420 protein-coding genes, 6 tRNA genes and 12 pseudogenes (2 of these 438 running past the window's edge) are annotated in these 448,247 nt (G+C 59.4%); 256 read left to right on the forward strand and 182 right to left on the reverse strand.

Going from position 1 to position 448,247, the window contains the following annotated elements; all coding sequences use genetic code 11:
- The 6 genes and pseudogenes from AB4P90_RS07845 to AB4P90_RS07870 all read left to right on the forward strand — a co-directional run.
- A protein-coding gene (locus tag AB4P90_RS07845) for a M20 aminoacylase family protein (protein WP_020301004.1) crosses the window boundary here: on the forward strand, positions 1-877 show its 3' portion. 299 nt of this gene lie to the left of the window's left edge; 877 of the gene's 1,176 nt are visible here — the last part of the coding sequence; its start codon lies beyond the left edge, outside the window; its stop codon occupies positions 875-877.
- 58 nt (positions 878-935) lie between these two features.
- Entirely contained in the window at positions 936-2,246 is a 1,311-nt protein-coding gene (locus AB4P90_RS07850; RefSeq protein WP_014717321.1) for a citrate-proton symporter, read from the forward strand.
- Positions 2,243-3,685 (forward strand): amidase, encoded by a 1,443-nt coding sequence (locus AB4P90_RS07855; protein WP_395605782.1) that lies wholly within the window; start codon positions 2,243-2,245, stop codon positions 3,683-3,685. The genes AB4P90_RS07850 and AB4P90_RS07855 overlap by 4 nt, the downstream gene beginning before the upstream one ends.
- A gap of 64 nt (positions 3,686-3,749) precedes the next feature.
- A pseudogene (locus tag AB4P90_RS07860) lies at positions 3,750-4,509 on the forward strand (helix-turn-helix domain-containing protein).
- A 172-nt stretch (positions 4,510-4,681) separates the two neighbouring features.
- Entirely contained in the window at positions 4,682-5,263 is a 582-nt protein-coding gene (locus AB4P90_RS07865; protein ID WP_395605783.1) for a YceI family protein, read from the forward strand.
- Between the two features lies 1 nt (position 5,264).
- Positions 5,265-6,422: a phosphatidylserine/phosphatidylglycerophosphate/cardiolipin synthase family protein gene (locus tag AB4P90_RS07870; protein WP_003189367.1), complete on the forward strand. Its 1,158-nt coding sequence runs from the start codon at positions 5,265-5,267 to the stop codon at positions 6,420-6,422.
- A 145-nt stretch (positions 6,423-6,567) separates the two neighbouring features.
- Here AB4P90_RS07870 and bglX read toward each other — a convergent pair whose 3' ends face one another.
- Positions 6,568-8,859, reverse strand: coding sequence for a beta-glucosidase BglX (gene bglX / locus AB4P90_RS07875; protein WP_395605784.1), 2,292 nt, complete (start codon positions 8,857-8,859; stop codon positions 6,568-6,570).
- 241 nt (positions 8,860-9,100) lie between these two features.
- On the opposite strand from bglX, the gene AB4P90_RS07880 reads away from it, so the two are divergent.
- From AB4P90_RS07880 to AB4P90_RS07895, 4 genes are all read left to right on the forward strand, one after another.
- Positions 9,101-9,712, forward strand: a complete 612-nt coding sequence (locus AB4P90_RS07880) for a LemA family protein (RefSeq protein WP_014717327.1) — start codon at positions 9,101-9,103, stop codon at positions 9,710-9,712.
- A gap of 18 nt (positions 9,713-9,730) precedes the next feature.
- Positions 9,731-10,459, forward strand: a complete 729-nt coding sequence (locus tag AB4P90_RS07885) for a YgcG family protein (RefSeq protein WP_168224204.1) — start codon at positions 9,731-9,733, stop codon at positions 10,457-10,459.
- A 31-nt stretch (positions 10,460-10,490) separates the two neighbouring features.
- On the forward strand, positions 10,491-11,108 hold the full coding sequence (locus AB4P90_RS07890) for a TPM domain-containing protein (protein WP_032903207.1): 618 nt from the start codon (positions 10,491-10,493) through the stop codon (positions 11,106-11,108).
- Positions 11,109-11,315: 207 nt separating this feature from the next.
- A complete protein-coding gene (locus AB4P90_RS07895) occupies positions 11,316-12,533 on the forward strand; it encodes an SAM-dependent methyltransferase (RefSeq protein ID WP_106111526.1) in 1,218 nt (405 codons plus the stop codon).
- Between the two features lie 621 nt (positions 12,534-13,154).
- Here the strand turns inward: AB4P90_RS07895 and AB4P90_RS07900 are convergent.
- From AB4P90_RS07900 to AB4P90_RS07910, 3 genes are all read right to left on the reverse strand, one after another.
- Positions 13,155-15,716 (reverse strand): TonB-dependent hemoglobin/transferrin/lactoferrin family receptor, encoded by a 2,562-nt coding sequence (locus AB4P90_RS07900; RefSeq protein WP_395605785.1) that lies wholly within the window; start codon positions 15,714-15,716, stop codon positions 13,155-13,157.
- A 126-nt stretch (positions 15,717-15,842) separates the two neighbouring features.
- A complete protein-coding gene (locus AB4P90_RS07905; RefSeq protein WP_288855166.1) occupies positions 15,843-16,811 on the reverse strand; it encodes a FecR domain-containing protein in 969 nt (322 codons plus the stop codon).
- The gene (locus AB4P90_RS07910; RefSeq protein ID WP_395605786.1) at positions 16,808-17,347 is read right to left on the reverse strand and encodes an RNA polymerase sigma factor; all 540 of its coding nucleotides are present in this window, start codon (positions 17,345-17,347) and stop codon (positions 16,808-16,810) included. The genes AB4P90_RS07905 and AB4P90_RS07910 overlap by 4 nt, the downstream gene beginning before the upstream one ends.
- Before the next feature lie 168 nt (positions 17,348-17,515).
- Here AB4P90_RS07910 and AB4P90_RS07915 point away from each other — a divergent pair, with 168 nt between their 5' ends.
- A complete protein-coding gene (locus AB4P90_RS07915) occupies positions 17,516-17,848 on the forward strand; it encodes a YegP family protein (protein WP_395605787.1) in 333 nt (110 codons plus the stop codon).
- 48 nt (positions 17,849-17,896) lie between these two features.
- On the opposite strand, the gene AB4P90_RS07920 is transcribed toward AB4P90_RS07915, so the two are convergent.
- Together AB4P90_RS07920 and AB4P90_RS07925 are read right to left on the reverse strand one after the other, a co-directional pair.
- A complete protein-coding gene (locus AB4P90_RS07920; protein ID WP_395605788.1) occupies positions 17,897-18,775 on the reverse strand; it encodes a dihydrodipicolinate synthase family protein in 879 nt (292 codons plus the stop codon).
- A 30-nt stretch (positions 18,776-18,805) separates the two neighbouring features.
- Positions 18,806-19,588: an aldolase gene (locus AB4P90_RS07925; RefSeq protein ID WP_014717335.1), complete on the reverse strand. Its 783-nt coding sequence runs from the start codon at positions 19,586-19,588 to the stop codon at positions 18,806-18,808.
- Between the two features lie 160 nt (positions 19,589-19,748).
- Here AB4P90_RS07925 and AB4P90_RS07930 point away from each other — a divergent pair, with 160 nt between their 5' ends.
- On the forward strand, positions 19,749-20,276 hold the full coding sequence (locus AB4P90_RS07930; RefSeq protein WP_014717336.1) for a helix-turn-helix domain-containing protein: 528 nt from the start codon (positions 19,749-19,751) through the stop codon (positions 20,274-20,276).
- A 122-nt stretch (positions 20,277-20,398) separates the two neighbouring features.
- On the opposite strand, the gene AB4P90_RS07935 is transcribed toward AB4P90_RS07930, so the two are convergent.
- Entirely contained in the window at positions 20,399-21,415 is a 1,017-nt protein-coding gene (locus tag AB4P90_RS07935; RefSeq protein ID WP_395605789.1) for a DUF4917 family protein, read from the reverse strand.
- A 123-nt stretch (positions 21,416-21,538) separates the two neighbouring features.
- Here AB4P90_RS07935 and yiaY point away from each other — a divergent pair, with 123 nt between their 5' ends.
- Positions 21,539-22,687 carry an L-threonine dehydrogenase gene (gene yiaY, locus AB4P90_RS07940; RefSeq protein WP_034126546.1) on the forward strand — a complete coding sequence of 383 codons (1,149 nt, stop codon included), beginning with the start codon at positions 21,539-21,541 and terminating at the stop codon, positions 22,685-22,687.
- Here yiaY and AB4P90_RS07945 read toward each other — a convergent pair.
- Complete coding sequence (locus AB4P90_RS07945; RefSeq protein ID WP_020301016.1) at positions 22,654-23,838, reverse strand: MFS transporter; 1,185 nt, start codon at positions 23,836-23,838, stop codon at positions 22,654-22,656. The genes yiaY and AB4P90_RS07945 overlap by 34 nt on opposite strands.
- Before the next feature lie 105 nt (positions 23,839-23,943).
- Positions 23,944-24,855: pseudogene (locus AB4P90_RS07950) on the reverse strand (aminotransferase class I/II-fold pyridoxal phosphate-dependent enzyme).
- 326 nt (positions 24,856-25,181) lie between these two features.
- Between AB4P90_RS07950 and AB4P90_RS07955 the strand changes: the two are divergent.
- Complete coding sequence (locus AB4P90_RS07955; protein WP_019818511.1) at positions 25,182-25,856, forward strand: NAD(P)H-binding protein; 675 nt, start codon at positions 25,182-25,184, stop codon at positions 25,854-25,856.
- Here AB4P90_RS07955 and AB4P90_RS07960 read toward each other — a convergent pair.
- Positions 25,828-26,304, reverse strand: a complete 477-nt coding sequence (locus AB4P90_RS07960; RefSeq protein WP_014717341.1) for a DMT family transporter — start codon at positions 26,302-26,304, stop codon at positions 25,828-25,830. The two genes, AB4P90_RS07955 and AB4P90_RS07960, sit on opposite strands and share 29 nt — an antisense overlap.
- Positions 26,305-26,381: 77 nt before the next feature.
- Here AB4P90_RS07960 and AB4P90_RS07965 point away from each other — a divergent pair, with 77 nt between their 5' ends.
- The 5 genes from AB4P90_RS07965 (at position 26,382) to AB4P90_RS07985 (ending at position 30,007) form a co-directional block, all read left to right on the forward strand.
- Positions 26,382-27,299 carry a LysR family transcriptional regulator gene (locus AB4P90_RS07965; protein ID WP_395605790.1) on the forward strand — a complete coding sequence of 306 codons (918 nt, stop codon included), beginning with the start codon at positions 26,382-26,384 and terminating at the stop codon, positions 27,297-27,299.
- 15 nt (positions 27,300-27,314) lie between these two features.
- A complete protein-coding gene (gene fos / locus AB4P90_RS07970; protein WP_019818507.1) occupies positions 27,315-27,731 on the forward strand; it encodes a fosfomycin resistance glutathione transferase in 417 nt (138 codons plus the stop codon).
- A gap of 47 nt (positions 27,732-27,778) precedes the next feature.
- A complete protein-coding gene (locus AB4P90_RS07975; RefSeq protein ID WP_168224207.1) occupies positions 27,779-28,420 on the forward strand; it encodes a LysE family translocator in 642 nt (213 codons plus the stop codon).
- 119 nt (positions 28,421-28,539) lie between these two features.
- Positions 28,540-29,067 carry a DUF4142 domain-containing protein gene (locus AB4P90_RS07980; RefSeq protein ID WP_014717345.1) on the forward strand — a complete coding sequence of 176 codons (528 nt, stop codon included), beginning with the start codon at positions 28,540-28,542 and terminating at the stop codon, positions 29,065-29,067.
- Between the two features lie 157 nt (positions 29,068-29,224).
- The gene (locus AB4P90_RS07985) at positions 29,225-30,007 is read left to right on the forward strand and encodes a GNAT family N-acetyltransferase (protein WP_032903388.1); all 783 of its coding nucleotides are present in this window, start codon (positions 29,225-29,227) and stop codon (positions 30,005-30,007) included.
- Here AB4P90_RS07985 and AB4P90_RS07990 read toward each other — a convergent pair whose 3' ends face one another.
- The 6 genes from AB4P90_RS07990 to AB4P90_RS08015 form a co-directional block, all read right to left on the reverse strand.
- On the reverse strand, positions 30,008-30,508 hold the full coding sequence (locus AB4P90_RS07990) for a methylated-DNA--[protein]-cysteine S-methyltransferase (protein WP_395605791.1): 501 nt from the start codon (positions 30,506-30,508) through the stop codon (positions 30,008-30,010).
- 99 nt (positions 30,509-30,607) lie between these two features.
- Positions 30,608-30,946 carry a hypothetical protein gene (locus tag AB4P90_RS07995; RefSeq protein ID WP_014717348.1) on the reverse strand — a complete coding sequence of 113 codons (339 nt, stop codon included), beginning with the start codon at positions 30,944-30,946 and terminating at the stop codon, positions 30,608-30,610.
- A gap of 316 nt (positions 30,947-31,262) precedes the next feature.
- A tRNA-Gly gene (locus tag AB4P90_RS08000) sits at positions 31,263-31,336 on the reverse strand.
- A gap of 113 nt (positions 31,337-31,449) precedes the next feature.
- Positions 31,450-32,334, reverse strand: a complete 885-nt coding sequence (locus AB4P90_RS08005) for an alpha/beta fold hydrolase (RefSeq protein WP_032903200.1) — start codon at positions 32,332-32,334, stop codon at positions 31,450-31,452.
- A 304-nt stretch (positions 32,335-32,638) separates the two neighbouring features.
- Positions 32,639-33,331, reverse strand: coding sequence for a pseudouridine synthase (locus tag AB4P90_RS08010; RefSeq protein ID WP_060767198.1), 693 nt, complete (start codon positions 33,329-33,331; stop codon positions 32,639-32,641).
- The gene (locus AB4P90_RS08015; RefSeq protein ID WP_019818502.1) at positions 33,321-33,533 is read right to left on the reverse strand and encodes a cysteine-rich CWC family protein; all 213 of its coding nucleotides are present in this window, start codon (positions 33,531-33,533) and stop codon (positions 33,321-33,323) included. Before AB4P90_RS08015 ends, AB4P90_RS08010 begins: the two co-directional genes overlap by 11 nt.
- Positions 33,534-33,777: 244 nt before the next feature.
- On the opposite strand from AB4P90_RS08015, the gene AB4P90_RS08020 reads away from it, so the two are divergent.
- Together AB4P90_RS08020 and AB4P90_RS08025 are read left to right on the forward strand one after the other, a co-directional pair.
- Positions 33,778-34,137 (forward strand): hypothetical protein, encoded by a 360-nt coding sequence (locus AB4P90_RS08020; protein WP_019818497.1) that lies wholly within the window; start codon positions 33,778-33,780, stop codon positions 34,135-34,137.
- 157 nt (positions 34,138-34,294) lie between these two features.
- Positions 34,295-34,750, forward strand: coding sequence for a DUF3757 domain-containing protein (locus AB4P90_RS08025; protein ID WP_019818495.1), 456 nt, complete (start codon positions 34,295-34,297; stop codon positions 34,748-34,750).
- Here AB4P90_RS08025 and AB4P90_RS08030 read toward each other — a convergent pair.
- Positions 34,736-35,848 (reverse strand): enoyl-CoA hydratase/isomerase family protein, encoded by a 1,113-nt coding sequence (locus AB4P90_RS08030; RefSeq protein ID WP_032903199.1) that lies wholly within the window; start codon positions 35,846-35,848, stop codon positions 34,736-34,738. The two genes, AB4P90_RS08025 and AB4P90_RS08030, sit on opposite strands and share 15 nt — an antisense overlap.
- Positions 35,849-35,984: 136 nt before the next feature.
- On the opposite strand from AB4P90_RS08030, the gene ung reads away from it, so the two are divergent.
- The gene (gene ung / locus AB4P90_RS08035) at positions 35,985-36,677 is read left to right on the forward strand and encodes a uracil-DNA glycosylase (RefSeq protein WP_020301023.1); all 693 of its coding nucleotides are present in this window, start codon (positions 35,985-35,987) and stop codon (positions 36,675-36,677) included.
- A 29-nt stretch (positions 36,678-36,706) separates the two neighbouring features.
- Here the strand turns inward: ung and AB4P90_RS08040 are convergent, their stop codons facing one another.
- The 5 genes from AB4P90_RS08040 to AB4P90_RS08060 form a co-directional block, all read right to left on the reverse strand.
- Positions 36,707-37,744 (reverse strand): AbrB family transcriptional regulator, encoded by a 1,038-nt coding sequence (locus AB4P90_RS08040; RefSeq protein ID WP_289328692.1) that lies wholly within the window; start codon positions 37,742-37,744, stop codon positions 36,707-36,709.
- Complete coding sequence (locus tag AB4P90_RS08045; protein WP_014717355.1) at positions 37,737-39,251, reverse strand: tripartite tricarboxylate transporter permease; 1,515 nt, start codon at positions 39,249-39,251, stop codon at positions 37,737-37,739. Before AB4P90_RS08045 ends, AB4P90_RS08040 begins: the two co-directional genes overlap by 8 nt.
- Position 39,252: 1 nt before the next feature.
- Entirely contained in the window at positions 39,253-39,711 is a 459-nt protein-coding gene (locus AB4P90_RS08050) for a tripartite tricarboxylate transporter TctB family protein (RefSeq protein ID WP_003189430.1), read from the reverse strand.
- Positions 39,712-39,859: 148 nt separating this feature from the next.
- A complete protein-coding gene (locus AB4P90_RS08055) occupies positions 39,860-40,843 on the reverse strand; it encodes a tripartite tricarboxylate transporter substrate binding protein (RefSeq protein WP_014717356.1) in 984 nt (327 codons plus the stop codon).
- A 32-nt stretch (positions 40,844-40,875) separates the two neighbouring features.
- Complete coding sequence (locus tag AB4P90_RS08060; protein WP_014717357.1) at positions 40,876-42,168, reverse strand: OprD family porin; 1,293 nt, start codon at positions 42,166-42,168, stop codon at positions 40,876-40,878.
- Positions 42,169-42,403: 235 nt separating this feature from the next.
- On the opposite strand from AB4P90_RS08060, the gene AB4P90_RS08065 reads away from it, so the two are divergent.
- A complete protein-coding gene (locus tag AB4P90_RS08065) occupies positions 42,404-43,075 on the forward strand; it encodes a response regulator (RefSeq protein WP_014717358.1) in 672 nt (223 codons plus the stop codon).
- On the forward strand, positions 43,068-44,453 hold the full coding sequence (locus AB4P90_RS08070; RefSeq protein WP_072434348.1) for a sensor histidine kinase: 1,386 nt from the start codon (positions 43,068-43,070) through the stop codon (positions 44,451-44,453). Before AB4P90_RS08065 ends, AB4P90_RS08070 begins: the two co-directional genes overlap by 8 nt.
- Here AB4P90_RS08070 and AB4P90_RS08075 read toward each other — a convergent pair whose 3' ends face one another.
- Entirely contained in the window at positions 44,454-45,275 is an 822-nt protein-coding gene (locus tag AB4P90_RS08075) for an HDOD domain-containing protein (RefSeq protein WP_014717360.1), read from the reverse strand.
- Positions 45,276-45,311: 36 nt separating this feature from the next.
- Positions 45,312-46,253, reverse strand: coding sequence for a YgfZ/GcvT domain-containing protein (locus AB4P90_RS08080; protein ID WP_395605792.1), 942 nt, complete (start codon positions 46,251-46,253; stop codon positions 45,312-45,314).
- A 139-nt stretch (positions 46,254-46,392) separates the two neighbouring features.
- On the opposite strand from AB4P90_RS08080, the gene AB4P90_RS08085 reads away from it, so the two are divergent.
- Positions 46,393-46,647 carry a succinate dehydrogenase assembly factor 2 gene (locus AB4P90_RS08085; protein ID WP_014717362.1) on the forward strand — a complete coding sequence of 85 codons (255 nt, stop codon included), beginning with the start codon at positions 46,393-46,395 and terminating at the stop codon, positions 46,645-46,647.
- Entirely contained in the window at positions 46,631-47,077 is a 447-nt protein-coding gene (locus AB4P90_RS08090; protein ID WP_003189446.1) for a protein YgfX, read from the forward strand. Before AB4P90_RS08085 ends, AB4P90_RS08090 begins: the two co-directional genes overlap by 17 nt.
- Here the strand turns inward: AB4P90_RS08090 and AB4P90_RS08095 are convergent.
- Positions 47,046-47,237, reverse strand: a pseudogene (locus AB4P90_RS08095) (L-aspartate oxidase); the annotation flags it as partial. The gene AB4P90_RS08090 and the pseudogene AB4P90_RS08095 overlap by 32 nt on opposite strands.
- Positions 47,238-47,280: 43 nt before the next feature.
- On the opposite strand from AB4P90_RS08095, the gene AB4P90_RS08100 reads away from it, so the two are divergent.
- From AB4P90_RS08100 to AB4P90_RS08110, 3 genes are all read left to right on the forward strand, one after another.
- Positions 47,281-48,720 carry a tyrosine-type recombinase/integrase gene (locus AB4P90_RS08100; protein WP_012273935.1) on the forward strand — a complete coding sequence of 480 codons (1,440 nt, stop codon included), beginning with the start codon at positions 47,281-47,283 and terminating at the stop codon, positions 48,718-48,720.
- Positions 48,721-48,914: 194 nt separating this feature from the next.
- Positions 48,915-49,364, forward strand: a complete 450-nt coding sequence (locus tag AB4P90_RS08105; protein WP_131672185.1) for a hypothetical protein — start codon at positions 48,915-48,917, stop codon at positions 49,362-49,364.
- Between the two features lie 957 nt (positions 49,365-50,321).
- Positions 50,322-50,561 (forward strand): hypothetical protein, encoded by a 240-nt coding sequence (locus tag AB4P90_RS08110; RefSeq protein ID WP_012273933.1) that lies wholly within the window; start codon positions 50,322-50,324, stop codon positions 50,559-50,561.
- Positions 50,562-51,175: 614 nt separating this feature from the next.
- Here AB4P90_RS08110 and nadB read toward each other — a convergent pair.
- A complete protein-coding gene (nadB, locus tag AB4P90_RS08115) occupies positions 51,176-52,783 on the reverse strand; it encodes an L-aspartate oxidase (protein ID WP_020301035.1) in 1,608 nt (535 codons plus the stop codon).
- A gap of 460 nt (positions 52,784-53,243) precedes the next feature.
- Between nadB and rpoE the strand changes: the two genes are divergently transcribed.
- The 4 genes from rpoE to AB4P90_RS08135 all read left to right on the forward strand — a co-directional run bounded on the left by rpoE (position 53,244) and on the right by AB4P90_RS08135 (position 57,091).
- Positions 53,244-53,825 carry an RNA polymerase sigma factor RpoE gene (gene rpoE, locus AB4P90_RS08120; RefSeq protein ID WP_003172477.1) on the forward strand — a complete coding sequence of 194 codons (582 nt, stop codon included), beginning with the start codon at positions 53,244-53,246 and terminating at the stop codon, positions 53,823-53,825.
- A 32-nt stretch (positions 53,826-53,857) separates the two neighbouring features.
- Positions 53,858-54,445, forward strand: coding sequence for a sigma-E factor negative regulatory protein (locus AB4P90_RS08125; protein ID WP_395605793.1), 588 nt, complete (start codon positions 53,858-53,860; stop codon positions 54,443-54,445).
- 16 nt (positions 54,446-54,461) lie between these two features.
- A complete protein-coding gene (locus AB4P90_RS08130) occupies positions 54,462-55,421 on the forward strand; it encodes a MucB/RseB C-terminal domain-containing protein (RefSeq protein ID WP_014717364.1) in 960 nt (319 codons plus the stop codon).
- Positions 55,422-55,654: 233 nt separating this feature from the next.
- Positions 55,655-57,091: a DegQ family serine endoprotease gene (locus AB4P90_RS08135; RefSeq protein ID WP_014717365.1), complete on the forward strand. Its 1,437-nt coding sequence runs from the start codon at positions 55,655-55,657 to the stop codon at positions 57,089-57,091.
- Between the two features lie 68 nt (positions 57,092-57,159).
- Here AB4P90_RS08135 and AB4P90_RS08140 read toward each other — a convergent pair whose 3' ends face one another.
- Positions 57,160-58,593: a M48 family metalloprotease gene (locus AB4P90_RS08140; protein ID WP_003189458.1), complete on the reverse strand. Its 1,434-nt coding sequence runs from the start codon at positions 58,591-58,593 to the stop codon at positions 57,160-57,162.
- Positions 58,594-58,688: 95 nt separating this feature from the next.
- On the opposite strand from AB4P90_RS08140, the gene AB4P90_RS08145 reads away from it, so the two are divergent.
- On the forward strand, positions 58,689-58,928 hold the full coding sequence (locus tag AB4P90_RS08145; RefSeq protein ID WP_014717366.1) for a sulfurtransferase TusA family protein: 240 nt from the start codon (positions 58,689-58,691) through the stop codon (positions 58,926-58,928).
- Positions 58,929-58,947: 19 nt separating this feature from the next.
- Here AB4P90_RS08145 and AB4P90_RS08150 read toward each other — a convergent pair whose 3' ends face one another.
- Both AB4P90_RS08150 and AB4P90_RS08155 read right to left on the reverse strand, forming a co-directional pair.
- Positions 58,948-59,421: a peroxiredoxin gene (locus tag AB4P90_RS08150; RefSeq protein WP_014717367.1), complete on the reverse strand. Its 474-nt coding sequence runs from the start codon at positions 59,419-59,421 to the stop codon at positions 58,948-58,950.
- A 14-nt stretch (positions 59,422-59,435) separates the two neighbouring features.
- Complete coding sequence (locus AB4P90_RS08155) at positions 59,436-59,996, reverse strand: glycine cleavage system protein R (protein ID WP_003189463.1); 561 nt, start codon at positions 59,994-59,996, stop codon at positions 59,436-59,438.
- Positions 59,997-60,258: 262 nt separating this feature from the next.
- Here AB4P90_RS08155 and dapA point away from each other — a divergent pair, with 262 nt between their 5' ends.
- The 5 genes from dapA to AB4P90_RS08180 all read left to right on the forward strand — a co-directional run bounded on the left by dapA (position 60,259) and on the right by AB4P90_RS08180 (position 63,947).
- Positions 60,259-61,137 carry a 4-hydroxy-tetrahydrodipicolinate synthase gene (gene dapA / locus AB4P90_RS08160; RefSeq protein WP_014717368.1) on the forward strand — a complete coding sequence of 293 codons (879 nt, stop codon included), beginning with the start codon at positions 60,259-60,261 and terminating at the stop codon, positions 61,135-61,137.
- 17 nt (positions 61,138-61,154) lie between these two features.
- The gene (bamC, locus tag AB4P90_RS08165) at positions 61,155-62,270 is read left to right on the forward strand and encodes an outer membrane protein assembly factor BamC (RefSeq protein WP_395605794.1); all 1,116 of its coding nucleotides are present in this window, start codon (positions 61,155-61,157) and stop codon (positions 62,268-62,270) included.
- Positions 62,271-62,274: 4 nt separating this feature from the next.
- On the forward strand, positions 62,275-63,033 hold the full coding sequence (locus tag AB4P90_RS08170; RefSeq protein WP_014717370.1) for an MBL fold metallo-hydrolase: 759 nt from the start codon (positions 62,275-62,277) through the stop codon (positions 63,031-63,033).
- A 27-nt stretch (positions 63,034-63,060) separates the two neighbouring features.
- Entirely contained in the window at positions 63,061-63,774 is a 714-nt protein-coding gene (gene purC / locus AB4P90_RS08175; RefSeq protein WP_005786030.1) for a phosphoribosylaminoimidazolesuccinocarboxamide synthase, read from the forward strand.
- An 83-nt stretch (positions 63,775-63,857) separates the two neighbouring features.
- Positions 63,858-63,947 (forward strand) — tRNA-Ser (locus tag AB4P90_RS08180).
- A 95-nt stretch (positions 63,948-64,042) separates the two neighbouring features.
- Here the strand turns inward: AB4P90_RS08180 and AB4P90_RS08185 are convergent.
- A pseudogene (locus AB4P90_RS08185) lies at positions 64,043-64,336 on the reverse strand (type II toxin-antitoxin system RelE/ParE family toxin).
- Positions 64,326-64,565: a type II toxin-antitoxin system RelB/DinJ family antitoxin gene (locus AB4P90_RS08190; protein WP_014717442.1), complete on the reverse strand. Its 240-nt coding sequence runs from the start codon at positions 64,563-64,565 to the stop codon at positions 64,326-64,328. The pseudogene AB4P90_RS08185 and the gene AB4P90_RS08190 overlap by 11 nt, the downstream one beginning before the upstream one ends.
- Before the next feature lie 406 nt (positions 64,566-64,971).
- On the opposite strand from AB4P90_RS08190, the gene AB4P90_RS08195 reads away from it, so the two are divergent.
- Positions 64,972-65,226 carry a DUF6124 family protein gene (locus tag AB4P90_RS08195; protein ID WP_019818461.1) on the forward strand — a complete coding sequence of 85 codons (255 nt, stop codon included), beginning with the start codon at positions 64,972-64,974 and terminating at the stop codon, positions 65,224-65,226.
- A 73-nt stretch (positions 65,227-65,299) separates the two neighbouring features.
- On the opposite strand, the gene AB4P90_RS08200 is transcribed toward AB4P90_RS08195, so the two are convergent.
- The 4 genes and pseudogenes from AB4P90_RS08200 to AB4P90_RS08215 all read right to left on the reverse strand — a co-directional run bounded on the left by AB4P90_RS08200 (position 65,300) and on the right by AB4P90_RS08215 (position 68,421).
- Positions 65,300-66,526: an MFS transporter gene (locus tag AB4P90_RS08200; RefSeq protein ID WP_014717445.1), complete on the reverse strand. Its 1,227-nt coding sequence runs from the start codon at positions 66,524-66,526 to the stop codon at positions 65,300-65,302.
- Positions 66,527-66,769: 243 nt separating this feature from the next.
- The gene (gene nadS, locus AB4P90_RS08205) at positions 66,770-67,057 is read right to left on the reverse strand and encodes a NadS family protein (RefSeq protein WP_014717446.1); all 288 of its coding nucleotides are present in this window, start codon (positions 67,055-67,057) and stop codon (positions 66,770-66,772) included.
- A gap of 2 nt (positions 67,058-67,059) precedes the next feature.
- Positions 67,060-67,373, reverse strand: a pseudogene (locus tag AB4P90_RS08210) (type II toxin-antitoxin system RelE/ParE family toxin).
- Positions 67,374-67,479: 106 nt separating this feature from the next.
- On the reverse strand, positions 67,480-68,421 hold the full coding sequence (locus AB4P90_RS08215; RefSeq protein WP_014717448.1) for a LysR family transcriptional regulator: 942 nt from the start codon (positions 68,419-68,421) through the stop codon (positions 67,480-67,482).
- Positions 68,422-68,578: 157 nt separating this feature from the next.
- On the opposite strand from AB4P90_RS08215, the gene AB4P90_RS08220 reads away from it, so the two are divergent.
- The 3 genes from AB4P90_RS08220 to AB4P90_RS08230 all read left to right on the forward strand — a co-directional run bounded on the left by AB4P90_RS08220 (position 68,579) and on the right by AB4P90_RS08230 (position 72,326).
- Positions 68,579-69,895: an MFS transporter gene (locus tag AB4P90_RS08220; protein ID WP_395605795.1), complete on the forward strand. Its 1,317-nt coding sequence runs from the start codon at positions 68,579-68,581 to the stop codon at positions 69,893-69,895.
- An 11-nt stretch (positions 69,896-69,906) separates the two neighbouring features.
- Positions 69,907-71,139, forward strand: a complete 1,233-nt coding sequence (locus tag AB4P90_RS08225; protein ID WP_019818457.1) for a Zn-dependent hydrolase — start codon at positions 69,907-69,909, stop codon at positions 71,137-71,139.
- 134 nt (positions 71,140-71,273) lie between these two features.
- The gene (locus tag AB4P90_RS08230) at positions 71,274-72,326 is read left to right on the forward strand and encodes a histone deacetylase family protein (RefSeq protein WP_073843545.1); all 1,053 of its coding nucleotides are present in this window, start codon (positions 71,274-71,276) and stop codon (positions 72,324-72,326) included.
- 18 nt (positions 72,327-72,344) lie between these two features.
- On the opposite strand, the gene AB4P90_RS08235 is transcribed toward AB4P90_RS08230, so the two are convergent.
- Entirely contained in the window at positions 72,345-72,698 is a 354-nt protein-coding gene (locus tag AB4P90_RS08235; RefSeq protein ID WP_020301043.1) for a type II toxin-antitoxin system RelE/ParE family toxin, read from the reverse strand.
- Positions 72,695-73,099, reverse strand: coding sequence for a type II toxin-antitoxin system ParD family antitoxin (locus tag AB4P90_RS08240; protein ID WP_081088297.1), 405 nt, complete (start codon positions 73,097-73,099; stop codon positions 72,695-72,697). The genes AB4P90_RS08235 and AB4P90_RS08240 overlap by 4 nt, the downstream gene beginning before the upstream one ends.
- A 210-nt stretch (positions 73,100-73,309) precedes the next feature.
- Between AB4P90_RS08240 and AB4P90_RS08245 the strand changes: the two genes are divergently transcribed.
- Positions 73,310-74,212, forward strand: coding sequence for a LysR family transcriptional regulator (locus AB4P90_RS08245; RefSeq protein ID WP_020301045.1), 903 nt, complete (start codon positions 73,310-73,312; stop codon positions 74,210-74,212).
- Here the strand turns inward: AB4P90_RS08245 and AB4P90_RS08250 are convergent.
- Both AB4P90_RS08250 and AB4P90_RS08255 read right to left on the reverse strand, forming a co-directional pair.
- A complete protein-coding gene (locus AB4P90_RS08250; RefSeq protein ID WP_032903168.1) occupies positions 74,204-74,962 on the reverse strand; it encodes a substrate-binding domain-containing protein in 759 nt (252 codons plus the stop codon). The two genes, AB4P90_RS08245 and AB4P90_RS08250, sit on opposite strands and share 9 nt — an antisense overlap.
- Positions 74,959-76,266, reverse strand: a complete 1,308-nt coding sequence (locus AB4P90_RS08255; protein ID WP_014717456.1) for an MFS transporter — start codon at positions 76,264-76,266, stop codon at positions 74,959-74,961. Before AB4P90_RS08255 ends, AB4P90_RS08250 begins: the two co-directional genes overlap by 4 nt.
- A gap of 197 nt (positions 76,267-76,463) precedes the next feature.
- On the opposite strand from AB4P90_RS08255, the gene AB4P90_RS08260 reads away from it, so the two are divergent.
- The 7 genes from AB4P90_RS08260 (at position 76,464) to AB4P90_RS08290 (ending at position 82,358) form a co-directional block, all read left to right on the forward strand.
- Positions 76,464-76,610, forward strand: a complete 147-nt coding sequence (locus AB4P90_RS08260; RefSeq protein ID WP_014717457.1) for a hypothetical protein — start codon at positions 76,464-76,466, stop codon at positions 76,608-76,610.
- Positions 76,611-76,820: 210 nt separating this feature from the next.
- Positions 76,821-77,543, forward strand: a complete 723-nt coding sequence (locus AB4P90_RS08265; protein ID WP_014717458.1) for a GntR family transcriptional regulator — start codon at positions 76,821-76,823, stop codon at positions 77,541-77,543.
- Positions 77,540-78,328 carry an SDR family oxidoreductase gene (locus tag AB4P90_RS08270; protein ID WP_014717459.1) on the forward strand — a complete coding sequence of 263 codons (789 nt, stop codon included), beginning with the start codon at positions 77,540-77,542 and terminating at the stop codon, positions 78,326-78,328. Before AB4P90_RS08265 ends, AB4P90_RS08270 begins: the two co-directional genes overlap by 4 nt.
- Before the next feature lie 67 nt (positions 78,329-78,395).
- Positions 78,396-79,328, forward strand: a complete 933-nt coding sequence (locus tag AB4P90_RS08275) for a 3-keto-5-aminohexanoate cleavage protein (RefSeq protein WP_019818448.1) — start codon at positions 78,396-78,398, stop codon at positions 79,326-79,328.
- A 79-nt stretch (positions 79,329-79,407) separates the two neighbouring features.
- Positions 79,408-80,754, forward strand: coding sequence for an MFS transporter (locus AB4P90_RS08280; RefSeq protein ID WP_014717461.1), 1,347 nt, complete (start codon positions 79,408-79,410; stop codon positions 80,752-80,754).
- 260 nt (positions 80,755-81,014) lie between these two features.
- On the forward strand, positions 81,015-81,938 hold the full coding sequence (locus AB4P90_RS08285; RefSeq protein WP_014717462.1) for a LysR substrate-binding domain-containing protein: 924 nt from the start codon (positions 81,015-81,017) through the stop codon (positions 81,936-81,938).
- Between the two features lie 57 nt (positions 81,939-81,995).
- Complete coding sequence (locus AB4P90_RS08290; protein WP_014717463.1) at positions 81,996-82,358, forward strand: 5-carboxymethyl-2-hydroxymuconate Delta-isomerase; 363 nt, start codon at positions 81,996-81,998, stop codon at positions 82,356-82,358.
- 20 nt (positions 82,359-82,378) lie between these two features.
- Here the strand turns inward: AB4P90_RS08290 and AB4P90_RS08295 are convergent, their stop codons facing one another.
- From AB4P90_RS08295 to AB4P90_RS08305, 3 genes are all read right to left on the reverse strand, one after another.
- Positions 82,379-83,314: a LysR family transcriptional regulator gene (locus AB4P90_RS08295; protein WP_014717464.1), complete on the reverse strand. Its 936-nt coding sequence runs from the start codon at positions 83,312-83,314 to the stop codon at positions 82,379-82,381.
- Between the two features lie 137 nt (positions 83,315-83,451).
- Positions 83,452-84,639, reverse strand: coding sequence for a cyanate transporter (locus tag AB4P90_RS08300; protein WP_395605796.1), 1,188 nt, complete (start codon positions 84,637-84,639; stop codon positions 83,452-83,454).
- 182 nt (positions 84,640-84,821) lie between these two features.
- A complete protein-coding gene (locus tag AB4P90_RS08305; RefSeq protein WP_395605797.1) occupies positions 84,822-86,444 on the reverse strand; it encodes a 5-guanidino-2-oxopentanoate decarboxylase in 1,623 nt (540 codons plus the stop codon).
- 111 nt (positions 86,445-86,555) lie between these two features.
- Here AB4P90_RS08305 and AB4P90_RS08310 point away from each other — a divergent pair, with 111 nt between their 5' ends.
- The 3 genes from AB4P90_RS08310 (at position 86,556) to AB4P90_RS08320 (ending at position 88,981) form a co-directional block, all read left to right on the forward strand.
- Positions 86,556-87,428, forward strand: a complete 873-nt coding sequence (locus AB4P90_RS08310; protein WP_020301049.1) for a LysR substrate-binding domain-containing protein — start codon at positions 86,556-86,558, stop codon at positions 87,426-87,428.
- Positions 87,429-87,827: 399 nt separating this feature from the next.
- The gene (locus AB4P90_RS08315) at positions 87,828-88,121 is read left to right on the forward strand and encodes a transposase (RefSeq protein WP_020300742.1); all 294 of its coding nucleotides are present in this window, start codon (positions 87,828-87,830) and stop codon (positions 88,119-88,121) included.
- Positions 88,118-88,981, forward strand: coding sequence for an IS3 family transposase (locus tag AB4P90_RS08320; protein WP_020300743.1), 864 nt, complete (start codon positions 88,118-88,120; stop codon positions 88,979-88,981). The genes AB4P90_RS08315 and AB4P90_RS08320 overlap by 4 nt, the downstream gene beginning before the upstream one ends.
- Positions 88,982-89,303: 322 nt before the next feature.
- Here the strand turns inward: AB4P90_RS08320 and AB4P90_RS08325 are convergent, their stop codons facing one another.
- Both AB4P90_RS08325 and AB4P90_RS08330 read right to left on the reverse strand, forming a co-directional pair.
- The gene (locus AB4P90_RS08325) at positions 89,304-89,918 is read right to left on the reverse strand and encodes an NAD(P)-dependent oxidoreductase (RefSeq protein WP_014717468.1); all 615 of its coding nucleotides are present in this window, start codon (positions 89,916-89,918) and stop codon (positions 89,304-89,306) included.
- A 34-nt stretch (positions 89,919-89,952) separates the two neighbouring features.
- Complete coding sequence (locus tag AB4P90_RS08330; RefSeq protein ID WP_019818268.1) at positions 89,953-90,819, reverse strand: MBL fold metallo-hydrolase; 867 nt, start codon at positions 90,817-90,819, stop codon at positions 89,953-89,955.
- A gap of 105 nt (positions 90,820-90,924) precedes the next feature.
- Between AB4P90_RS08330 and AB4P90_RS08335 the strand changes: the two genes are divergently transcribed.
- Positions 90,925-91,830 carry a LysR family transcriptional regulator gene (locus AB4P90_RS08335; RefSeq protein ID WP_014717470.1) on the forward strand — a complete coding sequence of 302 codons (906 nt, stop codon included), beginning with the start codon at positions 90,925-90,927 and terminating at the stop codon, positions 91,828-91,830.
- A gap of 100 nt (positions 91,831-91,930) precedes the next feature.
- A complete protein-coding gene (locus AB4P90_RS08340) occupies positions 91,931-92,110 on the forward strand; it encodes a hypothetical protein (protein ID WP_003189580.1) in 180 nt (59 codons plus the stop codon).
- Here AB4P90_RS08340 and AB4P90_RS08345 read toward each other — a convergent pair.
- Positions 92,103-92,978: a helix-turn-helix domain-containing protein gene (locus tag AB4P90_RS08345; protein ID WP_014717471.1), complete on the reverse strand. Its 876-nt coding sequence runs from the start codon at positions 92,976-92,978 to the stop codon at positions 92,103-92,105. The genes AB4P90_RS08340 and AB4P90_RS08345 overlap by 8 nt on opposite strands.
- A gap of 189 nt (positions 92,979-93,167) precedes the next feature.
- On the opposite strand from AB4P90_RS08345, the gene pobA reads away from it, so the two are divergent.
- Both pobA and AB4P90_RS08355 read left to right on the forward strand, forming a co-directional pair.
- Positions 93,168-94,352 carry a 4-hydroxybenzoate 3-monooxygenase gene (gene pobA, locus AB4P90_RS08350; protein WP_172832688.1) on the forward strand — a complete coding sequence of 395 codons (1,185 nt, stop codon included), beginning with the start codon at positions 93,168-93,170 and terminating at the stop codon, positions 94,350-94,352.
- A gap of 66 nt (positions 94,353-94,418) precedes the next feature.
- Positions 94,419-95,936 carry an MDR family MFS transporter gene (locus tag AB4P90_RS08355; RefSeq protein WP_122301274.1) on the forward strand — a complete coding sequence of 506 codons (1,518 nt, stop codon included), beginning with the start codon at positions 94,419-94,421 and terminating at the stop codon, positions 95,934-95,936.
- Positions 95,937-95,992: 56 nt separating this feature from the next.
- Here AB4P90_RS08355 and AB4P90_RS08360 read toward each other — a convergent pair whose 3' ends face one another.
- The 3 genes from AB4P90_RS08360 to AB4P90_RS08370 are packed head-to-tail and all read right to left on the reverse strand — an operon-like array spanning position 95,993 to position 98,028.
- Positions 95,993-96,832, reverse strand: a complete 840-nt coding sequence (locus tag AB4P90_RS08360) for a cache domain-containing protein (protein ID WP_014717474.1) — start codon at positions 96,830-96,832, stop codon at positions 95,993-95,995.
- 55 nt (positions 96,833-96,887) lie between these two features.
- Positions 96,888-97,358: a cyanase gene (cynS, locus tag AB4P90_RS08365; protein WP_014717475.1), complete on the reverse strand. Its 471-nt coding sequence runs from the start codon at positions 97,356-97,358 to the stop codon at positions 96,888-96,890.
- 28 nt (positions 97,359-97,386) lie between these two features.
- Positions 97,387-98,028, reverse strand: coding sequence for a carbonic anhydrase (locus AB4P90_RS08370; protein ID WP_019818265.1), 642 nt, complete (start codon positions 98,026-98,028; stop codon positions 97,387-97,389).
- Between the two features lie 113 nt (positions 98,029-98,141).
- Here AB4P90_RS08370 and cynR point away from each other — a divergent pair, with 113 nt between their 5' ends.
- Positions 98,142-98,993, forward strand: coding sequence for a transcriptional regulator CynR (gene cynR, locus AB4P90_RS08375; protein WP_395605798.1), 852 nt, complete (start codon positions 98,142-98,144; stop codon positions 98,991-98,993).
- Between the two features lie 93 nt (positions 98,994-99,086).
- On the opposite strand, the gene AB4P90_RS08380 is transcribed toward cynR, so the two are convergent.
- Positions 99,087-99,860 carry a transporter substrate-binding domain-containing protein gene (locus AB4P90_RS08380; protein WP_395605799.1) on the reverse strand — a complete coding sequence of 258 codons (774 nt, stop codon included), beginning with the start codon at positions 99,858-99,860 and terminating at the stop codon, positions 99,087-99,089.
- A 364-nt stretch (positions 99,861-100,224) separates the two neighbouring features.
- On the opposite strand from AB4P90_RS08380, the gene AB4P90_RS08385 reads away from it, so the two are divergent.
- The 5 genes from AB4P90_RS08385 to AB4P90_RS08405 all read left to right on the forward strand — a co-directional run bounded on the left by AB4P90_RS08385 (position 100,225) and on the right by AB4P90_RS08405 (position 104,879).
- On the forward strand, positions 100,225-101,595 hold the full coding sequence (locus tag AB4P90_RS08385) for a glutamine synthetase family protein (protein WP_014717479.1): 1,371 nt from the start codon (positions 100,225-100,227) through the stop codon (positions 101,593-101,595).
- 98 nt (positions 101,596-101,693) lie between these two features.
- Entirely contained in the window at positions 101,694-102,293 is a 600-nt protein-coding gene (locus AB4P90_RS08390; RefSeq protein ID WP_014717480.1) for a class I SAM-dependent methyltransferase, read from the forward strand.
- 122 nt (positions 102,294-102,415) lie between these two features.
- A complete protein-coding gene (gene rnd, locus AB4P90_RS08395) occupies positions 102,416-103,549 on the forward strand; it encodes a ribonuclease D (protein ID WP_014717481.1) in 1,134 nt (377 codons plus the stop codon).
- A complete protein-coding gene (locus AB4P90_RS08400) occupies positions 103,546-103,839 on the forward strand; it encodes a YcgL domain-containing protein (protein WP_014717482.1) in 294 nt (97 codons plus the stop codon). The genes rnd and AB4P90_RS08400 overlap by 4 nt, the downstream gene beginning before the upstream one ends.
- A 107-nt stretch (positions 103,840-103,946) precedes the next feature.
- Complete coding sequence (locus tag AB4P90_RS08405) at positions 103,947-104,879, forward strand: D-2-hydroxyacid dehydrogenase (protein ID WP_019818262.1); 933 nt, start codon at positions 103,947-103,949, stop codon at positions 104,877-104,879.
- Between the two features lie 124 nt (positions 104,880-105,003).
- On the opposite strand, the gene AB4P90_RS08410 is transcribed toward AB4P90_RS08405, so the two are convergent.
- A complete protein-coding gene (locus tag AB4P90_RS08410) occupies positions 105,004-105,597 on the reverse strand; it encodes a nitroreductase family protein (RefSeq protein WP_003189601.1) in 594 nt (197 codons plus the stop codon).
- A gap of 153 nt (positions 105,598-105,750) precedes the next feature.
- On the opposite strand from AB4P90_RS08410, the gene AB4P90_RS08415 reads away from it, so the two are divergent.
- Together AB4P90_RS08415 and AB4P90_RS08420 are read left to right on the forward strand one after the other, a co-directional pair.
- Positions 105,751-106,200, forward strand: a complete 450-nt coding sequence (locus tag AB4P90_RS08415) for a YcgN family cysteine cluster protein (RefSeq protein WP_003172524.1) — start codon at positions 105,751-105,753, stop codon at positions 106,198-106,200.
- A gap of 13 nt (positions 106,201-106,213) precedes the next feature.
- On the forward strand, positions 106,214-107,434 hold the full coding sequence (locus tag AB4P90_RS08420; protein ID WP_395605800.1) for a hypothetical protein: 1,221 nt from the start codon (positions 106,214-106,216) through the stop codon (positions 107,432-107,434).
- 81 nt (positions 107,435-107,515) lie between these two features.
- Here the strand turns inward: AB4P90_RS08420 and AB4P90_RS08425 are convergent, their stop codons facing one another.
- The 4 genes from AB4P90_RS08425 to AB4P90_RS08440 all read right to left on the reverse strand — a co-directional run bounded on the left by AB4P90_RS08425 (position 107,516) and on the right by AB4P90_RS08440 (position 109,712).
- On the reverse strand, positions 107,516-107,866 hold the full coding sequence (locus AB4P90_RS08425; protein WP_019818260.1) for a DUF2892 domain-containing protein: 351 nt from the start codon (positions 107,864-107,866) through the stop codon (positions 107,516-107,518).
- A 67-nt stretch (positions 107,867-107,933) separates the two neighbouring features.
- Positions 107,934-108,401: an RNA methyltransferase gene (locus tag AB4P90_RS08430; protein ID WP_014717486.1), complete on the reverse strand. Its 468-nt coding sequence runs from the start codon at positions 108,399-108,401 to the stop codon at positions 107,934-107,936.
- 160 nt (positions 108,402-108,561) lie between these two features.
- Positions 108,562-108,936, reverse strand: a complete 375-nt coding sequence (locus AB4P90_RS08435; protein WP_003189609.1) for a YajD family HNH nuclease — start codon at positions 108,934-108,936, stop codon at positions 108,562-108,564.
- 89 nt (positions 108,937-109,025) lie between these two features.
- The gene (locus tag AB4P90_RS08440; RefSeq protein ID WP_003189610.1) at positions 109,026-109,712 is read right to left on the reverse strand and encodes a spermidine synthase; all 687 of its coding nucleotides are present in this window, start codon (positions 109,710-109,712) and stop codon (positions 109,026-109,028) included.
- Between the two features lie 78 nt (positions 109,713-109,790).
- Here AB4P90_RS08440 and AB4P90_RS08445 point away from each other — a divergent pair, with 78 nt between their 5' ends.
- The gene (locus AB4P90_RS08445; RefSeq protein ID WP_014717488.1) at positions 109,791-110,072 is read left to right on the forward strand and encodes a hypothetical protein; all 282 of its coding nucleotides are present in this window, start codon (positions 109,791-109,793) and stop codon (positions 110,070-110,072) included.
- Here AB4P90_RS08445 and AB4P90_RS08450 read toward each other — a convergent pair.
- The gene (locus tag AB4P90_RS08450; RefSeq protein ID WP_395605801.1) at positions 110,069-112,111 is read right to left on the reverse strand and encodes a S9 family peptidase; all 2,043 of its coding nucleotides are present in this window, start codon (positions 112,109-112,111) and stop codon (positions 110,069-110,071) included. The two genes, AB4P90_RS08445 and AB4P90_RS08450, sit on opposite strands and share 4 nt — an antisense overlap.
- Before the next feature lie 24 nt (positions 112,112-112,135).
- Between AB4P90_RS08450 and AB4P90_RS08455 the strand changes: the two genes are divergently transcribed.
- From AB4P90_RS08455 to AB4P90_RS08465, 3 genes are read left to right on the forward strand one after another with little or no spacing between them, the layout of a single operon-like run.
- Positions 112,136-112,663, forward strand: a complete 528-nt coding sequence (locus tag AB4P90_RS08455; protein ID WP_034126627.1) for a hypothetical protein — start codon at positions 112,136-112,138, stop codon at positions 112,661-112,663.
- Between the two features lie 30 nt (positions 112,664-112,693).
- Complete coding sequence (locus AB4P90_RS08460; RefSeq protein ID WP_014717491.1) at positions 112,694-113,470, forward strand: class II glutamine amidotransferase; 777 nt, start codon at positions 112,694-112,696, stop codon at positions 113,468-113,470.
- A 10-nt stretch (positions 113,471-113,480) separates the two neighbouring features.
- Positions 113,481-114,023 carry a DUF2937 family protein gene (locus AB4P90_RS08465; protein ID WP_014717492.1) on the forward strand — a complete coding sequence of 181 codons (543 nt, stop codon included), beginning with the start codon at positions 113,481-113,483 and terminating at the stop codon, positions 114,021-114,023.
- A 114-nt stretch (positions 114,024-114,137) separates the two neighbouring features.
- Here AB4P90_RS08465 and AB4P90_RS08470 read toward each other — a convergent pair whose 3' ends face one another.
- Positions 114,138-115,058 carry a LysR family transcriptional regulator gene (locus tag AB4P90_RS08470; protein ID WP_003189619.1) on the reverse strand — a complete coding sequence of 307 codons (921 nt, stop codon included), beginning with the start codon at positions 115,056-115,058 and terminating at the stop codon, positions 114,138-114,140.
- Between the two features lie 175 nt (positions 115,059-115,233).
- On the opposite strand from AB4P90_RS08470, the gene AB4P90_RS08475 reads away from it, so the two are divergent.
- Genes AB4P90_RS08475 through AB4P90_RS08485 form a run of 3 tightly spaced genes read left to right on the forward strand, consistent with a single transcriptional unit; the run spans position 115,234 to position 117,586 of the window.
- The gene (locus tag AB4P90_RS08475; protein ID WP_395605802.1) at positions 115,234-115,974 is read left to right on the forward strand and encodes a 5-oxoprolinase subunit PxpA; all 741 of its coding nucleotides are present in this window, start codon (positions 115,234-115,236) and stop codon (positions 115,972-115,974) included.
- A complete protein-coding gene (gene pxpB / locus AB4P90_RS08480) occupies positions 115,971-116,675 on the forward strand; it encodes a 5-oxoprolinase subunit PxpB (RefSeq protein ID WP_038449457.1) in 705 nt (234 codons plus the stop codon). The genes AB4P90_RS08475 and pxpB overlap by 4 nt, the downstream gene beginning before the upstream one ends.
- Entirely contained in the window at positions 116,672-117,586 is a 915-nt protein-coding gene (locus AB4P90_RS08485) for a biotin-dependent carboxyltransferase family protein (RefSeq protein WP_038449459.1), read from the forward strand. The genes pxpB and AB4P90_RS08485 overlap by 4 nt, the downstream gene beginning before the upstream one ends.
- 109 nt (positions 117,587-117,695) lie before the next feature.
- Here the strand turns inward: AB4P90_RS08485 and AB4P90_RS08490 are convergent, their stop codons facing one another.
- The 3 genes from AB4P90_RS08490 to AB4P90_RS08500 all read right to left on the reverse strand — a co-directional run bounded on the left by AB4P90_RS08490 (position 117,696) and on the right by AB4P90_RS08500 (position 120,988).
- Entirely contained in the window at positions 117,696-118,874 is a 1,179-nt protein-coding gene (locus AB4P90_RS08490; protein WP_003189625.1) for a VWA domain-containing protein, read from the reverse strand.
- Positions 118,874-119,719, reverse strand: coding sequence for a MoxR family ATPase (locus AB4P90_RS08495; RefSeq protein ID WP_003189627.1), 846 nt, complete (start codon positions 119,717-119,719; stop codon positions 118,874-118,876). Before AB4P90_RS08495 ends, AB4P90_RS08490 begins: the two co-directional genes overlap by 1 nt.
- A gap of 192 nt (positions 119,720-119,911) precedes the next feature.
- Entirely contained in the window at positions 119,912-120,988 is a 1,077-nt protein-coding gene (locus tag AB4P90_RS08500) for a DUF748 domain-containing protein (RefSeq protein ID WP_060767247.1), read from the reverse strand.
- A 125-nt stretch (positions 120,989-121,113) separates the two neighbouring features.
- Between AB4P90_RS08500 and cysK the strand changes: the two genes are divergently transcribed.
- Positions 121,114-122,088, forward strand: coding sequence for a cysteine synthase A (gene cysK / locus AB4P90_RS08505; RefSeq protein ID WP_014717498.1), 975 nt, complete (start codon positions 121,114-121,116; stop codon positions 122,086-122,088).
- On the opposite strand, the pseudogene AB4P90_RS08510 reads toward cysK, so the two are convergent.
- A pseudogene (locus tag AB4P90_RS08510) lies at positions 122,087-122,179 on the reverse strand (outer membrane lipoprotein carrier protein LolA); the annotation flags it as partial. The gene cysK and the pseudogene AB4P90_RS08510 overlap by 2 nt on opposite strands.
- Positions 122,180-122,327: 148 nt before the next feature.
- Between AB4P90_RS08510 and AB4P90_RS08515 the strand changes: the two are divergent.
- The gene (locus tag AB4P90_RS08515) at positions 122,328-123,266 is read left to right on the forward strand and encodes an aspartyl/asparaginyl beta-hydroxylase domain-containing protein (protein ID WP_005786126.1); all 939 of its coding nucleotides are present in this window, start codon (positions 122,328-122,330) and stop codon (positions 123,264-123,266) included.
- 181 nt (positions 123,267-123,447) lie between these two features.
- On the opposite strand, the gene acnA is transcribed toward AB4P90_RS08515, so the two are convergent.
- Positions 123,448-126,189, reverse strand: a complete 2,742-nt coding sequence (gene acnA / locus AB4P90_RS08520) for an aconitate hydratase AcnA (protein WP_032903155.1) — start codon at positions 126,187-126,189, stop codon at positions 123,448-123,450.
- A gap of 196 nt (positions 126,190-126,385) precedes the next feature.
- On the opposite strand from acnA, the gene rlmM reads away from it, so the two are divergent.
- Both rlmM and tusA read left to right on the forward strand, forming a co-directional pair.
- On the forward strand, positions 126,386-127,462 hold the full coding sequence (gene rlmM / locus AB4P90_RS08525) for a 23S rRNA (cytidine(2498)-2'-O)-methyltransferase RlmM (protein ID WP_038449465.1): 1,077 nt from the start codon (positions 126,386-126,388) through the stop codon (positions 127,460-127,462).
- Positions 127,463-127,591: 129 nt separating this feature from the next.
- Positions 127,592-127,837, forward strand: a complete 246-nt coding sequence (gene tusA / locus AB4P90_RS08530; RefSeq protein WP_020302891.1) for a sulfurtransferase TusA — start codon at positions 127,592-127,594, stop codon at positions 127,835-127,837.
- On the opposite strand, the gene AB4P90_RS08535 is transcribed toward tusA, so the two are convergent.
- Entirely contained in the window at positions 127,834-129,228 is a 1,395-nt protein-coding gene (locus AB4P90_RS08535) for an MATE family efflux transporter (RefSeq protein WP_014717502.1), read from the reverse strand. The genes tusA and AB4P90_RS08535 overlap by 4 nt on opposite strands.
- Positions 129,229-129,479: 251 nt before the next feature.
- Between AB4P90_RS08535 and pdxB the strand changes: the two genes are divergently transcribed.
- Positions 129,480-130,622, forward strand: a complete 1,143-nt coding sequence (gene pdxB, locus AB4P90_RS08540; RefSeq protein ID WP_395605803.1) for a 4-phosphoerythronate dehydrogenase PdxB — start codon at positions 129,480-129,482, stop codon at positions 130,620-130,622.
- A gap of 102 nt (positions 130,623-130,724) precedes the next feature.
- Here pdxB and AB4P90_RS08545 read toward each other — a convergent pair whose 3' ends face one another.
- Positions 130,725-130,898: a PA1571 family protein gene (locus AB4P90_RS08545; RefSeq protein WP_014717504.1), complete on the reverse strand. Its 174-nt coding sequence runs from the start codon at positions 130,896-130,898 to the stop codon at positions 130,725-130,727.
- Between the two features lie 237 nt (positions 130,899-131,135).
- Here AB4P90_RS08545 and AB4P90_RS08550 point away from each other — a divergent pair, with 237 nt between their 5' ends.
- A complete protein-coding gene (locus AB4P90_RS08550) occupies positions 131,136-132,941 on the forward strand; it encodes an ABC transporter ATP-binding protein/permease (RefSeq protein ID WP_395606088.1) in 1,806 nt (601 codons plus the stop codon).
- A 65-nt stretch (positions 132,942-133,006) separates the two neighbouring features.
- Here the strand turns inward: AB4P90_RS08550 and AB4P90_RS08555 are convergent, their stop codons facing one another.
- Positions 133,007-134,935 (reverse strand): transglycosylase SLT domain-containing protein, encoded by a 1,929-nt coding sequence (locus AB4P90_RS08555; RefSeq protein ID WP_014717506.1) that lies wholly within the window; start codon positions 134,933-134,935, stop codon positions 133,007-133,009.
- Positions 134,936-135,148: 213 nt separating this feature from the next.
- Between AB4P90_RS08555 and AB4P90_RS08560 the strand changes: the two genes are divergently transcribed.
- On the forward strand, positions 135,149-137,071 hold the full coding sequence (locus tag AB4P90_RS08560; protein ID WP_020302894.1) for an ATP-binding cassette domain-containing protein: 1,923 nt from the start codon (positions 135,149-135,151) through the stop codon (positions 137,069-137,071).
- 181 nt (positions 137,072-137,252) lie between these two features.
- Here the strand turns inward: AB4P90_RS08560 and AB4P90_RS08565 are convergent, their stop codons facing one another.
- Positions 137,253-137,693 carry a universal stress protein gene (locus AB4P90_RS08565; protein WP_014717508.1) on the reverse strand — a complete coding sequence of 147 codons (441 nt, stop codon included), beginning with the start codon at positions 137,691-137,693 and terminating at the stop codon, positions 137,253-137,255.
- Between the two features lie 105 nt (positions 137,694-137,798).
- Here AB4P90_RS08565 and AB4P90_RS08570 point away from each other — a divergent pair, with 105 nt between their 5' ends.
- From AB4P90_RS08570 to AB4P90_RS08600, 7 genes are all read left to right on the forward strand, one after another.
- Positions 137,799-138,236: a hypothetical protein gene (locus AB4P90_RS08570; protein WP_019818247.1), complete on the forward strand. Its 438-nt coding sequence runs from the start codon at positions 137,799-137,801 to the stop codon at positions 138,234-138,236.
- Between the two features lie 486 nt (positions 138,237-138,722).
- Complete coding sequence (fadB, locus tag AB4P90_RS08575) at positions 138,723-140,870, forward strand: fatty acid oxidation complex subunit alpha FadB (protein ID WP_395605804.1); 2,148 nt, start codon at positions 138,723-138,725, stop codon at positions 140,868-140,870.
- Positions 140,871-140,899: 29 nt separating this feature from the next.
- Positions 140,900-142,075, forward strand: coding sequence for an acetyl-CoA C-acyltransferase FadA (gene fadA, locus AB4P90_RS08580; protein WP_003189650.1), 1,176 nt, complete (start codon positions 140,900-140,902; stop codon positions 142,073-142,075).
- A 98-nt stretch (positions 142,076-142,173) separates the two neighbouring features.
- Complete coding sequence (locus AB4P90_RS08585) at positions 142,174-142,410, forward strand: DUF1653 domain-containing protein (protein ID WP_003189651.1); 237 nt, start codon at positions 142,174-142,176, stop codon at positions 142,408-142,410.
- A 114-nt stretch (positions 142,411-142,524) separates the two neighbouring features.
- Entirely contained in the window at positions 142,525-145,146 is a 2,622-nt protein-coding gene (gene topA / locus AB4P90_RS08590) for a type I DNA topoisomerase (RefSeq protein ID WP_019818246.1), read from the forward strand.
- 219 nt (positions 145,147-145,365) lie between these two features.
- Positions 145,366-145,887: a DUF6586 family protein gene (locus tag AB4P90_RS08595; protein ID WP_003189653.1), complete on the forward strand. Its 522-nt coding sequence runs from the start codon at positions 145,366-145,368 to the stop codon at positions 145,885-145,887.
- 530 nt (positions 145,888-146,417) lie between these two features.
- Entirely contained in the window at positions 146,418-146,651 is a 234-nt protein-coding gene (locus AB4P90_RS08600; RefSeq protein WP_014717511.1) for a hypothetical protein, read from the forward strand.
- A 36-nt stretch (positions 146,652-146,687) separates the two neighbouring features.
- Here AB4P90_RS08600 and sulA read toward each other — a convergent pair whose 3' ends face one another.
- Positions 146,688-147,161 carry an SOS-induced cell division inhibitor SulA gene (gene sulA / locus AB4P90_RS08605; protein WP_005786162.1) on the reverse strand — a complete coding sequence of 158 codons (474 nt, stop codon included), beginning with the start codon at positions 147,159-147,161 and terminating at the stop codon, positions 146,688-146,690.
- 10 nt (positions 147,162-147,171) lie between these two features.
- Positions 147,172-147,780 (reverse strand): transcriptional repressor LexA, encoded by a 609-nt coding sequence (gene lexA / locus AB4P90_RS08610; protein WP_003172575.1) that lies wholly within the window; start codon positions 147,778-147,780, stop codon positions 147,172-147,174.
- Positions 147,781-148,043: 263 nt separating this feature from the next.
- On the opposite strand from lexA, the gene AB4P90_RS08615 reads away from it, so the two are divergent.
- Complete coding sequence (locus AB4P90_RS08615; RefSeq protein ID WP_014717512.1) at positions 148,044-148,751, forward strand: TetR/AcrR family transcriptional regulator; 708 nt, start codon at positions 148,044-148,046, stop codon at positions 148,749-148,751.
- Positions 148,752-148,886: 135 nt separating this feature from the next.
- A complete protein-coding gene (gene nagZ / locus AB4P90_RS08620) occupies positions 148,887-149,897 on the forward strand; it encodes a beta-N-acetylhexosaminidase (protein WP_019818244.1) in 1,011 nt (336 codons plus the stop codon).
- Between the two features lie 101 nt (positions 149,898-149,998).
- Here nagZ and AB4P90_RS08625 read toward each other — a convergent pair whose 3' ends face one another.
- Genes AB4P90_RS08625 through mfd form a run of 3 tightly spaced genes read right to left on the reverse strand, consistent with a single transcriptional unit; the run spans position 149,999 to position 156,725 of the window.
- Entirely contained in the window at positions 149,999-152,689 is a 2,691-nt protein-coding gene (locus tag AB4P90_RS08625; RefSeq protein ID WP_395605805.1) for a DEAD/DEAH box helicase, read from the reverse strand.
- Positions 152,690-152,698: 9 nt separating this feature from the next.
- The gene (locus tag AB4P90_RS08630) at positions 152,699-153,265 is read right to left on the reverse strand and encodes a CsiV family protein (RefSeq protein ID WP_395605806.1); all 567 of its coding nucleotides are present in this window, start codon (positions 153,263-153,265) and stop codon (positions 152,699-152,701) included.
- Positions 153,266-153,275: 10 nt separating this feature from the next.
- Positions 153,276-156,725 carry a transcription-repair coupling factor gene (gene mfd, locus AB4P90_RS08635; RefSeq protein ID WP_003189666.1) on the reverse strand — a complete coding sequence of 1,150 codons (3,450 nt, stop codon included), beginning with the start codon at positions 156,723-156,725 and terminating at the stop codon, positions 153,276-153,278.
- 340 nt (positions 156,726-157,065) lie between these two features.
- Between mfd and AB4P90_RS08640 the strand changes: the two genes are divergently transcribed.
- Complete coding sequence (locus tag AB4P90_RS08640; protein WP_032873405.1) at positions 157,066-158,529, forward strand: glyceraldehyde-3-phosphate dehydrogenase; 1,464 nt, start codon at positions 157,066-157,068, stop codon at positions 158,527-158,529.
- Positions 158,530-158,700: 171 nt separating this feature from the next.
- Here AB4P90_RS08640 and AB4P90_RS08645 read toward each other — a convergent pair whose 3' ends face one another.
- Positions 158,701-159,234, reverse strand: a complete 534-nt coding sequence (locus AB4P90_RS08645; protein WP_201915468.1) for a chalcone isomerase family protein — start codon at positions 159,232-159,234, stop codon at positions 158,701-158,703.
- Positions 159,235-159,448: 214 nt separating this feature from the next.
- Here AB4P90_RS08645 and sthA point away from each other — a divergent pair, with 214 nt between their 5' ends.
- Positions 159,449-160,843 (forward strand): Si-specific NAD(P)(+) transhydrogenase, encoded by a 1,395-nt coding sequence (sthA, locus tag AB4P90_RS08650; protein WP_003189670.1) that lies wholly within the window; start codon positions 159,449-159,451, stop codon positions 160,841-160,843.
- 42 nt (positions 160,844-160,885) lie between these two features.
- Here the strand turns inward: sthA and AB4P90_RS08655 are convergent, their stop codons facing one another.
- Together AB4P90_RS08655 and AB4P90_RS08660 are read right to left on the reverse strand one after the other, a co-directional pair.
- Entirely contained in the window at positions 160,886-161,608 is a 723-nt protein-coding gene (locus AB4P90_RS08655) for a glycerophosphodiester phosphodiesterase family protein (protein ID WP_014717518.1), read from the reverse strand.
- A gap of 44 nt (positions 161,609-161,652) precedes the next feature.
- Complete coding sequence (locus tag AB4P90_RS08660; RefSeq protein WP_072434384.1) at positions 161,653-162,231, reverse strand: PilZ domain-containing protein; 579 nt, start codon at positions 162,229-162,231, stop codon at positions 161,653-161,655.
- A 94-nt stretch (positions 162,232-162,325) separates the two neighbouring features.
- Here AB4P90_RS08660 and AB4P90_RS08665 point away from each other — a divergent pair, with 94 nt between their 5' ends.
- The 3 genes from AB4P90_RS08665 to AB4P90_RS08675 are packed head-to-tail and all read left to right on the forward strand — an operon-like array spanning position 162,326 to position 165,572.
- Entirely contained in the window at positions 162,326-163,576 is a 1,251-nt protein-coding gene (locus AB4P90_RS08665; protein WP_072434385.1) for a lipoprotein-releasing ABC transporter permease subunit, read from the forward strand.
- Between the two features lie 7 nt (positions 163,577-163,583).
- A complete protein-coding gene (gene lolD / locus AB4P90_RS08670; protein WP_019818240.1) occupies positions 163,584-164,267 on the forward strand; it encodes a lipoprotein-releasing ABC transporter ATP-binding protein LolD in 684 nt (227 codons plus the stop codon).
- A 60-nt stretch (positions 164,268-164,327) separates the two neighbouring features.
- Complete coding sequence (locus AB4P90_RS08675; protein ID WP_014717521.1) at positions 164,328-165,572, forward strand: lipoprotein-releasing ABC transporter permease subunit; 1,245 nt, start codon at positions 164,328-164,330, stop codon at positions 165,570-165,572.
- 108 nt (positions 165,573-165,680) lie between these two features.
- Here AB4P90_RS08675 and AB4P90_RS08680 read toward each other — a convergent pair whose 3' ends face one another.
- The gene (locus tag AB4P90_RS08680; RefSeq protein WP_395605807.1) at positions 165,681-167,030 is read right to left on the reverse strand and encodes a heavy metal sensor histidine kinase; all 1,350 of its coding nucleotides are present in this window, start codon (positions 167,028-167,030) and stop codon (positions 165,681-165,683) included.
- Positions 167,027-167,707 (reverse strand): heavy metal response regulator transcription factor, encoded by a 681-nt coding sequence (locus AB4P90_RS08685; protein WP_020302902.1) that lies wholly within the window; start codon positions 167,705-167,707, stop codon positions 167,027-167,029. Before AB4P90_RS08685 ends, AB4P90_RS08680 begins: the two co-directional genes overlap by 4 nt.
- A gap of 156 nt (positions 167,708-167,863) precedes the next feature.
- Between AB4P90_RS08685 and AB4P90_RS08690 the strand changes: the two genes are divergently transcribed.
- Entirely contained in the window at positions 167,864-168,385 is a 522-nt protein-coding gene (locus tag AB4P90_RS08690; RefSeq protein WP_003189683.1) for a plastocyanin/azurin family copper-binding protein, read from the forward strand.
- Between the two features lie 66 nt (positions 168,386-168,451).
- A complete protein-coding gene (gene queF / locus AB4P90_RS08695) occupies positions 168,452-169,282 on the forward strand; it encodes an NADPH-dependent 7-cyano-7-deazaguanine reductase QueF (protein ID WP_032903143.1) in 831 nt (276 codons plus the stop codon).
- Between the two features lie 135 nt (positions 169,283-169,417).
- On the opposite strand, the gene AB4P90_RS08700 is transcribed toward queF, so the two are convergent.
- Both AB4P90_RS08700 and AB4P90_RS08705 read right to left on the reverse strand, forming a co-directional pair.
- On the reverse strand, positions 169,418-169,684 hold the full coding sequence (locus AB4P90_RS08700) for a DUF4404 family protein (RefSeq protein WP_014717525.1): 267 nt from the start codon (positions 169,682-169,684) through the stop codon (positions 169,418-169,420).
- A gap of 111 nt (positions 169,685-169,795) precedes the next feature.
- Entirely contained in the window at positions 169,796-170,404 is a 609-nt protein-coding gene (locus AB4P90_RS08705) for a hypothetical protein (protein WP_060767232.1), read from the reverse strand.
- Positions 170,405-170,599: 195 nt separating this feature from the next.
- On the opposite strand from AB4P90_RS08705, the gene AB4P90_RS08710 reads away from it, so the two are divergent.
- Positions 170,600-171,289 (forward strand): VacJ family lipoprotein, encoded by a 690-nt coding sequence (locus AB4P90_RS08710; RefSeq protein ID WP_003189688.1) that lies wholly within the window; start codon positions 170,600-170,602, stop codon positions 171,287-171,289.
- Positions 171,290-171,426: 137 nt separating this feature from the next.
- Here the strand turns inward: AB4P90_RS08710 and AB4P90_RS08715 are convergent, their stop codons facing one another.
- Positions 171,427-171,723 (reverse strand): PilZ domain-containing protein, encoded by a 297-nt coding sequence (locus AB4P90_RS08715; RefSeq protein ID WP_003189689.1) that lies wholly within the window; start codon positions 171,721-171,723, stop codon positions 171,427-171,429.
- A 276-nt stretch (positions 171,724-171,999) separates the two neighbouring features.
- On the opposite strand from AB4P90_RS08715, the gene rssB reads away from it, so the two are divergent.
- A complete protein-coding gene (rssB, locus tag AB4P90_RS08720) occupies positions 172,000-173,181 on the forward strand; it encodes a two-component system response regulator RssB (protein ID WP_014717527.1) in 1,182 nt (393 codons plus the stop codon).
- Complete coding sequence (gene rssC, locus AB4P90_RS08725; protein WP_010212025.1) at positions 173,181-173,663, forward strand: anti-sigma factor antagonist RssC; 483 nt, start codon at positions 173,181-173,183, stop codon at positions 173,661-173,663. Before rssB ends, rssC begins: the two co-directional genes overlap by 1 nt.
- 196 nt (positions 173,664-173,859) lie before the next feature.
- Here rssC and tal read toward each other — a convergent pair whose 3' ends face one another.
- The 3 genes from tal to AB4P90_RS08740 all read right to left on the reverse strand — a co-directional run bounded on the left by tal (position 173,860) and on the right by AB4P90_RS08740 (position 176,839).
- Positions 173,860-174,786 carry a transaldolase gene (tal, locus tag AB4P90_RS08730; protein ID WP_019818234.1) on the reverse strand — a complete coding sequence of 309 codons (927 nt, stop codon included), beginning with the start codon at positions 174,784-174,786 and terminating at the stop codon, positions 173,860-173,862.
- A gap of 621 nt (positions 174,787-175,407) precedes the next feature.
- Positions 175,408-176,403, reverse strand: coding sequence for a tRNA dihydrouridine(20/20a) synthase DusA (gene dusA / locus AB4P90_RS08735; RefSeq protein WP_395605808.1), 996 nt, complete (start codon positions 176,401-176,403; stop codon positions 175,408-175,410).
- Positions 176,404-176,596: 193 nt separating this feature from the next.
- A complete protein-coding gene (locus AB4P90_RS08740) occupies positions 176,597-176,839 on the reverse strand; it encodes a CopG family ribbon-helix-helix protein (protein ID WP_038449478.1) in 243 nt (80 codons plus the stop codon).
- Between AB4P90_RS08740 and AB4P90_RS08745 the strand changes: the two genes are divergently transcribed.
- From AB4P90_RS08745 to AB4P90_RS08755, 3 genes are all read left to right on the forward strand, one after another.
- Positions 176,838-177,254: a hypothetical protein gene (locus AB4P90_RS08745; RefSeq protein WP_196770410.1), complete on the forward strand. Its 417-nt coding sequence runs from the start codon at positions 176,838-176,840 to the stop codon at positions 177,252-177,254. The genes AB4P90_RS08740 and AB4P90_RS08745 overlap by 2 nt on opposite strands.
- Before the next feature lie 432 nt (positions 177,255-177,686).
- Positions 177,687-178,052, forward strand: a complete 366-nt coding sequence (locus AB4P90_RS08750; protein WP_038449480.1) for a DUF6124 family protein — start codon at positions 177,687-177,689, stop codon at positions 178,050-178,052.
- 147 nt (positions 178,053-178,199) lie between these two features.
- Positions 178,200-178,418 carry a hypothetical protein gene (locus tag AB4P90_RS08755; protein ID WP_395605809.1) on the forward strand — a complete coding sequence of 73 codons (219 nt, stop codon included), beginning with the start codon at positions 178,200-178,202 and terminating at the stop codon, positions 178,416-178,418.
- A gap of 659 nt (positions 178,419-179,077) precedes the next feature.
- On the opposite strand, the gene AB4P90_RS08760 is transcribed toward AB4P90_RS08755, so the two are convergent.
- Positions 179,078-180,265 (reverse strand): MFS transporter, encoded by a 1,188-nt coding sequence (locus AB4P90_RS08760; RefSeq protein ID WP_014717589.1) that lies wholly within the window; start codon positions 180,263-180,265, stop codon positions 179,078-179,080.
- 481 nt (positions 180,266-180,746) lie between these two features.
- Between AB4P90_RS08760 and mqo the strand changes: the two genes are divergently transcribed.
- A complete protein-coding gene (gene mqo, locus AB4P90_RS08765; protein WP_014717590.1) occupies positions 180,747-182,393 on the forward strand; it encodes a malate dehydrogenase (quinone) in 1,647 nt (548 codons plus the stop codon).
- Positions 182,394-182,457: 64 nt separating this feature from the next.
- On the opposite strand, the gene AB4P90_RS08770 is transcribed toward mqo, so the two are convergent.
- Positions 182,458-183,129 carry an NADPH-dependent F420 reductase gene (locus tag AB4P90_RS08770; protein ID WP_019820669.1) on the reverse strand — a complete coding sequence of 224 codons (672 nt, stop codon included), beginning with the start codon at positions 183,127-183,129 and terminating at the stop codon, positions 182,458-182,460.
- 99 nt (positions 183,130-183,228) lie between these two features.
- On the opposite strand from AB4P90_RS08770, the gene AB4P90_RS08775 reads away from it, so the two are divergent.
- A complete protein-coding gene (locus AB4P90_RS08775) occupies positions 183,229-184,125 on the forward strand; it encodes a LysR family transcriptional regulator (protein ID WP_201915463.1) in 897 nt (298 codons plus the stop codon).
- Positions 184,126-184,295: 170 nt separating this feature from the next.
- Positions 184,296-184,625, forward strand: a complete 330-nt coding sequence (locus tag AB4P90_RS08780; RefSeq protein ID WP_395605810.1) for a hypothetical protein — start codon at positions 184,296-184,298, stop codon at positions 184,623-184,625.
- A 57-nt stretch (positions 184,626-184,682) separates the two neighbouring features.
- Here the strand turns inward: AB4P90_RS08780 and AB4P90_RS08785 are convergent, their stop codons facing one another.
- The 4 genes from AB4P90_RS08785 to AB4P90_RS08800 form a co-directional block, all read right to left on the reverse strand.
- On the reverse strand, positions 184,683-185,078 hold the full coding sequence (locus AB4P90_RS08785; protein WP_014717594.1) for a PIN domain-containing protein: 396 nt from the start codon (positions 185,076-185,078) through the stop codon (positions 184,683-184,685).
- Positions 185,075-185,332 carry an AbrB/MazE/SpoVT family DNA-binding domain-containing protein gene (locus AB4P90_RS08790; RefSeq protein ID WP_014717595.1) on the reverse strand — a complete coding sequence of 86 codons (258 nt, stop codon included), beginning with the start codon at positions 185,330-185,332 and terminating at the stop codon, positions 185,075-185,077. Before AB4P90_RS08790 ends, AB4P90_RS08785 begins: the two co-directional genes overlap by 4 nt.
- A 172-nt stretch (positions 185,333-185,504) precedes the next feature.
- Positions 185,505-186,878, reverse strand: coding sequence for a nucleotide 5'-monophosphate nucleosidase PpnN (gene ppnN, locus AB4P90_RS08795; protein ID WP_014717596.1), 1,374 nt, complete (start codon positions 186,876-186,878; stop codon positions 185,505-185,507).
- Between the two features lie 148 nt (positions 186,879-187,026).
- Positions 187,027-187,851: an aspartyl/asparaginyl beta-hydroxylase domain-containing protein gene (locus tag AB4P90_RS08800; protein WP_019820661.1), complete on the reverse strand. Its 825-nt coding sequence runs from the start codon at positions 187,849-187,851 to the stop codon at positions 187,027-187,029.
- A 276-nt stretch (positions 187,852-188,127) separates the two neighbouring features.
- Here AB4P90_RS08800 and fabV point away from each other — a divergent pair, with 276 nt between their 5' ends.
- Both fabV and AB4P90_RS08810 read left to right on the forward strand, forming a co-directional pair.
- The gene (gene fabV / locus AB4P90_RS08805) at positions 188,128-189,321 is read left to right on the forward strand and encodes an enoyl-ACP reductase FabV (protein ID WP_003189732.1); all 1,194 of its coding nucleotides are present in this window, start codon (positions 188,128-188,130) and stop codon (positions 189,319-189,321) included.
- 292 nt (positions 189,322-189,613) lie between these two features.
- Complete coding sequence (locus AB4P90_RS08810; RefSeq protein WP_166405831.1) at positions 189,614-190,237, forward strand: HAD family phosphatase; 624 nt, start codon at positions 189,614-189,616, stop codon at positions 190,235-190,237.
- On the opposite strand, the gene AB4P90_RS08815 is transcribed toward AB4P90_RS08810, so the two are convergent.
- Positions 190,234-191,139: a LysR family transcriptional regulator gene (locus AB4P90_RS08815; protein ID WP_395605811.1), complete on the reverse strand. Its 906-nt coding sequence runs from the start codon at positions 191,137-191,139 to the stop codon at positions 190,234-190,236. The two genes, AB4P90_RS08810 and AB4P90_RS08815, sit on opposite strands and share 4 nt — an antisense overlap.
- A gap of 102 nt (positions 191,140-191,241) precedes the next feature.
- On the opposite strand from AB4P90_RS08815, the gene AB4P90_RS08820 reads away from it, so the two are divergent.
- Entirely contained in the window at positions 191,242-192,411 is a 1,170-nt protein-coding gene (locus AB4P90_RS08820) for an aspartate aminotransferase family protein (RefSeq protein WP_103451548.1), read from the forward strand.
- A 131-nt stretch (positions 192,412-192,542) separates the two neighbouring features.
- On the opposite strand, the gene punR is transcribed toward AB4P90_RS08820, so the two are convergent.
- Positions 192,543-193,457 carry a DNA-binding transcriptional activator PunR gene (gene punR / locus AB4P90_RS08825; RefSeq protein ID WP_020301687.1) on the reverse strand — a complete coding sequence of 305 codons (915 nt, stop codon included), beginning with the start codon at positions 193,455-193,457 and terminating at the stop codon, positions 192,543-192,545.
- Between the two features lie 122 nt (positions 193,458-193,579).
- Here punR and punC point away from each other — a divergent pair, with 122 nt between their 5' ends.
- Positions 193,580-194,764 (forward strand): purine nucleoside transporter PunC, encoded by a 1,185-nt coding sequence (gene punC, locus AB4P90_RS08830; protein WP_014717603.1) that lies wholly within the window; start codon positions 193,580-193,582, stop codon positions 194,762-194,764.
- Between the two features lie 127 nt (positions 194,765-194,891).
- Here punC and AB4P90_RS08835 read toward each other — a convergent pair whose 3' ends face one another.
- A complete protein-coding gene (locus tag AB4P90_RS08835) occupies positions 194,892-195,725 on the reverse strand; it encodes a nucleoside-binding protein (RefSeq protein WP_395605812.1) in 834 nt (277 codons plus the stop codon).
- Between the two features lie 157 nt (positions 195,726-195,882).
- Between AB4P90_RS08835 and AB4P90_RS08840 the strand changes: the two genes are divergently transcribed.
- Entirely contained in the window at positions 195,883-197,385 is a 1,503-nt protein-coding gene (locus AB4P90_RS08840) for a nucleobase:cation symporter-2 family protein (protein WP_014717605.1), read from the forward strand.
- Between the two features lie 95 nt (positions 197,386-197,480).
- On the opposite strand, the gene AB4P90_RS08845 is transcribed toward AB4P90_RS08840, so the two are convergent.
- Positions 197,481-198,413, reverse strand: coding sequence for a proline iminopeptidase-family hydrolase (locus AB4P90_RS08845; RefSeq protein WP_395605813.1), 933 nt, complete (start codon positions 198,411-198,413; stop codon positions 197,481-197,483).
- 94 nt (positions 198,414-198,507) lie between these two features.
- Positions 198,508-199,272 (reverse strand): LuxR family transcriptional regulator, encoded by a 765-nt coding sequence (locus tag AB4P90_RS08850; RefSeq protein ID WP_395606089.1) that lies wholly within the window; start codon positions 199,270-199,272, stop codon positions 198,508-198,510.
- A gap of 183 nt (positions 199,273-199,455) precedes the next feature.
- Here AB4P90_RS08850 and AB4P90_RS08855 point away from each other — a divergent pair, with 183 nt between their 5' ends.
- Genes AB4P90_RS08855 through AB4P90_RS08880 form a run of 6 tightly spaced genes read left to right on the forward strand, consistent with a single transcriptional unit; the run spans position 199,456 to position 205,616 of the window.
- Positions 199,456-200,343 carry a proline iminopeptidase-family hydrolase gene (locus tag AB4P90_RS08855; protein WP_019820648.1) on the forward strand — a complete coding sequence of 296 codons (888 nt, stop codon included), beginning with the start codon at positions 199,456-199,458 and terminating at the stop codon, positions 200,341-200,343.
- A gap of 3 nt (positions 200,344-200,346) precedes the next feature.
- The gene (locus AB4P90_RS08860; RefSeq protein ID WP_003189752.1) at positions 200,347-201,294 is read left to right on the forward strand and encodes an ABC transporter permease; all 948 of its coding nucleotides are present in this window, start codon (positions 200,347-200,349) and stop codon (positions 201,292-201,294) included.
- Positions 201,291-202,148 carry an ABC transporter permease gene (locus AB4P90_RS08865; protein ID WP_395605814.1) on the forward strand — a complete coding sequence of 286 codons (858 nt, stop codon included), beginning with the start codon at positions 201,291-201,293 and terminating at the stop codon, positions 202,146-202,148. Before AB4P90_RS08860 ends, AB4P90_RS08865 begins: the two co-directional genes overlap by 4 nt.
- The gene (locus tag AB4P90_RS08870) at positions 202,145-203,101 is read left to right on the forward strand and encodes an ABC transporter ATP-binding protein (RefSeq protein ID WP_019820646.1); all 957 of its coding nucleotides are present in this window, start codon (positions 202,145-202,147) and stop codon (positions 203,099-203,101) included. The genes AB4P90_RS08865 and AB4P90_RS08870 overlap by 4 nt, the downstream gene beginning before the upstream one ends.
- Positions 203,098-204,069 carry an ABC transporter ATP-binding protein gene (locus AB4P90_RS08875; RefSeq protein ID WP_019820645.1) on the forward strand — a complete coding sequence of 324 codons (972 nt, stop codon included), beginning with the start codon at positions 203,098-203,100 and terminating at the stop codon, positions 204,067-204,069. The genes AB4P90_RS08870 and AB4P90_RS08875 overlap by 4 nt, the downstream gene beginning before the upstream one ends.
- A 32-nt stretch (positions 204,070-204,101) precedes the next feature.
- Positions 204,102-205,616, forward strand: a complete 1,515-nt coding sequence (locus tag AB4P90_RS08880; protein ID WP_014717612.1) for an ABC transporter substrate-binding protein — start codon at positions 204,102-204,104, stop codon at positions 205,614-205,616.
- Between the two features lie 134 nt (positions 205,617-205,750).
- On the opposite strand, the gene AB4P90_RS08885 is transcribed toward AB4P90_RS08880, so the two are convergent.
- From AB4P90_RS08885 to AB4P90_RS08900, 4 genes are all read right to left on the reverse strand, one after another.
- Positions 205,751-206,491, reverse strand: a complete 741-nt coding sequence (locus AB4P90_RS08885) for a YciK family oxidoreductase (protein WP_014717613.1) — start codon at positions 206,489-206,491, stop codon at positions 205,751-205,753.
- Positions 206,492-206,649: 158 nt separating this feature from the next.
- Entirely contained in the window at positions 206,650-207,321 is a 672-nt protein-coding gene (gene mupP, locus AB4P90_RS08890) for an N-acetylmuramic acid 6-phosphate phosphatase MupP (protein ID WP_003189759.1), read from the reverse strand.
- A 4-nt stretch (positions 207,322-207,325) separates the two neighbouring features.
- Positions 207,326-208,024: a bifunctional 2-polyprenyl-6-hydroxyphenol methylase/3-demethylubiquinol 3-O-methyltransferase UbiG gene (ubiG, locus tag AB4P90_RS08895; RefSeq protein WP_003189760.1), complete on the reverse strand. Its 699-nt coding sequence runs from the start codon at positions 208,022-208,024 to the stop codon at positions 207,326-207,328.
- Positions 208,025-208,088: 64 nt separating this feature from the next.
- On the reverse strand, positions 208,089-209,420 hold the full coding sequence (locus tag AB4P90_RS08900) for a TRZ/ATZ family hydrolase (protein ID WP_395605815.1): 1,332 nt from the start codon (positions 209,418-209,420) through the stop codon (positions 208,089-208,091).
- Positions 209,421-209,529: 109 nt separating this feature from the next.
- Between AB4P90_RS08900 and mtnA the strand changes: the two genes are divergently transcribed.
- From mtnA to AB4P90_RS09075, 35 genes are all read left to right on the forward strand, one after another.
- Positions 209,530-210,600, forward strand: a complete 1,071-nt coding sequence (gene mtnA, locus AB4P90_RS08905; RefSeq protein WP_395605816.1) for an S-methyl-5-thioribose-1-phosphate isomerase — start codon at positions 209,530-209,532, stop codon at positions 210,598-210,600.
- Positions 210,601-211,024: 424 nt separating this feature from the next.
- Positions 211,025-213,679 (forward strand): DNA gyrase subunit A, encoded by a 2,655-nt coding sequence (gyrA, locus tag AB4P90_RS08910; RefSeq protein ID WP_014717617.1) that lies wholly within the window; start codon positions 211,025-211,027, stop codon positions 213,677-213,679.
- A gap of 242 nt (positions 213,680-213,921) precedes the next feature.
- Positions 213,922-215,007, forward strand: coding sequence for a 3-phosphoserine/phosphohydroxythreonine transaminase (gene serC, locus AB4P90_RS08915; RefSeq protein WP_282398853.1), 1,086 nt, complete (start codon positions 213,922-213,924; stop codon positions 215,005-215,007).
- Complete coding sequence (gene pheA / locus AB4P90_RS08920; RefSeq protein WP_003172650.1) at positions 215,007-216,101, forward strand: prephenate dehydratase; 1,095 nt, start codon at positions 215,007-215,009, stop codon at positions 216,099-216,101. Before serC ends, pheA begins: the two co-directional genes overlap by 1 nt.
- A gap of 9 nt (positions 216,102-216,110) precedes the next feature.
- Complete coding sequence (hisC, locus tag AB4P90_RS08925) at positions 216,111-217,223, forward strand: histidinol-phosphate transaminase (protein WP_073454150.1); 1,113 nt, start codon at positions 216,111-216,113, stop codon at positions 217,221-217,223.
- A gap of 28 nt (positions 217,224-217,251) precedes the next feature.
- Entirely contained in the window at positions 217,252-219,462 is a 2,211-nt protein-coding gene (locus AB4P90_RS08930; protein WP_395606090.1) for a bifunctional prephenate dehydrogenase/3-phosphoshikimate 1-carboxyvinyltransferase, read from the forward strand.
- Positions 219,459-220,148, forward strand: a complete 690-nt coding sequence (gene cmk / locus AB4P90_RS08935) for a (d)CMP kinase (protein ID WP_003189772.1) — start codon at positions 219,459-219,461, stop codon at positions 220,146-220,148. Before AB4P90_RS08930 ends, cmk begins: the two co-directional genes overlap by 4 nt.
- Before the next feature lie 120 nt (positions 220,149-220,268).
- A complete protein-coding gene (rpsA, locus tag AB4P90_RS08940) occupies positions 220,269-221,954 on the forward strand; it encodes a 30S ribosomal protein S1 (protein WP_003189774.1) in 1,686 nt (561 codons plus the stop codon).
- Between the two features lie 160 nt (positions 221,955-222,114).
- The gene (locus AB4P90_RS08945) at positions 222,115-222,399 is read left to right on the forward strand and encodes a lipoprotein (RefSeq protein WP_032874178.1); all 285 of its coding nucleotides are present in this window, start codon (positions 222,115-222,117) and stop codon (positions 222,397-222,399) included.
- Positions 222,400-222,529: 130 nt separating this feature from the next.
- Complete coding sequence (ihfB, locus tag AB4P90_RS08950; RefSeq protein ID WP_003189779.1) at positions 222,530-222,826, forward strand: integration host factor subunit beta; 297 nt, start codon at positions 222,530-222,532, stop codon at positions 222,824-222,826.
- Between the two features lie 24 nt (positions 222,827-222,850).
- Entirely contained in the window at positions 222,851-223,081 is a 231-nt protein-coding gene (locus AB4P90_RS08955) for a lipopolysaccharide assembly protein LapA domain-containing protein (protein WP_282398854.1), read from the forward strand.
- Between the two features lie 336 nt (positions 223,082-223,417).
- Positions 223,418-224,767, forward strand: a complete 1,350-nt coding sequence (locus AB4P90_RS08960) for a Wzz/FepE/Etk N-terminal domain-containing protein (protein ID WP_395605817.1) — start codon at positions 223,418-223,420, stop codon at positions 224,765-224,767.
- A 346-nt stretch (positions 224,768-225,113) separates the two neighbouring features.
- Positions 225,114-226,427: a UDP-N-acetyl-D-glucosamine 6-dehydrogenase gene (gene wbpA / locus AB4P90_RS08965; RefSeq protein WP_201915451.1), complete on the forward strand. Its 1,314-nt coding sequence runs from the start codon at positions 225,114-225,116 to the stop codon at positions 226,425-226,427.
- Between the two features lie 82 nt (positions 226,428-226,509).
- Positions 226,510-227,460 carry a Gfo/Idh/MocA family protein gene (locus AB4P90_RS08970; RefSeq protein ID WP_201915449.1) on the forward strand — a complete coding sequence of 317 codons (951 nt, stop codon included), beginning with the start codon at positions 226,510-226,512 and terminating at the stop codon, positions 227,458-227,460.
- 71 nt (positions 227,461-227,531) lie between these two features.
- A complete protein-coding gene (locus tag AB4P90_RS08975) occupies positions 227,532-229,418 on the forward strand; it encodes an acyltransferase family protein (RefSeq protein ID WP_395605818.1) in 1,887 nt (628 codons plus the stop codon).
- 14 nt (positions 229,419-229,432) lie between these two features.
- Positions 229,433-230,026 (forward strand): acyltransferase, encoded by a 594-nt coding sequence (locus AB4P90_RS08980; RefSeq protein WP_201915448.1) that lies wholly within the window; start codon positions 229,433-229,435, stop codon positions 230,024-230,026.
- A complete protein-coding gene (locus AB4P90_RS08985) occupies positions 230,019-231,116 on the forward strand; it encodes a DegT/DnrJ/EryC1/StrS aminotransferase family protein (RefSeq protein WP_201915446.1) in 1,098 nt (365 codons plus the stop codon). The genes AB4P90_RS08980 and AB4P90_RS08985 overlap by 8 nt, the downstream gene beginning before the upstream one ends.
- 1 nt (position 231,117) lies before the next feature.
- On the forward strand, positions 231,118-232,374 hold the full coding sequence (locus AB4P90_RS08990; protein ID WP_201915445.1) for a lipopolysaccharide biosynthesis protein: 1,257 nt from the start codon (positions 231,118-231,120) through the stop codon (positions 232,372-232,374).
- Between the two features lie 330 nt (positions 232,375-232,704).
- Complete coding sequence (locus AB4P90_RS08995; RefSeq protein ID WP_395605819.1) at positions 232,705-233,667, forward strand: GNAT family N-acetyltransferase; 963 nt, start codon at positions 232,705-232,707, stop codon at positions 233,665-233,667.
- The gene (locus AB4P90_RS09000; protein WP_395605820.1) at positions 233,661-235,025 is read left to right on the forward strand and encodes a polysaccharide deacetylase family protein; all 1,365 of its coding nucleotides are present in this window, start codon (positions 233,661-233,663) and stop codon (positions 235,023-235,025) included. Before AB4P90_RS08995 ends, AB4P90_RS09000 begins: the two co-directional genes overlap by 7 nt.
- Positions 235,026-235,048: 23 nt before the next feature.
- On the forward strand, positions 235,049-236,233 hold the full coding sequence (locus AB4P90_RS09005) for a hypothetical protein (protein WP_201915442.1): 1,185 nt from the start codon (positions 235,049-235,051) through the stop codon (positions 236,231-236,233).
- 26 nt (positions 236,234-236,259) lie between these two features.
- Positions 236,260-237,477, forward strand: coding sequence for a glycosyltransferase family 4 protein (locus AB4P90_RS09010; RefSeq protein WP_201915441.1), 1,218 nt, complete (start codon positions 236,260-236,262; stop codon positions 237,475-237,477).
- Between the two features lie 81 nt (positions 237,478-237,558).
- A complete protein-coding gene (locus AB4P90_RS09015; RefSeq protein ID WP_236598473.1) occupies positions 237,559-238,662 on the forward strand; it encodes an N-acetyl sugar amidotransferase in 1,104 nt (367 codons plus the stop codon).
- Positions 238,659-239,273 (forward strand): imidazole glycerol phosphate synthase subunit HisH, encoded by a 615-nt coding sequence (gene hisH, locus AB4P90_RS09020; protein WP_201915438.1) that lies wholly within the window; start codon positions 238,659-238,661, stop codon positions 239,271-239,273. Before AB4P90_RS09015 ends, hisH begins: the two co-directional genes overlap by 4 nt.
- A 49-nt stretch (positions 239,274-239,322) precedes the next feature.
- The gene (locus tag AB4P90_RS09025) at positions 239,323-240,057 is read left to right on the forward strand and encodes an AglZ/HisF2 family acetamidino modification protein (protein WP_236598472.1); all 735 of its coding nucleotides are present in this window, start codon (positions 239,323-239,325) and stop codon (positions 240,055-240,057) included.
- A 30-nt stretch (positions 240,058-240,087) separates the two neighbouring features.
- Positions 240,088-241,122, forward strand: a complete 1,035-nt coding sequence (locus tag AB4P90_RS09030; protein ID WP_201915435.1) for a polysaccharide biosynthesis protein — start codon at positions 240,088-240,090, stop codon at positions 241,120-241,122.
- Positions 241,123-241,124: 2 nt separating this feature from the next.
- Complete coding sequence (locus AB4P90_RS09035; RefSeq protein ID WP_201915434.1) at positions 241,125-242,243, forward strand: capsular polysaccharide biosynthesis protein CapF; 1,119 nt, start codon at positions 241,125-241,127, stop codon at positions 242,241-242,243.
- A 22-nt stretch (positions 242,244-242,265) separates the two neighbouring features.
- Positions 242,266-243,396, forward strand: a complete 1,131-nt coding sequence (gene wecB, locus AB4P90_RS09040; RefSeq protein ID WP_395605821.1) for a non-hydrolyzing UDP-N-acetylglucosamine 2-epimerase — start codon at positions 242,266-242,268, stop codon at positions 243,394-243,396.
- 4 nt (positions 243,397-243,400) lie between these two features.
- Complete coding sequence (locus AB4P90_RS09045) at positions 243,401-244,567, forward strand: glycosyltransferase family 4 protein (protein WP_395605822.1); 1,167 nt, start codon at positions 243,401-243,403, stop codon at positions 244,565-244,567.
- A gap of 83 nt (positions 244,568-244,650) precedes the next feature.
- Complete coding sequence (locus tag AB4P90_RS09050; protein WP_004577240.1) at positions 244,651-245,613, forward strand: IS30-like element ISPpu17 family transposase; 963 nt, start codon at positions 244,651-244,653, stop codon at positions 245,611-245,613.
- A gap of 141 nt (positions 245,614-245,754) precedes the next feature.
- The gene (locus AB4P90_RS09055; protein ID WP_201915431.1) at positions 245,755-246,348 is read left to right on the forward strand and encodes a sugar transferase; all 594 of its coding nucleotides are present in this window, start codon (positions 245,755-245,757) and stop codon (positions 246,346-246,348) included.
- A complete protein-coding gene (locus AB4P90_RS09060) occupies positions 246,348-246,965 on the forward strand; it encodes an acetyltransferase (protein ID WP_201915430.1) in 618 nt (205 codons plus the stop codon). Before AB4P90_RS09055 ends, AB4P90_RS09060 begins: the two co-directional genes overlap by 1 nt.
- Positions 246,966-247,073: 108 nt before the next feature.
- Positions 247,074-248,252 (forward strand): DegT/DnrJ/EryC1/StrS aminotransferase family protein, encoded by a 1,179-nt coding sequence (locus tag AB4P90_RS09065; RefSeq protein WP_201915428.1) that lies wholly within the window; start codon positions 247,074-247,076, stop codon positions 248,250-248,252.
- A gap of 173 nt (positions 248,253-248,425) precedes the next feature.
- Positions 248,426-250,420, forward strand: a complete 1,995-nt coding sequence (locus AB4P90_RS09070) for a nucleoside-diphosphate sugar epimerase/dehydratase (RefSeq protein WP_201915674.1) — start codon at positions 248,426-248,428, stop codon at positions 250,418-250,420.
- 113 nt (positions 250,421-250,533) lie between these two features.
- Positions 250,534-250,866: a ComEA family DNA-binding protein gene (locus AB4P90_RS09075; RefSeq protein ID WP_201915426.1), complete on the forward strand. Its 333-nt coding sequence runs from the start codon at positions 250,534-250,536 to the stop codon at positions 250,864-250,866.
- Between the two features lie 333 nt (positions 250,867-251,199).
- On the opposite strand, the gene istB is transcribed toward AB4P90_RS09075, so the two are convergent.
- The 4 genes and pseudogenes from istB to AB4P90_RS09095 form a co-directional block, all read right to left on the reverse strand.
- Positions 251,200-251,955: an IS21-like element ISPpu23 family helper ATPase IstB gene (gene istB, locus AB4P90_RS09080; RefSeq protein ID WP_046622600.1), complete on the reverse strand. Its 756-nt coding sequence runs from the start codon at positions 251,953-251,955 to the stop codon at positions 251,200-251,202.
- Positions 251,956-251,972: 17 nt separating this feature from the next.
- On the reverse strand, positions 251,973-253,487 hold the full coding sequence (gene istA / locus AB4P90_RS09085; RefSeq protein WP_058167704.1) for an IS21-like element ISPpu23 family transposase: 1,515 nt from the start codon (positions 253,485-253,487) through the stop codon (positions 251,973-251,975).
- Between the two features lie 522 nt (positions 253,488-254,009).
- Entirely contained in the window at positions 254,010-254,990 is a 981-nt protein-coding gene (locus AB4P90_RS09090) for a methionyl-tRNA formyltransferase (protein WP_395605823.1), read from the reverse strand.
- 330 nt (positions 254,991-255,320) lie between these two features.
- Positions 255,321-255,918 (reverse strand): annotated as a pseudogene (locus AB4P90_RS09095) (TetR/AcrR family transcriptional regulator).
- A 95-nt stretch (positions 255,919-256,013) separates the two neighbouring features.
- Between AB4P90_RS09095 and AB4P90_RS09100 the strand changes: the two are divergent.
- Both AB4P90_RS09100 and AB4P90_RS09105 read left to right on the forward strand, forming a co-directional pair.
- On the forward strand, positions 256,014-256,658 hold the full coding sequence (locus AB4P90_RS09100; RefSeq protein WP_323558789.1) for a GntR family transcriptional regulator: 645 nt from the start codon (positions 256,014-256,016) through the stop codon (positions 256,656-256,658).
- A 14-nt stretch (positions 256,659-256,672) separates the two neighbouring features.
- Entirely contained in the window at positions 256,673-257,521 is an 849-nt protein-coding gene (locus AB4P90_RS09105; protein ID WP_014717638.1) for a DUF1989 domain-containing protein, read from the forward strand.
- 8 nt (positions 257,522-257,529) lie between these two features.
- On the opposite strand, the gene AB4P90_RS09110 is transcribed toward AB4P90_RS09105, so the two are convergent.
- Positions 257,530-257,697, reverse strand: a complete 168-nt coding sequence (locus tag AB4P90_RS09110) for a DUF2897 family protein (protein ID WP_003172675.1) — start codon at positions 257,695-257,697, stop codon at positions 257,530-257,532.
- Positions 257,698-257,808: 111 nt separating this feature from the next.
- Positions 257,809-259,173 carry an ethanolamine permease gene (gene eat / locus AB4P90_RS09115; RefSeq protein ID WP_395605824.1) on the reverse strand — a complete coding sequence of 455 codons (1,365 nt, stop codon included), beginning with the start codon at positions 259,171-259,173 and terminating at the stop codon, positions 257,809-257,811.
- A 413-nt stretch (positions 259,174-259,586) separates the two neighbouring features.
- On the opposite strand from eat, the gene kdpF reads away from it, so the two are divergent.
- From kdpF to AB4P90_RS09145, 6 genes are all read left to right on the forward strand, one after another.
- On the forward strand, positions 259,587-259,676 hold the full coding sequence (kdpF, locus tag AB4P90_RS09120; protein WP_003218754.1) for a K(+)-transporting ATPase subunit F: 90 nt from the start codon (positions 259,587-259,589) through the stop codon (positions 259,674-259,676).
- An 8-nt stretch (positions 259,677-259,684) separates the two neighbouring features.
- Positions 259,685-261,379, forward strand: a complete 1,695-nt coding sequence (gene kdpA, locus AB4P90_RS09125; protein ID WP_395605825.1) for a potassium-transporting ATPase subunit KdpA — start codon at positions 259,685-259,687, stop codon at positions 261,377-261,379.
- Positions 261,380-261,394: 15 nt separating this feature from the next.
- Complete coding sequence (gene kdpB, locus AB4P90_RS09130) at positions 261,395-263,452, forward strand: potassium-transporting ATPase subunit KdpB (protein ID WP_395605826.1); 2,058 nt, start codon at positions 261,395-261,397, stop codon at positions 263,450-263,452.
- Between the two features lie 92 nt (positions 263,453-263,544).
- Positions 263,545-264,090: a potassium-transporting ATPase subunit KdpC gene (gene kdpC / locus AB4P90_RS09135; RefSeq protein WP_395605827.1), complete on the forward strand. Its 546-nt coding sequence runs from the start codon at positions 263,545-263,547 to the stop codon at positions 264,088-264,090.
- A 127-nt stretch (positions 264,091-264,217) separates the two neighbouring features.
- Complete coding sequence (locus AB4P90_RS09140; protein WP_395605828.1) at positions 264,218-266,869, forward strand: DUF4118 domain-containing protein; 2,652 nt, start codon at positions 264,218-264,220, stop codon at positions 266,867-266,869.
- 131 nt (positions 266,870-267,000) lie between these two features.
- Positions 267,001-267,690 (forward strand): response regulator, encoded by a 690-nt coding sequence (locus tag AB4P90_RS09145; protein WP_014717644.1) that lies wholly within the window; start codon positions 267,001-267,003, stop codon positions 267,688-267,690.
- A gap of 115 nt (positions 267,691-267,805) precedes the next feature.
- Here the strand turns inward: AB4P90_RS09145 and AB4P90_RS09150 are convergent, their stop codons facing one another.
- Positions 267,806-268,843 (reverse strand): patatin-like phospholipase family protein, encoded by a 1,038-nt coding sequence (locus AB4P90_RS09150; RefSeq protein WP_003189836.1) that lies wholly within the window; start codon positions 268,841-268,843, stop codon positions 267,806-267,808.
- Positions 268,844-269,059: 216 nt separating this feature from the next.
- Between AB4P90_RS09150 and AB4P90_RS09155 the strand changes: the two genes are divergently transcribed.
- From AB4P90_RS09155 to AB4P90_RS09165, 3 genes are all read left to right on the forward strand, one after another.
- The gene (locus tag AB4P90_RS09155; RefSeq protein ID WP_003189839.1) at positions 269,060-269,338 is read left to right on the forward strand and encodes a hypothetical protein; all 279 of its coding nucleotides are present in this window, start codon (positions 269,060-269,062) and stop codon (positions 269,336-269,338) included.
- A 42-nt stretch (positions 269,339-269,380) separates the two neighbouring features.
- Positions 269,381-270,142 carry a CHAD domain-containing protein gene (locus AB4P90_RS09160; RefSeq protein WP_032902640.1) on the forward strand — a complete coding sequence of 254 codons (762 nt, stop codon included), beginning with the start codon at positions 269,381-269,383 and terminating at the stop codon, positions 270,140-270,142.
- Between the two features lie 89 nt (positions 270,143-270,231).
- A complete protein-coding gene (locus AB4P90_RS09165) occupies positions 270,232-271,029 on the forward strand; it encodes an acyl-CoA thioesterase II (RefSeq protein ID WP_003189843.1) in 798 nt (265 codons plus the stop codon).
- Between the two features lie 9 nt (positions 271,030-271,038).
- Here AB4P90_RS09165 and AB4P90_RS09170 read toward each other — a convergent pair whose 3' ends face one another.
- The 7 genes from AB4P90_RS09170 to AB4P90_RS09200 all read right to left on the reverse strand — a co-directional run bounded on the left by AB4P90_RS09170 (position 271,039) and on the right by AB4P90_RS09200 (position 280,219).
- The gene (locus tag AB4P90_RS09170) at positions 271,039-271,401 is read right to left on the reverse strand and encodes an Mpo1-like protein (RefSeq protein WP_003189844.1); all 363 of its coding nucleotides are present in this window, start codon (positions 271,399-271,401) and stop codon (positions 271,039-271,041) included.
- Between the two features lie 117 nt (positions 271,402-271,518).
- A complete protein-coding gene (locus AB4P90_RS09175) occupies positions 271,519-271,908 on the reverse strand; it encodes a hypothetical protein (protein ID WP_106111551.1) in 390 nt (129 codons plus the stop codon).
- On the reverse strand, positions 271,908-272,201 hold the full coding sequence (locus AB4P90_RS09180; RefSeq protein ID WP_240048553.1) for a polymorphic toxin type 47 domain-containing protein: 294 nt from the start codon (positions 272,199-272,201) through the stop codon (positions 271,908-271,910). Before AB4P90_RS09180 ends, AB4P90_RS09175 begins: the two co-directional genes overlap by 1 nt.
- A 339-nt stretch (positions 272,202-272,540) precedes the next feature.
- Positions 272,541-272,951 carry a DUF6896 domain-containing protein gene (locus AB4P90_RS09185; protein WP_019821405.1) on the reverse strand — a complete coding sequence of 137 codons (411 nt, stop codon included), beginning with the start codon at positions 272,949-272,951 and terminating at the stop codon, positions 272,541-272,543.
- Entirely contained in the window at positions 272,948-277,612 is a 4,665-nt protein-coding gene (locus AB4P90_RS09190) for an RHS repeat-associated core domain-containing protein (protein ID WP_395605829.1), read from the reverse strand. Before AB4P90_RS09190 ends, AB4P90_RS09185 begins: the two co-directional genes overlap by 4 nt.
- Before the next feature lie 234 nt (positions 277,613-277,846).
- Positions 277,847-279,316: a methyl-accepting chemotaxis protein gene (locus tag AB4P90_RS09195; RefSeq protein ID WP_102667032.1), complete on the reverse strand. Its 1,470-nt coding sequence runs from the start codon at positions 279,314-279,316 to the stop codon at positions 277,847-277,849.
- 96 nt (positions 279,317-279,412) lie between these two features.
- Positions 279,413-280,219: a TatD family hydrolase gene (locus tag AB4P90_RS09200; RefSeq protein ID WP_395605830.1), complete on the reverse strand. Its 807-nt coding sequence runs from the start codon at positions 280,217-280,219 to the stop codon at positions 279,413-279,415.
- A gap of 236 nt (positions 280,220-280,455) precedes the next feature.
- On the opposite strand from AB4P90_RS09200, the gene AB4P90_RS09205 reads away from it, so the two are divergent.
- The 3 genes from AB4P90_RS09205 (at position 280,456) to AB4P90_RS09215 (ending at position 282,985) form a co-directional block, all read left to right on the forward strand.
- On the forward strand, positions 280,456-281,877 hold the full coding sequence (locus tag AB4P90_RS09205) for a transglycosylase SLT domain-containing protein (RefSeq protein ID WP_032904985.1): 1,422 nt from the start codon (positions 280,456-280,458) through the stop codon (positions 281,875-281,877).
- A gap of 104 nt (positions 281,878-281,981) precedes the next feature.
- Positions 281,982-282,416 (forward strand): DoxX family protein, encoded by a 435-nt coding sequence (locus AB4P90_RS09210; protein WP_003189852.1) that lies wholly within the window; start codon positions 281,982-281,984, stop codon positions 282,414-282,416.
- Positions 282,417-282,676: 260 nt separating this feature from the next.
- A complete protein-coding gene (locus tag AB4P90_RS09215) occupies positions 282,677-282,985 on the forward strand; it encodes a hypothetical protein (RefSeq protein ID WP_003189853.1) in 309 nt (102 codons plus the stop codon).
- Positions 282,986-282,989: 4 nt separating this feature from the next.
- Here AB4P90_RS09215 and AB4P90_RS09220 read toward each other — a convergent pair whose 3' ends face one another.
- Genes AB4P90_RS09220 through AB4P90_RS09230 form a run of 3 tightly spaced genes read right to left on the reverse strand, consistent with a single transcriptional unit; the run spans position 282,990 to position 286,395 of the window.
- On the reverse strand, positions 282,990-284,729 hold the full coding sequence (locus AB4P90_RS09220; RefSeq protein ID WP_014717652.1) for a Gldg family protein: 1,740 nt from the start codon (positions 284,727-284,729) through the stop codon (positions 282,990-282,992).
- Positions 284,730-284,746: 17 nt separating this feature from the next.
- Positions 284,747-285,472 (reverse strand): ABC transporter permease, encoded by a 726-nt coding sequence (locus tag AB4P90_RS09225; RefSeq protein ID WP_014717653.1) that lies wholly within the window; start codon positions 285,470-285,472, stop codon positions 284,747-284,749.
- Positions 285,469-286,395: an ABC transporter ATP-binding protein gene (locus AB4P90_RS09230; protein WP_060767683.1), complete on the reverse strand. Its 927-nt coding sequence runs from the start codon at positions 286,393-286,395 to the stop codon at positions 285,469-285,471. The genes AB4P90_RS09225 and AB4P90_RS09230 overlap by 4 nt, the downstream gene beginning before the upstream one ends.
- A 240-nt stretch (positions 286,396-286,635) precedes the next feature.
- Between AB4P90_RS09230 and AB4P90_RS09235 the strand changes: the two genes are divergently transcribed.
- Positions 286,636-287,700: a hypothetical protein gene (locus AB4P90_RS09235; RefSeq protein WP_395605831.1), complete on the forward strand. Its 1,065-nt coding sequence runs from the start codon at positions 286,636-286,638 to the stop codon at positions 287,698-287,700.
- A 124-nt stretch (positions 287,701-287,824) separates the two neighbouring features.
- Positions 287,825-288,304: a transcription elongation factor GreB gene (gene greB / locus AB4P90_RS09240; RefSeq protein WP_060767700.1), complete on the forward strand. Its 480-nt coding sequence runs from the start codon at positions 287,825-287,827 to the stop codon at positions 288,302-288,304.
- Between the two features lie 38 nt (positions 288,305-288,342).
- Here the strand turns inward: greB and AB4P90_RS09245 are convergent, their stop codons facing one another.
- Positions 288,343-290,853, reverse strand: a complete 2,511-nt coding sequence (locus AB4P90_RS09245) for an ABC transporter permease (RefSeq protein ID WP_038449528.1) — start codon at positions 290,851-290,853, stop codon at positions 288,343-288,345.
- Positions 290,853-291,536, reverse strand: coding sequence for an ABC transporter ATP-binding protein (locus tag AB4P90_RS09250; RefSeq protein ID WP_003189864.1), 684 nt, complete (start codon positions 291,534-291,536; stop codon positions 290,853-290,855). The genes AB4P90_RS09245 and AB4P90_RS09250 overlap by 1 nt, the downstream gene beginning before the upstream one ends.
- Positions 291,537-291,546: 10 nt before the next feature.
- Here AB4P90_RS09250 and AB4P90_RS09255 point away from each other — a divergent pair, with 10 nt between their 5' ends.
- From AB4P90_RS09255 to AB4P90_RS09265, 3 genes are all read left to right on the forward strand, one after another.
- The gene (locus AB4P90_RS09255; RefSeq protein WP_014717658.1) at positions 291,547-292,152 is read left to right on the forward strand and encodes an arylesterase; all 606 of its coding nucleotides are present in this window, start codon (positions 291,547-291,549) and stop codon (positions 292,150-292,152) included.
- Positions 292,153-292,210: 58 nt separating this feature from the next.
- Entirely contained in the window at positions 292,211-292,504 is a 294-nt protein-coding gene (locus tag AB4P90_RS09260) for a hypothetical protein (protein WP_003189866.1), read from the forward strand.
- Positions 292,505-292,582: 78 nt separating this feature from the next.
- Positions 292,583-293,548 (forward strand): L,D-transpeptidase family protein, encoded by a 966-nt coding sequence (locus tag AB4P90_RS09265; protein ID WP_019820319.1) that lies wholly within the window; start codon positions 292,583-292,585, stop codon positions 293,546-293,548.
- 178 nt (positions 293,549-293,726) lie between these two features.
- Here the strand turns inward: AB4P90_RS09265 and oprI are convergent, their stop codons facing one another.
- Positions 293,727-293,978 (reverse strand): outer membrane lipoprotei OprI, encoded by a 252-nt coding sequence (oprI, locus tag AB4P90_RS09270; protein ID WP_003172710.1) that lies wholly within the window; start codon positions 293,976-293,978, stop codon positions 293,727-293,729.
- Positions 293,979-294,590: 612 nt separating this feature from the next.
- On the opposite strand from oprI, the gene AB4P90_RS09275 reads away from it, so the two are divergent.
- Positions 294,591-294,872, forward strand: a complete 282-nt coding sequence (locus AB4P90_RS09275) for a GNAT family N-acetyltransferase (RefSeq protein WP_003189869.1) — start codon at positions 294,591-294,593, stop codon at positions 294,870-294,872.
- Between the two features lie 69 nt (positions 294,873-294,941).
- Here the strand turns inward: AB4P90_RS09275 and AB4P90_RS09280 are convergent, their stop codons facing one another.
- Positions 294,942-296,018 (reverse strand): 3-deoxy-7-phosphoheptulonate synthase, encoded by a 1,077-nt coding sequence (locus tag AB4P90_RS09280; protein ID WP_003189871.1) that lies wholly within the window; start codon positions 296,016-296,018, stop codon positions 294,942-294,944.
- A gap of 130 nt (positions 296,019-296,148) precedes the next feature.
- A complete protein-coding gene (locus AB4P90_RS09285) occupies positions 296,149-296,583 on the reverse strand; it encodes a pilus assembly protein PilZ (RefSeq protein WP_014717660.1) in 435 nt (144 codons plus the stop codon).
- On the opposite strand from AB4P90_RS09285, the gene AB4P90_RS09290 reads away from it, so the two are divergent.
- The 5 genes from AB4P90_RS09290 to cysB all read left to right on the forward strand — a co-directional run bounded on the left by AB4P90_RS09290 (position 296,582) and on the right by cysB (position 300,487).
- On the forward strand, positions 296,582-296,968 hold the full coding sequence (locus AB4P90_RS09290; protein ID WP_014717661.1) for a hypothetical protein: 387 nt from the start codon (positions 296,582-296,584) through the stop codon (positions 296,966-296,968). The genes AB4P90_RS09285 and AB4P90_RS09290 overlap by 2 nt on opposite strands.
- The gene (locus AB4P90_RS09295; protein WP_395605832.1) at positions 296,965-297,927 is read left to right on the forward strand and encodes a putative 2-dehydropantoate 2-reductase; all 963 of its coding nucleotides are present in this window, start codon (positions 296,965-296,967) and stop codon (positions 297,925-297,927) included. The genes AB4P90_RS09290 and AB4P90_RS09295 overlap by 4 nt, the downstream gene beginning before the upstream one ends.
- A gap of 15 nt (positions 297,928-297,942) precedes the next feature.
- Complete coding sequence (locus AB4P90_RS09300) at positions 297,943-298,860, forward strand: 5'-nucleotidase (protein ID WP_019820334.1); 918 nt, start codon at positions 297,943-297,945, stop codon at positions 298,858-298,860.
- A 48-nt stretch (positions 298,861-298,908) separates the two neighbouring features.
- The gene (locus tag AB4P90_RS09305; RefSeq protein WP_371359795.1) at positions 298,909-299,409 is read left to right on the forward strand and encodes a universal stress protein; all 501 of its coding nucleotides are present in this window, start codon (positions 298,909-298,911) and stop codon (positions 299,407-299,409) included.
- A 103-nt stretch (positions 299,410-299,512) separates the two neighbouring features.
- Positions 299,513-300,487, forward strand: a complete 975-nt coding sequence (gene cysB / locus AB4P90_RS09310) for an HTH-type transcriptional regulator CysB (RefSeq protein WP_003189876.1) — start codon at positions 299,513-299,515, stop codon at positions 300,485-300,487.
- A gap of 50 nt (positions 300,488-300,537) precedes the next feature.
- Here the strand turns inward: cysB and AB4P90_RS09315 are convergent, their stop codons facing one another.
- Both AB4P90_RS09315 and AB4P90_RS09320 read right to left on the reverse strand, forming a co-directional pair.
- Positions 300,538-301,020, reverse strand: coding sequence for a GreA/GreB family elongation factor (locus tag AB4P90_RS09315; RefSeq protein ID WP_014717665.1), 483 nt, complete (start codon positions 301,018-301,020; stop codon positions 300,538-300,540).
- Between the two features lie 14 nt (positions 301,021-301,034).
- Positions 301,035-301,403, reverse strand: coding sequence for a hypothetical protein (locus AB4P90_RS09320; protein ID WP_038449530.1), 369 nt, complete (start codon positions 301,401-301,403; stop codon positions 301,035-301,037).
- 132 nt (positions 301,404-301,535) lie between these two features.
- Between AB4P90_RS09320 and earP the strand changes: the two genes are divergently transcribed.
- Entirely contained in the window at positions 301,536-302,669 is a 1,134-nt protein-coding gene (gene earP, locus AB4P90_RS09325; RefSeq protein ID WP_395605833.1) for an elongation factor P maturation arginine rhamnosyltransferase EarP, read from the forward strand.
- Positions 302,670-302,718: 49 nt separating this feature from the next.
- Positions 302,719-303,291 (forward strand): elongation factor P, encoded by a 573-nt coding sequence (locus AB4P90_RS09330; protein WP_003172723.1) that lies wholly within the window; start codon positions 302,719-302,721, stop codon positions 303,289-303,291.
- Between the two features lie 65 nt (positions 303,292-303,356).
- On the opposite strand, the gene AB4P90_RS09335 is transcribed toward AB4P90_RS09330, so the two are convergent.
- The 3 genes from AB4P90_RS09335 to AB4P90_RS09345 all read right to left on the reverse strand — a co-directional run bounded on the left by AB4P90_RS09335 (position 303,357) and on the right by AB4P90_RS09345 (position 305,516).
- Positions 303,357-303,776 carry an organic hydroperoxide resistance protein gene (locus AB4P90_RS09335; protein WP_395605834.1) on the reverse strand — a complete coding sequence of 140 codons (420 nt, stop codon included), beginning with the start codon at positions 303,774-303,776 and terminating at the stop codon, positions 303,357-303,359.
- A gap of 255 nt (positions 303,777-304,031) precedes the next feature.
- Positions 304,032-304,484 (reverse strand): MarR family winged helix-turn-helix transcriptional regulator, encoded by a 453-nt coding sequence (locus AB4P90_RS09340; RefSeq protein WP_020302801.1) that lies wholly within the window; start codon positions 304,482-304,484, stop codon positions 304,032-304,034.
- A gap of 81 nt (positions 304,485-304,565) precedes the next feature.
- Positions 304,566-305,516, reverse strand: a complete 951-nt coding sequence (locus tag AB4P90_RS09345; RefSeq protein WP_014717670.1) for a LysR family transcriptional regulator — start codon at positions 305,514-305,516, stop codon at positions 304,566-304,568.
- A gap of 108 nt (positions 305,517-305,624) precedes the next feature.
- Here AB4P90_RS09345 and AB4P90_RS09350 point away from each other — a divergent pair, with 108 nt between their 5' ends.
- On the forward strand, positions 305,625-306,374 hold the full coding sequence (locus AB4P90_RS09350; protein WP_014717671.1) for a sulfite exporter TauE/SafE family protein: 750 nt from the start codon (positions 305,625-305,627) through the stop codon (positions 306,372-306,374).
- On the opposite strand, the gene AB4P90_RS09355 is transcribed toward AB4P90_RS09350, so the two are convergent.
- Positions 306,364-307,245 (reverse strand): LysR family transcriptional regulator, encoded by an 882-nt coding sequence (locus AB4P90_RS09355; RefSeq protein ID WP_014717672.1) that lies wholly within the window; start codon positions 307,243-307,245, stop codon positions 306,364-306,366. The two genes, AB4P90_RS09350 and AB4P90_RS09355, sit on opposite strands and share 11 nt — an antisense overlap.
- A gap of 70 nt (positions 307,246-307,315) precedes the next feature.
- Between AB4P90_RS09355 and AB4P90_RS09360 the strand changes: the two genes are divergently transcribed.
- Positions 307,316-307,522: a DUF1127 domain-containing protein gene (locus AB4P90_RS09360; protein ID WP_014717673.1), complete on the forward strand. Its 207-nt coding sequence runs from the start codon at positions 307,316-307,318 to the stop codon at positions 307,520-307,522.
- Between the two features lie 45 nt (positions 307,523-307,567).
- The gene (locus AB4P90_RS09365) at positions 307,568-308,797 is read left to right on the forward strand and encodes a winged helix-turn-helix domain-containing protein (protein WP_191949249.1); all 1,230 of its coding nucleotides are present in this window, start codon (positions 307,568-307,570) and stop codon (positions 308,795-308,797) included.
- A 96-nt stretch (positions 308,798-308,893) separates the two neighbouring features.
- Here the strand turns inward: AB4P90_RS09365 and AB4P90_RS09370 are convergent, their stop codons facing one another.
- Positions 308,894-310,240 (reverse strand): class II 3-deoxy-7-phosphoheptulonate synthase, encoded by a 1,347-nt coding sequence (locus AB4P90_RS09370; protein WP_019820346.1) that lies wholly within the window; start codon positions 310,238-310,240, stop codon positions 308,894-308,896.
- Between the two features lie 124 nt (positions 310,241-310,364).
- On the opposite strand from AB4P90_RS09370, the gene AB4P90_RS09375 reads away from it, so the two are divergent.
- Complete coding sequence (locus AB4P90_RS09375) at positions 310,365-311,120, forward strand: spermidine synthase (protein WP_014717675.1); 756 nt, start codon at positions 310,365-310,367, stop codon at positions 311,118-311,120.
- A 133-nt stretch (positions 311,121-311,253) separates the two neighbouring features.
- Here AB4P90_RS09375 and AB4P90_RS09380 read toward each other — a convergent pair whose 3' ends face one another.
- Positions 311,254-312,045, reverse strand: a complete 792-nt coding sequence (locus AB4P90_RS09380; protein ID WP_014717676.1) for a crotonase/enoyl-CoA hydratase family protein — start codon at positions 312,043-312,045, stop codon at positions 311,254-311,256.
- 423 nt (positions 312,046-312,468) lie between these two features.
- Between AB4P90_RS09380 and AB4P90_RS09385 the strand changes: the two genes are divergently transcribed.
- Positions 312,469-314,142 carry a DEAD/DEAH box helicase gene (locus tag AB4P90_RS09385; protein ID WP_014717677.1) on the forward strand — a complete coding sequence of 558 codons (1,674 nt, stop codon included), beginning with the start codon at positions 312,469-312,471 and terminating at the stop codon, positions 314,140-314,142.
- 193 nt (positions 314,143-314,335) lie between these two features.
- On the opposite strand, the gene AB4P90_RS09390 is transcribed toward AB4P90_RS09385, so the two are convergent.
- On the reverse strand, positions 314,336-315,103 hold the full coding sequence (locus AB4P90_RS09390; protein WP_130175596.1) for a class III extradiol ring-cleavage dioxygenase: 768 nt from the start codon (positions 315,101-315,103) through the stop codon (positions 314,336-314,338).
- 102 nt (positions 315,104-315,205) lie between these two features.
- Here AB4P90_RS09390 and AB4P90_RS09395 point away from each other — a divergent pair, with 102 nt between their 5' ends.
- Positions 315,206-315,862, forward strand: coding sequence for a thiopurine S-methyltransferase (locus tag AB4P90_RS09395; RefSeq protein ID WP_014717679.1), 657 nt, complete (start codon positions 315,206-315,208; stop codon positions 315,860-315,862).
- A 90-nt stretch (positions 315,863-315,952) separates the two neighbouring features.
- On the opposite strand, the gene htpX is transcribed toward AB4P90_RS09395, so the two are convergent.
- Complete coding sequence (htpX, locus tag AB4P90_RS09400) at positions 315,953-316,840, reverse strand: protease HtpX (protein WP_003189904.1); 888 nt, start codon at positions 316,838-316,840, stop codon at positions 315,953-315,955.
- Between the two features lie 304 nt (positions 316,841-317,144).
- Positions 317,145-318,356: a pyridoxal phosphate-dependent aminotransferase gene (locus tag AB4P90_RS09405; protein ID WP_003209058.1), complete on the reverse strand. Its 1,212-nt coding sequence runs from the start codon at positions 318,354-318,356 to the stop codon at positions 317,145-317,147.
- A 202-nt stretch (positions 318,357-318,558) separates the two neighbouring features.
- Between AB4P90_RS09405 and msrB the strand changes: the two genes are divergently transcribed.
- Positions 318,559-318,951, forward strand: coding sequence for a peptide-methionine (R)-S-oxide reductase MsrB (msrB, locus tag AB4P90_RS09410; protein WP_014717680.1), 393 nt, complete (start codon positions 318,559-318,561; stop codon positions 318,949-318,951).
- A 147-nt stretch (positions 318,952-319,098) separates the two neighbouring features.
- On the forward strand, positions 319,099-319,584 hold the full coding sequence (locus tag AB4P90_RS09415) for a glutathione peroxidase (RefSeq protein ID WP_014717681.1): 486 nt from the start codon (positions 319,099-319,101) through the stop codon (positions 319,582-319,584).
- 21 nt (positions 319,585-319,605) lie between these two features.
- Here the strand turns inward: AB4P90_RS09415 and AB4P90_RS09420 are convergent, their stop codons facing one another.
- From AB4P90_RS09420 to AB4P90_RS09430, 3 genes and pseudogenes are all read right to left on the reverse strand, one after another.
- Complete coding sequence (locus AB4P90_RS09420) at positions 319,606-319,926, reverse strand: response regulator (RefSeq protein WP_371360400.1); 321 nt, start codon at positions 319,924-319,926, stop codon at positions 319,606-319,608.
- 325 nt (positions 319,927-320,251) lie between these two features.
- Positions 320,252-320,476, reverse strand: a complete 225-nt coding sequence (locus AB4P90_RS09425) for a DUF2486 family protein (RefSeq protein WP_370706063.1) — start codon at positions 320,474-320,476, stop codon at positions 320,252-320,254.
- Positions 320,455-321,915 (reverse strand): annotated as a pseudogene (locus AB4P90_RS09430) (ATP-binding protein); the annotation flags it as partial. The gene AB4P90_RS09425 and the pseudogene AB4P90_RS09430, both read right to left, overlap by 22 nt.
- A 164-nt stretch (positions 321,916-322,079) precedes the next feature.
- Here AB4P90_RS09430 and AB4P90_RS09435 point away from each other — a divergent pair.
- Positions 322,080-322,970, forward strand: coding sequence for an ATP-binding protein (locus AB4P90_RS09435; protein ID WP_019820351.1), 891 nt, complete (start codon positions 322,080-322,082; stop codon positions 322,968-322,970).
- Positions 322,967-323,449, forward strand: a complete 483-nt coding sequence (locus tag AB4P90_RS09440) for a GAF domain-containing protein (protein WP_014717684.1) — start codon at positions 322,967-322,969, stop codon at positions 323,447-323,449. The genes AB4P90_RS09435 and AB4P90_RS09440 overlap by 4 nt, the downstream gene beginning before the upstream one ends.
- A gap of 70 nt (positions 323,450-323,519) precedes the next feature.
- On the opposite strand, the gene AB4P90_RS09445 is transcribed toward AB4P90_RS09440, so the two are convergent.
- Together AB4P90_RS09445 and AB4P90_RS09450 are read right to left on the reverse strand one after the other, a co-directional pair.
- Positions 323,520-327,155, reverse strand: a complete 3,636-nt coding sequence (locus AB4P90_RS09445) for a transporter substrate-binding domain-containing protein (protein WP_275968491.1) — start codon at positions 327,153-327,155, stop codon at positions 323,520-323,522.
- An 8-nt stretch (positions 327,156-327,163) separates the two neighbouring features.
- Positions 327,164-327,277: pseudogene (locus AB4P90_RS09450) on the reverse strand (LuxR C-terminal-related transcriptional regulator); the annotation flags it as partial.
- Positions 327,278-327,372: 95 nt separating this feature from the next.
- Here AB4P90_RS09450 and AB4P90_RS09455 point away from each other — a divergent pair.
- Positions 327,373-328,335, forward strand: coding sequence for an IS30-like element ISPpu17 family transposase (locus AB4P90_RS09455; RefSeq protein WP_004577240.1), 963 nt, complete (start codon positions 327,373-327,375; stop codon positions 328,333-328,335).
- Positions 328,336-328,343: 8 nt separating this feature from the next.
- On the opposite strand, the pseudogene AB4P90_RS09460 reads toward AB4P90_RS09455, so the two are convergent.
- The 6 genes and pseudogenes from AB4P90_RS09460 to AB4P90_RS09485 form a co-directional block, all read right to left on the reverse strand.
- Positions 328,344-328,859, reverse strand: a pseudogene (locus AB4P90_RS09460) (response regulator); the annotation flags it as partial.
- A 249-nt stretch (positions 328,860-329,108) separates the two neighbouring features.
- Complete coding sequence (locus AB4P90_RS09465; RefSeq protein ID WP_014717687.1) at positions 329,109-329,510, reverse strand: response regulator; 402 nt, start codon at positions 329,508-329,510, stop codon at positions 329,109-329,111.
- Positions 329,511-329,678: 168 nt separating this feature from the next.
- On the reverse strand, positions 329,679-331,010 hold the full coding sequence (locus AB4P90_RS09470) for a deoxyguanosinetriphosphate triphosphohydrolase (RefSeq protein WP_014717688.1): 1,332 nt from the start codon (positions 331,008-331,010) through the stop codon (positions 329,679-329,681).
- Positions 331,011-331,175: 165 nt separating this feature from the next.
- Positions 331,176-331,517: a hypothetical protein gene (locus tag AB4P90_RS09475; RefSeq protein ID WP_014717689.1), complete on the reverse strand. Its 342-nt coding sequence runs from the start codon at positions 331,515-331,517 to the stop codon at positions 331,176-331,178.
- The gene (locus AB4P90_RS09480) at positions 331,514-331,918 is read right to left on the reverse strand and encodes a phage holin family protein (protein WP_005786473.1); all 405 of its coding nucleotides are present in this window, start codon (positions 331,916-331,918) and stop codon (positions 331,514-331,516) included. The genes AB4P90_RS09475 and AB4P90_RS09480 overlap by 4 nt, the downstream gene beginning before the upstream one ends.
- Before the next feature lie 2 nt (positions 331,919-331,920).
- Entirely contained in the window at positions 331,921-332,235 is a 315-nt protein-coding gene (locus tag AB4P90_RS09485) for a YqjD family protein (RefSeq protein ID WP_003189926.1), read from the reverse strand.
- A gap of 345 nt (positions 332,236-332,580) precedes the next feature.
- On the opposite strand from AB4P90_RS09485, the gene AB4P90_RS09490 reads away from it, so the two are divergent.
- A complete protein-coding gene (locus AB4P90_RS09490; RefSeq protein WP_014717690.1) occupies positions 332,581-333,789 on the forward strand; it encodes an ammonium transporter in 1,209 nt (402 codons plus the stop codon).
- Here the strand turns inward: AB4P90_RS09490 and AB4P90_RS09495 are convergent.
- Positions 333,776-335,506 (reverse strand): monovalent cation:proton antiporter-2 (CPA2) family protein, encoded by a 1,731-nt coding sequence (locus AB4P90_RS09495; RefSeq protein WP_147475157.1) that lies wholly within the window; start codon positions 335,504-335,506, stop codon positions 333,776-333,778. The genes AB4P90_RS09490 and AB4P90_RS09495 overlap by 14 nt on opposite strands.
- 173 nt (positions 335,507-335,679) lie before the next feature.
- On the opposite strand from AB4P90_RS09495, the gene AB4P90_RS09500 reads away from it, so the two are divergent.
- The 3 genes from AB4P90_RS09500 to AB4P90_RS09510 all read left to right on the forward strand — a co-directional run bounded on the left by AB4P90_RS09500 (position 335,680) and on the right by AB4P90_RS09510 (position 337,286).
- Positions 335,680-335,916 (forward strand): glutaredoxin family protein, encoded by a 237-nt coding sequence (locus tag AB4P90_RS09500; protein WP_014717692.1) that lies wholly within the window; start codon positions 335,680-335,682, stop codon positions 335,914-335,916.
- A 74-nt stretch (positions 335,917-335,990) separates the two neighbouring features.
- On the forward strand, positions 335,991-336,326 hold the full coding sequence (locus tag AB4P90_RS09505; protein ID WP_003189932.1) for a hypothetical protein: 336 nt from the start codon (positions 335,991-335,993) through the stop codon (positions 336,324-336,326).
- Positions 336,327-336,395: 69 nt separating this feature from the next.
- Positions 336,396-337,286: a pseudouridine synthase gene (locus AB4P90_RS09510; protein WP_014717693.1), complete on the forward strand. Its 891-nt coding sequence runs from the start codon at positions 336,396-336,398 to the stop codon at positions 337,284-337,286.
- A 55-nt stretch (positions 337,287-337,341) separates the two neighbouring features.
- Here AB4P90_RS09510 and AB4P90_RS09515 read toward each other — a convergent pair whose 3' ends face one another.
- Positions 337,342-337,563: a YgdI/YgdR family lipoprotein gene (locus AB4P90_RS09515; protein ID WP_003189935.1), complete on the reverse strand. Its 222-nt coding sequence runs from the start codon at positions 337,561-337,563 to the stop codon at positions 337,342-337,344.
- Positions 337,564-337,642: 79 nt separating this feature from the next.
- The gene (mobA, locus tag AB4P90_RS09520; RefSeq protein ID WP_073453087.1) at positions 337,643-338,245 is read right to left on the reverse strand and encodes a molybdenum cofactor guanylyltransferase MobA; all 603 of its coding nucleotides are present in this window, start codon (positions 338,243-338,245) and stop codon (positions 337,643-337,645) included.
- Positions 338,246-338,321: 76 nt separating this feature from the next.
- Between mobA and moaB the strand changes: the two genes are divergently transcribed.
- Positions 338,322-338,861: a molybdenum cofactor biosynthesis protein B gene (moaB, locus tag AB4P90_RS09525; RefSeq protein WP_014717696.1), complete on the forward strand. Its 540-nt coding sequence runs from the start codon at positions 338,322-338,324 to the stop codon at positions 338,859-338,861.
- Positions 338,845-340,071 carry a gephyrin-like molybdotransferase Glp gene (glp, locus tag AB4P90_RS09530; RefSeq protein WP_073453039.1) on the forward strand — a complete coding sequence of 409 codons (1,227 nt, stop codon included), beginning with the start codon at positions 338,845-338,847 and terminating at the stop codon, positions 340,069-340,071. Before moaB ends, glp begins: the two co-directional genes overlap by 17 nt.
- Before the next feature lie 70 nt (positions 340,072-340,141).
- Here glp and AB4P90_RS09535 read toward each other — a convergent pair whose 3' ends face one another.
- Both AB4P90_RS09535 and AB4P90_RS09540 read right to left on the reverse strand, forming a co-directional pair.
- Positions 340,142-340,471, reverse strand: a complete 330-nt coding sequence (locus AB4P90_RS09535; RefSeq protein WP_014717698.1) for an EscU/YscU/HrcU family type III secretion system export apparatus switch protein — start codon at positions 340,469-340,471, stop codon at positions 340,142-340,144.
- A complete protein-coding gene (locus AB4P90_RS09540; RefSeq protein ID WP_014717699.1) occupies positions 340,468-342,045 on the reverse strand; it encodes a flagellar hook-length control protein FliK in 1,578 nt (525 codons plus the stop codon). The genes AB4P90_RS09535 and AB4P90_RS09540 overlap by 4 nt, the downstream gene beginning before the upstream one ends.
- 200 nt (positions 342,046-342,245) lie before the next feature.
- Between AB4P90_RS09540 and ccmA the strand changes: the two genes are divergently transcribed.
- The 10 genes from ccmA (at position 342,246) to AB4P90_RS09590 (ending at position 349,607) form a co-directional block, all read left to right on the forward strand.
- A complete protein-coding gene (ccmA, locus tag AB4P90_RS09545; RefSeq protein ID WP_014717700.1) occupies positions 342,246-342,881 on the forward strand; it encodes a cytochrome c biogenesis heme-transporting ATPase CcmA in 636 nt (211 codons plus the stop codon).
- On the forward strand, positions 342,878-343,546 hold the full coding sequence (gene ccmB, locus AB4P90_RS09550; protein WP_014717701.1) for a heme exporter protein CcmB: 669 nt from the start codon (positions 342,878-342,880) through the stop codon (positions 343,544-343,546). The genes ccmA and ccmB overlap by 4 nt, the downstream gene beginning before the upstream one ends.
- Before the next feature lie 87 nt (positions 343,547-343,633).
- Complete coding sequence (locus AB4P90_RS09555) at positions 343,634-344,389, forward strand: heme ABC transporter permease (protein ID WP_014717702.1); 756 nt, start codon at positions 343,634-343,636, stop codon at positions 344,387-344,389.
- Positions 344,386-344,562 carry a heme exporter protein CcmD gene (ccmD, locus tag AB4P90_RS09560; protein WP_003172771.1) on the forward strand — a complete coding sequence of 59 codons (177 nt, stop codon included), beginning with the start codon at positions 344,386-344,388 and terminating at the stop codon, positions 344,560-344,562. Before AB4P90_RS09555 ends, ccmD begins: the two co-directional genes overlap by 4 nt.
- On the forward strand, positions 344,559-345,017 hold the full coding sequence (gene ccmE, locus AB4P90_RS09565) for a cytochrome c maturation protein CcmE (protein WP_014717703.1): 459 nt from the start codon (positions 344,559-344,561) through the stop codon (positions 345,015-345,017). The genes ccmD and ccmE overlap by 4 nt, the downstream gene beginning before the upstream one ends.
- A gap of 3 nt (positions 345,018-345,020) precedes the next feature.
- Positions 345,021-347,009, forward strand: a complete 1,989-nt coding sequence (locus tag AB4P90_RS09570) for a heme lyase CcmF/NrfE family subunit (protein WP_395605835.1) — start codon at positions 345,021-345,023, stop codon at positions 347,007-347,009.
- On the forward strand, positions 347,006-347,542 hold the full coding sequence (locus tag AB4P90_RS09575; RefSeq protein ID WP_014717705.1) for a DsbE family thiol:disulfide interchange protein: 537 nt from the start codon (positions 347,006-347,008) through the stop codon (positions 347,540-347,542). The genes AB4P90_RS09570 and AB4P90_RS09575 overlap by 4 nt, the downstream gene beginning before the upstream one ends.
- A complete protein-coding gene (locus AB4P90_RS09580) occupies positions 347,539-348,012 on the forward strand; it encodes a cytochrome c-type biogenesis protein (RefSeq protein ID WP_019820370.1) in 474 nt (157 codons plus the stop codon). Before AB4P90_RS09575 ends, AB4P90_RS09580 begins: the two co-directional genes overlap by 4 nt.
- Entirely contained in the window at positions 348,005-349,195 is a 1,191-nt protein-coding gene (gene ccmI / locus AB4P90_RS09585) for a c-type cytochrome biogenesis protein CcmI (RefSeq protein WP_395605836.1), read from the forward strand. Before AB4P90_RS09580 ends, ccmI begins: the two co-directional genes overlap by 8 nt.
- A gap of 16 nt (positions 349,196-349,211) precedes the next feature.
- The gene (locus AB4P90_RS09590; RefSeq protein WP_005786516.1) at positions 349,212-349,607 is read left to right on the forward strand and encodes a hypothetical protein; all 396 of its coding nucleotides are present in this window, start codon (positions 349,212-349,214) and stop codon (positions 349,605-349,607) included.
- Positions 349,608-350,153: 546 nt separating this feature from the next.
- Here the strand turns inward: AB4P90_RS09590 and AB4P90_RS09595 are convergent.
- Complete coding sequence (locus AB4P90_RS09595; RefSeq protein ID WP_395605837.1) at positions 350,154-351,605, reverse strand: MFS transporter; 1,452 nt, start codon at positions 351,603-351,605, stop codon at positions 350,154-350,156.
- A gap of 216 nt (positions 351,606-351,821) precedes the next feature.
- Between AB4P90_RS09595 and AB4P90_RS09600 the strand changes: the two are divergent.
- From AB4P90_RS09600 to AB4P90_RS09620, 5 genes and pseudogenes are all read left to right on the forward strand, one after another.
- A pseudogene (locus AB4P90_RS09600) lies at positions 351,822-351,919 on the forward strand (hypothetical protein); the annotation flags it as partial.
- 79 nt (positions 351,920-351,998) lie between these two features.
- Entirely contained in the window at positions 351,999-352,565 is a 567-nt protein-coding gene (phnN, locus tag AB4P90_RS09605; protein ID WP_014717708.1) for a phosphonate metabolism protein/1,5-bisphosphokinase (PRPP-forming) PhnN, read from the forward strand.
- 405 nt (positions 352,566-352,970) lie between these two features.
- Positions 352,971-354,536 (forward strand): M57 family metalloprotease, encoded by a 1,566-nt coding sequence (locus AB4P90_RS09610; protein WP_166405812.1) that lies wholly within the window; start codon positions 352,971-352,973, stop codon positions 354,534-354,536.
- 1,570 nt (positions 354,537-356,106) lie between these two features.
- Positions 356,107-357,870 carry a M10 family metallopeptidase C-terminal domain-containing protein gene (locus AB4P90_RS09615; protein WP_395606091.1) on the forward strand — a complete coding sequence of 588 codons (1,764 nt, stop codon included), beginning with the start codon at positions 356,107-356,109 and terminating at the stop codon, positions 357,868-357,870.
- Between the two features lie 381 nt (positions 357,871-358,251).
- On the forward strand, positions 358,252-359,925 hold the full coding sequence (locus AB4P90_RS09620) for a M10 family metallopeptidase C-terminal domain-containing protein (RefSeq protein ID WP_395606092.1): 1,674 nt from the start codon (positions 358,252-358,254) through the stop codon (positions 359,923-359,925).
- 118 nt (positions 359,926-360,043) lie between these two features.
- Here AB4P90_RS09620 and AB4P90_RS09625 read toward each other — a convergent pair whose 3' ends face one another.
- From AB4P90_RS09625 to gcl, 9 genes are all read right to left on the reverse strand, one after another.
- Positions 360,044-361,249 carry an MFS transporter gene (locus AB4P90_RS09625; protein WP_014717711.1) on the reverse strand — a complete coding sequence of 402 codons (1,206 nt, stop codon included), beginning with the start codon at positions 361,247-361,249 and terminating at the stop codon, positions 360,044-360,046.
- A gap of 251 nt (positions 361,250-361,500) precedes the next feature.
- Complete coding sequence (locus AB4P90_RS09630; RefSeq protein WP_014717712.1) at positions 361,501-362,502, reverse strand: sulfate ABC transporter substrate-binding protein; 1,002 nt, start codon at positions 362,500-362,502, stop codon at positions 361,501-361,503.
- Positions 362,503-362,595: 93 nt separating this feature from the next.
- Complete coding sequence (locus tag AB4P90_RS09635) at positions 362,596-363,420, reverse strand: ion transporter (RefSeq protein WP_019820385.1); 825 nt, start codon at positions 363,418-363,420, stop codon at positions 362,596-362,598.
- A gap of 31 nt (positions 363,421-363,451) precedes the next feature.
- Complete coding sequence (locus tag AB4P90_RS09640) at positions 363,452-364,327, reverse strand: urea transporter (RefSeq protein WP_395605838.1); 876 nt, start codon at positions 364,325-364,327, stop codon at positions 363,452-363,454.
- A gap of 131 nt (positions 364,328-364,458) precedes the next feature.
- A complete protein-coding gene (pyk, locus tag AB4P90_RS09645) occupies positions 364,459-365,874 on the reverse strand; it encodes a pyruvate kinase (protein ID WP_014717715.1) in 1,416 nt (471 codons plus the stop codon).
- On the reverse strand, positions 365,864-367,144 hold the full coding sequence (locus AB4P90_RS09650; RefSeq protein ID WP_395605839.1) for a glycerate kinase: 1,281 nt from the start codon (positions 367,142-367,144) through the stop codon (positions 365,864-365,866). The genes pyk and AB4P90_RS09650 overlap by 11 nt, the downstream gene beginning before the upstream one ends.
- 176 nt (positions 367,145-367,320) lie before the next feature.
- Positions 367,321-368,211 carry a 2-hydroxy-3-oxopropionate reductase gene (locus AB4P90_RS09655; RefSeq protein WP_020302585.1) on the reverse strand — a complete coding sequence of 297 codons (891 nt, stop codon included), beginning with the start codon at positions 368,209-368,211 and terminating at the stop codon, positions 367,321-367,323.
- Between the two features lie 128 nt (positions 368,212-368,339).
- Complete coding sequence (hyi, locus tag AB4P90_RS09660; RefSeq protein WP_014717718.1) at positions 368,340-369,122, reverse strand: hydroxypyruvate isomerase; 783 nt, start codon at positions 369,120-369,122, stop codon at positions 368,340-368,342.
- A gap of 10 nt (positions 369,123-369,132) precedes the next feature.
- Positions 369,133-370,908 (reverse strand): glyoxylate carboligase, encoded by a 1,776-nt coding sequence (gcl, locus tag AB4P90_RS09665; RefSeq protein ID WP_003189987.1) that lies wholly within the window; start codon positions 370,906-370,908, stop codon positions 369,133-369,135.
- 256 nt (positions 370,909-371,164) lie between these two features.
- Between gcl and AB4P90_RS09670 the strand changes: the two genes are divergently transcribed.
- Positions 371,165-371,605: a heme-binding protein gene (locus AB4P90_RS09670; protein ID WP_020302584.1), complete on the forward strand. Its 441-nt coding sequence runs from the start codon at positions 371,165-371,167 to the stop codon at positions 371,603-371,605.
- 131 nt (positions 371,606-371,736) lie between these two features.
- Here the strand turns inward: AB4P90_RS09670 and AB4P90_RS09675 are convergent, their stop codons facing one another.
- Entirely contained in the window at positions 371,737-372,195 is a 459-nt protein-coding gene (locus AB4P90_RS09675; protein WP_014717720.1) for a transposase, read from the reverse strand.
- Between the two features lie 203 nt (positions 372,196-372,398).
- Complete coding sequence (locus AB4P90_RS09680; protein WP_014717721.1) at positions 372,399-373,004, reverse strand: TetR/AcrR family transcriptional regulator; 606 nt, start codon at positions 373,002-373,004, stop codon at positions 372,399-372,401.
- 134 nt (positions 373,005-373,138) lie between these two features.
- On the opposite strand from AB4P90_RS09680, the gene AB4P90_RS09685 reads away from it, so the two are divergent.
- Positions 373,139-374,053 carry a DUF808 domain-containing protein gene (locus AB4P90_RS09685; protein WP_034127188.1) on the forward strand — a complete coding sequence of 305 codons (915 nt, stop codon included), beginning with the start codon at positions 373,139-373,141 and terminating at the stop codon, positions 374,051-374,053.
- A gap of 56 nt (positions 374,054-374,109) precedes the next feature.
- Here the strand turns inward: AB4P90_RS09685 and AB4P90_RS09690 are convergent, their stop codons facing one another.
- Positions 374,110-374,898 carry a VacJ family lipoprotein gene (locus AB4P90_RS09690; protein ID WP_014717723.1) on the reverse strand — a complete coding sequence of 263 codons (789 nt, stop codon included), beginning with the start codon at positions 374,896-374,898 and terminating at the stop codon, positions 374,110-374,112.
- The gene (locus tag AB4P90_RS09695; protein WP_003189995.1) at positions 374,891-376,189 is read right to left on the reverse strand and encodes a serine protein kinase PrkA; all 1,299 of its coding nucleotides are present in this window, start codon (positions 376,187-376,189) and stop codon (positions 374,891-374,893) included. The genes AB4P90_RS09690 and AB4P90_RS09695 overlap by 8 nt, the downstream gene beginning before the upstream one ends.
- A 233-nt stretch (positions 376,190-376,422) precedes the next feature.
- On the opposite strand from AB4P90_RS09695, the gene AB4P90_RS09700 reads away from it, so the two are divergent.
- Positions 376,423-376,791 carry a hypothetical protein gene (locus AB4P90_RS09700; RefSeq protein WP_014717724.1) on the forward strand — a complete coding sequence of 123 codons (369 nt, stop codon included), beginning with the start codon at positions 376,423-376,425 and terminating at the stop codon, positions 376,789-376,791.
- 106 nt (positions 376,792-376,897) lie between these two features.
- Here the strand turns inward: AB4P90_RS09700 and AB4P90_RS09705 are convergent, their stop codons facing one another.
- Positions 376,898-378,451 (reverse strand): glycosyl hydrolase family 17 protein, encoded by a 1,554-nt coding sequence (locus AB4P90_RS09705; RefSeq protein WP_395605840.1) that lies wholly within the window; start codon positions 378,449-378,451, stop codon positions 376,898-376,900.
- 332 nt (positions 378,452-378,783) lie between these two features.
- On the opposite strand from AB4P90_RS09705, the gene AB4P90_RS09710 reads away from it, so the two are divergent.
- From AB4P90_RS09710 to AB4P90_RS09720, 3 genes are all read left to right on the forward strand, one after another.
- The gene (locus AB4P90_RS09710; protein WP_122300467.1) at positions 378,784-379,635 is read left to right on the forward strand and encodes a glycine betaine ABC transporter substrate-binding protein; all 852 of its coding nucleotides are present in this window, start codon (positions 378,784-378,786) and stop codon (positions 379,633-379,635) included.
- Between the two features lie 256 nt (positions 379,636-379,891).
- A complete protein-coding gene (locus tag AB4P90_RS09715; protein ID WP_003190001.1) occupies positions 379,892-380,203 on the forward strand; it encodes a DUF485 domain-containing protein in 312 nt (103 codons plus the stop codon).
- Positions 380,200-381,858, forward strand: coding sequence for a cation acetate symporter (locus AB4P90_RS09720; protein ID WP_003190002.1), 1,659 nt, complete (start codon positions 380,200-380,202; stop codon positions 381,856-381,858). Before AB4P90_RS09715 ends, AB4P90_RS09720 begins: the two co-directional genes overlap by 4 nt.
- A 228-nt stretch (positions 381,859-382,086) precedes the next feature.
- Here AB4P90_RS09720 and gltA read toward each other — a convergent pair whose 3' ends face one another.
- Positions 382,087-383,376 carry a citrate synthase gene (gene gltA, locus AB4P90_RS09725; protein ID WP_014717728.1) on the reverse strand — a complete coding sequence of 430 codons (1,290 nt, stop codon included), beginning with the start codon at positions 383,374-383,376 and terminating at the stop codon, positions 382,087-382,089.
- A 365-nt stretch (positions 383,377-383,741) separates the two neighbouring features.
- Between gltA and sdhC the strand changes: the two genes are divergently transcribed.
- The 11 genes from sdhC (at position 383,742) to AB4P90_RS09780 (ending at position 397,859) form a co-directional block, all read left to right on the forward strand.
- The gene (sdhC, locus tag AB4P90_RS09730; RefSeq protein WP_014717729.1) at positions 383,742-384,116 is read left to right on the forward strand and encodes a succinate dehydrogenase, cytochrome b556 subunit; all 375 of its coding nucleotides are present in this window, start codon (positions 383,742-383,744) and stop codon (positions 384,114-384,116) included.
- The gene (gene sdhD, locus AB4P90_RS09735; RefSeq protein WP_003172805.1) at positions 384,110-384,478 is read left to right on the forward strand and encodes a succinate dehydrogenase, hydrophobic membrane anchor protein; all 369 of its coding nucleotides are present in this window, start codon (positions 384,110-384,112) and stop codon (positions 384,476-384,478) included. The genes sdhC and sdhD overlap by 7 nt, the downstream gene beginning before the upstream one ends.
- A gap of 3 nt (positions 384,479-384,481) precedes the next feature.
- On the forward strand, positions 384,482-386,254 hold the full coding sequence (gene sdhA, locus AB4P90_RS09740; protein ID WP_014717730.1) for a succinate dehydrogenase flavoprotein subunit: 1,773 nt from the start codon (positions 384,482-384,484) through the stop codon (positions 386,252-386,254).
- A gap of 11 nt (positions 386,255-386,265) precedes the next feature.
- Positions 386,266-386,970, forward strand: coding sequence for a succinate dehydrogenase iron-sulfur subunit (locus tag AB4P90_RS09745; protein WP_003172807.1), 705 nt, complete (start codon positions 386,266-386,268; stop codon positions 386,968-386,970).
- A gap of 262 nt (positions 386,971-387,232) precedes the next feature.
- Positions 387,233-390,064, forward strand: coding sequence for a 2-oxoglutarate dehydrogenase E1 component (locus AB4P90_RS09750; RefSeq protein WP_014717731.1), 2,832 nt, complete (start codon positions 387,233-387,235; stop codon positions 390,062-390,064).
- A 44-nt stretch (positions 390,065-390,108) separates the two neighbouring features.
- Positions 390,109-391,332, forward strand: coding sequence for a 2-oxoglutarate dehydrogenase complex dihydrolipoyllysine-residue succinyltransferase (gene odhB / locus AB4P90_RS09755; protein WP_014717732.1), 1,224 nt, complete (start codon positions 390,109-390,111; stop codon positions 391,330-391,332).
- Between the two features lie 99 nt (positions 391,333-391,431).
- The gene (gene lpdA / locus AB4P90_RS09760; RefSeq protein ID WP_014717733.1) at positions 391,432-392,868 is read left to right on the forward strand and encodes a dihydrolipoyl dehydrogenase; all 1,437 of its coding nucleotides are present in this window, start codon (positions 391,432-391,434) and stop codon (positions 392,866-392,868) included.
- Positions 392,869-393,072: 204 nt separating this feature from the next.
- A complete protein-coding gene (gene sucC, locus AB4P90_RS09765; RefSeq protein WP_003190011.1) occupies positions 393,073-394,239 on the forward strand; it encodes an ADP-forming succinate--CoA ligase subunit beta in 1,167 nt (388 codons plus the stop codon).
- Positions 394,239-395,120 (forward strand): succinate--CoA ligase subunit alpha, encoded by an 882-nt coding sequence (sucD, locus tag AB4P90_RS09770; protein WP_003190013.1) that lies wholly within the window; start codon positions 394,239-394,241, stop codon positions 395,118-395,120. The genes sucC and sucD overlap by 1 nt, the downstream gene beginning before the upstream one ends.
- 428 nt (positions 395,121-395,548) lie before the next feature.
- Positions 395,549-396,862, forward strand: coding sequence for a branched-chain amino acid transport system II carrier protein (gene brnQ, locus AB4P90_RS09775; RefSeq protein WP_003190014.1), 1,314 nt, complete (start codon positions 395,549-395,551; stop codon positions 396,860-396,862).
- 256 nt (positions 396,863-397,118) lie between these two features.
- The gene (locus AB4P90_RS09780) at positions 397,119-397,859 is read left to right on the forward strand and encodes a DUF599 domain-containing protein (protein ID WP_395605841.1); all 741 of its coding nucleotides are present in this window, start codon (positions 397,119-397,121) and stop codon (positions 397,857-397,859) included.
- 84 nt (positions 397,860-397,943) lie between these two features.
- On the opposite strand, the gene AB4P90_RS09785 is transcribed toward AB4P90_RS09780, so the two are convergent.
- Complete coding sequence (locus tag AB4P90_RS09785; RefSeq protein WP_003190018.1) at positions 397,944-398,201, reverse strand: hypothetical protein; 258 nt, start codon at positions 398,199-398,201, stop codon at positions 397,944-397,946.
- Between the two features lie 156 nt (positions 398,202-398,357).
- On the opposite strand from AB4P90_RS09785, the gene AB4P90_RS09790 reads away from it, so the two are divergent.
- From AB4P90_RS09790 to AB4P90_RS09805, 4 genes are all read left to right on the forward strand, one after another.
- Positions 398,358-398,834 carry a PaaI family thioesterase gene (locus AB4P90_RS09790; protein ID WP_395605842.1) on the forward strand — a complete coding sequence of 159 codons (477 nt, stop codon included), beginning with the start codon at positions 398,358-398,360 and terminating at the stop codon, positions 398,832-398,834.
- Positions 398,831-399,283 carry a PaaI family thioesterase gene (locus tag AB4P90_RS09795; RefSeq protein WP_038449582.1) on the forward strand — a complete coding sequence of 151 codons (453 nt, stop codon included), beginning with the start codon at positions 398,831-398,833 and terminating at the stop codon, positions 399,281-399,283. The genes AB4P90_RS09790 and AB4P90_RS09795 overlap by 4 nt, the downstream gene beginning before the upstream one ends.
- An 89-nt stretch (positions 399,284-399,372) precedes the next feature.
- The gene (gene htpG / locus AB4P90_RS09800) at positions 399,373-401,277 is read left to right on the forward strand and encodes a molecular chaperone HtpG (RefSeq protein WP_122301707.1); all 1,905 of its coding nucleotides are present in this window, start codon (positions 399,373-399,375) and stop codon (positions 401,275-401,277) included.
- A gap of 66 nt (positions 401,278-401,343) precedes the next feature.
- Positions 401,344-402,072: a dienelactone hydrolase family protein gene (locus tag AB4P90_RS09805; RefSeq protein ID WP_014717739.1), complete on the forward strand. Its 729-nt coding sequence runs from the start codon at positions 401,344-401,346 to the stop codon at positions 402,070-402,072.
- A 99-nt stretch (positions 402,073-402,171) separates the two neighbouring features.
- Here AB4P90_RS09805 and AB4P90_RS09810 read toward each other — a convergent pair whose 3' ends face one another.
- On the reverse strand, positions 402,172-403,038 hold the full coding sequence (locus AB4P90_RS09810; protein WP_020301699.1) for a pirin family protein: 867 nt from the start codon (positions 403,036-403,038) through the stop codon (positions 402,172-402,174).
- 62 nt (positions 403,039-403,100) lie between these two features.
- Positions 403,101-403,517, reverse strand: a complete 417-nt coding sequence (locus AB4P90_RS09815; protein ID WP_014717741.1) for an OsmC family protein — start codon at positions 403,515-403,517, stop codon at positions 403,101-403,103.
- Between the two features lie 139 nt (positions 403,518-403,656).
- Here AB4P90_RS09815 and AB4P90_RS09820 point away from each other — a divergent pair, with 139 nt between their 5' ends.
- Both AB4P90_RS09820 and AB4P90_RS09825 read left to right on the forward strand, forming a co-directional pair.
- A complete protein-coding gene (locus AB4P90_RS09820; protein WP_323558541.1) occupies positions 403,657-404,679 on the forward strand; it encodes an amidohydrolase family protein in 1,023 nt (340 codons plus the stop codon).
- A gap of 96 nt (positions 404,680-404,775) precedes the next feature.
- A complete protein-coding gene (locus AB4P90_RS09825; protein WP_122301703.1) occupies positions 404,776-406,401 on the forward strand; it encodes a methyl-accepting chemotaxis protein in 1,626 nt (541 codons plus the stop codon).
- A 186-nt stretch (positions 406,402-406,587) separates the two neighbouring features.
- On the opposite strand, the gene fabB is transcribed toward AB4P90_RS09825, so the two are convergent.
- The 5 genes from fabB to AB4P90_RS09850 all read right to left on the reverse strand — a co-directional run bounded on the left by fabB (position 406,588) and on the right by AB4P90_RS09850 (position 413,534).
- Entirely contained in the window at positions 406,588-407,808 is a 1,221-nt protein-coding gene (fabB, locus tag AB4P90_RS09830) for a beta-ketoacyl-ACP synthase I (RefSeq protein ID WP_003190033.1), read from the reverse strand.
- Positions 407,809-407,819: 11 nt separating this feature from the next.
- On the reverse strand, positions 407,820-408,335 hold the full coding sequence (fabA, locus tag AB4P90_RS09835) for a 3-hydroxyacyl-[acyl-carrier-protein] dehydratase FabA (RefSeq protein WP_003190035.1): 516 nt from the start codon (positions 408,333-408,335) through the stop codon (positions 407,820-407,822).
- Positions 408,336-408,584: 249 nt separating this feature from the next.
- Positions 408,585-410,486 (reverse strand): ATP-binding protein, encoded by a 1,902-nt coding sequence (locus AB4P90_RS09840; protein ID WP_014717744.1) that lies wholly within the window; start codon positions 410,484-410,486, stop codon positions 408,585-408,587.
- Positions 410,483-411,412 carry an ABC transporter substrate-binding protein gene (locus tag AB4P90_RS09845; protein WP_014717745.1) on the reverse strand — a complete coding sequence of 310 codons (930 nt, stop codon included), beginning with the start codon at positions 411,410-411,412 and terminating at the stop codon, positions 410,483-410,485. Before AB4P90_RS09845 ends, AB4P90_RS09840 begins: the two co-directional genes overlap by 4 nt.
- Before the next feature lies 1 nt (position 411,413).
- Positions 411,414-413,534 carry a TonB-dependent siderophore receptor gene (locus tag AB4P90_RS09850; RefSeq protein ID WP_317147082.1) on the reverse strand — a complete coding sequence of 707 codons (2,121 nt, stop codon included), beginning with the start codon at positions 413,532-413,534 and terminating at the stop codon, positions 411,414-411,416.
- Between the two features lie 195 nt (positions 413,535-413,729).
- On the opposite strand from AB4P90_RS09850, the gene AB4P90_RS09855 reads away from it, so the two are divergent.
- The 9 genes from AB4P90_RS09855 to AB4P90_RS09895 all read left to right on the forward strand — a co-directional run bounded on the left by AB4P90_RS09855 (position 413,730) and on the right by AB4P90_RS09895 (position 421,953).
- Positions 413,730-414,755, forward strand: a complete 1,026-nt coding sequence (locus tag AB4P90_RS09855) for an NAD(P)H-dependent glycerol-3-phosphate dehydrogenase (RefSeq protein WP_014717747.1) — start codon at positions 413,730-413,732, stop codon at positions 414,753-414,755.
- A 10-nt stretch (positions 414,756-414,765) separates the two neighbouring features.
- Positions 414,766-415,113 (forward strand): DUF4389 domain-containing protein, encoded by a 348-nt coding sequence (locus tag AB4P90_RS09860; protein WP_014717748.1) that lies wholly within the window; start codon positions 414,766-414,768, stop codon positions 415,111-415,113.
- The gene (gene sixA / locus AB4P90_RS09865) at positions 415,110-415,559 is read left to right on the forward strand and encodes a phosphohistidine phosphatase SixA (RefSeq protein ID WP_014717749.1); all 450 of its coding nucleotides are present in this window, start codon (positions 415,110-415,112) and stop codon (positions 415,557-415,559) included. The genes AB4P90_RS09860 and sixA overlap by 4 nt, the downstream gene beginning before the upstream one ends.
- Positions 415,560-416,018: 459 nt before the next feature.
- Complete coding sequence (locus AB4P90_RS09870; protein ID WP_019816699.1) at positions 416,019-417,668, forward strand: AMP-binding protein; 1,650 nt, start codon at positions 416,019-416,021, stop codon at positions 417,666-417,668.
- Positions 417,669-417,698: 30 nt separating this feature from the next.
- Entirely contained in the window at positions 417,699-418,142 is a 444-nt protein-coding gene (locus tag AB4P90_RS09875; RefSeq protein ID WP_014717751.1) for a hotdog fold thioesterase, read from the forward strand.
- A gap of 97 nt (positions 418,143-418,239) precedes the next feature.
- Positions 418,240-419,043 (forward strand): alpha/beta fold hydrolase, encoded by an 804-nt coding sequence (locus AB4P90_RS09880; RefSeq protein ID WP_014717752.1) that lies wholly within the window; start codon positions 418,240-418,242, stop codon positions 419,041-419,043.
- Positions 419,040-419,894, forward strand: coding sequence for an alpha/beta hydrolase (locus tag AB4P90_RS09885; RefSeq protein ID WP_032902996.1), 855 nt, complete (start codon positions 419,040-419,042; stop codon positions 419,892-419,894). The genes AB4P90_RS09880 and AB4P90_RS09885 overlap by 4 nt, the downstream gene beginning before the upstream one ends.
- A 102-nt stretch (positions 419,895-419,996) precedes the next feature.
- A complete protein-coding gene (locus AB4P90_RS09890; protein WP_019816697.1) occupies positions 419,997-420,815 on the forward strand; it encodes a DUF4892 domain-containing protein in 819 nt (272 codons plus the stop codon).
- Between the two features lie 73 nt (positions 420,816-420,888).
- The gene (locus AB4P90_RS09895) at positions 420,889-421,953 is read left to right on the forward strand and encodes an AI-2E family transporter (protein WP_003190063.1); all 1,065 of its coding nucleotides are present in this window, start codon (positions 420,889-420,891) and stop codon (positions 421,951-421,953) included.
- A 156-nt stretch (positions 421,954-422,109) separates the two neighbouring features.
- Here the strand turns inward: AB4P90_RS09895 and AB4P90_RS09900 are convergent, their stop codons facing one another.
- Positions 422,110-423,141, reverse strand: coding sequence for a HAMP domain-containing sensor histidine kinase (locus AB4P90_RS09900; RefSeq protein WP_014717755.1), 1,032 nt, complete (start codon positions 423,139-423,141; stop codon positions 422,110-422,112).
- Positions 423,141-423,905: a response regulator gene (locus AB4P90_RS09905; protein WP_014717756.1), complete on the reverse strand. Its 765-nt coding sequence runs from the start codon at positions 423,903-423,905 to the stop codon at positions 423,141-423,143. Before AB4P90_RS09905 ends, AB4P90_RS09900 begins: the two co-directional genes overlap by 1 nt.
- A gap of 259 nt (positions 423,906-424,164) precedes the next feature.
- Between AB4P90_RS09905 and pyrF the strand changes: the two genes are divergently transcribed.
- Positions 424,165-424,863, forward strand: a complete 699-nt coding sequence (gene pyrF, locus AB4P90_RS09910) for an orotidine-5'-phosphate decarboxylase (RefSeq protein WP_003190068.1) — start codon at positions 424,165-424,167, stop codon at positions 424,861-424,863.
- A gap of 123 nt (positions 424,864-424,986) precedes the next feature.
- On the opposite strand, the gene AB4P90_RS09915 is transcribed toward pyrF, so the two are convergent.
- On the reverse strand, positions 424,987-425,994 hold the full coding sequence (locus AB4P90_RS09915; protein WP_395605843.1) for an NADP-dependent oxidoreductase: 1,008 nt from the start codon (positions 425,992-425,994) through the stop codon (positions 424,987-424,989).
- A gap of 228 nt (positions 425,995-426,222) precedes the next feature.
- On the opposite strand from AB4P90_RS09915, the gene AB4P90_RS09920 reads away from it, so the two are divergent.
- The 4 genes and pseudogenes from AB4P90_RS09920 (at position 426,223) to AB4P90_RS09935 (ending at position 430,678) form a co-directional block, all read left to right on the forward strand.
- On the forward strand, positions 426,223-426,984 hold the full coding sequence (locus AB4P90_RS09920) for an SDR family oxidoreductase (RefSeq protein WP_014717758.1): 762 nt from the start codon (positions 426,223-426,225) through the stop codon (positions 426,982-426,984).
- Between the two features lie 200 nt (positions 426,985-427,184).
- Positions 427,185-428,597: a PLP-dependent aminotransferase family protein gene (locus AB4P90_RS09925; protein WP_020301709.1), complete on the forward strand. Its 1,413-nt coding sequence runs from the start codon at positions 427,185-427,187 to the stop codon at positions 428,595-428,597.
- A gap of 995 nt (positions 428,598-429,592) precedes the next feature.
- Positions 429,593-429,772 (forward strand): annotated as a pseudogene (locus AB4P90_RS09930) (HAMP domain-containing protein); the annotation flags it as partial.
- Positions 429,773-429,973: 201 nt separating this feature from the next.
- The gene (locus AB4P90_RS09935) at positions 429,974-430,678 is read left to right on the forward strand and encodes a methyl-accepting chemotaxis protein (RefSeq protein ID WP_370694800.1); all 705 of its coding nucleotides are present in this window, start codon (positions 429,974-429,976) and stop codon (positions 430,676-430,678) included.
- A 36-nt stretch (positions 430,679-430,714) separates the two neighbouring features.
- On the opposite strand, the gene AB4P90_RS09940 is transcribed toward AB4P90_RS09935, so the two are convergent.
- Positions 430,715-431,527 (reverse strand): alpha/beta fold hydrolase, encoded by an 813-nt coding sequence (locus tag AB4P90_RS09940; protein WP_395605844.1) that lies wholly within the window; start codon positions 431,525-431,527, stop codon positions 430,715-430,717.
- Positions 431,528-431,815: 288 nt separating this feature from the next.
- Positions 431,816-432,586 (reverse strand): hypothetical protein, encoded by a 771-nt coding sequence (locus tag AB4P90_RS09945; protein WP_032872063.1) that lies wholly within the window; start codon positions 432,584-432,586, stop codon positions 431,816-431,818.
- A gap of 359 nt (positions 432,587-432,945) precedes the next feature.
- On the opposite strand from AB4P90_RS09945, the gene AB4P90_RS09950 reads away from it, so the two are divergent.
- From AB4P90_RS09950 to AB4P90_RS09965, 4 genes are all read left to right on the forward strand, one after another.
- Positions 432,946-433,021 (forward strand) — tRNA-Glu (locus AB4P90_RS09950).
- A gap of 3 nt (positions 433,022-433,024) precedes the next feature.
- Positions 433,025-433,100 (forward strand) — tRNA-Gly (locus AB4P90_RS09955).
- A 105-nt stretch (positions 433,101-433,205) separates the two neighbouring features.
- Positions 433,206-433,281, forward strand: a tRNA-Glu gene (locus tag AB4P90_RS09960).
- A 3-nt stretch (positions 433,282-433,284) separates the two neighbouring features.
- A tRNA-Gly gene (locus AB4P90_RS09965) sits at positions 433,285-433,360 on the forward strand.
- A gap of 79 nt (positions 433,361-433,439) precedes the next feature.
- Here AB4P90_RS09965 and AB4P90_RS09970 read toward each other — a convergent pair.
- Positions 433,440-434,231, reverse strand: a complete 792-nt coding sequence (locus AB4P90_RS09970; protein ID WP_014717763.1) for a LuxR C-terminal-related transcriptional regulator — start codon at positions 434,229-434,231, stop codon at positions 433,440-433,442.
- Positions 434,232-434,368: 137 nt separating this feature from the next.
- Here AB4P90_RS09970 and AB4P90_RS09975 point away from each other — a divergent pair, with 137 nt between their 5' ends.
- The 3 genes from AB4P90_RS09975 (at position 434,369) to gltS (ending at position 437,164) form a co-directional block, all read left to right on the forward strand.
- Positions 434,369-435,472, forward strand: a complete 1,104-nt coding sequence (locus AB4P90_RS09975; RefSeq protein WP_014717764.1) for a polyamine ABC transporter substrate-binding protein — start codon at positions 434,369-434,371, stop codon at positions 435,470-435,472.
- Positions 435,473-435,500: 28 nt separating this feature from the next.
- On the forward strand, positions 435,501-435,788 hold the full coding sequence (locus AB4P90_RS09980) for a hypothetical protein (protein ID WP_014717765.1): 288 nt from the start codon (positions 435,501-435,503) through the stop codon (positions 435,786-435,788).
- A 164-nt stretch (positions 435,789-435,952) separates the two neighbouring features.
- The gene (gltS, locus tag AB4P90_RS09985) at positions 435,953-437,164 is read left to right on the forward strand and encodes a sodium/glutamate symporter (RefSeq protein WP_014717766.1); all 1,212 of its coding nucleotides are present in this window, start codon (positions 435,953-435,955) and stop codon (positions 437,162-437,164) included.
- Positions 437,165-437,169: 5 nt separating this feature from the next.
- Here gltS and AB4P90_RS09990 read toward each other — a convergent pair whose 3' ends face one another.
- Complete coding sequence (locus AB4P90_RS09990) at positions 437,170-438,660, reverse strand: PLP-dependent aminotransferase family protein (protein WP_395605845.1); 1,491 nt, start codon at positions 438,658-438,660, stop codon at positions 437,170-437,172.
- Positions 438,661-438,737: 77 nt separating this feature from the next.
- Between AB4P90_RS09990 and AB4P90_RS09995 the strand changes: the two genes are divergently transcribed.
- Positions 438,738-440,399 carry a M24 family metallopeptidase gene (locus AB4P90_RS09995; RefSeq protein WP_014717768.1) on the forward strand — a complete coding sequence of 554 codons (1,662 nt, stop codon included), beginning with the start codon at positions 438,738-438,740 and terminating at the stop codon, positions 440,397-440,399.
- A 171-nt stretch (positions 440,400-440,570) separates the two neighbouring features.
- Here the strand turns inward: AB4P90_RS09995 and AB4P90_RS10000 are convergent, their stop codons facing one another.
- The 6 genes from AB4P90_RS10000 to AB4P90_RS10025 form a co-directional block, all read right to left on the reverse strand.
- Positions 440,571-442,310: a dipeptidase gene (locus tag AB4P90_RS10000; protein ID WP_014717769.1), complete on the reverse strand. Its 1,740-nt coding sequence runs from the start codon at positions 442,308-442,310 to the stop codon at positions 440,571-440,573.
- A gap of 95 nt (positions 442,311-442,405) precedes the next feature.
- On the reverse strand, positions 442,406-443,623 hold the full coding sequence (locus AB4P90_RS10005; RefSeq protein ID WP_014717770.1) for a phospholipase D-like domain-containing protein: 1,218 nt from the start codon (positions 443,621-443,623) through the stop codon (positions 442,406-442,408).
- A gap of 56 nt (positions 443,624-443,679) precedes the next feature.
- Positions 443,680-444,327, reverse strand: a complete 648-nt coding sequence (locus AB4P90_RS10010) for a MotA/TolQ/ExbB proton channel family protein (RefSeq protein WP_014717771.1) — start codon at positions 444,325-444,327, stop codon at positions 443,680-443,682.
- A 25-nt stretch (positions 444,328-444,352) separates the two neighbouring features.
- On the reverse strand, positions 444,353-446,638 hold the full coding sequence (locus tag AB4P90_RS10015) for a TonB-dependent receptor (RefSeq protein ID WP_014717772.1): 2,286 nt from the start codon (positions 446,636-446,638) through the stop codon (positions 444,353-444,355).
- Between the two features lie 24 nt (positions 446,639-446,662).
- On the reverse strand, positions 446,663-447,391 hold the full coding sequence (locus AB4P90_RS10020) for an energy transducer TonB (RefSeq protein WP_032901949.1): 729 nt from the start codon (positions 447,389-447,391) through the stop codon (positions 446,663-446,665).
- 2 nt (positions 447,392-447,393) lie between these two features.
- On the reverse strand, positions 447,394-447,801 hold the full coding sequence (locus AB4P90_RS10025; protein WP_014717774.1) for a biopolymer transporter ExbD: 408 nt from the start codon (positions 447,799-447,801) through the stop codon (positions 447,394-447,396).
- A gap of 190 nt (positions 447,802-447,991) precedes the next feature.
- Here AB4P90_RS10025 and AB4P90_RS10030 point away from each other — a divergent pair, with 190 nt between their 5' ends.
- A protein-coding gene (locus AB4P90_RS10030; RefSeq protein ID WP_014717775.1) for a GNAT family N-acetyltransferase crosses the window boundary here: on the forward strand, positions 447,992-448,247 show its 5' end (the start). 299 nt of this gene lie beyond the right edge of the window; the window shows 256 of its 555 coding nt (coding positions 1-256); its start codon is at positions 447,992-447,994; its stop codon lies off the right edge, out of view.

Raw genomic sequence — 448,247 nt, forward strand, 5'->3', positions numbered from 1 at the left:
CTGCATGCACGCCTGCGGCCATGACGGCCACACCACCATGTTGCTCGGTGCCGCGCGTTACTTGGCGGCGACGCGGCAATTGGACGGCACTTTGAACCTGATTTTCCAACCCGCCGAAGAAGGCCAGGGCGGCGCCGAGGCGATGCTGGCGGACGGTTTGCTGGAGCGCTTTCCTTGCGACGGGTTGTTCGGCATGCACAATATGCCGGGTTTGCCGGCGGGGCATCTGGGCTTGAGAGTTGGCCCGATGATGGCGTCCCAGGATTTGCTTACCGTGACCCTCGAAGGTGTCGGTGGCCACGGCTCCATGCCACACCTCACTATCGATCCACTGGTGGCGGCAGCCAGCATGGTCATGGCTCTGCAAACGGTGGTGGCGCGCAATATCGATACCCAGGAAGCCGCCGTGGTCACCGTCGGCGCCTTGCAGGCCGGCCAGGCGGCCAACGTGATTCCCCAGCAAGCGTTATTGCGCCTGAGCCTGCGCGCACTCAACCCCAAGGTGCGTGAACAAATGCTGGAACGGGTCAACGCGATCATCCAGACCCAGGCCGCCAGCTTCGGCTGCACCGTGCAGGTCGAACACCGCCCGGCCTACCCGGTGCTGGTCAACCACGCCGAAGAAACCGAATTCGCCCGTCAGGTCGGCGTGGCCTTGCTCGGTGCCGACGCCGTGGACGGCAACACCCGCACGCTGATGGGCAGCGAAGACTTCGCCTGGATGCTGCAACGCTGCCCAGGCAGTTATCTGTTTATCGGCAACGGCGTGTCGCGGCCGATGGTGCACAACCCCGCCTATGACTTCAACGACGACATCCTGCTGACCGGCGCAGCCTACTGGGGCGCGCTGGCCGAGAGCTGGCTCAAGCCGGCCTGATGACCTCTTTTTTCTGCCGCTGGACCCTTTCCCTGACCGGTTGAACGGAGTGTTCCTCATGCAGACTGCAAAACCTGGTGTTTCGCGCACCCGCCAAGTGGTGGCGGCGGTGATTGGCAACGCGTTGGAATGGTATGACTTCATCGTCTACGGCTTTCTCGCCAGTATCATCGCCCGGCAGTTCTTCCCCTCGGAGGACGAATACGCCTCGCTGCTGATGGCGTTGGCCACCTTCGGCGTGGGCTTTTTCATGCGCCCGGTGGGCGGCATCCTCTTGGGCATCTACGCCGACCGCAAAGGCCGCAAGGCGGCGATGCAGTTGATTATCCGGTTGATGACCGTGTCCATCGCGCTGATCGCCTTCGCGCCGAATTATGCTGCCATCGGCATGGGCGCGCCGTTGCTGATTGTGGTGGCGCGGATGCTGCAGGGGTTTGCTACCGGCGGTGAGTACGCGAGTGCCACGGCATTTCTGGTGGAAAGTGCACCGGCCCATCGCAAGGGATTGTATGGCTCCTGGCAACTGGTGGGGCAATGCCTGGCGGTGTTCGGTGGGGCAGCGATGGTGGCGCTGGTCACGCATTTCTTTTCGCCCGAAACCCTCGACTTGTGGGGCTGGCGCCTGCCGTTTGTGCTGGGCTTGCTGATCGGCCCGGTGGGGTTGTGGATTCGTCGGCACATGGAAGACCCGGAAGAGTTCATCGAAGCGCGCAAGCAAGCCACTGGCCCGGCGCCGAGCCTCATGCAAGTGCTGCGTGAGCATCGGCGCAGTATTCTGGTGTCGATGGGGCTGGCCTGCGGCGCGACGGTGTCGTTTTATGTGGTGCTGGTGAACATGCCGACCTTCGCTCACAAGAACCTTGGCCTGCCGCTGGACCAGGTGCTGATGGTGCAGATGTTTGCGGTAGCGCTGATGACTGTGGTGATTCCGTTGTCCGGCCTGCTCTCGGATCGATGGGGACGGCGGCCGGTGTTGATGGCCTTCACCTTGGCGTTCTTCGTGATGGTCTACCCGTTGTATGTGTGGGTGGCCGCCGCGCCGTCTATCGAGCGCCTGCTGGTGATGCAGGTGATGTTGTGCACGGCGATTGGCGGGTTCTTCGGGCCAGCGCCGACGGCATTGGCCGAGCAGTTCCCTATCGAGGTGCGCTCGACCGGTGTGTCGGTGGCCTATAACGTGGCGGTGATGGTGTTCGGTGGTTTCGCGCCGTTGATCGTGACCTGGCTGAGCAAGGTACTGGGCACGCCGGTGGCGCCCTCGTTCTATGTATTGTTTGCGTGCGTGCTGACGCTGCTGGGCACTTACTGCATGCGCGAGGCACCCCGTGCGAGCAAGCCGCTGCCGTTTTCCAGAGAGGTGAAGCCTTGAGTATTGTTGATTGGGATGCCACTGAGCTGTCGCGGGCCATTCATGGGCGGCAGGTGTCGTGCGAAGAGGTGATGCAGGCGTACCTGGCACAGATTCAGCGCTTTAACCCTGGCGTGAATGCGCTGGTGTCGTTGCGCGACAGCGAGGCCGTGCTGGCCGAGGCGAGGGCGTGCGATCGTGAGTTGGACCAGGGCCACTCCCGTGGCTGGATGCATGGCATGCCCCAGGCCATCAAGGACCTGGCGGCCACCCGGGGCTTGCGCACCACCCTGGGCTCACCGCTGTTCGCCGAGCATGTGCCGGGCGAGGACGCCATCAGCGTGGCGCGGGTGCGGGCCAGTGGCGCGATCATCATCGGCAAGACCAACGTGCCGGAGTTCGGCCTGGGCTCCCACACCTACAACACGCTGTTCGGTACCACCGGCAACGCCTATGACCCGCGCCTGGCGGCCGGCGGTAGCAGTGGCGGAGCGGCGGTGGCCCTGGCGCTACGCATGCTGCCGGTGGCCGACGGCAGCGACATGATGGGCTCGCTGCGCAACCCGGCGGCGTTCAATAACGTGTTCGGCTTGCGCCCCTCCCAAGGACGGGTGCCCCACGGGCCGATGCCGGAGTTGTTCGTGCAGCAACTGGGCACCGAAGGCCCGATGGGGCGCAGCGTGACGGATGTGGCTCGGTTGCTGAGCATCCAGGCCGGTTACGACCCTCGCACGCCGCTGTCATCCCAGGCCGATCCGGCGGTGCTGGGCCAGCCGTTGCTGCGCGACTTCAAGGGCGTGCGCCTCGGTTGGCTGGGGGACTACAACGGTTATCTGCCGATGGATGATGGCGTGATGAGCCTGTGCGAAGCGGCGCTGGTTGATTTCGCCAGGTTGGGCTGTGAAGTGCACAGCTGCCAACCGGACTTTTCCATGGCGCGCCTGTGGCGCTGCTGGTTGGTACACCGCCATTGGCTGGTGCACGGCAACCTCGGCGCGGCCTATGCCAACCCACAAAAACGCGCGTTGCTCAAGCCCGAAGCGCAATGGGAAGTGGAGGGCGGCCAGGGCTTGAGTGCCCAGCAGGTTTACCAGGCGTCGGTGGACCGCAGTGAGTGGTACCGCGCTTTGGGCAAGCTGTTCGAACGTTACGATTTCCTGCTGTTGCCCACCGCCCAGGTGTTCCCTTTCGATGCACAACAGCCTTGGCCGCGCCTCGTCGGCGGGCGTGAAATGGACACTTATCACCGCTGGATGGAGGTGGTGATCGGCCCGACCCTCGCCGGTTTGCCGAGCATGAGCATCCCGGTGGGCTTCAACCCCCAGGGCTTGCCCATGGGCCTGCAAATCATCGGCCCGGCGCAGGCCGACAGGGCCGTACTGCAATTGGCCTATGCCCATGAACAACTGACCCAATGGGTACAACGCCGGCCACCGGCGTGCCTTGCAACGACCCGTTGAGCGCTGACCGGGCCTGTATCTTGCTGTGAAAAAAGATCATCCACCGGCAACAGGGAGATCGAACATGGAGACAGGCACCGTACGCTCGGTTGAGCGCGCTCTGGCAATCGTCGAGTTGCTGGGCGAGCACCAAGCCCTGGGGCTGGAAGAACTGCACTACCTCACGCAGCTGCCCAAGGCCACGGTGTCGCGCATGTTGCTGACCTTGCAGGAACAGGGGTGGGTCTACCGCGGCCTGAGCGATCGGCGTTACCGCCTGCGTGCCCGGCGCTTGTATCGGCGATACCCAGCAACGCTTCAAGCGCCAGGTGGTGGAGAGCGCCGCGCCCTGGTTGCTGGAGCTCAGCGAGCGCACCGGGCTGGTGGTGGACTTGTCGTGTTTCGATGGTGAGCGCCTGGAGGTCATGGAAAGCGCGATCCCCCGCGTGTTGCGCAAGCTGTACCCGAACAACTGCCAGATCGTCGGCCAGTATGCCAGCCTGTTCCATTCCGCGATGGGCAAAGCCTGCTTGACGCAATTGCCGGCCGAAGAAGTAAATCGCCTGGCAGGCCGTAATCATGTGGCGGCAGACGAGCACTATCGCGCATGCGAGCAAACCCAGCACCAGGGCTTTGGCCAGCGTACCGAGGGCTATTGGGAATATCCTGTGCGTTTGCCGTTCCTGATCCGGGCGGTGGCGCTGCCGGTGCGCGCCAATGGCCGCCTGGTGGGGAGCATGGCGCTGCATTGGCCAATGCATCAGGCGCCGGTGGAGCGAGTGTTGAATTTGCATATGGGCAGCCTTGAACAGGCGGTGTGCGAAGTGCAGCGAACGCTGGATTAAAAACACCGCAAAACCCTGTGGGAGCTGGCTTGCCTGCGATGGCGGTGTGCCAGGCGAGAAATGGTTGACTGATACACCGCCATCGCAGGCAAGCCAGCTCCCACATTTGAATTTGCGCCGGTTGTGAGATTGCGCTTAAGGTTCGCCCAGGTTTTTTGCCCCATGAGTCTTTATGTTCAATGTCAAACCTCTGGTCTTCGCGCTGCTGACCTGTGCTGCCGTGCCCGCCCACGCCGACTGGTACCTGGATAACGAATCCTCACGCCTGTCCTTCGTCACCACTCAAAACACCGAAGTGGCTGAAGTCCAGCGCTTCCTGGTATTGCATGGCAAAGTCGACGCCAAAGGTGCGGCTCGGCTGGAAGTGGAGCTGGACTCAATCAACAGCGGCATCCCGCTGCGCGACGAGCGCATGCGTAAAGAGCTGTTCGAGATCAAGACCTTCCCCGAAGCGCAGATCAGCGCGCAAATCAATCTGCAGCCCATCAATGACCTGGCATCCGGCGCGCAGTTGGAATTGCGCCTGCCCTTGAGCGTCACGCTGCACGGCAAGACCCAGACCTACAGCGCCGAACTGCTGGCCACGCGCCTGGATGAGCGGCGTTTCCAGGTGGTAACCCTGGAGCCCGTGGTGCTGCATGCCGAAGATTTCGACCTGGCGCCCGGTGTGGCTACCTTGCGCAAGGCGGCGGGGCTCAAGTCGATCAGTTTGTCGGTGCCGGTGGGTGCGGTGCTGATCTTCACGGCGCGCTGACATGAGCGGCGCGGTGTTCCCGTGGCGCAGCGCCAATCAGTTCGAATTGCTGATCGACGGGCCGAATTTCTTCCCGCAGATGCTGGTGGGCATCGCCCGGGCTGAGCAGCAGGTTGACCTTGAGTTGTACCTGGTCGAAGCCGGTGCCTGCGCCGAGGCCATGGTGCAGGCACTGGTGCTGGCTGCCGAACGCGGCGTGCAGGTGCGTTGCCTGTTTGACGATTACGGCAGCCTGGCGTTTACCCTGGGGCTGCGCAAGCGCTTGACCGACGCCGGCGTGACGCTGCGCTTTTACAACCGCCTGAATTGGCGGCGCTGGATGCGCAACCTGTATCGCGACCATCGCAAGCTGCTGCTGATCGACCAGCGCATTGCGGTGGTCGGCGGCACCGGTGTCACCGACGAGTTCTGGACGCCGGGGCAAGACACCGCCGACTGGCATGAAGTGATGGTGCAGATCAGCGGCCCGCTGGTGCTGGACTGGCAGGCCCTGTTCGATCGGCAATGGCACGCTAACGCCGCGCGCCGTGAATGGAAACCGGCGACCCATTTTGGTTTGCCCCGCTTACCCAAGGTGCCCGCCACCGGGCCGGGGCTGGGTCGCGTGGCGTATGCCGATGCGCGTCAGCACCGTGACATTCTGCAATCGTTGATTCGCGCCTTGAACAGCAGCAAATCGCGTATCTGGCTGGCGACCCCATACTTCCTGCCCACCTGGAGCGTGCGCCGCGCCTTGCGCCGGGCGGCAGGGCGCGGTGTGGACGTGCGTCTGTTGCTCACCGGCCCGCGCACCGATCACCCGTCGGTGCGTTACGCCGGGCACCGTTATTACCCGCGTCTGCTGCGTTCAGGGGTGCAGATCTTCGAATACCAGCCGTGCTTCCTGCACCTGAAGATGGTGCTGGTGGACGATTGGGTGAGCATTGGCTCGTGCAATTTCGACCACTGGAATTTGCGTTTTAACCTGGAAGCCAATCTTGAAGCGCTGGACCCGGGATTGACGGCGGCGGTGGTGGGCAGTTTCGAAGCGGACTTTGCCCAGAGCCAGGCGGTGAGTCTGGAGGCATGGAAGGCGCGGCCATTGTGGCGGCGGGTAAAGCAGCGGGTGTGGGGCTGGATTGATCGGTTGGTGGTCAACCTGCTGGATCGGCGCGGCTAGTCGGGCCAACTCAATCAACTGTGGGAGCTGGCTTGCCTGCGATAGCATCACCTCGGTACACCTGACAAACCGAGGTGCCTGTATCGCAGGCAAGCCAGCTCCCACAAAAGCCAGCTCCCACAGCGACCGTGTTGACAGCTTCAGATCAGAGCAGTTCGAAGGTTTGCTGCTGCACATCCTGGGAATCCAACCCGATCTGTACATTGAACTCACCCGGTTCGGCTGCGTACTTGAGCTGGGTGTTATAGAACTTCAGGTCGTCCTCGGTGAGGGTGAAGTGCAGCGTGCGCGCTTCGCCAGCCTTGAGCATGACCTTCTGGAAGTGCTTGAGCTCCTTGATCGGGCGGATCATCGAACCGGCCACGTCCTGGATATACAACTGCACAACCGTTTCGCCATCGACCTTGCCGGTGTTCTTCAGGGTGACGCTGGCGTCGAGCTTGCCGGTCTTGTTCAGCGTGGTGGACGACAGTGCCATGTCCGACAGGCTGAACGTGGTGTAGCTCAGGCCATAGCCAAACGGAAACAGGGGACCGGTGGTGTCATCGAAGTACTGTGAGGTGTAGTTGCCCGGCTTGCCTGGGGTGAATGGCCGGCCCACGGTCAGGTGGTTGTAGTAAGTCGGAATCTGCCCCACCGAACGAGGGAAGGTGATCGGCAGTTTGCCCGACGGGTTGTAGTCGCCGAACAGCACGTCGGCAATGGCGTTGCCGCCTTCGGTACCTGCGAACCAGGTTTCCAGGATCGCATCGGCCTGTTGGTTCTCTTCAAGAATCGACAGCGGACGGCCGTTCATCAACACCAGCACCAGCGGTTTGCCGGTGGCTTTGAGGGCCTTGATCAAGTCGCGCTGGCTTTGCGGGATGTTCAGGTCGGTACGGCTCGACGATTCGTGGGACATGCCACGGGACTCGCCCACCGCCGCGACGATGACGTCGGCGTTGTTCGCCGCCTTCACCGCTTCATCAATCAGCACCTGGGCAGGGCGCGGGTCATCCACCACTTCCGGGGCATCGAAGTTGAGGAAGTTGAGGTAGTCGAGCACCGCTTTGTCGCCGGTGATGTTGGCGCCACGGGCATAGATCACTTTGCCTTTTTCGCCGATCACGGCGTTCATGCCGTCGAGCAGGGTCACCGACTGCGCAGGCCGGCCGGCAGCAGCCCAACTGCCCATCATGTCGATGGGTGCCTTGGCCAGCGGGCCGACCAGGGCAATGGTCGCGGATTTTTTCAGCGGCAGGGTGTCGTTGTGGTTCTTGAGCAACACCAGGCTGCGGCGCGCAATGTCGCGGGCCTCGGCGCGGTGCAGGCGGCTGTCGGCGTAGGTGTCGACCGGGTCATCCTCGGCCTTGCCGATGCGCAGGTATGGGTCCTTGAACAGGCCCATGTCGTACTTGGCACCGAGCACTTCGCGCACGGCGTTGTCGATGTCGCTCTGCTGGATTTCGCCGGACTTGAGCAGCCCCGGCAATTCCTTGCCGTACAGCGAGTCGTTCATGCTCATGTCGATGCCGGCCTTGATCGCCAGCTTGGCGGCTTCACGCCCGTCTTTGGCCACGCCGTGCTTGATCAGCTCGAAGATCGCGCCGTGGTCGCTGACGGTCAGGCCCTTGAAGCCCCAGTCCTTGCGCAGCAGGTCGTTCATCAGCCAGGTGTTGGCCGTGGCGGGCACGCCGTTGATCGAGTTGAGCGCCACCATCACGCCGCCGGAGCCAGCCTTGATCGCTGCGTGGTAGGGCGGCAGATAGTCCTGGTACATCTTGACCGGGCTCATGTCGACCACATTGTAGTCGCGCCCGCCTTCCACCGCGCCATAGAGGGCAAAGTGCTTGACGCTGGCCATGAGGCTGTCGGCATTTGCGGGGCTGGTGCCCTGGAACGCCTTGACCATGACTTCGGCAATGCGTGACACCAGGTAGGTGTCTTCACCGAAACCTTCTGAAGTGCGGCCCCAGCGCGGGTCGCGGGAGATATCGACCATCGGCGCAAACGTGATGTCGAGGCTGTCGGCGGCGGCTTCCTGGGCGGCGATGCGCCCGGAGCGGCCAATGGCGTCCATGTCCCAGCTGGAAGCCAGGGCCAGGCTGATCGGGAAAATGGTGCGGTGGCCGTGGATCACGTCATAGGCGAAGAACATCGGGATCTTCAAGCGGCTGCGCATGGCCGCGTCCTGCATCGGACGGTTTTCCGGGCGGGTGATGGAGTTGAACGTGCCACCGATGCGGCCGGCGGCGATCTCCTTGCGGATCAGCTCGCGGGGCATTTCCGGGCCGATACTGATCAGGCGCAATTGGCCGATCTTCTCATCCAGGGTCATTTGCTTGAGCAGGTCGCTGACGAAGGCGTCCTTGTCGTTAAGCGCAGCAGGCTTTGTTTCTGCCCATACGGGGTGGCTGGCCAGAGTGGCAACAAGGCCGAGCAAACACAGCTTTTTCATGAATATCCTTTTTCGGCGACTGCGCAGCATTCAGAGAGATGCTGTCGGCCAAAATGTGGGGAACGTCTATTGTTGTTCGGGTGTTGTTCAGATAAATGCAGCACACTCTGAACTCTTTTTCGCGCTGGGCATCTTTGTAGCTGATTGGCTCGAAGCATTCCAGTGGTGGCGGATTATGCCCCAAGCGCGTGGTTTATAGGGTTAGTCGTCACATTCCATCAGATCGGGCAGGAGAAACACTATGCAAGCAGCACACACTTATCGCTGGGGCTTCAAGGCTGCGGCGCTGTTACTGATCAGCAGCGTGCTGAGCGGTTGCGGCATCAACAACATCCCGACCCTGGACGAACAGGCCAAGGCCGCCTGGGGCCAGGTGCAGAACCAGTACCAGCGCCGTGCCGACCTGATCCCCAACCTGGTGGAAACGGTGAAGGCGTATGCCGCCCACGAACAGGAAACCCTCACCGCGGTGATTGAAGCGCGGGCCAAGGCCACCTCGATCCAGGTGGATGCGAGCACCCTGGACAACCCCGAGAAGCTCAAGCAGTTCCAGCAAGCCCAGGATGGCCTGAGCGGCGCACTCAGCCGTTTGATGGTGGTGTCCGAGCGTTACCCGGACCTGAAGGCCAACCAGAACTTCCTGGCCTTGCAATCGCAACTTGAAGGCACCGAGAACCGTATCGCTGTGTCTCGCCGTGACTTTATCCAGGCCGTACAGGCTTACAACACCGAGATCCGTACTTTCCCGGGCCGCCTGTGGCACAGCGTGATGTACAGCGATTTGCCGATCCGCGCCACGTTTGAAGCCACCAGCGCCGATGCCGATAAAGCGCCGCAAGTGAAGTTCAAATAAGGCTGCACTGAGGTGTCGATGCGTTTATTACGGATAGGCCTGGCGCTGTGGCTGTTGGCCTGCGTGGGCGTGGCCCAGGCGGCACTGAGCTTCCCGGCGCTGACCGGGCGGGTGGTGGACAGCGCGCAGATGATCGACCCGGCGGTGCGCGAGCAACTGACCCAGCAATTGCAGGCGCTGGAGCAGACCTCGGGCGACCAGCTGGTGGTGGTCACCGTGCCCGACCTGCAAGGTGTGCCCATTGAGGACTACGGTTATCAACTGGGCCGCCAGTGGGGCATTGGCCAGAAGGGCAAGGACAACGGCGCGCTGTTGATCGTTGCCCGTGATGACCGTCAATTGCGCATCGAAGTCGGCTATGGCCTGGAAGGTGTGCTGACGGATGCGCAATCCTGGGTGATTATCAACCAGGTGATCCTGCCCAAGTTCAAGGCCGGCAATTTCAGCCAGGGCATCAGCGACGGCGTGGCCGCGATGATCCAGGTGGTGGGCGGTGAGCCCTTGGCGGTGCCGGCTCATGTGGCGGATGCGAACTTCGCCATGGATAATCCCGGTTTTTCCATCGGCCTGTTTATTCTGCTGATCGGCGTGCTGTGGCTGTGCAATCGCATGGGCTTGCCGGTGGGCGCTATCCTGCTGGCGATTCTCAACAGCAGCGGGCGCGGCGGTGGTGGGGGCGGCGGTGGCGGTGGTTTCCGCGGCGGCGGCGGTGGTTTTGGCGGTGGCGGGGCTTCGGGCAGCTGGTAATGACAATAACGAGAATAGAGCATCTACAACCATGGCATTACTGACTGAACACGAGCAGCGCCAAGTCGCCGAAGCGATCGCCCGGGTCGAGAAAACCACCGACGCGGAGTTGGTCACCGTGCTGGCGGCGCGCGCCGACGACTACGCCTACATTCCGTTGCTGTGGGCGAGCTTGATCGCGTTGGTGGTGCCGGGCGTGGTGCATTACCTGTCGGGTTACCTGACCATGTACACCTTGCTGGTGGCGCAGTGGGCGACGTTCATTGTGCTGTGCCTGGTGTTCCGCTTGCCCAAGGTCACTACTCGGCTGATCCCGCGTTCGGTACGCCACTGGCGTGCGTCCAACCTGGCGCGGCGGCAGTTTCTGGAGCAGAACTTGCACCACACGCTGGGCAGCACCGGGGTGCTGATTTTTGTCAGCGAGGCTGAGCGTTATGTGGAGATCCTGGTGGATGAGGGGATTTCCAAGCGCCTGGATGACAGCAATTGGGACGCTATTGTCCAGGCGTTTACCCAGCAGGTGAAACAGGGGCAGACGCTGGCCGGGTTCATCGCCTGCGTTGAAGCCTGTGGCGAGTTGCTCAAGGTGCATGTGCCCGTTACTCACACCCGCAACGAACTGCCCAATCGCCTGGTCGTACTCGAATAACTGCTTTCTGTGGGAGCCGGGCTTGCCCGCGATGGCATCGCCTCGGTTTGCCTGATTAACCGAGTGGCCTGCATCGCAGGCAAGCCAGCTCCCGCACAAGGCAGCATCCTTATTCGGGTTGATTGACCGTTGATCAAATAACCCCGTGCCCTGAACCCCCATCCCGCCTAAAATGCCCGGCATTCTTTACCCGAGGCGTTTTTGTTCATGTCCGTCACCGCTCAACCTGCCCGCCCTGCGCCGGATCATCATGCCCAGTTCATCGAACTGTTGAGCGCAAGCCTGGCCCAGAACGCTTTTATCAAGCTGGTGCTGGCCAAGTACGTCGGTGAGGAAGCCGAGTTGCAGCGGCTGATCATCAAGCCGGTGGTGGTCAAGGACCGGCCATGCCTGTCGTTCGTCTATCGCTACAAGACCCGCGATATCACCAAGAACTTCCCCTTGGCCGACGGCGTTGCGGCGATCGGCGAGCTGTTGCCCAGCTCGTTCAAGAACGCGCACTTGCTGGCGCTGACCGACGAAGCCCAGTTGGAATACAGCAAGAAGAACAAAAGCTCGCTGTTCAAAAGTAAACCGCAGCAACTGCGCGAGGCGCCTTCGGCTGAGCATAACCGCGAAAAAAATCGCTTCCTCGACCTGAGCCGGCCGTTCCTCGCCGACCTGGGCGTGACCGACGCCAAGCAGGCGCTGATCCCCTCGATGTCGCGCAAGTGGAAGCAGATCAACAAGTTCATCGAAGTGTTCAGCCATGCGCTGACGTCGTCGCCGTTGCAGCTCGACCGCCCGGTGCGTGTCGCCGATTTCGGCTCGGGCAAGGGCTACCTGACCTTCGCCATTCACGATTACCTGCGCAATACCCTCAAGGCTGAGGGCGAGGTCACCGGTGTCGAGTTGCGTGAAGACATGGTCACCCTGTGCAACAGCGCCGCCGCACGCCTGGAACACCCGGGGCTGGTGTTCAAATGCGGCGATGTGCGCAGCGTGGCGCCCAGTGAGCTGGACGTGATGATTGCCTTGCATGCCTGCGACATCGCCACCGACTACGCGATCCACACCGGCATCCGTTCCGGTGCGTCGATCATCATGTGCTCGCCGTGCTGCCACAAACAGATCCGCCTGCAGATCCAGAGCCCGGCGCTGCTCAAACCGATGCTGCAATACGGCCTGCACCTGGGCCAGCAGGCAGAAATGGTCACCGACAGCCTGCGTGCATTGTTGCTTGAAGCCTGTGGCTATGAGACCAAGGTGTTCGAGTTCATCTCGTTGGAACACACGAACAAGAACAAGATGATCCTGGCGGTCAAACGTGCCGAGCCTGTGGACAACGCGCAGCTATTGGCAAAAATCCAGGAGCTCAAGGCGTTCTATCACATCACCGAGCACTGCCTGGAAACCCTGCTGCGCGGGGATGGCTACCTGGCTTGAAATGGGCGCGGTTCCCTGTGGGAGCTTGCTCCCGTGACGGCCCCGGCGGCCAGCGCATATCTACCTGACGCCCCACGATCCAAATGTGGGAGCTGGCTTGCCTGCGATAGCGGCCTGACAGCCGACGCCTATCTGCCTGACACCCCACAATCCAACTGTGGGAGCGGGCTTGCTCGCGAAGGCGGCCTGGCAGTCAACACCGTTGGATTGTGTGTATATCCATTCCTGCGGTAACGGCCACCTAGGGTTCCGCTCTGACAGCGGCTCACTTTTGAAAAGCCGGAATGCCGGCCCAGACAAAAGTAAGCAAAACGCTCTTGCCCCACCACTCGGCACCTCGCTTAGGCTCGGTGTGCCCGTAATCCGCCAGTGATTTGGGGGGCCGCCGCCACGCGCCATCCATGGCGCGGGGCGGCTAAACCGGCATCCCTGCCGGTTTACCCCCCAAATCCCTGTCGAATTCCGGCCAGCGTGGTTTGACGGGGCGCTTGAGATCAAAAGCAGATCAAGATCAAGAGCGGCTCGCTTCGCATCGTGGTTATCGTCGACCGTTACAGCGTTGTGTAGATACTTTTGGCTATCGCAGGCAAGCCAGCTCCCACAGTTGGAATACGTGCGTGCTTAGAAGAAACGCGTCACGCTGATCTTCGCATCACGCCCTTTCGTGTACGCCCGGTCGCCGCTCAAGGCCGGGCGGAAGTTTTTGTTGAACAGGTTGTCTACCGTGAAGTTCACCTCGGTGCCTTTGAGGTACGCCTGCTGCGGTGTCCATTTGGCGAACAGGCCCTGGGTGTTGTAGCGCTTGTTGCCGTACTGGTCGTAGAACAGATCGCCGACGCTGGAGCCCGGGCCGCCCGAGTATTTGTCGCTGGGCAGGCGGTCGGTGGCGCCGATGAACTGGCCCATCCAGCCCACCTGGGCATCCCAGGCCGGGATGTGGGTACCCAGTACCAGCACCCATTTGGTCGGCGGGATGTCCCGCGCTGCCACGTCCGGGCCCCAAGGGTTGGTGTAGGCGCCTTGGTGCTGGCCCTTGGCATAGGCGAACGACACCGAGCCAAACAGGTAGGTGGAGTTGTAAATCGATTCGAGCTCAACGCCCTTGATGGTCAGGCTGCCGATATTGCGGTAGTTGGACATCGGCCCAGGCGGGCAAGCTGAAGCGATGCTGCCGCCATTGACTGCCTGGTTCTGGCAGCCCACGCCGGTGGCCTTGAAGATCTCGTCTTCGACCTTGTTGTGAAACAGGGTGGTGCGCAGTTGCAGGTTATCGTCCTGGGCGATCAGGTTGTCGAAGCTGGTGATGTTGCCCAGGGTGATCGAGGTGATGCGCTCCGGGTCCAGGTCGACGCTGGTGGCGGTGCGACTGCCCACGCCCTGCACTTCGTATTGTTCGTCGATCACCGGGGCGCGCCAGGTCTGGCTCCAGTTGGCGAACAGCCCCACGTTCGGCGTCACGGTCCAGAACAGCGCCAGGCGTGGCGACCAGCCTGTGTAGGTGCGGTCGCTGTAGTCGTGACCCACTGCCGGGTTGGGGTTGTTGTAGTAGGGCGCATCGTTGCCTTCGCCGCGGTTGCGCACATGGTCATAGCGCAGCGACGGCGTGATCGTCACGTCGCCCAACGTCACCGCGTCCTGGATAAAGAAGCTGTTGGTATCAACTTTGCCGTGGGGCATGAAGCCTGGCTGGAAGTGCCCGTAGTTGTAGCGCGGCGTGTTGTAGGTGGCGCCGGGCATCCACATTTCGGTTTCGCGGGTGTGCTTGCGGATTTGCCCGCCAACCGTCACGGCATGCTGCAAGGGGCCGGTGTCAAACAGGCTGACGTTGCGGATGTCCAGGAGCTTGTCGGTGTAGGCGGTGTCCATCTTGCGCCCGCCGGTGGCCAACTGGAAAAACGCCGTGGCGTCACGCTCATCGGTCTGCTCGGTGTTGGACTGTGAGTACTTGACGGTCAAGTCCACCAGCGGGTTGTCCAGCGGCTGGTATTCATACTTGCCCGACCAGGTGGTGTCGACCGTGTCACGGTGGGCGAGGAAACGCTTCAACGCGCCTTCGTAGCCGTAGCGGTCGATGTTGAACTGGGTTGGCGGCGTGGGGTAACTGGCGGCGGAAAACGGGGTCCAGCGGTTGCTGTGGGAGCGCGAGTATGACAGCCCGACACTGTGCTCATCGGTAAAGTGCGCGTTGACCTTGAACAGCTTGCCGTCCACATCCTGGGCGCTGTTGGGCAGGCGCTGAGGGTTGATCGGGTACTCATTGTTGTCGTTGGGCAACTTGGCGGCCACTTTCATATCGCCGCCGTCGCGTTGGGTCAGGTAGGCCAGCGCATCGAAACGGCCGTCGTCGGTACGGCCATACACGGCACTGCTGTAGACCTGCTCATGGTCGTTGCTGGAGTAGCCATATTTGAGCATCGCACCGCTGTTGCGGCCGTCCTTGAGCAGGTCCGGGGCGTCCTTGGTGACCATGTTGACCGTGCCGCCGAAGCCGCCATTACCGGTGAACGGCGAGTTGGGACCTTTTTCCACTTCGATGCGCTTGATCAGCTCGGGCTCGATAAAGACTGTACCTTGCTGGTAACGCTCAAAGCCCGTCTTGGTGGCACCGTCAACGGTCAGCGGCACGTCTTCGGCATCGCCGAAACCGCGGATGTTGATGGTCTGGCCGCCGGGTTTCAGCGAGCCGCCCTGGCTGACACCGGGCAAGGTCTGCAACAGGCTGGGAATGTTATTGGACTGGTAACGGTCGATGTCGGCCTGGGTCAGGGTGGAGCGGTTGACGGTGCTGGCGTTCACCTCGTTGCCGGTGCCGATCACGCTCAAGGTGTCCAACTGGATTGCCCCACCGGTGGTGGTGGTTTTACCCTCATCGGGGCGCACCACGTAGGTACTGCCGACCTTGAGCAGGATGAGTTCACCGTTTTTGAGCAGGGAGCGGATGGCCACTTCCGGGGTGTAGTCACCGTTAAGCGCCGGGGCCTGCACATTCTTGAGCAGGGTTTCATCGAACAGCAGCTGGATTTTCGCCTGCTGGGCCACCTGGCTCAGGGACGTGGCCAGCGACTGGGCAGGCAGGTGCAGCTTGAATGACTCGGCTTCGGCGCTGAGGCTCAAGGCCAGGCACATAGCCATGAGTGTCGGTCGAAGAAACAGGTGCGAAGCGTGACAAGGCGCGCGAAACATGAAATCCCCCGGAGCGGCTAAATAGCCAAAAAGGTGTGCGTATCAAACACGGACAGGAGGAAGACGGGGCAGGCAAAAAAAACCACACATGCGAATGCAAAATATTCTCATGTGTGGTGTTGCCGCCTATTTGCTTGGCTCGATTCTCATAATGCCGTCCGCCGAGAGTACGGTTTTCACCGGCAACAGCGCGGGCAAGGCATTGAGCAGGGCGTCCGGGTCATTCACATCCAGGTTGCCCGAAACCTTGAGTTGCGCCACGGCCTTGCTCACCTGCAACGACGCCTGTGGACGGTACAGGCTCAGTTCGTCGATCAGGCTGGCCAGCTCGCGATTGCGAAACGACAAGTGCCCGCTGCGCCAATCGGCGACCTCTTCGGCGCTGAGGCTTTGCGGTTGCACGGTGCCTTTGGCGTAGTTGTATGAGGCCCGTTGCTGGGCGCCGAGCAGGGTGACGGGGCTTTTGCCATTGGGCGCGAAAGCGACCTGACCATGGGCAACGCTGACCACCAATTGCTGCTGCCCTCGGCGCACATCGAAAGCAGTGCCCACCACCCGTACGCTCGACTCGCCGGCTTGCACGTAGAGGGGGCGTTCCTTGTCGGCGGCCACTTCGAGGTACAGCTGACCTTTGTCCAGGTGCAGCACCCGTAGATGGGCGCTGAAGTCCACGCGGATATGGGTGTTGGCATTCACATACAAGGTACTGCCATCCGGCAGATTCAACGTGCGCATGCCCTTGGCCTGGGTGGCAACCTGGCTGTGATACAGCTCGCGCGGTGCGCCGATAGAGGTCGCCAACACGGCGCACACCAAGGCAGCGGCCACCGCCAGGGCAGGGCGCCACAAGGCGGGCTTGCGCTTGGGCAGTGCCAGCGGTTTGTTCAGTTGTTGCAACTGGGCGAGGTCGGCCCATAACTGTTCGAATTCGGCATAGGCGCGCCCATGGTCGGGCACCGCCTGCCAGGCGGCAAAGGCTTTACGGTCGGCGCGGCTTACTTCGTTGCGGTTGCGTGCAAACCAACTGGCGGCCTGGGCATCGATGGAATCGCTCGCTTGGCTGTCCAGCGCGTTTGTGTCGCTCGGGCGGTTCATTCTGGCTGCTCCGTGCCGGTGTCGGGTTGAAGGCGTCGCTTGCAGTGCAGCAGGGCAAAGGCGATGTGCTTTTCCACCATGCTGGTGGAGATGCCCATGCGCGTTGCGATCTGCGCCTGGCTCAAGCCTTCGAAGCGGTGCAGCATAAGGGCTTCTCGCCGGCGGGGCGAGAGTTCGGCGAGGACTTCTTTCAACTGTTCCAGGCGTTGCAGGCGAAGGGCGGCGGCCATAGGGTCGTTGTGCTCGTCGGTGACCGGCTCGGCATCCATTTCGGCGTGATCAGGGTGGACGATTTGCCGTACCTTCTGTTTACGCCAGTGATCGCGCAGCAGGTTGCGTGCCATCTGGAACAGAAACGCCCGTGGCTGCTCGACCTTGGCCCGGTCGCGGTAGCCCAGCCATTGGGTAAACACATCCTGGGCCATGTCTGCCGCATCGCTGGCGTTGTCCGTGCGTTTGCGCAGGAAATACAGAATGTCTGCATAAAACCCGCGACAGGCATCGGCCGACGACGGGTCGGGCTGGGGAGGAGACATGGATACCCTTCTTGACGAAGCACGATGTGGAAAAGTCGCGAATGATATCGAGAATTATTGTCATTTGTCTCCAGCTAAATAGATCTCCCGTGTTTGGCTGGAAAAAATTGGGGCATGGCCTTTAATCCTACAAGTTTGGGAGCGATATCCCACTCAAAGGAGAAAGTCATGGCTGGATGGTATGAGTTGAGTAAAAGCAGTAACGGGCAGTTTCGTTTCGTGCTTAAGGCGGCGAACGCAGAAACCATATTGACCAGCGAGCTTTACACCACCCGCGGTGCTACTGAAGCCGGCATTGCTTCAGTGCAGACAAACAGCCCACATGATGAACGTTATGAGAAAAAAGTGGCCAGCAACGGCCAAGCGTTCTTCAACCTCAAGGCGGCCAATCATCAAGTGATCGGCAGCAGTGAGCAGTACACCTCTACAGCCGCACGAGACAATGGCATTGCCAGCGTCAAGACCAATGGTCCCAGTGTCACTATCAAGGACAAGACCTGACGGTTGTGCAAGAAGGCCTACGCCCGGCTCGCGAGAGCCGGGCGTTTTTTATACCGATGACAGCAACGCTTGGAGCTGTCCGATCCCTGCTTCGCCCAACGGGAACACCGGCAAGCGCGGATGACCCACCTCCAACCCGGTCAAGCGCAACCCGGCCTTGATCGTCGCCGGCAGCCCGCCTTTGAGGATGAATTGCAGCAAGGGCAACTGTCGGTAGAACAGCTCCCGCGCCTTGTTCAAATCATCGGCCAGTACGGCCTGATACAAGCTCAGGTTCAGTTGCGGGATCAGGTTCGGCGCCGCGGTGCACCAGCCTTTGGCGCCAGCCGCGAAGGCTTCCAGCGCCAGCGGGTTGCAACCGTTGTAGAACGGCACGTCACTTTGCAGTTTCAACTGGTGCATGCGCTGGATGTCGCCAGTGCTCTCCTTGACCATCGTCACGTTCTCGACCTGCTTGAGGATGCGCAGGATCAGCTCCACCGACATGTCGGTGCCGCTGGTGGCCGGGTTGTTGTAGAGCATGATCGGCACGCCGATGCTGTCGCCGATGGCGGCGTAGTGAGCGAGGATTTCCGCGTCACTGAGTTTCCAGTACGAGGCCGGCAGCACCATGACCACATCGGCGCCGTGCTCTTCGGCGTAGCGGGCGCGGCGTACGGCCTTGGCGGTGGTCAGGTCGGACACGCTGACAATGGTCGGCACGCGCTTGGCGACTTTCTTGATGCTGTAGGCGCTGACTTCATCCCACTCGGCATCGCTCAGGTAAGCGCCTTCGCCCGTGCTGCCCAAGGGCGCAATGGCGTGGACGCCGCTGTTGATCAAGCGGTCGATGGAGTGCCCGAGGGCGTCGAGGTCAACGCGTTGGCCGTCGGCACTGAAGGGGGTGATGGTGTAGCCGATGATGCCGTGAATGGTTGGGTTGGACATGGGAAAAACTCCGGTCGAAAAGGGGGACAATCAGTTCAGGCAGTCGGCGTGCTTGCGCAGGTTTTGCCGGGCGTAGTAGTTGAACGCGGCGCCGTGGCGTTTGGGCTTGGAGATCCAGTCATGGGCCTCGCGCCCCAGCTCCGGCAGGATCGGTTTGACGCTGCCCGCAGACATCGCCAGCAACTGCAACTTGGCAGCCCGTTCGATCAGTTGCGCAATCACGCAGGCTTCTTCGATGTTGGCCCCGGTGGACAACTGCCCGTGGTGCGAGAGCAGGATGGCGCGCTTGTCGCCCAGGGCCGTGGTGATGATTTCCCCTTCTTCGTTGCCCACCGGCACGCCGGGCCAGGCCTCCAGGAACGCGCAATCTTCGTACAGCGGGCAAAGGTCCATGTGCGACACCTGCAACGGCACTTCCAGCATCGACAGCGCGGCAATGTGCGTAGGGTGCGTGTGGATGATGCAGTTTACATCCGGGCGGCCGCGGTACACCCAGGTGTGAAAACGGTTGGCGGGGTTGGGAATGCCATGGCCTTCCAGTACTTCGAGGTCTTCGTTGACCAGCAGCAGGTTGCTGGCGGTAATTTCATCAAAACCCAGGCCCAGTTGCTGGGTGTAGTAGGTGCCGGGCGTCGGCCCACGTGCGGTGATCTGCCCGGCCAGGCCGGAGTCGTGGCCGTACTCGAACAGGATTCGGCAGGTCAGCGCCAGCTTTTGCCGGTCGGTCCACGTATTATCTGCCAGGCTGTTTTGCATCTGGCTCAGTGCTTGCTTGACCAGTTGGTCTTTTGGGAGTGCTAATGTCTTGGCCATATCGGTGTCCTTTGGATGGTTCAATGGACGTCGGATTTGCTGGTCGCCCGCTGCTCGCAAGGTCGTTGGGTGAGTGCAAATGACACTAAAGATGCTATATGACACTTTGTGTCATTGGCAAGCCTGTCTCATCGCTTTCTGCATGGATTAACCGCAGCAAATGTCTATCCGCTTGAAAATATTAAGAAAAAAACTTGGCGTAACCCTGGAGGCCCTGGCCGAAAAATCCGGGATGACCAAGAGTTACCTGTCGAAAGTCGAGCGCGGGCTCAATACGCCCTCCATCGCCGCGGCATTGAAACTGGCCAAGGCTCTGAACGTGAAGGTCGAAGAGCTGTTCAGCGAAGACAACGTCAGCCTCGACAGCTACAGCCTGGTGCGCAGCCATGAGCGGCCCGACACCTCGCCGGGTTATGCGGTGCTTGCCCACCAAGTCAGCGAGCGCAGCCTGCTGCCGTTCATCATTTATCCGCCGGCGGAGTTCACCGACAAGACCTTCAAGGAGCACTTGGGAGAGGAGTTTTTATTCGTGCATGAAGGCCAGGTTGAGGTGGATTTCATGAGTGAGCGCGTGCTGTTGGCGCGCGGCGATGCGCTGCATTTCAACGCGCAGAAACCCCACCGGATTCGCTCGGTGGGAGAGGTGCAGGCGCAGTTGCTAGTGGTGGTGCACAGCGCTGAGGAATGAGGCTGATCCCGACTTGAAATGCAGTCAATGTGGGAGCTGGCTTGCCTGCGATAGCGGTTTATCGGTGCCCGATCTGTCGCTGACCCACCGCCATCGCAGGCAAGCCAGCTCCCACATTTTGCTCAGCGTTCCACAGGGACGGACAATGCCGGATTACCCAGTGGGTGCGTACGCGCTGTAAAGAACCTCAGTTCCACAGCAGAGCCCTCGAACAACTCCAGATACCGCCGCTTCTGCTGGCGAATAAACCCATCGCTGCGCCCCGACACCGAGATCGCCAGGGTGTTGATGCTGGCCTGGCCGATAGCATCCACCAGGTGTTTATCCTGCGGCCCCAAGTCATGGCCGAAGATGCACAGCGCGCCTTCATGGCTCAACAGCTGTTCATAACAGAACGACAGATAATCCGAACTGCGGATACTTTTGAGTTTCTCCTCCACCTTGCCTTCACTGACAAACAGCGGCACATCGTCGAGGGTCTTGATCGTGTTGTTGATGGCAAAACTGCTGAGCAGGGTGCTGTCGGTGGACGGCAATTTGCGCGCCGTGCCGTCGAGGTTGCGCACCAGGTGCAGGCCGCCGTGCAGGTACAGGATGCGGGTGGCGTCGGTGTGCGTATTGCGCAAGTCGAAGCTTGAGTCGGCGCTGCGAAACAGGTCGTCAATGCCCGGTGCGTGCAGGGTCGCCCAATAGTTGAGCAAGTCGTAGTTACTGGTGAAGACGGTGGCGTAGGTGGTCAGCTCCGCGTTGATCGTCGCCAGCGTCGACGGTTGCACCAGGCGCCAGGGAATGTGCACGGTATGAATGGTGTTGATCAGCGCTTCCTTGATCGCGTAGTAACGGTTACGCGGCGCCGCCGAGCTGACCGCCAGGGCTTTGTTGACCCGGCTGGTGGTTTTCAAGGCGCCCAGCGCTTGCTCGAAACTGCGGGTCTGCAAGGCATCGAACACGCTGAGTTCGGAGGGGCTCAGGGGTTTTTCTTCGACGGTACGGGCGTTTTCGAACAGCGAGTCGTAGGCAAAGTCTTCCCAAATCGTACGGCTGGCGCCGTTGCCGATCAGAATCCCGCTGAAGTCGACGGCAGCGCGCAGGGCGCTCCAGTCTTCAAGGTGGGCGTCAATATCCTGGAAATCCTTCATTGCGGCGGGTCTACTCGAAATCGGCTGGGGGGTGACTTTATCACGAGCCGGCATTGATCCTGATCAAGATGCGCCACGCGGTACAGGTTGATTCTGTCGGCATAAAGCCTTTGAGGATTGATCATGAGCAGCACGTTCTTCATCCCCGCCGTCAACATCATGGGCATCGATTGCCTCGACGAAGCGATGACCGCCATCCGCAACTACGGCTTTGGCAAGGCGTTGATCGTCACCGACGTCGGCCTGGCCAAAGCCGGTGTGGCCGGCATGATCGCCGAGAAGCTGGCGATGCAGGATATCGACTCGGTGATCTACGACGGCGCCAAGCCCAACCCCAGCGTGGAAAACGTCGAAAAAGGCCTGGCGTTGCTGCAACAGAGCGCCTGCGATTTCGTCGTGTCCCTGGGTGGCGGTTCGCCCCATGACTGCGCCAAGGGCATTGCCCTGTGCGCCACCAACGGCGGGCGCATCGGCGACTATGAAGGCGTCGACCGATCGAGCAAGCCGCAACTGCCGCTGGTGGCCATCAATACCACCGCTGGCACGGCCAGCGAGATGACGCGTTTTTGCATCATCACTGACGAAAGCCGCCACGTAAAAATGGCCATCGTTGATCGCAATGTCACGCCGTTGCTGTCGGTCAACGACCCGGCGCTGATGGTCGGCATGCCCCAGGGCCTCACTGCCGCCACGGGCATGGATGCGCTGACCCACGCCATCGAAGCCTATGTGTCCACCGCCGCGACACCGATCACCGACGCCTGCGCGATCAAGGCCATCGAGTTGATCAGCGCCAACCTGCGCCTGGCGGTCCGCGACGGCACTGACAAGGCCGCACGGGAAAACATGGCCTATGCGCAGTTTCTCGCCGGCATGGCCTTCAACAATGCGTCCCTGGGTTTCGTGCATGCCATGGCTCACCAATTGGGCGGCTTGTACGACCTGCCCCACGGCGTGTGCAACGCCGTGCTATTGCCCCATGTACAAAGCTTCAACGCCAGCGTCTGCGCCAAACGCCTGAGCGACGTGGGCCGCGCCCTTGGTGCGGATATCAAGGGCATCACCGCCGAGGAGGGCGCCCAGGCTGCCATCGCGGCGATTCGTCGGTTGTCCCAGGACGTGGAAATCCCTGCGGGCTTGCGTGAGCTTGGCGCTAAGTTGCAGGACATTCCATTGCTGGCCAGCAATGCGTTGAAAGATGCCTGCGGGCTGACCAACCCACGGCGGGCGGACCAGCGTCAGATTGAGGAGATCTTTCGTAGCGCGTTTTGATCCGAGCTGCAGCGGGCAAGGCATACGCATGTGCCGCCCGCCAACGCCACACACAACACCGCCAGCGGCCACGCCTGCTGGCTCACCAGTAGGCTTGCCGCACCGCCGATCATGGCTGCCATCAACTGATGCACAAAACCGCCGAGGGCCATGGCGTAGGGGCCGCTGATGGGGGCCTCATCATTGGCGAGAGATAAACTGATAGGGTAACTGATCGACTGCCCCAGCACCGCCACGCAATAGGGCAACCACAGCAGCACCGCGAGCCCACTGGCAAGCACGCTGCCTAGCAACATGGTCGCCGTACCGAGCAGTACCAATGCAACGCCTGCACGCATCATTCTCAAGCGACCTGTGCGTGCAACGAAGCGATTGACCATTAACGCACCTGCCAGGTAAGCCCCACTGATCGGCCAACCCAGCCAGCCGTATTCCATTGCGCTCCACTGAAAACCTCCCTGAAAAATCAACGGTGCGCAGGTATTGAATGCAATGATCACCCCATAGCCCAAACCGCCGGCCAGTGCGGCGTGCAGAAAGGGAGGATGTCGCGCAATCGCGTTGTAAACACGCCAAGCGCGGACCGGGGAGCCAGCTTTTGCTTGCGTCGCAAATACCACCCGCTGCAACACCCCTATCAAAGCGACAGCCCCGATTGCCAACGTATAGAAAATTGCCTTCCAGCCAAACGCCATTTGCAATAACGAACCCACGAATTGGCCAATACCCAAGGCGACCACGAAGGTCATCCCCAGCCACGATAGTCCTTTGGCCAACTGTGCACCGCTGAAGTTGTCGCGCACTAATACCCGTGCCATGACGGACATCCCACCAGCCCCCAAGCCTTGAAGCAGGCGTAAGGCTAGAAATGACTCAACATTGAACGCTGATGGGATCGTCGCACTCGCCAGGGCATACACCGCCAAGGCTGCAAGTAACACCGGTTTTCTGCCAAGTCGCTCAGCCAGACTACCCCACAGCAGCATTGGCAAGGCCATGCCCACCAGATACACCGCTAGAGCCAGAGCAACATGCTTTTCGACGGCTAAAGCTTGCGCGATTGCTGGGACTGCGGGCAGATAGCTGCTGATACCGGCTTGAGCGAGGAAGGCAGCACTACAGGCGAGGAGGAGAGCGATATTGCTTTTCAATAAAAATCGTCCTATATCCTAAGTAAGGAAGAAACTGCTAGTTCGGCATCGTTTACACAGTTTTTAATCCGTTTCAGTAATCGTGGCCATTAATGAACGTCCCCATTAGGTAGCTTCTGACTGGGAGTGCAAGCTGGTGCTGGTTTTTGAGGCCGTGGTTAGTTGGGTTAGCTGTGCGCAAAACGACTCTATCGTTGTAGGGGACATATCTGCTCGGAGCGTTATGCGTACGGCTGATTTTCCTTTTGGCACTACCGGAAAAAATACAGCAGATGTAAAAAAGCCAATGTCCGAAAGTCGGGTGGCGAGCTCATTCGCTTTTTCAGCTTCTCCACAGTTAATTAAGCGTATGGCAGTCTGGGTGCCGTGCTGCTCTGTATATATTAATTTGTCAAATAGTTGAATGTTAAATTGAAGTTTTTCTTGAAGCTCGTATAGCTCTTCAGTCTGTGTATTTTTAGCGACGCCAGCCCAGCGCCAATAGCCGCTGAGTTCAGACTTTGCGACCAGTTGCTCGGGCCACCATAACGGTACATCAGACTTTTTTGTCGTTCGCTGCCAAACATGATCAACCCGCCGCTAGCACCGAAAGACTTTCCTAAGGACGCGACTATTAATGTCTGATCGTCTTGCGCATGCACAAATGGCCGGATGTAACCACGTCCTCCCTCTCCGAATGCCGACAGCGCATGCGAGTCGTCCATATAGAGAAATAGCCCATAACGAGCTTTTAAGTAAAGTAAACCGTCAACGTCCGCAACGCCGCAGGGTTTTGGCCTCCCTTATTCCCTGCATCGCACCTTCTATTATGGCCGGGTGGTGATCGAGCCCAACATATGAGGTTGTGCAGAAGTGATGGAAGTCGCGCCCATATTGATCTGTCAGGTAATTATTACTTTTGACGGTGACATTGAGCTCGCATATTCGCCCGCTCTTTGCCGAGTGCCAGTCCGTTTCGGCCAATGCTATGAGTTTTTTGTAATTTGAGAATTTGTGTGTGAGTGATGAGTTTTCCATTTCTCTAGCGTCCTTTGGGGGGGCTGGAAAACACTATCGGGAAAATTTTGATTCGATAAGTCAGACGATTCCCAGGCACGATAGTCCGGATGGAGTATTTCGTGTAGGTCCATTCCTGCTTTTAGGATGGCACAGTAATGTCATTCGATAGCTGCCTACAATGTCCTGGTGTGCCAAGGGACCTGAAGGGGGGTGATATCATGCGATTTAATGGGAGTGTGCGTCAGTAAATTGGGTAAGGTGCCGGCGTGCAGGGCGGATGTGCCGGTAGCCTTCAAGAGGCTCGTCTATCGACTCGCCAAGTCAGTGGGATGAAGGAATATTTGATGAGAGTTCTGTTATTCGGCGCCACCGGCATGGTGGGCCAGGGTGTGCTGCGCGAGTGCCTGCTGGCGGCCGATGTGCAGGAAGTGGTAGCCGTCGGCCGCACGCCCCTGACTCAGGAGCACGGCAAGCTGCATCAGGTATTGCACAACGACATGCTGGATTTCCAACCCCTGGAAAACCTGCTGCAGGGTTTTGATGCCTGTTTCTTTTGCCTCGGCGTTTCGTCGGCGGGCATGAAGGAGGCGCGCTACACCCACCTCACCTATGACCTGACCCTGGTGGCGGCCAGCACCCTGGCGCGGCTCAATCCGCAGATGACCTTTATCTATGTGTCCGGCGCCGGCACGGACAGTTCCGAAGCCGGCAAGTCGATGTGGGCGCGGGTCAAGGGCAAGACCGAAAATGCCTTGCTGCGCTTGCCGTTCAAGGCGGTGTATCTGTTCCGCCCGGGGATCATCCAGCCGTTGCACGGTGTGCGTTCGAAGACGCCGTTGTACCAATCCTTCTATAGCGTGCTCGGGCCGGTGCTTTCGTTTGTGCGGCGACTGAAACCGGATTGGGTGGTGAGCACCGAGACCGTCGGCCGTGCGATGTTGCAGGCGGCCAGCCAGGGCGCGCCGCAGCCCGTGGTGGAGCAGGCGCAGATCAATCGCCTTGCGGCTGAGCGCCGCTGAACTGAATCAGCGCAACGCCGCTGATCAGCAGTAGCGCGCCCAACACCCGGGAGGTTGTCAACTGACGTTCCACCAAGCCGAACAGGCCGAAATGGTCCAGCAGCAATGACGCGAGAACCTGCCCGGCCATGGCCAGCGCAATGAAGCCCGATGCGCCGAGCTTGGGCAGCAGCATCAACGCCAATGAAATAAAACACACGCCAAAGGCACCGCCGGCCCACATCCACAACGGTGCCTTGCTGATAAAGGCCAGGCTCGGCAGGGGTAAACGCAGCGCCACAATCACCGGCAGCAGCACGATGATGCTCACCAGTAACGAAGCCAGGGTGGCCCACAAGGGATGGCCGAGGCCGCGCCCGAGGTTGGCGTTGATCGCACTCTGAAACGGCACCACCGCGCCGGCGAACACCGCCAGCGCTAACAAACCTACCCAATGCAACACAGTCATCTCGACGCTCCCAAAGGTTTTGCTGGACTCTAGGGTATTCGTCGCGCAAATTTAAATTCCGAATTATTATGCCGAGCATGCAGCTGATGAATGATCTGCGTCGCATCGACCTGAACCTGCTGGTGATCCTCGACGCTTTGCTCAGCGAGCAACACGTCACCCGCGCCGCCGAGCGCCTGCACCTGAGCCAGCCGGCGGTCAGCCATGCGTTGGCGCGGCTGCGCGATATGCTGGGCGACCCGCTGCTGATGCGTCAGGGCGGCACATTGGTGCCAACCGCCCGAGCCATGGAATTGGCGGCGCCATTGACCGAAGCCCTGGCCCAGGTGCAGGCCTTACTGGCGCCGAATCGTTTTGACCCCACTTCTGCCAAGCGCCGCTTTCGTGTGGCGATGTCGGACTACAGCGCGGCGATATTCCTGCCCAGCCTGGTTCGCCTCCTACGCCATGAAGCGCCCGGTATCGACTTGCAGGTCATCCAGGCTAGCCGCGAAGGCATGGTTGAGGGTGTGCTCAATGGCGATCTCGACCTGGCTGCGGGCGTATTCCCCGACATGCCCGCCGAAATGCGGACTACGCCGCTGTTCGAGGAGCATTACACCTGCCTGGTCGACCGCGATAGCCTGGCCCCCGCCGGGGTGCTGGACCTGCCGGCCTATCTGTCGCGCCCCCATGTACTGTTGGAGATGCGCGGCAGCGGCACGCCGGAAATCGAACGGGCGCTGACGGCCATTCGTGAACGCCGCCATGTAGCCATAAGCCTGCCGCACTGGGGTGTGGCGCCGCAGTTGATCCAGGGTACGGACCTGATTCTGACGGTGTCGTCCCGGGGTTTGATAAATATTGACGCTCGGCAATTGCTGGCCGTGCCACCGCCGTTTCATATTCCGTCGTTTGCCTTTGAGCTGGCCTGGCATACGCGGCGGGGTGGGGATGTGGGGTTGCAGTGGTTGATTGGCAGGGTGGTGGGTGTATTGTCCGCAGACCCACGATAACGCGAGAACACCTAGATGCTCAGCGGTTTCAACCACCTGACCCTGGCCGTCACCGATGTGCCGCGCAGCGTCAGTTTCTATCACGATCTGCTGCGCCTGCAGCTCGACGCAACCTGGGACAACGGTGCCTACCTCTCACTGCCTGGGCTTTGGCTGTGCCTGTCGCTGGACCCGTTGCGCTCGACTGCTCCGGCGGTGGATTACACCCACTATGCCTTCACTGTCGATGCTGCTGATTTCACTCCCTTGGTCGAACACCTGCGTGCTGCCGGGGTACAGGAATGGCGAGACAACCGCAGCGAAGGCGCATCGTTTTATTTTCTCGATCCCGACGGCCATAAGCTGGAGGTTCATGTCGGCGATCTGGCCTCGCGGCTGCAAGCCTGTCGCGCCCAGCCCTATGCTGGAATGAAGTTTTACCCACCGCGCTGAAACATGCAGAATCAATCACCTTTTAGCGTCTGTCGGAGCGTCTATCCATGACCCCATCCTTGCTGCTCGCCGTGCTGGCTTCGGGTTTTATCTACGGCATTACCCCAGGCCCCGGTGTCCTGGCCGTATTCGGCATCGGTGCGGCTCGTGGCCGGCGTGCCGGGGCAGGATTCTTGTGCGGTCATTTGCTCGGCGATGTGGTGTGGTGCAGCACGGCGCTGATTGCCATCGTCGGTGCGCGGGAAGTCGGCAGCAGTGCGTTTGACGTACTCGGTGTACTCAGTGGAATGTATTTGTTCTGGCTCGGCTGGCGTGCGATCCGTACCCAGCGCCGCAACAGCGACGCCCCTCAGGGCGCGGCGCGCCATCCGTTCTGGCACGGTATTGTGTTTGGCTTGACCAACCCCAAGGCCTACCCGGTCGCCGTGGCGACGTTCACCGCGTTGCTGTCCAGCCGAGCCGAGTTGTTGACTTGGTCGATGTTGCCGGCGTTGATTCTGCTGAGCTTTATCGGTGGCTTGCTGGCCTACGCGATCCTGATCGGCGTGGTGGGTGCCCAACGGGTGCGCACGCTGTATCAACGCCATGAAATCCTGATCACCAAGCTCTGCGGCGTGATGTTTATCGGCTTCGCCCTCAATGCCCTGGCGCACGCATTGCCGGGCCTGTTCGGCAGCAAAGCGGCCTGATGCGACGACGACCGTTCGTCGCACAGGTAAGTTTTTTCTAAACCTTTACCGCCGTGAAAATTCGAATTCAGGGCGGGTTGTATGCTCCCGCGCCTATTTTTGCCCTGGAGGAACCCATCATGAGCCGCATGGCTACCCGGTTACGCACCGCCAGTTTCGCGATGCTGCTGGGCCTCGGCGCCAGCAGTGCTTTCGCCCAGTCGCCTGCAGAATTCATCGAGCAGGCTTCGGCCAAAGGCATGGCCGATATCGAAACCAGCCGCATGGCCCACGCCAAGACCTCGTCCCAGGAAATCAAGGACTACACCATTGAGGTTATCAACGAGCGCACGCTGGCCAACCAGCACTTGGCGGCGATCGCCAAGAAGCTTGATTTGCCAGTGGCCCCACGGGAGAAGATCGTTGATAAGGCCGAAACCCTGATGCCTGAACTCAAGGACGGCGATTCGTTTGACGCTGCCTATACCGCGCAGCAGGTCAAGGAGAACGAAGACGCCATCGCCCTGTTCAAGAAAGAAGGCGCTGCGTCGGATGTGCCAGAGATAAAGGCACTGGTGGATGAGACGCTACCCAAGCTTGAAGAGCGCCTGCAAAAAGCCAGGGCCCTGGCCTCGACCTACGGTAAGGGCCATCAAGGCGACGGTTGAGGCGACTACTGGAAATGAAAAAACGGCGGTTGGAGAGGATCCAACCGCCGTTTTCATATCAACAGGACTGTGGGTTTTTCTGCCGTGCTTTTAGGAGCGAGCCTACGGTATCTCAAGGCGGCGAGCGCAAGACTGGGTTTTTACCTGGATAACCCCTATGACCGCATATGCCACCTGCGACCTGCGCACACTTTATCACCTGACCGAAGATCACTATTTTTCTGCCACCTGCGGCCTGCATCGCCGTTATAGCGCGGCTATCAACGCTTATTTCGTTGACGTATGTTCTGGCCTGTATGACTTGTTATTTATTCGCGTGGGCAGCGCTCCATTGGGCGAAGCTTTTGCTGCCCCGTTGGGCTTGATCCATGGTTCCGTCCTTGCAATACGCATTGTGGTTCATGAGGAAAAGGTCGCTGAGCTACGCGAGGCGCTCTGCGCAATCGGTTTCCAGCCTGCTGAACAGACAACCGCGATGGTTCTCGAGCTGTCGCGTTTTATTCCAAGGATGAGCGAGGGGACTCTACAGGTCTGCCTGACGCGGGATTTGAACGAATGGGCGGGTCCAGTTGGCAGCGCATATTCGATGCTTCCCGAGGTCGTTGTGAACTATCAGGCACGGCACCAGAGGGCGCTTGATGCGGGTGAGGCCCTTTACCACTTCACCCTGTCCGCCGAGGGGCGTGTGAGCTGTTCGTTGACGTTGTCACTGTGTGAAGGCGAGGCCCGTCTGAATGATGTCGGCACGCTCAAGGGCTTTCGTGGAAGAGGCTATGCCACTTGCCTGATTCAAGCTGCCCTGCTTCACGCCTCGAGCCTGGGGGCTCACCGATGTTTTCTCGAGGCCTCGACGGAGGCCATCTCGCTGTATCAACAGTTGGGCTTTGCACGTTTGTTCGAGTATCAGGCTTTCACTCGCGGAGCGCTCGCTGACCGGTAATCAAAAAGCCATTTTTGCCTGGCTGCGATCCTCAAGCGTCAGTAGATACTGCTTGGCCTCAAGCCCTCCGGCAAACCCGGTCAGCCCGCCCGAAGCCCCCACCACTCGGTGGCATGGCGCAATGATCGAGATCGGGTTGCGCCCATTCGCGGCCCCGACTGCGCGCACGGCTTTGGGGTTGCCGATCTGCTCGGCGATCTGGCTGTAGCTGCGGGTTTCGCCGAAGGGAATGGTCAGCAGTGCCTGCCAGACCTGCTTCTGGAAGTCAGTGCCGGCGAAATCCAGCTCCAGTTCGAACTGGTTACGCGTTCCGGCAAAGTATTCCTTCAATTGGCGTTCGGTTTCTCGCAGCGCCGGGCTGTCGTTGGCCTCAATCAATTCACCCAGGCGTACGCGATTGGCGCGTTCTACTTCCCAGAGGATGGCGCTGAGTTTGCCATCGCGCGCCACCAGGGTGAGTTCACCGACAGGGGAAGGCATGAGCTTGTACTGGTAGGTCATGAGCTGTTTCCTTGAAGGGCGTTGAGGGGGGACGACGCCACTGTAGTTCCACCAAGGGGTTAGGGAACTACGTTTCTTGCGGTCAAATTCTTCGCCCCATTAGAAATTCCAGTAAACCCAGTTGGAATAATAGGGGTACCCGTAGAGCCAGGCGATAATGTAAAGGGCCTTGAGTACTGACGCGGTACCTAACATGAACATAGAAATGACGTTGAGCAGGGTGACAAACAAAGCGAACACAGCCACGCGTGGGGTTGCGTGACGCCAGGCAAACCTCACGCCATACGCTGACGCGGCAATCACTCCTAACTCCAGCAAAAATCTAAGGGGGAAGGGGAAGGGCAGCCGTACAAACGAGATCAGCAGCGGCAAAACCAACACCCAGCCGACTACTTGGCGCAGGATGATGTTGGGTGTGGTTTTTTGGGTGTCCAGCATTGCCATATTCCGAACTCTGGGCCGATGAGCCTACATTATCGCGCGGTGTTGCCGGCCTTGCCGTAAGACTTTGCTTAGGCGTACCTACCGCTCCTGCTGCAATACCTGGAGCGCTGCGGATGCCAGAAAAGAAATCCCGAGCAGCTTTTTTTCCTGTGGATGATTCAACACAAGGTGCTTCACACCCTCAGGCTCGACTGCCGAGGACCAGATGGGCGCTGCAGAACAAATTTCAGACATAAAAAAACCGGTCACCAAGGACCGGTTTTTTGTGCATCCTGCGTCAGAACCTTCCTGACGCCAGCGCAAATCTGAGTGGAGCGGGTAGAGGGAATCGAACCCTCGTCGGAAGCTTGGGAAGCTACTGTTCTACCATTAAACTATACCCGCTCAGAACGGCTGACTTTGTACCAGATGTTCGGCTGGATTTGAAGTTTTTCTTTGAAAAATGTGAGAGTTGCGTGTGGCGAGGGAGCATGCTCGCCACAGTGTCAGGCTTGATCTCAAAGCGCCCACGCATGTTGCGCCTGGCCCTGGCTATACCGCAACGGGCTGGCGGGCCGCTGCCCTTTCAAGAAGCCCACCACGGCCTCACGGCTATCGCGGCACGCGGCTTTATGTTCCATGTCCAGGAAATGCCCCGTTGCCTGGATGGTGCTGAAGCAGCTCTTGGCCACATGCTGGCCAAACAGCTTGGCGTCGTCTGCGCTGGTGTATTCGTCCCACTCGCCGTTCAAGAACAGCACCGGAATGTCGATTTGCCTGGCCGCCTTGAGGTAGCACTGCCGGTCGCTGTTGAGCACGTGGCTGATGTGGAAGTGCATTTGCCCGTATTCGTGTGCGGCCAGGCTGCTGACATGGCGGTAATTGAAGCGTTTGAACAGCGAAGGCAGGTGCTTGCCAATGGTGCTGTTGACCAAGTGGCCGACACGGTCGCGGTCGAGGTTGCCCAGGTAGTCGACGCCTCGTTCGAGGTAGTCGCGCATCGGCGCATTGATTACCGGCGAGAAGGAGCTGATCACGGCTTTTTCTATCCTACGGGGCCGGTGTGCAAGGGCGACCAACGTGGCGGCGCCGCCCCAGGAGAAGGACAGCACATATTCAGCGGCGAAGTGGTCGAGCAGTTCCAGGAGGATCTGGCCTTCGACTTCCTTGGTGAGCATCTGCTCATGACGGTTATGGATTTTGGAACGGCCAGCGTAGGGCTGGTCGTACAACACCACATTGAATTGCGGGTACAGGCTTTTGACGGTTTGAGCGAAGGACGCCGTGGTCGCCATGGAGCCGTTGACCAGGACGATGGTCTTTGCCGCCGCGTCCGCGCGATAGAACTCCGTGTAAACCCGATACTGACCCTGTATATCCAGCACAGCGATTTCTGGCCTCATGTCGTAAGACTCCTGGCAAGCGGGTAGTGCGCGCAAATCACTTTGCACGTGCTTTATGACAGGTAGGCATACGCCTGGAAAATGAAGGCTCACGTCGGTCCGATGACGGCTGGCCGGCGGGTGTTGTTATGGCGGGCGGTTTGCCGGGAGGGCCCGACGATCAAGCACGGGCGCGGCAGGTGTTTCTTGGAGGTTATAGGGCGACTCATCAGTCATCATCTGGCTGAAGCCTTGATTCAAGCAGCACCGAAGGCAGGTCGCAAGGTAAGCGGTTGGTTTTTTGCCATCACCGGCTGAACGGTCGTCAGATTAGTCGGATCTCGTCGTCAGTCAGTGGCCGATACTGACCCGGCGCAAGCGAGGTATCCAGCACCAAGGGGCCCATTCGCTCGCGGTGCAGGCCGATTACCTTGTTATCAAAATGCCCGAACATGCGCTTCACCTGGTGATAGCGGCCTTCGACGATGCTCAACCGGGCCGTTCTTGGGCCCAGCCGTTCAAGTTTGGCAGGTTGGGTAGTGAGATCTTCAAAGGCGAAATACACCCCTGCCGCGAACTTCATCGCATACTGCGGGCCTATGTCCTGTTCGGTTTGCACGTGGTACACCTTGGGCAACTTGGTCTGTGGTTGCGTGAGGCGCCGTGACCATTGGCCATCGTTGGTGATCAGCATCAGGCCGGTGGTGTTGAAATCCAGGCGCCCGGCGATATGCAGGTCGGCTTTGTCCGGTTCGTGCAGCAGGTCCAGGACCGTGGAGTGTTGCGGGTCCGACGTGGCGCTGACGCAGCCCTGGGGTTTGTGCAGCATGAAATAGCGTGCCGGCTTGCCCGCTTGCAGAATTTCACCGTCAACGCAGACCTGGCTGAACTCACGTACGTCATGGTGCGGATCGCTGACTGCAACACCCTCGACGGTCACCCGGCGCTCCACCAGCAACAAGCGCACTTGTTTACGATTGAACTGTGGCAAGTTGCTTAGGAAGCGATCAACGCGCATGGCGGTTACGCAACTGTTCGTCCACTTGGGCGCAGCGTGGGCACAGGCAGGCTTTATTGCGCACCTCATCCGGCAGGGCTTCAAGCACCGCCGGGTCGATGATGACGCTGTAGCACCAGCAGGCTTGATCGGCCGTGCGCGGATCGGCCAGGGAGCAGTCGTTGCGGGCACCGCAGGCGGGGCATAGGGTCGGTGTGGTCATGGGTCGGTTCAGGCAGGCATCGGGTAGGACAGCGGTAGTTGTTGCACGATACAGCGCGGCTGGGCGGCATTCCATCATCATGGGTTTTTGACAGACCTTCACTTCGTCTGAAACAGATGTTTCCACTTGTGTCGCGAACGCACCAGATTCGGTTTTTGATGTCAGATGTTTCGTCATTCAGTGAAAGCTGAATGCCGCTCGCCAGCGTCGCTGGAGGAGCTCTTCCGCGGTCCAGGAGGCCGCCATGTATCGACGACTGCTGCTCATCGCTTTGCTCGGCCTGACCCTTTCAGCCTGCGTGCCCTATTACGATGGAGGCGCCACCTACTATCGCTCCGAGGTCTACACCGCGCCGGCGCCAGCCTATTACTACGGCGGCCCGCGTTATTACCCTTCTGGGCGCAGCTATTACGCGCCAGCGCCTCGCTACTATGCGCCACAGCCTCGCTACTATTCGGCGCCGCGCTACTACCAACCAGCCCCGCGCTATTACCCTCGCGCCGGCTACCGACCCTACCCCAACCAGGGGTGGGGCGACCGCTGGGGTAATGGCGGGCGTGGACGCGGTTCCGACCACGGAGGTGGTCGCGGCGGTCACCGTTAAATATCTTGAAAAACAAGCGGCGCATCATGCGCCGTTTTTTATAGGTACCGTATGTCCGTACTGTCAGATTTAACAGCTATCTTTGAGGCGCTAGCTGTACTTCACTAACGAGAAGCCTTGTGCTTTTGCGTGGTGAGACTGAGCAGATGGAATCCCTATGTTCAAACAATTGATTTGCGTGCTCCTGCTGATGAGCTGCTTCATTGCATCGGCAAGTGCGGAGCAAGGCTGTCCTTATCCGTCGCAGATCGTGTACGCCGATGGCCATTATCGCGCCCAAGACAACGGCCTGCGCTGGCAAAGTCCGAAGGTCGCGTCGCGTGGTGTTGTCGACGGGTTCATTGGCGCAGTCTTCATGCCGGGCGACGGCGAGGAGAGAGGAAACGGCTACATGGACAAGTGCATCTACCGCACCAACTGGAGCGGGGTAGTAGTAGCGTTGAGGCCAAGCAGGGGCAATGAGATTATCAACATGTCGTTGACCAGCTCCTTGTATTGGAAGCTGCAGCCCGATGCGTTCGAGTTGCCGGTGTATACGTGCGTGGACAGCCAACCGGACAATTGCAAGTTCAAGGTCAACGACAAACGTACAGACCTGTCAGTAGTCAGATAAATCTGCCAGAGGATTTCTACCTTCCCAGGCCTTGTCAAAGTGCGCCTGCACCACCGCTTCCGGGAGTGTGTTGATATCCGGCCAGTGCCAATGAGGCGCCTGGTCTTTGTCGATCAGGCGCGCCCGCACCCCTTCGGCAAATTCCGGATGACGGCAGCAGTTGAGGCTCAGGGTGTATTCCATCTGGAACACCTGGGCCAGGGATAGGTGGCGGGCGCGCTGGAGCTGTTCCCACACCAGATGCGCCGTCAGTGGGCAGCCCTCACTCAGGGTTTTGCCGGCCCGGCTCAATAGCGGGTCGCTGTGGTCGCGCAGCAGGTTCAAGGCGCGCCAGGCACAGCGTACATCTCCTACATCCAGCCATTCGTCGATCTGTGGGCGGCGTGGTAGCCATTGCGCGTCGGGTTGATCGCTGATCGCCTCCTGCGCCAGGGCCTTGAGCAAGCTGTTGAGTTGCATCGCGCTCTGTTCCTGCCAGTTCAGCTGCAGCAGGCCATCGAGCAATTCGTCTTGCTGGTCATCACGCAGAAAACGGTCTGCCAGGCCCAAGTCCAGCGCGTCGCGACCGTTGATATGGGCGCCGGTGAGGCCCAGGAACAGGCCGAGCTTACCCGGCAAGCGGGACAAGAACCAACTGGCCCCCACATCCGGGTACAAGCCAATGCTGATCTCGGGCATGGCCAAACGGCTGCTTGGCGTAACGATACGCACGGCGGCGCTTTGCAACAGGCCCATGCCACCGCCCAAGACATAACCGTGGCCCCAGCAGATCAACGGCTTTGGGAAGGTGTGCAGGCGGTAGTCAAGGCGATATTCAGCGGCAAAAAACTGGGCGGCCAGAGCCGGAACTTCGCCGGGCTGCTCACGGCAAGCCTGAGCCAGGCTGCGCACTTCGCCACCGGCGCAAAAGGCTTTGGGGCCGTTACCGCGTAGCAGCACGCAGACGATCTGCGGGTCTTTGGCCCAGGCCTCCATGCGCTCATCCAGGGCCAGAATCATTGGCAGGGAGAGGGCGTTAAGGGACTTTGGCGCGTCCAGGCTGGCGATACCGATGCGAGCGCCGCCACTGCCGGTCAGTTCTTCGAAATGCAGGTTCATCGTGACCTCAATCGAGAAGGTGAAGGATGAGTATGATCCCTTCGTGGGAAAGTGCCGGTGCTGTGTCAGATCAATTGACAAGCGGGGTCGGCTTTCCTAGGGTTCGCCTCATTCTTTTTTACAAGACAATTCAACTATGACCGATGGCGACCGTATCAAACTCGAACCCAGCTGGAAACACGCTCTGCGTGAGGAGTTCGAGAAGCCTTACATGGCGCAATTGCGCGAGTTTCTGCGCCAGGAACATGCCGCTGGCAAAGAGATCTATCCGCCCGGCCCATTGATTTTCAACGCACTCAATTCAACACCGCTGGACAAGGTCAAGGTCGTGATCCTCGGCCAGGACCCCTACCACGGCCCTGGCCAGGCCCATGGCCTGTGTTTCTCGGTGCAACCGGGCGTGCCGGCGCCGCCGTCGCTGGTCAATATCTATAAAGAGCTCAAGCGCGACCTGAACATCGACATCCCCAACCACGGCTACCTGCAAAGCTGGGCCGACCAGGGCGTGCTGATGCTCAACACCACCATGACCGTGGAGCGCGCCAACGCCAACGCCCATGCGGGCAAGGGTTGGCAGTTCTTTACCGATCGGATTATCGAGGTAGTCAGCGAGCATCAGCCGCACCTGGTGTTCCTGCTGTGGGGCGCCCATGCTCAAAGCAAGCAGAAGCTCATCGACGCCACCAAGCATCTGGTGCTGACCTCGGTGCATCCTTCGCCGTTGTCGGCGTATCGCGGGTTTCTGGGCTGCGGGCATTTCAGCCGGGCCAACAAGTTTCTCGAGCAGAATGGCGAGGCCCCCATCGAGTGGCGTTTGCCACCCGTCTGAGGCCTGGCACATTCAGCATGTGGGAGGTTTTAGAGGGGGGCGGGCTGACGGTTCCAGTGCCGAAACAAAGGCTCGGCCAAGAACAGCACGAACAACAAGCGCATCACCTGCATCGCCGTCACCAAGGGCACCGACAGCTGCAGGGTTTCAGCTGTCAGGCTCATCTCAGCGATACCGCCTGGCATCATGCCCAGGGTCAGTGATCGCAGGTCGAGGTGAGTGAGGGCGCTCAAGCCCACCGCCGCTAACGTCGCCAGCAGCATGGTCAATGCCGTGCCAATCAAAGTGCGGCCCATGAATGAGGGCGCGCGACGGAAGAACTGCCGATTGAAGTGGCAGCCCAACCCGCTGCCGATCAACCATTGGCCGATCTGGCTGCCGCCGTCGGGCAGGCCAATGTGTAAATCCCAGGTCACACTGGCAATCGCACTCACCAACAATGGCCCGAACAGCCAAGGGTTGGGTTGGCGCAAGCGTTGCCAGCCCCAGGCAACCAGCGCACCCACCGGAAACAGCATGGCCAGCCACGCCCAGTCCACCGGCGCCGGGTGAAACTGCGGTGCGCCGCCTCCGAGCAAATACTTGAAGATCGCCGGCACACACAACACCACCACCAGCACACGCAAACTCTGCCCGGCCGCAACCCGGCTGAGCACCGCGCCGTTGCGAGCGCCCAGGTTGACCATCTCCCCGGAACCGCCCGGCATGCTGGAGAAAAACGCCGTGGCGCGGTCTTCCCCGCTGCGGCGCATCAACCACACGCCGACCACACTCGACAAGCTGGTGACCAGTGCACCGAAGAAGATCAGGCCGAAGTGGCTCATCACCTGCTCGATCACCAGTGGGGTGAAGTGCAGGCCAATGCCGATGCCCACCACCCATTGGCCGCATTTGCGCCCGCCGGGAATCTCCGCCAATTGCCAGGGCGTCAGGCAGCGCACCAGGATGATCGCCAGCAACGAGCCGACCATGTACGGCAACGGCCAGCCGACCAGGCTGGCCAGGTAACCGCCGGCCAGGCCGACCAGCGGTGTTCCCCACCAATGTTTAAAGGTGACCTCAGACATCGGCCAGGGCACGACGCTGTTGCACGCGTTTACGCCAGATACGCAGCAGCGGTACAAGCAGCATGATTGCGGTCAGCACCCAGACGCCGAAGGTGATCGGGCTCGACCACAGGATTTCCAGCGCACCGTTGGAGATCGACAGCGCACGGCGCAGGTTCTGTTCCATCAAACCGCCGAGGATAAAGCCCAGCAGCAGCGGCGACAGCGGGAAGTCCAGCTTGCGCAGGATGTAGCCGAAGATGCCGATGGCGATCATCAGGAACAGATCGAAGGTGGTGGCATGCACGGCGTACACGCCAATCGCGGTGATGATGGCGATCACCGGCACCAGCGCCCAGTTCGGCACGGCGAGGATACGGGTGAAGATGCGGATCATCGGGATGTTGAGCACGACCAGCATGATGTTGGCGATGAACAACGAGGCGATCAGGCCCCAGACAATGTCCGGTTGCTGTTGGAACAGCAGTGGGCCGGGAGTGATGTTGTACAGCGACAGGGCGCCGATCATCACCGCCGTGGTGCCCGAGCCAGGAACGCCGAGCGTCAGCATGGGTACCATGGCGCCGCAGACCGACGCGCCGATCGCGGTTTCTGGAGCGGCCAGGCCGCGCATGTCGCCCTGACCGAATTTGCCGCTGGCGCCTGCGATGCGTTTCTCGGTCATGTAGGCAACGGCCGAGGCCATGGTCGCACCCGCACCCGGCAATACGCCGATGATAAAACCCGATACGCCGCAACGAAGGTTCACGGTCAGTACCGACAAGGCTTCCTTGACGTTGAACATCATGCGCCCTGTGGCTTTCACCGCTTCCTGGCCACGGTGGGTTTTTTCCAGCAGCAGGAGAATCTCGCTGATGGAGAACAGGCCGAGTACCAACACCACGAACTGGATGCCGTCGGTCAGGTGAATATTGTCGCCGGTAAAGCGGTACACACCGCTGTTGGCGTCGATGCCCACGCAAGAGAGGAACAAGCCGATCAGCGCCGCAACAAAAGTCTTCAGTGGTTTGTCACCGGCCATGCCGCCCAGGCAGACAATCGCAAACACCATTAAGACAAAATATTCCGCCGGGCCGAACGCAATCGCCCACTTGGCCAGCAGCGGGGCGAACAGCACCATGCCGCAGGTAGCGATAAACGCGCCGATGAACGAACTCCACGCCGACAACGACAGTGCCACGCCAGCCAGGCCTTTGCGGGCCATCGGGTAGCCGTCGAGGGTGGTCATCACGGTGGAGGCTTCGCCCGGGATGTTCAGCAGAATCGAGCTGATGCGGCCGCCGTATTCGCAGCCCAGGTACACGGCTGCCAGCAGGATCAGCGCCGACTCGGGCGGCAAGCCCAGGGCAAAGGCGATGGGGATCAACAGTGCCACGCCGTTGATCGGGCCCAGGCCCGGCAACAGGCCGACCACGGTGCCAATCAGGGTGCCGCACAACGCGGTCACCAGGTTATAGGGGCTCAGCGCAACGCCGAAACCCTGGCCCAAATAGCCAAAAGTATCCATGTCAGTTCTCCAGAACGTCGAGCAGGCCGAGGGGCAACGGTACGTCCATGGTTTTATCGAACAGCAGATAAAGACCGACGCTCATCAAGGTGATGATCACCACGCTGGGCAACCAGCGGCCGCCGTACAGCCGTGCCATCGGAATACCGATCAGCATGCTGCTGAGAATGAAACCCAAGGATTCGAATGTGCCGGCAAACACCAGCAGCAGGGCCACACAGATGCCGATCTTGATCAACGTGGGTTGATCCAGCGCGGGTTCATCGTCAGTGTGTTTGGTCGCCTGCGGGCGAATCATCATGTAGATGAGCGCCAGGCCCATCAGCCCGAGCAACAGCAGGGGGAAGGCTCTTGGCCCTACGGGTTCGTAGGAAAAAGCCGCCTGATACGGCCAGGCCATCAGCGCCAGGCCGATACAGGCCAGCAATAGCACGGCAGCGAAAATGCGTTGTAAGAGCATAGAAAACTCCAAGGCCCCTCTTGTAGGAGCGAGCTTGCTCGCGAAAAACTTCAACGATAACGCGTGCTCTCTGGACGCACGTGGATGTCCTTGGGTTCTTCGCGAGCAAGCTCGCTCCTACAGGGGCATTACACAAAAAAAGGAGCGATTACTGGATCAGGCCGAACTCTTTGGCCAGCACTTTGTAGTCAGCCACCTGTTTCTTCACGTAGGTGTCCAGCTCCTGGCCCGTCATGGCGAACGGGAACAGCTCGCGCTGGTCACGCAGCTTGGCGAACTCCTCGGAAGCCAGCAGTTTGTCGAAGGCGTCTTTCCACCAGGCGTAGTCGGCATCGCTGACCTTTGGCCCCAGGTAGAAGCCACGCACCACCGGCCAGACGATGTCGTAGCCTTGCTCTTTGGCGGTCGGGATGTCCTTCATTTCCGGCTCATCCAGGCGTTGCTCGGAGAACACCGCCAGCAGGCGCATATCGCCGCTCTGGATATGCGGCATGGAGTCGGAGATGTCGGTACTGCCCACCTGGATGTGCCCGCCCAGCAGAGCCGTAGCGATTTCACCGCCACCCTCAAGGGCGACGTAACGCAGTTCGCGCGGGTTGATTCCGGCGGCCTTGGCGATCAGCGCGGTTTGCATCCAGTCCTGGCTGCCGACGGTGCCGCCGGAGCCGATCACCACGCTGCCTGGGTCTTTCTTCAGGGCTTTAACCAGGTCATCGAGGGTCTTGTAGGGCGAGTCGCTTTTCACCGCGATGGCGCCATAGCTGGTGCCCACTGCCGCCAACCAGCGCACGGCGCTTTCATCAAAACGGCCGAACTTGCCCTGGGCCAGGTTCAGCAACGAACCGCTCGACCAGGCGACCAACGTGCCGGCATCTGCAGGGCGCTGGGCGACGACCGCGTTGTAGGCCACCGCGCCCACGCCGCCTGGCATGTAGGTCACACGCATCGGCTTGGTCAGCAGCTTCTGGTTCACCAGCGCGCTTTGCGCCAGTTTGCAGGTCAGGTCAAAACCGCCGCCAGGGGAGGCCGGGGCGATGCATTCCGGACGCTTGGGTTCGTCGGCGGCCAGCAGTTGGCCGGCGAACAGCATGCAGCCGGCGGCGAGGGCAAATTTACGCAGTGAAGGGGTCATGGCGATCTCCATCGTTGTTGTTATGAGGGGTACTACCAAAGTGCGACGCTATAGCTGACCAGCAAGCGCATTTCATCCGCATCACGGGCCGAGTAGTTGGAACGATAGGTGGCGTTACGCAGGCGCACGGCCACATCTTTGAACGTGCCGCTTTGCACCACGTACTTGATCTCGCTGTTGCGTTCCCACTCCTTGCCGGTCTCGCCGTTCTTGAGCTTGATGTTGTCACCCGAGAGGTAACGGCTCATGAAACTCAAGCCAGGAATGCCCAGCTTGGCGAAGTCGTAGTCGTAACGTGCCTGCCAGGAGCGTTCTTCGGCGCCGGCAAAATCGTTGATCTGCACGAAGTTGACCAGGTACGGGTCGCTGCCATCCACATACGGGAAGGCGCTGTCGCCGGACATGTGCTGGTAGCCGGCGCTGAGCTTATGGCCATTGAGGGCATAGCTGAACAGGCCGTTGAGGGACTTGTTGTCGATATTGCCGCCGCGGGCCGAGCCGGTGTCATCGCTGATGGCCAGCCGCAGGTCGGCGGCGAAAGTGCCAGGGCCCATCGGGCGTGATGCGACCATGCCGAAGAAGTGTTGGCGATACACGTCGTCGAGTTGGGCGAAGTGGTAGCTGCCGGTGATCTTGTCGGCGAACTTGTAGTCGACGCCACCGAAGTTGAAGTGCTTGCCGGTGGCACCGCTGAGGAAGCGGCTGTTCTTGTTATTGAGCGCGATGTCTTCGTAGTTGGTGTCGTCGCGGTCCTTGGCTTTATCCAGGCGGCCACCAGTGAATACCAGGTTCTTGAATTCCTTGGAGGTGATCAAGCCACCGTTGAAGGTCTGCGGCAGGATGCGCCCGTCGTTGGGCTTGAGGATCGGCAGTTCGGGGATCAGCGAGCCGATTTTCAGCTCAGTCGCCGAGATTTTCACTTTGCCGGTCAGGCCCAGCTTGGCGTACTCGTTGGCGGCGCGGCCGTCATCGTGGGTCGGCAGCAGGCCGGTGCCGGTGCGGTCGGGGCTGGAGTCGAGCTTGACGCCGAGCATGCCCAGCGCATCCACGCCAAAGCCGACGGTGCCGTCGGTGTAGCCTGATTGCAGGTTGAGCATGAAGCCCTGGGCCCATTCGTCGCGCTTGGATTGCTGCGCACTGGTACCGTCGCGAAAGTCGCGATTGAAGTACATGTTGCGGGTTTCCAGGGTCGCGCTACTGTCTTCGAAGAAGGCAGCCTGGCTGAGCGGCGCAAAGCCGGCAAGGGCAGCGGCACTGGCGAGGGCGGTGTGGGTCAGACGGCAAGAGCGAACAGGCGGGCAAGCCTGTGGCTGGGTCGACAGCATCGTGGTGTACTCCGTTATTGTTCTTATTTTGGCGAAAACGCTTCGAGGCGTTTTTCGGGCGCTACGGGTCAGGCAACTCGGCGGGCATAGACCACCGTGGTTGGATGCTAAAGGGCGAAGCTTTCACTAACCTTTCAATCGCCTTTCAATGTTTTCGGGCTTCACAGGCCAGGTTGCGGCTGTAAACTGCCGGGCAAAGCGTGGCGCCGACCACCCCTGAACGAGGTAGAAATCCATGCGTGTCCTCCTGGTTGAAGACCATCTGCAGCTCGCCGAAAGTGTCGCCCAAGCGCTCAAGAGCATGGGTTTGACCGTTGATGTGTTGCATGACGGCGTGGCGGCGGACCTGGCCTTGAGCAGCGAGGAATACGCCGCGGTGATCCTGGACGTAGGGCTGCCGCGCCTGGATGGTTTCGAGGTGCTCGCGCGTTTGCGGGCACGTGGAAAAAACCTGCCGGTGCTGATGCTGACTGCTCGCAGTGATGTAAAAGACCGCGTGCACGGCCTGAACCTGGGCGCCGATGACTACCTGGCTAAACCGTTTGAACTCACGGAACTCGAAGCACGGGTCAAGGCACTGTTGCGGCGCAGCGTGTTGGGCGGCGAGCGTCAGCAAACCTGCGGTGTGCTGGTGTACGACCTCGACACTCGGCGCTTCACGGTCGCAGGCGAGCTGATGACCTTGACCTCCCGAGAACAAGCGGTGCTCGAAGCCTTGATCGCCCGGCCGGGGCGCGTGATGAGCAAGGAGCAATTGGCTTCCCAGGTATTCGGCCTGGACGAGGAGGCCAGCCCCGACGCCATCGAAATCTACGTGCATCGCCTGCGCAAGAAGCTCGATGGCCAACCCATCGCCATCGTCACCTTCCGCGGCCTTGGCTATTTGCTGGAAGCCCGTGATGCATAAGCCCAGCAGCCTGCGCTGGCGCTTGCTGTGCAACCTTGCGTTATTGCTGGTGTTGTTGATGCTCGCCAGCGGCATGAGCGCTTATTGGAACGGTCGCGAAGCCGCCGACACCGCTTATGACCGCACGCTGCTGGCCTCGGCACGCACCATTGCCGCCGGTTTGACCCAGGTGGACGGCACCCTCAGCGCCAATGTGCCCTATGTGGCCCTGGACACTTTTGCCTACGACAGTGCCGGGCGCATTTATTACCAGGTCAATGATATTGATCAGAAACTGATTTCCGGTTACGAAAACCTGCCCGGCCCGCCGCCCGGCACGCCCCGCACCGACGATTACCCGGCCTTGGCGCGGTTCTACAACGCCATGTATTTGGGCCAGCCTGTGCGCGTGGTGAGCCTGCTCAAGGCCGTCTCGGAGCCGAACATGAACGGCATGGCCGAAATTCGTGTTGCGGAGACCGACGAAGCCCGGGTGGCCATGGCCCGCAGCCTGATGGCCGACACCTTGTTGCGCCTGGGCATGCTCGCCATCGGTGCGTTATTGCTGGTGTGGTTCGCGGTGAGCGCCGCGCTGCGCCCGCTGGAACGCCTGCGTACAGCGGTGGAAGAGCGCCAGCCTGATGATCTGCGGCCCCTGCCCTTGGTGGAAGTTCAGGACGAGTTCGGCCCACTGGTACGCTCACTCAACCATTTCACCGAACGTCTGCGCGGGCAGTTCGAGCGCCAGGCGCAGTTTATTGCCGACGCTGCCCACGAGCTGCGCACCCCCCTGGCGGCGCTTAAGGCCAGGCTGGAACTGGGCCTGCGTGCCGAAGAACCGGCCACCTGGCGCAGCACCCTGGAAACGGCCGCCCAGGGCACCGACCGCCTGACGCACCTGGCCAATCAATTGTTGTCCCTGGCCCGCATCGAAAACGGTGCCCGGGCCATTGCCGAAGGCGGTGCGCAACTGCTCGATTTGAGCCAATTGGCCCGTGAGCTCGGTATGGCCATGGCGCCGCTGGCCCACGCGCGGGGCGTGGCCCTGGCGCTGGAGGCCGACGAGCCGGTATGGCTGCGCGGCGAACCGACGCTGTTGAATGAGCTGCTGAGTAACCTGGTGGATAACGCCTTGGCCCATACCCCGCCCGGCGGCAATGTGATTCTGCGCGTGACGGCCCCGGCGGTGCTGGAGGTGGAGGATGACGGCCCCGGCATCCCGCTGGATGAGCGGGACCGGGTATTCGAGCGCTTTTATCGACGCAGCCAGCAGGGCATGGGGTCGGGCTTGGGGCTGGCGATTGTCGGGGAGATTTGCCGTGCGCACCTGGCGCAGATCAGCCTGCATGATGGCGAGCTGGCGGGGCTTAAGGTGCGCGTGAGTTTTATCGCGGGTTGATCAGTAAAACATCGAGCGCGCTTCGTCCAGTTCGCTGCGCAGGGCGTCGCTGTGCAGGTCTATGCGTAACTTCGTGATGGCCGGCAATGTGGCAATCGGCGCGGTCCCCAGGGGATGGTCGGTGCCGCGGTGGCAGTACAGCGCGGCGACCTGCACCAGGTCGACGTAGTCCAGGCTTGCAGAGTCGCGTGTCAGGTCCAGGTATTGGCCTGGCACGTTCACCAGCATCTCAGGAAAGTCCCAGACCCGCAGCAGCTTGTCCCCCAGCACCGGGTGGATGCTGTCGATGACGTGGTTGAGGCTGACGGGGTCGGCCAGCAGCTCATAGTGATCCTCGGCATACGTGAGGATCGGCAGCACGCCGATCTGATGCACCAGGCCACCCAGGGCCGCCTGGTCTGGCTTGAGGTGGCTGTGGCGACGGCACAAGGCGTAGCTCACGCCCGCCACCTCCAGGCTGCGGCGCCACACGTCGCGCATTTTCTGTTCGACCACCTCGGAGCGGGCGTGAAAGATCTGCTCCATCACCAGGCCGATGGCCAGGTTGCTGCTGTAGTTGGTACCAAGCCGGGTGATGGCGGTGTGCAGGTCGGTGACTTCCTGGCTGGCCCGTAGCAACGGGCTGTTGACCACTTTGATCAGGCGCGCCGACAGGGCCGTGTCACGACTGATCACTTTGCTCAGGTGGCTGATGCTGATGTCCGGGTCTTCGGCGGCCTGGCGAATTTTCAGGGCCACCTCCGGCAATGTCGGCAGAACCAGGTCATCGTTGTCGATGGCCGTTACCAACGCTTGTTGGACTTTTTCCGCCAGCTTGTTCATTCATGCTCTCTAGGGTGCTGCAAAAAAGTACGGCGATTAACGCTGGATCTCGCGATCACGGTCCAGTTGGTAGGGCAGGTCAAGCAGGTGCAAGCCCGGGCCCTCCAAGGTGCCCAAGCGCACGTCGCCACTGTCGGCAGCTTCGGCTTGCAGCACAGCGAGAAGTTCAATCGACTGGTCAGCTTTTGCCGCGATGACCACTTCGCCGATTGCGCTGTTATGGCTGGGGGAAAACAGCGGCGTGCCTGGCTCGGGAAGTTCGTCGGCCTCCAGGCTCAGGCGATACAGGCGCCGCTTGAGTTTGCCCAGGTACTGCATGCGCGCGACGATTTCCTGGCCGGTATAGCAGCCTTTCTTGAAGCTGACGCCACCCACGGCCTGCAGGTTGAGCATCTGCGGGATGAACAACTCGCGCGTCTGGGGCATCACCTGGCCGATACCGGCACGGATCTGACCAAGCAGCCAGGCATTCAATTGAGCTTGTTGCAACTGCGCGGCTAATTGGCTGCGCACGGCGTCGGCGTGTCCGGCAGGTACCCAGAGTTCGGCACGGCCCGGGGAAACGCGGACGGCGATCAATGCTTCGTTGCGCGCCACGCTATCGGTCTCGACCGGCAGCGCGAGGCCCAGGGCGCTCAGGGCCGCGTCTGCGTTCGCCAGGCCGAAGCGCGCCCAGGCAGCGCTTTCGTCGGTGAGCTTGGATTTGGAGAACACCGCGTACTTTTTCAAATCTGCCAGCTGCGGTTCAAGCAACTCGGTCGCCATGGCCAGGAGTACGCCATCACCCTGCAGCAGGATGCGGAAGCTCGACTGCATCCGGCCTTTTTGCGTGCAGCGCGCGCCCAGGCTGGCCTGGGTTTCACTCAGGTAATTAAGGTTGCAGGTCAGTTGGCCCTGCAGGAACTTGGCAGCATCAGAGCCGCGGACGGCGAGAACGCCTTCGTGGGACAGGGAGCAGAAAAAAGCGGAGTCAGCCATGGGTCATCGCAGGTCAAAAAGTCATGGGTGCATCATAGAGGGGCGTCCGGCAAATGCATAGTTTCGTCGCGGTCGACCAAAGCCGACTGTTCCGGTGTCGCCTGGGCTGTATACTTGCGCTCTATTTTAGGAGGGCTCCATGGTCGAAGATGTAGAAATCAATCGCCTCTACTGGCACAGCCGTCGCGGCATGCTGGAGCTGGATGTGTTGCTGGTGCCTTTCACCAAAGAGGTGTACGCGACGCTCAATCAGGTGGACCGCGACCTCTACGTCAGGTTGCTTACGTGCGAAGACCAGGACATGTTTGGCTGGTTCATGGAGCGCGCCGAATCCGAAGACCCGGAGCTGCAGCGCATGGTTCGGATGATCCTGGACCGTGTCCAGCCCAAGTAATCGTTTCGAATGCCGCTGGCAGGCCTCGCGGCTGTTGCTGGCGGCCTATGTGCTTGCCCAACTGATCGCGCTGGGCAGCCTGCTGGTTCTAAACCTGCCTTACTCAAGCCTGGGCATCCTGTTATGCCTGGCTCATTGTGCCTGGGTGTTACCGCGGCAAATTCTGCTCACTCACCGTTCGTCGATTCGTGGCCTGCGCCGTGACGACGATGGCTGGCAATTATGGAGCGCCGCACGCGGGTGGCACCCTGTGCAACTGCGGCCCGACAGCCTGGCGTTGCCGCTGATCGTGGTGTTGCGTTACCGGGCGCAGGGTGAACGGCGAGTGCGGTCCATCTGCGTGCCAAGGGATGCACAGGCCGCCGATGTGCACCGGCGCCTGCGGGTACGCCTGAAGTTCAGCCGGCGTAGGTGGTTGGCACCAGGATAGTGTCCCGGGCTTCGGGCAGCATCTGTGGATAGTCGAGGGTGTAATGCAAGCCGCGGCTTTCCTTGCGCTCCATGGCCGACCGGATCATCAGCTCGGCCACTTGGGCCAGGTTGCGCAATTCGATCAGGTCGCGGCTGACCTTGTAGTTGCTGTAGAACTCGACCCTGTGAGGCTAAACCCAATGGATACAGGGGTTTCAGCCGATGACCGTCAACCACCGCTCCCAAAGTGGGACAAACCTGTTACAAACTGCGCTCGCCAAGCCATACCACTATCGCCGGTCTGGTCGCTATTACCTTCGCCTTCGCCCGCAAGGAACCGTTAAGGGCTTCTTCACGCTGTCACTCAGGACCACCGACAAGGCCACCGCAATGACCATCTCAGACGACATCCTTTCGACCCTCAAGGCCTACCACTTGGACAACCCAGAGGCGTCATGGGATGAACTGCGCGCGCGCCTGACTGACTTCGCTGAGTACAACTTGACGATGGCACACGGTGACAGCTCACTGGTCGCTTACGAGATGATCAACGATGAGCATCACTTGGCGTTGCGTAAGGCGTCCGCAACGTTGCCTCTGAGTGTGAATCAGCAGCGGGCAGTCAGTAAGGCCCTTGAGATCCTTGAGGCCTCTCAGGAGCGTATGCGGGGCCGTTCAGGGAAGCTGGTCGAGATCGTTAAGGACCTCAACGATGAACCTTGTGGCACGCCTGAAGCCCTCTTTCTCTCCCAATCTGTAAATGCTTCTCCGGGTCTGACCTTTAAGTCTCTCTCTGCGCTCTACATGGAGGAACGCAAGGACAGCATTCAGGCCAGCACCATGCGGGACGTGAAGTCATCGTGTGAGGCCATCGGTGCGGTCCTTGGTGACTTGGACATGAAGAGCCACACACGGGAGGAGATGAAGGGCCTACGGGACAAGCTCCTTGAGGACCGTAAACCGTCGACGGTTAAGAAGCTGCTGACCCGGCTATCGACGGTCATGGATTGGGCTGTGAATAACGGCTATCTCGACAAGAGTTTCGACAAGGGTCTGAAGCCGACTAAGGGCGCTGACAGTTCGCGTGAGGCGCTCTCTCAGGCTCAGGTAAAGGCTCTGATGACCCATGCTAATTCTCTACCAGTGGACGCATGGCAGCGCTGGGCGTTGTCCCTTGGTGCGATCACTGGGACCCGTATTGAGGAACTGAGGCAATTGACCAAAGCTGACGTTAAGCAGGTCGGGGAAGTGTGGGTCATCGACATTAATAGGAACGATGGCAAGACAGCCAAGACCAAGAATGCTCTGCGTGTCATACCGCTAACTGACGGGGCCTATGGGTTCGACCTTAAGGCGTTCCTTGAGTTTGTCAGGAAGGCCGACTCTCGGCTGTTCACCTTGGGAGCTGGTCAGTTCTCGAACGTGCTTAATGGGGCGCTACGGGATGTCTTGAGCTTGAAAGCTGATCGGACCCAGACCTTCCACTCGTTGCGTCACTCTCTGGCCGGTGCCCTGAAGGCCGCTGAGGTGCCTGTGGGGACCGCTGAGTCCATCTTGGGGCACGCCTCGGGGTCGATCAGTTATGACCTGTACGGGGCTGGGAGTGCGGTTGAGGTAAAACGAATGGCCGAAGCTCTGATTGAGGCATTATCAGAAGGCTGATTCGAGGGTCGCTGGCGTTCGATCTGTACGGAGGCAATGCGAGCGCCTCAATGGTGCTTATGGTGTGCGGGCTTCAGGAGATTCGCTGGGTATGTGGTAGCCTTCAGCCATTACGGGTTGAAAGGAATCCATTGCAAATGGGCCTAATGAGTTTTTTTAAGAGGCGGAGCGAGCCAGCGCCGAAGGTTTACCCTGTGAGTAGTCCAGCGGTGACAGACCTTGTAGCTGATGTGTGCTCGGCGCTCAAGGCGCAGTACCAGTTACTCTGCGGTGGTGAAGATAGAGGAAATCCTCCATTAGTTCACTGGACCAACGACGGAAAACCGATTATTGATCTTTGGCTGATGGGCTATATAAGTGGTTTTTATGATGCAGCCAGTCAAAGTCGAGGCTGTCCATTCGAGCTTAATGCGCTGGAGCTTATTTTTTGCGTGTTCTATGGTGAAGAAGATGCAAGCGCGGCGGTGGCGCAATATCACGTAGTGCGCATGGCACTTAAGTCAGATTCGGAAGCGGCGAAGCTCTTCGGCTTTGATGAGTTCGAGGAAGGTATGCTTTCTGGAGGTAACGAGCTATTCGAGTGGCTGAGCAAAAAAATTCAGTGTCCGCTAAAAGTTTACAAACGGTATAGCGGGATGGCTTAGATTTAGTTTGTGCTCTGAGCGCTATTCCTTATCGGTACCACGGTCCGAAGCGATTTGGAGCTGGGTGAAGCAGCAGGTGAGTCCGTCGATCAGCGAACTGCGTCTTACAGGGCGGAGTGGTCGGAGACAGCGTAGCCAGTTGTAGCGTGTGGCTTAACTAACAAGTTGGCAGCACGTTCGACGAAGATTTAAAAACCCTCACCCAAAGAGGGACAGGCTAAATCAGCGTTGCTTTCCTTTCAAGATGCCGCAAGGTCACCTCAAGGTGGCCCTCTGCGGGCAAGGCGTGTACGTCCAGTGACTGGCGCTACCTCTCATAGGTAGCCCTATATCCAAGACCCCACGACCACCAAGCAGAGCCCTAACGGGACCTCTGGGACCAGCATCAGGTCCACTGTAGCGATTCTGTCTGACCACTCCGTGTGGAATGACCCTTGATAGGTTTGGGCCTCCTATCACTGATCGCACAGTATAAAGGGGCCTTTTAACTTAAAGACCTCTATAAGATGACTATAAGTTTAAGTCTTATTAGTTTAATTCTATAAAGAATAAAAACTTAAAGAGAATACTCTTAGAGTTACCTTAAGGTAGCTCATTAAGATCTTGGGTCTACCTTCGGTGTCGTGGTAACCGAACTGTGACCGTAACGGCTCGTTGGGTCTCCAGTATGACCAGATTAAAAATCCTCACAAGAACAGGGCAGACTGCTTAGCTAAGCGGTCGCTCTGAATTCCTCTACGTCCGTCGCTGGGCTTACTTCAACGTCAAGTCTTTCTGAATGCTTCTTGAGCCATGGTCGATGCCCGTAGTGGGGCCTTGACGGTCGGCCTGTGGGAGCGAACTCAGGGAGCATTCAAAAGGAGTCCACTACTATGTTTAACGGTATCAAAGAAATCACCATGACCACCGTCGAGATTGCCGCAATGACTGGCAAGCGTCACGACAACGTACTTCGAGATGCACAAGGGCTTTGCCTCGCTGTCGTTCCGTCATGACCAAGAAGGCGACGTATGGAAGATCCTTGCGAGCCGTAATGTTGGCGTACAGGGCTGGGACTTTGAGGTGAGCGGTGTGGCTGACGTAATGGCTCAGGCCAAGGTCAAGATCAAGCTGGCAAACCCAGCGGACCCTACTGAGAAACTTCAGGTCGAGACCGTAGACTTTCCGCTGATCACCCGTGTGGTCGTCAAGCCGTAACACCCGCTGTATCCATGAGGTCCGTAATGGGCCTCATGGGCGAGCTGTTTAGTTGCTATGCTTGGGCATCGACCATGTTACGGCAAGGCCAGCCATGAGTTTTACTCTCTGTTATACCTACAAGGACAAACGGGTGGTTACGAAGATACAAGTCGATCACCTGACCCCATATGCAGCCGTTTGCTTTGCCCTGCTCCAGTCAGGGGCCACCAACGACTCAAGTGGTGGAGGCTGGCCTAAATCCTATGAGGGCATCCTTGAGATTGCCACTCAATACGGTCTCACAAACCTGACGGTTCACCGATCCCTTAACTCTTAGGACAACTTCATGGACACGTTTAGCGCGGCCTACGGGCCTGCGTTGGTGTCCATGTGGCCTTCTGGCTGTATGGGTGCCTCAAGGGCACCTCATGAGGATCTGGCACAAAAATCTGAGTGACCACCTGTAACTACTAACCTGCGCGCTTACCCCCATAGGCCCTCGCATGCTCGCTCAGGCGCACGATAAGGACCCTTGCGGGCAGGTGATAAGGACCTCAGCGTTGGGACAAATGTGCGCCAAAGCTGTTACAAACTGGGGCCCCATGGTGCTACGCTATGGCTCCTAACGTGCCTCATTTGTCGGGTGTAAGGATCGTATCCTTCGCCTCTGGCAGCAGCTCTGGATAGTCCAACGTGTAGTGCAGACCCCGAGATTCCTTACGTTTCATGGCAGACCTGATCATCAGTTCCGCTACTTGAGCAAGGTTCCTCAATTCAATCAGGTCTCTGCTTACGCGATAGTTGCTGTAGAACTCGTCGATCTCATCCAGCAGCAAGCGCACCCGATGTTGCGCCCTTTGCAGGCGCTTGTTGGTGCGCACGATGCCCACATAGTCCCACATGAAGCGTCGCAGCTCGTCCCAGTTGTGAGCGATGATCACGTCTTCGTCCGAATCAGTGACCTGGCTCGCATCCCAGCGGGGCAGGGCGGCTGGTACCGGGATGCGCGGCAGTTGCTCAAGAATGTCCGCTGCCGCCGAGCGGGCATACACGAAGCATTCGAGCAATGAATTGCTGGCCATGCGGTTGGCGCCGTGCAGGCCAGTGAAGCTGGTTTCGCCGATGGCATACAGGCCCGGCACGTCGGTGCGGCCATGCTGATCGACCATCACGCCACCGCAGGTGTAGTGCGCGGCCGGCACCACGGGGATCGGGCCCTTGGTGATGTCGATATTGAAGGTCAGGCAGCGTTCGTAGACGGTCGGGAAGTGGGTCTTGATGAAGGCTTCGGGCTTGTGGCTGATGTCCAGATACACGCAGTCGATACCCAGGCGCTTCATTTCGTGGTCGATGGCGCGGGCGACGATATCGCGTGGTGCCAGCTCGGCGCGTGGGTCGAAGCGCTGCATGAAGCGTTCGCCATTGGGCAGCTTCAAATGTGCGCCTTCGCCGCGCAGGGCTTCGGTGATCAAAAAGCTCTTGGCCTGCGGGTGATACAGGCACGTGGGGTGGAATTGGTTGAACTCCAGGTTGGCGACCCGGCAGCCCGAGCGCCAGGCCATCGCAATGCCGTCGCCGCACGCACCGTCGGGGTTGCTGGTATAGAGGTAGACCTTGGCGGCGCCGCCCGAGGCGAGAATGGTGAAGCGTGCGCCATAGGTATCGACTTCACCGCTGGTGCGGTTCAGTACGTAGGCGCCCAGGCAGCGTTCGCCCGGCAGGCCCAGGCGTTTTTCGGTGATCAGGTCGACGGCGACGCGCTGCTCTAGCAATTGGATGTTGGGGCGTTGGCGGGCCTGATCGAGCAGGGTCTTGAAAATCGCGGCCCCGGTGGCATCGGCAGCGTGAATGATTCGGCGATGGCTGTGGCCGCCTTCGCGGGTCAGGTGGAACTCAAAGCCACCGTCGTCGCTGCCGGCATGTTCATCACGGGTGAAGGGCACACCTTGGTCGATCAACCATTGGATGGCTTCCCGGCTGTGCTCGACGGTGAAGCGCACGGCGTCTTCGTTGCACAGGCCACCGCCGGCGTTAAGGGTGTCTTCGACGTGGGATTGCACGGTGTCTGTGTCGTCCAGCACCGCAGCCACGCCGCCCTGGGCCCAGAAGGTCGAGCCGTTGGCCAGGTCGCCTTTGCTCAAAACCGCTATACGCAAATGGCTGGGCAGGGTCAGGGCCAGGCTCAAGCCGGCGGCGCCGCTGCCGATGACGAGGACATCGTGTTGAAACTGTTGGCTCATTTGACGGATTCCGCAAAAAGCGATCCAAAGGGGGGCGCAAACAGGACGCCTGGATCGGCGAATCAAAGGGTCACACGGGCCACTAGTATATAGAGGGGTGGAGCGGCACAATAGCCACGCCTTCGTGGCATTGTGAGATTATGCTGCGCAGCGTTGGGAAACGGCCGGTTGGCGGGACGGGAACTTTTTGCATAAGCCCCGACTCAATAGCAGGTTGCCCGAAAGCTGGGAAAACGTTGAGTTTATTGGCCCGTCGGGAGCATTGGACGCGTCACGAAACCGGCGACAAGATTATTCGCGCAGCCGGCACCGACCGTGCTGCGTTTTTCGTGTGTGCCAAATCAGTGCATGCCGGAAACTTGCTTGAAGGGGGAGAACTTTTGCGAAAAGCCCGAGTCTATGTTTGCAAGCCTGATCGTTTAGTTATGCAAGCCTCCTTCAAGTACAACGAGGAGTGTTCATGCTAACCCAGGAAGAGGATCAGCAGCTGGTCGAGCGCGTACAGCGCGGTGATAAGCGAGCATTTGATCTGCTAGTGCTGAAATACCAGCACAAAATTCTCGGGTTGATCGTGCGGTTTGTGCACGACACCCATGAAGCGCAGGACGTTGCACAGGAAGCCTTTATCAAGGCTTACCGTGCACTTGGAAATTTCCGCGGTGACAGTGCGTTTTATACGTGGCTGTACCGCATCGCCATTAACACGGCGAAAAACTATCTGGTGTCACGCGGTCGCCGCCCACCAGACAGTGATGTCAGTTCAGAAGATGCAGAATTTTACGATGGTGATCACGGCCTCAAAGATCTCGAGTCGCCGGAGCGTGCATTGCTGCGCGACGAGATCGAAGGCACCGTTCATCGCACTATTCAGCAACTGCCAGAAGATTTGCGTACGGCGTTAACTTTACGTGAATTCGATGGTCTGAGTTACGAAGACATTGCGAGCGTCATGCAATGTCCGGTGGGGACTGTGAGGTCACGGATTTTCCGGGCCCGAGAAGCCATCGATAAAGCCTTGCAACCGTTGTTGCAGGAAAACTAAAGACAGCGGCGACAGCCAAGAGAGGAACCGCCATGAGTCGTGATGCCCTGCAGGAATCGCTGTCCGCAGTGATGGATAACGAAGCGGATGAACTGGAACTTCGTCGAGTGCTCAACGCATTTGATGACGCCGAAACCCGTGATACCTGGTCTCGTTACCAAGTCGCTCGGGCGGTGATGCACAAGGATCTCCTAATCCCTCGTCTGGATATTGCTGCGGCCGTTTCTGCTGCACTGGCGGATGAAGCCGTTCCGGCAAAAGCCTCGCGTGGTCCATGGCGTAGCCTGGGTCGTCTGGCAGTGGCCGCCTCGGTGACCGTTGCTGTGTTGGCAGGCGTTCGCCTGTACAACCAGGACGAGATCGCAGGCAACGAGCTGGCCCAGCAGACTCAGCAGCCGGTCATGGCCGGTCCGCAAGTCAAAGGCCCGGCCGTGCTGGCTGGCTACAAGGAAAGCACCGATACCACCGGCCCTCTGGCCAATGGTGTACTTCAGGGGCAATCCGGCTGGCAAGATCAGCGCCTTCCAGGCTACCTGCGTCAACATGCGCAGGAATCGGCCGCCAAAGGCACTGAAAGCGCTCTGCCATACGCTCGCGCAGCAAGCCAGGAAAACCGCTGATTCGCTAAGGAGCCCTATGCGCGCCATACCGCTCCTTGCGCTTTTGCTCAGTAGTTGGTTTGCACTATCCGCCCATGCCGATGAAGCCCAAGACTGGCTGACTCGACTTGGGCGTGCAGAGCAGCAGCAAAGCTTCGAAGGTACGTTTGTCTACGAACGTAACGGCAGTTTTTCAACCCATGACATCTGGCACCGCGTCCAGGATGGTCATGTCCGTGAACGATTGTTGCAACTTGACGGCTCCGCCCAAGAAGCGGTCAGGGTTGATGGTCGGGCACAATGTGTCAGTGGCACGTTGGTTGCCGGTCTCGGTCATTCGCCTGAGGCACCCTCGCGTATTCTTGATCCAAAAAAACTCACTTCATTCTATGATCTGGCCGTCATTGGCAAATCCCGTGTGGCCGGTCGTAATGCGGTGATTGTGTCGATCAGCCCGCGTGACCCCTACCGTTATGGGTTTGAATTACACTTGGACCGTGAAACTGCGCTGCCGCTCAAGTCCTTGCTGCTAAATGACCAGGGGCAGTTGCTGGAGCGTTTTCAGTTCACCCGCCTGGATACTTCGGCCACTCCTTCTGAGCAGAGCTTGCAGCCCGGCAGCGACTGTTCGCCGGTAACAATGTCCGCCGCTAAATCTCCTGACATGTCTGCCACGCAAAAGTGGCATCTGGACTGGCTACCGCCTGGTTTCCAACAGATCAGCAGCGCTACGCGCAAAGATCCCCAAACGAAATCTACCGTCGACAGCCTGATGTATGACGATGGGCTCGCGCGTTTTTCGGTGTTTCTTGAGTCAGCCAACGGCGCTGATGTAAATGAAACCCGCGCTCAGCTTGGGCCGACCGTGGCAGTATCCCGGCGATTGAATACGGTGGATGGCGAAATGATGGTTACGGTGGTGGGCGAAATTCCCATCGGCACAGCTGAACGTATCGCGTTGTCGGTGCGTGGTGAAAAAGCCGCCGCCAAGCCCTGAGATTGTTAATCTTATGTTCATCCTGGTCTATCAATCTGGGCCCGAATTTCGTTGGGTGCTGGGCGTATGAAATCTCTGGACAGCATTTTCACTTGCAAAAACTTCCCATGTTTTTTATAGGTCAGGGTTTGATGGCTCTGGCCTTGTTTGTTCGCGGAACAAAAATGCCACTCGCAGTATCCGGCGTTTATTGAACCCTGTCGCTTAACCCTGCTCGTCGTAACGGGAGCTGTATGTCGATACCACGTTTGAAGTCTTACTTATCCATAGTCGCCACAGTGCTGGTGCTGGGTCAGGCCTTACCTGCGCAAGCGGTCGAGCTGCCTGATTTCACCCAGCTGGTGGAGCAGGCCTCGCCTGCCGTGGTGAACATCAGTACCACGCAGAAGCTGCCGGATCGCAAAGTCTCGAACCAGCAGATGCCCGACCTGGAAGGCTTGCCGCCCATGTTGCGCGAGTTCTTCGAGCGCGGGATGCCCCAACCTCGCTCTCCCCGTGGTGGCGGTGGTCAGCGCGAAGCCCAGTCCCTGGGCTCCGGCTTCATCATTTCGCCTGACGGCTACATCCTCACTAACAACCATGTGATTGCCGATGCCGACGAGATTCTCGTGCGCCTGGCCGACCGCAGTGAACTCAAGGCCAAGCTGATTGGCACCGATCCACGTTCCGACGTGGCTTTGCTCAAAATCGATGGCAAGGATTTGCCGGTGCTTAAGCTGGGCAAGTCTCAGGACCTGAAAGCCGGTCAGTGGGTGGTCGCGATCGGTTCACCGTTCGGCTTTGACCACACCGTTACCCAAGGCATCGTCAGTGCCATCGGTCGCAGCCTGCCAAACGAGAACTACGTACCGTTCATCCAGACCGACGTGCCGATCAACCCGGGTAACTCCGGTGGCCCGCTGTTCAACCTGGCCGGCGAAGTGGTGGGGATCAACTCGCAGATCTACACCCGCTCCGGTGGCTTCATGGGCGTGTCCTTCGCGATCCCGATCGATGTGGCCATGGACGTCTCCAATCAGCTCAAAAGCGGCGGCAAGGTCAGCCGCGGCTGGTTGGGCGTGGTAATCCAGGAAGTGAACAAGGACCTGGCTGAGTCCTTCGGTCTCGACAAGCCGGCCGGTGCTCTGGTTGCGCAGATTCAGGACAATGGCCCTGCGGCCAAAGGCGGCCTGAAAGTGGGCGATGTAATCCTGAGCATGAACGGCCAGCCGATCATCATGTCGGCAGACTTGCCTCATTTGGTCGGCGCGCTCAAGGCCGGCGGCAAAGCCAAGCTGGAAGTGATTCGTGACGGCAAGCGCCAGAACGTCGAACTGACCGTTGGGGCAATTCCGGAAGAAGGCGCGACCCTGGACGCCCTGGGCAACGCCAAGCCAGGTGCCGAGCGCAGCAGCAACCGCCTGGGTATCGCCGTGGTTGAACTGACCGCCGAACAGAAGAAAACCTTCGACCTGCAAAGCGGTGTCGTGATCAAGGAAGTTCAGGACGGCCCAGCCGCCTTGATCGGCCTGCAACCGGGTGACGTGATCACCCACTTGAACAACCAGGCAATCGATACCACCAAGGAGTTCGCCGACATCGCCAAGGCGTTGCCGAAGAATCGCTCGGTGTCGATGCGCGTCCTGCGTCAAGGCCGTGCCAGCTTCATCACCTTCAAGCTGGCTGAGTAATCCGCTAGACCTATAAAAAAGCCCCGCTGCCGGTTAACGGCAGCGGGGCTTTTTTGTGGGCGGCGGGTTCAGCTCATCATGCCTTTCACCAGGCGCTCCTGTTCGATCAGCTCACGCTGACGGGCGTCGATGCGCGAGGACAGCGGGAAGTTATTGCCAGCACGCCGCTTGGCAAAGTCCAACTGCTGGATGGCTTGCTGGAAATCCCCCACCAATGCGAAATATTCAGCGCGAGCCTGATGCAGGCCAATAATGTTGCCGGACAAACCGCGTGTTTCAGCAACCTGATACCACACGTCCGGATCGTCCGGCCGCGACTTGAGTAGCCCGTCCAGCGCCTTTTCTGCATCGGCGGTACGGTTCTGTTTAAGCAACAGATCTACCCGCACCTGGTTCAATGGATAGTTGCTGGGGTACTGGGTGAGCATGCGGTCGGTACGTTGCTGCGCATCCGGCATGCGGTTGCTGGTGATGTCCAGTTCGATTTGGGCCAGGTTGTAGGTGATGTCGTTAGGCGCCTTGGCCAGCAACGGCGCCAGGCTTTCCCGCGCTTCCTTGAGTTGAGTACCCTTGATCTGGGCGATGGCCAGGCCATAACGCGCTACATCATTTTTAGGGTTTTCATCCAGCTGTGCCTGGAAGCGCTTGGCGGCCAGACCTGGCGTGTCTTCGTATTTGAGCTGCACCCGTGCGCGAATCAATTGATAGCGCAGGCTGTCTTCCTTGCCGCCAGGTTTGGCTTGTTCGGCGCGGTTGCGGGTGTCGGCGATACGCGATTCGGTTACCGGGTGAGTCAGCAGGAATTCCGGCGGCTTGGCGTCGAAGCGGTATTGGCGCATCAGCCGTTCGAACATGGTGGGCATGGAGCGCGGGTCGTAGCCGGCTTTCTCCAGGTTGAGAATACCGATGCGGTCGGCCTCTTGCTCGTTCTGGCGGGAGAAGCGGCGCTGTTCCTGGATCGCGGCGGCTTGTGAGCCGGCAATCGCGGCGATACCGGCATCACCGGCACCCGCAGCAGCGGCGATAATGCCCCCAAGCAGGGCGGCCATCATCGGCAGTTGCATGCGTGATTGCGCTTCCACGCCTCGGGCGAAGTGGCGCTGGGACAAGTGTGCCAGTTCGTGGGCCAGTACCGACGCGTATTCACCTTCGGTCTGTGCATTGAGAAACAGGCCGCCGTTGACCCCGACGATCCCACCGGGAGCCGCAAAGGCGTTGAGCTGTGGGCTGTTGATCAGGATGAATTCCAGGCGCCGGTCATTGACCTGGCTGGTCTCCACCAGCTTGTACACGCTGGTTTCAACGTAATCCTTGAGTTGCGGGTCGTTGAGTTGCGAAACCTGGCCGCGCAGGTAGGCCAGCCAGGCGCGGCCCAGTTGGTATTCCTGTTGCGGCGAGACAATGGCAGAACTGGCATCACCAAGTGACGGCAGGTCGTCAGCGAAGGCCGGGGAGGCCAGCAGGCAGGCCAGCGTCAGCAGGGTAGGGCGCAAAAAAGTCATGCACAAAGCCTTTCGACAAAGAGCTTACTGTAGCCGGACACTGAGCTTGGGACCAGATATTCTAAGCAGCCCGAATGTTTGCCTGGAGTAACACCATGACCGACGCTGTAGCCTGTGACGCCGAACTCGACGCCAGCGGTCTGAACTGCCCTTTACCATTGCTAAAGGCCAAGCTGGAGCTCAATAAAATGGCCAGTGGTGCCGTGCTCAAGGTGACTGCTACCGACGCCGGCTCCCAGCGTGATTTTCGCACCTTTGCCAAGCTGGCCGGCCACACCCTGGAGCATGAAGACGCCGCCGAGGGTGTGTACCGTTATTGGTTGCGCAAGGCCTGAAGGCCTTATCGAGGCAAGATCAAGCCTTGTTCAGCGCCTGCGCTGCCGCCAGAACCGCATCAACATGGCCCGGCACTTTCACGCCGCGCCATTCCTGACGCAGGACGCCTTGGCTGTCGATCAGGAAGGTGCTGCGATCCACGCCCAGGTATTCCTTGCCATACAGCTTCTTCAACTTGATTACATCAAACAGCTGGCAGACCGCTTCGTCCTTATCGCTGATCAGCTCGAACGGAAATTCCTGTTTGCCCTTGAAGTTCTCGTGGGACTTCACGCTGTCACGCGACACGCCGAACACTTCGGTGTTGGCGGCCTTGAACGCGGCGTACTGGTCACGAAAACCCTGGCCTTCGGTGGTGCAGCCAGGGGTGCTGTCCTTCGGGTAAAAGTAGATCACCACTTGCTTGCCCTTGAAGGCTGCAAGGCTGAAGGTCTGGCCGCTGGTGGCCTGGGCCTCGAAATCGGCCACGGGTGTGTCGATGGCTACCGGCATAGAGAAGTACTTCCTTACATTGGGTTCTGTGGGCGCCATGGCTCAATCAAGGCGTCGAGGTTCAGGGCATCGGCGAAATCCAGGAACTGGTCGCGCAACCAACTGATCTGTACACCGGCCGGCAAGGTCACGGTAAAGGTGGCATTGAGCATGGTGCCGCCGGTTTGTGGCGCCTGGTAGGTGTCACAGGTCAGGTTTTCCAGCTCGACGTTGTGGTCGATAAAGAACTGGCACAACTCGTTGACGATGTCCGAACGGTAGGCCGAGCTGACATAGGCTACGTAAGGCAGGGCCTGGGGACGGTTTTCCAGGGCAGCGCTGCGTACCACGTTGACGGTGAAATCATGCTTCTTGGCCAGGCCTGGCAGGCCGGTTTCCAGACGCGCCAAGGCATCCCAGGAGCCAGAAATCTGCAGGACCAGCGCACTGCACTCGCCATGGCGGGTGAGGCGGGAGGTCACGACGGCGCAGCGGTTCTCATGGCTGGCGCGGCACAGGACGTTGGTCAGCTCCATGGGGTTGGCGCCGAGGGCACTGATAACAAGGAATTGTTCGCGAACTGTGGGGGTGGACATGCAGCCTTCCTAAAGCGATGAGCGGTCGATACCGTGTGGGCGGTATCGATCAAAGGATCAAGGGTAGCGAAAAGCGTCGCCAAGGGCTAGGAGGTGGCGTTTTCATTGCGTGATCAGCCCGCTTGGGGCGGTGCTTTGGCCTAATGATGGCATTGCCCGTCGTTTAGTTGCGCCAGAACGCATCCTCACGCGGTACTTCGCTTGTACAAGCATCTTGGCGCCAGTACCATTACGGCTCTCTTTTTCCGGCAGGAGCGGTTGCATGATTGCGGGCAGTATGGTGGCACTGGTCACACCCATGGATGCACAAGGTCGTCTCGACTGGGACAGCCTGGGCAAACTGGTGGACTTCCACCTGCAAGAGGGCACCAACGCCATTGTGGCGGTCGGCACCACAGGTGAATCGGCCACCCTTGATGTGGAAGAACACATCCAGGTGATCGAATTCGTGGTCAAGCGCGTAGCGGGCCGCATTGCCGTGATCGCCGGTACGGGCGCCAACTCGACGCGTGAAGCGATCGAGCTGACCAAGAACGCCAAGAAGGCCGGCGCCGACGCTTGCCTGCTGGTGACTCCGTACTACAACAAGCCGACCCAGGAAGGCTTGTACCAGCACTTCAAAGCCATCGCCGAAGCCGTGCAGATCCCGCAGATCCTCTACAACGTACCGGGTCGCACCGCGTGCGACATGAAGGCCGAGACCGTGATCCGCCTGTCCACCGTGCCGAACATCATCGGCATCAAGGAAGCCACCGGCGACCTGCAGCGCGCCAAGGACATCCTGGCCGGCGTGAGCAGCGACTTCCTGGTGTATTCCGGTGACGACGCCACCGCTGTCGAGCTGATCCTGCTGGGTGGCAAGGGCAACATCTCCGTGACCGCCAACGTGGCCCCGCGCGCCATGAGCGATATGTGTGCCGCCGCCATCGCGGGCGATGCAGCCACCGCGCGTGCGATCCACGAGAAGCTGATGCCGCTCAACAAGACACTGTTTATCGAATCCAATCCTATTCCCGTGAAGTGGGCGCTGTTTGAGATGGGCCTGATGCCGGACGGTATCCGTCTGCCGCTCACCCGCCTCAGCGAAGCCTGTCACGAACCGCTGCGACAGGCCCTGCGCCAGTCCGGCGTCCTGGTTTAATTGAGGAAGCACTACGCATGAAGCGATTGGCCGGACTTTCCGCACTTGCCTTGATTATCTCCAGCACCAGTGGCTGCGGTTGGGTATGGGGCCCGGAAGGCTACTTCCGTGACCGCGGCAGCGATTACCTGGAAGCGCAAGCAACCAAACCGATGCAACTGCCGCCTGATGTCAATGTCGCCAAGCGCCTTGACCCGCTGCTGCCGATTCCACGCAACGTTGCCGACGACACGGTCAAGGGTGAGTACGTAGTGCCACGCCCACAGCCGATTATGTCCGTGGCCGATGCCAGCGACTACAGCCTGCAAAAAAGCGGCGACAATCGTTGGATCGTGGCTCAGCGTCCGCCTGCCGAGGTCTGGCCGGTGGCGGTGCAGTTCTTCCAGGACAACGGTTTTAGCATCGACCAGCAACGCCCGCAGACCGGTGAGTTCACCACCGCGTGGCAGCAAGGTCGCGAGCTGTCCGCCAACATGGCCCAGCGCCTGCTGGCGGGCGGTGTTGCCGCCGACAGCGAAGCTCGTGTGCGTGTGCGCATCGAGCCAGGCGTGCAGCGCAACACCAGCGAAATCTATGTGGTCAGCGCCGAGCGTCCTGCAGGCAGCACAGCCAACGTCGATTTCACTCCACGTTCGGTCAACACGGGTGTTGACGCCGCGCTGGTCGACGAAATGCTCGCCAGCATGAGCCGTATTTCCGAGAAGGGCGGTTCCGTATCCTTGCTCGCCGCCCGTGATTACGACACCCCTAGCCGCGTCAGCCTCACCGAAGACGGCAGTGGCAACGTCGTGCTGAACCTGGGTGAAGACCTCGACCGTGCCTGGGCCAGTGTTGGCCGCGCGTTGGAGCAGGGCCCTTGGCGCGTTGAAGACATCAACCGCAGCCTGGGCCTGTACTACATCAACGTGGCTGAAAAGGCTGAGAAGAAGGACGACGAGCCAGGTTTCTTCGGCAAATTGTTCGGCAGCGCGCCGACCAAGGAAGAGATCGAAACCCGTGCCGAGCGTTATCAGGTTCGTTTGAGCAAGGTGGGCGAAAGCGTGCAAGTCACCGTCGAGAAGAACATCAACACCGTCGCGCCAGCTGAAACAGCGCGCAAAGTGTTGGGGGTGATTCAAGACAACCTGGGCTGATCCGATGCGTTTTGCCGTTCTCGGCAGCGGTAGCCAAGGGAACGGTACGCTGGTCGCCCACGATGACACGTATGTGCTGGTCGATTGTGGTTTCTCGTTAAGAGAAACCGAGCGACGCCTGCTGCGCCTCGGTGTTCACCCGGCGCAGTTGAGCGCGATTCTAGTGACCCACGAACATGCCGACCACGTGCATGGCGTGGGTTTACTGTCTCGGCGCTACAATCTGCCGGTGTACATGAGCCGCGGCACGTTGCGCGGGATGCGCAAACCCATCGAGCCGGCAGGTTTTCTGGCTGGTGGCGAGCAACTGCAAATCGGTGCCCTGAGCATCAATGTCGTCGCGGTTGCCCACGATGCCCAGGAGCCGACGCAATACGTATTCAGTGACGGTGAGCGGCGCTTCGGTGTGCTCACCGACCTGGGTTCTTATTGCGCCAAGGTGCTGGAGGGTTACCGGGACCTCGATGCCTTGATGATCGAGTCCAACCACTGCCGAGACCTGCTGGCACGCGGTCATTACCCTTACTTTCTCAAGCAACGGGTGGGCGGCGAGCTGGGACATTTGAACAACCACCAGGCCGCATACCTGGTGTACGAGTTGGGCTGGCAAGACCTGCAACATCTGGTCCTGGCTCACCTCAGCAGCAAGAACAACCTGCCGACGCTTGCCCGGCAATGTTTTGTCGACACCCTAGGGTGCGACCCGGACTGGCTGCAACTGGCCGATCAAGATTCAGGGCTCGACTGGCGACACATCGCCTAGCCCACCTTACTCAAAGCGGAGCCCATCATGGAAAAACGTGAAGAACTCTACCGCGGTAAAGCCAAGTCGGTGTACAAGACCGACGACGCCAACCGCCTGATCCTGCTGTTTCGCAACGACACCTCGGCGTTCGACGGCAAGCGCATCGAACAACTGGATCGCAAAGGCATGGTGAACAACAAGTTCAACGCCTTCATCATGCAGAAGCTCGAAGCGGCCGGTATCCCGACCCAATTCGACAAACTGCTGGGCGACAACGAGTGCCTGGTCAAGAAGCTCGACATGATCCCGGTGGAATGCGTCGTGCGCAACTACGCCGCCGGCAGCCTGGTCAAGCGCTTGGGCGTGGAAGAGGGCCTCAAGCTCAACCCTTACACGTTCGAACTGTTCTTGAAGGACGACGCCAAGGGCGACCCGTTCATCAACGAATCCCACGTCGTGGCGTTCGGCTGGGGCACCGCTGAGCAACTGGCGCGCATGAAGGAGTTGTCCCTCAAGGTCAACGACGTGCTGACCAAGCTGTTCGACGACGCCGGCCTGTTGCTGGTGGACTTCAAGCTCGAATTCGGCGTATTCCACGACGGCTCCATCGTCCTGGGCGACGAATTCAGCCCGGACGGCTGCCGCCTGTGGGACAAGGACACCAAGAAGAAGATGGACAAAGACCGCTTCCGCCAAGGCCTCGGTGACGTGATCGAAGCCTACGAAGAAGTCGCCAATCGTCTCGGCGTACCGCTGTAATCGACGCAAGCATCTGATAGCACGGAAAAAAATCACCTTTGGGGTTTGCTTCCGCGAAACACACTGTTATGATGCGCGCCGTTGGAGAGATGCCAGAGTGGCCGAATGGGACGGATTCGAAATCCGTTGTACCTTCACCGGTACCTAGGGTTCGAATCCCTATCTCTCCGCCATTACATAGAAAAAGTCCCGCAGCTGAATAAGCTGCGGGGCTTTTTCATTTCCAGTCTTTATCAGCGACTGCTTCAGGGATATTTTCCAGTCCTGCCTAACGCTGATCAAGGCGCTCAGACGCTTTGCGATAAGCCTGATCACGCTCACGTTTATCAACGGCGACCACGAACACCGCAATTTCCTGATCGATCACTTGATACACCAGCCTGTACCCGCTACTACGCAGTTTGATCTTGTAGCAGTCAGGCAGGCGATGTAGGCGATTAGCCTCAATACGTGGGTTGTTCAGGATTTCGACCAGCTTCTTTTTGAGTTGCTGACGGAGGGTGTCACCGAGCTTTTGTCATTCTTTCAATGCACGCGCATCAAAATCAAGGCTATAGGTCATCCAAAGAAACCCTTACGCGTTGAGGCGAAGCAAGACGCTCACGTACGGTCGCCATCAAGGCTTCATCCTCTTCAGTCATCAGCACAGGCTTAAATGGCAACTGGCCGCGCTCGGCAACATATTGCAACGCCTGGCGTATCAGTTCGGAAGGGGTGACACCAAGTTTCTCCAGCTCCAGGTAGGCGCGAGCTTTCAGGTCGTCATCGATACGAATGTTGATAGATGCCAAGGGATAGCTCCTTGTGTAATGACGATGGTCATTACATTGGAGCAATCGGGTTTCATTGGCAAGTTTGTCTGGACATACGGCAGTCGCTCTCATCTGTTGATCCTACTTTTTGGCCGTCGGCTTTGCCGGGCGCTTTTTATCGGTTTCTTTCACCGTTTCCCTTGGTCTTTTCTTCGCCTCTTGCTCGGTTACGTATTCACCTGTGACCGCATCGCGATATCTCGTTGGCATATCAGCACCCTTGACAGTGTGTCGCCACGGCGGCGACTTTTTGAGACTAGCTCGCAGGCTTATGCACACAAGGTTCCCGGTGGAGATTCTGGTTACCAAGCTTTGCCGAAACAGGTGCTTACGTTGTGCAGGTTCGGCAGTTTTCGTGCAGGGTTGCGTTGGCTGGGGTTACATCATGAATAAGATCACCGCTGATTCTACCGAAGGGCATGCACGCAAAATCTTTTGCGTAGCCGATGATGTCGGCACCGAAGAAACCCTTATAAACGCCACCGAAACCCTCTCATCCGCCCTTCAATCCGCCTACCAATGCGCCGAAGATCCAGTCAGCACGCAGTCGCCCGTGATCATGGCCCTGGCTCAATTGATCGAGAACGCGCAAGCCTTGGTGGATGCTGTCCTTGAGCGTGATTTCCCCACGGCCAAATAAATACCTGCTCCCTGAAACGAAAAAAGCCTGCTGAGCTCAATGCTCAGCAGGCTTTTTTGCGCCTACAACCCGGTCAGGCTGGCTGCGCCACCAGGCTATTACTCACCTTGCGTCCCAACACCAGCACGGTCGCAAATCCGAAACCCACCAACACCGTGGCCAGGCTCAACAACACCGAGCTGCCCATCTGGTCGACGATCCGCCCGCCAAAGAACGAGCCCAGGGCAATGATCACCTGAAACAGCGCCACAAACAGCGGCATGCCGCGTTCTACATCCTTGGGCGCCACGACGAACATCCAGATGCTCGCGCAGGCCGGGAAAGCCCCGAAGGCGAAGCCCCACAGGGCGATCAGCATCGCCGCGCCGGTCATGCCGGTGGCGAAGTAGGGGAACAGCGCGGTGCTGGTGCCGATCATCAGTGCGACCAGCAACAGGGTGTTGCGTACGCTGCGGTTGGCGGCAAAGCCGGCGAAGATATTGCCCAGCACCCCAGCCACGCCATACAGCAACAACAGCGAGCCAATCGTCGGTCCGTCGAAGCCGGAGCTGTGTTTAAAGAACGGTGCGACATAGGTGTATGCGGCAAAGTGTGCGAGACCGATCAGCAGCACGGCGATCAACCCGACCCGTGCTTGTGGGTTGATAAACAAAGCCGGCAGGTCACGGATCTGAATGGCTTTCTCCGGGGTGAGTCGCGGCAGCAGGAAGATCTGCGCCAGCAGTACCGGAATGCCCACCAACGCCGTGACCAGGAAGGTCATGCGCCAGCCCATCAGGCCGCTGAGCCATGTACCTACCGGTACGCCCAACACGGTGGCCAGGGTTACGCCCATCATGATGATCGAGGTGGCTTTCGCAACCCCCACGCCTTTGGGCGCCAGCCGCCCGCTGAGGGCAATGGCGGTGGCCCAGAAGCCGCCGATGCTGATGCCGAGCAATACGCGGCCGAACAGCAGCAGGCTGAAATCGGTGGCAAAGGCCACCACCGAGTTGGCGATGATCATCACCAGTGTCAGGCCAATCAGCAGGTAGCGACGGTCCATGGCGCCAATGCTGACCGACAGAAACGGCGCGGCGAGGGCGGCCATGATGCCGGGTAATGTGACCATCAATCCGGCGTGACCGGCACTGATACCCAGGTCGCTGGCGACGTCGTTGAGTACGCCCACCGGCAGGAATTCACTGGTCACCAGGGCAAAGGCACCCACGGCGACCGAAAGAATCGCCAGCCACTGCTGTTTGACGCTTTGTTGATTATGTTCGGGAAGGCCGTTAGAGGCCTGGCTCGCGCTTGGCATGGTGTGGGATTCCAAGGTGAAAGTCGCCTGAGGTCAGACGCAGGAGAGGGAAGCTGGGGCGATTATAGGAATCAGTGTTGGCAATCGAGCAGGCGCTCGTTTCGATAGTAATCATCAGTGCTATCGATGTGAGGTTTTTGAAGAGTCCTCACTCAGCATCACAAACGAAAAAGCCCGAAGTTGAGTCAGCTCCGAGCTTTTCCGGTTATGACGATGTTTAAGGTGCAGGGGGGGAGTTTTATTTTAGCTAGCCAGCGCGTTCAGTACATGTACCGGGTCGTTATGGATAGCTTTCAACAACGCCTTTGCCGGCCCAGTAGGTTCGCGACGACCCTGCTCCCAGTTGCGCAACGTACCGAGCTGAACGTCAATCAGCGCTGCGAATTTAGCCTGGGTCAGCCCTGTTGCCTTACGGATCTCTTTAACTCGCATTGAGTCGACATGAAATTCACGGGATGGCTCCCGTTCTCCGCGCAGGATCTCGTTCATCTCTTGAACGCTTTCCATCAATTCATCAAAAAGTCGGCTCATAGCTATCTCCAGTGCTCAATCGCAGCCTTCAGTGACTTGCGTTCGTCGGCGCTCAAGTCTGCTGTTCATTTTTGGGATAGATCATCAGTAAAACAATCTGTGATGCCGAGGCGAAGTGCTAATAGATCACACGTGCCCCGCCTCGTTTACCATGGCTCTTGGCTGCTACTCGTATTTTGCGGATACCGCCCGTACCCTCAATCACATCGCCTGCAGCGGGATTCACTACAAGCACGTTCTGAAAGGCCGTGTAGGCATCTTCGTCGATCAATTCTTTAACGCGACGTGTGAAGACCGATGTCTCAATGAAAATCATCGCTAATGTACGCCATTGGCTTAGTTCGCTGCAATCCTAGCCGTGCGCGCTTCGGTGCGCATCCGGTGAGTTGTAACTGCTTTTTGGCGCACTCGGATGCGGCCAATTATGTTCTGGCCAACCGCTCCAAAAGGCACTCAATAAACACCCCCTCCGCCCGACTCATCTTCTGCTCCCGGTTCCAAAGCACGTGAATATCCACATCCGCAATGCCCTCATCCGGCGGCAGCCGCCAGAGCAGCCCGTTCTGCACATCTTCGGCCACTACATGCACTGGCAGGCATCCCAGGCCATACCCGGCAATCACCAGGCGCCGCACTTCTTCCAGGCTGGATGACGACGCCACAATCCGCCCGCCGAACCCTTGCTGATCACGGAAAATAGTCAGCGGCGAGAGCATCCCGCCAATCTGGTCGCTGGTAAAGCTCACGAAATTTTCCGATTGCAGATCCCCTTCGACCAACCCTGTGCGTCCGAACAATGGGTGGTGTTTCCCACAAAAAAACGCATAACGCTGACGCAGAAACAGATGCTGTTCCAGGCGCGGTTGTGGCCGGCGGTTGAGGCTGAGCCCCAGGGTCGCGGTTTTTTCCAGCAGCGCGGCAACAATGTCGGAGCTGCGCATCACTTCGACCTCCAGGTCTACCCGTGGGTGCTCGCGATGAAAGCCTGCGAGAAAGTCATCGAAAGTGTCGGAATTAATCCGGCTGATCATCAGCAAGCGCACTTTGCCGATCACTTCATCACCCGGCTTTTGCAGGGCGTTGCTCATCTGCGAAACCTGGCCGTACATCTCCCCGGCAATGGCGAAGATCTGTTCACCCGCCTCGGTGAGTACGAAGCGCGGGCCACGGCGCAGGATGAGCTGGCAATCCAGCTGTTCTTCCAGGCGCTTGAGCGCCTGGCTGATCGCCGGTTGCGTCAGATGCAGGCGGGCAGCAGCGCGGCTGATGCTCAGTTCCTGGCCGATCACGCGGAAGGTGCGCAGCAGGTTCCAGTCCAGGCGGTCGTTGAGCAGGGGGTGAATATCGCGGCGGGATTCGGGCATGGCATCGCTCGATAATAAGCAGTTTTTATAATTAAGATAATAAATAGAAAATTGACTAATCATAGCCCCAGGCCGAAAAATCGGGCTTAACGAGCGCCACCAGAGCGCACTGGTTTGATCTTCTCCTGCCAAAAAAATAACCAAAGGAGCCAGCCCCATGAAGCCTTCTGCTTCGCCGCAGCCTCGCCGTGCCGCGGCCGCCGCCTTTATCGGCACCATGATCGAGTGGTACGACTTTTACATCTATGCCACCGCCGCCGCGCTGGTGTTCGGTCAGCTGTTCTTCCCTTCCGACGATAAACTGTTCAGCACCATGGCCGCCTTCGGCACCTTCGCCGTGGGCTTTTTCGCACGGCCGTTGGGCGGCATCGTGTTTGGCCATATCGGCGACCGCATCGGGCGCAAGAAGTCCCTGGTGATTACCCTCGTGATGATGGGCGTGGTGACGGTGTGCATCGGCCTGTTACCGACCTATGCGCAGATCGGCGCTGCCGCGCCAGTGCTGCTGATACTGTTGCGAGTGGTGCAGGGCATTGCGGTCGGCGGCGAGTGGGGTGGGGCGGTGTTGATGGCCGGGGAACATGCGCCAAAGGGGCGACGTAACTTCTTTGCATCTTTCGCGCAGTTGGGCAGCCCGGCCGGTTTGATTCTGTCCTTGCTGGCGTTCAGCGCCGTCACTCGTCTGCCGGAAGAAGACCTGCTCAGTTGGGGCTGGCGCCTGCCGTTCCTGGCCAGCGCCTTACTGCTAGTGGTCGGCCTGGCGATTCGCCTGGGTGTGAACGAGTCGCCGGAGTTCCTTGAAGACAAGGCCCTGGCGGAAAAGGCCCGAGCTATTAAAAAGGACCAAGCCCCCGTCCTCGAAGTGCTGAAGACCGCTTGGCGCCCGCTATTGCTGTGCATTGGCGCCAATACGTTGGGGATTGCCGGCGTGTATTTCACTAACACGTTCATGATTGCCTACAGCACTCAGCAATTGGACCTACCGCGATCGCTGATCCTGGAATGCCTGTTCTTCGTTGCCATTATCCAGTTCTGCGTTCAGCCATTGGCCGCCTGGGTGGCGGAGAAGGTCGGCGCTACGCGGTTCCTGTGCGCCATGTGTGTACTGGCAATGGCTTCGCCGTATCCGATGTTCGTCTTGGTCAGCAGCGGCCAGGCGCCCTTGATCATCCTCGGCATTGCCTTGGCGGTGGTGTGCATGGCGTCGTTCTACGCCGTCATCGCAGGTTTTGTCAGCGGCCTGTTTGAAACCCGTGTGCGCTACACCGCGATTTCCCTCGCCTACCAGGTATGCGGCGCGTTGGTCGGTGGTTTGACGCCGCTGATCGGCACCTGGCTGGCTCATCAATACCTTGGCCAATGGTGGCCGATGGCAGTGTTTTACAGCGTGATCGCGGCGGTCTCGTTGGTGTGCGTGCTGGCCTTGTCCCGCCGCCACGCCACGGCTCACCGCCTGGAAATGGCACACAGTTGAGGGAGTCAGTAATGTTGAAGATTAATGGCGAGCGCCTGTGGCATAGCCTGATGGACATGGCCGAGATCGGCGCGACGGCACGCGGTGGCAGCTGCCGTCTGGCATTGAGCGCTGAAGACAAGGCCGGTCGTGAGCTGTTCAGCCACTGGTGTACAGCCGCTGGCCTGACGTTGAGCGTGGACGCTATTGGCAACCTGTTCGCCCGCCGCGGCGGCACCGATAAGGACGCAGCCCCTGTGATGATGGGCAGCCACCTGGATACCCAGCCCGAAGGTGGACGCTTCGATGGGGTGTACGGCGTGTTGGCTGGCCTGGAGGTGATCCGCAGCCTTGACGACCACGGCATCCAGACACGCAAGCCATTGGAAATTGCAGTGTGGACCAACGAGGAGGGCGCCCGTTTCACCCCGGCCATGCTGGGCTCGGCGGTGTTCACCGGCACGCTCGCCCTGGACAAGGCACTGGCAACCGCCGATGTAGACGGTATCAGCGTGAACGAGGCGTTGCGCACCATCGGCTACAACGGTGAGCGCCCGTTGGGTGGCGCAGTAGATGCGTATTTCGAGGCGCATATCGAGCAAGGCCCGATCCTGGAAGACAACGCCAACAGCATCGGCGTAGTCACCGGTGGTCAAGCGATTCGCTGGCTTGATGTACGGGTCGAAGGCATGGCCGCGCACGCCGGGACCACGCCGATGCCGTTGCGTAAAGATGCGCTGTACGGCGCGGCGAAAATGATCCAGGCCCTGGAAAATCTCGCTGCCGATTTTGCCCCGCAGGGCCTCACCACTGTGGGTGAACTGAGCATCGCCAAGTCGTCGCGCAACACTATTCCCGGCTTGCTCAATTTTACCGTCGACCTGCGCCATCACCGCGACGCCGACATCGACGCCATGGAGCAGCAAGTGCGTGCACGCCTGCAGGCTATCGCTGACCACCGTGGCCTGAGCGTCACCATCACGCCTCACTGGATCAGCCCGGCCACGCCGTTCGACGCCGAATGCGTGGCTTGCGTGCAGGCTGCGGTGGACGGCTTGGGCTACAGCCAGCAGACCATCGTCAGCGGTGCCGGCCACGATGCGATTCACCTGGCGCGCTATTGTCCCACCGCCATGATCTTCATCCCCTGCGTTGGCGGCCTCAGCCACAATGAAGCCGAAGATGTCTTGCCCGACGATGTGCGCCAGGGCACCGATGTATTGCTTAACGCCGTCTTGAAACGCGCCGGGCATGTTCATTTCTAAAGGCCGACGCCGCACCCCTGTGGGAGCTGGCTTGCCTGCGATAGCGGACTGTCAGAGAACAATGTACTGCCTGATTCACCGCTATCGCAGGCAAGTCAGCTCCCACAGGTTTTGTGTTTATTCAGGAGCAACTCATGAAGGCGTTTTTCCACCCCGAACAACTCCTGCATCACCCACGTAGTTACTACTCCCGCGGCCAGATGCGCACGCCCCAGGAGGTTCCCGAGCGCGCGCGCAACCTGTTGCTGGCTGCGCAAACCCTGGGCTTCGATATCCAGCAACCGGCCGACTACGGTCTGGATCCGTTGCTCGCCGTGCACGGCGGCGACTACCTGGCTTTTCTTCAAGAAGCTCACCAGCGCTGGAAAGAAATCCCCGAAGACTGGGGCGACGAAGTCATGTCCAACATCTTCGTGCGTGAACCCAATGCCTTGCGCGGCATCCTGGCCCAGGCGGCACGCTACCTGGCCGATGGCAGTTGCCCCATCGGTGAGTTGACCTGGCGCTCGGCTTATTGGTCAGCCCAAAGCGCCATCGCCGCAGCGGGAGACATCCTCGATGGCGCCCCTGCCGCCTACGCCTTGTGCCGGCCCCCGGGCCATCACGCCCGCTTCGACGCGGCCGGTGGCTTCTGTTACATCAACAATGCGGCCGTGGCTGCGCAAGCACTGCGCCAAGGTTTCCAGCGTGTCGCCGTGCTCGATACCGATATGCATCACGGCCAAGGCATCCAGGAAATTTTCTACGACCGCGACGACGTGCTGTATGTGTCGATCCACGGCGACCCGACCAACTTCTATCCTGGCGTGGCAGGCTTTGCCGAGGAAAAAGGCGGTGGCGCCGGCGAGGGGTATAACCTCAACCTGCCGATGCCCCATGGTGCCAGCGAAGCGGTGTTCTTCGAAAAGCTGGAGCAGGCCCTGGCAGCGGTGAAGGACTTTTCGGCGGATGTGCTGGTGTTGTCACTGGGCTTCGATATCTACGAGCTGGACCCACAAAGCAAAGTCGCGGTGACGCGGGAAGGCTTTGCGCGGTTGGGAGCCCGCATCCGCGCGCTGGGGTTACCCTGCGTGATCGTGCAGGAAGGCGGGTATCACTTGGAAACGTTGGACAGTAATGCCCAGGCGTTTTTCGGTGCACCAACGGCGTGGAACGCGCTATCAGGCCCTTCGCTAAAGGGTGATTGAACGCTAAAAGCCTGCTGATCAGTTTTCAGCAGGCTTTTCAGCCCTTGTCGGGTGTTCGTTCTCATCTGCATGCAACAACGCCGTGTAGTCTTGCCCGCCGTAAAACACCCCCACTATCGATACCGTTTTGAAGTCAGGCTTCACCCTGAACGCAATAATGGTGCTGCTACGATAGTGAGTGATGCGCAATTCTTTCAGCAGGTTGTCACGGTGCATGCCGCGCAAGGGAAACAGGGCAAGGCTTTCGCAGTAGCTGACAAGATTGTCGATAAAACGCACCGCTACAAGAGGGGAGCCCACATCGCTGATGTAGTCTTCGAGGGCATCGAGCTGCGCCAAGACCTCGGGCGAAAAAACTACCGAGTAGCTCACGCTTGCCCTGTGCCTTTGCCCCGTCGTCTGGCGGCCATATGTTCGCGGACCTGTTCTGGCGATAACCCAAGCTCAGGCTTCGCCTCAAGGGCGGTCGCTGCTGGGATGACTTCGTCTCTGAGCCAATCTTCCATGGCACGATCACGCGCCAGCAACGCCCGCAGGCCATCGCGAATCACTTCACTTTCGCTGGCATATTCGCCAGCAGCCACCTTGGCTTTGACCATGGCAGCCATTTCAAGGGGCAAGGTGATGCTCATTTGCTGGGTTGAGCGCATGGGGTTATCCGCCAGGGTTGAGTACGATTCAATCCTACTCGACCATTGGCGCGATGCAAGAAGCAACTGATCGATGCCGATGCCCGGCGCCTCGTCGTCCATCCAGAAGGGGTAGGTTTCCATGAGTTGCTACGTCTCCAGTTGTGTAGGTCAGGCCCCAAGTATTGACCCGTTTTGGCGATCGCGTGGCCGTACGCGGCCGATAACTTGCTGATATGTATGACTTCATATGTGTAACAGGATGATCTCGGCAAACCGTCTCGGCATACATGGCGTCCCACCGGCTCCCATACGATAATGCTTGTCACCTCGACCACCTTTGGCCAGCCTCCCGTGATCATCAACTTCGACCTCAACGACCTCCAAGCCTTCCGCGCCGTGGTGGACAAGGGCAGTTTTCGTGGCGCTGCCGAGGCCATCCGTATCTCGCAACCGGCCCTCAGCCGGCGTATCGAAAAGCTCGAATCCGCGCTGGATGTAAAGCTGTTCGAACGCACCACGCGGCGGGTCAGCCTGACCATGGTCGGGCGTGCGTTTTTGCCCCAGGTGGAGCGAATGCTCGATGATCTGGACATCGCCTTGATGGGCATCAGCAACGTCGCGTCCACACGCATGGGCAACGTCACCATCGCCTGCGTGCCGTCTACCGCGTACTACTTCATGCCCCACGTGATCTCCGAATTCCATAAGCTGTACCCGAAGATTCGCCTGCGGGTGTTGGATGCCAGTGCCGGCGAGGTGTGCAATGCGGTGGCCAGCGGCGAGGCGGACTTTGGTGTGAGTTTCAGCGGCAGCCTGGCCGATGAGGTGGAATTCGAGTTGCTGTTGCAGGAGCGCTATGTGTTGGCCTGTCGGCGTGACCACCCGTTGGCTGAGCGTGACAGCGTGAGCTGGACCGAGGCCTATGAGCATGACTACATCGAGGTGGATAAGACGTCGGGCAACCGCTTCCTGCTCGACCAGGCCCTGCGAGGGGTGCGGGTGAAAAAGCCGAGTATCTGCGAGACGCACCACGTGACCACGATGATCGGGCTGGTGGAGGCAGGGTTGGGCGTAGCGATGGTGCCGTCGATTGCGATGCCGGCGCACACTCACCCGATTCTGGTCAGTGTGCCGCTGGTGGAGCCCCAGGTGCTGCGCAATGTGGGCTTGATCAAGCGCCGCGGGCGGACATTGCCACCGGCGGCGCTGGAGTTGGAGCGGTTGGTGCGGGAGATGCCGTTCCGGTCAGCGTGACACCGAGTCCAGGCCGGTGGATTGCACCTCTGGCTGGGCCTCGGGCGATGCCATGAACTGCAACAGCGCCTTGGCCTGCTCCGGGTGTTCGGCGTTCACCGGAATGCCCGCGGCAAAGCGCGTCACCGACTGCACGTCTTCCGGTATCTTGCCCACAAACGTTACACCCTTGACTGGCAACAGCTCCGCCACTTGTTGCAAGCCGACCTCGTAATCGCCCTTGGCCACCTGCTCGCCCACCGGCACGCGTTCGATCATGGTGCCCTTGGCCGGCATGCCGAGTTTCTTGAACAATTGCTTCTCGACATACACGCCGCTGGCGCTATCCGAATAGGCCACCGACTTGGCTTGGCTCAGCACAGCCTTGAGCTCGGCGTCGGTATTGATCGAAGGTTTGGCCGCACCTTCCTTCACCACCAGGCCGATCCGCGAGTCCGCCAATTCCACGCGGGAGGCGGGGTCGACTTTGCCTTGTTTGATCAATTCGTCCAGGGCATAGCCGACCATGATCACCACATCGGCGTGCTCGCCACGGGCCAGGCGGTTGGGAATCGCTTCCGGCGCCTTGCCCATGGACGGGCCAAGAATGGTCTCGAGGGTGTCACCACTTTGCTTGGCGTATTGCGGGCCGAGCAACTTATACGCGGCGGTGAAGCCGCCCGAGGTCATGACTTTGAGTTGCTCAGCCTGGGCGGCCAGCGCCAGGGTGCCGAGGACGACAGCGGTGAGGGTCTTGAACAGCGGCTTCATTGCGCGGCCTCCTGCAGGACTTGGCCACGGGTATTGGCGCGGCGATACAACGCCAGGGTCGAACACAATGCACACAGCGCGGCAAAGATCATCCAATACGCAGGTGAAGCCTTGTCTTCAGTGATGTGAATGAACCAGGTGGAGATCGCCGGGGTAAAGCCACCGAACACTGCTGTCGCCAGGCTGTAGGCCAGGGAAAAACCCGCCACACGCACTTCCACCGGCATGATTTCAGTCAACGCCGGGATCATCGCGCCGTTATACATGCCATACAGGAACGAGAACCACAGCAGGGTTTCCAGCATGTGCGCAAAGCTTGGTGCGTTGACCACGTAGGACAATGCCGGATAAGCCGTAAGGACAGTCAGCACTGTCATGGCAATCAGCACCGGTTTGCGGCCGAAGCGGTCGCTTAACGTGCCGCCGATTGGCAGCCAGAAGAAGTTCGAAATCGCGACCAGCAAGGTCACCAGCAGGGCGTCCGAGGTGCTCAGGTGCAACACGGTTTTGCCGAAGGTCGGTGCGTACACAGTGATCAGGTAGAACGCGGTGGTGGTCATGGCCACCATCAGCATGCCGCCGATGACCACGGTCCAGTTCTTCACCAGGGTCGCCATCACTTCACGCATGGTCGGGCGATGCTTGCGGTTGGCGAACTCTTCGGTTTCCTGCAGGTTGCGACGCAACACGAAGATAAACGGAATGATCACGCAACCGACGGCAAACGGAATACGCCAGCCCCAATCGGCCACCACCGCAGGTTCCATCCACACGTTCAGGCCATAACCCAGGGCCGCGGCGACGACGATGGAGATCTGTTGGCTGCCCGACTGCCAGCTGGTGTAGAAGCCTTTACGGCCCGGCGTAGCCATTTCGGACAGGTACACCGACACGCCACCCAGCTCCGCGCCGGCCGAGAAGCCTTGCAGGAGGCGCCCCAACAGCACCAGAAACGGTGCCCATAGGCCGATGGTCTGATAACTGGGCACCAGTACGATCAGCAGCGTACCGCTGGCCATGATCGACAAGGTCACGATCAAGCCTTTGCGACGGCCCACGTCGTCGATGTAGGCACCCAGAATGATCGCGCCCAATGGACGCATCAGGAAGCCAGCGCCGAACACGGCGAAGGTCATCATTAATGACGCAAACTCATTAGCGGCCGGGAAGAACGCGGCAGCGATATAGGTGGCATAGAAACCGAACAGAAAGAAGTCGAACTGTTCGAGGAAGTTGCCCGAAGTAACGCGCAATACAGCGCCTACTTTGGAGGGGGCAGCCGCAGGCCGGGAAGGGGTCGTCATGGTTTTGTGTCTCCAGCGTTCTTTTTAAAGTGCTTGTTTCGCTTAAGACTTTGGATATTGGCTGACACATTTAGAAATGATAAGTGACTAATTTGGATGAATTGATGCGTATTTGCTATCAATCTGGGCCGGCTTCAAAACAGCCTGCTGTGTTCTATGCTTGAAGCTGTATCCAATTCTTATGGGCGCAGACCTTTATGGGGAACGAACAGAAGCAGCACCACGAGCCGGAGCGTGAAGAGCATCGGCAGAAGCCTGAAGAAGAAAAGCCGCAAACCTGGAAGCATCCGGACGACGGCACCGAGCTTTCCGAGCGTGACCAGGAGCGTCCGCTCAAACCCTGAGTAACAGGTCAAACGCGGTCAAATTGTGGGAGCGGGCTTGCCCGCGAAGGCGGTGTGTCAGTCAACCAATATGTGACTGACCCACTGCATCGCGGCCAGGCCCCCTCCCACATGTCTATGTGCTCACGCTCATTGGCGGGAAATCATTTGACATATTTGATTTGTGATCACATATTGAGGCCATAACAACCACAACACAGGTTTTGCCTCATGACCGATGGTCCGCTCCTCCTGCCCACCTTGCGTCAGGTGTCCCGCGATACCCTGCAAGACCAGGTCTACCGCCAGATCCGCGAAGCGCTGATGAGTGGCCGTTTCCAGCCTGGCCAGAAACTCACCATCCGTGGCCTCGCCGAAGCGCTCGGCTCCAGCCCCATGCCGGTACGTGAAGCGTTGCAACGCCTGAGCGCCGAAAACGCCTTTGAAGTCACCGAAACTTCCCGCCTGCGAGTGCGTTTGATGACCGCCGAACGCTTGCGTGAAATTCGCGACACGCGGGTAGCCCTTGAAGGCTTGCTGGCGGAAAAAGCCGTGCTGCTCCTGCAAAAACACGACCTCGACGAAATCACCGATCTGTGCAACCAGATGCAACACGCCGCCGATGAGGTCGACGTATCCCGCTACCTGTGGACCAACTTCGCCTTTCACCGTCGCATTTATGCAGTGGCCCAGGCCGAATTGACCATGGCAGCGGTGGAGAATTTCTGGCTGCACATGGGGCCGTGTTTTGCCCTGGTCGCCCCCGATAAAGCCCACCTGCAACGTTCGATGGAAGCGCATACGCGCATCGTTGAAGCCCTGGCTGCCCGCGATGGCGCCGGCGCGCGGGCAGCGGTGACCGACGACATCATGCAGGCCGCCGATTCCCTGGCGCGCTTGCTCGTCAAAAACGACCGTGCGCGGTCGTCTGTATCAGGAGGTAAACGTGCATGAGTGTCCTACAACGGCTACAGCCTTATCCTGGGTTACGTGTGTTGATTTCCGGCGGGGCTGCCGGCATTGGTGAAGTGTTGGCCGCGGCCTATATGGAAGCCGGCGCCCAAGTGCATGTGTGTGATGTGAGCGAGCCGGCGCTGGCGGCGTTTCGGGATAAATACCCTGGCAGCGTCGCGACCCGCGCCGATGTCAGCGATGCCGCGCAGGTCGAGGCGGTATTCAAGGTGCAGCGCGAGCAGTTCGGCGGTTTGGACGTATTGGTCAACAATGCCGGAATTGCGGGGCCTACGGGAGGTATCGACACCATCAGCGACGCCGAGTGGCAAGCCACCATCAACATCAATCTCACGGCCCAATACCGCTTTGCCCACCACGCAGTACCGCTGCTCAAGGAATCGTCCCACGGCCATTTGCTGCATATCGCCTCGGTGGCGGGGCGGCTAGGCTACGCGTGGCGTACGCCCTATGCGGCGACCAAATGGGCCATTGTCGGCCTGATGAAATCCTTGGCTTCGGAGTTGGGCGAGAGCGACATCCGCGTCAACGCCTTGCTGCCCGGCATTGTCGAAGGCCCGCGCATGGACGGTGTGATCCGCGCCCGCGCTGAGCAACTCGGCGTGCCCGAAGCTCAGATGCGCCAGGAATACCTCAACAAGATCTCCCTCAAGCGCATGGTCACCGCCGAAGACGTGGCTGCCATGGCCTTGTTCCTCTGTTCGCCCGCCGCACGCAACGTGACCGGCCAGGCGATCAGTGTCGACGGTAACGTCGAGTACCTGTAAGCCACGCAAGCACATATCGCGCTGCACCCAGGATTTTTTTCATAAGAATAAAAGTCGGAGAATCGTCATGCCCAAAAATCGCCCTGTCATCATTACCTGTGCTGTTACCGGCGCCATTCATACGCCGTCGATGTCACCGCATTTGCCCATCACCGCGCAGCAAATCGCCGACGCAGCCATCGGCGCCGCCCAAGCTGGCGCGGCCATTGTGCACTTGCATGCCCGTGACCCGATTGATGGGCGCCCTAGCCAGGACCCGGCGCTGTTCGCCGAATTTTTGCCGCAGATCAAGGCGGCCAGTGACGTGGTGATCAACATCACCACCGGCGGCGCGCCGACTATGGGCGTGGAGGAGCGCCTGCAACCGGTGATGCAGTTCAAGCCGGAATTGGCCTCGTTGAACATGGGGTCGATGAATTTCGGGCTGTACGAAATGCTCAACCGCTTTACCGAGTTCCAGCACGATTGGGAACGCCCGTATCTGGAAGAGAGCGACGACCGGATCTTTCGCAACACCTTCCGCGACATTGCCCACATCCTCAATGCCTGTGCCGATAACCGCACCCGCTTTGAAATCGAGTGCTACGACATCGGCCACCTCTACACCGCCGCGCATTTCCTGGAACGCGGCCTGCTCAAACCACCGCTGTTTATCCAGTCGGTGTTTGGTCTGCGTGGCGGCATCGGTGGGCACCCGGAAGACCTGGCGCACATGCGGCGCACTGCCGACCGCCTGTTTGGCGATGACTACGTGTGGTCGATCCTCGGTGCCGGGCGTGGGCAGATCCCGCTGGCGACCATGGGCCTGTCCATGGGCAGCAACGCACGGGTGGGCCTGGAGGATTCGTTGTGGGACGGGCCGGGCAAGCTGGCGGCTTCGAATGCCGACCAGGTACGGCGCATTCGCACGGTGATCGAGGCTCTCGGCCACCGCGTCGCCACGCCCGATGAAGCGCGGGAAATCCTCGGGCTCAAGGGGCGTGACCAGGTCAATTTCTGATCCCGTTTATTTATCGACAAAAAGGCCGCGTCATGACGTGGCCGACATTCCCGCACAACAACAATAAGGGGATCACACCATGCGTATCGAAGTGCCCAAGCACGTCAAGACCGGTTCACCCCGTGAACCGCAGGCCCTCAACAGACTGATGTTTGCCAAGTTGATGCCACTGTTGATCATTGCCTACATTCTGAGCTTTCTGGATCGCACCAACATCGCCCTGGCCAAGCATCACCTGGACGTCGACCTGGGTATTTCTGCCGCCGCCTACGGGTTGGGCGCCGGACTGTTTTTCCTGACCTATGCACTGTCAGAAATCCCCAGCAACCTGATCATGCACAAGGTTGGAGCGCGGTTCTGGATCGCCCGCATCATGGTGACCTGGGGCCTGATCTCTGCGGCGATGGCGTTTGTGCAGGGCGAAACGTCGTTCTACGTATTGCGCCTGCTGCTGGGTATTGCCGAAGCCGGTTTATTTCCCGGTGTCATGCTGTACCTGACCTACTGGTTCAACCGCGAACAGCGGGCGCGCGCCACCGGGTATTTCCTGCTGGGCGTGTGCTTTGCCAACATCATCGGTGGCCCTGTGGGCGCGGCTTTGATGCGTATGGACGGTATGCTCGGCTGGCACGGCTGGCAGTGGATGTTCCTACTCGAAGGCCTGCCCGCCGTGGCGTTTGCCTGGGTGGTGTGGCGCAAGTTGCCGGACCGTCCGAGCAAGGCGCCGTGGCTGTCGGCCGAAGAAGCACGCGGTATTGAACAGCGTATCGCCCAGGAAACCGAGGAAGGTGCGGGGGCGGGCGGCCATGCGTTGAAAAACTGGCTGACGCCGCAAATCCTGCTGGCGATCTTTGTGTATTTTTGCCATCAGATCACCCTCTACACCGTGATCTTTTTCTTGCCGAGCATCATCAGCAAATACGGCGAGTTGAGCACCATGAGTGTCGGCCTGCTGACCTCGTTGCCGTGGATCGCGGCGGCACTGGGTGCGGTATTGATCCCGCGTTTTGCGACCACGCCCGGGCGTTGCCGCCGGCTGCTGGTCACTGGGTTGCTGACCATGGCATTGGGGCTGGGCATTGCGTCGGTGTCGGGGCCGGTGTTCAGCCTGTTGGGTTTTTGCCTGTCTGCAGTGATGTTTTTTGTGGTGCAGTCGATCGTGTTTCTCTACCCGGCCTCGCGCCTCAAAGGCGTGGCCTTGGCGGGAGGGCTGGGGTTTGTGAATGCGTGCGGGTTGTTGGGCGGCTTTGTCGGGCCGTCGGTGATGGGCGCCATTGAGATGAGCACGGGCAATGCCATGAACGGCTTGAAAGTCATTGCCGTGGTGTTGGTGGTGGCTGCGTTGTCGGCTTTACGCCTGCGCCAGGGCCAGGAAGCGTCTCACACCAGCAACGAAGTGGGGAATCCGGAAGCCAGCACCAGGTAAACCAGCACCGCCGCCAGGCACAAGCCGACAAATGCGCGCAGCAGTGTCCTGGCGGTGGGGTGCACAATGAATTTGATGGCCCAGAGCAAAGCCCCGCTGAGCAGGACGCTTAAGGCGAAAATGACCAGCACAAGGGGGTACCTGCAACCTTCAAGACCTGATTTATAGTCCCAAACCCGTTTATTGAACAGTGCGCACATAGACGCAGCCCCGCAGCCTTCCTAAACTGCCGCTTGTCTTGGGCAAAGGGGCAGGCGCCGATGAATCGCAATGAATTACGCAAGGCCGACATCAACTTGATGGTGGTCTTCGAAGCACTGATGCTCGAGCGCAATGTGACGCGGGTGGCGGAGAAGCTGTTTCTCGGCCAACCGACCATCAGCTCGGCCCTCAACCGCCTGCGTACCCTGTTCAACGACCCACTGTTTATTCGTGTCGGCCATCGCATGGAGCCTACGGCGCGCGCCGAGGAGATCATCCAGCACCTGTCGCCAGCCCTGGACTCGCTGTCTTCGGCCCTGAGCCTGACCCATGATTTCGACCCGTCCATCAGCACCATGACTTTCCGCATCGGTCTGTCCGATGACGTGGAGTTCGGCCTGCTGCCACCCTTGCTGCGCGCCTTGCGCCAGGAGGCGCCGCAGGTGGTGTTTGTGGTGCAGCATGTGGATTACTGGCGCATTCCGGACCTGTTGGCTTCCGGCGATATTACCGTCGGCATCACCCAGACCCGCGGGCTGCCGGCCAATGCCAAGCGTAAGCTGTTGCGGCACATCCGCCCGTGCCTGCTGCGCGCCGATGCCTCGGACACACCGCTGACCCTCGACGAATATTGCGCACGGCCCCATGTGCTGGTGTCCCACACCGCCAACGTCGCCGGGTTTGCCGATGAGTGGCTGGCCGAGGTGGGCCGCAAACGCCATGTAGTGCTCTCGGTGCCGCAATACAGCTCGTTGCCGGCCTTGCTTGCCGGCACCGACATGATCGCCAGCCTGCCCGATTACACCGCCCAGGCCATGGCTGCCAGCGGGAACCTGTTCTGCGAGCCGTTCCCGTTCGAAACCCCGACTCTGGATTTGTCGATGGTGTGGCTCAGCCATGTCGACACCGACCCGGCGGAGCGCTGGATGCGCTCGCGGCTGGAGGCATTCATGAGTGATAGAGGGCTGGTGGCCAAGGCTTGAGGTGTTTTTCCGTGGTATATAGCTTGGCATCTTCCTACAAAAAACTCGGAGAAAAGCATGCCGCACCTGCACTTGGAACACACCGCCAACCTGACGCAACTGGACATCGACAAGGCCCTGTTGCGCCTTAACCATGCGTTGGTGGCCTCCGGTCAGTTCGGCGCCGAGTTCGACATCAAGAGCCGTGCGGTGGCGGTCGAGCGATTTCGGGTCGGCACTGGCCTGGGTGAGCGCGGTTTTGTCGCGGTGCGTCTGGCGTTATTGAGCGGGCGTTCACCGCAGATCAAGAAGCAGCTATCAGAAAGCCTGCTGGCGGTGCTTCAGGACCTGGGCCCGTGGCCCGAAGGTGTGCAGGTACAACTGAGTGTCGAGCTGCTGGATATTGATCGCGATTCCTACAGCAAAATCGCCATCGGCTGACTTCCACCATCGCCATCCAATTACAAAAGGCCCTGATCCGCACACACCTTCACCACTTGCTCCCGAAACCAGGTATTGGCGCTGTCCTGCCCACTGGTTTCGTTCCACTGCATATCCAGGGTGAACCCCGGCAAACCGTTAGGTGCTTCGCAAACACCGAATGCCGGCGCCGGTGCCAGTAACTTTTGCACGCGGCGGGGCAGGGTGACGATGAAGTCGGTGCCGGCAATCATCTTCAATGCCGCGCTGTAGCTGTTGGCCCGTGCAATCACCTGACGCTTGCGCGCCTGGCGCGCAAGCCAGCCGTCGATCATGTTGGTGTCGGAGGTCCAGGGTGTGGGGAATACGTGGCGCCGCTCAACGAAGGACTGCAGGCTGAACGCCTGTTCCCTCGGCGCTGAGCGTTGGTCGCACACGCAGACCAAGTCGTCCTCCAACAGCATCTGGGTCTTGAAGTCTTTGTGAGCGCGGTGAAAGTGCGGGCCGAAACAGATCACCAGGTCCAGGCGACCCTCACGCAGGTCGTCGGCGGGGATGTCGGTTTCCAGCTTCTGCACGTTGACGATCACCGGCAGGTCGGCATGGTCGAAACGCTTCAACAGGCGCGGCAGAATCAGCTGCTCGAAATATTCCGGCGCACACACATTGAAGGTCACGGCCTGTTGGGTCGGATCAAAAGCCTGGCCACCGGCATGGCACAGGTTGATGCTTTCCAGAATCTTCTGCACATGCTCGTACATGGTGGTGGCCTTGTACGTAGGACGCATGCCTGCGCGGGTGTTGATAAACAGCTCATCTTCAAAGCTGGTGCGCAGCTTCTTCAGGCTATAGCTCACGGTGGACTGGCTGACGAACAGCGTTTCAGACACCTCGGTAACGCTGCTCTGGTCGTAGACGGCGATAAACACCATCAAATCCTGCATATCGAGCTTTCTGAGCAAGTTACTGTTTAGCATCGGTTTCGTCCGTAAACCCTTTGTACCGAACTCAGTACAAGACTGAGCAAAATGTTAACGGAACGCTCGTACCAATAGAAAGCTCTGTAGGACCTTTCAATGTTTTGTGTGGGACAAAAAATGTTTTTAATACGACGTCAGCGGATATGGCGTGCGTAATGCGCCGGGTTGAAACGCATGACGATCAGCAGCATCAGCCCGCTCACTGCCATCAATGACCACCAGGCCCATTCGAAGCTGCCCAACTGGTCGCGGATCATGCCGGCGATCAGCGGCGACAGGCCGGCGATCAGATAACCGATGCCCTGCACAAACGCGGTAAGGCCACCGGCACGGCGCGGGTTGTCGAGGTGGTCCAGGGACAGGATCAGGCTCATCGGGAACAGGCCGCCAATCCCCAGGCCTAGCAGGCAGGGCCACAACAGGCTCCAATGTTGCGGGCTGAGGATTAGGCCGCAGAAACCCAGGATGATCAGCACCAGCAGCACCGCCACCAAGCCGCGTTTATCCTGGCGGCGGTTGGCGATGGCCGGTGTGACCAGGCCGGAGATCACTTCCATGGCAGTCAAGAAACCCAGCAGCAAACCGGCATTTTGTTCACTCCAACCCTGCTCGACGTAGTACGGCGCCAGCCATGCCAGCACACAGGTGTAGGACGCGGTGCCGAGGCCAAAAAAGATCGCCAGCAACCAGGCACGGCGATTGCTGAAAAAAGCCTCCTGGGGGCCCGAACCGGCGTGGGGTAAGGGCGGCAGGGCCGAACGCTGCGCATACCAGAACACTAGGGCCAAAAACGCCAGCAGTGCCCAGATCGCCAGGCCGATACGCCAGCTGCCGGTCTGGGTTTGCACCAACGGCGAGAACGAAGCAGCCAGGGCCGCGCCGCCCATGATCGCGGTGACATACAGGCCCATGAATAACGAAACATTGGCGCTGAAACGCGACTTGATCAGCGCCGGCATCAACGCCTGGATCAGCGCAATGCCGACACCCGCCGCAATGGCACTCGCGATCAGCTCCAGTGCCGAATCCAGGAACAACCGCGACACAGTCGCCAGCCCAATCACCAGCAACGACACCACAATGCTGCGATGCTCGCCCACGCGCTTGGCCAGGCCCATGCCAAAGAACATCGCCAGGCCCATGGCCATGACTGGCAACATGGTCAGTAAGGCGGCGGTGCTGAAACTTAGCGGCACATCCGCACGAATCGACGCCAATAACGGCCCCACGGCCGCCATCGACGGACGCAAATTGAGGGCGACGAGCACCACGCTGATCATCAGCCATAGTGCGCAGGTGGATTTTGCCTGAACGTTTTCCATGGGCCTGCCTTGAATGCACAAGGGCGAATCAGGCCATGGAGTGTGTAGCGGGGCAAATCAGAAAGTCGCAGGGGCTATTGAAAAAATGCGGATGCGAAGTGGTGAGGTAAAAGCGCATTGGGCGTCGGCTGTCAGGCCGTCACGGGAGCAAGCTTCCTCGCCACAGGCCCAACTTAGCGGGATTACAGACTCGGCAACTCCCACCGCGCCTGGTCGATTTCAAGCAATGTGGGCCCCTGGCGATCAGCGGCGGCACGTAAAGCCGTGCGCAACCCTTCAATGCCATGGACGCTTTGTGCCGCGCAGCCCAGAGCCTTGGCCACACCGATAAAGTCCGGCGTGTAGATGTCCACACCCACCGGCTCGATGTCACGGTTGACCATGTACTTCTTGATCTCTTCATAACCCTGGTTATTCCACAACAGCACGATCATCGGTGTACGGGCCTCCACCGCGCTGGCCAGTTCCGGCAGGGTGAATTGCAAACCGCCGTCGCCGATCAGGCACACCACCGGTTGGCCATCGCCGCGCCCGAGCCAGGCCCCCATGGCGGCGGGCAGGGCATAACCCAGGGTGCCGTAACCGGTAGAGGCGTTGAACCAGCAGCGTGGGTGGTCGAGGTTCAGGGTCAGGTTGCCGCTGTACACCGGTTGAGTGGAGTCGCCCACGAACACTACGCCCGGCAGTTCCTCCAGAACGGCGTTGAGAAACCGGGTTTGCACGCGCGTCGCAGCGTCCCACGTAGGTTCCAGCTCGGCCCATAAACGGGCGACGCGTGCTGTGCCCCAGTCGGTAGTGCGCGGCGTCAGCGGCTGGCGGTTGATTTCGGTGAGCAGGGCCTGGGCGGCGATGCGTGCGTCGGCCACTAGTGCCACTTGGGGCGGGTAGTTGCGTACGGTCTGGTCCGGGTCAATATCGATGCGCAACAGCGCACCGGGAATGTTGAAACCACCGGCGAAGGTGACGTCGTAGTCGGTCTCTGCCAACTCGGTGCCGATCGCCAATACCACGTCAGCCTCAGCCACCAGGGCACGGGTGGCGGGCAGTGTTTGCGTGGAGCCGATCAGCAGCGGGTGCGCGGCCGGCAACATACCCTTGGCGTTGATGGTCAGGGCCACGGGCGCGCCGAGGGCTTCTGCGAGGCGGGTCAGTTCGGCGGCTGCGTCAATGGCGCCGCCACCGGCCAGGATCAGCGGGCGCTTGGCCGCAGCCAGCCTCTGGCTCATCTGCTGCACGGCCGCCGGTGCCGCGCCAGCGCGGGTGACGCTGACAGGCGTGCTACCCAGCAACGCGTCGGCATTTTCCACCAACACATCCAGGGGGATCTCGATATGCACCGGGCGCGGCCGACCGGCCTGGAACAACGCAAACGCCCGCGCCAGCACGGCGGGCAGTTCAGCCGCCGACATCAAGGTGTGGGAGAACGCCGCCACCCCGGCCACCAGCGCGCTCTGGTTCGGCAGCTCATGCAACTTGCCGCGCCCACCGCCCAGTTGGCTGCGTGACTGCACGCTGGATATCACCAGCATCGGGATCGAGTCGGCATAGGCCTGGCCCATGGCCGTGGTGATATTGGTCATGCCGGGGCCGGTGATGATAAAGCACACGCCGGGCTTGCCAGAGGTGCGCGCATAACCGTCGGCCATGAAGCCGGCGCCCTGTTCGTGGCGCGGGGTGACATGTCGAATGCTGGAGCGCGCCAAGCCCCGGTACAGCTCCACGGTATGTACGCCGGGAATGCCGAATACGTGGTCCACGCCGTAGCGTTCCAGGAGGTGCACCAATACTTCGCCGCAGGTCGCCATACAGGTCGCTCTTGTGATGGGGTCGAAGCGCTATTGGAGCGGTTGGCCGGTGGCGGCAACAATCGATAAAAAGTCATACTCGCCATGTCCTCCCGTCATGGCTGCGCCCCGATGAAACGCCTCCCACCGTTACCTGCGTTGCACACCTTCTGGGTCACAGCCCAGTGCTGCAACTTCACCCGTGCCGCCGAACACCTGCACATTACCCAGGGCGCGGTGAGTCGACAGGTGGCCGGGTTGGAAAGCCAGTTGGGCTATGCCTTGTTTCAGCGCCAGGCGCGTGGCTTGAGCCTGACGGAGGAGGGGCGCGAATGGCTGGCATGCGCGCAACAGGTGTTTGGCTTGCTCGCTGACGCGGTGGAGCACATCGGTGACCGGCGCCGCACCTTGCAGCTCAAAGCGTCCACCTGCGTGATGCGCTGGTTGTTGCCGCGCTTGCTGCAATGGCAAAAAGAACGCCCGGATGTGCCGGTGGAGCTCACCACGACGGTGGCCTATAACGTCGACTTTCGTCGTGAGCCGTTTGACGCGGCGGTGATCTACGGGCCCATCGCCGAGCAGTCGGCCGAGGCGCGGCATCTGTTTGACGAGCGTCTCACGCCGGTCTGCGTGCCTGGGTTGCTGGGCAGTTTGCGTACGCCGCAGGATTTGCAGCATCAGGTACTGTTGCACCCGACCCGAGACGAGCGCGATTGGACGTTGTGGCTCAAGGCTGCCAATGCCTGCTTGAGCGACCCCATCCAACGGCACCACTTCGAAACCTTGGACTTGGCAATGACCGTAGCGTCCCAGGGCTCCGGGGTGGCGATGGGCGACAGTGCGTTGATTGGCGAGGATCTGAGGGCGGGGCGGTTGGCGATGCCGTTTGAACTGCGGGTGTCGACGGGGATGGGGTATTTCCTGGTGTATCCGCCGGGGAAGGAACCGTCGGTTGGGTTGGTCGCGCTGATGGATTGGTTGGTGAGTGAGGCCAGTGTGGGATGACAGCCTACGCCTATCTACCTGACTCGCCGCGATCCAACTGTGGCTGGCTTGCCTGCGATGACGGCCTGAAAGCCGACACCTATCTACCTGACACCCCGACGATCCAGATGTGGGAGCTGGCTTGCCTGCGATGAGGGCCTGAAAGCCAACGCCTATCTACCAGACACCCCACGATCCAACTGTGGGAGCGGGCTTGCTCGCGAAGGCGGACTGACAGTCAACACAGTTGGATTGTGTACATATCCATTGCTGCGGTAACGGCCGCTTAGGGTTCCGCTCTGACAGCGGGTCACTTTGGAAAAGAGCCGAAATGCCGGCCCAGCCCAAAGTAACCATGGGCCTGTCCCGTGACAACGGACGCCAAGAAGCGATACTTAAATCGTTCTCTTGGAGGTTGCCATGTATCCATCCACTCGCCGTAACTACACCGATGAGTTCAAGACTCAAGCGGTTGCGTTAGCTGAAAGCGTTGGCAGAACCGAAGCTGCCCGCCAGCTAGAGATGTCCGTCAAAACGCTCGATAACTGGGTGAACGCCACGCGCAAGGGTCAACCGTTGAGCTCGCCCGAGCGCAAGCCCATCACTAAGGAGGACAGCGAGCTTGCCCGCCTGCGAGCCGAGGTTGCCGAGCTAAAAATGGAGCGTGAAATCCTAAAAAAGGCGGCGGTATTCTTCGCCAGAGAGTCCAGGTGAGATACGCCTTCGTCGCTGCTGAACGGACTCAATACCCGGTACGTATGTTGTGCCGGGTGATGGAAGTCTCAACTTCAGGTTTCTACGATTACACGCACAGGCAGCCTCGCCCTGATCCTGACGCTCAGATTCGCATTGAGTTGCGCAGCGTCTATGCGGCCAGTCGACACACCTACGGTCGGCCACGGTTGGTCGCAGCCTTACGCCAGAAATCGTATGCAGTGGGCCACAAGCGAGTCAGCCGGTTGATGCAGGAGGAGGGTATTCACGGCAAGTCCAAACGCGGTTTCAGGCCCTGTACCACTGACAGCAACCATTACTTGCCGGTCGCGAACAATGTGGTGGCGCGGCAGTTTGCCATCGATAACCCCACTCCGACTTGGGTCAGTGATATCACCTATCTCCCAACCAGAGAGGGTTGGCTGTATCTGGCCGTAGTGTTGAGCATCCAGACCCGCCAGATCTTGGGCTACAGCTTGTCAGACCGCATGCCAGATGGCCTGGTGGAAAGTGCGTTTCTGAATGCCTGGAGCGCCTGTTCTGGCACTAGCGGAGCAGTATTTCACTCCGATCAGGGCCGTCAGTACGCAAGCAGTAAGTTCCGTCTAGCGTTAGCTAAGAAGGACTTCAAACAGAGCATGAGTCGAAAGGGAAATTGCTGGGATAACGCAGTGGCGGAGAGTTTTTTCGCTACGCTGAAAAGAGAGGAGGCTTTTGGGGTCTACCCCACCAAAAAACAGGCACAGCTATCGATCGCCAGCTATGTGCATGGGTTTTACAACAGCAGTCGACTGCACTCAGCTCTGGGGTATCGGTCTCCGAACGAATATGCAAAGAGCTTGAGGCAGAAGACTGGATAACCAGCTTCATGGCGTACGCTGCCGGGGGACAGGCCCACCAAAGGGCTCTTGCCCCACCACTCGGCACCTCGCCTAGGCTCGGTGTGCCCGTAATCCGCCAGTGATTTGGGGGGCCGCCGCCACGCGCCATTCATGGCGCGGGGCGGTTAAACCGGCATCCCTGCCGGTTTACCCCCCAAATCACTGTCGAATTCCGGCCAGCGTGGTTTAACGGGGCGCCTAAGATCAAGATCAAAAGCAGATCAAGAGCAGATCAAGAGCAGATCAAGAGCAGATCAAGAGCGGCTCGCTTCGCATCGTGGTTAGCGTTGACGGCGTTGGGTCAGTAACCGACCGTAAAGCGCTGGCGCGAGTGCTTCGGTGTTTCCACTTCATCCAGCATGGCGATGGCGAAGTCGGCAAAACTGATCGAGCTGTTGCCGTCACTGTCCACCAGCAGATCATCCGTGCCCAGGCGGAATTTGCCGGTGCGCTCGGTGCCGTCGAACAGGGCCGATGGCGACAGGAAGGTCCAGTCCAGTTCCTTTTCCTGGCGCAGCGTTTCCAGGAATTGCGCCCCGGCACTGGCTTCAGCTTTATATTCAGCCGGGAACCCTTCGCTATCGATCACGCGCCCGCCACCGGGCAACAGCAGTGAACCGGCGCCGCCGACCACCAACAAACGTTTCACACCAGCCTTTTTCACCGGGCCGATCACGGCGCTGGCGGGAAGCGTGGCGAAGTGCGCCGCGCTGATCACCACGTCGCTGCCGCTGATGGCGTGTTGCAAGGCTTCGGCATCCAGGGCATCAACCTGTTTGACCGTAACGCCAGGACGCACAGCCAGCTTGTCGGTATTGCGGGCGATGGCGATGACGGTATGCCCGCGGCGCAGCGCTTCTTCCAGCAGTTGGCTACCGGCGCGGCCAGTGGCACCAATGATTGCGATCTTGCTCATGATGTTCTCCAACAGGGTTAAGGTTTAAAGCCAGTTACCACTTCATTTCGCCCTTGGCGACTTTGGCGCTCAGTTCCAGCGAGCTTTCGTCGGCGAGGGTGGGGTAGCGTTTTTTCATGGCCGCAATCAGGGCGGCGGAGTCCTTGGCCTTGGCGGTTTCGAGGTCGAAGGCCTTGATGTAATCGGCGGTGAAGGTGACCGAGGCCAGCGATGGCGTGCCCAGGTAATGGCCCGGCACCACGGTGTTCGGCTTCAGGTCTTCAATGCGCGTGAGGGTAGCCAGCCAGTCTTTATGGGATTGCGCGCTCTGGGTATCGGCCATCCAGACGTGGATGTTTTCAGCGACCACCACACCACCGACCACGGCCTTGATCGACGGGATCCACACAAAGCTGCGATCTGGCTGCGGGCCGTCAAGGCCAACCACTTCAAGCTGTTGCCCTTCCAGGGTCAGGCTGTGGCCTTTAAGCACTTGCGGCACAAGGGTCTTGGCCGGCTTGTCGGCGCCCATTTTCGGGCCCCAGAAGGCCAGCTTGTCGGCGACGGTGGCGTTGATATGGTCCACCACTGGCTGTGGCGCCAGCACTTTGGCGTCGGGGAAGGCGGCGGTCAGGGTGTCGAGGCCGAAGTAGTAGTCCGGGTCGCCATGGCTGATGTAGATGGTGGTCAGGTGCTTGCCGCTGGCGCGGATCTTCTGCACCAGCTGCTCGGCTTGGCCTTTGCCGAATTGCGCATCCACCAGGATCGCGTCTTTCTCGCCGCTCACCAGCACCGAGCTGACCGGGAAGATCGCGGCCTCGCCTGGGTTGTACACGTCGAGTTTCAGCTCTGCCGCTGCTGCGTGGGCAGCGAAGGCCAGGGCGGCGGTGGCCAGGGTCAAGCGTTTGAAGGTCGAGAACATCGGGCAGCTCCTGCCATCGGTAAGGGATGCACAGAGCTTAGTTGCATAAAACACGACAAAAAATGCGATGCTGGGACATAGTTTGTTTCTAAAATCGGGCAAATCATGGATCGTCTTCAAGCAATGCGCGTGTTTGTCACCGTGGTGGACCTGGGCAGCCAATCCGCCGCTGCCGACCACCTTGACCTGTCGCGCCCGGTGGTCTCGCGCTACCTGGCCGAGCTGGAAGACTGGGTGGGCGCACGCCTGCTGCACCGCACCACGCGCAAGCTCAGCCTCACCGCCGCCGGCGGAGAAACGCTGCCGCGTTGCCGGCAATTGTTGGAACTGTGCGGTGATATGCAGGCCGCCGTCAGCGAGCCCGATGATGCGCCCCGAGGCCTGTTGCGCCTGAGCGTCAGCACTTCGTTCGGCCAGGCGCAGCTGGGCGCGGCGATTGCCGAATACGTCAAGCTTTACCCCCTGGTGACGGTGGATTTGCAGATGCTTGATCGCACGGTGAACCTGGTGGACGAACGCATCGACCTGGCGATCCGCACCAGCAACGATCTGGACCCCAACCTGATCGCCCGGCGCCTGACCGTATGTCGCTCGGTGGTGTGCGCCACACCGGCTTATCTGCGCGAGCATCCGGCGCCGCAGAAGGTCGAAGACCTGGCCCGGCACAACTGCCTGACCCACTCTTACTTCGGCAAGAGCCTGTGGCATTTCGAAGAAAACGGAGAGCACGTGTCGGTGCCGGTCCACGGCAATATCACGGCCAATGAGGCCAGCACGTTGATGCGCGTGACGCTGGCCGGGGCAGGGGTGGCGATGCTGCCCAGTTATCAGGCCGGTGAGCTGATTCGCAGTGGGGAGTTGGTGCGCTTGCTGCCGCACGCCGAGCCGCGACAGATGAATATCTATGCGGTGTACGCCTCACGCAAACACATGCCTTCGGCGCTGCGTAGCCTCCTGGATTTCCTGGTGCTGCGGTTTCCCGAAGAGCCGGTTTGGGACATAGGGCTCTGAGGTGAAATAAGCGCGCTGAATGGCAGCGCATCATGGCAAGTTGCCCTGACTGACCTATGCTTTAAACAGCACCCTGTAGATCCGTTCAGAGGTCTGTGCCATGAGCATCAAAACCAGAAAGTACCTGACGATTTTCACCCTCTGCGCATTGGCGACAGCGCTGTATGGGACTGCCGCCTACCGCGTCGAGCAAACACGCATGCAGCCGGCGGCATTCGCCATCAGCTGCCATCAGGACCAATGCGTTCCCCGCACCGGCAGTTTCAGTGCGCTCAGGTAGGCTGCTCTGCCTTCAGTTGTTCACGAAACGCCTTGGGTGAAAAACCGACCCTGCGGCGAAACAGCCGTGAGAAATTGGTCGGGTCGGAAAAGCCCAGCACCTCGGACATCTCGTTGATGGTCATGCTGGTGTAGGTCAGCAGGCGCTTGGCTTCCAGCAACTGGCGGTCATGCATGATCTGCAACGCCGGTTGCCCACCCAACTCCCGACACGTCCCGTTCAAGTGTGAGACCGAGATACCCAGCTTGTGGGCCAGGTCTTCAATCTTGGGGTGTTCGCGGTAATGCTGTTCGACCAGTTGCGTAAACCGCCGAAAGTACTCACGACCCCGTGGCGCCCGTGGGTGACGGCGCTGGATCGCCTGGCGGCTGACCCACACCAATAACACGCTGACCAGGGCGTGCAGCATCATGTCCCGTGCCGGTTGGTCATCGGCGTATTCGTCCTGCAAACGTACGAACAGGCTGTTCAAGTAATCGCTGTCCTTGCCCGCCGGGTAGCTGCCGAGTGTGTGCAGGCCATCGACGGTAGAGCCCAGTTGCGCCTGCAAGTGGCTGACCAGCGGTGCCGACAGCGTTACCACAAACCCTTCCACATCCTCGGAAAAACGAAAGCCGTGCACGCAAAGCGGTGGCAGCACTTGTAGGCTCGACTCATTGAGCGTGGTGCGCTGGCCTTCGATTTCCAGTTGTGCCTGGCCTTTGTGCACATACAGCAACTGGCACAGGTCCGCGTGCCGGTGGGGCTGGATTTCCCACTGGTATTCCCGACTGCGCCGGGAAATGGTTTCGCAGTGCAACAAATCGGGAGTCGGCCACTGCTGGCTTTCCCCGTAAAGCTTGAAGACCGGAATCGCGGTTTTGGTCATGGTTTCAATCCGATACTCAGGATAGTGGTTCGGTAATCGCCCCGATTGGCGAAAAGCACAGGTTTTGACGCAGTTTTCACCTTCTTATGAGCCTCACTCAAGTGAAAAATGTCAGCCACAAGAGCAATGACAACTCTTTCACTCCATACGTTCGCGTGAAGCTTGAAGGTCATAAAAATAATGAAAACCCTGAAAACCCAAGTCGCCATTATCGGTGCCGGTCCTTCCGGATTGCTGCTCGGCCAACTGCTGCACAATGCTGGCATCCAGACCCTCGTTCTAGAGCGTCAGAGCGCCGATTACGTACAAGGCCGTATCCGCGCCGGTGTGTTGGAACAGGGCATGGTCGACCTGCTGCGCGAAGCCGGCGTCAGCCAACGCATGGACGCCGAAGGTTTGGTGCACGACGGGTTTGATATTGCCCTCAATGGCCAACTCACCTCCATTGACCTCAAGGCCTTGACCGGCGGCCAGTCGGTGATGATTTACGGCCAGACCGAGGTCACCCGCGACCTGATGGCCGCCCGCGCAGCCGCCGGTGCCATCACCCTGTACGAAGCCTCCGATGTTCAACCCCATGACCTGAAAAGTGAACAGCCGTGGCTGACCTTTGAGCACGAAGGCCAAGCCTACCGCCTGGAGTGCGACTACATTGCCGGCTGCGACGGTTTCCATGGTGTGGCCCGCCAGTCGATACCGGCGCAAGCGCTGAAGGTGTTCGAACGCGTCTACCCCTTCGGCTGGCTGGGCGTGCTGGCCGACACGCCGCCGGTACATGCCGAACTGGTGTACGCCAAACATGCGCGGGGTTTTGCGCTGTGCAGCATGCGGTCGCCGACCCGCAGCCGTTACTACCTGCAAGTGCCGGTCGAAGAGAAGCTGGAAGACTGGGCGGATGAACGTTTCTGGGATGAACTCAAGAGCCGCCTGCCCGGCTCATTGGCCGAACAATTGGTGACCGGCCCGTCGATCGAGAAAAGCATCGCGCCGCTGCGCAGCTTTGTGGTGGAACCCATGCAGTACGGGCGCCTGTTCCTGCTCGGCGATGCCGCGCACATTGTGCCGCCCACCGGTGCCAAGGGCTTGAACCTGGCGGCCAGTGATGTGAGCACCTTGTTTCGCATCTTGCTCAAGGTGTACCACGAAGGGCGCCTGGACTTGCTGGAAAAATACTCGGCAATCTGTCTGCGCCGAGTGTGGAAAGCCGAGCGGTTTTCCTGGTGGATGACCTCGATGCTGCATCAGTTTCCCCAGGCGGACGCCTTCAGCCAGCGCATTGCCGAGAGCGAGCTGGACTATTTCATCCACTCCCAGGCCGGGCGCAAAACCATCGCAGAAAATTACGTCGGCCTTCCTTACGAGCCTATCGAATAGCCTGCTATCGTATCGAGCATTCCCACCGGTGACCGTTGCCTGTGGGCCCTGCTCGAAGGTTCTGCCGTGACTCACCTCAATCAGCCCGCTCCAACCGTTCCCGCCGTGCGCAGTATCCTGGTCGCGCTGATGATGGCGATCTTCCTGGGTGCCCTTGACCAGACCATTGTCGCCGTGTCCATGCCGGCCATTTCCGCACAGTTCCATGACGTCAACCTGCTGGCCTGGGTGATCTCCGGCTACATGGTGGCGATGACCGTGGCGGTGCCGATCTACGGCAAGCTCGGTGACCTGTATGGGCGCCGGCCCATGATGCTCATTGGCATGGGCCTGTTCACCCTGGCGTCGTTGTTTTGCGGCCTGGCGCAAAGCATGGAGCAACTGGTGCTGGCGCGGGTGCTGCAGGGCATCGGCGCTGGCGGGATGGTCTCTGTGAGCCAGGCGATCATTGGCGACATTATTCCTCCCCGCGAACGGGGACGTTATCAGGGGTATTTCAGCAGCATGTACGCGGTGGCCAGCGTGGCCGGGCCGGTGCTGGGCGGTTATATGACCGAGTACCTGTCGTGGCGCTGGGTGTTTTTGATCAACCTGCCACTGGGCGTCGGCGCCTGGTACGTGGCCCATCGCACCCTGGTGGGGCTGCCGGTGCCGCAGCGCAAGCCGATCATCGATTACCTCGGCACGGTGCTGATGATCGTCGGCCTCACCGCCTTGTTGCTGGGCATCACCGAAATCGGCCAGGGCCATTCGTGGCGTGACGATCAAGTGCTGGGGTTGCTGGCCTGCGCACTGCTGGCGTTAAGCGTGTTTGTGTGGCACGAACGCCGCGCACGGGAACCGCTGTTGCCGATGCACTTGTTTGCCAACCGCAATGCGGTGTTGTGCTGGTGCACGATTTTCATCACCAGCTTCCAGGCGATTTCCCTGACGGTGCTGATGCCCCTGCGCTACCAGACCGTAACCGGCGCCGGTGCCGACAGCGCGGCCCTGCACTTGCTGCCCTTGGCGATGGGCTTGCCGATGGGCGCGTATTTTGCCGGGCGCATGACCTCGGTGACGGGCCGCTATAAACCGATGATCCTCAGCGGCGCAGTGTTGAGCCCGCTGGCGATTCTCGGCATGGCCTACAGCGCGCCCCAGGCGGTGGCGCTCACCAGCGTCTTCATGTTGTTGTGCGGTATCGCCGCGGGCATGCAGTTCCCGACCTCGTTGGTGGGGACGCAGAACTCGGTGGAGCAGCGGGATATCGGTGTGGCCACCAGCACCACCAACCTGTTTCGCTCCCTGGGCGGGGCAGTGGGGGTGGCCTGCATGTCGGCGTTGCTGCTGGCGCTGTTACACGATTCCAGTTTCGCCCATCTGGCAAGCGGCGCACTGGTGGCCGAAGGCAGTTCCGGCAACGTGCTGCTCGACGGCCTCAACGCCGCACCCGGCCCGGCGCAAGATGCGTTGCGCGGCGAGCTGGCGGTGACGTTCCGGCATTTGCTGATGGTGAGTGCGGCGGTGTCGCTGCTGGGGTTGGCCGCTGCGATAGCGATGCCGAATCGGGTACTGCGCGGCCGTGAAGACAAAGTTAGATAAGCGGACGCGGAGCGTCCCAGGCGGCGTTCCCACGCAGAGCGTGGGAATGATCAGGATCAGGGGCTGTAATACCCCACCGCAACCATGAAATGCCCGCTCTTGCGCACATAGGCATGCTTGTTCTCGACCTTGCCGGTCACCGGGTTTTTCCAGCGGTATTTGTATTCGCCCTGGTCCTGTTCAGCCATCATCTGGAGGATCGGCACACCCACCGGTTTGCCATCCGGGTCCTTGATCTTGGCAAAATCGGTGTTGATCAGGCGCAGGTTGGTGCCATGGGCGACGTAGCGCCGCGTGTTCAGGTCCACCACGAATACGTAGAGATCATCTTGCAGGAAGCCGCCTTGCAAGGAGTTGATCGCCTTGAGCGTGCCGGCTTCATCCTTGACCAACGCCTCCACCGCCTTGTTGCGCAGCGCCCGTGCCTGTTCCGGTGTGGCGCGCGGCAAGTAATAACCGACCGCCAGGATGCGTTCGCCCACGCGCTGATAAAACACGTGTTTATGTTCGACCTTGCCGTCATTCCAGTTCTGCCAGCGGTAGTCAGCCTGCTGGATACCCTGGTTTTCGGGCACCTTGAGCGCGTCCTTGAAGGATTGGCGCAAATCCGGTCCGAGTACCTCGGACACATCGCGACCTATGAGCGCGGAGGAGGGCCCGCCACTGGCCAGCAGTACGCCTTTTGTATCGACCACAAACACATAACGGTCCTGGTCGATGAACTCGCCCTGACGGCTGAAGGCGGCGAACGCCTTGTCACCTTGCTTGTGGTAGTACGCCAAGGCCTTTTCCAGCAGGGCCTTGGCGGCTTGGGCATCCGCTTCCTGTGCCGTGGCGGCATGCACCTGGCTGCAACACAACAGCAGCAGCCAGGTGAATCGGAGCAGTCTCTTCATTTACCCGTCCCTCGTTCTTGTTGGTGTGCCAAGAGCGTAGACGGTTGGCGGCGAATCAGAAGGGTTTGGTCGGCAGGTATTTGCCGTCCAGGGTGATGACCGCACGGGAGCCGCCGTCCGGGTCTTCGACTTTCTTGATGTCCAGTTTGAAGTTGATGGCGCTGATGATGCCGTCGCCGAATTGCTCATGCACCAGGGCCTTCAAGGTAGAGCCGTAGACTTGCAGCATTTCATAGAAACGGTACATGGTTGGGTCGGTCGGCACACCGCTCGGGAAGCTGCCGCGCAGTGGGACGCTTTGCAGCAGGCGGCTGGCGTCCTCGTCAAGGCCGAGTTTGCCGCACACGATGTCGGCCGCTTCCTTGGGCAGCGGGTGCTGGCCGAGCAGGGCTGCGGTGACGAATGCCAGGCTCAGCCCGGTGCCGTCGGTGAGGTCCTGCCACGACAGGTTTTTGCGTGCCTTGAGGTCGATAACGGTGTCGGCCAGGGCCAGGCGTGGGGTTTGAGCGAATTGGGATTGCAACATGGTGACGTCCTCTTGGGTTGATTAGGGTTCAGGCGGCGTGGGCGCGGGTGCTGGGGTGGTCGAGCAGGGAGACGAAGCGCCCGGTGTGCCCGTCCAAAGCGTCAATGCCGCCGGTTTCGATGTCGTACACCCAGCCATGCAGGTTCATCCGGCCTTGTTCCAGCGCCAGGGCGACCGAAGGGTGAGTCTTGAGGTTGGCCAGTTGGGCGACCACGTTTTCGCGCACCAATGAATCCAGGCGTGCAGCGTCCGAGGCATGCGTACGGGCGGCATTGATCACCTTGGCCGACTCGGCATGGCGCAACCAGTTGGCCACGGCGGGCAGGTGGTCCAGGCATTTGCAGGTAGAAATTGCAGTCATCGCGCCGCAGTCCGAGTGCCCGCAAATCACGATGTCGCTGACGCCCAGCACCGCTACGGCATATTCGACTGTGGCCGACACACCTCCCGGCTCCGGGCCGTAGGACGGCACTATGTTGCCGGCGTTACGGATGACGAACAGGTCGCCGGGTTCCTGCTGGGTCAACAGCTCGGGGACTACGCGGCTGTCAGAGCAGGACACGAACAAGGTGCCGGGGCTTTGCGTGGTCGCCAGGTGTTTGAACAAGTCACTGCGAGGGGTAAAGGCTTCACGTTGGAATTTGCGAAAGCCGTCGATGAGATGCTGCATGGTGGTTCTCCTTGCGTCGCTGATGGGGGCAAGGATGGGAGTTTTTGGCTATAGGGTCCAAGACCGGTTTATTATGCTTTCTATAAGTCATGCCTATAGTTGGAGCGCTGCCCATGCTGTTGCGTCATATCCGTTACTTGCTGGCCGTTGCCGAGCACCGCAACTTCACGCGGGCTGCAGAGGCGCTGCACGTGTCGCAGCCGACCTTGTCGCAACAGATCAAGCAACTGGAAGAAAGCCTGGGCGCGCCACTGCTGGACCGCTCCGGGCGCAGTGTCAGCCTGACCGACGCGGGGCAGGCCTATGTGCGTTATGCGCGGCTGGCCTTGCAGGATCTACAAGCCGGCACCCGCGCCATACATGACGTGCAGGACCTGCGCCGAGGGCATTTGCGCCTGGCCATGACGCCGACTTTCACCGCCTACCTGATCGGGCCATTGCTGGCGCGTTTCAACCAGCTGTATCCGGGCATCACCCTGAGCATCGAGGAACTGACCCAAGACCGTATCGAAGCCGCGCTGGGCGAGGACCTGCTGGATATCGGCATCGGCTTTACCGGCGAGCATGGGCTGGAGATCGACTGTGAGGCGCTGTTTGTCGAAGAGCTGAGCCTGGTCGTCAGTGCCAGTCACCCCGAACGCACACAACCGGCCTGGCTCGAACAGCCTCTGGTGCTACTGAACACAGGCTTCGCCACCCGCTGCTACATCGACGACTACTGCCACCAGCAAGGGGTTAAACCGCAGATTGCCATGGAGGCCAATTCCATCAGCGCGATTATCGAAATCGTGCGCAGCACGCCCCTGGCAACCGTCCTGCCCCGCGCACTGGCCGAGGCCCAGGCAGGCCTGCATGCCGTGGCGATTGCCCCACCGTTGCCGCAGCGCACCGCGGCACTGCTGAGCCGCAAGGGCGCATATCGCAGCGCTGCGTGTGCGGCGTTTGTAGCGTTGATCAAGGCGTAGGGCCGGGCTGACGCCCCAGGATCCAAATGTGGGAGCTGGCTTGCCTGGGATGACGGCCGGACAATCAACACCGATCTACCTGACACCCCGCATTCAAGGCGCAGCCAACCACTGCCCCACAATCCCCGCATACGCCCCCGTCGCTACACTTAAACGCAACCACTGATCTACGTAACTCTTCCAGGCCACATCATCGCGCGGCAACAAAAACGCTTTTTCAGTGTACTGCATCGGTTGCTCCGGGTTGACCGCGCACAACCCAGGCTTGAGCTTCTGCTGATAACGCGCCTCGCTGGCGTCGGTAATCATCACATCGGCTTTGCCCGCCAGCAGCTCATCAAAAATCGTCACGTTGTCATGCAGGCGAATCTGCGTCTGGCCCAAATGCGCACGGGCAAACACTTCGTTGGTGCCGCCCGCCGGTTCGATCACTCGCACCTGGGGCTGGTTGATCTGCTCCACCGTCTGGTAACGCTGCACGTCGGCGCAGCGCACCAGCGGGATCTTGCCGTCGACTCCGAGTGATTGGCTGAAGAAGGCTTTTTTCTGACGTTCCAACGACACGGAAATACCGCCCACCGCGATGTCGCAGCGTTGGGCCAGGAAGTCCGGCATCAGGGTTTTCCAGGTGGTAGGCACCCAGGTGATTTTGGCGTTCAGGCTCTTGGCGAGAGACTCGGCCATGGCAATGTCGATGCCTTCATAGCCGCCGTCGCTGCGCAGCGAGGTGTAAGGCTTGTAGTCGCCGGTGGTACACACGGTGAGGGTGCCGCGCGCAATCACGTCGTCAAGGCGAGATGCAGCGGTGTCGGCCTGGGCGACAGTGGCCAGGCTTGCCAGTACACAAAGGGCCAGAGGCGCTTTCATGGGGTCGAATCCTTGGGGCACGGTCGGGGGCTCATTATTTCCAGCACAGGGCAGGGTGGCAAGGCGCGGTGAATGTTTAGCCAAACTGCAACCAAACTCCGTCAAGCCTGAATTTACCCGCGTATCCCCGCGTGTGACGCTCAAGTCTTTCTATCACTGTGAAGCGCGCATGCACGCTTGCCCCGACATTCACACCGCGACATTGCCGTCTGCGCTTGCGTTCTGGGCTCTGTTCCATTGCCGACACGCGCGCCCGCCAGATACCTCTCTCCTACGTTGATCTACCCCATGGATGACGCGCACCTGTGCGCATCTGCCCGGCGGCGCCTGCGCGCTTGCCTGACGCAAACGTATGAGAATTCCCATGAGTGTTTTTGCCCGCCTGCATGAAGCCCAGACCTTCCTTGAACAGAACCCCGACATTGAGATGTTCGAGCTGTTTATCCTCGATAACAACGGCGTACCGCGCGGCAAGCTGCTGCACCGCGACGAACTGCTGGCGGTGTACGAAAGTGGCCGGCCTCTGCCCAGCACCATCCTCGGCCTGACTATCAATGGCGATGACGTAGAAAACTCCGGGCTGGTCTGGGAGGTGGGGGATATCGACTGCCGCGCCTATCCGATCAGCGGCAGCTTGCAGCGCATGCCATGGCGCTTGATCCCCACCGCGGCGGTGCAAGTCAGCATGCACCCCACCGAAGGCCTGCCCGCCACCGTGGCCGACCCCAGGCACCTGCTGGCCAATGTTATCGAGGCGCTCAAGGCCGACGGTTATTACCCGGTGATGGCGGCGGAGCTGGAGTTCTACCTGCTCGACCAGAAGCCCGACAGTAACGGCCGCCCGCAACCGGCGCGGGATGTGGATGGCAAGCGTCCGCGCTCGACCCAGGTGTACGGCCTGCGTGAGCTGGAGCAGATCGAGCCGTTTCTTGCCGACCTCTACAGCGCCTGCAAACTGCAAGGGATTCCGGCGCGCACGGCCATCTCCGAGTACGCGCCGGGCCAAGTGGAAATCACCCTCGAACACCGCACCGACGCGCTGCAGGCGATGGACGAAGCCGTGCGCTACAAACGCTTGGTCAAGGGCGTGGCGCACAAACATGGAATGACCGCCTGTTTCATGGCCAAGCCGTTTGACGACCTGGCCGGTACAGGCATGCACATGCACGTCAGCTTGGCCGATGCCCAGGGCAATAACCTGTTTGCCAGTGAAGCGGCCGACGGCACGCCACTGCTGCGCCAGGCCGTGGGCGGCATGCTCAGCACCTTGCTCGATTCACTGTTGATGTTCTGCCCCAACGCCAACTCTTATCGACGCTTCCAAACCAACAGCTATGCGCCGCTCGCTGCCACCTGGGGCGTGGACAACCGCACCGTCAGCCTGCGAGTGCCCGGTGGCCCGGCACAATCGCGGCATATCGAACACCGCATCTGCGGGGCCGACGCCAACCCCTACCTGGCGGCCGCCGCGATCCTGGCCGGCATTCATCGAGGCATCCGCGAACAGCTCGACCCTGGCGCCCCGGTGCAAGGCAACGGCTACGCCCAGGCCAAGGAACTGTTGCCCACCGACTGGCTGACCACCTTGCGCGCGCTGGAAACCTCCCGCTGGGCACCGGATGCGTTCGGGCGCCAATTCCTCGGCGTTTACCTGGCGGTCAAACGTGCCGAATACCGCCAGTTCATGGGCGAGGTAGGGGAGCAGGATTGGCGCTGGTACTTGCATCAAGCGTGACCGGTTTTAGTGGGGGGCTTTCGACCTTTTTTTCACGTTGCGGCGGTTAAGCTGCGAATCAAGGTCGTTTACTACCGTTTCATTCACATGAGCCCGCGATGTCGCCACAACCTCCATCCTCCATCGAGACCGAATTCACCGAGCGCTATGACCGTGAGCATGCCAGGGGCTGTGGCGACCCGCGTCCGCCCAGGCTGTTGCAGCGCCTGTCGGCGTGGCGCGATGCGCGGTTGGTACGCCAAGCCCTGAAGGTGGCGGGGGAGCCAGGGCTTATCCTCGACCTGGCGTGCGGTTCCGGGCGCTTCTGGCCGGTGCTGGCCGAACACGTCAACCGCGTGATACTGGCCTCGGACAACTCCCAGGCGATGCTCGATCACGCGCGCACCCATCACCCGGGCGGGTTGCTCAAGCGTGTCAAAACATTCCAGGGCTCGGCGTTTTCCATTGGCCTTTCGGCGAATGCGGTGGACTGCATTTTTTGCCTGGATTTGTTTCGCCATGTGCCCGACAGTGATGCGCGGCTCATGTTATTGCACGAGTTTCACCGCGTCAGCCGCGACACGGTGATTGTTGCCGTGAACGTGGGCACGCCCGTAGAGAGCGAGTTTCGGCAAGCCGGCTTCAAAATCCTCAATTACCAAGAGTTCCTGCCGGGCTCGCGGCGATGGTGCGTCTACGTTTTGCGTAAGAGAGGATAACGCCCCTTTGTCGGACTATTCTTCATCTCCTGTCGGAGTTTTCATGATGGCGTGTGCACTGCGGATGCTCGCAAGCCCCTTTCGCGATATATACTGCGCGCCATTCTTCAAGGGAGAGCCGTGTGGCCATCGATATTCACTGGATCTGCGACAACGATAGCCTCGGCCAGCATTGCGCCGAATGGCAGCAGTTGCCATTCGTCGCCCTCGACACCGAATTCATGCGGGTCGACACCTTTTACCCTATTGCCGGGCTGATCCAGATCGGTGATGGCGTGCGCGCTTACCTGATCGACCCCCTGACCATCGACAATTGGCAACCCTTGGCCGCCTTGCTGGAGAACCCAGCGGTGATCAAGGTGGTGCACGCCTGCAGTGAAGACCTGGAAGTGCTGTCGCGCCTGACCGGCAGCTTGCCGGTGCCCTTGTTCGACACCCAATTGGCAGCGGCCTACCTCAACCTCGGTTTTTCCATGGGCTACTCGCGCCTGGTGCAGGCGGTGTTGGATATCGAGTTGCCCAAGGGTGAAACCCGCTCCGACTGGCTGCAGCGGCCATTGTCGGAGACGCAGATCAGCTACGCCGCCGAAGACGCGGTGCACTTGGCCGAGGTTTACACCCGTCTGCGCCCGCAACTGTCGGATGACAAATACGCCTGGGTACTGGAAGACGGCGCCGAATTGGTGGCCAACCTGCGCCGCGAGATCGACCCCTACGAGGTGTACCGCGACGCCAAGCTGGCGTGGAAATTGTCCCGTGCCCAACTCGCGGTGTTGCGTGAACTGTGCGCCTGGCGCGAGCAGCAGGCCCGTGCTCGCGACTTGCCGCGCAACCGTATTATTCGCGAACACTCGTTGTGGCCCCTGGCCAAATCCCAGCCGGATAACCTCGCCGCCCTGGGCAAGATCGAAGACATGCACCCGCGCACCGTGCGCCAGGACGGCCAGTTTTTGCTGGACCTGATCAAACGCACCGGTAGCGTGCCCATGGACCAATGGCCGCCTGCCGTGGCTGAGCCGTTACCCGTGGACGCTGCCGCGTTGATCAAGCAACTGCGGGCCCTGGGCCAAACTTTCGCCGAGCGCCTGGACATGGCGCCGGAACTGATGCTGCGCAAGAAAACCCTCGAAGCCCTGGTTAAAAGTGGCTACCCCGATGGGCCTTACCAATTGCCAGACTCGCTGCGTGGCTGGCGCCGCGAGTTGATGGGCCAGGCGTTGCTCGACAGCCTGGCCAATGCCGGAGAACAGCCTTGAAACGTATTTGCTCCATCTACCGCAGCAAGAAAAAAGACGGCATGTACCTCTATGTGCTCAAAAGCGATGCCCTGGAGCGCGTACCCGAGCCGTTGATGGAAGCCTTCGGCAAGGCGCATCACGCCTTTGACATGGTGCTGACGCCTGAGCGCAAGCTGTCGCGCGAAGACATCACCGTGGTGCTGGAAAACCTCGACAAGCAGGGCTACCACCTACAAATGCCGCCAGCTGAGGACGAGTACATCGAGCACTTGCCCGAAGAGCTGCTGCGCCGCAACGACCCGATGTGATCGACCCGTGCCCGGCTCAGGGCACAGTTTCAATGGAATCGTATTAGAGGACGGTGGCCGTAAGGATGCGGGCGGCCGTCTGCACTGTTTTTTCAAAGGTTTGAACCATGCGTGTTCTGATTGCTGAACAGGATCATCCGCTCTACGCCCAATTGCTCAGGGACGCCGCCCCAGACCTCGAAGTGCTGACCAGCGGCGATTCGGCCGAACTCTCGCGCCTGGCCGCCGACTGTCCGGTGTGGCTGGGCCAGCCCGATCTGTTGGCGACCCTGCTGCGTCAGGGCCATCATCCGCAATGGCTGCAATCGACGTGGGCGGGCATCACGCCACTGCTGGCCGACGGCTTGCCACGCGACTATCGGCTGACCCGCGCGGTAGGCATTTTTGGCCAGGTCATGGCCGAGTTTGTCCTCACCTACATGCTGGGCCACGAGCGCGAAGTGCTGGCGCGGTTGGTCAGCCAGGTGGAGCGCAAATGGGATAACCGCATGGGTCAGAGCCTGGCGGGGCGTAAGGCGCTGATCGTCGGCACCGGTGACATTGGCCAGAGCGTGGCCGAGTTTCTGCTGCCGTTCGGCGTGCAGTTATATGGCATCGCCAGCCAGGCCCGCGAGCAGGCACCGTTTATCGAAGTGGCGGGGCTCGACCAGTTGGGCCGGCTGGTGGGGGAGGTGGATTACGTGATCAACCTGCTGCCCAACACGCCTGATACCCATGACCTGTACGACGCGGCGCTGTTCAAGCAATTCAAACCCACCGGTTTGTTTATCAACGTCGGACGCGGCGTGGCGGTGGTGGACGCCGACCTGGTCGAGGCGCTCAAAGAAGGGCACCTGGCCGGCGCGGTGATCGACGTGTGCCGCCAGGAGCCCTTGCCGCAACGCCATCCGTTCTGGACGGCGTGGGGTTTGCTGTTGACCGGGCACAGCTCGGCCCCGACCTCGCCGCCGATGATGGTGGCGTTGTTTGTGCAGAACCTGCGGGCGTATCAGGCCAAGCAAGCGCTGCGCGGGGAAGTGGATTTCGAGCGCGGTTACTGACAAAACGCGGAAAAAAATGTGGGAGCGGGCTTGCTCGCGAATGCAGGGGATCAGTCAACACATTGGGTGGCTGCCACACCGCATTCGCGAGCAAGCCCGCTCCCACATTGAGTGTATGCAAGTCTTAGAGACTGAAGTCACCCTCGGACACCAGCTCGCTCAACGGCTTGCGCGGGCTCGGCATTTCGCGCCCTTGCAGGTACTCCGGCAAACTCGACTTGTCGCCCAGCTTGCCCACCGCCACGGCCGCATGCAGCGCATAACCCTGGGGAATCTTCAGCTCCTTGCGGGTCAGTTCCTGATCGAAGCCGGCCATGCCGTGGGTGTGCCAGCCACTGAGGCTGGCTTGCAGCGCCAGGTGGCCCCAGGCCGAGCCGGTGTCGAAGGTGTGCCACAGCGCCGGGGTTTCTTCTGTGGCGCCGGGGGCGATGAAGTCGGTTTTCGACGCGATAATGACCAGAGCCGACGCATGCTGCGCCCAATTGCGGTTGAATTCATTCAGCAGGCCCAGGAAACGCTCCCAATCCGGCGTGTCACGGCGCGCATACAGAAACCGCCACGGCTGCGAGTTGTAGGCCGAAGGTGCCCAGCGTGCCGCTTCGAAGAAACTCAGCAGCGTCTCCTGCGGGATGCTCTCGCCGGTAAAGGCGCGGGGCGACCAGCGCTCGGTAAATTGGGTGTGGATCGGATAATCGGCAACGCGGGGGTTATTGCTCATGGACAGACCCTGATGAAAAAACCGGGATTCAAAACTACTGCGCGCACCCAGGCCTGACAAGTCTTGCAACACCGTCAGTCGTAAGCGCTTGGCCCCAACGGGCTTGGGCACTAGACTGGCGGCCTTTTCACCTTCCGATACTGATGCAGAGCCATGGCCGCCAAAGTCGAACCTTTCTGGATACGCAAAACCCTTGAGCACCTCGACCAGGAGGAGTGGGAGTCGTTGTGCGACGGCTGTGGCCTGTGCTGCCTGCAAAAGCTCGAGGATGAGGACGACAACAGCGTCTATTACACGCGCATCGCCTGCAAACTGCTCGACCTGAAAACCTGCCAGTGCACCGATTACCCCAACCGCCGCGCCTCGGTGCCCGACTGCATCCAGCTCACGCCGGGCCAGGCCGACCAGTTCAAATGGTTGCCGCCGACCTGCGGTTACCGCCTGGTCAGCGAGCGCAAGGACTTGCCGCTGTGGCATCACCTGGTCTGCGGCGACCGTGACGCGGTGCACCACGAACGCATTTCCCAGTCCGGGCGCATGCTCAGCGAAGGCAGCGTGCCCGAGGACGACTGGGAGGATTACCTGATTTTCCGCGCGGGTTGAACGAGGAGTGTGTATGAAGGTGGCCGCCAAGTGGGCAGCGGGCCTGGTCGTGCTGGCGCTGAGCGGGCCGGGCTGGTGCGCGAAGAAAGTCGACCTGGATTACCACGTCAAGCTGTTGCCCCAAAGCCAGCAGGCCGAGGTGCGCGTCAGCCTGTCCCAAGGCGCGGCGGTGCGCAGCCTGAACTTCGACCTGGGCCGCGACGGTGACTACAGCGACTTCAAGGCCGATGGCCAGTGGCAAATCACGGGCAACCGTGGCCTGTGGCAACCCAGTGCCGACAAGGCCAGCCTGACCTACCGCGTGCGCCTGGCCCATGCGCGCAAGCCCGGCGTGTATGACACACGCATCACGCCCGGCTGGGCGTTACTGCGCGGCGAAGACCTGGTGCCGGCCGCCCGTCTCGACCAGCAAGACGGCGTCGAACTGGTCTCACGCCTGATGTTTGAACTGCCGACGGGTTGGAAGAGCGTCGAAACCGCCTGGCCGCGCATCGGCCAGAACAAATTCCGCATCGACAACGTGTCCCGCCTGTTCGACCGCCCCACCGGCTGGATGCTGGCGGGCAACCTCGGCAGCCGCCGCCTGCGCCTGGGTGATACCGACGTCACCGTGGCCTCGCCCAAGGGCCAGGGGATGCGCCGCATGGACGTGCTGACGTTACTGACGTTTGTCTGGCCCCAGGTGGAGGCCGCGTTCCCGCGCCATCCTGGCAAACTGTTGATTGTCGGTGCCAGTGATCCGATGCGGCGGGGCGCTTATTCGTTACGCGATTCGATCTACCTCAACAGCCGCACGCCGCTGGTTGGCGAAAATGGCAGCAGCTCGTTGCTGCGCGAAGTGGTGCAGGCCATCGGGCGCTTTAATGACCACGACAGCAGTGACTGGATCAGCGAGGGCTTGGGCGAGTACTACGCAATCGAGTTGATGCGGCGTGCCGGCGGTATTACCGATGAGCGCTATGCGGCGATCCAGGCACGGCTGACCAAAGAAGGCAAAGACGTCAGCACCCTCAAAGGCGAGCACGTCAACGGCGCGACGCTGGCGCGTTCGGTGGTGGTATTGCAGGAGCTGGACCGTGAGATCCGCGTGAAGACCCACAACAAGCGCTCCCTGGACGATCTGGCGCAGGCAGTGATGCGGGTGAACAGCATCAACACCAAAGAGTTCGTGCAGTTGGCCGAGAGTGTGATTGGTGAGTCTTCGGTGGTACTGGACAGCAAACTTCTGCGCTGATCCTTAGCCCTGTGCAATTCAAATGTGGGAGGGGGCAAGCCCCCTCCCACATTTGAATCTCCAGCATGTCCAAGTCTTAGGTCAGGCTTTAGGTTTCACCGCCTTTTCAGCCGCCACTTCAGCCTTGGTCTTCAGGTTCTTCAACTCTTCCCCGGCGCGCTCGATTTTCGTGCGCACGCTGTTCATTTCCTGGCGGCCCTGTTCCAGTTTGTCCTTGAGCGAACTGTGCCCGGTAAAGCCACGAGCCAGTGCCACGCCACCAATCGCCACCTGGATCAAGCCGAAAATCCCACCGCGGCGCAGGCCTTTACCCACCATCATCACTCCGCCGGCCACTGAGCCGATGCGCTCCCAGCCATGCACGTTCTGGGTGGGTTGAGGCTTCAACGGTGTGGCTTCGATGATAGGTCGCAAGGTTTTGCTGTCGCTCATGATCAGTCTCCAACAAGGGCAAGTGTTACTAGCTGACTGCGCGCATGTGCCGGATGTTCCCGTAATATCAGTACTTGGGGCCCGAACGGGTGTTGTTGCCCTTGGCCAGGCGGTCATAGAGCACCACGTTGACCGTGGCCGCCAGGTTCATGCAGCCGGTGGTGGGGATGTACACCACGTCCTCGCACCAATCGCGGATCTCTTTGTCCAGGGAGCCGTCTTCGGGGCCGAAGATATACAGCGCGCGGTCGGGGTGGGTGTATTCAGGCAACGGGCGGGCGCCGTCGACCAATTCCACGGCGACCGGGATGCAGCCTAAGGGCAGGATCTTTTTCAGATCGTCGATGCCGATCAGCGGGATATCGTGGTGCACCTTCTTGGTGTCGGTGATGAAATCCCTGGCGCGCTCGTAACGCACGCCGGTGTAGAACACCGAGGCCACGCCGTAACAGCCGGCGGCACGCATCACCGAGCCGACGTTTTCGGGGGATTTGGGGTTGTACAGACCGATGCAGCTGTAGCGTTTATTGCCCACGGGGAAGGGTGCCTTGAGAAAAACGGCGATTATACGGCCTGGGGGGATGCAGTGCTTGGACGATCGTCATCGCGGGCAAGCCCGTCTCCCACCGGGAAATGCATTCCTACTGTGGGAGCTGGCTTGCCTGCGATGAGGCCGAAGCAGGCAAAGAAAAGCTTCAGTCGTCCTTCTTCATCAACCCCGCCAACGCCGCAAACGGGTTGTGCGTCGCCTTGGCAATGCTCGGGCTGCTGGTGGAGCCTTCGCCGAAGTACTGCTGGTCGGTGTAGCGCGAGTGTTCGTTGTCGTGGCAGTACAGGCACAGCAACTCCCAGTTGGAACCGTCCTGGGGGTTGTCATCATGGTTGTGGTTACGGTGGTGGACGGTCAGTTCACTCAAGCGCTTGCCGGAAAACTCACGGGCGCAGCGGCCACACACGTGGGGGTACATCTTCAAGGCTTTATCGCGGTAGCCCATTTCGCGGTCGCGCTGGGCATCGGCAAGGATGCGGTCCAGCTTGGCGGTGTGGGAGGGCGGGTTGTTCGAGCTCATCATGGCTCCTGGCTATTATTGGGTGGTTCACGGACAAGGTTGATTCTAGCCGCTCCCACAGGGGATTGGCGCTATTGAATCAACCGTGATCAGCCCTTGAGCTTCTCTGCAATCCAGATGGTATGCCGCGTGCCCTTGTTGCCATGGGCAAATACTTGCACTTCTTCGGCCTTGAAGCCGGCCTTGCGCAGTTTGTCACTGAACAGCTTGTCGGCGCTGGCCGACCACACGGCCAGCACGCCCTTGGGGCGCAGGGCCTTGGCACACGCGGCCAGGCCACTGGCCGAGTACAACCAACTGTTAGCTTTTTGCGTGAGCCCTTCAGGGCCGTTGTCGACGTCGAGCATGATCGCGTCAAAGCCTTGGGGCTCGGCCTGCAGTACCTTGGCCACGTCTTCCTGGCGGACCACGGTGCGCGGGTCCAGCAGCGGGCGTCCGGATTTCTCCCCCAGCGGCCCTCGGTTCCACTCCACGACGCCGGGCACCAGTTCGGCCACCACCACTTCGGCGCTCTTGCCCAAATGCTTGAGCGCCGCGGCCAGGGTAAAGCCCATGCCCAGGCCGCCGATCAGCACCCGAGAACCCGGGCGCCCGGCCACTTTGCGGCAGGGAATCTCCGCCAGGGCATCTTCGGAGCCGTGCATGCGCGTGTTCATCAACTGGCCACCGTCACCGCCCTGGATCTTGATGACAAAGTCCTCGCCGTATTCGAACAGGCACAAGGCGCCGCCGTTGTCGGGGATTGGGGTGGTGTCCAGCAGAACGAAACGTTTCATGGAAATCTCATTGGGAAGGGCATTCTTGCGCGGTTGGGAGTAGCCTTAGGGCATTCCGGTCAGGCCATGGAGCCATCGATGAAGTGCAGCATTCTAACGGTCATTGTGTTGAGCGCGCTCGCATTGGGTACCGCGCAGGCTCAGGAGTTACAAACCGTACCGGTCGCGCCCGCGCCAACCCCAGGCGCGCCGGGCACGCCAACGCCCACGTTGTACCCGCAAGTCACGCCGCCCGTTGCGCCCAAGACCCATAATGGCTCGCCACCGCTGGCGCCCATCGTGCTGCCGGCGCCGCCCAAGGACCAGACGGTCCCTGGCCTGCAGCAAAACGACAGCAAGCCGAAAACGCCGGGCGGTTAGACCAGACCGAGGGCCTTGAACACAAAGGCATATTCGAGGGCCACGTCACGTAAGCCCTGATAGCGCCCGCTCATGCCGCCATGGCCGGCACCCAGCTCGGTCTTGAGCAGCAGCAGGTTGTCGTCTGTCTTGGTATCCCGCAGCTTGGCCACCCACTTGGCGGCTTCCCAGTACTGCACGCGGCTGTCGTTATAGCCGGCGATCACCAGCGTGGCCGGGTAAGCCTGGGCACGGACGTTCTCGTAGGGCGCATAGGCCTTGATGCGCGCATACACTTCGGGGTCCTCGGGGTTGCCCCACTCGTCGTACTCGGTGATGGTCAGCGGCAGTTCCGGGTCGAGCATGGTATTGAGCACATCGACGAACGGCACTTCCGCAATCGCCGCCTGGAACAATTCCGGACGCTGGTTGAGCACCGCGCCGATCAGCAGGCCGCCGGCACTGCCGCCGCTGATCGCCAGTTGTGGGGAGGTGGTCAGGCCCTCGGCGATCAAATGTTCGGCGCAGGCGATAAAGTCGCTGAAGGTGTTCTGCTTGTGTTCCTGCTTGCCGCTGCGATACCAGGCCTCACCCAGCTCACCGCCGCCGCGCACATGGGCGATGGCAAACGCCACCCCGCGGTCGAGCAAGCTCAGGCGCGCATGGGAGAACCACGGGTCCAGGCTTGAGCCGTAGGCACCGTAGCCATACAGGTACAGCGGCGTCGGCTTGCCGAGCTGGTCACGCTTGACCACCAGGCTGATGGGTACCTGGGTGCCATCGGCAGAAGTGGCCCACAGGCGTTGGCTGATGTAATCGTCGGCGTTGAAGACGCCCAGCACCGGGGTTTCCTTGAGCACGACCTGCGCGCCTGTCGCCAGCTCGAGCTGGCGCACTTGGGCGGGACGGTTCAAGGCCTCATAGCGCAGGCGGATCTTGTCGCTGGGAAACTCGAGGCTGTTCTGTACGTAGAGGCTGTAGGCGGCGTCAGGCAATTGCACCCGATAGGCCGGCACGTTCTCGGGGTGTACTTCGATAACCGGCAGGCCACCAATGCGCAGGCTCAAGGTCATGGCGTTGGCGTTCAGGCTCACGCCGTCGAGCATGACCTCGTCGCTGTGGGGGATCAGGTTCTGCCAGTCGGCTTCGGTGGGCGGCGTGCCGGTGTCGGCTGCCACGTACAGCGCATGGTTGATGCCGTCGCGGTTGCTGCGGATAAACCAGGTCCACTGGCCATTGCGCTTGCCGTGGTCGACGTCGTATTCGTGGTCTTCGACCCGTGGCGCCAGGCAGGTGAAGGCCAGGTGCGGTTGCTCGGCGTCCAGCGCCCAGACTTCGCTGGTGGTCTTGCTGCCCAGGGCCAGCAACAGTTGGCGTTCGGAGCTTGAGCGGTAGCAATGCAGGAAGAAACGGCCGTCGGGCTCGTGGAACACTTCCTGCGCGGCGGTGCCGTCCAGGCGATAGCGATACAGTTTGTGCGGGCGATGGGTGTCGTCCAGCTCACCGAAAAACAGGGTCAGGCTGTCATTGGCCCAGGTCATGCTGCCATCGCAGTTTTCGAACGCCAGTTCGCTGACCTTGTCGGTCGCCAATTCCTTCACGAACAGGGTGTAAATCTCTTCGCCGCTGGTATCGAGGCTATAGGCCAGGCGTTGGTGATCGGGGCTGATGCTGAACGCGCCCAGGGAAAAAAAGCCGCCATTGGCCAAGACGTTCGGGTCCAGCAACAGTTCTTCGCTGCTGGCGTCCACCTGGTTGCTGTCATCGGCCGGGCGGCGGCAGCGGTAGTGGCGGGCGTACTCGTCACCGGCGGTGGTGCGGGTGTAATACAAATACGGGCCCCAAGGGGAGGGCAGGGACAGGTCGGTTTCCAGAATGCGGCCCTTGATCTCGTCGAACAGGGTCTCGCGCAACGCCTGCTGATCGGCGAGTTGGGCTTCCTGCCAGGCGTTTTCGGCCTTGAGGTAGTCGAGTACCTCAGGGTTGTCGCGTTCTTGCAGCCAGGCGTACGGGTCTGGGCCTGGGGCCTTGCGGGCAATCGGTGCGGTGGAAATAGGCATGGATAATTCCCTATCTGGCAGACGGTGGCAGGCATTGCAGCCGCGACACGCAAAAGCCGTTATCATAGCCGCCTGTTTGCCAACCTTGCCATGGACACCATGACCGAGAACGACTATCTGACCGCTTGGGGCCTTTACGCCTTCGCCGCTTTGGGCTGCCTGTTGGTGTGGTGGCGCATGACCCGCTGGATCTGGCGCTGGCTGCGCGAGCCCCTGCAATTGCTGATGGCGGTGTTGCTGCTCAGCCCGACCATTGTCGACCCGGTCAAGACCCAGTTTGCGCCGGCCGTGGCCATTACCGCCCTGGACCTGGTGCTCAAGGTCGGCAACAACGCCTGGCGCGCCATTTCCGACCTGTTCATGTACACGATGATCGCGTTTGCCCTGTACATCGTGTTTGTGCTGATCCGCTGGCCCATCGAGCGCGCCGCCAATGCTCGCCGTGAGCGCAAGGCTGCTGCGGATGCGGCCTTGGCCGCCGAGCCGGAAGACGACGAACCCTTCCGTCGTCCGGCGCCTGCCGGTGGTATGCGGGTCGAACCGCGCCTTTAACGTTGTTTGCCCTGCAGCGAGAGCCCTGGCATGTGTGAATTATTGGGCATGAGTGCCAACGTCCCCACCGATATCGTGTTCAGCTTTACCGGGCTGATGCAGCGCGGTGGGCGCACTGGCCCGCACCGCGACGGCTGGGGCATTGCCTTCTATGAAGGCCGTGGCCTGCGCCTGTTCCAGGACCCGGCTGCCAGTAGCGAGTCGGAAGTCGCGTTGCTGGTGCAGCGTTACCCCATCAAGAGCGAAGTGGTGATCGGCCATATTCGCCAGGCCAATGTGGGCAAGGTCAGCCTGGCCAATACCCATCCGTTCGTGCGCGAGCTGTGGGGGCGTAACTGGTGTTTTGCCCACAACGGCCAACTGGCAGACTTCGATCCCCGCGCCACCTTCTACCGCCCGGTGGGCGATACCGACAGCGAAGCGGCGTTCTGCGACTTGCTCAACCGTGTGCGCGAAGCCTTCCCCGAGCCGGTGGACATCGAACAGGTGCTGCCCGACCTGATCGCCGCCTGCGCCGAATACCGCAGCAAGGGCGTGTTCAACTGCCTGCTCAGCGACGGCGACTGGCTGTTCTGCTATTGCTCGACCAAGCTGGCACAGATCACCCGGCGTGCGCCTTTTGGCCCGGCGCGCTTGAAAGATGTCGACGTGATCGTCGATTTTCAGGCCGAAACTACCCCCAATGATGTGGTAACGGTGATCGCCACCGAGCCGTTGACCGACAACGAAAACTGGACCCGCTACGAACCGGGCCAATGGAGCCTGTGGCGACGCGGTGAATGTGTCAGCCAGGGCGTTACCAAGTAAGGAATCGAGCATGTTGCTTAGCTATCTGCGGTTGGTGCTGTTTGCCGTTGGCTTGTTGGTCGGCGTGCAGGTGCCGGGGTTTATCAATGACTACGCCAAGCGCGTCGAAGCCCACTTGATTGAGGCCCAGACCGGCTTGCGCGGTTTCGAGTCCACGGCGCAGCAGTTCTTCAACGGTGATATGCAAGCCTTGGTGGCGCATTACCGCGCCAGCGATGACCCGGTGTTCCAGAGCGACGCCAGTAGCCTGGGCGCCATGCTCGACCGCCAGCTCGAGCTGGACAAGCAATTCCAGGCCATGCAGGGTCCGTGGTACATCCGCGCCCTGCAAGTGGCCGTGGCTGCCGACCCGGATATCCGTTCGGAGACCTGGAATGGCTACAGCTACCAGATCTTGCTGACGCCCGAAGCCATGGGCTGGGGCCTGGGCGGGGCGATGCTGTTGTCGTTCGGCATCGAGTGCCTGTACCGCTTGATTGATTGGGTGGTGCTGGGTGGCCGGCGCCTGCGCCAGAGCCGGCCCATCGAAGAACGGGACCTCAAGGGCCTCTAACGACCCACTGATCGTTCCCACGCTCCGCGTGGGAATGCTTTTTCTGACGCTCCGCGTCGCGCGTGAGGGCGCAGAGCGCCCTGTGCTGCATTCCCACGCAGAGCGTGGGAACGATCAGTCGGGTTTATTCAGTTGCATGCGTTCTGCACCTACTTGCTCGGCATAGCGGGCAACGACTTTCTGGCACAACCCCACAATCTCCTCCACCAACTCCACCCCCACACGCCACGACACCACCACCTGCAAGTTCGGCAGACGCTGGGCCATGGGCAGCATGACCAATTCCCCTCGCTCCAGTTCTTCGCTCACCAGCACCGGCGGCAGTGCGCCGATGCCGAAGCCATCGCGCAGCAACCGGGTAATCGCCGACACCGAGTTCACGCAGTTCATGCGCGGTGCGGCCACGCCATTGGCCTGCATCAAACTCAATACGTCCTGATGCGGGTGGGAGTTTTTCGAGTAAGTGATGATGCGCTCCTGGGCCAGCTCGGCGAGGGAGGCGTAGTCACGGTTGTAAATCGACTGGCTGGCCACGATCCAGGCCATGGGGTGGCTGGCCAGCTCCAGGCTGCGCACGGTTTCCAGGCGCAGCAGGTCGGTTTGCAGGATCAGGTCGAGGAAACCTTTTTGCAGTTGATCGCTGAGGTTCAGCGCAGTGTCGGCGACCAGCTCGATTTCCACCAGTGGGTACAGCTTCATCAGCTCAGCAACCAGCGGGCTTAGCCAGGTGTGGATCACCGTGTCCATTGCGCCGATCCGAATGCGCCCAACCTTGCTGCTGGTGGTCTCCAGGGACTGCTTCAAGCCCTGCATGGTCACCATCATCTGCTCGGCATAGTCGAGCACTTTCAAACCTTCCGGGGTCAGGCTCACGCCACGCGAATCACGCAGGAAAAGTTTCACCCCCAGCTCGCTTTCCAGCACCGCGATGCGGCTGGAGATCGAGGCTTGGGTGGTGAACAGCTTCTCGGCCGTCAGCCGGAAGCTCTTGAGCTTGGCCACCCAGACGAAGGTTTCGAGGAACTTCAAATTCATGGGATCAACTTTTTCTTATGCATGGATCGGTTTTTATTAGTTGGACGTCGCACCGGGCAAGCGCCAAAAATCGAGCTATTCCACGATAAGCGTCGTTGGGGTGTCAGGACAAGTTGCGAGTTCTGCGTAAAAAATCCCACACTACAAGAAAACAAAGCCTACAGGAGCGACCCCCGTGAGCCGCCTGCTACTGAACTGCGACATCGGCGAAAGCTTTGGCAACTGGACCATGGGTCTGGACGCCGAAGTCATGCCGTTCATTGATTGCGCCAACGTGGCTTGCGGTTTCCATGCCGGCGACCCGAGCATCATGCGCAAGACCGTCAGCCTGGCGTTCAAGCACGGCGTGCAAGTGGGCGCTCATCCGGCCTACCAGGACCTGCAAGGCTTCGGCCGGCGCTCCATGAACTACACGCCGCAGGAAATCCAGGACCTGTTGCACTACCAGATCGGTGCGCTGGACGGCATCTGCCGCGCCCAGGGCGGGCGCGTCAGCTATGTGAAACCCCACGGCGCGATGTACAACGACATGATGGCCAACCCCGCGCAGTTGCGGGCGGTGATCCAGGCCGTGGCCGCTTACGGCGACCTGCCGCTGATGCTGCTGGCCACCCGCGACAACCGCGCGGCCCAAGCCTTGGGCGACGAATACGGGGTGACCCTGTGGTTCGAAGCCTTCGCTGACCGTGCCTATGACAGTAACGGCCATCTGGTGTCTCGCCAAGTGCCCGGCGCGGTGCATCACGACGCCGACACCATCGTGCAGCAGGCCCTGACCCTTTTCCGTGGCGAATCGCTGATTGCCAGCGACGGCAGCCCATTGGTGCTACAAGCCAATACCCTGTGTGTGCATGGCGACAACGCCAGTTCGGTCGCTGCCGTGCAGCGTATCCGCGAAGCGTTGAAAACAGCATGAACCCACGCATCGAAGTGGTGGCGATCGACTGCCTGATGGTGCGTCTGTTTGACGTGATCGCCGAAGCCAACATGCCGTGGATGATCGCGGCTACCGAGCGCCTGCGCCACGGTTTTGGCCCGGCCTTGGTGGACCTGGTGCCGTCCTACACCACCTTGATGGTGCATTACGATCTCACGGCGCTGACCCCGGCCCAGGCCCGGGCGCTGATCGACCAGGCCCTCACCGATCTGCAACCCCAGGCGCAGGGCAGTGGCCAGTGCCATGTGCTGCCCGTGTGGTACGACCTGAGTGTCGGCCCGGAACTGAACTTGCTGTCCCAGCGCAGCGGGCTGGCCGTGGAGGAGGTGATCCGCCGCCACAGCGCCCACGAGTACCAAGTGTTCGCCCTCGGTTTTGCCCCAGGGTTTGCCTTTATGGGGCTGGTGGACGAGCTACTTGCCACGCCGCGCCTGAACACGCCGCGCAAACGCGTGGCTGCCGGCAGCGTCGGCATCGCCGAACGGCAAACCGCCGCGTACCCGGTGGTGTCCCCGGGCGGCTGGAACCTGATCGGCCGCACCCCGGCCAAACTGTTCGACCGGGAGCGCGACGGCTACAGCCTGATGCAACCCGGCGACACGGTGCGCTTCGCCTCGGTCAGCCACGCCGAATTCATCCACTTGGGTGGCGACGACACGCCGCTGGAGGCGCAGGCATGAGCCGCTTGATCATCGAGGCCAGCACGCCGCTATGCCTGTTGCAGGACGCCGGTCGTTTTGGCGTACGCCACCTGGGCGTGACCCAGGGCGGCGCGCTGGATTGGGTGTCGATGTCCTGGGCCAACTGGCTTTTGGACAATGCCCTGGATGCGCCGGTGGTGGAGATCACCCTGGGGGGCTTTACCGTGCAGGCCGAGGATTATTGCCTGCTGGCCTTGGCCGGTGCGGACCTGGGCGCCTATGTCGATGAGCGAGCGATAAGCCCCGGTCGCAGTTTTATCCTGCAAAAGGGCCAGCGACTGCGCTTCACCCAGCCGTTCAATGGGGCACGCGCTTATCTGGCCGCGCCCGGTGGCTTTGATGCGCAGGCTGTACTGGGCAGTTGTGCCACGGTCGTGCGCGAAGCGTTGGGCGGGGTGGACGGTTTCGGCAAGGCCTTGGCCGAAGGCGGGCGTTTGGCGTATTCCGGTACGGGCGGTGCAATGAAGGTGCTGGCCAACCCGGATGTGCAATCCGCTGCATCACTGGACGTGATCATCGGCGCGCAGATAGGCCAGTTCAGCGGGCAGAGCCTGTTCGATGCTTTCAACACCGAATGGGCTCTGGACAGCCGTGCAGACCGCATGGGCATGCGCTTGCTCGGCACGCCGTTGCAGTATCAGGGGCCGTCGTTGATTTCCGAAGGGATTCCATTGGGCGCGATTCAGGTGCCCCCGGATGGGCAACCGATTGTGTTGCTCAATGACCGGCAGACGATCGGCGGTTACCCGCGGTTGGGCGCGTTGACACCTTTATCCTTGGCGCGGCTGGCGCAGTGTCTGCCGGGGGAGAAGGTGCGGTTGGCACCGGTGGTGCAGGAGGCTGCGCATCGGCAGCACATCAAGTTTTTGCAGCAGTTTGCCGATCGCTAAAAAGCATCGCAGGCAAGCCAGCTCCCACATGTTGACTGCATTCCAACGTTGAAATGCAGTCAACATGTGGGAGCTGGCTTGCCTGCGATGAGGCCGGTCAAAACACCGCCTATTTCGAGAGAAAGCGCATACCTTCTTCCAACCCGCGCAGCGTCAGCGGGTACATCTGATCCTCCACCAACTCGCGAACAATCCCCGTCGACGCTGTATAGCCCCAAGTATCTTTCGGGTAGGGGTTAATCCAGATCAGCTTCTTGTACTTGGCCATGAAGCGCTGCATCCACACATACCCCGGCTCCTCGTTCCAATGCTCGACGCTGCCGCCGGCCTGAGTGATTTCATAGGGCGCCATGGCCGCATCGCCGATAAAGATCACTTTGTAGTCGGCGCCGTATTTGTGCAGCAGATCCTGGGTGGACGTGCGCTCCGAGGTGCGACGCTGGTTGTTCTTCCACACCGACTCGTACACAAAGTTATGGAAATAGAAGTACTCCAGGTGCTTGAACTCGGTCTTGCACGCGGAGAACAGCTCTTCGCAGATCTTCACGTGGGCATCCATCGAACCGCCGATGTCGAACAGCAGCAACAGCTTGATGGTGTTACGCCGTTCGGGGCGCATCTGAATATTCAGCAAGCCGGCATCGCGAGCGGTGTGGTCGATGGTGCCATCGATATCCAGCTCTTCGGCCGCACCCTGGCGCGCAAACTTGCGCAGGCGGCGCAGGGCGATCTTGATGTTGCGCGTGCCCAGTTCTACCTGGTCGTCGAGGTTCTTGTACTCGCGCTGGTCCCAGACTTTCACCGCCTTGCCCTGGCGCTTGCCCGCGTCACCGACGCGAATGCCTTCGGGGTTGTAGCCGCCAGAACCAAAGGGGCTGGTGCCGCCGGTGCCGATCCATTTGTTGCCGCCGGCATGGCGTTCTTTCTGTTCTTCCAGGCGCTTCTTGAACTCTTCGATCAGTTTGTCCAGGCCACCGAGGGACTGGATCTGCGCACGTTCCTCATCGCTCAAGGAACGTTCGAATTCCTTGCGTAGCCATTCTTCGGGGATCAGCGCCTGCAGGTGGTCGTCGAGCTTTTCCAGGCCGTTGAAATAGGCGCCGAAGGCCCGGTCGAACTTGTCGAAATGCCGCTCGTCCTTGACCAGGATCGCCCGGGCCAAATAATAAAACTCGTCCATGTCGGCGAAGGTCACGCGCTGTTTCAGCGCGTTGATCAGGTCGAGCAGCTCGCGCACCGACACCGGCACCTTGGCGGCACGCATCTCATTGAACAGGTTGAGCAGCATCAGCGATTACCGCGACGGCTCATGAACGCCAGACGCTCCAGCAACTGCACGTCTTGCTCGTTCTTCACCAAGGCGCCGGCCAGGGGAGGGATGGCCTTGGTCGGGTCGCGCTCGCGCAGCACCGCTTCGCCAATATTGTCGGCCATCAGCAGCTTGAGCCAGTCGACCAGCTCGGAGGTGGAAGGTTTTTTCTTCAGGCCCGGCACCTTGCGCACATCGAAGAACACGTCCAGCGCTTCGCTGACCAGGTCTTTCTTGATGTCCGGGTAGTGCACATCCACGATTTTTTGCAGGGTGGTGCGGTCGGGGAAGGCGATGTAGTGGAAGAAGCAACGGCGCAGGAACGCGTCCGGCAGCTCTTTTTCGTTGTTGGAGGTAATGATGATGATCGGGCGCTTCTTGGCCTTGATGGTCTCATCGATTTCGTAGACGTAGAACTCCATCTTGTCGAGTTCTTGCAGCAGGTCGTTGGGGAACTCGATGTCGGCCTTGTCGATTTCATCGATCAGCAGGATCACCCGCTCTTCGGACTCGAAGGCTTCCCACAGTTTGCCCTTCTTCAGGTAGTTGCGCACGTCGTGCACCTTGTCCACGCCCAGTTGCGAGTCGCGAAGGCGGCTGACCGCGTCGTACTCGTACAGGCCCTGGTGCGCCTTGGTGGTGGACTTGATGTGCCAGGTGATCAACCTGGCACCGAAGGATTCGGCCAGTTGCTCGGCAAGCATGGTCTTGCCGGTGCCCGGTTCGCCCTTGACCAGCAGCGGCCGCTCCAGGGTGATGGCGGCGTTGACGGCCAGTTTCAGGTCATCGGTAGCCACATAGGCCTGGGTGCCTTCGAACTTCATCGGTCATTCCTCGGATTCATCAATGGCCCGACTATACCCCTCAGCCCCGGCGACTGTGAACGCAGACGGGGCATTCAGTCTCTGAATGGCGGGTCACATCAGCCCTGGCCCATGCAGGAAGTGTGGGAGCTGGCTTGCCTGCGATGGCGGTGTATCAGTGACAGATGAGTTGGCTGATCAGCTCCCACAGGGTTAATCAGCGCTGGGCTTGGGCTGTTCGTAATGAGCATTGAACGCCTGGATGAACCCATTGCGCAGAATCGCGATCACCGCAGAAAACGCACTGACATTTTGCTGATGCACGCTACCGCTCAGCTCCACACGGGTGGCGAACTGGTTTTTACGCTGGTTTTTCAGCACGGTTTCGCTGGCGCCCACCACGGCTTCCCAGATTGAGCGGAAGATATTCTTGTCCTGGTTTTCAACGTCTTGTTGCCAGTCGAACACCTCCACATCACGCAGCAGTGGCTTGATGTAGCCGGTGAGCCGGCCATTTTCAGCCTGGGCTTCGATCACCACATCACCCGTGCCTGCCTTGAAGTCGAACTTGCCATAGGCCGATGCAAAGTCGTTCATGCGTTTGAGTTGCAGGTCGCGGGCGCGGAAGCGGAACTCGAACTCTTCGAAATCGCTCAGCGGGTCAAAGGTGGCGTTGGCTTCCAGGGGCGCCTGGCCTTGCAGCAGTGCCTTGCCTTCAAAGCGTGCATCACGCTTGCCTTTGACATCCACCACATTGGTCAGGTTATAGAAGCTGGCGTTGACCCCGGTGGCGTTGATATTCACCTGAGGCTTGGAGCTGAAGTTATGGAAGGCGATCTCGCCGTCTTCGATGCGTACTTCATTGAGGGTAATCGGCAGCAGCTTGCGCAGTTGTTCCTGCCAGTCGGTGCCTTTACCGGTCTGGGACGCCTGTTTGTTGGCACCGCCATCGACGAAGTTGATCTGGGGGCGTACAAAATGCCCCTCGGCCACGACGGCATGGTCGTACCACAGCGAATGCCAGCTCACGGCGAACTCGATCAGCGGCGCCTTGACGAAAGGTACCGGGACCTTGCCGTCCACCTTGACGATTTGCAGGCCGTTGATCCGATAGGCGCCGCGCCATAGCGCCAGGTCCACATCGGCAATCTCGCCACGGTAGTCGCCCATGTTGGCGAGTTTGTCGTTCAGGTAGTTGCGCACCAGGTAGGGCAGCGCGATGTGCACGGCAATCAGGACCAGCACCAGAGCGGCGATTGTCCCTAACGGCCAACTGTAGCGACGTTTCATTGGGCAGTTCTCCTAGCTTGTAGGAGATTGACTGTTCTGATCGTCGCAACGTTCCTCCTTCTGGACGCTTGGGAGCACGAGGCATACCCTTGGGGCCTTCCAAAGTCTCGACAACAGGAATCGCCATGAGCCGCATCTTCGCAGACAACGCGCACTCCATCGGCAACACGCCTCTGGTTCAGATCAACCGCATCGCACCGCGGGGCGTGACGATCCTGGCCAAGATCGAAGGGCGTAACCCCGGCTATTCGGTGAAGTGCCGCATTGGCGCCAGCATGGTCTGGGATGCGGAAAGCAGCGGCAAACTCAAGCCGGGCATGACCATAGTCGAGCCGACTTCGGGCAACACCGGTATCGGCCTGGCATTTGTCGCCGCTGCCCGTGGCTACAAGTTGCTGCTGACCATGCCGTCGTCCATGAGCCTTGAACGCCGTAAAGTGCTCAAGGCTCTGGGCGCCGAACTGGTGCTGACCGAGCCGGCCAAGGGCATGAAGGGCGCCATCGATAAGGCCGCCGAGATCGTCGCCAGCGACCCGGCCACCTACTTTATGCCGGCCCAGTTCGACAACCCGGCAAACCCTGCGATCCACGAGAAAACCACCGGCCCGGAAATCTGGAACGACACCGATGGCGCCGTGGACGTGCTGGTGGCGGGCGTGGGAACCGGCGGCACCATCACCGGGGTATCGCGCTATATCAAGAACACGGCGGGCAAGCCGATCCTGTCGGTGGCTGTGGAACCCATGGTTTCGCCGGTGATCACCCAGGCTTTGGCGGGTGAAGAGATCAAGCCCAGCCCGCACAAGATCCAGGGGATCGGCGCCGGTTTTGTGCCGAAAAACCTCGACCTGTCGATGGTCGACCGCGTGGAGCTGGCGACCGACGAGGAGTCCAAGGCCATGGCCCGGCGCTTGATGCTGGAAGAGGGCATTCTGTGCGGGATCTCCTGTGGCGCCGCCATGGCGGTGGCCGTGCGCCTGGCCGAGAAGCCGGAAATGCAGGGCAAGACTATCGTGGTGATCTTGCCGGACTCCGGTGAGCGCTACCTGTCGAGCATGTTGTTCAGCGATTTGTTTACCGAGCAGGAAAACCAGGCCTGAATACTGTAGGAGCGAGCTTGCTCGCGAAAAACCTGAGAGCGCCACGTTGTGTCAGTAAGCCCTCGTTATCGTTGACGTTCTTCGCGATCAAGCTCGCTCCTACAAGTGTTGATACAGGTCAGTCTGGTTTCCTGGGCCTTCTGCATAATGGCTCAAGTGTTTATCATGGCCGGCTGTTACGTCTGGTTTCCCATTGACAGAAATTTGCTGGCCAGGCGCTTATTTCCAGGAGTTGCTGCATGACCTTTTCTTTGGCCGCCAAACTGTCGGTGTTGCTGCTGTTCATTGGCAGCACGCTGTATGTGCACCTGCGTGGCAAGGCCCGTTTGCCGATGTTGCGTCAGTTCGTCAACCATTCGGCGCTGTTCGCCCCGTATAACGCCCTGATGTACCTGTTTTCCGCGGTGCCGTCCAAGCCCTACCTGGACCGCAGCAAGTTCCCGGAACTGGATGTGCTCAAGGACAACTGGGAAGTGATCCGCGAAGAGGCCATGCACCTGTTCGACGAGGGCTACATCCGCGCCGCCGAAAAGAACAACGACGCCGGCTTCGGTTCGTTCTTCAAGAAGGGCTGGAAGCGTTTCTACCTCAAGTGGTACGACAAACCGCTGCCTTCGGCCGAGGCACTGTGCCCCAAGACTGTGGCCCTGGTGAGCAGCATCCCTAACGTCAAGGGCGCGATGTTCGCGCTGTTGCCGGGTGGCAGCCACCTCAACCCGCACCGCGACCCGTTCGCCGGTTCCCTGCGTTATCACCTGGGGCTGTCCACGCCGAACTCCGACGACTGCCGTATCTTCGTCGACGGCCAGGTCTACGCCTGGCGCGACGGTGAAGACGTGATGTTCGATGAAACCTACGTGCACTGGGTGAAAAACGAAACCGAACAGACCCGTGTGATCCTGTTCTGCGACATTGAGCGGCCATTGAGCAACCGCGTGATGACCCGCATCAACCGCTGGGTCAGCAAGCAACTGGGCCGCGCAACCGCGCCGCAGAACCTCGATGACGAGCGCGTGGGCGGCATCAACCAGGCGTACGCCTGGAGCAAGACCTTCAGCGACAAGTTCAGTGGCCAGGTCAAACAGTGGAAGCGCAAGCATCCCAAGGCCTACCGCATTGCGCGGCCGGTGCTGGCGGTGGTGGTGTTGGTATTGCTCTGGAAGTGGCTGTTCGGCTAAACCGCACACCATAAAAAGGCGCTGTATCGAAAGATACAGCGCCTTTTTCATGCCTGGAATGTGATCAAAACTGTGGGAGCTGGCTTGCCTGCGATGGCGGAGTATCAGCTATAAAAAGGTTGGCTGACCCACCGCTTTCGCAGGCAAGCCAGCTCCCACCCACCTTTGATCTGCGTTTTTCTTAAGAGGCGATCAACTGGCGCAGCACGTAGTGCAGAATCCCGCCCGCCTTGAAATACTCCACTTCATTCAAGGTATCAATCCGGCACAGCACCTCAACCTTCTCGCTGCTGCCATCCTCCCGCGTGATCACCAACGTCAGGTTCATCCGCGGCTCGATCTCGGCGTCGGTCAGTCCGAGGATATCGATCTTCTCCTTGCCGGTGAGCTTGAGTGTCTTGCGGTTCTGATCCAGCTTGAACTGCAACGGCAACACGCCCATGCCTACCAGGTTGGAGCGGTGGATACGCTCGAAACTCTCGGCAATCACCGCCTTGACCCCTAGCAGGTTAGTGCCCTTGGCCGCCCAGTCGCGGCTGGAGCCGGTACCGTATTCCTGGCCGGCGATCACCACCAGCGGGGTGCCCGAGGCCTGGTACTTCATGGCGGCATCGTAGATCGCCATTTTCTCGCCAGTGGGGATATACAGCGTGTTACCGCCTTCTTCGCCGCCGAGCATTTCATTGCGAATACGGATATTGGCGAAGGTGCCGCGCATCATCACTTCATGGTTGCCCCGGCGTGAGCCGTAGGAGTTGAAGTCACGCGGCTCCACGCCCTGTTCGCGCAGGTAGCGCCCGGCCGGGCTGTCGGCCTTGATATTGCCGGCTGGGGAGATGTGATCGGTGGTCACCGAATCCCCCAGCAGGGCCAGCACGTTGGCGCCCTTGACGTCCTCGATCACCGGCAGCGGGCCAGCAATGTCGTCGAAGAACGGCGGGTGCTGGATGTAGGTGGAATCCTGCTGCCACACGTAGGTGGCTGCCTGCGGCACTTCAATGGCTTGCCACTGTTCGTCGCCGGCAAACACTTCGGCATATTCCTTGTGGAACATGCTGGTGCTGACTTGGGCCACCGCTTCGGCGATTTCCTGGCTGCTGGGCCAGATGTCCTTGAGGTATACCGGATTACCCTGCTGGTCATTGCCCAGCGGTTCGCTGCTGATGTCGATGCGCACGGTGCCGGCCAATGCATAGGCGACGACCAGGGGCGGCGAGGCCAGCCAGTTGGTTTTCACCAGTGGGTGCACACGGCCTTCGAAGTTACGGTTGCCGGACAGCACTGAGGCCACGGTGAGGTCGGCCTTCTGAATGGCTTTTTCGATCGGCTCGGGCAGGGGCCCGGAGTTGCCGATACAGGTAGTGCAGCCGTAGCCCACCAGGTCGAAGCCAAGCTTGTCCAGGTACTGGGTGAGGCCCGCAGCCTTGTAGTAGTCGGTGACCACTTTGGAGCCTGGCGCCAGGGAGCTTTTCACCCAGGGCTTGCGGGTCAGGCCTTTTTCCACGGCTTTTTTCGCCACCAGCCCGGCCGCCATCATCACGCTGGGGTTGGAAGTGTTGGTGCAGGAGGTAATCGCGGCGATCACCACCGCGCCGTTTTTCAGGCGATAGGTGTTGCCTTCGTATTCATAATCCGCCTCGCCGACCAGATCGGCATTGCCCACGGCAACGCCGCCTCCGCCCTCGCTTTCGAGGCGGCCTTCTTCTTTGCTGGTGGGCTTGAATTGCAGGTCGAGAAAATCACTGAACGCTTGGCCTACATTCGGCAGGGCGACGCGGTCCTGGGGGCGTTTAGGCCCGGCGAGGCTGGCCTCGACAGTGCCCATGTCCAGGGCCAGGGTGTCGGTGAAGACCGGCTCCTGGCCTGCGTTGCGCCACAGGCCCTGGGCCTTGGTATAGGCTTCCACCAGCTTGACCGTCTCAGCCGGGCGGCCGGACAGGCGCAGGTAGTCCAGGGTCACCTCATCCACCGGGAAAAAGCCACAGGTCGCGCCATATTCCGGTGCCATGTTGGCGATGGTCGCGCGGTCGGCCAGGGGCAAATCGGCCAGCCCGTCGCCGTAGAACTCGACGAACTTGCCCACCACGCCTTTTTTGCGCAGCATTTGCGTCACGGTCAGCACCAGGTCGGTGGCGGTGATGCCTTCCTTGAGCTTGCCGGTGAGCTTGAAGCCGATGACTTCCGGGATCAGCATCGACACCGGCTGGCCGAGCATCGCCGCTTCGGCTTCGATGCCGCCCACGCCCCAGCCGAGTACGCCGAGGCCGTTGATCATGGTGGTGTGGGAGTCGGTGCCTACCAGGGTGTCGGGGAAGGCGTAGGTGCGGCCGTCTTCTTCTTTGGTCCATACGGTGCGGCCCAGGTATTCGAGGTTGACCTGGTGGCAGATACCGGTGCCAGGTGGCACGACGCTGAAGTTGTCAAAGGCGCTCTGGCCCCAGCGCAGGAAGGCGTAGCGTTCGCCGTTGCGCTGCATTTCGATGTCAACGTTCTGCTCAAAGGCGCTGGTGCTGCCGAACTTGTCGACCATCACCGAGTGGTCAATCACCAGGTCCACCGGTGACAGCGGGTTGATGCGCTGCGGGTCGCCCCCGGCCTTGGCCACGGCGGCGCGCATGGCGGCCAGGTCGACCACCGCGGGTACCCCGGTAAAGTCCTGCATCAGCACGCGAGCGGGGCGGTACTGGATCTCGCGGTCAGACTGGCGCTCTTTGAGCCAGGCGGCGATGGCCTTGAGGTCGGTGCCGGTGACGGTCTTGGCGTCTTCCCAGCGCAGCAGGTTTTCCAGCAGCACCTTGAGGGACATCGGCAGCTTGTCCAGGTCACCCAGGCTCTTGGCGGCTTCGGGCAGGCTGAAGTAGTGGTAGGTTTTACTGTCTATTTGCAGTGTCTTAAGGGTTCTCAGGCTATCAAGGGATGACATTACATGACTCCTTATGGTCCGCACGGCTACGGACCTGACGGGACGAACAGAGCTATCACGTTAGCGCTGTTTTCATTAGCAGGCTAATAACTGGACTCTATCGCTGAGTCCAAGGTTCCGAACTCGGCTATCATGCGCGCGTTTTCATGACAGGTATTGCGATAGCGCAAGGCCAGTTGATTCACCAGGAGATTCAATGAACACCCTTTTTATGCACTGCCGCCCGGGTTTTGAAGGCGAAGTCTGTTCCGAGATCGCGGAGCACGCCGCGCGCCTGAACGTGTCCGGCTACGCCAAGGCCAAGACCGGCAGCGCCTGCGCCGAATTTGTCTGCACCGAAGAAGACGGCGCCCAGCGCCTGATGCACGGCCAGCGCTTTGCCGAGCTGATCTTCCCCCGGCAGTGGGCGCGCGGGGTGTTTATCGACCTGCCGGAAACCGACCGTATCAGCGTGATCCTCGCCCACCTGCGCGAGTTCCCGACGTGCGGCAGCCTGTGGCTGGAAATGGTCGACACCAATGACGGCAAGGAACTCTCAAACTTCTGCAAGAAGTTCGAAGTGCACCTGCGCAAAGCTCTGCTTAACGCCGGCAAGCTGGTGGACGACCCGAGCAAGCCTCGCCTGCTGCTGACCTTCAAGAGCGGTCGCGAAGTGTTCATGGGCCTGGCTGAGTCGAACAACTCGGCGATGTGGCCCATGGGCATCCCGCGCCTCAAGTTCCCGCGTGACGCGCCCAGCCGCTCGACCCTGAAGCTGGAGGAAGCCTGGCACCACTTTATCCCCCGTGACCAGTGGGACGAGCGCCTGCACGGCGACATGACCGGCGTCGACCTCGGCGCCGCACCGGGCGGCTGGACCTGGCAACTGGTCAACCGTGGCATGCTGGTGACTGCCATCGACAACGGCCCCATGGCCGAAAGCCTGATGGACACCGGCCTGGTGCAGCATCTGATGGCCGACGGCTTCACCTTCGTGCCCAAGCAGCCGGTAGACTGGATGGTCTGCGACATCGTTGAGAAGCCCGCTCGCAACGCGGCACTCTTGGAAACGTGGATTGGCGAAGGGCATTGCCGCGAGGCGGTGGTGAACCTGAAGTTGCCGATGAAACAGCGTTACGCCGAAGTGAAGCGTTTGCTGGAGCGCATCGAAGAGGGCTTCAAGGCGCGTGGCATTCGTGTGGAGATCGGCTGCAAGCAGCTCTACCATGATCGCGAAGAAGTGACCTGTCACCTGCGCCGCCTGGTAGACGTAAAGAAATCCAAAGGCCGCTGATATTAAATGTGGGAACTGGCTTGCCTGCGAAAGCGGTATAACAGTCGAAATTTATGTTGAATGTGCCCCCGTCATCGCGGGCAAGCCCGCTCCCACATTGTTGAGCGGTGCCAGTTTTAGGAGTGAAGTATGAGTCTTGAACAGCCGGTTGATGGCACCCTCGACGCCACCGGCCTCAACTGCCCGGAACCCGTGATGATGCTGCACCAGCACATCCGCGACCTGCCGGCGGGCGGCCTGCTCAAGGTGATCGCGACCGACCCGTCGACCCGTCGCGATATCCCCAAGTTCTGCGTGTTTCTCGACCACGAACTGGTGGATCAGCAGGAAGATGCTGGCACCTACCTGTACTGGATCCGCAAGAAAGCCGATTAAGCCTGCGCCTTTTCGGCCCGAATGCGTCGGCGTGCACTGCGCGCCAGGCGCACCACCAACATCCCCGCCGCACAGCTCAAGCCCACGATCAGGCCTTGCCATAAACCGCTCGGGCCGCTGGGTTCGCCGAGCCAGTTGGTCAGGCCCAGGGCGTAACCCACCGGCAGGCCCACGCCCCAATAGGCGAACAAGGTCAGCACCATGGTCACCCGGGTGTCCTGGTAGCCGCGCAATGCGCCGGCGGCGGTGACCTGGATCGAGTCAGAGAACTGGAACAGCGCCGAGAACACGATCAGCATCGACGCCAGGTGGATCACCACCGGGTCGGGCGTATAGATCGCTGCAATCTGCTCGCGAAACAACAGCATCAAGCTGCAGGAAAAGCAGGCATACGCCAGTGCGGTGCCCATGCCGACGCCGGCGGCGAAGCGTGCTTCCCGAGGTTCGCCGCGCCCCAGCGCCTGGCCGACGCGCACGGTGACGGCCATGCTCAGGGAGTAAGGGATCATGAACACCAGGGAGCTGACGTTCAGCGCGATCTGGTGGCCGGAGACCACCGTGGCGCCCAGGCTGCCGATCAACAAGGCGATCACCGCAAAAATACTCGATTCGGCAAAGATCGCCACGCCTATCGGCAGGCCAATGCCCAACACGCGCTTGATCACCGCCCACTGCGGCCAGTCGAAGCGCTTGAACAATTCGCTGCTTTGATAGGCCGCGCCCCAGCGCGTCCAGATGGCCAGGCCGATCATCATCACCCACATTGCAATCGCGGTAGCCCAGCCACAACCCACGCCGCCCATGGCCGGTACGCCCAGGTGGCCGTAGATGAAGATGTAATTCAGCGGAATATTCAGCGCCAACCCGCACAAGCCCATGACCATGCTCGGCCGTGTGCGGCCCAGGCCGTCACTGAAACAGCGAAACACGTAGTACAACGCCACCGCCGGCATACCGGCGGCGATGCCATGCAGGTAGCCCATGGACGGCTCGATCAAGTCGGGTTCGACCTTCATCGCATGCAGGATCGGCTCGGCGCACAGCAACAACAGCGCCCCTGCGATGCCAACCACCACGGCCAGCCACAATGACTGACGCACCAAGGGCCCGATCTCGCTGAACTGGCCCGCACCGTAGCGCTGGGCGACTTTCGGCGTGGTGGCCAGCAGAGTACCGGTCATCAACAGGTACACCGGGATCCAGATCGAATTACCCAGGCCCACCGCCGCCAGGTCCTGCGGGCTCACGCGCCCGGCCATCACCGCATCGACGAAGCTCATTGCGGTGGTTGCCAGTTGGCCAATCATGATCGGCAAGGCCAGCGTCAGCAGGCCGCGCACTTCCCGGCTGATGCGGGCGGGGCGGGAGAGGGTAGCGGTGGCAGTGTTCACGTACAGGTGTCCAATAAAAAAGGCAGTCGCAAGGACGGCGGATTCTACGCGTTGACGCAGCGGTCAGGAAAAAACCTGTGTTAGGGATTTGTAAGCAATGCGCCCAGGCCAGCGCTGAACCCTGTGGGAGCTGGCTTGCCTGCGATGCAGGCACCTCGGTACATCAGGCAAACCGGGTCGATGCAATCGCAGGCAAGCCAGCTCCTACACAGGATCTTCTGTACACTGCCAATCCGCCAAAGGAGCCTGCCATGCTGATTGTTGCCGACGAAAATATCCCGCTGCTCGATGCATTCTTCGAAGGGTTTGGCGAGATTCGCCGCGTGCCTGGCCGTTCCATCGACCGCGCTACGGTCGGGCAGGCCGACGTGCTACTGGTGCGCTCGGTGACCAACGTCAACCGTGCCCTGCTTGAGGGCAGTAACGTGCGCTTTGTTGGCACCTGCACCATCGGCACCGACCACCTGGACCTCGACTACTTCAAGCAAGCGGGTATCCAGTGGTCCAGCGCGCCCGGCTGCAATGCGCGTGGGGTGGTGGACTACGTGCTTGGCAGCTTGCAGACCCTGGCTGAAATCGAAGGCGCTGACCTCAAACAGCGTACCTATGGCATCGTCGGTGCCGGCGAAGTCGGCGGGCGCTTGGTCAAGGTGCTCAAGGGCCTGGGCTGGAATGTGTTGGTGTGCGATCCGCCGCGCCAGATTACCGAAGACGGTGATTACGTCAGTCTGCGGCAGGTCATCGAGCAATGTGACGTGATCAGCTTGCATACGCCGCTGATCAAGTCCGGCAACGGTTCGACCTGGCACCTGTTTGATCGCCAGCGCCTGGCACAGCTCAAGCCGGGCACCTGGCTGATCAACGCCAGCCGGGGTGCGGTGGTGGATAACGCCGCGCTGCGCGAGGTGTTGCTGGCGCGCGAAGACCTGCAAGCGGTGCTGGACGTGTGGGAAGGCGAGCCCGAGGTGGACGTCGACCTGGCTGACCTGTGCGTGCTGGCCACGCCGCATATTGCCGGCTACAGCCTCGATGGCAAGCAGCGCGGCACCGCGCAGATTTACCAGGCGCTGTGTGCGCACCTGGGCCAGGAACCGAGTATTCACTTAAGTGATTTGCTGCCGGCCCCCTGGCTGGCCGAGATGCACCTGCATCCTGAGACTGACCCGGCCTGGGCGCTGGCGACCTTGTGCCGCAGTGTGTACGACCCACGCCGTGACGACGCGGATTTGCGTCGCAGCCTGGTGGGCACTGTGCAGGAACAGCGCCAAGCTTTCGACCTGCTGCGCAAGCACTATCCGGAGCGTCGCGAGATCGATGGCTTGAAGGTGCGCATCAACGGGGAGTCGGCGGTGCTGTCACAGATCGTGACTGCTCTGGGTGCCGAACAGCTGTAACGGTTATCGCGGTGCTCTTGAGGCCTTCGCGAGCAAGCTCGCTTCTACAGCGGGCATAAAAAACCCGGCCACCTGGGCCGGGTTTGAAAGAGCGTGGGCGCTTCAGCCTTGCTGGGCAGGCTTGACCAGTCGCTGTTCCAGCTCGCTGCAGGCTTGCTGGATCATTTCTTCGGTAATCTGCACTTCCCGGCCCTTGGCATCGATGTACGAGCAAGGCAGCTGCTGCGGCTGGCGGATCACTTCAATCTTGGCGTCGCTGCTATTTTGCAAGGTCATGGCCTGTCTCCTCATCAGGTTGTGTACCTACTTTAATTCCCCCGCATGAACGCGCTGTTACAACTCCTTACACGCTCATCGGTTTGAACACCCAGTCCACCAGAAACCGGTACATATTTCCAGATCAGGCTTAGACCGATAGCCTCTAGCGGCCTGCATCGGCGGGCATAATTAACCTGACTCATTGTTATTTGCGCAAGTTCCCCCAATGTTGAGGTACAGACTCCTCATTGGGTGATGCCTTCCATGTTCTCCATCCGTCAACGCCGTGCGATTCGCCTGGCCAGCCGCTTTATTGCGCCCTACCGTTGGCAGGCGCTTGGCGCACTGCTGGCGCTGATCGTCACCGCTGGCATCACCTTGTCCATGGGGCAGGGCATACGCCTGTTGGTGGACCAGGGCTTCATGACCCAGTCGCCACACCTGCTCAACCAGTCAATCGGCCTGTTCATGCTGCTGGTGCTCGGCCTGGCCGTGGGCACCTTCACGCGGTTTTACCTGGTGTCGTGGATTGGCGAGCGGGTGGTAGCCGATATTCGCCGGCAGGTGTTCAGCCACCTGATCTACCTGCACCCCGGCTTCTACGAGAACAACCGCAGCTCGGAAATCCAGTCGCGGCTGACCACCGACACCACCTTACTGCAATCGGTGATCGGCTCATCACTGTCGCTGTTTCTGCGCAACGCCCTGATGGTGATCGGCGGCATCGTATTGCTGTTTATCACTAACCCCAAGCTCACCAGCATCGTAGTGGTGGCGTTGCCGCTGGTGCTAGCGCCGATTCTGATCTTCGGGCGCAGGGTGCGCAGCCTGTCGCGTTTGAGCCAGGACCGTATCGCGGACGTCGGCAGCTATGTCGCCGAGACGTTGGGCCAGATCAAGACCGTGCAGGCCTATAACCATCAGGTGCAGGACGAACAACGCTTTGCCGTCACCGTCGAGGACGCCTTTGTCACGGCACGTAAACGCATCTTGCAGCGCTCCTGGCTGATCACCTTGGTGATCATGCTGGTGCTCGGCGCGGTAGGCGTGATGCTGTGGGTGGGCGGCATGGACGTGATCAGCGGGCGCATTTCCGGCGGTGAGCTGGCGGCGTTCGTGTTCTACAGCCTGATTGTCGGCAGCGCCGTCGGCACCCTGAGCGAAGTGCTTGGCGAGTTGCAGCGTGCCGCCGGGGCAGCCGAGCGTATCGGTGAGCTGTTGCAGTCAGGCAACGAGATCCAGGCGCCGGCCACTGGCGGCGTACGTTTGCCGGAACGGGTCAGTGGCCGCATGGAACTGCAGGACCTACGCTTTTCCTATCCTTCGCGACCGGACAGCTATGCCATCGACGGCTTGAACCTGACCATCAACCCGGGCGAAACCCTGGCCTTGGTAGGGCCGTCCGGTGCGGGCAAGTCGACGATTTTCGATCTGCTGCTGCGCTTCTACGACCCCCAGCAAGGCCGAATCCTGCTTGAAGGCCAGCCGCTGACCGAGCTAGACCCCCTGGACCTGCGGCGCCATTTCGCCCTGGTGTCCCAGAGCCCGGCGTTGTTCTTCGGCAGCGTCGAGGACAACATCCGCTACGGCAACCCGTCCGCCACCACCGCCCAGGTGGAAGCCGCCGCGCGTATTGCCCACGCCCACGACTTCATCCTGCAAATGCCCGACGGCTACCAAACCCACCTCGGCGAAAGTGGCCAGGGCCTCTCCGGCGGCCAGCGCCAACGCCTGGCCATCGCTCGCGCCTTGCTGGTCGACGCGCCGATCCTGCTGCTGGACGAAGCCACCAGCGCCCTCGACGCCCAGAGTGAACACCTTATCCAGCAAGCGCTGCCGCAGCTGATGCAGGGGCGCACCACGCTGGTGATCGCCCACCGTTTGGCCACGGTGAAGAATGCCGACCGCATTGCGGTGATGGACCAGGGCAAGCTGGTGGCGGTGGGCACGCATCAGCAGTTGATTGCGAGCAATCCGCTGTATGCGCGGTTGGCGGCGTTGCAGTTCAGTGCGGACCCTGTGGGAGGGGGCTTGCCCCCGATAGCGGCGGATCAGCAATAGACGTGTGACTGACAGCCTGCAATCGGGGGCAAGCCCCCTCCCACATTAGAAGCAGGTTCAGAGCCTTATTGGTCGTCGAAGTACCGCTCATGCCAATCCACCAACGGCTGCGGTGAGTTGAGCTTCTGCCCGTAGATCACCGAATAAGACAGCACGTTCTGCACATACTGGCGGGTTTCGTCGAAGGGGATGCTTTCCACCCACACGTCGAAACTCAGGTGGTCTGCGCCGCGCAGCCATTGGCGCACGCGGCCTGGGCCGGCGTTGTAGGCAGCGGAGGCGAGCACGCGGTTGCCGTTGAACTGGCTGTGCACCTGGCTCAGGTACGCAGCGCCGAGCTGGATGTTTTTATCCGGGTCCAGCACCTGGGCCGGGGAGGCCAGGGGGATGCTGAACTTGCGTGCAGTTTCCTTGGCGGTGCCGGGCATCAGTTGCATCAGGCCGCTGGCGCCGACGCCGGAGCGGGCATCGTCCATGAACGCGCTTTCCTGACGGGTGATGGCAAAGATCCAGCTGGAGTGCAGGCCACGTACCTTGGCTTCGCGCACCAGGGTGTCGCGGTGGGCCATCGGGAAGCGGATGTCCAGATCGTCCCAGTACTGCGCCTGGCTGATGGTGCGGATGGCCGGAAAGTACCACTTCATGTCGTAGGCCAGTTTGGCCTGGGCGACCATCTCGTCACGGTTGAAATGACGGCTGACGTGGTACCACTCACGGCGACCGTCGACGATCTGGCCACGGGCGTAGAACTCCAGGGCACGCCGCACCCCAGGGGTATTGCGCACCTTGTTGACCAGCGCCTGGCTCATCACCAGCGGCTTGTTGTTCAACTGGTAAGGGGCTTTGGAGCGGTCAGCAGCGAGGAAACCGTAGAAGTCCCGCTCCTTGGCCACGTTTTTGTACAGCACCAAAGCCTGCGGGTTTTTCGGCTCGGCCAGCTCCAGGCTGCGTGCCTGCCAGTAGCGCCAACGGTTGGTGGTGGCCAGGTCCTGTGGGAGTTTGCGGGTCAACTGGTAGGCGTCTTCCCAGCGCGCCAGGCGCAACAGCAGGCGCAGACGCCACTCGGAAACCGTATTGTCGCGTAACTCGGGGTCGTACTTGGTCATGACCTCCAGCGCGCGCGGGTCGAAGCGCTTGGCCAGGGTCAAGCCGATCTCGCGGGCAATCGAGACTTTTTCGTCACGGGAGAAGTGCATGCTGCTGGCGTAACCGTCGAGCAGCGACATGGCTTTGTCCGGATCCTGCCGCGCCAGGCGACGCAGGCCCAGGCCCACGGCGTCAGACATGGCCTCGGTGGCCGGCTGGAAGCGTGACGGGTCGCTGAGCATGTCGGGCTTTTGCGCAACATCCACCATCAAGCGGCCTTGGGCGCCGAGGGTGGGTAGGGTTTTCACCAGGCTGTTGGCCAGCGCGTAGTTACGCGCTTCGGCGGCGAGCTTGGTGCGCTCCCAGATCTTCTGCTCGGTGAGCTGGCCGGCAGCGGCCCATTGGCCAAACGTGGCGTCACAGGCGGCTGGCTGGGATTTGCCGGTCATCCAGAGCTTTTCGGCAGTCTTGTAGCCTTCGGCCTTCAGGTTGTGGCTGAGCTGGTACTGGCCATGCAGGCAGTCCAGCTCGACGAAATTGAGCTTGGTGTCGTAGTACTTTTCAAAAGTTTGCCAATCGCCGCGTTCGGCCAGCCAGCGCAGCCAACGCAGTTTCATCCAGTTGGCCTGGGGCAAGTCGCCGTGTTTGGCGAGGAATTGTTCGATTTCCTCGTTACTTGCGGTTTTCAGGCGCGCGGTCAGTTCGTCGTAGGCCAGGTAGGGCGTGAGCGGGTAATCGGCCAGGGCCTGGCTGTATTGCATATAGGGGCCGCTGTCGCCCTTGGCCAGGGCACGTTTGGCTTGATCGTAATACTGGCGTTGAGTGGTGAGGTCCACCGCCTGGGCGGATTGAACGGCAGTGGCGGAAAGAAGCAGACAAGATAAAAAGTTGAAAAGGCGACTGCGCATGAGACGTCCGTGCAGAGAAATCACGACTAGCACCGGCACTGCCGACACTGATTGCCCCTAGCTTAGCCTTTTGCCAGCGGCCCGCGAAAGCTTTGCCGGCTGGTTCGTTCAAGTTCACCGGAAATGTCCTACAGAACGTGTCAATAGAGAAAATGCCGACCGCATCCCACCCTCACATCAGGTAGAATGCGCGCCCAGTTTTTGGAGAAGCGTATGACCCTGCTCAAATTCAGCGATGTGTCCCTTGCTTTCGGCGCCATGCCGTTGTTGGACAAGGTGTCCTGGCAGATCGCCCGTGGTGAGCGGGTGTGCATCATCGGCCGCAACGGCACCGGCAAGTCCAGCATGATGAAGCTGGTAAAAGGCGACCAGAAGCCCGATGACGGCTCTGTCTGGCGTGCCCCGGGCCTCAAGATCGGCGAATTGCCGCAAGAATTGCCGGTGGCCGACGGACGGACAGTGTTCGACGTGGTAGCCGAAGGCCTGGACGGTGTTGGCGAGTTGCTCGCGCAATACCATCACCTGGCACAGAACTGCGTCACCGAAGAAGACCTGGACAAACTGATGCACGTCCAGCAAGACCTCGAAGCCCGTGACGGCTGGCGCTTGCAGCAACTGGTGGACAGCACCCTGAGCCGCCTGCAACTGCCGGCAGACAAGACCCTCGCCGAATTGTCCGGCGGCTGGCGTCGCCGTGTGCTGCTGGCCCAGGCCCTGGTGTCCGAGCCGGACCTGCTGCTGCTCGACGAACCGACCAACCACCTGGACATCGGCGCCATCGCCTGGCTTGAAGAAGCCATCAAGGACTTCCAGGGCGCCGTGCTGTTTATCACGCACGACCGTGCTTTCCTGCAGAGCCTGGCTACGCGCATCCTCGAGCTGGACCGTGGCGGCCTGATCGACTGGAACGGCGACTACGCCAGCTTCCTGGTGCATAAGGAAGCCGCCCTGGCGGCCGAAGAAACCGCCAACGCGCTGTTCGACAAGAAGCTGGCCCAGGAAGAAGTCTGGATCCGCCAGGGCATCAAGGCCCGTCGCACCCGTAACGAAGGCCGTGTGCGTGCCTTGAAAGCCTTGCGCGTGGAGCGCAGTGAGCGCCGCGAGCGTACCGGCAAGGCCAATATCCAGCTCGATACTGCCGACAAGTCGGGCAAGCAAGTGATGGTGCTGGAGAACGTCAGCTTCCATCACCCGGACGGCCCGTTCCTGATCAAGGACTTCTCCATGGTCCTGCAGCGCGGCGACCGTATCGGCCTGTTGGGCGCCAACGGTACCGGCAAGACCACCTTGCTCAAGCTGATGCTCAGCGGCCTGCAACCGACCAGCGGCAAGGTGGAAGAGGGCACTCGCATCGACGTGGCCTACTTTGACCAGTTGCGCCACCAGTTGGACCTGGAAAAGACCGTGATCGACAACGTCGCCGAAGGTCGCGACTTTATCGACATCGACGGCCAGAGCCGCCACGTACTCAGCTACCTGGGCGACTTCCTGTTCAGCCCGCAACGTGCGCGCACGCCGGTCAAGGCGCTGTCGGGGGGGGAGCGTGCGCGCCTGCTGCTGGCCAAGCTGTTCAGCAAGCCGGCCAACCTGCTGGTGCTCGACGAGCCGACCAACGACCTCGACGTGGAAACCCTGGAACTGCTGGAAGAGGTCTTGCTGACCTTCAACGGCACCGTGCTGATGGTCAGCCACGACCGGGAATTCCTCGACAACGTGGTCACCAGCACCCTGGTTTTCGAAGGCGAAGGCAAGGTGCGCGAATACGTGGGCGGTTATCAGGACTGGCTGCGTCAGGGCGGCTCGCCGCGCCTGCTGGGCGTGACCGAGAGCAAGTCGGGCAAGGCGGACCTGAACACGGCGGTGGTGGCTCCCGCCGCTGCCGAGGCGCCTGCACCGGCTGCTGACGCTGCGCCGGCCAAGAAGAAGCTGAGCTATAAGTTGCAGCGCGAGCTGGAAGCCTTGCCAGGCGATATCGACGCCAAGGAACAGCAGATCGCTGCGGTCGAAGCGGAAATGGCTGACGCCGGCTTCTACCTGCGCCCTGCGGCAGAAACCGCCAAGGTTATCGCCTCCCTGGAGACGTTGAACCAGGAGCTGGAAGCGTTGGTTGAGCGTTGGGCCGAGCTGGATGCCTGAGTGATCGAGCCGCAATAAAAAGCCCGGCGCTCTTCTATGAGCGCCGGGCTTTTTAATATGAAATGCGATTCAACTGTGGGAGCTGGCTTGCCTGCGATAGCAGTCTGCCAGTTGATGCATCGGGTGGCTGATACACCGCTATCGCAGGCAAGCCAGCTCCCACATTAGACCTTTATCGGTCTTACGGACTCTTTATCAGTTTGACGGCCAATACATCGCACGGCGCGCCGTGCAATACATCATTGGCGGTCGAGCCCAGCAACAACGCCAAACCGTGACGACCATGGCTACCCACCACGATCAAGTCGCAAGCCTTTTCCTTGGCCAGGTGGTGAATTTCCTGGCGCGGTTGGCCGTATGTCAGGTGGCAGTCTTCCTTTTTCAGGTGCGGGTATTTGAGAATCAAACGGTCAAGGCGCTCCTTGGCCTGGTCAAATTGTTGTTGCTGCAGCTGGGAAAGGTCCATCGGCACGTCACCACCAAAGGCCATGGCCATGGGCTCGACGATGTGTACCAACGACAGTTTGGCGCCATTGGCAATCGCGGATTCCTGTGCGCGCTTGATCACTGGATCGCACTCTTCGGTCAGGTCGACAGCGACCAGAATATGTTCGTAGGGCATGAGGCGTTCCTCCAGAGGACTGCAATAAGTTCAGTATGGCTGCTTTCAAGCGGATGGGGTTGCCGCAGATCAAATCCGCTCATCTAGAAATTCGGGAGTACACATATGACGGTCTGGATAGTGGTGTCAATCCTTGCGGTGGTTTTGAGCCCCCTGGTATGGCTGCGACCTTCGCGCCAGCAGAGTGGGCGTATGGCCCTGCGCATGGAGGCACGCCGCATCGGCCTGGCCATGCAGTTGGCGCCTCAGGAATGGCCGCACTGGCTCAAGCAGGAGCCGCCGAGCCCCTGTGCGCAGTATTGCCGGCCACGACGCGGCAGCGCGCCCGCAACCTGGAGCTACTGGCAGCTGGAGCCGGGGCTATGGGTCAATCAGTGGCGTGAACCCTGTGTGGATGAGAAGTTGTTGCCGCATTTTGCAACGCTGCCGGCAAACGTCTATAAGGTCGAGGCCGACAAACAGATGATTGCTCTGTATTGGGGCGAAAAGGGCGACGCAAGCGTGCTGAAAGATATTGATACGCTGCTCAAGGCCCTGGCCTGACCCAAGCTCTGTAGGAGCGAGCCAGCTCGCTCCTACAGGAAAGCCAGGCAATAAAAAGCCCGACATCATCATCGGGCTGGAGGTGGCCAGGCAGGCCGGTAAATCTGCACATTGCCGCTAGCCTAGTCGTGTATTGCTTTCTGTACAGCCTTTTCCCACATCCTTTCCATTATTGATCCTGTGAATATTTGAATATTGACGGGTGGCGAGCCTGTGGGCCGGGTTCTGAAATGACTGGAAAGTCGCGTTTTTCCTAGCCTTTGGAGCGATTGACAATTGCTCGGAATTGGATGAAGGTGGCGTACCCAAATCAAACGGGCGTATGAATTGAGCGTTTGCCTGTCAGACGACTCATACAAAACCCGACTATCGCACTGGCGGGTGTGCCTGGCGGATTGGCGTGAGCATTGATTCAACTGTCAATGTCAAACCAGAGACCAGCGTCCAGTGTGTACTGTTCAGCTTCCATATCGTGGAGATCAGTTGATGATTTACGAAGGTAAAGCCATCACGGTTAAGGCTCTTGAAAGTGGCATCGTCGAACTCAAATTCGACCTCAAGGGTGAGTCCGTCAACAAGTTCAACCGTCTAACCCTGAACGAACTGCGTCAGGCCGTAGACACCATCAAAGCAGATGCTTCGGTCAAGGGCGTGATCGTCTCCAGCGGCAAGGACGTGTTTATCGTCGGCGCTGACATCACCGAATTCGTCGACAACTTCAAGCTGCCCGATGCCGAGCTGGTGGCTGGCAACCTCGAAGCCAACAAGATCTTCAGCGATTTCGAAGACCTCAACGTGCCGACTGTTGCTGCCATCAACGGCATCGCGTTGGGCGGCGGCCTGGAAATGTGCCTGGCGGCAGACTTCCGTGTCATGTCCGCGACGGCCAAGATCGGCCTGCCGGAAGTCAAGCTGGGTATCTACCCAGGCTTTGGCGGTACCGTGCGCCTGCCGCGCCTGATCGGTGCCGACAACGCGATCGAATGGATCGCCGCCGGCAAGGAAAACAAAGCTGAAGACGCGCTGAAAGTCGGTGCCGTCGACGCTGTGGTGGCCCCGGACAAACTGGCCGAAGCCGCGCTGAACCTGATCAAAGGCGCCATCAGCGGCGAATTTGACTACAAGGCCAAGCGTCAGCCGAAGCTGGAAAAACTCAAGCTCAACGCCATCGAACAGATGATGTCGTTCGAAACCGCCAAAGGTTTCGTGGCAGGCCAGGCCGGCCCGAACTACCCGGCGCCGGTTGAAGCGATCAAGACCATCCAGAAGGCCGCGAACTTTGGTCGCGACAAAGCCCTGGAAGTGGAAGCGGCAGGCTTCGTCAAACTGGCGAAAACCTCGGCGGCCCAGAGCCTGATCGGCCTGTTCCTGAACGATCAGGAACTGAAGAAAAAGGCCAAGGCCTACGACGAAATCGCCAAGGACGTGAAACAGGCCGCCGTACTCGGCGCCGGTATCATGGGCGGCGGTATCGCCTATCAATCGGCGTCCAAAGGCACGCCGATCCTGATGAAAGACATCAACGAGCACGGTATCGAACAGGGCCTGGCCGAAGCGGCCAAGCTGCTGGTGGGCCGCGTTGATAAAGGTCGTATGACCGCTGCAAAAATGGCTGAAGTGCTCAACGGCATTCGTCCTACGCTGTCCTACGGTGATTTCGGCCACGTCAACCTGGTGGTCGAAGCGGTTGTCGAAAACCCGAAGGTCAAGCAGGCGGTACTGGCTGAAGTGGAAGCCCAGGTCAAAGATGACACCATCCTGGCCTCCAACACCTCGACCATTTCCATCTCGCTGCTGGCCAAGGCCCTCAAGCGTCCGGAAAACTTCGTCGGCATGCACTTCTTCAACCCGGTGCACATGATGCCGCTGGTGGAAGTGATCCGTGGCGAGAAGTCCAGCGAGCTGGCCGTGGCCACCACCGTTGCCTACGCCAAGAAAATGGGCAAGAACCCGATCGTCGTCAACGATTGCCCGGGCTTCTTGGTCAACCGCGTGCTGTTCCCGTACTTTGGCGGTTTCGCCAAGTTGGTCAGCGCCGGTGTGGACTTCGTGCGCATCGACAAGGTCATGGAAAAATTCGGCTGGCCCATGGGCCCGGCGTACCTGATGGACGTGGTCGGCATCGACACCGGCCACCACGGTCGCGACGTCATGGCTGAAGGCTTCCCGGACCGCATGAAAGACGACCGCCGCTCGGCGATCGACGCGCTGTACGAGGCCAAGCGCCTGGGCCAGAAGAATGGCAAGGGCTTCTACGCCTACGAGGCCGACAAGAAGGGCAAGCAGAAGAAAGTGGCCGACCCGTCGGTGCACGAAGTGCTCGCTCCGGTCATCTACGAACAGCGTGAGGTGTCGGACGAAGACATCATCAACTGGATGATGATCGCCCTGTGCCTGGAAACCGTGCGTTGCCTGGAAGACGGCATCGTTGAAACCGCCGCCGAAGCCGATATGGGCCTGGTGTACGGTATTGGTTTCCCTCCATTCCGTGGTGGCGCGTTGCGTTACATCGATTCGATCGGTGTGGCCGAGTTCGTTGCCCTGGCTGACAAATACGCTGATTTGGGCCCGCTGTACCACCCGACCGCGAAGCTGCGTGAAATGGCCAAGAATGGCCAGAGCTTCTTCGGTTAAGCGCCCAATCGACTAGAGCGAGAATATTTATGAGCTTGAATCCAAGAGACGTCGTGATTGTCGACTTCGGTCGTACGCCGATGGGCCGCTCCAAGGGCGGCATGCACCGCAACACCCGCGCCGAAGACATGTCGGCGCACCTGATCAGCAAAGTGCTGGAGCGCAACACCAAGGTCGACCCGAACGAAGTCGAGGACGTGATCTGGGGCTGCGTCAACCAGACCCTGGAGCAGGGCTGGAACATCGCGCGCATGGCGTCGTTGATGACCCAGATCCCGCACACCGCGGCCGGCCAGACCGTCAGCCGCCTGTGCGGCTCGTCGATGAGCGCGCTGCACACCGCTGCGCAAGCGATCATGACCGGCAACGGCGATGTGTTCGTGGTCGGTGGCGTGGAGCACATGGGCCACGTCAGCATGATGCACGGCGTCGATCCTAACCCGCACATGTCCCTCTACGCGGCGAAAGCCTCGGGCATGATGGGCCTGACCGCGGAAATGCTCGGCAAAATGCACGGCATCACCCGTGAAGCCCAGGACGCCTTCGGCCTGCGCTCCCACCAACTCGCCCACAAGGCGACGGTGGAAGGCAAGTTCAAGGATGAAATCATCCCGATGAACGGCTACGACGAGAATGGTTTCCTGAAACTGTTCGACTACGACGAAACCATTCGTCCGGACACTACCCTGGAAAGCCTGGCGGCCCTCAAGCCCGCCTTCAATCCAAAGGGCGGCACCGTGACAGCCGGTACTTCCTCGCAGATCACCGACGGTGCTTCGTGCATGATCGTGATGTCGGCGCAGCGTGCCCAGGACCTGGGTATCCAGCCGCTGGCCGTGATTCGTTCGATGGCAGTGGCGGGTGTGGATCCGGCGATCATGGGCTATGGTCCAGTACCGGCCACACAAAAAGCCTTGAAGCGCGCAGGCCTTTCCATCTCTGATATCGACTTCTTCGAGCTCAACGAAGCTTTCGCCGCACAGGCCTTGCCAGTGCTGAAAGATCTGAAAGTACTCGACAAGATGAACGAGAAGGTTAACCTGCACGGCGGTGCGATTGCCCTGGGCCACCCATTCGGTTGCTCCGGTGCGCGTATCTCTGGCACTTTGCTTAACGTGATGAAGCAAAATGGCGGCAACCTTGGGGTTGCAACCATGTGCATTGGTCTCGGCCAAGGCATCTCTACCGTCTTCGAACGCGTCTAAACGTTCGGTTGACGGAAGCCGGGGCCCAGTGCCCCGGTTTTTGTTTTTTGGAACTTTTAAATATTTTTTTTCAACAAATTTTGCATGAGGGCCAGAGCATGAAAGTCGAACCAGGGCTCTACCAGCATTACAAGGGGCCGCAGTACCGTGTTTTCAGCGTGGCGCGCCACTCTGAAACCGAAGAAGAAGTGGTGTTTTACCAAGCGCTGTATGGCGAATACGGCTTTTGGGTGCGCCCTTTGAGCATGTTCCTGGAGACCGTCGAAGTTGACGGCGAGCAGGTCCCGCGCTTTGCTTTGGTCACGGCCGAACCCAGTCTTTTTACAGGGCAATAACGGCAGGTCGCGCAGAATGCTGCGCTTGACCTCATCCGGTTGCCACTATATATAGCGTTGCCGCGTCAGGCGCCAACTGCCTTTCACTTCTCGAATTCAGGAATTTTCCGATCCATGGGCAAATCGCTGGTCATTGTGGAATCCCCGGCTAAGGCCAAGACCATCAACAAGTACTTGGGCAACGAGTACGTGGTGAAGTCGAGTATCGGCCATATCCGAGACCTGCCCACCAGCGGTTCGGCTAGCGCCAGCAAGGAGCCTGCCGCCAAGCGCGGCAAGGCCGCCGCGGGCGAAGGTCCGGTACTCACGCCTAAAGAAAAAGCGCGCAAGCAACTGGTTTCGCGCATGGGTGTGGACCCGGACCATGGCTGGAAGGCCAAGTACGAAATCCTTCCGGGCAAGGAAAAGGTCATCGAAGAGCTGCGCCGGCTCGCCAAAGATGCTGACACCATCTATCTCGCGACGGACTTGGACCGCGAAGGGGAAGCCATTGCCTGGCACCTGCGCGAAGCCATCGGCGGTGATGACAGCCGCTACAAGCGCGTGGTGTTCAACGAAATCACCAAGAAAGCCATCCAGGAAGCCTTCTCCAAGCCGGGCGAGCTGGACATCGACCGTGTCAACGCCCAGCAGGCCCGTCGCTTCCTCGACCGCGTCGTCGGCTACATGGTCTCGCCACTGCTGTGGGCGAAGATCGCCCGTGGCCTGTCCGCCGGCCGTGTGCAATCGGTAGCGGTCAAGCTGGTGGTGGAGCGTGAGCGCGAGATCCGTGCGTTCATCCCTGAAGAATACTGGGAAGTCCACGCCGACCTCGGCACTGCCAAGGGCGCCAACGTGCGCTTTGAAGTGGCCCGTGAGAAAGGCGAGGCCTTCAAACCGCTGAACGAAGCCCAGGCCATGGCCGCGCTGGAGAAGCTCAAGGCTTCCAGCTACAGCATCGTCAAGCGTGAAGACAAACCGACCAGCAGCAAGCCGTCGGCGCCGTTCATCACCTCCACCCTGCAACAGGCCGCGAGCAACCGTTTGGGCTTCGGGGTGAAGAAGACCATGATGATGGCCCAGCGTCTGTATGAGGCTGGCTACATCACCTATATGCGTACGGACTCCACCAACCTGTCGCAAGACGCGGTGGCGATGGCGCGTACTTATATTGAAAACGAATTCGGCAAGACCTACCTGCCGGAGAAGCCGAACGTCTACAGCAGCAAGGAAGGCGCACAAGAGGCACACGAAGCGATTCGTCCTTCCGACGCCAACACCACGCCTGCCAAGCTGAGCGGCATGGAGCGCGACGCTGAGCGCCTCTACGAGCTGATCTGGCGCCAGTTCCTGGCTTGCCAGATGCTGCCGGCGCAATACCTGTCTACTACCGTCAGCGTGGGCGCGGGCGATTTCGAGTTGCGTGCCAAGGGCCGTATCCTCAAGTTCGACGGCTACACCCGTGTGATGCCGCAGATCGCCAAGCCTGGCGATGATGATGTGCTGCCGGACATGGCCCAGGGCGACACGCTGAAGCTGATCAAGCTCGACCCGTCCCAGCACTTCACCAAGCCGCCGGCGCGTTATTCCGAAGCCAGCCTGGTGAAAGAGATGGAAAAGCGCGGTATCGGTCGTCCGTCGACCTACGCGGCGATCATCTCCACCATCCAGGACCGTGGCTACGTTGCGCTGCACAACCGTCGTTTCTATTCGGAAAAGATGGGTGACATCGTCACCGAGCGTCTGTCGGAGAGTTTCTCCAACTTGATGGATTACGGCTTCACTGCCGGCATGGAAGAGAACCTCGATGACGTGGCCCAGGGCGAACGCGACTGGAAAAACGTGCTGGATGAGTTCTACGGCGACTTCAAGAAAAAGCTTGAAGTGGCCGAGAACCCCGAGAACGGGATGCGCGCCAACCAGCCGGTGATGACGGATATTCCGTGCACTACCTGCGGTCGACCGATGCAGATTCGTACCGCCTCCACCGGCGTGTTCCTCGGTTGCTCGGGCTACAGCCTGCCGCCCAAAGAGCGCTGCAAGGCGACCGTCAACCTGGTACCGGGCGATGAAATCGCGGCTGACGACGAGGGTGAGTCCGAGTCGCTGGTGCTGCGTGGCAAGCACCGCTGCCCGATCTGCAGCACGGCGATGGACGCCTACCTGCTGGACGAGAAGCACAAGCTGCACATCTGTGGTAACAACCCGGATTGCAACGGCTACGAGATCGAAGAGGGCACCTATCGCATCAAGGGCTATGAAGGCCCGAGCCTGGAATGCGACAAGTGCGGCAGCGAGATGCAGCTTAAGACTGGCCGTTTCGGCAAGTTCTTCGGGTGCACCAACCCAACCTGCAAGAACACCCGCAAACTGCTGAAAAGCGGTGATGCGGCGCCGCCGAAGATGGATCCGGTGAAAATGCCCGAGCTCAAGTGCGAGAAGGTCAACGACACCTACATCCTGCGTGACGGCGCTTCGGGGCTGTTCCTGGCTGCGAGCCAGTTCCCGAAAAACCGCGAGACCCGTGCACCACTGGTGATGGAGATCGTGCCGCACAAGGACGAGATCGATCCGAAGTACCACTTCCTGTGTGAAGCGCCGAAAAAGGACCCGGATGGTCGCCCAGCCGTGATCCGTTACAGCCGCAAGACCAAGGAGCAGTACGTGCAGACCGAAGTGGACGGCAAGCCTACTGGCTGGAAAGCGTTCTACGACGGCGGCAAGTGGAAGGTCGAGGACAAGCGCCAGGGCGCTTGATCCGCTAGTCTGTTAACGCCAAAAGCCGTCTGTATAGACGGCTTTTGCTTACTGTAGGATTGAGCTTGTTGTGGCGAGCAAGCTTGCTTGCGCTGGGGTGCGAAGCGCCCCCAATAGCTGGCGACTGCTACGCAGTCGAGCGGGAGCAAGCTCCCTCGCCACAGCAAGCTCGCTCCTACACAGCCAGCATCACGCCTATTCGTTGTGGAGATTGCCGTCATGGCCAACGAACTCTATACCCGTACCAATCAGAAAATTTACTTCGCGGGTTTATCCCTGGAGGCCCTTGGCCGTGCCGAGGAAGGGAAAGAGATGAACGCCATCGCGCTGGTACAGGCGGGGCGCGAAGCGGCGTTGTTCCACCTGTACGGTGCCTTGCTGGGGCTGTGCCATGAGATCGCCGGGTTCTACCGCCTACCCCAGGCCGGTGCGCCGCGTGCAGAAATGATCATGAATCGTGAAGTGCTGGATTCCATGGCGATCCCCGAGTTGGCCGAGCTGGTGGAAATGGCCCAAAGCCCCGACAGTTGGGTGGCACGGCTGCTCAAAGCCCATGCGGATATGTTTCAACCGCCGCGTATTCCCCATGTGCCCAAAGGTGATGTCACCCAGCCGCTGATCGTCGCCGTGGCCTTGGAACAGGATGAGCCCAAGCCTTTGAGCCGTGAGGAGTTGGAAGGCTGGCGCCAGGAGCTGAAAAAGATGGCGCTGCGTTTTCGTGAAGGGCTCAACGAGTGCTGAAGGGGTTGCACTAAGCAAATGTGGAGGCTGGCTTGCCTGCGATGACGGCCTGCCAGCCGACACCTATCGATCTGATGCCCCGCGTTCAACCTGTGGCAGCTGGCTTGCCTGCGATGGCGGCCTGACAGGCGACCCTGTTATACCGAGTACATATCCATTCCTGCGGTAACGGCCACTTAGGGTTCCGCCTGACGGCGGGTCACTTTGGAAAAGCCGGAATGCCAGCGTGGTTTAACGGGGAGCCTGAGATCAAGATCAAAAGCAGATCAAAAGCTACTCGCTTCGCATCGTGGTTACCGTTGGCTGCTTTAGCCTGCAAAGTTGTATAGGTACCTATGCTGCGATAGCGGTGGGTCAGTTTGCTGGTTATTCGCTGATACTCCGCCATCGCAGGCAAGCCAGCGCCCACATAGAGACGCGTGTTCCCTAGGGCGCCATTCATCACACCGTAAACAAACCTGTCCATATCCCCTGCGAGGCTGGGTGGATGACTGATATAATCCCAGGCCTTTCGTGGAGAACAGACTTTTATGCCAACGTCCTTTCTGGAAATTGTTGAACTGCCTGACGGCCGAATCGAACTGCGCCGGGCTGAGGACGAGGGTTCTCTGGTTATTCTGGATTTCTCCGAAGACGCCAAGGTCTTCCTGCAAGGCCAGCACGTCGAAGTGGCTAAAGCCATGTTGAGCGTGGGCGTGCAGATGGCAGGTCGCCTTGCCGAAGGCGAGCCGGAGAAAGATGAAGGGCCGCGCGTTCTTCACTGAGTCCTTTGTGACGGCTGCTTCTGTGGCGCGCCATCATTACCCCAATCGAATATTCAAACTCTGTGCATCACCCGTGCGCGCAGCACTGATCAGTTGCTGCTTGGCGCTGGCATTCAGCGGGTTCAACCAGCTCACCACCGTATGGCTGCGGCCCAGGCGCAAGGCTTCGCAGGTTAGCTGCTGGGCACTTTGCGCGCCGCGTGGTTGCAGCAACAGGATACGCTCACGGTTGAGCCCAGCGTCCCGCAGCCAGGCCTGGGTGAGGCTGGCGGGCGGGGCGATCAGTGTCAGCCAGCGGGCGTCCTGATCTTCGCTCAATTCGCGCAGGATAGGTGCCAGCAGGTTCAGGCAGCTCTCAGCCGCACCGCGCAACGACAGTTCACTGAACGCCTCAGGTTCGCCGCCCCAGGGGGCTTCGACCGTTTCCTTGAGGATTGGCGCAAGGGGCTGGGCCATGAAGGCCTCGAACAGCGACAGTTGTGTATGTTGTGGGGTGTGCACGAGCTGCATGATGCCTCCTTTAGCGGCGAATGACGCCGACACTCAAGCCTTCGATCACCAGGTCCTGGTCTTTCAGGTTGACTTCGATCGGGGCAAACTCAGGGTTTTCGGCCAGGAGCCAGACCTTGCTGCCTTCGCGCTTGAAGCGTTTGACCGTGACCTCGTCGCCGATACGGGCCACGACGATCTGGCCATTGCGGGCTTCGCGGGTGGTATGCACGGCCAGCAGGTCGCCGTCGAAGATACCCACGTCCTTCATGCTCATGCCGTGCACACGCAACAGGTAGTCGGCGCGAGGGTGGAAGAAGGTCGGGTTGATGTTGCAGGATTCCTCGACGTGCTGCTGCGCCAGGATCGGCGCACCTGCGGCGACGCGACCGATGATCGGCAATGTCGACTCGTCGGCCTTGGCTTCGAAGCCAGGGATGCGAATACCTCGCGAAGCACCCGGGGTCATCTCGATCGCACCTTTGCGAGCGAGGGCCTTGAGGTGTTCCTCGGCGGCGTTCGGGGACTTGAACCCCAGTTCCAGGGCAATCTCCGCACGGGTAGGCGGGTAACCATTGTCATCAAGGCAGCGCTTGATAAAAGCCAGAATCTCAGCTTGGCGTGGCGTCAGTTTTAGCATGTTGATCGCTCTGTCTTTTTATACAGTGACTGGGATTATATACAGTGAACTGCGCTTGGCAATCATCCTTTTTAGTGGCCCCGCTGGACGGTCATCCGTCAACCGTCCTACAGAGCAGAAGCGGCGCTGCCTACACAGCTGCAAGGATGTGATTAAATAGCGACGAATCAGATGACTGACCAGCCGCAAAGCGGACCCGCAGGCTTGACAAGACACACTCTGAAACGTATGTTTCAAACAAGTGTTTGTCAGGCGGAGTAGCCATGGCCCAGTCGGAAACCGTTGAACGCATTCTCGATGCTGCCGAGCAATTGTTCGCGGAAAAAGGATTTGCTGAAACTTCATTGCGCCTGATCACCAGCAAGGCTGGGGTCAACCTGGCCGCCGTGAACTATCATTTCGGCTCGAAAAAGGCCCTGATCCAGGCGGTGTTCTCACGCTTTCTGGGTCCGTTCTGCACAAGCCTCGACCGTGAGCTGGAGCGCCGCCAGGCCAAGGCCGATCACAAGCCTAGCCTGGAAGAGCTGCTGGAAATCCTCGTGGAGCAAGCCTTGGTCGTGCAGCCTCGCAGCGGCAACGACCTGTCGATCTTCATGCGCCTGCTGGGCCTGGCGTTCAGCCAGAGCCAGGGCCACTTGCGCCGCTACCTGGAAGACATGTACGGCAAGGTGTTCCGCCGCTATATGCTGTTGGTCAACGAAGCGGCCCCGCGTATTCCACCTATCGAGCTGTTCTGGCGTGTGCATTTCATGCTCGGTGCCGCAGCTTTCAGCATGTCGGGTATCAAGGCGCTGCGGGCAATTGCCGAGACCGATTTCGGTGTGAACACGTCCATCGAGCAAGTCATGCGCCTGATGGTGCCGTTCCTTGCCGCTGGCATGCGCGCCGAAACCGGCGTCAGCGACCCGGCCATGGCCGCCGCCCAGTTGCGCCCACGCAGCAAAACCGTACCGGTCGCCGCCAAGGTTTGATCGCTGCGGGTGGGCGCGGCCGCTTGCATCCGCTAAGCTAGCCGCCATGCCGATTTCAGCTATTTCTTCGCAACCCGTCGTCCTTGCCGAGCCTGGCAAGGACGACGGGTTGTGTGCGTTATTTAAGGAAGGTTTATGACTGCTGCCCTGCAAGGTTCTTTGATGGTCGACGTCGCCGGTACCTGGCTCACGGCCGAGGATCGTCATCTGTTGCGCCAACCGGAAGTGGGCGGCCTGATTATTTTTGCGCGCAATATCGAGCACCCGCGCCAGGTTCGCGAGTTGAGCGCCGCGATTCGTGCAGTGCGCCCGGACTTGCTGTTGGCCGTGGACCAGGAGGGCGGTCGCGTGCAGCGTCTGCGCCAAGGCTTCGTGCGCCTGCCGGCCATGCGTGCGCTGGCGGATAACCCCAACGCTGAATACCTGGCCGAACAGTGCGGCTGGATCATGGCCACCGAGGTGCTGGCGGTGGGCCTGGACCTGAGTTTTGCCCCCGTGCTGGACCTCGACTACCAACGCAGCGCCGTGGTCGGTACCCGTGCTTTCGAAGGCGACCCCGAGCGCGCTGCCGTGCTCGCGGGTGCCTTTATCCGTGGCATGAACAGCGCCGGCATGGCCGCCACCGGCAAGCACTTCCCTGGCCATGGTTGGGCCGAGGCCGATTCCCACGTCGCCATTCCCAATGATGAACGCAGCCTGGAGCAGATTCGCGCCAACGACCTGGTGCCTTTCGCACGCCTGAGCAAGCAATTGGCCGCCGTGATGCCGGCGCACGTCATCTACCCGCAGGTCGATGCCCAGCCTGCTGGTTTTTCGCGCCGCTGGTTGCAGGACATCCTGCGCGGTGAGTTGCAGTTTGACGGGGTAATCTTCAGCGATGACCTGTCCATGGCCGGCGCCCATGTGGTCGGCGATGCGGCCAGCCGTATCGAAGCGGCGCTGACCGCCGGTTGTGACATGGGCTTGGTGTGCAATGACCGTGCGGCGGCCGAGCTGGCGCTCAGTGCAGCACAGCGGATGAAGGTCACGCCGTCGGCGCGGATTGCGCGTATGCGTGGGCAGGCGGTTGCCTCGACGGACTATAAGCAGGACCCGCGTTGGCTGACAGCGCTTACTGCGTTGCGTGATGCGCAGTTGATCGACTGAAAACCGAAGCGCGGCCATCGCAGGCAAGCCAGCTCCCACATTTTGATTTGTGAATACAGTCAGGTGTGGGAGCGGGCTTGCTCGCGAAGGCGGCCGAACAGTCAGCGCTTTTCTTGCTTATTGGGCAACGGCGCAAACAACGCTTCAATCTCCTCATTGCCCAACTGCCAATCCCCCGTGGTTCGCCCATCCAGCACGCCCGCAGCCAGATCGGACTTCTCCTTCTGCAAGTGCTGGATTTTCTCCTCTACCGTGCCCCGGGCAATCATCTTGTACACGAACACCGGCTTTTCCTGCCCGATGCGGTATGCACGGTCGGTGGCCTGGTTTTCCGTGGCTGGGTTCCACCAGGGGTCGTAGTGGATAACCGTGTCGGCTTCGGTCAGGTTCAAGCCCACGCCGCCAGCCTTCAGACTGATTAAAAAGATCTGCAACTTACCGCTCTGGAAATCCTTCACCGGTGTACGTCGATCCCGGGTCTGGCCGGTCAGCAGGGCGTAGGCAATGCCGCGCTTTTTCAGTTCGGCCTCGATCAGGCTCAGCATCGAGGTGAACTGTGAGAACAGCAGGATCCGGCGGCCTTCAGCAAACAGCTCGTCGAGCATGTCCATCAGGCTGTCGAGCTTGCCCGAGCTGCTGCCACGGGCGGGCAGGGTGGCGTCGTTGACAAGGCGCAAGTCGCAGCACACCTGGCGCAGTTTGAGCAGGGCTTCGAGGATGATGATCTGGCTGCGAGCCACGCCCTTGCGGGTGATCTCGTCGCGGACCTTTTTATCCATGGCCAGGCGCATGGTTTCGTACACGTCGCGCTGGGCCTCGTTGAGGTCGACCCAGTGGATGATTTCGGTTTTGGGTGGCAGTTCGGTTGCCACTTGTTCCTTGGTGCGGCGTAGCAGAAAGGGTTTGATCCGACCGTTGAGGTGCTGCAATCGCACCTCGCTGGCACGCTTTTCAATCGGCACGCGGTAATCACGGTTGAAGCTCTTCACGTCGCCCAGCCAACCCGGCAACAGGAAGTGGAACAGCGACCACAGTTCACCCAGGTGGTTTTCCAATGGCGTGCCGCTCAGGCACAGGCGCTGGCGTGCATTCAGCTCGCGTGCGGCCTGGGCCGCCTTGCTGGACGGGTTCTTGATGTACTGCGCTTCATCCAGGATCAAGACGTGCAAGGGCAGGGCGGCGAGCTGTTCAATGTCCTTGGGCAGCAGGGCGTAGGTGGTCAGCAGCAGGTCGTAGTCATTCAGGTTGGCGAAATGTTTCTTACGCCCCGCGCCATAAAGTGCCTGCACTCTCAACTGCGGGGTGAAGTGCGCGGCTTCATCCAGCCAGTTCGGGATCAGGCTGGTAGGCATCACGACCATGCACGGCCGATCAAGGCGCCCTGCGTTTTTTTCGGTGAGGATGTGCGCCAGGGTCTGCAAGGTTTTGCCCAGGCCCATGTCATCCGCAAGTATCCCACCCACCTCCAGTTGGCGCAGCGACTGCATCCAGCTCAGACCTTCCAACTGGTAGGGGCGCAAGGTCGCATTCAGGCCTTCGGGCGCCACGCAGGTGAAATCCTTGATATCGCGCAGGCGCTGGGCGAAGTTGCGGATCTTCTCGCCGCCTTCCCATTGCAGTGGCAGGTCTTCCAGCGGGTTGATGCGTATGGCGTCGGCCTTGGCCAGGCGCAGCGCGGTGGTGCCGGCTTCCTGCAGGTAAAACTCGCCGAGGGTCGCCAGCACCGGCTTCAAGCGGCCGTAGGGCAGCGCCACTTGCAGCGGGCCGTGGCCGTTGGGCAGGCCGGGGATGTTCACCAGGATCAGCTCTTCATCGCGGCGCCGCGCCAGTTTCTCCGGGTTGAGGATCTCGGTGTGGGAGCGCATCAGGTTCAGCAGGATCGGCAGCAGGCTCAAACGTTCGCCGTTGACGATGATGCCCAGCTCCAGGTCGAACCAATCGCGTTCCGGCCCTTCATCGATCGTGGCATACCAGTCATCGACGGGGCTGAGATCAAAGCCGAAGTCTTCATCGATCTGCAGCTCCCAGCCCTCGGCACGCAAAGTGGGCGACACATTGAGGGTGAAGTTCAGCCAGGCACTGTCATTGACCATTTCGAAGAGCTCGCCGGCGCTTTCCGGCAGGGCCTTGCTCTGGCGCGTGGCGATCTTGAAGCCAAGCAGGCGCAGGTGTTCGCGATAGGCCTGTTCTTGCTCGGGATGGCGCTTGATCCGCAGGCTCTGCGTCTCTTGGCGCACAATGATGTCAGCATTTTTTTGCCCGCTGACATAGTTGCCCAGGTAGTTGAACGACAACGCCGCACGGTGCTGGATATAGCGCTGCATCTTGCCGTTGCGCGGTTCGAACGCGCTGAACTCCACGCTGGCCAGCCACAGGCGTGGCACCGGTTGCACGTCGTCCATCACCACTTGCGGCAGGACCACGCGGTTTTCGAGCACCGCCTGGAGCTTCTCCAGCAGCTGCGCATCCTGAGCCGCTGCCGGGTAGGCCAGGGTTTCCTGGACCTTGAGCAGCACCGCCGCGATGTGTTTGCAGTTGGTGTGCACCGGGCACGTGCAGCGGCTGTCCACCAAGATCAGCAGGCCCTTGGCTGATTCGCGCAGTGAGATGGTTTGGCGGTAAACATTACCGCCCGAGCCTTCGCAACTGGCGGTGATGGTGCTGTCGCCGCACTCGACGATGCGCACGCGGTTCTCCAGGGCGTAGCGTCGCCCGCGCTCGAGGCTTTGCTCTTTGAAGCGATTGGCCCACGAAGGGGCCAGGGGTTTGGTCAACGACGACGTCAGGGGCATGGCGCGCAATCAGTCCTGAAGGTCGGGCGGTGGTGCGCTGGGTGGCTTGGCGGTCAGCGAGGTGATCTTGATCAGCAGCGCCAGGTGGCCGCCGTCCAGGTAGTTGAGCTGGTTGTTCTTGGTGCGCACGTCTTTCTGGCTCAAGTGTTCGCTGGCGAGCACGCTGCCGTTGCCGTCGAACTGGTTGATCCAGAAATCCGCGTCGATATCGGTAAAGCGCCCCAGTTGCAGGCTCAACACCCCTTCGATAGGGAACTGGCCGAACTGCTCCTGGCCGTCGGTGATCGCCACCTTCACCGCTTGCTCGCCCAGGTTCTGCTCCCAGGCCTTGTGGGCGAGCACCGTGTAGTTGGCGTCGGCGCGCAGCTTGTCGACGATATTGCCCAGGCGCGGCGGGTTCATCCGCTCACCCAGGCGCGGCGCGCCCGCATCCCAGTTTTCCGGGGCGGCGCGGCTGTTGATCACTGGTTCTGCATTCTGGCGCACCAGGATCATTTCCACCTGATACAGGCTGTCGGCAAAGGCCGAAGGTGCGAGTACCACCAACAACAGGCTCAAAATGCGGAACACGCGCATGGGGGCGTCCTTAAACGGATTTCGGAATGAGGCGTTCAAACAGCGCCTCCAAAGTGTTGAAGCGTTCTTCGGCGCGTTCCATCGGCACCATGAACTTGAACAGCGTAGCCCCTTCGAACTTGTAGCGGTTGGGCTGGCCCTGGATCAGCTTGATCAGCACCAACGGGTCGACCGGCGTCTGCGCTTCGAATTCGATACGCCCGCCTTGCGGCCCGGCGTCGACTTTCTTGATGCCCAACTGCTCGGCCTGCAACTTGAGCAGGGTCAGGCGCACCAGGTTCTTGGTCGGTTCCGGCAGCAGGCCGAAACGGTCGATCATCTCTACCTGCAAGTCCTTGAGGCCTTCTTCGTCGGCCGCCGAGGCAATGCGCTTGTACAGGATCAACCGTGCATGCACATCCGGCAGGTAGTCTTCGGGAATCAACGCCGGCAAGCGCAGGTTGATCTCCGGGCCGCCGCCCAAGGGTTGGTCGAGGTTCGGTTGTTCGCCTTTGCGGATGGCTTTTACCGCGCGTTCGAGCATCTCCATATACAGCGTGAAACCCACCGCCTGGATCTGCCCGCTCTGGCCGTCGCCGAGCAATTCACCGGCACCCCGGATTTCCAGGTCATTGGTGGCCAATACAAAGCCGGCCCCGAGGTCCTGGGTATTGGCGATCGCTTCCAGGCGTTTTTCCGCATCGGAAGTGATCTGCTGGCGCGGCGGTGTGAGCAGGTAGGCATAGGCCTGGTGGTGACTGCGCCCGACGCGACCGCGCAATTGGTGCAGCTGCGCCAGGCCGAACTTGTCGGCACGCTCGATGATGATGGTGTTGGCGCTCGGCACGTCGATGCCGGTCTCGATGATGGTCGAGGCGATCAGCACGTTGAAGCGCTTGTGGTAGAAGTCGCTCATCACCTGTTCGAGTTCGCGCTCGCGCATCTGCCCGTGGCCGATAGCGATACGGGCCTCAGGTACCAGTTCGGCGAGGTCGGCGGCGCATTTCTCGATGGTCTTTACGTCGTTGTGCAGGTAATACACCTGGCCGCCGCGCAGCAGTTCGCGCAGCAGGGCTTCCTTGACCGTGCTCTTGTTCTGCTCCATCACAAAGGTGCGCACCGACAAACGACGCGCCGGTGGCGTGGCGATGATCGACAGGTCGCGCATGCCCGACACCGCCATGTTCAGCGTGCGCGGAATTGGCGTGGCGGTGAGGGTGAGGATGTCGACTTCACTGCGCAGGGCCTTGAGCTGTTCTTTCTGGCGCACGCCAAAGCGGTGTTCTTCGTCGATGATCACCAGGCCCAGGTTCTTGATCTTCACATCGTCCGACAGCAGCTTGTGAGTACCGATGACGATGTCGATCTTGCCCTCGGCCAGGTCGGCAACGGCGGCGTTCACTTCCTTGGCGGACTTGAAGCGGCTCATCACCTCCACGGTCACGGGCCAGTCGGCAAAGCGGTCGCGGAAACTGTTGTAGTGCTGCTGGGCGAGCAGGGTGGTCGGCACCAGGATCGCCACCTGGCGACCGCCGTGTACCGCAATAAAGGCTGCACGCATGGCCACTTCGGTCTTGCCGAAGCCCACGTCGCCGCACACCAGGCGGTCCATCGGCTTGGGCGCGAGCATGTCGGCGCGCACCGCTTCGATGGTGGTTTGCTGGTCCGGGGTTTCTTCGAACGCGAAGCCAGCGCTGAAGGTGGCGTAATCGGCTTTGGGGTCAGCGAAGGCATAACCTTCGCGGGCAGCACGGCGGGCATAGATGTCGAGCAGTTCGGCGGCCACGTCGCGCACCTGTTCGGCGGCCTTGCGCTTGGCTTTCTGCCAGGTCTCGGAGCCCAATCGATGCAACGGCGCCAAGGCGTCGTCGCTGCCGGTGTAGCGGGCGATCAGGTGCAGGTTGGCCACCGGCACGTAGAGCTTGGCGCCCTCGGCGTATTCCAGGGTGAGGAATTCGGCGGCCTGGTTGTCGATCTCCAGGGTCTGCAGGCCCAGGTAGCGGCCCACGCCATGGTCGATATGCACCACCGGCGCGCCTTCGCGCAGCTCGGTGAGGTTCTTGATCACCGCGTCGTTGTTGGCATCGGCGCGTTTTTCCCGGCGACGGCGTTGCATCACGCGCTGGCCGAACAGCGGGCTTTCGGCGATCAAGGCCAGCGCCGGGTCATCCAACCGCAGCCCTTCGTCCAGCGGCGCGATGGTGATCGCCAGGCGCTCTTTGCTGGCGACAAAGTCAGGCCAGCTGTCGACGGTTTTCGGCCGCAACTTCAGGCGTTCCAACAGCTCTAGCAGCACTTCGCGACGCCCGGCGGATTCGGCGGTAAACAGCACGCGGCCCGGGAAGTCGCCGAGGAAGTTCGACAGCGCCTCCAGCGGTTGCGTGGCTTTGGCCTGGATCGCCAAATCGGGCAACGCGCTCGCCGGGAAACGCTCCCGGCCACTGCCGGCGTCCACGTCCTGCTGGCTGGCTACTACACGCGGCCAGTTTTTCAGGCGCGCGAAGCAGTCTTCAACTGGCAGGAACAGTTCAGCGGGCGGCAATAAAGGCCGGGATGGATCGACGCGACGTTCTTCGTAGCGGTTGCGCACATCGTTCCAGAAGTTTTCCGCCGCCTGTTCGATACCCGGCAGCGAGAACACCTGGGTGTCCTGGGGCAGGTAGTCGAAGAGGGTGGAGGTCTCGTCGAAGAACAACGGCAGGTAGTACTCGATACCGGCAGGTGTAATCCCGCTGCTCAAGTCCTGGAAGATCGGGCAGCGACGGAAATCCACATCGAAGCGCTCACGAAAGCGCGCCTTGAAGCGTGTTACCGCGTCTTTTTGCAGCGGAAACTCCCGCGCCGGCAGCAGCTTGATCGAGTCGACCTTGTCGATAGAACGCTGGTTCTCCGGGTCGAAGGTGCGCAGCGTCTCGATTTCGTCATCGAACAGGTCGATGCGGTACGGCAGCTTGCTGCCCATCGGGAACAGGTCGATCAAGGCGCCGCGCACCGCAAACTCACCGTGCTCGTACACCGTGTCGACGCAGCGGTAGCCGCTGGCTTCCAGGCGCGTGCGCATCTGCTCGACGTCGAGCTTCTGGCCCACGTCCAGCACCAGGCTGCTGCCGAGCAGGAACTTGGTCGGCGCCAGGCGGTGCAGGGCGGTGGTGATCGGCACCACCAGCACGCCGTGGGCCAGTTCCGGCAAGCGGTACAGGCTGGCGATGCGCTGGGAGATGATGTCCTGGTGCGGCGAGAACAGGTCGTAGGGCAGGGTTTCCCAGTCGGGAAAATGCAGCACCGGCAAATCCGGGGCGAAGAAGCTCAGCTCCTGCTCCAACCGTTCGGCACTTTGGCTGTCGGCGGTGAGCAGCAGGGTAAAGCGCTTGGCTGCGCTGGCAGCCTCGGCAATGGCCAGGCTCAGGGCGGCACCGGGCAGGTTGCCCCAGTGCTGTTTACCTGCCGCGGCAGGGAGTAGCGGTAGACGCAGAACGGGCACGGAAGGTTGAGCTCCAAGCGTTGCGACAAAGTCGGTAATTGTAACGGCCCCAGGTGCCGCCTGTCAGTTGCTGACTGTGCCTATTACGGTTTGTAGGAAATGTAGTGGCTAAGACAAACAATGGCGGGTTTTGACTCAATATGTAGTGCCAAAATGCGCGAATGTTTAGGAGGGTTACGGACAAGTCGGCCTGTTCGCCAAACTAGTGGCCTTCTGGAACCCGCGTGTTTCCTGGGCTGTAGCGCGGTGGTATTTTTTTGCAAGGGCTTTTTGTTGCCCTTCGCGCATTGCTCAACGCTCAGTCGGGCGACATAATGTAGCCCCTTTTTTCTGCCCCTACATGTGGAAGGTTCCCGTGACTCAGAAGCCCGACCAGTGTCTTGGTGAATGGATCGACCGTGAAGCACTCGCTGAAGCGATGATTCCGCTTATCGGTCAGCTGTACCGCAATAACAATGTGGTGAGCTCGATCTATGGCCGCAGCCTGATCAACCAGTCTGTCATCGCGATTCTCAAAGCTCACCGCTTTGCGCGCCATCGCTCCGCCGACGACAGCGAACTCTCCGTCCACGAAACATTCCCGCTGCTCAAAGCCATGAGCGAGCTCAAGCTCGGCGCGGCTTCGGTAGACCTGGGCAAGTTGGCCTACAAATTCCGCAAAGAAGGCGCTGGCCGCACCGCCGAGCAGTTCGTGCGTGAAGAAATGGCCGATGTGGTTGGCCAGCAAAACGCTGCCGCCCGTAAAGGCACCGACGTGGTGCTGTACGGCTTTGGCCGTATCGGCCGCCTGCTGGCGCGCATCCTGATCGAGAAAACCGGTGGCGGCGACGGCCTGCGCCTGCGTGCCATCGTGGTGCGCAAAGGCGCCGAGAACGACCTGACCAAGCGCGCCAGCCTGCTGCGTCGCGACTCGGTACACGGCTCGTTCAACGGCACCATCACCATTGACGAAGAAAACAACACCATCACCGCCAACGGTAACCTGATCCAGGTGATCTACGCGAAGAACCCTACCGAGGTGGATTACACCCAGTACGGCATCCAGAACGCCCTGCTGGTGGACAACACCGGCGTATGGCGTGATGCCGAGGGCCTGGGCCAGCACCTGGCTTGCCCGGGTGTTGACCGCGTTGTGCTGACCGCGCCTGGCAAAGGCAAGCTCAAGAACATCGTGCACGGCATCAACCACGCTGAAATCACCGCTGACGACAAGATCGTGTCCGCCGCGTCCTGCACCACCAACGCCATCGTGCCGGTGCTCAAGGCGGTGAATGACAAGTTCGGCATCGTTAACGGCCACGTTGAAACCGTTCACTCGTACACCAACGACCAGAACCTGATCGACAACTTCCACAAGGGCGATCGCCGTGGCCGTAGCGCCGCGTTGAACATGGTGATCACCGAGACCGGTGCTGCCACCGCTGCTGCCAAGGCCCTGCCTGAATTGGCCGGCAAGCTGACCGGTAACGCGATCCGCGTACCGACGCCGAACGTGTCGATGGCCATTCTCAACCTCAACCTTGAGAAAGCCGCCACCCGTGAAGAGATGAACGAGTACCTGCGCTACATGGCGCTGCACTCCGACCTGCATAAGCAGATCGACTTCGTCAATTCTCAGGAAGTGGTCTCCACCGACTTCGTTGGCTCGCGCCACGCCGGTGTGGTGGACGCCGAAGCGACCATCACCCAGGACAACCGTGTTGTGCTGTACGTGTGGTACGACAACGAGTTCGGCTACAGCTGCCAGGTGGTTCGCGTGATGGAAGACATGGCTGGGGTCAACCCGCCTGCGTTTCCGCGCTAAGCCTGTGCGCTGAATGAGAAAGCCCCGACTGGTTCGGGGCTTTTTTATGCCTGTGGTTTTTGTGGTGCCTGGGAAGGCCTTATCGCAGGCAAGCCAGTTCCCATAGTTGAACTGCATTTACCTGTGGGAGCTGGCTTGCCTGCGATGACGATGGAACCGTCAACGCCGCCATCACTTGAGTAGCGTGTTGCGCAAACTGCCCGACAGCCCTTTGGGCCCGAGCCAGATACCCAGGTAGGCCTTCGCTAATTCAGCGTCCGGACTGCTGAACACCACCTGGCCATTAATCTCCAGATTCAACCCGCGCCCCGGACGAAAATCCAGGGCATAGCGATCACCGCTGCGAATATCCCGAAAGCGCGCGTGCAGCCTGGCTATCTCTGGGTTCAACCCGGCATTGGCTTGCTGGCGCTCCAAGGTGACGGTGGCCGCCTTGATCACATCATCGCGATCAATGTCGCGAAAGTAATACAGCGCCAGGCGCACAGCCTTCTGCTGGTCCCAAGCCTGCTTTGCCGGCAGGTCAGCGGGTGCATACAGCGCCGCGGCATACACATCCGCCCAGAGATAGTTGAACACCGCCTGGTTTTTCAGGGCCAGCCCCGCAACCTTTGCGGGGAAGCTTGCCTGCTTGAGCCGCTGTGCATCGTTGGCGTACGCCGTGAGCGACACCATCAGCATCAAACAGAAAAATAGTTGTCGCATAATGGCTCATCCTGAATTCGGCGCTGGTTTGCGTCCTGTAGTATGGCAACACTGGCCTACGACGCGACCAAGGGTTAATGTTCGCGGCGCTCGGCCTTCTATAGACTGTGCCCCGGTTCACACACTTGAGCCAAATTGTCCTTCATGCACGCTGGCCGCGGCATGATTTAGCCCGGCGTCCAACCGTACGCCTGGCCTGTTCTGAGGAGTACGCATGGCTGTCTACAACTACGACGTGGTGGTACTGGGTTCCGGCCCAGCTGGAGAAGGTGCGGCGATGAACGCTGCCAAAGCAGGGCGCAAGGTGGCGATGGTCGATAGCCGTCGCCAGGTCGGCGGTAACTGCACCCACCTGGGTACCATCCCGTCCAAGGCATTGCGTCACTCGGTACGGCAGATCATGCAGTTCAATACCAATCCGATGTTTCGGGCCATTGGTGAGCCGCGCTGGTTCTCCTTCCCGGACGTACTGAAAAGCGCTGAAAAAGTCATCTCCAAGCAAGTCGCCTCGCGTACCGGCTACTACGCCCGTAACCGCGTCGACCTGTTCTTCGGCACCGGCAGTTTTGCCGATGAGCAAACCGTCGAAGTGGTCTGCGCCAATGGCGTGGTCGAGAAGCTGGTGGCCAAACACATCATCATCGCCACCGGTTCGCGCCCGTATCGCCCGGCGGACATCGATTTCCACCACCCGCGTATCTACGATAGCGACACCATCCTGAGCCTGGGCCACACCCCGCGCAAACTGATCATCTACGGCGCCGGCGTGATCGGCTGTGAATACGCCTCGATCTTCAGTGGCCTGGGTGTACTGGTCGAGCTGGTGGACAACCGCGACCAGTTGCTCAGCTTCCTCGACTCGGAAATCTCCCAGGCGTTGAGCTACCACTTCAGCAACAACAACATCACCGTGCGCCATAACGAAGAGTACGAGCGGGTCGAAGGCCTGGACAACGGTGTGATCCTGCACCTCAAGTCCGGCAAGAAGATCAAGGCCGACGCCTTGCTGTGGTGCAACGGCCGTACCGGCAACACCGACAAGCTGGGCATGGAAAACATCGGGGTCAAGGTCAACAGCCGTGGCCAGATCGAAGTGGATGAGAACTACCGCACCTGCGTGCCGAACATCTACGGCGCCGGTGACGTGATCGGCTGGCCAAGCCTGGCCAGTGCCGCTCATGACCAGGGCCGCTCGGCCGCTGGCAGCATTGTCGACAACGGCAGCTGGCGCTACGTGAACGACGTGCCGACCGGGATCTACACGATTCCCGAGATCAGCTCGATCGGCAAGAATGAGCACGAACTGACCAAGGCCAAGGTGCCTTACGAAGTGGGCAAGGCGTTCTTCAAGAGCATGGCGCGTGCGCAGATTGCCGGTGAGCCGCAAGGCATGCTGAAAATCCTGTTCCACCGCGAAACCCTGGAAGTACTCGGCGTGCATTGCTTCGGCTACCAGGCCTCGGAGATCGTGCACATCGGCCAGGCGATCATGAACCAGCCAGGTGAGCAAAATACCCTCAAGTATTTCGTCAACACCACCTTTAACTACCCGACCATGGCCGAAGCCTATCGGGTAGCGGCCTACGACGGTCTCAACCGGCTTTTTTGAGCGGCTCCGGCCGGTGGCCTGAGCCGGCCGGGGAGACCGATTTCAGTAATTCTCGAGGGTGGCAGTGGCCAAACCGGGAAAGTCTGTAATCAGGCTATCTACGCCGAAGTCGGCGAGCCTGCGCATCAGCGCAGGTTCGTTGACTGTCCACACGGACACATGCAAGCCCTGGCGCTGGGCTTTTTCCAGCCGCTCGGGGGTGCACAGCGTCCAGTTCAATGCCAAATACTCACAGCCGTAGTTCTGCGCGACTTTCAGCGGGTCGAGCCAGGCGTATTCAGCGACCAGGCCGCGTGACAGGTCCGGGGTGAGTTCCACGGCGGCCTTGAGCACTTCCCGCGAGCTTGACGTCACCGTGACCTTGTCCATCAAGCCAAAGCGCACAGCCATTTCGCGAATCGCCAGCACAGTGGTGGCGGCACGGGTACGCGAGGCGCTTTTGACTTCCAGTTGCCAGTGATCGAAGTCGCACTGTTCGAACAGCTCCTCCAGACGTGGAATCGGGCAGGGGCTTACCCAGCCTGGGCCGCCTTTGCGTGCGTCCATCTTCACCAGGTCAGCCGCCGAGTACTCGACGACCTTGCCGCGTCGGTCGGTGGTGCGCTTGAGGGTCGGGTCGTGGATGACCATCAACTCGCCGTCCATGGACAGGTGCAAGTCCAGTTCGCAGCGGCGTACGCCGTGCTTGAGGCATTCCTGAAAGCTGGTCAGGGTGTTTTCCGGTGCTTCGCCTTTGGCACCGCGGTGGCCGTAAATCAGGGTCACAGTTGCTCCTTTGCGCCAGGATGGCTGGCGTCGTGAATACGCATTCAGAGGTCTTCGCTTTGTTCTCGCGCCAGGCGGCGTTCCTGGGCCTGTTTCTGCAGGATATAGCGCGCCAGCAGTTGGCGTTGGGCATCGGTCATGGACTCGAACTCCGTGCCCACATCAAAGCCGTCGCCCTTGGGATCGCAATGGGTCACCCGCGCGCGCAGCAACAGGCCGAGCGCCTGGGGCATCAGCACCAGCTTGACCGCCAGGTGAGTGTCGGCGGGCAGCGGTGTCGGGTGCTGGAAGTCGATGCCGCCTTCGGAGAGGATCACCGGTTGCGGCGCGCCCACCTCGTTCAGCAAACCGCGAGCCATGACCTGGCTGAGCAGATCCAGGCGTTTGTTCTGCACTTTGAGGAAGGCCGCCAGGCTGCGGTCTTTCTCGCTGATCTGGCGCAGCAGGTGCTGGGCTTCGAATTCGCTCAGATGCAGTTCGCTGAGCAGATTGAACAGCGGCGAATCATCCAGCAACACTTCCTTGCTCGCCGCGTCGGGGCCAGACAGGGGTTTGATTTGAAGTGCGATCATGTCATCGATACGGTAGTATTCGCGGCGCTCTTCTTCATCTAATGTCGACATGGCGAACCCCAGGTAACGGTAATGGTCTGAGTGTAAAGCTGCTGACCAGACCCCGCCACCGGGACGTCTTCTTTTCCTCCGAACAAGCCCCGACATGTTCAGACCTCTCTTCGTATTTATCGGCACGCGTTATACCCGTGCAAAGCGTCGCAATCATTTTGTGTCGTTCATTTCCTTGACCTCGATGATCGGTCTCGCCCTGGGCGTGGTCGTGATGATCGTGGTGCTGTCGGTGATGAACGGCTTCGATCATGAGATGCGCACCCGCGTGCTGGGCATGGTGCCCCACGCGACCATCGAGGGCGATGCGCCCATCAACGACTGGCAAAGCCTGGCCGCCAAGGTCCAGCAGAACCCCAAGGTGGTGGCGGTAGCGCCGTTTACCCAGATGCAGGGGTTGCTGACCAACGACGGCAAAGTGCAGAAGATCCTGCTCAATGGCATCGACCCGGCCCAGGAACGCAATGTCTCGATCATCGACAAGTTCATGCTGCAAGGTAAGCTCGACGCGCTGTCGCCGGGCAGCTTTGGCATCGTTATCGGTGACAAGGCCGCGGCCAAGCTGGGCGTGGGGGTTGGCGACAAGCTGACCTTCGTCGCCCCGGAAGTCACCGTGACCCCGGCCGGCATGTTCCCGCGCATGAAGCGCTTTACCGTGGTGGGCACCTTCCACGTCGGTGCTGGCGAGATCGACGGTTACATCGGCCTGACCAACCTCACCGACCTGGCCCGCCTGCATCGCTGGCAGCCTGACCAGGTGCAGGGCCTGCGCCTGAAATTCAACGACCTGTTCGATGCGCCGCGCGGTGCCTGGGAAATTGCCCAGCACCTTGGGGAGACCGAGTACTACGCCCGCGACTGGACCCGCACCCACGGCAACCTGTACCAGGCCATCCGCATGGAAAAAGCCATGATCGGCCTGTTGTTGTTGCTGATCGTCGCCGTGGCGGCTTTCAACATTATCTCCACGCTGGTGATGGTGGTGAACGACAAGAAGGGCGACATCGCCATTCTGCGTACGTTGGGCGCCACGCCGGGGCAGATCATGGCGATCTTCATGGTGCAGGGCACCGTGATCGGCGTGGTTGGCACCTTGATCGGCACGGCGGTGGGCATTCTGGCCGCGCTGAACGTCAGCGCCGCCATCGCCCTGCTTGAAAAGGTGATCGGCCACAAGTTTCTCAACGCCGACGTCTACTTCATCGATTACTTGCCGTCCCAGGTGCAAACCCAGGACGTGCTGATGGTGGGCGGCGCTGCGTTGGTCCTGAGCTTCCTTGCCACCCTGTATCCAGCCTGGCGCGCGGCACGTACCCAGCCAGCACAGGCATTACGTTATGAGTGAATCGGGCATGAGTGAAAAAGCAATCCTGAGCTGCCGCAACCTGGGCAAATCCTACGAGGAAGGCCCGGAGTCGGTGGTGGTGCTGTCCAACCTGCAGCTTGAACTGCACCCTGGCGAGCGTGTGGCGATCGTCGGCAGTTCCGGTTCCGGCAAGAGTACCTTGCTCAACCTGCTGGGCGGCCTCGATACGCCGTCCCAGGGCAGCGTATGGCTGGCCGGTGAAGAACTATCGGCGTTGAATGAAAAGGCCCGCGGCCAACTGCGCAATCGCTCGTTGGGCTTTGTGTACCAGTTCCACCACTTGCTGCCGGAATTCACCGCCCTGGAAAACGTGTGCATGCCGCTGTTGATCGGCAAGACCGCGATTCCTGAAGCGCGTCAGCGTGCCACGGCCTTGCTCGAACGCGTCGGCCTGGGCCACCGCCTGGAGCACAAGCCGGCGGAGTTGTCCGGTGGTGAGCGCCAGCGCGTGGCGATTGCTCGTGCCCTGGTGAACAACCCGGGCCTGGTGATGCTCGACGAGCCGACCGGCAACCTCGACTCCCACACCGCCCAGGGCATCAAGGACTTGATGCTGGAACTGAGCACCCAGATGCGCACCGCGTTCCTGGTGGTGACCCATGACATGAGCATGGCCCGGCAGATGGACCGTGTACTGCATTTGCAGGAAGGTCATCTGGTCGCTATCTGACCTGTTGCAAGCCCGGTTTTTAGAGGTCGGGCTTTTTCATTTTTCCAACGGTGCCCGCGAATGTTCAGACCGTTATCGATTTTTATCGGCACGCGCTATACCCGCGCCAAGCGCCGCAACCGTTTTGTCTCGTTTATCTCGATGACCTCGATGATCGGCCTCGCCCTGGGCGTATTGGCGATGATCGTGGTGCTTTCGGTAATGAACGGCTTTCAGCGTGAAATGAGCTCGCGCATCCTCGGCATGGTGCCCCACGCCACCATCGTCGGCGTAAAGCCGATTGATGATTGGCAGCCGGTGGCCGCGGCCGCGATGAAGAATCCGCAAGTCACCGCCGCTGTGCCCTTCACCCAGATGGATGGCATGTTTTCCTATAAGGGCGCGATGCAGCCCATCGAGATCAGCGGCGTCGACCCGGCTCAGGAAGGCAAGGTGTCGATCGTGGCCCAGCACATCGTGCGCGGCAAACTCGACGACCTCAAACCTGGCGAGTTCGGTGTGGTGGTCGGTGATATCACTGCGCGGCGTTTTCGCCTGAACGTGGGCGACAAGCTGACCCTGATCGTGCCGGAGCTCAGCAGCGCCCCGGGCGGTATCACCCCGCGCATGCAGCGCCTGAATGTGGTGGGCATCTTCAAGGTCGGCGCCGAACTGGATGGCTCCATGGCCCTGATCCACATGGCCGATGCCGCTGAAATCCAGCATTGGCAGCCCAACCAGGTGCAAAGCGTGCGCCTGGCGGTAAAGGACTTGTACGCAGCGCCCAAAGTCTCGGCAGATATCGCCGCCAGCCTGGGCGCGGCTTACAAGCCGGATGACTGGACCCACACCCAGGGCAGCCTGTTCAGCGCGATGAAAATGGAAAAGACCATGATCGGCCTGCTGCTGCTGATGATCGTCGCCGTGGCCGCGTTCAACATCATCGCCACCTTGATCATGGTGGTGAACGACAAGGGCGCGGATATCGCGATCCTGCGTACCATCGGCGCCACACCTCGGCAGATTATGGCGATCTTCATGGTGCAGGGCACCGTGATTGGCGTGGTCGGCACCTTGATCGGCGGCGTGTTGGGGGTGATTGCGGCGCTGAACGTGAGTGAGCTGGTGGGCTGGCTGGAGCGGGTGAGCGGGCAGCATATCTTCAGCTCGGATGTGTACTTTGTCAGCAACCTGCCTTCGGAGCTGCAAGGTGGGGATGTGTTGCTGATCTGCTCGGCGGGGTTTGTGTTGAGCTTCTTGGCGACGATTTACCCGGCGTATCGGGCGGCGAAGATTGAGCCGGCGCACGCCCTCAGGTATTCGTAACCTGCTCGTTCCCACGCTCTGCGCGGGAATGCCTCACCGGACGCTCCGCGTCCGCTGTTGGGACGCACAGCGTCCCGGAATGCGTTCCCACGCGGAGCGTGGGAACGATCAGCAGTCGCCCTTGGGCAATTCAATCACAAACCTGGTCCAGCCCGCCTGCGACTCACAATAAATCCTCCCGCCATGCGCCCGCACAATCGACTGGGTAATCGCCAACCCCAGGCCTGCATGTTCACTGCTACCTGCACGCCTCGACGGATCGGCTCGGTAGAACCGGTCAAACAGCCGCGGCAATAACGGCGCAGGAATACCTTCCCCGCTGTTCTCAACCGTCAGTGTCACGCCACTCTCGATCCGCACCCGCACTTCGCCGCCCGGTGGGGTAAACCGCAGCGCGTTATCCAGCAGATTCGACAAGGCCCGGCGCAACATACCGCGATCGCCCATCGTCTGGGCGGTGCCTTCGCGCACCAGCGTCACCTGTGCGTCCTCCGCCAGCAGGGTAAAGAACTCCAACAGTGCGTCGACCTCATCGCCCAAATCCAGAGCTTCTCGGCTGGGCATCAGCAAGCCGTGGTCAGCTTTGGCCAGGTACAGCATGTCGTTGACCAGTTGCGCCATCCATTGCAGCTCTTCCAGATTGCTGTGCAGCGCCTCGCGGTAATCCTCCAGCGGGCGCGGTTGGGTGAGGATGACTTGGGTCTGGGTCAGCAGGTTGGACAGCGGTGTGCGCAGTTCGTGGGCGATATCTGCGCTGAAGGCAGACAGGCGCTGGAACGCGTCATCCAGGCGCGCCAGCATGGCGTTGACGGCTTGGGCCAGCTCCGCGAGCTCCACCGGCATTTGTTCTTGGGGTAAGCGTTGCGTGAGGGAGTGGGCGTAGACACTGGCGGCCACTTCGCCCATGCGCCGCAGCGGTCGCAAGCCACTGCGCGCGGCCCAGGCGCCGAGCAGGGCAGTGGCCAGGGCCGAGAGGCCGACGGTCAGCCAGATCAAGCGTTGCATGCGTTGCAGAAAGTGCTGGTGGTGGGTGATGTCGAGGATCAGGGTCAGTTGTGGCGAATCCAGTTGGCTGGGCGTCAAGGGCGCGATGAATACGCGGTAGTCGGTGCCTGCGTATTGCAGGCTGTGCAGGCCGGGTGCTTGGGGCAAGGGAAGGTGTGGCGCGCCGTCCAGCCAACGTTGCCCAGCTCCGGTGATGCGCAAGGCGAGGTCGGGCTGGTGATCGAGTTCGGCGCGCAGTTGAGGGGTTCGCCGGGCGAGGTCTTCCGGTGAGGCGACACCCTGCAAGGTGCTGCGCAGGGCCACCAGTTTGCTTTCGAGCTGTTGCTGGTCCAGCTCCATGAAGTGCGCCTCGCTGGCCCGGTTGAACAACACCCCGGCGATCAACGAGACCACCGCCGTGCAGGCGGCAAACAGCAGCGCCAGGCGGCTGGTCAGGGACAGGCGCTTGATCACGTGAACCGTTCCTCCAGCACGTAACCCATGCCGCGCACGGTGTGGATCAGCTTATTGGGGAAATTGTCATCGACTTTCAGGCGCAGGCGGCGAATGGCAACTTCGATGATGTTGGTGTCGCTGTCGAAATTCATGTCCCACACCTGGGAGGCGATCAGCGTCTTGGGCAGCACTTCGCCCTGGCGGCGTAGCAGCAGCTCCAGCAAGGCGAACTCCTTGGCGGTGAGGTCGATGCGCTGGCCGCTGCGCTCGACGCGCCGGCGGATCAAGTCCAGGCTCAGGTCGGCCAGTTGCAGCGTGGTCTCCTGCGGCGTGCTGCTGCCACGGCGCAATAAGGTGCGCACCCGCGCCAGCAGTTCGGAAAACGCGAAGGGTTTGACCAGGTAATCGTCGGCGCCCAGCTCCAGGCCATGTACTCGGTCTTCTACGGCATCGCGAGCGGTGAGGAACAGCACCGGGATGTCCAGGCCGGCACTGCGCACCGCCTGCAGGATTTGCCAGCCATCGCGGCCGGGCAGCATCACATCGAGGATCAACAAGTCATAGTCGCCCGTTAGCGCCAAGTGCTGGCCACTGGTGCCGTCGGCCACCAGTTCGGTGGTAAAGCCCGCTTCGGCCAGGCCCTGACGCAGGTAATGACCGGTTTTGGGTTGGTCTTCGACGATCAGCAGTTTCATGTAGGGCTCTTGGTCAAGGTGGACGCCGGCCTTTATACCCTGGGCTCCGGGGTATGGGCGCAAGCTGACAAAGTTGTAATCTAGCAGTCAGCTGGCTGGCAGCGAGGCCATCTTAAAGTGTTGCCCACGCTGGATACCTATTTTGGAGAGTGAAAGATGGCGTTGCGTACACCCCAGTTATTGGCGGGCTGCCTGTTGGCGTTGAGTTTCAATGCACTGGCGGATGCGACTCACACCTACGCGTTCGGCCAGCCGGCCCCGGCGGATAAAGCCACGCGCACCGTTGAAGTCACGCTGCGGGACATTGCCTTTGAGCCCAAGTCCCTGGACGTCAAGGCCGGTGAAACCGTGCGCTTCGTGCTGGTCAACAAAGGCCAGTTGCTGCATGAGTTCAACCTGGGTGACGCGGCCATGCATGCCGCCCACCAGAAAGAGATGTTGCAGATGCAAGCCAGTGGCATGCTCACCGCCACCGGCATGGGCAAGATGGATCACAGCGCCATGGGCCACGGCGACATGGGCGGCATGAAGCACGACGATCCCAACAGTGTGTTGGTGGAGCCGGGCAAGACGGCCGAACTGACCTGGACGTTCAAGCAGGCCACAGGCCTTGAGTTCGCCTGCAACCTGCCTGGGCATTACCAGGCGGGCATGGTCGGCAAACTGACCGTTGAGTGAGGCGTTTGTTAAGGGCGGGAGCAAAGGCTGGTAGACTGGCGCGGTTTATTTAGCCAGGTTTCCGCCATGCATCCCGCAGCCGAACATTCGCCGCTGGGCAAGTCCAGTGAATACATCAGCACCTACACGCCTTCGTTGTTGTTCCCGATTCCACGCGCCGCCAAGTGGGCCGAGCTGGGCCTGAGCGCCGAGACCCTGCCGTACAAGGGCGTGGATTTCTGGAACTGCTTCGAACTGTCCTGGCTGTTGCCCTCGGGCAAGCCGGTGGTAGCCATCGGTGAATTCAGCATTCCGGCCGACTCGCCAAACATCATCGAGTCCAAGTCGTTCAAGCTGTACCTCAACTCGCTGAACCAGACCGCGTTTGCCGATACGTCCAGCCTTGAAGCCACCCTGCGCACCGACCTCAGCGCTGCGGCCGGCAAGCCCGTGAACGTGCGTATTCGCAGCCTGGCCGACATCGAGGCAGAAGGCGTGATGGCGTTGCCCGGCGTGTGCATTGACGGCCTGGATATCAACGTCAGCAGCTACGAACACCCACGCCCTGAACTGCTGCGTTGCGATGATTCGCGCGTGGTGGAGGAGAGCGTGCACAGCCACCTGCTCAAATCCAACTGCCCGGTGACCAGCCAGCCTGACTGGGGCAGTGTGGTGGTGGAATACCGTGGTGCGGCGCTGAATCACGCCAGCCTGCTGGAATATATCGTCAGCTTTCGCCAGCACTCGGACTTTCATGAGCAGTGTGTGGAGCGGATCTTCCTGGACTTGCAGCGCTTGCTCAAGCCGGAGAAGTTGACCGTGTATGCACGCTATGTGCGTCGGGGTGGGTTGGATATCAACCCGTATCGCAGCACTGAGAACACCCAGTTCCTGAACGTGCGCCTGGCGCGTCAGTAAGCCTTCATACAAAAAACTGTGGGAGCTGGCTTGCCTGCGATTGCGATCTTTCAGTCATTCATCAAGTGACTGATACACCGCTATCGCAGGCAAGCCAGCTCCCACATTTGGTTTTGTGTTTGGCTTGGGCTCGGGTTAGATGCCGATATTGCCAAGGGTTAGCACGATATTGCGCAACGTCCCGGCAATGCCTGGATGGTCCAGTTCAAAACCTTCCACTGCCCGGTTCACATCGTCAGCGATGCTGGGCGTCTGGGTGGCCGGTTCCATTTCCAACTGGACTTCGAATTTGGCGATCAACTCTTCCAATGCTTGACGTTTCTCGGCGGGCAACTCGGGATGATTCTCCAGTTGCTCACGCACAATATCGGCCTGCTGTTGTAACTTCTCGCGATCAGGCATGACGTTCTTTCCTTTTATCGATAGGCACTGGCATAGACCGCGGCACGCCGTGAAAGGTCTACGGGCTGACCTGTAGATTAATCCACTGCGGCCAACTGTGCATGATCTCGATCAGGGCTTCTCGCCCTTGAGTTGGCGCAGGCGGATGTCGGCCAGGCAGGTGCCGAGTTCGCCGAGGTGGTCGATCACCGAATGCACACCCAGGCCATAGAGCGCCACCGTGGCCTTGCCGCGCTTGTGTTCGCGTTGCTGCTCGGTCAGCGCCTGCCATTGCTGGGGCGACAGGCCGCAGAGCGAACCGCAGGAGGCCAGGCCGATGGTCCACAAACCGGCATTCAGGCCCGATTGCAGCAGGCGCGGCTCGCCGCTGACCAGTACGCAGCCTTCCAGGCGTTCGATGTTCAACTCCATCAGGGCTTGCCAGCAAGCGTGGGGCGCGGGCCAGCGAATGGAGGAGGGCGAGGCCGCCTTGAGCCAGCCCGGCAGGCCGGCGCAGAGTGGCGTGGTCACGGCGGGAGGCAGTTCGTCCAGCCAGGCGCAGGGCACGCCTTGTTCTTTGAGACTGCGCAGGATTTTCAACGCGCCTGGCGTGGCCTCGGCGTCGGCGCAAGGTGAGTCGGTGCGCGCCAGGGAACCAAAATCCACCAGGCAGCCACTCAGGCCAAATAACACGGCGGTCAATGAGGGGGCGGCGGCGACGGCAATCTCGACGTGTGGCATCTGAACGTCCCTGAAATAGCTGCCACGCTATCGGGGCGGCATGACAAGGGGATGACACTGTCGATATTTGTAGGAATTTTGTGCATTTTCCCTAAGACGATTCTAGGTAGCTGCCTAAATCGGCACTTCCGTCATATACTGACAGCCTTATTCAGGGCATAGCGCCCATGACAGACCATTCAAGGAGCAAAAGCTATGCGCTGGAGCCAGTACTTCGCTCAGCTATCGGTGTGTGCCACCATCCTGTTGGCGCCTTTCGCTGCCCAAGCGGCCTCGGAAGATGACCCGTGGGAAAGCGTCAACCGCCCCATCTTCACCTTCAACGACACCGTTGACACCTATGCCCTCAAGCCAATCGCCCAGGGCTATCAGTTCGTCACCCCACAATTTGTGCAGGACGGCGTTCACAACTTCTTCCGCAACATCGGTGATGTCGGCAACCTGGCCAACAACGTGCTGCAACTCAAGCCGCACAATGCAGGCGTCGACACCGCCCGCTTGTTGGTCAACACCACATTTGGCGTTCTGGGCTTTATTGACGTCGGCACCAAAATGGGGCTGCAGCGCAGCGATGAAGACTTCGGCCAAACCCTCGGCTACTGGGGCGTGGGCAGCGGCCCGTACGTGATGATCCCGTTGCTGGGCCCAAGCACCTTGCGTGATGCGCCGTCCAAATACGTCGACAGCTACACCCAACCGTACCGCTACATGAACGACATCGGCTGGCGTAACAGCACCTTCGGCCTCAACGTGGTCGACGTGCGCGCCAGCCTGCTCGACAGCGAGAAGCTGATCAGCGGCGACAAGTACACCTTCATTCGTAACGCTTACCTGCAGAACCGCGAGTTCAAGGTCAAGGACGGCAAGGTCGTTGACGACTTTTAAGCTGTGACGTTTTGAAATGAAAAAGGCGACCTTTATAGGGTCGCCTTTTTTGTGCGCGCTGATCGTTCCCCACGCTCCGCGTGGGAACGCATCCCGTGACGCTCCGCGTCACCCTTGCGCAGGGGCTGGATGCTGCGTTAGCGCATTTTCAGAATCTTGAGGCCCAGATGCTGGTCATCGCCTACTGCCTTGGTCCACACCACCTCGGTATCCGCTTCAAGACCCCTGAGCGCAGCGTGTTCTGAATCAATGCGCACGGTCAGCAGGTCACCCACCGTGAACTGGCGAGGTGCCTGCACTTGCATGCCGGAACTGGAGAGGTCCACGCAGGTACCGGCAATCTCCTGCCCGGCATGGATCAAAGACACATCGGCATCTATTCGCATGCGGATGAAATCGCGTTTTTCGGCGTAGTCGCGCTCGTGTTCGCTCACAGCATCCATCCTTACTTTGCGTTGTGGTTGTGAGGGTTCTTATAACTCCCGGTGATTTGCGGTGTAAAGACGCCCGGCGACCATCGGCATGAGCTTGAAACCCCTCACGGATGGGAGTACCGTCTGCGCCTTAGAAGGGCACCTCTGCTTTACCGTTGTGCATGGGCCAAATCCCAATGCTTTGTAGGACAGAGAGGCTAGAAAGCGAATCCAGTACGTGAGCCCGGCCATTGCCGAGCCGCCTACGCCAACCTAATTCTGGCGCCGTTTGCCCACATGCAAAAAACCAGTGCCACGCTGCTGATAATCGATGACGACGAAGTAGTGCGCGCGAGCCTCGCGGCCTACTTGGAAGACAGTGGCTTCAGCGTCCTGCAGGCCAGTAATGGCCAACAGGGTCTCCAGGTATTCGAGCGCGACAAGCCCGACCTTGTGATCTGCGACCTGCGCATGCCCCAGATGGGCGGCCTGGAGCTGATTCGCCAGGTGACCGACCTTGCCCCGCAAACGCCGGTGATTGTCGTGTCCGGTGCCGGTGTCATGAACGACGCCGTCGAAGCCCTGCGCCTGGGCGCTGCCGATTACCTGATCAAGCCCCTGGAAGACCTGGCCGTGCTGGAGCACTCGGTGCGCCGCGCCCTGGACCGTGCACGCCTGCTTTTGGAAAACCAGCGCTACCGCGAAAAGCTCGAGACCGCCAACCGCGAGCTCGAAGCCAGCCTGAACCTGCTGCAGGAAGACCAGAACGCCGGTCGCCAGGTGCAGATGAACATGCTGCCGGTGAGCCCCTGGACGATTGACGAATTCAAGTTTGCCCACCAGATCATCCCGTCGTTGTACCTGTCGGGTGATTTTGTCGACTATTTCCGCGTCGATGAGCGCCGCGTTGCTTTCTACCTGGCCGACGTTTCCGGCCACGGCGCGTCTTCGGCTTTTGTCACCGTGTTGTTGAAGTTCATGACCACACGGCTGTTGTTCGAGTCCAAGCGCAATGGCACCTTGCCGGAGTTCACCCCCTCCGAGGTGCTGGGCCACATCAACCGGGGCCTGATCAGCTGCAAGCTGGGCAAGCACGTGACGATGGTCGGCGGCGTGATCGACGAAGAAACTGGTCTTTTGACCTACAGCATTGGCGGTCACCTGCCGATGCCTGTTTTGTACACTCCTGACAGTGTGCGCTACCTGGAAGGGCGTGGCCTGCCCGTAGGCTTGTTTAACGAAGCCACCTACGAAGACCACATCCTGGAACTGCCGCCGACTTTCAGCCTGACGCTGATGTCCGACGGCATCCTGGACCTTTTGCCAGAGCCTACACTCAAAGAGAAAGAAGCCGCCTTGCCCCAAAAGGTCAAGTCGGCGGGCGGCAGCCTGGATGGCCTGCGGCAGGTTTTTGGATTGGCCACGCTAGGGGAGATGCCGGATGATATCGCCCTATTGGTGTTGAGCAGGAATCTTTGATGAGTACCGGAAGAATCCAATTCGCCGAGCAAGACGGGACCTTCGTCCTGAAATTTGTCGGTGAAGTGCGCCTGACCTTGTGTTCGGCCCTGGATGCGACGATCGAGCGGATCTTCACCGCGCTGAACTTCTCGGCGATCGTGATCGACCTGACCGAAACGCGCAGCATCGATAGCACCACCCTGGGCCTGTTGGCCAAGTTGTCCATTCTGTCGCGGCAGAAGGTCGGCCTGTTGCCGACCGTGGTCACCACCCATGAAGACATCACTCGTCTGTTGCAGTCCATGGGCTTTGACCAGGTGTTCAACATCGTTGATCGCCCCATCCCGTGCCCGGAATGCCTCACCGACCTGCCGTCCCAGGACCAGTCCGAAGAGATCGTACGGGTCAAGGTGCTGGAAGCGCACAAGATCCTGATGGGCCTCAACGAGTCCAACCGCGAAGCCTTCCACGACCTCGTCAACGCACTCGAGCGGCACTAACAGCTTCCCTGCTCAAACACACACAGTCCAATGTGGGAGCTGGCTTGCCTGCGATTGCGCAGTGTCAGTCGATTAAGTGTTGACTGGCCCACCGCTATCGCAGGCAAGCCAGCTCCCACATAGGGCGGCGGTGACACCGACGCACAAAAAAGGGCGGCACCCTCACAGGTACCGCCCTTTTTGCCGCTATCTGCCTTTACAGCTTGGCCGACAACAACGCCTCCAGCTTCTCCTGGTCCCGCGCAAACTGGCGAATGCCCTCCGCCAGCTTCTCAGTCGCCATCGCGTCCTCGTTGGACTCCCAACGGAACTGCGCTTCAGTCATATGCACACGGGCCTCACCGGCATGGCCTGGCGCCAACTTGCGCTCCAGCTTGCCTTCATCCGCCGCCAGCTTCTCCAGCAGGTCCGGGCTGATGGTCAGGCGATCACACCCGGCCAGCTCTTCGATCTGGCTGAGGTTACGGAAGCTCGCACCCATCACCACGGTCTTGTAGCCGTTAGCCTTGTAGTAGTTGTAGATGCGCGTCACCGACTGCACGCCCGGGTCATCGGAACCGGTGTAGTCGTTGCCGTTGGCCTTCTTGTACCAGTCGTAGATACGGCCTACGAACGGAGAAATCAAAAACACACCCGCTTCAGCACAAGCCACGGCCTGGGCAAACGAGAACAGCAGCGTCAGGTTGGTCTGGATGCCTTCTTTTTCCAGCTTCTCGGCGGCACGGATGCCTTCCCAGGTGGAGGCGATCTTGATCAGCACGCGGTCACGGCCAACCCCAGCCTTGTCGTACAGGTCGATCAGACGGTGCGCACGCTTGAGAATCGCGGCCTCGTCGAACGACAGACGCGCATCCACCTCAGTGGAAATACGGCCCGGCACGACTTTGAGAATCTCTTGACCCACCGCCACCGCAAAGCGGTCACTGGCCAGGCCCACATCGCCGTTGCAGTCCTGCACACACTCATCCAGCAGCTTGGCATAGCCAGGAATCGACGCAGCCTTGAGCAGCAGGGAAGGGTTGGTGGTCGCGTCTTGCGGCTTGAGCTTGGCGAGCGTGGAGAAATCGCCGGTATCGGCTACGACGGTGGTGAATTGCTTGAGTTGTTCCAGCTTGGAAGTCATGGGCGTGCTCTGTCCTGTGGGTCTGATGACATTACCCGAGCGCTGGCAGGCGCTCAAGGGCGCAAATGCGTTAGGTCGTTTGCGAGGGCAATAACCTGGAAACAGCCGTTTGAATTACCGGCCGTGGTGCTAACTAGGAGGCCAGAATCGCCGACAGGTTCCCCCCAACTGCTCGATGCCCTCCGATCAAACTGTGGGAGCCAACTTGCCTGCATGACGCCAGCCCAGCCACTGAGATTCACCTAGCCCTCATCGGTCAAACTGTGGGAGCTGGCTTGCCTGCGATAACGCCGGTACACCCAATGAGTACTTACCTGACACTCACCAGGCAAAAATGTGGGAGCTGGCTTGCCTGCGATAACGCCGGTACACCCAATGAGTACTTACCTGACACTCACCAGGCAAAAATGTGGGAGCTGGCTTGCCTGCGATAACGCCGGTACACCCAATGAGTACTTACCTGACACTCACCAGGCAAAAATGTGGGAGCTGGCTTGCCTGCGATAACGCCGGTACACCCAATGAGTACTTACCTGACACTCACCAGGCAAAAATGTGGGAGCTGGCTTGCCTGCGATAGCGCCGGTACGCCCAATGAGCATCTACCTGACACTCGACCAATCACCGCCCCTCCAACAACGCCCCCGCCTGATCCAACAACGCCAACGGATCCGCAGCCTTATGAATATCCACCGACAACAACTGCCTGAACTTGCGCGCCCCAGGAAACCCAGTACCCAACCCCAACACATGCCGAGTAATGTGATGCATCGTCCCACCACTGGCCAAATGCTCAGCAATATAAGGCCGCAACTGCGCCAACGCCTCCGCCCGGCTAATCACCGGCGCCTCACTGCCAAACAACCGCTGGTCCACCTCCGCCAACAGATACGGATTGTGATAAGCCTCCCGCCCCAGCATCACCCCATCAAACGTCTGCAAATGCTCCTGGCACTGCTCCAGCGTCTTGATCCCACCATTGAGATTAATCTCCAACTCCGGAAAGTCCCGCTTCAACTGCGCCGCCACGTCATAGCGTAACGGCGGAATGTCCCGGTTCTCCTTGGGCGACAACCCCTCCAGAATCGCAATCCGCGCATGCACGGTAAAACTGGTGCAACCGGCTTCCTTTACCGTCCCGACGAAATCACACAACTGGGCATAACTGTCCCGCCCATTGATGCCGATACGGTGCTTCACCGTCACCGGAATCGACACCGCATCGCGCATGGCTTTCACACAGTCCGCCACCAGGGCAGGGTGCGCCATGAGGATCGCGCCGATCATATTGTTCTGCACCCGGTCGCTGGGGCAACCGACGTTCAGGTTCACTTCGTCGTAACCGGCGGCCTCGGCCATACGGGCGCAGGCGGCCAGATCAGCCGGAACACTGCCGCCCAACTGCAGCGCCAGCGGGTGCTCGGCTTCGTTGTGGCGCAGGAAGCGGTCGTGGTCGCCATGGAGGATAGCGCCGGTGGTGACCATCTCGGTGTAGAGCAGGGCGTGTTTGGAGAGCAGGCGTAGGAAGAACCGGCAGTGGCGGTCGGTCCAGTCCATCATGGGGGCGACGGAGAAGCGGCGGGAGAGGGCTTTCGGTGGAGCTATGGCTGAAGGCATTGGAGTCTTGGATGGAGAATGCGAAGGGTGGGCAGTTTATCAGGAATGGGTCGGAGGGGCTGGGTGATGATCGGGTGGCGCGAGACCCTAATATTAAACAAATCTGTCTTCCTTTTCCGTCCCCCTTTTCCTTTGGATTTTCGAGAGCTATTTCGCTTCGTCTTCCAGATTTTTGAATGCTTTTTCAAGCCACTCAACCCGGATTCATGCTCCAGCGCCTAGCGCGTATGGCTGCTACTTGGTCATTGGTGGCGAATTTGCCTTGGCCGGCTTCCTTTACTGCCAGCTCAATTTGGGCGGTCAGCGTTTTTTTGTGCTCGATGTAGTCGCGAAGAACGTCCATTGCTAGGTAGCTTGCTGTCTGACCGTTGGTTTTTGCTAGGTCGGCGAGAGAATTGGATAAGTCTTCCGGCAGGTTTAGGGATATTCCAGTCATGGCAGCCTCGATGAAAGAAGGTTTTGGGGCATCTTACGCCTTGGAGCGGTGGGTTGAATCGACAGGTCGTGGTGAGGTGTGTCTGGGAGTGAATCGTTTGCTTTTCCTATACCAACTCAAAACCGGTTATGGTGGTCTGATACGATATCTCGGTAAATTTGAACAGGTATTTATGATTACAAGAGAGGATATGAAACCTTGGGTTGTTACCGCGTTGAAATCCATGGGTGGGGTTGGCTGGCCGAGGGATGTCGCCAAATATATATGGGATCATTATGAGTCTGATATAAAGCGGTCCGGCTCGCTTCTCTATACTTGGCAGTACGACGTTCGGTGGACGGCAATGGCGATGAGAAAGGATGGGGTGTTGAAGCCAGTCGATGGCCGAAATGATAAACCTTGGGAGCTTGCTTAGGTAATTGTCTTGAATGTTCAATGGGGGAGTTGTTCGCTTCCACTGTGTATTAAAAGTCTAGGCTTCCTTTCAGCGAATAATAGGTATTGGTCGCGCTTCGGAGTCAGACCACCATACCTTCATCTCTGATCCAAAACCCAGCGGGAAACTTCCCACACTTTTCTCGGCTTGCCCCTCAGACCTCCTCTGGCTAACCTCCCTAAACCGCTGGAAAACCAGCGGTCGGATGTGGAAGTCCGTACCGAGCTAAGACGCAATCGTCATAAACACCTACCGGCGTTTTTTAACGTCTGTATCATGTGTTTCGGCGGCTGTGCGCGGGGCACTTCGGTGCGCCGGGTCCTTAGCCCTGGTCTTCCACACCTGCGTACAGCTGCCACCTCTCATGTGGAAGTGAGACTGGTAGTTCCTGAATAGTTAAGGAGCTTCGCCATGTACAAGGTCACACCTAATCCGCCTTATGCTTCAAACGCTGCATCCTCTGATCCCAAGCTTCAAGCCGCAGCCCAGCGAGCAATCCATCATCACTTGCCCCCATCCGACGACGCTGCGCCCACCGAGCGCCCAAGCGACAACCTATTCATCGTCAACCCGTCCACCGACTCCGAAACCCTCCTGGCCAACGCCGCCGAAAACCTCGCATCCGCCAACGAAATGGCCGTCACCTTGGCGTTCGATCTCGACGACTCCCAGCGTGCCATCGCCCTGGGCATCCAGCAGTTAATCGAGTTGAGCTCGCTGCTCGTTGACCGAGCCCAGGAGCAGGTTGCGCCTGTAACCGCCTCAGTTAAAGCCTGACAACTAACCCTGCCGCCTTGCCCTAAGGCGGCAACCTGAACTTATGCTGTCTTCCAGCAAAGTTTCATAATTCCCTGCGCCGTTGAGGTCTACGATTCCCTGCGAGAGAGGACCCCAGCGCCTCCAGCCCATAGGGAACTGAAAACCATGATCTCGAACCTCGTCAAAGTCGTGATGATCACCGGCACGTTGTTGTTAAGCGCTTGTTCATCTTCACCCGCCGTGAGCAGTGACCCGTGCTTTTCAGGTGGATGCCGGGCGTTTGGTGACCATAGCCCCAACAAGGCCGCGAAGATGAATTTCGGTGGCAGTGGGCTGGGGAGTAGTTATGGGGAGTATGGTTCGGGGTTGTTGCATGATGATTGATGGGGTGGTGGGGCGAGAGTGTTTCGCTAGCTTTGCTGCTTTGCAAAGTGAGCAGCCGTTGGGGGAGAACGCTAAGTAGCCGTTGCCTGAGTACCGGATAGTACGCGGTCTGATCCAGCATTTTCGTCGGCTGTCGGGCCGTCTTCGCGAGCAAGCCCGCTCCTACAGTTGGAGCGTGGGAGTCAGGGATATAAGCGTCGGCTGTCAGGTCTTCAGGGGAGCAGGCTCCCTCGCCACAGTTGCAGCGTCGTGCCGAAGTTGTGTAGATATTGACGCTGCGATGGCGGTGGGTCAGTTAACTCATCTGTTACTGATATACCGCTATCGCAGGCAAGCCAGCTCCCACATTGGCCATGTATCGCTCGCAGAATCAGCGCCCGGCTCGGATCCCTGTGGGAGAGGGCTTGCTCGCGATGGCGGTGGGTCAGTTAATTCATATACCGCTATCGCAGGCAAGCCAGCTCCCACATTAGCCAATGTATCGCCCACAAAATCAGCGCCCGGCCCAGATCCCTGTGGGAGCGGGCTTGCTCGCGAAGGCGGCGTGTCAGTCACTGGATCTATAACTGAACCAATGCTTTCGTAGGCAAGCTCCACACATTGGATCTTCGTTGTGTGGAATATTGTGTTCGCGTAGCTGATCGGTATTAGGCGCGCCGTTAATGGCCGCCTTTCATACGCCGGGCGATCAGGTAGAGGCCCAGGCCCACCAGCGCTGTCGCTGCGCCGATGTAGCCGGTGCTGGTCCAGCCGAGGCCAGCTGTAATCGCCATCCCCCCAAACCACGGCCCCAGCGCATTCGCCAGGTTAAACGCCGCATGGTTCGACGCTGCCGCCAGGCTCGGCGCTTCATGCGCGATGTCCATCAAGCGAATCTGCAACGGTGCCGCCAACGCGACCATGGTGCCCACCAACCCCATGCTCAGCAGCACGCCCCACAGCGAAGACGCGGCGAAGGGGAAGAACAGCAGCACGGCCATCGACCATACCAATATCAAACCCACCGCCCGAAACTGCATGCGATCAAACAGCTTGCCACCGGCAATGTTGCCGATGATGCCGCCCACGCCAAAGGCGGCGAGGCCGAAGGGGATCCATTGCGGCGAGACCTTGGTCACTTCCAGCATGGTCGGCGCCAGGTAGCTGAATACGCAGAACATCCCGGCAAAGCCAATCGCGCCGATGGACAGGGCCATCCATACCTGGGGTTTGGTGAAGGCGCGCAGTTCTTTGCGTGGGTCGCTGCGTTGTTCGTCGTGGCGGTGGGGCACGAATTGCCAGACCAGGGCGATGGTGAGCAGGGCGATCACGCTGACCAGGGCGAACGCCGAGCGCCAGCCCAGGTGTTGGCCGAGGAAGGTGGCGATGGGGTTGCCCAGCAGCATGGCCAGGGTCAGGCCCATCATCACGCGGGCTACGGCGCCTGCGCGTTTGTCGGTGGGTACCATGCTGGAGGCGACCACGGCGGCGATGCCGAAGTAGGCGCCGTGGGGCAGGCCACTGATAAAGCGGAAGGCCACCAGCGAGCCGAAGGTGGGGGTGAAGGCGGTGGCGAAGTTGCCCAGGGCGTACAGGCCCATCAGCAACAGCAGCATGTGTTTGCGCAGCAGCTTGGCGCCGAGGATGGCCAGCAGTGGGGCGCCGACCATGACGCCCAGGGCGTAGGCGCTGATGGCGTGGCCCACCTGGGGTTCGCTCAGGCCCAGGTTCTGGGCGATGTCGGGCATTAGGCCCATGATGGCGAATTCGCCGGTGCCGATCGCGAAGGCGCCCACGGCCATGGCCGCTTCCATTTTGGCGGCGCTGCGCGCGGGCAGTACGTGCCCGGGTGTTTGCTGGATTGTCATGGGTAACTCTGTGTGGAGGGTGTGCACGAAGGACGTCGCCGATGCTACGCAAGCCGCGACGAAGGTGTCTAGAACCGCCATTTTCGGCAGAGTTCCACGCCTGTGACCGCAGGTCGCGGCTGCCAGGCTTGACAGGGGCGCATTAAAAGCCGCGATTTAGGCCTGTCAATTGGCCAAACGGCGCATAAACGCTGTTTAGCGTGATATTCTGCGCGTCGTCTTGGGCTAGTCTTTCCCTGGTGCGTACACCCGTATACGTCCCAGCGGTTGGCTGTCGCCCAGGTAGCTGAAGCCAATAATGATAAGAAGTCAGCGCAGAAGGGACATAACAGTGAGGTCGATCCATCGGCCTTGTGTGCCCACCCTGCAGCCTTTATGTGACTGTGCAGACCCCGCGGTACGTTGCCTGACGTAGCGTGAACGAGGGTTACTCATGATCGGGGGCGGTAGGGCGGATGGCGTTTTATCATAGGTGCTACTGATGTTTAAAAAAGTAAACACTGCCCTGCTGGGGCTGGCTTTGTCGATGGGGATCACGTCCGTTCACGCGGAAGAGGCAAAGAAAGTCGATGTGCTGCTGATCGGCGGCGGCATCATGAGTGCAACCCTGGGTGTCTGGCTCAATGAGCTGGAACCGGATTGGTCGATGGAGATGGTCGAGCGCCTCGATGGCGTGGCCGAAGAAAGCTCCAACGGCTGGAACAACGCCGGTACCGGTCACTCGGCCCTGGCTGAGCTGAACTACACCCCGGAAGACAAGAACGGCAACGTTGAGATCCCGAAAGCGGTCGAGATCAACGAAGCGTTCCAGATCTCCCGTCAGTTCTGGTCCTGGCAGGTTCAGCAGGGCGTGTTGAAGAACCCGCGTTCGTTCATCAACTCCACTCCGCACATGAGTTTTGTGTGGGGCGATGACAACATCAAGTTCCTGAAAAAGCGCTACGAAGCCCTGAAGGCCAGCCCGCTGTTCGCTGGCATGCAGTACTCCGAAGACCCGGCGCAAATCGCCAAGTGGGTTCCGTTGATGATGGAAGGGCGTGATCCCAACCAGAAAATCGCGGCCACCTGGAGCCCGATCGGTACCGACGTAAACTTCGGCGAGATCACCCGCCAGTTCGTCGCTCACCTGCAAACCACGCCGAAGTTTGACTTGAAGCTGTCGAGCGAAGTGCAGGACATCACCCGCAACGACGACGGTTCGTGGCGTGTGAGCTACAAAAACCTCAAAGACGGCACCAAGACTGAAACCGACGCCAAGTTCGTGTTCATCGGCGCCGGCGGCGGTGCCCTGCACTTGCTGCAGAAGTCGGGCATTCCTGAAGCCAAGGAATACGCAGGCTTCCCGGTGGGTGGTTCGTTCCTGGTGACCGAGAACCCGACCATCGCCGAGCAGCACCTGGCCAAGGCCTACGGCAAGGCTTCGGTAGGTTCGCCACCGATGTCGGTTCCGCACCTGGACACCCGTGTGCTGGATGGCAAGCGCGTGATTCTGTTTGGCCCATTCGCGACCTTCTCGACTAAGTTCCTGAAGGAAGGCTCGTACCTGGACCTGCTGACCAGCACCACCACCCACAACATCTGGCCGATGACCAAAGTCGGTATTCGTGAATACCCACTGGTCGAGTACCTCGCCGGCCAACTGATGCTGTCTGATGATGACCGCTTCAAGGCGCTGCAAGAGTACTTCCCGAACGCCAAGCAGTCCGACTGGCGCCTGTGGCAAGCCGGCCAGCGCGTGCAGATCATCAAGCGTGATGAAGAGCAAGGCGGCGTGCTGAAGCTGGGTACCGAAGTGGTCAGCTCTGCCGACAACACCATCGCAGGCCTGCTGGGTGCATCGCCAGGCGCGTCCACCGCGGCTCCGATCATGCTGACCGTGCTGCAAAAGGTGTTCAAGGACAAAGTAGCCAGCCCGGCCTGGCAGGAAAAACTGCACCAGATCGTGCCAAGCTACGGCACCAAGCTGAACGACAGCCCTGAAGCTGTTGCCAAGGAATGGGCCTACACTGCCGGTGTGCTGCAACTGACACCACCGCCAGCGATCCCGCAACTGGCTGCTCCACAGGCTACCGAGGCTGCCAAGCCTGCGGCTGAGCCAAGCAAGCCGGCGTCTGATCTGGCGCTGTAAGCAACACCCACGAAAAAGCCCGCTGAACCGGTGACGGTCAGCGGGCTTTTTTGTGCGCTAACGATCAGGCGCGCGGCGGGTGTCGCTCCACCGGAGGCAGCTCAACCGTACGCTCGGCCGCTGCCAGCGCCGCCTTCAAGCCCGCTTGGTTAAGGGGTACGCAATACGCCGGTTTAGCCCGCTCGAATCGCCAGCTTTCATCCAGCCCTCCAGCATCCACGGCATCGAAACCCATTTGGTCGAGTAACGTCATCACTTGCGCCTTTGCCGTCGCGTCATCTGCTGCCACTGGCAATGCGCGGCGTTCAGGCGCGCCGTGCGGGCGGGCATCCTGCGTCAGGTCTGGGGCGAAGATCGCATTAAATACTTTTACCACATGTGATTGCGGCAAATGGTCAGCCAGCAATCGGCTGGTGGTGGTTTCAAAACGGTCCAGTGTCGGGATATGCCCATCACGATCGGGGTAGTAATTGTTGGCGTCCATCACTGTCTTGCCCTCCAGCCATTGGGCGGGGACGCTGCGGTAGTGCTCCAGGGGGATCGCCACCAGTACCAGGTCACCAAACCTGGCAGCGTCATCTGCGCTGCCCACTTGCACACCGAGTATGCCGCTCACCACGCTGCTCATGGTGTGTGGGCCGCGGGAATTGCTCAGCATCACGTTATGTCCGGCGGCAAGCGCCAGTTGCGCCACGGCACGCCCGATAAAACCTGCTCCAATCACGCCAATCTTCATGTGCTTGCTCCAGTGGAAGTAGGAAGTGGCTATGATGATTAGCAACCATAACGTGATAAATCGTCATTTTGATGTGGGTGTTGTTACTGGGAGTGGGTAATGATGGATCGCCTGTCAAGCATGAACGCCTTCGTGATAGCGGCTGAATTAGGCTCCTATGCGAGGGCCGCCGAACGCTTGGGCATGTCGCCGCAGATGGTGGCCAAGCATGTCACCGCATTGGAACAACGCCTGGGCGCGCGATTGCTCAACCGCACAACCCGTCGACAAAGCCTGACTGAACTGGGAGGGGAGTATTACGAACGCTGCAAACATATCCTGACGGAGGCCGAGGCCGCCGACGCCCTGGCACAGGTCATGAACGACACGCCGCGTGGCAAGCTGAAAGTCACCGCCCCGGTGACCTTTGGCTCCTACAGCCTGATGCCGTTGATCACCGGTTTTTTACGTGACAATCCACAGGTAGAAGTCGATTTGCACCTGACGGATCGTTTCGTCGACTTGGTGGAGGAGGGCTACGACGCCGCGTTTCGCATTGGTCCGTTGGGCACCAGCGGCCTCACAGCGAGACCTTTGGCACCGTATCGGTTGGTGGCCTGCGCTGCACCGGCTTATCTGATGGCGCGAGGCACACCGCAGAAGCCGGCAGATCTTGAGCGTCATGAGTGCCTGGGGTACGCCTTTTCAGCGCGTCCGGCGGATCGAGAGTGGGTGTTCTTCCAGGGCACGGTTTCCTACAAGGTACGAGTGGCCAGTCGTTTGCTCATCAATGAAAGTCGGGCATTGATGTCGGCGGCATTGGATGGTTTTGGCATTGTGCTCGGCCCGCAAGACTTTCTGCGAACGGCGTTGGCGAGTGGCGAGTTGGTGCGGGTGTTGCCGGAGTTTGAGGCTCCGAGCCGGTCGATGCATTTGGTCTACACCGCAAACCGCCAGCGTACCGCCAAGTTGCGCTGCTTTGTCGAGACTGTGCTGGGACGTTTTGGTCCGGTATGAAGGAGCACCACCGTGGCGGTCGCCGGGAGGCACGCTAAAGATCTACAGGTTCAGCCATCTGACAGACATCTCCTGTTGAAAATAACCCAGGCCCAAGCAGGGCCCGGCTGCAACAAAGGAAGGACTTCTTTCTGATGCAGGTGTTGGGCGTTCGCGCCCGAGGGTTTTGTATGTGGCTACGTTATGCAGCATTGGCCGCCATGGTGGTCGCGGCTTCCGGGTGTGTGCAAGAGCGTGTTGTGCATGAGCGCAGGCCGATGCAACACGAGTACGTGGATGTGGTGGCGCCGCAACCGCCGCCGGTGCAGGTGATTGAAGTCGAGCCGGCGGTGCGCGAAGGTTATATCTGGTCACGCGGTTACTGGCGCTGGGAAGGTGGGCGCTATGTGGCAGTGCACGGCCATTGGGAACCGGTGCGCCAGGGGTATCGTTATGTACACCCGCATTGGGTGCAGCGTAATGATGGCTACCACTGGCAGATCGGCGGTTGGGTTCGCTAGCCCAACTTCCTCTCCCTCTGTAGGCGCGAGCTTGCTCGCTCCTACAAAAAAGCCGCTCTAACCGAGCCGTTTCATCCCTGCTGCCTTGGCTGCGTGCAGATCAAACGTGGCGGTGTACTCGCAACCGGCCGCATGGCCACAGCGTTCGATCAGGCAGTCGGCAAAGTCCGCTTTGCTTGCGGTGAACTTGCGCAGGGCCTGCCAGATGATATCGGCGTGCTCGACGGTCAGTTCCCGTGTGTGCAGCAAGGTCTCCAGTACCGTTACCACATCGCTTTTGGCCGACTGGTAGCAGGACTGCAACACCCACACCAGTTCCGTAAGCGTCACCAGGCTGACAAAACCTGGTGAGGCGGCGGTGAGCGATTCGATCAGTTGGGACGCCTTGGCGGATTGAACCGGGTCATCCTGGGTCACATAACGCACCAGCACATTGGTATCCAGGCCGATCATCCAGCGCTTGCTCCCTGGGCCGCGATGGCGCGGTTCATGTCTTCGATAGACACGGCATGGGCGGGCTTGCGGATCAAACCCTTGAGGTCCTTGACGGTTTTGCTGGCGGCAATCATGGAAAACTTGCCGTCTTCCATTTCGACGAATTCCACCCGGTCGCCTGTTTCCAGGCCCAGGGCTGTCCTGACCTGAACAGGGATGGTGATTTGCCCTTTTGAAGTGAGTGTGGCGGTGGCCATAGTGAAGATCTCCATCGTGATATTCCTTACCTTAGGGTAAGGAATGACGGAGGACAATATCCCTTGGTCCATAGGTCGCTCGCTGAGGTGAATGAGTTGGAATAGTAAAACCCTAGTCCGAACTCTTGTTCCTCACACGCGTTGCTATGTCCCAAACGAATACAAACTATGACCGACCGCCGCTGGCTTACTGCACCACGCGATAGCACGGCACATACGCCGCGCCGCCCGGCAGTTTCATGCGGTGCTGGGCCACGAACGCCTTCAATAATTCATCCAACGGTTTCATGATCGCCGGGTCGCCGTGGATCTCATACGGGCCGTTCTCCTCGATCAGGCGAATACCCTTGTCCTTGACGTTACCCGCCACGATCCCCGAGAACGCCCGGCGCAGGTTGGCCGCCAATTCATGGGGCGGCAGTGCGTGGCTCAGTTGCAGGCTGGCCATGTTTTCGTGGGTGGGGTCGAACGGGCGCTGGAAGCCTTCGTCGATCTTCAGCAGCCAGTTGAAGTGGAACGCGTCGTTACGCTCGCGGCGGAACTGCTTCACCGCCTTGAGGCCGGTGGTCATCTGGCGGGCCACTTCGGCCGGGTCGTCGATGATGATCTGGTAATGCTTCTGCGCCGCTTCGCCCAGGGTGGCACCGACGAACGCGTGCAATTGTTCCAGGTAAGGCGCGGCATGTTTGGGCCCGGTAAGCACCACCGGGAACGGCAGGTCGCGGTTGTCCGGGTGCATGAGGATGCCCAGCAGGTACAGGAACTCCTCGGCCGTACCGGCGCCGCCGGGGAAGATGATGATGCCGTGGCCGACACGCACGAAGGCTTCCAGGCGTTTTTCGATGTCCGGCAAAATCACCAGCTCGTTGACGATGGGGTTCGGCGCTTCGGCGGCGATGATGCCTGGCTCGGTCAAGCCCAGGTAACGGCCATTGGTGATGCGTTGCTTGGCGTGGGAAATGGTCGCGCCCTTCATTGGGCCTTTCATCACGCCTGGGCCGCAACCGGTGCACACGTCGAGGCTGCGCAGACCCAGTTCGTGCCCGACTTTCTTGGTGTATTTGTATTCTTCGGTGTTGATCGAATGGCCGCCCCAGCACACCACGATCTTGGGCTCCACACCCGGGCGCAGCGTACGGGCGTTGCGCAGCAGGTGGAACACGTAGTCGGTGATGCCTTGGGAGTTGCTCAGGTCGATACGCTGGCTGTCCAGCTCGTTCTCGGTGTAGACGATGTCACGCAGGGCGCTGAACAGCATCTCGCGGGTGCTGGCGATCATCTCGCCATCGACAAAGGCATCGGCCGGGGCGTTGAGCAGTTCCAGGCGTACGCCGCGGTCTTGCTGGTGAATACGCACTTCAAAGTCTTTATAGGCGTCGAGGATGGTCTTGGCGTTGTCGATATGCGCGCCGGTGTTGAGAATCGCCAGGGCGCATTGGCGGAACAGAGTGTAGATGCTGCCGGTACCGGCTTCGCTCAGTTGCTGCACTTCACGTTGGGACAGGGTTTCGAGGCTGCCCTTGGGGCTGACGGAGGCGTTGATGACTTGACGTTGGGGCATTCTGATTCCTTGAAAGCACAGCCACCGCGTCCGCTTGGGGGCGATGGCTTGAGAAGGGTGAGCGCCAATTAAGGTCGCACGAGACGGTTATTTACCTCAGGCGCAAGGCCTAGCGCAAATGCCGTCCAACACCATCATGCCGCAGAACTTACTGAATCAGCTTCCAGTTTTTGTAGAAAACCCGACGCAGGGTAAAGACCAGGCCGGCAAACCCTGCGATCACGGCGTTGAGCACCGAGGGCAGCAGGGTCGGGCGCACAATATCAATAAACAGGCAGTAGCGTTTGGCGTCGTTTTTGTTGAAGGAGGCGTGCATCAGCGTGTCATCGAAGATAAACAGCGGGTCGTCGTGCCAGTAGTGCTTGTGCTTACCCACCTGGATATACACGCCCTCATGGTGCGGTGCCGGCGCCATGTTGTAGAGCACACGGAACATCATGCGCAGGGGGCCGAAGTGGAACGACGTCGAGCGGTTCTCGTTGAACACCGAGACGCCGATGGTTTTCACGAACGGCAGTTTCTTGCGCAGCTGCGGGATATCCAGGGTGGTTTCGATCGGGCGGCCGTACCACTGGAAAAACAACATGCCGCGTTTCTTCTCGGCCATGCGTTCGTCCAGGTAGCTGATGATTTCATCCTTGCGGGCCATGGCGTCGTCGATCACCTGTTGCAGGTCTTCGCGCCAGGCCGGCGGCAGGTCTTGCAGGGTATAGACATGCCGGTTGCGGCTGCTCAGCAGGTCGAGCAGGGTGTTGAACGGTGCCAGCACCCAGGTATTACGACCGTTGCCGATAAAATACTTCTTGATGGTGTCGCGGTCGTACAGGCCGTTACGCAGGAAGTCATAAACGCCGCAGCACACCACCAACAGCAGAAACACCAGGCAACTGCGCGGGAAACAATAGATCAACAGCAGAACGCCGAGCGCCCACGCCAGGGACACCAGCTTTTTGCCGACAGCATTTTTGCTCATGAAACGAGGCTCCAAAGCCGAAATATATTGAAACAATATCGTCATCATAGGGCTTTCTGACACCGGCAGGCGTTTTTAAATAGGGCGAAATTGTGAAGCCACTGCACAATTTGTAACCGTTACCGTGCAGGCTCCGACGTTTTGTGGATTGAATTTTGAGAACAGAAGATTTGCGACTATCGTGACGCTTCGGTTTTTCAGGCGTCATAGACCGGTACGATTGAAGTTGAATGGCCACTATTGGCCTTCGGCACCTTGGAAGAGGCAGAAATTTTTATGATCATCAAACCGCGGGTTCGTGGCTTTATCTGTGTGACCGCTCACCCTGTTGGCTGTGAAGCGAACGTCAAAGAGCAGATCGACTACGTAACCAAAAACGGCGTCATCGAGGGCGGCCCTAAAAAGGTACTGGTCCTCGGTGCCTCCACCGGCTACGGCCTGGCCGCGCGCATCAGTGCTGCGTTTGGCTGCGGCGCCGACACCCTGGGCGTGTTTTTTGAGAAAGAAGGCGAAGAAGGCAAGCTGAGCTCCGCCGGCTGGTACAACAGCGCGGCGTTCGAGAAGTTTGCTGTGGAAAAAGGCCTGTACGCCAAGAGCATCAACGGCGACGCGTTCTCCGACGAAATCAAGCGCCTGACCATCGAAACCATCAAGAAAGACCTGGGCAAGATCGACCTGGTGGTCTACAGCCTGGCCGCCCCACGCCGTACCGACCCGCAAGGCGTGGTGCACAACTCCACCCTCAAGCCAATCGGCAAGGCCGTGACCCTGCGCGGTATCAACACCGACAAGGGCGTGGTGGTCGACACCACGCTTGAGCCTGCGACCCAGGAAGAAATCGACGGTACCGTGAAGGTCATGGGCGGCGAAGACTGGCAGCTGTGGATCGACGCCCTGCGTGACGCCGATGTATTGGCCGAAGGCGCCAAGACCACCGCGTTCACCTACCTGGGTGAGAAGCTGACCCAGGACATCTACTGGAACGGCTCCATCGGCGAAGCCAAGAAAGACCTGGACAAGAAAGTCCTGACCCTGCGCGAAAACCTCGCTGCGCTCAAGGGCGACGCCCGTGTGTCGGTGCTCAAGGCCGTGGTTACCCAGGCCAGCTCGGCAATCCCGATCATGCCGCTGTACCTGTCGCTGCTGTTCAAGGTGATGAAAGAGCAGGGCACCCACGAAGGCTGCATCGAGCAGGTCTACGGCCTGTTCAAGGACAGCCTGTACGGCAGCCAGCCGAAACTCGACGCCGATGGCCGCCTGCGTGCCGACCTAGCCGAGCTGGAGCCCAAGGTGCAGGACGCCGTGGCTGCGCTGTGGAACCAGGTCACCGACGACAACGTCAACGAGATCAGCGATTTTGCCGGTTACAAGGCTGAGTTCCTGCGCTTGTTCGGCTTTGAGGTCGACGGCGTGGATTACGACGCGGACGTGAACCCGACCGTCAAAATCAACGGGCTGATTCAAGCTTAAAACCCGGTCAATAAGGTGGGAGCTGGCTTGCCCTGATGTCAGTCAGTTAACGCACATCCCCTGTGGGAGCGGGCTTGCCCGCGAAGGCGGTGCGTCAGTCGCGGCATCTGTGACTGCACGACCGCTTTCGCAGGCAAGCCCGCTCCCACATGTGATCTTCGTTGCTTTGAGCATTGCGTTCGCTCAATTTGGCTGTGCCTACTCCCTCTTTCTTTTCAGCCCCTTCTTACGCCTCCCTCTTTTAGATCTGTCAGACTCCAGCAGCTATCAAGCCACGCTAACGGAGGATCTGATGACGATTCGTGCAGTAGTTTTTGATTTCGGCGGTGTCCTGTTCGACTGGAGCCCGCAGCATCTGTACCGCAAGCTGATTGCCGACGATGCAGAACGGCAGTGGTTCCTCGACACCATCTGCACCCAGGCCTGGAACACCGAGCAAGATGCCGGTCGCTCCCTGGCTGAAGCCACCCGCACCCTGGTTGCCCAATACCCCGAACACAAGACCCTGATCCAGGCTTATTACGAGCGCTGGCCCGAAATGCTGCGTGCTGAATTACCCGAGGGCGTGGCGATTCTCGAAGCGTTGCACCAGGTTGAGATGCCGCTGTTCGGGCTTACCAACTGGTCGGCTGAAACCTTCCCTTACGCCCGGGCCAACTACCCGTTCCTGAAGCGTTTTCGCGACATCTTGGTGTCTGGCGAGGTGAAGCTGATCAAGCCTGACCCGGCGATCTACCACGCCAGCCTCAGTCAGGTGCGTGAACACCTGCCAGACATCCAAGCCAGTGAAGTGGTGTTTATCGACGACGTCGCCGGCAACATCGAGGCTGCCATTGCGTTGGGCTGGCAGGGCATTCACCACGTATCGGCCGAGCGCACCGCCGCGCGTTTGCGTGAGTTGGGCGTGGCGTTCTAGCGCGCCCATTTCTCCATTACAAAGTCGACGAACGCCCGCAGCTTGGGCAGGCGGTAGCGGTCTTGGCGATACATCAGGTGCATGGGGCGGCTGGGCAGTTTATAGGTGGTCAGCAAGGCCACCAGCTTGCCGCTCTCCAGGTCCGGTTGCACCAGGGCATCGGCCAGCATAATGATGCCCATGCCGTTGATGGCGGCCTGGCGCAAGCCTTGGGAGCTGTTGATGGTCAATGAGCCAGACACCGGCACCTCCACCCCACCTTCATCGCCGGTCATGCGCCAAAGTTTATCGGTGTCGCGCCAGTTGTCGTTCGCGGGGTAGGCGAATGCCAGGCAGTCATGCTGCTGCAGGTCATCCGGGGTGTGCGGTGTGCCGCGTCGCGCCAGGTAGGCAGGGGAGGCGCAAAGGGTGAGGGTATAGGCCTGCAGAGGCCGGGCGATCAGGCTGGAGCTTTCCAGTTCGCCGAGACGGATCGCCACGTCAAAACCGCTGTCGACGAGATCCATGCGCTCATTGCTCAGCACCACGTACAGGTCGATAAGGGGGTAGCGCTGGGAAAACTCACTCAAGGCCGGCACCAGGCGTTCGGTGCCGAACACCGGGGGGGCGGTGATGCGCAGGCTGCCTTTGGGGGCTTCGCTGTGGGCCTGCTCGGCCAGTAGCTCCGAGTCGGCCACCAGCCCCAGCACTTCCAGGCAGCGCTGATAATACTGCCTGCCAAATTCGGTGAGGTTCTGTTTGCGCGTGGTGCGTTTGAGCAAGCTGACGCCAAGCCGTTGTTCCAGCGCTCGCAGATGGTTGCCCACCATGGTGGTCGAAATCCCGCATTCCTGCGCGGCGGCGGTCATGCTGCCGGTCTCGACGACTTTCACGTACACCGACATTGCCTGGAACAGATCCATTATCAAGCCCTGGTTTAAAGTTATTGCAGTAATTCTGCGTTTATCCAGCGAGGGTGGTTAACCATACTTGATCCACCCCAACGATGCACTGGAGCCGCCACCATGACCGCCGCCTGCCTGATGAGCACTTATCAACCCCTGGCCCTGAGCTTCACTCGCGGGCTGGGCACGCGCCTGTGGGACCAACAGGGCCGCGAATACCTGGACGCCGTGGCCGGCGTGGCGGTGACCAATGTTGGTCATTCCCACCCCAGGTTAGTGGCCGCCATCAGCGAACAGGCCGGCTTGCTGCTGCACACCTCCAACCTCTACAGCATCGACTGGCAACAACAATTGGCCCGGCGCCTGGCCCAACTGTCCGGGCTGGACCGCGCGTTCTTCAACAATTCCGGCGCCGAGGCCAACGAGACGGCGCTGAAGCTGGCGCGTTTGCATGGCTGGAAAAAAGGCATCGAACAGCCGTTGGTGGTGGTGATGGAGAACGCCTTCCACGGCCGCACACTGGGCACCATGGCCGCCAGCGACGGGCCCTCGGTGCGCCTGGGGTTCCAGCGCCTGCCCGGCGATTTCATCAAGGTTGGCTTTGGCGACATGGCGGCCCTGGAGGCGGTCACCGAACAGTTCGGCACGCGTATCGCGGCGGTGCTGCTTGAACCGATCCAGGGCGAAAGTGGTGTGTTGGTGGCGCCGTCGGGCTACCTCAAAGCCCTGCGCGAGCACTGTACGCGCCACGGCTGGCTGATGATGCTCGACGAAATCCAGACCGGCATCGGGCGCACCGGCACCTGGTTTGCCTTCCAGCACGAAGGCATCGTGCCGGACGTGATGACCCTGGCCAAAGGCCTCGGTAATGGCGTGCCCATCGGCGCTTGTCTTGCCCGCGCCGCTGTCGCTGAACTGTTCACCCCAGGCAGCCATGGCAGTACCTTTGGCGGTAACCCGCTGGCGTGCCGTGTGGGGTGTACGGTACTGGAGATTATCCAGGAGCAAGGCTTGCTGGAAAACGCCGCACGCCAGGGCGAACACTTGCTGGCGCGTTTACGCATTGAGTTGGAGGACCATCCGCAGGTGCGGGCGATTCGTGGCAAGGGCTTGATGATCGGCATTGAACTGGCAAGCCCTTACCGTGACCTGGCCCAACGGGCGGCGCAGGAGCATGGGCTGTTGATCAACGTCACGCGGGGCAAGATCATTCGGCTGTTGCCGCCGCTGACGTTGCAAGGCAAGGAAGTAGAAATGATCGTGCGAGCCATCACCCGCCTACTGGACTGAAAAAGTGCGGAAGGGGGCGATGCTCGTTCCCACGCTCTGCGTGGTAACGCCTCCTGTGACGCTCTGCGTCACGCCTTAAGAGCGGACGCGGAGCGTCCAGGGCAGCGTTACCACGCGGAGCGTGGGAACGATCAGAGGGAGGGGCCATTCAGCCATTCCTGGTTCATGGTCTCCGTATCGCCCAAGTATTCCAGCAACCACGCCATGGCTGGCGACAGCTTGTTCTGCGCCCACGCCACACACGACGGGCTGGCCGGAAATGGCCGGCTCAACTGCAGCGCGACCAAGTCCCCGCGCTCGATCCATGGCAATACCTGATGGGCCGGTGCCATCCCTACACACAGGCCATCGCGCAGGCAATCCAGAGCCGACGCCCAGTTGGGCACCACCAGGCGGCGCTGGTTATCCAGGGTCCAGGTGTCGCGCTTGGGCAGGTTGCGTGAGGTGTCGGTCATGCACAGCGAGGCAAAGGGGCGCAGTTGGTCATCACTGAGTAAACCTTCCACCGCAGCTAAGGGGTGCCGGGCGCTGACCACGCACAGCCAGTTCAACAGGCCCATGTCGCGGAAGCTGAAGTGGCTGGCCACCGGCACCGCGCTGGTGGCGCCGATCACGATGTCGGTGCGTTCATCCGCCAGCGCATCCCACACGCCGTTGTACACCTCGTATTCGAGCAGCAATTCCACTTCGGGAAACTGCCGATAGAAGTCGAGCACCAACTGCCGGCAGCGCTGGGGTTTGACGATGGAGTCCACGGCCACCTTCAACTGGCCGCTCCATCCATTGGCCACCTGTTGGCACAGGCGCCGGGTGCCGAGCATTTTTTTCATCACGCCGCGGGCTTCGTCGATAAACAAACGGCCGGCGGGGGTCAGTTCTACGTCGCGATGCCGCCGCACAAACAGCGGCACGGCTAGCCATTCTTCAAGCTGGCGCACGGTGTAGCTGATGGCCGACGGTACGCGGTGCAGTTCCTGGGCGGCGGCGCTGAAGCTGCCGTGACGGGCAACGGCGTCGACCACATCCAGGGAATATTCCGACCACATAGGTAATGCCTTCAAAATTATTGATAAGAGTGTCCAATTATTATCGCTTCACACAGATATTGTCAGCTTCATAATGGGCGCCAGTCAGCAAATAGTTTGATGGCAGTATCTACAAGGCTTCGATGAAAAATTCTTTTGGTTTTACCTGGTATCTGGCGGGGCTGAGCATGCTCGGTTATCTGGCCATGGACATGTACTTGCCGGCGTTTGGCGCCATGGGCGAGCAGTTGAACATTGGTGCTGGCGCGGTGGGCGCCAGCTTGAGTATTTTCCTTGCCGGCTTTGCGCTGGGGCAGTTGCTGTGGGGGCCGCTCTCGGACCGCCTGGGGCGCAAACCGATTCTGATCGCGGGCCTGAGCCTGTTTGTGCTCGGTTGCCTGGGCATGTTCTGGGTTCAGAGCGCGCCGCAACTGCTGGCCCTGCGCTTTATGCAGGCGATTGGCGTGTGTGCCGCCGCCGTCAGTTGGCAGGCCTTGGTGATTGATCGCTACCCGGCCGACAAGGCTCACCGCGTCTTCGCCAGCATCATGCCGTTGATGTCGCTGTCTCCGGCCCTGGCTCCGCTGCTGGGTGCCATGGTGCTGAATCACTTTGGTTGGCAGGCGATCTTCGGCGTGTTGCTGGTGGTGTCGTTGTTGCTGTTGTTGCCGACCTTGTTCCTGCGCAATGTGCCCAAGCGTTCGGAGCACAAGGGCAGCCCGGTGCGCCTGGGCTATGGGCAATTGCTCACCTCGCGGGTGTTTACCGGCAATGTAATGATCTTCGCCGCCTGTTCGGCCAGCTTCTTCGCTTGGCTGACCGCCTCGCCGTTCATCCTCGGTGGCATGGGCTACAGCCCGAACGACATCGGCCTCAGCTACGTACTGCCGACCCTGGCGTTTCTCGTTGGCGGCTACAGTTGCCGCAGCGCCTTGCAGCGGCTGCCGGGTAAAACCCTGCTGCCGTGGTTGCTGGTCGCCTATTGCTTGAGCATGGTGGCGTTGTACCTGGTGGCCACCTTGAGTGTGCCGACCCTGACCACCTTATTGATCCCGTTCTGCCTGATGGCGCTGTGCAACGGCGCCAGCTACCCGATTGTGGTGGCGAATGCGCTGATGCCCTTTGCGGAAAATTCCGGCAAGGCGGCGGCCCTGCAAAACACCCTGCAGTTGGGCCTGTGCTTCCTGGCCAGCCTATTGGTGTCGTCGATGATCGAGCAACCGCTGTTGATCACGGTGATTGTGATGCTGGCGACCGCGCCGCTGGCGGTGTTGGGGTATTGGTTGGCACGGCCGAAGGGCAATTCTTCCGAACTGGCCAACGCCTGAGCTGACAATACGATCAAAGTGTGGGAGCTGGCTTGCCTGCGATAGCGGTGTATCAGTGCCAGATGGGCTAACTGACAGACCGCTATCGCAGGCAAGCCAGCTCCCACATTGTTTTGCGTTTCTTCAGTTAGAACGTCACTTCCATGTTCAGCGTCGGCGTTGAGGTGCGGCTGCCACGCCCACCGTCCACGCCGAATTTGTTATGCCAGTACTCATACCCCACCCCCAGGTACAAGTTCGGCTTGACGCTTTTACCCGGTCGCACCGCCACCATCAGCGCCGTACGCATCAGCGCTTCCGGTGCGGTATCGCGGCCATGGTAGTCCTCGCCTTTTTCCCCGACGTAGTTAATGAACCCCTGGAATTTCGCCGCATGGTTGCCCAGCTCGAACGGTCGCATCCAGGCCAGGTTGAGCATGTAGGTAGCGTCGAAGGTGTGGTTCGACTCTTGCGCGCCGGGAATGCCGGTGTGGTTCTTTTCCTTGTAGTACATCAGGCTCAGGTCCAGCACGCCGACAGTGTTGAACTTCAACGTGGGGCCAATCACCAGAGCGCGCTTCTTGGCGGAGGCGAAGTTGTTGTTGCGGTTGGCGTCGAAGCCCAGGGTCAACGCGTAATCCTTGATCAGCCCCGTGCCCGGCGGCAAGTCGAACACGCGTGAGGCATACAGCTGATGCCGGTACACGGCGTACACCTCGCTGCCCCCGTGGTCGGTGCCTTTGCGCGGGTCGCTGCTGTCGGACAGGAATACGTCGAGGTTGAGGAAGTTGCTGCCGTAACGGTAGCCGCTGGCGTGGGTAAAACTGTAGATGCGCTTGCTGAAGTCGTCGGGGTTGTTCGGGTTGGTGAAGTGCTGCCCGTAGCGAAACCCGACGCTGTTGTTCATCCATTCCACCGCAACGGCCTCCCCGCCGCCGAGAAGGGTCAATGCGACGGTGGCGCCCTGTAGTGCCTTTTTCATTCTTTTTGTCCTTTGGCGTTCTGGCTCGTGACGGCCGGATTGTTTTTGTAACGCCGTTGGAGGGTATCTTGTTCGATTGATTGTATACAACTCTATGGACATACAGTCTTAACATTGCATACAGTGAGCGCACAACAAAAACAGAGAACCCCTCACCATGACTATCCCGAAGGCGTCACCGCAGCGGCCCGAAGATGAAAATCTGGGCGTCGCCGCCAACATGGCTTACGGCCTGCAGCATGTGCTCACCATGTATGGCGGTATCGTCGCCGTGCCGTTGATCGTCGGCCAGGCAGCCGGGTTGTCGCCGGCGGATATCGGCTTGCTGATCGCTGCATCGCTGTTTGCCGGTGGCCTGGCCACGCTGCTGCAAACCCTGGGCCTGCCGTTTTTCGGCTGTCAGTTGCCGCTGGTGCAGGGCGTGTCGTTCGCGGGTGTGGCGACCATGGTGGCGATTGTCGGCAGCGACGGTGCCGGTGGTGTGCCAGCGATTCTCGGGGCGGTGATGGCCGCATCCTTTATCGGTTTGTTGATCACCCCGGTGTTCTCAAGGATCACCAAGTTTTTTCCACCGTTGGTGACGGGCATTGTGATTACCACCATCGGCCTGACCCTGATGCCCGTAGCGGCGCGCTGGGCCATGGGTGGCAACAGCCGGGCGGCGGATTTTGGCAGCATGTCTAACATCGGCCTGGCCGCGCTGACCCTGGTGCTGGTGCTGCTACTGAGCAAGATCGGCAGCGCAACCATCTCGCGCCTGTCGATCCTGCTGGCCATGGTGATCGGCACGGTGATCGCGGTGCTGCTTGGCATGGCGGACTTCTCTGGTGTCATGCAGGGGCCGATGTTCGGTTTCCCCACGCCATTTCACTTCGGCATGCCCACCTTCCATGTGGCGGCGATTATTTCCATGTGCATCGTGGTGATGGTGACGCTGGTGGAAACGTCAGCGGATATCCTGGCGGTGGGCGAGATCATCGACACCAAAGTGGACTCCAAGCGCCTGGGCAACGGCCTGCGCGCCGACATGCTGTCAAGCATGTTCGCGCCGATCTTCGGTTCGTTTACCCAGAGCGCGTTCGCCCAGAACGTCGGCCTGGTGGCGGTGACCGGGGTCAAGAGTCGGTTTGTGGTGGCCACTGGCGGGGTATTCCTAGTGGTGCTCGGCCTGCTGCCATTCATGGGCCGGGTGATCGCGGCCGTGCCCACCTCCGTGTTGGGCGGCGCCGGGATTGTATTGTTCGGCACGGTGGCGGCCAGCGGGATTCGCACGCTGTCCAAGGTGGATTACCGCAACAACATGAACCTGATCATCGTCGCCACGTCCATCGGCTTCGGCATGATCCCCATCGCCGCGCCCAGCTTCTACGATCAGTTTCCAAGCTGGTTCGCGACCATCTTCCACTCGGGCATCAGCTCGTCGGCAATCATGGCGATATTGCTGAACCTGGCATTCAACCACTTCACCGCCGGCAACTCGGACCAGCAGTCAGTGTTTGTGGCGGGGACTGAGCGCAGCTTGTGCTTTCGCGACGTGGCCGCGTTGCGCGACGGCGATTACTACCGGGGTGGGAAGTTGTTTGATGCCGAGGGCAAGGAAATTCCCCTGGTAGCGGATACCTTGAGGAAAGCGTCCAAGGCTGAGACCAGCGAGGTTTAACGAGCGACCCGTGTACCCTGTGGGAGCTGGCTTGCCTGCGATAGCGATGGTGAATTCACCGGTGCTATCGCAGGCAAGCCAGCTCCCACAGGGATTCAGCCGGCCTTGAGGGCTTTGTGCGGCAACGAACACGCCTCATCCAGAAACTTCACCACCGTCCCCATGCATGCCTGGCGTTCTTCCACATGGGGCATGTGGCTGGAGTCTTCAAACAGTGCCCAGCGCACGTCCGCTATCTCATCCAGGAACGGCTTGACCACCAACGGTGTGGCTTCGTCGTGCCGGCCGGAAATCACCAGGGTTGGCACCTTGATGGCTGACAGGCGTCCGATCACGTTCCAGTCCTTCAAGCTGCCGATCACGTGGAATTCGGTCGGGCCGCTCATGGCGTGGTACACCGTCGGGTCGGCATCCACCTGGGCGAAGGTGCGTGCCACTTCTTCGGGCCACGGGTTGACCCGGCACACATGCTGGTCATAGAAAATCCGAGAGGCCGCGAGGTATTGCGGGTCTTGGAAGGTGCCGGCCTGCTCGTGCTTGAGCAGGGTTTCGTGCACGCCTTCAGGCAACAGCTTACGCAGGCGATTGGCTTCGCTGACCCAGGTGCGCATGCAGGTGGGCGAGTTGGCAGGGATAAACGCGCGCAGGCCTTTGGGTTGCAAGATCGCGTGTTCGCTGCCGAGCATGCCGCCCCAAGATTGCCCCAGGATCGCGTAGTTCTCACTGATTTGCAGGTGGTCCAGCAGGTTGTTCAACTCGTCGAGGAACAGGCCGATGGTCCAGAACGACGGATCTTTTTCCGGCAAATGCGTGGAGCGGCCGTTGCCCAACTGGTCGTAATGGATGACTGCGTGGCCGCTGGCGGCGACGTCCTTGAAGGCGTCGACGTAATCGTGGGTGCAGCCCGGGCCGCCATGGATGATCACCAAGGGCGTGCGGCCTGTGCTCAGGTCGCCCGTGACGCGATACCAGGTCTGATAGGCGCCAAAGGGCGCGTAGCCTTCGCGAACTTTTTCGATGAATTCCATTTCGTACCCTGCTCTGAAAAAAAGGATCAGGGTTACGATAGTCTGAACAAAAAGTTTAGGTAACTAGCAAAACAGATAGGTTTTTGCCGAAAGCTCAATCTTCCAGCAAGCGGTAATGGGTGGCTCGAACCACCGCTTGAACACGGTTTTTGGCCCCCAGTTTGTGCATGGCCGAGGCCAGGTGCAGGGTGACCACTGCCAGGGAGCGGCTCAATTGCATGGCGATTTCAGCGGCGGTCAGGCCTTCTGCCGCCCATTTCAGGCATTCGCGCTCGCGCTTGGTCAGGCGGATGTGCGGATAAGCCCGCACCTCCTTGCTGAACAGCGGGTACGCCGCTTCCTGGAGGGCATGGGTAATCAGACTGAAATCGGCCAGCGTATGTTGGGCGTCCTTCAATACCGTGCGCGCCTTGCCGGTGCGTAAGCCGGTGAGCGAGGCAAAACCGCCCTTGGGCAGATGAATCGGCACACTGACGCCGCAGGTCAGCTGGCGTTCATGCAGGTAGGAGGAAACGGGAGCGTGGCACGGGTCGATGATCTTTTGCAGGGCGGTCTCAGTCTTGGCCTCATAGGACCAGACAAACGGTGATACCGAACTCAATGCCAGGTGTTGCACCGGGTCGATCTGGTAAAACCCTTCGCTGCACCATAAGGCGTGCCAGTCGGCCGGTGTGTTGCGCAGTTGCAACAGCGAAGGCGTGATCAGTGCGCCGTTGAGATCGATGGGCACCGGGCTGTAGTCATACACCAGCGCATCGAAGCCCAGTTGTTGGGCCAGGATAAACGTATTGTCCATCTGTTCATCCAGGCTCCTGCCCGGTATGAGGCGATTATTGAAGGCGGTCAGCTTGGCCAGCATCCGTTCTGCTCCCGAATTCATTTGAATCTCCACTTGCTGCAAGTAGAATGCCACGCCCCGGCGAAGGACTGCCAGGCCAAACCTATAAGAAATACTAGGTTATGGACGCACGGCATCCTCGGTAGTGTTGACCTGATAAACGGCCGCTACCCGCCAGGCCGATACAACACAAGGAATGTATGCATGTGGCGTGAAATTGCCCCCGACCAGCAATACAACGTGCAAGTCGACGGCCATAACCTCGTGGTCTACAGCTTTGGCGAAGGCGATGAGGTGCTGCTGTGTCTCAACGGCGGGCCGGGCCTGCCGTGTGACTATCTGCGTGACGCCCATGGCTGGCTCAAAGCGCATAACCTGCGAGTGGTTGCATTCGACCAGCTTGGCACAGGCGCATCAGCCAGACCGACCGATGCCGCACTGTGGGAAATCCGCCGTTATGTCGAAGAAGTCGAGACCGTGCGCCAGGCGCTGGGCCTGGGCCGCGTGCATTTGCTCGGGCACTCCTGGGGCGGTTGGCTGGGGATCGAATATGCCGTGCATTATCCCGGTGCGCTCAAAAGCCTGATCCTGGAAAACACCGTCGGCGACATTCCCCACCTGTCCCAGGAGCTGGAGCGCCTGCGCGGCGCCCTGGGCAGCGAAACCGTGGCCATGATGCAACGCCACGAAGCCATGGGCACCCTCGACCACCCGCAGTACCAGGCCGCCATCACCTTGCTCAACTACCGCCACGTGTGTCGGCTCGACGAATGGCCGGAGCCGGTCAAGCGCTCCCTGGGCGACTGGAACATGGGGCCTTACGAAACCATGCAAGGCCCCAACGAGTTCCTCTATATCGGCAACCTCAAGGACTGGAACCGCCTCAAGGAAATGGCCGAGTTCACGATGCCGATCCTGATCACCACCGGCCAACATGACGAACTTACCCCCGCTTGCGCAATGCGCATGAAACTCGCGGCCCCCCACGCCGAGTTGCATGTGTTCCCCAACAGCAGTCATATGCCGTTTTACGAGGAGCCGCAGGCGTACTTCCCGGTGCTGCTGGACTTCCTCGCTCGCCACCGAGACTGACGCATGAACCTGGCGCGCTACCGTTTTGTGTTGTCCCGGCCCCTGCAATTGCTGCCGGTGCTGCTGGGCATCAGCCTGATCACCTTCGTGTTGGTGCGCTCGATTCCTGGCGACCCGGCGCGCGCCTTGCTGGGTTCGCGCAGCACGCCGGATGCGCTGCTGAAGATCCGCGCCCAGTTCGGCCTCGACCAGCCTTTGTGGTTGCAATACTTTTACTTCCTGAAAAACCTGCTCAAGGGCGACCTCGGCCAATCGCTGCTGTACAAGGTCGACGCCCTGAAACTGATCGTCACCCGGATCGAGCCGACCCTGGTGCTGGTGCTGGGCAGCGTGGTGCTCGCGTTGTTGATAGCGGTGCCACTGGCAACGATTGCGGCGCGCCAGCAAGGCCGTTGGGCAGACAAGCTGATCCGCGTGTTCACCACGGTCGGCCTGGGCATGCCGGCGTTCTGGCTGGGGTTGATGCTGATCCTGCTGCTCAGCGTGAAATGGGGCTTGTTCCCGGTGTCCGGTTACGGGCGCACCTGGCTGGACAAGGCGCACCACATGCTCTTGCCGTGCCTGACCATCGCCCTGGCGCTGTCGGCGGTGCTGGTGCGTAACCTGCGGGCGAGCATGTTGATGGAATTGCAGGCGGATCACGTCACCGCCGCACGCGCACGCGGGCTGTCGGAAGGCGCGGTGTTTCGCCGGCATGTGCTGCCCAACGCTCTGGTGCCGGCGGTCAACCTGCTGGCGGTCAACATCGGTTGGCTGATCAGCGGCACGGTGGTCATCGAAAGCCTGTTCGCGATTCCAGGCATCGGCCAGTTGCTAGTGCGCGGCATTTTCACCCGTGACTACATGGTGGTGCAGGGCGTGGCGATGGTGCTGGCCTGTGCCACTGTGGTGGTCAACTTCATGGCTGACCTGGTGACAGTGGCCCTCGACCCACGGGTGAAGATGCAATGAGCAGTCGCCCCCTGATGGCCCCATGGCGCTTGCGCCTGCGCTTTGGTTTTCGCAATGGCCGACTGACCGCCGCATGGGGGTTGTTGATCCTGTTCGCGTGGTTGGCCCTGGCGCTGTTTGCGCCGTGGGTCGCGCCCTATGACCCCATCGCGCAGGACACCGGCATGAGTTTGCTGGCCCCCAGCCTTGCCCATCCGTTGGGTACGGACAATTACGGCAGGGACATCCTGTCGAGGGTGATCTGGGGGGCGCGCATCGACCTGCAGTTGGCGGTTGTCGGGGTGATCTTCCCTTTCATCATTGGCACCTTTATCGGTGCGGTCTCGGGTTATATCGGCGGGCGTTTCGACAGTGTCTGCATGCGTGTGATCGACGTGGTGCTGGCGTTCCCGTTCCTGGTGCTGATGCTGGCGATCATGGCCATCCTCGGGCCGGGCTTACAGAGTTTTTACATCGCCATGACGCTCGTGGGCTGGGTGTCGTATGCGCGCCTGATTCGCTCGCAGATCCTGGTGCTCAAGGAAAGCGAGTTCGCCCTGGCCGCCAAGAGCCTGGGCTTTGGCCATGGACGCATTCTGTTCCGGCATTTGTTGCCCAATGCGCTGTTTGGCTCCATCGTGTTTTCCATGTCCGACGCGGTGCTGGTGCTGCTCAACGGCGCCGCCGTCAGCTACCTGGGCCTGGGGGTGCAACCACCGACCGCCGAATGGGGGACGATGGTAGCCGAGGGGCAAGCCTTTATCACCACCGCCTGGTGGATCTGCACCTTTCCGGGCCTGGCCATCGTGACCTTGGCCATGGGCTTCAGCCTGTTGGCCGATGGTGTTGCACAGGTATTGGGGGAGCGCTCATGAGCCTGCTGAAGGTGCGCGACCTCAGTGTGATCGCCAACAACGCCGGGCGTGAGGTCACCTTGGTGGACCGGGTGTCTTTCGACCTGGCCGAGGGTGAAATCCTCGGCCTGGTGGGCGAGAGCGGTTCGGGCAAGACCATGGCCTGTCGCGGCCTGATGCGTCTGTTGCCATCGCCCAACCTGCGGGTGCAGGGCGGCGCGGTGCAGTTGGCCGGCCAGGACTTATTGGCACTGGATGATGCCGGTATGCGCGCCGTGCGCGGCGGGCAGTTGGGCATGGTCTTCCAGAACCCCAGCAGCCACCTGGACCCGCTGATGCGTATCGGTGAGCAGATCGCCGAGGGCATCCGCCTGCATCAAGGTGCGTCGAAAAAAGACGCGCGCTTGCAGGCGATCGAGGTATTGCGTCAGGTCGGGATTCCCGATCCGCAGGCCCGGGTCGACAACTACCCCCATGAGTTTTCCGGTGGCATGCGCCAGCGCGCAATGATTGCCGTGGCCCTGGGCTGCAACCCGAAGGTGTTGATCGCCGACGAACCGACCACGGCCCTGGATGTGACGGTGCAGGCGCAAATCCTGCGGCTGTTGCTCGACCTGCGCGACCAGCGTGGCCTGTCGATCATCATGATCACCCATGACCTGGGCGTGGTGGCGCAAACCTGCGATGCCATCGCCGTGATGTACGCCGGGCGCCTGTGCGAGCACGGCAGCAAATACGAACTGCTGGCCCAACCGCAACATCCGTATACCGCAGGCCTGATCGACTGCCAGCCGGCCCACAGCAGCGGGCATGCGTTGTTGCGCACCATTGCTGGCCAGCCGCCGTTGCTCGATGCATTGCCCGACGGCTGCCGCTTCCACCCGCGCTGCCCGCAGGCAGGCGCCTTGTGCACCGAGTTGCTGCCCCAGGGCGCACGCGTGGCCTGTCACTACCCGTTGGGAGCGCGCCCATGAGCTTGTTACAGGTCAAGGATCTGGAAGTGCGCTTTGCCGCGTCCGGCAGTGGCCTGCTGGGCCTCAACCGCCAGTGGGTGAGGGCGGTGAACGGGGTGTCGCTGAACCTCGCCGCCGGTGAAACCCTGGGTTTGGTGGGCGAGTCCGGCAGTGGCAAGAGCACCCTGGGCCGGGCAATTCTGCACCTCAACCCGATCAGCGCCGGGCAGGTGTTGTTCGACGGTATCGACATGGCCCATGGCAGCGCCATCGACATTGCCCGGCTGCGGCATGAAACCGCGATGATTTTCCAGGACCCCTACGCCGCGCTCAATCCACGGCACAGCATTGGCGAAACCCTTGCCGAGGTACTGCGTGTACAGGGTAAGGTGGCGGCGCAGCAGATTCCTGAGCGTGTGAATGAGTTGCTCGAACTGGTCGGCTTGCGTCCTGAGCTGGCTTCACGCAAGCCCGGCTCTCTCAGTGGCGGCCAGTGCCAGCGCGTGGGTATCGCCCGGGCGCTGGCGGTGGAGCCGCGCCTGATCATTGCCGATGAATGTGTGGCCGCGCTGGATGTGTCGATCCAGGGCCAGATCATCAACCTGCTGCTGGAACTGCAACAACGCATGAACCTGGCGATCCTGTTTATCGCCCATGACCTGGCCATCGTGCGACGCCTGTGCGACCGCGTGGCGGTGATGTACTTGGGCAAGATCGTCGAGGAAGGCCCGGTGGAAGCGGTGTTCACCGCGCCGCGTCACCCGTATACGGCAGCGCTGATCCAGGCCATCCCGGAGATCGATCCGCACCGGCCATTGCCTGCGCAGCCATTGCCCGGCGAACCGCCGAGCCCGCTGAATCTGCCGACTGGTTGTGCCTTTCACCCGCGTTGCCGGTATGCGCAAGCCAAGTGTTCCTCGGTATTGCCTCCCACCCATTTCCTGCACGAGCATCGGTACAGTTGCGTGCTTGAAGACCCTTTGCTTTGACTTTCTGCCATTCATTAACAAGGAGTTGTGATATGCACTCGCGCCACTTGAAATTGCTCGCCGCCGCTACCCTCACGGCCTGGTCGCTGACCGCCGGCCTGGCACAGGCCGCCGGTGTGCTCACCATCGGCTGCCGTGAAGACAGCACCACCTTCGACCCGATCAAAAGCGCGCAAAACCGCGACACCTGGGTATTTGCCAACGTCTACGACACCCTGGTGCGCGTGGATAACCTGGGCACCAAGATGGAACCGGGCCTGGCCGAAAGCTGGGACATTTCCAAGGATGGCCTGACCTACACCTTCAAGCTGCGCGAGGCGAAGTTCTCTGACGGCTCGCCGATCACTGCCGCCGACGCCGCATTCAGCCTGCTGCGCATCCGCGACAACAAGGCCTCCTTGTGGAGCGACCCGTTCAGCCTGATCAACACCGCCACGGCCAGCGATGCCAAGACCCTGGTGGTCACCTTGAAAACCCCGGCGGTGGCCTTTCTCTCGCAACTGGCGTCGCCAACGGTGTCGATCCTGTCGGAAAAAGCCATGACCAAGATGGGCGAAGACGCCTACTCGGAAAACCCGGTGACGTCCGGCGCGTTTACCGTGGACGAGTGGCGCAAGGGCGACCGCGTGATCCTGAAGAAAAACCCGAATTTCTGGCAGGCCGGCAGCGTGAGCCTGGACGGCGTGGAATGGGTGTCGGTGACCGATGACAACACGCGCATGCGCATGGTGCAGAACAACGAACTCGACACGGCGATCTTCGTGCCGTTCTCCCGGGTCGAAGAACTGAAAAAAGACCAGAACGTGGTGATCCACGCCGACCCGTCCACCCGTGAAGATCACCTGTTGATCAACCACGAGCACGGCTTGTTGGCCAAGCCGCAAGTGCGCCAGGCCCTGGACATGGCCATCGACAAGCAATCGCTGGTCAAAGCCGTCACTTACGGTCAAGGCACCGTGGCTTATTCCTACATTCCAAAGGGCTCGCTGTACCACTACGCCAACAACCTGCAACGCCCGTACGACCCGGCCGAAGCCAAGAAGCTGCTGGCCGCTGCAGGTGCCCAGGATTTGAAGCTCAACTACGTGGTCAATGCCGGCAATGAGGCCGACGAGCAGATCGCGGTGATCATCAAAGACCAGCTGGCCAAGGTCGGTGTGACCGCCAACCTGCAAAAAGTCGACCCCACCCAAAGCTGGCAGATGCTGGTGGATGGTGAGTACGATATTTCGGTGATGTACTGGACCAACGACATCCTCGACCCCGACCAGAAAACCACCTTCGTGCTGGGCCACGACACCAACCAGAACTATATGACCCGCTACAAGAACGACCAGGTCAAGGCCTTGGTGGCGGCTGCGCGGATCGAGGCAGACCCGGCCAAGCGTGAGCAAATGTATGTGGAGTTGCAGAAACTGGCCAAACAGGATGTGAACTGGATTGACCTGTACTACAGCCCGTACATCAATATCTCACGCAAGAACGTAAGCAACTTCCTGCAGAACCCGTTGGGGCGCTTCACCCTTGAGGAAGTGGTCAAAAACTGAGTATTTGAGTACACCACAAAGCAATGTGGGAGCTGGCTTGCCTGCGATACAGACACCTCGGTGCTTCAGTGACACCGCGGTGATGCTATCGCAGGCAAGCCAGCTCCCACCTTTGTTTTGCGGTGTGTCAGGGCTTACTGCGCATCGAAGGCCTGGCCATTGATGCCCGCACTGTCCGGCCCCATCAGGTACAGGTACACCGGCATGATCTCTTCCGGCGCCGGCCTTTCCATCGGGTTTTCCCCTGGGTACGCCTGGGCGCGCATGCTGGTGCGGGTGCCGCCCGGGTTGATGCTGTTGGCGCGCACTGCGGCCACATCTTCCAGTTCATCGGCCAGGGTTTGCATCAGCCCCTCGGTGGCGAACTTGGACACGCCATAGGCACCCCAATAAGCACGGCCCTTGCGCCCGACGCTGCTGGAGGTGAATACCACCGACGCATCCTGGGACAGCTTGAGCAACGGCAGTAAAGTGCTGGTCAGCATGAACATCGCGTTGACGTTGACGTGCATCACCCGCATGAAGTTCTCGCCGGACAACTGCTCGATGGGCGTGCGCGGGCCGATGATCGAGGCGTTGTGCAACAAACCGTCGAGGTGGCCGAATGCCTTTTCGATCATCGCTGCCAGCTCATCGTATTGATGGGGCAGGGCGGTCTCCAGGTTGAACGGGATCACCACCGGCTGTGGGTGGCCGGCGGCTTCGATCTCGTCATACACCTGGGCCAGGTTGGCTTCGGTCTTGCCCAGCAACAGCACGGTGGCGCCATGGGCGGCATAGGTCTTCGCCGCTGCCGCGCCAATCCCGCGACCGGCGCCGGTTACCAGGATGATCCGGCCTTTGAGCAGTTCTGGAGGGGCAGAGTAATCAAACATAAATAGCCTCGACAAATTTCAAGGTGATACAGCTCTCGAAGTGGAGTCCATATCCTGTGGGAGCTGGCTTGCCTGCGATGGCGGACGACCGGTCGCCAAATGTGCTGGCTGGCAGACCGCTATCGCAGGCAAGCCAGCTCCCACATTGCTTCGAACCATCAGCAACTGCACAGCGCGTTATCCAGCACCTTGCGCAATTCCAGCGGGTGATCCACCACCACATCCGCGCCCCAGTGGCGGGGGTTGTCGTCCGGGTGGATATAGCCATAGGTGACCGCCGCCGTGCGCGTACCAGCATCGCGGCCGGATTCGATGTCGCGCAGGTCATCGCCCACGAACAGCACGCTGGCCGGGTCCAGGTCGAGCATCTTGCACGCCAGAATCATCGGCTCCGGGTCCGGCTTGCTGTTTTTCACGTGGTCCGGGCAGATCAGCACGGCCGAACGCTCGGCCAGGCCCAGCCGTTGCATGATCGGTTCGGCAAAGCGCACCGGCTTGTTGGTGACCACACCCCAGATCAACTTGGCTTTCTCGATGTCTTCCAGCAGCTCGGCCATGCCGTCGAACAGCTTGCTGTGGACTGCGCAATCCTTGAGGTAACGCTCCAGGAATTCCTGGCGCAGTTCCTCAAAACCCGGCGACTCCGGGTCCATCGAGAAGGTCACCGCGACCATCGCCCGCGCACCACCGGAAATTTCATCGCGGATGTGCTGCGGGTTGATCGGCGCCAGGCCACGGTCGGCGCGCATGGCCTGGCAGATGGCGATAAAGTCCGGCGCGGTGTCCAGCAGGGTACCGTCCATGTCGAAGAGAACCGCTCGCAACTTCACAGGCTTACTCCTCGCGCAGGGTCTGGATCATGTAGTTGACGTCAACATCGTTGGCCAGCTTGTAGTGCTTGGTCAGCGGGTTGTAGGTCAGGCCGATGATGTCCTTGACGGTCAGCCCGGCTTGGCGGCTCCACGCACCCAGCTCGGAAGGGCGGATGAATTTCTTGAAATCATGGGTGCCGCGCGGCAGCAGCTTCATGATGTATTCAGCGCCGATGATCGCGAACAGGTAGGCCTTGGGGTTGCGGTTGATGGTGGAGAAGAACACCTGGCCGCCGGGCTTGACCATACGGAAGCACGCACGGATCACCGAGGACGGGTCTGGCACGTGTTCGAGCATTTCCAGGCAGGTGACCACGTCGAACTGCTCGGGCATTTCCTCGGCCAGGGCTTCGGCAGTGATCTGGCGGTATTCCACGCTCACGCCGGATTCGAGCTGGTGCAACTGGGCTACGGCCAGCGGCGCTTCGCCCATGTCGATGCCCATGACGGTGGCGCCGCGCTGGGCCATGGCTTCGCTGAGGATGCCGCCGCCGCAACCGACGTCCAGCACTTTCTTGCCGGCCAGGTTGACGCGCTCGTCAATCCAATTGACCCGTAGTGGATTGATGTCGTGCAAGGGCTTGAATTCGCTCTCGCGGTCCCACCAGCGATGGGCAAGGGCTTCAAACTTGGCGATTTCGGCGTGGTCGACGTTGCTCATGGTGAATCCTCTGAATCTGATAAGTCGGTGTGTCGCGGCTGAACCCAAGGCTTCAGCCGCGTCGTTATTCGCTGTGCCCGCTGATGCGTTGGCCCCAGGCAATGGCCGTGGCGGTCAACTGTTGTTCATCCATGCGGGTCAATTGCCGGTCGTCGAGCAATGGCTTGCCGGCAACCCAAAGGTGTTTCACGCAATCGCGCCCGGTGGCATATATAAGCTGTGAGACCGGATCGTAGATCGGTTGTTGCGCCAGCCCGGAAAGATCAAAAGCGACGATGTCTGCCGCCTTGCCGACTTCCAGGGAGCCAATCTGGCTGTCCAGGCCCATCGCCCTGGCGCCGTTGAGTGTGGCCATGCGCAAGGCGCGGTGGGCATCCAGCGCAGTGGCCGAACCGGCCACGGCCTTGGCCAGCATCGCCGCCGTGCGGGTTTCGCCAAGCAGATCCAGGTCATTGTTGCTGGCGGCGCCGTCGGTGCCGATGGCCACGTTGACGCCAGCCTGCCACAAGCGCTCCACCGGGCAAAAGCCGCTGGCCAGTTTCAGGTTCGATTCCGGGCAGTGAATGACGCTGGTGTTGCTTTCTGCCAGTAAAGCCAGGTCGTCTTCGCTGATTTGGGTCATGTGCACGGCCTGAAAGCGCGGGCCCAGCAAGCCAAGGCGAGCCAGGCGCGCCAATGGCCGCTCGCCGGTCTGCTCGATGGCTTGCTGCACTTCAAAGGCGGTTTCGTGAACGTGCATATGGATCGCGGCGTCCAGCTCTTCGGCGATCACCCGGATTTTTTCCAGGTTGGCATCGCACACGGTGTACGGGGCGTGGGGGCCGAAGGTGATTTTGATGCGCGGGTGGTGCTTGAGGTCGCCGAACAACTCGATACCCTGGCGGATCGCCTCGTCGGCACTGCTGGCGCCGGGGATCGGGAAGTCGAGGATCGGCAGCGCGATCTGCGCACGCATACCGCTGTTGTGCACGCAGTCACTGGCGACCTTGGGGTAGAAATACATGTCCGAGAAGCAGCTGATGCCGCCCTTGATCTGCTCGGCAATGGCCAGGTTGGTGCCGTCGCGCACGAACGCTTCATCGACCCACTTGGCTTCGGCGGGCCAGATGTGCTTTTCCAGCCAGGTCATCAGTGGCAAATCGTCGGCCAAGCCGCGGAACAGGGTCATGGCGGCATGACCGTGGGCATTGACCAGGCCGGGGCTGAGCAGCATGCCGGGCAGTTCACGCACCTCTTGCGCCGCCAGCTTCAACGCCGCGTCCCGTGGCCCGATAAAGGCAATGCAGCCATCGCGGATACCCAGGCCGTGCTCCTTGAGCACCACGCCAGCGGGCTCGACGGGTACCAGCCAGGTCGGCAGCAGCAACAAGTCGAGCGGGGCGGCAGTGGAGGTCATCGCAGGCTTCTTCCCAGGCAGCTATAAAAGAAGGGCGAAGTATACCCGAGCGTCCTGGCTGGCGGATCGCTATAATCGGCGGCTTTTGTTCATGAGTGCGGGGTAAGGGATGCGCGACCGACTGTTGGCTGCAGACAAAGTGAAGGCCATCGAATGGCGTGATGGCGCGCTGCACCTGCTCGATCAGCGCGTTTTGCCGTCCCGGACGCACTGGGTGGCCTGCAGTACCGTTGAGTCGGTGGCCGACGCCATTCGCACCATGGTGGTGCGGGGCGCGCCGGCTATCGGCATCTGCGCCGCCTATGGCTTGGTCCTGGCCGCCCGCGAGCGTATCGCCGAGGGTGGTGACTGGCAGGCTGCATGGGAAGAAGACTACGCCTTGCTGGCCCATACCCGACCGACCGCATCGAACCTGTTCTGGGCCTTGCAGCGCATGCGCGACCGCCTCGACCGCCTCAAGCAGCACGCTGACCCGCTGGTGGTGCTGGAAGCCGAAGCCGTGGCGATCCATGAAAGCGACCGGGAGGCCAATGTGGTCATGGCCCAGTTGGGTATGGAGCGGATTCGCAAGCACCAGGGCAATGCCCAGGCGATCCTCACCCATGGCAACGCCGGCGCGTTGGCTTCCGGCGGCGTTGGCACAGCCCTCGGGGTCATTCATGCAGCGTATCTGGAGGGCTTGGTCGAGCAGGTCTATGTCAATGAAACCCGCCCATGGCTGCAAGGCTCGCGCCTGACGGCCTGGGAATTGGCGGGCCAGGGCATCCCCGTGGCGGTGAATGCCGACTCCGCCGGGGCGCATATCCTCAAGACCAAAGGCGTGACGTGGGTGGTGGTCGGTGCTGACTGTATCGCGGCCAATGGCGATGTGATCAGCAAGATCGGCACTTATCAGTTGGCCGTGTGTGCCATGCACCATGGCGTGCGCTTTATGGTGGTGGCGTCGAGTTCGACCCTGGATTTGATGATGGCTACGGGGGAGGATGTTGCGCTGGAGCAGCGCGATATGGGTGAGTTGCTTGAGGTGGATGGGCAGCGGTTGGATATCGCGGCGTTTAACCCTGTGTTTGATGTGACCCCTGCGGACCTGATCGACGTGATCGTCACCGAAAAAGGCATTGTCGAGCGGCCAGACACTGCCAAACTGGCCAAGTTGATGTGTCGTAAGCGCCTGCATTGAGGGTGTCGGTGGCTGTGGGGGCTCTATCGCAGGCAAGCCAGCTCCCACCTTCAACCGTGTTCACACATCAAAGGTGGGAGCTGGCTTGCCTGCGATTGGCCCTTGAAGTCAATAAAACGTCTGCATTCCACCCTCGCAAAAAAGCACCATCGCGCCTCTGAGCCCCTCTCGTCCCCTTCAAGCCTGTCATCCGTCAAATTACTAGCCTCCATGCGCATCAGGGGGATAGGTGCGTGGCGGCGATTGTGATAACATCCGGCGGTTTCCAGGGCTGCCCCGAGGGGTGGCCTATAACGTGCAGATCCGTGTCATAACTCGTTGATTTGTCGTAAGTCGTTGTCAGGCACCGTGCCGGCAGCGGCGAGCTTCGTTCGTCCCGAATGGATGTGACGAGGTTTCACCCGAAAAAGGAATCAGGCTTCTCATGGGCGAACTGGCCAAAGAAATCCTCCCGGTCAATATCGAAGACGAGCTGAAACAGTCCTACCTCGACTACGCGATGAGCGTAATTGTCGGTCGGGCACTGCCTGATGCGCGCGATGGCTTGAAGCCCGTGCACCGGCGTGTGCTGTTCGCGATGAGCGAGCTGGGTAACGACTGGAACAAGCCGTACAAGAAATCTGCCCGTGTTGTCGGTGACGTGATCGGTAAGTATCACCCTCACGGCGACACTGCGGTGTACGACACCATCGTTCGGATGGCGCAGCCGTTTTCCCTGCGCTACCTGCTGGTAGACGGCCAGGGTAACTTCGGTTCGGTGGACGGCGACAACGCCGCGGCCATGCGATACACCGAAGTGCGCATGACCAAGCTGGCGCACGAGCTACTGGCCGACCTGCATAAAGAAACCGTGGACTGGGTGCCGAACTACGACGGCACCGAAATGATCCCGGCTGTCATGCCCACCAGGATTCCCAACCTGCTGGTCAACGGTTCCAGCGGTATCGCCGTGGGCATGGCCACCAACATCCCGCCGCACAACCTCGGTGAAGTCATCGACGGTTGCCTGGCCCTTATCGACAACCCTGAGCTGACTGTCGATGAGCTGATGCAATACATTCCCGGCCCGGACTTCCCGACCGCCGCGATCATCAACGGTCGCGCCGGCATCATCGAAGCCTACCGCACCGGCCGTGGGCGCATTTACATGCGCGCCCGCTCGATCATCGAAGACATCGACAAGGTCGGTGGCCGCCAGCAGATCGTCATCACCGAACTCCCTTACCAGTTGAACAAGGCACGCCTGATCGAGAAGATCGCCGAGCTGGTTAAAGAGAAGAAGCTGGAAGGCATCACCGAGCTGCGCGACGAGTCCGACAAAGACGGCATGCGCGTGGTCATCGAGCTGCGCCGCGGCGAAGTGCCGGAGGTGATCCTCAACAACCTCTACGCCCAGACCCAGCTGCAAAGCGTGTTTGGTATCAACGTGGTTGCCCTGATCGACGGCCGCCCGCGCATCCTGAACCTCAAGGACCTGCTGGAAGCCTTCGTGCGTCACCGTCGCGAAGTGGTCACCCGCCGTACCGTGTTCGAACTGCGCAAGGCCCGCGAGCGCGGCCATATCCTGGAAGGCCAGGCGGTTGCGTTGTCGAACATCGACCCGGTGATCGCCCTCATCAAGGCCTCGCCAACCCCGTCGGAAGCCAAGGAAGCGCTGATCAGCACACCTTGGGAATCCAGTGCCGTGGTCGCGATGGTTGAGCGCGCTGGCGCCGACTCGTGCCGCCCCGAGACCCTGGACCCGCAATACGGTCTGCGTGAAGGCAAGTACTTCCTGTCGCCAGAACAGGCCCAGGCCATCCTGGAACTGCGCCTGCACCGCCTGACTGGCCTTGAGCACGAGAAGCTGCTGGCCGAGTACCAGGAGATCCTCAACCAGATCGGCGAGTTGATCCGCATCCTCAGCAGCGCTGTGCGCCTGATGGAAGTGATCCGCGAAGAACTGGAAGTGATCCGCGCCGAATACGGCGACGTGCGCCGCACCGAAATCCTCGATGCGCGCCTGGACCTGACCCTGGGTGACATGATCCCGGAAGAAGAGCGCGTGGTGACCATCTCCCACGGTGGCTATGCCAAGACCCAACCGTTGGCGGCCTACCAGGCCCAGCGTCGTGGCGGTAAAGGTAAATCGGCTACCGGCGTGAAGGATGAGGACTACATCGCTCACCTGCTGGTCGCCAACAGCCACACCACGCTGCTGCTGTTCTCCAGCAAAGGCAAGGTGTACTGGCTCAAGACCTACGAAATCCCGGAGGCCTCCCGCGCTGCCCGTGGTCGTCCGTTGGTCAACCTGCTGCCGCTGGACAGTGACGAATACATCACCACCATGCTGCCGGTCGAGGAATACACCGAAGGTCACTTCATCTTCATGGCCACCGCCAAAGGCACCGTGAAGAAGACCCCGCTGGAATCCTTCAGCCGTCAACGCAGCGTGGGCCTGATCGCCTTGGAACTGGACGAAGGCGACGTGCTGATTTCCGCAGCCATCACCGATGGCGAGCGCGAAGTCATGCTGTTCTCCGATGGCGGCAAGGTCACACGCTTCAAGGAATCCGACGTACGAGCCATGGGCCGTACCGCCCGCGGTGTACGCGGCATGCGCCTGCCGGAAGGGCAGAAGCTGATTTCGATGCTGATCCCGGAAGAAGGCAGCCAGATCCTCACCGCTTCCGAGCGTGGTTATGGCAAGCGCACCGCCATCAGTGAGTTCCCGGAGTACAAGCGTGGCGGCCAGGGCGTGATCGCCATGGTCAGCAACGACCGCAACGGCCGTCTCGTCGGCGCGGTGCAGGTGCTCGACGGCGAGGAGATCATGCTGATTTCCGACCAGGGCACCCTGGTGCGTACCCGTGTGGCGGAAGTGTCGAGCCTGGGCCGTAACACCCAGGGCGTGACCCTGATCAAGCTGGCCAAGGACGAAAAACTGGTCGGCCTGGAGCGTGTGCAGGAGCCTTCGGAAGTCGAAGGTGAAGAGCTCGAAGGTGAGGAATTCGAAGGCGAGGTGATCGCAGCTGGCGATGACAACGTTGACGAGCCAACCCTCGACGCTGCCGCAGACGAAGAAGAACCGCAGGAATAAGCGGACACACAGGGGGCGGATGAAGATTCGCCCCCTTGTTGTTTGTCCCCTATGAAACACAGCGCCCTTTGCCTGGACGCGGTCCATGTGGGAGCTGGCTTGCCTGCGATGCAGGCGCCTCGGTCATTCAGTGATACCGCGGCGCTGCTATCGCAGGAAAGCCAGCTCCCACAGATGTCCGCTCCAGAATGAGGGCGTTGCTGACATGATTGCAGCCCCACCAGATCAGAGTGAGATTGGATGTGAGCAAGAGAGCCTATAACTTCTGTGCCGGTCCCGCGGCGCTTCCTGAAGCAGTCCTGCAGCGTGCGCAGGGTGAACTCCTCGACTGGCATGGAAAAGGCCTCTCCGTGATGGAAATGAGCCATCGCAGCGATGAGTTCGTGTCCATCGCCAACAAGGCCGAGCAGGACCTGCGCGACTTGCTGGACATCCCATCCCATTACAAAGTGCTGTTCCTGCAAGGTGGTGCGAGCCAGCAGTTCGCCCAGTTACCGCTGAACCTGCTGCCAGAAGGCGGGACTGCCGACTATATCGACACCGGTATCTGGGGTCAGAAGGCTATCGAAGAAGCCTCGCGCTACGGCCATGTCAACGTGGCAGGCACCGCCAAGCCCTACGACTACTTCGCCATTCCCGGTCAGAACGAGTGGAAGCTGTCCAAAGACGCGGCCTACGTTCACTACGTCGCGAACGAAACCATCGGTGGCCTGGAATTTGATTGGGTGCCGCAAGTCGGTGACGTTCCGCTGGTGTGCGACATGTCCTCGGACATCCTCTCGCGTCCGATCGATGTGTCCAAGTACGGCATGATCTACGCCGGCGCGCAAAAGAACATCGGCCCAAGCGGCATCCTGGTCAATATCATCCGCGAAGACCTGCTGGGCCGCGCCCGCTCGCTGTGCCCGACCATGCTCAACTACAAGGTCGCGGCCGATAACGGCTCGATGTACAACACCCCGCCGGCGTTTGCCTGGTACCTCTCCGGCCTGGTCTTCGAGTGGCTCAAAGAGCAGGGCGGCGTGGCGGCCATCGGCAAGCTCAACGAAGAGAAGAAGCGCACCCTGTACGACTTCATCGACGCCAGCGGCCTGTACAGCAACCCGATCAACCTCACCGACCGCTCGTGGATGAACGTGCCGTTCCGCCTGGCGGACGACCGCCTGGACAAGCCGTTCCTGGCCGGCGCCGACGAACGCGGCCTGCTGAACCTCAAGGGCCACCGCTCGGTGGGTGGCATGCGCGCCTCCATTTATAACGCCGTCGACATCCACGCCATCAATGCGCTGGTTGCCTACATGGCAGAGTTCGAGAAGGAACACGGCTAATGTCTGAGCAAGAACTCAAGGCCCTGCGCGTACGCATTGACAGCCTGGACGAGAAGGTCCTGGAGCTGATCAGTGAGCGTGCGCGCTGCGCCCAGGAAGTGGCACGGGTGAAAATGGCGTCGCTGGCGGAAGGCGAAGTGCCGGTGTTCTATCGCCCCGAGCGTGAAGCCCAGGTGCTCAAGCGTGTGATGGAGCGCAACAAGGGGCCGTTGGGCAACGAAGAGATGGCGCGGTTGTTCCGTGAAATCATGTCCTCGTGCCTGGCGCTGGAGCAGCCACTGAAAGTGGCTTACCTCGGCCCTGAGGGCACCTTCACCCAGGCAGCGGCCATGAAGCACTTCGGCCATGCGGTGATCAGCAAGCCGATGGCGGCCATCGACGAAGTTTTCCGTGAAGTCGCCGCCGGTGCGGTGAATTTTGGCGTGGTGCCGGTGGAAAACTCCACCGAAGGTGCGGTCAACCACACGCTGGACAGCTTCCTCGAACACGACATGGTGATCTGCGGTGAGGTGGAGTTGCGTATCCACCACCACCTGCTGGTGGGTGAAAACACCAAGACCGACAGCATCAGCCGTATCTATTCCCACGCCCAGTCCCTGGCCCAGTGCCGCAAGTGGCTGGACGCCCATTACCCGAATGTCGAGCGCGTGGCGGTGTCCAGCAACGCCGAAGCGGCCAAGCGGGTCAAGGGTGAGTGGAACTCGGCGGCGATTGCCGGCGATATGGCCGCGGGCCTCTACGGCCTGACGCGCCTGGCTGAGAAGATCGAAGACCGCCCGGATAACTCCACGCGCTTTTTGATGATCGGCAGCCAGGAAGTGCCGCCCACCGGCGACGACAAGACTTCAATTATCGTTTCCATGAGCAACAAACCCGGCGCGCTGCATGAGCTGCTGGTGCCGTTCCACGATAACGGGATTGACCTGACGCGCATCGAGACTCGTCCTTCGCGCAGCGGTAAGTGGACCTATGTGTTCTTTATCGACTTCATCGGCCATCACCGCGACCCGCTGGTCAAGGGCGTGCTGGAGAAGATCAGTCAGGAAGCCGTGGCACTCAAGGTGCTGGGCTCTTACCCGAAAGCGGTTTTGTGAGGCTTTGACATGAGTGGCAACTTCCTCGCCCTGGCGCAGCCGGGCGTGCAACAACTCTCGGCTTACGTTCCAGGCAAGCCTGTGGACGAGTTGGCCCGTGAGTTGAATCTGGACCCGTCCAAGATCGTCAAACTGGCGAGTAACGAAAACCCGCTGGGCCCGAGCCCCAAAGTGTTGGCGGCGATTCGTGAAGAGCTGGCCGAGCTGACCCGTTATCCCGATGGCAACGGTTTTGCCCTCAAGTCGCTACTGGCGGACAAGTGCCGGGTCGAGTTGAATCAAGTGACCTTGGGCAACGGCTCCAACGACATCCTTGAACTGGTCGGCCGTGCCTACCTGGCACCAGGTTTGAATGCGGTGTTCAGCGAACATGCGTTTGCGGTCTACCCGATTGTGACCCAGGCGGTGGGGGCAGATGCTCGCGTGATTCCTGCCAAGGACTGGGGCCATGACCTGCCGGCGATGCTGGCGGCCATCGATGCCCAGACTCGCGTGGTGTTTATCGCCAACCCGAACAACCCGACCGGCACCTGGTTTGACGAGCAGGCACTGAACGAATTCCTGCAGGACGTGCCCGAGCATGTGCTGGTCGTGCTGGACGAAGCCTACATCGAGTACGCCGAAGGCAGCGACCTGCCCGACGGCCTGGATTTCCTTGCGGCCTACCCGAACCTGCTGGTGTCGCGTACGTTCTCCAAGGCTTATGGCCTGGCGTCGTTGCGGGTCGGTTATGGCTTGTCCACGCCTGTGGTGGCCGATGTGCTGAACCGCGTGCGCCAACCGTTCAACGTCAACAGCCTGGCCCTGGCGGCCGCCTGTGCGGCGGTGAAGGATGCCGAATACCTGGAAGAAGGCCGTCGCCTCAACGAAAGCGGCATGCTGCAATTGCAGGAAGGCTTTCGTGAGCTGGGCCTGGGCTGGATTCCGTCCAAGGGCAACTTCATCTGCGTCGACCTCGGCCAAGTAGCGGCGCCGGTGTTCCAGGGTTTGCTGCGCGAGGGTGTGATCGTACGCCCGGTAGCCAACTACGGGATGCCGAACCACCTGCGTATCACCATCGGTTTGCCGGCTGAGAACAGCCGCTTCCTTGAGGCGCTGGCCAAGGTTCTGGCCCGTGGTTGATGTCACTGCATTGCAACCTGCTGTGCCTATGATCGGTCGCCTGGTGGTGGTCGGTCTGGGGTTGATCGGTGGTTCCTTCGCCAAAGGCCTGCGTGAAAGCGGGCTATGTGGCGAAGTGGTGGGGGTGGACCTCGACCCGCAATCGCGCACGTTGGCGGTGGAGTTGGGGGTGGTGGACCGCTGTGAGGCGGACCTGACCGTTGCGTGCCAGGGCGCGGATGTGATCCAGCTTGCCGTGCCGATCCTGGCCATGGAGAAGTTGCTGGCGGTACTGGCGGGTATGGACCTCGGGCAAGCGATCCTTACCGATGTGGGCAGCGCCAAAGGCAACGTGGTGCGCGCGGCACGATTGGCGTTTGGTGGCATGCCGCCGCGTTTTGTGCCGGGCCATCCCATCGCGGGTTCCGAGCAGAGCGGGGTGGAGGCCTCCAATGCGCAGTTGTTTCGTCGGCATAAGGTCATCCTGACGCCGCTTGCGCAAACCGATCCCACGGCGTTGGCGGTGGTGGATCGTCTCTGGCGCGAACTGGGCGCGGATGTGGAGCATATGCAGGTCGAGCGTCACGACGAAGTGTTGGCAGCCACCAGCCACTTGCCGCATCTGCTGGCATTTGGCTTGGTGGATTCTTTGGCCAAGCGCAACGAGAACCTCGAGATTTTCCGTTACGCCGCCGGCGGCTTCCGCGATTTTACGCGGATTGCCGGCAGCGATCCGGTGATGTGGCACGACATCTTCCTCGCCAATCGCGAAGCGGTGTTGCGCACCCTGGACACCTTCCGCAGTGATCTCGACGCCTTGCGCGACGCGGTGGATGCGGGAGACGGCCATCAACTGCTGGGCGTGTTCACACGGGCACGGGTGGCGCGTGAACATTTCAGCAAGATTCTCGCACGCCGGGCCTATATGGAAACCGCAGTGAACACCGATGATCTGACCTTCATCGCCAGCCCGGGTGGCCGCTTGAGCGGGCGCATCCGCGTGCCGGGTGACAAGTCGATCTCCCATCGCTCGATCATGCTGGGCTCGTTGGCCGAGGGTGTGACCGAGGTGGAAGGCTTCCTTGAGGGTGAGGACGCCCTGGCGACCTTGCAGGCCTTTCGCGACATGGGCGTGGTGATCGAGGGCCCGCACCATGGGCGCGTGACCATTCACGGTGTCGGCCTGCAGGGCCTGAAGGCAGCGCCGGGGCCGATCTACGTGGGCAATTCCGGCACGTCGATGCGCCTGTTGGCCGGTGTATTGGCGGCGCAGCGCTTCGACAGCGTGTTGACCGGCGATGCCTCGCTGTCCAAGCGCCCGATGAACCGCGTGGCCAAGCCGCTGCGTGAAATGGGCGCGATCATCGAGACCGGGCCGGACGGGCGTCCGCCACTGAGCATTCGTGGCGGACAATCGCTCAAAGGCTTGAACTATGTACTGCCCATGGCCAGTGCCCAGGTGAAATCCTGCTTGTTGTTGGCGGGGTTATACGCTGAGGGTAAAACCTCGGTGACCGAGCCCGCACCGACCCGCGACCACACAGAGCGCATGCTGCGCGGCTTTGGCTACCCGGTGGCGGTGCAGGGCGCGACGGCGTCGCTGGCGTCGGGGCATGGGTTGACCGCTACGCGTATTGAAGTGCCGGGGGATATTTCGTCTTCGGCGTTTTTCCTGGTGGCGGCCTCGATTGCCGAAGGCTCCGAGCTGTTGCTGGAGCATGTCGGTATCAACCCGACCCGCACCGGTGTGATTGACATCCTGCGGCTGATGGGGGCTGATATCACCCTCGAAAATCAGCGTGAGGTGGGCGGCGAGCCGGTTGCGGATTTACGTGTGCGTGCTGCCGCGCTCAAGGGTATCGAGATTCCAGAGGCCCTGGTGCCGTTGGCGATTGATGAGTTTCCCGTGCTGTTTATTGCCGCAGCCTGCGCTCAGGGGCGTACTGTTTTACGCGGGGCCGAAGAGCTGCGCCTCAAGGAGTCCGATCGCATCCAGGTGATGGCCGACGGTCTGTTGGCTCTGGGCGTGAAGTGTGAACCCACGCCTGATGGGCTTATCATTGACGGTGGCCCGATGGGCGGCGGTGAAGTGCATGCCCATGGCGACCATCGGATTGCCATGGCGTTCAGTGTGGCTTCCCTGCGGGCGACGGCGCCTATTCGTATCCTTGACTGCGCCAATGTTGCTACGTCTTTTCCGAACTTTCTGACACTGTGTGCCCAAGTCGGCATCCGTGTTGCCCAAGAGGCTCAATTGTGAATATCAAAGCACCGGTGATTACCATCGACGGGCCTAGCGGCTCGGGCAAAGGCACAATCGCTGGCATTCTGGCCAAGCGCCTGGGTTGGTGCCTGCTGGATTCTGGCGCGCTGTATCGCCTGCTGGCGTTCGCTGCGCACAACCATGGTGTGGACCTGACCAACGAAGAGCTGCTGACGAAACTTGCCGCCCATCTGGATGTGCAGTTCATTGCGGCGACCGAGGGTCAGTTGCAGCGCATCATTCTGGAAGGTGATGAAGTCAGCGATGTGATTCGCACCGAAAGTATCGGCGCGGGCGCCTCCCAAGTGGCCGCGCTGCCTGCCGTGCGCGAGGCGCTGCTGCAGCGCCAGCGCGCATTCCAGGAGGCGCCGGGCCTGGTGGCCGATGGCCGCGACATGGGCACGGTGGTGTTTCCCGAGGCGCCGCTGAAGATTTTCCTGACCGCCAGCGCCGAGGAACGGGCACGCCGCCGATACTTGCAGTTGAAGGGCAAAGTCGATGGTGTTAGTCTGTCGAGTCTGCTAGATGAGATCCGTGCACGCGATGAGCGTGATACCCAGCGTGCGGTAGCCCCGCTCAAGCCGGCGGCTGACGCCATACAGCTGGATTCCACGGAGCTATCCATCGAGCAGGTGCTGGAACGCATCATGAGTGAAATCGCCATTCGCGATATCGCCGGGTGATCAAGAAGGCCGCAGGGGACCAGTCATAGTCCTGCGGTGGCTTCTTTTAACTGAAACTGACCCACACCGTCTGGGGTGTGGAGATGGGCGTATTCTTCGCCCTTATCAACAGGAATTAAAATGAGCGAAAGCTTTGCGGAACTCTTTGAAGAAAGCCTAAAAACCCTGAACCTTCAGGCAGGCTCCATCATCACCGGTGTTATCGTTGATATCGATTACCAAGCTCGCTGGGTAACCGTTCACGCTGGTCTGAAGTCTGAAGCTCTGATCCCGCTGGAACAGTTCTACAACGATGCTGGTGACCTGACTATCAATGTCGGTGACGAAGTTCACGTTGCTCTGGACTCGGTTGAAGACGGTTTCGGTGAAACCAAGCTGTCCCGTGAAAAAGCCAAGCGCGCTGAATGCTGGATTGTTCTCGAAGCAGCCTTCGCAGCTGAAGAAGTGGTCAAGGGCGTTATCAACGGTAAGGTTAAAGGCGGCTTCACTGTCGACGTTAACGGCATCCGTGCGTTCCTGCCAGGTTCTTTGGTCGACGTTCGTCCAGTGCGCGACACCACGCACCTGGAAGGCAAAGAACTGGAATTCAAAGTCATCAAGCTCGACCAGAAGCGCAACAACGTTGTCGTTTCCCGTCGCAGCGTGCTGGAAGCAGAGAACTCCGCCGAGCGTGAAGCTCTGCTGGAATCCCTGCAGGAAGGCCAACAAGTCAAAGGTATCGTCAAGAACCTCACCGATTACGGCGCATTCGTCGATCTGGGTGGCGTCGATGGCCTGCTGCACATTACCGACATGGCTTGGAAGCGTATCAAGCATCCTTCCGAAATCGTCAACGTTGGCGACGAGATCGATGTCAAGGTTCTGAAGTACGATCGTGAGCGTAACCGCGTTTCCCTGGGCTTGAAGCAGCTGGGCGAAGATCCATGGGTTGCTATCAAAGCTCGTTACCCAGAAAGCACCCGCGTAACCGCGCGTGTTACCAACCTGACCGACTACGGCTGCTTCGCAGAGCTGGAAGAAGGCGTGGAAGGCCTGGTACACGTTTCCGAAATGGACTGGACCAACAAGAACATCCACCCTTCGAAAGTCGTACAAGTCGGCGACGAAGTGGAAGTTATGGTTCTGGACATCGACGAAGAGCGTCGTCGTATCTCCCTGGGCATCAAGCAGTGCAAATCTAACCCATGGGAAGATTTCTCTGGCCAGTTCAACAAGGGCGATAAAATCTCCGGCACCATCAAGTCGATCACCGATTTCGGTATCTTCATTGGTCTGGACGGCGGCATCGACGGCCTGGTTCACCTGTCCGACATCTCCTGGAACGAAGTTGGCGAAGAAGCTGTTCGTCGTTTCAAGAAGGGCGACGAGCTGGACACCGTTATCCTGTCGGTTGACCCAGAGCGCGAGCGCATCTCCCTGGGCATCAAGCAACTGGAAAGCGATCCGTTCTCCGAGTACGTTCAAGAGAACGATAAAGGCGCCATCGTTAAAGGCACTGTGAAAGAAGTTGACGCCAAAGGCGCCATCATCGTTCTGGCCGACGATATCGAAGCGACTCTGAAAGCCTCCGAAATCAGCCGTGACCGCGTTGAAGACGCGCGCAACGTTCTGAAAGAAGGCCAGGAAGTAGAAGCCAAGATCATCAGCGTTGACCGCAAGAGCCGCGTGATTCAGCTCTCCATCAAGTCGAAAGACGAAGTGGAAGAGAAAGAAGCTATCCAGAGCCTGAAAGAAGCTGCTCCGGAAGCTGCTGCTGATACCACCATGGCGGCACTGCTGCGCCAGGCAATGGCTAAGCAGAACTAAGTTCTGTAAAGCTGTAGAAAAAGGGCGACTTCGGTCGCCCTTTTTTGTGCCTGAAATTTGATGAAGCAACTGCATCGAACCAAGGCATTCAGCCCAATGTCAGAACTGACTATAGCCTTGAAAACGGCTATTTCGCGTTGCTGACTCAATAAGGGTTTGAATGAACAGAGTTATCGTAATACTCGCCTTGCTGGTACTTGCAGGCTGCTCCTCCACCAGTGCCAAGACACACGCGAAGCGCGGCGTCAGCGGCATCGAGGTCGACTGCTCTGGCCTGGGCAACAAGTGGGAAAAGTGCGAGAAGCGCGCCGCCCGTGAGTGCAAGATGCAGGGCTACAAGGTCATAACCCGCTCCAGCGATGCAGAGGACGAAGAGGGCGACTACCTGTTCGGCTGGAACCCTGCTGGCGCGGTGACGCGGACCATGTTGGTGATCTGTAAGTAAGGGGTTGGCTGCTTGCTGAACGTGTTTATTCAGCCTCAGATAAGTTGACACATGGGCTGTTCAAATTCATCAACTCATGCTAAAACCTTCGGAGCGCTTTTCCTAGCTGCTTGAAAAAGAAGGGAAAAATATGACGAAGTCGGAGTTGATCGAACGAATTGTCACCCATCAAGGGCTGCTCTCATCCAAGGATGTGGAGCTGGCTATCAAGACCATGCTTGAGCAAATGTCCCAATGCCTCGCCACCGGAGATCGCATCGAAATCCGCGGCTTCGGCAGCTTCTCCCTGCACTACCGCGCACCACGCGTAGGCCGCAACCCAAAAACCGGCCAATCCGTCAGCCTCGACGGCAAATTCGTTCCCCACTTCAAACCGGGCAAGGAATTGCGCGATCGGGTGAACGAAGAAGAGGAAGAAGGCGTCTGAGTGTCTTTGGGGAAGGAGAAGGGTATGCGTGGGGTTAAGCGCGTTGTTGCGGTGTTGATTGCGGTGCTTGCGGCTTTGGTGGTTCTGGCGTTTGTGCTGGAGAACCAGCAGGGTGTGGTGCTGTCATTCCTGGGGTGGAGTACTGCGCAGATGCCGGTGGCGGTGTTTGTGGTGGTGGCTTTGATTGTGGGGATGGTGATTGGGCCGGTGTTGGGGGTGGTTGTGCGTAGGCGTCGGGGTAAGGCGGTGGTTTAGGGGGGTAGTCTTAGCTGGCATTGTGATGGGAATGGGCGGTGTTTGAGACCGCTTGTCAGAAATCTAGTCATGTCGAGCGCTTTGCGTTGCCTAGCTACCTATTCCCGCTGGTTGCGACAGTTCTCATGGGGAATTCAGAAACGTCCGACAGACATGTCAAGACTTGTAATATGCCAAAGAGATGGCAGAATGGAATCTGTTCTCGATAACAGGCATTTTGTGCGCTCAAAATTTGGCAGAGACGCTGGGTTTTAGTGGTAAACCAATTAGAATAAAAATACGCAATTTTGTCTGCATAACGAGCCCGCAGTTTCTCTTTGAAGGCAGGTTTTTGTTGTGAGTAGCAGTTTTCGCGCCCCACCGGTATCGCCATCCGACGAAATTGACCTTTTTACCCTTTTTCAGGCCATCTGGAGGCAGAAAAAGCTAATTTCGCTTGTTACTGCTGGCGTGGTTCTCGTCGCAGGGATCTATGCATTTTCGACTACACCTGAGTACCAGGTAGTTAGTATATTGCGACCTGCTGCTATCAATCAGCTGGATGCCCTAAATCGTTCCGAAATCTACAGGCTCCCTCCCGGGGATGCTTTAAATAGAGTGGGCGCCTCATTAGAATCTTACGAAGCTCGGCTTGGTTTTTTCAGGGCTAATCAGAAGCTTTTTAGTCGGTTCGAACGTCCCGGAAGGACGTTGGAGCAGAGCTTTGAGGAGTTCAACCGTAACTCTATTAATTTGGTCCTACCCGATCCGAGAAAGGCCGACTCTCTAAGTGCTTATATCAAGCTGGAGATGAATTATCCCAAGGGCGTCGATGGGGTTAGCATCCTCAATGGATTTGTGGACTATGCTATTGCTATTGAGCGCCAGCAAATTGCTGCTGATATTGAGGTGATCGTCAAGAATCGACTAAATGAGCTTTCCGAGAAAGTTAAAGCTGCGCGCGCGAGTTACGACATGGAAAAAGAGGCGAGAATTGCCTCGTTGCATGAGTCTGATAACCTGAAGCGTGCGCAATTGCAGGACGAGTTAAAGGCGCTTCGTACCCAGCTGAAAACTGAGAGAGCTGATCGCATGACTCAGTTGGATGAGGCAATTGGAATAGCTCAATCTCTTGGTATTCGCAGGCCAACGGCGCCAACCTCTCTCGGTGACGTAGATCGTGTAAATTCTCAGGTTGTAATGCGAACAGAGGTCAATAATCAGCAAATTCCTCTATATTTTATGGGGACTGATGCCTTGGCAGCTGAAAGGGCTGCTCTCAAGCTTCGAAAATCCGATGATTTCACTGCGGAGCGGATCGCGCAGATAGCTAAAGAGCTACAGCTACTTCAGTCCAACCGTGAAATCGAAATTCTCGGCCTTCGAGAGAATGAAGATTTGTTTCTTCAGGGGGTCCAGCCATTGCGTGCTGAAATGGCGCGCCTGCGTAATCTCAACATCGACATAAGTCGTTTGCAACTGGTCACGATTGATAAGCAGGCTTTAGAGCCTCTGAGTCCGGTCAAACCTAAAAAAGCCTTGATACTTCTGGCGGCGTTAATGGCCGGCTTGATGCTGGGCGTAGCTTTCGCGCTTATACGCCACACCGTCCGTAATAGCAATGCTACTGTCGCGAATTTGTCATTATTGCCTAGCTCATCTGATCTCTCAAAGAAAACGGCTGGTGATACGTTTGATCGGTCCTGAAGATAATTTGGTTGGTTTCGCGCTTAGGTGCCTTCGGTCTGCGCTGGGGGTGGCTATTGGCGCTTCATCAAGTGATCGTTATGCTCGTTCCCGACGGTATCTTTATACGGATTTACCATCGAACCTATGATTTAATTCATCGGTAGATACTGAGGGGAGCTGTATGCCAGCCAGGTCTTTGCTGGGCTCCTGGGTAAACCGATTGCGCTAGGAAAGGTCATGGCCTGCGGAGACGCGACCCGTCCTCTCATGATGCGCACGAGCCATGGTGTGCGTTGACTGCAGTTGCTGCTCGGCTACCGCCTATGACAGCGAAATTCATCTTGTTTAATCTGGAGTATTACTGATGCACCTGCAGAAACTGGCCAGTGTCGCCAAGTTCAAAAGTAAGGAAGCGCTGATCGGGATCGTGGGTCTTGGTTATGTGGGCCTGCCGTTAATGCTTCGTTACAACGCGATTGGTTTTCGCGTGCTTGGCATCGATATCGACGTCAGTAAAGTCGAAAAGTTGAATTCGGGCGAAAGCTACATCGAGCACATACCAGGTGCAAAAATTGCGGCGGCCCGTGACTCGGGATTTGAAGCAACCGTGGATTTTAGTCGCGTTGCAGAGTGTGATGCGCTGATCCTGTGTGTGCCAACGCCCTTAAATAAATATCGCGAACCTGACATGAGCTTCGTAATCGATACCACCGACGCAATCAAGCCCTACCTGCGTGCCGGTCAAGTCGTGTCGTTGGAGAGCACAACTTATCCGGGAACCACCGAGGAAGAGTTGCTGCCGCGAGTTCAGGAAGGTGGTTTGGTTGTTGGGCAAGATATTTTTCTTGTCTACTCACCTGAGCGCGAGGACCCGGGCAATCCGAACTTCGAGACGCGCACGATTCCAAAAATTATCGGTGGTGATACGCCAGCCTGTCTGGAAGTGGGCACGGCGCTGTATGAACAGGCAATCGACCAGGTCGTGCCTGTCAGTTCTACCAAAGCAGCAGAAATGACCAAGCTATTGGAAAACATTCATCGCGCCGTAAACATTGGCTTAGTCAACGAGATGAAAGTCGTTGCTGATCGCATGGGTATCGATATTTTTGAGGTCGTCGACGCCGCGGCTACAAAGCCTTTCGGGTTCACCGCCTATTATCCGGGCCCAGGTTTGGGGGGGCACTGTATTCCTATCGATCCATTCTACTTGACTTGGAAGGCCCGGGAGTACGGATTACATACACGGTTTATCGAGCTCTCTGGTGAGGTAAACCAAGCTATGCCTGAATACGTCGTCAGTAAGTTAGTGGATGGGCTGAACGAGAGTGGCAAAGCCCTGAAGGGCAGCAAGGTACTGATCCTCGGTATTGCCTACAAGAAAAACGTCGATGATATGCGTGAATCACCATCAGTCGAAATCATGGAGCTGCTTGAGGCTAAGGGGGGGCTTGTCGCCTACAGCGACCCACATGTTCCGGTTTTTCCAAAAATGCGTGAGCACCATTTCGACTTGAGCAGTGAAGTCCTGACGAGTGAAAATCTCGCCAGTTTTGATGCGGTTGTACTGGCGACAGACCATGACAAATTTGATTACGAGCTGATTAAATCTTCCTCGCGACTGATCGTTGATAGTCGGGGTAAGTATCGCTCTGTGGCGCCACACATTATCAAGGCTTGACTGAAGGTACCGCGCCTCGTGCACTCCAATCACTCTAATACGAGGTGATTGGAGTGTTTACATTTCAAAAGGAATCGACTAAATGAAAAAATTTGCGCTCATCGGAGCCGCCGGTTATATCGCGCCACGTCATATGCGCGCAATCAAGGATACCGGTAATACGTTGGCCTCTGCTTATGACATTAATGACTCTGTAGGGATCATTGATAGTTTGTCGCCAGACAGTCAATTCTTTACCGAATTTGAGCGTTTTCAGGAGCATGCGTTTCGTCTGAAACGCGATCCTGAAACTGCCCTTGATTATATTTCAATTTGCTCGCCGAACTACTTACATCATGCTCACATAGCGGCTGCTCTACGGCTAGGATGCGATGTTATATGCGAAAAACCACTGGTGCCAACTAGTGAAATTCTTAACGAACTCCTGCTCGTTGAGCAGGAAACGGGCAAGCGCGTATATAACATCCTCCAGTTACGTCACCATCAAGCCATTCTAGACTTAAAGGAAAAAGTTGCTAAAGAGCATAACGACAAAAAATATGAAGTGGAGCTTACCTATATCACTTCCCGTGGTAAGTGGTACATGGAAAGCTGGAAGGGAGATCCACGTAAGTCATTTGGCGTAGCTACCAATATTGGTGTGCATTTTTATGACATGCTGCACTTCATTTTCGGTAAGCTTGAGCGCAACGTTGTGCATTTTACGAGTAATCATAAGGCCGCTGGCTACCTTGAGTATGAGAAAGCAAGGGTGCGCTGGTTCTTGTCAATTGACAGCAATGATTTGCCTGATTCAGTAAAAGGAAAAAAACCAACTTATCGTTCTATTACCGTGGACGGCGATGAGATGGAGTTCTCTGAAGGTTTTACAGATCTTCATACAACCAGTTACCAAGAAATTTTGGCTGGACGTGGTTACGGGATTGAAGATGCGCGCCATTGTGTTGAAACAGTCGAAGTTATTCGCGCATCTAAAATTTCCGTGCCGACTGTTGGAGAAGGCCATCCGGTGCTTGCTGATCTGCTCCGCTGATCTGTTGTAACATCCAAGGGTGGGCGTATACACCCATCCCTTGTCTGCTGTTGGAGAGTTGAGCAAGCGTGGTGAATTTGAACGAACCAGTCAAAATTCCGGCGAAAGCTTTGGTAAGCACAACAGTGAGGCTCCAAACTGCTTTTCGACGTGACGTCCAAGGATTGCGAGCTATCGCTGTTTTGGTTGTCATGCTTTTTCACGCGTCTAAAACGTGGTTGCCAAGCGGTTTTATAGGAGTAGATGTTTTTTTCGTTATTTCGGGATATATAATCTGTTCATTAATTATTGATGGGAAAACTGAGTTCAGCTGGCCCGCGTTTTACTGGGGGCGGGCAAAGCGTATCGTACCAGCATATGGCGTCATGTTGGCGGCGGTTAGTATTTTTTCTGCGTTGCTTTTTTTGCCTGGTGACTTTCATTTTTTTAAGGGGTCACTGCAGTCCGCAATTTTATTTTATAGTAATCAGTATTTTTCTGATTTTGGCAGCTATTTTGCGCCTGGAACATATGAGCTTCCACTTTTGCATACTTGGTCGCTTGCCATAGAGATGCAATTCTATCTATTCTTTCCATTGCTTATTCTTTTCACTCCACGAAAATATCTGACCTGCATGTTGGGTGTAATGTGCGTAACTTTATTTGGTTACGCAGAGTGGAGTATGCGCACTCAAGTTGGTCACTCTAGTATATATTATTCGCTAATTGCGAGAGTGCCTGAGTTTCTTATAGGAGCGTTAGTTGCTATTACTCGAATAGGGCGTAATTGGTCGATGAGTATCTCGAACTTTGTTGGTTGGATAGGCCTGATACTTCTTGCTTTTTTAGTCTTTTGCATTGATGAAAAAAACTTTCCAGGTGTGTTATCGATTCTGCCATGTATTGCGACTGGGTTGCTGATCGCCGCTAGAACAGGCACGGTAAGCAAATTGCTCTCTACAGATATATTTGTTTGGGTGGGCGGACTCTCTTATTCACTTTATCTTTGGCATTGGCCTGTTCTTGCGTTCATACGCTATTACACCGAACGTTACGAGCTGGGCAATGCGTGGGTGTTAGTATTTCTAATTACTACGTTTTTATTAGCTTGGCTGTCTTTTCGATGCGTAGAGATCCCAACTCGTAATAGCACTGGTCTCTTGGCGAAACCTATCAGGGTAGGCGCCTTGCTAATGGTTTTAGCTTTAATCGTGGTTGGGAGTTCAGCGCTCAATGAGCACATTGAAAAACCCTTGCCCATAGAGTTAACGAGATACGCGCGCCCAGAAGCAATTTGTCATGGTCGGATAATCGGGGAATGCTTACGCGGAAGTCGCACCGAAGCGATACCTGTACTTGTTCTTGGTGATAGCCATGCAGCGCAACTTAACGGCTTTTTTGATGCAGTAGTTAGACAAGAAAATATGGCTGCGAGAGTAATCACAGCAAGCAATTGTGTACCAATCTCCGGCTTTGATGTAGACCGAATACCCGAGTACTCGCGTGCAGATTGTCGATCACAAATAGCGGCACTTGCGCCGTATATCGATCAAGCCACTACGATCGTAGTCGCTGCGATGTGGGAGTGGCAGGCTTCTAATTCAGAATTTTTACATGCATTTTCAAATTTTTTGGAAGATACCACTAAGCGCAACGTGAGAGTAGTTGTACTTGCACAAATACCTATGTTTGATTTTAATCCACGTCGGGTCAGGCGATTCTCAGAGTTGGGACTGCCAATTAAAGTTAGTAAAAATGAAGGCTGGGAAAAAGCCAATAATAAAATAGCTGAAATTGTTAGACAATATAAAGGCGCCGATTTTATGGATTTTTCACATAGTGTTTTTTTTGCGGAGGCGCCGTTTTATTCTGGCACCTTAATTTATATGGATAACCACCACTTAAATGAGCGAGGAGCATATGATTACGGACTATTTGCTGCTCCTTTTATGAAACCAATTTTTACCTCTAATCACTAATCTAGGTACCAATTATGCCTCACTATCAACACCCCTCCGCTATAGTCGATCCGGGCGCCCAGATCGGTGAATCTTCAAAAGTTTGGCATTTTGTACATGTTTGTGGGGGGGCGCGTATCGGAGACGGAGTTTCATTGGGACAGAATGTATTTGTTGGTAATAAAGTAGTAATAGGTAATAATTGTAAAGTTCAAAACAATGTATCAGTTTACGATAACGTAACGTTGGAAGAGGGCGTATTTTGTGGGCCCAGTATGGTATTTACTAATGTGTACAATCCGCGCTCCCTCGTTGAGCGGAAAAGCGAATACCGTGACACCCTTGTAAAAAAGGGTGCAACACTGGGTGCCAATTGCACGATCGTTTGTGGTGTGACAATTGGTGAATTTGCTTTTATTGGTGCCGGAGCCGTGATCACCAAAAATGTACCTGATTATGCGCTGGTGGTTGGTGTACCTGCTCACCAGATCGGGTGGATGAGCGAGTATGGCGAGCAACTTGAGCTCCCACTCCAAGGTGATGGAGAGGAGGCGATTTGCATTCACACCGGGGCACGGTATGTTCTTAAGGGTAATCAAATTAACAAACTGGAAAAGACACATGATTGATTTCATTGATTTGAAAACCCAGCAAAAACGTATCAAGGGTAAGATTGACGCGGCAATCGCTCGGGTGATGGCTCACGGCCAGTATATTTTAGGCCCGGAAGTGAATGAATTAGAACACGCTCTTGCAGCGTTTGTGGGGGCTAAATATTGTATCACCTGTGCGAACGGCACAGATGCGCTACAAATTGTACAAATGGCGTTGAACATCGGACCTGGCGACGAAGTGATTACACCTGGGTTTACGTATATTGCCACGGCAGAAACGGTAGCGCTGTTGGGTGCCAAGCCGATATACGTCGATATTGATCCGGCTACCTACAATCTAGACCCTCTAAAATTGGAGGCTGCAATTACAAGCAAAACCAAAGCTATTATCCCGGTGTCATTGTATGGGCAATGTGCCGATATGAATGCAATTAATGAAATTGCTGCACGATTTGGAATCCCAGTAATTGAAGACGCCGCGCAGAGTTTTGGCGCTACGTATAATGGGAGGCGTTCGTGTAATCTGACGACTGTATCGTGTACTAGCTTCTTTCCGAGCAAGCCCCTTGGCTGCTACGGAGATGGGGGAGCCATTTTCACCAATGATGAAGAACTAGCGAACGTTATTCGTCAGGTTTCACGACATGGTCAAAGCCGCCGATATCATCATGTTCGAGTGGGGGTCAATAGCCGACTGGATACCCTTCAAGCGGCAATTCTCCTGCCGAAGCTGGAAATTTTCGAAGAAGAGGTGAAACTCCGACATGATGCAGCAGTAAAATACGATAATTTAATTGGAGACGGGTCGTCTATAATTCGCCCTTTTATAGCGGTTGGCAATGAAAGCGTTTATGCGCAATACACAGTTCTAGTGCCGCAGCGTGATATCGTGCAAGGCCGTTTGGCTGATTTGGGTATTCCAACAGTAGTGCATTATCCTACGCCGTTGAATAAACAGCCTGCTTTTTCCGATGGGACGGTATCTCTTCCTGTTGGAGACAGAGTTGCTGACTCAGTGCTCAGTCTACCAATGCATCCGTATCTACACGAGAGAGTACAGGTCGAAATTGTAGAGAAACTTTTTTCCGTCGTTAGTGGGCTATGAGATGTCCACGGGTAAAAATTTTCTAAGAAACATTGCACTGTTGATGACCGGAACGACGATCGCGCAAGCAATACCTGTGTTAGTAAGTCCCTTACTGACAAGAATATATAGCCCTGAAGACTTCGGTGCGTTTGCATTATATTTAGCAGTAGCGTCTATAGTCGCTGTCGTCGTAACTGGACGTTACGAGATGGCGATTATTGTTCCGAAAAAAGAAAGTGATGCTTATCACCTTGTCGCGCTGTCAGTTATGTTGGCGGCCGTCTCGTGTATTGGAATATTCGTCTGCGTCCTGATGTTCAAAAGTAGCCTTCAATCAATGTTTGGCTGGGGCGGTGACAGTCAATGGGTGTATTGGTTGCCAATAAGTGTATTTTTTATGGCTAGCTACCAAAGTCTGAATTATTTGTGTAACCGGGAAGGGCGCTATAAGCAGATGGCGCTCAGCCGAATTTTCCAAAGCTCGAGCATGACGGTAATTCATGTTGTTGGTGGGTATCTAAAAGCCGGGAGCGTAGCCTTGGTCACAGGCCAGATAATAGGTCAAGTCGCTGCGGCCTTTATCATGGCTTATATGATGTTTGTCAGTACGCCTCGTAAAAGCTTGAGAGTTAACAAGCATAAAATTATAGTGCTCGCAAAAAAGTATGCAAATTTTCCTCGATACTTAATTCTGGCGCATGGATTTAACACGGCATCTGCCCAGTCTCCCGTTTTATTCTTAAGTGCTCTATTCGGATCAGGTTCTGCGGGATTTTATATCTTGATCCAGCGCGTGATCGGCGCGCCTATGGTTATTGTTGCAGGTGCCATTGGCGATGTATTCAGACATGAAGCAAGCCGGGAATATGCGAAGACTGGACAATGTCGATCGATATATAGAAGCTCATTTCTACGGCTGTTAGTTATCTCGATAATTCCGTTTTCTATTTTTTTATTGTTTGCGCCAGAGTTATTTGTCTTGGTGTTTGGGGATACTTGGCGACTGTCTGGAGAGTACTCTCAAATTTTGACGCCCATGTTTTTTTTGCAGTTTATAACTAGTCCCTTAAGTACCATGTATATGATTGCACAAAAACAGAAATTTGATCTTGTATGGCAAGCTATACTGTTTAGTTTGCTTTCTTTGGCTTTTTTAATTGGCCAATATTATGGTGATATTAAAGTTGCACTCTCATGGTTTAGTGGGTTCTATAGTCTGATGTATGCAGTGAATGGTCTTATTTCATATAATCTTGCTTGTGGTAAGTGGAGGTAGATTTGTGTTTTACAGTGTGATCAATAATATTTATTTATTTATTTTTTTTGTTGTTTACATCATGAGAGAAAGCGCCTTTGTACGAAATTTGAAAGGCGTAAGACTCACCCAGATTAATTATTATCAGATTCGACAATCACAGCGCTCAAAGCCGAGTCAGTTTTCTTTAGCCTCCCAAATTCGGGGGCAAAAAATATTCGTTACCAACTGGCTATTTAAGTTTTTTTGGAGTCAAAAGAAAGAAAATTGCTTTTTTAACAATCGAACAGCATTGCGAGATGCTGAACGAAAGGAACGGTACTCTTTTGTTCGCCCGCTGGAGGCATACAAGTGACAGATTTTAAAAGCGTGTACAGGGATCTATGCGATGAGGTAGATGATATACCTATATTCAGTCAAGCCTGGTGGCTGGATGTTGTGGCAGGAGAAGAAAATTGGAACGTAGCCATTGTTAGGCGAGATAATAAAGTAATCGCCTCTATGCCGTATGTAATACAAAAAAAATTCGGAATGACGTTGCTTCGACAGCCATCATTAACTCAGACACTTGGCCCGTGGATAAAGAAGAGTGATGCTAAATATGCGAAATCTTTGAGCCAGCAAAAAGACCTGATGGAATCTCTAATCGATCAGCTGCCAGCGTATCAATATTTTACTCAAAATTGGCATTATAGCCAGACTAACTGGCTTCCTTTTTTTTGGAAGGGATTCAAGCAGACAACTCGATATACTTATGTAATTAATGATTTAACGGACGAGAGAGCACTCTGGGAAGAGCTTCAACAAAACATTCGTACGGATATTAAAAAAGCAGAAAGCCGTTTCTTAATAACGGTTAAGGAAGATTCTTCCATAGACGAATTTCTAGAGTTGAATAAGCTTGTTTTCAAACGTCAAAATATTGGATTGCCTTATTCGGAGACGCTGGTAAGAAAGATTGATCAGGCTTGCGCTGAACGTGGCTGCCGAAAAATATTTATTGCTGTCGATGAGCAGGGCAGGCGACACGCAGGAATTTATCTCATATGGGACAGCAATAGCGCTTACTATTTGATGGGAGGCGGCGATCCGGAACTTCGGAATAGCGGAGCTACGAGTCTGTGCATGTGGAAAGCAATTAGATTTTCTTCCAGTGTTACGAAGGCTTTTGATTTTGAAGGTTCAATGATGGAGCCCGTCGAACGGTTCTTTAGAGGATTTGGTGCCCATCAGACCCCCTATTTTTCGATATCTAAAGTGAAGTCAAAAGTCATAGACACTGCTTTTTTTATTAGAGGGCTTAAATCATGGTAACCATTGCGGAGTGCATATTTAAAGGAGACTCAACTCGCTGGATTGAAAGTGTGCTTTTCGAGCGCTTCGGTTTGGTGCTGTTGATTCGAAAAAATGAGGTTGGTTCTATTACTCTGCATCTTGAAGGACGCGCAGGGTCCATAGAGTTTGCGTCGGATCTGGATGAGTTCGGAGACGGAAAATTCAATGTGCCTTTTATCGAACTTGACTTAGCAAATGAACCGGTTTCAAGCTTTTTGCCTGGTCCTATTCCTGCTCCTGGGCTAAGAGCGAACAATTGCCTTTTCGACAAAATTGAAAGCGGTTATCGGATAAATTACAATATTATTGCCCTCGTGTATTGGATGTTAAACCGGGTGGAAGAGCTTGATAGAGATGATCTCGATAGTCATGGTCGTTTCCCGGCCGCATCCTCGCATGCAGTGAAACATGGATATCTTTCCCGGCCAGTCGTCGACGAATGGCTATTTATACTGGGACAATTTATTGAGTTGCAGTGGCCAGGCGTGGTTTTGAAGACCCAGCAATTTTCGATGAAAGTCTCGCATGACGTTGATATGCCAGGACGTTACGCATTTGCGCCTTTTTTCAAACTGTTCAGAAGAATGACCGGTGATCTGCTACGTCGTGATATGAAAGGTTTCTTACGTGCTCCATTTTGTAAGTTAGGCACCCGAGCTAAAATTAGCCACCTTGATCCGGCTAATACATTTGATTGGCTGATGGATGTATCGGAACGATACGGCATCGCAAGTGCGTTTTATTTTATTTGTGGGAGGACCGACCCTGCACTAGATGGCGACTATGAAATTGAGCACCCCGCGATGAGGAAATTGCTGGCATCAATTCACCTCCGCGGCCACGAAATAGGTTTGCATCCAAGCTATAATACGTACCTAAACCTACCCTCCTTGGTCAGAGAAGCTGAACGATTGCGGAAAGTATGTGCAGAGGAGGAAATTTCACAGAGTGTGTGGGGCGGGAGAATGCATTATCTCCGCTGGTCGCACCCACAAACGCTATTGGCGTGGGAGGCGGCTGGGATGCAATACGATTCAACGCTCGGATATGCGGATGTACCAGGCTTTAGATGCGGTACTTGTTTCGAATACCCCGCATTTAATCCAAAAGAGTATAGGGTGTTGAATATTCGAATCCGCCCATTAGTGGCGATGGAGGTTTCGATTATGGATGAGCACTATTTGGGGTTGGGTGCTACCGAGGACGCATTCTTGAAGTTTAAAGAACTAAAGGATACTTGCCGTGCAGCTAAGGGTAACTTTACGTTGCTATGGCATAACTCGCATTTTTCTAAAGCAGCTGAGTTCGATATTTATAAACGTGTTATTGCTTGCTGATCACGGGAAATTATTGATTATCAATGAATAATTTAAAAGAGAATCCAAGATTTTCGTTGAGTATTACGGGGGGGGCTGCCTTTCAGGCGGTTTTTTGGCTGTTCCCTGTATTTATGATTTACCAAGCTTTGGCCCAGTTTCAAATAATTTCTCCAGTGTTAGGGAGTTATTTTTCTGTCGCCGCCGTTGTAACACTTCCTCTTTCTGTGTGGGTAGTGGTGCGACGATTTGGTTTTTTTAAATGCCTTAATTTGTTTTGCGTGAAGTTGCTTTTCCTGCTCATAGCAATGATGCTCTTACTGTCCATGAACGGATATTTCTCCGGGGTTAATCCAGAAATAAATGACTATCACTTTCGGAGTGCAATCAGGTTCTGCTCGCTTTTCTTCGTGATGTTTTCCTTCGGACTACTCAAAGAGAAATCCAAGTATCTCTTGTATTTGTTTCTTGTTGGGTATTCTGTATTTGTATGCATTTTTTCCACAGCGGGGACGTTTGTGCTTCCGGCTTTGGTTCTTGAGGGATATGTCTTCGAACTTGACTATCAGCAGTTGGCTCTAGTGTATCTTGTTATATTAATCATGATGCTACCTGAGCGAAATACCAATCAGCGTCTGGTGCTGTATCTAGTTACATTGCCAGCAATGCTTTTCATAGGGGCTCGCTCAGAATTCTTTGCTTTTTTTATAATAATTTTTGTTGTTGAACTAAGTCGACATGGTGCTAGATTTATAGTTGTTTGTTATTTTTTATTGGTGTCGTTGATTGTCGTTGGTGCGTTTTTTATAAATAATATTGATCTGTCAGGATACAGGATGTTTTCCATTTTTTCTTCGGAAGGTGATCTTTCACTTAATTCCAGAAAGAGTTTGCAAATGCATGCCTTGCGTACAATCGCCGAGCATCCATTGACAGGAGACTATTCAAGTCATGAGCCTGGTGCTTACGCTCACAGTGCTCTGGCGGCTTGGGTAGATTATGGCATTCTAGGTTTCATTTTGTTACTTGTTCTAGTACTAGGACCATTTTTTTCATTGATGCTGAAATACCGCCGTTACTACGGGTCACCGTTCTGGATACAGGCGTTTTCTTCAGTGGCGGTAACTGTGTTTTTGCTGATTTTTGCTAAATCTTACACTTATAGTATGGTTCCAGTGGCAATAGCCCTGTACTGCGTATTTCGGCTAAATCTAAAAAAATACTATTAACCAAATTTTAGTAGAAGAGGGAGATTATGGCGATTAAGATATTATACATCGACGGCGATGGTCCATTGGGAGGAGCCTCGCGGAGCTTGTTCGAGGCGGTTAAAAATCTTCCTAGTGGGGAGGTAGATCCATATTTTTTTGTTAGTCGCGGTACTGCGCTGAAATTTTATACTCAAGTGGCGAAGGACCTCATCACAGTTCGAGGAATGACGAAGTTTGACAATACGCGTTACGGTTATTATCGCGGCGCACGTTGGTTGATACTATTGCGCGAGTTGTTTAACTTTCCATTCATGTTGCTAGGCTTGCTGCAGGCAAAGCGAAGATGGAAAAAATTTGATATTATTCATGTGAATGAGTTTGTCTATATTGTTCCTGGGCTTTTGGCAAAGTGGTTATTTGGTGCGCACTTGGTTGTTCATGTGCGGGCATTGTCGCGAGTAGATAAACACTCATTGCGTGTTCAAGCAATAAATAAAATCTTTGAACGTTACGTCGATGAAGTTATTGCGATTGACGGCAATGTGCGTGCTACGCTTTCACCAGAAATGCCTGTTTGTATTATTAATAATTCATTTACTCCTGTTGCCGATACGGTTCCGGAAGCGAGATTGGTCGATTTCTTCGAATCAATTCCGGTTGGGGCTCTCAAAGTAGGGTTCGTTGGCAATATTCACTATTCTAAAGGTATAGTTGAAATATTCGATGCGGCGAAGCTGATTTCTAATTTGAATAAAAATGTTGAGTTTATTATCGTTGGCGGTATTACGACCAATGATAAAGGTCTGAAGGCTTGGCTTTTACAGAAATTCGGTTTCGCACAAAATGCCGGAAGTGATATTGAATCACTTGCGAAGTCGGAGCAGTTGACTGAGAGCTTTCATATGCTGGGAGCCACGCTCAACATTAAGTATGTTTACGATCGCCTAGATGTTTTGCTTTTTCCTTCTCATTTTGATGCGCCAGGTAGACCCGTTTTTGAGGCGGGTTTCTCTTCTGTGCCCAGCATTGTTGCCGTCACTCATCCGACACCAGATACATTTAGTCATCAGATAACTGGGTTAGCAATCCCAGCCAAAGACCCGCGGGCGCTAGCTGACGCTATTCTTTTCATGTTGTCGCACCCAGCGGATCGTGAGCGTATGGGGCGGGAGTCGTATGCGCTTGCGCTCAGGAATTTCAGCCCGGTAGTTAACTCCAAAAAGCTATTTGAAGTATACTCGCGATTGAATTCTTCTTTATAAGAACCTTGAAGTGCTGAATATAGGTATAACATGAAAATAGTACGAAGCTCTAAACAGTATAAAATATGCTCAACTTGCATAATGGATACTACCGACCCAAGTATTTCTTTTGATGTGCAGGGGGTTTGTGATTATTGTCACAATTTTAAAGACGCAATTTCGCCGAATTGGCACCCTGACGAAAAGGGCGAAGTCGAACTGATGGCTATCGCACAAAAAATTAAGGAAAATGGTAAAGGTAAAGACTTTGATTGCATTATTGGTTTAAGCGGTGGATTGGATAGCTCTTACGCTGCTTATATTGCAAAAGAAAAAATGGGATTAAGGCCTTTATTGTTTCATGTCGATGCTGGCTGGAATACTGACCAGGCGGTAAGTAATATTGAAAAGCTGGTAGATGGACTTGGCTTGGATTTATACACGGATGTTATCAATTGGGAGGAAATGAAAGATCTTCAGACGTCTTTCTTTCGTTCTCAAATAGCCGACCAAGACTTGCCCCAGGATGCTGCTTTTTTTTCCGGTCTTTATAAATTTGCTCGAGAACACGATATTAAGTACGTGCTGACTGGCGCTAACTATTCAACGGAGTGCTGCCGTGAACCTGAGGAGTGGGGCGGTTATCCAGGTATTGATAAGACATTATTCAAAGATATCCATAGGCGTTTTGGTAAACGAAAGCTGAAGACTTTCCCGTTGACTGATATCTTGATTTACAAGATATTGTATCAGCGCATCTTGGGAATGGAAATTGTTAAGCCGCTTAACTTGGTTCCCTATATTAAACAAGACGCTGAAGCTACATTGGAACGCTTGTATGGCTGGAAAAAATTTAAGCATAAACACCATGAGTCACGATTCACTCGTTTCTATGAAGATTACTGGATGCCCCGAAAGTTTGGTTATGAAAAGCGTCGCGCACATTTTTCTAGTCTGATAATGACCGGCCAGATGACTCGTGAGGAAGCGCTTGAGCGCATATCCAAGCCTGAGTTGGACGAGCAGTTTCTCAAGGGCGAATTTGAATATGTTGCGAATAAACTTGATCTATCAGTTGAGCAGCTACAAGCTATTTTCGACGGTGAAAACACGACTTATCACAGCTATCGTAATAAACGCTTCCTCATTGGTATCGGTTCGCGTGTAATGAGCTTCCTGGGATTGGAGAGAAGGCTTTTCAGATGATCACTATCATCGATTATGGGTTGGGTAATATTCAAGCGTTTGTTAATGTCTACAGGCGCTTGAATATTCCGGTGTCAGTCGCGAGGACGGCGAGCGACTTGGAAGGGGCGACGCGCTTGATTCTGCCTGGCGTAGGCGCCTTTGATCACGCTATGGAGCGCCTCGATGCTTCTGGCATGCGTTCGACGCTCGAGCGTATGGTTCAGGAGCAAGAGGTGCCCGTTCTCGGGATCTGTGTAGGCATGCAAATCCTTGCCAGTGCTAGCGACGAGGGAAGCTTGCCTGGGCTGGGTTGGGTCACTGGCCGAGTAAAGGGGTTTTCCTCCATCCCAGAGTTAGCTCGATTGCCTTTACCGCATATGGGTTGGAATGATGTTCAATCGCTCAACGGGTCCCCTCTGTTTAAAGGTTTGGAAAAGAATGCACGTTTCTATTTTCTGCACTCCTTCTATTTCGATTGTGAACGAGGCTCAGGAGGCATAGCCTCGGCGTCTTATGGGCAAGATTTTATCTGCGCTGTTGCTGAAGGGAACGTGTTTGGGGTTCAGTTTCATCCCGAAAAAAGCCACCACTTCGGTACAACTCTTTTGAAAAACTTCGCGGAATTTTGAGATGCTCAGGCCTAGAATCATTCCATGTTTGTTGATTCAGGACGGTGGTTTGGTTAAGACCGTTCGCTTCAAAGACCCTAAATACGTTGGAGATCCGATAAACGCGGTGAAGATCTTTAACGAGAAAGAGGCAGACGAGCTCATTGTCTTGGACATTGATGCCTCAATTTGTGGCGTCGAGCCCAACTACAAACGTATTGCCCATCTGGCCGCAGAGTGTCGTATGCCTTTGTGTTATGGAGGCGGGATCCGCACTGCGGAGCAGGCTAAAACGATTATCAGCCTTGGTGTCGAAAAGGTCGCTATCAGTGCTGCTGCGCTTGAGGACCCTAAGCTGATCACTCGTATTGCAGATGAGATCGGTCGTCAAAGCGTGGTTGTGGTTCTTGATTACAAGCCCCGACTTCTCAGCAAAACCTGTGACGTTTGGACTCACAATGGCACTCGTAACACAAAGCGGAACGTCTTGGACGTTGCGCTGGAAATGCAGCAGTTAGGCGCCGGGGAGATCGTGATCAACTCAATCGATCATGACGGACGCATGAAAGGTTATGATGTGGGTCTTGCCTCAAAGCTGAGAAAAACGATCAATATCCCCATGACTGTGCTTGGTGGCGGGGGAGCGCTGGAGCATATGCGTGACGTCGTTGCAGAGTGTGGCGTCGTTGGTGTTGCTGCTGGCAGCTATTTTGTTTTTAAAGGACCCTACAGAGCCGTTCTTATCAGCTACCCGAGCGATCAGCAAAAGGATGAAGTTGTCTATTCAGCCTTGCAATCAAACTAATAGACAGTTGTATCAGTTTCAGGACTTATTATGTTTAATGGAAAAAAGCTTCTTATTTCGGGTGGCACTGGGTCGTTTGGTAACGCCGTGCTCAAGCGTTTTCTCGATACAGATATCGCTGAAATTCGAATTTTCAGCCGGGACGAGAAAAAACAAGACGATATGCGTAAGCGCTACGCCAGTAGCAAGTTGAAATTTTATATTGGCGATGTTCGTGATTACCAGAGTGTGCTGAACGCTACTCGAGGTGTAGATTACATTTTCCATGCTGCAGCGCTGAAGCAAGTCCCATCTTGTGAATTTCATCCGATGGAGGCTGTCAAAACTAACGTAATCGGCACAGATAATGTCCTTGAAGCGGCTATTCAGAATGAGGTCCGTCGAGTTGTTTGTTTGAGTACGGATAAAGCCGTTTATCCTATCAATGCTATGGGTATTTCTAAAGCTATGATGGAAAAAGTCATGGTTGCGAAGTCGCGTAACGTGGATGAGGCAAAGACGGTAATTTGCGGGACGCGTTACGGAAATGTTATGGCGTCTCGAGGTTCTGTTATTCCATTGTTTGTTGATCAGATCCGGGCAGGGGTTCCTCTGTCGATTACTGATCCGAATATGACCCGCTTCATGATGACCTTGGCTGATGCAGTCGACTTGGTTCTGTATGCCTTCGAAAATGGCAACAATGGTGACATGTTTGTTCAAAAAGCACCTGCCGCGACAGTGGAAACGCTAGCACGGGCGTTGACTGCCATGGTTGGCAAACCTGAGCATCCGATCCAGATTATCGGCACACGACACGGTGAGAAACTGTATGAAGCCCTACTGAGCCGTGAAGAAATGGCGTGTGCGGAAGATATGGGAGCTTACTATCGCGTTCCTCCCGATCTGCGCGACTTGAACTACAGCAAGTTTGTCGAGCAGGGCGAGGAAAAAATTTCTCATACTGAGGATTACAACTCGCACAACACTGAGCGTCTTGATGTCGAAGGTATGAAGCGCTTGTTGCTCAAGCTCGACTTCATGCGTGCGATTCAACGCGGCGAGCATGCTACACCCGAGGAGTGATCATGAAAGTTCTTATCACAGGCTCTAATGGATTTGTCGGCAGAAATTTGGCCGTCCACTTAGATGAGCGCAAAGATGTAGAGGTTTTGTGCTTCTCCCGGGAAAACGACCCTAAGGATTTGCTTACACTGGTGGCACAAGTTGATTTTGTATTTCACTTGGCAGGTGTCAACCGTCCCCAAGATCCTGAAGAGTTCAAAACCGGTAATGCTGGTCTGACCCAGGCGTTATCAGACGCGATTATTGCCAGTGGCCGTAAAATCCCTCTGATCTATACCTCGTCGACTCAGGCTGCCCATGATAACGCCTATGGTTCAAGTAAACGTACTGCCGAGGAGGTGTTGCACAAGCTCGCCTCGGAGCACGGTTCGCCTGTGTACTTGTTCCGGTTACCCAACGTTTTCGGTAAATGGGCGCGTCCGAACTATAACTCTGCAGTCGCGACGTTCTGCCACAACATTGCACGTGGCCTACCCATACAGATCAACGATCCTTCCGCGAGTATCACACTTGTCTACATCGACGATGTAGTCAAAAGTTTCATTTCGGTCATGGACGGTTTGGTTGCGCCTACGCCGTTCAGCGAGGTGGAACCGCAGTATCAGATTACAGTCGGAGAACTTTCGCAGCAGTTGCAAGCGTTCCGCGACAGTCGCGTTACATTGGTTACCGAGCGTGTGGGTACGGGCTTGCCCCGTGCTCTTTACTCCACCTACCTCAGCTATCTGCCTCCGGAGAGCTTTACCTATGAGGTGCCGAAGTATGGCGATCCTCGTGGTGAGTTTGTGGAAATGCTAAAGACGCCTGATGCCGGACAGTTTTCGTTTTTCACTGCGCATCCTGGTGTCACACGGGGTGGTCATTATCACCATACCAAAACTGAAAAGTTCCTGGTGATCCGTGGTGAGGCCTGTTTCAGGTTCAGGCATATCGTTTCCGGCGAGTTTTACGAGCTATTCACTGATGGTGTGAATCCGGTCATTGTTGAAACGGTGCCTGGATGGACGCACGACATCACGAATGTAGGTGAAGGCGAAATGATAGTCATGCTTTGGGCCAATGAAATTTTTGACCGGGAGCATCCTGATACTTACGCCTTGGCGGTCGGTACCCAGGCTTGAGTGGAAGACTCGGAGAGTGAATATGAAGCAAATGAAAGTTGTAACTGTTGTAGGTACCCGACCTGAGATTATCCGTCTGTCGCGCGTTATGGCTGCTTTGGATGAGCATTGTGAGCATATTTTGGTGCACACTGGACAGAATTATGATTATGAGCTTAATCAGATTTTTTTTGATGACCTGGGCATTCGCAAGCCAGACTTTTTCCTCAATGCAGCGGGTGCCAGCGGCGCGGAAACAATCGGTAATGTGATCATTGCCGTCGATCGAGTGCTGGCAGAGGTAAATCCTGAAGCATTATTGGTGCTTGGGGATACCAATAGCTGCATGGCTGTTATTCCGGCCAAACGTCGCAAAATTCCGACTTTCCATATGGAGGCGGGTAACCGTTGCTTCGATATGCGTGTGCCGGAAGAAATCAACCGCCGTATTGTTGACCACACTGCGGACATTAACCTGACGTACAGCACCATTGCGCGCGATTATTTGCTGCGCGAAGGTCTGTCTCCAGACATGGTCATCAAGACTGGTAGTCCGATGTTTGAAGTGCTCCAGTACTACCGGCCGGGTATCGAAGCGTCCGATGTCCTGGAACGCCTGGGCCTGGAAAGCGGCAAGTTTTTTGTGGTCAGCGCGCATCGCGAAGAAAATATCGATTCCGATAAAAACTTCTTGAAACTGGTGGATGTGTTGAACTCGGTAGCCGAGCATTTCGGCTACCCGGTGATCGTTTCAACCCACCCTCGCACGCAAAAGCGTGTGGACGCATTGGGCATAACATTTCATGAAAATGTACGGTTGCTCAAGCCGTTGGGTTTCAAGGACTACAACAAGCTGCAACTTGAGTCCAAGACCGCGCTGTCTGACAGCGGTACTATTAATGAGGAGTCGTCGATTCTCAACTTCCCTGCTCTGAACCTGCGTGAAGCCCATGAGCGCCCGGAAGGCATGGAAGAGGCTGCGGTGATGATGGTAGGCCTGGAAGTTGAGAGGGTGATGCAGGGTCTGCATCTGCTCGAGAGCCAGCAGCGGGGAACTGACCGTACTTTGCGTCTTGTGGCGGACTACAGCATGCCAAACGTTGCCGCCAAAGTGGTTCGGATCATTCACAGCTACCGCGATTATGTTATGCGCGTAGTCTGGAAAAGGTATTAATTAAATGGCAGTCCGTGTTTTGCTTTTGACTCAGTGGTTCGATCCGGAGCCCACATTCAAAGGATTGGTTTTTGCTCGAGAGCTAGTGAAGCAAGGGTTTGATGTCGAGGTAGTTACCGGATTTCCAAACTACCCAGGCGGTAAAATCTATCCTGGCTTCAAGATGCGCTTGATTCAAAAAGAAGTGATTGATGGAGTCAACATTACGCGGCTGCCTTTATACCCTAGCCATGGTCAAAGTGGTTTGGGCAGGGTCGCAAACTATATAAGCTTCGCAGCAACAGGCTTGCTCTACGGCTTGTTCGGCGCAAAACGCCCGGATGTGATCTACGCCTATCATCCGCCTTTGACAGTGGGTATTGCTGCGATTTTCATCCGTTTTTTTCGCCGTGTGCCGGTAGTCTACGACATTCAGGATATGTGGCCTGACACGTTGCGGGCAACCGGGATGTTTTCAAATGAAAAGGCATTGAGCGTCGTTTCAAAAGTTTGTAATTGGGTCTATCGGCATGTTGATCAACTGGTGGTCTTGTCACCGGGCTTCAAACGTTTACTGATAGAGCGTGACGTGCCTGAAAACAAGATTGAGGTTATTTATAACTGGTGCGCGGAAGATCAGATTACGGCGAGTACAAATGAGATTCCGAATGGGTTTCCGGACGCGTCGCGCTTTCGTGTTCTTTTTGCCGGGAATATGGGTAAAGCCCAGGCCCTAGACTCAGTGCTCGACGCAGCCAAAATCCTGCAGGCACGCGAGAAATCTATGGTGTTTGTATTTCTGGGTGGCGGTGTGGAGGTCCAGAGGCTGGAGCAGAGGGCTAGCGCTGAGGGGCTGAGGAATGTGGTGTTCCTTCCTGCGGTGTCCATGGCGCAGGTTGGTGACTATTTAAGCAGCGCGGATGCGTTGCTGGTCCACCTTAAGAAAGACCCTTTGTTTACCATCACGATACCCTCCAAGACTCAGGCTTACATGGCGGTAGGCAAGCCGTTGCTAATGGGCGTAGATGGTGATGCGGCAGATCTTGTCACTCAAAGTGGGTGTGGCTATGTTGCGGAATCACAGACTCCGAATTCCTTGGTTGCGGCAGTCGATAAATTGATGGACGCAACACCTGCAGAGCGCACGGCGATGTCTGAAAAGGGGCGTGATTTTTACCGCCTGAATTCATAGAATAAGCGCAACGCTTGAAACGAGAGGCAGAGAGCCAGCCACCGGTAGAATCCAGGCTCTCACACCGAAGGATTCAAGCGCAGATGACTACGCATTACCGGCAGCTGACTCAGGGACAACGTTACCAGATTGAGGCTGGCTTGAGCGCCGCAGAGAGCCAGGCGAGCATTGCAAAGCGGGTCGGCGTGCATCCCTCGACGATCAGTCGCGAGGTTCGCCGCAACAGCACCCAGAATATCTACAAGGCTGTTTCTGCGGCCCATGAAAGTGATGCTCGTCGAGCGGGTGCGCGCAAGTTTTGCAAGCCGGCGACATGGCTCAGCCATCATCTCCCGGTGTGGCTCAAGCATGGCATGAGTCCGGAGCAGATCGCCCAGCGGTTGAAGCAGGAGCAGCCAAGCCGGGCGGTCAGCCATGAGTGGATTTATCGGTTCATTGCCGCCGAACAGCGCGCCGGTGGTGAGCTTTATACCTATCTGCGACATCGCCGAAAGCGCTACCGGAAACGCTATGGAAGCCACGATCGGCGCGGGCAGCTGCGTAATCGCGTGTCAATCAGTGAACGCCCAGCCGAGGTCGAAAGCCGCGAGCGCCTGGGGGACTGGGAGGGCGATACGGTACATGGACTGGGCGGTAACCTGGTGACCCTGGTTGATCGCAAAAGCGGCTATCTGAGCGCCTATCCGGTCAAGCGCAGAACGCGCCGGCAGGTAACGCGGGCGATCAATCTGATGCTTCAGGGCCATGCCGCTCACACGCTGACGCTGGATAACGGAAGGGAGTTTGCCGGGCATGAACGCATCGCGCTACGGAGCCAGTGCCAGGTCTTTTTTGCAGACCCCTATTCATCCTGGCAACGTGGCACCAATGAAAACACCAACGGTCTGCTCCGCCAGTATTTCCCCAAGGGCAGCGACTTCAGCAAGCTGACCGTCGAAGCCGTCAATCGGACAGTAGCGAGGATCAATCTACGCCCGCGCAAGCGCTTGGGCTGGAAGACGCCGTACGAAGTGCATACAGGGGTGAGCGTTGCACTTATGTGTTGAATTCAGGCCGCGCCAACTTATCTTTGCGCAAGGGCGTAGAGAGTTTTGCGGTTGTATTCAGGCGACTGGCTGGGAAGCATGGTCAGTGACAGCAATACAAGTTAAAGTGTCAATATTCTGGACTGAATGCGGGATTGCTAAATGCTTAAGCGGTTGTTTGATATAGTTGCATCATTCTTTGGACTGGTGTTGCTTTTGCCGGTCATTGCCATTGTTGCTTGGCAGGTCCGCCGTAAGCTGGGCACTCCCGTACTTTTTCGCCAGGTGCGCCCAGGGTTGCATGGTAAACCCTTTGAAATGATCAAGTTTCGCACAATGAAAGATGCCTGTGATGTCCATGGCAATCCACTCCCTGACTCCGAACGCATGACTGCATTTGGGGCGTTCCTGCGCTCAAGCAGTTTGGATGAGCTTCCGGGCTTATGGAATGTTTTAAAAGGTGAGATGAGTTTGGTTGGGCCGCGCCCGCTACTAATGGAGTACCTGCCGCTTTATAGCGAGCAACAATATCGACGTCATGAAGTTCGCCCAGGCGTAACTGGCTGGGCGCAAGTCAATGGGCGTAATGCGTTGAGTTGGGAAGATAAATTTAAACTCGACGTGTGGTATGTCGATAACCGAAGTATTTGGCTGGATTTAAAGATTGTTTTCCTGACCTTGAAAAAAGTGCTCATTCGCGAAGGCATCAGCGCTGATGGTGAGGCGACGATGTCGAAGTTCACAGGGGGTCGATAGTGAGGCGCTTGGCGATTGTCGGCGCCGGAGGGCACGGTAAGGTTGTTGCTGATACGGCAGAGTGTTGCGGTTGGGACGTTGTAGAGTTCTTTGAAGACGGCTGGTCGGGACGTCAGACGAACGGTTGCTGGCGCATTGCTGGCGATACCTCGACCTTGCTAAGTCGTACCAGTGATTATGAGGGTGTCGTCGTTGCTATCGGCAACAATACGGTGCGCTATGCAAAGCTGATGGAACTTGCGAAGGCAGGGGCGCAGCTGGTTTCGCTGATCCACCCAAATGCAACGATCAGTCGTCACGCGGCTATAGGGGCGGGATCGGTGGTCTTCGCTGGCGTAGTGGTGAACGCCGGTGCGCATATCGGTTTAGGTGCGATTCTCAATACTGGGTGTAGTATTGATCACGACTGCGCGCTTGGGGACGCTGTCCATGTCAGCCCTGGGGCAAGACTGGCAGGCACAGTGCAGGTTGGTAGCATGAGTTGGATCGGCATCGGTGCCTGCGTCAGGCAATCTATACAAATCGGCGCTCACGTGACAGTGGGAGCCGGTGCTGCTGTGGTCAGCGATGTTGCTGACGCGCGGACAGTCGTTGGTGTACCGGCCAGGCCACGTTAAGCACGCGTTCAATGTGTTGAATTCGGCCGGTCATGAGTAATTGCGGCAGACGAACGGACGCTTACTGCGCTCCTTACTTTTTTCATCGAAATTTATGGGTACTGTGTTGTGCTGAATACACCCTTTTCTCCTTGGCCTTCTTTTACGACCGAAGAAGCCGACGCGGTACGCGATGTCATCCTTTCCAATAAGGTGAACTATTGGACTGGCAAGGAATGCCGCGAATTTGAAAAAGAGTTTGCTGCCTGGTCAGGTACTGAATATGCCATTGCGCTGGCAAACGGTACTGTGGCGCTTGATCTGGCACTGCAGGCATTGGGAATTGGTTCCGGCGACGAGGTTATCGTCACTTCGCGTACGTTCCTCGCTTCGGTATCCAGTATTGTTAACGCGGGTGCGGTCCCGGTATTTGCCGATGTTGATCGCGACTCGCAAAACGTTACCGCCGACACCATTTCTGCTGTCGTCACCCCACGTACCAAGGCAGTTATTTGCGTTCACTTGGCCGGCTGGCCGTGTGACATGGATCCGATCATGGCGCTGGCTGAAGCGCATGACCTGAAAGTGATTGAAGACTGTGCTCAGGCCCATGGCGCCGTTTACAAAGGTCGTCCAGTAGGTGCTATCGGCCACATCGGCGCATGGTCGTTCTGTCAGGATAAAATCATGACCACCGGCGGCGAGGGTGGCATGGTGACAACCAATGACCGTTCCCTTTGGCTGAAAATGTGGGCCTTCAAGGATCACGGCAAGAGCTGGGAAGCAGTGTATGAGCGCGAGCATCCGCCAGGATTCCGCTGGGTTCACGAGGGATTTGGTACCAACTGGCGTATGCTTGAGGCACAGGGCGTTATTGGTCGCATTCAATTGCGCCGCATGCCTAAGTGGCAAGCCAGCCGTTTAGCCAACGCACGCCGTATTTGGAACTGTGCCCAGGGTTTGAGGGGTATTCGAGTTCCTGCTGTTCCTGAAGATACAGTCCATGCAGCCTACAAATGCTACGTTTTCGTCGAACCTGCGCAGTTGAAACCGGACTGGAGCCGTGATCGTCTGCTGACCGAGATCAACGTGCGTGGTGTGCCGTGCTACTCGGGTTCATGTTCCGAGGTGTATTTGGAAAAGGCATTCGACAACACAGGATGGCGTCCTGCGAACAGGCTCCCTGTTGCTAAAGAGATGGGAGAAAACAGCCTTATGTTTCTTGTGCATCCGACGTTGGAGGCTTCCGAAATTGATAAAACCTGTGCCGTGCTCACTGAAGTTATGAGTTTGGCGGCTGCGGATTGAGTTTGTACGCGGTTTATTGAGGAGGCGGGCTTGGCTCGCTTTTTCAGTTTCAGAAGCGGCGATGCTCATTGAGCGTCTAAATCAAGTAGTGACATTATCGACGAGTACGTTGGTTTTGGTTGTCACACTGATAATGTAAGTTGCAGGAGCAGTACGAGGTGGTTGAAGGGCTTATGGAGAAGTTAAGAGCGTTATTGCTGGGGTTACCGCGCCGTCAGAAGCGTCTGATACAGGTTTCTACAGACGTCGTACTGGTGTGGTTTGCGCTGTGGATGGCTTTTGTGGTGCGCTTGGGTATTGACGAGATGGTCAACCCCGTTATTCAGCACCCATGGTTGTTTCTGACTGCCCCAGTGGTCGCAATTCCTCTTTTCATTCGTTTTGGAATGTACCGTGCTGTCATGCGTTACTTCGGAAACGATGCGCTTGTCGCCATTATCAAAGCTGTGAGTCTTTCTTCGCTGATTCTCGGCGTTGTCGTTTATTGGTACAGCAACCATCAGAACGTGGTTCCACGCTCCATTATCTTCAACTACTGGTGGTTGAGCCTGATCATGGTCGGTGGTTTGCGTCTGGCGATGCGTCAGTATTTCTTGGGCGACTGGTTCGCGGCCTCGCAACATGTGCCGTTTACCAGTCGTGACGATGGTCTCCCACGTGTTGCGATTTATGGAGCAGGGGCTGCGGGTAACCAATTGGTTGCGGCTTTGCGCATGGGCAGGGTTATGCGGCCGGTAGCGTTTATCGACGACGACACCAGTATTGCGGATCGTGTCATTTCTGGCTTGCAAGTCTACAAACCCAAGCATATACAACGCATGATTGACGCCACCGGTGCTCAAGAAATCCTGCTTGCGATACCATCCTCCAACCGTGGCCGCCGCCGTGAAATCCTCGGTTTTCTTGAAGGCTTTCCGCTCCACGTGCGAAGCGTTCCAGGTTTTATGGACTTGGCCAGTGGTCGTGTCAAAGTAGACGATATCCAGGAAGTCGATATCGCAGACCTGCTGGGCCGCGATGCAGTACCTGCCCAGGCCGATCTTCTGGAGCACTGTATCAAGGGGCAAAATGTCCTAGTAACCGGTGCGGGGGGATCGATCGGCTCAGAGCTTTGCCGCCAGATTCTCGCCTTGCGTCCAACGACGCTGCTGTTGTTCGAACACAGCGAATTCAATCTGTACAGCATCCTTTCGGAGCTTGAGCAACGTGTTATTCGTGAGTCGCTGCCAGTTAAGTTATTACCGATCCTCGGGTCGGTGCGTAACCAGTCAAAATTGGTAGACGTCATGAAAACTTGGCGCGTAGACACTGTTTACCATGCCGCAGCTTATAAACACGTGCCGATGGTGGAGCACAACATTGCCGAAGGCGTGCTGAACAATGTGATCGGTACGCTTAATACCGCCCAGGCTGCGCTTCAGGTTGGCGTGTCCAACTTTGTTTTGATCTCCACCGACAAAGCGGTACGCCCAACTAATGTCATGGGCAGTACCAAGCGTTTGGCTGAATTGACCCTACAAGCGCTCAGTCGTGAACCGGCTCCAGTACTGTTCGGTGATAAGTCGAACATCTCTCGCGTCAACAAAACCCGTTTTACGATGGTTCGTTTTGGCAATGTACTGGGTTCCTCCGGCTCAGTGATTCCGCTCTTTCACAAGCAGATCAAGTCTGGTGGCCCGCTGACGGTCACTCATCCCAAGATCACCCGTTACTTCATGACGATTCCTGAAGCGGCCCAGTTGGTAATCCAGGCAGGCTCTATGGGCTTGGGGGGGGATGTATTCGTGCTGGACATGGGCGAGCCGGTGAAGATTGTCGAGCTGGCCGAAAAAATGATTCATCTTTCTGGTCTGAGTGTTCGTTCTGAGAAGAATCCCCACGGTGATATTGCCATCGAGTTCTCTGGCCTGCGTCCCGGTGAAAAGCTTTACGAAGAGCTGTTGATTGGTGACAACGTTGTCGCCACTCAGCACCCAATGATCATGAGTGCCAACGAAGATCATCTTTCATGGGAAGCGCTCAAAGGCAAGCTCACTGAGTTGCTTGCTGCGGTGGATGAAGACGACTATACCCGTGTCCGCCAGCTGCTGCGCGACACCGTCAGCGGCTATTCTCCCGATGGCGAAATCGTCGACTGGATCTACCAGCAACGCCGTCTGGAACCATGAATTAACACCCTGTTACTCACCAATTTTTGACGCCCTCCACCCATCGCCTAACGTAGAAAAGCAGCTTCGGAAAAGCTGCTTTTTTCTCTTACCGATGTCATGGAGCGTCACCAATGCAAAACCTCTACATTTCATCCCTCATCTTCGCCTTCCTCACCAGCCTCTCCGTCGCCACCACCGCTGCGCCGTCCATCAAGCCAGAGCCTCCAACCCCGATCTCCACCCAGATGACCAAGACCGAGCAATCCACCAAGGTCAACCTCAACGCCGCCGACGCCGAAACCCTGCGCCGTGATCTGTTCGGTATCGGCGCTTCCAAGGCGAAGGCAATCGTCGCCTATCGCGAGAGCAACGGCCCATTCACAGGGGTGGATGAGTTACTGGAAGTAAAGGGCATCGGCAAGGCACTTTTGGAAAAGAATCGTGGCAGGCTAGTTGTTAACTGAGGATGCACGAGAGGCCGGTCATTGATCGGTCTTTCCTTTATCCGGCAAACGCTCGCGCTACGGCCATGATACGTGTGGTTGATTGCGGACTCTCCACACTTCTGGTCAATGCCCCGCTAACGCCGACATCAACATCACGCTTTGTTTGTTATAAACATGCCATAACTCCCACATTCAATACCACACCTGACTCCGGATGCTGTGCTGCGGATTCCACGCCATCCGGCCACCCAGTCCGCTCTCATCTGGCCAGGCATTCCACGGCCATCTGGCCACCTGTTCCACGGCCATCCGGCCGGGCAGTCGGAGCGCAGCGACGCAGGGGGGGCATTGTTAGTCTGAGGTGCCCGGTGTCGTCAATTTCTTCGTCTGTTTGCGCATCGACTCACCCTTGAGGTTGATCCGATAAGCGTTGTGCACCAGGCGGTCGAGGATGGCGTCGGCCAGAGTCGGATCACCGATCAGTTCGTGCCAGTTGTCCACTGGCATTTGGCTGGTCACGATGGTCGAGCGCTGGCCGTAGCGGTCGTCCAGTAGCTCCAGCATGTCGCGGCGCTGTTCCGCGTTGAACGGGGCCAGACCCCAGTCATCAAGGATCAGCAGGTCGGTCTTGGCATAGCCGCTCATCAGCTTGGCGAAGCGCCCGTCGCCGTGGGCTAGGCCCAACTCTTCCAACAGGCGCGGCAAGCGCAGGTAACGCACGCTGTAACCCTCTCGGCAGGCCTGGTGGGCCAGGGCGCAGGCCAGCCAGGTCTTACCGACGCCAGTCGGGCCGTTGATAATCAGGTTGAGTCCGTCGCGTAACCACTGACCGCTGCTCAGCTGGAGGATCAGCGCCTTGTCGAGTCCGCGCGGGCTGCGGTAGTCGATGTCTTCGAGGCAGGCGTTGTGCTTGAGCCGGGCCTGACGCAGGCGGCTGCTGAGGCGCTTGTCGTCGCGCTCGGTCAGTTCGCGGTCGACCAACAGGCCGAGGCGTTCCACGAAGCTCAGGCTGTCGATGTCGGGGGTTTTCAGTTGCTCGGCGAGTGCCTTGAGCATGCCGGTCAGGCGCAGGGTCTGGAGCTTGTCCAAGGTCGGATGGGGCAGCATGGTGGGATTCCTTGTGTTCAGTGGTAGTAGCCGGGGCCGCGCAGGTTGGCGTGGTCGTCCGGCAGCAGGGGCAGGTGCTGCTGGGCCAGCGGCAGGTTTTCCAGCCCCTGGCGCAGGATCGATTCGAGGCTCTTGTAGCTGCACGCGCCGAGGCTGAGGGCGCGTCGGCAGGCCAGCTCCAAGCGCACTTCGCCATGGGTCTTGCCCAGGCGCAGGATGCCCAGGCAGGCCCGGTAGCCTTGGGTTGGGTGGATGCGCCGTTCGAGGATGTGGCTGATCACGCCGGCGGTGTGCGGCCCGGTCTGCTCGGCCCAGCGGATCAACCGTTGCGGCGTCCACTCGGCATGCTCGCGATGGCTCTTGGGCATGTGCTCGGTCTGTGTGCTATGCCGGCCCTTGTGTGGCGAGCGCAGGTGGCTGGCCACCCGCTGGTTGGCGTGGAAGCACTCGACGGTGCGCGCCGTCAGCCGTACTTCCAGCTGTTTCTTCACCAACTGGTAGGGCACTGAGTAGTAATGCCCATCGACCTCGACGTGATAGTCGATATGCACGCGCGCCTTCTTCCACTCGGCATAGACGTAGGGCTGCTCCGGCAGTGGGCTCAGCGCTGGACGATCCAGGGCTTCGAAGGCCGAGTGCCGGGAGCCCGGCAGCTTGCGAAACGGTCGTCGGTTGAGCCGCTCCAGCAATAAGGCGATGGCGCTGTTGAGTTCGTCCAGGGAGAAGAACTGGCGGTTCCTCAGCGCGGCGAGGATCCAGCGCTCGACCACCTGCACGCCGACCTCAGCCTTAGCCTTGTCGCGCGGCTTACGCGCCCGCGCCGGCACCACCGCCACGCCATAGTGCTCGGCCAGATCGCGGTAGCTCGGGTTGATGTCCGGCTCGTAGCGATGGCTCTTACTCACCGCGCTTCGCAGGTTGTCCGGCACCACGATTTCCGGCACGCCGCCGAGAAAGGCGAAGCAGCGGACATGGGAGCCCAGCCAGTCCGGTAACTGCTGCGACCAAGTGGCTTCGGCGAAGGTGTAGCTGGACGCGCCAAGCACCGCGACGAACACCTGCGCCTGGCGGATCTCGCCGCTGTGGCGGTCGATCACCGGCACCGTCTGCCCGGCGTAGTCGACAAACAGCTTCTCACCGACGCGATGCTCCTGGCGCATCACCACGTCCAGCTTGCCCTGCCAGGCTCGGTAGTGCTCGCAGAACCAGCTGTACTGAAAGCCTTTCGGCTGGCTCAGGCGATACTCCTGCCAGAGCAGCGCCAAGGTCACGCCCGGCCGGCGTAGCTCGGCATGCACCCAAGACCAATCGGGCAATGGCCGTTGCTCGCTGGGCACCGCAGGGGGCGGTGGGAACAGTTGCTGCTCCAGCTCGGAATCGGACAACGAACAGGGCCAGGCTAGACCGCTGGCGGCAAAGCGGTTGAGGTAATCGCCGACAGTGACACGACCGATCTGCACGCTGACGGCAATCTGGCGAGCCGATAGCCCGACCTCGAACTTGAGACGAAGTACTTCGCGAATCTTACGCATGGATAAACGCTCCACGACGACCTCTCTGCTTCGAAAAAGAGGTCGATGGTAGTGAAGAAATCCTGCGTTACTGCCTGCCCGGTTGAGTGGCCGGATGACCGTGGAATCAGTGGTCGGATACGCGTGGAATGGGTGGCCGGATCACCGTGGAATCGGTGGTCAGATGCTTATGGAATGGGTGGCCAGATGACCGTGGAATCCGCACTGTGCTCCCGATTCGCTTTCTAAAGTTCATCCGCCGCAGGCGTCATCAGCTGAAATTACGAAGCCCTGCTGCCGTGGTACTGCACGTCCCAGATGCATGGTTAAATGCTCAGCCTGACTTTGGCTAGGTGGGTTCATAGCTACACCTTTTCGACGTTGGCGCTTGGACGCGACTTGACGACTGGCTCCTGAGAAAAAACGGAGCACAGCATTGGTCATTAGATTCTGGCTTTGAATTTTGGCTTTGTGGAGCGTTTCCGCTTTACTTAAACTCGCACCCTTTTAATAATTTAAAACTCTCATTGCATAAGCGGCTTTTTATATCATGGGGAGTATTAATTTTCTTATCAGCATTTTTGTGTTGAACGAACTGCTCAGGTTTATGATTCCGTCTCGACATACCAGAAAAGTTTTTCCATTTTCTTTATATATTTTTCCTGGAGTGTGGTTAGGGGTTGCCATGAGTTCAAAGTTCTCTACTGTCCAGCGCTGACCATAATGAAGTCCTCGAGGTTGTTCTATTGCATTTAACCACTGCTCTGTACCACGAAGCGTATGCCAAATACGATCAACTGACCAATCATCCCATTTGATTAAATCTCCATGTTCTGAGGGTTTCAGGTTTCTTGCACGTACCGTGGGTGAGTTTTTTGGTTGAGATATTCGGGGCGCCGAGTTGGATAATAGGGCATCCAAAGTTTTCATTAAAAGCGTAATGCCCAACTCTCTTACTAATTTTTGCGATCGATCCGGTGATTTAGTTCCAAGAGGAATGTTGATTCGATCTTGGTATATGATGTCTCCGGTGTCTTCACCATCGTCTATAAAGTGAATCGTAACGCCGGGAGAAAGTTCGCAATCATAATATTGCCAGAAGTCTGGATTTGGCCCGCGGTAATCAGGAAGGTAAGACGGGTGAAGGTTTATCGTGCCCAGTCGTGGTAAGTTATAGATATTGCTTTTTAAGAGCTGAGACATGCTATAAACAACAATGACATCGGGGTTGGAAGTGTGAACAAAATCTTCTAGGTGTTGGTCGTTGCTCGAGAACATGAATCGATAATTGATCAGTTTTTTTGAGCAATATTTTTTAAGCGATGGTGAGTTAAATATATAGCCTGATAACCCGAATACAAGTTTTCGTATTAGACTGGAGAATCCGTGTTTCTTTTGATTTCTTGCTGCTGATTCGATGACGCCTACAATAGTGTGCTTTGAGTTGAACAATGGCTCAACGATCGAAGATAAGCCTTGTGTAATTATAAGTATTCGTAGCGACGGTTCATCCATTTTAGGCATATGGTTTTTATCCTTGCAAAAGTTGCGTTTCATGATGATTGGTGACTTGTTTTTTATGTTGTCTAGTGGGCTGGTAGTTAGGCTTTTGAGCCGAAGCGCTCAGTGATAGCTTTGCCATGCTACCCATACCTCATGATCTGAAAGTATTTATTTTTATTAGTATACATGAGCATTTATGAATTTTGAAAGTGGGCTGAATAATTTGGATGTTAGAGTCAATCGTTAGCCTCCAGCCCCACCAGCTATGCCCTGATCCGCTCGTTCGTGATGTTGTGGCTTTTCAAGGGGCCCTTTAATGAAATTACTTCAGTTACGTGAACCGCATTACGGTCATTGACCGGCCTTCCCTTTAGCTAGTGCTCGGGTCTTTAAGCTCTCGCGCACCACATCCATGATGCGCGTGGATAACTGATCATTCCCTATACTCCTGGCCAACATCAACACGCCCACCAGCGTGGACATCACCACTAGTCTCTGTTCGTTGGCACTATCACCCAACGCCGCTTCGACCTGCTTCAACCGTGCGTCCAGCACCGCGTCTGTGGTCGGGTTGTGTAGGCCTCTGAGCCCCACCTCTAAAGACATGGTCGGCAACGGACATCCGTGATCCTAAGAAGTCTGCGCCACTGCGACAAATACTGTCGATAAATATGTCTAGGTACCGCTCCTGGCTGAACGGCATCTCGCAGTGCGCATCCTGTTCCGCCGCCGCAGGCTTCAGGGCTTTTTACCAGTATATCCTTGGATTGAAATGCGCATAGAAGTCGCAGTGTGTCAGGTTCAACGCTTTCATCAGCGGCTGCAGGCCAGTGGCTCCGATGCCGTCGCGGCGAAAGCGCATGGCGGCTTCCTTGATGATGCGGTGGTGCATCTGGGCATTATGTTCTGATGAGTAGTGTGTGGAACCGCCTCGTGAACAGGCGCGCATTTAACGGATTAGCACGTTTTTACCCATCCAGGCAACGTTGGCATGAAACATGGTTCCAACTAACTCAGTGATTGTTCAACAATCTCGAGGTAACGATGCCACTCACCCTATCCTTAGCCGACCAGATCGCCCTGGAACTGCGCGCCGACATCATAGGCGGCCGGCTGTTACCAGGCATGCCGTTGATCGAGGTCGATCTGGTCAAGGCCTACAACGCATCCCGCAATACGATTCGCGAGGCGCTGCATCGTCTCGGCCAGGAGGGCCTGACTCGCTATGTCCGCAACAAGGGCGTCATGGTTCGGCGCTTGGAGCGAGCAGAAGTGCGTGACCTCTTCGTAGTCCGCCGCACCCTGGAATTGCAGGCCATAGCCCAAAGCGGCCCGCTGACGGACGCTCAATCGACACATATGCAAAACGCCATTGACGCTACACACTTGGCCTGGGAGCGCGAAGACTGGCGGGCTGTGGCGACTCACAGCCTGGCGTTTCACCAACAGATCGTCGCGTTGATGGGCAGCCCGTTGTTCGACGAGTTCTTCGCCCAGGTGATTGCCCAGTTGCGCCTGGCGTTCTGCGCCGCGCCTGACGAGCAACGTTTCCAATCACCCTGGCTGGAGCGTGACCATGAGATATACACATTGCTAACCCGCAACCAAACCCAGGCCGCCAGCGAGGCGATGAGTCTGTACCTGGATGACTCGGAACACCTTTCTCTCGCTTTGTTTGATCAACCTTGATGGAGGAGTGCCCCATGTACAAAGACTATCCCGCCGCGTACCAGGTCAGCAAAGGTTCGGCGTTGCAGGTGGATACGGCGTTCTATGAGCGCATTCGTGATCAGAAAACCCAGCGCACGTTGATCGAACAGTTCGAGGTGCCGATCCGCACGGGGAGGGCGTGGAAGGTGCCGGCGGGGCATGTGTTTCGTGTGACCACGCCGGTGGGTCCGCAGGTGGGGGATTTCAATGTCTGGAACGCTAACGACCCACGCGAACGTTTGTGGGCCGCGCGCACCCGGCAGCTTCAAGGCGCCCATGTCAGCACCCATGATCGGTTGTGGTCGAACCTGCCTTTTCTACGGCCCTTGGTCACGATCACCGATGACAGCCTGGCCAGCTACGGCATTGATGAGCACGGGGGGCGTTTGCACGATTTGTTGGGCACGCGATGCGACCCCTATGTGAACCGTATGTTGACCGGGGAGGACTTTCATCACCATTGCCACTCGAACCTGACGCGTGCGGTATTGCCCCATGGGCTGACGGAGTTCGATGTGCATGACGTGTTGAATATTTTTCAGTGCACCGGGCTCAATCAGGATGACATGTACTTTATGAAAGCCTGTCCGGCGAAGAAGGGCGATTACTTGGAGTTTTTTGCCGAGATTGATCTGCTCTGTGCGTTGTCGACGTGCCCTGGCGGGGATTTGTCGCTACCGATGTGGGGGCCGGATGCGCAGGATCCGCTGACGGTGTGCCGTCCGTTGGGGGTGGAGATCTACCGGTTGGAGGATGAGTTGCTCAATGGCTGGAGCCAACCGGAACGTGCTGCCTACAAGGGGCAGCACGGCTTGCATATTGCCAAGGCGGATTGGGAGTAACGCAAGATTCAGCGATCCTGCGCATCCTTGGCATCTGCCTGCGCATTGCGCTCGGCTACGCGTTTACGTTGTTCGTCGGTGAGTTCCACCTTGTTGGCGCTGTCACGCAGCATCATCAGGCCACCGACGATCGACCCGATCGCTACTACCATAATCAACCATGCATACCACGGCATAAGACGCTCCTTGAGGCAGAGGTTCGTGGGAGAATTTTCCCACGGTAATCACTGCTTTGAGTGACGGGCTTTCTGAGTAGTTCAGTGTAGGCCCGTTCTGCCTCATAGGCGCTACTGTCCGGTCAACATTGCATCCGCCGGCGCATCGATGCGGTCTTGTGCGGTCATCTGGAAGTAGATAAAGCCCACCGCCATAAAGCCCAGGAAGATCAGCCCGATCAAGGCATTGAACCAGGCCATCGCCACCAGGCATACCACCGCTAGCGCCAGCGCAATACCCGGCACGATGGGGTAGCCCGGCGCGCGGAAGGTGCGTTCCAGTAGTGGCTCGGTCTTACGCAGTTTGAACAGGCTGAGCATGCTCATGATGTACATGACGATGGCACCGAACACCGCCATGGTGATCATCGCGGCGGTCAGGGTCATGCCGCCCAGGTTGATCAGGCCGTCGCTGTAGATGGCGGCGATGCCCACCACGCCGCCGGCGAGGATGGCCCGGTGCGGTGTCTGGAAACGTGAGAGTTTGGCCAGGAAAGACGGTAGGTAACCGGCACGGGCCAGGGCGAAGAACTGGCGCGAGTAGCCGAGAATGATGCCGTGGAAGCTTGCCACCAGGCCGAACAGGCCAATCCATACCAGCATGTGCAACCAGCCGGAGCTGTCACCCACCACGGTTTTCATCGCCTGGGGCAGTGGGTCGTTGATGTTCGAGAGGGTGCGCCAGTCACCCACCCCGCCAGCGAAGAACATCACGCCCATGGCCAGGATCACCAGGGTGAGGATGCCGCTGATGTAGGCCTTCGGAATGGTGCGCTTGGGGTCCTTGGCTTCTTCGGCGGCCATGGCCGCGCCTTCGATGGCGAGGAAGAACCAGATCGCGAAGGGGATGGCGGCAAACATACCGGCAATCGCCGGGGCACTGAAGGTGTCGGAACCGGCCCAGCCATTGAGGGCAAAATTGCTGAAGCTGAACGCCGGGGCGACTACGCCCATGAATACCAGCAGTTCGGCGACGGCCAGCACGCAGACCACCAACTCAAAGGTGGCGGCAAGTTTCACCCCGAGGATATTCAGGCCCATGAACACGATATATGCACCGACGGCGGCGTGCTTGGGGTCGAGTGCCGGGAATTGCACGTTCAGGTACGCGCCAATGGCCAGGGCAATCGCGGGCGGGGCGAAGACGAATTCGATCAAAGTGGCCAGGCCGGCAATCAAGCCGCCTTTCTCACCGAAGGCGCGACGGCTGTAGGCAAAGGGGCCTCCGGCGTGGGGAATCGCAGTGGTCAGTTCGGTGAAGCTGAAGATAAAGCAGGTGTACATCGCGGCGACCATTAATGATGTCACCAGAAACCCTAAGGTCCCGGCGACGCCCCAGCCATAGCTCCAGCCGAAATATTCGCCGGAGATCACCAGCCCGACGGCGATGCCCCATAGGTGCAGGGTGCCCAAGGTGGGTTTGAGTTGTGTGTCCATTGTGGGGTGCTCCCTGAACCGTTTGGAATGATTCAAGGTGTTGCAGTGGTTATGCCAAGCCTCAGAACTATGTCGTAAAGCAGTGCCTATGTCGCCGGGGGGACGGTTTGGCGTTTGAATGTGGCATGAGTTGCACCACATAAGTGCGGTGGTGACTTGGCGGGCGCTTTCGCGGGCAAGCCCGCTCCCACACTTGACCGAGTGTTAACTGAAAGAACGCAGTCGAATGTGGGAGCCGGGCTTGCCCGCGAAGAGGCCCTCCCAGCCACTGCAAATCCCGCTGTAAACCCCGCGTAAACCCACTCTTTACGCCATCTTTACGCCCCACCCACCACCTCGCTCTCGTTCCTTTACACCCCTCCTGCGGACAATGCCCCCACACGCGGCAATCGCCGCAAGACGGGGAGACTTCCATGAGTGTTCTGGACGGGGTGTCACTGCTATTGGCCGTGGCGCTGTTCATTTATCTGCTGGTTGCGCTGTTACGCGCGGATCGGAACTAGGAGCGGCTATGCACAGTTATGACTATTGGCTGATCATCGCCTTCTTTGCCGTGGTACTGGTGCCGGCTCCGTTCCTGGGGCGGTTCTACTACAAGGTGATGGAGGGCCAGCGCACCTGGCTCAGCCCGGTGCTGGGGCCGGTGGAAAGCGCCTGTTATCGCCTGTCGGGTGTGGACGCACAGCAGGAACAAAGCTGGCAGAAGTACATGCTGGCCTTGCTCGCATTCAACCTCGCCGGCTTCCTGCTGCTGTTCTCTATTCTGTTATTTCAAGGCTCCCTCCCGCTGAACCCGCAAAACCTGCCGGGCCAGGAATGGACCTTGGCGTTTAATACCGCCGTCAGTTTCATGACCAATACCAACTGGCAGAACTACAGCGGTGAGGCGTCCCTAAGTTATCTAAGTCAGATGGCCGGCCTCACGGTGCAGAACTTCGTCAGCGCCGCGACCGGCCTGGCCGTGCTGGTCGCACTTTGCCGTGGGATCGGGCGCAAATCTGCCCAGACCCTGGGTAACTTCTGGGTCGACATGACCCGCGCCACCCTCTACGGCCTGCTCCCGTTGTGCCTGGTGCTCGCACTGTTTCTGGTATGGCAGGGCGTGCCGCAAACCTTCGCCCACTATGTTGATGCCGTCACAATGCAGGGCGTGGACCAAGTGATTCCCTTGGGCCCGGCCGCCAGCCAGATTGCGATCAAGCAATTGGGCACCAACGGCGGTGGCTTCTTCGGCGTGAACTCGGCGCATCCGTTCGAAGACCCGACCGCCTGGGCCAACCTGTTTGAAGTGGCCTCGATCATTCTGATCCCGGTGGCACTGGTGTTTACCTTCGGCCATTACGTCAAGGACCTGCGCCAGAGCCGGGCGATCCTCGCGTGCATGCTGGCGCTGTTCTTGATCGGCGGCGCGACGTCGCTGTGGTCCGAATACCAGCCCAACCCAACCCTGAACAACCCGGCCGTAGAGCAAACCGCCCCGCTGGAGGGCAAGGAAACACGCTTCGGCACCACCGGTACCGTGCTGTGGTCGGTGACCACTACCGCGGCGTCCAACGGCTCGGTCAATGGTATGCAAGACAGCCTCAGCCCTCTGAGTGGGATGGTGGCGCTGGTCAACATGATGGTCGGCGAAGTGATCTTCGGCGGTGTCGGTGCCGGTATGTACGGCATGTTGCTTAACGTGTTGATCGCGGTGTTCCTTGCCGGCTTGATGATCGGCCGCACCCCGGAATACCTGGGCAAGAAACTCCAGGCCAGGGAAGTGCAATTGTTGGTGGTGACCCTGCTGGTGATGCCGGTTGGTGTGCTGGTGCTGAGTTCTATCGCTGCCAGCCTCCCGGGCCCGGCGGGCGCTATCAGTAACCCTGGCCCCCACGGCTTCAGCCAATTGCTGTACGCCTACACCTCGGCCAGTGCCAACAACGGTTCGGCGTTTGCCGGCCTCGGCGCCAACACCCCGTTCCATAACCTGATGCTGGGCCTGGGCATGTTGATCGGCCGCTTTGGCTACATCCTCCCGGTACTGGCCCTGGCCGGCAGCCTGGCGATGAAGAAAGCCGCGCCGATTGGCCAGAACAGCTTCCCCACCCATGGTGCGCTGTTCGTGACCCTGTTGACCGTGACCATTTTGTTGGTGGGCGGCCTGACTTTCCTGCCGACGCTGGCGTTGGGTCCCATCGCTGAACACTTGAGCATGGGCTTCTAGTTAAGGGATATGAAAATGAATATGCCTGCAAAAAACGCGGCCCCGGTCAAACCCCAGGAGCCTGCCAAAACCGCCATCTCGGCTCTCTGGCGCCCGGCGCTGGTCCAGGCGTTCGTCAAGCTCGACCCACGCCAACTGCAACGCTCGCCAGTGATGCTGGTGGTGGAGCTGACCGCCATCCTCACCACCGTATTGTGCTTCGTGCCCGATACCACCGTGCCCACCTTTGTTGCGGTGCAAATCGCGGTGTGGCTGTGGTTCACCGTGCTGTTCGCCAACTTCGCCGAAGCCCTGGCCGAAGGCCGCGGCAAGGCGCGCGCCGACAGCCTCAAGGCGGGCAGCGAAGGCTTGAGCGCCCGACGCCAGGAATCCGATGGCAGCTTCAAGGTGGTGCCGGCCACCAGCCTGCGCAAGGGCGATGTGGTACGTGTTGCCGCCGGGGAAATGATCCCCGGTGACGGCGAGGTCGTCGAAGGGATTGCGGCGGTCAACGAAGCGGCGATTACCGGCGAATCCGCCCCGGTGATCCGCGAGTCTGGCGGCGACCGTTCGGCCGTCACCGGCAACACGCGGCTGGTGTCGGACTGGCTGCTCATCCGCATCACCGCCAACCCGGGCGAGTCCACCCTGGACCGTATGATCGCGCTGGTGGAAGGCGCCAAACGCCAGAAAACCCCCAACGAAGTTGCGCTGGATATTCTGCTGATCGGCCTGACCCTGATCTTTCTGCTGGTGGTGGTGACCCTGCAGCCGTTCGCCCACTTTGCCAATGGCAGCTTGCCGCTGGTGTTCCTGGTCGCACTGCTGGTGACGCTGATTCCCACCACCATTGGCGGCTTGTTGTCGGCCATCGGGATTGCCGGCATGGACCGCCTGGTGCGTCTCAACGTGATCGCCAAGTCTGGCCGCGCGGTGGAAGCGGCGGGGGATGTGCATGTGTTGCTGCTAGACAAGACCGGCACCATCACCTTTGGTAACCGTCGTTGCTCGGCCGTGGTGTCCGCGCCTGGCGTCAGTGGCCGCGAATTGGCCGAAGGCGCGCTGCTGGCGTCCCTGGCGGATGATACGGCGGAAGGCAAGTCCATCGTTGAATACCTGCGCGCCTTGCACCCCCAGGCCGAGCCGAGCCTGGAGGCGTTGACCGCCGTGCCCTTCAGCGCCGAGACCCGTTTGTCCGGTGTCGACTATCAGGGCCGTGTGTTCCGTAAAGGCGCGGTGGACTCGCTGCTGACGTTTATCGGCCAGCAACGCAGCGATCTGCTGCCTGCGCTGTCGCGGGAAATCGACAAGATCGCCCAGAGCGGCGGCACGCCCTTGCTGGTGTGCGCCGATGGCAAGTTGCTGGGGGCGATCCATCTCAAGGACGTGGTCAAGCCCGGTATCCGCGAACGGTTTGCCGAGTTGCGCAAGCTGGGGATTCGTACCGTGATGGTCACAGGCGACAACCCGCTGACCGCCGCCGCGATTGCCGCTGAAGCGGGGGTGGACGATGTGCTGGCCGAAGCCACGCCAGAGAAGAAACTCGCGCGTATTCGCCATGAGCAGAACGATGGACGCCTGGTTGCCATGTGTGGCGATGGCGCCAACGATGCCCCGGCGCTGGCCCAGGCTGACGTCGGCATGGCGATGAACGACGGCACCCAGGCCGCGCGCGAAGCCGCCAACATGGTCGACCTCGACAGCGACCCGACCAAGCTGCTGGACGTGGTGCAGATCGGCAAGGAACTGCTGGTGACCCGTGGCGCGCTGACGACCTTTTCCATCGCCAACGACGTGGCCAAGTACTTCGCGATCCTGCCGGCGCTGTTCGCCTCGATCTACCCGCAACTGGGCGTGCTCAACATCATGCACTTGCAGAGCCCACAGAGCGCGATCCTCTCGGCCATCGTGTTCAACGCGCTGATTATCGTGGTGCTGATCCCATTGGCCCTGCGCGGTGTGCGCGTGCAGGCGGCGAGTGCGGCGGCGTTGTTGCGGCGCAATCTGCTGATCTACGGGCTGGGCGGGCTGTTGGTACCGTTCGTGGGCATCAAGGCCATCGACATGCTACTGACCGCGCTGCACCTGGTTTGACCTGGCCGCTGATCGTTCCCACGCTCCGCGTGGGAACGCCGCCGCCCCGGACGCTCCGCGTCCCACCGCACCACTGAATTGAGGAGTCTGAAATGTCCAACATCATCCGCCCAGCCCTGAGCTTGCTGGTACTCATGACCCTGATCACCGGCGTGGCCTACCCGCTGGTAGTCACTGGCGTGGCCCAAGTGGCCTTCCCCGATCAATCCAATGGCAGCCTGGTGCGCGACGCCAGCGGCAAGGTGCGTGGCTCCAGCCTGATCGCCCAGGACTTTACCGGCGACAGCTGGTTTCACCCACGCCCGTCAGCCGGTGCTTTTGCCACAGTGTCCAGCAGTGCCAGTAACCTGGGCCCGAGCAATCCGGCCTTGGCGACTCGCATATTCGAGGACGCCAGCAAGCAGTCAGTGCCTGGCCAGGGCCCGGTGCCACTGGCCTCGCTGACCACCTCCGGCAGCGGCCTTGATCCACACTTGCCACCGCAGGCGATTGCCTATCAACTGGCGCGAGTGGCGGCGGCGCGAAATGTGCCGGTGTCGACCTTGCAGCGGTTGCTGGATGAGCACATCGAAAGCCCGTTGGTTGGCCCGCCCGTCGTAAATGTCCTGGCCCTGAACATGGCTTTGGAAACGTTGTAAGCCTTGCGACCGCCATCGCGGGCAAGCCCGGCTCCCACATTTGGAATGCATTCCACTGTGTGAGCCGGGCTTGCCCGCGATGGCGGCCTTGAAGACTCTCCATCAATACCTGAAGGAACCCCCGAGCATGAGCGACGCCGGCCGCGCCGATGCCCTGTTAGCCGATCTGCCCCGGGACGGCCGTGGCCGGCTTAAAGTCTTCCTCGGCGCCGCGCCCGGTGTGGGTAAGACCTACGCCATGCTCCAGGCGGCCCATACCCAACTCCGCCAGGGCGTGCGCCTGCTCGCTGGGGTGGTCGAAACCCACGGCCGCGCCGAGACCGAAGCCTTGCTCAGCGGCCTGCCGCAACAACCGCTGTTGCGCAGCGAATACCGTGGCGTGATGCTCGAAGAAATGGACCTCGACGGCCTACTCGCCGCCAAGCCAAAGCTGGTGCTGGTGGATGAACTGGCCCACAGCAACGCCCCCGGCAGCCGTCATGAAAAACGCTGGCAAGACATCCAGGAACTGCTCGCCGCCGGCATCAACGTGTTCACCACGGTCAACGTCCAGCATCTGGAAAGTCTCAACGACCAAGTGCGTGGTATCACCGGCGTGCAAGTGCGCGAAACCCTGCCGGACTGGGTGCTGCAAGAGGCCGACGAACTGTTGCTGATCGACCTGCCGTCTCGCGAGCTGCTCGAGCGCCTGCGTGACGGCAAGGTGTATGTGCCCGAACAGGCGCGTGCGGCCATCGATGCGTTTTTCACCCAGACCAACCTCATGGCCCTGCGCGAACTGGCCATGCAAACCGCCGCCGCCCACGTCGACGATGACTTGGCCCAGGGCTACCGCCAACTCGGCCAGGCCGCGCCGGCAGTGCGTGGGCGCCTGTTGGTCGGTGTGGATGGCGATGCGCAAGCCGAACGACTGGTGCGCCATGCCAGCCGCGTGGCCCAGCGTCGGCATTTGCCCTGGAGCCTGGTGCACATCGACAACGGCCGTGCTCGGGATGAGCAATCGCGCCTGCGCCTGCAAAACGCTCAGCAACTGGCGGAGCGGCTGGGCGGGGAAGTGGTGTTGCTGCGCGCTGGGGAAGTGGCCAAGACCCTGATCCAGCACGCCGTTGAACGCCGTGCCAGTTTAGTGCTGGTGGGGCAGTCACGGATGCGCTGGCGGCGGCGCTTGTTCGGTGGTGGCTTGGCGGCACGCCTGTTGCGCAATGCCCGCGGTTTGGAAATCAACGTCCTCGACAGCGATGACATGCCTGCACCGCCACGTCTGCCGGAGGTACGCGGGTTGGTGTGGTTCGATTACGCCTTGGCGGTGGTGGCGACCCTCGCCGCTGCCGCAGTGGCCTGGGCCGTGTCCAGTGCGTTGGCGCTGCCGAACATCTCTTTGGTATTTCTCGCCGCCGTGCTGCTGGTGGCGGTGCGCAGCAGCCTGGGGCCGTCCCTGGTGTGTGCGGCACTGTCGTTTTTGACTTACGATTTTCTGTTTATTCCGCCGAATTTTTCCTTCGCCATCCAGCGCGAAGAAGACGTGCTGACCCTGTTGTTCTTCCTGTTGATGGCAGCGTTGACCGGCAACCTCGCCGCACGCCAGCGCCGCCAGTTGCAGGCGTTGCGCGATACCCAGGAAGAAACCAGCGAGCTGCTCGACCTGTCGCGCAAGCTCACCGCTGCCACCGACCGCCAAGCTGTCATCAGTGCCGCCGCCCACCATCTGCAAGGTTGGAACGACCTCGACCTGTGCCTGGTCAATCGCGACGGGCAGGGCGGCTGGAAGGTCGAGACCGGTGGCCCGTTGACCCTCACCGAAGCAGAACGCGCCGCCGCCGACTGGGCCTGGCAGCATGATCAGCCGGCCGGCATGGGCACCGGCACCTTGCCGTTTGGGCGTTGGTGGTGGTGGCCGTTGTCGGGTGAAGAGGGGCCCTTGGGGTTGCTGGGTGTCAGTGCCAAGCCTGGCCTGGAATTGAGCGGGCAACGTCGACGTTTACTCACCGCGTTGAGCCAACCGCTGGCCCAGGCGCTGGCGCGGGCACAACTGGGGCAGGAGCTGGAATCGGCGCGCCTGCACGGCGAAACCGAACAACTGCGCAGCGCTTTGCTCGCGTCGGTGTCTCACGATTTGCGCACGCCATTGACGTCCATGCGCGGCAGCATCGACAGCCTGCTGGCCCTGGGTGAAGCCATCCCGCTGGAGGATCGCCGCGAATTGCTCGAAGGCACCCGTGATGAAGCCGAGCGCCTGGACCGCTATATCCAGAACCTGCTGGACATGACACGCCTGGGTCATGGTGCGCTGAAACTGGCACGCGATTGGGTGTCGCCCGGCGATATTGTCGGCAGTGCCCTTGGGCGACTGCGCGCCGTGCTGGCGCCGTTGCAGGTGAGCACCGATATGCCGCCGGAGCTGCCTTTGTTGTATGTGCATGCGGCGTTGATTGAGCAGGCCTTGGTCAACGTGTTGGAAAACGCCGCACGGTTTTCGCCCCCCCAGGGCCGCTTGCAGTTGCGCGCTGGGGTGCAGGATGAGCAGTTGTTTTTTGCCGTGGCGGATGAAGGACCGGGGATTCCCGAGGAGGAGCGGGCGAAGATTTTCGACATGTTCTACACCGCTGCCCGTGGTGATCGAGGCGGACAGGGCACCGGCCTCGGCTTGGCGATCTGCCAGGGCATGGTCGGCGCGCACGGTGGGCATATCAGCGTGGCCGATGGCATTGACGGGCGGGGCACCTGCATCACTTTGTTTTTGCCGTTGCCGACACCACCAGTCCTGGAACACAACCTGTAGGAGCGAGCTTGCTCGCGAAGGTCGTTAACGATAATGATGACGTCCTGAATGCACGCGGTGCCTAGAGGTTTTTCGCGAGCAAGCTCGCTCCTACAGGGGGGTGATTTTTTAATGGGTTTTGATGAGACACCATGAGCCAGACCGCGACGATTCTTGTCATTGATGACGAACCGCAGATCCGCAAATTTCTGCGCATCAGCCTGGCTTCCCAAGGCTATAAGGTCATCGAAGCCGGCACCGGCAACGAAGGCCTGGCCCAGGCGGCCTTGAGCAAACCGGATTTGCTGGTGCTCGACCTGGGCCTGCCCGACATGGACGGTCAGCAGGTGCTGCGCGAGTTTCGCGAGTGGTCCACGGTGCCGGTGCTGGTGCTGTCGGTGCGGGCCAGTGAAGGTCAGAAGGTCGAGGCCCTCGACGGTGGCGCCAATGACTACGTGACCAAACCGTTCGGCATCCAGGAGTTTCTTGCCCGTGTGCGTGCGCTGTTGCGCCAGGCACCGGCCGGAGAGGCCCAGGAAGCCGCCTTGAGTTTTGGCCCGCTGACCGTAGACCTAGCCTACCGCCGCGTTTTGCTGGACGGTGCCGAGGTGGCGCTGACCCGCAAGGAATACGCAGTGCTGGCGCAGTTGGCACGCCACCCTGGGCGGGTGATTACCCAACAGCAATTGCTCAAGGACATCTGGGGGCCAACCCATACCGAGGACAGCCACTACCTGCGGATCGTGGTGGGGCACCTGCGCCAGAAGCTGGCGGATGACCCGACCCGGCCACGGTTTATCGTGACTGAGGCGGGGGTGGGGTATCGGTTGCTAGGTGCCTGAATCTGTGGTGCCTGCGCTGGCGCCATCGCAGGCAAGCCAGCTCCCACAGTTGAAATACATGCCCCCGTGGGAGCCGGGCTTGCCCGCGATGAGGCCATCTGCAACACCCACACGCTCAACTCTGTTCGCTTTCATACCGATCCAACGTATCACTGGCAATCTCCCGCCCCAAAGCGATCAACTCCGGCGCTTTATAGAACTCGAAAAACCGGCACACCCGCTTTGGCACGTTGATCAGCACATCGGGCGGATACCCAGCGATCTTGTATTGCGCCAAGGAGGTTTGCATCACCTCGAAACTCTGGTTGATCAGGTCCAACAGCGATGCAGGACCGACGTTGTCGATGATGAACGAGCCGGTCGCCGACTTCGGTGCGCCAGCTTTCTCCGGCGCCGCGGCAGGTTGCTGGGCTTCGGGTTCGGCAGACTCCAGCCACGGGTTGATTTCGGCGGCCTGGGCCTGCAAGGCTTCTTGTTCCAGTTTCATCAACTGCTCGGCCTGTTTGCGGCGAAACGGCAGGTGCGAACCCAGTGACTTGGCCAGGCTGTTGAAGCGGCTCTTGAACGCTGGCGGGCGCTGGATCACCGGCAATTGATAGTGCTTCTGGTTGGTGGCGTTGAGGTTGACCGCAATGATCAAGTCACAGTGGCTCGACACCACCGGCACGATGGGCAGCGGGTTGAGCAGGCCGCCGTCCACCAGCATACGGTTGCCTTGCATCACCGGGGTGAACAGGCTCGGGATCGCCGCGGAGGCGCGCATGGCCTGGTGCAGGCAGCCTTCCTGGAACCAGATCTCCTGTTGGTTGGTGAGGTCGGTGGCGACGGCGGTGTAGGGGATGCGCAGCTCCTCGATATTGATATCGCCGACGATCTTGCGGATTTGCCCGAACACCTTCTCACCGCGAATCGCTCCCAGGCGAAAGCTCACGTCCACCAGGCGCAAGACGTCGAGGTAGTCCAGGCTTTCGATCCAGTTGCGGTACTCGTCGAGCTTGCCGGCAGCGTAGATCCCACCCACCACGGCGCCCATGGAGCAGCCGGCGATACAGGCGATGTCATAGCCGCGTCGTTCGATTTCCTCGATCACCCCGATATGGGCGTAGCCCCTGGCACCACCGGAGCCCAGCACTAAGGCAACACGTTTCTTCATGGCCAGATCCTTTGCAAAACAGGGGCCCACAATGCACCCATCAAGGGGCCTGCTTCAATCCTTGCTGACAGCGCGCAAGATTTTTCCAGGCTAGCGATCAGGCTCGGGTATGCTCTGGCAATAGGTACTACCGATTTCAGGCTAAGGACAAGGCACTTTTCCCTGTAGGCAACGTCTACAGGCTACGACTGAATTTGTATATTTGAGGTGTCATCAATGAAAGCCTGGATCTGTGTGCCTGTGATCGTGCTGGCCTTGGCTGGTTGTGCCGGGAAAACCGCGTATCGCGACAGCTGTGGCTCGCAATTGGACGCCGCCTGGAAAGAACTGGACCTGGCCAAGGCCGAAGGTTTTGCCGGCACTGTCAGCTACTCCAAGGCGTTGTCGCTGTTGACTGGCGCCAAGACCCAGCAGCAGTTTGAAGCGTTCGAGGGCTGCTCCAACAAGGCCGAGAAAGCGCGGTTCTACATTCGTGAGTCTCGCGCCGGGCGATGACCCCGCAGCGGGCAGGATTTTTCATCGGAAAGTGAGGGCAGGATGTCAGCGTTGGTCAATCAGTTAGTCGCTCAGGTCATTGGCCTGGAAGTAGGGTTACTGAGCTGCCAGGCTCGCCTCGCCGCCGTCACTGACGATGAAGCCTTGCATGATTTGCGCACCACTGTGCGACGCCTGCGCAGCCTGTTGCGCCCTTTGCGCGGGCTGCCCGGTGTCGAACAGCTTGAATTGGCCGCCAGCACGGTTGGCCAACTGACTACGCCGCTACGCGACCGAGAGGTGCTGGCGGCGTATTTGCATCAGCACGGTTATCACGACGCGGCTGATCGACGCCTGCGTCTGCAGCCCGAGGCTTATCGCCAGGTGGCGCAAAGCCCGGAGCTGGCGCACTTGCTGCTGATCCTGGATGCGTTCCCACGGTTTATCCGCGCATCCCAGCACCAGAAACTGCTCAAGGGTTTGCGCCCGCGTATCCAGAAACGCCTGGCCAAGCAATGGCAGGCACTCGATGGCGCCTTGAAGGACCCCGATCATGACCGCCACCGGCTACGGTTGCTGATCAAACGTGTGCGCTATGCCGCCGAGGCGTATCCCGAGCTGGACAAATTACCCACCAACGCCCTGTCGCACTTGAAGAAGGCCCAGAGTGCGCTGGGTAACTGGCATGACTGTTGGCAGTGGCTGGCCCAGGCCGGCCATGAGCCAGACCTGCAACCCTGCGTAGCAGTGTGGCAGCGCACCATGCTCAAGGCGCAAGGCAAGGCCGACCGTGTGCTGGACACGCTCAGCGCCGAGTGTTTTTAAACCGGTCCGGTTTTTGGCCGGAATGGGCGCTGTGCCTGTGCAATTCGATGGTTAAGATTCCTCCAGGATTTTCTTGATGTGAGGTCGCCATGCGCTTTAGTGATTTGCTCGACGCTGCCCGTAGCAATCCGCTGGATGTCACCATCCCTGCCGAATGGGCCCAGGGCCGGGCCACCTTTGGCGGGCTGGTCGCTGCCTTGCAGTACGAGGCGCTGCGCGCCCAGGTGCCGGCGGACCGACCGCTGCGCTCGCTGGCCATCACCTTTGTCGGCCCGGTAGCGCCGGATGTACCTGCCAGCTATCAAGTCGAAGTGCTGCGCGAAGGCAAGGCGGTCAGCCAGTTGCTGGGGCGCGTGGTGCAGAACGGTGAAGTGGCGACCCTGGTCCAGGCCAGTTTTGGCGCCTCTCGCCCCTCCGAAATTGACGTGGCAAGTGAGCCGCCACCGGTATTCAAACACTGGGATGAGTGCCAGGAACTGCCCTATATCAAGGGCGTTACCCCCGAATTCATGCGTCATTTGGCAATGCGCTGGAGTGTCGGTGGCCTGCCGTTTACCGGCAATAAATCCCGCGACATGGGCGGCTGGGTACGGTTGCGGGGGGATGTGAAAGAGGAGCCACTGACCGAGGCGCATATCCTCGCCCTGGTCGACGCCTGGCCACCGGCGTTGCTGCCACACCTGAAAAAGCCCGCGCCGGGCAGCACCCTGACCTGGACCATCGAGTTCATCCAGCCGTTGCAAGACCTGACTACGCTCGACTGGTGCCAGTACCACGTCAACATCGAACACGCCCGCGACGGCTATGGCCACGCGGCCGCTGCGTTGTGGAGCCCGACCGGCGAGTTGATCGCCCTCAGCCGCCAGACCGTGGTGGTGTTCGCCTGAACCCGCCGGTCAGTGGTGGTGCCGCTGCCGCCAGGCGCGCCACCAGCCACCGCTGAGCACAAAGCGCGGGAAGGTCACGAACTGCTCGACCACCAGGCGCTGCACCGCATCTTTACGATCACTGAACGGCTCACTGGCCTGGGCCTCCAGGCTATGGCCGTGACGCTGCAACGCCAGGCCCGCGACAATGCCAATCACACCGACCGCGAAGCTGGCCAGGCTGAGGCTGAACACGCCCGACACGATCAGCAGAAAACCGACGATAAACAGCGGCACGGCAATCAGGTGCAACGCCAGGTTGGTTGGGTGCTGATGGTTCTGTGGGTACTGACGCCATTGCCAGGCGGGGAGGTTGGGGTGACGTTTGCCCATGGTGGTGAATCCTCTGTCCGTTGAAACAACTTGAACAGAGTTTAGGTTGAGGTGGGCGAGGTGGCGAATTGGGGCTGGCTATGGGGGTCATAGGCTGCAATTTAGGCGGAGTGACCCTCATGCCCAAATGACACAGTCATGATCATCCATGTGTACCAAGAACGTCAGCTCTTTATCGGTTATCCAAAACGGATATCCGGTGGTTTCGCCTAACACAGAGGCTAGCACTCGAGCGTTTTCCATTCTCCAGGCGCTATACGCTGAGTCAAATACCAGCAGAACCAGGCCATTCCCGCTAATGCGATGCGGCATCTCCTTCCAAAAGTCAGGGTTGTGTTCGGTGCTTTTCTCGTTCAGTTCGATGGGATCAAGCACATTGCTCTGCGCTTTGAAGAATTTTCTCGTCAGAGAGCTTATCAACAAGTTGAGTTCGCTCGAATCAAGCTTTCCAGCGTCGAGGTTCAGCGCATTACAGGCTTCGTCTATTTCGTCTTCCAGGTAACTCATCAGGGGACACCTATTCTGGACCGGCTGACAGGAACCAGTTGGAGCAGTATATGGCCTCTTTTGGCTCCTCCGTCGCCTCTCTTTCCAGGTGTTTGATAGCCAATATGAGGTGATTTCGGGCCTTCTTTACTTGGCACGAGCATAGGATCGTCAATATTCACTTCCGCTCCTCTATTGGGACCGGTTTGTACTCGCCATTCTGTTGGAAATGATTTGCCATATTGGTCTTTGCCCCATTTCGATACGCTGTATTCGGACCTGGGTATACGCGTTCTGCGAAAAGCCTCATCCAAACCATCGGTGGGAAAGAGTAGCGCCGTGGGTGTGAATGTGGGAAGGATTCCAGTCTGTTAAGCGCAGATCCCCTGTGGGAGCGGGCTTGCCCGCGAAGGCGGTGTGTCAGTCACTGCCTCTGTTACTGCACTACCGCTTTCGCAGGCAAGCCAGCTCCCACTTTTGATCTTCGTTGCTTTGAGTATTGCGTTCGCTTGACTGATCGGCACCAAGGCTTACCTCCGATGTTGTTGGGTCAGTTTGCACATGCATTGGCTGGTTCACAGTTATCGAGGTCAAGTCCCATCCCATATTCGATATTCAGAGTGTCTAGGGTAAGGAGATTTACCTGAACGGCATCAAGACTGTATGAAGTACAAATTAGATGTGGACCCTTCGATTTTCTTGGCTTTGCCCTTTTTTAGGTACGCATTGAACTCACGTTCCAAGGCTTGTTTATCTGTATATTTTTTGTACTTGCAGGGTGTTTCGCATGCGTACATATACAGCCTCCACGAGTCGAAACCGTCGACCCTATCGTCCGGGCCGTAATCAAAGTCGACACATATTTCAGATAAGTAAACACTGCAACCAATACCGTGCAGCTCGTAGGTGACATTTGCAGCGACCGTCCCACGCTGCGGGATTTTTTTGGATCGCCACAGACCAATGATATTTTTGGTTCCAAACACTTGCTCAAGTAAGTCGGTAGCCTTTTTTACTTGCTCCAAGTATTCTGTGATCAAATGTTCTAGCGTCTGAGCTCTCATCGTCTAGGCCTTTCCAGTCTATCCAGTCCTACTGCATTTGAAGCGTCTATTACGTCCTGGGTGCTGTTGAACGAGCTGTTATGGTCACCTATATTCTGGATTAGTTTTATGGTGACTGGCGTCTTTGTTTGTCTTGCAGCGGCAGCTCGGTGGTGCCCATCAACAATATAGCGTTGCTCGTTATACTCAAAAACGTCTATTGGCGTATTTTTATCGTATCCGTCGTTTCGCATACTGCGAGCAATTTCTTCCACACGCTTGGTTGACCGCTTCCCTTCAATGCTGTGTGTTCTATTTAAGAAGGTTGCGTCTACTCCGTGAACAAGAGGAGCTGAAGGCTGTCCATCATCCACGCTCGATTTGTAGGATGGATCGTCAGCACTCGTTTGCTTTTTACACCCATCATCGCCTGGGCATGAATTCAAGCCTAGCGGGTCTACCCACCCTGTCGGATTGGGCACATACCGGTACCCATTGATCCCTCCCGCCAACTTCACCGGATCTGGCGTCAGGTAGCGACCAATATCTGGATAGTAGTAGCGATGGCGGTTGTAATGCAGCCCGCTTTCCGCATCGAAATACTGCCCTTGAAACCGCAGTGGGTTGTCGATTTTGCCCACGTCGAGCCGGGCGATCTGGCCGTAGGCGCGGTAGTGGGCGGACCAGACGATTTCTCCCTCGGGGTTGGTCAGTTCCTGCGGGGTGCCGAGGTGGTCGAGTTGGTAGTGGTAGGGCTTGGTTTCTTTTGGGCCGAAGCCTTCCAGTAGCGCCAATGGGCGGAAGCTGCCGGGCTCGTAGAGGTAGCTGCGATGGCGCTCTGCATGATGTTCGGCAATCAGCTTGTCGCCTTGCCAGAAAAACTCGGTGGTTTTGTCGTCCACGGTTTTGCTGATGCGGCGTCCAAATGGGTCATAGCGATAGCTGGCGGTTTGGCCGTTGGGCGTTGTAACCCCGACTAACCGATGCTGGCAGTCGTAGCGGTACTCAGTGACAAGTTGCTGGCCTTTGCCGCGTCGTTCGCGAATGAGGTTGCCGAAGGCGTCGTAGTCGTAGTGGCGGTCGCCCTGGATCATCAGGCGGTTGGCCGCGACGATGTCGGGGCCGGGGCGGTCTTGCATGAGCAGGTTGCCCGCCGGGTTGTGGCCGAAGCGTTCCTGTACGTCTTGGGAGTGGTCGGCGCGGGTTAGGCGGGCGAGGGGGTCGTAGTGGTAGCGGTGTTCGCCTTTGCGGGTGTCGAGCAGGCGGGTGAGGTTGCCGGATTTGTCGTAGTCGTACTGGCGTTGGTAAAAATGGTTTTGCTGTTGGGTTACCGCATGGGCGTGTAGGCGGCTCTGGTCGTCGTAGTGGTAGTGGCTGAGCAGTTGGCCTTGCTGGCGCTGGTGTTCGCGGCCGCTCTTGAACAGATGTGAGGTGAGTACTTCACCGTTGAGTTCGACCGTGGCGAGGTGGCCGCCTTTGTCGTGGTTGAAGGTGACGCGGTTGTTGTCTGGCAGGCACAGGTTTTTCAGCTGCCCGCAGGCGTCGTAGCCGTAGCGCAGGGTGCCCCAGCCTTGGTGTTCGGCGGTGAGGCGGTTTTGGCGGTCGTATTCGTAGGCCAGCGCCCAGTGGCCGTCTTCGGCGCTGAGGAGGTTGCCTTGGCGGTCGTAGGTATAGTCGACAACGCTGGCATCGGGCAGGGTTTTTTGTACGAGGCGCCCGGCGTGGTCGCGCTGATAACGGGTGATTAGCTGACTGTTATCGTCGCCGTATTCGGTCTTCTCCAGCAGGTTGCCGTTGAGGTCGTAGGCATAGGCGGTGCGCTGGCCGTCGAAGCCGGTTTCCTGGCGGATCAGGCCGTTGGGGTGATAGTCGAGTTGGTAGGTTTCGCCGGCTTCGTTTTCGATCTCGGTGAGCCGCAGCCGGGCGTTGTCGTAGCGGTACTTGACTTGGGTGCCGTCGGCGTTGAGACGGCGGCTGATCAGGTGCAGGCCGTCTGCGTATTCGTAGCGGGTGACGTGGCCGAGTTCGTCGCGTTCGGCGATGATTTTGCCGTAGGGGTTGTAGCTGAATTCCCTACAACCACCACCGGGCTCGATCAGCTTTAGCAGACGCCCGACGGCATCCCATTGATATTGAGTTTGAGCCCCATGCTCATCCTCACGCGCAATCTGCCGGCCTAGATCGTCATAGCGATAACGCTTGATCCCGCCGTTGGGCAATTGCTCCTCAAGCAACTGCCCACGCTCGTTCCACACCAGCCGATGGCAACTGCTGTCGGGATACCAAACACCGGTCAGTTGTCCCTGTTTGTTGTAGCTGTAGTCAGTAACCTCACCATCGGGATCGGCCCTACGCGTTACATCGCCTTGCTCATTACGCTCATATTTCCAGACCGCCTCACCACGGCGCACAACTCGTACGAACCCATTGTCATGCTCGTAGGATGTCGGCTCATCCTCCCCCGGAAACAGCGCCACCAAGCGTCCGGCGTCGTCATATTGATAGGCCGTCACCGCGCCCATCGGGTCTTGCTCGACGGTCAGCCGGCCCTGGTCGTCGTAGGATTTGAAATGCGTGGCACCATCCGGATCAATCCTCTGTACCAGCCGCGCCCGCTGATCATGGACATACACCTCCTGGCTACCATCGGCGTTATGCACCGTGACACGCCCGTCATCCCCCCAGGCGTAACGCGTGTCCATCTGCGAAAAACTTGCCCAATGCCGGACGCAGCGCGCCGCCTTGCCCGCGCGTTCCCATTCCCAGAAGAAACTCGCGCCACCGGCCAGTTGGCGCTCAAGAATGACGTGCTGATCGTCGTACCGATAACGCTCGCTTTCACCGACAGCATTGGTCGCGCAAACCAGTCGTTCGTCTTCGTCATAGGCGTAGGAAACAAGGTTCTGCTCGGTCTCCCACACGTAGGGCTCTCGCCCTTTGGCACGATGTACTTGGTAGTCCACCGCAACGATGCGACCCAACTCATAACGCAGCAGCAACGAACGACCGGCGCCGTTATCCAGCCGCTCAATCCGCCCGGAACGATCACGGCAAATGCGCAGACGGTTGTCATACGCATCGCTGATGGAAACCAAGACACCGTTACGAAAGTGATAAAACCGCGACGCCTGGGCCAGCACCAGTTCATCAGGAGCCGAGCCCAAATAGATCGCCGCTTCCGCCAGGCTATTGGTGATCGCCGGCCGAGAATCGGTGGGCAAGGGCAGGGTAGTCGAGCGGTTCTCATGGTCAGTCCACACCACCGAATCGCCCGACACCACCAGCCGATGGGCCAGCGCATGGCTCCAGCCAAACCCCAATCCACAATCAATGTCCACCGCACTGGTGCGGTACAGCCGCGTCCACTCAAACGGCAAAATCCCATCCAGCGCGCCGTCGGTAAGGGTCAGCAACTCCTCGCCGGTGACCATCGACACCGGGCAACCATGGGTGACCGTTTTATCCGCAGGCGCCGCCGCATCGCCCTTCGGATTCGACGCCACAGTTGGCACATCATCGACAGGCTCCTGACGGACCAACGTCGTGCGCTGGGTCTTGCCGCGCACCATCGGCACCGGGTTCGAAACCAGCGTATCGCCCGCCTTCAACGGCACAGCCGGCACCGTCTTAATCGGCGTCGCCGCACTGCTCAGCAACACCGGCTTGGCGGCCTCGACATGGGTTTCCAGCCGAGGCCCCGCCACCTGCTTGGCCAGCAACTCCAACAACGCCCGCGCCCGCCCGGACTTGACGCCACTAAGCACCTGAGCACCCAGGCGCAGCTGTACTCCAATACCCCGTGTGGCCCAGATCAGCAGCAAGTTGATCAACACTTCGCCGGTGATTTCACCCAGCAGTTCGTACATGTCGGGTGGCGGCAGCATGCGTACCCAGGCCACCAGCGCCGACAGGTAGATAAACAACAGCGGCTCATCACTGAGTACCAGCAACCCCTTGGCCAGCGTGTCTTTGCCCAGCTTGAGCAGCGCATTCAGCTCGGCCTCGGACAGGTATTTCAGCAACGTTTCGCTGTTGGACTTGAGGTTCGCGAGCAGGTCGTACAGCTCGGTGATGTTGTCCCACAGGTTGTAGAGCGCCTTGCCCAGCCCGGTCGCAAAGGCAATGCCCTGAATGCCGCTACGCTTGTAGGCTGGCGCTTTGGCAAAGTCTGCCCATCGAGGCTTGAAGTGCTCGGCCCATGCCGTGCGCAAATCCGTTTCCAGCCCGGCGATCACAGACTCATAGGACGCATACAGCGCCTGGACGTGAGCCTTGGAAACAGTGGGGTAAAAGGTGATTTCGTACTGTTGGTCGCGGCTACAGTCGCTGACTTCAAGAATGCCGCTGGGGCCAATGGTCCGATGCAGTGGCGCGCCTACCGGGCTGCCGTCCTGTGCAACGGCTTGCAGCCTCACGGGCGTGTTGCCGATAGGCACGAACTGCGTGCTTTCGAACAGATGTACCAAGGTCAGCCCGCCCTGGGCTTTGCATTGAGCGACCGTGCGGCTGGGCTTGTCGGAAGAGATCGGCGCGACCAGTGCGACGTCTTCCCCAACCTTGAACACCTGCTCCACGCTAAGTGCCGAACCACTTAAAAAGCTGTCGGCCCACGTATCAAAGGTATTCAGGCAGGTGCGGAAATCCGCGAATACGCGCTCAACCTTCGGCGCTTCGGGATCCATGGGCACTAGCACCAAGTTGGCCAGCACCGAGATCAAGAGACAGCCCCATTCATCAGGGCTCTAACGAACACCACCATCTGCAATCCCTCGCACTGTTTGATCAGGCGAGGGACTTTGCAGCGGTTGTCAGGTAAAAGAAGTCGGCGTTATTCGCGGGGATGGCGAGGAAGTTTCGTCTTAACTTCAGGTAAACCGAGGCTTGGTCGTAGGAGTTGGATTACAGCTGGAACAGTCTTACAACTTCAACTGCCCAATCGCCTTGCTCAACTCCCCGGCCAACGTCGCCAGTTCATTGCTGGTAGTGGCCGACGCCACGGTCTGATGCACGGTGTTTTCGGTCACATCGCGAATGCTCACCACGGCGCGGTTCATTTCTTCGGCGACATGGCTTTGTTGCTCGGCGGCCACGGCGATCTGGGTGTTGCTTTCGCGCATCTGTGCCACAGCGCCGGTAATTTCAGCCAGCGCGATGCCGGCTTCCTGGGCCTGCTGTACGCAGTCATCTGCCTTGAATGAGCTTTCCTGCATGAAGTCCACCGCGTCGCGGGTGCCGGCTTGCAGCGCCGAGACCATGCGGGTGATTTCGTCGGTGGAGCTTTGCACGCGCTTGGCCAGGTTGCGCACTTCGTCGGCGACCACCGCGAAACCGCGGCCCATTTCCCCGGCGCGGGCGGCTTCGATGGCGGCGTTGAGGGCGAGCAGGTTGGTCTGTTCAGCGATGCTGTGGATCACACTGACCACACCGTTGATTTTCTGGCTGTCTTCGGCCAGTTTCTGGATCATTTCGGCGGTCTGCTGTACGCCGCTGGACAGCCCGGCGATCGAGCGCTGTACCCGGCTGACCACTGCCTGGCCGCTGCCGGCGAGGGTATCGGCGGCCTGAGACAAGTCACGGGTGGCGCCCGCGTGCTGGGCGATGTGGTAGACGGTGGCGGTCATTTCGTTGATGGCGGTGGCAGCCTGGTCGGTTTCGCTTTGCTGGCCCAGCATGCCGTGTTGCACCTCGTTCATGCTGCTGGCCAGGCGAGCGGCGCCGTCGTCCAGTTGCCGGGCGGTGCGTGCCACGGTATTGACCACGCGCTGGTAGCCGGCTTGCATGGCGTTGAAGGCGCTGGCCATCTGGCCGACTTCATCCTTGCAGGCCAACGGCACCCGCGCCGACAGGTCGCCGGTTTTTTCGACGTGCAGCATCACATCCTTGAGGGTGTTGAGTTGGCTGAGCAGGAAGCGGATCAACAACTGCGAGGCACCGAGCATGGCCAGCATCAGCACTGCCACGGCGACGGCGTAGTGGGTGAAGCGTTCACTGAACACTTGGCTCAGGCTCGGCGCGTAGGCCAGGACTGCGACCTGCTGGCCGTCGGCCCGGCTGATCACCTCGGCGCCGATCAGCGGGTTTTCACCGAACAACGGCATGGGGTTGAGTTCAGTCCAGCCGTTGGCAGTGCTCAGGGTGGGTAGATCCTGGGGGGGCTGGCCTTTGGAAAATGCGAGCCAGTGCTCACCCGTGGGCAAGGTTCTGTCGGCTGGCCAGGCGCTGAGCAAGCGTCCTTGGGCCTGGGCCGATGCTTGCGACGCCTGGCTGCGCGCCTGTTGTTCAAGCTGTACCGCGTACAGCACCAGCAGCAGGGTGGTGATGAAGGCGACCGCGTTGACGGCCCAGAATTTGTATTTGAGCGAGATATTGCTAAGCCAGGCACCCATGGAAGGTTTTCTCTGATAGCGGAAACAGTATTGGCAAGGTGCCATTATTGTGCCGCTATTCAGAAAAGCGCTTTTGACATGGGTCAATGCGCCGTATTAATCGATGGCAGGCAAGCCGAAAAAGCGGCGGGCGCAGGCGGTGCTGTGCAACGCCAGATCTTCCATCGTTTCGTTACGGTGCAAGGCCACTTCGCGCAGTACTTCGGGCAGGTACGCCGGCTCATTGCGACCATTTTTCGGCTTGGGGCGCAGGGTGCGTGGTAGCAGGTAGGGCGCATCGCTTTCCAGCATCAGACGGCCTCGGGGAATTTCCCTTACAAGGGGATGCAGGTGGGTGCCACGGCGTTCGTCGCAGATCCAGCCCGTGATGCCGATGTGCAAATCCAGGTCCAGGTAACTGAACAGTGCGGCCTGTTCACCGGTGAAGCAGTGCACCACGGCGGCCGGCAGGTGGTCGCGGTAGCCCTTGAGGACCTCCAGCAGGCGCTGGTTGGCATCGCGCTCATGGAGAAACACCGGCAGTTTCAGCTCGACTGCCAGGGCCAGGTGTTCTTCGAGGACTTTTTCCTGCTGGGGGCGAGGGGAGAAGTCCCGATTGAAATCCAGCCCGCACTCACCCACGGCGCGCACTCGGCTGTCGCCCAGCAAGCCACGCAGACGTTGGGCGCTGTCGCTGTTCCAGTCGCTGGCAGAGTGGGGGTGAATGCCGGCGGTGCTGAACAGGCGCTGGCCGCTTTCGTCGAGTTTTACACACAGTTGCAGGGCCTGTTCGCTGCCCTCGACGCTGGTGCCGGTGAGTACCAATTGCTGCACGCCAGCGGCGTAGGCGCGTTCGAGAACGGCCGTGTGCCTCTCGTCGAAACTGGGGTTGGTCAGGTTGACGCCAATATCAATGAGTTGCATGGTGCTATCTCCGCCTGCGGCCGGAAAGCATATCAGAGCTGTAGATTGATAAGAAAAACCAAGAACTACAATGCGTTAACGCTGTCTTTGAACGTCGCAAGCGACATTGTGGTGGGCCGATTGCCTGCCACCTTGGCGCTGTTGCACGCCTTGCCAGCGCATAAAGCGCTCTGTTTCTGACCCCCAGCACTGCGTAATTCGCACAGGCGCTGGCCAGTTTTCTTTCCGGAGAGCGGATGATCCGACCCTCGGCGTTGCTTATGTTGTGCCTGGCGTTATTGCTGCCCATGACGGCGGTCGCACGTCTGGATGGGCCGCTGCAAGTGGCCAAGCCCGGCAAGGTCCGCGACCTGGCGCAAATTCGCTCCAGCCGCACCCTGCGTGTCTTGGTCAACCAGAGCCGCAACAGTTCCGGTGAAGTGCAGGGCCAGGCCATCGGTGTCGAATACCATCGGTTGCGCGCCTTCGAGCAGTACCTCAACGGCCATGCCCGTGATGGGCAGGCCATCAACCTCAAGATCATCCCCAAGGCCAAGGACCAGTTACTCGGTGCGCTGGCCCGTGGTGAAGGTGACCTGGTGGCGCCCGGTGAGTTGCTGGACGTGAAAGGCGTGCACAAGGTCAGCGCCAGCGCCCCGATTGTCAGCGATGTGCCGTTGTGGCTGGTGGGCGTCAAGGGTGAACGACGGTATACCAAACTGGAGCAACTGTCGGGTCGCACGGTGACGCTGACCACCGGTAGTGCGGCGGTGGACGCTATCAGTCAGGTCAATCAAAAGCTGGCCCTGCACAAGCGCCCACCAGTGAAAGTGGAATGGGTTGACCCGAGCCTAGCGGTGGAAGATGTCCTGGAGATGGTGCAGGCGGGGATTTTTCACCTGACGATCGTGGAAAAACCGATTGCTCAACGCTGGTCGAAAATCCTGCCCAAGTTGCGCTTTGACAAGCAGGTCGTCATCAGCGAGCCAGGCGACGAGTTCTGGTTTGTGCGTCAGGACGCGTCGATGCTGCGTGCCAGCATCGATCGGTTTCTCAAGACCTATCACACGCCTTCCGACCAGGATGTGGCCTTCCAGCGTATCTATCGACGCCTCTACCAGGTCCGTAACCCATTGGCGCGGGCTGACCGCCAGCGCCTGGAAAAACTGCGCCCGGTTTTGCAAAAACATGCGCGTGAGCAAGGTATGGACTGGCTGAATCTGGCGGCGTTGGCGTTCAAGGAGTCTTCCCTGGACCCAGGCGCACGCAATAGTGGAGGCCCTACCGGCCTGATGCAGATCACGCCGTCGGCGGCGCAGCGGGTGGGGGTCAACAATATCGAGTCGCTCGACAGTAATGTGCAGGCGGGGGCGCGTTACCTGGCGATGATCCGGCGCAAGTTTTTCTCCAGCCCCAAGCTCAATGAGCGCGAGCGCATGGCCTTTATGCTGGCGGCGTACAACATGGGGCCGGAGCGGGTGCAAGGTATGCGCACCGAGGCCAAGCGCCGTGGGCTTAACCCCAATCAGTGGTTCTTCCAGGTTGAACGCATTGCCATGGAGCAGGTAGGGATGGGCGGCGTCAGCTATGTTAATAGCGTCAACAAGTATTATTTGGCGTTCGATCGGGAGCGCGAGTCTCTGGAGCCGCCTGCGGCTAAAGTTGCATCGCGTGAATAATCGATTTTTTAGATGTAAATTAGGCAATATTTCGGCTTTTACCATTGCTTAAACTGATTAATATAGCGGCCAACCAACCCCTACCTGGAAAAGGATTTACCCCCATGAGCCCAATGATTACCCGTGTACTGTCCACTCGCGCCGGTTATGGCCTGACTATTCTGCGTATCTTCGTCGGCATCATCTTCGCTGCCCACGGTTCGCAAAAGCTCTTCGGCTGGTTTGGCGGTGGTGGCCTGGCGGGCACCGCACAATGGATGGAAAGCATCGGCCTGGCGCCGGGCACGCTGATGGCGCTGCTGTCGGGCGGTACCGAGTTCTTCGCCGGCCTGGCCCTGATCATCGGTTTGCTGGTTCGCCCTGCTGCATTGGGCCTGACCTTCCTGACACTGGTGGCGATTTTCTCTGTACACATCCACAACGGGCTGTTCATGGCCAACAACGGTTATGAGTTCGCACTGGCGTTGCTCGGCGGCGCGTTGGCGGTGTTGTTGGAAGGTGCGGGCAAATTGTCTGTCGACCGCGCGATCACTCACTGATCGTTTAGCAAGCTGCACAAAAAGGCCCGCTGATGCGGGCCTTTTCGTTGCCCGGGATTCTTGACACTGCCCCACAGGCTTCTCTAGGATGCTGCTCATGCGCCGATTTAAACAGCTAATTGCGGGGCGCCACTGGGTCTCAATGCAGCCCGACAGAAGTACGCTTGCTCACGCAGGGCGTTCCTCGAAATACCGCTAAAGCGCTGGTTCGGTGTTGCCTCTCACCTGCCCGCAGACTTTTGAGGCAGAGACACGACACGATGAATGCACTACGCCCCCTCATACGCCTGGCCCCGATCACCGCGGACCTGACTCAACGCAATCCGAAAATCCTCCTGGGCGGTAAGCACCAGCCGACACTGCTGCGTTATCTGGACGGCTGGCCACGCCGTTCCGGTCGGCCTTCGGCGTTCCTGATCCAGTTTGTGGAAGACGGCGATTCCCTGGCCCGTTTTGCCAGCGACAGTTTCGACCTTGCAGTGATTCAGGCACCGAGTGCCAGCAACGCCCATGAGGTGATCCACCAACTGACGCGCATTGCCCGGCAAGGGCTGATTGCCCGTCGCTGAGCGACTAGTGAAAGGTTGCCAGTGCGAGGAGTCGACGCTTGCGCTGGTACAGGAACAGTAACCCGGCAATCAGGCACAGCAGTAGCGGTAGAGGCACGACCATCAGCCCTTTGAGCTGTCGCTCGAAACGCTGCACCGGGGCATAGGCCTGCGCCTTGAGTGTATGCAACTCGATGGGCAACTGCAGGCGCTCCTTGTTGAGTACCTGCAACTGCGTATTGGTATCCACCGCCTGGGTGATAAGCCGCGTGTGCGCTGGGTTCAACTCGCGCCATGCTTGCTCTGTCTGCTCAAGTCGTCGCTGGAGCTCAAGCGAATTTTTCCGATAAGCCTGTGCGGCTTCGTCGCGCATGTGTTCCAGCCTGTGCAACGGTTGGCGCATGACACGGGATCGAATGCGCTGGAGTGCTTCGGGCGCCGCCAGGTTATCCAATGTGTTCAATACAAACTGCGCGTTGCCGTTGCGTGCATGGCTGACTGTGTCCGCGAGCAAGTCGGTGTCGGCCACGACCACCATCTGGATCAGTTCTGCTTTTTGCAGCCCGGGCGGCTGGCCCTTGAGGCCGTCGGGAAACGCTGAGTAAGCGGGCCCCTCAACGCGCGCAGCGATCACATGGCGCTGCCCTGAAGTCGCCGTTTCATCGATAAGTGAGTCAAATGTCGTCGCCGAGCCAAAGCGTTTCGCGTCCAGCAGGGCCGATTGCCGTGAGCTCAACAGAAGCGGGGTCAACAGTGAACGGCTCTTGGGGGCCAGGGAAAGCGCGCCGCTGCTTGAGACCATCACGGCGTCCAGCCCCCAGGCGCTGACATCCGTTGGAGTCATCGCCTGTGATGGAAGGTGTAGCCTGGCCGGGTGCAGTACCCGGGGCATTCCCGGGCCGGGCGTGGCTGATGAGGCATAGAGATTATCCACCAACAGCTTATCCGCGGGCATTTGGATGCCCCACGCGTTCAGCAGCCCCTCCATTCTGGCGTTCGCTGGCACGGCGTCAGCGCCCATCTCGCTCACGGGGTCGAGGAACATCATCAACTGGGTGCCTTTCAATACCGATTGCTCAATGGCATATAGGGCTCGTTCAGGTAAAGCGTGCGGCTGTACGACTATCAATGTCGCGATGGATGACGGAACCTGGGCGATGTTCGCAGCCAGTTCCACCACGTTGAATTGCTCGCGGATCAACCCCAGCAACTCGCTGGCCGATTTGTCTAACGCCAGTCCCGACAGCAGGCCGATAGTGGCACGCTCAGGCTGCCCCAACTTATAGATCAGGTGGCTGATCTCATATTCGAGTAATGACTCGTGCTCAGGCCGGAACGCTTCGATGCGTTGGGCGCCCTGGCCAGTACGGGTGCCGATAAGGCCAAGGAATCCTTGTGTGTCATCAAGCCCAAACAAGCGGGCTTTGTAGGCATCTTCAGAAAAGGGAGCGGGGTTAATGATATGTAAGTTGATCAGGCCGTTTGCCGCTTTTTCGAACGCCTTGAGCACGTCTTCCACGCGCCGACCATAACGTTCTAATGCCTGGCTTTTTTGCGGCGCATTGAGGGTATTGAAGTAATACAGATCCAGTGGGCTTTCAAGTGACAGTAGCAGTTGCTGCGCCGCGGGCGATAAGGTGTGGATTTTTTCTTCGGAAAAGTCCCAGCGAACAGTGGGCAGTTTGGGTGCCCAGACTAGATTGAATGCCAGAAACAGCAGTGATATGACGAGAAGTGTCATACCCGCACGAAAAGCGGATCCCATCAGTGGTCTTCCTTTTCTCAGCTGTTTTTATAATTGAGTGTGAGGGTGGTCGCAAACAGAAAAGCAACGATCATGCTGATAAAGTACAGGCTGTCCTGCAGTGTGAGCTTGCCGTTATCCATCGCGCTGAAGCGGGCAACGGGATCCAGGGACATCAAACTGTCGATAATCCATATCGGTGCTTGTTGTTCAAGTGCATCCAGTACTGACGAAAGCCCACTGGCGGTCAGCAACAAGCCGAGCGTGAAAAAGAAAATCAGCAGGCGTTGGTTCGCAAGTACACAGATGAAACAACCTACCGAAAGATAACTTCCCGCCAGTAACCAACTGGCCAGGAATTGTGAGGCGATAACGCTATTGTCAGGTGTGCCCAGATAATTCACGGCAATCACCAGCGGGAAATTAAGCATCAGCGCAATGCCACAGACAGTCCATGCCGCGATGAATTTTCCGATCACCCGTTCCATCGAGGTGACAGGCAAGGCATTCAGGGTGTTGTAAAAGCTGGCGTTGGATTCATCCGACCACAACTGCGTCGATAAAAGGGGGACCAGCAGGAGATAAAGCCAGGGGTGCAGTTCGAAAAAAGCCTGCAAATCACTGCTGTTTCGCTCCATCCATTGGTTGGAATGCAGTCCCAGCGCTGCGCACAGTGCGAGAAAAACCGCCACGCTCAGGTAAGCGCTGGGGGCGCAGGCATAGCTGACGAGTTGTCGTTTGAAAATGACAGGTAGCAGTCTCAAGGTGTTACCTCTTGGCTCAGATGGTGAACGACATCGTTCAGGCGACCCGGCTCCAGATTCATTGAGGTGATGTTCCAGCCGCGATGGGTGATAAGCGCGTTGATCGAGGGAAAGATGGAATGCCCGGGCATGGCCAGTACCGTAACCTTGCCGGGCGCATGCCGGTCTTCTTCGATGCCTGCGACGCCGGGCAATACGGCCAACGCGAGCAAATCCAGCGGGGCGTCTGCCGCGAGGGTGACGGCCTGGAAGTGCCGGGAGCTGCGCTGTAAGTCGGACAGCGAGGCATCGCCCACCAGGCGACCACCGGCGATAACCAAGGCACGGGTGCAGATGTCCGCCAGATCCTGGTAATGGCGGGAGGCGATGATGATGGTCATTTCCTCGCTCAGGGACTGGATGAGTGCCCGGAACTTGAGGCGTTGATCAGGGCAGAGCCCTTCTGTGGGTTCGTCCAGCAGCAGCAGGCTTGGGGAATGCAGGAGCGCCTGGGCCATTGCCACTCTGCGCTTCAAACCAAGGGAAAGGACGTTGATGGGGCAGTCGAGCACGGGCAGCAGTTCCAGTCGTGCGGCTACCTGCGCCACCTGGCTGCGTTTTTCCATCCCGCTCAAGCCGCGAATGGCGGCAATGAAATTGAGCATGTTTTTGACGGGCATCGTGTGATGGTCGAGGCCGTTTTGGAGCTGATAGCCAATGACCTTTTTGGCTTGAATTGAGTGGGTATGGGTATTGAAGCCTTGAATACTGATGTGCCCGGCCGTCGGCTTGATCGTCCCGGCGATCAGGCTCAACAGTGTTGTTTTTCCCGCCCCACTCTCTCCCAGCAAGCCCACACACTCCTGGCGCTGGGCACAGAAGGACAAGTTGCTGATTACGCGTGTTTTGCCCAGCTGTTTTGTCAGGTTGCTTATCTCGATCATGGTTTTACCGAATAAGTTTTTCAGGGCGTGTGAGAGAGGCCGGCTGTATGGAAAAGTGCTTTAAAAAGGGTACGTTCAATATGAAGGCTTGGGAACGCGAAGTGTGATTAATAAGAAGAATCCTACGTTCGGCCCGATAATCCGCTGAAACAATTGTTTTGTTTTGAATACTTATTAATGTCCAGATGTTTATCTGATGTTTATATAAAGTTTTCTCCTTTGTAACGAGGCCAGATTGCCATGATGCTTCTACGTACTCTTGTTCTTGAGCGCAACGATGAAGGGACGCCCGTTAACGGCGCCTTGTTGTGCGGGTTTGCTGTGACGCAAACGGCGTCCAACTTTCTGGTGTATAGCCTGGATGAGGAGGCAGAACCCGGCCACTCCAGGGTCTATATCGCGGCACTGCGTAAAAAGATTGACCGGTATTTCCTGGGAGGCGTTGACTCCAAAGAGGACCTGCAATTAGCCATGCAAGTCTTCAAACAGATCCTGACGATGGCAGCGGCAGCCGGCTCGAAGACAACGCCGATTGCCGAACCCCAGGTGCCCTTTCATTTCGTTGATTTGAAAGGCTGCCGGTTGCCGCCTGCCAGGCCAGAGGATCATCACTCGGTGATCATCAAGAAAGCTTTGGTCATGAAGGTCATCACCTTGGGCATGTCGGCCCCGGCGTTGCCTGCGATCGAAAGCAGCGCAGTGATCGTGCCGTCCATTCGCTTCTCGTCGCAAATGGTTGCGCCGCCGCGAAATCCGCGCTCAGCCACGACTGCGCCGCAACCTATGGATGAAGGCACCCTTGAAGAACCGGCGCGGTCGCTGGTCGCGATACCGCAGGAGCAGGTTGAGCCCAGTGCGTCGTCTGTTCCTGTTGAACAAGATGACAGTCACTTTGAGTCAGACAACCTACGGTTGGCGCCACCCGAGCCTGAGCCTGAGCCTGAGCCTGAGCCCGAACCCTTGGACCCGCCTGCCCAGTTGGACCATACCTCTTTGCTCGAAATGGACAGCGCGCTGAGCAATCTGGCCAAAGTCGCCCAGGAACTGACGCAAAAAAAATGCGCGGTCCTAGAGAAGGAGCAAATGCTTGAACAGTGGCAGGCGCGATTGCAACAGCAGCAGAGCCAGTTGGAAGAAAAAGGCCGTGAACTTGAGCAGCGCCATACCTATTTGCAGGAGCAGGGACTGGAGGTCAGCCAGAAGGCCGAAAAGCTGGCGATGATGATGTTGCAGTTGTCGGGTATGCGCCAGCGTATGCAAGGCACGTTGCTTGAATTGGACCAAGTGCTGGAGGGGCATGGGTGAGGTAATGGGGCGCCGGCCTGGATACTTTCCAGGGTTCATTTATCATCAGTCCCAGCCGGCCGCTGCCTGGGCATGATGCCCTGGCATAACGGCACCATTGGACATTGCCTGGGGATGCAAGCGTTTGAGTACCAAGCTGATTACCAAAGAAGGTCATGAAGCGCTGAAAAAAGAGCTGGATTACCTGTGGCGAGAGAAACGCCCGGATACCACACGCAAAGTGACCTGGGCCGCCTCCCTGGGAGATCGCAGTGAAAATGCGGATTACCAGTACAACAAGAAGCTGTTGCGGGAGATCGACCGACGGGTGCGTTACCTGCGCAAACGCCTGGAAGACATGCGGGTGGTGGAGTACATGCCCGAGCAGGAAGGAAAGGTATTTTTCGGTGCATGGGTCGAAATCGAAAACGAACAGGGCGAGACCAAGCGTTTTCGCATCGTCGGTTATGACGAGATCTACGATCGCATGGATTACATCTCCATCGACTCACCCATGGCACGGGCCCTGCTGCGCAAGGAGGTGGACGACGAGGCAATCGTACAGACCCCCGGCGGAGAGGTGTGCTGGTGGATCACCAAGATCGAATATGTGAGGACCGCCTGATGGCACGTACCCTTGGCTGGGGGCGTGCCATCCAGGTCTCAGCCTTCGCGCAATACGGTCAGCGGGCTGGCATTCAGTGCACGGCGTGTGCCGAATACCCCGGCAGCGCCAATCAGCACGGCACCGATCACGGGCAGCAGTAACAACCACGGGTGGGGATGCCACGCCAGGTCAAAGGCATAGCGGTACAGCACCCAGGTCACCAGTTCGGTGCCCAGTGCCGCCAGCAAGCCACTGACCGCCCCCAACAGACCGAATTCGATGCGTCGGGCCTTGACCAGCAACTTGCGCTCGGCGCCCAAGGCTCGCAGCAATGCACCTTGGCGGATTCGTTCATCCAGGGTGGCCTGCAGGCCAGAGAACAACACTGCCATGCCCGCCGCGAGTACAAACAACAGCACGTATTCGACCGCCAACGTCACTTGGGCGAGGATGCTGCGCAACTGCTCCAGCAGGGCCTCGACCTGCAGGATAGTGACCGCCGGGAAGGCCCGTGACAGGTCGACGATCTGTTGGTCATGGCCGGGAGCCAGATAGAAGCTGGTGAGGTAGGTCGCGGGCAGATCCTTCAAGGTGCCCGGTTGGAAAATCATGAAGAAGTTGGGCTGGAAGTTATCCCAGTTGATGGTGCGCAGGCTGGTGACCCGTGCTTCACGGTTTTCCCCACCGATGGTGAACAATAAATGGTCGTTGAGCTTGAGCTTCAAGCTCTCGGCCACCTTGGCTTCCACCGACACGCCAGGAACCCCGTCAGTGGGTTGCGCCGACCACCACGTACCTGCCGTCAGGACGTTACCCGCTGGCAAGTCGGCTGCCCAGGTCAGGCTCAGATCGCGTTGAGTGGCCCGGTCGCCACTGGAGTCCTTGCTGACAATCTCCTGCACGGGTTCGCCATTGATGCTGATCAAGCGCCCCGGCACCACCGGGTAGAGCGGCGCCGCTTGTGCCTGGACGTCCAGCAGACGGGCGCCAAAGGCGTCCTTGTCGGCCGGCAGGATATTCAGGGCGAAGTAGTTGGGCGCATCCTTGGGCAACTGGTTTTGCCAGGTGTCGAGCAATTCGCCTCGCAACAGCGCGATCAACCCCATGGACAACAGGATCAAGCCAAAGGCCAGGGATTGGCCTGCCGCCGCCAACGGGTGACGCAACAATTGGCCCAGGCCCAGGCGCCACGGCAGGGAGGCACGAGCCAGTAACCGCCGCAGGCTCTGTAGCAACAACAGCAGCAAGCCACCCAGGAGCAGCGCAGCGACTACACCGCCGCCGAGTAACGCGAAGGTCAATACCAGGTCCAGGCTCAGGCGCCACATGATCAGGCCCAAGGCAAACAGTGCCGCGCCGTAGACCATCCAAGTGCTTGAAGGAATAGGCAGCAAATCGCGGCGCAATACCCGCAGCGGCGGTACCCGGCCCAGTGCGGCCAGCGGCGGCAGGGCGAAGCCGGCGAGGGCGACCAGCCCGGTGCCAATCCCCGCGACGGCCGGTAGCAGCCCGCCTGGCGGTACGTCGGCGGGTAGCAGGTCGTGCAGGAAGTAGAACAGGCCAAATTGCGCCAGCCAGCCGAGCAGGGCGCCGGCCAGGCTCGCCAGCAAGCCCAGTACGCTCAGTTGCAGGCTGAACAGCAGCATGGCTTCACGGCGCGACAAGCCCAGGCAGCGCAACAACGCGCTGGCATCGAAACGTCGACTGGCGAAGCGGTTGGCTGACAGCGCCACGGCCACGCCAGCCAGCAGCACAGCCACTAGGCTGGCCATGTTCAGGTAACGTTCGGCCTTGCCCAGTGCGCCGCCGATTTGCTGGTTGCCATCGCGGGAGTCCTGCAGGCGCTGGTTGGCAGCCAGGCCCGGTTTGACCAGGTCGCGATAAGTTTGCAGCGCTGTGCTGCCTTGTGGCGCACGCCATAGTTCGCGGTAGCTGACACGGCTGCCTGGCTGGACGACACCGGTGGCGTCCAGGTCCGCCAGGTTGATCATGACCCTGGGCGTGAGGCTGTAAAAGTTGCCGGCGCGGTCGGGCTCATAGTTCAGGATGCGCGCCAGGCGCAGGGTCTTCATGCCGACATCGATGCTGTCGCCGACTTTCAGGTCCAGCGCCGTCAGCAACCGTGCTTCTACCCAGGCTTCACCAGGTTTGGGGCCACCGCCCGGGATTTGCGTACCGAAGGGCTCGGTGCTGCTTTTAAGCTCGCCGCGCAAGGGGTACTGCTCGTTGACCGCCTTGATGCTGGAGAGCTGGATGCCGTTATCGGTGGCGATAACGCTGGAGAACTCCACGATGCGAGCGTGATCCAGGCCCAATTCGGTCCCAGATTTGATTTGCTCGGCACGGGCCGGCGAGCTGCCTTCGAGCACCAGGTCGGCGCCGAGGAATTCGGTGGCGCGCAGCAGCATGGCGCCGTTGAGGCGCGCACCAAAGTAGCCGATAGCGGTGCTGGCGGCCACGGCCACCAGCAGGGCAAAGAACAGCACGCGCAATTCGCCGGCGCGGGCATCGCGCAGTAACTGACGCATGGCAAGACTGAACAGGCGCAACAGCGGCAAACGTGCCATCAAGGCTCCAGGGGCGCGACCATCAGGCCGGCTTCAAGGCGGATCAGGCGCCGGCAACGGTGGGCCAGGCGCTCGTCGTGGGTGACCAGTACCAGGGTCGTACCGCTCTCTTTATTCAACTCGAACAACAGGTCGCTGATGCGCTCGCCAGTATGGCTGTCGAGGTTGCCGGTGGGCTCGTCGGCAAACAGCACGTCCGGTTCGGCGGCAAACGCGCGGGCAATCGCCACGCGTTGTTGTTCGCCACCGGACAGTTGGCGGGGCGAGTGGGTCAGGCGCTGGCCCAGGCCTACGCGCTCCAGCAGGTGTTTGGCTCGCTCGCGGGCGTCCTGGCGACCGTCCAGCTCCAGCGGCAGCATCACGTTTTCCAGAGCATTCAAGCTGTCGAGCAATTGGAAGGATTGGAATACGAAACCCACATGCTCGGCACGGATGCGCGCGCGCTGATCTTCGTCGAGGGTGCTCAGGGCTTGCCCGGCCAGGGTCACTTCGCCGCTGCTGGGCAGGTCGAGGCCGGCCAGCAGGCCCAGTAGTGTGGATTTACCGGAACCGGAGCTGCCGACGATAGCCAGGCTATCGCCCTTGTTCAGTTCCAGGCTCAGTTCGTGCAGGATAGTCAGTTCACCTTCCGCGCTGGGAACCACTTTGCTAAGGTTTCGCGCGGTGAGAATGCTTGCGCCCATGGAGAATCCGATGCGAGTGTGGTTTTTGAGTGCTGGCCTGGCCTTGATGTGCATGGCCCAGAACGCAGCGGCGGGTACAGTCCTGATCGTTGGCGATAGTATCAGTGCCGGTTTCGGCCTGGATACCCGCAAAGGGTGGGTCGCGTTGCTGGAGCAACGGCTCAAGCAGGAGGGTTTTGACGACAAAGTGGTCAATGCTTCCATCAGTGGCGACACCAGTGCAGGAGGCCTCGCGCGGCTGCCCGCGGCGCTTGCAACGCACAAACCGGACGTGGTGGTGATCGAGTTGGGTGGCAACGATGGCTTGCGCGGCCAGCCGCCTGCGCAATTGCAACAAAATCTTGCTTCGATGATTCAGCAGTCCCGGGACAGCGGCGCCAAGGTGCTGCTGTTGGGTATGCAGATTCCGCCCAATTACGGCAAGCGCTATGTCGAAGCTTTTGCCAAGGTATTCGGTGATGTGGCACAGAAAGAAAAGGTGCCGTTTGTGCCGTTTTTCCTCGAGGGCGTGGGTGGCCATCCGGAGTTGATGCAAGCTGACGGGCTGCACCCGGCGGTCGCGGCGCAAGACAAGTTGCTGGAAAATGTCTGGCCGGCGCTAAAACCGCTGCTATGACGCTTTTCTACCGGCAGGCTTTCGGCTAAGGTGGCGCCCCCCTGATTTGGAGCCCTCGATGTCGCGCCCTGCCTGGTCCCTGTTTAACTACCAACTGATCGAGCCGGACGAGCAGCTGGACCTGTTCGCCTGCCAGGAAGTGCGAGTGCATTTGGTGGCGCGTCAATTGGAACTGGGCGGCTCCATCGACCGCACGCTCTGCGGCACTTTATTGCCCGCACAGCCACGCTGGTCATCGGTCAACCGCTCGATTTTTCAAGACCAGCGACTCTGCCCGTTATGCCGGGCGATTCTAGAATCGCAAAAGCGCGGCACGCCGCCGATCTGGCCGGAGCTGCGCTTCGAGCTGTAAAACAGCTTGAAGCTTGGCGCTGCGAAGCCGTATACAATCAATTTTTCCCTACCCGTCGTCTTGCGAAGGATTTTCCGGATGTTGTCGCGCCTTTCCGTCGTCACCTGCTGCCTGTCTCTTGCTGCGCTTTGTGCGGCGGGTTCGGCGGCGGCCTTGCAGTTGCCCTTGCCACCGCCCGGTGAGGACATTGTTGGCCAGGTCCAAGTGATCAAGGCCAAGTACGAAGACACTTTTGCTGACCTTGGCACCACCTACGACCTGGGCTATTCGGAAATGGTCGCGGCCAACCCGGGTGTCGATGCCTGGTTGCCGGGTGCGGGCACTGAGATTGTGCTGCCGACACGCTTTATCCTGCCGCCCGGGCCGCGGGAAGGCATTGTGATCAATCTGGCGGAATACCGGCTCTACTACTATCCAAAAGGCCAAAACGTCGTCTATACCTTCCCTCTGGGCATTGGCCGGGAAGGCTGGGGTTCGCCGATCGCCCATACCAGTATCATCGCCAAGACGCCGAACCCGACCTGGACGCCACCGGCCTCGATCAAGGCCGAGCACGCCGCCAACGGTGACCCGCTCCCCAACGTGGTGCCTGCCGGCCCCGACAACCCACTGGGGCCGTTCAAGTTCACCCTGGGCACGCCGGGTTACCTGATTCACGGCTCCAACATGAAGTTTGGTATCGGCACGCGTACCAGCCACGGGTGCTTCCGCATGTTCAATAACAACGTGTTGGAAATGGCAGGCATGGTGCCGGTAGGCACGTCAGTGCGCATCATCAATGACGCGTACAAGTTCGGCAGCAGTGGTGGCAAGGTCTACCTTGAGGCCCACACGCCGTTGAATGATGACGGTACGCCATCGGTGGTCGACAAGCACACCGCGGTCATCAATGCGTTGCTCAAGCGCGAGGACCTGTCCAATAACCTACGCGTCAACTGGGACCAGGTGCGTGATGTGGTCGCCGCCGAGGATGGCTTGCCGACCGAAATTGGTGTGCCAGGCGGCGCACCTGTGGCGTCCAGCACCCCGCTCGATCTTCAATAATAAGCCTGAGCGAACATCCCTGTGGGAGCGGGCTTGCTCGCGAAGACGTCGGCCCGGCAAACATTGATGTTGACTGACCCACCGCTTTCGCGAGCAAGCCCGCTCCCACATGCCAAATCATAGGCAAAAAAAAGCCGACCCATAAATGGATCGGCTTGATAACAACCCCGAAGGATTATTACTTGCGGCTTGCTTTTTCAAGCATGCGCAGAGCGCGCTCGTTAGCTTCGTCAGCAGTCTGTTGTGCTTTTTGAGCAGCAGCCAGAGCTTCATCAGCTTTACGGTAGGCTTCGTCTGCACGGGCCTGGGAGCGAGCTGCTGCGTCTTCAGTTGCAGTCAGACGAGCTTCGGTTTCTTTGGAGACGCTGCTGCAACCGGTAGCCAGAACTGCGGCCAGAGCCAGAGCAGAGAATTTCAGAACGTTGTTCATCGTGTTCCCCTTCAAGGACTTTCAATTTAATGGCTACTTTCTCAGAGTGAGCTAATAGCCGGCGTACATACTACCCATTACTTGTAGTAAGTAAACTGACGTTGCGCAAGAAGCAAAAAAATTTCTTGTGCCGAATCTATTTTGGCTAATCTTTTGGCGGTTTGTATGAAAACTGTCCAATTTTTTGCACCTGGACGCACATTGGATCCAGGCTGAAAGGGCCGGCCCGCATGTGTTAAGCCTTGTAAATAGATGAAATTTTATATAACGAAGCGGGGCACTTTGGTTACGCTTGGCTTTACTGCGGCGGGCATCTTTTGCGCATCTAGAGGTGACTTTAAGAGCGCCAGTTCGTCTCAAGGTTCAACTGCCGGCAATGTTCAGGCTATCGGTCACCGGTTGATCGAGGCCCTTTCTATATCCACCAGCGGCGGGGAATGACGAGTGCGCCTTGAGCAATTTCAGGATTGGTGCCTACTATTCCCTATGTGCTGGTTGTGAGCGCTCACGGTTTTCTCGCTGTCGAAACCGGCACGGGGTGGCGTAGATGTTCCTTCGCCGGAAAAACATCGGTAAGGTAGGGTCGTTAATTCAGACCCGCGAGGAGTAGTGATGAGCGAGGCGTTGTCCATCCACCATGACCAGGCTGGTCATCAGTTCGAGACCAATGTGGACGGTCATCGTGCCTACCTGACCTACATGGACCTCGGGAAGCAGACCCTGGATATCTATCGCACCTTCGTGCCCAACGCACTGCGGGGGCGAGGCATTGCGGCTGCGTTGACCGAGGAAGCCTTGAAGTTTGCCGAAGAGGCTGGCTACACGGTGATCCCGTCGTGCTCTTATGTCGAACGCTATATGGAGCGCCACCAGCGCCATGCCGCGAAGCTGTAACTGACCAGTTGCCAATAAAAAACGCCGGGCTTAGCCCGGCGTTTTTGTGTGCGCGAAACCGGTACGGACTCAGGTGCGCTTGCGCTGGGGCAACACGTCCTTGAGCTTGGCGTGCATGCTGCGCAGGGTAGTTTCGGTGGCGGACCAATCGATACAGGCATCGGTGATCGACACGCCGTACTGCAAGTCGGCCAAGTCTTTTGGAATCGCCTGGCAACCCCAGTTCAAATGGCTCTCGACCATCAAACCGATGATCGACTGGTTACCTTCCAGAATCTGGTTGGCAACGTTCTCCATCACCAATGGCTGCAAGGCCGGGTCTTTGTTGGAGTTGGCGTGGCTGCAGTCGACCATGATGTTTGGCTTGATCTTGGCCTTGTTCAGCGCCTGTTCGCACAGCGCGACGCTGACCGAATCATAGTTGGGCTTGCCATTGCCGCCACGCAGCACCACGTGACCGTAGGCGTTGCCCTTGGTCGTCACGATGGACACGCCGCCTTCCTGGTTGATACCCAGGAAGCGATGAGGGCTGGAGACCGATTGCAGCGCATTGATCGCCACGGTCAGGCCGCCGTCAGTGCCGTTCTTGAAGCCTACGGCCGAAGACAGGCCGGACGCCATTTCGCGGTGGGTCTGGGATTCGGTGGTGCGTGCGCCGATAGCCGACCAGCTGATCAGGTCCTGCAGGTATTGCGGGGAGATCGGGTCGAGGGCTTCGGTGGCGGTGGGCAGGCCCATTTCAGCCAGGTCCAGCAGCAGTTTGCGACCGATGTGCAAGCCATCCTGGATCTTGAAGGAGTCGTCCAGGTACGGGTCGTTGATCAAGCCTTTCCAGCCGACGGTGGTACGCGGTTTCTCGAAATACACGCGCATGACCAGGTACAAGGTGTCGGACACTTCAGCCGCCAGCACTTTGAGGCGCTCGGCATATTCGTGGGCGGCCTTGAGGTCGTGGATAGAGCAGGGCCCGATCACCACGAAGAGACGGTGGTCGGTGCCGTCGAGAATGTCACGGATGACTTCGCGGCCCTTGGTGACGGTCTGCAGGGCAGCGTCGCTCAGGGGGATTTCGCGCTTGAGCTGATCGGGGGTGATCAGGGTCTCGTTGGATTCAACGTTAAGGTCATTGATCGGTAAATCAGCCATCGTGTTACTCGCCAGGGTCACGGGTGCCGGCCGCCAGCTATCCCCGTGCGGCGGGCACAGCATGATTTGAATGCAGGGGGGAGGAACCTTAGCGCGTAACACGGGCCCGCGACAATGGGCAAAGCCCGGTTTAATCCAGCGCTGGCTGCACAACCGCCTCATGGGAGAACTCGCCGGCATGACGCGACACCCACTCACGGGCCATGGTTTCAAGTTGTGCAGGCGTTGGCTCGGCGTCTTCGTGCAGGCGGCAGTAACGCTCGATCTGGCACACTTGCTCGCCCATCCGTGCACCGAACAAGGCGTGTTCGTCGGTAAAGCAAATACCAATGCGATAGCCCTGTTCGACTTTGCGGCACCAGGCGACATAGCCTGGATAACGGGCGCTGGGCCCTAGGGAAGGGATATGCAGGTCTACCGCCGTGCCGGCGCGCCAGGCACGTGGCCAATTGCAGGCGACGCCGCCGCGGCCGATAGTGTGCAGGCGTTGGCGGGGAAGGGCGGGAGAGGGACGTTGGATCAACTCGACAGCGACATCATCAGGGTGAGGTAAAAAACGACCCATGTACACGGACTCCGAGCGCCGTCCAGTTGACGGCAATGGCAGCAGTATAGTGAAGGAACTGGAATTGACCGACCTGGATATTGACCAGCAATTGCTGGGATTGCCAGGTATTTCGCTGGTAGTGTTCACCAGTGTCGGTTGTGCCAGTTGCCGCTGGGCACGCCAGCAGTTGCCCAGCTGGCACTTGCCGGTGGACCGCGTGTGCTGGGTGGATGCCGGGCACAACGGCGGTGCGGTGGAACGCTACCGGATCTTTCATTTGCCGGCGTTGTTCCTGGTGTGCGAGGGTCAATTCTTTGGGCAATTACAGACACGTCTTACAGCATCCGACCTCGCCGAATGCCTAAACCAGGCGCTCAACCGAACACCAGAGGATTTGCCATGACAGCAGTTGCAGCCCCGTCGCCACGCATTGGCATTATTGGCACCGGTGCCATCGGCGGTTACTACGGACTGATGCTGGCGCGTGCCGGCTTCGATGTGCATTTCCTGTTGCGCAGCGAATATGCCGCGGTGAGCAGGCATGGCCTGCACGTCAACAGTACGGTGCATGGGCAACTGCACCTGCATCCGGTGCAGGCCTATGCCAGCGCCGCCGACATGCCGCCGTGCGACTGGCTATTGGTGGGCACCAAGTCCACCGGTAATGTGGACCTGGCGCCCACCATCGCCCAGGTGGCGGCGCCGGATGCCAAAGTGGTGCTCCTGCAAAACGGCCTCGATGTCGAAGACAGCCTGCGTGAACACCTGCCGCCGTCGCTGCATCTGTTGGGCGGCCTGTGCTACATCGGTGTGCACCGCTCGGCCCCCGGCGTGGTCGAGCATCAGGCGCTGGGCCGTGTCAACCTGGGCTATCACAGTGGCACGGCGGCCAACGATAAGGTGCAGCAACAGGCGATTGTCGAAGCCGGTGCCGGGCTGTTTCATCAAGCTGGCATCGAGTCCCAGGCCATGGCCAATGTGCATCTGGCGCGTTGGCACAAGCTGGTCTGGAACGTGCCGTTCAACGGCCTCTCTGTGTTGCTGGGCACGGGTACCACGGCCATGATGGCCGATGAGTCCAGCCGCGAGTTGATCCAGGCGCTGATGGCCGAGGTGGTGCAGGGCGCTCATGCCTGCGGGCATGAAATTCCTGCCAGTTACGCTGGGCAGATGTTCGCCATGACAGAAACCATGGACGACTACCTGCCCAGCATGTACCACGACCACCTGCACAAGCGGCCGCTGGAGCTGGCGGCCATCTATGCCCGTCCCTTGGCTGCTGCCAAAGCGGCCGGTTGCGAACTGCCACGCATGCAGGCGCTCTATCAGGCCTTGAGTTTTATTGATCGGCACAACCGCTGATTGGGGGGGACCACCATGGTGAAGGGATTGGCTGACAAACTGGTGCTGGCGATTTCCTCACGAGCGCTGTTCGACCTGAGTGACAGCCACAAGGTTTATCTGGCTGAAGGGGTCGAGGCTTACCGCAAATACCAGATCGAGCACGAGGAAGAAACCCTCGAGCCTGGCGATGCCTTCCCGCTGGTCAAGAAGCTGCTGAGCCTGAATGCCAGCCTGGGGCGTGCGCGGGTCGAGGTGGTGTTGGTGTCGCGCAACAGTGCCGATACCGGGCTGCGGGTGTTCAACTCGATCCAGCATTACGGCCTGGATATTTCCCGCGCCGCTTTCGTAGGCGGGCGTAGTCCCTATCCCTATTTGGCCGCCTTCGGTTGTCATCTGTTTCTCTCCACCCATGCCGAAGATGTGCGCAGCGCCCTCGATGCCGGGTTTGCGGCCGCGACGATTCTGTCGGGCGGCCCGCGCCGCGCTTCCAGCGAAGAGCTGCGCATCGCATTCGACGGCGATGCCGTGCTGTTCTCCGATGAGTCCGAGCGCGTCTACCAGGCCGGTGGGCTGGCAGCCTTCCAGGCCAGCGAGCGAGAGTCGGCGCGCCAGCCTTTGCACGGCGGTCCGTTCAAGGGCTTCCTGGCGGCACTGAACCTGTTGCAACGCGAGTTTGCCGATGAGGCCTGCCCGATTCGTACCGCGTTGGTCACCGCACGTTCGGCACCGTCCCATGAGCGCGTGATCCGCACCTTGCGCGAGTGGGATATCCGCCTGGACGAATCGCTGTTCCTCGGTGGCCTGGAAAAATCCGCGTTTCTGGAAGCCTTTGCCGCCGATGTGTTTTTCGATGACCAGGCCGGCCATTGCGAGAAAGCCAGGGAGGTAGTGGCCACCGGGCACGTGCCCCATGGCATCAGCAATGAGTTGAGAATCCAGACCGAGCGCTAGCTGCTAAGCTCATTCAATTCCCGCCATCCTGGCAGTCCAGGAGGTTTTATGATTCGCTCGATGCTGTTTGCCACGGACCTCGGTCTGTATGCACCCTATGTGATGCAACATGCAGTGGCGCTGGCGCGAACGTTCAAGGCTGACCTGTATGTGATCCACGTGGTCGAGCCCATTGGATTGTTCGCCGAATCGGTGTTGCAGAGCTACCTTGATGAAACCGCCTTGAGCGAATGGCAGAGCAAGGGGCTGAGCACGGTGATGGCGACGATTGAACAGCGTGTGCTGGACAGCTTTCGCGAGGAGTGGGAGGAAGGGGAGCAGGACCTGCAATGGATTCGCTCGGTCAAGGTGATCCAGGGGGATCCTTGCGAGGTGATTCTCGACCAGTTGCGAAAACTGTCCGTCGACTTACTGATCGTCGGGAGTCATAGCCAGGCAACCGGTGTGGCCGTCCCCCTTGGACGTACCGCCGCACGGGTGTTGCAGTTGTCCCCCGTGCCGGTTTACCTGGTGCCGTCGCTGCAGCGTCGGCGCAGTGACGATAGTTGATCGGCAAAAACGATAAAAAGTTCTAGATTTATCCGTCAAACCTTTAATATAGTTATATACCGTCGCTGATACCCGTGGCGTCTATCTGCTTTGAGGGATTCATATGAAGCTTCAACAACTGCGCTACATCTGGGAAGTGGCGCACCACGACCTCAACGTTTCCGCTACCGCTCAAAGCCTCTATACCTCGCAACCTGGTATCAGCAAGCAGATCCGCCTGCTCGAAGACGAGTTGGGCGTCGAAGTCTTCGCACGCAGCGGCAAACACTTGACCCGCGTCACTCCAGCTGGCGAGCGCATCATCACCACCGCCGGCGAGATCCTGCGTAAAGTCGAAAGCATCAAGCAGATCGCCCAGGAATTCTCCAACGAGAAGAAAGGCACCTTGTCGATCGCCACCACTCACACCCAGGCGCGCTATGCATTGCCGCCGGTGATCCGTGATTTCATCAAGCAATACCCGGACGTAGCCCTGCACATGCACCAGGGTTCGCCGATGCAGATTGCCGAGATGGCCGCTGACGGCACCGTCGATTTTGCCATCGCCACCGAGGCCCTGGAATTGTTCGGCGACCTGGTAATGATGCCCTGCTACCGTTGGAACCGCTGCGTGGTTGTGCCCCAGGGGCACCCTTTGGCCAAGCTGCCGAAGCTCACCCTGGAAGCCTTGGCTGAATACCCGATCGTGACCTACGTGTTCGGCTTTACCGGCCGTTCCAAGCTCGACGAAGCGTTCAGCCATCGCGGCCTCACGCCCAAGGTGGTGTTCACTGCTGCCGATGCCGACGTGATCAAGACCTACGTGCGCCTGGGCCTGGGCGTCGGGATCGTCGCCAAGATGGCGGTCGACACCAACCTCGACAAAGACCTGGTGGTGCTGGATGCCAGCGAATTGTTCGAGTCCAGCGTGACCAAGATCGGTTTCCGTCGCGGTACCTTCCTGCGCGGCTTCATGTGCGACTTCATCGAGAAGTTCGCACCGCACCTGACCCGTGAAGTGATGGCCAAGGCGATCCAGTGCCACAACAAGCAAGAGCTGGAAGAGTTGTTTGACGGCGTTGAATTGCCCGTCCACTGACCGCGATTACCCTGTAGGAGCGAGCAAGCTCGCTCCTACAGGGGTGTAGGTTATCGGGCCTCGGTCACCGTAAAGTGCTGCCGAGCGCCGGCCACCAGAATCTCTACCTCTTCATCGATACGCTTGCCCAGCAGGCCTTTGCCCAGGGGCGAGCGTGGCGTGATGACCGTCACCGGTTGCCCCACCACATCCACTTTCAAACCCGCCGCATCCGGCGCCAGGAACAGCCATTGCTGGCGACCGTCCTCGTCTTCCAGGCCCACCAGCGTGCCTATCTCTATCCCGCGTTGATCATCGTACGCACGTAGCTGCAGTTGCTGGCACAGCACCAGCGATTGCTTGATCTCCTCCACTCGTCGGGCCTGCCCGGTGGCCAGGTACGAAGCCTCCAGGCCGAGGGTGTCGTATTTGTTTTCGGCAATGTTTTCTTCGTGGGTCGCGGTTTCGTAGGCGGTCTGCGCGGCGCGTTGGACGACGTCGATGTCGACGGTGAGCTTTTCCAGGATCAGCTGGAGCACGGCGTGTTTATTCATGGCGGTATCTGGCATCAATCGCAGAATTGCAGGACATTGGCCCGCGTCTTTTCATTGGGGGCGTTCTGGTCTTGTTGCAGCCAGAACTGGCATTTGGGGTTGGACAGGTTACGCGCGTTGCTTCGGGCCTGGTCCAGGGCCTGTTGTTGTTCCTGTTTTTGCAGGTTCTGTTGGTACTGTTCGAACAGACGGTTCGGTGGCTGCGGCTCAACCATGGCCGGTTTGCCCAATTGCTGAACCGCCTGTGCCACCGGCGCCAGGCTCTGGGGGAACAGGTAGCGAGACGCCAGCCAGGCGGTCAGCGCAATGGCGATAAACCCTAGCCACACGCCGGCGGCAATCGCGATGCAGAGCTTGAACAGCGATAACGGACGGTCAGACATAAGGGCCTCCTGGCAGGCATTGACGGCATGACGGTGATTGTCGCACAGCCTCCGTGCAGAATAATCGCGATCAAGCCTTCTGCATCCACGCATTTATGCGGACAATCGAACCTTTGATCGATGGAGCCCGGAATGAAAGCCCGCTGGGATATTTTTTGCAGTGTCGTCGACAACTACGGCGACATCGGCGTGACCTGGCGCCTGGCCCGGCAGTTGGTGGTGGAGCATGGCTGTGACGTGCGCTTGTGGGTCGATGACCTGCGCGCCTTCGAACGCATGTGCCCGGACATTGATGTGCAGGTGGGCCAGCAATGGCAAGAGGGCGTCCAAGTGCGCCACTGGCCGGCCGAATGGCCAGGCGCACACCCGGCGGATGTGGTGATTGCTGCGTTCGCGTGCCAGCTACCGCCCGAGTACATGGACCGCATGGCCGAGTGTGAACGTGCGCCGTTGTGGATGAACCTGGATTACCTCAGCGCTGAAGACTGGGTGGTGGGCTGCCATCGCTTGCCTTCGGTGAAGTACAAGGGCGTGCAGAAGTACTTTTTCTTCCCCGGGTTTCGCCCTGGTACTGGCGGCCTGTTGCGCGAAGCCGGCTTGTTGGAGCGACGCCGGGCGTTTCAGCAGGACGCGGCCGCGCAACAACGGTTCCTGCAAAGCCTGGGCGTTGCTCCGACGGCCGGCGCGCGTTTGATGTCGCTGTTTGCCTATGAGAATGACGGGTTGGCCGGCTGGCTGGACGTATTGGCGGCCGATGGACGGGGGACGCACTTGCTGGTGCCGGAAGGGCGCATTCTGGGGGACGTGCAACGCTGGCTGGGGGTGAACAGCTTGTCGGCGGGAGACATCCAAGTACGTGGTGCGCTGACCGTACAGGTCATTGCATTCGTACGTCAGGAGCAATATGACCGATTGCTATGGTGCTGCGAATTTAACGCCGTACGTGGCGAAGACTCGTTCGTGCGTGCCCAGTGGGCGGGGAGGCCATTGCTGTGGCACATCTACCGCCAGGACGAAGACATCCACCTGGACAAGCTCGATGCCTTCCTGGGACTGTACACAGCCGCACTTTCACCGGCCGCCAAAGCTGCCGTCGTCACGCTCTGGCAAGCCTGGAACGCTGATGGCGATATGGCACAGTCCTGGAAAATGCTGCTGGAACATTGGCCCGAGGTCAGCCAGCACGCGCAGAACTGGTGTCTGGAACAAGGCTTGCAGGCCGATCTTGCGACGGCGCTGGTACAGTTTTATGAAAGTTGGATATGATACGCCACCTTGATTTTTGTCAATCCCATCCAAATTTCGGATATACGCAATGAAAACTGGTAAAGAACTGAAACCCGGTACAGTGATCCGTCTCGAAAACGACCCTTGGCTGGTTCAGAAAGCTGAGTTCACCAAGTCTGGTCGTAACAGCGCAATCATGAAGACCAAGCTGAAGAACCTGCTGACCGGTTACAAGACCGAAATCGTCTACAGCGCCGATGACAAACTGGACGACGTGATCCTCGACCGCAAAGAAGCGACCCTGTCCTTCATCAGCGGCGACACCTACACGTTCATGGACACCACTGACTACACCATGTACGAGCTGAACGCTGAAGATATCGAAGCCGTTCTGCCGTTCATTGAAGAAGGCATGGAAGACGTCTGCGAAGCTATCTTCTTCGAAGAGCGCCTGGTTTCCGTAGAGCTGCCGACGACCATCGTGCGTAAGGTTGCTTACACCGAAGGCTCCGCTCGCGGCGACACTTCCGGCAAGGTGATGAAGCCTGCCAAACTGAGCAACGGTACCGAACTGCAAGTGGCCGATTTCATCGAAATCGACGACCTGATCGAGATCGACACCCGTGAAGGTGGTTCGTACAAAGGCCGCGCCAAGAAGTAATTCTGGCCCCGGCTATACGAAAAAAGCCCGACCTTGAGTCGGGCTTTTTCATGGGCGTCTGTTTTTCAGACCGTTACATGCAAGCGCACCTCAACGTTGCCACGGGTGGCGTTGGAGTACGGGCACACTTGGTGCGCAGCGTCGACCAGGCTTTGCGCGTCATCCTGGGTCAGGCCCGGCAGGCTGATATGCAGGTCGATATCCAGGCCGAAGCCGCCCGGGATCTGGCCGATGCCCACGTGGGCGGTGATCGAGGCGTCATCCGGGATTTTGCGTTTGGTCTGGCTGGCCACGAACTTCAGTGCGCCGATAAAGCAAGCGGAGTAGCCGGCAGCAAACAATTGCTCTGGGTTAGTGGCCTGGCCACCGGCGCCGCCCAACTCCTTTGGAGTCGACAGTTTGACGTCGAGAATATTGTCGCTGGAAACGGCGCGACCATCACGGCCGCCAGTGGCGGTGGCTACTGCGGTATAGAGCGTTTGCATGGGGCGTTCCTTTGTGTGTTTAGCGCTAAACATTTGTGCGCTAAGTAGTTGGTGAGGTGAATGTATAGCGCTAATGTTTAGTGCGCAAGTTAATTTTTCAGCGTTGAAGAATTTAAGGGTGTCGCAGAACAAAAAGTGGGAGCTGGCTTGCCTGCGATGACGGTGTATCAGTCACTGCATGGTTGACTGATGAATCGCAATCGCAGGCAAGCCAGCTCCCACTTTTGAGTATGTTTAGTGCTGGGGCCTAGCGTGTCAGATGCTGGTTTGCAGATTGGCGCGCAACGCGATCAGGTCGCCTTGCAGCTTGCGCAATTGCTCCAGCGCCATCCCGCTGGCGCCCAGGATGCATTGCGGAACATCCTTGGCCTTCTCCTGCAAGGCGCGCCCGGCGTCGGTCAGTTTCACCACCACCACCCGCTCGTCTTCGCGGCTGCGCGTGCGGCTGAGCAGGCCCTCGGCTTCCAGGCGCTTGAGCAGTGGCGTCATGGAGCCTGGGTCCGTCAGCAGGCGGCTGCTGATTTCACTGACGGTCAACTCATCCTCTTCCCACAGCACCATCATGGCCAGGTACTGCGGGTAGGTCAGGCCGATGGCCTGGAGCAGGGGCTTATAGACCTTGGTCATTAGCAGTGAGGTGGAGTGCAGGGCGAAGCACAGCTGGTTGTCCAGCAACAGCGATTCGCAAGGATCAGGGTTTTTGCTCATGGTGGCGTCTCGAAAAAGCATGTCTGGGCTGGAATCTAGCGGGCAAATCTTTAATGCGCCAGGTAATTCTTGCCGTAGGCGTCAGACCAAGCCACTTTGCAATGCCAGATCCCAGGGCGGCACCGGGCTGAAACGGGATTTGAGGTATTCAAGCAACAATCGGCTGCGTGCATTGGGCTGTTGCTCCAGGCGCAGCGCATAAATGCCGGCGGTTTCTGGGCTGGGCAAACCGTCTTCACAAAACAGCGGCAACAGTTCGCCGCGCACCAGGTATTCACTGGCCAACCAGGTCGGCAAGTGAGCGATGCCCAGCCCGGCCAGTGCGCCCGAGAGCAGGGCTTCGGCGTTGTTGGCACTCATGCGGATGCGTCGCGGGCGATAGGTGGTGCGGCGCCCGTCCAGTTCGAAGCGCCAGGCGAACATTGGCGCCAGCCCGTCCCAGTCCAGGCCGTCATGTTCACTCAGCTCTCGAGGATGGGCCGGCGTGCCACGGCTTTTCAGGTACGCGGGGCTGGCACAGGCGATACGCACGATACTCGCCAACGGCGTAGCGACCAGCCGGGTGTCGACAATATGCCCTGCGCGCAGAACCAGGTCGACCTTGCCCAGATGCGCGCCCTGCATATCGACAAAGCTGTCGATCAAGTGCAGGTGCACGTCCAGGCCTGGATACAGGCTCAAAAAATCCGCAATGACCGGCGCCAGGTGCCGGCGGCCGAATGCTGCGGGCGCATCGACCCGGATCAACCCCTCCGGCGCATGGCTCAGCGAGACCGCCTCTGCCCGTGCCAGCTGCAACTCGCTGACAATCCGTCGCGCCCGCTCGGCAAAGGCCAGGCCTGCGGAGGTGGGCACCACCGCATGGGTGCTGCGTTGGAACAGGCGGCTACCCACGGAGCTTTCCAGGCTGTCGATGCGCCGGGCCACGGCTGAAGGTGTCAGCGGATGGAGGCGCGCGGCGGCGGAAAAACTGCCGGCTTCCATTACGTCGAGAAACAGGCTCAGCTGGTCGGTCAAGGTGTTGGGGTTCATAGCTCAGCGCTTATGCGAGATTGGCACAGCCATTGTGCGTTGCTGTGCGTTTCCGCGCCAGAGCCGACTGCGTAGCATGCCAAGCATGAAATTGCGGAGTACCGAGCGGTGTGGGATTTAGTGATGTACCTGGCATTGGGTGCGGCGTTGGGCACTGTAGGTGGGCTGTTTGGCATTGGTGGTGGGCTGATTGCCATCCCGGTGCTGGGCGTGTTGTTCGGCCTGGATCAGCAGATTGCCCAAGGCACCGCCTTGGTGATGGTCGTGCCGAATGTGATGCTTGCGCTGTGGCGCTATCATCAGCGTAACCGCATCGAGTTGCGTCACGCTTTACCCCTGGGTGTGACCGGCTTTTGCTTTGCCTGGCTGGGATCGATCTGGGCGGTGGGCCTGGATGCGGGCGCCATGCGCATCGGTTTTATTGCGTTCTTGGTGGCGTTGTCTGCCTACAACCTGCTGCGCATGTTCACTCGCAATGCGCCGCCCACCGCACAAATGCGTTATTCCTGGCCCTGGCTTGGCGTCTTGGGCGCGGCATCCGGTTCCATGGGCGGGCTGTTCGGGGTCGGCGGCGCGGTGGTCGCCACGCCGGTACTCACCAGTGTCTTCGGCACTACTCAAGTGGTCGCCCAAGGCTTGTCGTTGGCCTTGGCGTTGCCCAGCACCGGTGTGACCCTGGTCACCTATGCCTGGCACCACGAGGTGGACTGGATGATCGGCCTGCCACTGGCGGTGGGGGGCCTGCTGAGTATCAGTTGGGGCGTGAAAGTGGCGCATGCCTTGCCGGAACGTCTGTTGCGCGGCCTCTTCTGTGGCTTCTTGGTGGTGTGCGCGGTGATGCTGACCTTTAAAGTTTGAAGCCTTCGACGATGTAGTCCGCCAGGCATTCGGTGATCGGCGAGGTCATCTGCGGGTTACGCAGCAAGCGCAGGTTCATCGACGGTAAAGGCGGGAAGCCTTCGTCGCTGCCGAGCACTCGCAGGTCGTCGGTGACCAGGCTTTCCATGCTGACCATCGCCGCCAGGCCTGCACTGACCACTGCCAGGATCGCTGCTCCGTTAGAGCTGTGATAGGCCAGGCGATAATCTCGCCCGGCCGCCTCCAGTGCGGCCCGTGCCCAATGGGTGTACAGGCACTCGTCGCCGGACACCGCCAGGGGCAGGGCATCGTGCTCCTCCACACAAAAGCACGGTGATGCTGCCCACACCATGCGCTCGGTACGCAATAACTCACCCAGATCATTGCCGGGCTCGCGGCTGATTACGGTCAACGCCAGGTCCCGCCGTTGCATCAATACGGTCGATGCTTCGCAGTGCATTTCGATCTGGATCAGTGGGTAGGCTTTGGAAAATTGCTTGAGGATGCCTGGCAGAAAGCGCATCACGTAGTCATCCGGCGTTCCGATACGCACCAACCCCACCATATGCGGCTCGCGCAGGGTATTGAACACTTCGCTGTGCAATTTCAGGATGCGCCGCGCATAACCCAACAGCACCTGGCCTTCGGGCGTGAGCCGTACCTGGCGGCCATCGCGCTCGAACAGTTTGCGCTGCAACACGTCTTCTTCCAGGCGCTTCATCTGCATGCTCACCGCCGATTGAGTGCGGTTGACCTGCTCGCCGGCGCGGGTGAAACCGCCCTGGTCGGCAATGGCGACGAAGGTGCGCAGCACATCAGTGTCGATGCTGGGATAGGCGGACAATTGATCAATCTCCGAGATGTAATGCATAAGAAACATTCGTTGGATTGATCATAATGCTCGGCACACACTGTCGTCATCCCCACTGGAGGGCGAGAAGATGAAAGGTCAAAAAGGTTTCATATCGACGGATAAATGGCCGTTTGCCGGGCTGTTTCACACATTCGCGCGTTGGCAGCTGTTGCATCAGGAGCGTCAGATGCTGGCGACCCTGAGCGATGACGCCCTCAAGGACATCGGGCTCAATCGCGCCGACGTCGCGCAGGAAAGCCATCGGCATTTCTGGGAAGACCCGCTGCGAAAATAAGCGCGGATGCAGTAGGGTAGGGGGCGAGCTTCTATGGAGATTGCCATGCCCGCCGACCTGTGTTTTTCACTCAAGCAAGCTCGACGCATGGCGCTGGCTGCCCAGGGATTTTCCGGGCGCCAGGCGCCTGCACAGATAAAGGCTGCGCACCTCAACCGCTTGATCGAACGCCTGGGCGTTTTACAGATCGACTCGGTCAATGCGCTGGTGCGTTCCCACTACCTGCCCGTGTTTTCCCGCCTTGGTTCTTATTCCCCATCGATTCTTGAACAGGCGGCCTGGAGCCAGGGGCGGCGGCGTTCTCTGTTTGAATACTGGGGGCATGAGGCGTCACTGCTGCCCTTGGCGCTGTACCCGTTGATGGGTTGGCGCATGGAGCGCGCCCGGCAAGGGCGGGGGATTTATGCGCAAATGGCACGTTTTGGCCGTGAACAGCAGGCGACGATCCAACGCGTGTTGCGCACCGTCGAACAGCAGGGCGCCTTGGGGGCGGGTAGCTTGTCGACCCGCGAGGAGCGTGCCGGACCCTGGTGGGATTGGAGTGATGAAAAGCACGCGCTGGAATGGCTGTTCGCCGCTGGCCTGGTCACGGTTGCCGGTCGTCGAGGGTTTGAGCGGCTTTATGATCTGCCCGAGCGTGTTATTCCCGCAGAGGTGCTCAGGGTCTCCATGAGTGAAGGTGAAGCGCAGCGTGGCTTGCTGTTGCACAGTGCGACTGCATTGGGTGTCGCCACCGAAAAAGACCTGCGCGATTATTTCCGCCTCGACCCCGCCGACAGCCGCAACCGCTTGGCCGAGCTGGTTGAGGATGGGCAACTGCTGGCGTGCCAGGTGCGGGGCTGGAAACAACCAGCGTATTGCCTGGCGGCGCCCAAACTGCCGCGCAACGTGCCGGCCAGTGCATTGTTGTCGCCGTTCGATTCGCTGATATGGGAGCGCAGCCGCACCGAGCGCTTGTTCGACTTTCGCTATCGCCTGGAGATCTACACGCCGCAAGAAAGACGCGTGTACGGCTATTACGTCCTGCCGTTTCTCCACAACGAACGCATTGCCGCACGCGTCGACCTGCGGGCCGAGCGTGCCCATGGGCGCCTGGCCGTGCATGCCGTGCACGAGGAAGAACCTGGGCTGGATGAGGAAGGTATGTTGGCGCTGGCCTTGAACCTGCGAAAGATGGCCGACTGGCTAGGGCTGGAACAGATCCAGCTCAATTGCCAGCGGCCCAGTGCTGCTCGGTTAAGGGCAGCGATGCCGAACCGGGATACCAACCTTTAAACCTCTATCGCGGGCAAGCCCGGCTCCCACAGAGAAACGCGTTCAAATGTGGGAGCCGGGCTTGCCCGCGATGGCGTCATCCCCGTCGCTAAAACGTCAGCGCTTTACCTGTTTCAAGGTCTCTGCAATCAGAAACGCCAACTCCAGCGATTGATCGGCATTCATCCGTGGGTCGCAATGGGTGTGATAACGGTCCGACAGGCCATCTTCGGTGATCGGCCGTGCGCCGCCGATGCATTCGGTGACGTTCTGCCCGGTCATCTCGATATGGATCCCGCCAGCATAGGTGCCTTCTGCCTGGTGCACTTGGAAGAAATCCTTCACTTCGCCAAGGATCTGCGCAAAGTCGCGGGTCTTGTAGCCGCTGCTGGCCTTGATGGTATTGCCGTGCATCGGGTCGCAGCTCCACAGCACTTGCTTGCCCTCGCGCTGCACGGCGCGGATCAGGTTGGGCAAATGGTCGCCGACCTTGCCTGCCCCCATACGGGCGATGAGGTTGAGGCGGCCAGGGTCGTTATCCGGGTTGAGGATGTCGATCAGGCGGGTCAGGTCGTCCGGGTTCATGCTAGGTCCGACTTTCACGCCGATCGGGTTGTTCACTCCGCGCAGGAACTCGACATGGGCGCCGTCCAACTGACGGGTGCGGTCGCCGATCCACAACATATGCGCCGAGCAGTCGTAGTAGTCGTTGGTCAGGCTATCGCGGCGCACGAAGGCCTGTTCATAGTTGAGCAGCAATGCTTCGTGGGCGGTGAAGAAGCTGGTTTCGCGCAATTGCGGCGAGCTGTCCATGCCACAAGCGCGCATGAAGGCCAGGGTTTCGTCGATGCGGTCGGCCAGTTGGCTGTACTTCTCGGCGAGCGCGGAGTTGGCGATGAAATCCAGGTTCCACTTGTGCACCTGGTGCAGGTCAGCGAAACCGCCCTGGGCAAAGGCGCGCAGCAGGTTGAGGGTGGCGGTGGACTGGTGGTAGGACTGCAACAGGCGGTCCGGATCTGGCACGCGGCTTTTTTCGTCGAAGCCGATGCCGTTGACGATATCGCCCCGGTAGGCGGGGAGGGTGATGCCGTCGATGGTTTCATCGTTGGCCGAGCGTGGCTTGGCGAACTGGCCGGCCATGCGCCCGACTTTCACCACCGGGCAACCGGCAGCGAAGGTCATGACAATGGCCATCTGCAGCAGCACCTTGAAGGTGTCGCGAATCTTCGCGGCGGAAAACTCGGCAAAGCTCTCGGCGCAATCACCGCCTTGCAGCAGGAACGCACGACCTTGGGTCACTTCGGCAAACTGACGGCGCAATTCGCGAGCTTCCCCGGCAAACACCAGGGGCGGGTAGCTCGCCAGGCTCTGCTCCACTTGCAGCAAGTGTGCAGCGTCCGGGTATTGGGGTTGCTGCTGGATCGGCAGGGCTCGCCAGCTATCGGGGCTCCAGGGTTGGCTCATCATGAACTCGTTTGCGGGTGGATGTTCGGGCGTCAATGTTAGCAGCAATTAGTGCGTGACCTGTTGCTGCCGCTTGGCCGACAATCGCGCCTTTGCCGTGCAGCAGACCCTTTTAGGAGTAGTGATGAGCGAGGAGCGTGTCGAGCACCTGCTGGCCGAAGTCCATGATGAATTCGGCATGATCCGTGTGCTTGAAGTGGCTGATTACCGCTTTCTCGAATTTGGCGACGCCATCGAGCAAAGCTGTGTGTTCACTGCTGACCCGAGCTGGCTGGAGTACGACTACACCCGCGCCATGCTGATCGGCGCGTTGTGCCATGAACAGCCGGAGAGTGCATTGTTTCTCGGCCTGGGCGCGGGCACATTGACCCAGGCGTGCCTCAAGTTCCTGGCGCTGGAAGATGTCGAAGCCATTGAGCTGCGCCCTGATGTGCCGCGGCTGGCCATCGAATATCTGGGGCTGGATGACGACCCGCGCTTGTACATCCGCATTGGCGACGCGTTGCAATTGCTCGACAGTGCCGAATCGGCCGATCTGATTTTCGTCGACCTCTACACCGATGTCGGCCCGGGCGTGGGGCATCTGGCCTGGACCTTCCTGGAAAACTGTCAGAAGAAACTCAACCCCGGCGGCTGGCTGGTGATCAACCAATGGGCCACCGATGATGGCAAGCCGTTGGGGGCGGCGTTGTTGCGTGGGTTGTACCACCGGCATTACTGGGAGCTGCCGGTGAAGGAGGGCAATGTGATTCTGTTGGTGCCTTCGGAGCTGGATCAGGTGCTGGACCTGGAGGCGCTGTCAGCCCGCGCCGAAGCTTTGGCGCCGCGCTTGGGGTACTCGTTGCAGCCGTTGATCAAGGCGATTCGGCCGGCAACTTAGTTGCCAGTTCGGACGCTTTCGCGGGCAGGCCCGCTCCCACAGGGGATTGCATTTCAACAGAGCATGCAATTCAACTGTGGGAGCGGGCTTGCCCGCGAAGAGGCCCTCACTGCCGACCGCTAATTCAGTTCGTTCAAATCCCCTTGAACACCCCCGGCCGCTTCTCGACCATCGCCCGAACACCCTCCTTGGCATCTTCACTGTTGAGCAGTTTATCCACCATGGGCGGCAGCGCGGCGGCTGCGACAGCCTCACCCTCCATACGCGCCAGCCGTGCCGACATCAACGTGGCCTGTACACCCAGCGGTGCCTGGCGCGCAATGCGGTTGGCCAACTCGATGGCGCGGGGCAACAGGTCTTCACTGGCCATCACTTCCTGCACCAACCCCAGGCGCAGGGCTTCATGGGCGTCGAACTCGTCGCCGGTGAGCAGCCAGCGCATCGCATTGCCCCAGCCGGCAATCTGATGAAAGCGCAATGTCGCGCCGCCAAACGGGAAGATCCCGCGTTGCACCTCCATCTGGGCAAAGCGGGTATTGCTGGCGCAGAGGTTGATATCCGCCGCCAGCATCAATTCGATACCGATCGTCAGGCAATAACCCTGGGCGGCGACGATCACCGGCTTGCTCACGCGCGGGCCTGCAAATACCCCCCACGGGTCGCACCCTCCCAGCGGCGGTTGCCAGCCACCCGCCATCACGCTGCTGACATTGGCCAGGTCCAGCCCGGCCGTGAAGTGGTCGCCATGGGCAAACACCACGGCCACCCGTGCGTCATCGTTTCGATCAAATTCGCCATAGGCCAGGCTCAGCGCATTGAGCAAATCCAGGTCGAAGGCGTTGCGCTTGGCCACACGGTCCAGGCCCAGCAATAGAACATGACCCTCAAGTGCGCGGCTGACACGGCTACTGCTGGCTTGATTCATGGGGTGTGCCCTCGGGGCGCGGGTAAGGTTTCAGACCAAAGGGTCTCAGTGGGTGGGTGAACCGTTTAAGCTCGATGACCAACAGGGCCGGGCCTTTGAAAAATAGACCCTGGCGCACGGATCTGCAAAGCGCGTGACGCAGTGCGGTTTATCGGTGCCTGGCGATAAAAAAAGCTCCCTTTTTCAGCTATTTCCGGTATAGTGCGCGCCGGCCTTTAACCGGGCCGCGTTTAGGTAGCGCAATTCCCCGAAGTCAGCTTCGGCTGCACGTCCGCACAGCGGACTCTTCCTTGACGAATCTTTTTCATTCATTCGTTTTCGCAAATCCCCGCCGACAAAGCAGCCAGGGCGACTCTTGAGTCTCAACACGGCATGCGCAGCTTTGGAGCATGGGTCTTTGCGGATGCACTTAGAGGCAGACCCATGACCCAGGAAACCGGCGGCTTCGCCGCTTTTAATCTTAACCCGAATATTCTTGCAGCCGTCGCAGCGACCGGCTACGAAGAACCTTCGGCGATTCAGCAGCAATCGATCCCGATCATCATGGCCGGTAAGGACATGATTGGCCAGGCGCAAACCGGTACCGGCAAAACTGCCGCGTTCGCTTTGCCAATCCTGCACTGCATCGATCCTGCCAAGCGCGAGCCGCAAGCCCTGATCCTGGCGCCAACCCGTGAGTTGGCGCTGCAAGTAGCAACCGCCTTTGAAACCTACGCCAAGCAAATGCCAGGTGTAACTGTTGTGGCCGTTTACGGCGGCGCGCCTATGGGCCCACAACTCAAGGCAATCCGTAATGGCGCACAGATCGTTGTCGCCACTCCGGGCCGTCTGTGCGACCACCTGCGTCGTGACGAAAAAGTCCTGTCGACCGTGAACCACCTGGTTCTGGACGAAGCTGACGAAATGTTGAAGCTGGGCTTCATGGATGACCTGGAAGTCATCTTCAAGGCACTGCCGGCGACCCGTCAGACCGTGTTGTTCTCGGCGACCCTGCCGCAGTCCATCCGTGCCATTGCCGAACGCCACCTGCGCGATCCGGAGCACGTGAAGATCCAGACCAAGACCCAGACCGTTACCGCGATCGAACAGGCTCACCTGTTGGTTCACGCTGACCAGAAGACCTCGGCTGTATTGAGCCTGCTGGAAGTCGAAGACTTCGACGCCCTGATCATGTTCGTGCGCACCAAGCAAGCGACCCTGGACCTGGCCAGCGCCCTGGAAGCCAAAGGCTACAAAGCCGCTGCGCTGAACGGTGACATTGCCCAGAACCAGCGTGAGCGCGTGATCGACTCCCTCAAGGATGGCCGTCTGGACATCGTTGTAGCGACCGACGTTGCCGCCCGTGGCCTCGACGTTCCACGTATCACCCACGTGTTCAACGTTGACATGCCTTACGATCCAGAGTCCTACGTTCACCGTATCGGCCGTACCGGCCGTGCCGGTCGCGAAGGCCGTGCATTGCTGCTGGTGACTCCACGTGAGCGTCGCATGCTGCAAGTGATCGAGCGTGTTACCGGCCAGAAAGTTGCCGAAGTCCGCCTGCCGGATGCCCAGGCCGTTCTCGATGCGCGCATCAAGAAACTGACCAACAGCCTGGCGCCACTGGTGGCAGACGCTGAATCGACCCACGGCGACCTGCTGGACCGCCTGACTGCCGATATCGGTTGCACCCCGCGTGCCCTGGCTGCAGCTCTGCTGCGCAAAGCTACCAATGGTCAGGCCCTGACCCTGGCAGCCATCGAAAAAGAACGTCCACTGGTTCCGAACAGCGCGCCACGCGGTGATCGTCCAGAGCGTTCCGGCGACCGTCCAGACCGTGGTGATCGCGAGCGTCGCGCTCCAGTGCCTTTGGCTGAAGGCCGTGCTCGTTGCCGTACCGCGCTGGGTGCGCGTGATGGTATCGCGGCCAAGAACCTGCTGGGTGCTATCCTCAACGAGGGTGGCCTGGCACGTGAAGCCATCGGTCGCATCCAGGTGCGTGACAGCTTCTCCCTGGTGGAGCTGCCGGAAGACGGCCTGGAAAAACTGCTGGCCAAGCTCAAAGACACTCGCGTTGCCGGTAAGCAGCTCAAGCTGCGTCGCTACCGCGAAGATTGATCTGCCCTTGGGCTGATTGATCGCACATAAAAAATCCCCGACTGGTTCGGGGATTTTTTTTGCCTCATGTTTTAGTCTCCGAGGCGATCAACTGTGGGAGCTGGCTTGCCTGCGATAACGGTGAGTCAGCAAGCCAGTGTGTGACTGATACACCGCTATCGCAGGCAAGCCAGCTCCCACAGATGTGGCGGTGTCAGCCAAAACGATAGATATCCATGCCCAGGGCGCCCAGAGTGAAGCCCTGATGCGCCACACTGAAATCACCCCCGGCACCCCGCGCAAAGTACAGCGGCAGCAAATGCTCATCGCTGGGATGGTTGCGCACGGCATGTGGCGCCTGGCGCCGATAGTCATGCAAGGCGGCGTCGTCATTGGTCGCCAGTTTGTCGACCACCCAGTCGCGAAACTCCCGCGCCCACGGGGTGATCGTTTCCGGCCCGGCGCGCCAATCCAGTTCGCCCAGGTTATGAGTGATGCTGCCGGAGCCGATCAACAGCACGCCCTGTTCGCGCAGGCTGGCGAGCGCATGCCCGACCCGGGTTTGCAGGGCGGGGCCCAGGCGGCTGGGCAAGGAAACTTGTACCACTGGAAGGTCTGCTGCCGGATACATCAGCGACAGCGGGACCCAGGTGCCGTGGTCGAAGGGACGTTGCTCGTCAATACGTGCAGCCAGACCGTCGGCGTGCAGCAGCTCGACGATCTCACTGGCCAGCTGTGGGTCACCCGGCGCGGGGTATTGCACCGCAAACAACTCGCGCGCAAAGCCGCCAAAGTCGTGCCAGGTTTCGGGTGCAGCACCGCCGCTGACCAGCAGTTCCGGGCTTTCCCAATGCGCCGACACCACCACAATGGCTTTGGGGCGGGGTAGCTCGGCAGCCAGGCGCTGTAGCGCGGGGCCACTGGCGCCGGGTTGCAAGGCCAGCATGGGCGAGCCGTGGGAGATAAACAGGCTGGGGAGCATGAGCGGGTCCTGAGGGTTAAGATAACGCCATCTTCAATCAGATCATTGATCTAAATCTAATATAAGTTTTAGCGCCTTTTGATCGAATTTTCGGAGTGATTCATGCAGCCTGAATTTTGGCAGGACCGGTGGGCGAGCAATCAGATCGGTTTCCATCAGCGCGAGGTCAATCCCTACTTGCAACGGCACTGGCCCGTGTTGGGGTTGCCCGAGGGGGCAAAGGTGCTGGTGCCGTTGTGTGGCAAAAGCCTGGACTTGGTATGGCTCGAGAGCCAGGGGTACCCGGTAATGGGCGTGGAGCTGTCGGAGCAGGCGGTTGAGGCGTTCTTCAGTGAGCAGGGGCTGGTGCCGCACGTCAGTCATAAGGGCGTCTTCAAGGTCTACCAGGCGGGCCAGATCGAATTGTGGTGTGGCGATTTCTTCAGCCTGGATGCGCAGGCGCTGGTCGGTTGCCGCGGCGTATATGATCGCGCCGCGTTGATTGCATTGCCTCCGCTGATGCGCGCGCAATACGCCGAGCACCTGAATGCCTTGCTGCCGTCCGGCTGCCAGGGGTTGCTGGTTACCCTCGATTACGACCAGGCGCAGAAAGCCGGCCCACCCTTTGCTGTCTCGGACGAGGAAGTGCAGGTGCTGCTAGCACCGCATTGGGCGTTGGAGCGGCTGGAGGAGCGAGACATCCTGGGGGAGAGCTGGAAGTTCGTGCAGGACGGAGTGACTCGCCTTGAAGAGCGTGCTTATCGGCTGACCAGGCTCTAAAAGGCCTTTTCCTTTTGTAGGCGCGAGCGGGGAAATCAGCAGGCACAAAAAAGGGGCGATTAGATCGCCCCTTGTCGAGTCATCCGGCTATCAGCCGCGGCGACGCAATGCGTCAATCCGCTCTTCCAGCGGCGGGTGGCTCATGAACAGGCGAGCCAGGCCCTGCTTGATGCCGCCGTTGATGCCGAAGGCGGTCAGGCTGTCGGGCATATGCACCGGCAGGCCCTGTTCAGAGCGCAAGCGTTGCAGCGCGCCGATCATTGCGCTGGTGCCCGCCAGGCGTGCGCCGGCTTCGTCGGCGCGGAACTCGCGTTTGCGCGAGAACCACATCACGATGGCGCTGGCCAGGAAGCCCAGGACCAACTCGGCGAAAATGGTCGCCACGAAGTAGGCAATGCCGCGGCCTTCTTCGTTCTTGAAGATGACCTTGTCGACGAAGTTGCCGATGATCCGCGCGAAGAACATCACGAAGGTGTTCACCACGCCCTGTACCAGCGCCAGGGTGACCATGTCGCCGTTGGCCACGTGACCGATCTCGTGGGCCAGCACCGCCTTGACTTCATCGGGCGAAAACCGCTCCAGCAGGCCCTGGCTCACGGCCACCAGCGCGTCGTTCTTGTTCCAGCCGGTCGCAAAGGCGTTGGCCTCATAAGCCGGAAAGATCCCCACTTCGGGCATTTTGATGCCGGCTTCTTGAGACAACTGTTCCACGGTTTGCATCAGCCATTGTTCATGGCGAGTGCGGGGTTGAGTGATGATCTGGGTGCTGGTGCTCATCTTCGCCATCCACTTGGAGATGAACAGCGAAAACAGCGAACCGGCAAAACCAAAGACCGCACAGAAAATCAGCAGCTGATTGAGGTTCAGATCAACCCCATTGGCCGCCATGAACCCGTTGAAGCCAAAAAGGCTCAGGGTGACGCTGGCAATCAGTACGACCGCCAGGTTAGTGGCCAAGAACAGCAGGATGCGCATCATGGTTGTAGAATTCTCCTCATGCTTAATATGTCGCTCACTGCGGGGTATATAAGGTGCGGCATGGGGTGATTCAACCGGGGGACTATTTCAAACTGTGTCCTACGCCTCGGGCGTAGGGCCTTGAAGGGATTTTCCGACCTGTATCGTCAGCCCTTATCAACCCGATACTACCTCGCCGCCCCGTGATTATAAGGGGTACGTCCTCGGCAGGGGCCAAATGAAGTACAACCGCAAGTAAGTGACGCAGAAGTGTTGCCAGATAATCGCTGTACGACCCCAAGTGAGTCGTACAGCGTCAATGGCCTTACTGGCGATAGGACTTCAGGAAGTTGCCGATGCGACCAATGGCCATTTCCAGGTCATCCACGCGTGGCAAGGTCACTACGCGGAAGTGATCCGGCCATGGCCAGTTGAAGGCGGTACCTTGCACGACCAGCAGTTTTTCCGACAGCAGCAGGTCGAGCACGAACTTCTCATCGTTGAGGATCGGGCAGACTTTCGGGTCGATCCGCGGGAACGCATAGAGCGCACCCATGGGCTTCACACAGCTCACGCCGGGGATAGCGTTGAGCAACTCCCAGGTGCGGTTACGCTGCTCCAGCAGGCGGCCTTGAGGCAAGACCAGGTCATTGATGCTCTGGTAGCCGCCGAGGGCGGTCTGGATCGCGTGCTGGCTAGGTACGTTGGCGCACAGGCGCATGTTGGCCAGCATGTCGATGCCTTCTATATAGCTTTGCGCATTGTGCTTGGGCCCGGAGATGGCGATCCAGCCGGAGCGGAAACCCGCCACGCGGTAGGACTTGGACAGGCCATTGAAGGTCAGGCACAGCAGGTCCGGGGCCAGGGAGGCGGTGCAGATATGCACGGCGTCATCATAGAGGATCTTGTCGTAGATCTCGTCGGAGAACACCACCAGGTTGTGCTGACGCGCCAGTTCCAGCATGCCCAGCAATACTTCCCTGGAGTACACGGCGCCGGTGGGGTTGTTCGGGTTGATGATCACCAGAGCCTTGGTGTTGGGAGTGATCTTGGCCTTGATGTCGGCCAGGTCCGGGAACCAGTCGGCGCCCTCATCACACAGGTAATGCACCGGGTGCCCGCCCGCCAAGGTCACGGCGGCGGTCCACAGCGGGTAATCCGGGGCTGGCACCAGGACTTCATCGCCGTTGTTGAGCAATGCCTGCATGGACATCACGATCAGCTCGGACACGCCGTTGCCCAGGTAGATGTCCTCGATGCCGACACCTTCGACCTGCTTCTGCTGGTAGTACTGCATCACCGCCTTGCGCGCGCTGAACAGGCCTTTGGAATCGCTGTAGCCCTGGGCGGTCGGCAGGTTGCGGATCACATCCTGGAGGATTTCGTCCGGCGCTTCGAAACCAAACGGCGCCGGGTTGCCAATGTTCAGCTTGAGGATGCGATGGCCTTCCTCTTCCAGGCGTTTGGCGTGCTTGAGCACCGGGCCGCGAATGTCATAGCAGACGTTGGCGAGCTTGTTCGATTTGCTGACCTGCATGGCGATGTGATCCTGAAAATGAACGATCCCGACGGCGTAGGCACTACCGTAGGGTGAAGCCTGCACGGCCCGCACCCATAAATACGTTTGAATGCCGATGGCGCGGGTGCCAGACTGGCGTTTTGAAGAGGCGCAATCATACGTGCCGTCTGATCCATGGAAAAGACACAGATCAGGGTTTTTCAGTTGCCGAGGTGTACCGATGGAAAAGTTGCAGAAAACTGTAGATGAATGGAAGGCGATGCTCGATCCGGAGCAGTACAACGTGTGCCGTCTCAAAGGTACCGAGCGACCGTTCAGCGGCAAGTACAACGCCACCAAGACCGACGGCGTCTACCACTGCATCTGCTGCAACGAGCCGCTGTTCGATTCCAAGGCCAAGTTTGATTCCGGCTGTGGCTGGCCCAGCTTCTATGAGCCGATTGCCGACAGCGCGATGGTCGAGATCCGCGATGTCAGCCACGGCATGATTCGTACCGAAGTCACCTGTGCCAAGTGTGACGCACACCTGGGGCATGTGTTCCCGGATGGTCCGCCGCCGACGGGCCTGCGCTACTGCATCAACTCGGTATGCCTGGAGCTGGTGCCGCGCTAGGCTTGCATGGTCCCTGCAGGAGCGAGCGTGCTCGCGAAAAACGTCAACAATAACGCGGGCTTCCTGAATGAACGCGGCGCCTGATGGTTTTTCGCGAGCAAGCTCGCTCCTAAAATAAGGCTCTTTTTTCCTGACTGAGGCATTGCCATGAGCGACTCCCTGCTGAGCATCCCTTGCACCACCATAAAGGGTGAACAAAAGACCTTGGCCGATTTTGCCGGCAAGGCCATTTTGGTGGTCAACACCGCCAGCAAATGCGGCTTCACCCCGCAGTACAAGGGCCTTGAGCAGCTTTGGCAGCAATACAAGGACCAGGGCCTGGTGGTGCTCGGCTTTCCCTGCAACCAGTTCGGCAAGCAGGAACCGGGCAACGAAGGCGCGATATCCGAGTTCTGCGAGCTGAATTTCGGCGTCAGTTTTCCGCTGTTCAAGAAAATCGACGTCAATGGCAGCGATGCCCACCCGCTGTTCGTGCAGTTGAAAAAACAGGCCCCGGGACTACTGGGTTCCAAGAACATCAAGTGGAACTTCACCAAGTTCCTCATCGGCCGTGATGGCCAGCAGGTCAAGCGCTTTGCGCCAACCACCAAGCCCCAGGACTTGACCCAGGAGATCGAAGCCCTGCTCAAATGACCTAAGCATTGCGGGTACCCCTCAGAGGCTGATGGTCTTCGGTACCCACAGCTCCAGCAAGGCGTTGAGTTCTTCCCGGCGAAACGGCTTGGCCAGGTAATCGTTCATTCCCGCGGCCCGGCAACGCTCGCGTTCTTCGGCCATCGCGTTGGCGGTCAAGGCCACGATGGGCAAGTCCGGCCACCGCCCGCTGCGACGAATCTGTCGGCTGGCCTCATAGCCATCCATCACGGGCATGTTGCAGTCCATCAACACCATATCGAAGCGCTGATCCTCCAGCAGCTTGAGGGCTTCGCCACCGTGGGCCGCGACGATCACCTCGCACCCGAGCTTGCTGAGCATGCCCTTGGCCACCAGTTGGTTGACCGCGTTGTCCTCCACCAGCAGGATGCGCGCGCGGTGCGCAAGCGGTGCGGCTTCTATCTGCACCGGATCGAGGACCAGTTGCGCGTCGCTGCGCAGGTTGCGTTGCAGGATCTGGTACAGCGCGTTGCGGCTCAACGGGCGGGCTTGTTGCTGCAGCGGCGCCAGGGCCGCGACTTCAGCGCTGGGCAAAAAGTTGCCGTAGGCGGTGACCAGCAGAATCGGCGCGCTGATGCCCGGGCGCAAGCGGAACAGGCATTCAGGGCAGTCGGTGATCAACAGGTCGGGCGCCAGCCCGCTCAGATCATCGTCCTGGGAGTAGCAGCGCGGCGTCAGCCCCCAAGAGGGTAGCAGGGTGGTGAGCAGCTCCGTCAGCCCGCCGCCGGCGTTGGTGATGGCGATCACCTCGCCGGTGAGCGGTGCATAGCGTGTGGCAGGCAGATGCGCGGGCAGCGGGAGGTCGGCGCAGAACTGGCTGCCAAAGCCCACCTCCGAGCTGATACTCAAACGACCTTGCATGGCTTCGCACAGGTTATGGGTCAACGCCAGGCCCAATCCCGTTCCACCAAACTGGCGGGTGATGCCAGCGCCGGCCTGGGTGAATGGTTGGAAAATTTTCACTTGGGCTTCCTGAGCGATACCAATGCCGGTATCGCACACTTCGATGCTGACCCTGCCTGCCGAGGCGCGCAGGCGCACGTCGACGCGGCCAAAGCGGGTGAACTTCAAGGCATTGGAGAGCAAGTTGCTGACGATTTGCCGCACACGGGTTGGGTCGCCGATCACCTGGGCGGGAAATCGCGGGTCGATCAGGCAGGTCAACTCAACACTCGGCGCCGCGTTTTGCGACAGCAGGTTGGCGGTGTCCTCCACCAGGGAGCCCAGGTCGAACGGAATATGCTCCAGCTCCAGTTGCCCAGCGTCGAATTTGGACAGATCGAGGATATCGTTGAGCAACTCCACCAGCACTTTACCTGAGTCATGGGCAATGGACAGTTGCTGGCGCTGTTCGGCAGTCAGCGGGCTGTCCAGTGACAGGGCAATCATGCCCAGCAGCCCATTGAGTGGCGTGCGGATTTCATGGCTCATATTGGCCAGGAATGCCGCCCGCGCCTGGGCCATGCCCAACGCCGTCATTTTCGCTGCTTCCAGCTCATCGTTGGACTGGCTCAAGCGTTGGTTGCTGGCCTTGAGTTCAAGGGTGCGCGCCGAAACGATATTTTCCAGCTGGCCCAGGTACTCCGTGAGGCGGTCTTCGGCGTGGCGCCGTTGCTGGATCTCGGTTTCCATGTTTTCAAATTGCTGGTTAGCGACATTGACCAGCACGCCGATTTCATCGTGTTCATGCCCCGCGGGGCAATCCAGTCGCGCCTGTTTGCGTGTGCTCAGTTCGCGAATAATGCGCACCAGCGGTTGGGTGAGCATCACATAGAACAGGCCCAGCAAAATCCCGGTGAGCAGCAGGCTGCGGGCGAAGCCGTTGAGCAGGGTGATCTCGGCGCGATGCAGGAAACGGCTGCCAAAGGCATAGGTATCGACGTCCAGGCGTAGCACACCCAGGGAGTCGTTGGGCATATGGCTGAGAAACAGCCGGTCTTCAAACTGGCGATTGGCCCCAAACAGAAAATCGCTGACGGGCCGATAGTTGCTTTCTTTGCGCGGGCGGTTGACGTCGGCCAGCACCACGCCATTGTTGTCGATCAACTGCGCGCGGATGATGGCAGGGGAGTGCAGCAGGCCCAGGGTCAGTTCCTGGGCGAGTTCGGCATCGATGTTGTAGGCGATGCGTGACGCCGGGTTATGGCTGATTTCAATCAGTGAGCGTATTTCACGGTTGATGGATGCGTCTTCGCTGGCATAATCAATGCCGATTTGGATCAGGCTGAGCAAGGTTCCCAACACGAAACCGACCAGCACAGTCAATCTGGCTTGTTTATAAGACAAGCGGTGGGCGAACTTGATATCCATCGAGTGTTGAACCACTTAGCGTTTCCCTTCGCCCGGCAAGCATAGCTGAACATCCACAAGCTTTGGCTTGCCCGGCATGAATCGTTTGTTTGATGCAGCCCATGCAGTGTGCCGCAGGGTTGCCAATACGCCATCTTTTGCAAGAACTTGCCAGAGGAATAGCTGTGGATTCTCGATTGAATGCCTTTCTTGAGCGTGCCGATGCGGTGCTGGCTCGCCTGGAACCGTTGTTACCCGCACCGCGCCAAGCGATCGACTGGAACCAATGCCTCGCCGCCCGTTGGCAGCGCGAAGGCCGCAATGGCTTCCTGTTGCCGCTGGAGGTCAGCCTGGACATGCGCTTGTCGGACCTGATAGGTGTCGACAAGCAACGTGAACAACTGGCGCGCAACACCCAACAGTTCCTCGACGGTTTGCCCGCCAACCATGCGCTGTTGTGGGGTTCGCGTGGCACCGGCAAGTCTTCCATGGTCCGTGCCTTGCTCGCCCAGCACGCCAACGCGGGCCTGCGCTTGATCGAGATCGAGCGTGACCACCTGGCGGACCTGCCGCGGGTGGTCGAGCAACTGATCAAGCTACCACAACGCTTTATTTTGTTTTGCGATGACCTGTCGTTCGAGGCCGGCGAAGGTGACTATCGGGTGCTCAAGAGCGTGCTGGATGGCTCCCTGGAGCAGGCGCCGGAAAACGTGCTGCTGTATGCCACGTCCAACCGTCGCCATCTGGTGCCGGAAAACCAGAGCGACAATGACAACTGGAAACGCGTGGATGGCGAGTTGCACCCGAGCGAGGCGGTTGAAGACAAGATTGCCTTGTCGGATCGTTTTGGTTTGTGGTTGTCTTTCTACCCGTTTAGCCAGGAGCATTTCCTGGATGTGGTGGAGCACTGGATCGGTGAGCTGGCCAGCAAGGCCGGCTTGCAGTGGCAGCGCGATGAACAGCTTGATGTCCTCGCGGTACGCTGGGCCACTGGGCGCGGCAACCGCAATGGTCGGTGTGCCTATCAATTCGCCCGTTACTGGGTAGGTCTCAAATTGCTGGAACGTCAACCATGATCGATCTACAACAGGCCGGCAGCGGCCTTGATGGCTATGCCATGCTGTGCGCGCAACTGGAGTCGCTGTTGGCTGATGAACGCGATTTTATTGCCAACAGTGCGCAGTTTTCCGCGTTCCTGTTCAACCAGCTGGATGACTTGAACTGGGCGGGTTTTTACCTTAATCGCAATGAAGAGCTGGTGCTTGGGCCATTTCAGGGGCAAATCGCCTGTGTGCGCATTCCGTTCGGTCGTGGCGTGTGTGGTGCGGCTGCGGCAACGCGGCAAACCCAGCGCGTGGAAGATGTGCACGCATTCCCAGGCCATATTGCCTGCGACAGCGCTTCGAACAGTGAATTGGTGGTGCCCTTGGTCAAGGACGGTCAATTGATTGGCGTCCTTGACCTCGACAGCCCGTCCTTGGCCCGGTTTACCCCCCAGGACCAGGTGGGGATCGAGCGCTTGGCGGCGATTTTCCTGCGATTGACCGACTGCTGAAGCGGCGGGTGTTTATGCCGGTAGCGCAAGGAGCGCGTTTGCTCGTTCCTTGGTCTACCGGCTGTTGCACTTATTGGCCAGGCAGCTCATCCAGCTGAACCTGCAACATCTTTTCCAATTCCAGCATGAGTTGTTCCAGGGCCTTGATGCCGCTTTCGATCACCGCCCACTCCTCATTGCGAGAGCAGGTTTGCTCCAAGGCTTCGCATTGCCCCGCCAATGAGTGGGCTTGCACGATACGGGCCGCGCCTTTGATCTTGTGAGCTTGCTCGATGATTTCTGAGGGGGGCGCGTGTCGATCCAGCAGTTCGATAAGCAGCTGGCGGTCGTGAAGGCTGCTGCTCAGCAGTTCCTCCAGCAAGCGTCGACTCAAGTGGGGATCACCGCCGGTCAGCGCTTCCAGGCATTCGAGGTCCAGCCGTGGGTGCACGGCTTTAGGGACAATGTGTGTCAGTTGGCGCTCCAGCACGGTAAGGCTGATGGGCTTGAACAGGCAGTCATCCATGCCGGCTTGCACGCACCGTTGCCTTTCCTCTGGCTGGGCGTTGGCGGTAAAGCCCAGTACCACGCAGGGCACCAATTGCTCGCGCTGCTCATACTCACGGATTGAGCGACTCAGTTCATAGCCATTCATGATGGGCATATTGCAGTCGGCAATCACTAAGTCGAAATGCTCTTTACGCCAGGCCTGGAACCCCGCCGCACCGTGCTCGGCAGCGGTGAATTTATGGCCCAGGTAGCCCAGCTGCTGGCACATCAGCAGGCGGTTCGCCGGGTGATCGTCGACCACCAGTACATTAAGCATCAGTGCGGTAGCCGGCTTTTGCGGCGTTTGGTCACCTACCGGCTGGACCGCTTGCAAGCGGGGCATGCTCAGGTTGACGTGCACCTGGGTGCCCACCATGGGCACGCTGCTCAGGCTCAGTTGGCCGCCCATCATCGCGCACAGGCTGCGGCAGATCACCAGCCCCAGGCCCGCACCACTACGGGCCAGTTGCCCGGAATTGTCTGCTTGCGCAAAGGGTTCGAACAGGCGTAGTTGGTCCTCCCGACTGATGCCGATGCCGGTGTCTTCCACCACCAGTTTCAGCTCGATCTGCTCCGGTGCCTGGGTAGGCTGCAGTTCAACCTTGATCTTGACCTGCCCCTGTTCGGTGAACTTGATCGCGTTGCTCACAAGGTTCGAGAGCACCTGCTTGAAGCGCAGCGGGTCTATCAGCACCTCGATATCGTTAAGGTCGGGCTTGAACTCCAGCAGCAGGCTGAGGGTTTTTTGCCGTGCAAGACCGTCGAACACGCGCACCACTGATTCAATGACCTCCCGCAGGTTCACGCGCTCCGGCGCCAGGCTGAGGCGGCCCGACTCGATACGCGCGATGTCGAGGATGTCACCGATCAGTTCCAGCAGGTCTCTGGCCGAGTTGTACGCCACTTCGATTGCCGGACGGTCAAGATGCCCTTGATCGGCGCGCTTGAGCGTCAGTTCGAGCATGCCGATCACGGCGTTCATCGGGGTGCGAATCTCGTGGCTCATGGTGGCCAGGAACGTGCTCTTGGCGCGATTGGCCTCGTCGGCACGCTCCTTGGCGGCGCGCAGTTCATCGAATAGCTGGCGTCGGTCACTGATATCGATCCAGCCACCGATGATGCCTTGGACTTCACCCGTGGAGTCGCGGTAAGGCAGGATCCAGTGGTAGATGGTCAGTTTCCTGTCGTGGATATGCAGGCTGCGATCGAGGATCAGCGGGTTGCCCTCGGCCACCACGCGCAGATAGTCAGCATGGTACTGGGCCGCCTCCGACTCCAGGGCCATGCTCATCTGGGTCACGCTTTTGCCGATCACGTCTTCACGCTTGACGTCGAACACCTGCAGGTAGCTGTCGTTGCAGGTCTGCAGCAGGCCATTGCGGTCGCGCACGTAGATCGGATGCGGCGTCTCATTGACCAGCGCGCGCATGAACTCGAACTGATCGTTGAGGGCGCGTTCGGCCATTTTTCGATGCTTGATCTGGCGCCGCATGTAGGCGTTCCAGGCCAAGGAAATCAACAGCAACAGGCCGGTGCCGATGATGATGCGCGCGATCAACTGATGATAGTTTCGCCAGTAACTGTCGGACGCGGCGGTGTAGCCCCGCCAGCGGCTGTTGATCACGCCCATTTCATCCGGGGCAATGCTGAGCAGGGCCTTGTCGAGGATCGAGCTCAACTCCGTGGCTTGGCGCGAGGTGGCCAGGGTGAATGTTGCGGGGGTGGTGCCGATGCTGGCGCTGATTTGCAGGCGGTCCTGGAAAACCTGGGAAGACAGGAAGTAGTTGGCGATCACCAGGGTGTTCACGGCCCCATCTACTTGTCCCTGTGCGAGCAGCTCGGATGCTCTGAATGTATCACTGGTTTCCACCAGGTGAATCTCAGGAAAGTCCTTGGTCAAGGTTGCGGCCAAGGGGTTACCCTGGGTTATCGCCAGGCGCTTTCCGGCCATTTGCTCCATGTTCGACGGCGCTCCTGGCTCTTTGCGCGTCAACAGCACATAGGAGTTTTCGAGGTAAGGGCGGCTGAAATTAAGTTGTGGGTCTCGCTCGTTGCTGGGAACGATGGCCCCGATCATATCGACTTTCTGGGTCGCGACCTGGTCGATCATCGCGTTGACGTCGCGCCCACGTTGTACCGAAAAACGCAGGCCGGTGCGCAGGCGGATCAATTCCAGCAGGTCCGCGGTGATCCCGCGAAAGTTGCCGTCCGCATCGAAAAATGTCAGTGGCGCGAAGGTTTCGTTGACGATGACCGTCACCACCGGGTGGTCTTTGAGCCAACGCTCTTCGCGCTGGGTCAGTTGCAGTTTCTTGTCGGTCAGCAGGATATCGCTGCCGGCGCTCCAACGCTTGGCGATGCTCTCCCGTTCATTGATGGGCACCGAAGCCAGCGCTGAATCGACAATGCTCAAGAGCATCCGGTTGTCCTGACGCGTGGCAAAGCTGAAACCATAAGCTTCATGCTTGCCGAAGTTGGCCATGCGAATGTTTTTGAGGTAGCCCTTGTTGATCATGTAATGGGTGGAAATGGTGTCACCGAGAAACACATCCGCCTGGTCGAAGGCCACTGCATTCAAGGCATTCTGATAAGAGGGGTAGGCGCGGATGATCGCCTTGGGGTACAGCTTTTCCACCTCATTAAGCGGCAGGTAGTGATAGACAAGGCTCAGGCGCAGCCCGTCGAGGCCTTCACTGAGGCTGCGGGTTTCTCCCTCGCGTGTGACCAGGACTGGCTGGTCTACCGCATAGGGTTCGGAGAGGATCAGATTCGGCGTTGCAGCCTCAAAGCCGTTGGAGGAGCCCAACAAGTCGATTTCCCCGGCTTCCAGGGCGCGAATGGCAGCCGCCCGGGACGGGTAGCGCATCACAGTGATGGGCAGGGAGAGTGCCTTGGCCAGCAATCCCGCGTAATCGGCGGTAAGGCCTTCATAATCATGTCCGCTGGACGTGAGGTCAAAGGGTGGATAGTCAGGACTGGATGTACCCAGCGTTAGTTCACGTTTGTTATGCAGCCACTGGCGCTGGGCCTTGTCAAAATGAGTGTCCAGTTGTACAGCTCCCGCACGACTCAAGAGGGTGAAGCGTTCCGGGCTGGTTTGGTGCTCTGCCAGCACAGTTGTGCTGAAGTACAAACCGGCACTTAATATAATCAGATAGTCCTTTATACGCCTGGGCATCCGCTTTCTCACACTAGCGCGTTTCGTTTTGCCAACTCGATGAGGTCGACCAAGGATTTGGCTTGGAGTTTTTGCATTAATCTTTTCTTATAAGTACTGACGGTCTTGTTACTCAGGAACACCTGAATTCATAGAATAAGCGCAACGCTTGAAACGAGAGGCAGAGAGCCAGCCACCGGTAGAATCCAGGCTCTCACACCGAAGGATTCAAGCGCAGATGACTACGCATTACCGGCAGCTGACTCAGGGACAACGTTACCAGATTGAGGCTGGCTTGAGCGCCGCAGAGAGCCAGGCGAGCATTGCAAAGCGGGTCGGCGTGCATCCCTCGACGATCAGTCGCGAGGTTCGCCGCAACAGCACCCAGAATATCTACAAGGCTGTTTCTGCGGCCCATGAAAGTGATGCTCGTCGAGCGGGTGCGCGCAAGTTTTGCAAGCCGGCGACATGGCTCAGCCATCATCTCCCGGTGTGGCTCAAGCATGGCATGAGTCCGGAGCAGATCGCCCAGCGGTTGAAGCAGGAGCAGCCAAGCCGGGCGGTCAGCCATGAGTGGATTTATCGGTTCATTGCCGCCGAACAGCGCGCCGGTGGTGAGCTTTATACCTATCTGCGACATCGCCGAAAGCGCTACCGGAAACGCTATGGAAGCCACGATCGGCGCGGGCAGCTGCGTAATCGCGTGTCAATCAGTGAACGCCCAGCCGAGGTCGAAAGCCGCGAGCGCCTGGGGGACTGGGAGGGCGATACGGTACATGGACTGGGCGGTAACCTGGTGACCCTGGTTGATCGCAAAAGCGGCTATCTGAGCGCCTATCCGGTCAAGCGCAGAACGCGCCGGCAGGTAACGCGGGCGATCAATCTGATGCTTCAGGGCCATGCCGCTCACACGCTGACGCTGGATAACGGAAGGGAGTTTGCCGGGCATGAACGCATCGCGCTACGGAGCCAGTGCCAGGTCTTTTTTGCAGACCCCTATTCATCCTGGCAACGTGGCACCAATGAAAACACCAACGGTCTGCTCCGCCAGTATTTCCCCAAGGGCAGCGACTTCAGCAAGCTGACCGTCGAAGCCGTCAATCGGACAGTAGCGAGGATCAATCTACGCCCGCGCAAGCGCTTGGGCTGGAAGACGCCGTACGAAGTGCATACAGGGGTGAGCGTTGCACTTATGTGTTGAATTCAGGACATACCTTTGGCGATTTCCTTGTTAGTGCGACCTTGTGCAAACAGTTGCAGCACCATCAGCTCCCGGTCGTTGACGGTCTTGAACAGTTCCAGCTCCTGAGCATCCATGCCTTCCGTTCCGGGGCCATTCAAGGCCTGGCTGGGGAAGTAGTTGTAGCCGGATAGCACCGCGCGGATGGCGCTCAGCAACTCGCTCAGGTCACCCTCCTTGCACACATAGCCCTCTGCCCCCGAGCGCATGCACCGCGTGGCAAACAACGTCGGACATTGAGCCGTGAGGACCAGGGTTTTCATCGAGGTGTTCATGGCGTTGAACCGGCAGAGCACCTCAAGGCCATCAAGTTTCGGGATGCTGATGTCGAGAATCACCAAGTCTGGAAGGCATTCACGCACCATCTGTATGGCATCGCACCCGTTATCTGTTTCGCCGACGACTTTGTAACCTTCATGTTCCAGCAACATTCGAATGGCAAGCCGGATAACGGGATGGTCGTCGATAATAAAAACTGAGTTCATAGTCACATTCCATGCAGGTGCAGATAAAGCGGGCACATTAGCTCAGAAGGTGAGTCCGCAGTATGAAGCTCGCAAGGAGTAGATGCAGAACAGGAAAGTTCCTACATTTAAAAAGGTATAGACCTACAAGTTGTTAGGTAATCGTGACAAGGCATGTGAGCGTTTCGAGGTCGATCATGACAAGACGCAAGGCTGGGGAATTTACGGCGGGCCTCGTATCTATTTTCGTTGAAAGGAATGTTTAAAATCCTACATGAGGGGGTCGAAAGTTAAGCCGATTAATATTTCAAGATCATCTTTGTTCAAAGGTTTTGGCAAATAGCCAAGGAGGGGGAGATTTCGTTGCGCGGCTTGTGTCGTCAGGTTGACCAGTTCTGGCGTAGGTAAGCCGCTCAACAGGATGGCACTGCTGATGAAGCGTCGGCGGCTGGCGATTTCCACCAGTTCAAGCCCAGGCAGGTCTGGCAGGCATTGGTCGCATAACATCAGGTCGAAAGGGTGTTCGGACTGGCTCATCGCGCGTATGGCCTGCTCGGCATTTTCCACCGCGGTCAGTTGGTCGAAGCCGAAACTTCTGAGCAGGCATTGGGTGGCCAGGAGTTGAAAGGGGTGATCCTCCACCAAAAGAATACGGAGAGAATAGCTGGGCATAAAGAGCACACAGTAAGGCAAGCGTCGATGGGGGCAGTAGGAATGACTCGGCTGGTCCGTTGGGAGCGCGCGTGATTATTCTTCGAGTGTCTGTACGAATTCGATCAGGCCGCTCTGTTCCCGTCGTAGGGCAATTCGCTTCAGGGAACAGGTTGCCTGATGAAGTCGTTATTGGGGGCCGGAGCGCCCGGTCATTTCTCGTGCCATTTCGGTGGCGTAGCTGTCGGTCATACCGGCGATGAAGTCGATCATCCGCAGGAACGAGGCGTGCAGTGACCAGGCGGGGTCTGGCGCGCTATTGCCTAGCAGGTCGAGAATGCGCCGGTTCTTGAACGACGGGGTGCGCCCGCCATGTTGTTCAAGGGCCGCGCCGCAGAAGGCGTTCAGCAGGATTTCCAGGGTGGTGTAGGCCCCGATTTCATGCAACGTCTTGCGCTTGTCCTGGAAGATTTTCTTGCGCGCCATGTCCTTGGCATCCAGCACGCAGCGCTTTGCCGGGCCGTGCATGTGCTCCACCAGATCCCCCGGCAGCGTGCCGGCCAACAGGGCGTCCTGTTGTTCGACGAACGCCTGCGCCGCTGCGTTGGTCAGGTGCTCGATGGCTTTGCCGCGCAGGATCGCCAGCTTGCGGCGGCGCGAGTCCATTGGCCCCAGTTGGCGATAGGTTTGTGGCAGATCATCGCCGACCAGGTCCAGCAGCAATGACTCGACTTCGGCGTACTCCAGCAACTCCATTTCCAGGCCGTCTTCCAGGTCGATCAACGCATAGCAGATGTCGTCGGCGGCCTCCATCAGATACACGAGCGGGTGACGCGCCCAACGTTGTTCCTCCAACTGAGGCAACCCCAGCTTGTGGGCGATTTGCTCAAGAATCGGCAGCTCGCTCTGGTAACAGCCAAACTTGTGTTTCTTGTAGCCCAGCGAGTCGGCGTGGCGGGCGGTCCAGGGGTATTTAAGGTAAGTGCCCAAGGTGGCGTAGGTCAGCCGCGTACCGCCGTCGAACTGATGGTATTCAAGTTGGGTGAGCACCCGAAAACCCTGGGCATTGCCTTCGAAGTTAAGGAAGTCATTGCGTTCGGCGCTGCTCATGTCATCCAGCCAGCCGCGCCCGGCGGCCTGTTGGAACCAGTGGCGAATGGCGTCTTCGCCAGAGTGCCCGAACGGTGGGTTGCCGATGTCATGGGCCAGGCAGGCCGATTGCACCACCATGCCCAGGTCGCTCGGGTCGCACCAGTCGGGCAGGGCGCCGCGCAGGGTTTCGCCTACGCGCATGCCCAGGGAGCGCCCCACGCAGCTGACTTCCAGCGAGTGGGTCAAGCGTGTGTGGATATGGTCGTTGCTCGTCACCGGGTGTACTTGGGTCTTGCGCCCCAGGCGCCGGAACGCGCCAGAGAAAATAATGCGGTCGTGATCTTTGTGAAAGGGACTGCGGCCCAGTTCTTCAGGGCTGTGCAGGGGTTTTCCAAGACGTTCGCGGGTCAACAGGGTGGGCCAATCCAAGGCAGAGGCTCTCCGTAGGGTGAATGACAGCGCCAGCTTCCCGGTTCGGCCTTTATGGGGCAAGCGAATCCAGCGGTCGGCCGCGTCAGTATCAATTAACAGGCAGCGCAAAAAACCGCAATGACCAGCAGGTGTCTGGTCATTGCGGTCATTGGCTTTCGAAGGTCAGCTTTTGCGCGAAGCGCCTTGCATGGCCAACTTGATCAGTGGGATCAACCCGGCACCCAGCCGCACCAGGCGCGTGATGCTGCTGATACTGCCGCCCTTGGCGCCCTTGCCGGTAAAGAAGCCCATCAGCGTGACCGCCGCCACGCCCCACAACGGCGCGTGCTTGATGCCCAGGCTGTCCTGCCAGTTGTGGCGCATATTGCGCATTTTGTGCAGGGGCGCCATGAGTTGTTGGGACTCATGCCGGATTTCCTGGCGGTGCATTTCCATGCGCAGGCGGATCAAGGCTTTGCGCATTTCCCGGCGTGACGTATTTTGCGGGATCTCAGTCATGCTCATGGCAGCAGGCGCTCCCGGTCATTGGCCAGTTCTTCGAGCGTGGCATGGAAGGGCGTGGACTCATCGAATACCGCCGCCTTCAAGCGCACGCCGCAGAACGCAGCGGCCAGGCTATAGAACACGCAGAGGCAGATGATGCCGGTCAGGCGATAGCCCGTGTCCCACACCAGGATCATCACCAGCGTCGACAAGCCCACCAGCAACAGCAGGGCAAACACCAATGCCAGGCCGGCAAACAGCAACAGGCTGACGGTACGGGCCTTTTGCTCTTGTAATTCAATGCCGAACAACTCGACATGACTGTGCAGCAAGCCCAGCACAGCTGCGCCCAGGCGTCGGGAAGTTGAACCGCTTGCTGAGGAATGTGCGCTCGTGGATGAGCTGGATTCGCCGATAGACATGGTTAGCGCCTTGTAGCCAATAGACCGATCAAAAAACCTACGCCGGCAGCAATGCCGACTGACTGCCATGGGTTGGCTTGCACGTAGTCTTCAGTGGCAGTGATCGCCGCCTGGCCGCGCTCGCGCAATGAGTCTTCGGTCAGTTGCAGGGTCTCGCGGGCCTTGAGCAGGCTCTCGTGGATCTTGGTGCGCAGCTCGTCAGCCTGGTCACCGGCCAGCACGGCAGTGTCGTCCAGCAGCTTTTCGGTATCGCTGACCAGGGTTTGAAAATCCTCCATCAGTATCTCTTGAGCAGTCTTTGCTGTTTTACCGGCCATGGTTATCTCCGTGGGTAGCTGATCTGTACGTGTGGTTTCGAGTCGCGGCGTTCGCTGAAGGTTCACTGCAATTGTGTGGTACAGCTTTTGCTTTGCCTTGGTGCGCAGGCCCTGGAGCCTGCGCTGAATCCGGGCGGTCGAGGTGAAAACCTTGAAAAACCTTACCCTAAATCACTTAACTTCGCGGAAAAACCCTGTCGGCAACGGCCTGTTGTGTTGATCGCTGCGCTAAAGCGGTTCACGCCCTCTGAAGAAGGGCGAGGCCGGCGGTGCCAATTTAGTGCGCGAAACCCTGGCTTGAACCGCTTTGGTGCTTTTTGCCTTGATGCAGGCCTGCCAACCTCCATGGAAAACTTGCAAAGCGCGGTGGACACCCTCGTCCACAGTTCCAACACCTTGTTCATTCTGATTGGCGCGGTCATGGTGCTGGCCATGCACGCCGGCTTTGCCTTCCTTGAGGTTGGCACGGTGCGCCAGAAGAACCAGGTCAACGCCTTGTCGAAAATCCTCAGTGATTTTGCGATTTCAACGCTGGCCTATTTCTTTATAGGCTATTGGATCTCCTACGGTGTGAGCTTCCTGCAACCGGCCGCCGTGATCAGCGCCGATCATGGCTACGGCCTGGTGAAGTTTTTCTTCCTGCTGACGTTTGCCGCGGCGATTCCGGCGATCATTTCCGGTGGGATTGCCGAGCGTGCCAAGTTTGCGCCGCAGCTGTGTGCCACCGCGTTGATCGTGGCGTTTATCTACCCGTTCTTCGAAGGTCTGGTGTGGAACGGCAACCTTGGCCTGCAAGCCTGGCTGCTCGCAACCTTTGGTGCCAGCTTCCACGACTTTGCCGGTTCCGTGGTGGTTCACGCCATGGGCGGCTGGCTGGCGCTGGCGGCGGTGTTGCTGCTGGGCCCGCGCAATGGGCGTTATCGTGAAGGGCGTCTGGTGGCGTTTGCGCCGTCGAGCATTCCTTTCCTGGCGCTGGGGTCGTGGATTTTGATCGTGGGCTGGTTCGGCTTTAACGTGATGAGCGCCCAAACCCTCAATGGCGTCAGTGGCCTGGTGGCCGTCAATTCGCTGATGGCCATGGTCGGTGGCACCGTGGCTGCTCTGGTAATTGGCCGTAACGATCCTGGGTTTCTGCACAACGGTCCTTTGGCCGGGTTGGTGGCAATCTGCGCCGGTTCCGACCTGATGCACCCGGTGGGCGCGCTGGTCACGGGCGTGGTGGCTGGTGGCTTGTTCGTATGGTGTTTTATCGCTGCCCAGTCGCGCTGGAAGATCGATGACGTGCTGGGCGTGTGGCCATTGCATGGCTTGTGCGGTGTGTGGGGCGGTATTGCCTGCGGTATTTTCGGGCAGGCCGCCCTCGGTGGGCTGGGCGGCGTGAGCCTGATCAGCCAGTTGATCGGCACCGGGTTGGGCGTGGCCGTGGCGTTTGGCGGCGGCTTGCTGGTGTACGGTGTGATCAAGCGTGTGCAAGGGCTGCGCTTGAGCCAGGAGCAGGAGTATTACGGCGCAGACCTGTCGATTCACAAAATCGGCGCGGTCAGTCAGGACTGATCGGCGCGTCTTCGTCAGTGTGTTCCGGTGGGTAGAAACCGTGCAGCAGGCGATAGTGGTTGCGCCGTACTTCGTTCACTCGCGCCTGCACCTGTTGGTCCGGCAGACCCAGCAGGATCAGGGCATGGGAGGCGAGCATCAGGCTCGACTCCAACAGCTCGGGCACCACTTCGCTGGCGCCCGCGGCCTTGAGCTCAGCCAACTGGCTGTCATCGCGGGTGCGCACCAAAATCGGCACGTCAGGGTTGATCTGCCGTGCCTCCTTGAGCACCACCAGCGCGACATCGCTGTTGTCCACCGCGATCACCACCAACCGCGACCGTTCCAGGCCGACGGCGCTGAGCAAAGCGCCACGGCGGCAGTCGCCGTAATGCACGCTGCTGTCCTCGGTGGCGGCTTCCTGCACCCGTTCGGGGTCATCATCCAGGGCGATAAACGCCTGTTGTTCGCGGCGCATAAAGCGCCCGATGGACTGGCCTACCCGGCCATACCCGCAAATCACCACGTGCCTATGCAGTTGGGCGTTGAGCGCGGTGATGTGTTCCAGTTGCACTTGTTGGTTGGGCTTGCGATGCAGGCGCAGGGCGATGGCCGGTGCCGCACGTAACAGCAGTGGTGTCAGCAGCATTGAGCAGAAGGTGGCAGCCAGTAGCAGGCCGTTGAACTCATCGGGAATCAACCGGCTCTGCTGCATCTGCGCCATCAGCGCAAAACAGAATTCGCCGCCCTGGGCCAGTGCCAGGCCGCTGCGCCAGGCCGTTTCGGTGTCGCTGCCACGCCACTTGACCAGCGCCGCGACGACCATGCCTTTGACCAGCATCAACGTGAGCGTCAGGCCGAGGATCAACAGGCTGTGGCTGACGAACAACTGCAGATCGATGAGCATGCCGATGCTGACAAAAAAAAGCCCCAGCAGGATGTCGCGAAACGGGCGGATATCGGCTTCGATCTGGTGTCGGTAATGGCTCTCGCCCAGCAGCATGCCGGCCAGGAACGCGCCGAGGGCAGGGGACAGGCCCAGCAGGTGGGTGAGCCAGGCGGTGAGCAAGACAATCACCAGCGCCAGCAACACAAACAGCTCCGCCGAATGAGACGCGGCGACTTCACGGAACAGGCGCGGCAGCAACCAGCGGCTGGCGAACAACAGGCCCACGAACAGCACCACGGTCTTAGCCAGCGTCAACGGCAGCGCCCAGTACCAGGCTTGGTCGCTGCTGCCGGCAAACACCGGCACCAGTGTCAGCAGCAACACCGCCACGACATCCTGGAACAGCAACACGCCTATCGCATTCTGGCCATGACTGCTGAAGATTTCCCCGAGGCTGGTCAATTCCTTGCTGACAATGGCCGTGGACGATAACGCCAGCCCTGCGCCCAGCAATAACGCGATGCCAGGCGCGAGGCCAAAGCTCATCAACAAAGCGCCCAGCAATGCCCCGCACCCCAGCACCTGCAGGCTGCCCAGGCCAAATACCACGCTGCGCAGCGCCAACATTTTCGACAGGGAAAACTCAAGCCCCAGGGAAAACAGCAGGAACACCACGCCCATCTCGGCCAGGTCCGGCAGGTCTTCGTTGTCATTGACCCAGTCCAGCGCGGTGGGCCCCACTGCCAGGCCCACGCACAGGTAGCCCAGCACGGGAGGCAACTGCAGCCGGCGAAACAACGCAATCACCACCAGGGATGAAGCCAGAATAATCAGCAGGTTGGCGAACACAGGCATCTCCGTTGCAGGGTGAGCGGCAAAAAGCCGCGAGAATCGCTGAACCAGTTATAGGCCATGGTGATCTGGGTCAGGCTTTTTGTACCGTAGGAGCGAGCAAGCTCGCTCCTACAAGGGGCTTGTTGGGCTTAGAATGGAGATTCGTTTTGTGACCGAGTCCTTTCATCATGCTTCCTGAATGCCAGCTGTTCGGCACCCTGGGTTGCCATTTGTGTGAGATCGCCGAAGCCGAAGTCATGCCGCTCGTCGAACACGGGCTGTTGGTGGAGTTGGTGGATATCACCGATCCGCAGGACCTGACAGACGTCTACGGCCTGCGGATTCCGGTGCTTCGCCGCACGGACACCGGGGCGGAACTGGACTGGCCGTTCGACACCGAGCAGGTGGTTGCCTTCCTGCGCTGAGATTTATGCGATGGCGGCTTTTCAAATATTCAGTTACTGTATATTCGTACAGCGATTGAATAGAGGGAACGCCCGTGGTGAATGTTGAACAACTTAAAAGCAGCGTCAATCGCATGTCCGCCGATGTGGTGCGTGACGCGGTGAACGAACTGCGCCTCGATGGCTTGGTCACGGAAGGCAAGACGCCGTTTAACAAAGTGCATTTCAACACCTGCTTCGCGGAAATCGAGGCGCTGTTCCAGCGCGCCGGTTATCACAAGCAGCTGGATGTGGTGGGTTATCAGGGCTTGCTCTACGCGCTGTATGACCCAGGCCGTTGGGAAGCGGTGGACGTGCTGCGCTGGCTCAAGGAATTCACCGAGGCGGCGAGCGCCTCGCCGGTGCTGCGGGCTCAACTGGCCAAGGCCTGAGATAGGCCCTAGGCAATCGCGCGCCATGGGCGATAATGCCCGCCTGTTTTCCAGGCTTTGAGCGTCGGCATGTCCACTTTGGTTTTTTCCCCCTCCCAGCACCAAGCCAGCACCCTGTACTTGCCGCCGGGCTCCTGGGTGACAGTGCTCGATTGCCTGTGCGCACACTTCCCGGCCATTGGCCGCGAACAGTGGCTGGACCGCATTGCCCGCGGCCGGGTGCTGGATGTCAATGGCAACCCGATCAGCCTGGGCCTGGGCTACAAGGAAGGCCTGTGCATCTATTACTTTCGCGAAGTGCTCAACGAGAAAGTGATTCCGGTGCAGGAAAACATCCTGTACGCCGATGAACACCTGGTGGTGGCGGACAAACCGCATTTCCTGCCAGTGACACCCGCTGGCGAGTACGTCGAACACACCTTGTTGCGACGCTTGATCCGGCGCCTGGACAATCCCGCCCTGGTGCCTCTGCACCGCATCGACCGGCATACGGCGGGGTTGGTGCTGTTCTCCGCCAACCCGCACAGCCGTTCGGCCTATCAGCAATTGTTTCCCACACGACGTATCGACAAATTCTACGAAGCCATCGCACCGGCCTTGCCGCACCTCAGCTTCCCGTTGGTGCACAAAAGCCGTTTGGTGGATGGCGAGCCTTTCTTTCGCATGCAGGAAGGGCCGGGGGCCAGCAACACCGAGACGGCGGTAGAAGTGCGCGAGAAAAACGCTGATCTATGGCGCTACGGCCTGTTCCCGGTGACCGGTAAGAAGCACCAGTTGCGCGTGCATATGACGGCGCTGGGGGCAAGCATCTGTAATGACCCGTTTTACCCCGAAGTAATCAAGGATGCCGAGGACGATTACGCCAAGCCACTTAAGCTGCTGGCCCAGGGCGTGCGCTTTATCGACCCGGTGAGCGGTGAACAACGCAGCTTCCGCAGCCAGATCACCCTGGACTGGTAAACCCCAGGAACAACAAGGCCCGCGCTAGGCGGGCCTTGTGTGCAAGCGCTGAAGCTTACAGGTCTTTAACGGTGCGAACCTGATCTTTGTTGATACGGGTGTGCTTGCCGTCCAGTTGTTCGAATTCGTAGAAGCCCGAATCTTCATCGTATTTCGGGGTGTCGACGGCCTGGATTTCGCGACCGTCATTCAGGGTGATCACTGTTGGCGAGGCGCAACCGGCGAGGGTGGCGAGGCCCAGTGCAAGCATGAGAGCGGCGATGGTCCGTTGAGTCATGAGTTTGTCTCCGAGAGAATACTTTTAAATTGCTGACCTTGTGACGTACGGGACGCCGGCAAAGTTCCTTGTGCAGGGTTCATTCTGACATGCCAGCCCCGGGGTGCAACAGCTCGGGCGTATTAAGATTGGCCAGGCGTGGGTCATCGGCCGGGCATTCCACGGCCACCGCGCCCAGTTGCAGCCAGAGCTTGCGCGGGCTGCGCTCACCCGCTTGCCATGCCTCTTCCACCTGGTTTTTCAGGCTTGTGGGAATGATGCACAGCAAGGGTTCCCAGCATTCACCCTGGCGCACCATCACCGGTATCTGCGGGTTGCGTCGTGCGGTCGCACGCAGGTCGGCCAGCAGTCGCGCATCGACCTGCGGCACATCGCAAGGCAATATCAGCAGATGCGCATGGCGTGCGGCGAAGAGTCCCGCACGGATACCGGCCAGCGGGCCGGGGAAGTCCGGGTTGTCGTCACTCACCTGCTGGTCGGCATAGGGCGCGTAGCGTTCATGGTTGCGGTTGCACGAGATGATCAGGTCATCGGTGAGCGGCCGGGCCAACTGGTGCAGGTGGGCGATCAAGGGCTGGCCTTGCCATTCCAGCAGCCCTTTGTCCTGGCCGCCCATGCGTTGGCCGCGACCACCGGCGAGCAATAGGATCGAACACGGCAGTGAGGAAAATTCAAACGTCATGGTGGTTGCGCTGCGGCAGGGAAACAGGGGCCTGTGATATAACACCGGGCTGTTCCTTCGACAACCGGACCGTGCCATGAAAGCCAAGGCCGATGCGCCCTTTGTACCCCTGAATATTGCTGTATTGACCGTCAGCGACACCCGCACCCTGGAGACTGACACCTCCGGCCAGGTCTTCGTCGACCGCCTCACCGCCGCCGGCCACCGCCTGGCCGAGCGCGTGCTGCTCAAGGACGACCTCTACAAGATTCGCGCCCAGGTGGCCCACTGGATCGCTGAAGACGTGGTGCAGGTGGTGCTGATTACCGGCGGCACCGGCTTCACCGGTCGCGACAGTACCCCTGAAGCAGTGAGCTGCCTGCTCGACAAGCAGGTCGATGGTTTTGGCGAGCTGTTCCGCCAGATATCCGTGGCCGATATCGGCACCTCCACCGTACAATCGCGCGCCTTGGCGGGGTTGGCCAACGGCACCCTGGTGTGCTGCCTGCCAGGCTCCACCAATGCCGTGCGCACCGGTTGGGACGGCATCCTCGCCGAGCAGTTGGATAACCGTCACCGCCCGTGCAATTTCGTCCCGCATCTGAAGCAGGCAGAACCTTGTGAATCCCGTGGATAAGCCCGGCAAGACCGGCGCCCTGATGCCGGTGGAGGCAGCCCTGCAACGTTTGCTCGACATGGCCGCCGCCGCGCCGATCCGCGAGGAGGAAGTACTGTCCCTGGCTGAGTGTGATGGCCGGGTATTGGCCCAGGATCTGATCTCCACACTCGACCTGCCACCGTGGCCCAACAGTGCCATGGACGGCTACGCCGTGCGCCTGGCGGACTGGACCGGCGAACCCTTGGTGGTGAGCCAGCGGATTTTCGCCGGCACTGCCCCTGAACCCTTGGCGGCCGGCACCTGCGCACGCATCTTTACCGGCGCGCCGGTGCCCCAAGGCGCTGACTGCGTGCAAATGCAGGAAAACGCCGTGGTGCATGCCGACCAGCGCGTGAGTTTCACCGAGCCATTGCAGATGGGCGACAACATCCGGCCTCAGGGCCAAGAGACCACGGTCGGCGAGACCGTACTCAGTGCCGGTACCCGCCTGGGCCCTATCGAACTCGGTTTGGCCGCGTCTCTTGGACGTGATCGTCTCGAGGTGGTGCGGCGCGTGCGCGTGGCCGTGTTGTCGACCGGCGATGAACTGATCGAGCCAGGGTTGCCGCTCGGCCCTGGGCAGATCTACAACAGCAACCGCCGCGTGCTGTGCAGTTGGCTTGGGCGCATGGGCTGCGAAGTGATTGATGCCGGGATTCTACCGGATGATCTGGAACAGACCCGCGCGCGCCTGGCGGGGCTGGGCAGCGTTGACCTGATCCTCTCGACCGGCGGTGTGTCGGTGGGCGAAGCGGACTTCCTTGGCATTGCCTTGCGGGAAGAGGGTGAGCTGGCGCTGTGGAAACTGGCGATCAAACCGGGCAAGCCGCTGACCTTCGGGCATTTTCGTGGCGTGCCGGTGATCGGCCTGCCGGGAAACCCGGCCTCGACCCTGGTGACCTTTGCGCTGTTGGCGCGCCCGTATCTGCTGCGCCGTCAAGGTGTGCTGCAGGTGCAGCCGCTGCGCTTCGAAGTGCCGGCAGGGTTCGTCTGGCCCAAGCCCGGCAACCGCCGCGAGTACCTGCGCGGGCGGATCGAACAGGGCAAGGCGATCATCTACCGCAACCAAAGCTCCGGGGTGCTGCGCAGTGCGGCGTGGGCTGAAGGCTTTGTGGAGGTAGTGGAAGGCACCACGCTGGCCATCGGCGACCGGGTCAACTTCATTCCTTTGAGCGAAGTCCTGAACTGAACACAGATCAAAAATGTGGGAGCAGGCAAGCCAGCTCCCACAGTTGGATGTGTGGGGAGCTCATGAGCAATCAGTAATCGTCACCCTGCTCAGTGACATCCCGCTCTACTGGCCCTGCTTCCGGGTCGTAGCCGGCCGGGAACTTGCCCTTCAACGTCCAGGCAAACGCAATGATCTCGGCAATCGTGCGGTACAACTCTTCCGGAATGCTGTCCCCCAGTTCCATGCGCGCCAGCAGCTTCACCAACTCGGCGTTTTCATAGATCGGTACTTCATTCTCCCGTGCCAATTTGAGGATGGCTTCGGCCAGGGCGTCGTCGCCTTTGGCCGTCAGGGTGGGGGCCTGTTGGCCGTCGTACTTGAGGGCGATGGCCTGGCGGGGTGGGGCGGCGTTTTTCATGCGGTTTCATCCACCCAGCGTTGCTCCAGTCCGGTTTTTGGCCCACGGGGCGGGGTGCCCAGATGGCAATCCAGGTCGCCGACGTTAAGCCCGGATGACACCAGGCGCTCGCGCAGGCTGCCCAAATGGCTTTCGATCAGGCTGGCGGTGAATGGGCGGCTGGCCCACAGCTGGCTGGACAGTTTGCCTTGAGACAACTGCGCCTGAACCTGCAGTGGCCCCAGCGGCTCCATGTCGAAGGCCAGTTCTACGCGCCAGAGCATCTGTTTCGGGTCTTTTTTATCCTTGCGCTCGGGCTGGTCCTTGTCTGGCGCGGGCTCCTCGCGTTGGAACTTGACCTGCAACGGCACAATGTCTTGCAGGGTGCGCATGGGGATCTCCAACTGCCAGGTCGTTTGCAGGCGGCCATCGGCGGTGATGCCGGTCTGTTCCAGGCTCGACAGTTGATGGCTCTGCAAGCGCGAGATCGCCCCGGCGGCCAGGCGTAGCAGGCTTTCCAAGTCGCCTTCACCTTCCAGTTTTGCCATGAGCCGCTCGGGCAGCGGGAAGCCGGCGGGTATCTGCCGGGCGCCGACCTGGCCGAGGGTGTTCAACGGGCTGCGCACGAAGTGCGGCAACACCTGGGCCAGGGTATTGGCGGCGAGGATCGCATTCAGGTTGGTACTGGCAGGCAAGGCGGGCAAAAGGTCTGCGACCAGGCGTAACAGCGCGCCTTTCATGTCCAGCGGTGGGATTTGCGGGTTCTGCCCGGCAAGCAATTTGGCTTCCAGAAAGGCGCCGCTGTTCTGCACCACCTGGGCCAGTATCTTGGGATTGCTGACCTGTGCCAGATCGGGCAACGCCGCCAGCAAGCGCTCGGCGGCGGCCCGCAGCTCGGCCGATGTGCTGTCGCCACGGGGCAGGTTTTGCAAGGCGGTGAACACCGCATCCAGCGAGCCTTGGCGACTTTGCTGAGTGGCAAGTTGCTGCGTCACGGCCAGTTGGTCCTTCAGGCCGCTTAGCGGTACGAAGTTCAGGGTCTGCGCGTTCTGCACCACGGCGCTGAGCAAGCTGCCCACCCTCAGCGGTTGAGGGCTTTCCAGGGTGAGGGTGGCACCGGCCAGGGCGTTATTGAGCACACTCACCAGCGAGCGATAGATCGCCGGTTGCGCCGTGCCCTGGGGCAGCATCTGCGTGGTCAGCACCTTGGCCTGCAATAACGTACCCACCGGTATTTGGTTAGTGTCGAGGCGGGTGAGGGCGGCCACGTTGGCACTCATGGCTTGCTGCAAGGTAATGGCCAGGTTGCCCGCAGGCGTCTGGCTCACCGCCACATTGCTGCCCAGGGGCAAGGGCTGGGCGCTGCTGGCTTGCACCAGCGTCTGGCGACCGCCGGCGAGGGTCAGTTTGAGCAATAACTGAAAGGCCTCGCCGCCTTGTTTAAGCGCGATGACCTCGGCGTTCACGGTTTTCCCCGGGTCGATCAACCCGGCCTGCGGCTCCAGCAGTTTGAGCAACGCGCCGGCCCCAGGCAGCGGAGTGGGCCCGGGTGCGGAGGTTGGCGGCAGTGGAGGAAGGTTGATCTCGCCGGTCATCGTGCGCATCGTCTCTGGGGAAATTGCCCTCTTTAGAGTAGGACATCGCATGTATAATGCCGTCCGTCTGCAAAGAGAGCGGTAAAAACCTCACAACTATTTGATCCAGCTCTCTAAAATCGGTCGCCAAAGCCGTTATTGTGCATCTCACTATAACGGCCGCTGCACCGCCGACTTGAACCGTAAAGGCCCGCGATCTTTTGACCAGCCCTCTTCTTGAAGCCGTAGCGCTTGCCTGTGAACGCGACCTGCGCCTGCTGTTCGAGCAACTCGACCTGCGGCTTTCGGGGGGCGACATGGTGCAAATCAGTGGCCCCAATGGCAGCGGCAAGACCAGCCTGCTGCGCCTGCTGGCCGGGTTGATGCAGCCGACGGCCGGCGTGGTGCGGCTCAACGGCAAACCGTTGCACGAGCAGCGTAGCGAGCTTGCGCGCAACCTGGTCTGGATCGGCCACGCCGCTGGCATCAAGGACGTACTCACCGCTGAAGAAAACCTCAGTTGGCTCAGCGCCCTGCATCATCCTGCTTCCCGTGACGCCATCTGGCAGGCCCTGGCCGCGGTGGGCCTCAAGGGCTTTGAGGACGTCCCCTGCCACACCCTGTCCGCCGGCCAGCAGCGCCGCGTGGCCCTGGCCCGCTTGTACTTGCCCGGCCCGCCGTTGTGGATTCTCGACGAACCTTTCACGGCCCTCGACAAACAAGGCGTGGCTCAACTCGAAGCACATCTGGCCCAGCACTGCGAGCAAGGTGGCCTGGTGGTGCTCACCACCCACCACACCTTGGCGCGTATGCCCGCTGGCTACCGTGAGCTGGACCTTGGGCGGTGGTCGCTATGAGTGTGTTCGCCCTGTTGGTCGCCCGCGAAGCCCGGCTGTTGTGCCGTCGCCCCGCCGAACTGGCCAACCCGCTGGTGTTCTTTGCCATCGTGATCGCGCTGTTCCCGCTGGCGGTTGGCCCGGAGACTAAACTGTTGCAAACCTTGTCCCCAGGACTGGTGTGGGTCGCCGCACTTTTATCGGTTCTGCTCTCGCTGGACGGGCTGTTTCGCAGTGATTTCGAAGACGGTTCCCTGGAACAGTGGGTCCTTTCGTCGCACCCTTTGCCACTTCTGGTACTGGCCAAGGTGCTGGCACACTGGGTTTTTTCCGGCTTGGCGCTAGTCTTGCTCTCGCCACTGCTTGCCATGATGCTCGGGTTGCCCGTTGAATGCCTGCCGGTGTTGCTCCTGTCCTTGTTACTCGGCACGCCGGTGCTCAGCCTGTTGGGGGCGGTGGGCGCAGCGTTGACCGTCGGCTTGAAACGGGGCGGCCTGTTGCTGGCCCTGTTGATTCTGCCTTTGTATATCCCGGTGTTGATCCTGGGCAGCGGCGCTTTGCAAGCCGCGCTTATGGGGATGCCGGCGACCGGTTACCTCTTGTGGCTGGGTAGCCTGACCGCCCTGGCGGTAACCCTGACACCCTTTGCTATAGCCGCCGGCCTGAAAATCAGCGTCGGTGAATAATGAGGTCTGACCCGGCGTCAATAACGCTGAGTCAGTAAAGACCCTGAGCTTTTCGCCACGACGAAAAGCACCGTGATGGAAACAGCAATGAACTGGACCTGGTTTCACAAGCTCGGCTCGCCCAAATGGTTTTATGGCATCAGCGGCAAGCTGCTGCCGTGGTTGAGTATCGCCGCCATCCTGCTGATCGGCATCGGCCTGGTCTGGGGCCTGGCCTTTGCGCCGCCGGACTATCAGCAAGGCAACAGCTTTCGCATCATCTATATCCACGTGCCTGCCGCGATGCTGGCCCAGTCCTGCTACGTGATGCTGGCGGTGTGCGGCATCGTCGGCCTGGTATGGAAGATGAAGCTGGCCGATGTAGCCCTGCAATGCGCCGCGCCCATCGGTGCGTGGATGACCGCCGTGGCGCTGGTGACCGGTGCGATCTGGGGCAAGCCGACCTGGGGCTCATGGTGGGTGTGGGATGCGCGCCTGACCTCGATGCTGATCCTGCTGTTCCTGTATTTCGGCCTGATTGCCCTGGGCAACGCCATCAGCAACCGTGACAGCGCCGCCAAGGCCTGCGCGGTGCTGGCGATTGTCGGCGTGATCAACATCCCGATCATCAAGTACTCGGTGGAGTGGTGGAACACCCTGCACCAGGGCGCCACCTTCACCCTCACCGAGAAACCGGCGATGCCCGTGGAAATGTGGGCGCCGTTGCTGCTGATGGTGCTGGGTTTCTACTGTTTCTTCGGCGCCGTACTGCTGCTGCGCATGCGCCTTGAAGTGCTCAAGCGTGAAGCCCGTACCAGTTGGGTAAAGGCCGAAGTGCAAAGCTGCCTGGGAGCACGTGGATGAGTTTTGCTTCTTTCAGTGATTTTCTCGCCATGGGCCACCACGGCCTCTATGTCTGGACGGCCTATGGCATCTGCCTGGCGGTGCTGGCCCTCAACGTCGCCGCGCCGATCCTGGCCCGCAAGCGTTACCTGCAACAAGAGGCGCGACGTCTGCGCCGGGAGACCGAAAAGTGAATCCGCTGCGTAGAAAGCGTCTGTTGATCATCCTTGCCATCCTGGCCGGCGTCGGCATTGCCGTGACCCTGGCCCTGAGCGCCCTGCAGCAGAACATCAACCTGTTCTACACGCCCACCCAGATCGCCAATGGCGAGGCACCGGTCGATACGCGCATCCGCGCTGGCGGCATGGTGGAGCAGGGCTCGTTGAAGCGTTCCGGCGATTCGTTGGACGTGACCTTCGTGGTCACCGATTTCAACAAGGCCGTGACCATCACCTATCGCGGCATCCTCCCGGACCTGTTCCGTGAAGGCCAGGGCATTGTCGCCCTGGGCAAGCTCAACGCCGACGGCGTGGTGGTGGCTGACGAAGTGCTGGCCAAGCACGATGAAAAATACATGCCGCCCGAGGTCACCAAAGCCTTGAAAGACAGCGGCCAAACCGCGCCCGCCACCCCAGTCAAGGAGGGCTGAGCCATGACGTCCGCACTGTTTATTCCGGAGCTGGGCCAGTTGGCGATGATCCTCGCGCTGTGCTTTGCCGTGGTCCAGGCCGTGGTGCCCTTGCTCGGTGCCTGGCGCGGCGACCGCCTGTGGATGAGCCTGGCGCAGCCTGCCGCCTGGGGCCAGTTTGCCTTCTTGCTGTTCGCCTTTGGTTGCCTGACCTACGCCTTCATGACCGACGACTTTTCCGTCGCCTACGTCGCCAACAATTCCAACAGCGCTTTGCCCTGGTACTACAAGTTCAGCGCCGTGTGGGGCGCCCACGAAGGTTCATTGCTGTTGTGGGCCTTGATCCTCGGCGGCTGGACCTTCGCTGTATCGGTGTTCTCGCGCCAATTGCCGCAAGTGATGCTGGCGCGGGTGCTGGCGGTGATGGGCATGATCAGCATCGGCTTCCTGCTGTTTTTGATCATGACCTCCAACCCGTTCACCCGCATCCTGCCGCAGATCCCGGTGGACGGTCACGACCTCAACCCGTTGCTGCAGGATATCGGCCTGATCGTGCACCCGCCGATGCTCTACATGGGCTATGTGGGCTTTTCTGTGGCCTTCGCGTTCGCCATCGCCGCCTTGCTCGGCGGGCGTCTCGACGCCGCCTGGGCGCGCTGGTCACGGCCATGGACCATCGTCGCCTGGGCCTTCCTCGGTATCGGTATCACCCTGGGCTCGTGGTGGGCCTATTACGAACTTGGCTGGGGCGGCTGGTGGTTCTGGGATCCGGTGGAAAACGCCTCCTTCATGCCGTGGCTGGTGGGTACCGCGCTGATTCACTCCCTGGCCGTCACCGAAAAGCGTGGCGTGTTCAAGAGCTGGACGGTACTGCTCGCCATCGCGGCGTTTTCCCTCAGCCTGCTCGGCACTTTCCTGGTGCGCTCGGGCGTGCTGACCTCGGTGCATGCGTTTGCCTCAGACCCTGAGCGCGGCGTGTTCATCCTGATCTTCCTGCTGTTTGTGGTCGGCGGTTCCCTGACCCTGTTCGCCCTGCGTGCTCCGGTGGTCAAGAGCCACGTCGGTTTCAACCTGTGGTCGCGGGAGACCCTGTTGCTGGGCAATAACTTGGTACTGGTGGTGGCTGCATCGATGATCCTGCTCGGCACCCTCTACCCGCTGGTACTGGATGCCTTGAGCGGCGCCAAGCTGTCCGTCGGGCCGCCGTACTTCAATGCGTTGTTCATCCCGTTGATGGGCCTGTTGATGGTGGTGATGGCGGTCGGCGTGCTGGTGCGCTGGAAAGACACCCCGGTGAAATGGCTGGCGGGCATGCTGATGCCGGTGCTGCTCGGCAGCGTGGCCCTGGCGGTGATCGCCGGGTTTGCCTACGGCGACTTCAATTGGGCGGTACTCGCCACCTTCCTGCTGGCGGCCTGGGTGTTGCTGGCGGGGGCGCGGGACATCGTCGACAAGACGCGCCACAAAGGCCTGATCAAAGGCCTGCCCACTCTGACCCGCAGCTATTGGGGCATGCAGATCGCCCACCTTGGTATTGCGGTGTGCGCCCTTGGGGTGGTGCTGTCCAGCCAGAACAGCGCCGAGCGCGACCTGCGCCTGGCGCCGGGCGAGTCCATGGACCTGGCCGGTTACCACTTCATCTTCGAAGGTGCCAAGCACTTTGAAGGGCCGAACTTCACCTCCGACAAAGGCACGGTGCGCGTGGTGCGCAATGGCAAGGAAATCGCCGTGCTGCACCCGGAGAAACGCCTGTACACCGTGCAAAGTTCGATGATGACCGAGGCTGGCATTGACGCAGGTTTCACCCGTGACCTGTATGTAGCCCTCGGTGAACCCCTGGGCGATGGCGCCTGGGCCGTGCGCGTGCATGTCAAACCGTTCGTGCGCTGGATCTGGTTCGGCGGGTTGCTCACCGGGTTCGGCGGGTTGCTCGCAGCGCTGGACCGGCGCTATCGGGTCAAGGTCAAGAGCCGGGTGCGTGAAGCGCTTGGCCTTTCGGGAGCTGCGGTATGAAGCGTTGGTTGATGGTTGTGCCGCTGGCGATGTTCCTGCTGGTGGCGGTGTTCCTGTATCGCGGGTTGTACCTGGACCCGGCCGAGCTGCCTTCGGCGATGATCGGCAAGCCGTTCCCCGCCTTCAACCTGCCAACGGTGCAGGGTGACAAGACCCTGACCCAGGCAGATTTGCAGGGCAAGCCGGCGCTGGTCAACGTGTGGGCCACCTGGTGCATCTCTTGCCGCGTCGAACACCCGGTGCTGAACAAGCTGGCCGAGAAGGGCGTGGTGATCTACGGCATCAACTACAAGGACGACAATGCGGCGGCCGTGAAGTGGTTGGCGGAATTTCATAACCCGTACCAGCTGGATATCCGCGACGAAGACGGCAACCTGGGGTTGAACCTGGGCGTGTACGGCGCGCCGGAAACCTTCTTCATCGATGCCAAGGGTGTGATTCGTGACAAGTTCGTCGGCGTGATCGACGAAACGGTGTGGCGCGAGCAACTGGCCGCCAAGTACCAGGCCCTGGTCGATGAGGCCAAGCCATGAAGCGTTGGTTGACCGCTGCCGTTTTAACCCTGGGCCTGGCCGGCGTGGCCCACGCCGCCATCGACACCTACGAATTTGCCAACGACGCCGAGCGCGAGCGTTTCCGCGACCTGACCCAGGAACTGCGCTGCCCCAAATGCCAGAACCAGGACATCGCCGACTCCAACGCCCCGATCGCCACCGACCTGCGCAGAGAGATTTTCCGCATGCTGGGGGAGGGCAAGGACGACCAGCAGATCATCGACTTCATGGTCGACCGCTACGGTGATTTCGTACGCTACAAACCGGCACTCACCGGCAAGACCGCGCTGCTGTGGTTTGGCCCGGCCGGGCTGCTGCTGGCCGGCGTGGTGGTGATGGCTGTGATCGTGCGTCGGCGCCGTGTCGCACCGATTGATGGCGCCGATGCGCTGTCCCCTGAAGAGCGTAAACGCCTCGACCAATTGCTGGACACCAAGACTGATGATTGATTTCTGGCTCGCAGCCGGTTTGCTGCTACTGATTGCCCTGAGTTTCCTGTTGATCCCTGTGTTGCGTGGCCGTCGTGCCCAGCGTGAAGAGGATCGCACCGCGTTGAACGTGGCGCTGTACCAGGAACGCGTCGCCGAGCTGCAAGCGCAGCAGGACGAAGGTGTGTTGAATACCGCGCAACTCGACACCGGCCGCGCCGAAGCGGCCCGCGAGTTGCTGGCCGACACCGAAGGTGTGGAAAAGCCCCGCGAATCGCGGTTAGGCAAACCGCTGCCGTTTTTGGCGGCGTTTCTGGTGCCTGTGCTGGGCGTGGCGCTGTACCTGCATTATGGGGCGAGCGACAAGGTTGAACTGACCCGTGAGTTTTCCCAACCGCCGGTGTCCATGGCCGACATGACCCGCCGCCTGGAACGCGCCGCCGCCGTGCAACCGGATTCGGCAGAAGGTTTGTACTTCCTTGGGCGCGCCTATATGGCCCAGGACCGCGCCGCCGATGCCGCCAAAGTCTTTGAACGTACGGTTGCGTTGGCCGGGCGCCAACCGGAACTGCTCGGCCAATGGGCCCAGGCGCAGTACTTTGCCGACAACAAACAATGGTCGCCTCAGGTTCAGGCGCTGACCGACGAAGCCTTGAAGCTCGACCCCAAGGAAGTCACCAGCCTTGGCCTGTTGGGTATCGCTGCCTTTGAGGGCCAGCGTTATCAGGAAGCCATCGACTACTGGAACCGCCTGCTCGCGCAACTGCCGCCAGAGGACAATTCCCGTGTCGCCTTGCAAGGCGGAATTGACCGCGCAGCAGAGAAGCTCAAGGAGAGCGGTGGCAGCCTGGCTCAGGCGCCCAAGGCGCTGCTGACCGTGCGGGTGGACGTATCTGCCGAGGTGAAAGCCAAGGCCCTGCCAGGCGACAGCGTGTTCATCTTCGCCCGCGCCGTAAACGGCCCCCCGGCGCCCTTGGCGGCCAAGCGTGTAACCGTCGACGCATTGCCGGTCACCGTCGAACTGGGCGATGCCGACGCGATGATGCCGCAGTTGAAACTGTCCAACTTCCCCGAAGTCCAACTGGTTGCGCGCATATCCCGGGCCGGCCAACCGACCGCTGGCGAATGGATCGGCCGCAGCCAACCGTTGGCCAGCAGCACCACTGCGCTGCAGCAATTGACCATCGACACTCCGGACCAGTAATTCTGAGGACACACCCATGACCGCATTTGCACGCATCACCCTGCTCAGCCTGGTACTGGGCCTGAGCGCCTGTGCGGTCCACCGCCCACCTGCGGCGCCGACCGGCCCGACTATTCCACCGTCTGGCCCCTCGACCCAGCCGAGCACCAAACCATCTGGCCCGGTGACGCCGCCGCCCAAGCCTCTGCCAAGCAAATCCCCGACCTTCGCCCCACCGCCGGGCGCCGCCAGCCACTGGGACGGCAAGATGCAGGTGTACGTGCTGGATGACCAGCCTGACACCTTCTACCGCCAGCGCACCTACTACCGCTGGAGCAACGGCTGGAGCCGGTCCATCAGCCCCAACGGGCCATGGGAAGAAACCAACGTGCAGGGCGTGCCGCCGGGGCTGAGCAAGCAGTACGCGCAATGACAAAAGGCGACCGTGTTCAGGTCGCCTTTTTTATTTCCGATTTGAAATGCTCTCCACTGTGGGAGCGGGCTTGCCTGCGATGACTATAGGTATCTACACAACTTTGTAGATTGTAGCCGCCGTTGCTCGGAACCCTAAGTGGCTGTTACCTCAATAACGGATATGTACTCGGTCTGGATCCAACATATTGGTCGGCTGCCAAGCCGCCTTCGCAGGCAAGCCAGCTCCCACATTTGGATCGCAGCGCTTCAGTTGGCCCAGCGTCGGCTGTCAAGCCGTCACGGGAGCAAGCTCCCTCGCATCGCCCTATAGTTGGGCGGCAGCTTGCCTGACAGCCGACACCTGACCAATTGTGGGAGCTGGCTTGCCTGCGATGACGGCCTGCCAGCCGATACCTATCTACCTGACGCCCCGCAATCCAAGTGTGGGAGCGGGCTTGCTCGCGAAGGCGGCCTGACAGTCGATCGGGATGTTGGATCTAACCCGGCGTCCTGTCGGGTTACCCCCGCACTCAAGATGTACTTGGTTCGTCCGCCCGCACCTACTTCACACCGGCGCAGTCTCCTGGGCTTTCAATATGCGCCTGGCGATGACAATGGCCAGCACCGCCAAGCTGAAGGTGGCCCAGGCCATCAGTTGAGTCCCTCCTACAAATGCCTGTATAGCGTTGCCCATGACTTCACTGGCCTGGTCGTGCGCCAGGGTGGCCGAGATTGCGTGGGCGCCTGCCAATGTTTCGCTTGGCAGGTGCATTTGCATAGGGCTCAAGAAGTCCGGTAGGTGCAGCGTGCCACGGTAGTACGCCGTTACCAGGCCACCGAGCACGGTGGTGCCGAGTACTACGCCGACTTCATAGGCCGTCTCGCTGATGGCTGACGCGGCGCCGGCTTTGTTGGCTGGGGCGGCCGACAGGATCACGTCGTTAGAGACGGTAGCAATGGCGCCGACGCCAATGTTCAACAAGGCAAACGCAACCACGATCACCGTCAAACTGCTACCGAGGCTGGCCACCAGCAAAAACGCGCCGGCGGGGGAGGCCAGCAGGATGGGAATCAGGACATTGACCGAGACGCGCTGGGCGACCGGGACGATCAGGATCCCCACCACAATTGCCATGAGTTGGCCCGGTATCAGCGCCAGGCTGGCGTTCAAGGGCGACATGCCCAGGACGATTTGCAGCAACTGAGTGGCAAAGAACACGAAGCCGATCAGGAAGGCCAGGCTCATCAGGTTAATGGTCACCGAGCCGCTGAACGTCTTGTTGCGAAACAGGCTCAGGTCCATCAAGGGGGTAGGGAGGCGCAACTGACGGCGTACGAATTGCCAGCCGCTCACGATTGCAACGGCCAATACCGCCAGTGCCCAGGCGTCCGGCCCTTCACTGGCGACATGCTTGATGCTGTACACCAGCGCACTGAGGGAGACCATCGAGAGCGCAATGCTGATGACATCCATCGGCCCCGACGCGTCCGGCTCGGACTCAGGCAGCAGCCAGAGGCCGAGGATCAACAGAGGCACCAGCACCGGTACGGCCAGGAGAAAAATCGACCCCCAACTGAAGAACTCCAGCAATATGCCGCCGACCAACGGCCCAAGCGCAGAACCGACGGTCAAGGTGGTTGCCCAGATCGCCACGGCCAGGCGACGCTCTTCCCGGTCCTCGAACACTGAGCGAATCAGCGCCAGCGTTGACGGCATCAACATCGCCCCGAAAACCCCCATGCATGCGCGTCCCACGACCAACTGCGTGGCGGTGCTGGAATAAGCGGTCATCACCGACACCAGGGTAAACCCCAGTGAGCCGATCAGAAGGAGTTTGCGATGGCCTTTGCGATCCCCCAGGCTACCCATGGAAATGAGCAATCCTGCCAGCATGGGCGGCGGCATGACCTCCGCCACGATGTCCAGGTCTACCGAAGATTGGGCCAAGGCCATGCCGAAGCCGAGAATGGCTGCATGGGGCAATGCCTGACACAGGGCCATCAATTCATTCGGCACATGCACACTCCCTGAACGGCACGCGCCTACTACAATTACGTCGAACGCTATGTTCTAGATCCTTGTTTAAACTGTCAGCTGTAGGATGAAAAACATTCCCATGTAGGAACGTGCTGAGCTTTCTATAGATTGTGAGTAGGGGCGACCATTGAGCATTTGTTTCATGTTGTATCGTTGTTACAAATTTACATACTCACTCCAATAAGCCCGGAAAGCCTGGTGCACGTGCCGAGCGTGGTGCGCGGTGGGTCACACTCGGGTAATGTGGCCGCCGCCGGCCTGCAAGGGCAGGTTGGCTGGAAATACTTTCCAGCCCTGACGATGGCTTGACGCGCCGAATGCTGACACCGGGGCGCCGGTACAGGTCTGGAGACAAGCGAAGAGGGTGTTTTGATGGCGGGCAGGTTGATCTATCTCATCGGGCCATCGGGGTCGGGCAAGGACAGCCTGCTGGACGCCGCGCGCCCACGCCTGGTCGAGCGTGGGTGTCGCCTGGTGCGGCGGGTAATCACGCGGTCAGCGGAGGCGGTGGGCGAAGCGGCGCAAGGCGTGAGCCCCGAGCAGTTTGCGGCGATGGAGGCCGAGGGTGCATTTGCCTTGAGCTGGCAGGCTAATGGCTTGTCCTACGGCATCTCCAAGGACATCGACGATTGGCTGGCCGCCGGCGACGATGTTTTGGTCAACGGCTCCCGTGCCCACCTGGCGCAGACCCGCGAGCGTTATCCGACCTTGCTGGTATTGCTGCTGACGGTGGACCAAGCGGTGTTGCGCCAACGTCTGATTGCGCGTGGGCGGGAGTCGTTGGCGGATATCGAGCAACGCCTGGCGCGCAATGCGCGGTTCACTGCCGAATTGATCGCAGGTCACGGCGCGGGTTTGTTCGTGTTGGATAATTCCGGCCCATTGGCGCACACCGTTGAACGCTTGCTGTGCTGCCTGGACCACCGGCATTGCGTATGAGCCTGACCCAAGTCCCGGTAGGTTAGGACAACCCCGTCATGTAGTGCTTGATGAGGCCAGGTCTCAGATAAAACCCTGGCACTGAGCTTATTTTTTTCTGATGTGTTTGAGTGGGTTGCTGAATGTTTGAAGTTTAACTGTCGACCCGATTAAATTAACGCTTTGCGCGTTTTTACGTCTGGAATATCAGGGTTTTAGCGTGATTGATAAGGGGCGGCTGTGCTGCGCTGAATAAACTGTGTGCGGATCTTTTGCGGTCGTGTTTATAGGGTTTTCTTGCAAAGAATTAGCGATGGTGAAGGCGTTTTCAATATGGGAGCTTTATCGGGCTGACTACGGAGCAGTCGGCATCGATAACTTCTGTACATGGACGATTCATTTCACTGTTCAGAGTAGTAAAGTGCCATGCATATCCCAGTTAGACAGTCTTTCCAGTCGCATCCCCCTGAGACATTGAACTCCAATTTTTCACCTGATGAAAAGCAAGTTATTCGTTGGGCTAATAATAAAAAATCTTTCACCACGGACCAGGCGGCGAAACATATTACGCGCAGTAACGCGAAGTTTAAGGACAGTAATAGAGATGGAAAAGTTGTGGTGGGGTTTAACTTTTCCGGGGGGTTCAATGCGGCGCAGAAAGAGCGAGCCAGGCAAGCCCTTCAATACTGGGCGGATATCGCCAATATCGAATTTGTTGAAAATGGCTCAAACACCGATGGCAAGATCACTATCAAGGGGACTGGCGGATCGGGAGGCTGGGCAACCTTTCCGTTCGGTCAGCATGCAAAAGTCCAGGCCAATATAGGCACTTCGGGTGGGCAGAACCCGACCATGGGCAGCCACTTTCTGGGTTTGTTGATCCATGAACTGGGGCATACCCTGGGGCTCAGTCATCCAGGTGAATACAATGGCCAGGGCTTCAACTACGAGCGCAGTGCCGAATATGCACAGGACACCAAGGCACGCAGTGTCATGAGCTATTGGGCCGAGACCCATCAACCGGGGCACAAGTTTGCCGGCCGCAGCCCGGCGGCACCGATGATGGACGATGTCGCGGCAGCACAGCGGCTCTATGGCGCCAATACGAAGACCCGCAATACCGACACTACCTATGGCTTCAATTCCAATGCCGGTCGCGAGGTCTACAGCCTCAAGCAGGGGAGTGACAAGCCGATTTTTACCGTCTGGGATGGCGGCGGTAACGATACGCTCGATTTCTCCGGGTTTACCCAGAACCAAACCATCAACCTCAAGGCTGAGGCGTTTTCGGACGTGGGAGGCTTGCGCGGGAACGTATCGATTGCCAAGGGCGTCATTGTCGAAAATGCCATCGGCGGTGCCGGCAACGATACCTTGACGGGAAACGAGGGCAACAATCGCCTTACGGGCGGCAAGGGTGCCGATAAGTTGCACGGCGGTGCAGGGGCAGACACGTTTGTGTATCACCGCATTGGCGATTCGACACCGCAGAACCCAGACGTTATTCAGGACTTCCAAAGCGGGCTCGACAAGATCGACCTCACCGGCGTTCTCCAGGAGGCAGGGATCAAGTCGTTGAATTTCGTTGATAAATTCGGCACAAAAGCGGGAGATGCCGTGCTCGGTCATGACTCGAAGACTGGCCGTTCCACGTTGGCTGTGGATACAACGGGGAACGGCACGGCGGATCTGATGATCGCCAGCCAAAGCCAGATCAAGCAGACGGATGTGATCTGGAACGGTGAGGCGCCGACTGTCACACCGACGCCTGGGCCCACTGTTGTCCCTGTGTCGGAACCCGTTCCGAGTCCCGTTCCCAGTCCCATTTCGGAGCCGACTGACTCCAAGCCTGATCCCAAGCCTGACCCTGACCCACAGCCAGAGCCGAGGCCAAGCCCCGGCCCGGCGCCCCGGTCGGGGAGAAGGTTTATCCAGAAAGTTTTTTCATCGTTCAAGGGGTTTGTAAATAAGGTGCGGTCGATATTCCGGTGAGTCCGGTGGCTATTGGCTAGTCCCTTGATCAGCCCAGAGCATGCCATCGCAGCGTCTGACCAACAACACGCGTACCTTTCACCGCCTTGAGCTTGCAGCTTTTCCTGACGGTGATTGCCTGGGAATGCCAGCCCCTGCAACCCATCGATTGCGCTTGCACCTTTGTGCCGTAGCGCCGCTCTCCCGGTTACCTCTGTCCAGGCTTGAACGCGCGCATCACCGCGTTCAAGCCTGCCTGCCGTACGTTTTCTCCCTTCAGCCGTGTCCTTTGCAGCGGGCTATCAGCGCTCGGTGATCGTTCTGCTTCGTCGCTTCATAGGGCGCCTGCAAGGCTCTGCTCAACCGTCGAACACTCCCGTTGAGGCACACACTGGCCGTATTGCAGTGCGTTTTTCATGTTTCAGTTTTGGAGCGTCAGCCGGATCGGTTGTTGCAGTACATTCAATGACCGTCCTCGGCCAGACTAAAGCCGTTGTATGAGCACCGCAGGTTTTTTCTTTCAATACGAACTCTGCTATTCGTCTGTGCATTGGGTTGTTGTGTAGGACGGGTTAAAAGTTGCCAGTCGGGTATAGGTTTTTGGGCGATTGGGGTGTTGTCTGATTGTGAATAACGCTTTGCAATAAAAATTATGTAAAGTGTGTTTGTGAGGTTTAATGTTCATGCAAAACAAAGAGTTATCATGTTTGCGGTTAAAGTGCTATCTGTTCTGGGGTTTCGGAAGTTTTCAAGTATAAGATTAAAGTGTTTTTAAATTTTAGAGTGTGTCGAGTTGAATTATTTCACCGCTGGTGTACGGCAAGGGAGTGTGCGAATTTAACGCTGTGCCGATAACTACTGCTGCTCTTGGTGGGCGGGAATCGGTATCTCGAACGTGCTGATGTTACAGCCTCGAGTCTGATTTTTATGAGGACGTTGGTTTATGAGAGTGCCAGGACCATCCACACCTAATATTGTTATACCCAAGGAACCAGCTCTTAATATCAGTATCAGCCCAGAAAGCCCTGCCGGGGCCTATACACGCAATAGTAAAAAGCCGGTGTTTACTACGGAACAGGCGGGAAAACACATCACCCGCAACGGTTTCAAGGTTCATGATAATAATGGTGACGGCAAAATTACCTTGTCCGTTCGCGTCTCCAAGGGCTTTACCCCGCAGCAGGCAGAGCAGGTCAGGCAGGCACTGCAATCCTGGCAGGATGTCGCTAACGTTACATTTACTGAAAAACCGCAACATTCAGACGGTCATGTTGATATCAGTGAAATGCCCGGAACACCGGGGGGAGTGGCCTCACTGCCTGATAAGTTCATGACTCGAACCTTCGTAAATATTGGAACGGCGAATGCGGGGGCGAACCCTCCACTGGGTCATTATTTTCGCGGGGTGCTTATCCATGAAATAGGTCATTCAATCGGCCTGGAACACCCGGGGCGTTATGATGGTTTTGGTAACTATGGGCGTGACGCAGTCTATGCAGGGGATACTCGAGCGCGTTCGGTGATGAGTTACTATTCAGAAAAAAACCAGCCAGGCCACGACTTCAAATTGTTGAACCCTTCTGCGCCGATGATGGATGACATCTCGGCTGTCCAGAAACTGTATGGGCCGAATACCAATACGCGCAATACCGATACAACCTATGGGTTTAATTCCAATACGAACCGTGAAGCGCTTAGTTTGAAGTCGCCAAATGACAACTCTGTTTTTTGTGTGTGGGATGGTGGTGGGAAAGACACGTTGGATTTCTCTGGGTATTCACAGCCTCAGAAAATCAATCTCAATGCCGAGTCTTTTTCGGATGTCGGTGCGTTGAAGGGTAATGTCTCCATAGCCAAGGGCGTCACACTGGAAAACGCGGTGGGCGGCAAGGGAGATGACGCTCTCATAGGTAACCAGGTCGCCAATCGTCTCAAAGGGGGCGGTGGAGCAGACCGGTTGTCAGGGGGAGGGGGGGCAGACACTTTTGTCTATGACCATGCCAATGATTCCACGCCGGATAACCCCGATGTAATTCTGGATTTTGAAAGTGGTGCAGACAAAATTGACGTCTCCGGGGCTTTGAAAAGGGCCAATCTCAGTGCGCTTAAATTCGTTGATCGCTTAACGGGTCAACCCGGCCAGGCTGTGATGAGTTACAGCGAGGGCAGTAATGAGGGAAGTCTGGCCCTGGACCTGACGGGCAACGGCAAGGCTGACCTGTTCGTAAAAAGCATCGGCCGGATAAACGCGGGTGATGTCGTGGCACACGGCGATACCCCTACGCCAAACCCTGAACCGAAAGACCCCAAGCCTGCGCCGCGGCCTCAATTCGACGAGCCCAAAACCAAGCCTGAGCCCAAACCGAAGGAGCCAAAGCCTGAGGAGCCCAGGCCAAGTCCAGACCGCTGTGAGCCGAAGCCACAGCCAGACCCTTGTGAGCCGAAGCCAAGTCCAGACCGCTGTGAGCCGAAGCCACAGCCAGACCCTTGTGAGCCGAAGCCAAGTCCGGACCGCTGTGAGCCGAAGCCACAGCCAGAGCCTTGTGAGCCGAAGCCAAGTCCGGACCGCTGTGAGCCGAAGCCACGGCCAGAGCCTTGTGAGCCGAAGCCAAGTCCGGACCGCTGTGAGCCGAAGCCACGGCCAGAGCCTTGTGAGCCGACGCCACGTCCAGACCTGTGTGAGCCAAAGCCGCGCCCGTCCCCGCGTGAACCCAGGCCACGGCCTGAGACCCGCGAGCCGACGCCACGTCCAGACCCGTGGGAGCCAACGCCACGCCCGAAGCCGCGTGACCCTCGGCCACGCCCGGAGACCCGCGAGCCGACGCCACGTCCAGCCCCGTGGAAGCCCACGCCACGCCCGCACCCGCGTGACCCTTGGCCACGCCCGGAGACCCGCGAACCGACGCCACGTCCAGACCCGTGGGAGCCAACGCCACGCCCGAAGCCGCGTGACCCCCGGCCACGCCCGGAGACCCGCGAGCCGACACCACGTCCAGACCCGTGTGAGCCAACGCCGCGCCCGAAGCCGCGTGACCCCCGGCCACGCCCGGAGACCCGCGAGCCGACACCACGTCCAGACCCGTGTGAGCCCATGCCGCGCCCGTCCCCGCGTGACCCCAGGCCACGGCCTGAGCCCCGCGAGCCGACACCACGTCCGGCCCCGTGTGAGCCCATGCCGCGCCCGAACCCGCGTGAGCCCCGGCCATGGCCGGTGACCCGCGAGCCGACGCCTCGTCCAGATCCCTGTGATCCGCAACCGGATCCTTGCGAGCCGAGAGCTGCCAGTCGAAACGATCAGTCGGCGTATTCAGCGCGGTCTTGGAACGGGCGCCATTCACCGGCAGCCGCACGCTGAATACGTTCAAGTAGCGTGCTGCTTTTATAAGTAAAAAAGTCGCGCTGATTGCTCGATTTAAATCGACTCTGTTGCAAAATCAAATCATGTATTACGCAGTGTATAAGTGCAAACAATCAGCAATGGCTTGATGTTCGTCAGTCAAGCGGGTGCTGTGATACTTATATAAAGATTGGTTTGTCGGGTAATTAATTTTCTTGGGTTGTGAATGGTTGAATGGGTGGGCGGTTATGCACGGACTGGCCGTAGCGGCTCGGAAGGGGAGGTTGATCGACTTAAAGATTTGAATGGCTATTAATGAAGTTGGATGTCTAGGAATTCACCGGTGACTTACGTGTGAAGTGTTGTGTTGTTGTTTTTAACTAACTGAGAAACGTGATTATGATCAATGCAAATACACCCGCTGCAAATTATTATGTGCCCACACCGAACGCGGCCCCTCAGCCGTCTCAGGTGCTACGTTCTGGCAATCCAGCTGAAAGTGAGGCTGCCAGTTTCCTTCATCGCGACGCGAACTTAGCAGCCGACAAACAAGCCTCAACAAACTCTCAATTGCTTAATCTTTCTGCTCCGCTGATAGGGGCACGCACTCATCAGCAGCGAATGTATGGATTGAGTCTAAACTCGGGGCTGCTTCGACTTGGAGACATCCATTCCGGCAACGTGGTGACGGCCCGTTGCTATCCGATGGCAGAGGAAAATACCAAACCCACTCCTGAGCCCCGGCCAAACGGCGGTACCAAGCCGGCAGCCGATCAGCCCCAGCCAAACGGCGGTACCAAGGGGGCAACAGATCAGTCTCAGCCAAACGGCGGTACCAAGCCGGCAGCCGATCAGCCCCGGCCAAACGGCGGTACCAAGCCGATAGCCGATCAGCCTCGGCCAAGTGGCTACACCACGCCAGTAAGTGATAGGCCCAAGCCCAACATCGACACCACGCCAGTCGGTGGTAAGCCCAAACCCAGCGTCGACACCCTGCCAGTCGTTGATAAGCCCAAACCCAGCGTCGACACCCTGCCAGTCGTTGATAAGCCCAAGCCCAACGTCGGCACCCTGCCAGTCGTTGATAAGTCCAAGCCCAACGTCGACACCCTGCCAGTCGTTGATAAGCCCAAGCCCAACGTCGGCACCCTGCCAGTCGTTGATAAGGCCAAGCCCAACGTCGGCACCCTGCCAGTCGTTGATAAGCCCAAGCCCAACATCGACACCATGTCAGTCGTTGATAAGCCCAAGCCCAACGTCGACACCCTGCCAGTCGTTGATAAGGCCAAGCCCAACGTCGGCACCTTGCCAGTCGTTGATAAGCCCAAGCCCAACGTCGACACCCTGCCAGGCGTTGATAAGCCCAAGCCCAACATCGACACCCTGCCAGTCGTTGATAAACCCAAGCAACCCCGTGACACCAGAACCGATGACACCACCTATGGATTCAACTCGAATACTGGCAAGGCGGAAACGACCCTGACGTCCGCGGCTGATAAGCCAGACTTCAACGTATGGGATGAGCGTGGGAACGATACCTTTGATTTCTCTGGCTTCAAGCAGGATCAAATCATCAACTTGCGCGGTGGTTCGTTTTCCAGCGTGGGGGGGATGAAGGAAAACGTCAGGATCGGCGAGAAGACGGTGATCGAAAATGCTGTGGGGGGCCATGGTAACGATCGCATCATCGGTAACAGTGCGGATAATGTGCTCACCGGTGGCGCGGGGGCCGATACGTTGGTGGGCGGCGGCGGTTGGAACACCTTCAAGTTCAACGCCTTTAGCGATTCAACCCGTGCCAATGCCGACTTGTTGTTGGACTTCAACACGGGGCAGGACAAGATCGACCTGTCGCAAATGGTGCTCGACGGCAAGGTAGCGTTGAACTTCGTCGAGAACTATACGGGGGCGGCAGGCGACACCATCATCAAGTTTAATCCGCAAACGGGACGTTACTTGCTGGCGGTCGACCTGGATGGCGATGGCAAGACCGACTTCCTGATCAAAAGCACCCGAATGATCAGTCCAGAAGATGTCATCGGGCTCAACATCAAAGAGGGCAGTTATCTCTAATGCCTTGATCGCGCGCCTTTGACGGGCGCCACTGCTGGAAGCAAGGCGGGGGCGGGACTTACTCACGTGTTGATTAAGTCCCGCCCTTTTGTGCGTTTTGAAGTGGCGCACGGGCTCGTCAGGACGCTTGGACGGTGGCCAACGCGGCTTTACGTGCAACGCTCATGAAACGCAACAACGCAACCAGCGCAAATGCACTGCCCACCAGCATGACGGCCAACCAGCCGCCATGTTCATACACGCTGCTGGCAATCGCTGAACCGAACGCACCGCCGATAAAAATGCTGGTCATGTACAGCGCGTTCAGGCGGCTGCGGCTGTTGGCATCGAGGGCGTAGATGGCGCGCTGGCCGAGGACCATATTCATCTGCACGCAGAAGTCCAGAACCACACCGGTGACTGCCAGGCCGATCACGCTGTAAAGCGGGTGTACCAACGCCGGCAGGAAACTCAGCGCGCCAAACAGCATCGCCAGCAACGAGGCGCGGTGGGTATGGCCGGCGTCGGCCAGGCGACCGGCCATGGGCGCGGCGATGGCGCCAAGTGCACCGACCAGGGCAAACAGTGCGATCTCGCTTTGGCTCAGGCCGTGGTTACGCGCCAGTTCCAGTGGTACGGCAGTCCAGAACAGGCTGAAGGCGGCGAACATGCAACCCTGGTAGAACGCCCGCTGGCGCAACAGCGGTTGTTCACGCAACAGGGTGCCCAGGGAGCGCAGCAACTGGCCATAGCTGGCACTGTGATCGGGTTGGCGCTTGGGGATTGTCAGCATCAGCACCACGCTGATGAACGCCATCAGTGCGGCGGCCGCCATGAACATCGCACGCCAGCCGAAGTGATCGGCCACCACGCTCGACACCGGCCGTGCCAGCAGGATGCCCAGCAGCAGGCCGCCCATGATGCTGCCGACCACCCGGCCCCGGGACTCGGCCGGCGCCAGGTGTGCGGCCAGCGGAATCAGGATCTGCACCGAGACGGAACTGAAACCGATCAGCAGCGACACCAGCAGGAACAGGTTCGGCTGTTCGATAAACGCCGCACCCAGCAGGCTGGCGATCGCCACGACGGTGGTGGCGATCATCAGCTTGCGGTTTTCCAGCAGGTCGCCCAGAGGCACCAGGAAAAACAGGCCCAGGGCATAGCCGATTTGCGTGAGGGACACGATCAGGCTGGCCATTGCCGGCGTCAGGCCAATGTCCGGGGCAATCAGCTCGATGATCGGTTGCGCGTAGTAGATGTTGGCGACAATGGCGCCGCAGCAAAACGCGAACAGCATGACCATGCCCCGGGTCATGGTGCCTGCAGCGTGAGAGGTTGCGTTCATGGTGTACTCATAAAGGCGAAGGACGATGGCGTGAGAGAGTAAAGACAAGGCTCGCAAGTGAGTAGACTGCTTGTGGTGATATCACTTATGCCGAGTGATGATACATTCAGACACATCTGCCTTACGCATAAAAGTGGGAGCTGGCTTGTCTGCGATGGCGGTGCACCAGTCACCAGAAATATGACTGATAGATCGCTTTCGCAGGCAAGCCAGCTCCCACAGGTTTGACCGAGTTGATTCAGTCAGATGGATTATTGGCCAGAGTAGATCTGGTCAAACACCCCACCATCATTGAAATGGGTCTTTTGCACTGTGCGCCAGTCGCCGAAGGTCTTCTCCACCGACAGGAAGTCCACCTTGGGGAACCGGTCGGTGTACTTGGCCAGCACCTTAGGGTCCCGTGGGCGCAGGTAATTGTTGGCCGCAATTTCCTGGCCTTCGGGCGACCACAGATACTTGAGGTAGTCCTCAGCCACCGCACGGGTGCCTTTTTTCTCGACCACTTTATCCACCACCGACACCGGCGGTTCGGCTTCGGCGGAGACGCTTGGGTAGACCACTTCGAACTGATCACGGCCAAACTCACGGGCGATCATTTCCGCTTCGTTTTCAAAGGTCACCAGCACGTCGCCAATCTGGTTGGTCATGAAGGTGGTGGTGGCGGCGCGGCCACCGGTGTCCAGCACGGGCGCTTGCTTGAACAACTTTCCAACGAAGGTCTTGGCCTTGTCTTCATCGCCGCCGTTCTTCAACACGTAGCCCCAGGCCGACAGGTAGGTGTAGCGGCCGTTGCCCGAGGTCTTCGGGTTGGGCACGATCACTTGCACGCCATCCTTGAGCAGGTCGGGCCAGTCTTTCAACGCCTTGGGGTTGCCTTTGCGCACGATAAAGACTGTGGCTGAGGTGAATGGCGCACTGTTATTCGGCAGGCGTGTCACCCAGTTGTCCGGCACCAGCTTGCCGTTGTCGACCAGGGCATTGATATCGGTAGCCATGTTCATGGTGATCACGTCGGCGGGCAGGCCGTCGATCACTGAGCGCGCCTGTTTGCTGGAGCCGCCGAAGGACATCTGCAACGTCAGCTTGTCGTCCGGATGCTCGGCTGCCCAATGCTTCTGGAAGGCGGCGTTGTAGTCCTTGTAGAAATCGCGCATCACGTCGTAGGAGACGTTGAGCAGGGTGGTTGCTGCCTGGGCGGAGCCCGCCAGGGCCAGGCCGGCGGCCAGTAGGGAGGCGCTGAGGATTTTTTTCACTGCTCATTCCTTGTTGTTCGAGAAGAGGGAGGCAATTTGCCAGCGACTATAGCCGGGCCTTCATAGAGCTTTAAAGATTAAAAAGAACTTTGCTTATTCCAGTTTGCGAAACAGATTGCTGCCACAGCGCGCACAAAACGCGGCGTTGGGTTCATGGCTGTCCTTCTTGCACACTGGGCAGTCGGTATGCAGCTGTTCGCCGCGCATGGCACTGGCCAGTTCAGCGGTAAAAATACCCGTCGGCACGGCGATGATCGAGTAACCGGTGATCATCACCAGCGATGAAATAACCTGGCCCAGGGGCGTCTTGGGCACGATATCGCCGAAGCCCACGGTGGTCAGGGTGACGATCGCCCAGTAGATGCCCTTGGGGATACTGGTAAAGCCATGTTCCGGGCCTTCGATCACGTACATCAACGTGCCGAACACCGTCACCAGGGTGCACACGCTGACCAGGAACACCACGATCTTCTGCTTGCTGCCGCGCAGCGCCGCCATCAGGTAGTTGGCCTGCTTGAGATACGGGCTGAGCTTGAGCACGCGGAAGATGCGCAGCATGCGGATGATGCGGATGATCAGCAGATACTGGGCGTCGCTGTAGTACAGCGCGAGGATGCCGGGGACGATGGCGAGCAGGTCCACCAAGCCATAAAAGCTGAAGGCATAGCGCAGCGGCTTGGGCGAGCAATACAGGCGCAGGCCGTACTCGATGGCGAAGATCAGCGTGAAGCCCCACTCGATATAGGCCAGCAGGTCGGCGTAGTTCTGATGGATTGTGTCGATGCTGTCGAGCATCACGATCACCAGGCTGGCGAGGATGATCAGCAGCAGGATGCCGTCAAAGCGCCGCCCGGCGACGGTGTCGCTTTGGAACACCATGATGTAGAGGCGCTGGCGCCAGTCGTTGTTGCTGTCCATAAACCCTGCCTGAAACGAATATCGAGCAAGCCTAGGGCGATTCGAACGGGCTGTCCATGTGAGGCTTGTGCAGCATTCGCTGACCGGCGCGCACTAGCCAGCACGCGAGGATAAACGGCGCGGTCAGCGCGGGCAGGTGCAGGGCGGCGAAGCCTGGGGTGAGCAGGATGGCCAGGCCGATACCCAGCAGTGGCAACCAAGGCTGGCGACGCGACGAGCACAGGGCCAGGGCGGCTAGCGCGGGGTTATAACTGTGCAGGCCGAGCAGAGCGCCAGTGGCGTCGTTCAACCACAGGCCGGCCAGCATGCCGAGAGTGGCGCCGCCCAAGGCCCACGCGACGGCGCGACGGTCGGCCAGCAGCAAGCCCAAGGCGATCAGCACACCCGCCAGGGGCTGGTCCAGCAGCATGATTTGCCCAAGGCCGGTGAAGGGCGCGGCCAGTATAGCGACAGTGTCGGGCTCGCTCAGCGCAAGGGTGTTCTGCGGGACCTGGCCGAGCAGCAACCAGCCCAGCCCAACAAAGGGCGCGGTGTACGCTGGCAAATCCAGGGGTTGGGTCGCGTGTTTCAACCAGTGCCGGGTGAGGATGGCACTCAAGCCGCCGCACGCCAGGATCAGCGGCGGCACCAGCGCCGACCAGGCAAAGTGCAGGCTGATCAACAGGCCCAGCAATACGCCGTTGTAGCTATACAGCCCGGCCTGGCGCTCGGCCTTGGGATACCCCCGGCGCTGGGCCGTGAGCAACCCCGCGACACCTCCCAGCAAGGCACCGCCGAGCAACGCCGGGGCGCCGATCAGGATCGCCAGCAGGCACAGCAGGCCGCACAGCGGGTGGCGCTGCAGGAAGATTTGGCTGAAGCCGTTGAGCAGGGCTTCGGCCCAGTCGGGGCAGGTTGGGTTGTGCATTTGGGTTGAGTCAATAAGACCGAGTTGCCCTCCTCGCAGGCAAGCCAGCTCCCACATTTGATTGATGTTCGACATGCAAACTCGATCAAATGTGGGAGCCGGGCTTGCCCGCGATGAGGCCCTGACAGGCGCTAAATCAGCGTCTCTATACGCAGCGAATTGGTGGACCCCGGCTGCCCGAACGGCACCCCTGCGGTAATCACCAAGGTATCGCCACGCTGCGCCATGCCCTGGGCCTGGGCAATTTCCAGCGCGGTGGAACACACCTCATCCACCTGGCGCAGCCGATCATTGACTACCGAGTGCACGCCCCATGCCACGCTCAGGCGTCGCGCCGTGGACAGGTTGGGCGTGAGGTTGAGAATCGGCGCCACGGGCCGTTCCCGCGCCGCACGCAAGCTGGAACTGCCGGACTCGCTGTAGTTCACCAGCACCGCTACCGGCAGGATGCTGCTGATGCGGCGGATCGCGCAGCTGATGGCGTCCGACACCGTGGCATCTGCCTTGGGCCGGCTGACATCCAACTGTGCCTGGTAGTCTGGGCCGTTTTCCACCTGGCGGATGATCTTGCTCATCATCTGCACCGCTTCCAGCGGGTACTCGCCCGAGGCGGTTTCCGCCGACAGCATCACCGCGTCCGCACCTTCAGCCACCGCATTGGCGACATCGGTGACTTCGGCGCGGGTGGGTGCTGGCGAGAAGCGCATGGATTCGAGCATCTGCGTGGCCACCACCACCGGCTTACCCAGTTGGCGGCAGGTGCTGATGATGTCTTTCTGGATCTGCGGCACGCTCTCGGCCGGCACTTCCACGCCCAAATCACCCCGGGCCACCATGATCGCGTCGCTCAGTTCGGCGATTTCGCGCAGCCGTTGCACCGCTGACGGCTTTTCGATCTTGGCCATCAAAAACGCCTTATCACCAATCAGCTCGCGGGCTTCGCGGATGTCTTCCGGGCGCTGCACAAACGACAGCGCCACCCAGTCCACACCCAGCTCCAGGCCGAAGCTCAGGTCGCGGCGGTCCTTGGCGGTGAGTGGGCTCAGTTCCAACAGCGCTTGTGGGACGTTCACACCTTTACGGTCAGACAGTTCGCCGCCATTGAGCACGGTGGTGTCGATGGCGTCGGCATGCTTGGTGATCACGCGCAGGCGCAGCTTGCCGTCGTCGAGCAGCAGGTCCATGCCCGGCTCCAGCGCCGCGATGATTTCCGGGTGGGGCAGGTTGACCCGGCGTTGGTCCCCCAAAGTTTCATCCAGGTCCAGGCGCAGGGCCTGGCCGCGTACGAGCTGCACCTTGCCTTCGGCAAAGCGTCCCACCCGCAGCTTCGGCCCTTGCAGGTCCATGAGGATACCGAGCGGGTAGTTGAGCTGGCGCTCGACCTGGCGAATCCACTGGTAGCGCTGGGCATGGTCGGCGTGGTCACCGTGGCTGAAGTTGAGGCGGAAGATATTTACCCCGGCCTCCACCAGCTCGCGGATGTCATCGATACCGTCGGTGGCCGGGCCCAGGGTGGCGAGGATTTTGACCTTCTTGTCAGGCGTCATGGTTGGCAGTCTCAAGGATCAGGATGGCGCGGAAGTCGTTGACGTTGGTGCGCGTCGGCTCGGTGACGATCAAGTCGCCCAGGGCAGCGAAATAGCCGTAGCCGTTGTTGTTGTCCAGCTCATCACTGGCCGACAGGCCCAGGGCTTCGGCACGGCGGTAGCTGCAGGGGGTCATGATCGCGCCGGCGTTGTCTTCAGAACCGTCGATGCCATCGGTATCGCCGGCCAGGGCGTACACGCCGGGCAGGCCCTTGAGGCTGTCGGTGAGGCTCAAGAGGAATTCCGCGTTGCGCCCGCCACGGCCGTCGCCGCGTACGGTGACGGTGGTTTCGCCCCCCGAAAGGATCACGCACGGCGCCGCCAGTGGCTGGCCGTGCTGCACGATCTGGCGGGCGATGCCGGCGTGTACCTTGGCCACATCGCGGGCTTCGCCTTCCAGATCACCGAGGATCAGCGGGCTGAAACCGGCCTGGCGCACTTTTACTGCTACCGCTTCCAGGGATTGCTGCGGGCGGGCGATCAATTGGAAGTGGCTGCGGGCAAGCACCGGGTCGCCGGGCTTGACGGTTTCCGAGGCCGGGTTCTGCAACCAACTGCGCACCGAAGCGGGGGCGTCGATGTGGTAACGCTTGAGGATCGCCAGGGCCTGTTGTGAGGTGCTCGGGTCACCGACGGTCGGGCCCGAGGCAATCACCGTGGCCTGGTCGCCCGGTACATCGGAGATCGCGTAGGTGTACACCGTGGCCGGCCACGCAGCCTTGGCCAACCGACCGCCCTTGATCGCCGAGAGGTGCTTGCGCACGCAATTCATCTCGCCAATGGTGGCGCCGGATTTAAGCAGGGCTTTGTTGATGGCTTGCTTGTCCGCCAGGGTGATGCCCTCGGCGGGCAGGGCGAGTAGTGCCGAGCCACCGCCGGAGAGCAGGAAGATCACGCGGTCGTCTTCACCCAGATGGCTGATCAGTTCCAGCACGCGCTGGGCCACGGCCAGGCCGGCCGCATCCGGCACCGGATGGGCGGCTTCGACCACTTCGATTTTTTTGCATGGCGCGCCATGGCCGTAGCGGGTGACCACCAGGCCCGAGACCTCGCCCTGCCAACAGTCTTCGACGACCAGTGCCATGGCGGCCGTGGCTTTGCCGGCTCCGATCACGATCACACGGCCACTGCGGTCGGCAGGCAGGTAGGGTTCAAGGACTTGCCGGGGGTGGGCGGCGTCGATGGCTGTGGCAAACAGCTCGCGAAGCAGGTGTTGCGGATCGACCGACATAAGCGGGCTCCCGGGGGATTCTTGTTATTAGAGGTGCAGCGATCGTTCCCACGCTCTGCGATCGTTCCCACGCTCTGCGTGGGAATGCAGTCCGGGACGCTCTGCGCCCAAAGCGTGACGCGGAGCGTCACAAGAGGCATTCCCACGCGGAGCGTGGGAACGATCAGCGGTGTGGGTTATTTTTCGCGAATCGAGAAGTTCGCCATATGCTCCAGGCCCTTGATCAGCGCCGAGTGGTCCCAGTTGCCGCCGCCAATTGCCGTGCAGGTGCTGAACACTTGCTGGGTGCCGGCGGTGTTCGGCAGGTTGATCCCCAGTTCCTTGGCACCGGCCAGCGCCAGGTTCAGGTCCTTCTGGTGCAGGTTGATGCGGAAACCCGGATCGAAGGTGCCCTTGATCATGCGCTCGCCGTGCACTTCCAGGATCTTCGACGATGCAAAGCCACCCATCAGCGCTTCACGCACTTTGGCCGGGTCGGCGCCGTTTTTGGAGGCGAACAACAACGCTTCGGCCACCGCCTGGATGTTCAGCGCGACGATGATCTGGTTGGCCACCTTGGCGGTCTGGCCATCGCCATTGCCGCCTACCAGGGTGATGTTTTTGCCCATGCTCTGGAACAGCGGCAACGCGCGTTCGAACGTGTGCGGTTCGCCGCCGACCATGATGCTCAAGGTGCCGGCCTTGGCACCGACTTCACCACCGGACACCGGTGCGTCCAGGTACTGCGCGCCGGCCTGGTTGACCTTGGCGGCGAATGCTTTGGTCGCAGTAGGGGAGATCGAGCTCATGTCGATCACCACCTTGTTCGGTGACAGGCCCGCAGCCACGCCGTCGGCGCGAAACAGCACGTCATCGACTTGAGGGGTGTCGGGCACCATGACGATGATGAACTCGGCTTCCTGGGCCACTTGTTGCGGGTTGGCCAGCGCCACGGCGCCGGCGCTGATCAGTTCAGCCGGAGCCTTGCCGTGATGTTCGGAGAGAAACAGTTGATGGCCTGCTTTCTGCAGGTTGGCGGCCATGGGTTGGCCCATGATGCCGGTGCCGATGAATCCGATTTTAGCCATGATCAAAATCCTCGTTTAATGTGGGAGCTGGCTTGCCTGCGATGGCATCACCTGGGTATGCCTGATACAGCGAGGTGTCCGCATCGCTGGCAAGCCAGCTCCCACATTGTTTTGTGTTGTGTCAGTTGTCAGATGGCGTTATGGGTTTTGAGCCAGCCCAAACCCGCCTCGGTAGTGGTCAACGGCTTGTACTCACAGCCGACCCAACCCGCGTAACCAATGCGGTCCAGATGCTCGAACAGGAAGCGGTAGTTGATCTCACCGGTACCTGGCTCGTTGCGCCCTGGGTTGTCCGCCAGTTGAATGTGGTTGATCTCGCCCAGGTGCGCCGCCATGGTCCGCGCCAGGTCGCCTTCCATGATTTGCATGTGGTAGATGTCGTATTGCAGGAACAGGTTGGCGCTGCCCACTTGCTCGCGAATCGACAGGGCCTGCGCCGTGTTGTTGAGGTAGAAGCCCGGAATGTCGCGGGTGTTGATCATCTCCATCACCAGCTTGATACCCGCCGCCTGCAGCTTCTCGGCGGCGTACTTGAGGTTGGCGACGAAGGTCTTTTCTACGGTCTCGTCATCAACGCCTTGTGGCCGGATACCCGCCAGGCAGTTGACCTGGGTGTTGCCCAAGACCTGGGCATAGGCGATTGCCAGTTTGACCCCGGCACGGAACTCCTCGACCCGGTCCGGGTGGCAAGCCAGGCCGCGCTCGCCCTTGGCCCAGTCACCGGCTGGCAGGTTGAACAGCACCTGGGTCAGGCCGTTGGCGTCCAGCTGCGCCTTGATATCGGCAGAGCTGAATTCATACGGGAACAGGTACTCCACGCCCTGGAAACCGGCATCGGCAGCCGCTTTGAAGCGGGCAAGGAAATCCTGTTCGGTAAACAACATGGACAGGTTGGCAGCAAAGCGCGGCATAGGGTTCTCCTTAATCGAGCAGGGAAATGGCAGTCGGCGCATCGTTGCCGACCAGGGCCAGATCTTCGAATTCATTGACAGCGTTGATCTCGGTGCCCATGGAAATATTGGTCACCCGTTCCAGAATAATCTCAACGATCACGGGCACCTTGAATTCTTCGATCATCTCTTGGGCCCGGCGCAAGGCCGGTTGGATCTGGCCTGGCTCGAACACACGCAGAGCCTTGCAGCCCAAGCCCTCTGCAACCGCCACATGGTCGACGCCATAGCCGTTGAGTTCGGGGGCGTTGAGGTTGTCGAAGGACAGCTGCACGCAGTAGTCCATCTCGAACCCACGCTGGGCCTGACGGATCAGGCCCAGGTAAGAGTTGTTCACTACCACATGGATGTACGGCAGCTTGAACTGCGCGCCCACCGCCAGTTCTTCGATCATGAACTGGAAGTCATAGTCGCCCGACAAGGCCACCACTTTTCGGCTCGGGTCGGCCTTGACCACGCCCAGCGCTGCGGGAATGGTCCAGCCCAATGGGCCGGCCTGCCCGCAGTTGATCCAGTGGCGGGGCTTGTACACATGCAAGAATTGCGCGCCGGCAATCTGCGACAGGCCGATGGTGCTGACGTAGCAGGTGTCTTTTCCGAACACCTGGTTCATCTCTTCGTACACGCGTTGCGGCTTGACCGGCACGTTGTCGAAGTGAGTCTTGCGGTGCAGGGTGGCCTTGCGCTGTTGGCAGTCATGCAACCAGGCACTGCGGTCCTTGAGCTTGCCGGCGGCTTTCCACTCGCGGGCCACTTCAATGAACATCGTCAGCGCGGAGCCGGCGTCAGAAACGATGCCCAGGTCCGGCGTGAACACGCGGCCAATCTGGGTCGGTTCGATGTCGACGTGAATGAATTTACGGCCCTCGGTGTACACCTCGACCGAACCGGTGTGACGGTTGGCCCAGCGGTTGCCGATGCCCAGCACCACGTCCGACTTGAGCATCGTCGCGTTGCCGTAGCGGTGCGAGGTTTGCAGGCCGACCATGCCCACCATCAGCGGATGGTCGTCCGGGATCGTGCCCCAGCCCATCAGGGTCGGGATCACCGGGATGCCGGTCAGCTCAGCGAACTCCACCAGCAACTCGCTGGCGTCGGCGTTGATCACGCCGCCACCGCTCACCAGCAATGGGCGTTCGGCTGCGTCGAGCAGAGCCAGGGCTTTTTCCACTTGCACACGGGTCGCCAGCGGCTTGGCTAGAGGCAGCGGCTGGTAGGCGTCGATGTCGAATTCGATCTCGGCCATCTGTACGTCGAACGGCAGGTCGATCAACACCGGGCCAGGGCGGCCGGAGCGCATTTCATAAAAGGCCTTCTGGAACGCGTAAGGCACTTGGCCGGGTTCCAGCACCGTGGTTGCCCACTTGGTCACTGGCTTGACGATGCTGGTGATGTCCACGGCCTGGAAGTCTTCCTTGTGCATCCGGGCGCGGGGGGCTTGGCCGGTAATGCACAGGATCGGGATCGAGTCGGCCGAGGCGCTATACAGGCCGGTGACCATGTCGGTACCCGCCGGGCCCGATGTGCCGATGCACACGCCGATATTGCCGGCCTTGGTGCGGGTGTAGCCCTCGGCCATGTGCGAGGCGCCTTCAACGTGGCGAGCAAGGACGTGATCGATGCCACCCACCTTCTGCAAGGCCGAATACAGCGGGTTGATCGCGGCGCCTGGGATACCGAAGGCGGTATCCACACCTTCACGGCGCATCACCAGGACGGCGGCTTCGATTGCTCTCATTTTGCTCATGGTTTTGGTGCCTCTTGCGTTTTGTAATTGTATACAAGTGGTGTCTGTCCAAAGTGTATTCACGGCGAGCTACGTTGGTCAATGCCTTTCGTGAACTGACCTTTGCGTTCGTCGGAAGCGCTTTTTTCGACGTATGGAGCCTTTGTTGAAAAATATTGTATACAAAAACAGATATCATTGTGTTCTATTTGTGTCATCGGGCATCTGATCAAACAGACCTCACCGCGTTACCCATAACAAGATAAGGACGGCACCTATGAGCGCTTTAACCTTGAAACTCGCCACCCAGCTGGCCACCCAGGCCCTTACTGCAGGCCGCACCATTTCGGCTGCGCCACTGACCATCGCCGTGCTCGACAGCGGCGGCCATCTGGTCACCCTGCAACGCGAAGACGGCGCCAGCCTGCTACGCCCGCAAATCGCCATCGGCAAAGCCTGGGGCGCCATTGCCCTGGGCAAGGGTTCACGTTTGCTGGCACTGGACGCCCAACAGCGCCCGGCGTTTATCGCGGCCTTGAACAGTCTGGGGCAGGGCAGCGTCGTGCCGGCACCGGGTGGGGTGTTGATTCGGGATCAGAGCGGCATGGTGCTCGGCGCAATTGGGATCAGCGGGGACACGTCCGATATTGACGAGCAGTGTGCGATCACAGCGATAGAGGGGGTGGGGTTGATGGCGGATGCGGGGGTGTCGGCTTGAATCGTTCTGACTGTGAGTAAGCTATCGCAGGCAAGCCAGCTCCCACATTGGCGGTGTTCACAAATCCAACTGTGTGAATCCAATCAGTGTGGGAGCTGGCTTGCCTGCGATGCAGTCGACTCGGTCTACAGTCAAACCCAAATAGCATCCCACAGCGGATAGTCGCCAAACTTCTTTACCAGCCCAGCCCTGAGTGGATTAGCTACGATGTAGCGTGCAATCCCCTCAAGGCTTTCCTCTCGACGCACGGCATGATCATGAAAGCCCGGCTGCCAGAGGCGACCTTGGCGGCCAGCCACCGCATTCACAATTCGGGTGCTCTTGGACTTCACTTGTCGCATCAAGTCGGCAAGCGAACCTTTCTCCAGAGCAACAAGCCAATGGAAATGATCAGGCATTACTACCCAGGCCAATGAGGTTGCGAGCCCTTTATATTGAACGATTCTGAATTGGTGTACGACCAGACGGCCAAGTCTGAAGTCGCTGAAGATGGGCTCACGTTCAAGGGTGTTGGTGGTGAGCAGGTAAATGCGGTTGGATTCGTTATAGCGGCCGATGCGCAGGCGTTTTGAAGCAGGTAGATCAGGCATTCCTTGGCCTCTCTTCAGATGGTGTTCTGAGAGGCTAGACTGAGGGGCGAAGGCTGATCGGCAGGCTTTTAGCAGGATGTGTCTGGATGGGCGCTATCGCGGGCAAGCCCGCTCCCACAGGGGATTATGACCAATTTACATTTTGTGTCCCGCGCAAATCCGTGTGGGAGCTGGCTTGCCTGCGATAGCCTTTGCGCGGTCTATCAATCCGGCTCACACCCCTTGAGCACCAACCGAATGATCGTCTGCGCCGCCGCCTCATAATCGGCCTCATCCAGCTTGGCCTTGCCGGTTACCGCCGAGATCTGCCAGTCGAAATCGGCATAGGTCTGGGTGGCTGCCCAGATGCTGAACATCAGGTGGTTGGGGTCAATTGCTGCGATCAGGCCACGGTCAACCCAGCTCTGGATGCAGTCGATATTGTGCTTGGCCTGGGCATTGAGCTGTTCAACCTGGTCGGTGCTCAGGTGTGGGGCGCCGTGCATGATTTCGCTGGCGAACACCTTGGAGGCAAACGGCAGGTCGCGGGAGATGCGGATTTTGGAGCGGATGTAGTTGCTCAATACTTCCTTGGGCTCGCCTTCGGGGTTGAACGGCGTGGAGGCGGCCAGGATCGGCTCGATAATGCTTTCGAGCACCTCGCGGTAAAGGTTGTCCTTGGATTTGAAGTAGTAATAGACGTTGGGCTTGGGCAGCCCGGCCTTGGCGGCGATGTCGCTGGTTTTGGTCGCGGCGAAGCCCTTGTCGGCAAACTCCTCGCTCGCCGCCCGCAGGATTTTTTCTTTGTTGCGCTCGCGAATGCTGCTCATAAACCAGACGTTTCCTTGCCATGACAGGCGGTTGCGCATGGTAGCACCGGCCATCCGCAAGCCTCAACAATCTGCCCGCAACGCCTTGCGCCGCGCTATGCTCGCGCCATCTCTCTCTAACGGAAGTTCGGTTCATGGCAGGAAGCAGCTTGTTGGTGTTGATCGACGATATCGCGGCGGTACTCGATGACGTCGCGCTGATGACAAAAATGGCCGCCAAGAAGACATCGGGCGTGCTGGGCGATGACCTTGCACTGAACGCCCAGCAGGTCTCCGGCGTGCGGGCCGAGCGGGAAATTCCCGTGGTGTGGGCGGTGGCCAAGGGTTCGTTTATCAACAAGTTGATCCTGGTGCCGACGGCCCTGTTGATCAGCGCCTTTGCTCCGTGGGCGGTGATACCACTGTTGATGCTTGGCGGTGCCTATCTGTGTTTCGAGGGCTTCGAAAAACTCGCGCACAAATTCCTGCACAGCAAGGCTGAAGATCAAGCCGAACACGCGCAGTTGGCTGAAGCGGTGGCCGATCCGGCAACCGATCTGGTGGCGTTCGAGAAAGACAAGATCAAGGGCGCGATCCGTACCGACTTCATTCTGTCCGCCGAAATCATTGCCATCACCCTCGGCATCGTCGCCGACGCGCAGCTCACGCAGCAGGTGATCGTGCTGTCGGGTATCGCCATTGTCATGACCATCGGCGTATATGGATTGGTGGCCGGTATCGTCAAGCTCGACGACCTGGGGCTGTGGCTGACGCAGAAGCCTGGCCAGGTGGCGCGCAGTATTGGTGGCGCGATCCTGAGCGCGGCCCCCTACATGATGAAGAGCCTGTCAGTGATTGGCACGGCGGCGATGTTCATGGTTGGTGGCGGTATCCTCACCCATGGCGTGCCCGTGGTGCATCACTGGATCGAAACCGTGAGCCAGAGCACCGGCGCGTTGGCGTGGCTGATGCCAACGCTGCTCAATGCGGTGGCGGGGATCATTGCCGGCGCTGTCGTCCTGGCAGTGGTCAGCGTGGCAGGTAAAGGTTGGAAAGCACTGCGAGGGTGAAACCGCAGGCATAAAAAAGGCCATTCAATCGAATGGCCTTTTTTTATCGCTGCTGTTTACTCGGCAATCTGCAACTTGCGCGATTCGGTGTAGATATACCGCACCTTCTCATACTCGAACGGCGAGTTCATCTGGCCGTAGCGGAAGCTGGTCTGGTAGCGCTTGTCCACGGCGCGCAGGGCCCAGACTTCCGGATGGTTGGAGCTGACTTCGGATACGTTGAGGAAGTTGATCTGCGATTCGGCGCTGTAGTCCACCAGCAAGCCGGTGGTGTCACGCAGGTTCGACGGGCCAAAGATCGGCAACACCACATAGGCGCCGCCCGGTACGCCGTAGAAGCCCAGAGTCTGGCCGAAGTCTTCGCTCTGGCGCGGCAGGCCCATGGCGGTAGCCGGGTCCCACAGGCCGGCGATGCCAATGGTGGTATTGACCAGCAGGCGCCCGGTGGTTTCCAGCGAGCGGTGGCCCTTGAGCTGCAACAAGCTGTTCATCAGGTTGGGCACATCGCCCAGATTGTTGAAGAAGTTGCTCACGCCGGTGCGCAGGAAGCTCGGCGTGACGTAGCGGTAACCGTTTACTACCGGCAGGAATACCCACTGGTCGAAGCGATAGTTGAAGTGGTACACGCGGCGGTTCCACGACTCCAGTGGGTCGTAGACGTTAAGCGCGGTGAGCGTGGAGCGTTCGAACTCACGCTGGTCCAAGCCTGGGTTGAACTTGAGCTTGGTCAGCGGCTCCTTGAAGCCGTCGGCATCGACCTTGACGGGTTCTTGGGCCTTGCTGTTGTCGGCATTGGCCACGCCTGCGCACATCAGTGCGGCGAGCAGCAGAAGATATTTAGCCACGGAAGAACTCCAGCATGGCGTCGGCGTTGACGCGGTAATTGAGGTTGCCGCAATGGCCGCCCAGCGGGTAGACGGTCAAGCGATCGCCGAAGGTTTTACGCAGGAAGCCCAGGTCGCCAGGGCCGAGGATTACATCGTCGGCGTTATGCATCACGGCAATTTTCGGGCTGTCGCGCAGGTAGTCCTTGAGGGCGTAGAGGCTGACCTGGTCGATCAGTTGCAGCAGGCTGCCGCCATCGGAACGCGCGCGCCACATCGGGATCACTTGTTCGGTGAGGTAGCAGTCGAAGTCACACTGCAGGGCACGCTTGAGGAACGGCGTGAGGCTGGTGCCTTCGGTGATCGGGTATTTGGGTGGAATGATCAGGCCGCGGCGGTTGATCAAGTCCGAAGTGAACGCAATGTCAGCGGCCGAGAAGCGGAACGAGGTGCCGATCAGCATGGCCATCTGTTCATTGCTCAGGTGCTGCTTGGACTGCTGGAAGTCATAGAGCAAGGCATCGTTGAGGTCGATGTAGCCTTTCTGCTGGAAGTAACGCGTCAGTTTGCTCAGCACCAACTCATAGAAGGTGGTGCTGTTGTTGATGCCCTTGACCTCGGTCTGTACCAGCTTGTCGAGGTTGGTGATCGAGGTGTAGAGGTTGACCGGCGGGTTGAGCAGCAGCACTTTCTTGAAGTTGAAGCTACGGCGGGTCTCATCCAGCTTGCTGACAAACGCCGCATCCAGGGCGCCCAGGCTGTAACCGGTGAGGTAGAAATCAGTCACTGGCAACGAGGCGTTCTGCGCGCGTACGGCTTGCATCACGCGGTACATGTCTTCGGCGTCTTCCTGGGTGATGCCCGGGGTGGCGAAGCGCGAAGCGGCGCTGATGAAATCGAAGCTGGTTGGCGAGGAGAGCTGCACCACATGGTAGCCGGCCTGGTAATACAGCTTTTTCAGGTATTCATTGATGCTGCTATCAAAGCGTGCACCGGTGCCGGCGATCAGGAAGATCAAAGGCGCAGCACGGTCCTGCTTGGCAATGCGGTAAGTGAGTTTCTTCACCGCCCAGAAATTGTCCGGCAGGCTGAACTCGCGCTCGGGGCGCATCGTCAGGGTGTAGTCGGACTGGTTGATCTCGTCATCTGTCGGCAGGGTTGGCCGCAGATCGGGAGGCGTGGTGGCGATGGTTGCTTCGAACGGGTTGGTCAAAGGGTAGCCATAGCTGGCTTGGTCGATATCGACGGCCAGTGCTGACGCACTCAAAAATAGGCTGCCCAGCAAGGCAGCACAGCGCAAGGAACGGAGCATGACTTAATCCCTAAGAGGAACGGGCTGAATGAAGTTCGCAGGCTATGACCACCGCCTTGTCACCGAAGTGCCAGCACTCGGCACGAAAAGTCGGAAAAAACGTCGGAATCGGGGTAATAGTAGCGAGACGATACACTTTGCCATGCTTTGTTGAACAGATATCTGTGCGAACACCTTGCTAACGGCCGCCGTGGGATTAAGCTGGGCGCCGTTTTTGCCTATCGGAGTGCCCCATGTCCCGTCGTTTGCCGTTGATTCTGCTGCTTATTGCCTTGCCGTTATGGCTGGCCGCCAGTTATGCCGCACGCTACGGCTTCATGGAGGATGGGCAGTGGGTTGGCATCTGTGCTGATGAGGCCAGTCGCTGGGAATGCCAGGTGCGTTCGAACCTGGGTTTGATGATCCATTTCAAGCTGCTGGGGTGGGCGGCGTTGATCACCTCGGTGCTGGGCTTTTTTGTACCGGGGCGTGCGGGATGGGCGTTGGCGGTGGTGGGCTTGGTGTTCGGGTTGCCGGCGCTGGCGTTGTACAACACGACGTTTGCGGTGTTTGCGGTGGTGATTGCGGGGTTGCGGTTGGTCAGGAAGCCGCGCGGCGCCTGATGTGGCCTCAGCGCAGGCAAGCCAGCTCCCACATTTGACCGTGCTCACAGATAGAAATGTGTGAACCCAATCAACTGTAGGAGCTGGCTTGCCTGCGATAGCGGTGTTACGCCTTGCGCACTCGCAAGCAACGCCACAAAGCCGCAACCATCAGCACGCTGACCACTGCCCAACCCCAGGCCTGCTGGTTCAACAGCCCTTCACGGTACAACTGCGGCGCAACGCCGGCACCGATGATAAAGGCCAGCAACGCAATCTCCCGACGTGGTCCGGTCACCGGGCGTACCAGGTACACCAGGGCCGGCAACACCAGCGCCGCGCTTGGGAAGCTGCGATAGCGCGGGTCAAACACCAGCGCTAGCATCATCACCGCACCGGCAAACCCGGCGATTGCCATCAGCCAGCCCGCGCGTTGCTCCAGCCAGCTGAACCCGCGCTCACGCCAGCCTTCCCGTGCGCTGAGGGCGAGTGCGGCGTGGGCCAGCACCAGCAAGTTCAACATCACCAGCAAGCCTGCCCATACCCATTCATCGCTGAAGCGCGCGGTAACGCGGGTCAGTTCGACCCAACTGCCGATGGAGCACGCTGCGACGGCCCCTAGCAACGGCAGTATTAATGCAGAGCGAGTGCTGCGAACGCGGCCGCCGAGCACCAGGGTGCCAAGCAGGATGAGCCCGCCGACGCCCAGCCACAGCCGCCAGTAGGGCACATTGGTCACCGGGCCGGCGAGGATACCTTTGTCCTGACGGTCTGCATCGAACAGCCCCCAGTAACCACCCACAGCCCCTTCACTCGCACGTTTCCATGGCTGGTCAAAGGCTTCGATCAGGTTGTAGCGCCAGCCATTGGCTTCGGCCATGGCCACGAAGCCGCGCATGAACCTGGCCTCATTGACCCGGCTGGGCACGGCGGTTTCGCGCTGTCGGCCTTCGCTGGGCCAGCCGGTTTCGCCGATCACGATGTCCTTGGGCGCGAATTTATGGCCGAAGGTCTGGCGCACATCGCCCACGTGCTTGAGCGCCTGGTCGATGCCGGACGGCTCATCTTCCCAATACGGCAACAGGTGAATGGTCAGGAAGTCCACCGCCGGCTCGATTTCCGGGTGTTGCAACCAGAACTCCCAGACATCGGCATAGGTGACGGGCTGCTTGATCTGGCTTTTAACCTGATGGATCAGCGCCACCAGTTGCTTGGCAGTAACTTCCTTGCGCAGCAGGGCTTCGTTGCCGACGATCACCGAGGTCACTACATCCGGGCTAGCGTTGGCCGCCGCGATCAACTCGTTGATCTCTTTTTCGGTCGCCACAGGGTCGCTGCTGACCCAGGCCCCGGCCATCACTTTCAACCCATGCTTGCGCGCCATGTCCGGCAGGGCCTCCAGGCCGGTCATGGAATAGGTGCGAATGCATTCAAAGCGCGTAGCCAGTAGCGCCAGGTCGGCGTCCATGCGCTCGGGGCGCAGCGTGAACGGTTGGTCGAATGGGGACTGGTCTTTGTCGAACGGTGTGTAGGACGCACATTGCAGCTTATGGCTGGCGCTGGCGACGTCTGGCAACACCACGGGCCGGCCGAGGCCGTACCAGTAGCCGACAAGGGCAAGCGCGCCGAGGATCAAGGCGAAGAAATAGGGCAGGGCAGGGAAGCGGGCAGTCGCGGGCATGGTCGGCTTATCTGGGGGAGCAAAGGCGCGCATCTTACCCGGATTTGCCGCAGCCCAGTGCGGCTGCATAATTTTGACATGCAAACTTCGGGCGGGATTCTGGCGATAACGCCTACAAAGCGTCCTGCTGGCGATGTGATGTCGTTTCCTGCTCAACCAAGGTCGCTGACAGAGCAGGGCAAATGCCTACGCAGGTTGAAGATAAAACTGTCAGTACTCCACTGATGCCTCAGCAACCGGATCGATGCGCGTGAAGGGGGCGCGGTGCACCCTATAACAACAGTTTGACGTCGCTCGGCATCCGTCGGGCGCAGCACTTTCGGGGAAGTACTATGAAGATGCGACGACTCTTGGGCGCAGCTGCCACTCTGGTAGTTGCGATGGGCTCCACACTGGCCAGTGCCGACAGCAAGACCCTGAGCATCGGCTACGTGGACGGCTGGTCCGACAGCGTGGCCACCACTCATGTGGCGGCAGAGGTGATCAAGCAAAAACTCGGCTACGACGTAAAACTGCAAGCGGTTGCCACCGGGATCATGTGGCAGGGCGTTGCCACTGGCAAACTCGATGCCATGCTCTCCGCCTGGCTGCCGGTGACCCACGGGGAATACTGGACCAAGAACAAGGACAAGGTGGTCGACTACGGCCCCAACTTCAAGGACGCCAAGATCGGCCTGATCGTGCCGGAGTACGTCAAGGCCAAGTCCATCGAAGACCTCAAGACCGACACCACCTTCAAGAACAAGATCGTCGGCATCGACGCCGGTTCAGGCGTAATGCTCAAGACCGACGAAGCCATCAAGCAATATGGCTTGGACTACAAACTGCAAGCCAGCTCGGGTGCGGCGATGATTGCCGAACTGACCCGCGCCGAAGACAAGCAGGAGTCGATTGCGGTCACCGGTTGGGTACCACACTGGATGTTCGCCAAGTGGAAACTGCGTTTCCTGGACGACCCAAAAGGGATTTATGGTGCTGCTGAAACCGTCAACAGCATCGGCAGCAAGGGCCTGGAGAAGAAAGCGCCGCAAGTCGCAGCCTTCCTGAAGAAATTCCAGTGGGCCTCCAAGGATGAAATCGGTGAAGTCATGCTGGCGATTCAAGAAGGCGCCAAGCCGGACGCCGCGGCCAAGGACTGGGTAGCCAAGCACCCCGAGCGCGTTGCCGAATGGACCGCTAAATAAAAGCCACCGATGCAACCCGGTGGGAGGGGGCTTGCTCCCGAAAGCGGTGTGCCAGTCACAGATTTTTGACTGGCACACCGCTTTCGGGAGCAAGCCCCCTCCCACATTCGTTTTGCACTGACTCAAATCTTCCTGCGCCCCAGCAATCCCTCGCTACACTCGATCTACTACTAAGGTCGTCTGGAACCCATTGCGCAGCCGCATACAGTGGATACGTTCCAAAATAATAAAAAGCTGTGCTGCGAGGATAAAAACAATGAACGACAGCATTTACCTCTCGATTCAAAACAGCCCGCGTTTCAAGGAGCTGGTCAGGAAAAGGGAAAGGTTCGCCTGGATTCTTTCGGCGATCATGCTAGGGCTTTACTCCGCTTTCATCCTGTTGATCGCCTACGGGCCACAAGTGCTGGGGGCCAAGATCAGCCCCGGTTCCTCGATTACCTGGGGCATCCCCCTGGGCGTCGGGCTGATTGTGTCGGCCTTCATTCTCACCGGCATCTACGTGCGTCGGGCCAACGGCGAATTTGACGACCTGAACAATGCGATTCTCAAGGAGGCTGCGCAATGATCCGGCGTCTATTGGCTCTATTCGGTGCTTCGCTCTTGGCTCCGGCCGTTTGGGCGGCGGACGCATTGACCGGTGAAGTGCACAAGCAACCGCTGAACATCTCGGCCATTGTGATGTTCGTCGCGTTTGTCGGCGCCACCTTGTGCATCACTTATTGGGCGTCCAAGCGCAACAAGTCGGCGGCGGACTACTATGCGGCGGGCGGCAAGATCACCGGTTTCCAGAACGGTCTGGCGATTGCCGGTGACTACATGTCGGCGGCGTCCTTCCTGGGGATTTCCGCGCTGGTGTTCACCTCCGGCTACGACGGCTTGATCTACTCGATCGGCTTCCTTGTGGGCTGGCCGATCATTCTGTTCCTGATCGCCGAGCGCTTGCGTAACCTGGGCAAGTACACCTTTGCCGACGTGGCGTCCTATCGCCTGGGGCAAACCCAGATCCGCAGCCTGTCGGCCTGTGGCTCGCTGGTGGTGGTGGCGTTCTACCTGATCGCGCAGATGGTTGGCGCGGGCAAGCTGATCCAGCTGCTGTTTGGCCTTGATTACCATGTGGCGGTGATCCTGGTGGGTATCCTGATGTGCATGTACGTGCTGTTCGGCGGCATGTTGGCGACCACCTGGGTGCAGATCATCAAGGCGGTGCTGTTGCTGTCCGGTGCCTCGTTCATGGCGCTGATGGTGATGAAACACGTCAACTTCGATTTCAACATGCTGTTCTCCGAGGCGATCAAGGTTCACCCCAAAGGTGAGGCGATCATGAGCCCCGGCGGCCTGGTGAAAGACCCGATCTCGGCATTCTCCCTGGGCCTGGCACTGATGTTCGGTACCGCTGGCCTGCCGCACATCCTGATGCGCTTCTTCACGGTAAGCGACGCCAAGGAAGCGCGTAAGAGCGTGCTGTACGCAACCGGCTTCATCGGCTACTTCTATATCCTGACCTTTATCATCGGCTTCGGCGCGATCCTTTTGGTCAGCACCAACCCGGCGTTCAAGGATGCAGCGGGCGCCTTGCTCGGCGGTAACAACATGGCGGCGGTGCACCTGGCCAACGCGGTGGGTGGCAGTATCTTCCTGGGCTTCATCTCGGCCGTGGCGTTTGCCACCATCCTGGCGGTGGTTGCCGGCTTGACCCTGGCGGGTGCTTCGGCGGTGTCCCATGACCTGTATGCCAGCGTGATCAAGAAGGGCAAGGCCAACGAGAAAGATGAGATTCGCGTGTCGAAGATCACTACCGTAGCCTTGGGTGTATTGGCCATCGGCCTGGGTATCCTGTTCGAAAGCCAGAACATCGCGTTCATGGTCGGCCTGGCGTTCTCCATCGCCGCCAGCTGTAACTTCCCGGTGCTGCTGCTTTCCATGTACTGGAAAAACCTCACCACCCGTGGTGCCATGATTGGCGGCTGGCTGGGCTTGATCAGCGCCGTGGGCCTGATGATCCTCGGTCCGACCATCTGGGTGTCGATCCTGCACCATGAAAAGGCGATCTTCCCGTACGAGTACCCGGCGCTGTTCTCGATGATCATCGCGTTCGTCGGCATCTGGTTCTTCTCCATCACTGACAAGTCGGCGGCGGCAGAGAAAGAGCGTGCGCTGTACTTCCCGCAGTTCGTGCGTTCGCAGACTGGCCTGGGGGCGAGTGGGGCGGTTAATCACTAAGTCGTCAGTTGCATAAGAGATACCCCGGTCGCAAGGCCGGGGTATTTTTTTGCCTGGGCTGGCCTCATCGCGGGCAAGCCCGGCTCCCACACTGGGTCGTGTCCTTTTGTTGGAATGCGGTCCAATGTGGGAGCTGGCTTGCCTGCGATGACGGTAGATCAGGCCACACCAACAAAAACGGCCTCCACTAAGGGAGGCCGTTCTCAATGCAGCTAAGCAGTTGAATGCTTACTTGCGGTCTTCCAGCTTGGTGATGTCACGCGACTCGTAGCCGGTGTACAGCTGGCGCGGGCGGCCAATCTTGTACGGGCTGGAGAGCATTTCTTTCCAGTGGGAGATCCAGCCCACGGTCCGCGCCAGGGCGAAGATCACGGTGAACATGCTGGTTGGAATGCCGATCGCCTTGAGGATGATCCCCGAGTAGAAGTCGACGTTCGGGTACAGAGAACGTTCGATGAAGTACGGGTCGGTCAGGGCGATCTCTTCCAGGCGCATGGCCAGTTCGAGTTGCGGATCGTTCTTGATGCCCAGTTCCTTCAACACTTCGTCGCAGGTCTGCTTCATGACAGTAGCGCGCGGGTCGCGGTTCTTGTAGACCCGGTGACCGAAGCCCATCAACTTGAACGGATCGTTCTTGTCCTTGGCCTTGGCGATGAAGGTGTCGATGTTGGACACATCGCCGATTTCATCGAGCATGGTCAATACGGCTTCGTTCGCACCGCCGTGGGCAGGGCCCCACAGTGCGGCGATACCGGCGGCAATACAGGCGAACGGGTTGGCACCCGAAGAGCCCGCCAGGCGCACGGTAGAGGTGGAAGCGTTCTGCTCGTGGTCGGCGTGGAGGATGAAGATCCGGTCCATGGCCTTGGCGAGCACCGGGCTGATCGGTTTGATCTCGCACGGGGTGTTGAACATCATGTGCAGGAAGTTTTCCGCGTACGTCAGGTCGTTGCGCGGGTACATCATGGGTTGGCCCATGGAGTACTTGTAAACCATTGCGGCCAGGGTAGGCATCTTGGCAACCAGGCGGATCGCGGAAATTTCGCGATGCTGCGGGTTATTGATGTCCAGGGAGTCGTGATAGAAGGCCGACAGGGCGCCTACTACACCGCACATGACGGCCATCGGGTGGGCGTCGCGACGGAAGCCGTTGAAGAAGGTCTTCAACTGCTCGTGAACCATGGTGTGGTTCTTCACGGTGCTGACGAACTGGGCTTTCTGCTCGGCTGTTGGCAATTCGCCATTTAGCAGCAGGTAGCAGGTTTCCAGGTAGTCCGACTTTTCAGCCAGTTGCTCGATCGGGTAGCCGCGATGAAGCAGAATGCCATTGTCACCATCGATATAGGTGATCTTCGACTCGCAGGAAGCGGTCGACATGAAGCCTGGGTCGAAAGTAAAACGGCCCGTGGCCGTCAGGCCCCGTACGTCGATAACATCGGGACCAACGGTGCCGGTTAAAATGGGCAGCTCGACGGGGGCTGCGCCCTCGATGATCAACTGCGCTTTTTTGTCAGCCATGTGGCCTCCTATTTATGCTTCAAATCATCAGACAGACCCCCCACGCAGGGCCCGCACCACTATATTGATATAAATCCAGATGTCAATTTGCCTAAAGTCTTGCGCCAGAAGGCTTTAACCGTACTTTTTCGTCGAAATTGACTGCCATTTACGCCTTTTATCCCGCCAGCGCAATCAGCTATTAGGGTGAGGTGTGCGCGTTGTCATTAGTAACCTAACTGTCTATACTCGGCCACCGACCGCCAAGGGCTTTTGGGCTTGCTTTCATTGGGGGTCGCACTCCCTGGGTGGTGCTTACCTGACCAGTCGCACTCCCCAACAACTTTGCCCTGATTGTTAGGGGCTCTTCAGTGTGAAAAAAAGCCGTGAATAGCCAACGACCTGTAAACCTAGACCTAAGGACCATCAAACTCCCCATCACCGGCGTTACGTCGTTCCTGCACCGTGTTTCCGGCATCATCCTGTTCCTGGGCTTGGGCATCATGCTTTATGCATTGAGCAAATCCCTGGGTTCCGAGGAAGGATACGCCGAGGTGAAGGCATGCTTGACCAGCCCGCTGGCCAAGTTCGTAGCATGGGGCCTCCTGTCCTCTCTTCTGTATCACCTGGTAGCCGGTGTGCGCCACTTGATCATGGACATGGGCATCGGTGAGACGCTGGAAGGCGGCCGCCTGGGCTCGAAAATCATCGTCGCCATTTCCGTGGTGCTGATCGTTCTGGCAGGAGTTTGGATATGGTAACCAGCGTAACGAATCTGTCGCGTTCGGGCCTCTATGACTGGATGGCACAGCGTGTGTCTGCGGTCGTTCTCGCGGCTTATTTCATTTTCCTGATCGGATACCTCGTCGCAAATCCGGGCATCGGCTATGAGCAATGGCACGGCCTGTTTTCCCACAATGCGATGCGAATCTTCAGTCTGCTGGCCCTTGTAGCCCTGGGCGCTCACGCCTGGGTTGGCATGTGGACCATCGCGACTGACTACCTGACGCCGATGGCGCTGGGCAAGTCCGCGACTGCAGTACGTTTCCTCTTCCAGGCAGTATGCGGCGTCGCGATGTTCGCTTACTTCGTCTGGGGTGTGCAGATTCTTTGGGGTATCTGATTCATGGCTAACATTCCAACTATTTCATTCGACGCCATCATTATTGGTGGCGGCGGTGCTGGCATGCGCGCTGCGCTGCAGCTGGCCCAGGGCGGTCACAAGACTGCCGTGATCACCAAGGTGTTCCCGACGCGTTCCCACACCGTATCGGCCCAGGGTGGTATCACCTGCGCCATCGCCTCCGCCGACCCGAACGATGACTGGCGCTGGCACATGTACGATACCGTCAAGGGTTCCGACTATATCGGTGACCAGGACGCTATCGAATACATGTGTCAGGAAGGCCCGGCCGCGGTGTTCGAGCTGGACCACATGGGTCTGCCGTTCTCCCGTACCGAGCAAGGCCGTATCTACCAGCGTCCATTCGGTGGCCAGTCCAAGGATTACGGTAAAGGCGGCCAAGCTGCCCGTACTTGCGCTGCGTCCGACCGTACCGGTCACGCGCTGCTGCATACCCTTTACCAAGGCAACCTGAAAGCCGGTACCACGTTCCTGAACGAGTACTACGCTGTTGATCTGGTGAAGAACGGCAAGGGCGAGTTCGTCGGTGTGATCGCCATCTGCATCGAAACCGGTGAAACCACCTACATCCGCGCCAAGGCGACTGTGCTGGCGACCGGTGGTGCAGGTCGTATCTACGCTTCTACCACCAATGCCCTGATCAACACCGGTGACGGCGTCGGCATGGCCCTGCGTGCTGGCGTACCGGTACAAGACATCGAAATGTGGCAGTTCCACCCGACCGGCATCGCCGGCGCCGGTGTACTGGTGACCGAAGGTTGCCGTGGTGAAGGTGGTTACCTGATCAACAAGCACGGCGAGCGTTTCATGGAGCGTTATGCTCCGAACGCCAAAGACTTGGCTGGCCGTGACGTTGTGGCTCGTTCGATGGTTAAAGAGATCATCGCCGGTAACGGCTGTGGCCCGAATGGCGACCACGTACTGCTCAAGCTCGATCACCTGGGCGAAGAAGTGCTGCACAGCCGCCTGCCTGGTATCTGCGAGCTGTCCAAGACCTTCGCCCACGTTGACCCGGTAGTTGCTCCGGTTCCGGTGGTTCCAACTTGCCACTATATGATGGGCGGCGTGCCGACCAACATTCATGGTCAGGCAATCACCCAGAACGCCGACGGCCAGGACGAGATCATCCATGGTCTGTTCGCAGTAGGTGAAGTGGCTTGCGTATCGGTTCACGGTGCCAACCGCCTGGGCGGCAACTCGCTGCTCGACCTGGTGGTATTCGGCCGTGCGGCCGGCCTGCACCTTGAGAAGGCGCTGACTGACGGCATCGAATACGATGACGCCACCGACGCCAACATCGAAGCGGCCCTGGCGCGTCTGAACGCTCTGAACGAGCGCACAGATGGCGAAGACGTAGCAACCCTGCGTCGCGAGCTGCAAAGCTGCATGCAGAACTACTTCGGTGTGTTCCGTACCGGCGAATACATGCAGAAGGGCATCGCCCAGCTGGCTGACCTGCGCAAGCGCATCGCCAACGTCAAGATCAACGATAAGAGCCAGGCGTTCAACACTGCTCGTATCGAAGCCCTTGAGCTGCAAAACCTGCTGGAAGTGGCTGAAGCGACGGCGATTGCCGCCGAGGTTCGTAAAGAATCCCGTGGTGCTCACGCTCGTGAAGACTTTGAAGATCGCGACGACGAAAACTGGTTGTGCCACACCCTGTACTTCCCGGGTGACAAGCGCGTAACCAAGCGTGCCGTGAACTTCTCGCCGAAGACGGTGCCGACGTTTGAACCGAAGATTCGGACTTACTAAGGGTGGCTGCCATGTTGAAAGTCAGTGTTTATCGCTACAACCCTGATCAGGACGCCGCGCCGTTCATGCAGGAGTTCCAGGTCGATACCGGTGGTAAAGACCTGATGGTGCTGGATGTACTGGCACTGATCAAAGAGCAGGACGAGGGTTTCTCCTATCGTCGCTCTTGCCGTGAAGGTGTGTGCGGTTCCGACGGCATGAACATCAACGGCAAAAACGGCCTGGCGTGCATCACGCCGCTGTCCGCCGTGGTCAAAGGCAACAAGCTGATTGTTCGTCCACTGCCAGGTTTGCCGGTTATCCGTGACCTGGTCGTCGATATGAGCATCTTCTACAAGCAATACGAGAAAGTTAAGCCGTTCCTGCAGAACGACACGCCGGCTCCGGCCATCGAGCGTCTGCAGTCCCCGGAAGAACGTGAAAAACTCGATGGCCTGTACGAGTGCATCCTGTGCGCTTGCTGCTCGACATCCTGCCCGTCCTTCTGGTGGAACCCGGACAAGTTCCTGGGTCCAGCTGCGCTGCTGCAAGCCTACCGCTTCCTGGCAGACAGCCGTGATACCAAGACGTCCGAGCGTCTGGCTTCGCTGGATGACCCGTTCAGCGTATTCCGCTGCCGCGGGATCATGAACTGCGTCAACGTATGTCCTAAAGGCCTGAACCCGACTAAGGCCATTGGTCACATCCGTAACATGCTGCTGCAGAGCGGCGTGTAACTGACGTTGTAGTAAAAGCAGGACCGTTGTGCCCGTAAATGCTGCGGCGCAGGCTTCAACCGGCGCCGTAGTTTTAACTTGAGCAGCGACTTACAAAGCCGCGGCTCTTATTTTGAAGAAATGAGACAAGCAGGGGCATTCGGGTTGGTACCCGAACTATCAGCGTGATCCTAAGTGGCTTGTTTTGGTCGCTGCACTTGGCCTTTTGCAAGCAAACTCGGTGTTTTCGCCGGTGGTGTCCCCAAATCGAGGGTGACCAAGCATGCAAGAAAGCGTGATGCAGCGCATGTGGAACAGCGGCTATCTTTCAGGTGGTAACGCTGCCTATGTGGAAGAGCTTTATGAGCTCTACCTGCACGACCCTAACGCTGTGCCAGAAGAATGGCGCACCAAATTTCAGACGTTGTCTTCAGACGGCAACGCTGCCACCGATGTATCGCACGCAACAATTCGCGATCAGTTCGTGCTGCTGGCAAAGAACCAGCGCCGCGCCCAACCGGTTTCCGCCGGCAGCGTGAGCAGTGAGCATGAGAAGAAGCAAGTTGAAGTACTGCGACTGATCCAGGCCTACCGTATGCGTGGCCACCAGGCAGCCCAGCTTGACCCGCTGGGGCTGTGGCAGCGTCCTGCACCTGCAGACCTGTCGATCAATCATTACGGCTTGACCAATGCCGATCTTGATACGACCTTCCGTGCCGGCGACCTGTTCATCGGCAAAGAGGAAGCGAGCCTACGCGAAATTCACGAAGCGTTGCAGCAGACATATTGCCGCACCATCGGCGCTGAATTTACGCACATCACCGATTCCGAGCAGCGCCAGTGGTTCCAGCACCGCCTGGAAGGCGTGCGTGGCCGTCCGGTATTGTCCGCCGATGTGCGCGGCCACCTGCTGGAGCGCGTGACCGCGGCCGAAGGCCTCGAGAAATACCTGGGCACCAAATACCCAGGCACCAAACGTTTCGGCCTGGAAGGCGGCGAAAGCCTGATTCCGATGCTCGACGAACTGATCCAGCGTTCCGGTTCCTATGGCACCAAGGAAATCGTGATCGGCATGGCTCACCGTGGTCGCCTGAACGTGTTGGTCAACACCTTCGGCAAGAACCCGCGTGAGCTGTTCGACGAGTTCGAAGGCAAGAAGAAGGTCGAGCTGGGTTCCGGTGACGTTAAATACCACCAGGGCTTCTCGTCCAACGTGATGACCACCGGCGGTGAAGTTCACCTGGCCATGGCATTCAACCCCTCCCACCTGGAAATCGTTTCGCCAGTGGTCGAGGGTTCGGTACGTGCTCGCCAGGATCGTCGTAACGATTCCACCGGTGAGAAGGTTCTGCCGATTTCCATCCACGGTGACGCGGCATTCGCCGGTCAAGGCGTGGTCCTGGAAACGTTCCAGATGTCGCAGACTCGCGGCTTCAAGACCGGTGGTACCGTTCACATCGTCATCAACAACCAGGTGGGCTTCACCATCAGCAACCCGTTGGACGCGCGTTCCACCGAGTACGCCACCGACGTTGCCAAGATGATCCAGGCGCCGATCCTCCATGTGAATGGCGATGATCCGGAAGCCGTGCTGTTCGTGACCCAACTGGCTGTCGACTACCGCATGCAGTTCAAGCGTGACGTGGTCATCGACCTGGTTTGCTACCGCCGTCGCGGTCACAACGAAGCGGACGAGCCAAGCGGCACCCAGCCGTTGATGTACCAGCAGATCACCAAGCAGCGCACCACCCGTGAGCTGTACGCCGAAAGCCTGACCAAGGCCGGCGTGGTTGACGATGCGCGTGTTCAGGCGAAAGTCGACGAATACCGCAACGCGCTGGACAACGGCCTGCATGTAGTGAAAAGCCTGGTCAAGGAGCCGAACAAAGAGCTGTTCGTTGACTGGCGCCCATACCTGGGTCACACCTGGACTGCACGTCACGATACCTCGTTCGATTTGAAGACGTTGCAGGAACTGTCCGCCAAGCTGCTGGAAATTCCCGAAGGCTTCGTCGTACAGCGCCAGGTTGCGAAGATCTACGAAGACCGTCAGAAGATGCAAGCCGGTGGCCTGCCGATCAACTGGGGTTACGCCGAAACCATGGCGTACGCGACCCTGGCGTTCGAAGGTCACCCGATCCGCATGACCGGCCAGGACATCGGCCGCGGTACGTTCTCGCACCGTCATGCTGTATTGCACAACCAGAAAGACGCGGGCACCTACATCCCGTTGCAGAACCTGTACGAAGGCCAGCCACGTTTCGACCTGTACGATTCGTTCCTGTCCGAAGAAGCCGTACTGGCGTTCGAATACGGTTACTCGACCACCACGCCGAACGCGCTGGTGATCTGGGAAGCCCAGTTCGGCGACTTCGCCAACGGTGCCCAGGTGGTTATCGACCAGTTCATCACCAGCGGCGAGCACAAGTGGGGCCGTCTGTGCGGTCTGACCATGCTGCTGCCACACGGTTATGAAGGTCAGGGCCCTGAGCACTCCTCGGCCCGTCTGGAGCGTTACCTGCAATTGTGCGCCGAGCACAACATTCAGGTGTGCGTGCCGACGACCCCGGCGCAGATCTACCACTTGCTGCGTCGCCAGGTGATCCGTCCGCTGCGCAAGCCGCTGGTGGTACTGACGCCGAAGTCGCTGTTGCGTCACAAGCTGGCCGTTTCGACCCTGGAAGATCTGGCCCAAGGTTCGTTCCAGACCGTGATTCCAGAGATCGATACGCTGGACGCCGCCAAGGTCACTCGCCTGATCCTGTGCAGCGGCAAGGTCTACTACGATCTGTTGGAAAAACGCCGTGCCGAAGGCCGCGAAGACATCGCCATCGTGCGTATCGAGCAGCTTTATCCGTTCCCGGAAGATGACCTCATGGAGATCATCGCGCCTTACACCAACCTCACGAACGTAGTGTGGTGTCAGGAAGAACCGATGAACCAGGGCGCCTGGTACAGCAGCCAGCATCATCTGCGTCGCAGCATCGGCAACCACAACAAGGCTTTGGTCCTTGAGTACGCCGGTCGTGATGCTTCTGCTGCACCTGCCTGTGGTTACGCGTCGATGCACGCCGAGCAGCAGGAAAAACTGCTGCAAGATGCTTTCACTGTTTAACGCCTTCGCGCTGACTGAAACCGAATTTTAAGGACCTACAGATAATGGCTATCGAAATCAAAGCCCCGTCATTCCCGGAATCGGTTGCCGATGGCACCGTTGCCACCTGGCACAAGAAACCAGGCGAGGCCGTCAAGCGTGACGACCTGATCGTCGACATCGAGACCGACAAAGTCGTTCTGGAAGTGTTGGCCGAAGCTGACGGCGTGCTGGGCGCAATCGTTGCTGAAGAGGGCGCTACCGTTCTGTCGAACCAGGTACTGGGCTCGATCGAAGAGGGCAGCGCTGCTGCCGCTGCTCCTGCTCCTGCCGCTGCTGCACCGGCTGCTTCTGCGCCTGCCGCACCGGCTGCGGGTGGCGAAGATCCAATCGCTGCACCGGCTGCGCGTCAACTGGCTGAGGAAAACGGCATCAACCTGGCTTCCATCAAGGGCACCGGCAAAGATGGCCGTGTGACCAAGGAAGACGTGGTTGCCGCAGTTGAAGCCAAGAAGAACGCTCCGGCTGCCGCACCTGCCAAGGCTGCAGCGCCTGCTGCCGCTGCGCCTGTGTTTGCCGCTGGCGACCGCACCGAGAAGCGCGTACCGATGACTCGTGTACGTGCCACCGTGGCCAAGCGCCTGGTTGAAGCTCAGTCGAACATGGCGATGCTGACCACCTTCAACGAAGTCGACATGACCGAAGTCATGGCCCTGCGTTCGAAGTACAAGGACCTGTTTGAGAAGTCCCACAACGGCGTGCGCCTGGGCTTCATGTCGTTCTTCGTGAAAGCGGCCACCGAAGCGCTGAAGCGCTTCCCGGCAGTCAACGCTTCGATCGACGGCGGCGACATCGTTTACCACGGCTACTCGGATATCGGCGTTGCCGTCTCCAGCGACCGCGGCCTGGTGGTTCCAGTCCTGCGTAACGCCGAGCTGATGAGCCTGGCCGAAATCGAAGGCGGCATCGCTGGCTTCGGCAAGAAAGCCCGTGACGGCAAGCTGACCATCGACGAGATGACCGGCGGTACCTTCACCATCACCAACGGTGGTACCTTCGGTTCGATGATGTCGACGCCGATCGTCAACCCACCGCAGGCCGCGATCCTGGGCATGCACAACATCATCCAGCGTCCGATGGCCATCAACGGCCAAGTCGTGATCCGCCCAATGATGTACCTGGCACTGTCTTACGATCACCGCCTGATCGACGGTAAAGAAGCCGTGACGTTCCTGGTGACCATCAAGAACCTGCTGGAAGACCCGGCTCGCCTGCTCCTGGACATCTGATAGAAGCAGTTGCACGTTGCGAGCTACAAGCTGTAGGAAAAAGCAGCTTGGCTTGCAACGTGTGACTAGAAGCTTGTCGCAAATAGAGGATCTATTTTCATGACACAGAAATTTGACGTTGTAGTGATTGGTGCAGGCCCTGGCGGCTATGTTGCCGCCATCAAGGCTGCGCAACTGGGCCTGTCCACTGCTTGCATCGAAAAATACACCGACAAGGAAGGCAAACTGGCGCTGGGCGGTACTTGCCTGAACGTGGGTTGCATTCCGTCCAAGGCGCTGCTGGACAGCTCCTGGAAATTCCACGAAGCCCAAGACGGCTTTGCGATCCACGGCATCAACCATGCTGGCGTGACCATGGACGTACCCGCAATGGTCGGCCGTAAAGCCAACATCGTCAAAGGCCTGACTTCCGGCGTTGCCACCTTGTTCAAGGCCAACGGCGTGACTTCCATTCAAGGCCACGGCAAGCTGCTGGCCGGCAAGAAAGTTGAAGTCACCAAGCCAGACGGTTCGGTTGAAGTCATCGAAGCCGAAAACGTGATCCTGGCACCCGGCTCGCGTCCAATCGACATTCCGCCTGCTCCTGTTGATAACAACGTGATCGTTGATTCGACCGGCGCCCTGGAATTCCAAGCTGTGCCTAAGCGTCTGGGCGTCATCGGCGCTGGCGTGATCGGTTTGGAACTGGGTTCGGTATGGTCCCGCCTGGGTGCTCAAGTCACCGTGCTGGAAGCCCTGGATACATTCCTGCTGGCTGCCGACACCGCGGTGTCCAAGGAAGCGCTGAAAACCCTGACCAAACAAGGTCTGGACATCAAGCTCGGCGCCCGTGTTACCGGTTCCAAGGTCAACGGCGAAGAAGTCGTAGTGACCTACACCGATAAAGACGGCGAGCAGACCATCACTTTCGACAAGCTGATCGTCGCCGTGGGCCGCCGCCCAGTGACCAACGACTTGCTGGCTTCCGACAGCGGCGTGAACATCGACGAGCGTGGTTTCATCCACGTTGACGATCATTGCGCCACCACCGTGCCTGGCGTCTATGCCATTGGCGACGTGGTTCGTGGCATGATGCTGGCCCACAAGGCTTCCGAAGAGGGCATCATGGTCGTTGAGCGCATCAAGGGTCACAAGACCCAGATGAACTACGACCTGATCCCATCGGTTATCTACACCCACCCGGAAATTGCATGGGTCGGCAAGAACGAACAGCAGTTGAAAGCTGAAGGCGTTGAAGTTAACGTCGGCACCTTCCCGTTTGCCGCTTCTGGCCGTGCCATGGCAGCCAACGACACCGGTGGTTTTGTCAAAGTCATCGCTGATGCCAAGACTGACCGCGTATTGGGCGTCCACGTGATTGGCCCAAGCGCTGCAGAACTGGTTCAGCAAGGCGCGATCGGCATGGAATTCGGCACCAGTGCCGAGGACTTGGGCATGATGGTCTTCTCCCATCCGACCCTGTCCGAAGCGCTGCACGAAGCTGCGTTGGCAGTGAATGGCGGCGCCATCCACATTGCCAACAAGAAGAAGCGCTAAGCGAGATAATAAGAAACCACGGCGGAGTTGCCCGTCGTGAGCCTTGCGCGCAAGACTCACCGCGGAATATCCGCTGGACGCAGCCTTGCGCAGCTTTACGGGCCATAAGCCCCGCAAGTTGCGCGAGCAGCAGTCACAGGTGGCGCGGCACTCATAATGAGCGCAGCGCCGAATGCGCAGTACCTAACGAAGACGGTAAAAAGCATGAATCTTCACGAGTATCAGGGTAAGCAGCTGTTCGCTGAATACGGCCTGCCAGTTTCCAAGGGCTACGCAGTAGACACCCCGGAAGCAGCAGCAGAAGCTTGCGACAAAATCGGCGGCAGCGAGTGGGTTGTCAAAGCCCAGGTCCACGCCGGTGGTCGCGGTAAAGCGGGCGGCGTCAAGCTGGTTCGCAGCAAAGAAGACGCCAAGGCCTTCGCACAGCAGTGGCTGGGCAAGCGTCTGGTGACTTACCAGACTGATGCCAATGGCCAACCAGTCACCAAGATCCTGGTTGAATCGTGCACTGATATCGCTAAAGAGCTGTACCTGGGCGCTGTCGTTGACCGTTCGAGCCGTCGCATCGTGTTCATGGCTTCCACCGAAGGTGGCGTGGACATCGAGAAAATTGCTCACGAAACCCCAGAAAAAATTCTGAAGGCCACTATCGATCCACTGGTTGGCGCTCAGCCATTCCAGGGTCGTGAACTGGCTTTCCAGCTGGGCCTGGAAGGCAAGCAAGTTGCCCAGTTCGCCAAGATCTTCGTAGGTCTGGCCAAACTGTTCCAGGATCACGATCTGGCCCTGCTGGAAGTGAACCCGCTGGTGATCAAGGCTGACGGCGATCTGCACTGCCTTGATGCCAAGATCAACATCGACGCCAACGCCATGTACCGTCAGCCTAAGCTGAAGACTTTCCACGATCCGTCGCAAGACGATCCGCGCGAAGCGCACGCTGCCAAGTTCGAACTGAACTACGTAGCCTTGGAAGGCAACATCGGCTGCATGGTCAACGGTGCCGGCCTGGCCATGGGTACCATGGACATCGTCAACCTGCATGGCGGCAAGCCAGCCAACTTCCTCGACGTAGGTGGTGGCGCTACCAAGGAACGCGTTACCGAAGCGTTCAAGATCATCCTGTCCGACTCCAACGTCGCTGCAGTACTGGTCAACATCTTCGGCGGCATCGTTCGTTGCGACATGATTGCCGAAGGCATCATCGGTGCAGTGAAAGAAGTGGGCGTTAAAATCCCGGTTGTTGTTCGCCTTGAAGGTAACAACGCTGAACTGGGCGCTAAAGTACTGGCAGAAAGCGGTTTGAACATCATCGCGGCTACCAGCCTGACCGACGCTGCTCAACAAGTTGTCAAAGCTGCGGAGGGCAAGTAATGAGCGTCCTGATCAATAAAGACACCAAAGTTATCTGCCAGGGTATTACCGGTTCGCAAGGGAGTTTCCACACCCAGCAAGCCATCGAATACGGCACCCAGATGGTTGGCGGCGTAACTCCAGGCAAAGGCGGCACCGAGCACCTGGGCCTGCCCGTGTTCAACACCGTGAAAGAAGCAGTAGAAGCCACTGGCGCCACCGCCAGCGTGATCTACGTTCCAGCTCCTTTCTGCAAGGACTCGATCCTGGAAGCGGCATTCGGCGGCATCAAGCTGATCGTCTGCATCACCGAAGGCATTCCTACCCTGGACATGCTGGACGCTAAAGTTAAGTGCGACGAACTGGGCGTAGTCCTGATCGGCCCTAACTGCCCAGGCGTGATCACCCCAGGCGAATGCAAGATCGGCATCATGCCAGGTCACATTCACTTGCCAGGTAAAGTCGGTATCGTTTCCCGTTCCGGCACCCTGACCTATGAAGCTGTCAAGCAGACCACTGACGCCGGTTTCGGTCAGTCGACTTGCGTCGGCATCGGCGGTGACCCGATCCCAGGCTCCAACTTCATCGACATCCTGAAGCTGTTCCAGGAAGACCCGAAGACCGAAGCGATCGTAATGATCGGTGAGATCGGCGGTTCGGCTGAAGAAGAAGCGGCTGCCTACATCAAGGCACACGTGACCAAGCCGGTTGTTTCCTACATCGCTGGTGTGACTGCCCCTGCGGGCAAGCGCATGGGCCATGCTGGCGCAATCATCTCTGGCGGCAAGGGCACTGCAGACGAGAAATTCGCTGCACTGCAAGACGCAGGCGTTAAAACCGTGCGTTCGCTGGCAGACATCGGCAAGGCCCTGGCCGAGCTGACCGGTTGGGCTGTCAAGTAAGCCTCGCGCTTAGCTGACGCTTCACCACACAAAGGCCACCTTCGGGTGGCCTTTGTGCTTTCTGGGTATACCCAGATTTGGGGATGTACTCGGTTCAATGTGGGAGCTGGCTTGCCTGCGATACAGACAACTGGGTGCATCAGCCAAACCGAGTCGATGCCATCGCAGGCAAGCCAGCGCACACAGGGTTCTGTATTGCCCAATTAAGTATGAAAACGCGACATTGAAATGTCGCTTATCGGACAGTCCGCCCCGCAACAGTGCGTTTGTCAGCCTAATTCTGTACTCTAGCCGCCTCTTTATGCGTCCGCGTCCCAAAAGGAAGCTGCGCGCTAGACCGGTCGGTCCCCACAAGGGCCGGCAGCATTTCCCTCATCCATAGGGAAGCCCTCTCTAAATTCCGATTCAGTAGTGTGGTATTTCCTCAAATGAAAGTGTTGAAAAGCCAGGATATCCTGGCGCTGGGCTTTATGACCTTTGCCCTGTTCGTGGGCGCCGGCAACATCATCTTCCCGCCTATCGTTGGTTTGCAGTCCGGGCCGCATGTGTGGATGGCGGCGCTGGGCTTTCTGATCACCGCGGTCGGTTTGCCGGTGGTCACTGTGATCGCCCTGGCCAAGGTCGGTGGTGGCATGGATGCGCTGAGCAGCCCGATTGGCAAGATCGCCGGTGGCCTGCTGGCGGCAGCGGCCTACCTGGCAGTGGGCCCGCTGTTTGCGACCCCGCGCACCGCAACAGTATCGTTTGAAGTGGGCCTGGCGCCCTTGACCGGTGAGAGCCCGTTGGCACTGTTCCTCTACAGCTCGGTGTATTTCCTGGTGGTGTTCTTTGTCTCCCTGTACCCAGGTCGACTGCTGGACACCGTGGGCCGTTTCCTGGCGCCGCTGAAAATCATCGCCCTGGCTATTCTCGGCATCGCTGCGTTTGCCTTGCCCGCCGGTGAGGTGGGGGTTGCCACGCCGGAATACGTTGCCGCGCCGTTCTCCCAAGGCTTTATTAATGGTTACCTGACCATGGATACCCTGGGCGCCCTGGTGTTCGGCATCGTGATCGTCAACGCGATTCGCTCCCGTGGCGTCGAGTCACCCAAGCTGATCACCCGCTACGCGATCATTGCCGGGCTGATTGCCGGCGTGGGCCTGGCACTGGTGTACGTCAGCCTGTTCCGCCTGGGTTCGGGCAGCCATGCCGTGGCCGCGGGTGCCAGCAATGGCGCGGCGGTACTGCACGCCTATGTGCAATACACGTTCGGCTCCCTGGGCAGTGGTTTCCTCGCCGTGCTGATTTCCCTGGCATGCCTGGTGACCGCCGTGGGCCTGACCTGTGCCTGCGCCGAGTACTTCAGCAAGATCCTGCCGCTGTCCTACAAGACCCTGGTGGTGATCCTGGCACTGTTCTCGCTGTTTGTGTCCAACTTGGGCTTGACCAAACTCATTGCCTTCTCGATCCCGGTGCTGACCGCGATCTACCCGCCATGCATCGTGTTGGTGGCCTTGAGCTTCTGCAAAGGGTTCTGGCAGGAACAGGGCCGTATTGTCGGCCCGGTGATGCTGGTGTCGTTCATCTTTGGCTGCATCGACGCACTCAAGGGTGCGGGCCTGGCGGGTTGGATGCCTACGCAACTGGTAAACCTGCCGTTGAGCGAACAAGGCCTGGCGTGGCTGGTGCCGTCGGTGATGACGCTGGTCGTGGCCGTGGTGATTGACCGTATGCTGGGCAAGCGCAGCGAAGCCATCGCGTAACGCGCGGTTGAGCTCTACTGAAATGCCCCGTATCAAACGATACGGGGCATTTTTTTTGAGTCGCTGGCAGTGTCTTTTTTTTGGGAATGGCGTCAAAAATCTCAAGTTGAAAACACTGGTCGGTGTGGGAGCTGGCTTGCCTGCGATGGCGGCACATCGGTTGTGCGCGGTGGTGACTGCAAAGACGCTATCGCAGGCAAGCCAGCTCCCACATTTGGACTGTGTCGGCCCTATCATCCTGTGTACAAGGACCTGCATGTCGTTCGTTGAAGTCAATTGGATCCATTTGATCGCCGCACTCTGGTTTGTCATCTGCTGGGGCGGCTACACCCGTTACGCAACGTGGAAAGCCCGGGACACGGCGTGCCTGGCCAGTGTGTTGCACCTGTACCGTGAAGACTGGATGCGCCGCATGCTGCTGCGCGACAACCGTATCGCCGACGCCAGTGTGATCGGTAAACTGGAGCGCAATGCCTCGTTCTTTGCCTCCAGCACCTTGATCATCCTCGCCGGTATTCTCACGGTGCTGGGGGCTTCGGAACGCGCAGTGTCACTGCTGGCGGACATTCCCATGGTGCAGCAGGCATCCCAGGGCATGTCGGAGATCAAATTGCTGTGCCTGGCACTGGTGTTCGTCTATGCCTTTTTCACCTTCAGCTGGTGCATGCGCCAGTACAACTTCGCGGCGGTGCTGGTGGGCTCGGCGCCCATGATCGGTGAACGGCACGTGTCAGAGCAGGAGCGCAAGGCGTTTGCTTTGCGGGCGGCTCGAGTGATTTCGATGGCGGCCAACCAGTTCAACTTTGGCCTGCGCGCCTATTACTTCGGCATGACCATGCTGGCCTGGTTTGTCAGCCCCTGGTTGTTCATGTTGATGAGTAGCGGGGTGGTGCTGGTGCTGTACCGCCGCGAGTTCCATTCCGATGTATTGCAGGTGATGGTGTATACCCCGACCGATATGCCGGGAGCCGACGTTGTAAAAGACGGCGCACAGTAGCGCTGCAAGCAAATCGCAGACAAAGAAAAGCCCGCTTTAATCAGCGGGCTTTCTTTTGCTGCAATACTGCTTTAAACCCTGCGATTACTGCTTGGCAGGTTCTGCAGGTGCGGCAGGTGCAGCTTCTTTTGCAGCAGCTTCGTTCGATTCGGCCTGAGCTTTGGCAGCTTCAGCGTTTTCTTTCGCAGCGTCGTTCACTTTATCCTGTGCTTTAGCCATGTCTTGCTGTGCTTGCTCAGAGTGTGCAGCGGCATCTTGGGCTTTGTCTTCGGATTTCTTGTCGCAGGCAGCCAGGCCGAGAGCAGCGGCCAGCATCATGGAAATAGCTAATGTCTTACGCATGGGGTGTTTCTCCTTATTGAAGATATCTACTGGCCTTTCGAACCCAAGGGGCCAGCATTAGTTCCTTATGTCCCACAGATATATAGCATGTTTCGTACAGGAACTTTACCCAGTCATTCCAATCCGCCGAATTCACACTAATAAGAGTCTAAAACAATGACCGTAAACCCTTTGTTGGAGCGTGCCGTGCGCTTCGTTTCGGCCCTGCGCCATTGCCAGGTGCTGGGTGTGGCGGTGCATGAAGCCAGCGAGGAGGGCATGACCCTCGTACTGCCTTATGGGCCGCATATCGTCGGTGACCCCCTGAGCGGGGTGATCCACGGCGGCGCGCTGACCTCATTGATGGACACCGCGTGCGGCATGGCGACCCTGTGCGTATTGCCCGAGTTCGAGGTGTGCCCCACCCTGGACCTGCGTATCGACTACATGCATCCCGCCGAACCCCATAAGCCGGTGTATGGCTTCGCGCAATGCTACCGGGTGACCACCGACGTGATCTTCACCCGTGGCGTTGCCTATCAGGATGACCCGCAACAACCTATCGCCCATGTGGTAGGCACGTTCATGCGCATGGGCAAGCGCCTCAAAGGCACCCAAGGCTTGGGCACTGTCGTCAAGGGAGAGCAGGCATGACGCATCGGTTCAAGACGCGCCTGGAGCAAGCCCTCGATCGTGGCGACTGTGACGCGCTGCTCGAGTTGGTGCCTTATGCCAGGTTGATCGGCATCGAATGCACCCGGCTGGGGGATGAGTTGCTGTTTCGCCTGCCGGCCAACCAGGACAATATTGGTAACCCCATATTGCCGGCGCTGCATGGCGGGGTGATCGCCGGCTTCATGGAGTTGGCAGCCGCCCTGCACCTGATGGTGTTCACGGGCGCTCCGGGCCTGCCGAAAATCATCGACTTCTCCCTGGATTATCTGCGCGCCGGCCAGTTTCGTGACACCTATGCCAAGTGCCAGGTATGGCGCCAGGGCCGGCGCGTGGCCAACGTGGCGATTACCGCCTGGCAGAGCACACCGGCCGAACCGATTGCCACCGCCCGCGCACATTTCAAGATTGAGGAATTGGCCCGCCCTTGAAATCCTGGCCTGAGCCCCCAACTTTGATGACAACCCGCCGCCAACCCTTTCGGGCGCGGCCACTGCCATCCAATTGGAGTTTGATGACCATGAGTGTGGAAACTCAAAAGGAAACCCTGGGCTTCCAGACCGAGGTGAAGCAACTGCTGCACCTCATGATCCATTCGCTGTATTCCAACAAGGAAATTTTCCTTCGCGAATTGATCTCGAACGCCTCTGACGCTGTCGACAAATTACGTTTCGAAGCCCTGTCCAAGCCTGAGTTGCTGGAAGGCGGCGCGGAACTGAAGATCCGTGTGAGCTACGACAAAGACGCCAAGACCGTCACCCTCGAAGACAACGGTATCGGCATGAGCCGTGACGATGCGATCACCCACCTGGGGACCATCGCCAAGTCCGGCACCGCAGATTTCATGAAGAACCTGTCGGGCGACCAGAAAAAAGACTCTCACCTGATCGGCCAATTCGGCGTGGGCTTCTATTCGGCCTTCATCGTCGCCGACAAGGTTGAAGTCTTCAGCCGCCGCGCCGGCTTTGACGCCAGCGAAGGCGTGCACTGGGCTTCCAAGGGCGAGGGCGAATTTGAAATCGCCACGATCGACAAGGCTGACCGTGGCACGCGCATCGTGCTGCACCTGAAAGCCGGTGAAGATGAATTCGCCGATGGCTGGCGCCTGCGCAACATCATCAAGAAGTACTCCGACCACATCGCGTTGCCGATCGAGTTGCCCAAGGAACAGACCGTTGCCGAAGGCGAAGAAGCCCCGGCGGTAGAGTGGGAAACCGTCAACCGCGCCAGCGCCCTGTGGACCCGTCCGCGTACCGAGATCAAGGACGAGGAATACCAGGAGTTCTACAAGCACATCGGCCACGACTACGAGAACCCGCTGAGCTGGAGCCACAACAAGGTTGAAGGCAAGCTCGAATACAGCTCGCTGCTCTACGTACCGGCCCGTGCTCCGTTCGACCTGTACCAGCGTGAAGCGCCAAAAGGCCTGAAGCTCTACGTGCAGCGCGTGTTCGTAATGGACCAGGCGGAATCCTTCCTGCCACTTTACCTGCGCTTTATCAAAGGTGTGGTCGACTCCAACGACCTGTCGCTGAACGTGTCGCGGGAAATCCTGCAGAAAGACCCGATCATCGACTCCATGAAGTCGGCGCTCACCAAGCGCGTACTCGACATGCTGGAAAAGCTGGCGAAGAACGAGCCTGAGCAATACAAGAGCTTCTGGAAAAACTTCGGCCAGGTCATGAAAGAAGGCCCGGCGGAAGATTTTGCCAACAAGGAAAAAATCGCCGGTTTGCTGCGTTTTGCCTCGACTCAGGGTGAAGACGGCGAGCAGGTTGTGTCCCTGGCTGACTACCTGGCACGTGCCAAGGAAGGTCAGGACAAGATCTACTACCTGACCGGCGAAACCTACGCCCAGGTCAAGAACAGCCCGCACCTGGAAGTCTTCCGCAAGAAAGGCATCGAAGTGCTGCTGCTGACCGACCGTATCGATGAGTGGCTGATGAGCTACCTCACCGAGTTCGACGGCAAAACCTTCGTCGACGTGGCCCGTGGTGACCTGGACCTGGGGAACCTGGACTCCGAAGAAGAGAAGAAGGAAGCCGAAGAAGTCGCCAAGTCCAAAGAGGGCCTGGTTGAGCGCATCAAGGCTTCCCTGGGCGAAGCGGTGAGTGAAGTGCGGGTTTCCCACCGCCTGACCGACTCTCCTGCGATCCTGGCCATCGGCGAGCAGGACCTGGGCATGCAGATGCGCCAGATCCTGGAAGCCAGCGGCCAGAAAGTGCCGGATTCCAAGCCGATCTTCGAATTCAACCCGTCTCACCCGCTGATCGAGAAACTCGATGGCGAGCAGAGCGAAGAGCGGTTTGGTGACCTGTCGCACATCCTCTTCGACCAGGCCGCCCTGGCAGCCGGCGACAGCTTGAAGGACCCGGCCGCGTATGTGCGCCGACTGAACAAGCTGTTGGTTGAATTGTCGGTTTAACACCGTTGTAGAAAAACCCGCTTCGGCGGGTTTTTTCGTTTGTGCGCACCTCAACTGGAGTGAATCATGAGCCAAGTCACTGTACGTTCCGTGGTCTATCAGATTGATGGCCAGTCTTATGAAAGCCGTCTGGCGTTCGATGCCAGCCACAAGGGCCCGTTGCCGGGACTGCTGATGGCGCCGAACTGGATGGGCGTGAGTGTGGGGGCCGAAGAGATCGCGAAGGCCGTTGCCGGCAAAGGCTACGTGGTGTTGATTGCCGACCTCTACGGGCAAAACGTACGTCCTTCAAATGGCGATGAAGCGGGCGCGGCGATGATGCCGTTGAAGAATGATCGCCCGTTGCTGAACAAGCGCATGCAAGCAGCGTTAGAGCAACTGCAAGGCCAGACTGAGGCAGCAGTGGACACCTCGAAACTGGCCACCTTCGGCTTCTGCTTTGGCGGTTGCTGCTCCCTGGAGCTGGCCCGTACCGGCGCGCCGCTGAAGGCTGCCGTGTCGTTCCATGGCACCCTGGATACACCGAACCCGGCGGATGCGAAGAACATCAAGGGGTCAGTGCTGGTGCTGCATGGCGCCTCGGACCCGTTGGTGCCCAAAGAGCAACTGCCGGCGTTCGAAGATGAAATGAACGCGGCGGGTGTGGATTGGCAGTTGCTCAGCTACGGCGGTGCGGTGCATTCCTTCACCGACCCCCATGCCAATGTGCCAGGCAAGATGATGTACGACGCCAAGACCGCTGCACGGGCTTTCCAGTCGATGCATAACTTGTTGGATGAAGTGTTCAAGGGCTGATTTCTCAGCGCCTGATCGGACGCCATCGCAGGCAAGCCAGCTCCTACATTCTAAAATGTGTATACCCATCAAATGTGGGAGCTGGCTTGCCTGCGATAGCTATTTCACAGGCAACTCGATTCTTTCTGACTCCCCCGGCACGGTGGGCCAATCCCCGGCCGCCCAACGCTGTCTCGCCTGCTCGATCACCGCCGGATCACTCGCCACAAAATTCCAGTTGATCCGCCGTGGCCCATCCAGCGGCGCCCCGCCAAATACCATCAGGTGGCAATCACTCTCGGCATACAGGGTCATCTCCTGCCCAGTCGGCAATACCACCAAGCTGTTGACCTCCAGGGCTTCACCGTCCAACTGCACCTCACCCTCCAGCACATACACCGCACGTTCCTCATGTTCATCAGGAATCAACAGGGTGGTGGCGGTTTGCATCTGTACCTCGGCATACAGCGTCGGCGACAGTACCGGCACCGGTGACCTGAGGCAAAAACCATCACCGGCGATCAAACGCACCTGCACGCCGAGGTTATCGCTTTTCGGCAAGCTCGCCGCTGGGTGATGGCTGTAGTGTCCCGGCCCGGTCTCGTGGTCCTTGGGCGAGGCCAGCCATACCTGCAGGCCATGCAGGTTGAAGCCACTGGCCTTGACCGCTTCAGGTGTGCGCTCGACGTGGGCAATCGCGCTGCCGGCGGTCATCCAGCTGACATCGCCGGCTTGCACCACCTGGTCCGAGCCAAGGCTGTCCTTATGCTGCAAGACGCCTTCAAACAGGTAAGTAAGGGTGGACAGGCCGATATGGGGATGCTGGCGGATATTCATGCCGTTACCCGGTGCGTAGCGGGTCGGCAGCATGTGGTCGAAAAACACAAAGGGCCCGACGCTGCGGCATTCACGCGAGGGCAGGGGCCGCAGGATAGGCTGGCCTTCTACATCTTCGGGGCGAGGGCGAATCACGGTGAGAGTGGTCATGGGCATCCCAGTCTGAGCGGGTTGGATGCTTTGAGCATAACCCGCTCGATGGGAAGGTGGGGCTATTGGCTGAAGGCACCTTCCGACAATTTCGTCTCGATAGTGACTTCGGCAGTGGTCATCAGCTTATGTACCGGGCATTTATCGGCGACGCGGTGCAGTTCATCGCGCTGGGCGTCGGTGAGTACGCCCTTGAGGGTCAGCTTGACGTTGAGCTTGTATTTACCCTTTTGCTCTTCGGCGCTGTCGTGAGTGACCTCCACGGTCACGCCGGTCAGCGGGATAGCTTTTTTCTGCGCGTAGAGCCTCACGGTCAAAGCTTTGCACGACGCCAGCGCAGCATCGAAATAATCGTGGGGGGAGGGCGCCGAATCGTCACCGCCCAGGCTCTTGGGCAGGTCGGTAAACAGCTCGTGATTATTGATATTCACGCTGTGACGAAAGTTTTCAGCGTTCAGCGTATTGACGGTAACAGGCATGGCAAACCTCATAAGGGCGCAGGATGAAGGTCATGCAGTTATAGAGCATGCTGGCACTCCAGTGTTCCGGTTTTTTCCATGCTGAACCCTGAAGGCTGGCGCAAGGTCTACCCGTATCAGCCCATATTGAGGTTTTACCGTGTCTGGAACCCGCCTGAGTCTTGCCTTGTTGCTTGCCATCAGCAGCCTTGCCGCGCAGGCTCGTGACTATGCCTACAGCGACGCGCACCTGCATTACGTGGATTTCTTTCAGGAGAGCGCCGGCATGGACAAGCTGCTCAAGGCCATGGCGGACAACCGCATTGAGCACGTCATGATTTCCGGGATTCCCGTGGCCAAGAAATGGCACGAAGACGAGCCCAAGCGTCCGCGCTATTACGCCGGTGACGACGCCGATGCTTATTGGTACAGTGCCACGGATGTGATCGTCGCGGCGGCAGTGAATAAACTTTCTCCTGCGCAACGCCAGCACTTTCACCCGTTCCTCGCCGGTTTCAATCCCAACGACAAGAACTCCGCCGCCCACATCCAGCGCATGCTCGACCTCAACCCTGGGCTGTGGCAGGGCATCGGTGAAGTGTTTACCCGCCATGATGACCTCACCGCGCTGACTTCCGGCGACACGCCGCGTGCCAATAACGAAGCCATGACGCGCATCTACCACCTGGCGGCCGAAAACGACCTGCCGGTGATGCTGCATTCCAACATTACCTCCAAACGTGAGCGCAACCCACTGTACCTGGCGGAAGTCGAGCAGCCGTTACGCAACCACCCGCACACGCGTTTTATCTGGGCCCATGCCGGTACCAGCAAGGAAATCCACCGTCATCAGGTGCAAATGGAGTTTTTGCTGCCCACCTTGGCGCGCCTGCTTGAGGCTTACCCCAACCTGTATATCGACTTGTCCTGGAGCATGCTCACACCGTATCTGCTGGACGACGCCGGCAAGCCACGGCCGCAATGGGTTGCGCTGGTGGAGCGCTTCCCGGATCGCTTCATGCTCGGCTCCGATGTTGTGGGGCGCTTCAATAAGTTGGGCAAAGAGATGCGCCGCTTCGATCCTTTCCTCGATGCGTTGCCCGAAGACGTTGCCCACAAGGTTGCGCGCGACAACTTCCTCGCCATCCTGCCCAAGCCGCCTCGCGATGGAGACGCGCGTTGATATCGCGTTTTGATCTTATGCTCATGACCTGAGGTGCCGATAACGTCCAAGAGACCCGCTGCAGGTGGATGCAGTACTTTTGGAAGGAACGCTGGCATGAATATCCGCAGTTTGAATATCGCCCCTCGCGCCGGCCTGGGCTTTGGTGTGCTGGCGTTGATGGTGTTCGTCTTGGGCGGCTTTGCCCTGTTGCAGATGGCCAATATGCGCCAGCAGTCGGACCAGGTGGAGACCAACTGGCTGCCCAGCGTCATGGCGGTGGGGGAGATGAATCAGGATGTGTTGCGCATTCGGGCGCTGACGTTGCGCTTGCTGGTCAACCGCGACCCCCAGGCGGTGGCGCAGAACGAGCAGAAAATCGCCGAGATCAAAACCGGCTTGCATCACGCTGAAGGCGTGTACGAGGCATTGATCGTCTTGCCTGAGGAGCGGGTGCTGTTTGATCGCTTCAAGCTCGAGGAGCAGCAGTACCTGCAACGCCAGGAGCAGGTGGTGGGCTTATCCAAGGCTAATCGGCTGGAGGACGCCATTGCGGTGGTCAATGGCGAAATGAATCAGATGGCCGACCAGATGGCCGTGACGCTGCGTGAGTTGGTCAATCTGAACAAGTCCAGCGCCAACGAGGCCGCCCGGCTGGCACAGCAGGTGTTCAGCCAGTCGCGGGTCTGGGTGATGGTCATGATTGGCGTCACGGCGTTAATCACGATTGGCCTGGCGGTGTGGCTGACACGCAGCATCGTGCTGCCGTTGGCACAGTCGTTGAAAGTGGCCCAGGGCGTTGCCAGTGGCGACTTGACGGGCGACATCAGGCTCAGTGGCAGCGACGAGCCGGCGCGCTTGCAACAGGCGCTCAAGCGTATGCAGGAGAGCTTGCGCGACACTATCCGGCGCATATCAGAATCATCGAACCAATTGGCGTCGGCTTCCGAAGAACTCAGTTGCGTCACCGAGGATGCGACCCGTGGTTTGCACCAGCAGAACCAGGAAATCGAACAGGCGGCCACGGCCGTCAATCAGATGACGGTGGCGGTGGAGGAGGTGGCGAGCAATGCCGTGGCCACGTCCCAGGCGTCTCGCGAATCCGACCGGATTGCCCAGCAAGGGCGTGAACAGGTGCAGCAGACGGTGGTGTCGATTGAAGCCCTCGCGACCGATGTGACCGCCAATGTGACCCAGGTCGAAGCGCTGGCGCAAAAGGTCTATGGCATCAGCACAGTGCTGGATGTGATTCGCTCGATTGCCGAGCAAACCAACTTGCTGGCACTGAACGCGGCGATTGAAGCGGCGCGAGCGGGGGATGCCGGGCGCGGGTTTGCGGTGGTAGCCGATGAAGTGCGGGCCTTGGCCCATCGCACGCAACAGTCGACCCAGGAAATCGAGCAGATGATCAGCGGGATTCAGCAGGGCACCGACCAGGCTGTCAGCTCGATGCAACAGAGCAACACACGGGCGCGCTCCACACTGGAGATCGCCAAATCGGCGGGCATGGCCCTGGAAGAGATTGCCTCGGCATTCACCTTGATCAACGAACGCAACCTGGTGATTGCCAGTGCCTCGGAGCAGCAGGCGGCGGTGGCGCGGGAGGTGGATCGTAACCTGATGAATATCCGCGACCTGGCACATCAGACCTCTACCGGCGCTAATCAGACCAGCGCAGCGAGCCAGGAGTTGTCGCGGTTGGCGGTGGATCTGAATTCGATGGTGGCGCGGTTTTCGGTGTAGGGCGGAGAACCGGGTTGGCCCAATCGCAGGCAAGCCAGCTCCCACACTGGACCGTATTCCTTCAGGGTGAACGCGGTCGAAGGTGGGAGCTGGCTTGCCTGCGATAAAGGCGACGCGGTTTCAAATCAAAGCACAAAAAAAGCCCCGAACCAGTCGGGGCTTTTTCATGTGATCAACCTGCGGGGCTTACTTGCCCTGCCAGCGCTTCAGTACCAGGGTGGCATTGGTGCCACCAAAACCAAAGCTGTTGCTCATCACGGTGTCGATCTTGGCGTTTTCAACGGTCTTGGTCAGGATCGGCATATCAGCCACAACCGGATCAATCTCGTCGATGTTGGCCGAGCCGGCCATGAAGTTGCCTTCCATCATCAGCAGGCAATAGATCGCTTCGTGAACGCCAGCGGCGCCCAGGGAGTGACCCGACAGGCTCTTGGTGGAGCTGATTTTCGGAGCCTTGTCGCCAAATACCGCACGCACGCCTTCCATTTCCTTGGCATCGCCGACCGGGGTCGAGGTGCCGTGGGTGTTCAGGTAGTCGATTGGGGTGTCGACGGTGGACATTGCCATCTGCATGCAGCGGATGGCGCCTTCACCGCTTGGCGCAACCATGTCGTAGCCGTCGGACGTCGCGCCGTAGCCAACGATTTCCGCGTAGATCTTCGCGCCACGGGCCAGGGCGTGTTCCAGCTCCTCGACCACCACCATGCCACCACCGCCGGCGATGACGAAACCGTCACGCTTGGCGTCGTAAGCGCGGGAGGCTTTTTCTGGGGTTTCGTTGTACTGGGTGGACAATGCACCCATGGCGTCGAACAGGAACGACTGGCTCCAATGCTCTTCTTCACCGCCGCCGGCAAATACGATGTCCTGCTTGCCCAGTTGGATCTGCTCAACGGCAGTCCCGATGCAGTGGGCGCTGGTGGCGCATGCGGAGGAGATCGAGTAGTTCACGCCCTTGATCTGGAATGGCGTAGCCAGGCAAGCGGAAACGGTGCTGCCCATGGTCCGCGTGACACGGTAAGGGCCGACGCGCTTCACGCCTTTTTCGCGCAGGATATCCAGCGCTTCCATTTGGTTGAGGGTCGATGCGCCGCCGGAGCCGGCGATCAGGCCGGTGCGTACGTTCGAAACCTGGTCTTCGCTCAAGCCGGAGTCCGCGATCGCGTCTTTCATGGCCAGGTAGGCGTAGGCGGCAGCGTGGCCGACGAAGCGATAGATCTTGCGATCGATCAGTTCTTCGAGGGGCAGGTCAATGGAGCCGGAAACCTGGCTACGCAGACCCATTTCGGCATATTCCGGGTTGAAGCGGATGCCAGGGCGACTTGCACGCAGGTTAGCGGTGACGGTCTCTTTGTCATTGCCCAGGCAAGAAACGATGCCCAGACCAGTGATAACGACGCGGCGCATGCGGATAACCCTTAAAAGTTGTCAGTGGAAGTAAATACGCCGACCCGAAGGCCTTCGGCAGTATAGATCTCGCGACCGTCGACAGTCACCGAACCGTCGGCGATGGCCAGGTTCAGCTTGCCCTTGAGGACGCGCTTGATTTGAATGTTGTAGGTGACTTTCTTGGCGCTCGGCAGTACCTGGCCAAAGAACTTCACTTCGCCCGAACCCAGGGCGCGACCGCGGCCCGGCAGGCCTTGCCAGCCCAGGTAGAAACCGACCAGCTGCCACATGGCATCAAGGCCCAGGCAGCCTGGCATCACAGGGTCGCCTTCGAAGTGGCAAGCGAAGAACCACAGGTCAGGGGTGATATCCAGCTCGGCGACCAATTCACCTTTGCCGTACTTGCCACCCTCTTCGCTGATATGGGTGATGCGATCCACCATCAGCATGTTCGGGGCGGGCAGTTGCGCGTTACCTGGGCCGAACAGCTCACCGCGACTGCAGCGCAGCAGGTCTTCCCGAGTAAAGGCGTTTTGTTTGGTCATGCGAGCTCCTCAATAATCCCATGCGGCTGGGTTGGGCAAATCTTCCCGAACCGAATGAAGCGTTCATGCCTCATAGCGGCAGCCTACACATAGACTATTGCGTTGTAGTGAAAGTCACAGCGGCAAGGCACTGAATGTACACTTGTTCACTGAAATTTTAAACCGGGCCTGTTTATCAGCCCGTTCGGGTGCCTAAGACTGCCCCACTTTCGTCTTTCACGCCAGTCGCAGTTGGCTGATGGCGCGGCGCTATTGCACCCAGCGCTGCAGGATTTGCTGCAAATCCGTGCGTTTGAACGGCTTGGCCAGGTAATCGTTCATTCCGGCTGCCAGGCAGGCTTCGCGATCGCCCTGCAAGGCGTTGGCCGTCAGGGCGATGATCGGCAGATCGGCGCAGCCAGGCAGTTGGCGAATCTGCCGCGTGGCCTCGTAGCCATCAATCAAGGGCAGGCGGCAATCCATCAGGATGGCGGTGAAAATCAAGCTCTCGGCGCTGCGGATCGCCTCGGCGCCGTCCGTGGCCAGGCTGACTTCGAAGCCCAGGCTGCGCAGCATCGCTTCGACCACGGTGCGGTTGACCGGGTTGTCCTCCACCAACAGTACGTGGCGCCCATCGCCGGCGCTGGCTTTGCCAAGCGCATCAGGAGCGGCGACCGGCACATGCTGCTGGTCAATGGCCAGCGGAATCTCCAAGGTGAACACTGAGCCTCGACCTTCTTCGCTCTGGGCGCGCAAGGTGCCACCCATACGTTCGGCCAGGGTGCGCGCAATCGGCAGGCCCAGGCCCGTGCCACCGTAACGCCTGGAAATGGAGCTGTCGGCCTGCTGGAAGGCATCGAACATCAAATCCAGGCGTTCGGCAGAAATACCGATGCCGCTGTCGCGCACGGTGCAGGTGAACCACAGCAACTCATGGTCCAGGGTTTGCCAGTGGGGCTCGACGGTCACGCTGCCATGTTCGGTAAATTTCAATGCATTGCCGATCAGGTTTACCAGAATCTGGCGGATCCGCGTCGGGTCGCCGCGCACCCGCAGGGCTTCCAGGCCCATGGGGATGGGCAACTCCAGGCTCAGCCCGCGCTGTTGGGCACTGTGCTGGAACGCTTGGGCGCAGCTGCTGATCAGGTCCGCCAGGTTGAACGGAATATGCTCCAGCTCCAGTGCGGCGCGTTCAATGCGTGAGAAGTCGAGGATGTCATTGATCACCTTGAGCAAGTGCTCGGTAGACTCCGAAGCCAGCGCCGCATACTCGGTCTGCTCCTCGGTCATCTCGGTGGTTTCCAGCAGTTGCAGCATGCCCAGCACGCCATTCATGGGCGTGCGCAGTTCATGGCTCATCATCGCCAGGAAATCCGACTTGGCGTTGTTCGCCCGCTCGGCTTCTTCACGGGTCTGGATCAACTGGGCCATGGCTTGTTGCTGTTCGCGACTGGCCTGGTGAAGGCCCTCGGCCAGGTTGTTGATATGCCGCGAGAGGTCGCCCAGTTCCGAGTCATCGACGATGGGCAGTGGCGTCTTGTAATCGCCTTGCTGGATGGCCTTGACCGCATGCCCCATGGCGCTGATCGGCTTTGACAGGCTCGCCGACAAGCGCCGCGCCAGCAGGAAGGTAAACAGCAGGGCGAACAACGCCAGGATCCCGGCCTTGAACAGGATCTCCTGCTGGCGCTGGCTGAACGCATCATTGGACATGCCCACGATCACCCGCCCCAGGTAGTCCGCGCGGGGGGCCTTGGGTTCGTTGAGGTTGTCCTGGAAAAAGTCATTGTTGAGCTGGATGTGTTGCAGGCGGATCGGTGCCTGGAACACCTTCACCGACAGCGAGCGATCATGTCGCTCGGACGGCTGCTCCACGTACACCAGGATGTTCTCGGCGCTGTCCTGGATCTCCAGGAAGCGTACATGGGGCGTGGCCAGGGTTGCACGCAGCAGGGATTCAAGCACGTCGTTGTTGCCGGAAATCACGCCGTACTCAGTGGCGGGCGCCAGCTGGTTGGCGATCAATTGACCGGTGTGGTCCAGTTCCTGGCGCAAATCCTGGATGCGCACAAAGGTGAAGAAGGTGATGAGCAGCAGGGTCAACAGCAGCGCGGGGCCCAGGGTAATGAGCTGGGTGCGGGTGTTGATATCCCAACGACGACGCAAGGTCATGGACGTTGTTCTCCTTCGGCCAAGCGGGCGGCAACGGCGACTTCATCGACCTGTTCGATGCCCAGTGAGCGTGCGACTTGCGGGTTGCCCACGACTTTGAAGTGTTCAGGGTAGAGCGTGTGCGGCCAATTGGCCGGCGGCTGGTCCAGCAGATGGTCCAGCACGGCGAGCCAGTCGGCCTGATCGCTGTAGGTGCTGGCCAGGCTGCCGGCCCGCACAAAGCCGGCATTGGGCCCCACCAACGGCAGTTGTCGGGCGTAACTGCTCAGCAACAGGTTTTTTACGGTTTTGGGGTTGTACAGGTTCGGATCGTCCAGGCCCAGTAGCACGTCGCTGTTCTTGAACAGGTTTTGCAACGGGCGGCTGTCACTGGTGTTGTCCCAGAGCTGGGGCACGATTTCCAGGCCGATGGGCTTGGCGGCCTGCATCAGTTCGCGCAGCAGGAACTCACTGCCGGCATCGTAAAGCACGCCAACGCGCTGGGCCTGGGGCAGGATATGGGCGATCAGGCGCAACTGACGCTCCAGCGGCGGGTCGCTCCAGAGCAGGCTGATTTTCGCCGGGTGCGTGTTGCCCAGGCGTTGCCGGGCCTGGAGGCGGCTGATGCGCAACACCAGAGCGGGCGGCCCCTGGGCATCCTGCAGGCGCCAGTCGAGGCCGGGCAGGTCGAGGAGGATCAAACGGGTGCTGGCGGGCAAGTCCCTGGGCGCCGGCAACTCGTTGAGGGGGGTAAAGCTGACCTGGTCGTTGGGGCGCTGTTGGGCAAGGGCCTGAGTAAAGGCGCGCACACCGGCACCGTCCTCGGCGGCCGTGAGCAGGATGCTGGCACTCCAGGCCGGCGCTGCCAGCAGCAGGCACGCCAGCAGCAGGCCGCGGCGCCACAATCGTGAAACCAGAAGGCGTGTCATCCGTGACTGATCGGCCATGTCAGAAGTCCAGCTCGGCGCTGAAGTAGAGAACGTGGCGATGGTCGTAGTTGTTGTCCGCCCAGGTGGTGGGTTGGTTATCCAGGCGTTGTTGCAACATGCCCGCCAGCTCCACGTTGGTTTTGCCTACGGCAATGCGCTTGGCCACCCGCAGGTCAACCCGCTGGAAGCGATATTGGTTGAGTGCGTCGTCGCCATAGTAGAACAAGGCGCTGGACCACCCCTGGCCCCATTCACGCAGCCAACCGGCCGAGCCGCTGTTACGCGCGGTTTGCGCTTTGTCCAGCGGGTTGCTGGAGGTGGCGTCTACATAAGCATAGGTCAGGCGCAGGCGGTCGGCGCTACTCACGCGCCAGTCGAACTGTGACTCGGCACCGGTGAAGCGCGAGCTGTTGGCGTTACTGGCGATGTACTGGTTGTTGCGCAGCGGCGAGCTGATCATGTCGGTGATTTCGTCATAGAACAGCTTCACGTCGACATTCAGCCCCAGCTCGGCAAAGAAGCCGTTGTAGCCCAGCTCGCGTGAGCGCATCAACTCTTTGTCGAGGTTGCCGGGGCCGCGCGTCACGACAAAATATTGCCCGGCGTTTTGCCCGTAGGTCGGGGAGCTGAGATTGGTGACACGGTAGCTCCAGTTGACGTTGTTCTCGAACATGTCCGGCGAGCGGATCGCCTCGGAGTAAACCGCGCGCAAGCCGTGGCGGGGGTTGATCAGGTAATTGACCGCCACACGGGGCGTCAGCGAGTTACCGCTCAGGTGCGTGTCTTCGTACATGGCGCCACCTTGCAGCAGCCAGTGTTCGCTGGCGCGCCATTCCAGATGCCCGAACAGACGCCAGGTGGTGTCGTCCAGGGTGCCATTGAAGTAGGTCTCGGAGTCGGCGCGGTCGTAGCGGTAATTCATGCCGCTGACCAGGCGCAGGCTGTCGGAGAGGCTGAGCGTGTCCTGAATCTCCACGTCGTAGCGGCTTTCACGGGCGCTCTGGTCGATATCGCCGCACACGCTCTGGTTGGCGCCGTTGCGCCACTGGCCCAGCACCTGATTGGCCAAGGCCTGTTCGGCGGCGCTGCCGGGTGGTGCGGAGCCTTGGCTGTAGGTGTCCATGTGCCGCGCCAGCTGTTCGGCATAGTTGGGGTTGAGCTGCCATAGCTGGGTCAGCTCCGGGCTGAACGAGACCTTGGCGTCACAGGCTTTCCAGATTTGCTTGCGGTCCCATTGCTGTGCCGAACCTTGGATATACAGGCTGTGGTCGGGGTTGAAGTCGAAGTTCCAGCGCAGGGAGCCCGCATAGTCTTTGGCGGTGGCGTCGGAATTGCTACCGCCTTCGGTAATCCCGGCAAACACCGGGGTGTAGGTATAAGGGCGCTGGTTCGTGCCTTCCTTGACGTTCAGTTGCCAATCGAGGCTTTGTTGCCCATTCAAGGTCTGGCTCACCGCCAGGCTGAAACGGTTGAGACGGCGCCCGTCACGGCGGTCGGCGCCGGCTGCGTCGCTGTCAAAACCATCGTCCTGTTGCCCGGACAGGGACAAGCGCAAATCGCCGGTCTCCCAGCCCACACCCTGGCTGGCATAGAAGTCATTGATGCCACGTTCGCCACGGACCACCTTTATCCGTGAACCCTGGCTGTTGGCCGGCGAGCGGGTGAGGATATTCACCACCGCCATCAGTGCATTGGCGCCGTAGCTGACGGTGTTGGGGCCGCGAAAGACCTCGATGCGCTCGATATCCTCCATGGCCACCGGGATATCGCTCCAGTCCACCGTGGCCAGGCCAGCGCGGTAGACCGAGCGCCCGTCGATCAACACCTGCATGCGCCGGGCATCACTGGCGCTGGTGCCGTGGTAGTTCACCGAGGCCTGGTTGCCGCTGGTGTAGCCGACCATCATCCCGGGAACCAGCCGCAGCAGTTCCGAGATGTCCCGGGCACCACTGGCCTTGATCAGCTCGCTGTCGATCACCGTCATGCTGCCGGGCACGGCGGCGGCCGATTGCTTGAGGCGCGTGGCGGTCAAGACCTGGGGCAGCGGCTGGCTGTCGAGGAACAGGTCGTCGGCCTGTGCGCAGGTAGCGCACACCAGCATCAATAACAGTGATGAGCGAGGAGGAGGGCCTAGATACACGGCACGGCCTTGTTAATTGCGGATAGCCGACCATGTTAACCGAGGCGCGGCTATTTGCCAGTCGTCGGACTTGCATTTACTTCGCACACCCGTGGCATTTTCTGACAAAACCGCGAATTGATAGGGGGGCTGGCCGCAAGCCGGGCGCCCCGTATAATGCCGCCATCGCCACTGGTATGGATTAACGGATTGCATATGACTGAACAGCGCCCTATTGCGGTCCTGGGAGGCGGAAGTTTTGGTACCGCCGTGGCTAACCTGCTGGCCGAGAACGGCCACGCGGTGCGTCAGTGGATGCGCGACCCCGAGCAGGCCGAAGCCATTCGCGTGCATCGCGAAAACCCCCGTTACCTTAAAGGTATCAAGATTCATCCTGCCGTCGAACCGGTGACCGACCTGCTGGACACCCTCACGGCTTGCGACCTGTGCTTCGTCGCGCTGCCTTCCAGCGCCTTGCGTTCGGTATTGGCGCCCCACGCCGAACGCCTGGCTGGCAAGTTGTTGGTCAGCCTGACCAAGGGCATCGAAGCCCACACCTTCAAGTTGATGAGTGAAATCCTCACCGAGATCGCCCCTCAGGCGCGCATTGGCGTGCTGTCCGGGCCAAACCTTGCGCGGGAAGTCGCCGAGCACGCGTTGACAGCCACCGTGGTCGCCAGTGAAGACGAGGCCTTGTGCGAGCGCGTCCAGGCGGTGCTGCATGGCCGTACTTTCCGGGTCTACGCCAGCGCCGATCGCTTCGGCGTCGAATTGGGCGGCGCCTTGAAAAACGTCTACGCGATCATCGCCGGCATGGCCGTGGCCCTGGGCATGGGCGAAAACACCAAGAGCATGCTGATCACCCGTGCCCTGGCCGAGATGACGCGTTTTGCGGTGAACCAGGGCGCCAACCCCATGACCTTCCTCGGCCTGGCGGGCGTGGGTGACTTGATCGTCACCTGCTCATCGCCTAAAAGCCGCAACTATCAGGTTGGATTTGCCCTGGGCCAAGGGCTGAGCCTGGAGGAGGCGGTGACGCGCCTGGGTGAAGTGGCCGAAGGGGTCAACACCCTCAAGGTTTTGAAGGCCAAGGCCCAGGAAGTGGGCGTGTACATGCCGCTGGTCGCCGGGCTGCACGCGATCCTGTTCGAAGGGCGCACCTTGAACCAGGTCATCGAGTTACTGATGCGGGCCGAGCCCAAGACCGATGTCGACTTCATTTCCACCAGTGGTTTTAACTGAGGAGCGCGTCATGAACGATCCCAAAGCTGCCCCCCCATACGAGTCGATTGTCTTGCGCATCCTGTGGATGCTGGTGTTTGCGCTGGTGTGGCAGGTGGCGCAATTCCTGCTCGGCGCGTTGGTGGTGGTGCAATTGATTTACCGGCTGGTCTACGGAGCGCCGAACCTGGGCCTGATGAACTTTGGCGACAGCCTCAGCCAGTTCCTGGCGCAGATTGGCCGCTTCGGCAGCTTCCACACCGAGCAAAAGCCCTGGCCGTTCGCCGATTGGCCAACCCCACGTGCGCCCGAAGGCGAAGCGGCCCACAGCGTACCGCCGGCACCGCACCCGGTGCGTGATGAAGAGCCGAAGCTATGAAGGTATGGATTCTGCGTCACGGTGAAGCTGAAGGGCACGCACCCACGGACGCCGAGCGCAACCTTACCGAGCATGGGCGTGCCGAAGTCTTGCGCAGTGCTGCGCACCTGATTGGCCAGCCCTTGGGTGCCATCATTGCCAGCCCTTATGTAAGGGCGCAACAGACGGCGCAGTTGGTGCGCGATGTGCTGGGGTTTCAGCCCGAAATCCGTACTGTGCCGTGGCTGACGCCCGATGGGGATGTTCAGCGAGTGCTGGAGAAACTCGACAGCGATGACGACGTGCTGTTGGTCAGCCACCAACCGCTGGTGGGCAGCCTGATCAGTTTTTTGCAGCATGGGCATCAGCGTCAGCCACAGCCGATGTACACGGCCAGCCTGGCGGAGCTTGAGGGTGATTTTCCGTTGGCGGGGTTGATGAGTCTGGTGGGTGTGAAGAATCCCTAGGCATCGTGCGACGCTGTGGCGAGGGCGCTTGCCTGCGCGACAGCCTGCCGCCGACGCCTATCTCGCTGACACCCCGCGATCCAACTGTGGGAGCTGGCTTGCCTGCGATGACGGCTTGACAGCCGACGCCTATCTACATGACACCCCGCAATCCAAATGTGGGAGCTGGCTTGCCTGCGATGACGACCTGACAGGCGACACTGTTATACCGAGTACATATCCACTGCTGCGGTAACGGCCACTTAGAGTTCCGCCCAACGGCGGGTCACTTTTGGAAAAGGACCCGGAATTCCGGCCAGCGTGGTTCGACAGGGCGCCTGAGATCAAGATCAAGAGCAGATCAAGAGCGGCTCGCTTCGCATCGTGGTTAGCGACAAGCCATTTCCTTTACCTGTGCTATACCGTCAACCAAGCAAGTGCTTGGTCGGCTGTATCTCGGATCACAAAGGAGCGCGTCCCATGCCTGTCGCTTTTCGTTTGCCGTTGCAGGTCTTCTTCGAGCGTGAAGCGCGGCACCCGCGCAAAGTCTTCCTCGTTCAGCCCATCGGCGGCGGTGAGGTGCAGGCCCTCACCTGGGGCGATGTCGGCCACCAGGCCCGTTGCGCCGCGCACTGGCTGCGTGCGCGGGAGTTGCCCCAGGGCTCGCACATTGCGCTGATTTCAAAAAACTGCGCCCACTGGATCATCGCCGACCTGGCGATCTGGATGGCCGGGCATGTGTCGGTGCCGCTTTATCCCAACCTCACCGCGGACTCAGTCGCCCATGTGCTGACTCACTCGCAGGCGCGGTTGGCGCTGATCGGCAAGCTTGATGATTGGTCGGCGATGGCGCCTGGCATCCCTGCGGGTGTCCCGACTATCAGCCTGCCGCTGTGTCCTGACGGGGCTTTCGATTTCAACTGGGCGAACCTGCAAGCCTGCTCGCCGATTCAGGACAACCCGCTACCGGATGCCGACAGCCTGGCTACCATCATCTACACCTCCGGCACGACCGGCCTGCCCAAAGGGGTGATGCACAGTTTCGGCGCCTTGGGGTGTGCTGCCACGCGCGGTACTGAGTTGTTTGGCCTGGGAGAGGATGACCGGTTGCTGTCGTACCTGCCGCTGTGCCATGTGGCGGAGCGAATGTTTGTGGAAATGGCGTCGATCTATACCGGGCAAACCGTTTTTTTTGCTGAGAGCCTGGAGACCTTCCTGACCGATTTGCGCAGGGCGCGGCCGACGGCCTTGTTTGGCGTGCCGCGCATCTGGACCAAATTCCAACTGGGCGTCTACGCCAAAATCCCGGAAAAAAGGCTCGATATGCTGTTAAGCCTGCCTTTTATCGGCAAGCGCGTCGGCCATAAAGTCCTCGCCGGTCTGGGGCTGGATGCGCTGCGTATCGCTCTTTCCGGCGCGGCGCCGGTGCCCGAGGCGTTGCTGCGTTGGTATCAGCGCCTGGGCCTGGATGTGCTGGAGGTGTATGGCATGACCGAAAACTGCGGCTATTCCCATGTGTGTCGCCCAGGTGGGCAAACGCTTGGTTGGATCGGCCAGCCCTGCCCAGGCGTGCAAGTGCGTATCGACCCGTCAGGCGAAGTGCAGGTACACAGTGGCGCGACCATGTTGGGCTACTTCAAGGACCCGCAGAAAACCGCGGATACGCTCACCGCAGATGGCTTCCTGCGCACGGGTGACAAGGGCGAGCAGGACGCGGACGGTCGCCTGCGCCTGACCGGACGCCTCAAGGAAATTTTCAAGACCAGCAAAGGCAAATACGTGGCCCCGGCGCCGATTGAAAACCGCCTGGCCGAACATGCACGTATTGAACAGGTGTGTGTGGTCGGCGAGGGGCTCAGCGCGCCGATAGGGCTGTGCGTCTTGTCGGCACCCGGCGAGGACCGCCAAGCCCTCGGCAGTGGTCTTGAACGCTGGCTGGCACAGGTGAACGCGGGCCTGGACAAGCACGAACGCATGGGGCAATTGGTGGTGGTGAAAGACCACTGGGCGGTGGAAAACGGTTTTCTCACGCCGACCTTGAAGATCAAACGCAACGTGATCGAGTCGACGTACGGGCCACAATTGCAAGCATGGAGCGCGCGCGCCGAAACCGTTCTGTGGCAGGATTAGGGTCGTAATAAAACCAACAAGGACAACCGTATGAGCCTGTGGCGTACCCAACCGAATATCGAACACCTCAACGCGATCCAGAAAAACACCATCGGTGAAATGCTGGATATTCGTTTCGAAAGCTTCGACGACGAATCCCTTACCGCCAGTATGGTGGTCGACCACCGCACCCATCAGCCCTACGGCCTGCTGCACGGCGGGGCCTCGGTGGTGCTGGCCGAAAGTGTCGGCTCCATGGCCGCCTACTTGTGCATTGATGCAAGCAAGTTCTATTGCGTGGGCCTGGAGGTCAACGCCAACCATCTGCGCGGTGTGCGCAGCGGTCGGGTGACGGCGGTGGCCAAGGCTATTCATATCGGGCGCACTACCCAAGTGTGGGACATCCGTTTGAGCAGCGACGAGGGCAAGGCCAGTTGTGTCTCGCGCCTGACCATGGCCGTGGTGCCGCTGGGTGAACAACCGCCGGCGCGATAGGCGTGGCGTGAGTGTCATCATTCCTGGCAGTTACAGTCATTGCTGTAGAGGCCGGCCATGGTGACAATCCCCCTCTGTTTTTGTTGATGGAACCTGTATGTCGCAGCACGTGTTTTTTACCCACGCCAATGGCTTCCCTTCGGCCACTTACGGCAAGCTGTTTGCCGCCCTGGCCCCGGAATATGCGGTGGCACATCTGCCGCAGCACGGTCACGACCCCAGGTTCCCGGTGGATGATAACTGGCAGAACCTGGTGGACGAACTGATCCACCATCTGGAGCAGCAGCCAGAACCGGTATGGGGCGTTGGCCATTCCCTGGGAGGCGTGCTGCATTTGCACGCGGCCATGCGCTGCCCGCACCTGTACCGGGGCGTGGTGATGCTGGATTCGCCGGTGCTCACCCGCGCAGACCGCTGGGTGATCCGCGCTGCCAAGCGCTTTGGTTTTATCGACCGCCTCACCCCGGCTGGGCGCACGCTTGGCCGGCGCGAAGAATTCACCGACCTGGACACCGCGCGCAGCTATTTCGCCGGCAAGACCCTGTTCCGTGGCTTTGACCCCGATTGCTTTGACGCGTACCTGCAACATGGTCTGCAGCAAGTGGGCGATCGCCTGCGCCTGCGGTTCGACCCAGCCACCGAAATCAGCATCTATCGCGGCGTGCCCCACACCAGCCCGGGCCAGGTGCGCCAGTTGAAGGTGCCGCTGGCCGTGGTGCGTGGCCGCCAGAGCCGGGTGGTGATGCGTCACCATGCCAGCGGTGTCGACCGCTTGCCCATGGGCGAAATGCTCACCATGCCCGGGGGCCATATGTTCCCTCTTGAACGCCCCCAGGACACCGCTGCCTTGATCAAAAACCTGTTCGCCCGCTGGCAGGCCCGCGAGCGCAGTTGCGCATGAGTACGCCTGTCGAAGAGGTTCGCCTGAGCTTGCCGCACATCGAATTGGCCGCGCATCTGTTCGGGGCCGAGGATGGGCTGCCGGTGATTGCTTTGCATGGCTGGCTGGACAACGCCAACAGCTTTGCGCGCCTGGCGCCCAAGTTGCACGGGTTGCGCATCGTCGCCCTGGACATGGCGGGGCATGGGCATTCGGCGCACCGCCCGGCTGGCGCCGGTTATGCCTTGTGGGATTACGTCTACGACGTGCTGCAGGTGGCCGAGCAACTGGGCTGGAAACGTTTTGCATTACTTGGCCACTCCCTTGGCGCCATAGTCTCCCTGGTGTTGGCCGGGGCCTTGCCGGAGCGGGTGACACACCTGGGCCTGATCGACGGCGTGATCCCACCGACCGCCAGCGGCGAGAACGCGGCCGAGCGCCTGGGCATGGCGTTGCAGGCGCAATTGAGCCTGCAGGACAAGCGCAAACCCGTCTACAACAGCCTTGATCGGGCCGTTGAGGCGCGGATGAAAGGCGTGGTGGCGGTCAGCCGTGAAGCGGCGCAACTCCTGGCCCAGCGCGGTTTGATGCCAGTGCCGGGCGGTTACACTTGGCGCAGCGATAGCCGCCTGACCCTGGCGTCGCCGATGCGCCTGACCGATGAACAGGCCATGGCTTTCGTGCGAAGGGTAGGGTGCCCTACCCAGTTGGTGGTCGCGGCTGACGGCATGCTGGCGAAACATTCCGAATTGCTTTCTCAGCTACCTTTCACGGTTACCACGCTGCCAGGCGGCCATCATTTACACCTGAATGACGAGCCCGGTGCAGCTCTTGTTGCAGACTGTTTCAATCGGTTCTTCTCCACGCCTTGACTTGGCGGGGTCAACTGCCGAGGCTGGGCGGATTGAAAGGGAGTCAACCATGAACACACTCAATATTGCTGTGACCACCATTGGCCAGGGCTCATTGATCCGATGAGCCTGGGTAAAGGATGTATCCGTGCCCTTGGCCTTTGCTGTTTCAGCCCCCTGGTATTTGCCGCCGATCTGCCCGGCAGCCAGGATTTACCGGCGGTAGCCCGTCAGGTTGATGCGCAAATCGTCGATTACCGCCCTGCTGAAGACAAGGAACGCATCTACCCCATGGGCGCAATCCGCAAGATCAGCGGCCAGTTGCGCTACGAAGGCCAGGCCATCGCACGCGGCCCAGCCACTGCCATCACCTATGAACTACCCGCCGAACACAGCTCCAGCGCCGCCTTTACCGCAACACGCGAAGCCTTGCAGGCCAAGGGCGCGCAGTTGTTGTTCTGGTGCAAGGCCCGCGATTGTGGCGAAAGCAGCCTGTGGGCCAACGAGGTGTTTGGTAACGCCAAGCTAGTGGGCGCCGACGGCCAACAGGAGTACCTGCTGCTTCGCCTGGCCGCCCCGCAGGACAATTCCCTGGTCGCGCTGTATGGCATTACCCGCGGTAACCGTCGCGCCTACCTGCATGTGGAGCAACTCGACGCCAGCGCGCCTCTGGGCAACCTGCTGCCCACCTCGGCCACCCTGCTGCGTGAACTCAAAAGCACCGGCGAGCTGGATTTCCCCGCGCTGGGCGCCGAGCCTGATGACACCTGGCTGACCTTGATATCCCGTGCCTTGAACCTCGACACCACCCTGCGCGTGAGCCTGAGCGGGCCGCACACCGAGGCCTGGCGCCAGGCGCTGGTGGAGAAGGGCGTGCGCACCGCCCGTCTGGAAACCGGCGCCGGTGAAACCCAAGGGCTGCATCTGCATCTGATACGCTAAGCATCACACGGGCGAACGGACCCGCGCCGTTCGCCTAAGCTCTCTTCCTACAGCCTTCTTCTCGAGATACCCGATGCTCAATAACGATCGCCTGCTGGTGCAAATCCTGCTGCTGGTGCTGTTTGGTGCCAGCTTCTGGGTCATGGCGCCGTTCTGGTCGGCGCTGTTCTGGGGCGCGGTGCTGGCATTTGCCAGCTGGCCGCTGATGCGTTTGCTCACCCGTTGGCTCGGCGGCCGGGAGTCCCTGGCCGCTGGCATCCTGACGTTGGGCTGGATGTTGCTGGTGGCGGTGCCATTGGTATGGCTGGGGTTCAACCTGGCGGACCATGTGCGTGATGCGGTGGCGCTGATCAAGGACATCCAGGTCGACGGCTTGCCCGAGGCGCCGACCTGGTTGGGGTCGATCCCCTTTGTAGGCGAGCGCCTGGTGGCGACCTGGGACAGCATTGATCAACAAGGCGCGGCGCTGATGGTGAGCATCAAGCCGTACCTGGGCCAGGTCGGCAATTGGTTGTTGGCGCGCAGTGCGCAAATTGGCGGCGGCATTCTCGAGCTGACCCTGAGCCTGGTCTTCGTATTCTTTTTCTACCGTGACGGGCCGCGCCTGGCGATGTTTGTGCACCGCCTGTTGGAGCGCCTGATCGGCGAACGCGCCGGCTATTACATCGAACTGGTGGCTGGCACGGTACAGCGAGTGGTCAATGGTGTGATCGGCACCGCTGCGGCCCAGGCGCTGCTGGCGCTGATCGGCTTTCTGATCGCCGGCGTACCGGGCGCGCTGGTGCTGGGTATCGTGACTTTCCTGCTCAGCCTTATTCCCATGGGGCCGCCGCTGGTGTGGATCCCGGCCACGGCGTGGCTGGCGTGGAAGGGCGACTACACCTACGCGGTATTCCTGGGCGTGTGGGGCACGTTCGTGATCAGCGGCGTGGATAACGTGCTCAAGCCGTACCTGATCAGCCGTGGCGGCAACCTGCCGTTGGTGATTGTGTTGTTGGGTGTATTTGGCGGGTTGATAGCGTTCGGCTTTATCGGCCTGTTTATTGGCCCGACGTTGCTGGCGGTGGCCTACAGCCTGTTGACAGACTGGAGCGCGAGCCAGGCGCAAGTGCGTCGTGAAGACAAACCGTGTAACTGATGGGTGTACCTAACTGTGGTGCGCCGCGGTACTTGTGGGAGCTGGCTTGCCTGCGATAGCGGTGGGCCAGCCAACACTTCATCGACTGACACTGCGCAATCGCAGGCAAGCCAGCTCCCACATTTGGATCGCGGCGCGTCAGGTAAATGGGAGTGCTTAAACCCTCGGCAACCACATCACCGCCGTCAACCCACCGCCCGGTGTATCTTCCAGGCTCAGGTGGCCGCCGAGTCGCTCGACGGCCTCCCTGGCAATGGTCATCCCCAAACCGACCCCTCCGGAATTGCGGTTGCGCGACCCTTCCAGGCGAAAGAACGGCTCGAACACCGCTTCGCGCTTATCGGCGGCGATTCCCGGGCCGTGGTCGATCACCCGGATTACCAACGCACCGCGGCTGTCGGCCAGTTCCACCCGGGCGGTGCCGGCATAGCGCAGGGCGTTATCGATCAAATTGTTCAGGCATGAACGCAGGGCCATCGGCTGTACCTGCAACGGTGTACAGGTGCCGGCAAACTGCACGTCGCGGCCTTGGTCCTGGGCGTTTTCACTCAGGGATTCCACCAACGCCTGTACATCGAGCCAATGCCGTGTCTCGCTGGTGCGCTGTTCGTGCAGGTAGCTCAAGGTGGCATCGAGCATGCCGATCATGTCGTCCAGGTCCTGGCGCATCTGGCCTTGCAGCTTGGGGTCTTCGATTTGTTCCAGGCGCAACTTGAGGCGCGAGAGCGGGGTGCGCAGGTCGTGGGAGACCGCGCCGAGCATGCGTGCGCGCTGGCTGACTTGTTCGCGGATGCGCTTTTGCATCAGGTTGAAGGTCGAGGCCGCTTGGCGTGCTTCGCGAGGGCCGGTTTCCACCAGGGGCGGGCTGTCGAGGTCGACGCTCAGGCGCTCGGCCGCTGCGCTCAGGCGCTGGATTGGCCGGCTCAGCAGTTTGGCGCCGTACCAGGCAGCGATGATCAGCGAGATAAATTGAAATGTCAGGGGCACCACCGGGCCGCCGAACCAGGGGCGAGGCGCTTTGCGCAAGGGCGTGAGGCTGCCATCTGGTTGTTCGACGAAGGCCGCGCGGGGTGGTGGCGGCGGGCCGTAGTGGTGGAACCAGAAGAACGCCAGCACATGGGCCAGCACAATCGCCACCAGCAACAGGCCGAACAGTCGCCCGAACAGCGTGTTGAAGGGCGCGCGCATCAACCGATATCCCGGGCGTCGAACAGGTAACCTTCGCCGCGTACGGTCTTGATCAATTGCGGAGCCTTGGGGTCATCCCCCAGCTTCTGGCGCAGGCGCGACACCAGCAGGTCGATGCTGCGATCAAAGGCCTCGATGGAGCGCCCACGGGCCGCGTCCAGCAGCTGTTCGCGGCTCAGCACACGGCGGGGGCGTTCAATGAACACCCACAACAAACGAAACTCGGCGTTGGACAACGGCACCACCAGGCCATCATCGGCCACCAGCTGGCGCAGCACGCTGTTCAGGCGCCAAGTGTCGAAGCGGATATTGGCCCGCTGTTCGGTGCGGTCATCACGCACCCGGCGCAGGATGGTCTGGATACGCGCGACCAACTCCCGCGGCTCGAACGGCTTTGACATATAGTCATCGGCGCCCAGTTCCAGGCCGATGATGCGGTCGGTAGGTTCGCAGCGGGCGGTGAGCATCAAAATCGGAATATCCGACTCGGCGCGTAGCCAGCGGCACAATGTCAGCCCGTCTTCGCCCGGCAGCATCAGGTCGAGCACCACCACATCGAAGGTCTCCGCTTGCATGGCCTGGCGCATGGCGGTGCCGTCGGTGACGCCCGAGGCGAGAATATTGAAGCGTGCCAGGTAGTCGATCAGCAGTTCGCGGATCGGCACGTCGTCGTCGACAATCAGCGCGCGAGTATTCCAGCGCTTGTCTTCGGCGATCACCGCGTCTTTTGGCGCTTCGTTTACAGGGTCGCAAGGGGTATGCATAGCGAGGTCATCTGCCTGAGTGTGGCTGTCAGCATAGGCGCCCAGTTCCAGGGCTGGAAGTGCTGGGCGGACGGTCATGTGCGCGAGGCTAGCCGGGCGGCGTATTGGGGGCGTGTCGTGAATGTATCGGGGTTGAAACAATTGCTCTGAATTGCCGGTATTGGGCGCTTGATCAGTATTTACCGATCATCGGATCCCGCAACGGCGCTGCTTGCGCTACAATCCGCGCCGATTTCGACTTGCCTGAGAGCCCATTCCAATGTCCGTCTGCCAGACTCCTATCATCGTCGCCCTGGATTACCCCACCCGTGACGCCGCACTGAAGCTGGCTGACCAGTTGGACCCCAAGCTTTGCCGGGTCAAGGTCGGCAAGGAACTGTTTACCAGTTGCGCGGCGGAAATCGTCGGCACCCTGCGTGACAAAGGCTTCGAAGTGTTCCTGGACCTGAAATTCCATGACATCCCCAACACCACGGCGATGGCCGTCAAAGCCGCGGCCGAGATGGGCGTGTGGATGGTCAATGTGCACTGCTCCGGTGGCCTGCGCATGATGAGCGCCTGCCGCGAAGTGCTGGAACAGCGCAGCGGCCCAAAACCGTTGTTGATCGGTGTAACCGTGCTCACCAGCATGGAGCGTGAAGACCTGGCAGGTATTGGCCTGGATATCGAGCCGCAGGTTCAGGTGTTGCGCCTGGCAGCCCTGGCGCAGAAAGCCGGCCTCGACGGCCTGGTGTGTTCGGCCCTGGAAGCCCAGGCCTTGAAGAACGCTCACCCGTCGTTGCAACTGGTGACACCGGGTATCCGTCCCACCGGCAGCGCCCAGGATGACCAACGCCGCATCCTGACCCCACGCCAGGCCCTGGATGCGGGCTCGGATTACCTGGTGATTGGCCGTCCGATCAGCCAGGCGGCGGATCCTGCCAAGGCGTTGGCAGCGGTCGTCGCCGAGATCGCCTGATTTTTAGAGTGAGCAAAAATGTGGGAGCTGGCTTGCCTGCGATAGTATCAACTCGGTATCACTTAGAAACCGAGTTGCTTGCATCGCAGGCAAGCCAGCTCCCACATTTGTTTTTGTGTTGTTTCAGCTGACTTTGAGCACCAACTTCCCGAAGTTCTCGCCATTGAACAGCTTCATCAGCGTTTCCGGGAATGTCTCCAGCCCTTCGACAATATCTTCCTTGCTCTTGAGCTTGCCCTGGGCCATCCAGCCGGCCATTTCCTGGCCCGCCGCCGCGAAGTTCGCCGCGTGGTCCATCACCACAAAGCCTTCCATGCGCGCACGATTGACCAGCAATGACAGGTAGTTGGCCGGACCTTTGACCGCTTCCTTGTTGTTGTACTGGCTGATTGCGCCGCAAATCACTACGCGGGCTTTGAGCGCCAGGCGGCTGAGCACGGCGTCGAGAATATCCCCGCCGACGTTATCGAAATACACGTCCACGTCTTTGGGGCACTCGCGCTTGAGGGCGGCGGGCACGTCTTCGTTTTTGTAGTCGATGGCGGCGTCGAAGCCCAGCTCATCCACCAGGAACTTGCACTTTTCGGCGCCACCGGCGATCCCCACCACGCGACAGCCTTTGAGCTTGGCGATCTGCCCGGCGATGCTACCCACGGCACCGGCAGCACCCGAGATCACCACGGTGTCACCGGTTTTCGGTGCGCCGGTGTCCAGCAGGGCAAAGTACGCCGTCATGCCGGTCATGCCCAGGGCGGACAGGTAGCGGGGCAGGGGCGCTAGCTTGGGGTCCACCTTATAGAAACCACGGGGCTCGCCAAGGAAGTAATCCTGCACGCCCAGTGCACCGTTCACGTAGTCCCCCACCGCGAAGTTCGGATGCTTCGAGGCAATCACCTTGCCTACGCCCAGGGCGCGCATCACTTCGCCGATGCCTACTGGTGGGATGTAGGACTTGCCTTCATTCATCCAGCCACGCATGGCCGGGTCGAGGGACAGGTATTCATTGCGCACCAGCACCTGGCCTTTCTGGGGTTCGCCCACCGGTACTTCCTGGTAAGTGAAGGTCTCGCGCGTGGCGGCACCGACCGGGCGTTTGGCGAGCAGAAATTGGCGGTTGGTCTGGGCGGTCATGGCAAGGGCTCTTTAGAAATGGAACATGAGTGATAGACCCTCAGTGGCAGAAGGGCAAGGGTGTGCGGCGCAGGCGAATGCCCGGCAATAGGCCTCATTGATAATCAGCCGGTCCGCTTTATCACTGCGATTCATGCAGCGCCAACCGGCCTTCTGATAGTGCTGACGTGCGGCTCCCGGCGTTGGCTAGACTCGCTCCATCGCTACTAACTCCACAGGACAGTTCCCATGAGCATGACGTTTTCCGGCCAGGTCGCCTTGGTGACCGGCGCCGCCGCTGGTATTGGCCGCGCCACCGCGCTGGCATTCGCCGCCGAAGGCTTGAAGGTGGTGGTCGCTGACCTTGATGTGGCGGGAGGTGAGGGCACTGTGGCATTGATCCACCAGGCCGGTGGCGAAGGGATATTTGTGCGCTGCAACGTCACGCTCGACGCGGACGTGCAGCAATTGATGGCTCAGACCGTCGCCACCTATGGACGCCTGGACTACGCCTTCAACAACGCCGGCATCGAGATCGAGAAGGGCAAGCTGGCCGACGGCAGTCTTGATGAGTTCGATGCGATCATGGGGGTTAACGTCAAAGGCGTGTGGCTGTGCATGAAGTATCAGCTGCCGTTGCTGTTGGCCCAGGGCGGTGGGGCCATCGTCAACACCGCATCGGTGGCGGGGTTGGGGGCGGCACCGAAGATGAGCATCTATGCGGCGTCCAAGCATGCGGTGATCGGGCTGACGAAGTCGGCGGCCATCGAGTATGCGAAGAAGAAAATCCGCGTGAATGCGGTCTGCCCGGCCGTGATTGATACCGACATGTTTCGCCGCGCCTATGAGGCCGACCCACGCAAGGCTGAGTTTGCCGCCGCCATGCACCCGGTCGGACGCATTGGCAAGGTTGAGGAAATCGCCAGCGCCGTGTTGTACCTGTGCAGTGATGGCGCAGCATTTACCACCGGTCAGGCCCTGGCGGTGGACGGCGGCGCGACAGCGATCTAGGACGGCAGGTCGCGTGGCATTCGAAAACAGAGCCAGGTGCTGTGGGGCGTTTCCATGGCGGGCAGTGGGCTGCGCCCGAATATGTTTCACTAGGTAAATAACCCAATAAAATCAATACTTTAATAAAAGTTGGCGGCCGGTTTTACTGAGCTTCTGTGCTTAACTGTTTTGGGTTAACAGACAGTTGAAGTGAGTGGCTCATGGATTTAGGGATCGATCGACAAGCCCTGGTACCGGTTGTTCAGCAGATCGTCAGCGCGGTGGCAGAATGGATTCGCAAGGAGGGGGTGAGCCCTGGCACACGCTTGCCGTCCATTCGCCAATTGGCCCTCGATAACCTGCTGAGCCAGGCCAGTGTGATCGAGGCATTCGAACGATTGGTGGCCCAGGGGCTGCTGGCCCCCCGACATGGCTCGGGGTTTGTGGTGGCGTCACCCACGACGGTCCACGAAAACCATTGGTATGAGGGTGCGGAACAGGGCTGGGGGGCATTTACCGATGGCCCACTGGGCCAGCTGAAGCTGGGCTGCGGCTGGCTACCCGACACCTGGCGCGAAAGCGATGACATCAACTACGCGATCCGCGAACTGAGCCGTACCGACACTGGCGGCCTGTTCAACTACAGCACACCCTTGGGGTTGCCGGCGTTGCGCGAACAACTGCTCAAACGCCTGACCCAGATACACGTGCCCACCAGCCTGGACCGTATTCTCACCACCCACGGCGCCAGCCATGCCCAGGACCTGCTGATACGCACGCTGCTCAAGCCAGGTGATAAGGTGGTGGTCGAGACACCCGGGTATGGCAATCTCTATCGCCAACTGGCCTTTCAGGGCGTTACGCTGCTGCAAGTGCCGCGCACCCGTGGTGGCCCGGATATTCCGGCATTGGAAGCGCTGCTGCACATCCACCGGCCCAAGTGCCTGTTCATCAACAGCCTGTATCACAACCCCACGGGGACCAGTTTGAGTCGTCCGGTGGCGGAGCGCTTGTTGGAGTTGGCACGCGAGCGCGACTTCCTGATTATCGAAGAGGACGTTTACGGCGACCTGCAACATGCCAGTTGCACACGCTTGTCGGCGCTTGCCCATGATGAGCGGGTGATCTATGTGTCGAGCTTTTCCAAGACACTGAGCAGTGCCCTGCGCGTGGGTTACCTGTGCGCCAATGCCGCGATCATCACGCAATTGGTCCAGCTCAAGACCCTGACAGGCATCGGCACCTCACGGTTTGCCGAAGCCATGGTGGCGACGTTGCTGAGTAACGGCACTTACCGTAAGTGGATGCAGCGCCTGCGCAAGCGCCTGACTGCGCAGATGGCTGCCACTCTGCAGGTGCTGGAGGATGAAGAGTGGCAGGTATTTGCCGCACCCGCGGGCGGGATGTTCCTGTGGGCACGACCAGGCTTGGCCGACCCCTTGCGATTGCAAGCCTGCGCCCAGCGGCTGGGTGTGTTGCTGTCGCCGGGTGCGTTGTTCAGCCCCACGGGTGAGCGCAGCGAATGGCTGCGCATCAATGTGGCCTACGCCGCTGATCAACGCGCATTGACGCTGTTCCGCGCTATGGGTGCAGCGAGATCGACCTCGACCATTCTGAAAACGACGCACATGTAGCTTTTTGCCATTATTCCGGCGCCAGCGGCTTGTGCTCAGTGCCTCGGGGTTGCGAATCTCGCTGCTTGTAAACCTGGCTTATGGCATTTGCCATCGCAAGAGGATCAAGTGCAATGATTTCGGGCGTGCAACGACGTTTCGCCAACCTCGGTATGGCAAAAAAACTCGGCTTGGGTTTTACCCTGGTACTGCTGTTGACGGCCCTGGTAGCGGCCATCGGTGTGTGGTCCCTGCAGACCATCGGCCAGCGCTTCGAGGGTCTTACGTCGATGTCGACGCTCAACAGCGACCTGCTCAAGGTGCGCTTGATCGAGCAAGACTATGCGTTGCACGCCGACCCCAATGCCGTTGAGGCCCTGCATGCCAGTGTCGATGCGCTGATGGCCCAGGCCACGCGTCTCAAGGCGCGGTCCGCCAGCAACGAGCGAGTGATGGGTGATGTTGAGCAAGCTTTGGTCGCCTATCGCCAGGCATTCGATGAGTTCGTCGAGTTGACCCAGACCAAAGACCTCGCCCTGGAAATGGCCAGTTGGTCGGTGTCCAGCGTGGCCAATAACCTGGATGTGCTGCAAGCCGGGCTGGCGGACGACGGCGCCTATGGCCTCAAGGAAAGCCAAGGCAAGGAGGGCGCGGCGTTTATCGAGCAGGCAGGGCAGGTCAGCCAGGTGTCGCGGCTGATGTTGCAGGCCATGAACGAAGCGCGGGTGCGCCTGGATCAGAGCCGCAGGGCGGACGCAGACGACGCCGGGCAGGGCAAGATCGAGCAAGCCGACCAGGCCCTGGCTGAAGTCGAGACACTCAAAACCACGGTCAAGGACCCCGGCTACCAGACCGTGCTCAACGAAGTCGCCGGGCATATCGCGTCGTTCAGTGGAAAGCTCGGCGAATACACCGGGCTGCTGGCCCAGGAAAAAGTGGTCTACACGCAATTGCATGACCGCGCCGAGCAAGTGGTCAGCCGGGTCAACCAGGCGTATGCCGCCGAAGACCAGTCCATGCAAACACAGTTGCAGCACAGCACGTTGCTGATCATCGGCTCATCCGCCCTGGCGCTGCTGGTGGGCTTGATCGCTGCATGGGGGATCACTCGCTTGATTGTTGCGCCGTTGCGCGCGGTGATCGCCGTGGCCCAGCAGATCGCCTCGGGTGACCTGAGTGGGCGCATGGAGATCAGCCGTCGTGATGAAATCGGCCAGTTGATGCAGGCGATGCAGCAGATGGGCAATAGCTTGAGCCAGATGGTCAGCGGGTTGCAGGCGGGGATCGAACAGCTCGCCAGCTCCGCGCATTCATTGTCCAGCGTCACCGAGCAAACCACTGCCGAAGTCAGCAACCAGAAGGACGAAACCGAGCAAGTCGCCACGGCGATGAACCAGATGACCGCCACGGTGCACGATGTGGCACGCAATGCCGAGCAGGCGGCCCAAGCCGCGCAGACCGCGGATGCCAAGGTCGATAGCGGCCAACAGGTGGTACGCATGAGCCTTCAGCGTATCGAATTGCTGGCGACGTCGAGCAACAGTGCCAGCGCCAGCATCGAAAGCCTCAGCGCGCAAATCCAGAATATAGGTACCGTCTTGAGCGTGATCCAGAGCGTGGCCGAACAGACCAACTTGCTGGCTTTGAACGCTGCGATTGAGGCGGCGCGTGCCGGTGAGCAGGGGCGTGGCTTTGCGGTGGTGGCCGATGAAGTGCGGGCACTGGCCAAGCGCACCCAACAATCGACCGAGGAAATCGAACGGCTGGTCAGCACGCTGCGCAGTGCGGCGCAGTCCTCGGTGCAGCAGATCCAGCAGAGTGGCGAGCTGGTGAAACTGGCGGTCAGTGATGCACTGGAGACCGAAGGGGCCTTGGGCAGCATTGCGGCGGCTGTTTCATTGATCCAGCAGATGAACCAACAGATCGCCGCCGCCGCCGAGGAGCAAAGCTCGGTGGCCGAAGAGATCAACCGCAGCGTCACCAGTATTCGGGCGAGTGCCGATCATTCTGCGTTGAGCATGCAAGGCAATGCCGCCTCGAGCATCCAGTTGGCGCAGTTGGGCGCGCAACTCAAGGGGATGGTGGGGCATTTCCGCCTTTGATCGCAGCGTAGACGCTGCGATCTGAGGGCAGGGCGATCAGGCGTGGTTGGCGAGGAAGGTCAGCAGCGCCTCGTTGACGAAATCCGGGTTCTCGCGGCTGGAGATATGCCCGGCTTCGGGGATCAGGATCAGGCTGCAACCGATCAGGTCGGCCATTTCCTCGGATTCTGCAGGTGGTCGGGGTTTGTCCTGTTCGCCGCACATCACCAAGGTGGTGTCGGCGTCCAAGCCAGGTAATTGCTCCAAGATGTCTTTGCGGCTGAAGATCAGGCGGCCCAGCGGCACGATACTGTCCAGCAAGCGTTCTCTGGGGAAGTCTTGCAGTGACTGGCGAAAATCCCGGTACAGCGCGGATTCGCGGTCGATGTTCGGGCGGAAGAAGATCGGTGCGATCACATCCAGCAATTGTTCGGGGATCGCCCCGGCGTCTTCAATCATCTTGAACAGCGAGAAATAGTACTGGCGCGTTGCTTCGGGTTCGGCCCCGAGGTAAGTGTCCATCAGCACCACGCTGTTGATGCGCTCGGGAGCCTGCAATGCCAGGCGTGAGCCCCACATGCCGCCGACCGAGAGGCCCACCAGGTTGGCTTGCTCGATGCTCAAGTGATCCAGCAGCGCCAGGGCCTGGCGGGCGAGGTCATCCAGGGAATGGGTGTTTGCTGGCAACGGCCCGGACTCACCGTGGCCCCACAACTCGGGGACGATCACGCGGTATTGCTGCGACAGCGCTTCAATCTGCGGCGCCCACATGTCGCTGGCCCACAGGTAACTCGAACCCAGTAGCACGACGGGGCCGGCGCCCTGGTCGATATAGTGCAGCGGTTGTCCATCAATCACGGCGACAGGCATAACAGGCCTCTAGTTTCACGGAGTGAGGGGCACTTTTTTACGCTAGTCGGGGGCAGGAGGATAGGTGCACATTGATGGCATGTGATGATTTCACTGTGGGAGCTGGCTTGCCTGCGATGAAGGCCTGCCAGCCGATGCTCACCTACCTGACACCCCACAATCCCACTGTGGGAGCGGGCTTGCTCGCGAAAGCGGTGTGTCAGTCAACATCAATGTTGCTGAGTCGACGTCTTCGCAGGCAAGCCAGCTTTGATGTTCGTTGCTTTGAGCATTGCGTTCGCGATGCCATCAATCGTAGATAGCTTTCTTCTTCCACTCGGCATCGGCGTCGACGACTTTCAAGCCCTCGGTCAACTCGTTGACTTCGTCCTCGGCAGGCTGGCTGTTAGTCAGCACTGTGGAGTTGGCGCGCGCCAGTTGGGACTCCAGCAGTTGCAACTGGGCGCTGTAGAGCACCGGCTCCGGCTGTTTGCGCAGGTACTGCACGCCGCGTTCGAACGCCAGGCGTGCCTGGCCGGGTTGGCCTTGCAGCAGGGCGTGCTGGCCGAGGTTGTTGAAAAACTCGATGTGCAGCAGCACCAGGATATGACGGATTTCCTTGATCCAGTGCTTGGCTTCGTTGGTCGGCAGGAAGCCATCCTGCGCGGCGCGGGTGACTTGGCCGTGCAGGGCTTCGAGCAGGAAGCGCACGTCCTTGGCCTTGGCCTCGGTCTGGATCGGTGCCGGTGGGTTGGCCACCGGAATCGATTCGCCTTGGGCGATCAGCGCATTCAGTTCGGTGATACGCGCCTTGAGCGGTGTGCTGGACTTGTTGAGATTCAACAGGCGCTGGTTGACGTTCAGTTCCAGGCGAGCCAGCAACAGCTTGAGCGCTGGGGTCATCAGTTGGCCGGGGAAGGTCTCGGTAATTTCACCGCAGCGACGCAGCCGATCGTTAAGCTCGATCTCGGTACGCTTCTTTTCCAGCTTGTTGTTTTCCACCACGTGGTTCATGTAGCCAATGGCGATCAGTATTACGATCCCGGCTATTACCAGCAGGGTGATCATGAGTGGTGTCACTGGTGTGACCTCTTTAATAGGGTTTGCTGTGGAGTGTAGTGACTGGGTCATCCGGCGGATAGGACCGATCGACCAGTTGCCCAGGTGATTTCTTCTATATAAGTAGGCGTTCCCTGAATGGATGCACATTGCCATCATTTGCCTGGGTGAACTATAGCGTCTTGTCGAACGCCAGAATATAGGCGTCAAGGCTCGGACGGTGCCAATGCCCGCGAAGGCCGTGAAACCATGGCGAAGTCGTTGATTTAAATAAATTTATCCTTGGGGGTTGACGACCTTTCAATCCATCCATAGAATGCGCGCCACTTACAGCGTAAAGCACACAGCGAAACGCGGTAGGGAGTGAATGTTGTACGTGTGTCCCCTTCGTCTAGTGGCCTAGGACACCGCCCTTTCACGGCGGTAACAGGGGTTCGAGTCCCCTAGGGGACGCCATATGCGGGAATAGCTCAGTTGGTAGAGCACGACCTTGCCAAGGTCGGGGTCGCGAGTTCGAGTCTCGTTTCCCGCTCCAATTTACAAGCAGTGTGGCCTTCGGGCGGCATTGAGTGAAACCAGGACCAAGTCTTCGGACAAGGCCTCTGGGCACTGGAACACACACCATGTGTTTCAGTAGCGTGTCCCCTTCGTCTAGTGGCCTAGGACACCGCCCTTTCACGGCGGTAACAGGGGTTCGAGTCCCCTAGGGGACGCCATTTGCGGGAATAGCTCAGTTGGTAGAGCACGACCTTGCCAAGGTCGGGGTCGCGAGTTCGAGTCTCGTTTCCCGCTCCATATTTAACGAAAACGCCGATCAGTGATGATCGGCGTTTTTGTTTGTGCGCAATTTACTTCGCCAGCGCACCGCCCCCGTTCAAAGCGTCGAAGGAATCTCCTGCCGTGGCATAAAAAACCGCGCAAACAGTTCGGACTGCGATTTGATATTCAGCTTGCTGTAGATGTTGCGGCGGTGAACCTTGATGGTTTCCGTCGACAGCGACAGCTTGCCGGCGATCTCTTTGTTGGAGAACCCACTGAGCAGTAACTTGAGTACGTCCTTTTCACGTGCCGTTACTTGTGCTTCCAACTGAGTAAGTGCCTCAGCCCATGGGGCCGGCTCGGCAAGATTTTTTGCCGGGTCAGTTTCAAAGCCCATGCGTTGATGCATCATTGCCGTTACCCACGGCTTGATCATGTCCAATACCGTTATCTGCGCCTGGGTGAATCGCAGGTTGCTGCCAAACGACATGCACAGCGTTGTACCGGCATCGAGCCTTACGTTGTATTGCGCCTCATCGACCGAGATGTATTGCGCGAAATATTGCTGGTAGTACTCGGTTTCCCGGAAGTGTTCCGGCGCAATGTCGAGCAGATGGAAGAACCCGCTCTGTGGGTTTTCTCGATCAGCGATATAAAACGGGTCCAGCAGATACAGGCCTTTCACATAGCGGTGAATAAAGGCGTCGATTTCTTCGCTGTCTGCTACTTCGGGCAGGCTGATCACACGCACTGCGTGGTCGCCAAAAACCAGCACCACCCAATTGTCTATCTGCACATATTCATTCAATACGCGAATCAACGAACTCCAGAACTCAGGGCGATTGAGCTGCATGATCAGTTTTCCAACCGATCGGTGCCAAGCCAGGCTATGAAGGTCAAGCGACATGTTCTACCCCTTTAGGGTTAGGGCTTTGCAGGCCAGAGCTAAGTACTTGTAGGTATTTACTATTCGTCGAGGCTCGGTATATTCACCCCGAGCTTACGATAGCCATGAGGGCGCGTCGTGTGGACAGGGATAGTCATATGAGTCGAGCACACTTGCGAGCTATTTTTTTAGCTTCGCTTATGGGCGCTGCAATCAGCACGCCCGCAGCCGCCGCTGAATCTTCGGTGTATCTGTATAACTGGTTCGGGTTTCTTGAACCGCAGACGCCCAAGCAATTCCAGCAGGAGACCGGCATCAAGCTGCATATGGATGCTTTCGACAGCGCCGAAATCATGCAGAGCAAGGTCATGGCTGGGCGCACCGGCTATGACCTGGTGGTGGCCACCTCCAATGTATTGCCGGGCTTGATCAAGGCCGGGGTGCTGCAGCCGCTGGATCGCGCGCAGTTGAGCAACCTTTCGCACATCGACCCTGACATCCTCTCCCTGCTGGCGGTCAATGACCCCGGTAACCGCTACGCCGTGCCCTATGTCTGGGGCACCACCGGCATTGGCTACGACGTGGATAAAGTCAAGGCGGCGCTGGGCGATGACGCCCCGGTGGACAGCTGGGACCTGATCTTCAAAGAAGAAAACATCAGCAAGCTCAAGTCTTGTGGCGTGGCCATGCTCGACTCCCCCAGCGAGATCATTTCCATTGCCTTGCACTACCTGGGGCTGCCCAGCAACAGCACTGATCCCGAGGATTACCAGAAGGCCCAGGCGCTGCTGTTGAAAATCCGCCCCTATGTGCTCTATTTCGATTCGTCCAGAATCGACACCGACCTGGCGGACGGCAATATCTGTGCTGTCGTCGGCTGGGCCAATGGTGCCCTGGCGGCGCAGGCGATTAATGAAAAGTCCAACAGTGGCCGCAAGATTGCCTACAGCCTGCCGCGCGAAGGCGCCTTGGTCTGGTCTGAAAACTGGGTGTTGCTCAAGGACGCTCGCCACCCAAAGGCCGCTCTGGCGTTCATCAACTACATGCTGCGGCCACAGGTGATAGCCAAGACATCCAACTACATGCTCTATCCCAACGCCAATAAAGACGCCACTGAGTTCGTCGAACAAAAGTTGCGGGATAACCCTTGGATCTATCCCGATAAAAAGACCATGGCCACACTGGTTCCGCTTGAGCCCTTGCCGCTGAAGGCGGAGCGCATTCGCACACGGGTCTGGACCAAGGTCAAAAGCGGTACGTGACGGGGACGAGGTCGGGGAGGGAGACAGCATGCGCCAGGGCGGTGATCAGCGCTATTTAGAGTCGGACGACTACAAGGCCTACAAAGAGATTGAAGAGCAGATCGGCCTGTGTACGCCAGAACAGGCCTGGGCCATGTACTACGTTTCGACGGGCATGGTGCGGGAAAATATTACCCTGGCGGTGATGGAGCACATTGGCCGGGGTAATCGTGCCCTGTTGCTTGAGTTTCCAGATCTGGTGCGAGTCGCAGGGCGTGACGCTGAGCCGGGTGAGATCGCCTCAAACTGGCCTCTGCTGCGAAGGCGTCGTCGATAAGTCTACTGTGCGTATCTCTGGATGGGCGAGGTGCAGGCGGTTGTAGGTTATTATTGTGAAGCTTGTAGGGAAAGTCTGTGTTTTTTGTAGGGTGGATGCCTTTTCGCCCTGTGCTCTCTACTCTGGCCACCCATTCTCCTTGTCCACTTCAGAGAACTGACCGGATGCTTCAACTCGATTTCTATTCAACCCTCGTTGCCGCTTCACTGGTGCTATTGCTGGGGCGCGGGCTTGTGGCTCGCATCGGCTTCTTACGTACCTACAACATTCCGGAACCCGTAGCCGGTGGCCTGTTGGTCGCCATGCTGCTCCTGGCGTTGCGCGGGTTTGCCGATATCGAAGTACGCTTCGATCCTTCATTGCAAACCCCCTTGATGCTGGCGTTCTTTGCCACCATCGGTTTGAACGCCGATTTTGCCAGCCTGAAGAAAGGCGGGCGGATCCTGGCGGTGTTTCTGCTGGTGGTAACGGGCTTGCTGGTGGTGCAAAACGCCATGGGTATCGCGCTGGCCTCGGCGCTCGGGCTTGACCCATTGATGGGCCTGCTTGCGGGTTCGGTGACTCTGTCCGGTGGGCATGGCACCGGTGCGGCCTGGGGCGCGGTGTTCAGTGAGCAGTATGGCGTGGCGTCTGCGTCTGAACTGGCGATTGCCTCGGCGACCTTTGGCCTGGTGCTCGGTGGCCTGATCGGCGGGCCCGTGGCGCGTTTTCTGATCAAGCGGGTCGAGGTGCCAGGTATTGGGCAACCGCAGTCGAGCCTGGCCAAGGGGTTCGAACAACCGAATGAAGAGCGCCTGATCACCGCGTTTTCGTTTATCGAGACCCTGGCGCTGGTGGCGATCAGTCTGCAGGGCGGCAACTTGTTGAATGCCGCCATCCAAGGCACCGCGTTCGAATTGCCGACGTTCGTGTGCGTATTGTTCGTCGGTGTGGTGCTGCGCAATGGGCTGTCGATGCTCGGCTGGCATCAGGTGTTCGAGCGCGAAGTCTCGGTGCTGGGCAATGTCAGTTTGTCGTTGTTCCTGGCGATGGCGCTGATGTCACTCAAGCTCTGGGACTTGGCGGCACTGGCTTTACCGATTGTCATTCTGCTGGCCGCACAGGCATTGCTGATGGCGCTGTTCGCGATTTTCGTGACGTTCCGGGTGATGGGCCGCAACTACGATGCGGCGGTGCTGGCGGCAGGCCATTGCGGCTTCGGGCTTGGCGCAACGCCCACGGCGATTGCCAATATGCAGGCGGTAACGCAGCGCTTCGGGCCCTCGCAGATCGCGTTTCTGGTGGTGCCGATGGTGGGCGCGTTCTTCATCGATATCGCCAATGCGGTGGTGATCAAATTGTATCTGGCGCTGCCGTTCCTGGGGGCCGCTGGGTAAGTTTTTCAACGCCTGCCTACGGCGTTCATCGCCTGGGCCAGGCGCCGCGTGGCTTGCTGGATTTCATCCCGGTCGAGGGAGGCAAAGCCCAGGCGCAGCGCGTTTACCGGCTGGTCGTTGGGTGAAAACTGACGACCGCTGCGCACCACGACGCCGTGGTCCAATGCGGCGCTTGCCAACTTATCGACGTCTATTTCTTCCTCGAAACGTACCCATAGCGCCAAGCCCCCCTCGGGTTCGCGCACCTGTATGCGAGCGCCAAACGCCTGGTCCAGGCAGTCCTGCAGCACGGATCGGCGCGCCCGATATTCTTTCGACACGCGGCGCACATGCTTCTTCAACTCCCCGTCATTGATCAGGTCTGCCAGCATGGCTTGAGCGACCGCGTCGGCATCGCCCAACATCAGCGCGGCATTGCGCTGCAGGGCTTCAATCACAGAGGTGGGCGCGACGATATAGCTGCAGCGGAACGTCGAGCCCAGCACTTTGGACAACGAGCCGATATACAGCACATGGCGTTGGGCGCGGTCACTGGCCAGCGGTAGGTAAGGGCGGCCACTGAAATGATATTCGTGGTCGTAGTCCTCTTCGATAATGCACAAGTCATGCAGCGCGGCCAAGGCCAGCAAGTGTTGCCGGCGGGCGGCATGCAGGCTCACGGTGGTGGGGAACTGGTGATGGGGCGTGAGGTAAATCATGCGCACCTTGTGCTCACGGCATAAGCGCTCGACCTGGTCGGTGCGGCAACCTTCATCGTCGATGTCGACCGTGACCAACTGAGCCCCGAGCTGACGGAAAATTTCCCAGGCCGGTGGGTAGCTCAAGCGTTCCACCAGTACTACGTCGCCGGGCTTGAGCAGCAGGCTGGCGCTCAGGTACAGGGACATCTGGGTGCCCTGGGTCAGGCAGATATTTTCGGCAGTGACCGTCAGCCCACGGTTGTTACGCAGCATCTCGGCCAGGGCACAGCGCAAATGATAGCCGGTGCCCTCACTCCCGTAACGCACGGTATTGGAGGCGAAACTGTTGCGCAATGCATGGCGATAGTAACGGTGCAAAACGGCCTGGGGCAGCAGGCGGTGGTCGCTGGTGCCGTTGTCGAAAAACAGCGCGCCGTGTCGATGCTCAAGCGCGACCACTTGGGCGTTATGGGTGAAATAGGGTACCGCTGGTTGGTGCAGTAACTTCGGTGCGAAAGACGGTTGTGTAACGCTGGGCAGTTGCGTGGGTGTCAACTGCGCATTGACGAAGGTGCCACGGCGCGGCTCGCTGATCAGCCAGCCCTTGGTCATGGCTTCTTCGTAGGCCAGGATCACCGTCTTGCGGTTGACGTCGAGCAAGTGTGCCATTTCCCGCGTGCCCGGCAGTAACGTCCCGGGCGGCAGGCGGCCTTCGAGGATGGCATTGACCAAGCCTTCGGCGATCTTGCGGTAAGTCGCCTGGCTTGCACCTTCTTCAAGCCGGAGCAGTGGACGCCATTTACGCATCTGGACCATCTGAAGTATCCAAATCTGGAGGTTTTAATGGGCCTAGTCTAGCGCAACAATCAAGCCTTACTTATCCCGAGGTCTTTATGAATAAACGTCATGTCATCGAACTGTCGCCCTCGGGGAAAACCTTTGAAGCGGGCGATGAACTCTTGCTCGACGCCATGCTCGCCAGCGGCTTGGCCGTGCCGTTCTCCTGCCGCCGTGGCGCCTGCGGTTCGTGCAAGGTGGTGGTCGCCGAAGGTGCGTACCGGGCCAAGCGCCTTGCGCCGGGTGCGCCGGCGCCTTCTTATCCTCTGGCAGCCAATGAAATGTTGTTATGCCAGAGCCACGCCTGCGGCGACATGCGCCTGCGTATTCCCGGCTGGTCGCTGGATACGCCCGCGCTGGTAGTGGCGGCGCAAGTGCATAGCAAGCGTGCGCTGGGCCCCGATGTGATCGAGTTGGTATTGATACCCGAAAGCCCAGTGGCGGTGCGGCCTGGTCAATACCTCAAGTTCCGCCTGGCGGACGGTGACACGCGCTGCTTTTCGGTTGCCAACCTGCCCGCCGATGATGAAGGGCGGTTGATCTTCCAGATTCGAAGGGTGAGTGGCGGGTACTTTTCCGAGGGTATCCTGGGTGATCTCGGCGCGGGTGAGCGTCTTCACGTGGAAGGGCCGTTTGGTGCCTGTACCTGGCAGGACGATGAGGCGGCGCCCGTGGTCCTATTTGCCACGGGCACGGGTTACGCGGGCATCAAGCCTATCCTGCTGACCGCGCTCAAGCGCGATGTCGAAGTGACGTTGTATTGGGGTGGCGCGCAATCGGCGGACTTTTATGACAGTGCCTTCCTCGACCACGCGATGCTTGAGCATCCCCGTTTTCGCTGGCATCCCGTGCGGTCATCAGAGGGCAGGGTGCAGGAGGTTGCATCGGGTCACGGGCATCGCTGGGAGCAGGTCCAGGTGTATGCGTGCGGTAATGGTGCAATGCTCAGCCAGGTGCGCACCCATTGCCTTGAAGCGGGGTTGGCTAGCCACCGGTTTATCGCGGAGGCGTTTGTTGCCAGTGGTCGGTCAAGTGCGGAAACGGTTTCCCTGTCGTTCGACCCGGTCTGGGAGAAAGTCGGCCCGCGTTATTCCTTGGACGGCATGTTGGCTGCGCGGGAAAAATCCATGCGTGCCCTGGGGGCCATTGCCAGCCAGTTGAAGATCGGCATGACCACCGGCGAGGCCCTTGAGATGGCCGCAAGGCAACTGCAGGCCATGGGCGCTTCGCACACCTGGCATCCGACCTACATTCGTTTTGGCGCCGACACTGTGCGCCCACCGCGCGAGGGTGTTGATCGTCAGCGCAGGCTGCGCGCTAATGACATTGCCGTGGTCGATCTTGGCCCGGTGTGGGATGGCTACGAAGGGGACTATGGCGATACGTTTGTGTTCGGCGATGCGCCGTTGCACCAGGCCTGCAAAACGGCCGTGCACGAAGTGTTTGATGAAACACGCCAGGCGTGGCTGCGTGGCCTGACTGGGCGTGAACTCTACGACTTCGCCGAGCAGAGCGCCCTGTCCAAAGGCTGGAGATTGGCACGCAACCTGGCAGGGCACCGCCTTGCAGATTTCCCCCATGCGTTGTTCGAGAGCAAAGTGTTGGCTGACCTGGAGATCCCACCGAGTGAAATGGCCTGGGTGCTGGAAATACAGCTGTGCCATCCCACTGAGTCGGTCGGTGGTTTCTTTGAAGACATGCTGATGTTGCAAGGCTGATGCTGCCAAGTTGTGCTTGGCGCGATAGCCCTGCAAAGCGAGATCTCACCCACACCGCCGATCTCCTGTGGGAGCTGTCGAGCTTTAGCGAGGCTGCGAAAGCGGTGGTTCAGGCGCTAAAGAAGTTGCCTGTACCGCCGCCATCGCAGCCTCGCTGGGGCTTCAACTGGGTCAGAGCTTCGGCAATTGCCCGACGCGGCCCATCATTTCGGTGACGATCTGCAGGTCCAGCAAGAACTGTTCAACCGTCTTGAACTCACTGTCAGTGTGCCCGGTGTACTTCTCTTCCGGGCGGGCCAGGCCGAATTGCACGCCGTTGGGCAGGTCGTGCACCGAGGTTGCGCCGGCCGAGGTGCCGAACTTGTGCGCCATGCCCAGGTTTTCAGTGGCCACTGCCAGCAAGGCTTTTACCCATTCCCCTTCAGGGTTGCGGTACATCGGCGTGTCCAGCGAGTAAGTGAAGCTCACGTTGACCTTGGCGTTCTTGTCCCAGGTGTTCAGCTTCTGCTCGATTTGCGCCTTGAGCGCCTCCGGGGTTTTACCTTTCGGTGCGCGCAGGTTCACGGCCAGTTTGAAGGCTTTGTCATCCTGCCCCACAAACGTCAGCGAGGTGGTCAACGGCCCCATGAAATCATCCGCGTAGCCCACACCCAATTTGCCGCCCAGGTAATCCAGGCCCCAGTTGTCGGCGGCATACCGCGCGGCATCGGTGATGTGGTTGTGCTGGAGGGCGACCTTGCCGTCGAGGCTGTGGATCAGGTCCAGCATACGCGCCACCGGGTTGACCCCGGTTTCAGGCTCGGAGGAGTGAGCGGATACGCCGGTAACCGTGAGTTTGACGTCCTTGCCATCGACCTTGGCCGTCACCTGGAAATTGCCACCATTGCGCTTGGCATAGTCGTCACCGGCCTGTTGCAAGCTGGCGGCCAATTCGGCTGGCGTATCGCTGACCAGCGTGGCCACCGAGGCCGATGGAATCTGGTTGTTCGCCTTGCCGCCGGTCATCGCGATGATTTGCGCGCCTTTGCCTTCGCCCTTGCGCACCGGGAAGGTGGCCATGACCGTACCCGAGCCTTTCTCGGCGATCACCACCGGGTAACCGCCATCCAGCGCCAGGTTGTATTGCGGCACGGGATTGCGTTCGAAGTAGTAAGGAATGGCATCACCGGCGGTTTCTTCAGTGGTGTCCACCAGCAGCTTGAACGTGCGCGCCAATGGCAGTTTTTCTTCCTTGATGACTTTCATGGCGTACATCGTCACCACGATGCCGTTCTTGTCATCCTCGGTACCGCGGCCATACATGCGGTCGCCAATCAGCGTGACCTTGAACGGGTCGAGTTTGGTACCGTCTTGCAGCACCCAGTTTTCCGGAGTCACGGGCACCACATCGGCATGGGCATGCACACCCACGACGTCATCACCGCTGCCCTCCAGGGAAATTTCGTACACGCGATTATCGACGTTACGGAAGTTCAGGTTGAAGGACTTGGCCAAGGCCTCGATCTTCGCCGCGATCTTGAGGAATTCCGGGTTTTTATACTGTGGCAGGCCGTCCACGTTGAACGTCGGGATTTCCACGAGTTCGCGCAGGGTTTCGAGCGCGGCTTTGCCGTACTTCACGCGGGTATAAATGCCCAGCAGGCGATTGATCTCGTTCTGCTGCTCGGCGCTCAGGGTTTTGTTGCCCAGAAACGCGCTGATAGCAGGGCCGGTGTCAGCCGATTTGCCCAGTTCGCTCTTGGCCAGGGTGCCGAGGAAACTGCGAAAATCGGTGGCCGAGTTCTCGCTGAAATGCTTCAGGATGGCTGCGCTTTGGTCTGCGGTGATGTTAGCGGATGCGGGAGTGGCAACTGCCGACAGGCTCGCGGCGAACAAGGTGGCAGCCACCAGTTTTTTCAGTGGAAAGTGCATGGTTAAAGGCATTCCTTTGCAGGTAGTGAGTAGGAGGTTTCTGACGGAAGAGTCAGAAACATTTCCACACACTACCATTACTCAGGTGCCCAAGGTCAATGCTGGCCAGGATGGGCCGCGGGATACTCCTCCGTCACGCTCAAGGCTCTAGCGTAAGGCCCATCCCACAGTTGTTCATGCAATTGGCCTACGCGCTTGGCCATCGCCTCACTGCGCATCACCACCTCCAGATTGCGCGAATTATCCAGGTAGCCGCCCAACCAATTGCTGGTGCCGACCCACGCCACTTGGCCGTCGATCTCCATGGTTTTGCTGTGGATCACCCGCGCATAAGGGATGAAGCCTTGCTTGGCTTCGGGCAGGGTGACGATCTTGATCTCGACATTGGGCAGTACCGCCAGGCTCTTGAGATAAGGCAGTTCCAGCGGGTCGGTGTTCCAGTTGGATACCATCAGCTTGATCAACACGCCACGGGCAGCAGCAGCGCGCACGGCGTTGTCGATCACCGCGTAGTACGGCCGGGTTCGATCCGGTCCGTAGGACAGCGGCGCGTAGTCGAGCAATTGCACGCGTACTTCTTTTTTGGCTTCGCCCAGCAGGCGCGGCAGTTCCAACTGTGAGTCGCCCACGCCGGGCGGGTTGTAGCGTTGCGGGCTGGCCACCAGGTAGTTGCCGGTACGTGCGGGTGCCGGGCCACTGGCGGGTAGCGGCACCGGTTGTTTACCCGCCAGCGCGGCCTGGGCTTGCCAGTCTTGCTCGAAGATCGCCTGCACCTGGCCCACCACCGTTTCGTCAGTGATGCGCAGCCCGGTTTCGTGGATATGCTCCAGGGCGCGCCAGTCGAAATTCTGACTGCCGACAAACGCCTGCTTGCCATCCACCAGCAGGTACTTGGCGTGGATGATGCCGCCGCTCAGTTGCCCGTAGGGCAGCACGCGCAAGGTCAGGTTGGGAATGGCGCGCAAGCGTTCCAGGGTGGCGGCATCCGACAGCTTGATGCCTTTTTCTTCGAGCAGGAAACGAATCTTCACGCCGCGTTTGCCGGCGGCTTCCAGGTGTTCAAGCACCGTGTTCATCACCGAACCAGGGTGGTCCGCGGCGTAGAACTGGCCGATATCAATGCGGCTTTTGGCGCCGTCGAACAGCTCGATCCATACCGGGCCGGGCTGGCGCAGATCGTCGGTGCCCAGGGCGGTGTCCACGGGTACGGTATGCACCAGTTCAAAGCCTGGAATGGAAAAGTCCGCCTGGGCCAGCGGACTGAGGAGCAAGCCGGTGAGGCCGGCGATACGCAACTTCATCGAAAGGGACATAAGCGTCTCATCGCACCAAAGGAAAAGGCGAGCGCCCAAGGCGCCCGCCCTGTAGGTCAAGCCGTGCGGCTGTGCAGCGGGGTGGGCACGCGATGGGTCACTTCATCCTGTGCGCGGGCACCGGTGGCGGCGCGGATCAACAGGATCTTCAACTGGTCGTTGATGCGCTCCAGGCTGTCTTGGAAGAAGTTGTGAAACACCACGCAAAACAGTGCGATGGCGATACCTAATCCCGTGGCGAACAACGCCGTCCCGATACCCCCGGAAATCTGCCCTGGGTCCGACACGCCCGCGGTGGCCAGTGCCTTGAAGGTGTCGATGATGCCGAGAATGGTGCCCAGCAGGCCCAGCAGCGGGGCGGCGGTGGTGATGGTCTCGATGATCCACAGGCTGCGGGCCAGTGGGGCGCGCGTCTTCAGGTACTGGGTATCGATTTCGTCGTCCAGGTCTTTGCGCGAACCGTGGGTTGCCTTCTGGGCCAGCACCGGCAAGATCATGTTCAGCGGCAGGCTGTCGCGACGGGTCAGGTTCTCCGGCAGGTCACGCTCGCTGTGCACATTGGCGCCCAGGGCGTCGATCAATGCGCGTGCCTGGCGGCGTACGTAGGCGAAGTAGATACCGCGTTCGATGGCGATGAAGATCGCAATGGCCATCGCCGCGTACATCACATAGAAAGTGACGTCGTGGAGCAGGTTCATATCCATGATGGTGTTCCTCTTGGGGTGAGTCTTAGAAATTCGCTTCCAGCGAAACCGTGACGGTACGGTCCAGGCCGACGATGTACGCCGGGTCGCCATCGCGGAAGCCGCTGTAGCTGGCCGCGTTGGTCTTGGTGGTGTACACGCCGTCCAGGTATTTCTTGTCGAACAGGTTGTCGACGTTCAGGCGCAGGGTCGCGTCCTTGACCACCTTCTTGTCCACCGGCAGGTAAATACCGGCGCCGAGGTTGAACACGGTGCGACCGGAAATCGCCTCGTCGTTGGTCAGGTCGCCGTAGAGCTTGCTGGTGTACTTGCCGCCGAAGGTGCCGTAGAAGCGCCCGTCGTCATAACCGATGTTGGCCGCCAGCATGTTCTTGGGCACGTTGGCGAACTGCTTGCCGCTGGTGGGCAGCACGATGGGTTTGCCGGCGTTGTAGACGGTCAGGTCATCCTGCTGCTCGGCCTTGGTGTAGGTGTAGGAGGTGTAGTAATTGAAGTGGTGGGGCAACTGGCCGCTCCACTCCAGCTCCAGGCCTTTGTTGACCACGGAGCCGGCGTTGATGTCGGCAAAGTCGCCGTTGATGTCCCGGGACGACACCTGGCGGTTCTTGAAGTCCATGTAGAACAGGGTGGCGGCCAGGCTCATGTCGTCGCCGCTGTAGCGCCAGCCCAGTTCATGGTTCCAGCTGGTTTCCGGCTCGGCGTCGATCGAGCCGGCGCCTTTGTCGTAGAGCACGTAGTTCTGCGGCACGCGCATGTTGCGCGACACGCTGTAGAACAACTGGTCACGCTCGTCCAGCTGGTATTTCAGGCCGGCGTTGGGCAGCAGTTTGTTGTAGGTCTGGTTACGTTTTTCCGGGCGTTCGTTGAGGCTGCCGTGGTTGGTGCCTTCACGCTCGACGTTCATGTAGGCCAGGCCTGCGATGAAGGTCCAGTCCGGGTTGATGTACCAGGTGTCCTGGGCCCAGACCTTTTGCGCTGGCGTCACGGTGAAACGGTCGCGGCCCTGCACGGTGTTGCCGTTGGCATCGACGATGGCGCTGTTGGAGTCCGGCCAGGTGTCCACCGGCTTGCCGTTGCTCTTGAGCGGGATGAACGGCTGGGTTTGACTCTGGCGTGCGCGCTCGTACCAGTAGCCGAATTGCAGGCTGTGGTCGCCAAGGTCCCAGGTCAGCTTGGTGGTGATACCCGGACGCCAGGTTTGCGTGCGTGAAGGGCGGTAGTACACGCCGCTGTTGGGTGTGCCGTCGGCGTTGTATTGGGCGGCCGTTGGCAGGTTGCCGAGGTCGAACACACCGCCCTGGTTGGAGCCACGGTTGAGGGCATAGCTGGATGAACCGACGCCGCTGCCATTGCCCCAGTAGTAATACGGGATCACGGACAGCGCGAGGTTATCGGCCAGTTTGAACTGGGTGTTGAGCACGGCGGTGAAGGTCTGGAACGGGTTCTGCGCCAGGGCGTAATAGCTGTTGTATTTGCCGTTGCTGCCCACGCTCGGGGTGGCAGGGTAAGGGTCGTACTTGCGGCCATATTGCTGGAACTGCGCCTTGGTCAACTGGCTGTAACTGTTGTTGTCCTGCTCGTGGTACTTGAGGATCAGGTTGGCGGTGTTGCCATTGCCGGCGTCGAAAAAACTGTTCCACTCCACCTTGTCCGCGCGTACCGCGCCCGAGCCGCGCCACATTTCACCTTCTGTGTGGGACACCGACAGCCAGTTGCTCAGGCCGTTGATTTCGCCGGTGTTGAGGCGGGCAAAAGTCTTGCGCGTGGCGTTGCTGCCGACGACCTGTTTGACGAAGGCACCGGTTTCCTTGGTCGGGCGAATCGTGACGATGCCAATGTTTCCGCCGCTGGAACCAATGTGCGGGCCGTCGGATTCCGCAGCGCCCTGGGTGACGAAGATCTGGTCGATGTTTTCCGGATCGCCCAGCAGGTTGGAATACAGCGCGTAGTTGCCCGAATCATTGATCGGCATGCCGTCCACCGACATGCCCACCTGGTCGGAGTTCATGCCGCGCATGGTGAAGCGAAAGCCCGACAGGCCAGTGTTGTCTTCACTGGAGATGTTCAAGCCCGGGGTGTACTTGAGCTTGTCGATGGCATTGCCGGTGGCCGCCTGTTTATCCAGTGCTTCCTTGGTTACCGTGGAGCGGCCCTTGATGCTTTCCTCCGGCACCATGTAACCGCCTCCTGCGGTCGCCTTGCCTTGTACCCCAATGGTGCCGACGTCACTGTCGCTGGTCTCTGCCATGACCATTCCCTGGGTCATGCTGGTCGCGGCCACTAGTGCCAGATGAATACGGGTGAACTTCATCACTGTCGTCCTGGTGTCGGGTGCTTATTGCACGCTGTAGTTGAAGGTGGCGGTGAAGCGCTGCTCATTGCGCCCCCCGAAGGCTTGCTCGGGGAACGGTTTGACTTGCTTGATGCGACGCAAGCTATTGGTGGCGGCCCGGTTGAGCAGCATGCTCGAGGCCTGGGTTTGTAAACCCGAGTCGAGGACACGGCCTTGACGGTCTACCAGCAACCACACCACCACCTCGCCGCTCGGGCGTTCGAGGGACGCCTGGCGCCCGGTGGGGTACTGCTTGTAGGTGTCCAGTTCGTTGCGCAAGCCTTTGAGGTAACCGCTTTCCAGGGCCTGGCCATCGACCTTCGGTGGCGCCGGTGGGGCAGGCGTCGGTGCCGCTTGGGTGACGACGGCCGGGGCTGGCTTGGCGGCCACCGGTGGCGGCGTCGGCACGGGCTTGGCGACCACGGGGGCAGGCTTGGGCACAGGTTTTGGCTTGGGTTCAGGTTTGGGTTTGGGCAGCGGCTTGGGCGGTGGCGGCGGGGGCGCCGGCTCGGCCTCTTCCTCTTCGATCATCGGCGGCGGCGGTTCTTGCTCCACCACCGGTTCCGGTATGACTTGCGGTTCCGGCTCGACCAAGGCCAATTCGACCGCCGACTCGTCATACACCGGCTCGACCTTCAATGTCTGGGACTGGATACCCAGTGCAATCAGCACCAAGGCGATCAGGGCCGGCACACTGCCCAGCAGCTGACGCACGCGAAACAGAGCGTACATGGTCAGGACTTACGCGTAGCAATGGACACGGAGGTGAAGCCACCCAGGCGCAGGGTGTCCATCACTTCCACCAGGCGCGAAACCTCCACGCCTTTGTCGCTGTTGACGATGATCGTCGACTTGGTATCGGGCTTTTCGGCAGCCTTCAGCGCCGGCACCAGGGCCTCCACCGTCAGGTCCTTGCCGTCCAGTTGCAACTGGCCTTCCAGGCCCAGGGTGAGGATGAATTTGTTCTGCGGCTTGAGCTGCTGCGAACTGCTGGCGCTGGGCAATTGGGTCTTCATGCCGAGCGCGGGAATCACGTTCAGGCTCACCAGTACGAAAAACACCAGCAGGAACATCATCACGTCGATCATCGGGATCAGCTCGATGTGCGCCTTGCGTTTCTTGGGTTCGTCCCAGGTTCTCATTCCGTTACCCCGTCATTGAATTAGGGGCAAAACGCTAACAGCCAAAAATGACCGATTGGTTAACTTTAATTGACCGTTTAGAGGCTCTAGGACGCGTCTTTCAGAAAACTTACCGGTCAGTTTTCGGGCGTAATGAAACTGACACTCGGGGCCTCCATGCTTGAGAAATTTATCTTGAGAGCCGGCTCCCATGCCCACTGCACTGCCTCAATTGACGACCCCGCGACTGCTGTTACGCGCCCTGCATATGCACCAGGCGCAGGTGCTTTTCACGCTTGCCAACGGGCCGAAAATTGCCGACAACACGGCGAACATTCCATCGCCCTACACCCTGGAAACCGCCCAGGATTTTATTGCCGGGGCCGCCGACAAGTACCGCACTGGTGAACTGCTGAACCTGGGGATGCATGTGCGCGGCACCGACGAATTGGTCGGCATGGTCAGCC

Source organism: Pseudomonas sp. B16120, assembly GCF_044218845.1.
In the GTDB taxonomy this organism is placed as follows: domain Bacteria; phylum Pseudomonadota; class Gammaproteobacteria; order Pseudomonadales; family Pseudomonadaceae; genus Aquipseudomonas; species Aquipseudomonas paracarnis.

Excerpts from the sequence above, each read along its gene's own strand:
- AB4P90_RS08740 (WP_038449478.1), bottom strand. The coding sequence starts at position 176,839 with ATGACTGGAATATCCCTAAACCTGCCGGAAGACTTATCCAATTCTCTC.
- AB4P90_RS09145 (WP_014717644.1), top strand. The coding sequence starts at position 267,001 with ATGAGCCAGACCGCGACGATTCTTGTCATTGATGACGAACCGCAGATC.
- AB4P90_RS09195 (WP_102667032.1), bottom strand. The coding sequence starts at position 279,316 with ATGGGTGCCTGGCTTAGCAATATCTCGCTCAAATACAAATTCTGGGCC.
- AB4P90_RS09345 (WP_014717670.1), bottom strand. The coding sequence starts at position 305,516 with ATGAACCCCAACACCTTGACCGACCAGCTGAGCCTGTTTCTCGACGTA.
- sucD (WP_003190013.1), top strand. The coding sequence starts at position 394,239 with ATGAGCGTCCTGATCAATAAAGACACCAAAGTTATCTGCCAGGGTATT.
- AB4P90_RS09895 (WP_003190063.1), top strand. The coding sequence starts at position 420,889 with ATGCTCAATAACGATCGCCTGCTGGTGCAAATCCTGCTGCTGGTGCTG.
- AB4P90_RS08285 (WP_014717462.1), top strand. The coding sequence starts at position 81,015 with ATGAATCGCAATGAATTACGCAAGGCCGACATCAACTTGATGGTGGTC.
- AB4P90_RS08685 (WP_020302902.1), bottom strand. The coding sequence starts at position 167,707 with ATGAAACTGCTGATCGTCGAAGACCAACCCAAAACCGGTCATTACCTG.
- AB4P90_RS09260 (WP_003189866.1), top strand. The coding sequence starts at position 292,211 with ATGTCGCGCCCTGCCTGGTCCCTGTTTAACTACCAACTGATCGAGCCG.
- AB4P90_RS08990 (WP_201915445.1), top strand. The coding sequence starts at position 231,118 with ATGTCCACGGGTAAAAATTTTCTAAGAAACATTGCACTGTTGATGACC.
- rlmM (WP_038449465.1), top strand. The coding sequence starts at position 126,386 with ATGAACACCCTTTTTATGCACTGCCGCCCGGGTTTTGAAGGCGAAGTC.
- AB4P90_RS09935 (WP_370694800.1), top strand. The coding sequence starts at position 429,974 with ATGACCGCCACGGTGCACGATGTGGCACGCAATGCCGAGCAGGCGGCC.
- AB4P90_RS08020 (WP_019818497.1), top strand. The coding sequence starts at position 33,778 with ATGTATCGACGACTGCTGCTCATCGCTTTGCTCGGCCTGACCCTTTCA.
- AB4P90_RS08300 (WP_395605796.1), bottom strand. The coding sequence starts at position 84,639 with ATGGAAAACGTTCAGGCAAAATCCACCTGCGCACTATGGCTGATGATC.
- AB4P90_RS08345 (WP_014717471.1), bottom strand. The coding sequence starts at position 92,978 with ATGACCAAAACCGCGATTCCGGTCTTCAAGCTTTACGGGGAAAGCCAG.
- AB4P90_RS09365 (WP_191949249.1), top strand. The coding sequence starts at position 307,568 with ATGCCCGCCGACCTGTGTTTTTCACTCAAGCAAGCTCGACGCATGGCG.
- AB4P90_RS09045 (WP_395605822.1), top strand. The coding sequence starts at position 243,401 with ATGGCAGTCCGTGTTTTGCTTTTGACTCAGTGGTTCGATCCGGAGCCC.
- AB4P90_RS08790 (WP_014717595.1), bottom strand. The coding sequence starts at position 185,332 with ATGGAGATCTTCACTATGGCCACCGCCACACTCACTTCAAAAGGGCAA.
- AB4P90_RS08405 (WP_019818262.1), top strand. The coding sequence starts at position 103,947 with ATGCGTGTTCTGATTGCTGAACAGGATCATCCGCTCTACGCCCAATTG.
- AB4P90_RS09300 (WP_019820334.1), top strand. The coding sequence starts at position 297,943 with ATGGTGAAGGGATTGGCTGACAAACTGGTGCTGGCGATTTCCTCACGA.
- AB4P90_RS09580 (WP_019820370.1), top strand. The coding sequence starts at position 347,539 with ATGAAGCGTTGGTTGACCGCTGCCGTTTTAACCCTGGGCCTGGCCGGC.
- AB4P90_RS09385 (WP_014717677.1), top strand. The coding sequence starts at position 312,469 with ATGACCCAGGAAACCGGCGGCTTCGCCGCTTTTAATCTTAACCCGAAT.
- AB4P90_RS08110 (WP_012273933.1), top strand. The coding sequence starts at position 50,322 with ATGCACAAGGGCTTTGCCTCGCTGTCGTTCCGTCATGACCAAGAAGGC.
- AB4P90_RS09390 (WP_130175596.1), bottom strand. The coding sequence starts at position 315,103 with ATGCTCCCCAGCCTGTTTATCTCCCACGGCTCGCCCATGCTGGCCTTG.
- AB4P90_RS08025 (WP_019818495.1), top strand. The coding sequence starts at position 34,295 with ATGTTCAAACAATTGATTTGCGTGCTCCTGCTGATGAGCTGCTTCATT.
- AB4P90_RS08820 (WP_103451548.1), top strand. The coding sequence starts at position 191,242 with ATGACCGCCGCCTGCCTGATGAGCACTTATCAACCCCTGGCCCTGAGC.
- AB4P90_RS08900 (WP_395605815.1), bottom strand. The coding sequence starts at position 209,420 with ATGACCTCCACTGCCGCCCCGCTCGACTTGTTGCTGCTGCCGACCTGG.
- AB4P90_RS09285 (WP_014717660.1), bottom strand. The coding sequence starts at position 296,583 with ATGGGTCGTTTTTTACCTCACCCTGATGATGTCGCTGTCGAGTTGATC.
- bamC (WP_395605794.1), top strand. The coding sequence starts at position 61,155 with ATGAAGCGATTGGCCGGACTTTCCGCACTTGCCTTGATTATCTCCAGC.
- AB4P90_RS07965 (WP_395605790.1), top strand. The coding sequence starts at position 26,382 with ATGCAGCTGATGAATGATCTGCGTCGCATCGACCTGAACCTGCTGGTG.
- AB4P90_RS08745 (WP_196770410.1), top strand. The coding sequence starts at position 176,838 with ATGGCAGCCTCGATGAAAGAAGGTTTTGGGGCATCTTACGCCTTGGAG.
- AB4P90_RS09050 (WP_004577240.1), top strand. The coding sequence starts at position 244,651 with ATGACTACGCATTACCGGCAGCTGACTCAGGGACAACGTTACCAGATT.
- AB4P90_RS09490 (WP_014717690.1), top strand. The coding sequence starts at position 332,581 with ATGGAAAACTTGCAAAGCGCGGTGGACACCCTCGTCCACAGTTCCAAC.
- AB4P90_RS08065 (WP_014717358.1), top strand. The coding sequence starts at position 42,404 with ATGCGTGTCCTCCTGGTTGAAGACCATCTGCAGCTCGCCGAAAGTGTC.
- AB4P90_RS09005 (WP_201915442.1), top strand. The coding sequence starts at position 235,049 with ATGAATAATTTAAAAGAGAATCCAAGATTTTCGTTGAGTATTACGGGG.
- AB4P90_RS09570 (WP_395605835.1), top strand. The coding sequence starts at position 345,021 with ATGACGTCCGCACTGTTTATTCCGGAGCTGGGCCAGTTGGCGATGATC.
- htpX (WP_003189904.1), bottom strand. The coding sequence starts at position 316,840 with ATGATGCGCATCCTGCTGTTCTTGGCCACTAACCTGGCGGTCGTACTG.
- AB4P90_RS09340 (WP_020302801.1), bottom strand. The coding sequence starts at position 304,484 with ATGAGCAAAAACCCTGATCCTTGCGAATCGCTGTTGCTGGACAACCAG.
- tusA (WP_020302891.1), top strand. The coding sequence starts at position 127,592 with ATGAGTCTTGAACAGCCGGTTGATGGCACCCTCGACGCCACCGGCCTC.
- AB4P90_RS08490 (WP_003189625.1), bottom strand. The coding sequence starts at position 118,874 with ATGCTGCTCAACCTGTTCAATGAGATGCGTGCCGCCAAGGTGCCGGTG.
- AB4P90_RS09745 (WP_003172807.1), top strand. The coding sequence starts at position 386,266 with ATGTTGAAAGTCAGTGTTTATCGCTACAACCCTGATCAGGACGCCGCG.
- phnN (WP_014717708.1), top strand. The coding sequence starts at position 351,999 with ATGGCGGGCAGGTTGATCTATCTCATCGGGCCATCGGGGTCGGGCAAG.
- AB4P90_RS09405 (WP_003209058.1), bottom strand. The coding sequence starts at position 318,356 with ATGCAGGTCAGCAAATCGAACAAGCTCGCCAACGTCTGCTATGACATT.
- AB4P90_RS08250 (WP_032903168.1), bottom strand. The coding sequence starts at position 74,962 with ATGAAGCCGCTGTTCAAGACCCTCACCGCTGTCGTCCTCGGCACCCTG.
- AB4P90_RS09885 (WP_032902996.1), top strand. The coding sequence starts at position 419,040 with ATGAGTACGCCTGTCGAAGAGGTTCGCCTGAGCTTGCCGCACATCGAA.
- kdpB (WP_395605826.1), top strand. The coding sequence starts at position 261,395 with ATGAATATGCCTGCAAAAAACGCGGCCCCGGTCAAACCCCAGGAGCCT.
- gltA (WP_014717728.1), bottom strand. The coding sequence starts at position 383,376 with ATGGCTGACAAAAAAGCGCAGTTGATCATCGAGGGCGCAGCCCCCGTC.
- AB4P90_RS09440 (WP_014717684.1), top strand. The coding sequence starts at position 322,967 with ATGATCGATCTACAACAGGCCGGCAGCGGCCTTGATGGCTATGCCATG.
- dapA (WP_014717368.1), top strand. The coding sequence starts at position 60,259 with ATGATTGCGGGCAGTATGGTGGCACTGGTCACACCCATGGATGCACAA.
- AB4P90_RS07880 (WP_014717327.1), top strand. The coding sequence starts at position 9,101 with ATGCAAGCAGCACACACTTATCGCTGGGGCTTCAAGGCTGCGGCGCTG.
- AB4P90_RS08880 (WP_014717612.1), top strand. The coding sequence starts at position 204,102 with ATGCACTCGCGCCACTTGAAATTGCTCGCCGCCGCTACCCTCACGGCC.
- AB4P90_RS08660 (WP_072434384.1), bottom strand. The coding sequence starts at position 162,231 with ATGTCGACATTAGATGAAGAAGAGCGCCGCGAATACTACCGTATCGAT.
- AB4P90_RS09265 (WP_019820319.1), top strand. The coding sequence starts at position 292,583 with ATGTTGTCGCGCCTTTCCGTCGTCACCTGCTGCCTGTCTCTTGCTGCG.
- AB4P90_RS08030 (WP_032903199.1), bottom strand. The coding sequence starts at position 35,848 with ATGAACCTGCATTTCGAAGAACTGACCGGCAGTGGCGGCGCTCGCATC.
- AB4P90_RS09170 (WP_003189844.1), bottom strand. The coding sequence starts at position 271,401 with ATGGGCAAACGTCACCCCAACCTCCCCGCCTGGCAATGGCGTCAGTAC.
- AB4P90_RS08310 (WP_020301049.1), top strand. The coding sequence starts at position 86,556 with ATGAAACGCCTCCCACCGTTACCTGCGTTGCACACCTTCTGGGTCACA.
- AB4P90_RS08850 (WP_395606089.1), bottom strand. The coding sequence starts at position 199,272 with ATGCTGGCCAAGCTGACCGCCTTCAATAATCGCCTCATACCGGGCAGG.
- AB4P90_RS09870 (WP_019816699.1), top strand. The coding sequence starts at position 416,019 with ATGCCTGTCGCTTTTCGTTTGCCGTTGCAGGTCTTCTTCGAGCGTGAA.
- AB4P90_RS08750 (WP_038449480.1), top strand. The coding sequence starts at position 177,687 with ATGTACAAGGTCACACCTAATCCGCCTTATGCTTCAAACGCTGCATCC.
- AB4P90_RS09210 (WP_003189852.1), top strand. The coding sequence starts at position 281,982 with ATGAGCCCAATGATTACCCGTGTACTGTCCACTCGCGCCGGTTATGGC.
- AB4P90_RS09100 (WP_323558789.1), top strand. The coding sequence starts at position 256,014 with ATGCCACTCACCCTATCCTTAGCCGACCAGATCGCCCTGGAACTGCGC.
- AB4P90_RS08075 (WP_014717360.1), bottom strand. The coding sequence starts at position 45,275 with ATGAACAAGCTGGCGGAAAAAGTCCAACAAGCGTTGGTAACGGCCATC.
- AB4P90_RS08930 (WP_395606090.1), top strand. The coding sequence starts at position 217,252 with ATGATCGGTCGCCTGGTGGTGGTCGGTCTGGGGTTGATCGGTGGTTCC.
- AB4P90_RS09675 (WP_014717720.1), bottom strand. The coding sequence starts at position 372,195 with ATGCCTGATCTACCTGCTTCAAAACGCCTGCGCATCGGCCGCTATAAC.
- AB4P90_RS09540 (WP_014717699.1), bottom strand. The coding sequence starts at position 342,045 with ATGACCGGCGAGATCAACCTTCCTCCACTGCCGCCAACCTCCGCACCC.
- kdpF (WP_003218754.1), top strand. The coding sequence starts at position 259,587 with ATGAGTGTTCTGGACGGGGTGTCACTGCTATTGGCCGTGGCGCTGTTC.
- AB4P90_RS07935 (WP_395605789.1), bottom strand. The coding sequence starts at position 21,415 with ATGAAGGATTTCCAGGATATTGACGCCCACCTTGAAGACTGGAGCGCC.
- AB4P90_RS08390 (WP_014717480.1), top strand. The coding sequence starts at position 101,694 with ATGTCGCCACAACCTCCATCCTCCATCGAGACCGAATTCACCGAGCGC.
- queF (WP_032903143.1), top strand. The coding sequence starts at position 168,452 with ATGCATCCCGCAGCCGAACATTCGCCGCTGGGCAAGTCCAGTGAATAC.
- AB4P90_RS08770 (WP_019820669.1), bottom strand. The coding sequence starts at position 183,129 with ATGAAGATTGGCGTGATTGGAGCAGGTTTTATCGGGCGTGCCGTGGCG.
- wecB (WP_395605821.1), top strand. The coding sequence starts at position 242,266 with ATGAAGCAAATGAAAGTTGTAACTGTTGTAGGTACCCGACCTGAGATT.
- AB4P90_RS08275 (WP_019818448.1), top strand. The coding sequence starts at position 78,396 with ATGCCCAAAAATCGCCCTGTCATCATTACCTGTGCTGTTACCGGCGCC.
- AB4P90_RS09165 (WP_003189843.1), top strand. The coding sequence starts at position 270,232 with ATGCGCTTTAGTGATTTGCTCGACGCTGCCCGTAGCAATCCGCTGGAT.
- AB4P90_RS09825 (WP_122301703.1), top strand. The coding sequence starts at position 404,776 with ATGAATATCCGCAGTTTGAATATCGCCCCTCGCGCCGGCCTGGGCTTT.
- AB4P90_RS08200 (WP_014717445.1), bottom strand. The coding sequence starts at position 66,526 with ATGCCAAGCGCGAGCCAGGCCTCTAACGGCCTTCCCGAACATAATCAA.
- AB4P90_RS09840 (WP_014717744.1), bottom strand. The coding sequence starts at position 410,486 with ATGACCTTGCGTCGTCGTTGGGATATCAACACCCGCACCCAGCTCATT.
- AB4P90_RS09705 (WP_395605840.1), bottom strand. The coding sequence starts at position 378,451 with ATGCCCGCGACTGCCCGCTTCCCTGCCCTGCCCTATTTCTTCGCCTTG.
- AB4P90_RS09370 (WP_019820346.1), bottom strand. The coding sequence starts at position 310,240 with ATGAGCCAACCCTGGAGCCCCGATAGCTGGCGAGCCCTGCCGATCCAG.
- AB4P90_RS08775 (WP_201915463.1), top strand. The coding sequence starts at position 183,229 with ATGATGGATCGCCTGTCAAGCATGAACGCCTTCGTGATAGCGGCTGAA.
- hyi (WP_014717718.1), bottom strand. The coding sequence starts at position 369,122 with ATGCCGCGCTTTGCTGCCAACCTGTCCATGTTGTTTACCGAACAGGAT.
- AB4P90_RS10015 (WP_014717772.1), bottom strand. The coding sequence starts at position 446,638 with ATGAAGTTCACCCGTATTCATCTGGCACTAGTGGCCGCGACCAGCATG.
- AB4P90_RS08845 (WP_395605813.1), bottom strand. The coding sequence starts at position 198,413 with ATGGAATTCATCGAAAAAGTTCGCGAAGGCTACGCGCCCTTTGGCGCC.
- AB4P90_RS09315 (WP_014717665.1), bottom strand. The coding sequence starts at position 301,020 with ATGAATAAACACGCCGTGCTCCAGCTGATCCTGGAAAAGCTCACCGTC.
- AB4P90_RS09380 (WP_014717676.1), bottom strand. The coding sequence starts at position 312,045 with ATGAATCAAGCCAGCAGTAGCCGTGTCAGCCGCGCACTTGAGGGTCAT.
- mqo (WP_014717590.1), top strand. The coding sequence starts at position 180,747 with ATGTTTAAAAAAGTAAACACTGCCCTGCTGGGGCTGGCTTTGTCGATG.
- AB4P90_RS08325 (WP_014717468.1), bottom strand. The coding sequence starts at position 89,918 with ATGAGCAAGATCGCAATCATTGGTGCCACTGGCCGCGCCGGTAGCCAA.
- AB4P90_RS09860 (WP_014717748.1), top strand. The coding sequence starts at position 414,766 with ATGAACGATCCCAAAGCTGCCCCCCCATACGAGTCGATTGTCTTGCGC.
- AB4P90_RS08220 (WP_395605795.1), top strand. The coding sequence starts at position 68,579 with ATGAAGCCTTCTGCTTCGCCGCAGCCTCGCCGTGCCGCGGCCGCCGCC.
- istA (WP_058167704.1), bottom strand. The coding sequence starts at position 253,487 with ATGCGTAAGATTCGCGAAGTACTTCGTCTCAAGTTCGAGGTCGGGCTA.
- AB4P90_RS09695 (WP_003189995.1), bottom strand. The coding sequence starts at position 376,189 with ATGCTCCGTTCCTTGCGCTGTGCTGCCTTGCTGGGCAGCCTATTTTTG.
- AB4P90_RS09255 (WP_014717658.1), top strand. The coding sequence starts at position 291,547 with ATGCGAGTGTGGTTTTTGAGTGCTGGCCTGGCCTTGATGTGCATGGCC.
- sdhA (WP_014717730.1), top strand. The coding sequence starts at position 384,482 with ATGGCTAACATTCCAACTATTTCATTCGACGCCATCATTATTGGTGGC.
- AB4P90_RS08385 (WP_014717479.1), top strand. The coding sequence starts at position 100,225 with ATGAGTGTTTTTGCCCGCCTGCATGAAGCCCAGACCTTCCTTGAACAG.
- pyrF (WP_003190068.1), top strand. The coding sequence starts at position 424,165 with ATGTCCGTCTGCCAGACTCCTATCATCGTCGCCCTGGATTACCCCACC.
- AB4P90_RS10025 (WP_014717774.1), bottom strand. The coding sequence starts at position 447,801 with ATGAGAACCTGGGACGAACCCAAGAAACGCAAGGCGCACATCGAGCTG.
- AB4P90_RS08705 (WP_060767232.1), bottom strand. The coding sequence starts at position 170,404 with ATGCCACACGTCGAGATTGCCGTCGCCGCCGCCCCCTCATTGACCGCC.
- AB4P90_RS08380 (WP_395605799.1), bottom strand. The coding sequence starts at position 99,860 with ATGAAAGCGCCTCTGGCCCTTTGTGTACTGGCAAGCCTGGCCACTGTC.
- AB4P90_RS10020 (WP_032901949.1), bottom strand. The coding sequence starts at position 447,391 with ATGTACGCTCTGTTTCGCGTGCGTCAGCTGCTGGGCAGTGTGCCGGCC.
- AB4P90_RS09795 (WP_038449582.1), top strand. The coding sequence starts at position 398,831 with ATGACGCATCGGTTCAAGACGCGCCTGGAGCAAGCCCTCGATCGTGGC.
- punC (WP_014717603.1), top strand. The coding sequence starts at position 193,580 with ATGAAAAATTCTTTTGGTTTTACCTGGTATCTGGCGGGGCTGAGCATG.
- AB4P90_RS09875 (WP_014717751.1), top strand. The coding sequence starts at position 417,699 with ATGAGCCTGTGGCGTACCCAACCGAATATCGAACACCTCAACGCGATC.
- cysB (WP_003189876.1), top strand. The coding sequence starts at position 299,513 with ATGAAGCTTCAACAACTGCGCTACATCTGGGAAGTGGCGCACCACGAC.
- AB4P90_RS10010 (WP_014717771.1), bottom strand. The coding sequence starts at position 444,327 with ATGGATATGAACCTGCTCCACGACGTCACTTTCTATGTGATGTACGCG.
- AB4P90_RS08700 (WP_014717525.1), bottom strand. The coding sequence starts at position 169,684 with ATGCCTGATCGCGAGAAGTTACAACAGCAGGCCGATATTGTGCGTGAG.
- AB4P90_RS08005 (WP_032903200.1), bottom strand. The coding sequence starts at position 32,334 with ATGAGGCCAGAAATCGCTGTGCTGGATATACAGGGTCAGTATCGGGTT.
- dusA (WP_395605808.1), bottom strand. The coding sequence starts at position 176,403 with ATGCCTTCAGCCATAGCTCCACCGAAAGCCCTCTCCCGCCGCTTCTCC.
- AB4P90_RS07980 (WP_014717345.1), top strand. The coding sequence starts at position 28,540 with ATGAGCCGCATGGCTACCCGGTTACGCACCGCCAGTTTCGCGATGCTG.
- AB4P90_RS09590 (WP_005786516.1), top strand. The coding sequence starts at position 349,212 with ATGACCGCATTTGCACGCATCACCCTGCTCAGCCTGGTACTGGGCCTG.
- AB4P90_RS08335 (WP_014717470.1), top strand. The coding sequence starts at position 90,925 with ATGGATCGTCTTCAAGCAATGCGCGTGTTTGTCACCGTGGTGGACCTG.
- fabA (WP_003190035.1), bottom strand. The coding sequence starts at position 408,335 with ATGACCAAACAAAACGCCTTTACTCGGGAAGACCTGCTGCGCTGCAGT.
- AB4P90_RS09685 (WP_034127188.1), top strand. The coding sequence starts at position 373,139 with ATGGCAGGAAGCAGCTTGTTGGTGTTGATCGACGATATCGCGGCGGTA.
- AB4P90_RS09295 (WP_395605832.1), top strand. The coding sequence starts at position 296,965 with ATGACAGCAGTTGCAGCCCCGTCGCCACGCATTGGCATTATTGGCACC.
- AB4P90_RS09625 (WP_014717711.1), bottom strand. The coding sequence starts at position 361,249 with ATGAACGCAACCTCTCACGCTGCAGGCACCATGACCCGGGGCATGGTC.
- AB4P90_RS08280 (WP_014717461.1), top strand. The coding sequence starts at position 79,408 with ATGCGTATCGAAGTGCCCAAGCACGTCAAGACCGGTTCACCCCGTGAA.
- pxpB (WP_038449457.1), top strand. The coding sequence starts at position 115,971 with ATGAACCCACGCATCGAAGTGGTGGCGATCGACTGCCTGATGGTGCGT.
- AB4P90_RS08060 (WP_014717357.1), bottom strand. The coding sequence starts at position 42,168 with ATGCTGTCGACCCAGCCACAGGCTTGCCCGCCTGTTCGCTCTTGCCGT.
- AB4P90_RS09070 (WP_201915674.1), top strand. The coding sequence starts at position 248,426 with ATGGAGAAGTTAAGAGCGTTATTGCTGGGGTTACCGCGCCGTCAGAAG.
- AB4P90_RS08615 (WP_014717512.1), top strand. The coding sequence starts at position 148,044 with ATGGCCCAGTCGGAAACCGTTGAACGCATTCTCGATGCTGCCGAGCAA.
- AB4P90_RS08465 (WP_014717492.1), top strand. The coding sequence starts at position 113,481 with ATGTTGCTTAGCTATCTGCGGTTGGTGCTGTTTGCCGTTGGCTTGTTG.
- AB4P90_RS09150 (WP_003189836.1), bottom strand. The coding sequence starts at position 268,843 with ATGAAGAAACGTGTTGCCTTAGTGCTGGGCTCCGGTGGTGCCAGGGGC.
- AB4P90_RS09290 (WP_014717661.1), top strand. The coding sequence starts at position 296,582 with ATGTACACGGACTCCGAGCGCCGTCCAGTTGACGGCAATGGCAGCAGT.
- AB4P90_RS08800 (WP_019820661.1), bottom strand. The coding sequence starts at position 187,851 with ATGAGCAAAAATGCTGTCGGCAAAAAGCTGGTGTCCCTGGCGTGGGCG.
- AB4P90_RS08295 (WP_014717464.1), bottom strand. The coding sequence starts at position 83,314 with ATGCTAAACAGTAACTTGCTCAGAAAGCTCGATATGCAGGATTTGATG.
- rpoE (WP_003172477.1), top strand. The coding sequence starts at position 53,244 with ATGCTAACCCAGGAAGAGGATCAGCAGCTGGTCGAGCGCGTACAGCGC.
- AB4P90_RS09110 (WP_003172675.1), bottom strand. The coding sequence starts at position 257,697 with ATGCCGTGGTATGCATGGTTGATTATGGTAGTAGCGATCGGGTCGATC.
- AB4P90_RS08645 (WP_201915468.1), bottom strand. The coding sequence starts at position 159,234 with ATGCGACAACTATTTTTCTGTTTGATGCTGATGGTGTCGCTCACGGCG.
- AB4P90_RS08170 (WP_014717370.1), top strand. The coding sequence starts at position 62,275 with ATGCGTTTTGCCGTTCTCGGCAGCGGTAGCCAAGGGAACGGTACGCTG.
- AB4P90_RS09480 (WP_005786473.1), bottom strand. The coding sequence starts at position 331,918 with ATGTCTATCGGCGAATCCAGCTCATCCACGAGCGCACATTCCTCAGCA.
- kdpA (WP_395605825.1), top strand. The coding sequence starts at position 259,685 with ATGCACAGTTATGACTATTGGCTGATCATCGCCTTCTTTGCCGTGGTA.
- AB4P90_RS08840 (WP_014717605.1), top strand. The coding sequence starts at position 195,883 with ATGACTATCCCGAAGGCGTCACCGCAGCGGCCCGAAGATGAAAATCTG.
- AB4P90_RS08145 (WP_014717366.1), top strand. The coding sequence starts at position 58,689 with ATGACCGACGCTGTAGCCTGTGACGCCGAACTCGACGCCAGCGGTCTG.
- rssB (WP_014717527.1), top strand. The coding sequence starts at position 172,000 with ATGCAAAAAACCAGTGCCACGCTGCTGATAATCGATGACGACGAAGTA.
- AB4P90_RS08255 (WP_014717456.1), bottom strand. The coding sequence starts at position 76,266 with ATGACGACCCCTTCCCGGCCTGCGGCTGCCCCCTCCAAAGTAGGCGCT.
- sulA (WP_005786162.1), bottom strand. The coding sequence starts at position 147,161 with ATGCAGCTCGTGCACACCCCACAACATACACAACTGTCGCTGTTCGAG.
- AB4P90_RS07900 (WP_395605785.1), bottom strand. The coding sequence starts at position 15,716 with ATGTTTCGCGCGCCTTGTCACGCTTCGCACCTGTTTCTTCGACCGACA.
- AB4P90_RS07985 (WP_032903388.1), top strand. The coding sequence starts at position 29,225 with ATGACCGCATATGCCACCTGCGACCTGCGCACACTTTATCACCTGACC.
- AB4P90_RS08015 (WP_019818502.1), bottom strand. The coding sequence starts at position 33,533 with ATGACCACACCGACCCTATGCCCCGCCTGCGGTGCCCGCAACGACTGC.
- AB4P90_RS09140 (WP_395605828.1), top strand. The coding sequence starts at position 264,218 with ATGAGCGACGCCGGCCGCGCCGATGCCCTGTTAGCCGATCTGCCCCGG.
- AB4P90_RS09720 (WP_003190002.1), top strand. The coding sequence starts at position 380,200 with ATGATCCGGCGTCTATTGGCTCTATTCGGTGCTTCGCTCTTGGCTCCG.
- AB4P90_RS09990 (WP_395605845.1), bottom strand. The coding sequence starts at position 438,660 with ATGGTCCAGATGCGTAAATGGCGTCCACTGCTCCGGCTTGAAGAAGGT.
- AB4P90_RS08155 (WP_003189463.1), bottom strand. The coding sequence starts at position 59,996 with ATGTCCACCCCCACAGTTCGCGAACAATTCCTTGTTATCAGTGCCCTC.
- AB4P90_RS08515 (WP_005786126.1), top strand. The coding sequence starts at position 122,328 with ATGACCTTTTCTTTGGCCGCCAAACTGTCGGTGTTGCTGCTGTTCATT.
- AB4P90_RS07910 (WP_395605786.1), bottom strand. The coding sequence starts at position 17,347 with ATGTCTCCTCCCCAGCCCGACCCGTCGTCGGCCGATGCCTGTCGCGGG.
- AB4P90_RS08240 (WP_081088297.1), bottom strand. The coding sequence starts at position 73,099 with ATGGAAACCTACCCCTTCTGGATGGACGACGAGGCGCCGGGCATCGGC.
- AB4P90_RS09010 (WP_201915441.1), top strand. The coding sequence starts at position 236,260 with ATGGCGATTAAGATATTATACATCGACGGCGATGGTCCATTGGGAGGA.
- AB4P90_RS09890 (WP_019816697.1), top strand. The coding sequence starts at position 419,997 with ATGAGCCTGGGTAAAGGATGTATCCGTGCCCTTGGCCTTTGCTGTTTC.
- lolD (WP_019818240.1), top strand. The coding sequence starts at position 163,584 with ATGAGTGAAAAAGCAATCCTGAGCTGCCGCAACCTGGGCAAATCCTAC.
- AB4P90_RS08675 (WP_014717521.1), top strand. The coding sequence starts at position 164,328 with ATGTTCAGACCGTTATCGATTTTTATCGGCACGCGCTATACCCGCGCC.
- AB4P90_RS08315 (WP_020300742.1), top strand. The coding sequence starts at position 87,828 with ATGTATCCATCCACTCGCCGTAACTACACCGATGAGTTCAAGACTCAA.
- AB4P90_RS08360 (WP_014717474.1), bottom strand. The coding sequence starts at position 96,832 with ATGAAGAGACTGCTCCGATTCACCTGGCTGCTGCTGTTGTGTTGCAGC.
- AB4P90_RS07955 (WP_019818511.1), top strand. The coding sequence starts at position 25,182 with ATGAGAGTTCTGTTATTCGGCGCCACCGGCATGGTGGGCCAGGGTGTG.
- kdpC (WP_395605827.1), top strand. The coding sequence starts at position 263,545 with ATGTCCAACATCATCCGCCCAGCCCTGAGCTTGCTGGTACTCATGACC.
- AB4P90_RS09275 (WP_003189869.1), top strand. The coding sequence starts at position 294,591 with ATGAGCGAGGCGTTGTCCATCCACCATGACCAGGCTGGTCATCAGTTC.
- AB4P90_RS09790 (WP_395605842.1), top strand. The coding sequence starts at position 398,358 with ATGACCGTAAACCCTTTGTTGGAGCGTGCCGTGCGCTTCGTTTCGGCC.
- AB4P90_RS09880 (WP_014717752.1), top strand. The coding sequence starts at position 418,240 with ATGTCGCAGCACGTGTTTTTTACCCACGCCAATGGCTTCCCTTCGGCC.
- ccmB (WP_014717701.1), top strand. The coding sequence starts at position 342,878 with ATGAGTGTGTTCGCCCTGTTGGTCGCCCGCGAAGCCCGGCTGTTGTGC.
- bglX (WP_395605784.1), bottom strand. The coding sequence starts at position 8,859 with ATGAAAAAGCTGTGTTTGCTCGGCCTTGTTGCCACTCTGGCCAGCCAC.
- AB4P90_RS08080 (WP_395605792.1), bottom strand. The coding sequence starts at position 46,253 with ATGGCTGACTCCGCTTTTTTCTGCTCCCTGTCCCACGAAGGCGTTCTC.
- AB4P90_RS09305 (WP_371359795.1), top strand. The coding sequence starts at position 298,909 with ATGATTCGCTCGATGCTGTTTGCCACGGACCTCGGTCTGTATGCACCC.
- AB4P90_RS08230 (WP_073843545.1), top strand. The coding sequence starts at position 71,274 with ATGAAGGCGTTTTTCCACCCCGAACAACTCCTGCATCACCCACGTAGT.
- AB4P90_RS08630 (WP_395605806.1), bottom strand. The coding sequence starts at position 153,265 with ATGCGCGTGTTCCGCATTTTGAGCCTGTTGTTGGTGGTACTCGCACCT.
- AB4P90_RS09810 (WP_020301699.1), bottom strand. The coding sequence starts at position 403,038 with ATGACCACTCTCACCGTGATTCGCCCTCGCCCCGAAGATGTAGAAGGC.
- AB4P90_RS09200 (WP_395605830.1), bottom strand. The coding sequence starts at position 280,219 with ATGCAACTCATTGATATTGGCGTCAACCTGACCAACCCCAGTTTCGAC.
- cynS (WP_014717475.1), bottom strand. The coding sequence starts at position 97,358 with ATGTTGCAATCCCAATTCGCTCAAACCCCACGCCTGGCCCTGGCCGAC.
- ccmD (WP_003172771.1), top strand. The coding sequence starts at position 344,386 with ATGAGTTTTGCTTCTTTCAGTGATTTTCTCGCCATGGGCCACCACGGC.
- AB4P90_RS09785 (WP_003190018.1), bottom strand. The coding sequence starts at position 398,201 with ATGCGTAAGACATTAGCTATTTCCATGATGCTGGCCGCTGCTCTCGGC.
- AB4P90_RS08425 (WP_019818260.1), bottom strand. The coding sequence starts at position 107,866 with ATGAGCGACAGCAAAACCTTGCGACCTATCATCGAAGCCACACCGTTG.
- cysK (WP_014717498.1), top strand. The coding sequence starts at position 121,114 with ATGAGCCGCATCTTCGCAGACAACGCGCACTCCATCGGCAACACGCCT.
- purC (WP_005786030.1), top strand. The coding sequence starts at position 63,061 with ATGGAAAAACGTGAAGAACTCTACCGCGGTAAAGCCAAGTCGGTGTAC.
- AB4P90_RS08665 (WP_072434385.1), top strand. The coding sequence starts at position 162,326 with ATGTTCAGACCTCTCTTCGTATTTATCGGCACGCGTTATACCCGTGCA.
- AB4P90_RS09280 (WP_003189871.1), bottom strand. The coding sequence starts at position 296,018 with ATGGCTGATTTACCGATCAATGACCTTAACGTTGAATCCAACGAGACC.
- AB4P90_RS08555 (WP_014717506.1), bottom strand. The coding sequence starts at position 134,935 with ATGCGCAGTCGCCTTTTCAACTTTTTATCTTGTCTGCTTCTTTCCGCC.
- AB4P90_RS09905 (WP_014717756.1), bottom strand. The coding sequence starts at position 423,905 with ATGCATACCCCTTGCGACCCTGTAAACGAAGCGCCAAAAGACGCGGTG.
- AB4P90_RS09940 (WP_395605844.1), bottom strand. The coding sequence starts at position 431,527 with ATGCCTGTCGCCGTGATTGATGGACAACCGCTGCACTATATCGACCAG.
- AB4P90_RS08870 (WP_019820646.1), top strand. The coding sequence starts at position 202,145 with ATGAGCCTGCTGAAGGTGCGCGACCTCAGTGTGATCGCCAACAACGCC.
- AB4P90_RS09090 (WP_395605823.1), bottom strand. The coding sequence starts at position 254,990 with ATGCCTAAAATGGATGAACCGTCGCTACGAATACTTATAATTACACAA.
- AB4P90_RS09995 (WP_014717768.1), top strand. The coding sequence starts at position 438,738 with ATGAATAAACGTCATGTCATCGAACTGTCGCCCTCGGGGAAAACCTTT.
- AB4P90_RS08865 (WP_395605814.1), top strand. The coding sequence starts at position 201,291 with ATGAGCAGTCGCCCCCTGATGGCCCCATGGCGCTTGCGCCTGCGCTTT.
- AB4P90_RS09375 (WP_014717675.1), top strand. The coding sequence starts at position 310,365 with ATGAGCGAGGAGCGTGTCGAGCACCTGCTGGCCGAAGTCCATGATGAA.
- AB4P90_RS09455 (WP_004577240.1), top strand. The coding sequence starts at position 327,373 with ATGACTACGCATTACCGGCAGCTGACTCAGGGACAACGTTACCAGATT.
- AB4P90_RS08305 (WP_395605797.1), bottom strand. The coding sequence starts at position 86,444 with ATGGCGACCTGCGGCGAAGTATTGGTGCACCTCCTGGAACGCTACGGC.
- AB4P90_RS09475 (WP_014717689.1), bottom strand. The coding sequence starts at position 331,517 with ATGAGCATGACTGAGATCCCGCAAAATACGTCACGCCGGGAAATGCGC.
- AB4P90_RS09635 (WP_019820385.1), bottom strand. The coding sequence starts at position 363,420 with ATGGACAGCAACAACGACTGGCGCCAGCGCCTCTACATCATGGTGTTC.
- AB4P90_RS07915 (WP_395605787.1), top strand. The coding sequence starts at position 17,516 with ATGGCTGGATGGTATGAGTTGAGTAAAAGCAGTAACGGGCAGTTTCGT.
- htpG (WP_122301707.1), top strand. The coding sequence starts at position 399,373 with ATGAGTGTGGAAACTCAAAAGGAAACCCTGGGCTTCCAGACCGAGGTG.
- AB4P90_RS08815 (WP_395605811.1), bottom strand. The coding sequence starts at position 191,139 with ATGGATCTGTTCCAGGCAATGTCGGTGTACGTGAAAGTCGTCGAGACC.
- AB4P90_RS09105 (WP_014717638.1), top strand. The coding sequence starts at position 256,673 with ATGTACAAAGACTATCCCGCCGCGTACCAGGTCAGCAAAGGTTCGGCG.
- AB4P90_RS09055 (WP_201915431.1), top strand. The coding sequence starts at position 245,755 with ATGCTTAAGCGGTTGTTTGATATAGTTGCATCATTCTTTGGACTGGTG.
- AB4P90_RS09230 (WP_060767683.1), bottom strand. The coding sequence starts at position 286,395 with ATGATCGAGATAAGCAACCTGACAAAACAGCTGGGCAAAACACGCGTA.
- AB4P90_RS10005 (WP_014717770.1), bottom strand. The coding sequence starts at position 443,623 with ATGTCCCTTTCGATGAAGTTGCGTATCGCCGGCCTCACCGGCTTGCTC.
- AB4P90_RS07925 (WP_014717335.1), bottom strand. The coding sequence starts at position 19,588 with ATGGCCAAGACATTAGCACTCCCAAAAGACCAACTGGTCAAGCAAGCA.
- AB4P90_RS09360 (WP_014717673.1), top strand. The coding sequence starts at position 307,316 with ATGAAAGGTCAAAAAGGTTTCATATCGACGGATAAATGGCCGTTTGCC.
- AB4P90_RS08440 (WP_003189610.1), bottom strand. The coding sequence starts at position 109,712 with ATGAAACGTTTCGTTCTGCTGGACACCACCCCAATCCCCGACAACGGC.
- AB4P90_RS09465 (WP_014717687.1), bottom strand. The coding sequence starts at position 329,510 with ATGCCCAGCTATTCTCTCCGTATTCTTTTGGTGGAGGATCACCCCTTT.
- AB4P90_RS10000 (WP_014717769.1), bottom strand. The coding sequence starts at position 442,310 with ATGCACTTTCCACTGAAAAAACTGGTGGCTGCCACCTTGTTCGCCGCG.
- AB4P90_RS08955 (WP_282398854.1), top strand. The coding sequence starts at position 222,851 with ATGCGTGGGGTTAAGCGCGTTGTTGCGGTGTTGATTGCGGTGCTTGCG.
- AB4P90_RS09250 (WP_003189864.1), bottom strand. The coding sequence starts at position 291,536 with ATGGGCGCAAGCATTCTCACCGCGCGAAACCTTAGCAAAGTGGTTCCC.
- AB4P90_RS09335 (WP_395605834.1), bottom strand. The coding sequence starts at position 303,776 with ATGCAAACGCTCTATACCGCAGTAGCCACCGCCACTGGCGGCCGTGAT.
- AB4P90_RS09925 (WP_020301709.1), top strand. The coding sequence starts at position 427,185 with ATGGATTTAGGGATCGATCGACAAGCCCTGGTACCGGTTGTTCAGCAG.
- AB4P90_RS08945 (WP_032874178.1), top strand. The coding sequence starts at position 222,115 with ATGAACAGAGTTATCGTAATACTCGCCTTGCTGGTACTTGCAGGCTGC.
- AB4P90_RS08500 (WP_060767247.1), bottom strand. The coding sequence starts at position 120,988 with ATGAAACGTCGCTACAGTTGGCCGTTAGGGACAATCGCCGCTCTGGTG.
- AB4P90_RS09620 (WP_395606092.1), top strand. The coding sequence starts at position 358,252 with ATGATCAATGCAAATACACCCGCTGCAAATTATTATGTGCCCACACCG.
- punR (WP_020301687.1), bottom strand. The coding sequence starts at position 193,457 with ATGTGGTCGGAATATTCCCTGGATGTGGTCGACGCCGTTGCCCGTCAC.
- AB4P90_RS08755 (WP_395605809.1), top strand. The coding sequence starts at position 178,200 with ATGATCTCGAACCTCGTCAAAGTCGTGATGATCACCGGCACGTTGTTG.
- AB4P90_RS08495 (WP_003189627.1), bottom strand. The coding sequence starts at position 119,719 with ATGAAGTTCGAAGGCACCCAGGCCTATGTGGCTACCGATGACCTGAAA.
- AB4P90_RS09715 (WP_003190001.1), top strand. The coding sequence starts at position 379,892 with ATGAACGACAGCATTTACCTCTCGATTCAAAACAGCCCGCGTTTCAAG.
- AB4P90_RS08225 (WP_019818457.1), top strand. The coding sequence starts at position 69,907 with ATGTTGAAGATTAATGGCGAGCGCCTGTGGCATAGCCTGATGGACATG.
- AB4P90_RS08835 (WP_395605812.1), bottom strand. The coding sequence starts at position 195,725 with ATGAAAAAGGCACTACAGGGCGCCACCGTCGCATTGACCCTTCTCGGC.
- AB4P90_RS08545 (WP_014717504.1), bottom strand. The coding sequence starts at position 130,898 with ATGACCTTGCAAAATAGCAGCGACGCCAAGATTGAAGTGATCCGCCAG.
- AB4P90_RS08435 (WP_003189609.1), bottom strand. The coding sequence starts at position 108,936 with ATGAGCTCGAACAACCCGCCCTCCCACACCGCCAAGCTGGACCGCATC.
- AB4P90_RS09640 (WP_395605838.1), bottom strand. The coding sequence starts at position 364,327 with ATGCACAACCCAACCTGCCCCGACTGGGCCGAAGCCCTGCTCAACGGC.
- AB4P90_RS08420 (WP_395605800.1), top strand. The coding sequence starts at position 106,214 with ATGAAGGTGGCCGCCAAGTGGGCAGCGGGCCTGGTCGTGCTGGCGCTG.
- AB4P90_RS08785 (WP_014717594.1), bottom strand. The coding sequence starts at position 185,078 with ATGATCGGCCTGGATACCAATGTGCTGGTGCGTTATGTGACCCAGGAT.
- AB4P90_RS08470 (WP_003189619.1), bottom strand. The coding sequence starts at position 115,058 with ATGAATTTGAAGTTCCTCGAAACCTTCGTCTGGGTGGCCAAGCTCAAG.
- AB4P90_RS09220 (WP_014717652.1), bottom strand. The coding sequence starts at position 284,729 with ATGGGATCCGCTTTTCGTGCGGGTATGACACTTCTCGTCATATCACTG.
- AB4P90_RS08050 (WP_003189430.1), bottom strand. The coding sequence starts at position 39,711 with ATGCTCTTACAACGCATTTTCGCTGCCGTGCTATTGCTGGCCTGTATC.
- earP (WP_395605833.1), top strand. The coding sequence starts at position 301,536 with ATGAAAGCCCGCTGGGATATTTTTTGCAGTGTCGTCGACAACTACGGC.
- AB4P90_RS08625 (WP_395605805.1), bottom strand. The coding sequence starts at position 152,689 with ATGCCCCTGACGTCGTCGTTGACCAAACCCCTGGCCCCTTCGTGGGCC.
- rpsA (WP_003189774.1), top strand. The coding sequence starts at position 220,269 with ATGAGCGAAAGCTTTGCGGAACTCTTTGAAGAAAGCCTAAAAACCCTG.
- rssC (WP_010212025.1), top strand. The coding sequence starts at position 173,181 with ATGAGTACCGGAAGAATCCAATTCGCCGAGCAAGACGGGACCTTCGTC.
- odhB (WP_014717732.1), top strand. The coding sequence starts at position 390,109 with ATGGCTATCGAAATCAAAGCCCCGTCATTCCCGGAATCGGTTGCCGAT.
- AB4P90_RS09235 (WP_395605831.1), top strand. The coding sequence starts at position 286,636 with ATGATGCTTCTACGTACTCTTGTTCTTGAGCGCAACGATGAAGGGACG.
- pdxB (WP_395605803.1), top strand. The coding sequence starts at position 129,480 with ATGCTGATTGTTGCCGACGAAAATATCCCGCTGCTCGATGCATTCTTC.
- AB4P90_RS09855 (WP_014717747.1), top strand. The coding sequence starts at position 413,730 with ATGACTGAACAGCGCCCTATTGCGGTCCTGGGAGGCGGAAGTTTTGGT.
- yiaY (WP_034126546.1), top strand. The coding sequence starts at position 21,539 with ATGAGCAGCACGTTCTTCATCCCCGCCGTCAACATCATGGGCATCGAT.
- acnA (WP_032903155.1), bottom strand. The coding sequence starts at position 126,189 with ATGTCATCCCTTGATAGCCTGAGAACCCTTAAGACACTGCAAATAGAC.
- AB4P90_RS09815 (WP_014717741.1), bottom strand. The coding sequence starts at position 403,517 with ATGCCTGTTACCGTCAATACGCTGAACGCTGAAAACTTTCGTCACAGC.
- AB4P90_RS09670 (WP_020302584.1), top strand. The coding sequence starts at position 371,165 with ATGAGCGCTTTAACCTTGAAACTCGCCACCCAGCTGGCCACCCAGGCC.
- AB4P90_RS08290 (WP_014717463.1), top strand. The coding sequence starts at position 81,996 with ATGCCGCACCTGCACTTGGAACACACCGCCAACCTGACGCAACTGGAC.
- AB4P90_RS07905 (WP_288855166.1), bottom strand. The coding sequence starts at position 16,811 with ATGAACCGCCCGAGCGACACAAACGCGCTGGACAGCCAAGCGAGCGAT.
- AB4P90_RS08085 (WP_014717362.1), top strand. The coding sequence starts at position 46,393 with ATGGTCGAAGATGTAGAAATCAATCGCCTCTACTGGCACAGCCGTCGC.
- AB4P90_RS09215 (WP_003189853.1), top strand. The coding sequence starts at position 282,677 with ATGAATGCACTACGCCCCCTCATACGCCTGGCCCCGATCACCGCGGAC.
- AB4P90_RS08760 (WP_014717589.1), bottom strand. The coding sequence starts at position 180,265 with ATGACAATCCAGCAAACACCCGGGCACGTACTGCCCGCGCGCAGCGCC.
- AB4P90_RS08370 (WP_019818265.1), bottom strand. The coding sequence starts at position 98,028 with ATGCAGCATCTCATCGACGGCTTTCGCAAATTCCAACGTGAAGCCTTT.
- AB4P90_RS09330 (WP_003172723.1), top strand. The coding sequence starts at position 302,719 with ATGAAAACTGGTAAAGAACTGAAACCCGGTACAGTGATCCGTCTCGAA.
- AB4P90_RS09500 (WP_014717692.1), top strand. The coding sequence starts at position 335,680 with ATGCTTCCTGAATGCCAGCTGTTCGGCACCCTGGGTTGCCATTTGTGT.
- AB4P90_RS09420 (WP_371360400.1), bottom strand. The coding sequence starts at position 319,926 with ATGCTCAGCAAGCTCGGGTGCGAGGTGATCGTCGCGGCCCACGGTGGC.
- AB4P90_RS08150 (WP_014717367.1), bottom strand. The coding sequence starts at position 59,421 with ATGCCGGTAGCCATCGACACACCCGTGGCCGATTTCGAGGCCCAGGCC.
- AB4P90_RS08215 (WP_014717448.1), bottom strand. The coding sequence starts at position 68,421 with ATGCCCGAATCCCGCCGCGATATTCACCCCCTGCTCAACGACCGCCTG.
- AB4P90_RS08485 (WP_038449459.1), top strand. The coding sequence starts at position 116,672 with ATGAGCCGCTTGATCATCGAGGCCAGCACGCCGCTATGCCTGTTGCAG.
- wbpA (WP_201915451.1), top strand. The coding sequence starts at position 225,114 with ATGCACCTGCAGAAACTGGCCAGTGTCGCCAAGTTCAAAAGTAAGGAA.
- AB4P90_RS08100 (WP_012273935.1), top strand. The coding sequence starts at position 47,281 with ATGACCGTCAACCACCGCTCCCAAAGTGGGACAAACCTGTTACAAACT.
- AB4P90_RS08450 (WP_395605801.1), bottom strand. The coding sequence starts at position 112,111 with ATGCCTATTTCCACCGCACCGATTGCCCGCAAGGCCCCAGGCCCAGAC.
- AB4P90_RS08140 (WP_003189458.1), bottom strand. The coding sequence starts at position 58,593 with ATGACTTTTTTGCGCCCTACCCTGCTGACGCTGGCCTGCCTGCTGGCC.
- AB4P90_RS07895 (WP_106111526.1), top strand. The coding sequence starts at position 11,316 with ATGTCCGTCACCGCTCAACCTGCCCGCCCTGCGCCGGATCATCATGCC.
- AB4P90_RS08340 (WP_003189580.1), top strand. The coding sequence starts at position 91,931 with ATGAGCATCAAAACCAGAAAGTACCTGACGATTTTCACCCTCTGCGCA.
- AB4P90_RS09575 (WP_014717705.1), top strand. The coding sequence starts at position 347,006 with ATGAAGCGTTGGTTGATGGTTGTGCCGCTGGCGATGTTCCTGCTGGTG.
- AB4P90_RS09075 (WP_201915426.1), top strand. The coding sequence starts at position 250,534 with ATGCAAAACCTCTACATTTCATCCCTCATCTTCGCCTTCCTCACCAGC.
- AB4P90_RS09710 (WP_122300467.1), top strand. The coding sequence starts at position 378,784 with ATGAAGATGCGACGACTCTTGGGCGCAGCTGCCACTCTGGTAGTTGCG.
- AB4P90_RS08980 (WP_201915448.1), top strand. The coding sequence starts at position 229,433 with ATGCCTCACTATCAACACCCCTCCGCTATAGTCGATCCGGGCGCCCAG.
- AB4P90_RS09700 (WP_014717724.1), top strand. The coding sequence starts at position 376,423 with ATGTCCCGTCGTTTGCCGTTGATTCTGCTGCTTATTGCCTTGCCGTTA.
- AB4P90_RS09000 (WP_395605820.1), top strand. The coding sequence starts at position 233,661 with ATGGTAACCATTGCGGAGTGCATATTTAAAGGAGACTCAACTCGCTGG.
- nadS (WP_014717446.1), bottom strand. The coding sequence starts at position 67,057 with ATGAGCCGACTTTTTGATGAATTGATGGAAAGCGTTCAAGAGATGAAC.
- AB4P90_RS09980 (WP_014717765.1), top strand. The coding sequence starts at position 435,501 with ATGCGCCAGGGCGGTGATCAGCGCTATTTAGAGTCGGACGACTACAAG.
- AB4P90_RS08970 (WP_201915449.1), top strand. The coding sequence starts at position 226,510 with ATGAAAAAATTTGCGCTCATCGGAGCCGCCGGTTATATCGCGCCACGT.
- AB4P90_RS08445 (WP_014717488.1), top strand. The coding sequence starts at position 109,791 with ATGAAGTGCAGCATTCTAACGGTCATTGTGTTGAGCGCGCTCGCATTG.
- fadA (WP_003189650.1), top strand. The coding sequence starts at position 140,900 with ATGAGCTTGAATCCAAGAGACGTCGTGATTGTCGACTTCGGTCGTACG.
- AB4P90_RS08690 (WP_003189683.1), top strand. The coding sequence starts at position 167,864 with ATGGCGTTGCGTACACCCCAGTTATTGGCGGGCTGCCTGTTGGCGTTG.
- AB4P90_RS08780 (WP_395605810.1), top strand. The coding sequence starts at position 184,296 with ATGTGGCTACGTTATGCAGCATTGGCCGCCATGGTGGTCGCGGCTTCC.
- sdhD (WP_003172805.1), top strand. The coding sequence starts at position 384,110 with ATGGTAACCAGCGTAACGAATCTGTCGCGTTCGGGCCTCTATGACTGG.
- AB4P90_RS08410 (WP_003189601.1), bottom strand. The coding sequence starts at position 105,597 with ATGAGCAATAACCCCCGCGTTGCCGATTATCCGATCCACACCCAATTT.
- cynR (WP_395605798.1), top strand. The coding sequence starts at position 98,142 with ATGCTGTTGCGTCATATCCGTTACTTGCTGGCCGTTGCCGAGCACCGC.
- AB4P90_RS09970 (WP_014717763.1), bottom strand. The coding sequence starts at position 434,231 with ATGTCGCTTGACCTTCATAGCCTGGCTTGGCACCGATCGGTTGGAAAA.
- AB4P90_RS09915 (WP_395605843.1), bottom strand. The coding sequence starts at position 425,994 with ATGACCGCCCAGACCAACCGCCAATTTCTGCTCGCCAAACGCCCGGTC.
- AB4P90_RS08570 (WP_019818247.1), top strand. The coding sequence starts at position 137,799 with ATGACGGTCTGGATAGTGGTGTCAATCCTTGCGGTGGTTTTGAGCCCC.
- AB4P90_RS09845 (WP_014717745.1), bottom strand. The coding sequence starts at position 411,412 with ATGGCCGATCAGTCACGGATGACACGCCTTCTGGTTTCACGATTGTGG.
- hisH (WP_201915438.1), top strand. The coding sequence starts at position 238,659 with ATGATCACTATCATCGATTATGGGTTGGGTAATATTCAAGCGTTTGTT.
- AB4P90_RS07920 (WP_395605788.1), bottom strand. The coding sequence starts at position 18,775 with ATGTCCAACCCAACCATTCACGGCATCATCGGCTACACCATCACCCCC.
- AB4P90_RS09510 (WP_014717693.1), top strand. The coding sequence starts at position 336,396 with ATGTCCACTTTGGTTTTTTCCCCCTCCCAGCACCAAGCCAGCACCCTG.
- AB4P90_RS09610 (WP_166405812.1), top strand. The coding sequence starts at position 352,971 with ATGCATATCCCAGTTAGACAGTCTTTCCAGTCGCATCCCCCTGAGACA.
- moaB (WP_014717696.1), top strand. The coding sequence starts at position 338,322 with ATGAAAGCCAAGGCCGATGCGCCCTTTGTACCCCTGAATATTGCTGTA.
- AB4P90_RS09555 (WP_014717702.1), top strand. The coding sequence starts at position 343,634 with ATGAACTGGACCTGGTTTCACAAGCTCGGCTCGCCCAAATGGTTTTAT.
- hisC (WP_073454150.1), top strand. The coding sequence starts at position 216,111 with ATGAGTGGCAACTTCCTCGCCCTGGCGCAGCCGGGCGTGCAACAACTC.
- fadB (WP_395605804.1), top strand. The coding sequence starts at position 138,723 with ATGATTTACGAAGGTAAAGCCATCACGGTTAAGGCTCTTGAAAGTGGC.
- ubiG (WP_003189760.1), bottom strand. The coding sequence starts at position 208,024 with ATGAGCAACGTCGACCACGCCGAAATCGCCAAGTTTGAAGCCCTTGCC.
- eat (WP_395605824.1), bottom strand. The coding sequence starts at position 259,173 with ATGGACACACAACTCAAACCCACCTTGGGCACCCTGCACCTATGGGGC.
- AB4P90_RS08010 (WP_060767198.1), bottom strand. The coding sequence starts at position 33,331 with ATGCGCGTTGATCGCTTCCTAAGCAACTTGCCACAGTTCAATCGTAAA.
- sixA (WP_014717749.1), top strand. The coding sequence starts at position 415,110 with ATGAAGGTATGGATTCTGCGTCACGGTGAAGCTGAAGGGCACGCACCC.
- AB4P90_RS08560 (WP_020302894.1), top strand. The coding sequence starts at position 135,149 with ATGACCCTGCTCAAATTCAGCGATGTGTCCCTTGCTTTCGGCGCCATG.
- AB4P90_RS08855 (WP_019820648.1), top strand. The coding sequence starts at position 199,456 with ATGTGGCGTGAAATTGCCCCCGACCAGCAATACAACGTGCAAGTCGAC.
- oprI (WP_003172710.1), bottom strand. The coding sequence starts at position 293,978 with ATGAACAACGTTCTGAAATTCTCTGCTCTGGCTCTGGCCGCAGTTCTG.
- AB4P90_RS08550 (WP_395606088.1), top strand. The coding sequence starts at position 131,136 with ATGCCTTCCATGTTCTCCATCCGTCAACGCCGTGCGATTCGCCTGGCC.
- nadB (WP_020301035.1), bottom strand. The coding sequence starts at position 52,783 with ATGAGCCAACAGTTTCAACACGATGTCCTCGTCATCGGCAGCGGCGCC.
- AB4P90_RS08860 (WP_003189752.1), top strand. The coding sequence starts at position 200,347 with ATGAACCTGGCGCGCTACCGTTTTGTGTTGTCCCGGCCCCTGCAATTG.
- AB4P90_RS08265 (WP_014717458.1), top strand. The coding sequence starts at position 76,821 with ATGACCGATGGTCCGCTCCTCCTGCCCACCTTGCGTCAGGTGTCCCGC.
- AB4P90_RS07865 (WP_395605783.1), top strand. The coding sequence starts at position 4,682 with ATGTTCAATGTCAAACCTCTGGTCTTCGCGCTGCTGACCTGTGCTGCC.
- AB4P90_RS09975 (WP_014717764.1), top strand. The coding sequence starts at position 434,369 with ATGAGTCGAGCACACTTGCGAGCTATTTTTTTAGCTTCGCTTATGGGC.
- AB4P90_RS09920 (WP_014717758.1), top strand. The coding sequence starts at position 426,223 with ATGAGCATGACGTTTTCCGGCCAGGTCGCCTTGGTGACCGGCGCCGCC.
- tal (WP_019818234.1), bottom strand. The coding sequence starts at position 174,786 with ATGACTTCCAAGCTGGAACAACTCAAGCAATTCACCACCGTCGTAGCC.
- sucC (WP_003190011.1), top strand. The coding sequence starts at position 393,073 with ATGAATCTTCACGAGTATCAGGGTAAGCAGCTGTTCGCTGAATACGGC.
- AB4P90_RS09515 (WP_003189935.1), bottom strand. The coding sequence starts at position 337,563 with ATGACTCAACGGACCATCGCCGCTCTCATGCTTGCACTGGGCCTCGCC.
- AB4P90_RS09245 (WP_038449528.1), bottom strand. The coding sequence starts at position 290,853 with ATGGCACGTTTGCCGCTGTTGCGCCTGTTCAGTCTTGCCATGCGTCAG.
- AB4P90_RS08985 (WP_201915446.1), top strand. The coding sequence starts at position 230,019 with ATGATTGATTTCATTGATTTGAAAACCCAGCAAAAACGTATCAAGGGT.
- AB4P90_RS08045 (WP_014717355.1), bottom strand. The coding sequence starts at position 39,251 with ATGGATACTTTTGGCTATTTGGGCCAGGGTTTCGGCGTTGCGCTGAGC.
- AB4P90_RS09650 (WP_395605839.1), bottom strand. The coding sequence starts at position 367,144 with ATGTCGGTCGATCCGCAACACCTGCTTCGCGAGCTGTTTGCCACAGCC.
- fabV (WP_003189732.1), top strand. The coding sequence starts at position 188,128 with ATGATCATCAAACCGCGGGTTCGTGGCTTTATCTGTGTGACCGCTCAC.
- istB (WP_046622600.1), bottom strand. The coding sequence starts at position 251,955 with ATGCTGCCCCATCCGACCTTGGACAAGCTCCAGACCCTGCGCCTGACC.
- AB4P90_RS08595 (WP_003189653.1), top strand. The coding sequence starts at position 145,366 with ATGGCCAACGAACTCTATACCCGTACCAATCAGAAAATTTACTTCGCG.
- brnQ (WP_003190014.1), top strand. The coding sequence starts at position 395,549 with ATGAAAGTGTTGAAAAGCCAGGATATCCTGGCGCTGGGCTTTATGACC.
- AB4P90_RS08810 (WP_166405831.1), top strand. The coding sequence starts at position 189,614 with ATGACGATTCGTGCAGTAGTTTTTGATTTCGGCGGTGTCCTGTTCGAC.
- gyrA (WP_014717617.1), top strand. The coding sequence starts at position 211,025 with ATGGGCGAACTGGCCAAAGAAATCCTCCCGGTCAATATCGAAGACGAG.
- AB4P90_RS09015 (WP_236598473.1), top strand. The coding sequence starts at position 237,559 with ATGGATACTACCGACCCAAGTATTTCTTTTGATGTGCAGGGGGTTTGT.
- AB4P90_RS08875 (WP_019820645.1), top strand. The coding sequence starts at position 203,098 with ATGAGCTTGTTACAGGTCAAGGATCTGGAAGTGCGCTTTGCCGCGTCC.
- AB4P90_RS09185 (WP_019821405.1), bottom strand. The coding sequence starts at position 272,951 with ATGAGAGCTCAGACGCTAGAACATTTGATCACAGAATACTTGGAGCAA.
- AB4P90_RS08135 (WP_014717365.1), top strand. The coding sequence starts at position 55,655 with ATGTCGATACCACGTTTGAAGTCTTACTTATCCATAGTCGCCACAGTG.
- AB4P90_RS07960 (WP_014717341.1), bottom strand. The coding sequence starts at position 26,304 with ATGACTGTGTTGCATTGGGTAGGTTTGTTAGCGCTGGCGGTGTTCGCC.
- AB4P90_RS08565 (WP_014717508.1), bottom strand. The coding sequence starts at position 137,693 with ATGCCCTACGAACATATTCTGGTCGCTGTCGACCTGACCGAAGAGTGC.
- topA (WP_019818246.1), top strand. The coding sequence starts at position 142,525 with ATGGGCAAATCGCTGGTCATTGTGGAATCCCCGGCTAAGGCCAAGACC.
- AB4P90_RS07995 (WP_014717348.1), bottom strand. The coding sequence starts at position 30,946 with ATGCTGGACACCCAAAAAACCACACCCAACATCATCCTGCGCCAAGTA.
- AB4P90_RS09780 (WP_395605841.1), top strand. The coding sequence starts at position 397,119 with ATGTCGTTCGTTGAAGTCAATTGGATCCATTTGATCGCCGCACTCTGG.
- AB4P90_RS08125 (WP_395605793.1), top strand. The coding sequence starts at position 53,858 with ATGAGTCGTGATGCCCTGCAGGAATCGCTGTCCGCAGTGATGGATAAC.
- mtnA (WP_395605816.1), top strand. The coding sequence starts at position 209,530 with ATGCGCGACCGACTGTTGGCTGCAGACAAAGTGAAGGCCATCGAATGG.
- AB4P90_RS08130 (WP_014717364.1), top strand. The coding sequence starts at position 54,462 with ATGCGCGCCATACCGCTCCTTGCGCTTTTGCTCAGTAGTTGGTTTGCA.
- ppnN (WP_014717596.1), bottom strand. The coding sequence starts at position 186,878 with ATGCCCCAACGTCAAGTCATCAACGCCTCCGTCAGCCCCAAGGGCAGC.
- pheA (WP_003172650.1), top strand. The coding sequence starts at position 215,007 with ATGTCTGAGCAAGAACTCAAGGCCCTGCGCGTACGCATTGACAGCCTG.
- AB4P90_RS07890 (WP_032903207.1), top strand. The coding sequence starts at position 10,491 with ATGGCATTACTGACTGAACACGAGCAGCGCCAAGTCGCCGAAGCGATC.
- gcl (WP_003189987.1), bottom strand. The coding sequence starts at position 370,908 with ATGAGCAAAATGAGAGCAATCGAAGCCGCCGTCCTGGTGATGCGCCGT.
- AB4P90_RS08885 (WP_014717613.1), bottom strand. The coding sequence starts at position 206,491 with ATGTTTGATTACTCTGCCCCTCCAGAACTGCTCAAAGGCCGGATCATC.
- AB4P90_RS08640 (WP_032873405.1), top strand. The coding sequence starts at position 157,066 with ATGTGGAAGGTTCCCGTGACTCAGAAGCCCGACCAGTGTCTTGGTGAA.
- AB4P90_RS09655 (WP_020302585.1), bottom strand. The coding sequence starts at position 368,211 with ATGGCTAAAATCGGATTCATCGGCACCGGCATCATGGGCCAACCCATG.
- AB4P90_RS09415 (WP_014717681.1), top strand. The coding sequence starts at position 319,099 with ATGAGCGACTCCCTGCTGAGCATCCCTTGCACCACCATAAAGGGTGAA.
- AB4P90_RS09035 (WP_201915434.1), top strand. The coding sequence starts at position 241,125 with ATGAAAGTTCTTATCACAGGCTCTAATGGATTTGTCGGCAGAAATTTG.
- AB4P90_RS07870 (WP_003189367.1), top strand. The coding sequence starts at position 5,265 with ATGAGCGGCGCGGTGTTCCCGTGGCGCAGCGCCAATCAGTTCGAATTG.
- ung (WP_020301023.1), top strand. The coding sequence starts at position 35,985 with ATGACCGATGGCGACCGTATCAAACTCGAACCCAGCTGGAAACACGCT.
- AB4P90_RS08415 (WP_003172524.1), top strand. The coding sequence starts at position 105,751 with ATGGCCGCCAAAGTCGAACCTTTCTGGATACGCAAAACCCTTGAGCAC.
- pyk (WP_014717715.1), bottom strand. The coding sequence starts at position 365,874 with ATGACGCCTGACAAGAAGGTCAAAATCCTCGCCACCCTGGGCCCGGCC.
- AB4P90_RS07990 (WP_395605791.1), bottom strand. The coding sequence starts at position 30,508 with ATGACCTACCAGTACAAGCTCATGCCTTCCCCTGTCGGTGAACTCACC.
- fabB (WP_003190033.1), bottom strand. The coding sequence starts at position 407,808 with ATGCGCCGCGTCGTTATCACTGGTCTGGGCATCGTTTCTTGCCTGGGC.
- AB4P90_RS09900 (WP_014717755.1), bottom strand. The coding sequence starts at position 423,141 with ATGCGCGCGCCCTTCAACACGCTGTTCGGGCGACTGTTCGGCCTGTTG.
- nagZ (WP_019818244.1), top strand. The coding sequence starts at position 148,887 with ATGACTGCTGCCCTGCAAGGTTCTTTGATGGTCGACGTCGCCGGTACC.
- AB4P90_RS09205 (WP_032904985.1), top strand. The coding sequence starts at position 280,456 with ATGATCCGACCCTCGGCGTTGCTTATGTTGTGCCTGGCGTTATTGCTG.
- AB4P90_RS07975 (WP_168224207.1), top strand. The coding sequence starts at position 27,779 with ATGACCCCATCCTTGCTGCTCGCCGTGCTGGCTTCGGGTTTTATCTAC.
- mobA (WP_073453087.1), bottom strand. The coding sequence starts at position 338,245 with ATGACGTTTGAATTTTCCTCACTGCCGTGTTCGATCCTATTGCTCGCC.
- AB4P90_RS08040 (WP_289328692.1), bottom strand. The coding sequence starts at position 37,744 with ATGTCTGAGGTCACCTTTAAACATTGGTGGGGAACACCGCTGGTCGGC.
- AB4P90_RS08330 (WP_019818268.1), bottom strand. The coding sequence starts at position 90,819 with ATGTTCTCGACCTTCAAACGCTTGACCCTGGCCACCGCCGCCCTGGCC.
- AB4P90_RS08585 (WP_003189651.1), top strand. The coding sequence starts at position 142,174 with ATGAAAGTCGAACCAGGGCTCTACCAGCATTACAAGGGGCCGCAGTAC.
- AB4P90_RS09445 (WP_275968491.1), bottom strand. The coding sequence starts at position 327,155 with ATGCCCAGGCGTATAAAGGACTATCTGATTATATTAAGTGCCGGTTTG.
- AB4P90_RS09805 (WP_014717739.1), top strand. The coding sequence starts at position 401,344 with ATGAGCCAAGTCACTGTACGTTCCGTGGTCTATCAGATTGATGGCCAG.
- AB4P90_RS09750 (WP_014717731.1), top strand. The coding sequence starts at position 387,233 with ATGCAAGAAAGCGTGATGCAGCGCATGTGGAACAGCGGCTATCTTTCA.
- AB4P90_RS07930 (WP_014717336.1), top strand. The coding sequence starts at position 19,749 with ATGTCTATCCGCTTGAAAATATTAAGAAAAAAACTTGGCGTAACCCTG.
- AB4P90_RS09615 (WP_395606091.1), top strand. The coding sequence starts at position 356,107 with ATGGATGACATCTCGGCTGTCCAGAAACTGTATGGGCCGAATACCAAT.
- AB4P90_RS08600 (WP_014717511.1), top strand. The coding sequence starts at position 146,418 with ATGCCAACGTCCTTTCTGGAAATTGTTGAACTGCCTGACGGCCGAATC.
- AB4P90_RS09485 (WP_003189926.1), bottom strand. The coding sequence starts at position 332,235 with ATGGCCGGTAAAACAGCAAAGACTGCTCAAGAGATACTGATGGAGGAT.
- AB4P90_RS07850 (WP_014717321.1), top strand. The coding sequence starts at position 936 with ATGCAGACTGCAAAACCTGGTGTTTCGCGCACCCGCCAAGTGGTGGCG.
- fos (WP_019818507.1), top strand. The coding sequence starts at position 27,315 with ATGCTCAGCGGTTTCAACCACCTGACCCTGGCCGTCACCGATGTGCCG.
- AB4P90_RS09030 (WP_201915435.1), top strand. The coding sequence starts at position 240,088 with ATGTTTAATGGAAAAAAGCTTCTTATTTCGGGTGGCACTGGGTCGTTT.
- ccmI (WP_395605836.1), top strand. The coding sequence starts at position 348,005 with ATGATTGATTTCTGGCTCGCAGCCGGTTTGCTGCTACTGATTGCCCTG.
- AB4P90_RS08270 (WP_014717459.1), top strand. The coding sequence starts at position 77,540 with ATGAGTGTCCTACAACGGCTACAGCCTTATCCTGGGTTACGTGTGTTG.
- AB4P90_RS09535 (WP_014717698.1), bottom strand. The coding sequence starts at position 340,471 with ATGAAAAACGCCGCCCCACCCCGCCAGGCCATCGCCCTCAAGTACGAC.
- AB4P90_RS08195 (WP_019818461.1), top strand. The coding sequence starts at position 64,972 with ATGAATAAGATCACCGCTGATTCTACCGAAGGGCATGCACGCAAAATC.
- AB4P90_RS08260 (WP_014717457.1), top strand. The coding sequence starts at position 76,464 with ATGGGGAACGAACAGAAGCAGCACCACGAGCCGGAGCGTGAAGAGCAT.
- AB4P90_RS08070 (WP_072434348.1), top strand. The coding sequence starts at position 43,068 with ATGCATAAGCCCAGCAGCCTGCGCTGGCGCTTGCTGTGCAACCTTGCG.
- AB4P90_RS09190 (WP_395605829.1), bottom strand. The coding sequence starts at position 277,612 with ATGGATCCCGAAGCGCCGAAGGTTGAGCGCGTATTCGCGGATTTCCGC.
- sthA (WP_003189670.1), top strand. The coding sequence starts at position 159,449 with ATGGCTGTCTACAACTACGACGTGGTGGTACTGGGTTCCGGCCCAGCT.
- AB4P90_RS09160 (WP_032902640.1), top strand. The coding sequence starts at position 269,381 with ATGTCAGCGTTGGTCAATCAGTTAGTCGCTCAGGTCATTGGCCTGGAA.
- AB4P90_RS09680 (WP_014717721.1), bottom strand. The coding sequence starts at position 373,004 with ATGAGCAGCATTCGCGAGCGCAACAAAGAAAAAATCCTGCGGGCGGCG.
- AB4P90_RS09395 (WP_014717679.1), top strand. The coding sequence starts at position 315,206 with ATGCAGCCTGAATTTTGGCAGGACCGGTGGGCGAGCAATCAGATCGGT.
- gltS (WP_014717766.1), top strand. The coding sequence starts at position 435,953 with ATGCTTCAACTCGATTTCTATTCAACCCTCGTTGCCGCTTCACTGGTG.
- AB4P90_RS09155 (WP_003189839.1), top strand. The coding sequence starts at position 269,060 with ATGAAAGCCTGGATCTGTGTGCCTGTGATCGTGCTGGCCTTGGCTGGT.
- msrB (WP_014717680.1), top strand. The coding sequence starts at position 318,559 with ATGGAAAAGTTGCAGAAAACTGTAGATGAATGGAAGGCGATGCTCGAT.
- AB4P90_RS08055 (WP_014717356.1), bottom strand. The coding sequence starts at position 40,843 with ATGACCCCTTCACTGCGTAAATTTGCCCTCGCCGCCGGCTGCATGCTG.
- ihfB (WP_003189779.1), top strand. The coding sequence starts at position 222,530 with ATGACGAAGTCGGAGTTGATCGAACGAATTGTCACCCATCAAGGGCTG.
- AB4P90_RS09320 (WP_038449530.1), bottom strand. The coding sequence starts at position 301,403 with ATGTCTGACCGTCCGTTATCGCTGTTCAAGCTCTGCATCGCGATTGCC.
- AB4P90_RS08710 (WP_003189688.1), top strand. The coding sequence starts at position 170,600 with ATGCGCTGGAGCCAGTACTTCGCTCAGCTATCGGTGTGTGCCACCATC.
- AB4P90_RS09355 (WP_014717672.1), bottom strand. The coding sequence starts at position 307,245 with ATGCATTACATCTCGGAGATTGATCAATTGTCCGCCTATCCCAGCATC.
- lpdA (WP_014717733.1), top strand. The coding sequence starts at position 391,432 with ATGACACAGAAATTTGACGTTGTAGTGATTGGTGCAGGCCCTGGCGGC.
- AB4P90_RS08460 (WP_014717491.1), top strand. The coding sequence starts at position 112,694 with ATGTGTGAATTATTGGGCATGAGTGCCAACGTCCCCACCGATATCGTG.
- lexA (WP_003172575.1), bottom strand. The coding sequence starts at position 147,780 with ATGCTAAAACTGACGCCACGCCAAGCTGAGATTCTGGCTTTTATCAAG.
- AB4P90_RS07885 (WP_168224204.1), top strand. The coding sequence starts at position 9,731 with ATGCGTTTATTACGGATAGGCCTGGCGCTGTGGCTGTTGGCCTGCGTG.
- AB4P90_RS09175 (WP_106111551.1), bottom strand. The coding sequence starts at position 271,908 with ATGAGTTACCTGGAAGACGAAATAGACGAAGCCTGTAATGCGCTGAAC.